Here is a 442,813-nt window from a genome sequence, read left to right as displayed (position 1 = left end):
TGATCCGGGCCCAGTTGATCGAATTGACGCCGGACAGCCGGACACGATCGCGGAAGGCCACGTCGTTGAACATTTCCTTGATGAGGTTCTGGCAGTCGTCGAAATTGCCGTCGATCGCCATGGCATGGACGTTTTCGGCGGCTGAACTCGTCATCTGTCGCTGCTGCACCGGCGATACCTTGCCGCGCGGGAAAAGGATGAAGATGTCGGTGCGTTCGCGGCCGGCAAAAGCGTCGATCGCCGCGCCGCCCGTGTCGCCGGAGGTGGCGCCGACAATGGTGGCGCGTTCTCCGCGTTCGGCCAGCACATGATCCATCAGCCGGGCGAGCAACTGCATCGCCACGTCCTTGAAGGCGAGCGTCGTGCCGTGGAAGAGTTCGAGCACGAAATCATTGGGGCCGGTCTGCACGAGCGGCACGACGGCCGGATGGCGGAACGTTGCATAGGCTTCCGCGATCATCTCCTTCAGCTTGTCGTCAGGAATTTCTCCGTCGACGAAATGCTTGAGGACTTCGAACGCCACCTCTTGATAGGACTTGCCGCGCAGGGCGCGGATCTCTCTTTTGGAAAGGCTCGGCCATTCGCGGGGCACGTAAAGTCCGCCATCGCGGGCAAGGCCGGCAAGCAAGGCCTCGCGGAAGCCGAGGGCAGGCGCTTCGCCACGGGTAGAAATGTAGTCCACGGGCGTCAATCCCCAATCGATTTTTGTTTGCGCCGCTGATATAGACCAGGAAAATGAGCGGTGAAAGAGCGGAAAGCGCACTGCGATCCGTCATGGAAACTGAACGGCAAAGGGTTGAGTATCGTGTTAGGCAAGTTTTCGCGCGGTTTTCTGGCTTTATCGGCAATCGCCCTGCTGGGCGGTTGCAATTCCACCGGGGATGCGCCCAATCCCTTTGGACGCGCGCGCGGTTCGGCGCCCGTCGAGATGATGCGGCCCCAGAGCCAGCCAACCGGCCCGGTGACGCCGGTCGTTCAAGCCTATTGCCCTCAGGTCGTGATGCGCGAGCAGGATGCGGTCTACCGCGCCTACGCCAAGGGCGGCCAGGACATTGCCGAAAAGCTGCTCTACCAGGCGTCGCTCGCAGAGGCGACGCGCCAATGCACCGCCAATGAAACCACCATCACCATCAATGTGGTTGCTCAGGGGCGGATTGTCGAAGGTCCGGCGGGCGCATCGGGCAAAACCACCTTGCCGGTTCTGGTGGAGGTTCTCGACGGCGACAAGGTGCTTTACTCGCAGAAGGTGGCCTTCCCGGTCGACATCCCGAGCGGCGGCACCCAGTTCATCTTCAGCAAGCCTGATGTGCAGATTCCCAACGCCGTGGGCGGTGCATCACGCTTTACCCGCGTGCGCCTCGGCTTCGACACGGTTACCGTCAAGAAGCCCGGCCGCCGCGGCTGAGATCTGCTGTGCCGGCTCGCTGCCTAAAGCGCGCCGGCCCATTCGCCAAGCGCCGCGATCACGGCAGGCAGGTCCACCATCCGCGAGATCACTGTTTCGGCGCCCGCATCGGTCAGCCGGTCGGCATGGCTCAGATAGGTGTGGGATGCACCCGTGAAGCCGACGACGCGCATGCCGGCGGCGCGCGCTCCGTGAACGCCGTGGACGGAATCCTCGATCACCAGGCACTTGTCCGGCGAGACCTTGAACTGCTGCGCCGCGTGCAGAAAAATGTCCGGCTTCGGCTTGACCCGGTCCGGTCCCAGATCCTTCGCCGAAAAGATATGTGGCGCGAAATAAGGCTTCAGCCCTACCTTTTCGAGCATCATGTCGAGGCGCTGGCTGCTGGAATTGGAGCAGATGCAGTGCGGTGTCGTGATCCGTGACAGCGCGAATTTCACGCCTTCGATGATCTTCACTTCACGCGCAAGACGGGCGTCGAGAAGCTGCTCCGACTTGTCGAGCAGGGAGGCGGACAGCGGAATATCGGCTTCTTTTTCGATCGCCAAGAGGATGTTCTTCCAGGTCATGCCAGCAAAGCGTTCGCCCATTTCCTCGACGCTGATCGGATAACCGGCATCGGTCAGAAGCTTGGATTCGACCCTCGCCGCGATGATCTCGGAATCGACGAGCACGCCGTCGCAGTCGAAAATGATGAGGTCGAAACCGCTCATGGAAAAATACCTTTTCGGGAGATGAGCCGGCCTTCTATAACAGGCGGCCCGAAAGCTCAACCGGCGCTCCTGCATGGCAGGCGCCAGAGCAGCGGGCAGCTCGGCTTTCTTCTAGAGCGGAAACCGGGACATGAATTTACGCTCCCCTTCCGGCGTAAACACCATCGCCCGGCTATCGGGACTGCGCCGAGCCCAGCCATTTTCCAGAAAGTGCTGCAGCAGAGCCTTGCCGAGCGTGCCGGCAAGATGGGTGCGCCTCTCGCTCCAGTCCAGGCAGGACTTGCAGAGCGGACGCTTGGAGGATTGCAGCGCGACGATATCGAGCCCGAAATCAGCAAAGCGCGTCTCGCCTTCGGCTGTGACCGCAAGCGCTTCCCCGTCGATCCGGATGCTGCCTGCTCGGATGAGGCTGTCGAGCATGCGCACGCCATAATCGCCCGCTAGGTGATCGTAACAGACGCGGGCCTTGCGCAAGGCCGGATCCTTCGGCCCCGGCCGATATCGGACATGGCCGCGGCTTGCGGCAAAGCCCATAATGCTTTCCAGAAGCGATCCGGCCGCCGCATCGGCAAGCGCGTAATAGCGGTGCCGGCCCTGCTTTCGCTGCAGGATCAACCCGCCGTCTTCCAACTTGGCGAGGTGCGAACTCGCGGTCTGCAGCGTCACGCCGGCCGTCTGCGAAAGCTCCGTCGCCGTCAGCGCCTGGCCGCCCAGCAGGGCCGTCAGCATGTTCGCGCGGGCCGGATCGCCGATCAGCATGCCGATCCGGGCTATGTCTGGTCCTTCTTTCATACTTCGATGGTAACCGAAGCATTGTCCGCCGGCAATATGGCAAATCTGTCATGGCAGAAAAGGAGAAAGCCATGATCACCTGTTTCATCCGCTACGAGATCGACCCGTTTTCTCAAGACAAGTTCGCCGAATACGCCCGTAACTGGGGCGAGGCGATACCGCGCAATGGCGTAGACCTGATCGGCTATTTCGGCCCGCACGAAGGATCCGCGACGACCGCTTACGGTGTCTACAATATCGAAAGTCTCTCCGCCTACGAGGGGTATCGCGCCCGGCTCGCTGCGGATCCGCTCGGCCGCCAGAACTACGAGTTTGCCAGGCGCGAGCGCTTCATCCTCAAGGAAGACCGCGTGTTTCTGAAAAATGTGTCGCTGCCGCATGGAGGCTTGGTAAAGCCATGATTGCCGTGATCTTCGAGGTCGTGCCTTTCATGGGCGAGCGGCACAGGTATCTCGATCTCGCTGGAGATCTGCGCGCCGAGCTGGACCAGATCGACGGGTTCATTTCCATCGAACGCTTCGAGAGCCTGACCATGCGCGGCAAGATCCTCTCGCTGTCCTTCTGGCGTGACGAGCAGGCCGTCAAGGCTTGGCGCAATCTGGAAGCCCATCGTGCCGCACAAAGGGCGGGGCGCAACGGCATCTTCGCCGATTACCGGCTGCGCATCGGCCATGTGCTGCGCGACTACGGCATGTTCGAGCGTGAACAAGCCCCGCCCGACAGCCGCGAGGTGCATGCGGTTTAAACCTTACGGGCGGTTGTTCCGCAATTGCTCGCGCATGGTCAAAATAGCCTCTTTCAGAGGCGGCAGATCGTGTTGGATGACGTCCCAAATAACGTCATCTGCTATGCGGTGATATTCATGTCTCAGAATATTGCCCATTCCTCGGACCGATTTCCAAGGGATTTGCGGTGCCTGCTGGAGAAGTTCTTCTGGAATATGCTTGCTCGCTTCCGAGATGATCTCGATTGCACGCTGTATCGCAAGCCGCAGCAGATCTTGACTATCGATAGCAGCACGGGTTTTTCCGGCAACGGCACTCTCGACCACCGAAATCATACCGAGCACATCATCGAAGATCAGGTCCACATCCCGTGCCATCAGAAGATCCGGATCGCCGAGTGTTCGATTTTATCCTTTATACGCGGATGCAGGCTGTTGCGTGTTGTGACATCAACTTCGGTGGACAATGTCTCGTCGAGAAACAGCTTGATGCCAGTCAAATCGACAAGAGAAAACTTTTTTGCCGGGTCGTAATCGATGAACAAGTCCAGATCGCTGGCCGGACCGGCCTCATCCCGCGCCACCGATCCAAAAAGATATAGGGAGGTAGCGCCGAGCGCCCGGATGGCGTCGGCCTGGCTCTTGAGCTTCTCGATGGCTTCGATCTTTCTCATAGTGCTATCCTAGCGCAGAAATGGCTATATTTCCATGCCCGCCGTTTTTCCCGAAATCGTCCGCTGCTTCAGCTTTTGGTAACTAAAATGGGTAACCATAACAGTCAGTAAATTCGTTTGAGTACAGCGTAGCGAGTATCCGATGGCAGCAGTTCTTCCGCTGGCCGACCTGAAGCGTCAGGTTGCGCCGGACACCTGGATCAACAGCATTATCAAGGGCGATTGCGTCGCGGCGCTGGAGGCCCTGCCGGATCATTCGGTGGATGCCATCTTCGCCGATCCGCCCTATAACCTGCAGCTGGGCGGTAACCTGCACCGTCCGGACCAGTCGCTGGTGGATGCGGTCGACGACGATTGGGACCAGTTTGCCTCCTTCGAAGCTTATGACGTTTTCACCCGCGCCTGGCTCCTGGCCTGCCGCCGCGTGCTGAAGCCGAACGGCACGATCTGGGTTATCGGCTCCTACCACAATATCTTCCGCGTCGGCGCCATGATGCAGGATCTGAACTTCTGGCTGCTCAACGACATCGTTTGGCGCAAGACCAATCCGATGCCGAACTTCAAGGGTCGCCGGTTCCAGAACGCCCATGAGACGATGATCTGGGCGAGCCGCGATGCCAAGGCAAAGTCCTATACCTTCAATTACGATGCCTTGAAGGCTTCCAACGACGACGTGCAGATGCGGTCCGACTGGCTGTTTCCGATCTGCTCAGGCGGCGAACGCCTGAAGGGCGAGGACGGCAAGAAAGTGCACCCGACGCAGAAGCCCGAACCGCTGCTGGCCCGTGTCATCATGGCATCGACCAAGCCGGGCGACGTCATCCTCGACCCGTTCTTCGGCACCGGCACGACCGGCGCGGTCGCCAAGCGGCTTGGTCGCAACTTCGTCGGCATCGAGCGCGAGCAGGATTACATCGACGCGGCATCCGCCCGCATCGCAGCCGTCGAGCCGCTCGGCAAGGCTGAACTGACGGTGATGACTGGCAAGAAGCAGGAGCCGCGGGTTGCTTTCAACACGCTCGTCGAGAGCGGACTCGTCAAGCCGGGTCAGGTGCTGAGCGATGCAAAGCGCCGGGTCAGCGCCATCATTCGTGCCGATGGAACGCTGGCCGCCAATGGCGAGGCCGGTTCCATCCACCGCCTTGGCGCGAAAGTGCAGGGGCTCGATGCCTGCAACGGCTGGACCTTCTGGCATTACGACGACGGGAAAACCCTTCGCCCGATCGATGAATTGAGATCCGTCATCCGAAGCGGCATGGCAAAGTTGGACTGATCCACCGGTCCCGCCACACACGCCAAACGATGATGACGCATTCCTTGTCCGGTTTTGTACCTCTAGTCCCGGACGAGGAGAGTTGGCGCCCGGGAAACCTGCCCGGGCGCCATTTTCTTTAATCGCTCCAGCGTCTCGCCTGATGCCCGTCAGAAGAAGCGGGTTCGCCGCAGCCGGACGCGGTCCGAAAGCAGCGACCGAAATGAACTGATAAAGATGCCGCCCTCGGCCGCAGTGATTGTTATCGCCCCGTCAGCCTCGAAAGCCTCATCTGTGTGATCGCTGAGCGCATCATCCTGGTAGCGGATGTTCACCACCAAGCCTCGCCCCTTGCGCCTCACCTGGACCGTCTTCGCCAGGCCGTCCTCGACCTCGAACGTGAATTCTTGTTCGAAATCCTCCGATGAAATCTCGAAATCTTCAGGCCGTGAGCCTTGGGCGGACATATGGATGCTTTATCCTTCAAGGTTAGAGCACGAGGTGATCTATCGCCGGACGTGCAGCGATCTCCTTGACTTTTCTGTAGCCGGCCTATGCAATGTCTATTGCAGGTTGTGCTCAGATGTTTGGCAGCTGGCTCGGCCTATTGAAGTGCCGCCATCGTTGCGATTGTAGTCCAAATAAATTCACCTGTAAATTGTATTCAGGATTTCGGATCTGGGTTCTGAAGATGAACGTAACCGGCCAGCAGGCGCGCAGAATTCTGTCCAAGCTGAAGAAGTTCTCACGTAGCTGGGAGACATTGGACGACGGCAGGCGCTCCGTCGCCATCAAGGTTGTCGTTCTTTGTGAGCTGCTGGAGGGACGGGGGCGTGCCGCAGAGCTTCTGGACGTTGCCGATAACACGGTCGACAATTACCGCCATGGGAGCCGCGAGCCCCGTCATATCTTCTTGCAGAACATGGCCCAGCGTGCAGGGCTCCCGGTAAGCCTGCTGAACGGTCGGTGGGTCTACGAAAATGGCGCGTTTCAGGTGGAGGATCTGACTGGGCAGACCGTTTTCGAACTTGATGCCACGTCCGCCAGCCCGGCGGAACCTCGCATCGATATGCCGCCCATTCCCTTTGCCCCCGGCTATGACCAGATAATGCAGCCTCAGGGTTTCGCAGAAGAGCAGGGCGGCTCCCGGATCGGCATCCCTTCCAGCTACTGGCATGGCTTGCAGGTCGATCCGAAGCATGTCATGGTGCTGATCGCCAGCGGCGATAGGATGGAACCGACAATTGCCGATGGCGCGCCCGTCTTCATAGATGTCAGCGACCGGGCGCTGAGCGACGGTCGCATCTACGTTTTCCAGTCAGGGGACGAGTTCCTGATCCGGCGTGTCCGGACTCTGGCCGATGGCGGTGTGGAACTGGTCTGCGACAATGCCGCAGCTTACGCGCCGCAACGGATCAGCAAGACCGGATTATCGCAGCTGCAGGTCGTCGGCAGGGTTCGCTCCAGCAATTCGCCTGTCTGATAGGGACGGTGACGCAATCGACCCTGTCGCCTAAAGATCAATGCCGTGGGCCATGAGGTCGCTTCGCAGCCTTTCCGCATCGATGAACTGCACGGCCTGCCAACCCGCGGCGCGGGCACCTTCAACATTGGCAAGCGAATCGTCGATGAAGATGGTCGCCTCCGGCACTAAGCCGAAGTCGCGAGCGTGCTTCTGGTAGATTTCCACCTCCGGCTTGATGAGGCCGATCTCGCCCGACACCGTGACGCCGCGCGGCTTGTTGAGGAACGGGAAAATCTTGCGCGCCTCGGTGAATGTATCGGCGGCAAAATTGGTGAGCATGGTCACGTCGCGGCCCTGGTCGATCAGCGCCTCCATGATCGAGACGGAACCGTCATAGGCGTGCGATACCATTTCGTGCCAGTGCCTGCGGAAGGCGCGGATCTGGTCGGCGCGCTCCGGATATTGCGCCACCAGCAGCGCTTCCGCCTCGCTCCACTGGCGGCCGCGGTCCTGTTCCAGGTTCCATTCATGGGTGCAGACATTGAGGAAGAACCAATCGCGTTCCGCCTGATCCGGAATGATGCGGCTATAAGGAATATGCGGGTCGTAGTGGATCAGCACCTTGCCGATGTCGAAGACGATATGGTCGATTTTCGCAGTCATGACGGTTCCTGAAGTCTCGGATGCTGGGTTTCGCTTCAGCGTGGAGCGAAGGCGAGCGGGATGGCTTGGCTGATCGCCTTTTTCATCACGGTCGGCAAGGCTTGGCGTTCAAGATTTTCGACCGGCTCCCACCAACCGACCGTCGACTGCTTGTCTGTCCTATTCGTTTTGGCCCGGAAAATCGACAGGCGCAGCTCAAAATGCGTGAAGACATGCACCACCAGGCCGCATGGCTCCCAGTCGGCGTCGAATGGAGCATGGGCCGCCGTAGCGCCGCCGTCCACGCGCGATGTCCAGGCGGTGGTGGGAACTTCCGTCATGCCGCCCAGAAGGCCGCTTTCCTCGCGACGCCGCAGGAGGATCTCGCCTTCCGGGGTCACGGCGATGAAGGCCGCGCCCAGCCGCACCGGCTTTTCCTTCTTTGCTGCTTTGACCGGAAAGCGCTCCGGATCGTGTTCGGCAAAGGCGAGACAATCGTCCCGCAGGGGACAGATTGCGCAGGCCGGACGCTTCGGCGTGCAGATCGTCGCGCCGAGATCCATCATCGCCTGGGCGAAATCGCCGGGCCGCGCGGCCGGCGTCAGAGCGGTGACCTTGGCCTTCATCAGCGACTTGGAGCCCGGCAGCGGCGCGTCGATGGCGTAAAGCCGCGAGATCACCCGCTCCACATTGCCGTCCATCACTGCCGCCTGCCGGTTGAAGGCGATCGCCGCGACGGCCGCCGAGGTATAGTCGCCGATCCCCGGAAGCGCCCGCAGCCCTTGTTCCGTGTCGGGAAAGGCGCCGCCATGCTCCGTCGCCACCGCCTCTGCGCATTTCTTCAGGTTGCGGGCGCGGGCGTAGTAGCCGAGACCCGCCCAGGCCGCCATGACATCCTCGACCGGGGCCGCGGCAAGATCGGTGACCTTCGGCCAGAGCCCCAGAAATTTCCAGAAATAGGGTTTGACCGCCTGCACGGTCGTCTGCTGGAGCATCACTTCCGACAGCCATATATGGTAGGGATCGGCACGTTTTCCGGCAGCTGCCGCCGCGGGGCTGACCCGCCAGGGCAGGTCCCGGTGGTGGCGGTCATACCAGGTGAGCAGGGCGTCCGGCAGGTTCCGGGCAGGCGTTTGGGTGGACGTCTGGAGCATGATTTGCCGTTGAGGGATGAGATGCCCTATACTTGGACGATGAATGCGCCGGCATCAAGAACGGCGTGTCGTAAGGACAGCGGCAGAATGGCTCTTCCCAAAAAAGCAGCGATCAGAAAAGGTGCGCTTCAGATTTCCGAAGTGGCGAACGGCATCATCGATCCGGTGCTTGCCCGGCGTGCCGGAATTTCCACAGCCCTCCTCGGATCCTGGGACGAGATCGCCGGCGAGGACTTCGCCGATTGCACGCGACCGGAAAAAATCGCCTGGCCGCGCAGCGACGGCTATAGCGAGGGCGGTCATCAGCCGGGTGTGCTGACGATTGCCTGCGAAGGTGCCCGAGCATTGTTCTTGAGCCATGCTCAGGGTGAACTGATTGCCCGCATCAACGGTTTCTTCGGGTTTCCGGCCGTGCGCCAGATCCGCATCGTGCAGAAACCGGTTGCACAGACCTTCAAGCATCCGCGCAAGCCGCAACCCTTGAAGGGGGAGGCGGCAAAGCGTCTCGAAACCATGATGGAGGGGATCGAAAGCGATGCCTTGAAGAAGGCCGTCGAAAGGCTCGGCACGGCGGTTCTGCAGAAGAAACGCAAAGCCTGACGCAAAGATTTGCGCCGCTCTTGATGTCGCCCCAATCTGTCACAATTCTTTGAAGAGATTTGCGGGTCGACGGCTTGTTCCTCCACGGAGGCCGCGATACGGAATGTCGAACTCTAATTCATCTCTCGCACACGGGTGTTTCATGCTGCTGAACGATATGACTTTGACCAGGCGCGCGCTTCTCGGCGGGGTTGCCGTCACCGCTGTCAGCCTGGCCTTGCCGCTCGGCATTTCGCAGGCATTCGCGCAGGAAGAACCTGAAGCGCAAGGTGATGTGGACATGGCCGAGGTGCTGAAGCCCGGCCCGTTGCCGGAAATGGTGCTTGGCGATGCGAATGCCAAGGTGGTGATCGTCGAATACATGTCGATGACCTGCCCGCATTGCGCCCATTTTCACAACACTACATTCGATACGATCAAGACCAAGTACATCGATACGGGCAAGGCGCGCTTCGTCATCCGCGAATTTCCCTTCGATCCCGTCGCAACGGCAGCCTTTATGCTCGCCCGCTGCAGCCCGCAGGACCCGAAGGCTCTGGCGACGCCGGCCCAGTATTTCCCGATGGTCTCCATGCTCTTCAAGCAGCAGCGCTCCTGGGCTTCACCGCAGGACGGCAATGTTCGCGCCGCGCTTCTCCAGACGGTCAAACTGGCCGGTTACTCACAGGAGAGTTTCGAAGCCTGCTTGACGAACCAGAAGCTTCTCGATGAAGTGAATGCCGTCGTGAAGAGGGGGACCGCGGACTTCGGCGTCAACTCCACCCCAACCTTCTTCATCGGCGGAAAGAAATATTCCGGGGACATGTCGGTTGAATCCATGTCGAAGCTCATCGACGGACTGCTCTAAACGGCATGGCCCTCTTCGCAAGGAGAGGGCGCCATGAAGTTCAACAAGCTGCGGCTTGTCGGCTTCAAGTCCTTCGTCGAGCCGACGGAATTCTTCATCGAGCGCGGGCTGACCGGCGTGGTTGGCCCGAATGGCTGCGGCAAGTCCAATCTTGTTGAAGCGCTGCGCTGGGTGATGGGGGAGAACTCCTACAAGAACATGCGTGCGTCCGGCATGGACGACGTGATCTTCTCCGGCTCCGGCAATCGCCCCGCCCGCAACACGGCCGAAGTCGGCCTCTACCTCGACAATTCCGATCACACCGCCCCGGCCGGCTTCAACGACGCGGATGAAATCCAGGTCACCCGGCGGATCGAGCGGGAATCCGGCTCCATTTACCGCATCAATGGCAAGGAAGCGCGCGCCAAGGATGTTCAGCTTCTGTTTGCCGACGCCTCGACCGGCGCCCGCTCGCCCTCCATGGTGGGGCAGGGGCGGATCGGCGAGCTGATCCAGGCAAAGCCGCAGGCAAGGCGGCAGCTTCTGGAAGAGGCGGCCGGCATTTCTGGCCTCCATTCCCGCCGTCACGAGGCTGAGCTGCGCCTGCGGGGCGCGGAAGGCAATCTTGAGCGGCTGGAAGATGTCGTTGCCCAGCTGGAAAGCCAGATAGAAAGCCTGAAGCGCCAGGCCCGCCAGGCCAACCGGTTCAAGATGCTGTCGGCCGATATCCGCGCCCGCGAGGCGATGCTTTTGCATATCCGTTTCGTGCAAGCGCGGGACGCGGAAGCCGAGGCGGCAACGGCGCTCAATCAGGCCACCAACATCGTCGCTGAAAAGGCGCAGGTACAGATGCAGGCCGCCAAGGACCAGGCGATCGCCAGCCTGAAACTGCCGGAACTGCGCGAGGAGGAGGCCAGGGCAGGCGCTGCACTGCAGCGGCTACAGATCGCCCAGGGGCAGCTGGAGGAAGAAGCAAACCGGCTGTTGAAGCGCCGCGACGAACTGACCCGCCGGCTTGCCCAGCTTTCCGAAGACATCCGCCGCGAGGAGCGGCTGGCCGCCGACAACACGGCCTTCCTGGACCGCCTTGCGCAGGAAGAGGCGGAGATCAGCGACATGCTGACCGATTCCGGCTCGGAGGGGGAAGAGCTTCGCGAAGCCTTCAAAGCCGCCGCGGCCGCGTTGTCGGAGAGCGAAAGATCTTTTGCATCCCTCACGGCCGAGAAGGCCGAAGCGGCTGCCGGTCGCAATCAGCTCGAACGCCAGATCCGCGACTTGGCCGAGCGCCGTCAACGTCTGGACCGGCAGCTGGCGGATGCGACAGCAGAACGGGACGCCGTCAACGAGCGGCTGGAGCGTCTGGATGATCCGGCGGAAAAGCGGGAAGCAGTCGAAGCGGCGGAAATGGCTGTGGAAGACGCAGCGGTCGCAGCCGAGGATGCCGAAGCGGGGCTTGCCTCAGCGAGGGCCGGCGAACTGGCCGCCCGTGGTCCGGTGGAGTCCGCCCGCTCGGCACTGAACGGCTTCGAAACGGAAGCGCGAACGATTTCCCGCATGCTCGCCGCCGGCGCCGCATCCGGCGCCTTTCCGCCTGTCGCCGATATGATCCGCGTCGATCGGGGATTCGAGGCAGCGCTGGGTGCCGCACTTGGCGACGACCTGGAAACGCCTGTGGATCCCGCGGCTCCGGCTTACTGGGCGCTCAACGGAGACGGCAGCGGCGACCCGCAACTCCCCGAGGGCGTCGAGCCGCTGATCGATCGGGTGACGGCGCCGCCGGAACTTCGCCGCCGCCTGGCGCAGATCGGCGTGGTCGGCGGGGCATCCGAAGCGGAAGCACTGATGCCGCGGCTGCTGCCGGGCCAGAGGCTGGTCACCAGGGAGGGCGCGGTCTATCGGTGGGACGGCCATATGACGGGCTCGGAGGCGCCGGGTGCGGCAGCCTTGCGTCTTTCGCAGAAGAACCGCCTGTCGGAGCTGGAAGGCGAGATCGACGAGGCCCGCATCATGCTCTCGGAAGCGCAGGCGGTGCTCTCCGAAGCGGCAGCCGAGATTGCCGCGCAGGAGAAGCAACTTGCCGATCTGCGCGATCGCGGCCGGTTTGCCGCCCGCCAGCTCGCGGAAGCACGCGACGCATTGGCCGCCGCCGAGCGTGCCGCTGGCGACCTCACCCGCCGGCGGGACGTGGTTGCAGAAGCGATGAGCCAGTTGCAGGGGCAGATCGAGGATCTCGGCCTGCAGGAGGAAAATGCCCGCGCGGAACTTGAGGAGGCGCCGGACATATCTGCCCTCGAGACCCGGCTGCAGCAACAGCAGGCCGTAGTGGCGACCGATAGGGGCCTGCTCGCAGAAGCCCGCGCCCGCTATGAAGGGCTCAGCCGCGAGACGGAAGCCCGCCGCCGGCGCCTGTCGGCCATTGCCCAGGAGCGTGCCTCCTGGACGGCCCGTGCCGCCAGCGCCGCGGATCACATAGCCAGCCTGCGCGAACGGGAGGAAGAGGCGCGCGGGGAGATCATGGATCTCGAGGTCGCGCCGGAGGAGTTCGACGACAAGCGCCGTGCCCTGTTGAGCGAGCTGCAGAAGGCAGAAGCCAGCCGTCGTGCCGCCAGCGACAGGCTGGTGGAAGCCGAAACGCGCCAGCGGGATGCGGACCGGCTGGCGGCGACTGCCCTGTCGGAACTCGCCGAAGCTCGCGAAAAGCGCGGGCGGGCTGAGGAGCGCCTCGTTTCGGCCGCTGAAAAGCGTCACGAGGGCGAAAATCGCATCCGCGAGGCGCTCGGCGTCGAACCGCATGAGGTGCTTCGGCTGGCCGGCCTCGTGCCTGGCGCGCCTTTGCCCGACATGCGCGAGATCGAACGGGAGGTCGACCGCCTGAAGATAGAACGTGAGCGGCTCGGCGCCGTCAATCTGCGGGCGGACGAGGAGCAGAAGGAGTTGTCAGACAAGCTGGCTACGCTGATCCGTGAGCGCGACGACGTCATCGATGCCATCCGCAAACTGCGCGGCGCGATCCAGAGCCTCAATCGCGAAGGCCGCGAGCGGCTTCTTGCCGCCTTCGGCATCGTCAATGGGCAGTTCCAGCGGCTCTTTACCCATCTCTTTGGTGGCGGCACGGCGGAGTTGCAGTTGATCGAGTCCGACGATCCGCTTGAGGCGGGGCTGGAAATCCTGGCGCGTCCTCCCGGCAAGAAGCCGCAGACCATGACCCTGCTTTCGGGCGGCGAGCAGGCACTGACGGCCATGGCGCTGATCTTTGCCGTATTCCTCACCAATCCGGCGCCGATTTGCGTGCTGGACGAGGTCGATGCACCGCTCGACGACCACAATGTCGAGCGCTATTGCAACCTGATGGACGAAATGGCCGCCTCCACCGAGACCCGCTTCGTCATCATAACCCACAATCCCATCACCATGGCACGCATGAACCGCCTGTTCGGGGTCACCATGGCAGAGCAGGGCGTGTCGCAGCTGGTCTCGGTCGATCTGCAGGCTGCCGAACTGCTGCGCGAGGCCAGCTGAGGCCTGGCTGATTTGCCGTAGCCGCTACGTCGAACGACGCATGTCACCAATAATGGTGCAAAGCCGGCCTATGCAACCGCGTGAAGATGTCGCATTATTGGACAGTGCAATGTGGTGCTGGAATACTTCATTCTCAGGGGCTTGAGCCCGTCACCGAACCCCCCGCACGGGTTTCCTGTCCTGTGCGGAAAAGCTTTGCCGGGCCGCTGTGATCCGGCCCGGCAAAGCTTCTTTCCTTCGCCGTTTTGCTGCGCTGCAACATAATCCTGCCTTCATAGATTTCCAAACTGACACAAACGCTGTAAATGCTGAGAGTACAGCTGCGTTGGGTGGAGAGCAGGCATGTCAAAATGGGTCTATCGCTTCGGCGGTGGCGAGGCGGAGGGTCGTGCCGCGGATGTGGAACGACTGGGGGGCAAGGGAGCGCATCTGGCTGAAATGGCGAGCCTCGGCCTGCCGGTACCTCCGGGTCTGACGATCATCTGCGACGCCTGCACGCATTACTTCCACAACCAGAAAACGCTGCCGGAGGATCTCAAGCCGGAAGTGCTGCAGGGCATAGCGGCAATGGAACAGCTGACGGGACGCGTCTTCGGCGGCCGGTCCCGCCCGCTGCTTCTGTCGGTTCGCTCCGGCGCTCGCGCTTCCATGCCGGGCATGATGGATACGGTGCTCAATCTCGGCCTCAATGACGAGACGGTCCAGGCGCTCGGCCATGATGCCGGCGATGCCCGCTTTGCCTGGGACAGCTATCGCCGCTTCATCCAGATGTACGCCGATGTGGTGATGGGCCTTGATCACGAAATCTTCGAGGAAATCCTTGAGGATGAAAAGGCAAGGCTCGGCCATGACTACGATACGGAACTCTCCGCCGTCGAATGGCAGCATGTGGTCGGCCTCTACAAGCAGATGATCAAGGAGGAACTGGGGGAGGGCTTTCCGCAGGATCCGCATGTGCAATTGTGGAAGGCGATCGCCGCCGTGTTTTCCAGCTGGATGAACCACCGCGCCATCACCTTCCGCATGCTCCACCGCATTCCCGAAGAATGGGGTACGGCCGTCAATGTGCAGGCCATGGTCTTCGGCAATCTCGGCTCCTCCTCGGCCACCGGCGTCGCCTTCACCCGCAATCCCTCCACCGGGGACAAGTCTCTTTACGGGGAATTTCTGGTCAACGCGCAGGGGGAGGATGTCGTGGCCGGCATCCGCACGCCGCAGTCGATCACGGAAGAAGGTCGGCTTGCATCCGGGTCCGACAAGCCGTCCATGGAAAAGCTGATGCCTGAAACCTTTAAGGAATTCAGGCAAATCTGCGAGCGGCTGGAAGCCCATTACCGGGACATGCAGGACGTCGAATTCACCGTCCAGCAGGGCAAGCTTTGGATGCTCCAGACCCGTTGCGGCAAGAGAACCACCCGCGCCGCCCTGAAGGTTGCGGTTGACATGGTGGAGGAAGGGCTGATCAGCCAGGAGGAGGCGGTCTGCCGCATAGAACCGGCATCGCTCGACCAGCTTCTGCATCCGACCATCGATCCGCGGGTCGAGCGGCATGTGCTCGGCGCCGGCCTGCCCGCGTCTCCGGGTGCGGCGACGGGGGAGATTGTCTTCACACCGGAACAGGCGGTCGATGCGGAAGAGGAGGGCCGCAAGGTCATCCTGGTGCGGATCGAGACCAGTCCCGAAGACATTCACGGCATGCATGCCGCGCAAGGAATCCTCACCACCCGCGGCGGCATGACCAGCCATGCGGCCGTAGTCGCCCGCGGCATGGGCATTCCTTGCGTGGTCGGTGCCGGTTCCATGCGTGTTGATCTGCGCAACGAGGTGCTGACCGGGGTCGGCGGCGTGACCCTTCGACGCGGCGATGTCATCACTATCGACGGCTCCTCGGGACAGGTGCTGAAGGGCGCCGTGTCGATGATCCAGCCGGCGCTTTCGGGTGATTTCGGCAAGCTGATGGTCTGGGCCGACGGGACCCGCCGCATGGCGGTGCGCACCAATGCCGACACGCCGCAGGATGCCCGCGCGGCGCGCTCCTTCGGCGCCGAAGGCATAGGCCTTTGCCGCACGGAGCATATGTTCTTCGAGGGCGAGCGGATCCACGCCATGCGGGAAATGATCCTCGCCGAGGATGAAACAGGTCGCCGCGCCGCGCTTGCCAAGCTGCTGCCGTTTCAGCGCTCGGACTTCACCGAAATCTTTTCGATCATGCACGGCCTACCGGTAACGATCCGGCTTCTCGATCCGCCTTTGCACGAATTCCTGCCGAAGACCGAGGCGGAAATTGCCGATGTCGCGCGCGCCATGGACATGCCGCCGGCCTTTCTCGCCCGCCGCATCGACGCGCTGCACGAGTTCAACCCCATGCTCGGTCATCGCGGATGCCGGCTGGCCATTTCCTATCCGGAAATCGCCGAAATTCAGGCCCGAGCGATCTTCGAGGCCGCGGTCGCTGCCGCTAAGGAAACGGGGGAACCGGTCGAGCTGGAAATCCTGGTGCCGCTGGTCGGGCTGCGGGCGGAACTCGATTACGTGAAAGGTGTCATCGACCGGGTCGCCGACCAGGTGACTCAAGAGACCGGCCGTAACATCGCCTATCAGGCCGGCACCATGATCGAACTGCCGCGGGCAGCACTTCGCGCTCATGTGATTGCCGAAACGGCGGAATTCTTTTCCTTCGGCACCAATGACCTGACCCAGACCACCTTCGGAATCTCCCGTGACGATGCCGCCTCCTTCATCCCGACCTATCAGAGGAAAGGCATTATCGAGCACGATCCCTTCGTTTCGCTCGATTTCGACGGTGTCGGCGAATTGATCCAGATCGCCGCCGAGCGCGGGCGGCGCACCCGCAAGGATCTCAAGCTGGGTATCTGCGGCGAACACGGCGGGGATCCGGCGTCGATCCGCTTTTGCGAGCATGCGGATCTCGATTATGTCTCATGCTCGCCGTTCCGGGTGCCGATCGCCCGGCTTGCGGCAGCCCAGGCAGCTATTGAACGCAGGAAGACATGACCGCGCCGACCGTCCTGACCGTTCCCGTCTTCAGCATGCTGTGCAACGAAGGCTTCCGGCTGCGCCGCGAGGTGTTCATCCTGGAGCAGAATGTACCGCCGGAGGAGGAGTTCGATGCCGACGATTTCACCGCCTTCCACGTAGTCGCCATCCAGGCGGGCGAAGTGGCCGGTGCGCTGCGGATCATCTACGCGGAAGAGTATGTTAAGATCGGCCGCGTCGTCGTTGGCATGGCTTGGCGCGGCAAGGGCATTGCCAGCGCCATGTTGTGCTATGCGATGGACGCGCATCGGGAGGCTCGCGGCAATCGCTTTCACCTTGCCGCCCAGAGCGACAAGATGGGTCTTTATGAGCGTTTCGGCTTTAAGGCCTATGGCGACGAGTTCCTCGACGTCGCCATTCCCCATTTCAACATGAAGAATTTCTGAGCCGCGCAGGGCGGCGTTCGCTTGTTCTTGGCGGCCGCGTCTCAAATGGACGATTTCCTTCCCCCTCAAGCTGCTTTAGAAAGAAGCAAAGCCTTCGCCTGGAGCCAGATCCGATTCGATGACCGTCCGTTTCGTCCGGCCAGTTTCCCAGTCCGCCTTTGCCGGTCGCCGGCTCGCCTTTGCAGCGCTCCTACTGGCGGCGATCGCCAGCCTGGCACATCGCTTCGGGCCCTTGACCGAGCCGGACTTCCTGGCGCTGCTTTTCCTGGCGGCGGCAATTGCCGCAGCCTCTTTGCCGCTTTCCCTGGTCGGCCTGATGCGGCTCTGGCAGGTGGGGGCGGAAGGTGGCTTGGCTGCGGCCAAGGGCATTGTTTATGCGGCCATACCGCTTACCACGGTTGCCGCCGGTGCCTTTCAGTATTTCACGCTGCCAGCGCTCTACGACATTTCCACCGATCTTGCCGATCCGCCCTCCTGGGTTGCGCAACCGGATGCAAGGCAGCAATGGCTGCCGCGTCCATCCAGCGTGACGCCCGCGGACCGCCGTGCCCAGTTCGCCGCCTATCCGGCGCTGACCGGGCGGCGCTACGAAGGGGCGCTCGATCGCGTTTATCTGGGCATACAGAAGGCGGTGGCCTCGGCGCGTATCACCATCACCAAGCGGGAAGGCATGGAGCTGGTCGAGCCGGACATTTCGAGCCGCGCGGCGCCTCGCGACGAGCAGGCAGCTGTGCCTGATGTAGCGCCGATACCGCTGCCGCGGCCGGAACTCTCCGTGACGCCGGCATTCGGCAATGCCGGCGACGTCCTCCTGCAGGGCGAGACCCGCACGCTGATCCTCGGCCTGCGCTTCGATATCGTCATCCGGTTGCGCGAAGATGCCGAGACCACCTCCGTTGATATCCGGGTGGCGTCGCGCTACGGGTCGCATGATCTCGGCCTGGGTGAGGAAATTGCTCAGGATTTTCTCGATCGCCTCGATGCCGAGCTTCTCGGGATTGCCGGCGGCTAGGCCGGAAAATAGATGCCGGACAGCGACGGAGGACCTTCGGTCAGAACCCGGCCCTTATCGACCAGATCTTCCAGATGGGCGAGCACCGACAGCGCCGCAGCCCCATGCAAACGCGGGTCGGTTCTCGCGTAGATCGCCTTCACCATGTCCGCAATCAGCCGGTCGCCGGCCTTGATGCGCTCCAGCACCGCCCGTTCGCGCATGCGCCGGTGGGTGCGCAGCCCGCGCAGGAAGGAGGCTGGTTCCGTCACCGGCCCGCCATGGCCGGGCAGAAAAAGCCGGTCGTCGCGGGCAAGCAGTCTTTCGATCGAGGCCATGAAATCCGCCATGGACCCGTCCGGCGGAGCAACGATGGTTGTCGCCCAGGCCATGACATGGTCGGCGGAAAACAGGATGCCGCTGTCCTCCAATCCAAAGGTGCAGTGATTAGCCGTATGGCCGGGGGTATGGACCGCCGAGATCGCCCAGCCGTCGCCTTCGATGACGGCGCCATCGGCAATGGCGACATCGGGGACGAAGCCGCTGTCGGCACTTTCGGCAAACGGATTGATCTCGCCCGCATGCAGGAGGCGGGCGGGGCGGTGTGGACCTTCGGCAACGGTGACCGCGCCCGTTTCAGCCTTCAGCCGGGCGGCCAGGGGAGAATGGTCGCGATGGGTATGGCTGACGAAGATATGCGTGACTTTGCGCCCGGCAAGAGCTGCCATCAGCGCCTGGAAATGTGGCTCGTCATCCGGGCCCGGATCGATCACCGCAACCGAAGAAGCACCGACGATATAGCTGTTGGTGCCGTGGAAGGTGAAGGGCGACGGATTGTTGACCGTCAGCCGCTGGACGCGCTCGGCCACCGGCACCGGCATTCCATAAGCGGGCGAAAATTCGAGATCGAAGGCGATGTCATCGGCCATTTCGGTTTCGCCTCGGCTTTCGATCGGCAGGCGATGCAGTGTACGGAGTGCCGTCTAACGAAAAGCCTGCCTTGGCGGACAGGCTTTTCGCGTGGTTGGAACGCTTGCTTTAAGCGGCGGTCAGCAGTTCCGTGCAATAGCTCGGGCCATTGGCGCCCGGACGGTCGGAAATGATCTCGATGTCGCGGATCACATAGTCCTGCGAGACGGTGATCTTTGCCGTGCAACTGACGCGCGCCGTGCTGCCGTTCTGGAGCTTGATGCGGTTATAGCCGCCGCGCCAGTTGTAGACTGTCGTGGAGCCGCTGTCGGTATCACTGAGCGGCGGGCTGTATTTCGCAAAAAATTCCCCGGCGGAGTGGCCGACCCAGCGCGATGCAATCGGGCTCTGGCTCACGCTCACCGTGGTGCAGGCCGAAAGGGCAAGGGCGAAAATGGCGGTCGATGCGATGACGCGGCGGTTCATTGTTCTGACAGGTCCTTGTGTCTTGGGTCATGCCTGAAGGCATATTTCCCTATGGCACTAGCAGATTTCGCAGGCTCTGCGAGGCTACAGCGCACCGGTTCGGCGCAATTTTTGTTCGCGCCGCTTTTTTGCCACGCTTGCGCGCCGCGACAGGGCTGCTACCGACAAAAGCCAGCGCGCAGGCTCGCATCCGCATGGCGTCAAAATTTTGATTTTGGGCGCTTGTGGAACGTCAACTGCTGTTCTATAGACCAGCCACTGGTCACGGAGTGTAGCGCAGTCTGGTAGCGCACCACGTTCGGGACGTGGGGGTCGGAGGTTCGAATCCTCTCACTCCGACCAGTTAATCTCCTAAAAATCCGCTGCTCGTTGCTGGTATGACCCACATCGGCTGCTGCATCATCCTCGCGCGTTGATCAAGTCGCTGATGATGCGGGCTGTCTGCCTTGCGCCGTCCAGCGAAAGAGCGGGAGCCCGGTCCAGTGTCATGGCCATGGCCCGTTGGGCGGCGGCCGCCAGCGTCTCGCCCGTAAGCTCGGTTTCCACGACGACTTCCGCAAGGCCCAGCTCCGCGAGCTTTTCGGCGCGCACCGTTTGTTCGGTTTCGCCGCCCGCCGCAAAAGGAACGAGAACGGAGCGGCATCGGGCGCGCAGCAGGTCGCAGACCGTGTTGTAGCCTGCCTGGGAAATCGACAGTTCAGCGCCGGTGAGAAGCGCGGGCAGGTCGGGCCGGAACCGGACGATCGTGACGTTCGGCGGCGTGTCGTGGTTGAGCCGATCGAATTCATCGATGGGCAGGTTGGGTCCGGTGATGACGCACCAGCTGCGCTGGTCGCCGAGCCTCTGCTGTGCTTCGAGCGCCGCGCCGATCAACTGCGCACCGACAGCGCCGCCGCCCGCCGAGACCACAACGTCGAAACGTTCCGTCGGAGGGCTGGGTTCGCCCGGCGCGACAAGCCCGGTATAGTGGATCTTGCCGGCAAATTCCGTAGCGCGCGGGAAAGTCTCCTCCAGGCGCACGAAGCCCGCATCGCCATGCACCAGAATGCCGTCGAAGTGGTCGTTGACGAGCCGGATCGTTTCCTCGTCGCGGCCCGCCTTGCGGTTTTCCTGCAGGATGTCGCGCACCGACGACAAAAGCAGCGGCCTTTTAGGAGCTGTCTTCACCGCCTGCAGCAGCGGCAGCAGCTCGAAGCGCATCTGCCGGCGGCCAAACGGAAAAGCCTCGATGATCACCACATCCGGCTCAGCCTGCTGGAAGGCTTCCAGCAGCAGCGCTGCCCGATGCACCTCGAAGGCCTTGTCGACTGGATGGCCTTGCTGATCGGCCAGCGCCGAAAAGCCGCTATTGGAGGCAAGCACTGCGGGCAGCTGCACCTGTCTGATACCCGGCGGCGGAAATCCCTGTACCATGCTGCCGCCGGTCACCAGCGTCACCTCGAAGCCGGCATGCTTTAGGGCTTCGGCAACCCGGCTGGCGCGCACGATATGGCCGATGCCGAGCAGGTGCTGCACATAGAAAAAGACACGGGAGCGCCGTCCCATTATGGTGGCGTCCGTCATTGGCGGAGATCTCCAGAACCGGGCACGACATCTGCGCCACCTGCCGAAAACAGCCGTTTCAGGTCGCCGATGCTGCTGTGATAATCGAAATCGCGGCGCACCCGTTCTTCGGCCGTTTTTCCGAGACGCTGGCGCAAGGCCGGCTCTCGGATCATCCGCTCCAGAGCAGCCGCCAGCGCGCCGACATCCTCGGACGCAACCAGCAGGCCGTTTTCCTCCGTCTTGAACAGCTCGGCTATGCCGGAAATTTCTGTGGAGATGATCGGCAGCGCCTGGCTGGAAGCTTCCACCAGAACATTCGGCAGACCGTCCCGGTCACCATCGGCGGTAATGCGGCAGGCCAGCGCGAACACATCGCTGTTCCTGTAGGCCAGCAGGATTTCGCGCTGGTCGAGCGCGCCCTTCCAGGTGATGCGCTCGGCAATTCCGAGGTTTTGCGCCTGCGCCTTCAGGCCGGCAAGCTCGTCGCCGCCGCCGATATGGGTGAAGCTCCAGGCAAGCCCGGCGGGAAGCTTGGCCAGTGCTTCGAGGAGAACGTCATAGCCCTTTTTCTTCACCGCCCGGCCGACGCTGAGGATGCGGACGGGGTCGGCGGGATTGCTGCCGTCTCGCGGCGGGCGCAGAGCGTCGAAATGCGGAAAGCGGTTAAGGTCGAGGCCATGATAGCTCAGATGAACATTGGGCCGTTCCGCCAGTTCGTTAAGGCGGTCGAAGCCGGCGCGGGTGCAGGTGACGGTCCAGCGGGCGGCAGCGAGCTTGTCCTTGAGATCCCAGGCTTTGGAGGTCCAGATATCCTTGGCATGCGCCGAGACCGACCAGGGAATGCGGCCGATCAGGCTGGCATACCGGCCGACGGAAGCGGGTGTGTGAATGAAATGCACATGCAGCCAGGCCGCCTGGCTCGGCCATTCCGCAGCCAGAACGGCTGCCTGGCCGAAACGACGGAAGCGGTTGCGGGAAAAGTCGCGCGTCAGGTCGCGGAAAAAAGCCTTGGCCGCTTGACGAAAGCCTGGCTTCGCCGCAACCTTAAAGAGCGCCTTGAGGACCCGCATCGGCTCTTCGTGCAGATATTCCGGCAGATAATGCACCGGGGCCTTGATCTCGTCATGGACCGGATGGCGCTTCTTGTCCGTCGGGCGGCGCATGGATACAAGCTCAAGCCGGAAGCCGGCTCTTTCGAGGCCCAGCAGTTCCTGCGCGATAAAGGTTTCCGAAAGCCGCGGATAGCCCTTCAGCAGCACGACGATGGTCTTTGGTGTCATGGCGGATGCTAGCCTTGCGCCACGGCAAGGTGAAGGCCCTTGTGTTTCAGCCAGTCCTCGACGATCTCGCAAATGTGCGGCAGGCCTTCCAGATGCAGGTCGGGCGCGCTGATCGACGGCGGGTCGCGCTTCAAAAGGTCCTTGATGGCGGCGGAGAATTTGGCGCTGTCGGAGGATTCTTCCGCGGCCAGCATGCTGACCAGCCCCAGTTCCTCCGCCCTTGTGGCGCGGATCAGCTGCTCCTCGCGCGGCTGGGTGCGGGGAACGATCAGGGCCGGTTTGTCGAAGGAGAGGATTTCGCAATAGGTATTGTAGCCGCCCATGGCGATCACAGCCTTGGCGCCGGCAATGCGGTCCTCCATGCGATTGTCGAATTCCAGCACTTCCAGATAAGGATGACCCTTGCAGGCTTCGGTATAGGCGTTTCGCTGCTCGGCCGGCATATAAGGTCCGAGCACGATGACGGCCTTGTGGGTCAGGGTCGGGTCGTCACTATAGGCGGCGATCACGTCGCGCACGAGATCGGCGCCATCGCCGCCGCCGCCGGTCGTCACCAGGATGTAATCCTCTTCGGACGGGTTTTCCGCCTGCGGATCGACAGATGCCTTGCGTTGCAGGAAGCCGACGAATTTCATCTTGGCGCGCACTGCAGGCGGCACATCCATGCCGCCTAAGGGATCGTAGAATTCCGGCGGGCCGTAAACCCAGACATCGTCATAAAGCTGGCCGATCTTGCGCAGCACGTCGTTGCGCTGCCATTCCGCCTGCAGAAGATGTGGCGCATCCATGACGTCGCGCAGGCCAAGTACGGTCGTCGTACCTCGAGTTTTCAGGTAGACGAGGGTTTCCTCGACCTCGCCGCGAAGGCCAAGCGGCTCCTTGTCGATGATGAAGATATCCGGCTCGAAGCTTTCCGCCGTATGGCGGATGATCGACTGGCGCATCTTCATGGTTTCATGAAGATCCATGTGCCGGTCCATCGATGTGTATTCGCCGTTGCGCAGCTTGATCACGCTCGGGATCTTCACGAAATCGACGCGCGTCCGGTAGTCGAAGGCGCCGGCAATGGTCGCCCCGGAAATGATCAGCACCTGAACGCCACGATAGTTTTCGACCAACGAATGGGCTATCGTCCGACAGCGGCGCAGATGACCGAGGCCGAACGTATCGTGGCTGTACATGAGGATGCGGGCGTTTCCAAGATGTCTCGACATGCCCTATCTTCTCCTAACACGTCGAAACGCCGGACCGCGCTTCCCGCCCGATTTACGCTTATCGATACGGGTCAGCTGCATCTCTAAGACCATCGCCAAGGAAATTGAAAGCAAGAATAACGAAAATAACCGGCAGAACCGGGAAGAGCAGCCAGGGATAAAGCGCCACGATGCTGACGCTGCGTGCTTCCGTCAGCAGCACGCCCCAGCTGGTGATGGGTGGCCGCAGCCCAAGGCCGAGAAAGCTCAGCGTCGTCTCGCCGAGGATCATGCCGGGAATGGTCAGCGTGGCACTGGCGATGAGGTGCGACATAAAGCCTGGGATCAGGTGACGCCCGATGATGCGGGCGCTGCCGGCCCCCATCAGCTGCGCTGCCAGAACATAATCCTCTTCGCGCAGCGACAGGAGTTTGGAGCGCACCGCTCGGGCAAGCCCCGTCCAGTCGAGCAGGCCGAGAATGAAGGTGATGCCGAGATAGATCAGCAGCGGGCTCCAGTCGGCCGGCATGATGGCCGCCAGCGCCAGCCAGAGCGGAATGCTCGGAATGGACTGCAGCACCTCGATGACGCGCTGGACCACCAGGTCGAACCAGCCGCCCCAATAGCCGGCGATACCGCCGATCACGATGCCGAGAATGAAGCTGGTGGCAACGCCGAGCAGGCCGATCGTCAGCGAGATCCGGGCGCCGTAGAGGATGCGGGACAGCACGTCGCGGCCCAGCCGGTCGGTGCCGAGAAGATAGAGCTGGCCGTTTTCAGCCGGGCAGACGAAGTGAAGATTGCCTTCCGCCATGCCCCAGAAGCGATAGGTTTCGCCGTGGCAGAAGAAGCGCAGTTTCTGTACGTCGGCACGGTCGTCCGTATAGACCCGCTGCAGGTTGACCATGTCGAGCGTCATTTTGCGGCCGTAAACGAACGGTCCGACGAATTCGCCTTCGTGGAAAAGATGCACGGCCTGCGGCGGCGCGTAGATGAAGTCCACATTGCGCGTGTGGACCTGGTAAGGCGCCAGAAACTCCACGACGACGATCATCAGATAGGCGATCAGCAGCAGGATGCCGGAGATCAGCGCCAGCCTGTGCTGCTTGAACCGCAGCCACATCAGCCGCAGCTGCGAAGCCTGGTTAATCAGCGATCCCTCGCTGCCTTTTTCGAGCGCGTAGGGGTCGAAATGTCCCTGATGGACGTAATGCGGAAGATCCGTTTGCGGGGGTAGCGTTGAGGTCACCTGGTTCTCCCGCCGCGCAGCCGGATTCTCGGGTCGAAGAGGGCCAGCGCAATGTCAGATATCAGCACGCCGATCACGGTCAGGAAGCTGAGGAACATGAGGAAGGAGCCAGCCAGGTACATGTCCTGGCTCTGCAGCGCGCGGATCAGCATCGGGCCGGTGGTTTCGAGCGACAGGACGACGGCCGTGATCTCGGCGCCGGAAATGACCGCGGGCAGAATTGAGCCGATGTCCGAAATGAAGAAGTTGAGCGACATCCTCAGCGGATATTTGACGAGAACGCGGAAGGGGTGCAAGCCCTTGGCGCGCGCCGTCATCACATATTGCTTGTTGAGTTCGTCAAGCAGATTGGCCCTCAGACGCCGCACCATGCCCGCCGTTCCGGCCGTGCCGATGATGATGACCGGGATCCAGATATGTTCCAGAATGGATTTCACCTTCGCCCAGCTCATCGGCTCGGAAAGATATTGCTGGTCCATCAGGTGACCGATCGAGGTGCCGAACCAGATATTGGCAAAATACATCAACACTAGCGCCAGCACGAAATTCGGCACGGCCAGGCCGATCAGTCCGAGCAGGGTGAGGCCATAGTCGCCCCAACTGTATTGATGGGTCGCCGAGTAGACGCCGATCGGAAAGGCGAGAAGCCAGGTGACGATGATGGTCACGGTCGAGACGAGGATGGTCAGCCAGACGCGGTCGCCCACCACATCGGTCACCGGCATGCGGTATTCGAAGGAATATCCAAAATCGCCCGTCACCATGCCGCTGACCCAGTTGAGGTAGCGCACCGGCTCGGACTTGTCGAAGCCGTAGCGGGCGCGCAGGTCCTCGATTTCCTGCATGTCGGCCTTTTCGCCGATCGCCTTCAGCTGCTCCACATAGCTTTCGAAATAGTCGCCGGGCGGCAGCTCGATGATCGTGAAGATCAGCAGCGAGATCATCACCAGCGTCGGGATCATCACCATGATGCGCCACAGGATATAGCGGAGCATATCAGGCCCTTTCCTCGTACCAGAAGGTATCCGGCAGATAGACCCCGAGATAGGAGGTCGGATCGAAGCCGTAGAGCGCCTCGGCCGGCATGTTTCTGAGATGGGTAGAGCGCACCACGGGCTGCAGGGTCGAATTGACGATGCCGATGGTGAAGACCTGATCGGTGAAGAGGCTCAGCATCTTGTGCCATGCCTCGGCACGCTGAGGCATATCCACGGCGGCCCGCCATTCGCCCATCAGTTCGAGAAGCTTCATTGCCTCCGGCAGGTCCGGCGGTCGCCCGTCATGGCCGCCGGACAGGGCATGCAGCCCCCAGAGCGGCCATTGCAACTGGTCGTCGCTGGTCGGCGCAAGCTCCTTGGGCGACATGTCCGGCGTCGGCACGCCATTGTCCAGGCCCTGGCCGACGGACATGATCGTGTCGCCGCTCTTCACTCTGCGGCGCAGCAGCTCGCGCTGGGCGACATGCAGGAAGATCTTAATGCCGACCTGCCGCCATTGATCGGTCAGCAGTTCCAGCACGTCCGTCTCGAAGGCATATTCGCCGGTGCTCTCGACGATGATCGTCGCCGGGCGGCCGTCCGGCAGCAGCCGCGTTCCGGTTTCCTCGTCCATGGGGAGGCCCGCCTCGTCCAGCAGCGCCTTTGCCCGCGCCAGGTCAAAGGCAGACCAGGAGTCCCGGTATTCCGGCTTGAACAGCGGGCTGTCCGGCAGGATCGAATTGGCGCTCTCCTTAGCGAGGCCGTAGAACACGGCCTTGTTGATCTCGCCCCGGTTGATGGCGAGCGACAGGGCACGGCGGACGCGGACATCCTGCAGCACCTTGCGCCAGACCTCATCCTTGCAGTTGAGGTTGGGGATGAGCGCGATGCGCGAGCCGCGCGTCTGCTTCCAAAGGTCGACCTTGATCGGGTAGCGCTGCTCGGCATTCTTCAGGAATGTATAATCTGCGAAGTCCAGATTGGTGACCTGAAGATCGCTTTCGCCAGTCCCAGTCTTAGCCGCGATCAGATCCGAAGAGCTGACGCCGAGCAGGATCCTATCCACATAGGGAAGCTGCTGGCCCGTTTCGTCGATCCGGTGGTAATAGGGGTTACGCTCGAAAAGGTATTGCTCCGACGGCGGTGTGGTGCGGTTGCGCCAGGCATCGAGCGTCGGCAGATCCGGATTCTCCGGCCGAACCGTGCGCGACACGGTCTGGTGCAGCGCGCCCCAGTTCTGCACGCGGTATTTGGCGATATACTGGTCGAGAAGCGCCTTTGTCTGATATTTGGCGTGGAACTGCTTGAGATAAGCCGACGGGAACATCAGCCGGGTCGGCGAAGGAGAGGCCTGGTCGGTCAGGAAATCCGGGTTCGGGTCGTCCCAGCTATAGCGCACGGTGCGCTCGTTGATCACCTCGAAACGGGGGTGCTTGCCGTTGACGAGAAGGGAAGCAGGCGGGCCGCCGCGGGCCAGGTCCTTGACGTGGAAAACGTCCTCCCAGACATACCGGAAATCTTCGGCGGTGAACGGGCTGCCGTCGGACCAGCGATGACCTTCCCGAAGATGGAAGGTGAAGACGCGCTCGTCCTCCACCTCGAAACCCTCCAGGATATCCGCTTCGAGCTTCAGGTCCCGGTCATAGCCGACAAGCCGGCTATAGCTGAAGATCGGCATGTAACGAATGTCGCGCTGGCCTCCGATCAGCATCCGCACCGTGCCGCCATAGCGGCCGGGCGCCAGTCCCTTTTCTTTGAGATTGATCACCCGCGGCACCTTCGGCAACCGTTGATCCACCGGTGGCAGCGGCTGCTTGGGCGACATTTTCCCAACGAAGTCGGACTGGCTGTAGGCGGCAAGCGCTGGGCGGGCAACCAGCGCCCCTCCGAGCAGGGCAAGCACATGCCGGCGCAGCATCATGGCACCAGCTCCCGCGCATCGACATTGCTGCGGGCGAGCACCATATGGCCATTTCCGAGGTCGATATGCGTCAGATCGCCCGCCGCCCTGTCCTCCAGGAACTGCTTGCCCCAGATCTTGCGTGCCGAGGCGCTCGAAACGCCGGCCGTGTTGAAGTCGAGCTTGTGGTCGAGATTGGGCAGCGGCACCGCGGCGAGAAGCTTCTTGGTATAGGGATGCACCGGCTGGCGCATGATCGTTTCGCAGGAGCCGATCTCGACGATGCGCCCGGCATACATGACCGCAACCCTGTCGGCCATGTAATTGACGACCGCCAGATTGTGGGAAATGAACAGATAGGTCAGGCCAAGCTCGCTCTTCAGGTCCTTCATCAGGTTGAGGATCTGCGCCTGGATGGAAACGTCGAGGGCCGATACCGGCTCGTCGAGGATAAGCAGGTCGGGACCGAGCGCGAGGGACCTTGCTATGCCGATACGCTGCCGCTGGCCCCCGGAGAAGCTGTGCGGGTAGCGTACCAGCGCGCTGTCGGGCAAACCGACCGCATGGATCAGCTTGCGGATGATGGCTTGGCGCTTCTTCCGGTCGCCGCGCTTGTGGATGTCGAGCGGCTCGCGGACGATATTGCGCACGGTCATGCGCGGGGAGAGAGAAGAAACCGGGTCCTGGAAGACCATCTGGATCTTCGTGTGCAGGTCCTGCAGGGCATCGCCGCGGGCGCCCAGCACGTCGATCGGACCGGCTTCGCCGTTATAGATCACCTCGCCTTGGTCCGCCTTCAGCCCGCGCATCAAAAGCTTGCTGAGCGTTGTCTTGCCGCATCCGCTTTCGCCCACCAGGCCCAGCGTTTCGCCCCGCATGATGTCGAAGCTGACATCGTTGACGGCGATCGTTTTTTGCGTCGCGCCGAAGCCGAAATTGCCGGACTGCTTGGTGGCGAAGGATTTGCTGACATGCTGGACGGACAGCACGACCTCGGGCAGCACCTTTTCCGATTTGCGCTTGTCCATCAGCCCGGCCGTGTCGACCTGGATCTCCCGCAGCGGCTTCAGCCGCTCGCTGCGGGGGCGGTCGAAATCCGGAACGGCGGCCATGAGGCCTTGCGTATAGGGATGCTGCGGATGGCGGAAAATGTCGGATGCCGTGCCGGCTTCCATCACTTCGCCGCGATACATGACGACCACTTCATCGGCCATGCTCGCCACGACGCCCAGATCATGGGTAATAAGAAGCATGGCCATGCCGAGCTGCGACTGGAGCTCCTGCAGAAGCTTGAGGATTTGCGCCTGGATCGTGACGTCAAGCGCCGTCGTCGGCTCGTCGGCGATCAGCAGCGCCGGACGGCAGATCAGCGCCATGGCGATCATCGCCCTTTGCCGCATGCCGCCGGACAGCTCGAACGGATACATGTCGAACACCCGTTGCGGCTCTTCGAAGCCGACGAGCTTCAGCATTTCCTCGCAGCTTTCGCGGCGTTCCGACACTGAGAGCGGCTTGTGGATGCGCAGAGTCTCCTCGATCTGATTGCCGACCGTGTGGATCGGCGAAAACGAGGTCATCGGCTCCTGGAAGATCATGCCGATCCGGCCGCCGCGTATGGCGCGGATCTTTCGCCCGTCGCGCGGCAGCTTGATGAGATCCAGGTTTTCGCCGGTTGCGTGGTCGTTGAACATGGCGCAGCCGGTGATGCGGGCGATCTTGGTTTCGATGCCCATCACGGCGCGGCCAAGCGCCGATTTACCGGATCCGGACTCGCCGACAAGTGCGGTGACCTTGCCCGGCCTGATCCGCATGCCGAAATCCTTGACGGCGTGGATGGCGCCACCCAGTACAGGAAAGGAAACGTTCAGACCTTCGATGTGGAGGAGTTCTGGACGCTCATTCATGCATAGTCATTCCGGCTCATTTTTTCGGGAAGTTGGAAGGAGAGAATGGATCAGGATCGCAGCCTAGCCCAGCCATTGGCACCTGTCCATGAAGAACAAATGCCGGAGCGGGGACAATCAGTGGGCCGATCTACATCAGTCTTCATTGCAGCAGGATGACAGTTGCTGTTTAACACTTGGCGCCGCAGATGGCTGCGGAGGTCTTGGGGGGCGGACGCGGTTGAGCCACGGGAAGGGCGAACAAGCATTGGCATCGGAAACATCGGTGAGGGCGATTTATCGCGACCGATTGCGCCAGGCGCGCGATCTGATCGCCGCGGGAAATCACGCGGAAGCACGTCGCGCGCTGGACGCCTTGAAGGCCGATGAAGTGGTCGCCGCCAACCGGCTGCTCGGCGAAACGACGGTGCTCGGACTGCCCCGCCAGCTGCATTCCGCTTACCTGAAGCTCGCCAAGGCGGAAAAGAACCTGGTCGAGCGGATCGGCCTGCAGCACAGCCTGGTGCCGGACCCGGCGCTGCTGGAGCGCTTCACGGCGTTTGGCATTGATGAGATCCGGGAGATGACGAGGCTGAGCCGCGAGGCGGTGCCGCGCGTCATCCACCAGATATGGCTCGGCAGCCTCGCCGTTCCGGGATCGACGAAGCGCTGGGCGGTGCATGCCGCCAGAACCGGTTTCGAATACCGGCTGTGGCGCGAAAGCGATCTGGAAGCGCTGGGCGTGTCGCGCCATCCCGCCTATCTGCGCATGCTGGAGGAGGGCGATTATCCTGGCGCCGTCGATGTGGCGCGCTATTTCGTACTGCATGCGCTGGGCGGCGTTTATATCGACTGCGACTGGTACCCGACCCGCGACGATCTCGGCTTGGCGGATCTTCTGCCTCTGGTCGGATTGATGGCTCTGCCGGAAGAGACGCCGCGCGAAACGGGCAAAGGCAGCCTGCTGCTCACCAATTCGCTGATTGCCGCGCCGCTGGCGCATCCCGTTTTTGCCCGATTGCTGCAGGTCCTGCCGGAGGTGATGGCCGCCTTGCCGGAAGCGCCGGCCTGGTGGTCGACGGGGCCGCTGATCATGACCGTCGTCTTCCGCAGCACGAATGTCTCGGTTCCCGATGCAGGCCTCGTCGCTGCCAATCTTCGCCGCGGCGCGCCTTTCTCTGAGGTTGAGGCGGCTTGCGCGGCGGCCGTCGCCCAAGGTCACGGCCTGCTGGTCGGCTGGAAATCCTGGTAGGCTAAAAGCCAGGCACTGTGCGGGCGCTGGTCCATCGGCACGCCGCATGTCCCGCTGTGGCCGCAAACAGGCGCTCCAGGAAGCCCCAGGCATTCTCGTCATGCACGAGATGATGGGTGAGGATGCCGACCACCTCCGGGCAGTCGGGGCTGGCAAGCAGCTCCGCCAGTTCGCGAAAGACCACGTCCGGCTCGCGCCCGCCGCGCACGCCATGCCAGTTCATGATGTCCACATGGGTGTTGAGCAGTGCCAGCGATGCCGGCGTCTCGCGGCCGAAAACCGAAAGCGCGCGAAAGCCGAGGGCAGGCAGGGCGCCGACCAGATCCGGCGAGATACGGTTCCACGGCGGCACCAGCATGGGGATGAAGGCCTCCGGGTAAAGCGCCGAAAGCTTGTCGAAACCGGCCAGCAATTCGTTGGCCACCCTATCGAGCGGCCGGTGCGCGCCGAGTTCCTGCTTCTTTTCCCCGGGCCCGGCATGGTTGATATGCGACCAGCCATGCACCGCGACCGTGATATCGTCATGCTTGTCGACGCGCTCGGCAAGCTCGCGCCCGGTATGTTGCGGAATGACCGCCAGCGTCAGCGGCACGGCAAAGCTGCGCGCCAGGTCCAGAAGCCGGTCGAGTGGACGTGTCGGCTCCACCGCATCGTCGTCGCGAAGCCAGAAGCGCACCTGGCGACCGGTCCGGCTCAAATCCTCCAATATCCTGGTCAGGTCCGCTTGGCTCACGATCGGTCTTTCCTGCATGACGTGATGATCTGGTCGAGACGTGCAGAGGCGGCACTGATATCCCGTTCCGCCGCGACGAAGGCACGTGCACCTCGCGCCAGCCGCTGCCGTTCCTGCGCATCCTTTAGGAGCAAGGCGATAGCCTGCGCATAAGCATATTGATCGCCGGGGGGTGTCAGAAGACCACTGCGGCCATTCGCGACAGCTTCCGGAACGCCGGCAACTGACTCGGCGACAACCGGCAGGCCGGCCGCCTGTGCTTCCAGATAGGCCAGTCCATAGGCTTCCCCATGCCCCGGCCAGACATAGATGCTGGCGGTGGACAGAAGTGCGGCGATCTCGTCCTGGTTTTTCTGCCCCAGCCATTCCACCCGCCCGGCAATCTCGGCGCCGAACAGGCGCTCCACCTCCGTTCTGGCCGGACCGTCGCCGATCACGCTCAGCGTCCAGGGTAGGTCGGCGATCTCGTGCAGGGCTGCGGCCAGGGCCGCATAACTGCTGAGTTTGTCACCGCTGCGCATCATCGCGACGGTAATCAGCCGGCCGGGCTGCGGCGCAGGCCTTCTCGTCAGATAGGGATCAGCCTGGATGAAGGGCGCCAGGCGGAACAGCCGGTCTTTCGGAATGTATGGTTCAAGCCCCTGCAGGTCCCGCTCGGTCAAGCAGATACTGGCGGCGGCCATCCGCGCGCCCTCGAGCACAAGATCCTGCGCCTGCGCCCATTGTCCAAGATTGCGGCGGGAGGAATAGGAGGTTTCGACGGTCACGTAAGGAATGGCGAAGCGACGGCAGAGAGCGATGCCGATCAGGTCGGGCGCCTTGTAATAGGGGTGGTAGCAGATCCACATATCCGGCTTGCCGGCCCCCTCCCAACCGGTCGAGATCCTTTCCGCCTCTTCCGTGGCTTTGCCATCGCGTTCGCCGACCGGGCTGTCGGCGGCCGGAAGAAAGGAACGGAACTCGGACACGACTGTGACGGAATGGCCGGCAAGTTCGAGTGCGGCGATCAACTGCCGCGCCATCAGCCGGTCCCCGGAGGGGACAGGATGGCTTGGCGATTTCAGCGGCGCATAGAAGGCAATATCCATGGCTGCCGATAAGCCGCATTGCGGGCACGTCTTGCAAGAGCCGTGCTCGCATTATTTGCGGCGGATGAAGCGGCTGCAATCGCCCGCAAGCCTACCCCAGCGGCCCTCGTCTCTTGACAGCAGATGCCATTCATCACACCTGAGGGCCGTTATAAGCATAGCAGGTGGAGTCACTTCCTTTGAGCCAGCAACAGGAAAAGGCGGCAGAGCTTCTGTCGGCCATAGAGGCAAAGCGCGCGCTGATCGGCGTGATCGGCCTTGGATATGTGGGCCTGCCTCTGGCCATGACCGCGTCGCGCGCCGGCTTCACCGTGCTCGGTTTCGATGTCGATCCCGACAAGATCACCGCCATCGATGCCGGCAGAAGCTATATCGACGCGGTTCCCGACGCGGTGCTATCCTCCGAACGGCAGGCGCAGCGATTTTTTGCGACAAGCCAATTCGAGCGGCTCGGCGAATGCGACGTGATCGCCATCTGCGTGCCGACGCCGCTCACCCGCCATCGCGAACCCGACCTTTCCTTCGTCAGCAATACCTGCCAGCAGATCGTCCGCACGCTTCGGCGCGGCCAGTTGATCGTTCTCGAATCGACTACCTATCCCGGAACGACCGAGGAGGTGATGAAGCCGATCCTCGAAACCAGCGGATTGGTCGGCGGGCAGGACTTCTTCCTCGGCTACTCGCCGGAGCGCGAGGATCCCGGAAATCGCGATTTCGAAACCTCGACCATTCCCAAAGTGGTGGCCGGCGACGGCGAGGCGGCTTCCGCCCTTGTGTCCGCCTTCTACGGGGCTGTCGTCAAGACGGTCGTCCCGGTTTCCAGCACCCGCACGGCCGAGGCCGTGAAGCTGACGGAAAACGTCTTTCGGGCGGTCAATATTGCCCTCGTCAACGAATTGAAGCTCGTCTACGAGCGCATGGGCATCGATATCTGGGAGGTCATCAACGCCGCCAAGACCAAGCCCTTCGGGTATATGCCTTTCTATCCGGGTCCCGGCCTCGGCGGTCACTGCATCCCGATCGATCCCTTCTATCTCACCTGGAAGTCGCGCGAATACGACCAGCCGACGCGCTTCATCGAGCTTGCCGGCGAAATCAACACGGCCATGCCCCGCTATGTCGTCGATCGGCTTGCGGAAGCGCTGGACCGCAGGCTCGGCAAGGCCTTGAGCCGCTCGCGCATCCTCATCCTGGGTCTTGCCTACAAGAAGAATGTGCCCGACATCCGCGAAAGCCCGTCCTTGCGCTTAATGGAACTCCTTCTGGAGCGCGGCGCCGATGTCGCGTATCACGATCCCTTCATCGCGGAAGTGCCGCGGACCCGTGAATATGGCCACCTCAAGGGCAGGCGGTCGGTGTCCTGCCAACCTGACGAGATTTCCGGCTTCGACGCTGCCATCCTCGCAACCGATCATGATGCCTTCGATTACCAGGCCATTGCACGGCATGTTCCGCTGGTGGTCGATACCCGCAACGCCTTTGCTGCGCGCGGCATCACGGCGGATGGCATCGTCAAGGCCTGAGACTGAACGAGCCGTCTTCGGGACGGCCGACCAATATAATGGACAAGGATAGCCTTACACATGAGCAGACTGGACAGCTTCATCAGCCGCATGACGGCGCAGCGCGACATCCTCAATCACATTGAAGGCACGCTTGGCTTGCCGGCAGAGGGCGATATTTTCGAGGTGGGCCTGGGGAACGGGCGGACCCACAGCCATTTGCGGCAACTCTTTCCCCATCGACGCATCCTGGCCTTCGATCGTCATATGGGCGCCCACAAGACCGAAGCGCCGGAGCCGCAGGATGTGGTGCTGGGCGAGATCAAGGAAACCGGCCTCGACTATGTTGGCCGCAATGCCGCACTTGTGCATGCCGATATCGGCCAAGGCTACCCGGAAAAGGATGCCATCACGCTGACCTGGCTGCCGCAGATGGTCGCCGGCATGCTCGCCAAGGGCTCCTATGCGGTGAGCGGCCTGCCGCTCGACCACCCGGAGCTTGAAGAGCTTCCGCGTCTGCCCTCGGTGGAAGAAGGGCGCTACTTCTATTACCGGAAACGTTGAACAGTAGTCTTTGGTCCTGCCGATAATCGGGCTGTAACGGCGGATGCCCGCGAAAATGAGGGGCATCCGCCGTCGCCAAAATGGGCATTACCGATGGGCTAGAGAACGTGGTGGTCGATGCGGTTCGTGCCGTCGTAACGCGAGCCGCGAAGGTTTTCCGCCAGCGTCCGGCTGATTTCCAAGCTCATGCGCGGATTGTCGGCAATCACCTTGAAGAAGGTGTCCTTGGTAATGCGCAGCGCCTCGACCTCGGTGGCCGCCCGGGCGGTGACCGCCTGCAGCGAATTGGAGATCAAACACATCTCACCAATGATTGAATTGCATCCGGCCTCGCCGATCTTTAGATCTTCTCCCGAAGACCGGGTCAGAAGATCCACTGTCCCATGCAGAATGACATAGGCAGCATCGCTGCTCTCACCCTGGGTGAACAGCACTTGACCGGGCTCGTACAGGACGCGATCCGACGTGAAGGCAAGCAGCTTCAGCTTGCAGGGATCGACCCGGCAAAAGTATGGGACCTTGCGTAGCAACTGCACTTCGTCGTTAAGCAGCATGGGTGCACCATCTGGTCGTTCTGTAGTGGCTGTCTATTATGCCACTAGAGATCTAAATATACCACTCTTCTCGTCCAGAGTCTCGTACGATCCGTCCTCGACCACTGAACCCCGGTCGAATACTATCACTCGATGAAACAAACGTGACAGGGATGTGTTCGACAGAACCCAGATCACGGATGGATTATTATCCTGCTGCTGCAGGAATTGAAGCACGTTCTTAACAATTTCCTCTTGGTCCCGTCGATCGAGCCCCGGAAGCGGCTTGTTGAAGACGTAATAGTTGGATCGCCGCACCAAAGCCCTCGCAAGGCTGAGCTTGTGGCGCTGAACCGGCGTCAGGCGGCGCCCGCTCGCGCCCACGTCATAGCTTAGTCCCAGCCCGATAAAGCTCTCGTAGAGACCCATTTCGCGCACCACCCGTGACGCCACCTTGCGGATCTTGGCCGGGGCATCGGGGCTTCGATGCGAGAGCTTGCCGAACAGGATGTTTTCGCGCAGCGTCGCGGCCCCCATATAGCGATGCGGATCGTAGCGCTCAATGCGGTCGCGCAATTCCACTGGGAGATTGGCATAGAAGAGATCGCGGGCAGCCACGATCTGGTCCATGATATCCTTGGTGAGAACACCGAAGCGGTAGCGGGGCTCGATATAGTAGAGGCTCAACTTGACGATGGCGCGGCGGTCGCTCTCGGTGATCTCGTAATTGCGGCGACGACGCGTTCTCTGCATGAAATGCTGGTAGAAGGCGATATCGTCTGCCGTGATATGTTCCAGCTGCTGGAAGAGCGGATGTTCCGGCGGCAGGCCGGCAAAGATTTCGACGACGTTTTCGGCGACCGTCAGCCCCATATTGTAGAGCAGGTCGAAGAGCTTGGCCGTCTTTAGTACCTCGAAGACATATTCGCCTTCGGCAAGGTCGGTATTCCAGGTTGGAGCCTGTCGCGTTGCGGCAAACAGCAGGTTTTCGCGGACCGTTGCTTCCTTGTTGTAGCTGCTGAAGTCGAAATGCGATACGATGTTAGCAATGCCTTCCTTGGCCAGTTCCTCGCGAAGCGCAAACCGCATTTCCACCACGCGCTCGGTCAGCGTCGGATTCTCCTTCGGATCGACAAAGGAATGCAGGGCCAGTTCCATCACGTCGGAGGTCAGCTGCACCGCATCCAGCGCGCCGATAATGGATTGCTTGAGATCCTCGCTCGATCCGCTCGAGATGGAAGTCGAGCGCCGGTCGATCCAGTCGGCGTCCGGATGGTGAGTGGAATTGCCCGCCTTCACGGCCTCGTCGATCGCCCAGCGGCGGCTCGGCGAATCGTCCTCCTCGTTCTTGTCGCCTTCGACCGGTGCGTGCTTGAGGCCGTAAAGCAGGTTGTCCTTGAGGGTTCCGTGGAAGAAATAGCTGTCGGAGGAAGCATAGGTGATCTGCCGTCCGGTCACCGCCTCGGGCAGTTCGAGAAGATCGACTTCCCCGAGCGTCACTTTTCCGGAAGACGGCCAGGCGACGCGGCCAAAGGCTTCCGCTATGGCTTCGGCGCCATTGCCGGCGTTGTCGACGATTGCGACTGTTTCTCCGGTTTCGATCTTCAGCGTGACGTTTTCGGCAACATGCGCGCCGCTTCCGTCGGTGATCGTCACATTCAGCGCGGCAAGCGGGCTCTGCACATGTTCGGGGACATTGGCGGAAAGGGCATGCAGCGAGGCTTCGATCAGTTGCGGCGGTTCGAACTGTTCGCGGACCTGCTCGTATTTGACCTGGACGTCCTGGCGCGCCTGGTCCCAGTCGATCAACTCCTTCAATGGGCCCGGCAGATCCTTGTAGGCATTGATCACCGCCACCAGCTGGCCGACATCCAGCGTGCCGCGCAGGGCGAAATAGCCGCCGATGGAATAGAAAAGGAAGGGCGTCAGCTGCGACAGGAAGTTGTTGACGAACTTCACCAGGAATTTCCAACGGTAAAGCTCGTAGCGGATCTTGTAGATCTGGCCGAGGCGATAAGCGACATCGGCCCGTTCCAGGTTGGTGGTATCATAGGTGTGGATCGTGTCGATGCCCTCGACGATCTCTCCGACCTTGCCCGCCAGGTGCCGCGCGGTGAGCTGCCGCTGGCGGCCAAGCTCGATCAGCCGGCGCCGCATCTTGGGAATAATGCCCACCTGGATGCCGACCATGAAGGCGGCGATCAGCCCCAGCCACAGGTTCTGGAGGATGATGAAGAAGAGCGCTGCCGCCGCCTGGCCGCCGAGCATGGCCGGCTGCACGAAGGCGTCCCCGGTAAAGCCGCCGAACGGCTCCACCTCGTCCTTGACCATGCTCGAGACTTCAGCTGCCCGTACCTGCCTCATGGTGCTGGGCGGAAAGCGCAGGAGGCGGTCGACGAGCTCGTAGCGGATACGGCGCAGCAGCCGCTCGCCAAGCTTGCCCTTGTAATTGTTGATGTAGAACTTGAAGAGGCCGTTGATGATGACGAGCACCAGGAAGACGCCGCTCAGGGCCATCAGCATGGCCATGCGGTTGAGCTCGAAGCCGGCGAAGCCGAAGGTCCAGTCTGTCCAGGGGATAGTATAGGAAAAGTCCAGAAAGGGCTGGGTTTCGCCCGGATTTTCGAATCCGCCGCCCTGGATCGGCCCGTTGATGATCTGCTTGGGCAGGTCGAAGGCCATGAAATAGGGGATCATCGAGATCATCACGATGATGAGGATGAACACCTGCTGCGGACGCGTGTGGTTCCAGATGTAGCGAAGTAGGTGTTTTTCCATCAGCATAGATCTTCGATCTCGGGGTGGCGGCCCAAATACGCCAATGGCCCAACGGTTCAAGGAATTATGATATAGGTGTTTGCCGCCGCCATGCAAACCGATTGAATGGCGGGCCGGATCACCACTTCGTTGTGTGCCTTTTCGGCGCGAAGCGGCAGCGTTTACCCCTAATTCGAAACCTGTGCCTTGCCGGATTTCGCATAGCTGCCACGCAAAGTTGATCGCCTATAGCGGGCCTGTGCCTGCCCCTGCGCAGCAATTTGATGATCGCCAAGGCCATCATCGAAGCCGGCGTGTGGAAGAGCCGTCCACCACTCACGAAAAAAGGGGCCTTGTGGCCCCTTTTTCATGATCCGATCTCGGATCAGATGTCGCTTGCCGCATCCGAAAACAGTTCGGCGGCCTGGGCTGCCGTCATGTGGCGGATCTCCGCTTCGTCACGGCGGTTGGCGAAGAGCTCGCTCGCCATGATCTGCTCAGCCAGATCGGCCGGCAGCGAGAGAATGACCCGTTGGCCTTCGTGGCGGACCTCGATGCTGCCGAGGTCGCTTCGCTTTGCGGTGACCATGCCACCGGCCACGGTGTTGAGCGTATCCGGATCGATCAGGATGAAGGCGCCCGTCGAGCGGTTCTGGTCGTAAGGGTCGAAGATCGCCTGTTCCTCGAAGGAAAGGCGCACCTTGCCGATGGCGTTCATCTGCAGTGTCGAGGCATGCGGCAGCCACGTCCCCGTCGCAAGCTCCAGCTGCGAAATCGGCTCGACGCTCACCCGCTGGCGCCGCGAGCCGCTTTTCAGCCAGTAGCGTTTGCCCGGCTCTATGCCGCTCGGCTGCAGGGAAACGAGCTGGGCCTCGAAATCCTTGCCGGTCATCGGCTGGGCGTCGATCGAAACGATCATGTCGCCGCGTGCCACATCCACCTGCCGGTCGAGAACCAGCGTAATGGCGTCTCCGGCGACCGCAGCGTTGCGTACCAGATCGAAGGTGACGATCTGCTTCACATTGGCGACCGTGCCCGACGGCAGGATGACGACGCTGTCGCCCGGCTTCACCGAGCCGCCCGAAACCGTGCCCTGATAGCCGCGGAAGCTTTCCCCGGGCCGCACGACGCGTTGCACCGGCAAACGAAAGCCGCCTGCCTGGGTGGAGCGGACGGTAGCAAGCTCAAGCGCTTCGACGAGGGTCGGGCCCTGATACCAGGGCATGGCGGCATCGGCGCGGTAGACGACATTCTCGCCCTTCAGCGCCGACATCGGGATAGCGGTGATCTGGCGCACGCCAAGAGACATGGCGAGCTCGCGGAAGTCCTGGGAGATCCCGTCGAAGATCGCCCTGTCATAATGGACTAGGTCGAATTTGTTGACGGCCAGCACGAACTGGCGAATGCCCATCAGGGCTGCGATGGTCGCATGCCGGCGCGTCTGCTCGAGCAGGCCGGTGCGGGCATCGGCAAGCAGGATGGCAAGATCCGCCGTCGAGGCGCCGGTCGCCATGTTGCGGGTATATTGCTCGTGCCCGGGCGTGTCGGCAACGATGAAGGCGCGTCGGTCGGTGGCGAAATAGCGATAGGCGACATCGATGGTGATGCCCTGTTCGCGTTCGGCCTGCAGGCCGTCCAACAGAAGCGCGAAATCCGGAAGGCCGAGATCATTCTGGCCGCCGCTGTCGCGGGCAAGCGTGACGGCCTGATCTTCCTTGACCGCCTTGGTGTCCCAGAGCAGGCGGCCGATCAGCGTGGACTTGCCGTCGTCAACCGAGCCGCAGGTAATCAGCCGCAACGGTTTCGTGTCGCGGCTGCCCTTCAAGGGCTCGGCGAAAGGCAGGATGGTCGCCGAAGCGGCCGGCGTCGGCGCGGATTGAGCGGAAACGGTCATCTCAGAAATATCCTTCGCGCTTCTTCTTTTCCATCGAGCCCGACTGGTCGCGGTCGATGGCGCGACCCTGGCGTTCGGAAACCGTGGCGATCTCCAGTTCGGCAATGACCTCATCAAGGTTCGATGCCGTCGAACGGATCGCACCGGTGAGCGGGAAGCAGCCGAGCGTGCGAAAGCGGATCATGCCGCGCTGGACCTCTTCGCCCGGCTTCAGTTCCAGGCGCGGATCCTCGGCAAGGATCATCATGCCGTCGCGTTCCACATAGGGGCGCTCGGCGGCGTAGTAGAGCGGCACGAGCGGAATGTCTTCCGCCTGGATGTAGCGCCAGATATCGACTTCCGTCCAGTTGGAGAGCGGGAATGCGCGTACGCTCTCGCCTTGCCTGATCATGCCGTTATAGATGTTCCACAGTTCAGGGCGTTGGTTGCGCGGGTCCCATCTGTGGTCCGGCGTGCGGAAGGAATAGATGCGTTCCTTGGCCCGCGAGGCTTCTTCGTCTCGGCGTGCGCCGCCGAAGGCCGCATCATAGCCCCCGGCATCCAGCGCCTGGCGCAGAGCCTCGGTCTTCATGATATCCGTGTAGAAGGCCGAGGCATGAGTGAAGGGGGTGATGTTCTCGGCCTTGCCACGCGGATTGGTATGAACCACGAGGTCGAGATCGTATTTCTGCGCAATCTCGTCGCGAAACTCGATCATCTCCTTGAACTTCCAGGTCGTGTCGACATGCAGAAGCGGGAAGGGAACCCGGCCGGGATGGAAGGCTTTGCGGGCGAGGTGCAGGAGAACCGAGGAGTCCTTCCCGACCGAATACAACATGACCGGTTTTTCAAATTCGGCCGCCACTTCGCGGAAGATGTGGATGGCTTCGTTTTCGAGAGCCTTCAAATGCGGATCGAGCGGCGGGCGGGAAACGGGCGGATTCTTCACTTCCGTTTCCTGTACTGACAAGGGCATTTCGGTCTCCGGGTAGTCTAGAAACAAACACAAAAGTTAGCGGGCAATCTGGCTCGCTTGCGGGATTTGTTGAGCGGCGTTGTCCGGCACATGCAGGCCGCATTCGCGCTTTTCATCGTTTTCCCACCACCAGCGTCCGGCGCGCTCAGGCTCGCCGGGCTTGATGGCGCGGGTGCAGGGTTCGCAGCCGATCGACGGATAGCCGCGGGCATGCAGCGCGTTGACCGGAATGTCCTCGGCTGCCACATGGGCGCAGATGGTTTCGATGTCCCAGTCGGCCAGCGGGTTGATCTTCAAGAGGTTGCGCTCGACGTCATATTCGGCAAACGGCGTCGCGGCCCGGTTGCCGGATTGCCCGCGGCGAAGCCCTGTGATCCACACATCCGCGCCGGCAAGCGCCTTGGCGAGCGGCACGAGCTTGCGGACATGGCAGCAGGCATGGCGGGCTTCGACGCTCTCGTAGAAGCCGTTGGCGCCATATTTCGCGGCATAGGCATCGACATCGTCCTGCTCGGGGCGGAAGCGCCGGATCGAGAGGCCATAGCGCTCCTCCGTTTCCGTGATCAGGTCCGAGGTCTGCGCAAACAGCCGGCCGGTATCGAGAGTCGATACCTCGATCGGCAGGCGATGCGTTCCGATAGCGGCGGTAATTACCTGGTCCTCTATGCCCAGGCTGGTGGTGAAGACGGCGTGACCGAGTTCAGCGGCCAGGGCCAGCCGGCCGGCAAGGTCGAGGTTATGAAGCTTGACGTCGAGGCTGGCGGCGAGGCCGGAACGGTCCGGCGCCAAGGGATCATGCACGGTCATGGGTCTTCTTTCTTTTCGTTCGGCGATTATCCCGGCTGAGCCTGTGAAAAGCCAGGAAAAGCCGTTTCTTCGCCTGCTCCGGGAGAGCAAATATCTCTCCAAACATGCATGCACACAGAAAACCTGCCGCCTTAACCAAAACCGAGTGTTTTTCTCCACTCGAACCGGCGCATTGGTTTGTATTATCTCGTGAATTAGGTTAGTCCGATAACATGCCTGCAGTCCAGTTTTTAAGGCTTGCGGACATGCACCCCTGAGCACCGGTTCCGGCGCCCTGCGGATGCCCAAAAGGAAGCCGATTGAGCGGCGCTGTGAGACCATTCCGGCCTCGCGGCGGCGTTACTTGTTTTGATGGTTGCGTGATGATTTCCCAGAAAGCCAAATATGCGCTGAGGGCGCTGGCTGCCTTGGCGCAGGCCGATCCCGCCGAGCCCATGCTGATCTCGGAGATCGCTCTTCAGCAGAGCATCCCGAAGAAGTTTCTGGAGCAGATCCTGCTCGACCTGAAGCGCTCTGGCATGGTTGTCAGCCGCCGCGGCAAACAGGGCGGCTATCTTCTCCTCAAGCCCGCCGATGCCATCACCTTCGGCGAAGTGCTGCGCCTCGTGGACGGACCCATCGCACCGCTGCCCTGCCTTTCCCAGACCGCCTACCGCAAATGCGAAGACTGCGACGGCGAGCATCTTTGCGAAATCCGGCATGTCTTTGCCCGGGTTGCCGAAGCCACGCGCGACGTATTGTTCAACACGACCATTGCTGATGCGGTCGAGGGTGCCGGCGAGCCCGTAAATGCGCCTGTCCGCGAATTGCTGACCGCCTGAGATCTGTTATCGGGCGCTGCGTCGCTGCGGCCCGATTGCCGCCCGCTGTCAGATCGCCGTCAGATAATCGCGACGCGCTCGCCAAACGGCGTGTTTTCGTCGAAGTTTTGGGTGCCGATCCGCTCGCTTTCCCCGGAAAACAATGGATGCTCCTCGATCGTCCCTGCGTCTTCTGCCGCCGTCCCCTCGAACCTGCTGTGCGGGTGCCGATCGTCCGGCGATACCGGCGGATCATCCGCATCCCTTTGCCGGTCCTCTCCTTCGTCATCCTCCCGTTCCGCCGCGTCCTTCAGCGCATCCAGATCGGCGGTGATGTGCGACTGGCGCGCCGCCACCCATGCATTCTCGGCCTCGGACGTGATTGAGACGCTGCTGCCGATCTTCGTGGCGGAAGACGGGGACGTGGCGAAAATGGGCGTGATGGGGTCGACCATGAATTCTGTCCTGCAGATTGCCATGGTCAAACCTAGTGCTCTTCCTGTCCCTCCGCAATGAGGGCCGGATCCCGCCACGGCTGAAAGGCGCACCTCTCCCCATGCTGCTATCTGCCGCAAAAACATGATCGGCGCCGGATTGCGTTTTCGCCAACGGTTGCTTTGCCGATGCTGACATTCTTCCACCTTCGTGCGGGCCAGTGCTTTCCTTGTCGCCCCGGGCGGCCAAAGCGGAACAGTTTTGCCATCTTTTCGCCATCGATTGACTAAGACGACTGAACGGATAGAGTTTCCAGCAGAACCACTGGAGGGAACCTCATGATCAAACTTGCCAAGGCATTGGCGGCAGCTGCGCTGACCGTGGCTGTAACTGCCGGCGCCATTGCGCCGGCGTTCGCCGATGCACAGCTTCTCAATGTTTCCTACGATCCGACCCGCGAGCTCTATAAGGATTTTAACGCTGCCTTCGCCAAACACTGGAAGACGCAGGGTGGGGAAGACGTGTCGGTCCGCCAGTCGCATGGGGGGTCGGGGGCGCAGGCCCGTTCAGTGATCGATGGTCTTGAGGCCGATGTGGTGACGCTGGCGCTCGAAAGCGACATCAACGCCATCGAGAAGACCGGCAAGATCAAGGCAGGCTGGCGCGATCGGCTTCCCAATCATTCATCGCCCTATACTTCAACCATCGTATTCCTCGTCCGCAAGGGCAATCCCAAAAATATCAAGAACTGGGGCGACCTGGTAAAGGGCGACGTGCAGATCGTCACGCCCAACCCGAAGACTTCGGGCGGTGCACGCTGGAACTATCTGGCGGCTTGGGCCTGGGCCAATGAGGAGTTCAAGGGCGACCAGGCAAAGATCAAGGCCTATGTTGGCGAACTCTACAAGCGGGCACCGGTGCTCGATACGGGTGCTCGCGGCTCCACAGTCACCTTCGCTCAGCGCCAGATAGGCGACGTGCTGCTTGCCTGGGAAAACGAGGCCTATCTGGCAGGGGCAGAATTCGGCAAGGATTCGTTTGATATTGTCGTGCCGCCGATTTCGATCCTGGCTGAACCGCCTGTCGCGGTGGTCGATGCTACGGTGGATGCCAAAGGCACCCGCAAAGTGGCCGAAGCCTATCTGCAATATCTTTATTCCGACGAAGGCCAGAACATCGCGGCCAAGCACTTTTATCGCCCTTCAAAGCCGGAAGTGGTAAAAGCGGATCTCTTGAAGGCCCTGCCGGACATCAAGCTCGTGACGATCGACGATCCGATTTTCGGCGGTTGGAAGAAGGCGCAGCCGGAACACTTCGGTGAAGGCGGCGTATTCGACCAGATCTACAAGCCCGGTAGCAAATGAACGCCGGTATAAATAACCGATCGTCGGAATATTAGATGACCAATATCACTGCGGCTTCGACGCGGTGGCGACTGAAACAGCCGAGCATCATCCCGGGTTTTGGGTTGACGCTCGGCTTTTCGCTTGCCTACTTGTCGCTGATCATTCTCATACCTGTAGCCGGCTTGCTGTGGCGGAGCGCAGCCCTGGGCTGGAGCGGGTTTTTGGCAATCCTTGCAGATGAGCGCACCCTGCGAGCACTTTATGTGTCGTTCGGTACCGCCTTTGTGGCGGCACTCGTCAACGTCGTCTTTGGCACCATGCTCGCCTGGGTTCTGACGCGCTACCGGTTTCCAGGTCGGCGGCTGATTGATGCGCTGGTCGATCTGCCATTCGCACTGCCAACGGCGGTGGCCGGCATTGCATTCGCATCGCTTTATGCTCCCAATGGCTGGATCGGCTCACTCTTCATGCCATTGCGCATTGGATATACGCCCTATGGCATCGTTATCGCGCTGATCTTCATCGGTCTGCCTTTCGTTGTGCGCACCGTGCAGCCTCTGATGGAGGAAATCGACCGGGAGGTGGAGGAAGCAGCAGCGACGCTAGGGGCAAACCGCTTCCAGACGATCCTGCAAGTATTGCTGCCGGCGCTGACGCCAGCCATCCTCACTGGCTTCGCCCTGGCCTTCGCCAGGGGCGTCGGTGAATACGGCTCCGTCATCTTTATCGCCGGTAATATTCCTTATGTGTCGGAAATTGCACCACTTCTCATCGTCATTCGCCTGGAGGAGTTCAATTATGCGGGCGCCACTGCGATTGCGACCATCATGCTGTTGATTTCCTTCGCTATGCTGCTGGTCATCAACCTCATCCAGGCCTGGAGCCGCAAGAGGTATGGCAATGTCTGACAATGCCTGTGCCAGAAAGACCGCTTTCCGCAATCCGGCTGACGAGAGCTTTACCACAAAGGCGCTACTGGTCGCCGTGTCGCTTGTCTTCCTGACCTTCTTCCTGTTCCTGCCGCTCGTCTCGGTCTTCGTCGAAGCCTTTCGCGAAGGCTGGGGGAGCTATCAGGAGGCTTTGGTGGAACCCGATGCCTGGGCGGCCATCCGGCTGACGCTGCTTGTGGCGGCGATCGCCGTGCCGCTCAATCTCGTCTTCGGCGTCGCCGCGGCCTGGGCGATCGCCAAATTCGAGTTCAAAGGCAAGGCATTCCTGATTACGTTGATCGACCTGCCGTTCTCGATCTCGCCGGTCATCTCCGGTCTCGTTTATGTGCTCCTGTTCGGAAGCCGGAGCCTGCTCGGGCCATTCCTCAAGAGTTACGGCATCGAGATATTGTTCGCGGTACCCGGGATCGTGCTTGCCACCATATTCGTCACTTTTCCCTTTGTCGCGCGTGAGCTTATTCCGCTGATGCAGGACCAGGGCACTGGAGACGAGGAGGCAGCCCTGTCGCTTGGTGCATCGGGCTGGCAGACTTTCTGGCATGTGACGCTGCCCAATATAAAGTGGGGCCTGCTCTATGGCGTACTGCTCTGCAACGCTCGCGCCATGGGCGAGTTCGGCGCCGTGTCCGTCGTGTCAGGCCGTATCCGCGGGCTGACCAACACCATGCCGCTGCATGTGGAGATACTCTATAATGAGTATAACATGGTTGCAGCCTTCGCAGTGGCCTCGCTTCTGGCGCTTCTGGCGCTCGTGACGCTCGCGTTGAAAACAATTCTCGAACTTCGGTTCGGTGCCGGCATTGCCGGCGGCAGGCATTAGAAGGTTCAGCCTTTATGGAAGTCACCATCACTAATATCCGCAAGGAATTCGATCGCTTCCCGGCGCTCAACGACGTGTCGTTGAAGATCGCCTCGGGCGAGTTGATCGCGCTGCTCGGTCCTTCCGGCTCCGGCAAGACGACGCTGTTGCGGCTGATCGCCGGGCTCGATTTCCCGACAGCCGGCCAGATCTTCTTCGGCGAAGAAGACGCCTCCCACCATTCGGTGCAGGAGCGCAATGTCGGCTTTGTTTTCCAGCACTATGCGCTCTTTCGGCACATGACCGTTGCCGAAAATATCGGCTTCGGGCTCAAGGTCCGGCCGAAAGCGACGCGTCCGGCAAAGGCAGAAATTGGGCGCCGCGTCTCGGAGCTTCTCGACATGGTCCAGCTCGGCGGGCTTGAAAAGCGTTATCCGAACCAGCTGTCCGGCGGCCAGCGCCAGCGCGTCGCATTGGCCCGTGCCATGGCCATCGAACCGCGCATCCTGCTGCTCGACGAGCCCTTCGGAGCCCTCGATGCCAAGGTACGCAAGGAATTACGCCGCTGGCTGCGCGAGTTCCATGACCGTACCGGCCATACGACCGTCTTCGTCACCCATGACCAGGAAGAGGCGCTGGAGCTTGCCGATCGGGTCGTCGTCATGAGCCAGGGCAAGATCGAGCAGGTGGGTTCGGCCGATGACGTCTATGACCGGCCGGGCTCGCCCTTTGTCTTCTCCTTTATCGGCGAATCTTCCCATCTGCCGGTCGAGGTCAAGCAGGGGACGGCGCTCTTCCAGGGGCAGCCAATTGGAATTCCCGAAGCACAGGACGGGGCGGCCGACCTGTTCTTCCGCCCGGAGGATGTGGCGCTCGTCGACGCATCGGACACGCTGTTCGGCAAGGTCATCGCCTGTCGCCGGCTGGCCGGCACCCGCATTGCCGAGATCGACATCGCCAACGAGGGCCATGCGCCCTATCATGTGGAGATCGAGGTGCCGCTGCATGCGCCGGTCGAGATCGGCAGCGACATCCGTTTTCGACCGACCCGCTGGACACTGTTCCGTCACTAGAGGCGGCAGACCGGCAATCTGACGCTTCCGCCCGCCAGCCACGGCGGCGTCTGGAGGCGTCTACCCGCCAATCCGATCTTTCATCCACACGATCTGCTACCTTGGCGTTTGATAATCGTCAGTTTAGAAGCCGGTTTAACCGCTTTACATCCTGCGCGCGTAAGTTTCGGTAAATGAAAAACAGCTAAAAGGATGTCAGTCTAAGTTTTGGTAACAGGTATTCCATGGCAGATTTTGCCCACGAAACCGACAGCAGCTTGTTGTCGGAAGATGCGACTGTGCGCCCGAGCAATGCTTTTGCCGCCATCTGGCAGGCCGTTGTCGATCGTCTCACCCCCGATCGCAGCACTCTCCTGTTCCTCGGCGTGGTGAGCCTGACCGCTTTGCTTTCGCTTTACGTCTTCCTTGAAGAACAGCTGGTCAGCATTGTTTGGCGCTTCGTCCTGGCCGACAGCAGCATCCATGCCTCGGCGGCGTTTGCCTTGTGCCTGGCCATGGGCACTGTGGCTGCCGGAAGACTTGCACGGATATCTAAGCCTGCCGCGCCGCAAGCGCCATCCAGCGACGATATGGCCCAGGCCATTGCCATCCTTTCGGCCCAGCCCAATGCGAGCGCCGGGCTGGTGCGCCTAGGCGACAAGAAGATCCTGTTTTCCGATTGCCGCACCGCCTTCATCATGTATGCACGCTCCGGCCGATCCTGGGCAGCGCTGTTCGATCCGGTCGGCTGCCCCAAGGCCTGGCCCGGCCTTGTCATGAAATTCATGAGTGCGGCCCGCCGGGACGGCTGCCGGGCCGTCTTCTATCAGGTCTCTCCGGACTTTCTCCCCTGCGCCGTTGAGGCTGGGCTGAAGCCCTACAAGCTCGGCGAACAGGCCGTCGTCGATCTGACCAGGTTCGACCTCAAGGGCGGTGCCTGGCTGAAGCTTCGCCGCTCGATCAATCGGGCGGAACGCGACGGACTGCAGTTTTCCATGCTGACAGCGGATGAAGTGCCGGGCGTGCTCGATGAACTTCTGACGGTGTCCAAGACCTGGCTCGAAGCGCAGAATGCTTCAGAGAAAGGCTTCTCCCTCGGTACCTTCCAGCCTCAGTATGTCGCAGCCGGTCCGGTCGCGGTAATTCGCCTGGAAGGCCGGATCGTTGCCTTTGCCAATATCCTGTCGACCAGCTCGAAGGGCGATGCCTTCATCGACCTCATGCGCCATGTGCCCAATACGCATCGCGGCATGATGGACCTGCTCTTCGTGCGCATCATGGAACATGCCAAGGCCCAGGGCTTCCAGACCCTCAATCTGGGAATGGCACCGCTTGCGGGCCTGTCGACGCACCGCAAGGCGCCCTTGTGGAACCATATCGGCAAGCACGTCTTCAACAATGGCGAGCGTTTCTACAATTTCCGCGGCGTTCTGGCGTTCAAATCGAAATTTGATCCCGAATGGCAGCCTCGCTATCTCGCCGTCAGCGGGCGAGGCATGCCGGTTGCTCCACTCTTCGACATCACCATGCTGATCGGCGGAGGACTGAAAGGCGTGCTGCGCCGATGAAGCTTCTGCCCCTCATCGTGGCCGGCTTGACGCTCCTGTCCGCCATCGTCCAGGTGGTGAAGGACCCGGAGCTGACCACGCAGAGCCTGCCGACCTCCCGGATTTCCTATCCCGAAGGCGAGGCAAGAGGGGTAATCGTCCTCTTATCGGGCGGGCAGGGCTGGTCCGGCAATGACGAGCGTAGTACCGAAAAGCTGACGGCGGAAGGCGCCATCGTTATCGGTGTCGACCTGCCGGCCTATTACGCCCGCCTGGAAGAACAGAAGGGCGATTGCCTTTACCTGGTTTCCGACATCGAGGATCTCAGCCGCCAGCTGCACCGCCAGGCCGACATCGTCGGTTACCATCCGCCGATCGTTGCTGGGATCGGCGAGGGGGCAACCCTGGCTCTGGCGATCGCGGCGCAGACACCCAATTCAACCATTTCCGCTACAGTGGCCGTCGATCCAGATGCGGTCATTCCCTTGTCCACCGTGCTTTGCACGCCTGCAAAGAAAGTGCCGGTAGCCGGCGGCATCATCTACGGCCTGACGGCTGGAGACCTTCCCAATCCCGTGCAGGTCTTGTTCAGCAACCGCGCGGATGCCTTAGGGCGGCGTCATGCAGAGCAACTGCGGCAGGGGCATCCGGCAGTCGAGCTCGCTGAGGCGCCGGGCGATCCAGATACTGTTTTGTTCCAGCATCTGTCGGCACAGCTGCGAAAGCTGGAGCGGTCAACCTCCTCGCTCAACCTGCCGATCGTGCCGATCGACGCCGTGGCCAGGCACAATGCCATGGCGGTCGTTTATTCCGGCGACGGCGGCTGGCGAGATATCGACCAGAAGCTCGCCGCTTACCTGAAGGAGGATGGCATCCCCGTGGTCGGCGTGGATGCCCTGCGTTACTTCTGGAACGAGAAGACGCCAGAGGAAACCGCCCAAGACCTGTCGCGCATGATTGCCACCTATCGGCAGCGCTGGAAGGTCGGGCATGTCATCCTGATCGGTTATTCCTTCGGTGCCAATATCCTGCCGGCGACCTATCGGCGCCTTCCGGAAACTGATCGCCAGGCAGTCTCGCTTATCTCGCTTCTGGCCTTGTCGCACCAGGCCGATTTCGAGATCGACGTTTCCGGCTGGCTCGGCTTTGCCGGAGCCGGAAAATACGGCGATCCGATCGAGGATCTGCGGGAAATCGAGCCGCGCAAGATCCAGTGCATCTATGGCCTGGCCGAAGAGGACAGCGCCTGTCCGCAGGTGGAGGAGATCCGTGGTGCCGAGGTCCAGTCGCGCCAGGGCGGCCATCATTTCGATGGCGATTACCGTGCCCTCAACCGGCTGATCGTCGAGCGGATGAAGGCGGTAATGGCGAGCCACTGACGGTCAATTCGATGTGAAGCCTCTGGTCGTTTCCACCGCCTCCCACATCTCCTGGTTCATGCGCCGGCAACCTGAGGAGAGCTGTCATGACCCCGACTTCAATCACCCGCACCTTGGCCGTCGCCGGGGTGGCGGGCATGCTTGCTGGCACTGCCGTCGCCCACCATGGATTTTCCTGGGCGGAGGCTGACCAGATCGATCTCAAGGGCACGATCGTGTCGATCTCCTTTGCTCCACCGCATCCGGCCATGGATGTCCGGGCACAGGACGGCGTCTGGCGCGTTGAGCTCAGCAATCCCAACCAGACGCAGCGTTCCGGCTTCGTGGAAGGCCAGGCGAAGGTCGGCGACGAGATTACCGCCACCGGCCATCGATCGCAGGACCCGAACGAGAAGCGCATGAAGGCCGTGCGCATTGTCGTTGGCGGCAAGACATTCGATATCTATCCGGATCGCATCAAAACCAACTGACGCAAGGGTCGGCCGCCCCGATGGAGTTTCTCGCACCGCTTGCCGAATCCATGCTGGCGCGGGCGCTGATCGTGTCGCCGACGCTCTATCTGTTTATCAACGCCGCGCATATCCTCGGGATCGCCATCCTGTTCGGCGCGATCCTGGCGCTTGATCTGCGAATTCTCGGCCTTGGCCAAGCCATACCGCTGGCGGCCGCGATGCCGTATCTCTCGAAGCTCGCCGGAAGCGGCTTGCTGATTGCCGTCCTCACCGGACTTTGCCTGTTCTCTGTCCGCCCTGTCGAATACGCGGGCAACCCGGCCTTTCTGGTCAAGCTTGGCCTTATAGCGCTAGGGCTCCTGAATGTGGCCGTTCAGCATTCCAGCGGTACCAGGCAGGCGATATCTGCCGACCAGGTACCCGCGGCCGCACGCCTCTCTGCCATACTTTCCATTGTGATCTGGATTAGCGCGGTGATCGGGGGCCGCTGGATCGGCTTCATCTAAGAATTGTTGCAGCCGACAGGATTTTCATCCATGATGCATCGCAATTGCAACGCATGAGGTGATGCCATGAAGACCGCGACCATTCCCTCCCTTCGCGTCGACCCGGAACTGCGCGCCGCTGCTGAGAGCGTGCTGAAGGAGGGCGAGACGCTTTCGGCGTTCATGGAAGATTCGCTCCGCCGCCAGGTGGAATACCGACGGACGCAAGCGGAGTTTATCGCGCGTGGATTGGCTGCACGGGAAGAAGGCGAGCGTACTGGCTTTTACTACAGTTCAGAAGACGTACTCGCCATGATGAGGCGAAAGCTTGAAGCGGTGAAAGCCGCGCAATCCGAATGACCGTTCGCACACTTCGCTATGCGCGGCAATTCTATGAGGACCTGGAGCGATACTACACTCATCTTGCTCAGTTGGACCCAAGTCTCGGGGAGCGCGCCTATGAAGCTATCCATAAGGCGATGCGAGTCCTTGAAGATTTCCCGTTCATCGGACGAAAGGCAATAGAAGGCGATGCCTTAGCGCGTGAGCTTCTGGTCCCATTCGGGTCATCGGGCTACGTCATTCTTTACGACATAAATGACGACGTGACGGTCACTATCCTTGCCATCCGCCACCAGCGGGAAGACGACTACCACTGATCCTAACGATCGCTCATCATCGCCCGCGGATTTACCCAGGGCTCCTGGTTGGAGCGGGGCAATGGCTGACGCCCAAGGATGTGATCGGCCGCCTTCTCGCCGGTCATGATCGAGGGACCGTTGAGATTGCCGTAAGTGACATGCGGAAAGATCGATGAATCCGCCACCCGCAAGGCCTCGATGCCGATCACCCGGCATTCCGGATCCACTACGGCCATGGGATCATCGGCACGGCCCATGCGGCAGGTGCCGCACGGATGGTAGGCGCTCTCGAGATGTTGGCGCAGGAAGGCGTCGATCTCCTCGTCCGACTGCACATTTTCGCCCGGCTGGATTTCCGGGCCGCGAAAATCGTCGAATGCCTTTTGTGCAAAGATTTCGCGGGTCAGCCGCACGCAGTGGCGAAATTTTTCCCAATCTTTCGGGTGGCTCATGTAATTGAAGCGAATCACCGGCTCGGCCTTCGGATCGGCGGAACGCAGGGTCACGCTGCCGCGCGATTTCGACAGGTTATATCCGACATGCACCTGGAAGCCATGGCTTTTCGCCGCCGCCTTGCCATCGTAGGAAATCGCCACCGGCAGGAAATGATACTGGATGTCCGGCTGCTTCAGCCCCGGCTGGGAGCGCAGGAAGGCGCAGGCTTCGAACTGGTTGGAAGCGCCAAGTCCGCCCTTGGACAGCAGCCATTGGGCGCCGGCCACACCCTGCCAGAACCAGGGCAGCCAGGAATAAAGCGAGACCGGCTTGGTGGAGACCTGCTGGAAATAGAATTCCATGTGGTCCTGCAGGTTGGCGCCAACGCCCGGCCGGTCGGCCAGCACCTCAATGCCCATCGACCTCAGGTGCTTGGCAGGCCCGACGCCGGACAGCATCAGCAGCTTCGGCGAGTTGAAGGCGGAGGCGGCGACGATGACCTCGCGGTTGGCCCTGATCGTCTCGACGATCCCCTTGCGCTCGATCTCGACCCCCACCGCGCGGCTGTTTTCGATGACGACCCTGTTTGCAAAACCGTAGACGATCTGAACATTCGGCCGCTTCAGCGCCGGACGAAGATAGGCATTGGCGGCCGACCAGCGGCGGCCTTTGTAAATGGTCTGCTCCATCAGCCCGAAGCCTTCCTGCTTCGATCCGTTGTAATCCTCCGTCGTCTCGAAACCCGCCTGCACGCCGGCCTGGATGAAGGCGTGGAACAGCGGGTTGTTCACCGGACCCCGCTGCACATGCAGCGGACCATCGGTCCCGCGCCAGCCCTGCTCGCCGCCGTGGGCATGCTCCATGCGCTTGAAATAGGGCAGCACGTCCGCATAGGCCCAGCCGTTGGCGCCGAGTTCCTCCCAGCGGTTGTAGTCTTCCGCATGGCCGCGGACATAAACGAGACCGTTGATCGACGATGATCCGCCGATGACCTTTCCGCGCGGTGCGGTGATGCGGCGGTTGTTGAGGTTTGGTTCCGGCTCAGAAAGATAACCCCAGTTATAGCGCTTCATGCTCATCGGCCAGGCCAGCGCCCCCGGCATCTGGATGAACGGCCCGAAATCGGACCCGCCAGCCTCGATGACGATCACCGAATGCTTGCCATCCTCCGACAGCCGATAGGCCATGGCCGAGCCTGCCGAACCGGAACCGATGATGACGAAATCTGCCTGCATGGCAATCACACCTTGTCGCTAGAACGTCTGGACCTGAGGATGAATATAGCTTAAAGCTATGAAGGCCGGTATGGCTGACGGATAAAGGCGGCGGCGTTGAAAGAGCTCACCTACACTCGGGAAGCCGGCAAGAGCCTTCGTCAGATGCAACCCAAGCGCAGGGCCGCGATCATCGCCAAGCTCGAAGCTTACGCCCGTGGCGAGCGGGTTGACATCAGGAAGATGACTGGAAAGCCGCACTTTCGCATCCGTGTCGGCCAGGACCGCGTGGTAATCGACGACCTTGGCAGGGTCGTCATGGTCATCGATGCTGGTCCGCGCGGCGGCATCTACAAGGAGTAAATCAGCATGGGTGATATCCAAAAGCTCGTCATTGACGGAAAGAGCTATGTTCTTCTCAGCGAAGAAGACTTCGAAGACCTGATCGATGGCCTCAAGGCCGACGCCATCATGGCACGAGTTGCCGCAGGCGAGGAGACCTTTCCGCATGAACTGATCAAGGAACTTTCCGAGTCGGATAATCCGATGAGGATCTACCGCAAATACCGTGGAATGACAGTTGCGCAGCTGGCCGAGGCTGTCGGTATATCGCAGCCGCATCTTTCCGACATCGAGAACAACAAGAAGGCCGGCTCGGTCGATGTGCTGATGCGCATCGCTAAGACACTCAGAGTCGATTTGGACGATCTCGTGGTCTGGAACCAGGAGGATGACTAGGCCACTTTTGGAGCCCATCAATACGGCGCCTCGACAGGTGCCATGCCGACATAGACCGTCTTCAGCTCCGAATAATGCTCCAGCGCGGCCAAGGAATTTTCGCGCCCGAACCCGGATTGTTTCGAGCCGCCGAATGGGATTTCCACCGGGCAGAGATTATAGGTGTTGATCCACAACGTACCGGCCTCCAGATGGTCGGCGACCCGGTGGCCGCGCGCAAGATCGGCGGTGAAGACGCCGGCCGACAGGCCAAACTCAGTGGCATTGGCGCGGGCAATCACTTCTGCCTCGTCGTCGAAATCCAGCACGCACATGACCGGTCCAAAAATCTCTTCGCGGGCGATGGTCATCTCGTCGGTGACGTCGGAAAACACGGTCGGCTGGATGTAATAGCCTTCGCCGGTCACGTGGTTCGGCAGGCCGCCGCCGGTCAGAAGCGTGGCGCCCTCGGCCTTGCCCTTGTCGATATAGAACAGAACCTTCTGGCGCTGGTCGAAGGAGACCATCGGTCCCATCTGCGTCGCTTCGTCGAGCGGATCGCCGATGACGATGTTTTCGGTGCGCGCCTTGAGCCGCTCCAGGAACTGGTCCTTGATACGGCGCTGCACGAAAACGCGTGTGCCGTTGGAGCAGACCTGACCCGTCGAATAGAAATTGCCGAGCATGGCGCCGCCGATGGCGCTATCGATATCTGCATCGTCGAAGACGATCAGGGGCGACTTGCCGCCCAGTTCCATCGTCACATGCTTCAAGGTACCGGCAGCGGCGGCGGCCACCTTGCGGCCGGTCGGCACCGAGCCGGTCAGCGACACCTTGGCAACATCGGGATGATTGACGAGCAGCGGCCCGGTTGACCGGTCGCCCTGGATGACGTTGTAGAGCCCCTTGGGCAAGCCGGCCTCGTGCAGGATCTCGGCGATCTTCAATGCCCCGAGCGGCGTGTTTTCCGACGGCTTGAACACCATCGCATTGCCAGCGGCAAGCGCCGGCGCACCTTTCCAGCAGGCGATCTGCTGCGGATAGTTCCAGGCGCCGATGCCGACGCAGACGCCGATCGGCACCCGTTTCGTGTAAGCAAAATCGCCGCCGAGCGGGATATATTGCCCGTTCATGCCGGCAGCGATCACACCGCCGAAGAATTCGAAACTGTCCGCACCCGAGGTTGGATCGGCGACGATGGTTTCCTGGATCGGCTTGCCCGTATCGAGCGTTTCGAGTTCCGAAAGCTCGCGATTGCGCGCACGGATGATCTCGGCGGCCCGCTTGAGGATGCGGCCGCGCGCCGTCGGGCTCATGGCGGCCCAGGCGGGCTGTGCGCGCTTGGCCGCTGCGATCGCCTTCTCGACGATCGCGGGCGTTGCCGCATGCACGCGGGCAATCACTTCACCGGTGGCCGGGTAGAGACTTTCGATAACGCTGCCTTCGGTATCCTCGACATATTCGCCATCGATAAAGTGGCTGGCGATCGGCTGGGCTTTCATCGTCATTCTCCGCCTTGTTCGCCCCTGGGATAGCGCTTGGATTCTTCGAGGACGTTGAGGTCCATGTGGTTGCGCATGTAGCGCTCGGACGCCTTCTGCAAGGGCTGGTGATCCCAGGGATAATAGGCGCCGTTGCGCAGCGCCTCATAGACCACCCAGCGCCGCGCCTGGCTTTCGCGCACGGCGGCGTCGAAGGCGCCCATGTCCCAACGTTCCTCGCGTTTGCGGCGGAACATCGTCACGACCTCTTCGAAATCGGGATCCATGGCGAGATTGCTGAGCTCGAGCGGATCGGTTTCAAGATCAAACAGCTGGTCCGGGTCGAGCATGCAGTGGACATATTTCCACCGGCCCTCGCGAATGCCGACAAGCGGCGAATAGGAGCCCTCGGCTGCATATTCCATCAGGACAGGGCTGGTGCGTTCGCCCCCGTCGATCACCGGCCGCAGGCTATCGCCGTCGGTCCAGGGCATGATCTCCTCCATGGAGATGCCGGCTAGATCGCAAAGCGTCGGCGTCACGTCGAGATTGGAAACGGGCGCCTCGTGCAGGGCAGGGCGGATGCCGGGCCCGGCGATCATCAGCGGCACCCGGGCCGAGCCCTCGAAGAAGTTCATCTTGAACCAGAGCCCGCGTTCGCCCAGCATGTCGCCATGGTCGGAGCAGAACAGGATGAGGGTCTCGTCCAGCATCCGCGTGCGCGTCAGCGTGTCGATCAGCTCGCCGACCTTCTCGTCGATATAGGATATGTTGGCGAAATAGGCCCGCCGCGAGCGGCGGATGTCTTCATCGGTGACGTTGAAGTTGACGTAGTCGCAGGAATGGATGATCCGCTTGGAATGCGGATCCTGGTCCTCGTCGGCAAGCCTTCCGACCTCGGGCAACAGATGCTCGCAATCCTCGTAGAGATCCCAGAACTTCTTGCGTGCGACATAAGGGTCGTGCGGATGGGTGAAGGACACCGTCAGCGCCCAGGGCCGGCGGGCCGCATCGTCGTTTTCCCGAGCGAGATGGTAGAGCTTCTGGTTGGCGAGGAAAGCGACCTCGTCGTCATATTCCATCTGGTTGGTGATCTCGGCAACGCCCGCACCAGTCACCGAGCCGAGATTGTGGTACCACCAGTCGATCCGCTCGCCCGGCTTGCGGTAATCGGGCGTCCAGCCGAAATCCGCCGGGTAGATATCGGTGGTCAGCCGTTCCTCGAAACCGTGCAACTGGTCCGGCCCGACGAAATGCATCTTACCCGACAGCGCCGTGTAATAGCCGGCGCGGCGCAGGTGATGCGCATAGGTCGGGATCGAGGATACATATTCGGCGGCGTTGTCGTAGACCCGCGTCCGGCTCGGCAGTTGCCCGGCCATGAACGAGGCGCGGGCCGGCGCGCAAAGAGGCGAGGATGTGTAGTTGTTCTGGAACCGCGCCGAGCGGGCGGCGAGCGCCGTCAGGTGCGGCGCATGCAGCCAGTCGGCCGGCCCGTCCGGAAACAGCTTGCCGTTCAGCTGGTCGACCATGATGATGAGGATGTTCGGGCGGGACATGGTCGGAATCGGCTCTCATGACGGATTGACGTCCATCTGAGTTATTTTTGATTGGCAGCGCAATCAAGAAGGGATTGCGAACCCCGCTATCCCAAAAGCGCGCTAGATCTTTCCGAAGCACCGACAGAGCGTGAGGGTGTGCCCGATGGTAACTTCTCAAACGGCGATCGCAAACGTAAGCAATTGTAATCAAACGCGGAAGACGTGTCATAGAAGTTTCATCGAACTGTCATTCTCGTGAAAGGGATTATTGAGGATTGGCGGACAATCTGCAGCGCATATTTGATGCCATTGCGCAGTGGAGTAGTGAATATGTCGTCTGCGGCCATTCTCGAACCGGGGGTCTTCCGCCGGTATGCCAATGATCAGCTTGTCACGCTGGCCAAGCTTGTTCTCGAAAATGCCCTGCAGCCGATTGTCGAAGTCGGCACCGGTTCCGTTTTCGGATATGAGTCGCTGATGAGGGGCCAGGAAAGGATCGGCTTTTCCTCCCCCGTCGAACTGCTCGACCAGGCGTATGAAACCGGCCAGCTTCTGGCGCTCGAACAGATGATGGCCGCACGGGCGCTGGCAAAATTCGCCACTCTGCCCGCCTTCTCCTCGACCACTCTTTTTCTTAATCTTGATGTCCGGCTGATCCCGCACGGGGAATATTTCCTCGAAAAGCTCGTGCAGCATCTGCGCAAGGCCAATATCGCTCCGTCCTCGGTGTGCTTCGAATTTTCCGAGCGCTTCGACAATACCACCGTTCCGGAGTTCGCCGATCTCGTGGTCGAGATGCGCAAGGCGGGCTTCAAGCTCGCCATCGATGATTTCGGCGTCGGCCACGGCGAAATGAAGCTGCTCTGCGATTATCCGGTCGATTATCTGAAGATCGACCGGCATTTCGTCACCGGCATCGACAAGAACCCGCGCAAGCGGCACCTGGTCAAGAACATCGTCAACATCGCCCACGTGCTGGGTATTCGCGTCATCGCCGAAGGCCTGGAAACGGAGGCCGAATTCCTGGTCTGCCGCGAATATGGGGTGGACCTCGTCCAGGGCTGGTTCATCGCCCGGCCCACGACCTTTCTGGCGGAACTGCAGCCGTCCTTTCCCTATCTTGCCGATATCGGTCGCTCACGCCGCTCCAGCCAGTCGCTCGACGAAATCCTCATCCGCAAGCAGATCGAGCATCTGCCGGCCGTCTATGAAAACGAGAGCATCGACAATGTCTTCGATCTCTTCCGCCGCAATCCGCGCCAGGCCTTCTTTCCAGTCCTCAACGCCAATGGCGAGCCGCGCGGTGTCATCAACGAATACCATCTCAAGGAATACATCTATCAGCCGTTCGGCCGCGATTTGCTGAAGAACAAGGAATACGAACGGTCGATCTCGCATTTCGTCGAGCGTGCGCCGATTGTCGGGCTGGACGCGGAAGCGGAAGAACTGATGAGCCTGTTCGCCAACATGGAAAACAGCGCCTGCGTCATCCTGACGGAGAACATGCGCTATGCCGGCGTCGTCTCGGCCGCTTCGCTCATCAAGGTCGTCAACGAAAAGCAGTTGAAGATCGCCCAGGACCAGAATCCGCTGACGAGCCTGCCGGGCAATCGCGCGATACGCGACTTCATGCAGGAAACGGGCCGCGACGACGACCAGAGCCGCTATTACTGCTATTGCGACTTCGACAATTTCAAGCCCTTCAACGATCATTACGGCTTCCATCTCGGCGACCACGCCATCTCGTTGTTTGCCGCCCTGATGAAGCGCTATTTCTTTTCGGAAGAGCATTTCCTCGGCCATGTCGGAGGCGACGATTTCTTTATCGGCGTGCGCGACTGGACGCGCGACGAGCTCACTGAAATCCTCGGGCGCCTGCTGTCCGATTTCCATGATGATGTGATCGAACTCTATTCGGAGGAAGACAGGGCTGCCGGCAAGATCCGCGGCCATGACCGGTCCGGCATCGAGCGGGACTTCCCGCTGCTGCGCTGCTCGATCGGCGTGGTGGAACTGCCCCAAGGACTGGTGCTCGACGATGTCGGACGAATCGGCACCGAAATCGCCGCCGTCAAGGCGGAGGCCAAGGACAGCGAGGCCGGCCTGGTATTTGCGACTTTCGGTGAGGCCGCGGCCCACGATCCAGCTTTCGGCGAAGCAAAATGACATCGCGACGCAAGGTCGCCTTTTTCTTGAGGCCGGACTGTCCTAAGTCTGTCGCCGGTCCCTGATCTCATCAGTGGCCTCCGATTGATGAGGAGAGACCTTATGCCGCTTCCGACTGAAATGCGCTTTGTCGACCTGCCTTCGTTCGGCGAGCCGGAAGTGATGACCATCGTCACCGGACCTGTGCCGGGTCCCCGCGCCGGCGAAATCCTGGTGAAGGTGGAGGCGGCCGGGATCAACCGCCCCGACGTGCAGCAGCGCAAGGGCGCCTATCCGCCGCCGAAGGATGCAAGCCCGATACTCGGGCTCGAAATTGCCGGCGAGGTCGTCGCGGTTGCAGAGGGCGTCGATGAGTTCAAGATCGGCGACAAGGTCTGCGCCCTGGCGAATGGCGGCGGCTATGCGCAATATTGCGCCGTACCCGCGGGGCAGGCTCTGCCATGGCCAAGGGGATATGACGCCGTCAAGGCGGCCGCCGTTCCGGAAACCTTTTTCACCGTCTGGGCCAATCTTTTCCAGATGGCTGTGTTGACGGAAGGCGAGAGCGTGCTGATCCACGGCGGCTCGAGCGGCATCGGCACGACGGCCATCCAGCTTGCCAAGGCATTCGGCGCTTCGGCAATCTTTGCGACGGCGGGTTCGAAGGAGAAATGCGAGGCCTGCGAAAAGCTCGGCGCCACGCGCGGCATCGATTACCGGACGGAGGATTTTGCCGCGGTCGTCAAGACCGAAACCGGCGGGAAGGGCGTAGATGTCGTGCTCGACATGATCGGCGCCAGCTATCTGGAGAAGAACCTGGAAAGCCTCGCCAAGGACGGCTGCCTGTCGATCATCGCCTTCCTCGGCGGCAATGTTGCGGAGAAGGTGAACCTGACGCCGGTCATGGTGAAGCGGCTGACGGTCACCGGCTCGACGATGCGTCCCCGCACGGCAGAAGAAAAACGCGCCATCCGCGACGACCTCGTCGCCCAGGTCTGGCCGCTTCTGGAGGAAGGCACGATTGCTCCTGTGATCCACGCCGTACTGCCCTTCGAGGACATCGTCGAAGCGCACCGGCTGATGGAAACCAGCAGCCATATCGGCAAGATCGTTGTGACACTCGGCTGATATTGTCTTTTATATCGGTTTTGATATAGATAGCCGCAATGATGAAGCCGCTGGTTTTTCTTGGTGATGCTTTAGATCGTTTGCGGGATTTTCCCGAGACGGCTCGCAAAGAAGCGGGTGTCCAGCTTCACAAGATCCAGCTCGGGCTCGAACCGAGCGACTGGAAGCCGATGACGACAGTTGGAACGGGTGTCCGGGAAGTTCGTATCCGCGATGAGATGGGCGCCTTTCGTATCATCTACGTAACCAGAATAGAGGATGCCATTTTCGTTCTGCATGTCTTTCACAAGAAGACTCAGCAGACGGCGAAGCGGGATATGGACATTGCCGCGTCGCGACTGCGGCAGATCTAAATGGAGCAAAATATGGAACGCCAGAGTTTTGTAAATGTCTGGGAGGCTTTGGAAGACACTCCAGCAGAGGCCGCGAATATGTCGATGCGGTCAGCTCTTCTAATTGCCATTGAGCAGAAGGTACGAAGCTGGAAAGTCACCCAGACAGAGGCCGCCGCTCGCCTTGGCCTCACGCAACCTCGACTGAGCGATTTGCTGCGGGGCAGGATTGCTAATTTCAGTCTGGATGCGCTTGTTGAACTGGCTGCAAAGGTAGGTCTTTCCGTCAGACTGGATATCGCCGACGCAGCCTGATTTCCCGAACTCATCGTCCCGTGACGTGATGGCTGTAGCAGACAGGTCGTTTCGATGCTGGCCTTGAGTATGCTCTTCGAGCCAAAGCTCACGAATGCTAAGGCTGCACGGCTCGCAACGCAATTCAATTAAATTCGCAATTATTCATATAACGTGCCTTGCGGAAGGCAAATCCGCCCCCTATCTTCCCATCATGTTCAACGTAACGAAAGGAAGGTGATCCAATGTCTAGTGGGATTTCGGTCTGCGTAGCGGACAATGGAAAGGTGTCGGTCTTGACGGGGCAGCCCTCGGCCTGAACCTCATCTTCCTTCGGACCGTTTCGAAAACGGCCCGGGTTCGCTCAACCGGACCAAACTCATGGAAGGGTCGCCTCGTGCGGCCCTTTTCCGTTTTTACTCACCGTCTATAAGTTTATGAGTTTTTCCCTAATAAGCTCCAGGATTATCCATGTGTCTGCTGCATGGGTGGCCTGCCGATTGCGCGCTTTGCGTGCATCCGTATGGGGACTATAAAGGGGTCAACGAAGCGGAAGAAAGCGCCAGGCACTGGCCGCCGGCTTCGAAAATCCCGGGAAAGGGGACCATCATGAACGTAGCACGCACTTTGAACAACTGGCGCAAATACCGTCAGACGGTTGCCGAACTGGGCCGCATGAGCCCGCGCGAACTGAACGACCTCGGCATTGCCCAGGGCGATATCCGCCGGGTCGCACGTCAGGCCGTCGGCTTCTGATCGCCATCTGACAGTCATGTATATCAAGCGCCCGCCGTTTGCGGGCGTTTTGCTGTCTGCACGAAGGTCCGTGGTCAGATGCCGAGGCGACCGAGCGCCGGAACCTTGAGCCCGGGCGCCGCCAGATCGAGGCCTGCCACCAAGCCCAGAAAATGCAATTCGAAACCGCTGCGGGCACCGACCGAGACGCCGATCAGGCCTCGCAGGGTCATATGCACGTCCTTCCAGTCGTCATCGATATGCAGGAATTCGCCATTCGGCAAATAATCACGGCCAACCGCATGCGGCGGCAGCACGGCGCCGAGTTCCGGAACGGTACGCAGCACATAGGCCACGAACGTATTGGAGTTCGGGCCGGGCCAGATCGTATAGCCGCCGGGTTCCGCATAAGGATAGGCGGCAATCGCACCCTCGATCTTGGGGATCAGCAGTTCCGCCTTGGCACCTGTGATGGAAGTCACCAGTTGCGGCGGGTTCGAATACCAGAAGGCATCCGGGTCGCGGTGGTTGCGGCGGATCGGATTGCCCCAGCCGACCTTGTCGTAGCGCGTATAGGCCTTGGCGCCTTTTTCCTTGAAGACGATCCAGGCATGGCTGGCCACGGCGCCCTTCAGGCCGCCGGTCATGGCTGAGAAGACATAGATCGCCGCATCCTGGCTCTCTTCCGGTTTAGGCAAAATACCGGCCGAGGACCAGCGGGCATCACTCCAGCGCAAAGGCCTATCCTTCATCGCCCAGAGACCTGCGGACGCAAAGGTTGGTAAAAGGAAGATGATGAAGATGAACAGAAACAGCCGCTTAACTGTTTTCATGCTAGTTCCCGATGAAAATCCCGCCGGCTCGGGTTAAGAGCAGCCCGACAGCCCAATGCCATAGGCCTTCCAAAAGCAGCAATTTCAGGACGCGTCATGCAAAACCCCGTTACCGTTGAAGTCACCCGAGGCAATCTGGTCGAGAGCCGCCATCGCGGCCTGGGCGTGGTGGTCGATGGCGACGGCAAGGTGGTCTTTTCGTTCGGCGACGTCGATGCGGGGGTTTTCCCGCGTTCTGCCTGCAAGGCGATGCAGGCCCTGCCGCTGATGGAAAGCGGCGCCGCCGACGCCTATGGCTTCGGCAACAAGGAGCTGGCCTTCTCCTGCGCCTCCCATTCAGGCGAAGATGCGCATGCGGCCATGGCCGCTTCCATGCTGGCCAAGGCAGGTCGCGACGTGTCGGCACTGGAATGCGGCGCGCACTGGGCCTCCGAACAGAGCGTGCTGATCCATCAGGCCCGCACCATCGACAAGCCGAGCGCGCTTCACAACAATTGCTCCGGCAAGCATTCCGGCTTTGTTTGTGCCTGCGTTCATTCAGGCACGGAACTGCGCGGCTATGTGAATTACGAGCATCCGCTGCAGGCTGAAATCCGCGGCATCATGGAAAACCTGACGGGCGCAGTGCTTGGTGAGGACAATTGCGGCACCGACGGCTGCTCGATTCCGACCTATGCGGTGCCGCTCAAGGGCTTGGCGCACGGATTTGCAAAAATGCTGACGGGCAACGGCCTTGCACCCGAGCGCGCCAAGGCCTCGCGCCGGCTGATGGAAGCCTGCATGGCAGAGCCTTTCTATGTAGCCGGCACCAACCGCGCCTGCACGAAACTGATGGAAGTGGCGCCGGGCAAGATCTTTGCGAAAACCGGAGCCGAGGGCGTCTTCGTCGCAGCTCTTCCGGACCGGGGCCTTGCCATGGCGGTCAAATGCGAGGACGGCACGACGCGCGCCGCCGAAGCGATGATCTTTGCGCTGATCGCCCGCTATCTCGAAAACGGTGGCGAGGTACAGACCAAGCTGATGTCCATGGCCAACAGGTCCATGAAGAACTGGAACGGCATCCATGTGGGCGATGTCCGCGTGACCGATGCGATGTTCAGTTGATCGTGCTAAGCCTTGCCGTACCACCGGAATAACCGAGCTTTGAAGGGCTGACCATGCTCACTTTGTTTTTCTCGCCGAATGCCTGCTCGCTCGCCAGCCACATTGCGCTGGCGGAATCCGGCCTTCCCTATGAACTGAGGCGGCTGAAATTTGCAGAAAACGAGCAGCGTTCGCCTGAGTATCTGAAGCTTAATCCGCATGGGCGGGTGCCGGCCCTGGTGACCGAGCGCGGCACGCTGACGGAGACCGTCGCGATCCTCGCCTTCATTGCCCAGTCGGCGCCGGAAGCAAGGCTTGCGCCGCTGGACGATCCCTTCCGGTTCGCCAAGATGCAGGGCTTCAACACGTTTATCGCGGCAACGGTGCATGTCGCCTATGCCCATAAGCGCCGGAGCTACCGTTGGGCCGACAACCAGTCCTCGTTCGAGGACATGGCGGCCAAGATGCCGAAGAATATGCATGACTGCTTCACGCTGATCGAAAACGACTTCCTGGCCGGACCCTTCGTGCTTGGCGAAGACTATTCGGTTGCCGATCCCTATCTCTTCACCATGTCGGATTGGCTGGAAGGTGCCGGTGTCGACATTGGCGATTTTCCGCGGGTGCAGGATCACTACCAGCGCATGAGGCAACGCCCGGCGGTTGTCCGAGCCCTGAGCGAGCAGGAAATGGCGGCCTAGAGCCGAAGGCTGATCTTCTTCCTGATGCTTCGCAGGGCCTTGACCCCGCGAAATATCAAGGCAGGAGGATGTGCGCTCCTTACGCCGGTTCTGCGTTGCGCTTTTCCCACATGGCTTGGAAGCCGGGGCGTGCCTGGCAGTTTTGGAGCCATGCCTCGAGGGCAGGGCGGTCGGCAAACAGCGCGGCGTGTCCCTGGGCGTAACGCAGAATTTCGGCGACATTGATATCCGCCACCGTGAACCGGCCGCCGACCATGTGGCTATGGGCGGAAAGGTGCTTTTCGAGCACGTCGAAAGGCCGCTTCAGCAGCCGCGCCGCGACATCGATGTCCGCCTTGCCTTCATCGGAATCGGCCTTGGTCTGCTGGATCTTCAGCGCCGGCGTTTCCACGCTGGTGGCGGCAAACAGCGACCACTGCAGCATCAGTCCTTCTTCGGCGATATCCTTGGGGCCGAGATCGCCGCCATATTTGCGGGCAAGGTAGAGCGTCATCGCCAGCGATTCGTGCAGCACGAAGCCGTCATCGTCCATGGACGGGATCGATCCCATCGGGTTGACCGCCAGGAATTCCCGCGACAGCGTGTTGACCGGGGCGCCGGCCGCCATCGGCTCGGGCAGGCGGTAAGCCTGGATGACCGGCACCAGATCGAAGGGAGTTCCCATCTCCTCCAGGAGCCAGAGCGGGCGCGTCGCGCGCGAGCGATAGACACCATAAATCTTCAGCATTCGTGTGTTTCTCCTGAATTCTGCCGCAAGCTATGGCCTCGGTCATCAAAACGGAAGATCAATCCACGTTGGACGCCCATGAAAGTTTTAGATAGAATTTCAACGTGTCGACCGCCGAGGAGCCAGGCATGCGCAGCACCCAGTCACTCAGCATCACGCTACCCTCCGAAATGGCCGAAATGGTCAAGTCCAAGGTCGCTTCGGGCGAATACGCTACCGAAAGCGAGGTGATCAGCGAAGGCCTGCGCACCCTGCTGGACTACGACGCGGCCATCGAGACGTGGTTGGTGGAGGAGGTGGTGCCGACGCTGGAGGAGATGGAGGCACATCCGGAGAGGCTGTTGACGCCCCAGGAGGTTGCTAGGCGGCTCGACGCCCGCGCGGCGGATCTTCTCAAGCAAAGCGGCAAATGAACTATCATGTTGTTTTCGCACCTGCCGCCAGCCAAGATTTGGAGAACCTCCTGATCTACCTCGCTGCCCGGATGGGTGCGGAAAGGGCGAGGCTTTATGTAGGCGAGATCCAGGCCTATTGCCTGAACTTCTCGACATTCCCAAAGCGGGGAATGAGGCGCAGCGATCTGCGTCCGGGCTTGCGCCTCGTCGGATACCGCCGGCGCGCGACGATCGCGTTCGAAGTCAGTGGAGATGCCGTGATCATTGCGCGAATCTTCCACCGCGGCCGTCATGTGGACCTGGATGACGAGGCGGGTGATCCGGACTAAACAACCCTGTTGTTCTCGATCGTCAGATGCGCCAGGCGGGCCGCCTCGTTGCCGCCGCGGGCAAGTTCGCCGGTGGCGGGTGCCTTCCACCGATAGCCGATCACGCCGCCGTCTTGCATGCCCTGGAACAGGTTGCCGCTGATCAGCGCTGCACCGGCCCCTTCGACAACAGTCACGGCGCAGCCGACCTTTGCCTGCCGTACGATATTGCCCGTGGCGATGACATTGCGAAGATAGTTGCCGAAGCCGAGTGCCATGCCCCAGAGCGGCACGCCTTCGATGACATTGCCGGTGATCGCCGTATCCGCCTCGGCGCTGATTCCGACGCCGAAGATCGCTTCTTCCAGATCGTAGGGTCCTTTGGCAGACAGGTTGCGAACAAGATTGTTGGAAATCACCGCCAGGCGGCCGCCTTCATTGAAGTTGACGACCGAAATCCCATTGGCGGCTCCGTCGACGATATTGCCGGAGATCGCCGCACCCTCGAAGGTAAACTCGGAATAGATCGCCGTTTCGCCGGAACCGAGGCAATGGTTATTGGCGATCTGCACATTCGAGGCGCTGTTGGCGCGTATGGCCGAGAAAGCCGATTGCGAGATCTGGTTGCCCGTCACCATGACATTGTCGGCGCGGAAAAGATTGACCGCATTGCCGTATTGGCCGGTGCCGCCGTTTACGGCGCCGATCCTGTAGAGGCGGTTACCGGAAACCAGCGTGCCATCGTTCCCCTTGCTGCGGCGGTGGATCAGGATGCCGCCATTGCCGCAGTCGAAGACAATATTGCCGGAAACCGCAAGCCCTACGCTGTCCAGCGCATATAGCCCGTAATCAGAGGCGGCGGAGATCCGGCTGCGTTCGATCCGCCCGCCGCATTGCTCCAGTTGCAGGGCAGACTTGGACGAGCCGATGATCTGGCAATTGTCGATCGCAAGGTCAGCGACGCGGTGCAGGTGGACGAGCGCCGGCGTCTCATCGCCAAGCCGCCGGTTTGCGCCGTCGATGACGAGGTTGGACAGCGCCACATGTCCCACGCCGTCGGCCCGCAGCAGGAAGCCGCTGCCGGCATAAACAAGCCGGGAAGCGCGGGCCACGCCCGTGATGCGGCTGCCATGCGGTAGGACGAGGTCGGAAACCTGATAATCCCCCGGCGGCAGGAAGAGCGGCACGTTCTGGCTCGCCGCCCTGGCGATAAGTTCGCCCAGCTTGCGACTCATCTTATCGCCGCCGCCGGGCCTTATCCCTTGCGCCCCAGCATCGATCGAGCCCCGCATGCCGAGTTGAAGATCGATGGCCGGGGCCGGACGGGCGGCGGCAGGAAGCAGGGCGGTGCTGGCTCCCGTTGCCATGAGGCGGAGTGCGCTTCGTCTCGAAATCATCCAACCATCCCTTCCGTCGTCAACAGCCTGTTGTTCATGCCAGTGTTTCCGCCTTGCCGTCAGGTCGCTTGCTGGTCGATCATAGCTTTCAAGGTCCGATCTTTGAATCAACATGACAATTTCATGATGTTCTTAAGCAAGGATAAGCAAATCTACTGCATGCTATGAGGACTTGAGCGCGGGTCTGCGAGCATTTTGAAGGGGAGGGGGTTCATGGTAAACCCCGTAATGCAGGTTATGCCGGCGATGCCTTCGCGGGAACCTCTTGAAGAGCTGTGCAGCCGCCTGCTTCGCATATCCACGGGCGAGAACATCGACGTCGATATGGCCCGGGTGACGTTCGAGCTTGAGACAAAGATCCTGCTCGATCAACTGCCGGACTTCATCTATGTCAAGGATCGCCGCGGCCGCTTCGTGTTCGCCAATGCCGCCGCCGGTCACAACAGCAAGTTCCGCGATGCAGCCGATCTCATCGGCAAGACCGATTTCGACATTCTCGACGGAGAAACCGCGGGCCGTCTGTTTCTGGTCGAGCAGGAGGTCATGTCAACTGGCGTCGCCGTCAACGGGCTTGAGGAGCGGATACGGCTTCCAGACGGCCGCATCCTGTGGCTGATGACCTCAAAAACGCCCCTGCGGGACAGCCTCGGGTTCATCGTCGGGCTGATCGGCATTTCACGCGATATCACGGAGCGAAAGCGGCAGGACGACCTTCGCCACGGCCATGCACGTCTCTTGGAAATGATTGCCCGCGGCCAGCCGGCCACGGCAGTTCTCGATGCTCTCGTGGCCCTGGTGGAAGCGGAGCTGTCCGATATCATGGCATCCGTTCTCCTGATGGACGAGGCGGGAGAGCGGCTGCACAGCGCATCCTCGCCTAAGCTTCCGCAAGCCTATGTGAAGCTGATAGACGGTTTCGAGATCGGCCCGAAGCGTGGTTCCTGCGGCACGGCTGCATGGCGGCGCTCGCCCGTGATCGTTAAAGACGTAACCGAGGATCCGCTCTGGGAGGATTTCCGCGAACTGGCCATCATGTTCGGTTTTCGCTCCTGCTGGTCCACACCGATTCTCGGTCCCGATGGCCGGGTTCTCGGCACATTCGCGCTTTACTCCGCTCATGTGCGCGAACCGACGACACTTGAAATGGAGCTGACGGCCATGGCGACGGATATCGCCGGCATTGCCATCGAGCGGGCGCACACCGAGGCGCGCATTCAGCACATGGCCCATCATGATCCGCTGACCGGGCTGCCCAACCGCGCGCTGTTCTGGACGCAGTTCAGCCGGACGCTGCACGAAGCGCATCGGGAAGCCCGCAAGGTGACGATCGCCTATATCGATCTCGATAATTTCAAGGGGATCAACGATACGCTCGGGCATGCGGCCGGAGACGAGGTGCTGCGCGCGCTTTCTGCTCGCATCACCAATTGTATCCGCGCCAGCGATCTGGCGGTGCGCCTCGGAGGGGATGAATTCGCCGTCGTTTTCAGCAATCCCGACCATCGGGAAATGGGCGTCATCCGCCGCCTGCAGGAATTAAGGGCCGCCATAGCCCGCCCGGTCGTGATCGACGAGACGAGCGTGGTTGCGACCTGCAGCATGGGCATCGCCTTTTTCCCGCAGGACGGCGACACGCCCGAAGCGCTTCTGGCACGGGCGGACTGCGCCATGTACGAGGCAAAGGCCATGGGCCGAGACAGGCTCCGGACCACCGCCGGCGACGCCTGACCTACGCCGCCTTCAGCGTGGATGCGACGACGCTTCCGTCACGTCGCCGTCCGCAGCCCTGGCTGCCTTCATGTAGACGGCTTCGAAGCCCGCGACGAACCGTTCGAACTGCCGGGAGAAAAGGTCCAGCTCCTGTTCGTCCCAATTTTCCAGCACATTCATAAGCAGAGAGCGCTTGACGGAGCGGATTTCGGCCAGCAGCCGGTCTCCTAGTTCCGTCCGCACCAGCAGCGAACGGCGGCCGTCCTCCTGCGACGCATCCCGGCGCAGCACGCCGCGCGCTACCAAGTCGGCAACCAGCCTGCTGCCGCGCGACGGGTCGATCCGCATGGCCTCGGCAATGGCGCCGACGGTGACCTCACCGTCGATGCGCCGCATGACATCCAATGCATCGAGATGGGAGATTTCCAGGCCCGGGACGGTATTGGCGATTGCCGTACGGGCGATCACGCGCCGGCCAATCAGCATACGCAGCCGCGCCAGCGTGTCGCTGATGCGCACAAAGTCTTCCGCGTGGACTGGCCCAGGTTCCGGGCCGGGGAGAGAGGTTGCTGCTGTCATGCTTCGATCATAGCAGACTGCTGGCGGGGTATTCAAGCGCACCCTTGATGTGTGCACAAAATTGACATTGACATTTATATGCTAGAGGCACATAAATCCCTAATTGCTTTTTGGATGTTGATCTCATGGATATTGCCCGCCCGGCGCCCCTGCCGCTTGTCACCAGTCCGCGGCTGCGCCTGGCGATCTTCTGCTTTCTGATGGCGGCCCTGTTCATGGCAACGCTGGACAATCAAATCGTGTCCACCGCGCTGCCGACCATTGTCGGCGAGTTCGGCGATATGGAAAGGTTCGGCTGGGTCAGCTCCGCTTTTCTGCTGGCCACCAGTGCGGTCATGCCGATCTATGGCAAGCTTGGCGATCTGTTCGGCCGCAAATACGTCATGCTGGCGGCGATCATTCTCTTCACGCTCGGCTCGGTCGCCTGCGGCTTTGCCTGGTCGATGGATTCGCTGATCGCCGCCCGCGTCTTCCAGGGCTTGGGCGGAGGCGGCATCATGGTGTCGATCTTCTCGATCAATGCAGACCTTTTCGAGCCGCGCGAGCGCGCCAAATATCAGAGCTATTCGAGCCTGATGATCATGGCATCCGGCAGTCTCGGCCCGGTCCTCGGCGGCACGATGAGCGACCTGTTCGGCTGGCGGTCGATCTTCCTGATCAATGTGCCGATCGGCGTGGTCGTCGTCACCGGCATATTCCTTCTCCTGCCCAACCGGCGTCCGACCCGCAAGCCGCGGATCGACTATGCCGGAGCGATCGTGCTCGCCACGACCATTGCCTGCGTCGTCGCATGGGCCGACAGCAAGCAGATCTTCGGCTCCATGGTTGCAGCCTCGTCTCTGGCGCTGCTGGTCTTCGGCCTCGCCTGTGCCGCCCTCTGGGTCTGGATCGAAGGTCGGGTGGCCGAGCCGATCGTGCCCCTGCGGCTGTTCCGCGACTCGACCTTTTGGCTCTTCCTGATCGTCACCATGTGCTCCGGTGCCGTCGGCATCGGCATGGTCAACTATTATTCGCTCCTGCTGCAGACCACGACCGGGCTGACGCCATCCATGTCCGGCCTCTTCTTTATCGGTCTGACCGGCGGCATGGTCGTCGGCTCGATCTCCAGCGGTCGGCTGATCTCCCTGACCGGGCGGTACAAGCCGTTTTCCGTCCTCGGCCTCAGCCTCAGCCTCGTTGCCTTGCTGCTGTTTTCGCAGATCGGCCAGGCCACGCCGCTCGCAGTCGTCGCCTTGCTGATGACGCTGCAGGGATTCGCGATCGGCTGCGGCCAGCAGGCGCCGATCATCGGCGTCCAGAATTCCGCGCCGCGCGAGGATGTCGGGGCTGCCACAGGCGCTGTGACTCTGATGCGGATGGGTGGCGCCTCCATCGCCATCTCCATCTATGGCGCCATCGTCGCCTCGGCACTCAAGGATGTCGCAGCGCCGATCGCCGGCATCAGCGATATCGGCGCGCTGACACCGAAAATGCTGGCTGAGCTTCCGCAGGCGTCTCGCGATGCGGTAGCCGGCGTCTACTACCACGCCTTCACGCCGCTTTTCCTGACGGCCGCCTTCATCGTCGCCATCGGCCTAGTTGCGGCCCTTTTCGTCAAGCCGAAGCGCCTGCCGACCGTGCGTTCCACCGAAGCGCCTGCAGAAAACAAGGCGGCGGCGGCCTGAGGCCTTTCCAGCGCCGGGTGCTGGCCTATCTTCTTGCGCATGAAACCCGAGGCGCTGCTTCATCCCACCCCGGCCGGGCTGTTCTGTCCCATCGGCCGTTTCCATGTCGATCCGGTGCGCCCCGTCGAGCGGGCATTGATCACCCATGGCCATTCGGATCATGCCCGCGCCGGCCACGGACACGTGCTGGCGACCCGGCAAACGCTGGATATCATGCGTATCCGCTATGGTGAGGACTTCTGCGGCTCCGAACAGGCGGCAGGTTTTGGCGAGCCACTTGATGTCGACGGGGTCAAGGTCAGCTTCCATCCGGCGGGACACGTGCTGGGCTCGGCGCAGATCGCCATCGAGAAGGACGAGCTGCGGATCGTCGTGTCGGGCGACTACAAGCGCGGCGTCGATCCAACCTGCGCGCCCTTCGTGCCGGTCGCGTGCGACGTCTTCATCACCGAGGCAACCTTTGGCCTGCCGGTCTTCCACCATCCGGATCCCAAGGAGGAAGTGGCCAAGCTGCTGACCTCACTCAAGCAGTTCCCCGAGCGCAGCCATCTGATCGGCGCCTATGCGCTTGGCAAGGCGCAACGCGTCATCCGCCTGATCCGCGATTGCGGATACAGCGACCCAATCTTCATCCATGGCGCGCTGGCCAGGCTCTGCGACTATTATACCAGCCAGGGCATCGAGCTTGGCGATATCCGTCCCGCCACGCTTGAAAAGAAGGATCCGAATGCCTTCAAGGGCGCGGTCGTCGTCGGCCCGCCCTCGGCCTTCCAGGACCGCTGGGCCCGTCGTTTCAACGAGCCGCTGATTGCCTTTGCCTCCGGCTGGATGATGGTGCGCCAGCGCGCCAAGCAGGGCGGCGTCGAACTGCCGCTGGTGATCTCCGACCATTGCGACTGGCCGGAGCTTCTGGCCACCATCAACGAGATCGGCCCTTCGGAAGTCTGGGTCACGCATGGGCGCGAAGAGGCGCTGGTGCGCTGGTGCGAGCTGAAAGGCATCCCGGCCCGGCCGCTGCATCTCGTCGGCTACGAGGACGAGGGGGATTGATGTTGGGGATCAGCCCATGAAAGCCTTTGCCACATTGCTCGACCGCCTCGTTCTCACTCCGTCGCGCAACGGCAAGCTGAAGCTGCTTGCAGACTATTTCCGCGATACGCCCGATCCCGACCGCGGTTATGGCCTGGCAGCGCTGGCCGGCGGGCTGGACCTTAAAAGCGTCAAGCCGGCCATGCTGCGCGATCTCGTCCTGGAGCGCATGGACCCGGTCCTCTTCCAGTATTCCTATGATTATGTGGGCGATCTGGCGGAAACCATAGCCCTGGTCTGGGACGGCGGCGAGAAGGACGACACGACCGATGCGGAACAGCCGCGGCTCGGCGAAGTCGTCACGCTGATGAATTCGCTAGGCCGCACCGAAGTGCGCTCCGCCGTCCGCGATCTTCTGAACCACCTCGATCCGTCGAGCCGCTTCGCCTTCCTGAAGCTTGTCACCGGCTCGCTGCGCATCGGCGTTTCCGCCCGGCTCGCCAAGCAGGCCCTGGCGGACATGAGCGCCCATCCAGGACCGGACGGCTCCGACAACAAGCGGGACGTGACCGAGATCGAGACGCTTTGGCACGGTCTTGCGCCACCCTATGAGGCTTTGTTTGCCTGGCTGGAGGGCAAGGCGGACAAGCCGGTGCTGGCGACGCCGGCCATCTTCCATTCCGTCATGCTCGCCAATCCCGTCGAGCCTGGCGATACCGACAAGCTCGACCCGACCGATTACGCTGCCGAATGGAAATGGGACGGCATCCGGGTGCAGATGTCGAGCTATGGGGGCACCAGGAAACTGTATTCCCGCTCCGGCGACGATATTTCCGGCGCCTTCCCGGATATTGTCGAGGCGATCAATTTCGAGGGCGTCATCGACGGCGAGCTGCTGGTGGGCGGCACCATGCGCTCCAACAGTCCGACCCGCACCTTTTCCGACCTGCAGCAGCGGCTGAACCGCAAGACAGTGAGCGCCAAGATGACGGAAGATTATCCGGCCTTTGTGCGCAGCTACGACCTTCTGTTCGATGGCGACGCCGACATTCGCGCCAGAACTTTCCTGGAGCGGCGCGAGCGGCTCGGCGAGGTGATCGAGCAGGCGCCGCATGATCGCTTCGATCTGTCGGCCCTGGTACCGTTTTCGAGTTGGGAGGAACTTGACCGGCTGCGCATTGCCCCGCCCGATCCGGTGATCGAAGGGGTGATGATCAAGCGCAAGGACAGCCCCTATCAGGCAGGCCGAATGAAAGGTCCGTGGTTCAAATGGAAGCGCGACCCCTACAATATCGACGCGGTGATGCTCTATGCCCAGCGCGGCCATGGCAAGCGGTCGAGCTATTATTCGGACTTCACCTTCGGCGTCTGGACAGAAACGCCGGATGGCGATCAGCTGGTGCCGGTCGGCAAGGCTTATTTCGGCTTCACCGATGCGGAACTCGAAGTGCTCGACAAGTTCGTGCGCGACAACACGGTCGAGCGGTTCGGTCCGGTTCGGGCGGTGCGGGCCCAGCCGGATTTCGGTTTCGTGTTGGAAGTGGCCTTCGAGGGGATCGCCCGTTCGACCCGCCACAAATCCGGCGTTGCCATGCGCTTCCCTCGCATTGCACGGCTGCGGCAGGACAAGCAGCCGCGCGATGCCGACCGGCTGTCCACATTGATGGCCATGGTAGAAGCGAAGGCGGCGTGAAAGAAGCGTTCGCGAATGCTTGAATGGACAGCGCGGCGGTGCGGTGCTGATATCGGCCCGGCTAGCAGAAAAGGCTCCAGGACTATGGTAGACCGTAATTTTCTTTCTTTGAACCCGAGCTTGGAGGCCGGCGGCATCCAGCGCCGCAAGCTGCTGGCGGCAGCGGCAGGCTTCTCCGTGGCTGCGCTGATGTCGAGGCCCGCTAGCGCAGCCTTTCCGGTGCCCGAAGTTTTGCCACTCGAAAAGGAGGACTATGGCGAGGCAAGGCGGCACTTCCAGACCCGGCTGCTTTACAAGGGACCGGCGCCGGAGCAGTCGCAGCCGCTCGGCACGCCGCCCGGAGCAAAACGTGTCACCTATCGCGGCGGTCCCGACGGATCGCTGGAGCTGATCGCCTGGCTGTCGCATTACGAGCCGAGCGCGACCCCGAAGCCGGCAGTGCTTTTCCTGCACGGCGGCAATGCCACCGGCGAAGGGCATTGGGAAATGATGAAGCCCTATTGGGAAGCCGGTTTCGTGGTCATGCATCCGTCCTTCCGGGGCGAGAACGGCCAGGAAGGAAATTTCTCCGGCTTCTACGACGAAACCTCGGACGCGCTGGCCGCGGCCGCCTATCTGGAAAACCTTCCGGGCATCGACAAGAACCGCTTCTTCCTGGCCGGCCACAGCAATGGCGGCACGCTGTCGCTGCTCGCCGCCATGACACGCAAGTTCCGCGCTGCCGCGCCGATTTCCGCCGGGGTCAATTCATGGCGCTTCTTCAGCCGCTATGATCGCGACATCCGCTTCGATGCGAGCGATCCCAAAGAATTCGTCATGCGCTCGTCGGCCTGTTTCGGCCCGAGCCTCAAATGCCCGACGCTTTTGCTGCGCGGTACGCAGGAGCGGCCCTTCGACAAGGACCACGAACTCTTGATGGAGCGGGCCCGCTCGGCGGGCGTGTCGATCGAGGCGAAGCTGCTGCCCGGAACCCATAACGGCGTCGTGCCCGGAGCGGTGCATGAAAGCATCCGCTTCTTCAACCAGGTCGCCGCCTGACGCGCTGCTATGCCTCGGCTTTGCGGAACACCAGCGACTGGTGCGCTGCGACGCCGGCGACGTTGCCATCGCCGACCGCCAGCGCTACCGAGCCGGCAGGCCTTGCCGCATCTCCGCAAGCAAAGACGCCGGATACGGTTGTTTCCTTGGTGAAACCGGTCTTGATGCAGGGATAAAGCGCGTCATCCTCCAGTTCGCAGCCCAGCTGTTCGGCAAGCGGGGTGGCAATGCTTGGCTGCGGCAGCACGAAGAGGCCGGCAAAGCTCAGGGTCCTGCCATCGGCGAAGGTGATGTCGGCATGGCTGGTAATTGCCTGGACCTGTCTCGGCTCGATGGTGACGCCGCGATCTTGCAGCTGCTGCAACTGCTCCTGGTCGGGAGTGAAGCAGCCGTTCAGCATCAGGGTCGTCTTGCCCCAGTCGGGCAGCATCAAAGCCTGGTGCATGGAATGATGCGAGCTGGCGATCACGGCGATATCGCCCTGGTCCAGCTCGTATCCATGGCAATAGGGGCAGTGGAAAATGCTGCGTCCCCATCTTTCGGTCAGCCCTGCAATCGACGGGAGGTCGTCGGTCACGCCAAGCGCCAGCACCAGCCGGCGGGCCGAAAGCTCGCCATGGGCGGCGGTCGTTACGGTGAAATCGTCCTCCGTGCCCCCAGCCTGCTGGGCGCGGTCCTCCAGCCATTCCACCGTCGGATAACGCAGCAGCTCCGCCTTGGCGTCACTAGCGATCGCGTCCGGTGCCCGGCCGTCCTGGCCAAGAAAGCCATGCGATGCGGCGGCGAAACGATTGCGGCGCTGCCCCTCGTCGATCACCAGGATGCGGCGGCGGGCGCGGGCCAGCTGCATGGCGGCGGAAAGGCCGGCATAACTGCCGCCGATGATGATGGCGTCATAGGGTATGGCGTCATGGGACATGGGCGGGCTCTTCCTCGTCAGCTCTTCAACATTGTCAGGATCCTGTAGCGGGGGTGGTAACCAAGGTTCCTGCCAATGGTTCCTGCCCGACGTGCAGGGAAGCCATCTGGCAAAACAAAAGGCGGGGCTTGTGGCCCCGCCTTTTCATGTTTGCTGCTAATGCTGGGATCAGAATTCTTCCCAGCTGTCGGCGGCGGCCGATGGCGCGGCGGCGGCACTTGAGCGGCCGGTAAAGGCCTGGGCGATCTTGCCGACCATGCTGCGGGCTGGCGAAGCGGCAGGCCTGGACTGCGGCGAGGCAGCCATGACCTGCGCCGTGCGGCGCAGCTGGTTGGACTGCGACAGGCTTGCACCGGCACCAAGATCGAACCGGCCGATCAGTTCTCGCAGGCGGGCGGCTTCATTGGCAAGCGTTGCACCGGCGGCATTGGCTTCCTCGACCATGGCGGCGTTCTGCTGCGTCACCTGGTCCATCTGGTTGACGGCGGTGTTGACTTCCGACAGGCCGACCGACTGCTCGCGCGCCGAGGTGGCGATCGAGTCCATGTGCTGGTTGATGGTGACGATATAGCCTTCGATCGTCTTCAGGGCATCGCCGGTCTCGCTGACCAGCTTGACGCCGCTTTCCACGTCGACGGAAGAATTGCGGATCAGGTCCTTGATCTCCTTGGCCGCCTTGGCGGACCGCTGGGCCAGTTCGCGCACTTCCTGGGCAACCACCGCAAAGCCCTTGCCGGCTTCGCCTGCACGCGCCGCTTCGACGCCGGCATTCAGCGCGAGAAGGTTGGTCTGGAAGGCGATCTCGTCGATCACCGAGATGATCGAGGAGATCTGGCTGGAGGACTGCTCGATCTTCCCCATGGCATCGACGGCATTGGCCACGACGGCACCGGAATGGCGGGCGCTTTCATTGGCCTGGATGGCCACCGTGCGGGCCTCTTCGGCACGCTTGGAGGAGTTCGACACATTGGCGGTGATCTCGTCGAGAGCCGCTGCGGTCTGTTCGAGCGAGGCGGCCTGCTGTTCGGTGCGCTTGGCCAGATCGTCGGCGCTCTGGCTGACTTCGCGCGAACCACTGTCGATCGAGCTGGTCGCCTGGGAAACGGCACCGAGCGTGCCGCGCAGCTGTTCCACGGCCGTGTTGAAGTCGGCGCGCAGGCTTTCGAAATCGGCGGCGAAGGGCTGGCTGAGCTGGAAGCTGAGATTGCCGGCGGACAGCTGCTTCAGGCCATCGGCGAGACCGCTTGTTGCCTGCGCCATGGCTTCGGCGCGAACACGATCCTGCTCGGCTGCACGACGCTGCTGTTCTTCCGACTGATGACGCTGGGCAGAGGTCTCCTGCTCAAGGCGGCGATTGTCGAGCGCATTGCTGCGGAAGACCCCCACAGCGGCAGCCATTTCGCCGATTTCATCCTGGCGGCCCGGATAGGGGATGGCGCTTTCGGCGTCGCCGCCGGCCAGGTTCTTCATCGACTGGGTGATATTCTCGATAGGCTTGGCAATGCCTGAAAGAGCAAACCAGATGGCGCCGACGATCGCCAGCATCAGGGCAACGACCGAAACGATTGCAACGGTAAATGTGCGGTCATAGGCCTGGCCGGCTTCGGCAAAGGCTTCCGCCGCCGTGACCCGCGACAGTTCCAGCATGCGGTCGAGAGCAGCTCTTGCAGCATCCGACGTTTTTGCCATGACATTGCGCAGAATGTCGTTTGCTTCGTCGAGCTTTCCTGCAGTCGAAAACTCGAGAACCTTTGTGCCGGCGGCCGTATATTCTGCAAGGCTCTTGTCGAAACCATCGATCAATCGGGCTTCTTCGTCGATCGGACCAAGAGCGCGATAGGCAGCCTCGTCCTTTTTCAAGCTGGCGATGGCAGTCTCGATGCTCTTGGCCGCATTCGCCTTGCCTTCCGCATCGGAACGGAGGATGTGGCTGCGATAAGCGACGCGCATTTCCGCCAGCTGGACCTGCATGTCCTTCACCGCATCCAGGGTGGGCATGTTGTCCTGGTAAATCTGCGAGACGTTTTCGTTGATGGCGCTCAGCCGGTTCAGGGCAAAGCCAGCGAACATGACGAATGCGAGGGCGAGGCCTACCATGATGGAGGCGAGGACAGTTTTGATTTTTGGACGAGACATAGGCAAACCGCGAGCTTGAGTAAGGGTCGACCCCGGCAAGCTCGGGATCAGCGCATCGAGGCTAGATCCTGCCGCGGATGGTTTACCAAATAGAAACGAGTGGAAACCTGATTTTTCATCTACGAGAATTCGAATATTAGGTAATAGCGATTGAAGGAGTTGCTCAGCCGATCATGCCATCTCTTCGGCTGGCGCAGACAGGCATGTTCACAATCGCGGTATCGTCGGCAAAGTGCGCGATGAGCGCCAGCTTCGCGCCAGCCGCGTCTGCCATGCAGGAGCCGATATCATCTGCCGGAAGCGGGTCCCCATGCTGCAGTCAAACAGATCCTTGCACCGAACTCTTGGTTTTTCCCTCGCGCTGTCCGCAGGCGTGACGCTCGCCGGCTGCACCGTGCCCTTCGTCACCGATACGACGCGCACTGACCCGGCTGTCTTCGTGCAGGAAACGCGTCCGGTCTTCTACGTGCCGCCGTATCAGGATCCGCCGTCGAACCAGCCGCCTCCGACGCCGGGAGCGATCCCGCAAAAGCGGCAGATCATCCCCACCACCTTCCACCAGACCTATGGCATGCCGGTTTCCAGTCCGGTGCACCGGATCATGTATGACGTGATCCGCGACGATGGCCATACGCTGCCGGCCATTCCTTATTCCCGCATCGATTCCCGCTTCCTCCGCCAGGAGGTTGATTATGCCACCCGCGAGCCGGTCGGCGCGATCGTTGTCGATACGCGCGCTAATTTTCTTTACCTGGTGCAGCCGGGCGGCAGGGCCATTCGTTACGGTGTGGGCCTTGGCAAGGCCGGCTTCTCCTGGCAGGGCAGGGGCGTGATCCAGCGCAAGGCCAAGTGGCCGCGGTGGACGCCGCCCGATGACATGGTCTCGCGCCAGCCGGAACTGCGGCAGTTTGCGGCGGCCGAAGGCGGCGCCATGCCGGGGCTCAACAATCCGCTCGGCGCGCGCGCTCTCTACATCTTCAAGGATGGCAAGGACACGCTCTACCGTGTCCACGGCACGCCGGATTGGCAGTCGGTCGGCCACGCCACCTCTTCGGGCTGCGTCCGGATGCTCAACCAGGACGTCATCGACCTCTTCGAGCGGGTACCCTCCGGCACCCCCATCGTCGTTCTCTAAGGCAAACGCGCGATCGCACTCCTCTCGAGGCGAGGTCCCAAGGCTCTTGTCGTCTCTCGTCGCGGTGGAGTGATCGGCCGTGTGGCCGTCGTGAATAGTTGATTTATTGTCACAGGCCTATGGTCACGGCCGGTCAGGCGAGTCGGAACCTTTTGACTTTCCTCCCGTTGAAGTGGACTTGTGCACGAGATGCGTTTTTTCTGGGGTGGTCCTGCCTGACATGATGAATACTAGTTTTTCCCGCCGAGGCTTTTTGTCTCTCCTGGGCGCGGGGACGGCGTCTCTCGCCGGCTGCGCTTCGACCGGCCCGGCCCCGAGCGGTTCTGTGATTACCTATCGCGACGGCGTAAGCTTCCGGTCACCCGATGCCATGGCTGATGGTCCGTCTGATCTCGAACAGATGTATGGCACTGTGGTCGACAACGGGTTTGTCGTCCCGGCCATCCCCTACCAGCAGATCAATCCGCGCTATTACCGCCAGCGGGTCGTCGATCCGACCGGCGAACGTCCCGGCACGATCGTCGTCGATACGCCGTCGCGCTTCCTTTATCTGGTAGAGCCAGGCGGATCGGCCATGCGCTACGGCGTCGGCATCGGCCGCGAAGGCTTTTCCTGGAGCGGCGAAGGCGTGATCCAATGGCGGCAGAAATGGCCGAAATGGACGCCGCCGGATGAAATGGTCGCGCGTCAGCCGGAGCTGGTCAAATATTCCGCCAAGAATGGCGGCATGCCGCCGGGCCTGACCAACCCGCTCGGTGCCCGCGCCCTTTATATCTTCCAGAACGGCCAAGACACGCTTTATCGCTTGCACGGCTCCCCGGAATGGAACTCAATTGGCAAGGCCGTGTCATCAGGCTGCGTGCGCCTGATGAACCAGGACATTATCGATCTTTACGAGCGCGTGCCGGAAAAGGCGCGCGTGCTGGTCTGGCAGTAACCGGCTCGACAAATGCCAAGCCTTTCCGGATCTTTCCGGAAGGGCTCATTGTCCGGCTTTCAGCAGCCTCTTCTTCAGCGCTATCAAGTCGTCGCGCAAGGCCTCGACCTCCTCGCGGCCGCAGCCGAGCGCTTGGCCGATCGCCGCCCTGACGCCTGCCGCGTTGCTCTTGAGATCCTGGCCCTTCTGCGTCAGGCTGATGCGCACCTGGCGCTCGTCGTCACGGTCTCGCTGTCGCGACACGAGGCCCGATTGTTCCAGCCGTTTCAGCAGCGGCGAAAGCGTGCCGGAATCGAGCCCCAGCCTGTCACCGATCGCCTTGACCGGCTGCCCGTCCTCTTCCCACAGGGCGATCATCACCAGATATTGCGGATAAGTTAGGCCGAGCGGTTCAAGAAGCGGCTTGTAGGTCCGCGTAAACGCGTGGGCTGCTCCGTAAAGAGCAAAGCACAGCTGCGCATCCAGACGGATGTCCGCAGCTTCATTGGCGGGGCGGGAGCTTTTTGCCATGGCAGGTCCTGACTTCAACATCTCATGCGCTATCTGCTTTTCAGCAAGCCTGCATCTTTTTTCCGTTTGGCATTGTCGCAGGCTTGACGCCGCTTTGCAATGCGCGTAATTAGATTGTGCGCAATTGAGTTGCGAGCGACATTTTAACTGGACGACGTTCAAAGGAGTTCGAAACATGGCTATTCTTTACACCACCAAGGGTTCCGCAACCGGCGGCCGCGCAGGCCACGGCGCTTCTGAAAACGGCGTCCTCGATGTGACGCTGACCGTGCCAAAGGAACTCGGCGGCGACGGCGCCACCGGTACCAACCCAGAGCAGCTCTTTGCAGTCGGTTATTCAGCCTGCTTCCTCGGCGCGCTGAAGGCCGTCGCCGGCAAGGAAAAGGTCAAGATCCCGGAAGATGCCAAGGTGACCGCGACCGTCGGTATCGGCCCGCGGGAAGACGGCACCGGCTTCGGCATCGAAGTGTCGCTATCGGTTGACATTCCGGGCATGGACAAGGCGCAGGCGGAAGATCTGGTCGCCAAGGCGCATATCGTTTGCCCCTACAGCCACGCCATGCGCACCTCGACCGAAGTGCCGGTCACGGTTGCCTAATTTACGATGACGCTGGCCCGCCTCGAGGGCGGACCTTTCGCACACCACAAGAAGGCTGGAGCCCGAAACGGCATCCGGCCTTTTTCATGTCTTCTGCAGGGCGAGATGGGTTCCGAGAGCGATCAGCAACGTGCCGCCGGCGCGCTGCATCAGCCTTTGCGTCCGCGAGGACCGTTTCAGACGACCGATCACCGCGCCCGCCATGGCAACGCAGACGATATCCGCCGAAGAGAAGATCAGGTTGACGATCGTGCCGAGCACGAGAAACTGCATCCAGACTGGAAAGCTCGCCGCCGGATCGATGAACTGCGGCAGGAAGGCCATGAAGAAAAGGGCGGTCTTCGGGTTGAGCACTTCGACCGTAATGCTTTCGAAAAAAGCGCGCCGGGCGGATTTCTGCGGCGCAGGCGCTGAGCTCTTGCCATCTTCGGTCCGGGCGCGGAACAGCGAAATGCCGAGCCAGATGAGATAGGCGGCACCGACCAGCTTCACGGCCGAATATAAAATCGGCACGGCGTGGAAGAGCAGCGAAAGGCCAGCTGCCGCACTGACAACATGCACATAGCAGCCAAGATGGATGCCGAGCGAGGCCATCAGGCCCGCCCGCCGCCCACCCGCCAGCGTCTGCGCCGCCGCATACAGCATGGCCGGCCCCGGGATATAGGCGAACAGCGCCGTGGTGATGAAGAAGGTGACCAGAAGCTCAAAGGACGGCATGCACGGCCTCGCAACAGGATGAAAAACGCAAAGAACGAGAATTTATCGCTGCCCGAACCGGTCAGGCGCCCGGCTCCTGCCAGTGGGGATAGGTGACATAGGCGGTGACGGCGCCTTCGGCATGGGAGCGGATGGTGACCTTCTCGCCCTTCGGCATGTAAACGATCTCGCCTGGACCGGCGGTCACCGAGCCTGCGTCGCTCGACACCGTCAGGCGCCCTTCCAGGATCACCATCGTATCATGAACCGCCATCGTCTCCTCAAGACTTTGATCCGCCCCATAGCGGCCGAACCCGACCGTGACCGGGCCGCCGTCGCGTTGATCCACCATGTTTGCGGTGTAGATTTCACCATTTTGGCCCGGCGAGCGCTCGAAGGACGCGTCGTTCAAGGCAAATTTGCGAACTTCCATGAACTGGTTCTCCCTTTGATCAACCGCGCTATGGCCGAAGGCACGAGCCCGATCTTGTTCCATTGCCTCAAGACTACAGGAGATTCTCGCCATTGGCACCGGCGCTCCTGCGGCATTCAACGCGCTTCAACCAATTGCCGTCAATTGCAGGCGCAGCCCCTCCGCGCCACCTTCGCCCAGCGCCTCTTGCAGTTCCGCATGCACGCGCGTCCAAATCGGCAGGGCGGCCGTCAGCGCCGCCATTCCCGCATCCGTCAGCTTCAGCAGCCGTCCGCGACGGTCGCTCGGATCGGTCGAGTTTTCAACAAGACCGCGCCGTTCCAGAACCTTGAGTGCAGCCGTCAGGGTCGTCCGGTCCATGGCAAGCAGGTGGGCGACGGACGTCATGGTCGCCGGCTTCGGGCGGTTCAGCGACATCAGCAGCGAGAATTGCCCGTTCGTCAGCCCGACAGGCTTCATCGCATTGTCGAAGCGCCGGGCAAGGGCGCGGGCGGCACGCTGGACATGAAGACAAAGGCAGGTGTCGCGAACATGCAGCGTGGTCGAGAAAGGAATCGAATCGGCGTTTGACAGCATCCAACGATTATGTTGATATCAACGCAATCTGTCAAGGAAAGCGCTACGACGAATACGAGCAGAAGCCTGAGCCGGCGGCATCCTGCTGCCATTGAACCGCACGAAATCGTTGACTGGGGAGGAGACGACAATGGGAATGCAATTGCCGAAGCCGCAGATGGAGCACAGCTTTCTCCAGCGGATGGTGGGGGCCTGGGAAGTTCACGCCCCTGAAATGAGCGATGGAGCGCCGTGGACGGAGGTTTGCCGCTCGCTGCAGGGCATCTGGTTCGTCGCCGAAGGCAGCGGCCAGATGCCGGGAGGCGGGGCCGCCACCACGATCCTTACCCTCGGATATGATCCTGCCAAGAATAAATATGTCGGCAGCTGGATCGGCTCGATGATGAACCACATCTGGGTTTATGAGGGAGAGGTATCGGAAGATGGCACAACCCTCAGTCTCTACACCGTGGGGCCGGATATGGCTGAGCCCGACAAAACTTGTGACTACCGCGAACAGATCATCTTTACCGACGACAATCACCGCATCTTCAATTCCAGCGCGCGGCAGCCGGACGGTTCCTGGAAGCAGTTCATGGAAGCCCACTACACACGCAAGGGCTGAACAGCGGAGTGCCGGACATCTTGGACCGCAATAGTCCTTAGGAGGAGACGACGATGCTGCAGACAGCAACCGGAAGCCAGACTGAAGTGGATAATGAAATCCACGGCAAGTTCATCTGGTGCGAACTGATGACGCCCGACACCAGGGCCGCAGGCGAATTTTATACTGCGGTCATCGGCTGGAATGTCAGGGAACTCAAAATGGACGGCATGCCATCCTATTTCCTGTTCGAAATGGGCGAGGGCGAGAATTGCCCCGGCATCGGCGGCATGATGAGCTTTCCGCCGGAACTCGAAGGCCAGGTGCCGCCGAACTGGACCGGTTACGTCGCCGTCGACGATGTCGACGAAAGCGCCAGGCAGTTTACATCGCTCGGCGGAAGCGTTCGGCGCCCGCCAGAGGATATTCCGGGCATCGGCCGCTTCGCCGTCGTGGCCGATCCGCATGGCGCGGTAATCTGCATCATGACGCCTTTGCCGCCGGAAAATCCGCCGCAGCAACTGCCGCCCGAGGCGCCCGGCAATGTCGGCTGGTACGAGCTTTATGCCGGTGACTGTGAGGAAGCATTTCGGTTCTATGCGCAGGTCTTCGGCTGGACCCTGGATCACGACATGGACATGGGGCCGATGGGCGTCTACCGGATTTTTGCTCATCGGGGGAGGGTAATCGGCGGCATGATGACCCGCCCGTCGACGGTTCCGCTTGCGTGCTGGGCCTATTATTTCAATGTGAATGCGATCGATGCCGCCATCGACCGGCTCGCGGCCGGCGGCGGCACCGTGGTGCATGGCCCGATGGAAGTGCCCGGCGGTTCCTGGATCGTCCAAGCCAAGGACCCGCAGGGCGCCTTCTTTTCGCTGGTGGGGCCCAAGAGGTAATCGCAGACCATCGGACGGCGGATCGCTAACACCGGCCCTGTCTTGAAGCGCCTCGGACCGGCTCTATCTCCAGCGCATGGTCACACCCCCTCCATCCGCCTCGCTGCCCTTCCGGATGCGCAAGAGCCTGCAGCGGCTTGAACAAGGGCGCGACCAATGGGCGCTGCGCTGGCAGGTGCTGCTGGCCGTCATCGACCTCGCCATCCTCGCCTTCTTCCTGCTGGGGCCCTATCTGCGAACCGGCCCCACCTATCTCGTCATCGACTATATCGTCGCCATCTGGATTTTCGGGGAAATGCTGGCGCGCGCCCTGTCGGCGCCGAGCCTGCGGGTCTGGATCAGCCGGGCTATGACCTGGATCGACATCGTTATCCTGGCGACGCTGTTGTTTCCGGACCTGCTCTACAACTTCGCCTTCCTGCGCATCATGCGGCTCTGGGCGATCGGCAATAGCCCGCTCTTGCGGGAGGGCCTGAGGCGGGCCGGATATGCGCATCTGCTGGACGTCATCAAGGCGGTGCTGAACTTCCTGGTCTTCCTGTTCGTCATCACCGGCTTTGTTTACACGAGCTTCTTCTATAACCGCGAGGGCGGCGAAGGCTTCGTAGACGCCCTGTATTTCACGGTCGCCACCGTCACCACCACCGGCTTCGGCGATATCACGCTCCCCGGTACGCTGGGAAAGCTGACTTCCGTGGTAACGATGATTGTCGGCATCTCGCTGTTCGTCCGGCTTGCCCAGTCGGTCGTGCGGCCGTTCAAGGTTACCTTTCCGTGTCCCACCTGCGGGCTGCAGCGACACGATCTCGACGCGGTGCATTGCAAGGCCTGCGGCGAAACCCTGAAGATCCCCAACGACGACAGCTGACGAAGACCTTGTGCTTGGCCACGGCGGGTGTGAAGTCCGCCGCAAGCCCTAGCCCGAAAGCTGCTGTCGATTGTCCCCGCCGGCTAATGCTGCTGGGAATTGAGGCGACCGAAGACCGCATCGAAATTGCCGCTCTCGCTGGCATAGCGCAAAGGCTTGCAGCGCTCGACGATGACTTCCCGGACATCTGGCTGGTCGGTGAGGATCTGCATCACTTCCGAGATGAAATCGGCAAGCGGCATGGCGTTCGGATCGCTCGCCTGGCGCTCGCCCATCAGCTCGGTCTGCACATAGGGGGGTGCAATTTCCACCACCTTCACCGAGGTTTCCTTCAGCTGCTCGCGGATCGCCATGGAATAGGAATGGATGCCGGCCTTGGTGGCCGAATAGGTGGGCGTGATCACCAGCGGCACGAAGGACAGTCCGGAAGAAACGGTGACGACCGTGGCGTCGGCCTGGCTCTTCAGATGCGGCAGCAGCGCCGCCGTCAGACGGATCGGTCCGACCAGGTTGGTGGCGATCGTATCTTCCGCCGTCTTCAGATAATCGGGCGCTTCGGCAATGGTTTCCGGGACCATGATGCCGGCATTGTTGATGACGACGTTGAGTTCGGGATGCTTGCCGGTGACCTCGGCGGCAAACGCCTTGACGGCTTCGGCATTTGTGACATCCAGCACCATGGCCTCGATGCCCGGATTGGCCGCCGTCATTTCGTCGAGCGCGGCGCGCCGCCGACCGGTGACGATGACCTTGTTGCCGAGTTGATGAAATGCCTGAGCAAGCGCCTTGCCGATGCCGGAGCCGCCGCCGGTGATGAGGATCGTATTGCCGTTCATTTTCATAGTCTTCGCCTTTGCTGTTTGCGTGAGGGCAAAATAGGCCTATCAATCTCTTTCGGTAAGAAGGCACCCGGAAGATTTATAGGCACCCAAAGGAGAGCGTCGATGAGCCAGCCTGTTCTTGCTGCAAGAACCGCAGCTTCGGGTAAACAGGTTCCCGCGGAAATTGACCCGGCGCTGGAGGAATTGGTGACCGGCATTATCGGACAGGTTGCCGATAAATGGACGATGCTGATCCTCGAGGTTCTCGAAGAGCACGGCACCTTGCGCTTCAAGGAGGTCGGCCGGCTGACGACCGGGATCAGCCAGAAAATGCTGACCCAGACGCTGCGGGCCATGGAGCGCGACGGCTTCGTGTCGCGCAAGGTTTACCCGGTCATCCCGCCCAAGGTGGAATACAGCCTGACCGAGCTTGGCCGAAGCCTCGGCGAAGCCTTCTGCAGCGTCTGGGTATGGGCCGAATCCCGCCACGCGGAAATCGAGGCCGCCCGCCAGCGGTTCAAGGAGAGGGAGGAGAAGTAGGCCCCCCGCTCACCAAGGCACCTGGCTCTGCTCGAAGTAAAAGCCTCCGGTAGGACCGGACGAATCCTGATTGGCCAGCCAGACGATCCCGGCTGCAGCCTGCTCCACGGTCCGGTAGCCGGAATGGTCGTTGAAGTCTGTTGCGGTATAACCCGGATCGGCAGAGTTGACCTTAACGCCGGCTTCGGCAAGCTCCTTGGCAAAGGATACGGTGACCGCATTAAGCGCAGACTTGGAGCTGTTATAGCCAAGTATGTTGACGCCGAAGAACTGGTTGGTGGGATCGGAAAGCCAACCAAGGGAACCCAGACCGCTGCTCACCATGACGACATTGGCGTGGCCCGCGGCTTTGAGCAGCGGCAAAAACGTCTGCGTCACGCGGATGGCTCCAAATACATTGGTCTCATAGACTTCGCGGATTTCGTCGACTGGCTGCTGACTTGGCACGGTCGGCTGTCCACCAAGGATCCCTGCATTGTTGATCAGCACATTGAGCTTTCCGTCTTCCGAGCGCACAAGCGATTCAGCCGCCTGAACGCTTTCGTCACTGGTCACGTCAATGGCGAGCACCCGTATATCATAACCTTCGTTTCGCAGCTGTGCCGCGGCAACCGAGCCTCGTTCGATGTCTCGGCTTCCGAGCCAGACACGGTAGCCGAGGGCGCCGAGTTGGCGGGCTGTTTCAAGGCCGATACTTTTATTGGCACCAGTAATGAGAACGGTCTTGCTGGTCATATGTTTGCCTCTCAATCGCGGAACAACCGCCTGCCTTGAACCTATGTTGTCTGTCGCTGATTGATAATAAGCCTAAGTCGAAATAGACTGATCGCTATGGCGAACAATGGCTCGAGCCCTATTTGAAGAGCGGCGAACTGCAGGCCGTATTGCCGCAATGGTGGCCCGAATTCGAAGGGCCGCGGCTTTACTTCTCGAAACGGTTCATGCCCGCGCCGTTGAGAGCATTCGTCGATCTTGTCGCCCGGGAGCGAGCGGCATCCGTCGCTCCACCATCCGGAAGAACGTAAAGACGGCCTTGCCCGACTGTCACTTGCTCCGGTCCGCCCGGCTGTATAAGCCGGCAACGGGCCACTGAACGGTTCCAGGAGATACTGCCATGGCAGCCGACAACGATGATTACGTTTACGACGAGGCGACCGGCGAATGGCGTCCGGCCTCCGAAATGGCGGCGGCCGCCGCAGCGGGTGCCGAGGTCCGCGACGCCTCCGGAACCGTGCTCAAGGATGGCGATTCCGTCACGCTGATCAAGGATCTCAAGGTCAAGGGCGCCGGGCAGACGCTGAAGCAGGGCACGGTGATCAAGTCGATCCGGCTCACCGACAATCCGGAAGAGATCGACTGCCGCCATGACGCCATCAAGGGCCTCGTCCTGCGCACCGAATTCGTCCGCAAGCGGTGAGGGTGGTGCAGGGCAGTGGCTGACGGGCCGGCAGGTCAGGCCGTGATATGCTGCATCTCGCGTTTGGCTGCTCTTGCCAGGAAGCCCGAGCGGGTCAGGCCCTGCGCTTCCGCGAAGGCGTCAATCTCCTTCAGGACGTCTTCCGGCAGGGTGATGTTGACCCGAACCGCCTTCTTGCTCTCCATGCGCAGCGACACGAGGATGGCGACGGCGTCGCGGCTGTCGGGATGGGCCATGACGGCTTCCAGCGCAGACGGTTCCGGTATCGCGTCTCCATCTTCGACCATCCCCTCGACATGCAGCGCCAAGGCTTCCTCAGCCATGCGGCGGGCGTCGTCGAGATCGGTGCCGGCGGTCACCATGCCGGGAAAATCGGGAAACGAGACGCCGTAATTGCTATCGGTGTCCTTGTGGATCAGTGCGATATAATTACGCATGCGCTTACCTCAGTTTCGATCCGGCCTGGCTTTCAATGCTTTTAAGCGTACCAATCGGGATATAGCGTTCGGCGTTAGCATCGAGCCGACCGACAGCCATTCCGCTTAGCGCTTCAGGCTCCCCAATATGCCGCGTACCAGTGCCCTGCCGATCTGGGTGGCAACGGTGCGGGTGACGCTTTTGATGGCCGCTTCGACAACCGTTTCCCGCTGGTAGCCGGAACGGCCGCGCGTCGGTTTGCGCTCATCGCCATCGTCATCCGCCTTGTCGCCGAAGCCGGGCAGGGTCCAGCCGGAGGTTTCGCCGGAACCCGCCGGCGGCGATGGCTCCAGTTCGTCCTGCGCCTTTTTTGCCGCAGCCTGGTCTGCCGCCTGTTTAGCGCGTGCGGCAAGAATTTCGAAGGCGGAATCGCGATCCAGATCCTCGTCATAAACGCCGAGCACCGGGCTGCGGTCCATTACCGCCTGCCGTTCCTGATCTGTCAGCGGGCCGATGCGGCCGGATGGCGGGCGGATCAGCGTGCGCTCGACCACGGACGGCACGCCCTTGGCCTCAAGTGTCGAAACCAGCGCCTCGCCGGTGGAAAGCTGGGTGATCGCGGTGGCGCAATCGAAGGCGGGGTTGGGGCGGAACGTATCGGCCGCCGTCTTCACCGCCTTCTGTTCGCGCGGCGTATAGGCGCGAAGCGCGTGCTGGATACGGTTGCCGAGCTGGGCAAGCACGGATTCCGGCACGTCGAGCGGGTTCTGGGTGACGAAATAAACGCCGACGCCCTTGGAGCGGATCAGTCGCACCACCTGCTCGACCCGTTCCAGCAGAACTTTCGGGGCATCGTTGAACAGCAGGTGCGCCTCGTCGAAGAAGAAGACCAGCTTAGGCTTGTCGGGATCGCCGACTTCCGGCAGTTCCTCGAACAGTTCCGACAGCAGCCAGAGCAGGAAGGTCGCATAGAGCCTCGGATTCATCATCAGCTTATCGGCGGCGAGAACCGAAATCTGGCCATAGCCATTGTTCGGGTTGATGCGCATGATGTCGGTGATCTTCAGCGCCGGCTCGCCGAAGAAATGCTCTGCCCCCTGCTGTTCCAGCACCAGCAGTGCCCGCTGGATGGACGCAACGGATGCCTTGGAGATCAGCCCGAACTGCGTGGAGAGCTCGCTGGCATTCTCGGCCATGTAGTTCAGAAGGGCGGTGAGGTCCTTGAGGTCAAGCAGCGGCAGGCCAGCCTTGTCGGCCAGCTTGAAGGCGATGTTGAGGACACCTTCCTGCGGCTCCGACGCATCCATCAGCCGGGCGAGCAGCAGCGGCCCCATTTCAGCTACGGTGGTGCGCACCCGGTGGCCTTTTTCGCCAAATATATCCCAGAAGATCACCGGGAACTGCTCGCTTTCGTAATCGGCGAAATGAATGTCCTCGGCCCGCTTCTGCAGGAAATCCTTCATCTCGCCCTTGGCCGCGATGCCCGAAAGGTCGCCCTTGATGTCGGCCGCGAAGACCGGCACGCCGGCCTTTGAAAAGCCTTCGGCCAACACTTGCAGCGTCACCGTCTTGCCGGTGCCGGTCGCTCCAGTGATCAGCCCGTGGCGATTGCCGAACTTCAGATCCAGGTATTCGGATTTCCCGAAAGATTCGTCGGGGTTGCGGCTGCCGCCGATGAAAAGTTTTCCCGCGTCTTCCATGCAACTATGCACTCCCTGTCGGCGTTTTGGCGATCAGGTATAGGCTGTGCCGCGGGAGCGGGCAACGGGTTCGCCGTCGCCGTCGCTGCCCATAGCACTGGAGGCTGGGTGCGACATGACGATGAGCGATGCAACAATTCCCATGGATGGAGAACGCGGGCGGGAGGCGGAAAGGCCGAGCGAAATCCCCGCCCGCGGATTGAAGGATGTCTTCTGGCGCATTTTCCAGGGCGTCAACGACGACCGGGTCATGCTGATTGCCGCCGGCGTCACCTATTATCTGCTGCTCGCTCTTTTCCCGGCCATCAGTGCGCTGGTTTCGCTCTACGGCTTCTTTTCGGATCCGGCCGCCATTGCCGACAAGGTCTCCTTCCTGTCGACGATCATGCCGGCCGATGCCTTGAATATTTTTCTCGACCAGTTGCGGGCCTTGGCTTCTGCCGGCGGCACGACCCTGTCGATCGGGCTAATTGCCGGTTTCCTGCTGGCCCTGTGGAGCGCCAATAACGGCATGAAGGCGCTGTTCGATGCCATGAACGTCGCCTATGGCGAAAACGAGAAACGCAGTCTGGTGCGCCTCAACCTCATTTCGCTCGGCTTCACGCTCGGCGCACTGGTGCTTGCCATCGTCATCATGATCGCCATGGGGGTTGTGCCGGCCGTGTTGAAATTCCTGTGGCTGGATCGCTGGGCGGAACGGATCATCAGCTTTGCCCGCTGGCCGGCCATGATGCTGTTCGTCGGCGCCGGTATCATGATCCTGTACCGTTTCGGTCCCAGCCGGGAGCCGGCAAAACTGCGCTGGATTACCTGGGGCGCGGTGTTTGCCACGGTCTTCTGGCTGGCGGCATCGCTTGGCGTGTCCTTCTACCTTTCCAATTTCGCCGATTACAATGCCACCTATGGCACGCTCGGCGCCCTGATCGGCTTCATGGTCTGGACCTGGGTGTCAGTCATCATCATCATCGTCGGGGCAGAAATCAATGCCGAACTGGAGCACCAGACGACACGCGACTCGACCACCGGCGAGCCGAAGGAACTGGGCGCCCGCGGTGCCTATATGGCCGATACGGTCGGCAAGGCGAGCGATTGAACTTGCCACTCGAAACTGCTTTTCGTCGCGGTGACGCCATCCGCGGCGCTGGCCTCGCACGACAAGAGCGTGTATTACCTTGACGTCAACGTCAAATTCCGAGGAGAATCTCCCCATGAACGAACTGGTTTCCCGCGTCGCCGACAAGGTCGGCATCGCTCCCGACGTCTCAGAAAAGGCGATCGGCATGATGCTGGGCTTTCTCCAGCGCGAAGCCGATGAAGCGGCCGTCGCCAAAATGATCACGGCGATCCCGGGCGCACCGGAACTGGTGGCCAAGTTCAATGGCGAAGGCGCCGGCGGTGGCGGTCTTCTGGGTGGGCTTATGTCGAGCTTCGGTGGCGGCGTCATGGCGCTTGGCCAACAGCTGATGAGCCAGGGGCTCGGCATGGGAGAGATTACCGGCCTTGCCAAGGAAACCATGGCCGTTGCCCGCGAACATGCCGGCGACGAAACCGTCGACACGGTCGTCGGCTCGGTTCCGGGTCTCAGCCAGTTCGTCTGATTGTTTCGCTGATAGTTTGGGATGGAGCCGCTGGTCGTGCAGGCCGGCGGCTTTCGTTTGGCGCCTAGTGCAGCACGTTTCTCAGGCGCGGAGCTGCAAAATCGAGAAAGCGGCGCATCTTCAGCGGCATCTGCCCGCGCGCCACGTGCACGAGGCTGACCGGCACCGGTTCCGGCTCGAAATCTTCAAGGATGATCTGCAACTCTCCTGCGGCAACGGCATCGGCGGCCTGGTAAAACAAAAGCCGGGTTGCGCCGACATGCCGAAGCGCTGCCCGCACGGCCGCCTCCGCTGTGGTCACCGACAGGCGCGGGACGGGCCGGAACAGGGCCGTCGCCTTCGTCCGCGGATCGACAAATCTCCATTCCGACACCGGTGCCGGACCCTCGAAAGTGATCAAAGGCAGCCGTTGAAGCACATCGAGCGTAAGCAGCCTGTCGGCGAGGCAGCCATGCGCGGCCAGGAATGTTGGGCTGGCGCAGACGACGGTGCGCATGGAGCCGACAGCCGTCGCCATCATCGTGCTGTCGGGCAGGCTGCCGATCCGCACGGCCATATCCACGTGCCCTTCCAGCATCTGGACATTGCGGTCGATGAGGAGAAGCCGGACATTGATCTCGGGGAACAGATCAAGGAAATCGGCGATGATCGGCAGGACGTGCAACTGGCCGAACTGCACCGGAGCGGTGATCACCAGTTCTCCCTTCGGCGTCTTGAACTCTCCGGCAACCTCACGCTCGGCCTCGTCCACCTCGTTGATGATCCGCCGTGCCGCTTCCAGATAGGCCGCGCCTGCTTCGGTCAAAGTGAGCTTGCGGGTACTACGCACCAGAAGCGTTGCGCCGAGCAGATTTTCCAAGTCCGTAATCTTGCGGCTGATCGTCGTCAGCGGCATGCCGAGCCTTCGGGCCGCAGCGGAAAAGCTGCCGCTTTCCACCACCTTGATCAGCAATGACATGGCTTCCAGTCGATCCATTAGCCTTGCCAGATTTCGGAGAGGTCATGTCCACTTCTAGCCTATTATTCCGGCTTGCGGAAGGATCCATATGGATGCCACGGCAACGAAAGGTCGAGGCACGATCATGTCTTACGGGTTTCTGGATATTGCGATCACACCGAGCGTACGGGCGGCGCAGGCCGAAATGGGAGCCGATGAAATCTGGACTGATTTCCGCGGCCACCGGGAGTTCGATAGCTTCACCGACAATGAGAGCGCCTTTATTGCTGAACGGGACAGTTTCTACATTGCCTCCGTTTCCGAAACCGGCTGGCCCTATGTCCAGCACAGGGGTGGGCCGCGCGGCTTCCTCAAGCAGGTGGATGACCGGACGCTGGCCTTTGCCGACTATCGCGGCAACCGGCAATATATCAGCACCGGAAACTGGGCGGCCAATGATCGCGCCTGCCTGTTTCTCATGGATTACCCGCGGCGCGCCCGGCTGAAGATCTATGCCCATGTGGAAAAGCTCGGCGTCGACGAAAATCCGGCGCTGACGGCGCTGGTGACGGACGGGGATTACAAGGCAAAGATCGAGCGCATCTTCCGCCTGCGGCTGGCCAGCTTCGACTGGAACTGCCAGCAGCACATCACCCCGCGCTTTACGGAGGAGGAAGTCGTCTCGGCCATCAATCCCATGCGTGAACGCCTCGGGCAACTGGAAAAGGAAAACGCCGAGCTGAGGGCACGCCTGGAAGGCCGCGCCTAGACCGCAAAGGCTCGGGCGCAGGTGTTGACATTCGCGCCTTTTAGGCACATTTCAATCGGCGAAGGAGCACCTGTTCAGGCAGCTCTATTTCAAAGGACAACAGAGATGAACCCCGACAGTCGAAGTTCGACGTCATACAGACCTGTTTCTCTGCGCCCCTGATCCTTGTGCGGTCTGCGGCTCCGGGAGATGGATGATCCCAAGGAGCCGTCATGCTGCGTATTCATGCCTATGATGTCGACCGTCTCGTTTCGGCTGCGCTGGAGCTTCCGCTCGACGGCGCGCCGGCCATTGTCTGGTACGATCTCGTCAACCCGACGGCCGAGGAGGAGCGGCTTGTCGGCGAACGGCTGGGCATTCTCGTTCCGACCATGGACGAGATGGAGGATATCGAGCTGTCGGCCCGCCTTTATCAGGAAGATGGCGCCGAGTTCATGACCATGACGGTGCTGACCCGGCCGCATGCGGGCACGCCACAAAAGGTGCCGGTCACCTTCATCATCAAGGGCCAGGTTCTGGTCACGGTACGCCATGCCGAACCGCGGCCCTTCGACGCCTTTCTGGCGCGTGCCCGCAAGGCAAATGGCGGCAGCATCCACGCTGCTTCCGGCGAGCTGATCTTCACCGGGCTGATCGAGGCGATCATCGACCGCATGGCGGATACGCTGGAGCGGCTCGGCAATGACATCGATCAGATTTCCCAGGAAGTGTTCAGCGCCAAGAGCGCCAAGGTGAACAAGAAGACGCGCGACCTGCAGGAACTGATCCGGTCCATCGGCCAGAAGGGCGAGTTCATCACCGTAACGCGGGAAAGCCTTGTCAGCGTCAGCCGCGTTGTCGCCTATTATGGAGCCCTCGATGGCGTGGACCGCAAGCTTTCCAAGGAATTGCGTCAGCGCCTGAAGCTCCTGCAGCGGGATGCGACGTCACTCGGCGATCACTCGGCCTTCCTGTCGGGCAAGATCAATTTCCTGCTCGACGCGACGCTCGGGCTGATCAACCTGGAGCAGAACCAGATCATCAAGATCTTTTCGGTCGCCTCGGTGGCTTTCCTGCCGCCGACCCTGGTCGCCTCGATCTACGGAATGAACTTTGCCTACCAGCCGGAACTGCAATGGCATTACGGCTATCATGTCGCGATCGGCATGATGATCTTTTCGATGGTCATGCCTTATCTGTATTTCCGGCGGCGCGGCTGGCTTTGACCGGACTGCCGGGGATAGCCAAACCTTCTACGGTCCGGGTCACCGCCGATCAGGACGTGCCTTGCTTGGCGCTCCGAGCTTTCGATAACAGGGCGACCAGCTTCTTCGGATCGCATGGCTTGGAAAGCAGCGGCACATCGGACAGCCTAGTCTTGAATTCAGGCAATTCCGCATATCCGCTACAAACGATGACCGGCAGGCCGCGGTCTTTCAGGGCTTCGATAACGGGAAAGGACATTTCGCCATTGAGGTTGAGATCGACCACGGCGCCATCGACGCTGATCTCTTCGATTGCGCCGAGCGCTTCCGAAACTTTGCCAAAGGGCCCGATCACCTCATAGCCGCTGCCGAGCAAGTGATCTTCCATATCCATCGCAAGAAGAACATCGTCTTCAAGCACGAGGATCTTACGCTTTACATCTTGATTATACTTATTCATGCCCACGTCCGAAGTATCCGCCCATCATGAACCGATGAAGTAAATATTCGTTCCGAGGCTGAGCAGATTTTTATCGCAGGTTTGCAGCGGCAAGACCATCATTGCCATATCGGGGCAATTTCGGGCATGGGTGCTTTTGGATAGCAGAAAACAAAAACGCGGCTTGGCACGATGGGGAGCGACTGGTGAAAAGGCTCGTATTGCAACATTATACCGGTACGCCAGGTGAGCTGGAGCGCCGGTCGATTGCCGATATCCAGGCCTTCGCGGATCGGGAAAAGGCCGATTACCGGTTTTTGGAAGGCAATGTGTTTTCGGAGCAACTATCGGCGCCGATGCAGAAGCTGGTCATGCTCGATGAGATGTTCGACGACTATGACACGGTCGTCATGCTCGACACGGACATGTTCGTGCGCAAGGGATCGCGCGAAAGCTTGTTTGAACAACCCGGCATTGGAGTGTCCGGACCCTTCCAGCGCCGATTGAAATGGGCCTTCATCCGCAAGATGAAAGGTCTTGTGCATTGGCGCTATCCCTATTGGAACGGCTCGCTGTGGAAGCTCGATCGCTCGCACCGGCAGATGTTTCGTGCCAAGCTGCCGCTCGTCGATCTTCTTAAATATTCAAATGGCCGCCTTGAAGACGAGGGCGTGATGCATCAGCTGGCCCGCCATAGCGGCTTTACCGGCGGCATTCTTCCCGGCGGCGACAAATGGGCTATGTCGAGCTGGCATGAGGACCTGGCGAATTCCGCCATGATCCATATCCGCCCGCGGATCACCCGCAACAGCAAGGCCAAGCGCCCGAAAATAGAAACCCTGCACGAACTGGTCCGGCAGGGTTTCATCGAAGGCTGAAACCGTCAGGCCACTGCGACCGGCGCCCGCGCGTTCCGCACTTATCGCTCCGACAGCTGCGGCTTGAAATCTGCCAGTTTAGCGGCTTGCCAGCCACTGACGAAGGACCTCGTTGATGCGTGACTGCCATCCAGGCCCCCCCGACCTGAAGGCTTGCACGATCTCGGGATCGAGCCGGATGGTTGTCGAAACCTTGTTGCGCAGGCTCTTGGGCCGCCCGCGCGTCACCCGGGCTGCAGACAGTCGCTCCAGCCAAGGGCTTTCTGTGAGATCGGGGGCCTCGTCTTCATTGGTCGGCAAGTCGGCCGCCAAACGCTTTTTGCTCTCGGTCATTGGCTTTCCTCATGCTGATAATTCTTTGATCGTCTCCTCGCGGCGTCCAAACAACCACGACCATCCGGCCAGCCAGAAGGCCGACAGTGAAGTATCGGGTCTCAGCGTAGTCGGTGTGGTCATCTTCGATGGTCAGATGCGGCCCATCGAACACCTCACCAGCATGGACGAAGTCGAGACCCTCGACTGGAGGGTCGAAAGCCGTTTCGCCGGATCAAAAACAATCGCCATTAATTGTTACTACAAAAACAAACGCCGCGCCATCGTCAGTATTTGCGTTATCTTGATCCTTTGCAAAAAAAATGCGCCAGTGAGAGCTGGCGCACTTCGATGTCCAATCGCGATGGAGCCTATTGGTCCCATTCCGGCGCCAGGTGGCCGGGGCTGACGATGCGGCCGTCTGGCCGGGCCAGCTTATGGATTGCAGCCATCTCTTCCTCGGAAAGCTCGAAGTCGAAGATCTCGAAATTCTCCGGCAAGCGGCTTTCGGTCGCCGTCTTCGACAGCGCGATGACGTCTTTCTGCTGCACGGCCCAGCGCAGTACGACCTGTGCGGCCGTCTTGCCATGCGTGGCACCGATATCCTTCAGCGCCTCGTCCTTCGGCACGGCGCCATCGGCCATCAGGTAATAGGCGGTCACCGACACGCCGGTCCTGGAGGCCTCGCCCAGCACTTTGGTCTGATCCAGATAGGGGTGATATTCGATCTGGTTGTTGACGATCGGCGCATCGGAAAGCTTAACCGCTTCGGCCATCAAGGCAGTCGAGAAGTTGGAAATGCCGATGTTCTTGACCTTGCCGGCCTGGCGAAGCTCGTTCAGCGCGCCGATCCGGTCGGCGAGCGGCATCTCGCTCTGTGGCCAGTGGAGCAGCAGAAGGTCGACGTGATCCGTCTTCAGCTTCTGCAGGCTCTCGTCCACCGAAGCGATGAAGGCCTGGTGGCCGACGCGGTCGACCCAGACCTTGGTGGTCAAAAAGATGTCGGAGCGGGCAATGCCCGAATTGGCGATGACGTCGCCGACTGCGGCCTCGTTCTTGTAGATCTGCGCCGTATCGACATGGCGGAAGCCGAGCTTCAGGGCCTGCGGCAAGATGCGGTGGACATCGGCATCCGGCATGCGGAAGGTGCCGAAGCCGAGCGCCGGGATGTTTGCGCCATTGGCGCTGACATTATGCATGAATTACTCCTAGATATGCGCCCGAACGGGCAAAAGAGGCCCATGCTAGATGGGCCTTTTACGGTTGCGGTCAACCTTCTGCGTAATGCGGCAGCTTTACCCGGCAAGCGGCGGGTTGAGGCGGGCAAAGCCCTCCTGCCGCCGGTAGGGGAAATGCGGGTAGGGCGCCGTTACTGCGCTGGCCGCATCCAGCCGGGCGATTTGGCCATCGGTCAGCGACCAGCCGACGGCGCCGAGATTCTGGCGCAACTGCTCCTCGTTGCGGGCGCCGATGATGACGGAAGAAACGGTCGGACGCGAGGTGAGCCAGTTGATCGCCACCTGCGGCACCGTCTTGCTGGTCTCTCCAGAAATCTCCTGCAGCGCATCGACCACCCGGTAAAGAAGCTCGTCCTCCACCGGCGGTCCGAAATCCGCCGTCTCGTGCAAGCGGCTGCCTTCCGGAAGAGGCTTGCCGCGGCTCACTTTGCCGGTCAGGCGGCCCCAACCGAGCGGGCTCCAGACCAGCGCGCCGAGCCCCTGGTCCTGTCCCAATGGCATCAGGTCCCATTCATAGTCGCGTCCGATCAGCGAATAATAGACCTGGTTGGCAACATAGCGCGTCCAACCGTGCTTTTCGGCGGCAGCCAGCGATTTCATGATCTGCCAGCCGGAAAAATTTGAAACGCCGATATAGCGCAACTTGCCCTCATTCACGAGCTGGTCCAGCGTCGAGACTACTTCTTCCACCGGCGTCGAGGCATCGAAGGCATGCAGCTGGAAGATGTCGATATGGTCGGTGCCGAGCCGCTTCAGCGCCTTTTCCACGGCGCCGATCAGCCGCGAGCGCGACGAGCCCCAGTCGTTGGCGCCGTCTCCGGTCGGCAGGCTGGCCTTGGTGGAAATGAGCACTGCGTCGCGCCGGCCCTTGATCGCCTGGCCGAGCACTTCTTCCGAGGCGCCGTTCGAGTAAACGTCGGCGGTATCGAACAGGTTGACGCCGGCTTCGAGGCAGATGTCCACCAGCCGCCGCGCTTCCTCGACATCGGTCGTACCCCAATGGCTGAACAGCGGGCCGGAGCCGCCGAATGTGCCGGCACCGAAGGAAAGAACGGGGACCTTGAGGCCCGACTGGCCAAGACTGCGGTATTCCATGATCATTGTCCTTCAACTGGCTTTAATGGGCGGAGACGGCAGGCTGGCGGCTTTCGCGTTCGCCCCGCATGGCAATTAGAGCGATGACCAAGGCGGCGGCCGGGAAGATGACCGAAACATAGGGCACCGCGCCGAGGCCCGGCCCGTGGTCGATCGTATAGCCGCCGGCCCAGGCGCCGAGCGCATTGCCGAGGTTGAAGGCGGCGATGTTGAAGGAGGAGGCAAGCTGTTCGCCGGCGCCCTGCGCCTTGCCGAGTACCCACATCTGCAAGGGAGCGACGGTCGCAAAGGCGGTTAGGCCCAGCAGGCCGACGAAGATGATGGTGCCGACCTGGCTCAGGAGGGCGGTCGGGAAAAGCACGAGCGTCACGCCGAGCGCCACCAGCGTGCCGAGCACGGTCATGCGCAGGTTGCGGTCCGCCAGTCGGCCGCCGAGGATGTTGCCGGCAATCAGGCCGCCGCCGAAGACCAGCAGGATGGGCGAAACCCATGTCTGCGGCATGTGGGCGATATCGGTCAGCAGCGGCGCGATATAGGTGAAGACGGCGAACACGCCGGCATAGCCGAGCACCGTCGTCAGCAGTCCGAGGACGACCGGCAGGCGCGAGATGGCCGCAAGATCGGCGCGCCAGTCGGAGGCTTCCGGGGCCTGGGCATCTTTCGGAAGCAGCAGCGCAATCACCGCAAGAGCCAGGATGCCGACCAGCGACACGGCCCAGAAGGTGGCACGCCAGCCGTAGTTCTGGCCGAGCCAGGTGCCGAAGGGAACGCCCAGAATATTGGCGACCGTCAGGCCGGTGAACATGACGGCGATTGCCGATGCGCGTTTGTCGGGGGCGACCATCTTCGTGGCGACCACCGAGCCGACGCCGAAGAATGTGCCATGCGCCAGGGCGGTGACGACGCGGGCGGCCATCAGGATCGTGTAGTCGGAGGCGAGCGCGCAGATGGCATTGCCGATGATGAAGATCAGCATCAGGCCGATCAGCACGGTCTTGCGGGGCAGGCGACCGGTCAGCACGGTCAGCACCGGAGCGCCGACGACGACGCCGAGCGCATAGCCGGAAATCAGCAGGCCGGCGGTGGCGATCGAGACGCCGATATCGGAAGCGACCTGCGGCAGCAGGCCCATGATGACGAATTCGGTGACGCCGATACCGAAGGCGCCGGCAGTCAATGCATAAAGAGCGAGAGGCATAGGAGGATTCCAATCCGAATAAAGTGGACTTGATGCAGTGCAATATCTGCCTGGATCGCTTGCCTGTGTAGCTGCACAAGCGGATAATGATTTGTGAAGTAAAGTCACAGGTAAGCGGATGGACAATCGCGCCGGAGAAATGGAAGTGTTTGTGCTGGCGGCGGAGCTGAAGAGTTTTTCAGCCGCAGGGCGAAAGATGAAGCTGTCGCCGTCGGCGGTCAGCAAGCTGGTGACGCGGCTGGAGGACCGGCTGGGCACGCGGCTGGTTGTCCGCTCCACCCGCACCCTGCAGCTGACGCCTGAGGGCGAAACCTATCTGGCTCGGGCCAGCCGCATCCTTGCCGAGATCGCCGACACGGAGCAGATCGTTGCCGGCGGCGGGCGGATGCTGCCGCGCGGGCCGCTCTCGGTCAACGCCTCCGTCGGCTTCGGCGAGCGCTATATCCTGCCGCTGGCGGGAGAATTCCTTGAAGCCTTCCCGGATGTCCAGCTGGACGTCACCTTGACGGACGATATGGTGGACGTGATCCGCGACCGGGTCGACATTGCCATCCGCCATGGACCGATGCGCGATTCCTCGCTGATGGCACGCCGGCTGGGACAAAGCCGCCAGGTGGTGATCGCTTCGCCGGATTATGTCGCGCGCCACGGCATGCCAAAGATGCCGACCGATCTTCTCAACCACAATTGCATCAACTTCAATTTCCGCCGCTCGCGCGAAGGCTGGGCTTTTCGCGATCCGCAAACAGGCCTGGTGGAACTGCTGCCGGTTTCCGGCAATCTAAAGGGCTCGAGCGGCTCGATCATCCGGCAATGGTGCATGGATGGCCTTGGCATCGGTCGCGTCGGACGCTTCCACGTGGAGCCGGATATTGAGGCGGGCCATCTCCTGCCGCTGCTGGAGGATTACAATCCCGAGGATATAGAGGAAATCCACGCGGTCTATGCGGGCCATGATCATCTGGCGGTGCGCATTCGCGCCTTTATCGAATTTCTAGCCGCACGGATTTGAAGCCAGAAAGATCTTGCCTGCGAGGCTTAGTAGAAACGCTTGCGCGCCCAGCAATTGTCTTGCGGCGCAGGTCAACACAAACACAACCTTAGATAACTATAACTGATAGATTTCCCGTGATGAGATAGGCTCATCCTCAAGGGAGATCATACCATGAATGAAATCGTCACCAATCCCGCCCCAGCCCATGCTTCACGCCCTCAGCTTCGCAGTCTGACCGGCAAACGCAGCCCGATTGTCTTTCTTCAGGCTGCGGTCGACCAGAAGGAGCAGTACCAGGAGATCATGGCGCTCGACGACATCGACTATGTCACACAGGCACTCGGTATCGGAGCCTTGCTCAATGGCGCCATCGACACGGCGACCGGCCGTTTCGATGCGGGCAGGGCGCGCCAGCTGATCGTCGATTTCAACCAGGCGCTGCCGCCGGCCGACAGCAAATACAAGCTGGCCATCATGAACAGCTACCAGTCGACCGTATCGCAAGAAAACTCGGTCGTCTCCGGCATGATCGACAAGATCCTCGATGTTCTCAAGACGGCAATCGGCGTGGCGCTCGGCCAGAAGTCGATCGACCAGATCACTGCCGCCGTGACCGATGCCTTCACCAATTTGAAATCGCAGGACGGCGATGCCTGGATCTTCTGGCAAAAGCGGGAGGCCCATAAGACCGTGTATTCTTACGCCATCCTCTTTGCCGTCCAGGACGAGTCGACCGGTCGCGTCATGCTCGCCTTTCCCATGTCACTGGAAATCGAAGTCAATGTGGAATTCGAGAAGGTCCTCTGGATCACCGTCAAGGACAGCCACAATTATTCGGTCAAGGTGGATGCGATGAAGATCGCCCAGCTGCTTTTCCCCAAGGCGCCAGGCAGTCAGACGCTGCAGTCGATCGCCTCCGCCCCTCGGCTTCGGGGCCTGGCAGACGTCGAGTACCAGACCCGAGCTAGCGACATCACGGATATCACGGTCACCAACTGGTCGCAGTCCACGCTCTTCGCCCGGGCCGCCAAGGGCAGCCTTGTGACCGCTGGCTCGTTGCAGCAGATCATGGCCTTTGAACCAGCCATCGATATTCCGCTCGAACCGGAAAACCATTATCTCGTTCACTACAAGCTAAATGGGGAGGCCAAGCAGATCGGGATGATCTTCAATGATTATCTCCCTGACAGCACACTCTGGTTCGTCAGCCGATAATCGGCATCAGCGGCGATCCGGGTGTTCCGCCACCTGGATCGCTTCGGCCAGGGCGGACATGGCGTTTATCACCGTGTCCGGCAGTTGGGCTGTTGCCTTCTGGAGCCGATCCCTTGGGCCGGTGTTTGCTGGCGGGCGATGGCCTTCCATCGTGCCACGGCCCAGAAGCAGCCAGTCCAAAGAAATATCCAGGACCTCGCAGACGCGGATGGTATTGGCGAGAGACAGTCCATTGCCCCGCTGCCAGCGGCTGACGACGCTTTCGCTAACTCCAATCTCCGAAGCGAATGCCATCTGCTTGCTGAACCCCCTGAGCCTCATCGCAAGCCTTAGGCGCTCTCCTACCTGCTTCATTCGGCCAGAAATTCCCGGTGTAAAGCGAAACGATGAATGTTGGGCCAGTACAGCGATTAAAGCCTTTTGGGCGGAATTGAAACCGGCCCCGCACGCGGACCTTCGCCGCAACGCCGGCATTGCGGAACGGTGAAGTCGCAATCACTTGGAAGGCTTCAATCCCGATCGGGTGCGCCAAGCGGAAAGAATGTCCGGTAGGGCCGGGCCTCATCGACGGCGCGGGCAAAGGAGGGACGCGCCAGCAGCCGCTGCCGGTAGGCCGCAACATTCGCGAAACGGTCCCCGATTGGGTGGCTCCAGTCCGCATAAAACAGCGAAGGCGCGGCGGCGCAATCCGCCAGGCTGAAGCCGTCGCCGGCCGCCCATTCGCGGCTTGCCATCCACCCGTCGAGCCAGCCATAGGCGGCATCCAGCATGTCGCGCGCCTCCTGCACGCCATAGGCATCCCGGCTGTCTTCCGGCCGGATGGCGTTGAAGACGAGCTTCTGCTGCGGCGTGGAAATATAGTTGTCGAAGAAGCGATCGAGCATGCGCACTTCCAGCGCCGCATCCATATCGACAGGGATCAGCGGCACCGGGCCGGGATATTTGAGGTGCAGATATTCGATGATGATCGAAGCCTCGAAGACCGGCTTGCCCTGGTCCATCAGCATCGGAAAGCGCTTGACGGGCCAGATCGACGTCAGTTCCCGATAGGCGTGCGGATCGTCCGGCCCCAGCATGCGGGTATCGAATTCAGTGTCGTTTTCGTAAAGCGCGATCAGCACCTTCTGGCAATAGGACGAGAATGGGTGCGAATAAAGGATCGGACGCATGCCTGGCCTCCCAACCGGTTGCGGAAACCATCGGTAACGGCTTGGTTGATCGCAGACAAGCAAGGCTAGCCAAGCGTTTTCCCGTCGCTCTCTCTGGCCCCCGCCCGGTCTTCGTGCAGCGCCCGGATTTCCCTGGCCACCATGTCCTGCAGCCGCCACAGATTACGGTCGCGTATGCCAAACTCGGCAAGATGCACCACGGTATTGTAAAGATATTCGGCGCAGGAGCCGCGATGGCCGCAGGCCCGCGCCAGGACCGGCGCCACCTCCTCGAGAGGCAGGACGGGGCGCAGGATCCGCGGGCTGTTTCCGCCGACCCAGAAGGTCAGGGCGCGGACGGTTTCGCCCTCCGTCGTGCGTACCGGCAGCCAGCGGAACGTGCTGAGGCTGTCCTGGTGGCTGACCTCGCGGCGCAGCGCCTTTTCGATCTGGTTGCGCTTGTCCTCATCGGCGACGCGGTAGATGACCCCGTCGCAGCGCCCGCCGCGCGACAGCATCATCATCAGACCCGGTTGATCGGGCGAGCCGCGGCCGCGCTCGATCCGCAGCGAAAACGAGCGGTGCCATCCATAGGCGGTGGCGCGCCGGGACGCGATGGAATCGAAGCCCGGCTTCCAGATCAGAGAGCCATAGGCGAAGATCCACAAGGGCTCATCGCCGATCTCCATCACCAGCCGCTCGGTGATCGCAGCATAATCGGCATCGCTGAGCGGCTGCCAGCCGGAGGGCAGGCCGGGATCGATCTCTTCGCGAAAGCAAAGGTCGACCAGTTCCTGGGTAAGCGACATGGCAGACATGGGCATGACTTGATCGGCAGGCGGGAAGGGTGAATGACAAGGGCAAAGTGGCGCCGCTGCGCCAACCTGTCAATCCGGCTGCGGGACGTTTGCTGCCCGTTTGCTGCCTTGCCGCATCCTCGCCCCACTATTCTGTTCAAAGGCGCCCGTTAAAGCTGAACGGAAACCATTCCCGGCGGGGGAATGGAATATGGGGAGCCCTTTGTGATGCGTTGGTTGTTCGTGATTCTGCTCGTATTCTTGCTCGGCTGCGTTCTGAGCCTCGTATGGCTGAACGATACAAGCCGCTGGCCGCTGGGCGACAGCCGCATGCAGCCCGGCACCGCACAACCCTCCGACCCGAATGTCATGCCGGCGCCTGCCCAGTGACGGCGGATACCGATTTGCGCCGGAACAGGCCGCAACGGACGGGTTGGATGACGGAACAAAGCCCTTTGTGACGAAGTTCCTCCCTCTCAACTGAAGAGGAAGTTTATCATGCGAGCTTTATTCGCGGCAGCCACGGCCTGTGCCCTGTCCATCTCCTCGGGCGTCTTTGCGGCGGAAGAGGATTTCCTGAAGTCCATAGAAGGGCAATGGACGGGCGGTGGAAAAGTGCTGACCAGCATCGGCGGCAAGAATGTCAACGTATCGTGCAAGATGCAGTCCGATGCCGAGGCCGCCAGCTTTTCCATGAACGGCACCTGCCGGGCCTTGGCCGTCGTGTCGCGCAGCTTCAATGCCGAGGTTAAGACGGCCGGAAACTCCTATTCCGGCAATTATGTCGGCGTGTCCGGCAAGCCTTCCAAGCTTGTCGGCAGCCGCGCCGGCAATACCATTGCCTTCAACGTGACCTGGGCTCAGCCGGAATATGGCGACCGCGATGCGAAGATGACCATCCAGAAAGTCGGCGAGGACGGCTTGCGCATTCGCACCATCGACCAGGATCCGAAGTCGGGCAAATCCGTCGTCACCACCCAGCTGGATTTGAAGCGGCAGTAGGTTTTTTGGGCCGAGGGGGCGGCCAGCCCCCGCCATCCACCGCCTATGGTCGGCGGTAGACGCTTTCCTATACTCGGCGCCGCATCGGCTTGACATCTTAGCGAGCACTCGTCCGCATCAGCCTACTAAGACAACCGGTCGGGCTGCAGCTGGTTACAGATGATGACCTGACTACGCACGAATCATCAAATTTGTGATGTCTCATCTCGGATTCTCGCTTGACCTAGCGCGGCGGCGGGTCCTTCACTCCTGCGCGTTTATGGCATTCAAGGAGAACATCATGCCCGTCGATACATCCCCCCGCAGCACCACCTGGACTTATGTGGATGGCGAATGGATGGAGGGCAATCCCAAGCTGATCGGGCCGACATCGCATGCCATGTGGCTGGGTTCGACCGTGTTCGACGGCGCCCGCTGGTTCGACGGCCTGTCGCCGGACCTCGACCTGCACTGCCAGCGCGTCAACCGCTCGGCCACCAACATGGGCATGGACCCGGTGATGAAGGCGCAGGAGATCGAGGGCCTGGCCCTCGAAGGCGTCAAGAAGTTCGACGGCAAGACGGCGATCTACATCAAGCCCATGTACTGGGTGGAACACGGCATGCCCTTCAGCGTTGTGACGCCCGATCCTGAATCGACCCGATTTGCTCTTTGCCTTTTCGAAGCGCCGATGCACACGGCCAAGCCCTCTTCGCTTACCGTTTCACCTTATCGCCGCCCCAATCCGGAAGTGGCGATGACCGGCGCCAAGACCGGCAGCCTTTACCCCAATAGCGGCCGCATGATCCTCGAAGCGCGCAACCGCGGCTTCGACAATGCGCTCGCCCGCGACATGAACGGCAATGTCGCCGAGACCGCATCCTCCAACATCTTCCTGGTTAAGGACGGCGTAGTGATGACACCGGTCCCGAACGGCACATTCCTCGCCGGCATCACCCGTTCACGCCTGATCGGCCTGCTCCGCCAGGCCGGCTTCGATGTCCGCGAAACGACGCTGACCGTCGAGGATTTCGCCGATGCCGACGAGATCTTCACCTCCGGCAATTATTCCAAGATCGTCCCCGTCACCAAGTTCGAGGATCGGTCGCTGCAGGAAGGCCAGGTGGCCCGCAAGGCGCTGGAAGTCTACATGGACTGGGCCCGGTCCGGCGGCCGAAACGACGCCTGAGGCACAACCATCTTGCGTCTCGTCCCCGCCGCATTAAGAATGCCGAAGCAAACCGGCAGGGGACGAGAGTGCAGGAAAAGATCGAGGCGTTCATCGCCCGCTGGCAGGGCCAGGAAGGCGGCCAGGAGCGGGCCAATTACGGCATGTTCCTCGTCGAACTCTGCGACCTGCTCGGACTGCCCCATCCCGATACGGCCGGCGCCAGCCATGAGCATAACGATTATGTCTTCGAGCGGGTGGTGAAGGAAGCCGCCCGCGACGGCACCGCATCCTCCAAGCGCATCGACCTCTACAAGCGCGACTGCTTCGTGCTCGAAGCCAAGCAGAGCCGCATTGTCGGCGACAAGAAAATGGCCGACGTGCCGCAGCTTCCGGGCATGGAAAGCGCGCCTCGCGGGCGCCGTGCCAGCGCCAACCGCGCCTGGGACGTGCTGATGATGAATGCCCGCGCGCAGGCCGAGAACTATGTACGCCTTCTGCCGGCCGCCCATGAGCCGCCGCCCTTTGTGCTGGTCTGCGATGTGGGCCATGCGATCGAGGTCTATTCCAATTTCCGCCGCGACGGGAAGGCTTACGACCAATTTCCCGACCGCCGCTCCTTCCGCATCTACCTGGAAGACCTGCGACAAAAGGAGGTGCGCGACCGCCTCGTCGCCATCTGGACCGATCCGTTGTCGCTCGATCCGTCGCGCCACGCCGCAAGGGTGACGCGCGAGATCGCCGCCCGTATTGCCAAGGTCAGCCAGGCGCTGGAAAAATCGGGCTATGCGACCGAAGAAGTGGCCATGTTCCTCATGCGCATGCTCTTCACCATGTTCGCCGAGGATGTCGAGCTTCTGCCGAAGGACAGTTTCAAGGCGCTGCTCAAGGATTGCGCCGAAAAGCCGGAAATCTTTCCCGGCATGATGGAGGATCTCTGGAAGGCCATGGACGAGGGCGGCTTTACCGCCACGATCCGCGAAAAGGTGAAAAAGTTCAACGGCGAGTTCTTCAAGAACCGCCGGACCTTGAAGCTCGCGAAGGAGGAGATCGGCGAACTTGCGGCTGCCGCCAATTACGATTGGCGCGACGTGGAGCCGGCAATCTTCGGCACTTTTCTGGAACAGGCGCTCGACCCGACCGACCGACGCCGGCTGGGCGCCCATTACACGCCGCGCGCCTATGTGGAGCGGCTGGTGATCGCCACCGTTATCGATCCATTGCGCGTTGAATGGGACAAAACGCGTTCCACCGCCGACCGGCAGAAATCGGAGGGCAAGGCCGAGGCTGCCATCTCCACAGTGCAAGCCTTCCACGACAAGCTCTGCGACATCCGGGTGCTGGATCCGGCCTGCGGCACCGGCAACTTCCTGTATGTTTCCCTTGAGCTGATGAAGCGGCTGGAAGGCGAGGTGCTGGAGGCGCTGGTCGATCTCGGCGGCCAGGAACGGCTGGGGCTCGAAAGCCATACGGTCGATCCGCACCAGTTCTTGGGCCTGGAGCTCAATCCGCGCGCTGCGGCGATTGCCGAACTGGTGCTGTGGATCGGCCATCTGCAATGGCATTTCCGCAACCGCGGCGTCGCCCCGTCGGAACCGATCCTCAAGGCGTTCAAGAACATCCAAAGCATGGATGCGGTGCTGAAATGGGATGGATACCCTCTGCCGAAGGTGGAGGAGGGGGTGGAAACCTATCCCAACCCGCGCCGGCCGGACTGGCCGCAGGCCGATTACATCGTCGGCAACCCGCCTTTCATCGGCGGCAAGGATTTGCGCGCCCGTCTTGGCGGGGCCAAAGCTGAAGCCCTGTGGAAGGCCCACAAGCACATGAACGAAAGCGCCGATTTCGTCATGTACTGGTGGGACCGCGCAGCGGAAAGCCTCCTGAAGCCCAAGAGCAGGCTGAAGCGCTTCGGCTTCGTCACCACCAATTCCATCAGCCAGGTGTTCCAGCGACGCGTCATGGAGCCGCATCTTTCCGCCAAGAAGCCGCTCTCGCTGGTCATGGCCATCCCCGACCACCCCTGGACCAAGGTGACGCGCGATAGCGCGGCCGTGCGCATCGCCATGACGGTGGCTGAGGCCGGCAAGCAGGATGGCCGCCTGCTGGAGGTGACGGCGGAAGAGGCGGTGGAGACCGACAGCCCGGTGATCCTGTTTGAGGAGACGCGCGGGAAGATCAACTCGGATCTGACGGTGGGGGTGGATTTAGCGTCTGTTACAGAACTCATTTCCAACGATGGCATCGCTTCGCGGGGAGTGGTCCTTCATGGCGCAGGCTTTATTGTTTCACCGCAAGTGGCTTGGAACTTGGGCCTTGGACGAGTTCTAGACTTGCAGAGATACATTAAGGCGTATCGCAACGGTCGTGATCTGATGGACCGGCCTCGCGGTGTGATGGTCATTGACTTGTTCGGTCTTGGGGCAGAAGAAGTCCGCCAGAAGTTTCCGGAGGTTTACCAGCACGTCAAGTTGGAGGTGAAGGAGAAGATCACCATCAACAAGAAAGGTGAACAGGAGCTCGTAGGCCGCGACTGGAACAATCGTGAGTACAGAAAGCTCAACTGGTGGCTCTTTGGCGAAAACGTTCCTGAGCTAAGGAAGTGCGTCGTCAACCTCCCCCGTTACATCGCCACGGTCGAAACTGCCAAGCACCGCGTCTTTCAGTTCCTCGACGCCTCGATCCTGCCGGACAACATGCTAGTTGCTATCGGCCTTAGCGGTAGCTATCCACTAGGCGTCCTCTCGTCGCGCTTCCACGTCACTTGGGCATTGCGTGCAGGCGGCTGGCTCGGCATGGGCAACGATCCCCGCTATTCCAAATCCCGCTGCTTCGACCCTTTCCCATTCCCCGCCGCCACCGACGAGCAAAAACACACCATCGGCGGCATCGCCGAAGAGCTCGATGCGCACCGCAAGCGGGTGCTGGAAGACCATCCACACCTGACCTTGACCGGCCTCTACAACGTGCTCGAGCGGCTCAAAGCCGGGGTGTGGCCGGACGATCTCGAGCCCAAGGAGCGCCGCATCTTCGATGACGGCCTCGTGCTGATCATCAAGGAATTGCACGAAAAGCTCGATCAGGCTGTAGCCGATGCCTATGGCTGGCCGGTCGATTTGCCCGAGGAAGAAGTGTTGGCAAACCTTGTCGCCTTGAACAAGGAGCGGGCAAAGGAAGAAAAGCGCGGCCTGGTGCGCTGGCTGCGGCCCGATTACCAGATCCCGCGCTTCGGTTCGGACAAGGAGAAGGCCGAGCAGCTGGAAGCGGATTTCGGCCTGGCCGAAACGGTGGCTGCCAAGAGTGCCAAGCCGAGTTTCCCGGCCGGCGATTCGGAACAAACGGCGCTGGTCATCGACGCGCTGATCGAGGCGGGAGGCTTTGCCGATGCGTCGGCCATTGCCGCGCGGTTTAAACAGGGCCAGAAGATGCGCCCGGCCGTCGCCGCCGTGCTTGCCTCGCTTTATCGCATGGGTCTCGTCTCGACCGCCGACGGCCGCAGTTTCGCCTGGCGGCGGGCGGCCTGAGCCGAAAGCGTCACACGAACCGCACGGCCGCCGTGCCGATGATGATCAGCGACACCATGATCATCAGCGGCTTGACCGGCAGGTGCTTGACGATGATCGCCCCGACCGGCGCGGCCAGGATGCCGCCGAGAATGAGCCCCAGCGCCGAGGACAGTTCCGACCAGCCGAGCGCGATGATGAAGGTGATGGAGATCACCGTGGTGACGGCGAATTCCGTCAGGTTGGTGGAGCCGATCACCTTGCGCGGATCATGGCCGCGGCCGAGCAGCGAACTCGTGACGATCGGCCCCCAGCCGCCGCCGCCCATGGCGTCCAGCAGGCCGCCGGCGCCGCCCACATAGGGCACGATCCAGTCATGCACGTCGCGCGGCCATTTCGGCCGAAAGGCCTTGTAGAGAATGAACAGACCCACGCCGATCAGATAAACGGACACGAAAGGCTCGATCGCCTTGCCGTCGATATTGGACAGGAGATAGGCACCCACGGCGCCGCCGATCATGCCCGCCGGCGCCAGCCGCGCGACGAGGCGCCAGTCGACATTGCGCTGGTAGAGATGCGACAGGCCGGACGCGGCGGTGGTGAAGCATTCCGTCACATGGGTCATGGCGCTCGCCGTGGACGGAGCAATGCCGACCATCAGCAGGCTCGTCGTGGTCAGCACGCCAAACGCCATGCCGAGCGCACCGTCGATGATCTGAGCCGCAAAGCCGATGGCGACGAAGGTCAGGAAGTCGGAGCTCAGGAAGTCTAACACGGTGCGGGCTCCTTCGGATTGGCGTCAGGCAGCGCTAAACCGCCGCGGCCCGACAAGGTTCCGGCACGTGAAGACCGAGCGCCTTACCGGCCGGCCTTGACCGTCAGCCTGTCTGCCGCGATTTCGCCGCCGATCTCCACTCGTTTGGTCTTTTTGTCGAAGACGCAGATGGCGCTGATCGTCGTCTTGGCCCCCTTGGTCTTCGCACCCTTGGCCCCGCCGGTGACGATCGCCAGCCCGTAGTGCTCGCTGCCGAAGGGATCGACCAGCACGTTACCCTTTTCGATCAGTCCGGCCGCGGCTGCCAGGCAGGCCCTGGAAACCTCGGTCTGGAAGTCGGACCAGGCATCGTCCGAGGATGCCTGTGCCACCGAGGCACCGGCAAGGCCGACGACAAGCGAGAGAACAAGGGCAGTCTTCATGCAGTAGCTCCCGAATCGATATCCTGACCGTTCCTTGTAGAGCCTTCGGCGCGCAAGGTCTTGGCGCCTGTGCCGGTGTTTTTGGCAAGATCACCGTTGCCTCTTGGGCCTGCCGCTCCTATGTTCCCGCACGAGCTTTCACCCGAAGTGTTTGCCAAGAGGAGTAGACCAATGGCTTTCGAACTTCCTGAACTTCCCTACGACTACGAAGCGCTGCAGCCCTTCATGTCGAAGGAAACGCTGGAATTCCACCACGACAAGCACCACAAGGCTTATGTCGACATGGGCAACAAGCTCGCAGCCGAAGCCGGCATGGGCGATCTGTCGGTCGAGGAAGTGGTTAAGAAGTCTTTCGGCACGCACCAGACCCTCTTCAACAATGCTGCCCAGCACTACAACCACATCCATTTCTGGAAGTGGATGAAGAAGGGCGGCGGCGGCACGTCGCTGCCGGGCAAGCTCGCCACCGCCATCGACAGCGATCTGGGCGGTTATGACAAGTTCAAGGCGGACCTGATCGCCGCCGGCACCACCCAGTTCGGCTCCGGCTGGGCCTGGGTTTCGGTCAAGGACGGCAAGCTCGTCATTTCGAAAACCCCGAACGGCGAGAACCCGCTGGTTCACGGCGCGGAGCCGATCCTCGGCGTCGATGTCTGGGAACATTCCTATTACATCGACTACCGCAATGCCCGCCCGAAATATCTGGAAGCCTTCGTCGACAGCCTGATCAACTGGGATTACGTGCTGGAACGCTACGAAGCCGCAACCAAGTAATTTCGGCAGCACCTCATTCGATTTGAAAACACCCGGTGCCGCGATGGCGCCGGGTGTTTTGCTCTGCACCAGGGTACTTCTTCACCGCCGATCCACCTGCTAGGATCTCGGCAATTGGGGTGAGGGGGAAATGGATGCGCTTATATATGGCCGGCTTGGCTTTTGCCGCCGCAATTTTCCTTGCCCGCGCTGCCCTGGCTGAGGATACCGACATGCCGCCTGTCGATTATCCCGCCATTCCGGCCAAAGTCGGCGACCGTGCGCAGCTTGTGCCGCCCGGTTGGACATTGGAAGTCGAGGCGAAAGGCGACCTCGACGGCGACAAACGGCCCGATCTGGCGCTGATCATCCAGTCCGAGAAGCCCGATATCGCCTATTCAGGTGAGCCGACGGTCGGGCCTCGCATGCTCGTCATCGGGTTTGCGTCGGGCAAGGGCTATGACCGGATCATCACGAACCACAGGCTCATTCCCCGCCAGGAGAGCACCAACGTGACCGGTTATCTCGCCGAAAGCGGGCCGCTGGAGATCAAGCGCGGCAGGCTTGTCGTGACGCTCAACCTGTTCATGACCGCCGGCGGCTGGAACACCTGGACCAATAGTTTCAGTTTCGTCATGCAAAAGGGGAAGCTGAGGCTGGTTCGCTTCGAGAGCAACAACTGGCATAGGCGCACCGGCGAAACAACGCTGACAGTCGCCGATTATCGGGCGCGGACCTTGAGGATAACCCGCGGGTCGATGCAGAACGAGCGTAAGAAGACGGAAAGCTCGAAATTGACCGGGCCGGCCCGCCTGACGCTCGACCAGATCGGCAACGGCTTGCAGTTCGATCCCGCGCCCAAGTCCTCCAACCATGACTAACCATTTGTAGGCATCTTCGTCATCGCCAGAAAGAGGAAATTGAACCGTCGCCGGGGAGGTTGGTGCTTGAGCCAGCGTGGAGGTCGTGCGTGCCCTTGAAGAGCACGCACGACCTCAACAATCAACGAAAACCGCCACTTGCAATGATGTGATCGCCGGTCAGCCAGCCGGCGTCATCGGAAGCGAGGAAAACTGCGACCTTGGCAATGTCCTCCGGCTGACCGATGCGGCCGAGCGGGGTCTGGGCGACTGCATTGTGCTGGAGGTCCGAGCCGACGATGCCGGCCGTGTGCGTACCCTCCGTTTCCACCATGCCGGGGAGAATGGCGTTGACCCGGATCTTGCGAGGACCAAGCTCCTTGGCAAGCACGCTGGTAATGGCGTCCACCGCGGCCTTGGTGCCGGTATAGACCGACGAGGCTGGGGGAGCCAGGCTGCTTACGACCGATGAGATATTGATGACGCTGCCGCCTTCGCCGAGATGTTTGACCGCGGCCTTGGTCACCAGCAGGACGCCCAGAACGTTGACGTCGAACATGCGATGATAGTGTTCCTCGGTAATGTCTTCGATCGCGCTGAATTCGTAGACGCCGGAATTGTTGACCAGCACGTCGAGACGGCCGAATTCCTGGACCGCAGCTTCAACCAAACGGTTCGCTTGCTCGGCTTTCGAAACATCGCCCTGGACCGCGATCGCTTTGCCGCCGGTCGCGGTGATCGCCTGCACAACGGCGTCCGCTCCTGCCTGGCTAGAAGCATAATTCACGACGATCTGCGCACCTTCTGCGGCAAGTGCTTTGGCAATCGCAGCGCCGATACCTTTGGAGGCGCCTGTGACGATAGCGACTTTTCCTGCGAGCTTAGACATGTTTGTTCCTTTCGATCCGGCAGCCGTCGGGAGTGACGGCCTTGTTCCGTAGTTCAGAAATTCAGAACTATTGATCGAGATTTCAAGAGCGCCTATATAAAATAGATGAGACCATTGTTTCACCCAGCGATCGAGGACCTGCGGCCGGAGGCTATCCTCTATGCTCTGTCTGATCCGGAGCGAGCGGCGATCTTCGCACAGATTGCCGGTGTGGGCTCAAGCGGGACATGTTCTGCGCTCGCCTGTCTGGGCGAGAGGATCATTCCGAAATCATCCCTGTCACAGCATTTCAAGGTGCTGCGGGAAGCAGGTCTTATCCGGTCCGAGCGGCATGGCGTGGTGATGAGCAATCATTCGCGTTGCTCCGAGATCGATAAGCGCTTTCCCGGGCTTATCCTGGCCATCCTGACTGCCTATGGACGGCTCCCAGTGGAGAGGAACGAGACTTTGGAAACCCAATGACGTGTCGCTGGGAGCCTGAGCAAAGCAGAGATGCGGAAGCTACATGTCGCCGGCAGGCTACCGGTCGGCGCTGGCTCAAATGGTGTCATATCGCTGTCATGTAATGCGCCTAAGGCCGCGCAATGCCCTCCCACAAGCCCCGGATCCGCTTCGGTATCATAGCCGATCCGCAATATGCCGATGCTCCGCCATGGCTCGACATGAACCGCTACTATGCCAATAGCCTGGACAAGCTGCGCCAGGCGATCGGGCTGTTGAATGGCGAGGATCTCGCTTTCGTCGTGACGCTCGGCGACCTGATCGACCGCGGCTGGGAAAACTTCGGGCCAGCTCTTTCGATTTATCAGGGCCTGCGGCATGAAGCGATCATGCTTCCGGGAAACCATGATTTTTCCGTCGCTCCGGATCGCCTGGAAGCCGTGCACCAGCGGCTCGGCATGCCGGCCGCCTGGCACGATTTTGCACGAAACGGCATTCGCTTCGTCGTCATCGACGGCAATGAGATCAGCCTTTTCTCAAGCCCGGAGGGCGATCCGCGCCACCGGCTGGCAGTGGAGCGGCTGGGGGCTCTGGCGGCCACCGGCGCGCCCAATGCACATCCCTGGAACGGCGGCATCGGCGAGGCGCAATTCGCTTGGCTGGAAGCGGTGCTGGAGCAGGCGAGGGCGGCGGGGGAGAAGGTCGTGGTTTTCGGCCATTATCCGCTCTTTCCGGCAAACGATCATAATCTTTGGGACTGCGAACGGCTGACGGCGCTTTTTGAACGCTCCGGCAATGTCATCGCCTATCTCAATGGCCACAACCATGCCGGCAATCTCGGACGTGACGGCGCGACCTGGTATGTCAACTTCAAGGGCATGGTCGACACCGAGAAGGACAATGCCTTCGCCGTCGTGGAACTCTATGGCAACCGCATCGGGATCATCGGCCATGGCCGCGAGGACAGCCGCAGCCTTCCGCTTCAGGAGGCCGCCGCGGTCGCCTCGCCTGTCCAGCCCTCGACCCAGAGCTTTCGCAATCCTTCACCCTGAGCGATGAAGAAATCCTCCAGCGGTTCGCAATGCTCGACCCGGTCCGCCCGGAAATTGCGGATCGCCCGGCGCATTTCACACCAGGCGACGATATTGGCGGTCTGCGAATAATAGATGAGGGCGATCGGCCGGATCACCCGCTCCGTCGCCCGGGCAAGCTCGTCGCGATAATCCAGCGCCAGCTTGCGCTCCTCGCGGATCGCCCGGCGCACCATGGAAAGGTCCACCGCATCCGGCACGGGGGCGACGCTGCCCCAGGCATGCAGAGCATTGTCGGAAAATATCGCCGACAGCGGCGGCGGTACCGAGGCTGCAATCTTGCGGGTCACCTGTTTTGCGGCCTGCTTCAATCCCGTGTCGCCGGTGCGCTCCAGGAGCGCCAGCGCCAGGACGATCGCCTCGGTTTCCTCGAGCGACAGCATCAGCGGCGGCAGGGTAAAGCCCGGCCGCAGGATATAGCCTATGCCGCGCCCGCCTTCGATCGGCACCCGCATGGCCTGCAGCGCGGCGATATCCCGGTAGATCGAGCGCACGGTCACTTCCATCTGCACGGCCATTTCGGCAGCGGTGACCGGCTTGCGGGCAAGCCGTAGGATCTGGATGATCTCGAAAAGGCGTGATGCCTTGCGCATGAAAACTCCTTGGCCGCCGCTCCTCCTGACACCACGCTGTCAGTTGGGCTCGCCTATAGAGCCGCAGATCACCTGCAAAAACAAGGCGTCCCGCTCGGCGAGCGCGCCGCTCTCGAAGGGGCCAACTGACATGACCTATACCGAAAATCTCGGCTCTTCTTCACGCTGCTGTTCGGCATCATCATCGTGCCGGGCATGGACATGGTGTTCGTGCTTGCCAATGCGCTGACCCGCGGGCGCAGCGCCGGCCTTGCCGCCACCGCCGGCATCATGGCCGGCGGGCTGGTGCATTCGCTTTACGGCGCGCTCGGCGTCGGCCTTCTCGCCAGCCTCGTGCCCGTGCTGTTCAGGCCCCTGCTGATCGCTGGGGCGCTGTACATGGGCTGGATCGGCATCGCGCTGATGCGAAGCTCGATCACGGTCGATCATGTCGGACCGGCGGAAGCAGGATCCAATGGGCAGGCCTTTCGCCGGGGAATGATCACCTGCCTGATCAATCCGAAAGCCTATCTCTTCATGCTGGCCATCTATCCGCAGTTCCTGCGTCCCGATTTCGGGCCGCTGGCGCCGCAGGCCGCTGTCATGGCGGCGATGACGGCGGCAACCCAGCTGGCCGTCTATGGCGGGCTGGCGCTTGCCGCCGGGCGCGCCCGTTCGGCTCTTGTCGGCAATAGGCGGGCCACCATCTGGGTGGGACGGACTGCCGGCGCGCTTCTGGTCCTCGTTTCGGCCTTCACCTTGTGGGAGGGGATTAGCGGTTGACGGGCAGACTTTCTAGCCATCGCCGCTGTCGCATTTCCGTCATCCAACAAGCCGGGTGAGGCTCCCCGGCATCTGACGAAAACGTGACTTTTTTCAAGCCTATAAGCTTGCCATCATCGCGGTGCGAAAGCGTCGCCGGTCAAGCTGGCTCAAAGGGGAGAATTTCATGATGAAGTTGAAAACGGTTGCCGCCGCCACGGCCATTCTCTGTCTTGGCTTTACGGCCGTCACTGCCCAGGAAACGCCGGTGGCAAAGCGCGAACAGATGATGAAGCAGATCGGCGGCGCCGTCGGCGCCATGGGTGCCATCGCCAAGGGCGAGAAGCCCTATGACAAGGCCGTGGTCGAGAAGTCGCTGACGACCATCAGCACCAATATCAAGGCTTTCCCGGACCAGTTCCCCGAGGGCTCGCAGGCCAATTCTTCCGCCGCTCCGGCGATCTGGGAAAACAATGCCGATTTCCGCGCCAAGGCCGCCAAGCTCGGCAGCGATGCCGATACGATCCTCGCTTCCATGCCGGCCGATCAGGCTGCCGTTGGCAAGGCCATGCAGACGCTCGGCGCAAGCTGCGGCGGCTGCCACCAGACCTATCGCCTGAAGAAGTAAGGCTGAGCGTGCAGGCGTGAGCGGCCGCACAAGGAGCGGCCGTTTTGCATGCGGTTCGTGAACAGGAGGAAGGCAATGGCCTCGAACTGGTCGAAACTCTTCGGCGCCAGCCTGGTCGTGATTGCCGCCGGGGCCGCCATTGCCTGGTTCGCGACCAAGCCCGCGCCGCATCCGGCCAGCCACCGGGCCGGTCTGGGTGCGCCGGATCTCGCCAAGGGCGAACAGCTCTTTTGGGCCGGCGGCTGTGCCAGCTGCCATGCGGCGACCGGTGCGAGCGGCGATGCCGCCAAGCTGCTGTCGGGCGGCCGCGCCCTGCAGAGCCCTTTCGGCACGTTCCATATCCCCAATATCTCATCTGATCCTAAGGTCGGTATCGGCAGCTGGACGCTGGCCCAGTTCGGCAATGCCATGACCCGCGGTGTCGGGCCGGACGGGGAGCACCTTTATCCGTCCTTCCCCTATGGCTCCTATACAAGGCTGTCGGCGGCCGACATCAACAACCTGTTCGGTTACCTGAGGACCCTGCCGGCCAGCGACAATGTGGCGCCGCCGCATGAACTGGGCTTCCCCTTCAATATCCGCATGGCGGTGGGTGGCTGGAAATTGCTGTATTTCAACGATCAGCCAAGGGTGCAGCTGACGAGCGCTGACGACAGGATCAGGCGCGGCCAGTTTCTGGTTGAAGGGCCCGGCCATTGCGGCGAATGTCACACCCCGCGCGACGCGCTTGGCGGCTTCGTCAAGGACCGCTGGCTGGCTGGCGGCCCCAATCCGGAAGGCAAGGGCTCCATCCCCAACATCACGCCGGGCGGTGAGAGCGGCGCGTGGAGCGAAAGCGATCTCGTCAACTATTTTCAGACCGGCTTCACGCCCGAATATGATTCGGCCGGCGGCCAGATGGCCGAGGTGCAGCAGAACCTTGCCCATCTGCCACAGGCCGATCTCGAAGCCATCGCCGCTTATCTGAAGGCCGTGCCTGCGGTGAAATGATTGCAGAAAATGCTAGCACATGTTAGCTTATGGAATGAACAGCAAGCACCGCAAGACGCTTGAAGCAGTCTTCCGAGATCCGGCCTTGAGGACGCTCGAATGGGCGGCAGTCGAGAGCTTGTTGATTGCAGTAGGATGCCAAATTGTCGAGGGAAGCGGCTCCCGCGTCCGCTTCGAAAAGGATGGAAAGGTCGAAACGTTTCATCGGCCACATCCTGCTAAGGAGGCCAAGCAGTATCAAGTGCGCGCCGCACGTGCCTACCTGATCAGACTGGGATTTATGCCATGACCAATGCGATGACCTACAACGGCTATTCTGCTCGTGTCGAATATGATGACGAAGATGGTATTTTCTTCGGACGCCTGGCTGGGATCAGCGACGGCGTGGGGTTCCATGCAGATAATGTGGAAGACTTGCGCATCGCCTTTCGTGAAGCCGTGGATGACTACATCGAGACCTGCAACAAGCTGGGTAAGCAGCCGGAAAAGCCTTATTCCGGAAAAGTGATGTTCCGGATCGATCCGGAGGTCCACGCGCGCGCCGCGAAGGCTGCCGAACTGGCCGGGAAAAGCCTCAATGAATGGGCGGGAGAAGTCCTGGCCAAGGCTGCCGGTTAGCCTTGGCCCGTCGACGGGCCTGTTCAGCCAAGCGCCTGCATATAGCGCATCCCAGTCACCGGGCGTGGCTTGAAATCCATCTGTTCATAGAAGCGATGCGCGGCAGAATTGCCGGTAGCGGCGCTGACCGAAAGATAGCCGCAGCCGGCATTGCGGGCGACCTCGCGGGCGCGCGACACGAGATGCTGGCCGATGCCGTGGCCGCGATGCCCGTCACGCACGAAGAGATGATGCAGGTCCATGCCGCGCTGGCCTTCCTGCGCCCGGTAGAGCGGCACCAGGATCGCGTAGCCAATCAGCCCGATGTCGGCCTCGGCCACCAGTGCCGTGATCCAGGGCATGGGACCGAACAGGTCGCGCTCCAGCGCCTCTGGGGTGATGGCGGCCGGATCGTTGTGATGGGCGGCAAGCGCTGCGATCATCTCCTTGAGGTCCGGCAGGTCATGCGGCTTGGCGCTGCGGATGGTGACCACCGGCGGCCGTGGCAGGGAGATTTTGCTGTCTTCTATTGTATCTGGGCTCATGTCCGGCATCCTTTTTCGGTCTTTTTTCGCCGTCAGGTGCCGTTTGAAACAACAAAGCCGCCTGACGGCGGCTTGTTGACAAGGTGATCTGTCGAGCCGCCCTTTACAGGTAGGCCCAAAAATACGAGCAGGTGGTGATGGTGCGCGTGTCGATCATGCTGCATTCCATGCGCCCGATCCCGGTCGCTGTCAAGCCGGGTCGGCCGTCTTCCTCAGCCAGGTGTCATCCCAGTCTTGGCCGGCATCTCCGTAAAGCAGAACCAGCTGCAGCTTATGCCTCATCTCCAATGCATTTGCTCATGTATCTTCATGGAATCTAAAATAGATCCTGCCACTATACTTGCCAGCGCGGGGGGATGCGCGAGGGGGAAACAGAATGATGATCTTGTTGGGATCTTTGTTGGTGGTTGGCTGCGGGCTGATCTTGTTTGTTGCACGGGCTTTGCCGAATATCATGGCGAACCTGCACGACCTGCAGCACTACCAGTATCTCGAATAGGCTGCCATCGGTTCAACGGCAAATCGTCCCGCTGAGGGACGAAGGCTCCGCCACCGCCTCAGTGTTCGCTTTCGCAAAGCCCGTGGTCGGACAGGGCCCGGATCACATAGCACTCTTCAACCGAATGGCCGCCGTCGCAATGGGAAAGGATGCGCGCAAGCTCCTGTTCCAGCTTCTTCAGCTTGTCGATCTTGATTCTCACTGCAGCCAGATGCTCGGCGGCAATCCGGTCAGCATGCGCACACGGCTCTGTCGGGTGCTGGCTGAGCGCGATCAGCTCGCGGATCGCCGGAAGGTCGAGACCGAGGTCACGCGCGTGCCGGATGAAGGCGAGGCGCTCGAGATCCTGCTTTTCGTAGCGACGCTGGTTGCCTTGCGAGCGCTCGGCCGCATCGATCAGCCCCATCTGCTCGTAATAGCGTATGGTCGGCACCTTGACGCCGGTCCGTCTTGACAGATCTCCGATGGACAGCATGTTCAGCATCCTCTTGTCGTGGCTCCTATGTAAGAGGCGTTCCGGACCGCGGCAAGTCGACCGGGCGCCTTGCCTGCCGAGCCTGGCTTCCGCACACGTTCGCTAAGACAGCGGCGGCGGACGAATTGGCCGAAGTTGTGCGAACCTATATCCGCTGATCTGGTTCGGCACTCGAAAGGAGAGGCAGAATGGCAAGCACGATCGAGAGCTTCAAGCACGACCATGTTTTCCTCGGCGAACACCACGAGCGCAACGAGCGCAAGGTCTGGCTGGTGGTCGCCTTGACGGCGACGATGATGGTGGCGGAGATTATCGCCGGATCGCTGTTCGGTTCGATGGCCCTGACGGCGGACGGCTGGCATATGTCCACCCATGCCGGCGCCATGCTGATCGCAGCCCTTGCCTATCTTTATGCGCGGCGCCAAGCCCGCAATCCCCGCTATACCTTCGGCACCGGCAAGCTCGGCGATCTGGCGGGATTTGCAAGCGCCGTTGTTCTGGCGCTGATCGCGCTTTTGATCGGCTGGGAAAGCCTGCTGCGGCTCGCAAGCCCCGTGCCAATCGATTTCGACCAAGCTATCGTCGTTGCCCTCCTCGGCCTTGCCGTCAATCTCGTTTCCGCCTGGCTGCTGCGCGACGATCATCATCACCACGATCACGGCCACCACGATCACGGCCACCACCACGCAGGCCATCACGAGAGCCATGACGGTCATCACGGCGGCCACGATCATGCCCATGGCCGAGGGCACGGCCGTGCCGGCAAGGACAACAATCTGCGTGCCGCCTATCTGCATGTGCTGGCCGACGCCCTGACGTCGGTTCTGGCGATCCTCGCCCTCATCCTGGGGCGTCTGTATGGCTGGAATGCGCTCGATCCGCTGATGGGCGTGGTCGGCGGCCTGGTTATTGCCCGCTGGTCATGGGGCCTGATCCGCGTGACCGCCGCCGTTCTCCTCGATGCCCAGCCGGATCACGAGGATCTGGCGGCGCAGATCCGCACGCAGGTGGAAACGGCGGAGGATCGGATTTCGGATCTGCATGTCTGGCAACTGGGCCCGGGCCATCATGCCGCGATCGTCGCCCTGGTCGCGCAAAAGCCGCACCCGCCGTCCTTTTACAAGGACAAGCTGCGCGGCATCGACAGTCTTTCGCATGTGACGGTGGAAGTCACGCCGTCTGGCGTGGCATGAAGTGTTAATTGAATTCCTGATAAACCTCTTGCACCCAGTCCTGTGAAAGGGGCGGCATCTGGTCAATGGCGGCTGAGGCTGCCGCATCACCGCTTTCCATGACCCAGAGAGCGTTGGAGAGCGAGCTGGAGAGAAAGGTGCTGCTTCCGGTCATCGCGTCGGGGAAGCGAGACGTCGAAGCCACTTCGCGAGGCGCCGCTTCTTCGGTGTTGCGCTCTATCTCGGGCGTCCGGTTCTGGTAGTAATAGCCGTTGAGGCCGCTATCGATCTTCATGGCGTTAAGCCCAGCTTCAGGATGGTTAATCGAGAGTTAATCCCTGAAGCTTGCGCGAAGCTTGCGTCGCCGCATTCTCTCCGAATTATGGGGGCTTGACATAGTTCCGCATTCGGCACTTAGCGCCTTGGTGGTTTCCGATGCGAGGGGAGGGCTGCCATGCCGATAAGGCTTGCCGCCTGACGTTCGGGCGCGGCAGGAGCGGCAAGGGCTGTCGGTTTTGCTACCGTTGGCGGACTGCCGCAGGCGAAAGACCCGCTACGGCAGTAAATTCACGAAAGCGGCCTGATCAGGCCTGCATCTTGCCGGCGACTTTAATGGCGAAAGCGTATTCGAAGGCAATTTCTTCCAGCCGCTGGAAACGCCCTGACTTGCCGCCATGGCCGGCGGCCATATTGGTTTTCAACAGGATCGGCGCCGTGCCGGTCGTATGTTCGCGCAGCTTCGCCACCCATTTCGTCGGCTCCCAATAGGTGACTCGCGGATCGGTGAGGCCGGAAATTGCCAGGATCGGCGGATAAGGCTTGGCCGCCACATTGTCATAGGGGCTATAGGCCGCGATCCACTGATATTCTTCCAGGCTGTCGATGGGATTGCCCCATTCCGGCCATTCGGGCGGCGTCAGCGGCAGCCTATCGTCGAGCATGGTGTTGAGGACGTCGACAAAGGGCACGGCGGCGATGATGCCGGCGAATTTTTCAGGCGCCATATTGGCAATGCCGCCCATCAGCATGCCGCCCGCCGATCCGCCCTCGGCGATGATGTTCTCGTAGGAAGTGAAGCCTTCCGCCACCAGATGGTCGGCCGCGGCGATGAAGTCTTTGAACGTGTTCGGCTTCATCTCCATCTTGCCGTTTTCGTACCAGGCAAAGCCCTTGTCCTTGCCGCCGCGGATATGAGCGATGGCATAAACGAAGCCGCGGTCGGCAAGCGACAGGTTGTTGGTGGAAAAGCCGGCCGGAATGGTGATGCCATAGGCGCCATATCCGTAGAGAAGACAGGGAGCGGAGCCGTCGTGAGGCGTGTCCTTGCGGTAAAGCAGCGACACCGGCACCAGTTCGCCGTCATGTGCCGTCGCCATGACCCGTCGGGTCACATAGTCTTCCGGATCGTGGCCTGAGGGCACTTCCTGGGTCTTGAGGAGCACGCGTTCGCGTGTCGCCATATTGTAGTCGAACAATTGACCGGGCGTGGTCATGGAGGAGTAGGAGAAGCGGATGGTATCGGTGTCGTATTCCGCCGCACCCTGCAGGCCGAGCGAATAGGCTTCTTCCGCAAAGGCAATGGCATGTTCCTCGCCGGTCCTGCGGTCGCGGATGACGATCTGCGGCAGGCCTTGGCTGCGCTGCAGCCAGACCAGGTGGCGGGCAAAGGCCATGTGGGAGATGATCAGCCGGCCCGGCTCGTGCGCCACCACCTCGCGCCAGTTCTCCTTGCCCGGCGCCGTCACCGGCGCCTCGACGATCTTGAAATCCTTGGCGTCGCCGTCATTGGTGAGAATGTAGAAGACGTCGCCGCCTTCGGTCAGCGAATATTCGATGCCTTCCACCCGCTCGGACACCAGCATCGGCTCCGCATGCAGGTCCTTGGTGGACAGCAGCCGGTATTCGGACGTCTCGTGATCATGAATGTCGAGATAGATGAAGTCATCGAGCAGCGAGCCGCCGACCCCCACAAAGAAGCCCGGATCCTCTTCCTCATAAACCAGCCGGTCGGTCGATTGCGGCGTACCGACTACGTGGTGGTAAACCTTGGAGGGCCGGTGGTTCTCGTCCTGCAAGGTGTAAAAGAAGCTCTTGCCGTCGGGCGCCCAGACGCCGCCGCCGCCGGTATTCTCGATCACGTCGGCGAGATCGTCGCCGGCCGCCAGATCGCGGATGCGCAGGGTGAAATATTCCGAACCCTTGTCGTCATAGCCCCAGATGCCCAGCGTATGATCGCTCGTGTGATCGATGCCGGACAGGCGGAAATAATCTTTGCCCATGGCCTCCTTGTCGCCGTCGAGCAGTGTCTCCTTGTCGCCGCCGTCGCGGGCCGTGCGGAAATAATGCGGCTGCTCGCCGCCGGTGACGAACAGCGATCCGTAGGCGTAGGGACCGTCCTTCATCGGCACCGAGCTGTCATCTTCCTTGATGCGACCGCGCATCTCGTTGAACAAGGTCTTCTGAAGTGCAGCCGTATCCCCCATGGCCGCTTCCATATAGGCATTTTCCGCTTCCAGATGCTTGCGGATCTGCGGGTCGAGGATAGAGGGATCCTTGAACATGGCCTGCCAGTTGTCGGCGCGGAACCAGGCATAGTCGTCGGTGCGGGTGATGCCGTGGCGGGTATCGGAAACGGGCTTCTTGGCCGCAACGGGCGGAGCGGGAAGATCGGCGAACAGGGATTTAAGGGAGGTGGCCAAGGAAGCACTCCGGATGCAGGGCGGGAGTGCCAGAGATAGGGGGCTGGGCAGCCGGAGGCAAGCCGGGAAGGGGTTACTTCTTGTTCTTGTTCGGACGCAGGTCGCGCTCGTTCTGCCACCAGACGAGGGCGGCAATAAGCGAAAGGCCACCCACAGGCATCAGAATCAGGATCAGTTGCTCGAATGTCATTTGCTCAGTCCTCTGAGGATCAGGATGCCTACCAAAGGTAGTCCTCCCCCCACCGAAAAGCAAATCATCATGGTTGCGGCGACCGAAATCAGATCGCCGGAAATAACGGCCGGCTCGTACATTGAGCGTATGATCGGCGTGAATACGCCCACCAGGATCACGCCGATCCCGATATTGTTCAAGAAGGTGGCGCGCAGCCTGATCTGCTCCTTCCCGGCATCGGAAAGCTCGGCTCCTTCTTCCCCGCTCTCCGGCACTCTCTGATCCCCGCTTGATCACATCACCCTATTTCGCGTCCCGGTAGGTGGTCAACCACGTGTCCATCTTCTAGTTTCCGCGCCGTCCGAACCAATTTGGATGGGAATGCCATGAAGATAAGCCTGCCACTTGCAGCAATCGCGCTGCTCTGTGCCTTGCCGGCCCACGCTCTGGACGATCGAACCATCAAGCAACTCAATGCTCTTGCTCCCGATGAACGTCGGGAACAGCGTTGCGACATGGAAGCGATGGACCGCATCCGCAAGGATGCCGATTTCAAGCCGGACAAGGTGATTGCCTACACGTTCGAAAGTCCGGTCGAACAAGGAAATGCCATTCGCGCACCGGGCGCCGTCTTTCGCAGCGGCGGTGACTGGTATCGCCTGAAATACAAATGCGAAACCGGCGAACAAGGCCTGGAGATCACCTCCTTCGACTACAAGATAGGGTCAAAGATCCCGCGCGAAGAATGGGAAAAGCTCTACCTTTATGAATGATACGGAAAGGGCCGCGCCGCAGTCGGAAGTTGCGGGGCGGCCTTCGCCGTTCGACTGTGGCTTGGTCAGCCCGGCAGGTGCGGCACCGTCTTTCGTTCGGGGAAAAGTTCGGCGAGCACGGTCATCATGATCAGCGACAGGGGGAGGGCAAGCATGGCGCCGACCGCCCCCCACAGCCACGTCCAGAACAGGATGGCAATAAAGACAACGAAGGGATTGATCTCCCACTGGCGTCCCATGATGGCCGGGAACAGCAGGTTCTCCATGATCAGGTGCACCGTGAAGAAGATCACCGCCGGAAGCAGAGCGAAGACCAGCCCGTCATGGGTGAGGATGCCGGCAATCGCCACCGAGAGGGTCATCACGGTGATGCCGAGAAAGGGGATGAAGCTCGACAGGAATGCGAACAGACCCCAAAGTACCGGCATGCTCAGTCCGCCGAAATAGGCGATCAGCGTCATCACCACGCCAAGCCCAAGATAGCAGAGGCTGGCGGTCGCAAAGTAATAGCCGAGCACCTGGTCGATCGAGTTCAGCACCCGGATGGTCATCAGCCGCTGGCGGCGCTTGGGAAAGGCCATGATAATGGTCCGGCGCAGCCTCAGGCGGCCGTAAAGGAACAGCAGCAGCGCCGCAAAAAAGATCAGCCCCTGGACGATGGCCGGCGTCAGGTTGGAGGTCAGCACACCCAATATATTGCCGGAATTCTCGATCAGCGATTGCATCGACATCGGGCCGGTCTCGAACGTGGCCGGCGAGATGTTGAGCCAATGCTGCTGTTCGAGGATCGGCATGAACCGGTTGATCGTCCGCTCCGCAAAATTCGGGCCTTCCTGCAGCAAGGTTGCCACCGGTTCGGCGAGCGAATTGATGATCAGGAAGAGCGCCGCAAAGACCAGCGTCGACAGCATCAGCGCAATGCCGAAGCGCGGAACGCCGGCGCGGCCCAGCCGGTCCGCCACCAGTCCGAGGATCAGTCCGACGACGATGGCGAGCGTCACCGGGATCAGGATCAACGACATGTAATGGACGATGGCGAAGAAGACGATGCCGAAAATGCCGATCACCGCCCAGGCACTGGCGACTTCCAGCGCCTCGCGACCGAGCACCAGCGGCTCGGATTCCATGTCATCCTCCAGATAGGAGGTGGTCGCCTCCCGGCGCGGGGGGATGTCCATAACGTTCTTCTTCGGCTTGCCGCCGCGGGCGATTGACATGGCCATGACTTGTGGATCCCCTTGCAGCCCATAGAACGCGGCTCGGGGACTTCGGTTCCGGCGCCTGCAGGGCGGGCGAAAGACGGCGTAAGACCTTAAGCCGCAAGCGTTATTCCTATACCCCACGGATCGGTCAGCGACCAGCCTTCGGCCGTCTTCCTGGCCTCGATTTCCTGGGCCTGAAGTGCCGCCAGCGCCGATTGAAGGGCGGCCGGATCGTTGAAACGAACGGTATAGTCGGAAAGCCCGCTCATATTGCCTTCCCGCTTGCGGGCTCCGCGGCTGTTCCAGATGTTGGCGGCGATATGATGATGGTAATTGCCGGTGGCAAAGAAGCTGGCGCCGGGATAGCGCGCCATGATCTTCAGGCCCAGCACGTCGCGGTAAAATGCGTCCGCCTCCGGCAGGTCGCCCACCTGCAGGTGGATATGGCCGATCGCCGTGCCTTGTGCCATGCCGGCCCATGTCCTGTCGGGCGCGCTGTCATGGAGCTGCCTAAGGTCCAGCCGTTCGGTCGCCATGGCGACTGTCCCGTCGCTTTTGTAGTTCCATTCCTGCGGGCTGCGGTCGCGATAGATCTCGATGCCGTTGCCTTCCGGATCGGAAAGATAAAGCGCCTCGCTGACGAGATGGTCGGAGGCGCCGTCGAGGCTGATGTTGTTTTTCGCTGCATGCACCAGCCATTGCGCGAGCTCTGCCCGGCCCGGCACCAGAAAGGCTGTGTGGAAGAGCCCGGCGGCATTGCGCGGCGCCTGGGCAACGGCATTGCCGGTCGTCAGCGTCAGGAGCGATTTGCCTTCTACGCCGAGAACCTCGCCGCTCGGCGTCCTCTCGATCACCGAAAGGCCGACGATCTTCTGGTAGAAGTCGGACACGAGCCGCAGGTCGCTGACGAGGAGATGAGCATGGCCGACATGCGCCGGACGGGACAGTGCGAAGGGTTGAGCATCGGCATGCATTTTGAGGATCCTCACGGAAACGGGCCAAGGGCCCTTATCATCCTCACTATGTCGTCTTGTCACTGTTCATGAAAGCCGCGAGGGCGGCGATAGATCGTCGTCATGGTGTTGACAATCTCTTCCTTAACAGCGCGCCGGGCGGCCGCAATAGCGGGCTTGCCGAGGGTGTCCCGGCCAAGATGACGTGCTGAAACGGAAATTGACCTGGCGCCTCTTGCCTTCATGCGGCGGTGCAACCATTCTTCAGCCAAAGCGAGGAGACATATGAGCGATTTATTCCATTTCGGGCGGCGGTATGATCTCCGCGAGATTGTCGTGGATGGCATCATCAACGGCATCGGCATGGTCTTTGCTCTGATCGGCGCGACGGCACTGATCTTCTATGCCACCACGTGGGCGAGCTACGGCGAAATCGCCGCCGCCTGGATCTATGGCCTCGGCCTCGTCCTCTGCCTGTCGATCTCCTTCACCTATAATATCTGGCCCTATTCGCGCACCAAATGGCTGCTGCGACGCTTCGATCACTCGGCGATTTTCGTGCTGATTGCCGCCACTTATACGCCCTTCCTGCAGCGCGGCGCCGAAGATATGCTGATCTTCGTCATGCTTCTGGCCATCTGGGCAACGGCGATAGTCGGGATCTTGCTGAAATGCGTGTTTCCCGGCCGCTACGATAAGCTCGCGATCCTGCTTTACCTGGGCATGGGCTGGAGCGGCGTCATGGTCATGGAGCCGGTGTCGTCATATCTTCCGCCGGTCACCGTCTGGCTCATCGTCATCGGCGGAATGATCTATTCGCTCGGCGTTATCTTCCACGTTTGGGAAAGGCTGCGCTATCAAAACGCCATCTGGCATGGCTTTGTGGTTGCCGCTGCCGCTGTGCATTACAGCGCCGTTCTCACCTGCTTCAGCCTGTCGGGCAGCGGCCTTTAGCGCTTCAGCTTTCGCTTCGCGGAGCATCTGAGCGCCTTCGGTGCAGCCGAAAAGCACCTTCCGGTCACAAGGATCGTCTGCTAAAGTGGACGGATGAACACGATAGTAGACAAAACGATGGCAGGTCGACCCGAAATCCGCGACGCGGCCGAAGCCGATCTCGTCGGCATCATGGACATCTATAACGACGCTGTTGCCAATACCACGGCCATCTGGAACGAGACATTGGTCGACCTTGCCAACCGCAAGGAATGGTTTGCCGCCCGCATGGCCCGCGGTTTCCCGGTCATCGTCGCCACGGTAGACGGCGGCCTTGCCGGCTATGCTTCCTATGGCGACTGGCGCGCCTTCGAAGGGTTTCGCCACACGGTGGAGCATTCGGTTTATGTGCATCGCGACTTCCGGGGCGGCGGCATCGGCCGCATCCTGATGCAGGAGTTGATCACCCGGGCCGCCTCCAATGGCGTGCATGTGATGATCGCGGCGATCGAAGCGGAAAATGCCGCTTCGATCCGCCTTCACGAAAAGCTTGGTTTCCGGATTGCCGGAAAATTCTCCGAAGTCGGCATCAAGTTCGGCCGCTGGCTCGACCTCACCTGCATGGAACTGAAACTGTCCCCTTGAGCGCGGACCTGGCTGGCCCTTACGTAAAACTGTCGCTGAACGCGCCTAAAATGCATTAGTCGAGGCCGCGCCTTGATGGGCGGGCCGCTGTCCACCGGGAGCCAGGGGAGGGGCATATGGTGAACTATGCAGGCATGCGTTATGCGCTGCGGGACGAAGAAGGTGCTGCGCAACGTTGCGCCAAGCGTCTTCTCGCCATCCGCAAGACACTCGAGCCGATCCGGGCGCGCAAGAGCGACCGGTCGCTGCTTCTCGCCACCTGGAATATCCGCGACTTCGATTCCAACAAATTCGGCTTCGGCCCGCGCCTGCCGGAAACCTTCTATTACATCGCCGAAATGATGTCCTGCTTCGACCTCGTGGCCGTGCAGGAGGTCAACCGCGATCTGTCCGCGCTGGAAAAGGTCATGAAGATCCTCGGGCGCGAATGGGATTATATCGCCACCGACACGACGGCCGGTCTGGGTGGCAATAGCGAGCGCATGGCCTTTGTCTACAACACCGAAAAGGTCTGGTTCCGCAAGATCGCCGGCGAGGTGGTGCTGCCGGATGGCCAGCTGGTCGTGTCGCGCAAGAAGGCCAAGGCCGCCAAGGATCAGCCGGATATCGAGCCGAAATCTGACGAGATGAAGCAGCAGTTTGCCCGCACGCCCTTTCTCGTGGCCTTTCAATCGGGCTGGTTCCGCTTCAGCCTCTGCACCGTGCATATCTATTTCGGCGAGGATTCCGGTGAAAAACTGGAACGGCGTATTTCCGAGATCAAGCGGCTGATGAAATTCTTTGCCGACCGTCAGGACGAGGAAAGCAAGCAGGAGCGCGACCGCGCCGGCCAGGTGGAGAACTACATCCTGCTCGGCGATTTTAACGTCGTTTCGCCGGAGCACAAGACCATGCAGGCCCTGACCAGCGAAGGTTTCAAGGTGCCGCCGGAAATCGACGGCACGCATCTGCCGAACCGGGATCATTTCTACGATCAGATTGCCGTGCGCGTAAAGGACAAGCGCTTCAAGGTGCTCGGCGGCGGCATCGTCGACATGTTCGCGGATGTCTTCCGCAGCAATGCCGAGGACATGCAGCTTTATGGAGAATATGTGCCCGCCGAGGATCCCGAAAAGAACAAGAAATACAAGGCGACGACGCCCGAGGCCCGTTACGAGAAATGGCGCACCTGGCAGATGTCCGACCATGCGCCGCTGTGGATGGAGATCCAGACCGATTTCACCGAAAGCTATCTGGAAGATATCGCCGAGGGAGACTCGCGGCGGTAAAAATCGATCCGGGTCATTGAATGGCAGTTCTTCTGCACCAAGCTAGAAGGAAGCTTTCCGCTGCAAAGGAGCCGCGCATGCCGAACCAGATCACCCGCATTGCCAACGAATATGTGACCGTGGAGCTTTCCTCGCTCGGCGCGGAGATGCAGACGCTGGTCACGGCGGACGGCCGATCCTGGCTATGGCACGGCGATCCGGCTTTCTGGGCCGGCCGCGCGCCGGTGCTCTTCCCGATGGTCGGCAAGGCGCCCGACAACCGCATCCGCATCGATGGCACGCCCTATGAGATGGCGCAGCACGGCTTTGCCCGGCGCAGCGAATTTGTCCTGGCGCAATCGACGCCCAGCACCTGCCGTTACGAATTGACGGCATCTGACGCAACACGGGCTGTTTATCCGTTCGAATTCCTGCTTTCGGTGGAATATGCGCTGGAAGGCGCCCGGCTGACGGTTGCGGCAGAGGTGGAAAATCGTGACGGCAAGCCCATGCCCTTCGGCTTCGGATTTCATCCGGCCTTCGTTTGGCCGCTGCCCGGCGCCGATGGCCAGCCGCACACGGTGACGCTGCATAACGGCGCCGAGCCGGCGCTCGCACGGCTGGAAGAGGGGCTTCTCGGACCGAAAGCGCTGCCTTCGCCCTTCAAGGCCGGCACGCTGACGCTCGATCATTCCCTGTTCGAGGCGGATGCGATGATCTTCCTGCAGGGCGCCGGCGACGGGCTTGCCTATGCGGCGCAGGACGGCCCGGCCTTGAACTTCTCCTTTGAAAACCTGCCCAATCTGGCGCTCTGGACCAAGCCCGGCACGGTGCCGGATGCGCCCTTCCTTTGCGTCGAGCCTTGGCACGGAACGGCGGCCGCGCTCGGCAGTTCCGGCGAGCTTTCGGAGCGACCCTTTAGCCTCATCCTGCAGCACTGGGAAAAGAGCCGCTTCGCCTTTGCGGTGGAATTGCCGGCTTGATGTGACCAGTCACCGGCGCAACATAATCGTTCAGCCTACGAGAAATTCTATTGACGGCTGCGCTTTTCCTGCCACACGGCAAGCAGTATGAAAAGAAAGTAGACCACCTGCATAACAAGCAGCGACAAGAGAGCCAGGCCAAGACAGGCGCCGATACCATAGGCGTAGTAATGTGCCACCACGCCGACCATGATCGCAATAACGATCATGCGCAGGAAAGCACAGGGTACCCGCAATTGACTGCAAAGCTTTTGCATGTCGTCTCGCCGCCGGATGAGATGCGTTAACGCAATGTAAACTAAGCCATCACGCCATCAATGTGGCCTGCGAGTCTAGAAAAAAGAGCGGGTAACCTTAAAATACAGCGTTAAGCGCCGGCGCGTCCTGTGGATGGCCGTGCGAAGAAATCTTCAGGAAATAGACGACTGCATCGATCTGCTTGTCGAACAGCCGTTCCGTTGCCAGTCCTTCACCGGAATGGCTGATCGCGACCCGCCACATCTCGCCGGACTTGCCGATCGTCGCATGCAGGACGCCCTGCCTGGTACCGCCCATGTCTTTCCCCGCCCACTGCTTCTCATATCGGACCGGTCCGCCCCAGCGTACGTGAAACCAGCCAATGCCGCCTTCTCTTTCATGTGGCGACGGTAGGGTGATACCGGGACAAGCTTGCCTGGAGATGGGCGGTGAAGAGGTGTTCAGCGATCAGTGAAGCTGATCAGCCTGGCGGAATGGAGAGTTCGCGGATCAGGCTGATATAGATGGCGATGACGCGCTCGATCTCCTCAATCAGATTCGCATTCGGCGCCACATCGGTCCAGAAGCCGGTGTCGCGAAGCCAATCCACATCCTCCTTGAGGCGCGCAATGGTTTCCTCGTGGCGTTTGATCCTGTCGTCCGGCGTCATGCTATTCTCCATTGTCTCGGCTGGAGATAGGTCCAAGCGGCGGGTGAACAAGAGTTGTTTCACGCCATCATTTGCGGGATACCGGAATCTCTCGTGAAGAGCGGGCTACGGCAAGGCCTCGTAATGACGGTTCTCCCGTCTCTTCAACGCGCTTTCAAACGGGAAAGACAGGCTCGGCTGGGGCAGCTGAGGCATGAAGCGGGCCATGTTCGGACGTCGAGGCCACAAAAACAGCTAGTAGGTGCACATGGTCAGGTCAGCTGCCACCCAGGACCGGATACAGCGACACCGTCAACGATTTAACGTTTTGTCATAGCGCAGCGTAGCGGCATCGACCTTGTCGCCGTTGGCTGCTGCCCATAAGCACAATGCTTCAAACGGCTGCCGCAGCGAATGGCCAAGGGGTGTGATTGCATATTCTACCCCGACCGGCTGAGTCGGGAGCACGGTTCTCGTGACAAGACCGTTTCGCTCAAGCCTCTTCAAGGCGTCGGCGAGAGCCTTGTGCGTGATCCCATCAAGACGCCGCTTGATCTCGTTGAAGCGTGCGGGTTTTGGACAAATCACCGTCAATATCAGGATCGTCCATTTATCGGCGATCTTGTCGAGCACCGGGCGAACCTGCGCCATGTCGCAAAGGGCGCGATGAGAGAGGGCTTCCAGGTCGGTATACTCGTTCATATCTAGTCTATTCCAGGTGCGTAATTGATATCAGATATCCACGGTATATCATGGTGAGACCATTCAGTGAAAGGATTTACGATGGCTCGAATGAATAACAAGGTGGCTCTGATCGTCGGCGGCGCGAAAGGTATCGGCCTGGCGATTGCGGAACGACTTTCCGCCGAAGGCGCACATGTCTTCGTCACCAGTCGTAGAGGTGAAGATGCTGAAATCGTGGCCGAGAAAATCGGCAATGGTGCCGTCGGTATTGCCGCTGACGCAGGCTCTCCGGAAGACATGGTCATGGCCGTCGACAAAGTTCGCACAGCTTACGGTCGTATCGACTCGCTTGTTTTGAACGCAGGTCTTTCCGAGCCGTCTCAGATCGCCGAGATGACGCCGGAGCACTTCGACCGCCACTTCGACGTCAACGTGCGAGGCATGGTGTTCGGTTTCCAGGCCGCTCTTCCCGCAATGGGAGAAGGCGGCTCGGTTGTTCTCGTGGGGTCCATAGCCGGAAATGCGGGCTACGCCGGTTACGGAACCTACTGTGCAACCAAAGCGGCCGTTCGATCCTATGCCAGAACCTGGACCGCGGAACTCGCACCCAAGGGTATTCGTGTCAATGTCGTTGCACCCGGCCCCACCGATACGGACATGATGGCTGCCGTCGCGGAAGACACGCGCGCAGCCATTGTTGCTCCCATTCCGATGGGTCGTATGGCGCGGCCTTCAGAAGTCGCTGCGGCCGCCTTGTTCTTGTTGAGCGACGACGCGAGCTACATCGCCGGCGCCGAACTATGCGTCGACGGCGGCTTGCGGCAGGTCTAGGGAGCCGCCAAAACGCTGTACCCGATCTCAACAGGTCGGGTACGGTCTGCACGCGGCTCATATTTGAATTGTACCGAGCGGACATTGCAGGGCGGAAAGCTTTATCACCCTCTTTGATCAAAAAGAGGGCAAGAAGGCAGACGGGGTAGGGACGGATGTGGCTAGGCTGTTCGCGCGAAAACGCCCGGCGTGACGCCTACATGCCGCGTGAAGGCGACGCTGAACGCGCTGGCCGAAGCATAACCGATCCGTGTTGCGATCTCGACCAGCGGCGCCTCCCTCCGGATCAACAGGTCCTTTGCAAGAGCCATGCGCCAACCCGTCACATATTCCATTGGAGGGACGCCTACCTCCCTTCGGAAACGGTCGAAAAATGCCGACCTCGACATTGCGGAGGTCTCTGCCAGTTCCTCGACGGACACGCCTCCGCTCGGGTCCTGATGAATGCGTCGCAGCGCTGGAGCCAGGCGGATGTCGGAAAGTCCACGCAACAGGCCGGGAGATGTCTCTGCCCCTCCTGCACTCCGCAGAGCGTCGATGAAGAGAACTTCCAGCAACCGGCTCAGTATCATGTCCCGGGCCGACAAACTGCCGACCATCTCGGTGTGGATCATTCTCACGAGATCCATGAGCCGGCGCTCACCTCTGGCATGAACGATGTCCGGCAGCAGCGAGCTCAGCAACTGCTTGTCGTTCGCCAAGACGGAACAGTGACCGACCATTGCCGTGACGTCGGCCGGTGCGTCTGGATTGCCGAGGCGGAAGACGCCCGGATTGGTCTCCAGCCGTCGCGGTAACGTGCCTGGCGGAGGCGGTTGAAAGCTGCTCATGGTGAATGCATGGATTTGCGGCACGAGAACGAAATCTCCAGCCTCGAGGATGATCGGCGATCTGCCGGCGATCGTAAGCAGGCAGCGTCCTTCCACAATCGCACAATAAAACGGACTGCCGAGCTCATGACGCTCGACCCACCACGCCCCTCCGGCTGTAACCAGCTTTGCGATCGAAGGCACGGGCTTGAGCAGCGAGACGATCTCGGCGAGTGGATCGGACATGTCCGGACTTTCGCTAAATATGTATGGACGTTCAAATATAGATAATCCTGGTCTGTCTGTCCATCTTGGCGGTGCACAAGGAGACCCACAATGACCACCAACAATCTTATCGATACCGCGCGCAATATCCCCACGCCGCACGGAGATCTCACAATTGCCTACTCGCCGATCCGCCTCGACATGGACGGGCGGCCACCTCTGGAATTGCGTCTGACGGCACCGGCAACAGGCGATCGCCTCCCTATTGTCATTCTGTCACATGGATTCGGACCGTCATTCTACCTTCCTTCGAAGGACGGCTACGCGCACATGGCAAACTTCTGGGCAGAGCGCGGCTTTGCTGTCATCCAGCCGACCCACGCAAGCTCCCGCGTCGGCGGACTTCCTGAAGACGCCGAAGGCGCGCCCTTCTTCTGGCGTGAGCGCGTCACTGAAATTCGGACAGTCATCGACCGGCTGTCAGAGATCGAGGAGCGCGCTCCCGCCGTCTCTGGCCGGCTGGACCATGACCGCATCGCGGCGGCCGGGCATTCTTTAGGTGGCCATACCGTAAGCCTGCTATTGGGTGCACGACTTCACGGAGAAACGTTTGGCGATCCGCGCGTCAAGGCTGGGATTCTTCTCACCGCTCCCGGAAGAGGTGGCAAGGATCTGACAGAAGAGAACGCCGCGCGCTTTCCATTCTTTGACCTCGACTTCTCACACCTGTCGACGCCGAGCTTGGTCGTTTGCGGGGCAGACGACAATCCGCGTTTCACGCCCCGTGGTCCGGAGTGGCACGCCGATGCCTACCATGACGCGGTTGGTGCGCATGCGCTTCTTACGCTTCACGGCGTAGGCCATGGCCTTGGCGGCATTGCCGGCCTTGACGCCAAGGAGACCGAGGTCGAAGCCCCGGATGCGCTCGAGGCGACCAAGCGCATGACCCTGGCTTGGTTGAGAACGGCCCTCGGCGATGACGCCAATGCCTGGTTCTTGGCATGTACGGCGTTGAAGGGCCCGGCGAGCAGCCTTGGAACCGTCGTGGAGAAGTAACCGATAGGTCCGACTGCGTAATCGGATACGCTTCGGCATGTATCGATAGGTCATCGGGGCGGAAGCTAGACCTTGCCTCCGCTTCGGAGCTCCCCGCGACGCCGTTCTGTAGAACAGCCTCACCAATGTCACGGCGTGGAATGTCAGGACGTCAGTCAGCAATGACTGCAATGGACCGAAAGCTGCCTAGTCAGAAAAGCCGCAGTACCGGGCGTTCAAGGAGCATCGAAAAGTTTAGTGTGCACTCGTTTGACAGATTCCCCAGTGCGGGATCATCTGCCATTAGTGCTTAGCGTGAGGCTGCTAAGTGGAGCGAGTTCGTGATGATCTTCACCATCATTTGGCTGGCTTCCTATTTCTTGCCCTTCCTCCTGATCATCCTGAGCTGGAGCGTTCGCTCCTTTTTCATGATTTCTGGAGCCATCGCTGCCTTGCTCGCATGTCTGCTTTACAAACACGTCACAGTACCCATCGAGGATCAGCAATTCGCTAATTCTCTCGGCGACGTCCTCCTGCTCTTCATCTTCGTTGGGACGATGGCGGGAATATTATCGAGAGCGATTGTGCTGGTGCAGGGTTGGAGGCAGTTCGGGTACCCGAGCATAGCGGCGTATCTACTGACCGTTGCAGCTCCTCCTATCGGTCTCACCATGATTGCGGTATCGGTCTGAGGCTCCACATGGCGGCTTTGGCCGACAGCCGTCATGGCCGTGAAGCGCCAATTGCGGTCATTGCCTCGGTGCACCGCTCCCTTATAATTTGGTGCATGACAGCGCGAAGGGTGAGCTGAATGTCGGATAACTCAGATTTCATGCAGGCTATCGCCGAAGGGGTCGCCCGATACCTGAATGCCGAGCCGATCGGCTGGGAAGAGTTTTCTGTAGTCGTCGAGATCGATGATCAGGGTTACGTTAGTGGAACCTACGGATACGCCTATACCACCACTGGCGATCCCAGCGCGTTTGCTCCCGATATCGACGATATAGAAGATGCTGTTCACGCATATTGGGAATCGCTAAGGCCCGCCAATGACAAGGGCTTTATCAAGATGCTCTTTCAAGCCAATCGTCATACAGGGAAAGTAAACGCGGATTTCGAGTACGACAACAGTGCAAGATGGGCCGTAACGCCAGCCAATATTGATGACATCATTAGCCTGCTGCGACCTAACCTAAAATCTATAAGCTCGATAAACGACCATGGCGCGGAACTGCTGGGAGAGTATGCAGTACCCAATGTCCGCAAAGGGCCGGAAGGCGACCTTGACCGCTAAAGGCCGATAGGCGACATAACAGTGATACAGCCGCAAGCTGACAACATGGGAAGAATATGGCGGCTGGCCGGATCAGGCGGCCACGCCGCTTCGACCTTGCCGCTTCGTTTTCAAGCTCCGTACTTACTCGCGCCAGTGGTCCGCGACCCACGGCGTGGGAAGAATATAATGGCGGAGATATTTAAGGGGCGATTTGCCGCGGCGGCTGGGGGCGTCGAAGACGCGGGAAATGTGCTTGAGCGGCGTCGCCGGACGGCTTTTCAGGCCGAACTGGCCTTCCACCGCATGCTGCGGATGGAAATTGCGGGGAAAAAGGATGATGCGCGCATCAGGGGGCAGTTTTGGTGCCAGGAAATAGTTCAGCGGGATCGGCCAGCAGCAATCCTGCTTGAAATGCAGCACCCAGCGGCGCGGCAGGAATGTGACGCCGCCCGGCGCATTGCGGGTGACGAAGCGCTGCTCGAAGCGATATTCGTCCGCCACGCCCTGCGGATCGGCCCGGAATTTCTCCTGCAGCGGCACCAGCTTGCCGACCGGAAAGCGGAAAACGGATGTCTGGCCGAGACGCTCGAAGGGTGTCGTCTGGTTGCGGGCGATCACTACGTCGTCGGGCCCGCCGACGGTGAAAAGGTCGTCGAGCGATCCGACGATCACCAGATCGAGGTCCAGGAAAAGCACCGGCCCCTTGAGCTGGCCGAGGGTTGGTCCCCATAGCCGCGCCTTCGGCCAGATCCCCTTCGTATTGACCGGCATCTGGACGTCGAGGGGCGGCAGATCCTCGCAGAGGATTTCCGGGTTCAGCCCAATCCGGCTGTCGGTAAAGCAGGTGAAGGTGAAGGGCGGCGTAATATTGCGCTTCACCATGGCATACAGGCGATTGATGAAGGGCGGCCCGTATTTGTCGCCCCAGCTGATGCAGATGACCTGCTTTACACCGCCGCTGGCTGCCAAAATCTCTGTCATGGAACTCGAATCGAGGAGTTGAAACGAGGAACGCTTCCGTGTCCCCGGCATGGCGCTACACATGGAATAGTGCAGCGGCCAATGCAAGAGCCTCTCGCAAGAGCGACGGCCGGAGTAGCCGAAGCAGCGCCGGCCAGGGGACCGGCGCCGTCTTCGGTTAATTCGATTCCCTCACTTCAAGGGCTCGAAGGTCATGGCATGGCCGTTGATGCAGTAGCGCAGGCCGGTCGGCGGAGGACCGTCCGGAAACACATGGCCGAGATGGCCGCCGCAATGGCTGCAGCGGACTTCGGTGCGCACCATGCCATGGCTGGTATCCTTGATCTCCGTGATGGCGTCGGCGCTCACCGCCTCGAAATAGCTCGGCCAGCCGCAGCCGGAATCGAACTTGGTGTCGGAGATGAACAGCGGCTCATGGCAGGCGGCGCAGCTGTAAAGACCTTTTTCCTTGCTGTCCCAGAAGGGGCCTGTGAAGGGCCGCTCGGTACCGGCCTGGCGCAAAATCCGGTATTGTTCTGGCGAAAGCTGCTCGCGCCATTCCGCATCGCTCTTCTGGACCTTGGGTGTAACGACGTCTGACATCGCATCTTCCTTTCGTTTCCCCTTAGATAGGTTGGCAAGGCGCAAGGGAAAAGGCACCTATCTGTGTGTTTTTGCCGCTTTTACTTGAGGCGGCGGGATCTTTCCCCTAGAAACTGGAGGGATAATGCCGGGCAGATGAAGGCATCGGGCGGGGGAGACGACATGGCTGCCATGGGGCCGGCGCTGACATTTTGCGCCCTCTTCTTGCCTTTCGTCGGCGCCCTGGCGGCACCTTTCGCCATCACCCGCTTCGGTGATCGCGGCGCCTGGCTGCTGGCGCTCTTTCCGGCTCTGGCCTTTATGCATTTCTGCGGCTTCCTGCCGGAAATTGCCGCCGGCGAAGTGGCGACCGGCGGCTATGCCTGGGCGCCGAGCTTCAACCTGTCCTTTTCCTGGTTCCTCGACGGCCTGTCGCTGACCTTCTCGCTGCTGATCACCGGCATCGGCACGCTGATCGTCATCTATTCCGGCGCCTATATGAACGGGCATCCGCAGCAGGGCCGCTTCCTGTCCTTTATCCTCCTTTTCATGGGCGCCATGCTCGGTCTCGTCGTGTCGGACAGTTTCCTGATGCTCTTTATCTACTGGGAGCTGACCTCCGTTTCGTCCTTCCTGCTGATCGGCTTCGATCACGAGCGGGAAGCGGCGCGGCGCGCTGCGCTGCAGGCACTGATCGTCACCGGCGGGGGAGGGCTCTGCCTGCTTGCCGGCCTGGTGTTTCTGTGGAACATCACCGGCGTCACGCAGCTGTCCCTGCTGGTTCATCTCGGCGATGCCCTGCGCCAGAGCCCCTTCTATCTGGCGGCGCTGCTTCTGGTGCTGGCCGGCGCCTTCACCAAATCGGCGCAGTTCCCCTTCCATTTCTGGCTGCCGAACGCCATGGAAGCGCCGGCGCCGGTCTCCGCCTATCTGCATTCGGCGACTATGGTGAAGGCGGGCGTTTATCTCCTGATGCGCCTCAACCCGGTCATGGGCGATACGCCCGCCTGGGAAATCCTGCTTCCCTTCTTCGGCGGCCTGACGCTTCTGACCGGCACCATGCTGGGACTTCGCCAAACGGACATGAAGCTGATCCTCGCCTATACGACGGTTGCCTCGCTTGGCCTGCTGGTTATGCTGACCGGCTTCGGTTCGCCCCATGCGATCCAGGCGGCGGTGCTCTATCTGCTTGCCCATTCGCTGTTCAAGGGCGCGCTCTTCATGGTCGCAGGCGCTGTCGACCACGAGACGGGCATGCGAGACGTGACCCGGCTTGCCGGCCTGCGCACCGCCATGCCGGTCACCTTTCTCGCCGCACTGCTGGCTGCGCTGTCCATGGGCGGCCTGCCGCTGTTCTTCGGCTTCCTAGCCAAGGAGGAGATCTATCTGGCGCTCTGGTCCGGCAATCCGCGGGCCGTATTCTTCACCCTGTTGGCAGTGATCGGCAATGCGCTGATGTTCGCGCTCGCATTTGCCGTTGCCTTGAAACCCTTCATCGGACGCAGGGCCGCAGCCACGGCGGGCGTCCATGAAGGGCCGCTCATGCTGCTGCTGGGGCCGGTCCTGCTGGCCGTGCTCGGCCTCGTCGCCGCCCTCGCACCCGGCCTGTCGCACCGCTATATTTCTTCGCCCATGGCGAGCGCCATCACCGACGAGAAGACCGTCATCGACATCACCACCATGCCGCATTGGGGCATGCCGCTTCTTCTGTCGGTGCTGACGGTCCTCCTCGGCCTCCTGGTCTACTGGCGCATCGATGCGGCGCGGGCCGGCATGCTGCGGGTGCTGGAAAGTCTCGGCCCCGGCCCGGATCGCGGCTTCGATATCCTGGTCGCGGGGCTTATCCGTTTTTCAGTCCTGGTGACGCGCCTGCTGCAGCCGGGACGCCTGGAAATCTATGTCACCGCCACCTTCATCATGCTGGCGGTGGCGCTGCTCGTGCCGCTCTTTGTCTTCGGGGAAATGCCGGCCCTGCCAGCCTGGCCGCGCGACATGCTGATCCAGGAAGCGGCTTTCCTCGCCATTGCGCTGATCGGCATCATCGCCGTTCTGCGCGCAAAGGACCGGTTGACGGCAATCGTTTCGCTCGGCATCCAGGGCTTTGCGGTCGCGGTCATCTTCCTGCTCTTCGGCGCCCCCGACCTTTCCTTCACGCAGTTCATGGTGGAAACCCTGTCGGTGGTCATCCTTACCCTGGTGATGACGAGGCTGCGGCTCGATCCCTCCGATCACCGGCCGCTCGGCCAGATGCTACCCGATGCGGTGATTGCCATCGCCTGCGGGCTGGGCTTCACGCTGCTGCTGCTCCGGTCGCTCGAAGTACCCTTCGACATGCGCCTGACGGAGTTCTTCAACGCCTATTCCAAGGTGATCGCCCACGGAGCCAATGTCGTCAACGTCATCATCGTCGACTTTCGCGGCACCGATACGCTCGGCGAAATCTCGGTGGTGATGATCACCGGGCTTGCCGTTCTGGCACTGATCCGGGTGCGGGCCGGGAGGCGCGCGCCATGAACACGCTGATCCTGCGCACCGTCGCCCCGGGCCTCACCGCCCTGATGCTGCTGTTTTCGATCTTCGTCCTGCTGCGCGGCCACAATGAGCCAGGCGGCGGCTTTATCGGCGGGCTGATTGCCGCATCGGCGCTCGCCATTTACGGGATAGCGTTCGGGGTAGGCGCCGTCAGGCGCGCCATGCGCTTCCATCCAATGACGATCGCCGGCGCCGGGCTGTTCATGTCGACGATTTCCGGGTTGGTTTCCATCCTGTTCGGCGTGCCGTTCATGACCGGGTTGTGGATCTACCCGTCCTTCCTCGGCGCAGAAGTGCCGCTGTCCACCGTCATGTCCTTCGATCTCGGCGTCTACCTGGTCGTGCTCGGCTCGATCGTCTCGATCGCGCTGGCGCTGGAACAGGATTCCGAGCCGGAGGAGCAGGCAGTTGCACCTTTACCTTCTCCTGCGGAACTGCGGCCCGAGGTCAAGAAGCGCCGGGACCCGCGGCGCAGGGCGAAGGAGAGCCGCTGATGGAAGTCCTGTTCGCCGTCCTGATCGGCTGTTTCTTTGGCGCCGCCATTTACCTGATGCTGTCCAAGCATACAGTTCGCATCCTTCTCGGCGTGGCTCTGCTCGGTAACGGGGTCAATCTTCTTCTGTTCACCACCGGCCGGCTGGTGCGCGAAGTGCCGCCGATCATTCCGGCGGGCCTCGACACCTTGGCGCCGGGAACGGCCAATCCGCTGCCGCAGGCGCTGATCTTGACCGCAATCGTCATCTCGTTTTCCTTCTTCGCCTTCCTGCTGGTCCTGACCTACCGCGCCTACCAGGAGCTCGGAACCGACGATAGCGATGACATGCGCTTGGCCGAGCCGCGCGACGAGCCGCTGCCGCCGATGGGATATTGACCGCATGGCAACCGCTCAATCCGTTCCGGTCGATCTTTCCGCCGCCCTCGTGCTTTCGCCGCCGCCGCTCGGCGACTGGCTGGTCGTGGCGCCCGTCGTGCTGATGATCGGGCTTGGCGCATTGTTAATGATGGTCCGCAAATCCGTGCGGCTGCACGGCGCGATTGCGGTTGCGGGTCTCGCCGCCCTCGTTGTTGTCGATGCCGCGCTTCTGTGGCGGGTCAGCACCCATGGTCCGGTCACCATGGTCATGGGACGCTGGCTGCCGCCCTTTGGCATTGCCTTCACCGCCGACATTCTCGGATCGGTTATGGCGCTCGTCTCGGCGATCGTCGGGCTGGCGGCCGGCTTTTTCGGGCTGCGTGACATAGACGCAGCGGGCAGGCGCTATGGCTTCTTCCCCTTCCTCATGTTGTTGATGGCGGGCGTCAGCGGAGCTTTCCTGACCGGCGACATCTTCAACCTCTACGTCTGGTTCGAAGTGCTGCTGATCTCATCCTTCGGCCTGCTGATCCTCGGCTCGGAGCCGGAGCAGATCGAGGGGGCGATGAAATATGCGCTGCTCAACCTGATCGGCACGACGCTTTTCCTGATCGCCGTCGGCTATCTTTATGCGATCTTCGGCACGCTCAACATGGCCGATCTCGTGGGCCGGGCGACGCTGATGTCCGAGCGTGCGCCGCTGACCACGCTGACGGCGCTGTTTATTCTGGCCTTCGCCATGAAGGCGGCGGCCTTTCCCGTTAATTTCTGGCTGCCGGCCTCCTATCACACGCCGCGCATCGTCGTGTCGGCGCTGTTCGGCGGCCTGCTGACCAAGGTCGGCATTTATTCGCTGCTCCGTGTCGCCATCATGCTTCTGCCCGTCGAGCGGGAGCAGTTGAGCATCGCCATTGCCGTATCAGCGGTGCTGACCATGATGGTGGGTGCGCTGGGTGCACTCGCCCAAAGCGACACGCGCCGCCTGGTCGGCTATGTGGTGATTGCCGGCATCGGCAATATGATGGCAGGCATTGCCATCGGCACGCCGGCGGCGGTCAGCGGCGCCGTGCTTTACGCCGTGCATTCCATGGTCACCATGACCGCGCTTTATCTGGTTGTCGGCGAGGCGGCCCGGCTTGGGGGCTCCTGGTCACTGGCCACACTGGGCGGACTTTACCGCCGGTCCCCATGGTTCGCCTCTGCTTCCTTTCTGCTGATGCTGGCTGCTGCCGGCCTGCCGCCAATGTCCGGCCTCTGGCCGAAGGTGGCGCTGTTGAAGGCGGCCATCGACATCGGCGCCTGGTGGCTCGCCGGCGCCATTCTCGGCTCGGCCTTCATCCTGACGCTGGCGCTGGCGCGTGTTCTCCTGCTTGCTTATTGGCGGCCCCGGCCGCAAACTCGCATCGACGCCCCGACGGCTGTGGTCGCCCCAGCTGCCGACTGGCGGATCATCCTGCCGCTGGGCGGGTTGACGGTGCTGACGCTCGGCTTCGGCTTGTTCCCCGAGCCGCTGCTGCAGCTGGCCCAGGCGGCGGCAGAGGGTCTGGCCAATCCGCAGGCCTATATCCACTCGGTCTTTCCAGGAGGTGCCGCGCCATGATCACCTTCCTCCTGTCGCTCATCTTCGCGGTCATTTGGGTTGCCGTCACCGGCAGTGCCTCCGTCCAGAACCTCATCCTCGGCTTCGCGCTTTCCACCTTTGCCCTGTGGATCGTGAGGGAGGAGGCGAGCGGCCAGGCCTATATGCGGCGCGTTTGGCGCATTTTCTCGCTTCTCATGCTGTTCTTCAAGGAACTTGCTCTCTCCGCCTGGAAAGTTGCAGTCCTGGTAGCAAGCCCGCGCATGCCGTTAAAGCCCGGCATATTCGCCTTTCCGCTGACCGTGGACCGGGATTTCGAAATCACCCTTCTTGCCAGCCTGATCACCCTGACGCCCGGTACCTTGTCCGTGGATGTATCGGCTGACCGGAAGCTGCTTTTCGTGCACGCGCTGGACTGCTCCAATGTCGACGCGACCAAGCGCGATATTGCCCAAGGCTTCGAGAAAAAGATCATCGAGGCCTTCCGATGACCCCAGCTGCCATGATCCTGTCTTCGGCCATCTGGATAGCCCTCGTCGTGCTGGGGCTGGCCTTCCTGCTGACCGTGCGGCGGGTGGTCATTGGTCCGACGCTTCCCGACAGGGTCGTTGCGCTCGACATGCTGGTCGGCATCGTCATCGGCTTTATCGCGCTGATCGCCATCCGCACCGGCTTCACGCTTTATATCGATATCGCCATATCGCTCGGCCTTGTCGGCTTCCTGGCCACTGTTGCCTTTGCCCGCTTCATCCTGGCGCGTGGCGGCCGCGCACCAGCTCCTCCGCAGCCTGCCGACTTTGTGCCTGCTGGCTTGGTGCCCACCGCACAGTCCCCCAAGCCGTCAGGCAAGCGCAAGGCCGAGCCTCCCGCGCCGCCGCGCCGAAAGAAGAGCCGATGATCGAACTGGTGCTCGCAATCTTGATTGCCACCCTCATCCTGGTTGGCGCCGCATTTGCCCTGGTGGCGGCGATCGGCCTCAATCGCCTTCCGGACGTTTATACCCGCATGCATGCCGCCTCTAAGGCGGGAACGGTCGGCTCCGGACTGATGCTGATTGCCGTCGGCCTCCACGCGGGGGACGTGGCGACGCTGGCACGCGCTCTGGCGGGCTTCTTCTTTTTCGTACTGACTGCCCCGATTTCGGCGCATCTCCTAGCCATGGCTGCGCTCAAGATGGGGTACCCGCTTGCATCGCACACCGTCCGTGACGAAATGCAGAATCACCGGGAAGCAATATAGTCCAGCTGAGGAAGGCTATAACCTTGTCACAATTGAGGAAATTCTGTCCTCTTTGCCAGTAAAGGTAGCGTTGTACCGATATAGGGCACGAAGAAGTCCGGCGTTACTAAATTTCGCACTTTGACTTTTCGAATCTGGATGCTACTTCAGGGGCAGTAGAGCACTGATATTGGTCCAAATCTAGCGTTTCCCGTACATAGCCGCATGAAATCTCGATCCGAGACGTGGCTGAATGCGCGAAAAGCTTTGTTTTTGAACAATATCCGGTGTTTGTTTCGCCTTTCTGCCGCAGGAAACTTAGGGGTAAGTTTCCGTCCATGGACGCTGCGGCGAATGCGAGAAAGCCACGAAGGCTCTACAGGGACGAGCGTCGCGGAGGTCGCGGAACTCGTCATCCAATGATGACAGGAGAACGAATATGACAGAAATCGCATTGGGCAAGAGCCCGGATCTGCTGGTGGAACTCACCGCGGACATCGTGGCGGCCTATGTGAGCAACCATGTTGTCCAAGTTGGAGATCTTTCCCATCTTATCGCCGATGTCCATTCGGCGCTGAGCAGCACGTCGTCGCCTGCTCCGGCTGCGATCAACATCGAAAAGCCCAAGCCTCCGGTGCCGATCAAGAAGTCCATCGAGGATGATTACCTGATCTGCCTCGAAGACGGCATGAAGTTCAAGTCGCTGAAGCGCCACCTCATGACCCACTACAACATGACGCCGGAAGAATATCGCGAGAAATGGGGCCTGCCGGCCGACTACCCGATGGTGGCTCCCGCTTATGCGGAAGCCCGTTCCAGGCTGGCCAAGGAAATGGGTCTCGGCCAGCGCCGCAAGCGCGGCAAGGCCTGATCCAGGAAACGGGTTTTCCTGCCACTCGGCCACGAATTGACGTCAAAACAGCGGATGTAAAAGAACCGGGCCCCTGCGCCCGGTTTTTTGTGTGAGGATAGAAAGAGGAAAAAAATCCCAGTTGTTTTCAGGGAGATGTAAGAAAGTGGAGAAGAAACAGGGTAAAAACACACTCCTGTGGCTTATGGCATCCCCATACATGCGTTAAGGTGTGTGAATTAATTCCTATTCATTGAGGAGTTGTCATGCCCTATATTGATTATCCGGAGCCTCCCCTGCCAGGTCCGAATTTCGAGCGTGCCGCTGCGGCGGCTCACATTACGAGGCTTCCCGCCAGCCTGCCGCTGAGAACGGTCTGCCGCATCGTTCGCCAAGTGATCGGCGAATTGGTCTGCCTGTTTGCGGATCGGGTGATGCTGCGCCGTGATCGCCGCCGGCTTGCCTGCCATGTCAGGCAGATTTCCATGTATGTCTGCCATGTGGCGCTGCAGATCCCCATGCAGGATATCGGCGAGGCCCTCGGCCGTGACCGTACCACGGTCGCTCATGCCTGCCATGTGGTCGAGGATCGCCGCGACGACCCGACCTTCGACGAATTCCTGTCCGCCGCAGAACGCATGGTGACCGCTGTTTTCGGCAATTCGGAGGTTCATGTCCATGACTAAGCACAAGCCTGCCAAAATCACCGAAAATCCGTCGCGCAAGCCTTTGCTCCGGCTGGTGCGTCTGCTGCTGCGCGGCGCATGTGACATGACGGAGGCGACCGACGGCATGCTGCTGCTCGGCGGAACCGAAGGCCCGGCCTTTGCTCAGGATGTCGTGCGACAAGCCCAGTCGCTGGGCCTTGCCCGGTGCTTCGACAACCGGCTTGCCGCAACCGATGCCGCCGCAGGCTTCCTGCGCCGCGCTCTGGTGGATGGGGAGGAGGCATTCGGCCACCAGCATCGGGACATGGTAGACGCCGTCGTGGAGGTGGAGAAGCGGCGCCAGCCGGTGCGTCACAATCTTTCCGAATCGCCGCTTGGCGCAATCGCCCGTATGAAGGACCGGCAGGGCAATGCCTTTCTGCCGCCGGAAGCGGTGGAAGCGGGCGAGAAACTTCTTTCGGATTTCACCCGCGGGCAGATGCAGCCGCGCATCACGGCGTCCTGGGAGCCGAGACTGTCCGGCCGCGGCAAGGGTAACGCGGGCGGCCAGGCGGAGATTGCCGACAGCGCCATGGCGGCGCGTGACCGTTTTTCCAAAGCAACGGATGCCATGGGGCCCGAACTTGCGGGCGTCGCCGTCGACGTCTGCTGCTTTTCCAAGGGGCTCGAAGCGGTGGAGCGCGAACGCCAGTGGCCGGCACGCTCGGCCAAGCTGATGCTGCGCACGGCGCTGCTGGCGCTGGCCCGCCATTATGCGCCGCCTGCCGCCGTCAATCCGAGGCGCAGGCATGTCTGGGGTGCCGAGGATTACCGTCCGCGGATGTGACGAACCGGAATGGCGTTGGGGTCGGCCGGCCCTTCACGCCGCCGTGCGCAGCCGAGCTTCCTCGCGGATGCGATTGACCATGGAGCGAAGCCCATTGGCACGCTGCGACGAAAGATGCTCCACCAGGCCGATGCGGTCGAAGATCTCGATCGCATCGGTCGCAGCAATCTCGGAGGCATGCTTACCGGAATAAACGGCCAGCACGATGGCTACCAGGCCACGCACGATATGGGCGTCCGAATCGCCGTCGAAGCTCATCACCGGATCGGTACTCTGGGTGCCCGCATGGCTCACCAGCCAGACCTGGCTGGCGCAGCCCTGCACTTTGTGTTCCGCCGTCTTTTCCGAATCCGGCAGGTCGGGCAACTGCTTGCCGAGCTCGATCACATAGCGGTAGCGGTCTTCCCATTCCTCGAGGAAGGCAAAATCATCCAGGATCTGTTGAAGGTTCGCCATGCGTGCTCCGCTGTCGTATGCGCCGGATATAGGGATTTGCGCCGGCAATAAAAGCAAAAAAATCGCCGTGAGGAACGCATTCCTCACGGCGTCAGCAAGTGCTGATGGACAGGCGGGCAGTCCGGCGCCGGGAACCGTGGCTTGTGGGCCCGGCGCAAGATTTCGTCAAAGGCAGGATCGGCAGGCGGCGCAAAGGCGCCCGGCGCTTGATCCTGGCCGGATCATCTGGATCCTCCGGTCCTTATCGGGCCGGGCGCTTCTGCGGCAAGGGAACAGTGCCGGTGAAGACCTGGTCGGATACGGCGGCAACCGTGGCAGGCTTTTCGGGCAGTGGAGCCGGATCGGGGTCGGCAATCTCGGCCACCGCCGTCTGGGGACTGCCGAACTGCTTGTCGAGAAGCTCGAAGGCCACCCGTGCCCCTTCGGTTGCCCGCACGCCGAGGGCCGACAGGGTTTCGCCGCCCTTTTCGCAGACATCCGGCTTTTCGGTGCAGATCGCGCTGACATATTGATAGGCCTGGGTGGCCGCCGTAAAGGCGTCGCTCACCTCAAGGGCGGAAACGCCCTGGATTTCATTGGCCGGCTTGCTGCTGAAGTAGGAGAGCACGACCAGCACGGCTGCAAACCACACACTTCCCTTGATCAGAAACCACATCGTCTTGTCCACCTGTTTTGCCCGCTTGGCGTTTGCTAGGGGCTGCCGGTCTGTTCCGGTCTTGAGCATGACTGTACCGATCGGAAGCGAACACGCCTTTGACGGGCTCGCTCGGATTTTCCGAAAATTTGTGTAAAATGCGATCTATTCCGCCTCGTCCCTGCCGGTCTCTGCGCCTTTGGATAAAACTTTAACGGCCCCGGTTAAGCATAAATGCGGCGCGGGGCCGTAAAGCTCCACGGTTTTCGCGGCCTGGGCTGCCACAGAAGTTAACGTCTCAGGAAAAATCAAAGCAAATCCGTCGCTTACATCCCGTTAACCACAACCGGAAAAGCGTCGCCGGAACTGTCCCAAAGGGGGAAAAGGGGGCCTCCGACGGGGTGCCGGATGCCATCTTTTATTGTTTCCTTAAGCCGCCAAAGCCTATGGTGGCCCTCGTGAAGAAGAGTATTGCGTCAGGGTTTTGCGTGAGCGTAGTGAGTGACATTGCCGGTAAGGCGGTGCTGTTGGTCGATGAAACGGCCGGCCGCTGGCTGACCCGGCTAGGCGAAACAGATGCCGGTCGGGCGGGCGCTGCTGCCCGTGCCGTCGAAGTCGTGATGCTGCGCCGCCTGGCCTTTGCTGCCGCCCTGTCGTTTCCGGCCGTGCCGCTGCTTCTGACCACCGTGCTGGCACCCTCGCTGGCTCTGCCGGTCGGCGTCGCGCTGGTGCTCGGCGTCTTCCTGATCCTTGCGGCACTCGCCTTCCTCATGCCGCGGCGTCCTGCCGCGCCGCTTGTTTCCGTCGCTTCCGAAGACATGGCCTTTGATGCCTGCGCCGGTCTGTCGATGATCATCGACCCGCATGGCCTGGTGGTGAAAGTCGGCGGCCGCGATCGGCTTGCCTTTCCCGCCACCCTGCGCGACAGCGCCGGCGAGGCGCTGGCCGAGTTGGTGCATGTCTCCGACCGCATCGCGCTTGTGCAGGCGGTCGATACGCTTCGCCAGGGCAGCTGCAGTTCTGCCGCCGATATCCGCATTGAGCGTCCCTTTTCTGCCGCCAATGGTCGGCAATTTCTGCATGTCCGCCTCGATATGACGGCCATACGCGACCCCGAAGGGGAACTGGTGCAAATCTTCGCCCAGGCCCGCGACTGGTCGGAAGAGGAAACGCTGCGCGCCGAAGCCGCCAGCCGCACGGCCGAAGCGCAATCGGCCCATGAAGCCAAGTCGCGTTTCCTGGCAGCCGTCAGCCATGAGCTGCGCACGCCGCTGAATGCCATACTCGGCTTTTCGGACGTGCTTGCCGGCGAATATTTCGGGCAGCTGGAAAACGACCGCCAGCGCGAATATGTCGGGCTGATCCGCCAGTCTGGCGCCCATCTCCTGTCCGTGGTCAACACCATGCTCGACATGTCGAAGATCGAGGCCGGCCGTTACGAGCTGCTGACCGAACCCTTTGCCATCGACGAGGCCTTGGAGGCCTGCCGCGCCATGCTCGATCATTCGGCGCGGGAAAAGGGCGTTACCCTCACCACCCGCACGCCGCGCGGGCTTGGCGAGGTTGTGGCCGACCGCCGGGCGATCCAGCAGGTACTCATCAACCTCGCCGGCAATGCCATCAAGTTCACGGGTTCCGGCGGCGTGGTCTCCATCGACGCGGCGCTGCAAGCCGACGACCTGGTGATCACCGTCAGCGATACCGGCATCGGCATCGCATCCGACAAACTGGCCTCGATCGGCCAGCCCTTCATGCAGGTCCAGAACGATTACACGCGCCACTACGAAGGCACGGGCCTCGGCCTTTCCCTGGTCAAGGGCCTCGTCGCCCTGCATGGCGGACGCTTCGCCATCGACAGCCGGCCGGGCGAGGGGACCGTCGTCACGATCGCTCTGCCGGCGGACGGTTCCGGCGTGCACGACGGACTGGACGATGCGCAGGAGGAAAGGGTAGAATTCCCGCCGCGGCTCAAATTTGCCCGGCAGACGGCCATGATGGACCAACAGGATTTTGCAGATGAGCGGGCGGAAGCAAAAATCGCCTGACGCAGGGCGGGAAATGAGACGGACTGATGCCGGCCGGAACCAGGCACGACGTCCCGGCAAGGGGCGGAGCGTCAAGGAGCCGGGCCTTGCCTCGCGCCTGCTCATGGCCGCCGGCAGCACTGCCGCGCGCCACCCGAAACCGCTGTTCGGCTTTGCCGGCTTTGCCGTGCTCTTCAGCTTCGTGGCCGCCAACGCGCTCTGGTACCAGCCGAACGGCCATCCATCGCCTTTCCTTGCCACCCGCGATCCTGACGATCCCAACCGCATTGCCGGTTACCGGCCGCTGAAGCGCACCGCGCCGGCCGATGTCACGACCTTCCGCATTGAGCGCGCGCCCGAGCCGCCGCCGCCCGCTTTGGCGCAGCCTTCACAATCGGCGGACGATGCGCCGGCACTGCCGCAAACCCATCATGCCGTGCCACAGCCTGCCGTGCCACAGCCGGAGCAGGCTGCAGCCGTCGCGCCTGCGCATGACGCGGCTGTTCCTGCACAGGTGGCCGCGCCTTTGCCAAAACCCGCCATGCCGCAAACCGCGCGCAGCCAGCCGCAGAAGTCCGTCCAGCCGCAATCAGGTCAAGTCCAGCGCAATCCGGCTGCTGCGGGGCAGAACGCATCCGCGCATCCGGCATCCGCGCAGCCCACCAAGGGGCCTGCGGGCAACCGGCCTGCGGAAAATGTCAGCATGCGCGCCGAAGACCCGATCGCAGCCGCCATACGGTCGGCCGAACGCAATCCGGCCATGACGCCGCCGGCCGATATTCCCGGTACCGGCTGGAAGAACACGACGGCTGCCGCCAACGCCGGTCCTGCCCGGTCTCAGGCATCCGTACCAGCTTCCAACATGGTTCTGCAGATCCAGAAGGGACTTGCCAACATCGCCTATACGGATGTGGAGGTGGACGGGGTTGCCGGCAGCCAGACCAAGGCCGCGATCCGTCGTTTCGAAAAGCACTACCGCCTGCCGGAAACCGGCGAGCCGAACGACATGGTGCTGAAAAAGCTGAAGGCGATCGGCGCTCTCTGAGGACTGCCGAAGCGATGGGAGTGGTCGTCGACCGACATCCCTCTAGCATAAGGCCTGCGCCGCGGGGGGCGGCACAGGCTTGGTTCAGATCAGAATACGGCGAGATATTTCAGCATCGAGATGATGCCGATGATGATCACGATGATCTGCACGATCTGCTTGACACGGCCATCGATCGGCAGGCGCGCGACGAGATAAAGAATAAGCACGATCACCAGGAAGGTGATGAGAATGCTGATCAAAACGGAAGTACCCATAGCCCCAACTCCTTTTCACAAATGCCAGACGGCATTCCCCCTAATTATGGGGGGCGGGAACAAAGGAAAGGGCACGGCATCCGTCCGGCAGCATTTTCTGTGCAAAATCGCCATAATTGCTGCGGTTAAGCTGATTTGAAGCGGCTAGGCGGCTGATGGCCCGGCGCGCGGCCGTCAGATTGAGTTTGCGCAGCCGAGCCGAAGCGGCATAGAAGCACCCATGCGTCTCAAATCGGAAATCTTCGTTGCTGCCCTGACCCGCCGTGTCTTCGGAATGGGTGGCTTTGCTGCGGTCGAGCATCGCGGCGCGGAAGAAGCGGGCGCCGTCTTCATTCGCCAGCGCCACCGGGACGGTCTGGAAACGCTTTATGCGCCGGCGCCGCAGAACTTCTTCGCCCAAGATGATGGGGATGAGGGCGGGCGAAAGTTCGAAACCCGGCTGGAAAAGGCCGAACCGGAGGCGGTGCGTGACATGCTGGTCCGCGAGCTGCGCTTCGACCCGGATCTCTGGCTGGTCGAATTCGAAATCGATGACGTCGCCGGTCTTCTGGACCTGGTAAAACCCGAAAAGTAGATTTTCAGCGAGAACGCTGGCCGGCAACGCTCCTGCGGACGGTGGCCGACGTGCGCAGCGGGCGGGAAATCTTCTCGCGCATGTCCTGATCCTGCCGGCTCGCCGGCATTGCCGCTTCAGTCGTGGCCGGTGGAGGGACCTGCCGCTGGGGCTGGCCGTAGGTATAACCGTCGGCCCGCCGCCAAGCCTCGACCCTTCCACCGCATTCCTCGGCGTCCAGAGAGGCCCAAAGGGTCTCGGCCCGGCTCTCGCCCGTTCCTGCCTCTCCCAGATGGCCGTAGAACCGCGTCAGGACAAACAGGGCGTCCGGTATTTCGAGGCCGAGACCCTTCAGCGTCGTCGCCAGTTGCTGGCCGGAAATATCGAGCATGATCCGCTCGGAAAGCCACCGGCTGGCAGACAGCGCATCGGCGAGGACGCTGGCGAAAAGACCGGCTTCCCGGCTGCGGGCAAAGCGCACTAGCAGTGCCGCCTGGATAGTCGATATGCTCCGCAAGCCAAGCCGGTCGTTTTCCGCCCGTTCCACATGACCGGCGAGAAGCTTGATGCGCCGGCGAAGCTGATCTTCGCGCGACTGCCGTTCGGTTTCGCCGGCGGACGGCGCCGCAACCTCAACCGCAGGCGGCTCGGCAGCTGCTTGTTGATCGGTGGGATCGGCGCGCCGGATACTCTGGTCGTACCGGAGCCCGACCAGCGCGTCGACGACGATGGGCGAAAGCGATTCGCGGCGGGCGATGGCATGCGCATGGTCGATGCCCTGGCTGCGGGCAATTGTGATCAGCGCCTCGTTGGACAGGCAGGGCGAGGAAATCAGGAAGGGTGCCGCAACGGCAATCGGCTGGCTGGCAATGAAGAAGGCAACCGCGGGCGGCACGTTCCGAGACTGCGATAGGGCTGCAACCGCCTGGCGTCGGGCTTCCTCGGAGGATGCATTAAAGAGCGGCGCGAAAAGCTCGGCGAACTGTCGAAGCTCCGACCGCGACGGATGCGGAAGACCTTCGAAACTCGTCACCGTGGCCATCAGCACCACATCCTTCTTGCGCATGGCCTGCGGCCTTTCAAGGTCTCGGAACTCGTTCATTACGGACAACTCACAATACGCAAAACAAGTTTGGGATGCCGGAAGGAGCCGGATTGGCGGAACGCCGACCGATGCCTTCATCATACCTCGACCTGGGAAACTCCCGGCAGCGAAACGACAGCTGGCAAGCGCTACGCTTCACACCGTCGACGTCGCTTTTGGTTTAACCGGATGCTAACCCTTGGAAGGTTAATGCTTGGTGAAAACGAAGCGTTTTGACACGCCGATGATTTCTTGCAGGTCACTGTGTTTCATTAAGAAACTACAACCTGCCGGAGCAGCGGCGTGGACTGCACAGTCTTCAACGTCCCTGCGTTTTGCGGACGGATACCAACAAGTATCAATGGCAAGTTGTATATTAGAATTAGTGAATTGTTAACTCTGCTCTGGCTGAATTGTCCAGGTAAACCGGTGCGTATCTGCCGGATGTTCAGTACCGGATGGTTCAGCGTTTGAGCCATCCGGCCCCGACCAGTCCGAATGTACCGTAGTGAATGCGAAATGTCGCTGCGCTTTGCGAAGAAAGCGCTGACGAGAAAAGCGCGAATGCCCCCGGTTTGAGCCCGAGGGACGCGCCAGCCCATTTGAAAAGGGCAGGGTGAGATCGATCCGTCTTCATCCGTCTCGAATTCGTTCAACGGAGACGAGCATGGCAGAGATAGTTGTTTTGAATAAATGGCGCGATCAGCGTTCCCGCAAGCCGCAGGTGCGGCTGGGTGAAAAAGCCGCGGAAACCGGCGAGATCGTTTTCTTCACCGGCGTGCGCTATGAACGCTATGGCGAGCCCATGGATCGTCAGCCGGAAAGCCAGGCGGTCTAAGCGTCGTCGTCGTGCTGAAGGTCAGAACCGGCTGCGGGATCGCCATTCGAATGGCGTGCAGGTCGACTGACCGAGAAACTGCGACACGCCTTCCACGAAGCTGCGCTGCGGCGCCAAGCCGCGAAGCACGACATAGCCCTGTGCCGCCGCGCTTTCCACGAGAATGGATTTGGCGATCGGTGCCGGCAGGTTCTTGCGCATCAGGGTCAGCTGCATCGGCGTCGCGATCACTACGTCCAGGGCGCCTCCCGCCGATGTGCGGTCATTGATGCTGAAAACCTCATTGGATGAGCTGTCATAGACGCCGATCGACCAGAAAGGCACACCGGCGCTGGCGCCTAAAAGCCTCACCGGGCTTTCGCTGAGGTCGAAGGCGCAGACCGCCACTTCCACGAAGGGGTCGTCCTTGACGAGGCCGGCTCGGTCCGGTGTCTCCCCGAGCCGGTAGAAGCGGTGGATTTCCCCTTCGGCCAGAACCCGCGTATAGGCGTCGCGCTCGCTGAACTGCGGCAGCAGAAGGACGATCACGAGATGCAGCAGTGCTGCCCCGATCAGCCCGATGACGACGGCCATGAGGATCTGCAGCGCGTAACGTCTAGACATTGCCGCATCCGGTCTTCGTGATGCTCGGCATCGAGAGATCGATCAGCCCCGAACTGCCGGCGGTCGGCGTGTCGAGAAGCGTCAGCGTCAGCCGGAAGGTACTCTCATCGGGGACGGCCAGCCAGTTCCCGGCAATCGCATTTCGTCCAAGCCCGATCCGGAAACCGCCATCGGCATCGTGAAGCACGGTGCGGGAGTTGACAGCCGTCGGCAGGTCCGACTGGATCGACGGTGCCGGGGCGCCTGGACCTGCGGCAAACAGCGTCCAGAAGCGGGCCGGCGGCGTATGGCCGGTGATCGTATAGGTGCAGTTGCCGAAAAGCCTTTCACCCGTATCGTCGACCGTTGCGGTAAAGGCCAACCCTTCCGCATTGGCATAAAGCAGCCTTCCGGCATTGGCGCGGTGCGATTTGGCGTAAGGGTCGGCAATCGCCGTCTGGGCGTCCGGAAAAGCCTCCCAGGCGCCGAGCTTGATGGCGCCGAAGCCGGTCGTGGCGTTGAGGGCTGCAAGCGTCGACCAGATCCCGCCGCCAAAGGCGATCACAAGGGCGATGGCGATGAGAAGGGGAACACGGAACACGGTAGGCTTTGGCCTTCGGCAATAGAGATAGCGACGATTACCATTGATTCCCGCGAGAAGGAACGGGCTCAGGACGGAAACTGGCAACCCATTGCTGGCTATAACGGATGGCGTTATAGTTAGACATGATCAGAGGTTTTGCCGATCGAGAGGCTGAGCGGATATGGTCCGGTCAGCGAAGCCGCAAGCTTCCGGCGGATATTCAGCCCGTGGCGCTGCGAAAGCTCAGAATGCTCAATCAGGCTCGCACGCCCGCCGATCTCAGAGTGCCGCCCGCGAACCGGCTTGAAGCGCTGAAGGGAGGGCGGAGCGGGCAGCTCTCGATCCGCATAAACGATCAGTGGCGTATTTGTTTTATCTCGACCGATGGAGGCCCCGCTCATGTCGAAATCGTCGACTATCACGACTGAGCCAGACTGGCTCCCCAACCCCCATCCAGGCGAGATCCTGATGGAGGAGTTTCTCCGTCCCCTGGGGCTGACCCAGAACGGCCTGGCACGCGCGCTGAGCGTGCCGCCGCGCCGTATCAACGAGATCGTGCTGGGCAAACGCGCCATCACCGCAGATACCGACTTGCGGCTGGCCCGCTATTTCAACCTGTCCGAGGGCTTCTTCCTGGGGCTGCAGGCGGATTACGATCTCCTCCAACGCCGTCGCGAGCTCGGCGAGGAACTCGATCGGATCCAGCCGCGCGCCGCCTGAGCCTTCGGACAGGGGGACGCCTTAGCGTCTCGCCTCGTTTCTGACCGGCACGACCACTGCATTGGGTTCGGCTGCGCTCACAGTTTGGCTGTCGGCCTCCGTAATGGTCGCCTGAGCGATCTTCGGGGCGGGCACCGGCAGCGCTCCGGCATTTTTAAGCTTTTCCGCCACCTGCTTGAGAAGCCGCGTCGACTCGGCAGACAGGGAACGCGGCCGCACCGGTGCGGCAATTAGGTTGTCGCCGCCTTCCTTCTTCTGGGCGACGACGTCGCCGGTCTTGGGGGCCGTTTTCGGACCCGTCTTGGGATCGCCCGGCAGCGGGTTCTCGATCCCTGGAATGGCCCGCAGCTCGATCCCCTGATGGGCGTAATCCATCAGCGGCTTGAAGGTCATGGCCGGCAGCGCCCCGCCGGTCATGTTGTCCATGGACGTGAAGTCGTCATTGCCGAACCAGACGGCGGTCGTGTAATTGCCGGTAAAGCCGATGAACCAGGCATCGCGGTAGCTCTGCGACGTGCCGGTCTTGCCGCCGGTAACGATGCCGTGGTCGAGCGCCGCCTTCTTGGCCGTACCGATCACCGGGATCTGCGTCAGGATGCGGTTCATCGACGACGTCGCCTGTTCCGAAAGCACCCGCTTGGCCGGCAGTTCGTCGCGGTTGAAATCGTAAAGCACCTCGCCGCCATAGCCGAGCACCTGTTCGACGCCGTGGCGGCGCGACTGCAGCCCGCCCGCCGGCATGACCGCATAGGCGGTCGCCTGGTCCATGACGGTCACTTCCGATGTGCCGAGCGGGATTGTCTTGTCGCTCCTGAGCGGCGTTTCGACCCCGAAAGCCTTGGCGGTCTTGACGATCACGTCGGTGCCCAGAACATCCTTGGCAAGCCGCACCGGCACGGTGTTGAGCGACTGGGCCATGGCGGACAGCAGCGTCACCTTGCCCTTGTAGGAGCGGGCATAATTCTGCGGCGACCAGCCGCGCCAAGTGATCGGCGCATCGGAAATCGTCGTTTCCGGCTTCATGCCATGCTCCATGGCGGCGGCATAGGTATAAAGCTTGAAGGACGAGCCCGGCTGGCGCAGCGCCTTCGTGGCACGGTTGAACTGGCTTTCGCCATAGTCCCGGCCGCCGACCATGGCACGCACGCCGCCGCCGTTCTCGATCATCACGATCGATCCCTGCTTGACCTTGTAGGTTTCGCCATATTCCCGCAAGCTGGTTTCCATGGCTGATTCCGCCGCCTGCTGCAGGCCCATGTCGATCGTGGTGCGCACTACGACGGAATGATCGCGGAACTTGCCGGCCAATGCCAGCCGCTGCACTTCGTCAAAGGCCCAGTCGAGGAAATAGTCGGGTGCCTTGACCTCGGCGCGGTCGACCACGGTTGCCGGATTGCGGCGCGCGGCGATCACCTGGCCTTCCGACATCAGATTGCTTTGCACCAGATTGGTCAACACTTCATTGGCACGCGCGCGGGCCGCCGGCAGGTTGACATGCGGGGCATATTTCGCCGGCGCCTTGAATAGGCCGGCCAGCATGGCGGATTCGGCGAGGTTCACTTCAGAAATATTCTTGCCGAAATAGAATTGCGCCGCCGCCGCCGCCCCGAACGTGCCCCCGCCCATATAGGCGCGGTCGAGATAAAGCGACAGGATTTCCTTTTTCGACAGGTTGGCTTCCAGCCAGACGGCGAGGAAGGCCTCCTTGATCTTGCGTTCGATCGACCGCTCGTTGGACAGGAACAGGTTCTTGGCGAGCTGCTGGGTCAGCGTCGAGCCGCCCTGGACGACGCCGCCGGCCTTGGCGTTTTCGCTCATGGCGCGCACCAGGCCGAGGAAATCGATGCCGAAATGGTCGAAGAAGCGCCGGTCTTCGGTCGCCAGCACGGCCTTGATGAGATGGTCCGGCAATTGATCGATCGGCACCGAATCCTCGTGGATGATGCCCCTGTGGCCGATCACATTGCCATAGCGATCCAGGAAGGTGACGGCGAAGTCGCCACGATTGCGCCAATCTTCTTTGGTTGCCTCAAAGGAAGGCAGGGCGAGCGCCAGAAGCAGGACGAAACCGGCCGTGCCCAATGTCATCGCTTCGCCGGCGATCTCGAAGCCCAGCCTTTTCCAGCCGCGGACGCGGAACCTGCGGAAGAAGATGGTGATGTCTTCCCAGATTTCGGCGAGCCGGAAACCCAGGTTCCAGATGGTCGAATCGATCCAGGAATCGACCCGCAGCAAGATGTGGCGCTTCCGGCGCTGCCGCCCCGGAGGCCGGTCGTCGGATGGATGGGGCTCGTCCTGCAACGCTGAATTCCCTTTGTCCACTGGTGGGGATATAGTTGACGCCGATCCGCGAAAGGATCAAGAGCCTGAATCCCACCGTTATTCAGCATTAGCTGACAAATGGTTGAAGTGCGATCCCTAAATCGCGAGAGATACAATGCGGCTTGGACGATGGGTTTCAAGGTGCCGCAGAAGTGATACGGAATAATGACCGACGAACCTTTCTGGAAGACCAAGCGGCTCGACGAGATGAGCCCGACGGAATGGGAAAGCCTGTGCGACGGCTGCGGCCTCTGCTGCCTGAACAAGCTCGAGGACTGGGACAGCGGCGAGGTGGTCTTTACGTCGGTGGCCTGCCGGCTGCTCGATGGTACGAGCTGTCGCTGCACGGATTATCCCAACCGTCAGGCGATCGTGCCCGACTGCATCCAGCTGACGCCTGCCGAGGTGAACGACATCGGCTGGCTGCCGCCGACCTGCGGCTACCGTCTCGTGCGCGATGGCGTGGACCTGTACTGGTGGCATCCGCTGGTCTCGGGCAGTCCGGAGACCGTGCACCAGGCGGGCATTTCGGCCCGGGGCCGCACCGTCAGCGAGACGGAAGTGGATGTCGAGGATTTCGAGGATTATCTGGTCGACTGGCCGCTGCGGGTCGGCGAGGTGCGGCGCTAGGCTTGGCTGCGGGCGGGCCTTGGTGCTATAGTTTAAGGCGTCGGAGATTTGGTAATGTTGGCTTTAAATTTGCCGCAGGAAATTGAACAGCGCCTGGACGATCTTGCTAAGTTGACGGGACGGAGCAAGAGCTTCTATGCCCGCGAGGCGATACTCGCCCATCTTGACGACCTTGAGGATTATTATCTGGCGGAGCAGCGTCTCGACAGCTTGCAACGCGGCGAGAGCGACACGATCCCACTTGCTGATGTCATGAAAAAATATGGCCTGGAAGATTGAGCTGCAGCGGGAGGCGGAGCGCGATCTCTCCAGGCTGAGCAGTGAGAATTCCAAGCGCGTATTGAAATTTCTCCATGAGCGACTTGGCAAGCTCGACGATCCGCGATCGCTCGGCGAGGCGCTGCATGGGCCGGTGTTCGGAAAGTTTTTGGAAATATCGCGTCGGAGACTGGCGTATTGTGGCTGACATCCAGGACGACGTGGTCCGGATCCTGATCGTCAGGATCGGAAACCGCCGAGAAGTCTATCGGTAAACTCGCTCGTGCCCTTGACCTTCCCATGGTGGGAAGCCCTACATGAGGCGGGAAAGCGAGATCCTGCCATGAACGAGACGCTGAAAATTTCGGGTGAGGACACGGTCCAACTGACCATTCCCGTTGAGGGCATGACCTGCGCCTCCTGCGTGCGCCGCGTTGAAATGGGGGCTGCAAAGCTCGCTGGAGTGAAAAGCAGCGCGGTCAATTTCGCCACAAAGAAGCTGACCGTGGAAAGCGGCACGGAATTCGATCCGGAAGCTCTGGAAAAGACTATCCGGAAGCTCGGCTACGAGATCCCGCAAGGTGCGATGCAGAATGCGCTGCGCGACGCCGGCATGACCTCTTCTGCCGCCCCTCCGGTTGATGATCATGCGCGGGCCGATGAGGTCACGGAGCCTGCCGCTAACGGTTGGCTACACAGCCAGCATGCCGTGGATGACGCCCACTCCCATAACCATCAGAGCCCGTATATGCACAGCCATGCCGACGAGGAACGGGTGCTGAAGCACGATCTCGCTATTGCCGCTATGCTGACCCTGCCGCTCCTGGTGCTGGAAATGACCGGCCACGTCTATGCGCCGTTCCACCACTGGCTGATGGCGCGCGTCGCGCCGCAGAACCTCTATTATCTCTATTTTCTGCTGGCGACGGCAGTGATCTTCTGGCCCGGCCGGCGCTTCCTCAAGGCTGGCCTGCCGGCCCTGCTGCGTGGCCACCCCGAAATGAACTCCCTGGTGGCGGTCGGCGTCCTCGCCTCCTACGGCTATTCGCTGGTGACGACCTTCTTGCCGCATCTCCTGCCGGAAACGGCTCGTTTCGTGTATTACGAGGCGGCCTCGGTCATCGTTGTGCTGGTCCTCTTCGGGCGGCTCATGGAAGCCCGCGCCACGGGACGCACCGGCGAGGCGATCCAGAAACTGGCCGGCCTGCAGGCAAAGACGGCGCGGGTGGAGCGCGATGGAAAGGTGATCGACCTGCCAATCGAGCAGGTCTTGGCCGGCGATATTATCGTCATTCGCCCGGGTGAACGGATCCCGGTCGATGGCAGGCTGCTCGACGGCCAGTCCCATGTCGACGAATCGATGATTTCCGGCGAGCCCCTGCCGGTCGAGAAGCGTTCCGAGGCCACTGTTATCGGCGGCACGATCAATGGCACCGGCTCCTTTCGTTTTCGCGCCGAAAAGGTCGGCCGCGATACCATGCTTGCCGGCATCATTCGCATGGTGGAGCAGGCGCAGGGGGCAAAGCTGCCGATCCAGACATTGGTTGATCGGGTCACGGCTTGGTTCGTGCCGGCGGTGCTCGTGCTTGCCGTCATAACCTTTGGCGTTTGGTATCTGGTTGGACCAGAGCCGCGGCTCAGCCATGCGCTGGTCAATGCGGTGGCGGTGCTGATTATTGCCTGCCCCTGCGCAATGGGGCTTGCGGTTCCCGTCTCGATTGTCGTCGGCGCCGGCCGCGCCGCCGAGCTTGGCGTCCTGCTTCGGCAGGGGGCGGCCCTGCAGAGCCTGTCCGATGTCGATTTGGTGGTGGTCGACAAGACCGGCACCGTGACCCAGGGCCGGGCCGAACTCACCGATTTCCATGTGGCGGACGGTTTTGTCGAAACGGATGTGCTGGCATGGGTCGCAAGCGTCGAGGCGCAGTCGGAGCACCCGATAGCCCGAGCTATCGTCAAGGCCGCAGAGGCGAGGGGGCTGGATGTGTCGAAGGCGGAAGCGTTTGACTCCGTCACCGGCTACGGGACCGAAGCCATGGTGGAGGGCCGCAAGCTTGCTGTGGGGTCTGAGCGCTTCATGCACAAGCTCGGCCTTTCGGTCGACGTCTTTGCCGGAGCCGCAAGCCGGCTGGCCGACGAAGGCAAGACGCCGTTATACGCAGCCGTCGACGGCAGGCTGGCGGCGGTGATCGCCGTGGCGGATCCCCTTAAACCTTCCAGCCGGCAGGCGATCGGCGTGCTGAGGGCGATGGGCATCCAGATCGCCATGGTAACGGGCGACAATCGCCGCACGGCAGAGGCGGTCGCCAGCCAGGTCGGTATCGCCGATGTGGTGGCCGAAGTGCTGCCGGAAGGAAAATTGCAGGCGATCCGGGACTTTCACAAGAGCGGCAGGAAGATCGCCTTTGTCGGCGATGGCATCAATGACGCACCGGCATTGGCTGAAGCGGATGTCGGCATTGCCATCGGCACGGGCATCGATGTAGCGATCGAAAGCGCCGATGTGGTTCTGGTCGGCGGAGAATTGACCGGCGTCGTTTCGGCCATTGCCGTCAGCCGTGCCACCATGCGCAATATCAGGCAGAACCTGTTCTGGGCCTTCGGCTACAACGTCGCCTTGATCCCGGTGGCGGCCGGCATGCTTTATCCGGGCTTCGGCCTTTCGCTATCGCCGATGATCGGCGCCGGCGCCATGGCCTTGTCGAGTGTCTTCGTGCTCGGCAATGCCCTGAGGCTGAAGCGGATGAAGGTAGGAGCAAGCTTGTCATGAATATCGGCCAGGCATCCGAGGCGTCCGGCGTTTCGGCCAAGATGATTCGTTATTACGAAGAAATCGGGCTGATCCGACCCGCCGCCCGCACCGGCAACAATTACCGCGTCTATGGCGAGGCGGAAGTGCATGTGCTGCGGTTCATCAAGCGGGCCCGCTCGCTCGGCTTTTCGCTGGAGGAAACCGAAACGCTGCTGAAGCTGTGGCAGGACAAGAGCCGCGAGAGCGCCGCCGTCAGGCGCGTGGCGACGGCCCATATCGGCGACTTGGAACGGCGGATCGCCGAAATGCAGGGCATGGTAAAGACTCTCAAGCATCTCGCCCATTGCTGCAGCGGCAATGAAAGGCCGGACTGCCCGATCCTCGATGATCTAGCGGGCGACAGCTCCGCCGCGGGCGCTTCTTGAACGATCATTGGCCGGTCGCGCTCTGACCGGTTACACAAAACGAAAGAAGGAGACTGACATGACAGCCATATTCGACGTGACCGACATGACCTGCGGCCATTGCGAAAAGACCATCCGCATGGCGCTCGAAGAAGCCTTGCCGGGCGCGGCCGTCACGGTCGATCTTGCCGCCCATCGGGTGACGGTCGAGGGTGACGCCGCCAAGGCGGAAGAGGCGATCCGCGAGGCGGGCTACAGCCCGGAGCGAACGGCCGCCTGACCGTCTTCAGCCCCACTCTGGCTTTGGCCGCTCCAGGCCCGACCAATATAGAATTCGATCAGGCGGCGCCCGTCGGCTTCCACTTCGGCTGCCAGATCCGGCCGGTCCTGATCAAGGCTGCGGATCGCCTTCAAGGTGTAAAGAAGCAGCCAGGCCTGGGCTTCCATGGAGGTTGAGGCAGGCGCCGGGCTGCGGGCCTTCAGGATGGCCGTCAGCCGCGCGATCATGTCTGTCTGTAGGGCCAAGCGAATGGCGGATCCGTTCTTCTGCACTCCGATCAGTGCCAGTGCGGCGGCTCTTTCATGCTTGAGGTCGCGCATCAGGCTGACGACGGCATCCGCCACCTGGGCGGCCGTCATGCCCTCGACCCCCGCCACGACCTGGTCGAGTGCGCCAATTAACAGGGTGCCGTAGCGATCGAGAATGGCAGCCGCGAGCGCTTCCTTGGTGGGAAAGAAGCGGTACAGGGAGCCGATTGCGGTTGCCGATCGTGCTGCGATTTCCGTCATGGTCACGGTGGCATAGTCGCGTTCGGCAAACAGCGTGATGCCGGTATTGAGGATGGCCTCAACCCGATCGAAGCCACGCCGGCGCTTCGGAAGCACGGCTTTGATCGAAGATACCATTGACATCTGCGAGGACATCCTCAAGTAAGTTTTGCGAGGCATCCCTCGCATATTGACATTGAAGCCGCAAGCGCCGCTCTGGCGCCCATTTCAAGCACGGGTATTTTTCCGATGATCTCACTGGATTGCAAGAAGACCGCATTGGTTCTGATAGACCTCCAGAACGGTATTCTGTCGATGGATACGGCCCCTTATTCCACCACGCAGGTGCTGCAGACAGGCAGCTCGCTCGCCGCCTGGTTTCGCGCCGCGGGTGCAGTTGTGGTGCTTGTCAATGTCGATTTCGGTGCGGATTTCGGCGATGCGCCCCGGGGGCAGGTGGATGCCGCTATGCCGCGAGGCGAGCGCCCCGACGATTGGGCGGATCTGGCGGAAGGCCTGGTCGAGCCGGGCGACCTGCTGGTAACCAAGCATCAATGGGGTGCCTTCCACGGCACCGACCTCGATGTGAAGCTGCGCCGGCGCGGCATCGACACGATCGTACTGGGCGGCATCGCCACCAATTTCGGAGTGGAATCAACGCTGCGCAGCGGCTGGGAGCATGGCTATAACATGATCGTTGTGGAAGACGCCTGCACCAGCGTCTCGGAGGACCTGCACCAGATGGCTATCAACAAGGTCTTTCCGCGGATTTCCCGCATTGTTCGGGCGGGAGAACTGAATTTTGGCTGAACAATCCCCGGAGCCTGGATCAGGCTTCCTGTCGTCGCAGCCGGTCTGGCTGCGGTGGATCGGCCTGGTCATTGGCTCGTTTATCCTGGCGGCGGCGCTGGAATGGCTGCATCTGCCGGCAGCCCTGCTGCTCGGACCGATGGCGGTGGCGGTTCTCATGGCTGTCGCCGGGGGCAGCGTCGCGACGCCCAGGTCGGGCTTCATCATCGCCCAGGGTGTCGTGGGGCTGATGATCTCCACGAGCCTGCCGCCCACGGTGTTCCAGGAGATTGCCGAACAATGGCCGATCTTCGTGGTCGGTGTATTGTCGACTGCTATCGCCGCCGCAGCTCTGGGATGGCTGATGGCGCGCGCCAACATCTTTCCCGGCACGACGGCGATCTGGGGCTCGTCACCAGGCGCCGCCTCGGTCATGGTGCTGATGTCGGAATCCTATGGCGGCGACATGCGCCTCGTTGCCTTCATGCAATATATCCGCGTCGTCTGCTGTGCGCTCGCCGCGACGCTGGTGGCGCGCATCATGGGTGTGACGCCGAGCGAGGCGGCATCGCAGATCGTCTGGTTTCCGGAGGTTTCCTGGCTGGCCGTGTCGGCGACCGTCGCCATTGCGGTTGCCGTATCGCTGCTCGGTGCGGCGCTGAAGATCCCCGGCGGCCCGATGCTTTTGCCGCTTGCCGTCGGGCTGGCGCTCAAGCTCTCCGGCATCATGCCGATCGTTCTGCCGCCATGGCTTCTGGCCATCAGCTATGCGGTGATCGGCTGGGGGATCGGCATGCGCTTCACGCCCGATGTCATCGCCCATGCAGCAAGCACCCTGCCGCGGGTGCTGATCTCGGTTCTCAGCCTGATCGGCATATGCGGTATCTTTGCCGTCGTGCTCGTCGTGTTCGCCGGGGTCGACCCGCTCTCGGCTTATCTCGCCACCAGCCCTGGCGGCGCCGATTCGGTGGCGATCATTGCGGCCTCCACCAAGGTCGATGTGCCTTTCGTGATGACGATGCAGATCGCCCGCTTCCTGTTCGTGGTGGCGACCGGCCCGGCCACAGCGCGGCTGCTGTCGCGGGCCGCCCGGCATGCGTGACCTATTCCGCCGGGTTCGGAACGCCAGGGCGGGACGGGGTGGCGCTGACGATTTGGTTGCGGCCGGAAGACTTGGCGCGGTAAAGCGCTTCGTCCGCTTGCGCAAACAGTGCCTGCGCGGTGATCGCGGAACCGGTCTGAGCCGCAACCGTAGCCAGCCCGATGCTGACTGTCATCCGGCCGGATGGCGGGTTTTTCTCATGAGCAAGGGCGAGCCCCTCCACCCGGGCGCGAATGTTTTCAGCGACCGCGGCCGCGCCCTGTTCATCCGTATCGGCCAGAAGCACGGCCAGTTCCTCGCCGCCGTAGCGGGCCGCGACATCGCCCGGCCGTCGCACGCAATCGCGGATCACCGCCGCGATCTGTCTGAGGCAATCGTCGCCGGCCGCATGGCCATAGGTATCGTTGAAGAGCTTGAACCGGTCGGCATCGATCATCAGCAGTGTGAGCGGCGTGGCATTGCGGCGGGCCCGCTGCACCATCTCCTCGAACCGCGTGTTGAAGAAGCGCCGATTGGCCAGACGCGTCAGTTCGTCCGTATTGGCCAATACGTCCAGCTCGTCCTGCATGTTCTTGTGGCGGCTGACATCCCGGGTGATCGCCACGACCCGAGTGGCTGAGGCGTCACGGCTGGCCGGCAGCTTGCTGAGTGCCGTTTCCAGCCATACGTGTTCGCCGTCCGGTTTGGTGTGCCTGATGAGCAGTTTCTCCTGGGTCGAGCCGTTCCTCAGTCGCTCTGCCGCATCCCGCACCAGCGTTTCGGTCAGCTTGTCCATGCCCGCATAAACGCTTCTTCCAACCAGCCTTTCCGGTTCCAGCCCAAGAATCTCCATTGCCGATGGCGAGACATATTCACGGATGCCGTTTTCATCGAAGCGCGAGATGACGTCACTGGACGATTCCGCCAGTAGCCGGAATTCCGCTTCGCGCGCCGCCAGCAGCGCTTCGCTTTCACGCCGTAGGCGGGCCTGGCGCTGCCAGAGAAGGGCGGCCACCAGGGCAAGGCCCAGAAGAATGCAGGCATAGAACCAGCGGGTTCTGGCTGTGTCCACCCAGGCGCGAAAAACCTCCTGCTCGGAGGCAGAGGCAAGCACGACAATGCCGGTCCGCGTGCTCTGGTAATAGCCGCCGGACCTCGCGGTCTGGTCGACCGGCGACGTGTAATGATAGGCGCCGACTGTTTGGCGCTTCAGGTAACGGCTGAACAATTCACCGGCAGCGAGACTGGTGCCGAGCATACTTTCCTGGATCGGGCCGCGAACCAGAACGATCCCGTCGCCCCGTGCCAGCAGGAAAGCGCCATCGCTTCCGACATCGAAACCGCGGAAGAAATTGATGAAGTGGTTGACCCGGATAGTCGAAACAACGGTACCGGCAAAGGAACCGTCCTGCAGCAGGACCTTTTGGGTAATGGGAATGACCCAAAGATTGGACAGCCGGCTCTTGATCGGCTTACCGACGACGGGCAGCCGAAACGGGTTTTCCTTATGGAAACGGAAATAATCACGGTCCGCGTAGTTCATGCCGGGCGGCGCATTGTTCGAGGAGGTCGCCACCATCTGCCCGGCCGCATCGATATAGGAGAGTGTGTCGAGGGTCGGAGAGGCCTTCATCTGGCGGGTGATCAGGGCCTTGATCTTGGTGGGCATTTCCGGATGCCCGACCTCGTCGTTGATCTCGGCAATCAAGCCCGCTAGGGGCAGGCGCGACATTTCGATAACGTCGTCCGTATGCTGGGCGATCGCCTCGGCGGTCTGCTTGAGGCTGCCCTCGACGCGCGCCACCTGCGCATTCCAGGCGGAGTACTCGGCCCAGCTTAGCAAGGCGATAAAAGCGCAGAAGCCGAATATGACGGCGATCGTCGTCGCGACAGATCGTAACGCTGGTATCCGCATGCGACCCCTTCCTCACAGCAATCGCCTTAGCATTACCGCGAAATCTTAGGGAAGGTTGAAGGTGGCGCCCTCAAAATTAGGGCGTTCCTCAAAGTGGTTTTGCGATCATGTCCCAAGGGACAAAGGCCGCGGTACGATTTGGGAAGGTAAGCCTTAAGCTCACCTTCCCAAGGATTTCACACCTTCCGTCTCTCCTCCGTGGAGAGTGGAGCATGCGGATCAGAATTTTACTGCCATGCCGACATTGACGATGTGCTGGTCGAAATCTGTATCGAAGCCAGCCAGGTTGCCGTCGCTGTAGTCGTTATAGCGGTATTCGACCCGGCCGAAGACATTGTCGGTAAAGGCATAATCGAGGCCGCCACCGATCGTCCAGCCATGCAGCGTGTCGTCGTCGCTGACCGGTCCGTCGAGGCTGACATTGGTGGCAGTCCAGCCGCCGGCCGCATAGATGAGCGCCCGGTCGAAGGCAAAGCCGACACGGCCGCGAACGGAGCCGGAAAAGCCGGTCTCGGCCTCGAAGCCGCCGCCAAGGCTGTTTTCGTTCCAATCGTAGTTCACGTCGCCTTCGACACCGGCAACGAACCCGTTGGCAAACTGCCAGTTATAACCGACAAAGCCGCCGAACCGGCCGCCGTCGAAATCGTCCGACAGGCTGAAGCCGCCGGCCGAAGCCTCGCCTTCGCCCCAGGAATAGCCGCCATGCACACCGACATAGGGGCCGCTCCAGGTGAAGACGGAAGCGGTTTCTACTGCAACCGGCGCTGTCGGAATTTCTTCGACTGCGTCAGCGGCAAAGGCACCGGAAGCAACCGTCATGGCAGCGGTTGCGGCGAAAACGAAAAGTGACTTCATGACACTTACTCCATAGATTGATGAGGCTTAGATAGGGTGCCGCCATAAAAAAGCTGTAGCTAAAATGCAACAAGCACAGAAAACGAAGGCATGATGCCTTGATCAACCCGCGCAGCTGATCTGGACCGGGTTGACCTCCATGAGCCGGGAGGCCGGCGCAACAAACGCGGCTTTGGCTTGTTGGGGTGGTAAGTCATCCCATATTCCGGAAAGGCCGCAAGCGAAGAACCGGCCAAGGAGTTGTTTCCGTGTTCCATTTCGACAATAGCTATGCCCGCCTGCCGGACCGTTTTTATGCTTCGGTTTATCCCGAACCCGTCGAAGGGCCGGTGCTGCTCAAATTCAACGAAGCGTTGGCCAGGGAACTGGGCGTCGAAGCCGATTATTCCGATCCCGCCAGGCTTGCCGCCATCTTCGCCGGCAATGTCGTACCCAGCGGTGCCATGCCGCTGGCCATGGCCTATGCCGGCCACCAGTTCGGCAATTTCGTGCCGCAACTCGGCGATGGGCGCGCCATCCTGCTCGGTGAAGTCGTCGACAACCAGGGGCGCCGCCGCGACATCCAGCTCAAGGGCGCCGGACCGACGCCCTTTTCCCGCCGTGGCGACGGCCGCGCAGCGCTTGGCCCGGTTCTGCGCGAATATATCGTGTCGGAAGCCATGCATGCGCTGAATATCCCGGCGACGCGCGCCCTGGCCGCAGTAGCGACCGGCGAGGCGGTGCAGCGCGAACAGGTGATGCCCGGCGCGGTTTTCGTGCGGGTGGCAGCAAGCCATGTGCGTGTCGGCACATTCCAGTATTTTGCGGCGCGCGGCGACAATGACGGCGTCAGGACATTGGCGGACTACGTTATCGAACGGCATTATCCGCAGCTGAAGGACGAGGCCAATCCCTATGCGGCGCTTCTGCAGGCGGTCGCATCGCGTCAGGCGGAACTGATTGCCGGCTGGATGGGGATCGGCTTCATCCACGGCGTGATGAACACCGATAATATGACCATTTCCGGCGAAACCATCGATTTCGGCCCCTGCGCCTTCCTGGACGAATACGATCCGATGAAGGTATTCTCGTCGATCGACCAGATGGGCCGCTATGCTTATCGCAACCAGCCAGGCATCGGCCAATGGAACATGGCGCGGCTGGCCGAATGCCTGCTGCCGTTGCTCGACGCGGACGAGGAAAAGGCGGTGGAAGTCGCCAATACCGTTCTCAAAACCTTCGGCGAGCGCTTCCAGGCAGCTTGGATCAGCGTGTTCCGGCAGAAGATCGGCCTGAGGACCGAGGCTGAAGGCGATGGCGACCTGGTGCAGGAGCTGCTGGGCGTCATGAAGGACGGCGGGGCAGATTTCACGCTTGCCTTCCTCAGGCTAGCCGATTGCGCCGAGGGCCGCACGGCGGCTTTCCTTGACCTTTTTGCCGATCCCGTTGCGGCTGCCGGATGGCTGGCAAAATGGCGCGAAAGGCTGGCCGTGGAAGAGGGCCCGGAAAAAGAGCGGGCAGCCGCCATGCGCCTGGTGAACCCGGCGGTCATCCCCCGCAACCACCGCATCGAGGAGGCGATTTCAGCGGCGCTGGTGGGCGATCTCAGCCTCTTTCAGCGGCTGCTGCAGGCGCTGGAAAAGCCTTTCGAGGAGCGGCCGGAATTTGCCGTCTACACGGATCCGCCGAAGATGGACCAAAGGGTGACGCAGACGTTCTGCGGCACGTAAGCTTCAGCCTTCCAGCGCCGCGATCGCTGCCTCCAGCGCCGGCATGATGTCGGACGACAGCGGCAGCAGCGGGCGAGGGGGCTTGGCATGGAGGAGCTTCAGATGTTCCGCCGCGGCATAGACGACGCGCAGGCTTCCATAGGTCTTGAACAGATCCCAGAGCGGCATAAAAGGCGCATCCAGCCGCGCCGCTTCCGCCGCATCGCCCTGCATTGCCGCCTTGGTGAGTGCCGCGGCGGGCTTTGCGAACAGGCCGGCAACCACGCTGTACCAGCAGTCGGCGCCGGCAAGCAGCGCGTCGCTGCAGCCCCAGTCGCCGCTATAGCCGATCGCAAAGCCATCCGGCAGGTTCGGCTTCAGGCGCGACAGCTCGGCGGCGAATTCCATGTTCTTCGGCAGCGGCATCTTCACAGCCTTGATATTGGCCACTGAGGCGAGGCGCTGAAGCAGCCCGTCGCTGAAGGCGAAATGGGTGGTCGACGGGTTGTTGTAGATGCAGAGCGGCAGGTCGGTCGCAGTGGCAACCGCCTCGAAATGGCGAAAAGCCTCCTCTTCCGTCAGCGGCGTGTAGGAAACCGGTGCAAGAAGCAGCGCATCGGCGCCGGCTGCCGCCGCATCTTGGGCCAGCGCCTCGGCCTCGTCGGTGCGCAGCGTGCCGACGCCGACAATCACTGGAACGCGGCCTTGCACGCATTCGACGGCCGCCGTCACCGCCCGGAGCCGCTCCTCACGCGACAGATACATATAGGTGCCGGTGCTGCCGAGGAGGCCGATGGATTGGACATCCGCCTCGACCAGCCGGGCGAGGAGGCGCTGCAGCCCTTCGACATCGACGCGCCCCGCCTCGTCGGCCGGCGTCAGCGGGAAGGCGGAAAGGCCGGCAAAGATCGGCTGTGGCATGAAGGGCTCCGGGAAAGATGAGGAACCGAGGCAGTATGAGCAATAGCGGGTCCCGAGCAAGCCATTCCTGATATGGGCCGTGATCCGGGTCGGCCGATGTGAAAAAGCGCTGCCCGGGAACGGACAGCGCTTGCTATAGCCGCAATAGCGGTCGGTGGAATCAGTGACGGGCTACTTGCGAAGACTGGCCCGCCGATGCCGCTGCCCCATGCTCGAAGGGACAGGTCATCGGCTCAGTGACCGGCGTCTGGTTGCGCTGCGACCGGAAGGCGGCCGAGCGCTGGTAGGCGAGCTTGCGCAGGCGCATGATCGAGCCAAGGGGCTGGTGGACGACAAGGCCGTTCCAGGGCGAGAAATGCATCCCGTCATCCGCCGTCTGCGAGCGCTCCTCGCTCCAGGCGGTTTGCGGGCCGGCGGTGATGCGGGCAACGGTGACGAAGGGGCTTTTGTTTTCGTCCCAGGCCTCGACGCTTTCCACCGGCATGCTTTCGAGGTCGGCGCAGAGCTGCACCTGCAGGTGCCAGACCGCCGTTTGATCCTCGAAGAAATCATCGGTTGCATGACGGATGGCGTCGTGATCGTTCGATGTATCGACCGTGATATTCTTCAATGCCGTGAGGTTGTCGGAGGCGGGGACAACGGCGATCTTGGCGATGTAATCGCCGTAGCGCAGGGGAAGCTGGCCGAAAAAGCTTTCGCCGAGAATATGGGTGGGGGGATTGCCGCCCATGGACTTCAGCGTCGCACTTTCGCGGCCGACTGCCTCGAGTGCCGCTTCAACACCGCGAAACGCCTTTGACAGCAATTCCTTGGCACCCTCCATGCGGTCGGTCGTGGCCGCCAGCATTTTCAGGTTCTTGAGGAAAGCCTTGCCGCTCGGCGAGTTGAACTCCTTGCCGTTGACCAGGATGAAATCCTGGCTGCGGGAATTTTCCGAACCGGGCAGGCGGGAGCCGGCGACATCCATGATCTTGATGGCCATTCCACGCGGGGTCGACACGCTGTCATGCAAAATGTCGCCGGGCGTGGTCGACAGGCGCAGCACCGCCCCGTAGGCGCCGGGCTCGGCAAACAGCCCTTGGGCATATTCCGGCGGCAGATCCTCCAGAACCTCCAAGCGTGCTTCCAGCAGGCCGTGGCTCTTGGCATGCACCGAACGAATGGCGTGGCCGGAATTGGCATAGGTCTGTTCGGAGATCGACAGCATGGTTTCGGCGAGCGCGCGGGCGGTTTCCGGCTCGTCCGGCTCGATCGTTTCGACATTGGGCGAATAGCGGAAGGGCTTGATATCGATGCGGTTGATCATTGCACTGTCTCGCTTTCGAGGAGGTTGTCGGCCAGGATCTTGTCGAGAGTGATGGGGAAGGAGCGGATGCGGCTTCCCGTGGCGTGGAAGATCGCGTTGGACACGGCGGCCGCGACGCCGACAATGCCGATTTCGCCAAGACCCTTGACGCCGATCGGGCTCGCCTTGTCATCGTCCTCCTCGATGAAGATCACCTCGATATCCTCGACATCCGCATGGGCGGGGACGTGATATTCGGCGATGTTCGGGTTCATGATGCGGCCGATGCGGTGATCGGCAAGGCCTTCCTCGTAGAGAGCCATGCCCAGCCCCATGACGACGCCGCCGAGGATCTGGCTGCGGGCCGTCTTCGGGTTGAGGATCTTGCCGGCCGCGACGGCGATCACCACGCGCGTAACACGCGGACGACAGAGTTCTTCGTCCACCTTCACCTCGACGAAGACACCGGAATGGGTATAGGCGGAAAACTTCTTCTGGATCGACGGATCCGGTTCGACCTTGCCGTTCTCCTCGATAAAGGTGACGCCGGCTGCGTCCATGATGTCGGAAATAGCCACCCCCACCTGATGATTGGCTTCCAGCACCAGGCGGCCGTCGGCCACCTCGACCTGTTCTTCGGTGGCCTTGGCGAGCGGCGAATTCTCCATCTTCTGGGCATGCCTGAGGAGCGTCGCAATCACCATTCTCGATGCGACCTGCACGGCCGAGCCGGAGGAGGCCGCCGTCCAGGAACCGCCTTGGACGGCCGTCTTGGGCAGGGTGGATTGGCCGATCTTCACGCTCACCGCGTGGAGCGGCAGGTCGAAGGCATCCGCGCCGATCTGGCCGAGGATGGTATAAGTGCCGGTGCCGATATCGGAGGCGGCGGCGGACACCACGACCTTGCCGTCGGAAGACAGGCGCACCCGGGCTTCGGCCGGTGACAGCTGGGCTTCCCAGACCCCGGTCGCCATGCCCCAGCCGACCAGATCATTGCCGTCGCGCATCGAACGCGGCTGCATCACCCGCTCCGACCAGCCGAAGCGGGCCGCGCCTTCGCGGTAGCAGGCATGCAGGGCCTTGGAGGTGATCTCCTTGTCCTGGTTCTGGTCGCGGTGGATGAAATTGCGGATGCGCAGCTCGACCGGATCCAAGCCGACCTCGTAGGCCAGTTCGTCCATGGCCGTTTCGAGCGCCGTGACGCCGGTCGCCGCACCCGGTGCGCGCATGTCGCCAGGCGTGGAGACGTCGAGCTTGGTGATCTCGTAGGTGATCTTGACGTTGTCGCATTTGTAGAGGAGGCCCGACCAGTTGGCGACATTCTCCTGGTAGTCCTCGTATTGCGACGTGGCATGCATAGCATGATGCATGACGGATTGCAGCCGGCCTTCCGCATCGGCGGCCAGCGACAGGTTCTGGATGCTGGTTGGACGCCAGGTAAGGTAGAACATTTCGCGCCGGCTCATCTCCACCTTGACCGAGCGTTTCATGTCGAGGCTGGCCATGACCGCGAAGAAGAGCTGGTATTTCGGACGCAGGCCCGAACCGAAGGCGCCGCCGACGAATTCGTTATGCGCCACCACCTTTTCAGGATCGAGCCCGAAGATCTTGCAGACCGTGTCATGGCTGTTCTGCGACCCTTGCGACTTGTCGTAGATGGTCAGCTCGCCATCCTGGCCGAAAATCACCGTCGTGCCGAACAGCTCCATGGGATTGTGATATTCGCCTTCCAGCGAATAGGTGGCGGAGATCTGATGCGGCGCCTGGGCGAAGGCGCCTTCCGGATTGCCGCGCGGCGGCGGCGGCGCCATCTGCTTGTCGCGCGGCACCGGCGGCACATAGCTATTGTCCTGCTCGCGCTTCAGATCCGTATGCGGCTCGCCGGCCTCGTAGCGGACGCGGATGATAGAGGTCGCATCGCGGGCGGCTTCGAAACTGTCGGCAACGACAAGTGCGATCGGCTGGCCGTCGTAAAGCACGCGGTCGTTTTCAAGCGGCCGGAAGGGGTGGCCGGGAACCGCGACCTCATCCTTCCATTGCTCGTCCTTTTTAGCGGCCGGCGGGCGGTTCTCATGGGTATAAACCTTGACGACGCCGGGGAAGCGCTCCGCCTCGCTCGTATCGATCTCGGCGATGCGGCCGGTGGCAATGGTGGAAAACAGCACATAGCCCTGCAGCATGCCAGGGCCGAAATGTTCGGCGGCATATTTGGCGCGGCCGGTGACCTTCAGCGGTCCGTCTATGCGCGACAGCGGCAGGCCGACGACCTTGGAGGAATTCAGCATGGTCGATCTCCTTCTACTGGATGGCCTTGACGCTCTGGTCCTGCGGGCGCCCGGAGGCCGCCTGCTTCAGGGCGCGGATGATCGATCGTTCGGCGAGCGGGATCTTGAAATCGTTCTCGCCCTGGCCCTTGGCGCCGGCGAGCAGCCGCCGTGCGACCTGCCGGAACGTTTCCTCATTGGCCGGCTGGCCGGCAAATTCCGCTTCCGCCAGCTTGTCGCGCCAGGGCTTGTGGGCGACGCCACCGAGCGCCACGCGCAGATCGACGATGGCGCCATCGGAGGAAACCTCCATGGCGGCTGCCACCGACACCAGCGCAAAGGCGTAAGACAGCCGGTCGCGCAGCTTCAGATAGGTGTAATGGCTGGCGAAATGATTGCCTTCGAGGCGGATGGCGGTGACCATTTCGCCGCGCGCCATGGTGTTGTCGCTCTCCGGCCGGTCGCCTGGCAGGCGATGGAATTCGGTGAAAGGGATGTCCCGCTTGCCGTCGGGACCCTCGACCTCGACCACGGCATCCAGCGCCGCAAGTGCCACGCACATGTCCGAAGGATGCACGGCGATGCACTTGTCGCTGGCGCCGAGAATGGCTTGAATGCGATTGACGCCCCCGATGGCGCCGCAGCCGGAGCCGGGCTCCCGCTTGTTGCAGGGCGTCGAGGGGTCGTAGAAATAATAGCAGCGGGTACGCTGCAGGATGTTTCCGCCGGTTGTTGCGGCATTGCGCAGCTGCGCCGATGCACCGGCAAGGACGGCGCTGGACAGCAGCGGATAGCGCTCCTGGACGCGCGGATCGTAAGCGACTGCGGAATTGCTGGCGAGCGCGCCAATGCGCAGGCCACCATTCGGCAGATCCTCGATCTCCTTCAAGGGCAGGCGGTTGATATCGACGATCGCGCCGGGGCGGGTGACATTGTACTTCATCAGGTCGACAAGGTTGGTGCCGCCGGCCAGCAGCTGGGCTTCCGGATTGGAGGCAAGCGCTGCGACGGCGTCCGACACGGTTTCGGCGCGGCTATAGGAAAATTGTCTCATTCTGCGGCCTCCTTGTTGGATTTCGCGGCTTCGGCGCCCATGACCTCCTCGATCGCATCGGCGATATTGGTATAGGCGCCGCATCGACAGAGATTGCCGCTCATCAGTTCGCGGATCTCGGCGCGGTTATGGGCGTGGCCTTCCCCAACGAGGCCGACGGCGGAACAGATCTGCCCGGGCGTGCAATATCCACACTGATAGGCATCGTGCTCCAGAAAGGCCTTCTGCATCGGATGCATGTTTTCCGGCGAGCCAAGACCTTCAATCGTGGTGATTTCCGACCCATCCAGCGATACGGCGAGTTTCAGGCAGGAATTAACCCGCTGGCCGTCGACGAGAACGGTGCAGGCGCCGCATTGACCGTGATCGCAGCCCTTCTTGGTGCCGGTGAGTTCGAGCGGCCCGCGCAGAAGATCGAGCAGCGACACCCAGGGGTGCAGCTCAAGATCATGCTTTTGGCCGTTGATGGACAGGGAAACGGAACAGGTGGGAAGGCTGGAGGTCTGGGAGCTGAGATCCATGCGGAAGCCCTTTCGCTGAGATGGATCGTTAACCGTTGGCCAACCGGCTTTGTTCCGCCGGCTGCAGCGCCGGCGGATATGGTCGAAGAAGAAAACGTCTGGAGATAGGAAAATAATCCTTGACGGCGTGACGGTGGTTTGATAGGTTTAAGTCACAGTCGGAGAAGTGCGGGGCGGATAGGCCCGCTGGATAGTGCAAGGCACAGGCTTCGAACCGGCAGCTCGACCAACGGGCTCAACGTCATCACATCATCATCAGCGGCGCCTCTTGATCCGGACGACGGATCGAGGGCCGCATTCGCACGGGTGCCATCATGGACGATTTTGCCACATTCGACCCAGGCCTTTTCGAGATCTGGACCGACGGCAGCCCTTATCGGGGGCATACGGCGGAAGAGGACCGGAGACTGGCCGAAGAAGCGCGCAGCCTGGTTCTGGAGATCAAGTCCGCCGAGAGCGCCGTGCTGCCCGCCGAAGCCTTGCGGCGCCTGCTCAATGAGATGACGGTGGAAATGCGCGACCAGTTTGCTGCGTTCAGGCGGATGCGCACGGCTGCCGAACTGGTGCTGGCGGATGGCGACGAAGCGGCGGGCAAGCTCGCCCGCGCCGATGTGAAAGCCGCAACGGATGCCATGTCGCTGATCGTCCGCACTCTGGAAAAGGTCGACAGCCTGCAGCGCCAGCTTGCCCGCGACCGGGAGCTCGAGGCCGAGCAGACGGCGGACGAGGGTGGATATGAAGAGGCCAAGGCGCGCCTCCTGCAATTGATCGAGGACCGGGCGAATGAAAAGGCCACTGCCATCTTCGATCGCTGGAAGCGCGACGGCGCTCCTAACGATCGTGCAGATGACGACCAGCCCGGTGCAGGTCCGGCGCGAGGTTCGGGGTGAGCGACGGGTTGGGATTTCCGATGCGAGGCGGTTCAAGAAGCAGACGACGAAGCTCAAAGGCTCCCACGAGCGGCAGATGAGCGCAATGGATCGCAAGCACGAGGCCGATCGCATGCCGGTCAAGGAAACCGCTGCCGGACGCATTTTGGCGCGGACGCACCGCGGTGAGCCGGAAGCGGCCAAGGATGTGGTGAAGGATGGTTCAGTTGACGAGATCGAGGTCGGTGACATCCGCTTCAAGGCGGGCTTTGTCGGCCGCTTCGAACGGGCATGGGATTTTAACGGCCGGCGCGAGCAGAAGCCCCCGGCCGGCGACTGGCGGACCTGGCTGATCATGGGCGGCCGCGGATCGGGCAAGACCCGGGCAGGGGCCGAATGGGTACAGGCGCTGGCATCGGACGGCGATCGGTCGGATCTGAGGATCGCACTGGTGGCGGAAAGCCTCGGCGATGCCCGCGAAGTGATGATCGACGGTGTCTCCGGCATTTGTCGGATTGCCCGCACCAGGCGGCCAGAGTTCGAGATTTCGCGGCGACGGCTGGTCTGGCCGAATGGCGCGGTGGCGCAGATCTTTTCCTCGGAAGATCCGGAAAGCCTGCGCGGGCCGCAGTTTCATTTCGCCTGGTGCGACGAATTGGCCAAATGGAAGCATGCGCAGGAGACCTTCGACATGCTGCAGTTCGGGCTGCGGCTCGGCGTCGACCCGCGCCAGCTGGTGACGACCACGCCGCGGCCGGTGCCGATCCTGAAGCGCCTGATCGCCGATCCGGGCACCCGGCTGGTGAAGATTGCCACGAAGGGCAATGCCGGCAATCTTTCGCCGGGATATATCGAGGCGCTGGAAGCCCGCTATGGCGGCACCCGGCTGGGACGCCAGGAACTGGCCGGCGAACTGATCGAGGACCGCGAAGACGCTTTGTGGAGGCGGGCCGATCTGGAAGCCTGCACGATCCGGTTTGCCGGCGCCCTTCGGCGCATTGTCGTGGCGGTTGATCCGCCAGCCGGTTCGGGCGAGGCATCCTGCTGCGGCATTGTCGTTGCCGGGGTGGAGCCCAATGGACGAGCGGTGGTTCTGGCCGATTGTACGATCGGGGGCGCAAGTCCGGCCGGCTGGGCGCAGGCGGTCGCCAGGGCCTATCAAAGGTTTCAGGCCGACCGGGTGGTGGCGGAGGTCAACCAGGGCGGCGACATGGTTTCAGCCATGCTGAAAAGCGTGGATGCCAATCTGCCGATCACCATGGTGCGGGCGACGCGCGGCAAATTCCTGCGCGCCGAGCCGGTGGCGGCGCTCTACGAACAGGGGCGGGTGGCGCATGCCGGGCGGTTTACGGAGCTGGAAGACCAGATGTGCGATTTCGGCCCGGACGGGCTCTCATCGGGGCGCTCGCCCGACCGGCTCGACGCGCTGGTCTGGGCGCTGACGGCGCTGATGCTGGAAGGTTCGGGCGAGCCACGCGTGCGAGGGATCTGACGCGGCTCGCCTCAGAAGTTCAGCCTTGCTTGCGCGGCTGCGGGGCACTGTCGCGGATCTGCTTCCATTCGGATTCGAGACGCTCAACGACATGCTGCGGGATCGACTTGGAAGGAACGGCCTGCACCGGCTGCTGCATCATCATGATCTCCTGTTTCACTGAAGAAAGCCGACAAAAACGTCGCGCAATGCCGTTGGTTCCACAGCCTTACGGAAAAGTAAACAGCCGCCTAACCGCCTAAAACGATTCAATTTTTCCTAAACCGATTGAAAACGTTCCAGCGCTGCGGTCGGCCTTGATGAAGGGATGTCTAAGATGATGATCGACCGGGTTGTCCTGTTCCGCATCCTGCGCCCTAAGCTGTTCAAGGGCAGGATGACGGCGCTGCAGGTGGAAGGTGTGGAGGCGATCCTGAAGGGCTGGGAGGAGCGGCTGCCAGAGGGACAAAGACAGGCGCTGGCCTATGTGCTGGCCACGGCCTTGCATGAAACGGCGGCGACCATGCAGCCGGTGCGCGAAACCCTGGCGAATACCGACGCGGCAGCGGTGGCAAGGCTGGATGCAGCCTTTGCCGCAGGACGGCTCCCCAGCGTCAGCACGCCTTATTGGCGTTTCGACGGGAGCGGCAAAACCTGGCTGGGACGCGGCCTGGTGCAACTGACCCACAAGCGCAATTACCAGGCGATGTCGAAGCTGACTGGGGTGGATCTGGTCGCCGATCCGGCGCGCGCCATGCTGATGGATGTTGCGGTGGCGATCCTGATCGAAGGCATGCGGGCCGGCAGCTTTACCGGCCGCAGGCTCGACGACTATTTCGCGACGGGCAAGACAAACTGGCTGGGCGCACGCCGGATCATCAACGGCACGGACCGGGCGGCGCTGGTGGCGGGCTATGCCAAGCTGTTCGACGAGGCGCTGGCGGCTTCGGCCGCTTCCGTCGTCATCGAGCCGCCGCTGCACGGGAAAAGCCTCGCAAGCCAAGCCTGAAGGCGCCGAAGGACCCGAAGGACCGAGACCACCGCCGTCACCGATCTGCCGAGACAGCGGTCATTCACAAGGATATCGTCATGAGATTTCCATTCCGGCGACCGTGGCTCGCCTCGGGCGGGCGCAAGGCCATGCCCGCCGAAACGGCGCTCGAAAGCAAGACGGGCACGGCCTTGGCGCAAGGCTTTGCGATCGTGGCCGCCGAAGGCGCTGCGCACTGGTCCGGCCGCTCCTATGCGGCGCTGTCGCGCACCGGCTTCATGAAGAACCCGATCGCACACCGTGCCATCCGCATGGTGGCCGAGGCCGCCGCATCCGTGCCCTGGCTAGCTTACAGCGGTACGGTCGAAATGGCCGATCATCCGGCGCTGGCGCTGCTGGCCCGGCCGAATGCGCGCCAGGGCGGGCCGGACTTTTTCGAAATGCTTTACGGCCATCTTCTGCTGTCGGGCAATGCTTATGTAGAGCCGCTGGTGTTGGGCGAGGAGCTGCGCGAACTGCATCTGCTGCGGCCCGACCGGGTGAGCATTGTCGAAGCGCGCGACGGCTGGATCGCCGGCTACGATTACCGCGCCGGCGGGGTGACGCGGCGTCTGGCGGCCGAAACAGAAGGGCCTGGCCTGCTGCATCTGAAGCTTTTTCACCCGCTCGACGACCATTGCGGTTTTTCGCCGCTCGGCGCGGCCGGCGCGGCACTCGACCTGCACAATGCCGCGGCGCAATGGAACAAGGCGCTGCTCGACAATTCCGCACGGCCATCCGGCGCGCTGGTCTACCAGCCGAAGGATGGCGGCAATTTATCCGCCGACCAGTACGAGCGGCTGAAGGAGGAGCTGGAGGCCGGCTATGCCGGCGCCGTCAATGCCGGCCGGCCGCTGCTGCTGGAAGGCGGCCTGGACTGGAAATCCATGGGGCTTTCGCCAAAGGACATGGATTTCATCGAGGCCAAGAACGCTGCGGCGCGCGACATCGCGCTCGGTCTCGGCGTGCCGCCCATGCTGATCGGCATACCGGGCGATAATACCTATGCCAATTACCAGGAGGCGAACCGGGCCTTTTACCGGCTGACCGTGCTGCCGCTGATGGCCCGCACGGCGGCCAGTTTTTCCAGCTGGCTTTCGGACGGCTATGGCGAGGCGCTGCGGCTGGAGCCGGATCTCGACAGGATTGCCGGCCTGGCATCGGAGCGCGAAGCGCTCTGGGCAAGGGTCGGCGCGGCGACTTTCCTCAGCGACGACGAGAAGCGCGAGGCGGTGGGGTATTGATCGAGACACGGATGCGGCGCATCCTGTAATACGCCGTATTACAAAGGAGGCGCCAATGGCCGATAAGAAGACCGACGACAAGCCCGGGCTTTCCGATCCGATCACCCTGCGCCTGCCGGTGGATATTCTCGCCGATATCGAAAAGATTGCCGAAACGGCCGACCGCAGCCGATCCTGGGTGATCGTCCGGGCGCTGAAATATTACCTGATCAATGAGGGAAGCGATCTGCTGGAGATTCGGCAGGGCCTGGAGGATGTAAAGGCTGGCCGCGTCCATGATGCCGAGGAAGTCTTTGCAGAGCTTGAACGTCTGTCGCGCGAAGATGCCGCTTAAATGAAGATCCGGCTTTCTGACCGAGCGTTGGATTTCTTGAAACGGGAGCAGGGTTATCTTGCAAAGTTCGACAAGCGGGTCGCCCTTGCTGTTGTTCAACAGATCCGAGCTGCGATCAAGCTCGTCGGCGAATACCCTCAGGTCGGGCCCGCTGTCGATGGTGCCCAAGCCGTAAGACGCTATGTCGCGGCTCCCTATCAGATCGACTATCAGTTAGACGATGCTGGCATAATCATCGTGGCCATTCGCCATGGGCGTCAGGCCCCGAGAGAGATGGAAGCTGATTACCCGCCATCCGACATGGAATGACCGGCGCTGACGGGGTTCTAGCAAGACGCTGCCCAGCATCAGCGCGTTGACTCAGTTTCTCAGGCTGCAGAAGAAACCTGCTAAAGCTGCCTCTTAATGCATTGAAATGTATAGAAAACGGTCTCGTCCCGCTCTAGCGGGATACGAATCCGTGACCAGCGCGATGAGGCTCATGTCGCGGCAAGGCGTGCCGCTCCATATGGGAAAGCCTCCGCACGTCCATTCCATCATCATAAACAAGAGACATTAACAATGGCTGACCTCGGCAACGATCCCGGCGCCATGCTCGGCGTGTGGGCGGCGAAGATGTTCGGCGCGACGGCGGGAGCGGGTATTTCGTTGATCTATCTGCTGCCGAGAAGCCGTCGCGAGGCGGCCAGCCGGTTCATGACCGGCATCAGCTGCGGACTGATCTTCGGTGCGCCGACCGGCCTGTGGCTCGAGGCGCGGCTCGGCATTGCCGGCCTTTTGTCCGGCCCCGAAATGATGCTGGCAGGCTCGGCTTGCGCCAGCCTCTGCGCCTGGTGGGCGCTGGGCGTGCTCGCACGGCTGGCACATCGTTATGGCGCCCGCCCGTCCAACGGCGGCTGAGCCGGCGCCTTTCCTTTGCAATTCAGGAGAAGACTTGATGCACGCTTACCGCGGGCCGCGCCCGGCCTTGACCCCGAACGGGCGCAAATTTGCCAATCTGGAACTTTCGGGCGTCACCGGCGACGGGGTGTTTTCAGGCTATGCCAGCGTGTTCGGCGAGGTGGACCTCGGCAAGGACAGAATCGAGCGCGGCGCCTTTTTGAACTCGCTCACCGGTCGCGGTGCCCCCGGCGTGCGGATGCTCTACCAGCACGACCCCAACGAGCCGATCGGCGCCTGGAAGACGATCCGCGAGGATGCGCGCGGGCTTTATGTCGAGGGCGTGCTGTCGCCCGGCGTGGCCCGCTCCCGCGAGGTCCTGGCGCTGATGAAATCCGGCGCCCTCGACGGGCTGTCGATCGGCTTCAGGACGGTCAAGGCGCGCACGGATGCCAAGACCGGCGTGCGGCGGATCCTCGAAGCCGACCTCTGGGAGATTTCGGTGGTAACCTTTCCAATGCTGCCATCCGCCCGGGTCTCCGATGTCAAGAATGCGAGGTTCTTCCGGGACCGAGAAACCGAGCTTGTCCGCCAGATGCGACGGGCGGCGAAGATGATGATCAGGTCAACCTTCAAAGGAAAAGCGATATGACGCAGCAAATGGCAGGCATGAGCAGCGCGGCGCCGGACGTGCAGCCGGCAAAGAACAAGGCCCCGGAGCTCAAGGCGGTCCCGGAAACGGTGACGGCGGCCTTCGACGAGTTCATGGAGGCCTTCGAGGCCTTCAAGGACGTCAATGACCAAAGGCTTGGCGAAATCGAGCAGAAGCTTTCCGCCGACGTGGTGACGCGCGACAAGATGGACCGCATCAACCGCGCCGTCGACGAGCAGAAGAAGGTGCTCGACCAGATAGTGCTGAAGAAGGCCCGGCCGCGGCTTGGATCCGATGCAGGCCGGAGCGGTGGCGGCGGCGAGCTTTCCCCGGAGGCCGTCGAGCACAAGACCGCTTTCGATGCCTATGTGCGGCGCGGTGACGAGGCAGGACTGCGCGAGCTGGAGGCGAAGGCATTTTCGGCGGGCTCCGGGACAGACGGCGGTTATCTGGTGCCGCCGGAAACCGATACCGAGATCGGCCGGCGCATTTCGGTGATTTCGCCGATGCGGGCGCTTTCCACCGTACGGACCGTATCTTCGGCCGTGCTGAAGAAGCCGTTTGCGACAACGGGTCTGGCGACCGGCTGGGTGGCCGAAACGGCAGCTCGGCCGCAGACCAGCTCGGCGCAGCTGGCGGAACTCGCCTTTCCGACCATGGAACTCTACGCCATGCCTGCGGCGACGCAGGCGCTGCTCGACGATGCGGCGGTCGACATCGAGGCCTGGATTGCCGGCGAAGTGGACCTGGTTTTTGCCGAACAGGAGGGCGATGCCTTTATCCGCGGCGACGGGGTGGCCAAGCCCAAGGGTTTCCTCTCCTATCCCGCAGTCGCCGACAGCGCCTGGAGCTGGGGCAATCTCGGCTATATTGCCACCGGTGCGGCCGGCGCCTGGAAGGCGAGCGGTCCGTCCGACACGCTGATCGAGGCGATCTATGCGCTGAAGGCCGGCCATCGCCAGAACGGCACCTTCATGATGAACCGCAAGACGCAGGCCGACATCCGCAAGTTCAAGGATGCCGACGGCAATTATCTGTGGCGTCCGCCGGCAACCGCCGGCCAATCCGCATCGCTGATGGGCTTTCCGATCGCCGAGGCGGAAGAAATGCCGGATGTGGCGGTCAATTCGCTGTCGCTGGCCTTCGGCGATTTCCGCACCGGCTATCTCGTCGTCGACCGGGCTGGCGTCCGCATCCTGCGCGATCCCTATACCGCCAAGCCCTATGTGCTTTTCTATACGACCAAGCGGGTCGGCGGCGGCGTTCAGAATTTCGAGGCGATCAAGCTGGTGAAGTTCGCGGCCAGCTAGGCCGCATCATCTCTTCCTAAAATAGAGCAAGAAGCCGTCATTCCCGCGACGAAGAGGAGTGACGGCTGCAGATTGCCGCTGCGAAAGGATCCCCATGACCTATGCCATGATCACTCCGCCTTTTGCGGAGCCGCTAACGCTTGCCGAAGCGAGGGCGCATCTGCGCCTCGACCAGAGCGCGGAAGACGAGCTTCTCGCGTCGCTCATCAAGACGGCCCGCGAGCATCTGGAACGGGAAACCGGGCTCTGCCTGATCCGGCAGACCTGGCGGCTTTATCTCGACCGCTGGCCACGGGACGGCATCATCCGGATCTCCAAGTCTCCGGTGCAAGCGATTCAGACTGTTACCACTTATGAAGCGGACGGCACCGCTGTTGAAGTTTCACTGGAAGATCATCTGCTCGATGGACAGGGCCGCCCGGCACGGCTGTGGTTGCAACATGCGCCACAGCCAGGTCAGGCGGTAAACGGCATCGAGATCGACTTCGAGGCCGGTTACGGCGAGGCGGGCGCCGACGTGCCGGATACGTTGAAGCGGGCCATGCTGCTTCATGTCGGCCATATGTTCGCCTTCCGCGGCGTCGTCTCGCCTGATCAGCAGCCGGCCGGCATTCCCGATGGGTATGAGCGGCTGATCGCGCCGTTCAGGATGCGGAGGCTTTGATGGTGACCTTCTTCGATCCCGGCCAGATGACTGCACGGCTCGACCTGGAAGCGCCGCAGCTCCTGCCGGACGGACAGGGCGGCGGCACGGTGACCTGGGAGGTGGTCGCATCGCTCTGGGCGCGGATCGAGCCGGTGTCCTTCGTGGTGGCGGAACAGGCGGCGGCCGAAACGGGCCGGATCACGCACCGGATCTGGCTTGCCCATCGCCCGGAGATCGCCGCCGGCCGGCGCCTGCGCAAGGGGGCGAGGATTTTTACGATCAAGCTGGTGCGCGATCCCGACGAAACGGCGCGCTATCTGGTGTGCCAATGCGAGGAGGAAGCCCGATGACGGCGGCAGCCAAAGCGCTTCTGAAGGCGCTCCACCAGCGGCTGTCGGGCGACCCGGCGCTGTCGGCGATCATCGGCCCGGATGGCGTGCGCGACCGGTTGCTGCCGCGCCCGCAATTGCCGGCCATCACCTTCGGCGATCTCGACACACGCGATTATTCCACCGACGGCGACGGGCGCGCGGAGCATCTGCTGACGCTGGAGATCTGGTCCGACGGCGAGGGCAGGCGTCAGGGGCAGGAGACTGCCGGGCTCGTGCATGACCTGCTGCACGATGTAAGCTTCGATCTAGGCAGCGTAGTGCTGGTCAGTTTGCTGGTGACCGGCATGCGCAGCCGGCGCGAGCCGAAGACGAAGTTCTATCTGGTCGAGATGCGGCTGAGGGCGGTGACCGAATAGGTTCAGGCCTCGCGCGCCTGCGCTTTTCTGACCAACGCAGCCAGCATCAGCACCAGGCCGAGCGAGAAGGCCGAAAGGGCGGCGCCGGTGACGAGGGCAGCGATGGGGCCAAGCCGATCGATGATCGCCGTAAAGATAACCGGGGCAGCAGCATTGGCCAGGTACTGCGGCAGCAGAAGGCGCGCCGATTGCAGCCCGTACTCCTTGGCCGGAAACAGCGACAGCGGCAGCAGGGCGCGGGCAACCGAGACGACGCCGGAGCCGAAACTGAAGAGAACCACGAAGATGATCAGCACGGCGGCAGAAGACGCAAGCGAGGCGGCAAACACAAAGCTCGCCAGCGTCATGACCGTTCCAATGATCGTGGTGACGAGCGCATTGCCTCGCCGCCCGAGCAGCATGTCGACGAAACGCGCCGAGACGCCGATGGCGCCGCGGGCAGAGCCGAGCTGCAGCGCCAGCGCCGGTGAGGCACCTGCCGCCTGCAGGAGACCCAGCAGCGACGGCGACAGGCCGAACCCGATAAAGGAACTGGTCGTGGTCGCTGCAGCGACGAGGAAGAACGCCTTGCGGCGTTCTGGCTGGGTGAACGGCACCGGCAAGATCTCAGCTGCATCCAGTTTTTCCGTGCTTTGGACCGGCTTCGGCAGGCCGAAGAGAATAAGCGGCAGGCAGACGAAGATCTGCAGCGCGGCGCAGACGACGAAGGTCATGCGCCAGCCGACAAGCTCGTTCAGGAGCGCGAGGATGGGCCAGAAGACCGTGGCGGAAAAGCCGGTAAACAGCATCATGATGGCGATGACGCGTTTGCCGTTCAGGCCTTCGCGCTCGACCACCGCCGTATAGGCGGGCGCCGACAGACCGAGTGCGCCTGCAATGCCGATGATGATCCAGGCGGCAGCATAGAGAAGCAGACCGTCGGCTGCGGCAAGAAGCAGAAGCCCGACAGCGAAGATGACCGAGGCCACGGCCATGACCTTTGCCGCCCCGTGACGGGCCAGCAGCCTGCCGGTGGCCGGTCCGGCCAGGGCGATTACGAGCATCATGATCGTCAGGCCGAAGAAGATCACTTCATTGGCAAGCCCGAGCTCCGGAGCAATGACGCGACCCATGACGCCCAGCATGTCGAAGCTTGATCCCCAGGAGATGATCTGGGTGATCGACAGCACGGCGATCGTCCGGGCCGAGCGCAGGGAACATGTGTCGGGCATGCAGCAAATAGCTTTTTGAAAATCGAGCGGCTTTTCCAACCTCTAGCATCCGCTGGCAGAGCGCGACAGCCGCATGCCGGCAACAGGAAAGGATTTCATCATGGTGGCGCAAAAGGGCAGGGACCTGCTGCTGAAGATCGACGGCGGCAATGGCTTGGTGACGGTTGCGGGGCTTCGCTCGAAGCGACTGGCCTTCAACGCCGAAACGGTCGACATCACCGATGCGGAAAGCGCTGGGCGGTGGCGCGAACTTCTGGGCGGCGCCGGCGTGCAGCGGGCATCTCTGACGGGCGACGGCATTTTTAAAGACCAGGCGAGCGATGTCGCGGTGCGGACGGCCTTCTTTGCCGGCAGCATCCTGGCCTGGCAGATCGTTCTGCCCGCCTTCGGCACCGTGACCGGCCCGTTCCAGATTACCGCGCTGGAATATTCCGGCGAGCATAATGGCGAGATCCGCTTCGAGCTGGCGCTGGAATCGGCCGGCAGCCTCGGCTTCGGGAGCTTGTGATGCGGGCGGCGAGCGGCGCAAGGGCCAACCGCCGGCGCGGCGAAATCGAGGCGGTGATCGATGGCGAGCGGCGGATCCTCTGCCTGACGCTCGGCGCGCTGGCCGAACTGGAAACCGCCTTTGCAGCCGGCGACCTCAACGGGCTCGCCGAGCGGTTTTCATCCGGACGGCTCAAGGCGGCCGACATGATCCGCATCATCGGCGCGGGGCTTCGCGGCGGCGGCAATCTTTTCTGCGACGACGATGTTGCGGCCATGTCAATTGACGACGGGGTCGCCGGTTATGCCCGCATCGTCGGCGAGCTGATGGAGGCGACCTTTGCGCCGCCAGGCGGCGAGGTGCCGCAAAACCCTTGAGCGCCGCAGCGGGCGCGATGCCCGGTATCATGCCCTTTCCCTGGGAGATGGTGATGCATACGGGCCTGTGCCTGCTGCGGCTGCCACCGCACGCGTTCTGGGCGCTGACGCCCTTCGAATTCTTCATCATGACGGGCGGTCTGAAACCTGCCGCGGACAGGCTGCCGCGGGCGGAACTCGACCGGCTGATGGACGCCTATCCCGACAAAGGAGACGAAGATGGATGCGGACGAGAATGACTTCGACGCGAGCCTGTCCGGCGCAACGGCGCTGTCTGGCGTCATGGCCGATCTCGAGGCCCGGTCGCAGCGATTCGGCTCTGCCCTGACTGGCGCCCTGCGCTCTGCGACGACCGGCAGCAAGGGTCTCGAAGACGTGCTGAAAGGGCTTGGCAACCGCCTGACGGACATTGCGCTTGCAGCGGGGTTGAAACCGCTGGAAAGCATGCTGGGAAAGGCGGTTGGCGGGATTCTCGCTCCGGTGACGGCCTTTGCCGATGGCGGCGTGGTGCGCAGCCCCAGCTATTTTTCCATGGCCGGCGGCACGGGTCTGATGGGAGAGGCCGGCGCAGAAGCGATCCTGCCGCTGCAACGCGGAGCGGACGGGTCGCTCGGCGTTGCGGCGGCCGGCGGCGCTTCCACCCCGCCGATTGTCTTCAACGTCACGGCCAGCGATGCGGCGAGCTTCCGCAAGAGCGAAGGGCAGATTTCCGCCATGCTGGCCCGCAGCGTCGCGCGCGGCCGAAGGGGGCTTTGAGGATGAGCGGATTTCACGATGTGCGCTTTCCGCTGCGGTTGGCGCTGGGTGCCACTGGTGGGCCGGTGCGGCGCACGGATGTCGTCAACCTTTCGAACGGACGCGAGAGCCGCAACCAGCGCTGGCGGGATTCGCGCCGCAGTTACGATGCCGGATCCGGGGTGAAGTCGGCCGCCGATCTTTATGCCGTGATGGAATTCTTCGAGGCGCGCCGCGGCCAGTTGCACGGTTTCCGCTTTCGCGATCCGATCGACTGGAAATCTTGCGGCCCGGTAGATCTGCCGACCGCTGCCGATCAGCGCATCGGCACCGGCGACGGCGGAACGGCAGCCTTTCAATTGGTGAAGACTTATGGCGACGGCCATGGCAGCTGGATCCGGCGGATCACCAAACCGGTCGCCGGCAGCGTGACCGTTTCAATCGATGGCGAGGCGCAGCCGGCCGACGCTTTCGTTGTCGATCCGGCGACCGGGATCCTTACCTTCGCGCCGGGGCAGGTTCCCGCGATCGGCGCCGATATCCGTGCCGGCTTCGAGTTCGACGTGCCGGTGCGCTTCGATATCGACAGGATCGAAGTGGACCTGGCGCATTTCAATGCCGGGCGCATTCCCAGCATTCCGCTGACGGAGATTCTCACATGAGACAGGTTCCCGCGGCGCTGGCCGCTCATCTGGCCGAAGAGGCCACGACGACCTGCCATTGCTGGCGGGTGACGCGACGGGACGGAACGGTTCTCGGTTTCACCGAACACGATCACGACCTGACGTTCTCGGGTACGCACTTCCTGGCCGCCAGCGGATTTTCGGCGAGCGAGGCCGAAGCGGCGGCAGGGCTTTCTGCCAGTGCAGACGAAGTTGCCGGCGGTTTTTCGAGCGTGGCGATCCATGAAGAGGATCTGGCCGCCGGTCGCTATGACGGCGCGCGCGTGGAGCTTTTCCTCGTCAACTGGGTACAGCCTGACCAGCACCTGCTGCTAAATGTGCGGGAGATCGGCGAGGTATCGCGGGCGGGCGGGCAGTTTCGTGCCGAGCTACGCAGCCTTGCGCATCGGCTGAGCCAGCCGCAGGGACGACTCTACAATCGCCGCTGTGACGCGAGTTTCGGCGACAGCCGTTGCGGCGTCGACCTATCCGCCTGGCGCGGCCACGGCGTCGTGGTTGCGGTTATCGACGAGAGCCGGCTTGTCGTGTCGGGCCTGGCAGGCTCCGGGAGCGGTTTCTTTCGACAAGGCAACCTGACTTTCGCAGACGGACTGACGGCCGACGTGGAGGCGCATGAAAACCGTCCGGACGGATTGGCGGAGCTGAGAATGTGGCTGCCGCTCGACCAGGCGGTCGCGGTGGGTGCGAGTTTTACCGTGACGGCCGGTTGCGACAAGAGCTTTGCGACCTGCAGGACGCAGTTCGCCAACCATCTGCAGTTTCGCGGCTTTCCGCATGTGCCGGGCGCCGACTTTGCTTATTCTTACGCGGATGGGGAGCGCGTCCATGACGGCGGTCCAATCTTCGAATGACGGCCTCGGGTGAACGGATCATCGCAATCGCCGAGAGCTGGATCGGCACGCCCTATCGTCATCAGGGCGCCACGAAGGGCGTCGGCTGTGACTGCATCGGCTTGGTCCGAGGCATTTGGCGCGAGCTTTACGGCGGGGAACCGGAGCCGGTGCCGGCTTATGCGGCCGATTGGGCCGAGCGAGGCGGCAATGACCGGCTGATGGAGGCTGCGCAAAGGCTGTTCGTGCCGCTGGGAGCACTGCAGGACGGGCAGCCGGGAGATCTGCTGCTGTTCCGCTGGCGGCCCGACTGCGCCGCCAAACATGCGGGCATCCTGGTGGGACCGGACCGTTTTATCCATGCCTACGAACAATCGGCCCTAACCCGTTCCGTGCTGGTGCCCGCATGGCGGCGCAAAATTGCCGGCGTGTTTCGGTTTCCCGCGTCAGCTTGAAGAAAATTGGGTTCTGAGCTATGTTCTGGAGTGGTGAGCGAGGCTGTCACCCCGCCCACCGTTTGCTAAGCTTTGAAGTAGACCCGGGCGGTCACTGACCAGCCCGTCCGGGTTATCCTCAAGATCAGCGTAATGCCAATTGGCCTGAGCCGGATAACATTACCTCCATTTTCGAGAGCAAGGCCCTTGCCGAGGCCGGTGGGGCTTATCCTCACCCGGTCGCGCCGGCTGGCGCGGCGCATTCTGCTTCTGCTCCCGAACATTCCGACGCTAACATAATCTGAGCGCGCATCCATTGGCATCCGCCATGCTTGCGTTGAGGGGTTCCCATGGCCACACTTCTTTTCCAGGCGGCGGGTGCGGCGCTTGGCGGTGTATTCGGACCTCTGGGCGCGATTGTCGGCCGCGCGGCCGGTGCCCTTGCTGGCAGCATGGTCGACCGCGCCCTGATCAACGGCGGCACGACGATCTCCGGCGCAAGGCTTGCCACTGCACGTATTCCGGGAGCCGACGAGGGGACGGCTGTGACGCGCGTTTATGGCACGGCCCGCATCGGTGGGACGCTGATCTGGGCGACCCGCTTTGAGGAAGAGGTGACCCGCGAGCGTTCCGGTTCCAAGGCGGCGGGTCCGAGGGTCGAGAGTTTTCGCTACTTCGCCAGTCTGGCGATCGGGCTCTGCGAAGGGCCGATCGGTCATATCAGGCGGGTCTGGGCGGATGGGCGCGAGCTCGATCTGACGGGCCTGGAAATACGCGTCTACCGCGGCGACGAGCAACAATTGCCCGATCCGCTGATCGAGGCGAAGCAGGGGGAAGGGCGGGCGCCGGCCTATCGCGGGCTCGCCTATGTGGTTTTCGAGCGGCTGCCGCTCGACTCCTTCGGCAATCGTATCCCGGTGCTGCAGTTCGAGGTGCTTCGGCCAGTCGGTACCCTGGAGCAGCAGATCCGCGCGGTAACCATTATTCCCGGCGCCACCGAACACGGCTATTCGACCGTTCCGGTCAGTGAAACAACCGGCAAGGGCAGCGCCCGGATCCTCAACCGCAACACGATGGTGGCTGCAACCGACTGGCAGGCATCGCTGGACGAGCTGCAGGCACTTTGCCCCAATCTGGGGCGGGTGGCGCTTGTGGTTTCCTGGTTCGGCACCGACCTGCGCGCCGGCCATTGCCGCATCGTGCCGGGGGTGGAGGTCGTGAGCCGGGAGGATGAATCGGCTGAATGGTCGGTGGCCGGCATCGACCGAAACGGCGCGCATCTGGTGAGCCGGCAAGGGGGTGGCCCGGCCTATGGCGGGACGCCGAGCGATGCCAGCGTCCGCCAGGCGATCATCGACCTCAAGGCGCGCGGCCTGAAAGTGTATCTTTATCCCTTCGTGATGATGGATATCGCTCCCGGGAACGACCTGCCGGATCCCTATGGCGGGGCGGAACAGGCGTCCTATCCCTGGCGCGGGCGCATCACCTGTCATCCGGCACCAGGACAGCCTGCGACGGCCGACAAAAGCGCCGCGGCGCGGGCGCAGGTGGAGGCGTTCAGCAATGGCGCGGAAGGCTATCGCCGCATGGTCATGCATTATGCGGCGCTCGTTCAGCAAGCCGGCGGCGTCGACGGCTTCATCCTCGGATCGGAGCTGCAGGGGCTTACCCAGCTTCGCGACGAGGAAGGCCACTTCCCCTTCGTGGAGCAGTTGATCGCGCTTGCCGGGGATGTCAGGGCTGTCGTCGGGCCGGGCACGAAGCTGACCTATGGCGCCGACTGGAGTGAATATTTCGGATATCATCCGCAGGACGGCTCGGGCAACGTCTTCTTTCATCTCGACCCACTCTGGGCCTCGCCGGACATCGATGCGGTCGGCATCGACAATTACATGCCGCTCGCCGACTGGCGCGACGACGATCTGGCGGCACCAAATCCCGACGGCTTCATAGGGCCCGACGACAGCCGCGCCATGGCGGGCCAGGTCGCTGCCGGCGAGGGTTTCAGCTGGTATTATGCCAGCGAAGCCGACCGCCTTTCGCGGACCCGCTCACCGATCAGCGACGGCCTCGCCGGCAAGCCCTGGGTGTTCCGCCACAAGGATCTGGCCGGCTGGTGGTCCAACCGGCATCATGACCGAACGAGCGGGGCGGAAGCCTCGGCTCCAACGGCGTGGATGCCAGGCATGAAGCCGATCTGGTTTACCGAACTCGGCTGCCCGGCCGTGGACAAGGGCGCCAATCAGCCAAATGTCTTTGTGGATCCGAAATCGGCGGAAAGCAGTCTTCCCCATTTTTCTTGCGGGGCTCGATCCGACAGCATGCAGCGCCGTTTCCTCGAAGCCCATCACAACCGGTGGCAGGGAGAGGATGCGCCTTCGGGAATGGTGGACCCGTCGCACATCTTCGTTTGGACCTGGGATGCCCGGCCGTCTCCAGCCTTTCCCGACGATCTTTCCATCTGGAGTGACGGCGACAATTGGCGCAGCGGCCATTGGCTGAACGGCCGGCTGGGCGGAGCGACGCTTGCCGATGTCATTGCGGCAATCTTGACGGATCATGGCTTTGACGATTTCGACGTGGGGGCGGTGAGCGGCGATCTTCTCGGCTATGTCCAGGCCGATCTCAACTCGGCGCGCTCGCTGCTGGAGCCGCTGCTGCAGGTCTTTCAAGTGGATGTCTCGGAGGAGGGCGGCCGATTGCGGTTCCGCTCGCGGTTGACCAGCAGCCTTGCGCCGAAGCAGGTCACGGTGGTGGCGGATCTCGAGGATGAACCGCTGTGGTCCGAAACCCGCGGCCACGACAGCGACTTTCCGGCAGAAGCAGTGCTGACCTCCTGCAACCCCGTTCTCGATTATGAGCAGGCCAGCGTTCGATCGCACCGGGTGAAGGCGGCAAGCCAGAGGGTTCTGAGCTTCGATCTGCCGGCGACGCTGAGCGAAGAGACCGCATTGGCGGGCGTCGAAAACTTGCTTCGCACAGAACGGATGGCCCGGCAAATGCTGACCTTTTCCCTAGGCGCCGGCGAGATCGAAATCGAGCCCGGCGACGCGGTCACTCTGGTTCTGCCGGAGGCCGCGCTGGTCGGGGGGACGTTCATCGTCGACCGCGTCGAGGAAGGCGCGGTGCGTCGCATCGAAGCACGTCGACATGCGTCGCTTTCGCCGAGGATGTATGACGGCACGCTGCAGCTCAGAAACGGCGGCGGGGGAACGGCGTCGGACGGTTTCTCGCCGATCCTGCATTTCCTCGATCTCCCGCAGTTTGGCTCCGGCAACGCGGCTGATTTGGCCCGCATTGCTGGCTTCTGCCGACCATGGCGGCGCATGCTGGTATCCTCCTCCAGCAGCAGCGAAGGTTACCGCGCCCGCACCGCAATCGACAGGCCTGCAAGGATAGGTGCGCTGACCGCGCCGCTGGTGCCGGGCGTGCTTGGCCGTTTCGACCGTGGTGGGATTGTCGAGCTCGACCTTTACTTCGGCGGTGTGTCTTCCGCCTCGCAGCAGGACGTGCTGAACGGCGCTAACCGGCTTGCCGTACGGGCCGAGAACGGCATCTGGGAGGTGATCGGCTTTGCATCGGCGGCTGAGATTGCCGTCGGTCGCTGGCGTTTGACGGACCTGTTGCGCGGTCTCTTTGGCACGGAGGATGCCATGGCTTCCGGTGCTGCGGCGGGCGCGGCGGTGGTGGTTCTCGACGAGGCGGTGGTTCCGCTCGGCCTCAACGGCGACGAGCGCGGCCTCAGCCTCAACTGGCTGGTGGAAAGCGCTGCAAGTGCCGGCGGACGGGCGGGACCTTTTGCCTTTGCAGGTGGGAAGCGGGCGCAAACGCCCCTCGCGCCGGTGCATGTTCGGGGTTCTCGCCTGGCCAATGGCGATGTTTCGCTAAGCTGGGTCAGGCGGGGACGGCTGCAGGCCGATGACTGGGATGCCGCTGACATTCCCCTCGACGAGCCGCAGGAGCGCTACAGGCTCAAATTTCTGGATGGTGAGGACGTCCGACGGTCGCTGGAGGTTGCCGGATCCGCCTTCACCTATGCCGCCGCCGACGAAATCAGCGACTTCGGCAGCCCGAGAGGGCAGATCAGGCTGCGCATCCGGCAAATAGGACATTCGGTCCCGCTCGGCATCGCCGCAACCCTTGCTGTCAACCTTTGACCCATGAAGGAGATATGAAAATGGACAGTTCCAAAACCTGGTACCAATCGAAGACCGTCTGGGGCGGGCTGATCGCCATCCTTGCATCTGTGCTGCAGGCAACCGGCGTGGAACTTGGAGCGGAAACGCAAAGCGAGCTTGTCGATATCGCCGTGACGCTTTCGGGCGCTGCGGGCGGGTTGCTGGCGATCTATGGCCGCCTGACCGCCACGACCAGCATCGAGGCTATCGGGGGAAAAACCACCGGCTGACGGAGCATTACCCAGCATTCATTTGCCATTCAGCCGCCTTTGCATACATAATCCATCACATGCTTTGGACATGATCCTTTTCGTCTTGTGAGTGGAAACTTGTAACCATGGCGCGATTGCCGATCATCGCGATACTGGCCGCCGGCCTCTCCGGTTTCGCGGGCCTGCAGACGCCTGTGGCGCCTACACGCGATCATCTCGTGCTGGTTGCGGGGGATTGCGGTTCGGCGGCTTCCCGCGTGGTGCGCGAGACCGGGGGGCAGCTGCTTTCCGCTCAGCCATCCTCCGATGGCCAAACCTGCATCGTCACCGTCCTGGTGCAGGGCAGCGGCAGCGAGCGGCCACGCAAGGTGACCGTCCGGGTGCCGATGTAAAAGGCGAGGCGACTCCTCCCGCCGCCAAAACGTGTCAAAGGACTTTCAATGCGCATCCTCGTGGTCGAAGACGACATCAACCTCAACCGGCAGCTTTCGGATGCGCTGAAGGAGGCCGGCTATGTGGTGGACCAGGCCTTCGACGGCGAGGAGGGGCACTATCTCGGCGATAACGAGCCCTATGATGCGGTGATCCTCGACATCGGCCTGCCGGTGGTGGACGGGATTACCGTGGTTGAAAAATGGCGCGCCAGTGGCAAGGGCATGCCGGTGCTGATGCTGACAGCCCGCGACCGGTGGAGCGACAAGGTGGCGGGCATCGACGCCGGCGCCGACGATTATGTCGCCAAGCCCTTTCATGTCGAGGAAGTGCTTGCGCGGGTGCGGGCCCTGATCCGGCGCGCGGCCGGACATTCCTCCTCCGAAATCGTCTGCGGCCCGGTTCGTCTCGATACCAAGGCCTCAAAAGCAAGCGTCGACGGCATGCCGCTGAAGCTCACCTCCCACGAATTCCGGCTTCTTTCCTATCTCATGCATCACATGGGGCAGGTGGTGTCCCGCACGGAACTGGTAGAGCACATGTACGACCAGGATTTCGACCGCGATTCCAATACGATCGAGGTTTTCGTCGGCCGGCTGCGCAAGAAGCTCGGCGTCGACCTGATCGAAACGGTGCGGGGCCTGGGCTACCGAATGCAAGCGCCCGCCGATATGCGCTAGGGACTCAAGATGATCGGTCCAAGATCGCTGACTGCCCGCGTGTTGATGCTGGCGACGCTCTGGTCGGCATTTGCCCTGGTGGTGATCGCGATCGTCATTTCGCAGCTCTACCGGCAATCGGCGGAGCGCGCCTTCACAGACCTGCTTCGGGCGCAGCTTTATAATGTCATCAACTCGATCACGATCGGCGACGACAACAAGCTTTCCGGCAGCCCGCAGCTCGGCGACCTGCGATTTTCGCAGCCCGAAACCGGGTGGTACTGGATCATCGAGCCGCTCGGTACATTCGCGGCGACGCCGCTTTCCTCATCCTCGCTCGGCACATCCAACATCAGCGTTCCTTCCATTCTGACAGTGCCCTTCAACAACCGCTATGAGCGGTTCTATCCGGCCACCGATGCGTTCAAGAACCATGTCCTGGTTGCCGAAACGGAAGTGGTGCTCGACGGCGAGGGACGGGCAGCACGTTTCCGGGTTTCCGGTAATCTTTCCGTCGTCGAGGACGATATCCAGGCATTCTCGCGCAATCTTTATATTGCGCTGGCGGTGTTCGGTTTCGGGAGCCTGGCGGTGAACGGGCTTGCCATTCTTTACGGACTGCAGCCGCTCGACGCCGCGCGCCGGTCGCTGGACAAGGTCAGGCGCGGCGATGCCGAAAGGCTGGAAGGTGAATTCCCGCGCGAGATCATGCCTCTTGCCAACGACATCAACGCGCTGATCGAAAGCAATCGGCGCATCGTCGAGCGAGCCCGCATGCAGGTGGGCAACCTGGCCCATTCATTGAAGACCCCGATCGCCGTGCTGCTCAACGAAGCGCGCATGCTGGACAAGGTGCAATCCGACCTGGTGCGTTCGCAGGCCGAGGCGATGCAGGCGCAGGTGCAATCCTATCTCAACCGGGCGCGCATTGCCGCCCAGCGGGAATCGCTGCTGGCCCGTACCGAGGTCGAGCCGGTCCTGGAGCGGCTGGTGCGGGTGATCCGCCGCCTCAATCCGGACAAGGAGTTTCACCTCACGGTTTTTCCTGCCATCGTGGCGCTCGCCATGGAGCAGCAGGACGTGGAAGAAACCATCGGCAATCTCCTGGAAAACGCCAGCCGGTTCTGCAAGACCGGTGTCTGGATCACGGCAACGCCGGCCTCGGCCCCCTCGGGAGACGAGACGGAGGCAGCCCGGCGCTACTGGATCGAAATGACCATCGAGGATGACGGTCCAGGTCTCGAGCCGGACCAGATCCGGGAAGCCTTGAAGCGTGGCCGCAGGCTCGACGAAAGCAAGCCCGGTGCCGGCCTCGGCCTGTCGATCGTGCGCGAAATCACCACCGAATACCAAGGCCAGCTGGAACTGGGGCGCGGCACGCATGGCGGGTTGAGGGCAAAGCTGCTGCTGCCCGGACTGGCCAAGGATGCGGCGTGACATGTGTGGCTGATGGGCAACGGACGCACACTTGCTGCGGCAGATGCTGGACTGGTGCATCGCCTGCTATATCTTCCATATCTAAATCGATATTAGCCGGACGAGCGGATACAAGGAGATGAAACGATTGCTGCATTTCTATCTTCTGAGCGTGGCGCCATAATGATGCCACTCCTCAAGGCGAGCTCTGCCGGTAGGACATTTTATACCTTCCGCCCGAAACCGGTTCGAGCCACCATGCGATTTGCCAGCTTCCGGAACACTACCTGCCTGCTGCTTGCCGCGCATGTGCTGGCGAGCTGCAATACGGCTTCTGGTGCCGCAGGAGGATCGCGCAGCCTCATCTCGCCTCGCCCGTCCGCCTCGGCCGCCTACATTACGGCGCTGCAGGGCGGCATTGTCGGGCGCAGCGGCGCCGAGCTTACGAGCAGCGACCGTTCGCGGGCGCTCGAAGCGGAATACCGGGCGCTCGAAGCGACGGCCGGAGGACAGGCGATTTCCTGGAAGGGCAATGATGCCGGCGGCGAGGTCATTGCCAATGCGCCTTTCCAGGTGGGGGCCCAGAACTGCCGGCAATATCGTCACACGGTAACCGTCAAGGGCAAGGACATGATCGCCCGCGGCGCGGCCTGCCGCAATCCCGACGGCACATGGACCCCGCTCACCTGAGACGCGGCAGCGGCGGCACTTGCGGCCAAACGCCTCAAATTCGCGTCAACACCGGCTCGACAGTTGGAAAGCGCGGCCCAGTGAAGTAATGGGACCTATGGTATTATGGATTATCCTTGCGCTCCTGACGGCGGCCGTTGCGGCCAGCCTCCTCGTGCCTTTGGCGCGACGGTCGCAAGCGGCCTCGGGAAAGCGTGCCGGTGAGGTCGAAGTCTACCGGGACCAGCTCAAGGAACTGCAGCGGGACCGGGCGCAGGGCCTGATCGGCGCGGAAGAGGCCGAATATGCGCGCGCCGAGATCGGCCGCCGGCTGATCGCGGCCGCGGCTGGCGACGGGGGCGATCCGACGTCCGTACAGGGGCCGGTGCGGCATCGGATCGCGACGGCAATCGTCACCCTGCTGCCGCCGGCGCTGGGGCTCTGTCTTTACTTGGGACTGGGCAATCCAGGTCTGCCGGACCAGCCGCTCGAAGCGCGTCTGGCCGATCCCGGCAGCAATCTGGCACTTCTGGTGGCCAAGGCGGAACGGCATCTGGCCGAAGACCCGAACGACGGTGGCGGATGGGACCTGCTGGCCCCGATCTATTTCCGCACCTCGCGCTTCGGCGATGCCGAAATGGCGTTCCGCAACGCGATCCGCATCCTCGGCCCCAATGCTGCGCGCCAGTCCGGTCTTGGCGAGACGCTGGTGACCTTGAACGACGGGATCGTGACGGAGGAGGCGCGCGCCTCGTTCGAACAGGCGGCAAAGCTCGATCCCGACAATCCGCGCCCCCGCTTCTACCTCGGACTGGGGCTGGAACAGGCGGGAAGAGCCGCGGAGGCCAAGGCGGTTTTTGAGGAAATCGCCGGGAAATCGCCGCCCGATGCGCCGTGGATGCCGCTCCTCAACGAGCATATTGCCAAGAATGGCGGCGAGACCAAACCGGCCGACGCGCCGTCCCGGGCACCCGGCAACCCGACCTCGCAGGACGTTGCCGCGGCGCAGGACATGTCGCAGGGCGACCGTCAGACGATGATCCGCGGCATGGTGGAAAGCCTTGCGGCGCGCCTGAAGGAAGATCCCGACAATCTGGAAGGCTGGCTGCGGCTGGTGCGCTCCTATTCGGTGCTGGGCGACAAGCCGAAAGCGCAGGAGGCGCTCGATCAAGGCCTTGCCCGCTTCCCCGCCGCCGGCCGCGAAGGGCAGCAGCTCGTTGCCCTGGCGACGGAGATGGGACTTGCCGTCAAAGGCGCCGATCGCGAGGGAGTGACCCAATGACCCGCAAACAGAAGCGCCTGGCGGTGATCGGCGGCGGCATGAGCTTCATCATTGCGGCGGTGCTGCTGGTCATGTTTGCCTTCAGCCAATCGGTCGCCTATTTCTTCATGCCGGCCGATATCGCCAAGGCCGATCTCAAGCCCGGGACGCGCATCAGGCTGGGCGGGCTGGTGGCGGAAGGTTCGGTCAAACGCGGCCAGGGTTCGACGGTCAGCTTCACCGTGACCGACGGGACTGGCAATGTTCCGGTGACCTATACGGGCATTCTCCCCGACCTATTCCGTGAAGGGCAGGGCGTCGTTACCGAAGGTGCCTTCGATGCCGCGACGCACGGCTTTGTGGCCGACAGCGTGCTGGCCAAGCATGACGAGAACTATATGCCCAAGGAAGTCGCCGACCGGCTGAAGAAGGATGGCGTCTGGAAGGAAGGCCAAGGGCCTCAGGGCAATCAGGACAAGGGAGTGGCGACGCGATGATCATCGAGATCGGCCATTATGCCCTGGTGCTGGCGCTGGCGACGGCGCTGATCGTGTCGGTCATGCCGATGATCGGTGCTCGGCGGGGCGACATGGCCCTGATGACGCTCGCGACGACCGGCTCGCTCACCTTGTTTCTGCTGGTCACCTTGTCCTTCGGCGCACTCACCTGGGCCTATGCGGTCTCGGATTTCTCGGTGATGAATGTCTGGGAAAACTCCCATTCGCTGATGCCGATGATCTACAAATATTCCGGCGTCTGGGGCAATCACGAAGGCTCTATGATGCTCTGGCTGCTGATCCTGACGTTTTTCAGCGCTCTGGTCGCCGTTTTCGGGCGAAACCTTCCTGAAACCCTGAAGGCGAATGTGCTTGCCGTGCAGGCCTGGATCGCCACGGCTTTTCTGTTTTTCATCCTCCTGACGTCCAACCCCTTCCTGCGCCTCAACCCGGCGCCGGCCGAAGGGCAGGATCTCAATCCTGTGCTGCAGGACCTGGGCCTCGCCATCCACCCGCCGCTGCTTTATCTCGGCTATGTCGGCTTTTCGGTGTCATTTTCCTTTGCCGTGGCGGCCCTGATCGATGGGCGCATCGATGCCGCCTGGGCGCGCTGGGTGCGGCCATGGACGCTCGCCGCCTGGACTTGCCTCACCGCCGGCATCGCCATGGGCTCCTACTGGGCCTATTACGAGCTCGGCTGGGGCGGATGGTGGTTCTGGGACCCCGTCGAGAACGCCTCCTTCATGCCCTGGCTTGCCGGCACAGCGCTCCTGCACTCGGCGCTGGTGATGGAAAAACGCGAGGCGCTGAAGATCTGGACCGTGCTGCTCGCCATCATGACCTTCTCGCTGTCGCTGCTCGGCACCTTCCTGGTGCGCTCCGGCGTCCTGACCTCCGTGCACGCTTTCGCAACCGATCCGACGCGCGGCATCTTCATTTTATGCATCCTTGCCCTGTTCATCGGCGGCGCCTTCGCCCTGTTTGCCTGGCGAGCGCCGATGCTGAAGGCGGGCGGCATCTTCGCGCCGATCTCACGCGAAGGCGCGCTGGTGCTCAACAACCTGATCCTGACGGTGGCGACCGCGACCGTGCTGACGGGCACGCTTTATCCGCTGGTGCTGGAAACGCTGACCGGCGAGAAGATCTCCGTCGGCGCGCCCTTCTTCAACATGACCTTCGGACTGCTGATGCTGCCGCTTCTCGTCGTCGTGCCGTTTGGCCCGATGCTCGCCTGGAAGCGTGGCGACCTTCTGGGCGCCTTTCAGCGTCTCTATGCATTTGCAGGACTTGCGCTGCTGGCCGGGCTCGCCTTCTATTACGCCCAGCATGGCGGCCCGGTCATGGCGATCTTCGGGCTGGCGCTCGGCTTCTGGGGCATGTTCGGTGCGCTCGCCGATCTTTGGCATCGCGGCGGTTTCGGCAAGGCGAAGTTTTCGGTCGCGGTGAGACGCCTGGCTGGCCTGCCGCGCTCCGCCTTCGGCGCAGCCATCGGTCATTTCGGACTGGGGGTCACGGTGCTTGGGATCGTCTCCGCCACCACGTTCGGCACCGAGACGGTGGTGGAAATGAAGCCTGGCGCCTCCGTCGATGCGGGCGGTTATTCGCTGACCTTCGATGGCATGCGCGATGCGGTGGGGCCGAACTATACCGAAAGCCGCGGCCATTTCACCGTGGCCCGAGGCGGCGTGACGGTTGCCGACGTCTGGTCGGCGAAGCGGCTCTATACGGCGCGCCGCATGCCGACGACCGAGGCTGGCATACTGAGCTTCGGCGCAAGCCAGCTCTACGTTTCGCTGGGTGACGCGATGGATGGCGGCGGCATTGTTGTTCGCATCTGGTGGAAGCCCTTCATCCTGTGCATATGGGGCGGTGCGCTCGTCATGATGTTCGGCGGCTTTGTTTCGCTGTCGGACCGGCGGCTGAGAGTCGGCGCACCGAGCCGTCGGGCGAAGGCTGCACGGCCAAGGCTGGAGGCTGCGGAATGACGGGAGGAGAAGCAAGGCCTGCCTTGGCAAATCCCGGCCTTCTGGCGACGTTGCTGCTTGTTCTTTTCGTGTTCCTTGGGCCCCTTCCGGCCTTCGCGGTCAACCCAAACGAGGTCCTGGCTGACCCGGCGCTCGAGCAGAGGGCGCGCGCAATTTCGGCGCAGCTGCGCTGCATGGTCTGCCAGAACCAGTCGATCGACGACAGCAATGCGGATCTTGCCCGCGACCTACGGATTCTCGTGCGCGAGCGGATCACCAATGGCGACACGGATCGGCAGGTCATCGACTATGTCGTATCCCGCTACGGTGAGTTCGTGCTTCTCAATCCTCGCCTCGGCGCCAAAACGATCGTCCTATGGGCGGCGCCTGGTTTGCTGCTGCTGATCGGTGCAGGCGCAATTATCGTCTTCATCCGCACCCGGCCGAGCCAGCGCACGGTGGCGGCCCTGAGCGCCGAGGAACAGGCGCGTATCGACGAGCTTCTGAGGAAATAGCCGGGCAACGGCTCCTTCGGCAAATATTACCAAGAATTCATCCGTCCGCCACCTGCAGTTAACGTGCAGCTCCCTATATCTCTCTCATCCACCGCCCGCCGGCCGATCCGGCCCATGAGTGACGAAGAGAAGAAGGTAGCTTGAACATGAGCACAATTGGACGTCCTTCCCTGAAGACGGTCTTGAAGACCTCCACCGTGGCTGGCCTTGCGGCCGTCATGCTTTTCGCCGGCATTCCCGGCCAGGTCATGTCCTCCTTTGCTGAACCGGTCAGGGTTACAGCGCCACAGGCTCCGAGCTTTGCCGATGTTGTTTCGGCCGTGTCGCCTGCCGTGGTTTCGGTCCGCGTGCAATCCGACGCCCAACCGGTTTCCGACGACAACAGCAATTTCTCGTTCAATTTTGGCGGTCGCGGCTTCGATGAACTGCCTGACGATCATCCGCTGAAGCGCTTCTTCAAGGAGTTCGGCGGCCAGATCCCCGGTGGTCCGAACGGCCAGAGCGGTCCCAACCGCAATCAGGATCGCGCCGACCGCGGTAAAGGTCAAACCGACGGCCGGCCGCATCATCTGCGTCCGACCGCCCAGGGCTCCGGCTTCTTTATCTCCGAAGACGGCTATCTGGTGACCAATAACCACGTCGTTTCCGACGGTCAGGCGTATACCGTTGTCCTGAACGACGGCACCGAGCTCGACGCCAAGCTTGTCGGCAAGGATACCCGCACCGATCTGGCGCTCCTCAAGGTGGATGCCACCAGCCGCAAGTTCACCTATGTCGGCTTTGCCGATGATTCCAAGGTTCGCGTCGGCGACTGGGTCGTTGCCGTGGGCAATCCTTTCGGCCTTGGCGGCACGGTGACCGCCGGCATCGTTTCGGCCCGTGGCCGCGATATCGGCTCCGGACCCTATGACGATTACATCCAGGTCGATGCTGCCGTGAACCGCGGCAATTCGGGTGGCCCGACCTTCGACCTCAACGGCCAGGTGGTCGGCATCAACACCGCCATCTTCTCACCGTCCGGCGGCAATGTCGGCATCGCCTTCGCCATCCCCGCTTCGACGGCCAAGGAAGTCATCGAGGACCTCAAGAAGGACGGCAAGGTCGAACGCGGCTGGCTCGGCGTACAGATCCAGCCCGTCAACAAGGACATTGCCGATTCGCTCGGCCTCAAGGAAGCCTCCGGTGCGCTGGTCGTCGCTCCGCAGGAAGGTTCGCCGGGCCAGAAGGCCGGCATCAAGGAAGGCGATGTGATCACGGCCGTCAATGGGCAGCCGATCAAGGATGCCCGAGACCTTGCCAAGCGTGTTGCCGGCTTTGGCCCCAACACCAAGGTGGACGTCGATCTGTGGCGTGACGGCAAGCAGCAGACGCTGCCCGTGACGCTTGGCAATCTGGCAAGCGATGAGGCCGCATCTGCGGAAACCCGCCAGCCCGATGCGCCGGCTCCGTCGACCGACAAGGCGCTTGCCAGCCTCGGTATCACCGTGGCTCCGGCCGAAGACGGCTCCGGCCTTGCCGTGACTGACGTCGATCCGGACTCCGAGGCCGCAGCCCGCGGGCTCAAGAACGGCGAAAAGATCGTTTCGGTCAACAACCGTAAGGTGGAAACTGCAGCCGACGTGGGCAAGGTGCTCGAACAGGCTCGTAAAGATGGACGCACCCGCGCCCTGTTCCAGGTCGAGGCGAACGGATCCAGCCGCTTCGTGGCTCTGCCGATCAACGAGGGCTGAACCCCTCGCGACGAAGGCTGAGCCTCCTCGCCATGATCCGAAGGGCGCCGCCGGCAACGGTCGGCGCCCTTCGCATTCAATGGAGTGACAGATGCAGATGATTTCTCCGCATTCACCCGGCACCGATGATTCCGCTGGTGCAAAAAAGCCCGCCGAGGCTATTGTCCCGCGCATGAAGATTCTGGTGATTGAAGACGACCTCGAGGCTGCGGCCTATATGACCAAGGCTTTCCGGGAGGCCGGCATTGTCGTCGACCATGCAAGCGATGGCGAGAGCGGCCTCTTCATGGGAAGCGAGAACACCTATGACGTGATGGTCATCGACCGCATGTTGCCGCGCCGCGACGGCCTGTCGGTGATCAGCGAACTGAGGAAGCGCGGCGTCAATGCGCCGGTTCTGATCCTGTCCGCGCTCGGTCAGGTCGACGACCGGGTGACCGGCCTGCGCGCCGGCGGCGACGATTATCTTCCCAAGCCCTACGCATTTTCCGAGCTGCTTGCCCGGGTCGAAGTGCTCGGCCGGCGCAAGGGAACGCCGGAGCAGGACATGGTCTACCGCGTCGGCGACCTGGAGCTCGACCGACTTTCCCACGAGGTGCGGCGGGCCGGCAAGGAGATCCTGCTGCAGCCTCGCGAATTTCGCCTGCTCGAATATCTGATGAAGAACGCCGGACAGGTGGTGACGCGTACCATGCTGCTCGAACATGTCTGGGACTACCACTTCGATCCACAGACCAATGTCATCGACGTGCATGTCTCCCGTTTGCGCTCGAAGATCGAAAAGGACTTCGACAAGCCGCTCCTGAAGACCATTCGCGGCGCAGGCTATATGATCAAGGACGAGGGGTAATTCCGCTTGCTGTCCCGCCTCTTCAGGCGCTCTCGACTGATGTTCCGGTCTACGGCCGTTCGGCTGTCGGCGCTCTACATGCTGCTTTTTGCGCTCTGCGCAGCCTTTCTCGTTTTCTACGTGACGGCCATGTCCGAACGACTGCTGTCGCAGCAGACGCGTCAGGCGGTTCAGGAAGAGGTCGTTGATATCCAGCGCGCTTATGAGCGCGGCGGCATCAATCTTCTGCTGCGGATGATGGAGCGGCGCGCCCGACAGCCCGGCGCCAATCTGTATGTGATCGCCAGCCCCAACGGCGAGATTCTTGCCGGCAACGTTGCTTCCGTGCAGCCGGGCGTGCTGAACGAGGAGGGATGGACGAATGTCCCCTTCCGCTATGAGCCGTTTGCCGAAGTCGGCGGACCACGTTTTCATCTGGCGACGGCCAATGTCCTGAAGCTGGATAACGGTTTACGAATCATGGTCGGACGCGATCTCGGTGATCCTGGCCGTTTCCGCGGCATCGTTCGCCGAGCCCTGATGGTGGCGCTGGCGATCATGGGGCTTGGTGCGCTGATCATCTGGTTCGGGATCGGCCGCAACGCGCTGAAACGCATCGATCGCATGTCGGCAGCCAGCCAGAAGATCATGGCCGGCGATCTCTCGCAGCGCCTGCCGGTCGGCCGTTCCGGCGACGAGTTCGACCGCCTGTCCGATTCGCTGAACGCAATGCTTGGCCGCATCGAGAAGCTCAATGAGGGGTTGCGTCAGGTCTCCGACAACATCGCGCATGACCTCAAGACGCCCCTGACGCGGTTGCGCAACAAGGCCGCCGATGCGATTGCCGAAACGCGCGATGATGCGCGGCGCAACGCGCTGGAAGGAATCATCGCCGAGTCGGACCAGTTGATTCGCACTTTTAACGCGCTTCTGATGATTTCACGCGTCGAGGCGGGGTCGATTGCCGCCGAGATGTCGGAGGTCGATCTTTCGGCCATTTCCTCCGACAGCGCCGAGCTTTACGAGCCGGTGGCGGAAGAAGCGGGCTTGGCACTGGTGACCGAGATCGAGCCCGGTCTGATCGTGCAGGGCAATCGCGAGCTGGTCGGCCAGGCGATCTTCAACCTGCTCGACAATGCCATCAAATATTCGGTTGAAAGCAATGGCGACCCGAAGATCGTCGTCAAGCTTTCGAGAAGCGGCGGCACGTTTCGGCTTTCCATCTGCGACAACGGGCCGGGCGTACCGGCGCACAAGCGCGTCGAAGTGGTTAAGCGGTTCGTCCGGCTCGACGAGAGCCGCTCCAAGCCTGGCACCGGCCTAGGGCTGTCCTTGGTCGAAGCCGTCATGGAACTGCATGGCGGCTCGCTGGAACTTTCCGCCACGGATGAGGCCAATGCCGAGGCACCCGGACTGACGGTCACCATGGTCTTTCCCGGCCGCAAGCCCTAATTGCTATCGGGAGAAGCAGGGAGGAATTTGGTGTGTCGGAGGCAGTCGGGCGGCTCGATGCGGTAAGGGCGGATGTGATACGCCCCTTGAACCAGGCGGAAGCGCGCATCGCCGCGGCCGCATTGAAGGAGATTGCCGGTTCCGAACCAGATGTCGCAGCTCTGCTGAAGACGGAAAGTCCGCTCAAGCAATTCCTCCTCGCCGCCTTCAGTCTTTCCCCCTTTCTGCGGGACGCGGCCACCGTGCGCCCCACGCTGCTTTCCTTCGCGATCAATGAGCCGCTAGAGCCTGCCTTGCAGGCGCTGGTCGTCGACGCACGCAATGCCTGGCGCCCGGTGGATGACAGGATACCGACCGAAGGCGAAGTGATGACGAAGCTGAGGACCGCAAAGCGAGCCCTCGGATTTCTTCTTGCCCTGGCCGACCTTGCGCGTCTGTTTTCCGCCCGCCAAACCACCCATTGGCTAAGCCTGTTCGCCGAAGCCTGCGCCGCCTCGGCCATCGATCATCTCCTGCTGGCTGCGTCTGAAAGCGGCAAGCTGAGATTGGTTGACCCTGCCGAGCCGAGCTGCGGCTCCGGCCTGATCGTGCTCGGCATGGGCAAGCTCGGCGGGCGGGAGCTCAACTATTCCTCCGATATTGATATCGTCGTGTTCTACGATCCCGAAACGGGCATCCTGAGCGATCCTGTCGATGCTTCCGAAACCTATGGCCGGATGATGCGGCGGCTCATCCGCATCCTGCAGGACCGCACGGCTGACGGCTATGTCTTCCGCACAGATCTGCGTCTACGCCCGGATCCCGGTTCGACGCCACTGGCTGTTTCGGTGGATGCCGCCCTGGTCTATTACGAGGGGCGGGGCCAGAATTGGGAGCGCGCCGCTTATATCAAGGCGCGGCCGGTGGCCGGCGATATGGCGGCGGGCGAAAACTTCATGCGCCTGATGACCCCCTTCGTGTTCCGTAAATATTTGGATTACGCGGCGATTGCAGACATCCACTCAATCAAGCGGCAGATCCACTCCCATAAAGGCCATGGTGCGATCGCAATCAAGGGCCACGATATCAAGCTCGGGCGTGGCGGCATTCGAGAAATCGAGTTCTTTGCGCAGACCCAGCAGTTGATTGCCGGCGGGCGCATGCTGCCCCTGCGGGCGCGCGAAACCGAAGCGGCGCTGGCCGCGCTGGCTCAGGCCAACTGGATCAGTGCCGACATCGCCGCGGAACTCACCGGCGCCTATTGGTTTTTGCGGGATGTGGAACACCGGATCCAGATGGTGCATGACGAGCAGACGCACAGCCTGCCGACGACCGATGCCGAGCTCAAGCGCATCGCGCTGATGATGGGCTTTGTCGACATCCAGGGTTTTTCGGCAAGGCTGGAAAGCGTGCTGAAGACGGTGGAAAAGCGGTATGCCCGTCTCTTCGAGCAGGAAACCAAGCTCTCTTCCGGAACCGGCAATCTCGTCTTCACCGGCCAGCAGGACGATCCAGACACCTTGAAGACGCTGGCGCAGCTGGGCTTTCAGCGCCCAGCCGACATGTCGCGCCTGATCAGGACCTGGCATTACGGCCGCTATCGCGCCACCCAATCTGCCGAGGCACGCGAAAGGCTGACGGAACTGACGCCGGAACTGTTGAAGGCCTTTGGGCAGAGCAAGCGGGCCGACGAAGCGCTGCTGCGGTTCGACAGTTTCCTCAAAGGCCTGCCGGCCGGCATCCAGCTGTTCTCTCTGATCGCCAACAACCCGCCCTTGCTCGCGCTGATCGTGACCATCATGTCGTCTGCCCCGAGGCTGGCTGACATCGTCGCTTCCAAGCCGCATGTATTCGACGGCATGCTGGATCCCGGCCTGATGGTGGAGCTGCCGACGCGGGACTATCTCTTCTTTCGGCTGACCAGCTTTCTCGGCTCTGCCAGATATTACGAGGAGCGGCTGGATCGCCTGCGCATTTTTGCCGCCGAGCAGCGTTTCCTGATCGGCGTCCGGCTTTTGACCGGCGCCATCTCCGGTGAGCAGGCGGGCAGGGCATTGACCCATCTTGCCGACTTGCTGATCGAGGCAGCCTTCAAAGCCGTAACGGAGGAAATCGAGGCGGCGCACGGACCATATCCGGGCGGGCGCGTCGTGGTCATGGGCATGGGAAAGCTCGGCAGCTTCGAACTGACGGCTGGGTCCGATGTAGACCTCATCCTGCTCTACGACTACGATGAAGACGTCGTTGAAAGCCTAGGCCCGAAGCCGCTCGACGTGCAGCGCTATTTCACACGGGTAACTCAGCGGCTGATCGCGGCGCTTTCGGCGCCGATGGCCGAAGGCACCGTCTTCGAGGTGGACATGCGGCTCCGGCCGTCGGGCAACAAGGGTCCGGTCGCGACGCGCATCAACGCCTTCCGCAAATATCAGCAGGAAGAAGCGTGGACCTGGGAGCATATGGCGCTGACGCGGGCGCGGCTGATCTGCGGCGAGCCGAGCCTGATGGCGGAAGCGCGCCACGTGATCGATGCCGTGCTGGCGACTGAGCCGGATAGGGGCAAGATCGCCGCCGACGTCGGTGAGATGCGGGCGCTGATCGACAAGGAAAAACCGCCTCGCGACATCTGGGATTTGAAGCTCATTCCGGGCGGCCTGATCGACATCGAATTCATCGCGCAATATCTGCGCCTGATCGCCCCGACCAAAGGACCGGTGCCGCAAACCTACGGCGCCACCACCAAAGAGGTGATCGATCTGCTTGGTGGTGTGATGATGGCGCCCAGCGACCGCGACACCGTTCTTCAAGCGCTGCGTTTGTTCAGCGAACTGTCGCAGATCATCCGGCTTTGTGTCGATGGTCCTTTCGACCCGGCGGACGCCCCAGCCGGTCTTATCGAGCGGCTTTGCCGGGCCGGAGACTGCCCCGATATCCGAACGCTTCAGGGGGAGGTGAAGCGGCTCTCGAAGGCCGTCCGGTCGGTGTTCGACAAGACGATCAAAGCCGGCCTAGCGGCCGGCTGACCTTTCAAGCGGCGCGTTTGTCCGCAGCCGTCGCGGGGATGTCGTGAATTGGCATGTCGGGGATATGCAGAGACACGACCGTTCCCTCGCCGACCTTCGAGCGTATCCGCATCGTGCCGCCATGCAGCGCGATCAGGGAGCGTGAAATGGCAAGGCCGAGACCCGAGCCGCCCTTGCTCTTGGCATATTGGCTTTGCACCTGTTCGAAGGGCTGGCCGATCTTCGAAAGCGATGCCTTTGGAATGCCGATGCCGGTATCGGCAATCGTGAGGACGAGCCCGTTCGGCAGCCGCTTGGCGCGCAGTTCGATATTCCCGCCCTGGTTGGTGAACTTGACGGCGTTGGAAAGGATGTTCAGCAGCACCTGTTTCAGCGCCCTGCGGTCGCCGGCGATTTCCAGCGCATCGGTCATCTTCTGGTGGATCGAGATCGACTTTTCTTCCGCGGCGACGGAGGTGAGGCGCAAGCTCTCATCGATCAGCGGCGTCAGGTCAACCGGCTCGCATTGGATGCGCATATGGCCGGCCTCGATCTTCGACATGTCGAGAATGTCGTTGATGACGTTGAGGAGATGCTTGCCGCTGTCGTGGATGTCCCTGGCATATTCGCTGTATTTGCCGGAACCGAGTGGGCCGAACATGCCGTTGACCAGGATTTCCGAGAAGCCAAGGATGGCGTTGAGCGGTGTGCGCAGTTCGTGCGACATATTGGCGAGAAATTCAGACTTGGCCTTGTTGGCGGCCTCGGCGCGATCCTTTTCCACCTGATAATTAGTGTTGGCGATGGAAAGCTCGGACTTTTGACGCTCCAGCTTCTTTTGCGAAGCCGACAGGTCGCCGATGGTTGCCATCAGCCGCCGTTCGCTTTCGCGCAGGCGCTCCTGGTGGCGCTTCAAAAGAGAAATGTCCGTTCCTACCGAGACCGTTCCGCCGTCGCGGGTTCGGCGCTCGTTGATCTGCAGCCAGCGCTCGTCCGCAAGCTGCACCTCGGTGGTGCGGGAATGCCCGCTGCCGTCCGGATCGGCAACGCGGCGCTCGATCACAGGCCGGGCGGAGGCGGCGGTGACAACGGCGCGTTCGGTGCCAGGAACCAGCACATTATCCGGAAGACCGTAGGCCTGCTGGAAATGCGCATTGCACATCACGAGGCGGTCGTTCTTGTCCCACAGCACGAAGGCTTCCGACGTGCATTCGATGGCATCAGCCAGCCGCTGGTCGGCTTCCGCATAGCGCTGCGCCAGACGGTGCTGCTCGGTCACGTCCATAGCGATGCCGATGACATGAGTGCGGCCGTTGGCGGTTCGCACCACCTGGGCGCGGGCTCGCATCCAGACATAGTGACCGGCCGCGTGGCGCATGCGGAAGACCTGATCGACCTGTTTGGCATTGCCGCGGCTGATGGCGCGCGCCAGCGCGTAGATATTGGCATCGGTGGGATGCATCATCCGAGCGGCATCGGAAAAGGAGATGATGTTGCCGGCCGGGGGCAGGCCGAGCATTTCGTACATGGATCCGGACCAGAAGAGGCGCCGGTTGTGAACGTCGAAATCCCAAAGGCCGCAGCGGCCGCGCGACAATGCCGTCTCGATCCGCAGATTGGACTCGACGAAGATGTCGTCGGCGTCACGGGCCCGCTTCACCTGCATGTAATAAGCGTAGAGGATCACCAGAAGAATGCCGGAAATGCCGGTAAAGATGGTGACGTTGAGCGACACTTCCCGGCGCAGAAAGCTGTTGGTCATGTCGAGCGAATGCGCCGCGACGATCAATCCGCCGTCATTGCCGATCGGCCGAATGGCGGCATAATGAGCCGTGTCTTCCAGATAGGTTTCGATCACGCCGCTGTCGCCATCGAAGCTGCGCAGGGCTGCCGTTTCCGGCAGAAGCGAGGCGAGGCGGCGCCCGACATAAGCGGATGCATCGCGCGAGCCGCCGAAAATATGCCCGCCGCTGTCGACGAGCAGCAGGACGGTACCGGCGCCGAGCCGGCTCTCAGGCAGAAAAACAGAAAGGCGGGTCTCCGCCGCGCTCCGGTCTGCCCGGACGAAGAGATCCTCCTGCTGCGACAAGGCGGCTGCCGCCGTCGCGGCCATGAGCGAGGTGGACTGGCGAGCGGCGTCTTCCATCCGGTCATGTTCACCGAGAATGCCGAGGACGCGGGACGCGGCGACCACCATCAGGAATGCGATGATCAGGAGAGGGATAGCACGTTTTAGGACCAGCTCGACCCGTGGCACCTGCCGGGAGATCGGCTTTACGGAAATTTGCGTTTCCGTCGGAGTAGCGTTTTTCAGGCTGGCAAAACTCGGAAATCTAAAGCGCAGCCGTCCTCCGGCAGCGGCTTGCCGCTGCACGTCCGATATCGTGTTCATCTGGTCCCTCGTGATGATTCGACGCGCCGCTCGCCCGAATCTGACCTAATGAATCATTAGTGATTCTCTGTGTCCAGAGGGTCGGTAAGGTTTTTTTAACCGATTGATTCCGAAGCTGATTCGAGGCTGACCAAAACGGCCTCAGAGGTCGCGGCGGGGCGCCTGCTAAATCAACGGTGCCCTGCTCGTCAAGCCTGTTGTGCCTGTTGTCACAGATATTGCGCCAGGAGCGCTGTGACGACCGGCCGGGATGAAAATGGCGCCGGCGGAAGAACCGGCGCCGTCAGTCGCATCTTGCGCCGATCAGCTCTTCAGCATCCGCTCGACAATGTCGCGCACATCGGCCGACAGGCCCGGCGCCCGCTCGATCGTCATCAGCGCCGCATGGGCGTGATCGGCGCGCTGTGGTTCCAGCGAACGCCAGGAGCGCATGGAGGTGAGGATGCGAGCCGCCAGCTGCGGGTTCTTGGGATCGATCGCCAGGATCTGCTCGGCGAGGAACCGGTAGGCTTCTCCGTCCGGGCGGTTGAAGCCGGTGGGGTTGGAGAAGGCAAAGGCACCGATCAGCGAGCGCACACGGTTGGGATTGTTGGCGACGAAACGGGGATGGTCCATCAGCGCCTTGATACGCGCAAGCGCTCCGGCGCCTGGAATCATGGCCTGGATCGAGAACCACTTGTCGATAACGAGGGCATTGTTGTCGAAGCGGGCCTGGAAAGTCGCCAGGGCATCGCTCGTCTCGGCCTTGTCCGGAAAGCGATGGGCAAGCAGCGTCAACGCCTGCGCCATATCCGTCATATTGTCGGCATCCGCAAAGGCTGCTGCAAGACGAGCCGGCGTTTCTTCCGCATAGGTCAGGTAGGAAAGCGCGATATTGCGCAGTGACCGTTTGCCGGCGCTTGCCGCGTCGGGAAGATAGGGGCCCGAAATTGCCATCTCGCCGATCAAGTGCAGAAAGGTTTCTTCTCCTGCCTTGGCAATCGCCGTCAGCACGGCTTGCCGGGCGGCGTGGATGGCGTCGGGGTCGTTGTTGCTGCCCAGTTCGCGGGCAATGTCGGCTTCACTCGGCAGGGTCAGGGCCTGGGCCCGGAAGGCCGGTTCCAGCGTCTCGTCGCCGGCCGCCTCGAGAAGCGCGGAGGTCAGCACCGGATCGCAGGTGACGGCTTTGCCTTCGCGCACATCGCGCGCCGCCTGGGTCAGGTTGCCGATGGCAAGATCGGTCAGCGCCTGCCAGCGGGCGAAAAGATCGGTGTCGTGGCGGGCGATATGCGCAAGATCGGCGGGTGCCTGGTCGAAGTGCAGGTTGATCGGCGCCGAGAAGGAACGGTTGAGCGACAGGACCGGTCGCGAGGAAATACCGGAAAAGGTGAAGATCTGGTTGCGCGTGGTGAGGTGCAGGACGTCGCCCGTCACTTCGCCGCCCTTGACCTCCGCCGGAGCCGCAATCGATCCAGTGTCCGAGATCAGCGCGAAGGAGAGTGGGATATGCATCGGCTCCTTGTTCGGCTGCGCGGGCGTCGCCGGGATCATCTGCTCCAGCGACAGGGTAAAGGTTGCATTGGTCTGGTCGTAGCTGCCGGAGGCGGTGACCAGCGGCGTGCCGGCCTGGTGGTACCACAGCGAGAACTGCGTGAGGTCGCGGCCGGTGGCATCCTCGAAGCACTTGACGAAATCCTCGACCGTCACGGCCTGGCCGTCATGGCGCTCGAAATACAGATCCATGCCGGATTTGAAATGATCGGCGCCCAGCAGGGTAGCGATCATGCGGGTGACTTCGGAGCCCTTTTCATAGACTGTGGTCGTATAGAAGTTGTTGATCTCGCGGTACTTCGTCGGACGGACGGGATGGGCGAGGGGGCCGGCATCGTCGGGGAACTGTTCCGATTTCAGATGCCGCACCTCGGCGATCCGCTTCACGGCGCGCGAGCGCATGTCAGCGGAAAATTCGTGGTCGCGATAAACCGTCAGGCCCTCTTTCAGGCAGAGCTGGAACCAGTCGCGGCAGGTGATGCGGTTGCCCGTCCAGTTGTGGAAATATTCGTGGGCGATGATCGCCTCGATATTAGCATAGTCCTGGTCAGTCGCGGTTTCCGGATCGGCCAGCACGTATTTGTCGTTGAAGACGTTGAGGCCCTTGTTCTCCATGGCGCCCATGTTGAAGTCGGACACAGCGACGATCTGGAAGATGTTGAGATCGTATTCGCGGCCGAAGCGCTCCTCGTCCCACTTCATCGAACGCTTCAGCGCATCCATAGCATAGGCCGCGCGCGCTTCCTTTCCATGCTCCACATAGATCTTCAACGTGACTTCGTTGCCGGACATCGTCTCGAATGTGTCTTCGACGACACCGAGATCGCCGGCGACGAGCGCGAACAGATAGCTCGGCTTCGGATGCGGGTCGAACCAGGCAGCAAAGGCGCGGCCTTCATCATAGCCGGCTCCGCCGAGGAAATTGCCGTTCGACAGCATGACCGGATTGGCGGCCTTGTCGCCGATAATGGTGATCGTGTAGGGCGCCAGCACATCCGGCCGGTCCGGGAAATAGCTGATGCGCCGGAAACCTTCGGCTTCGCACTGCGTGCAGTAAATGCCGTTGGTGCGGTAAAGGCCCATCAACTGGGTATTGGCTTCCGGGTTGATGAAGGTGGTGATGGTCAGCTCGAACGGCGTCTCGGCCGGCAGATCGCGGACGGTGAGGCTTTCCCCCGTCTCGTCATACTGGCTGGCCGGCACTTCGCGCTGGTCCAGCAGGAGGCCCGACAGCGTCAGTTCGTCGCCGTCCAAGACCAGTGGCACAGATGCATCGACGCCTTCGCGGCGGTGGAATATGAGGCGCGACTCGACCTTTGTATTGGTTGGATCGAGCTCGAATGTCAGGTCGACGCGTTCCAGAACGAAATCGGTGGGGCGGTAATCTGCCAGATGAACAATCTGGCCCGTATCTGTGCGCATGAGGGCTTCCTGAACCGGCTCTTCAATATATGGTATCGGGAGCACAAACATGCTCCATCCAGATCGACATCTGGCCGTTACCGCGGGGCAGATAATTGCATTCAAAGCTAAACGATTGTTGAACTCGGGCTAAAATAGACCTTTTCATTGCCGAGCACCAACTAAGTATTTTCCCTCACTGATATTGATGGGTGTATCAGCAGTTTTGATCCCGCCAGCACCGCAAATCCACTAGGCTCGGACCATCTGCTACCGCTTCGATATCTTCTTTTTCGTTGGCGCTGCCCGCGGAATGCCGCTTTCATGACGAGCTTGCAATGGCCGCCGATGCCCCCAATCCCCTCCGGGGGATCCTGTTCAAAGTCCTTTCCGTCCTCGTCTTCGTGATGATGCAGACCTGCATCAAGGCTGCCGGTCCGGATGTCCCGGCCGGCCAGATTACATTCTTCCGCTCCGCTTTCGCGCTCGTGCCGATCATGACCTATCTGGCATTCCAGCGGCAATTGAAGCATGGCTTCTACACCGAGAGCTTCCCCGGGCACCTGAAGCGCGGCTTTCTCGGCATCTTGTCAATGGTCTGCGGGTTCTATGGCCTGGTGCATCTGCCCATGCCGGACGCGATCGCCATCGGCTATTCCTCGCCGCTGTTGGCGGTGGTGTTTGCGGCAATTTTCCTGAAAGAATCGGTGCGTGTCTACCGCTGGACGGCGGTGGTCGTCGGCATGCTCGGCGTGGTGATCATTTCCTGGCCGAAGCTGAGCATGTTCGAGCAAGGCGGCATGGCATCTGAACAGGCGGTAGGAGCGGCTTCGCTGCTTCTTGCAGCGGTCCTAGCCGGCTTTGCCATGATCCAGACGCGCCAACTGGTTCGCACCGAGAAGACGGCGACGATCGTGCTGTATTTCTCGCTGACGGCGGCAGTCTTTTCGCTTGCCAGCCTGCCATTCGGATGGACGGCTCTTTCGGGCGAGGAAGCCTTATTCCTGATCGGCGCAGGCTTTTGCGGCGGGCTGGGGCAGATATGGCTGACGGAGGCCTATCGCAATGCCGATGTCTCTACCGTGGCTCCCTTTGAGTACACGTCGATCCTGCTTGGGATCGTCATCGCCTATATGCTGTTTGGCGACGTCCCGACGTCCAACATGCTACTGGGAACTGCGATTACCGTGTCGGCAGGGATCTTCATCATCTACCGCGAGCACCAGCTTGGGCTGGAGCGCAAGGCGGCGCGCAAGGCTTCGCCGCTCGGATGATACCGAATGCAATGAAATTTAAAGCGGGATGCTCGCGCAGGCCGGGTTGAGCGGCTGATTGTCCGATGTGCGGCCGGCGCGGTTATATTCGCGCGACGCATTCACGGCAGCACCGATCTGCTGCAGGCTGTCGCGCAGGGCGCGGATCGGGTGAAGAATGGTTGTCATAAAAGAGCCCTCGATCAACGTTCACGGAAATCGGCAAACACCGCCGTCGGACGGCTGACGCCGGCAGGACGCGCCATGGCGCGCGACGTGATCTGCTCGTTCGTGGCAGACCCGAAATGATGGTAACCCTGGGTCGAACGCGGCGAAAGGCCGGCGACCCGGAGGGTTTCGAAGCCCGAATGGATAGGGCGGAAGCGCATAGTCATGGCCTTGGTTCCTTGAGCCTGGTTCCTCCCAAGACACAGCGTTAATATTGCACCGCAACATAGATTGCGCAATGCAGCGGAATGCCGCGCTGCCATGCGCGGCGCGCATAGCGATCTTCATATTTTCGTAACCTTGCCGATTCTTTTCGGGAAATGCTCAGAAATTGGGCGCTAAGACGCCAGAAGTTTGTTCCTGAAGGCTAGCAGGTCCTGCCAGGCAAGAGCCTTGTTTCCCGGCGCGGCCAGGAGTTCCTGAGGATGTAGGGTAGCGATAGCTGGTATATTCAGGCCGCCGCAAGACGTGTCGCGCCATTGGCCCCGCACGGAGTGGATCGTCGCCGTGCCGCCAAAGAAGAAGCGGGCCGGGAAATTGCCGAGCAGCAGCATCAGTTTCGGCTCGGCCAGCGCGATCTGCCGCTCGAGAAACGGTCGGCAGATATCCAGTTCCGCGGGCGAGGGCATGCGATTGCCCGGCGGCCTCCAGGGAATGATGTTGGTGAGCAGGACTGCGTCGCGCGAAAGCCCGATGGCGCCGAGCATGCGGTCCAGCAACTGACCCTGGCGCCCGGAAAAGGGAATGCCGTCGCGGTCGTCGTCGGCGTTCGGCATGGGGCCGACCACGATTATCCCGGCAGCCGGGTCGCCACTGGCAAATACGGTCGAGCGGGCGCCGTTCTTCAGATTGCAGCCGTTGAAGGCTTCCAGCGCCGTCCTCAGTTCCAAAAGCGAGCGAGCGCTGTCTGCCGCAAAGCGGGCGGCGGCGACCGCCTCGCCATCGGGAACGAAGACGGGTGCAGAAGGTGCCGGCGCAGCGGTTCTGGCGGCGGGGGCGGATCGCCCGGTGGTCGGGGTGACAGCCGGGTTCGACAATGGGTTGGCGGCCTGCGAACCGGGTTGCGACGGCTGGCGTTCCACTGCTGGCCTTACCTCGGCCTGTGCCGCCCTTTGCGCAGTGAACTGCGCAAAGCGGTCAATAGGCTCTTCCTCGACAAGCCATTCCACGCCCGCATCCGCATAGAAATGCAAAAGCGCGGCAAGCTCCTGGGCATCAAGGTCGTTGGCGGCGTTCATCAGATCAATCTATCGAAGGGCGCCCGTCGAAGGAAGCGCAGAAGCCGCCAAAGTTACGCTGCCCAAACTGTTACGCCGCCCATTGTGCGACATCATCACTTTCACCAATCAGTGCCAGACCATGGGCGATCGACAGCAGTTCGCCGCCGCTTTCGATCTTGGATTGGTCAAACCGGCGGGTGAAGATCTGCCGCACGGCCGGCACGAAGGAGGTGCCGCCGGTGAGGAACACCTTGTCGATCTGCGACGCGGATGTGCTCGTCTTTTCCAGTACGTCGTCGAGAGCTCCTTCGATGCGACCGAGATCGTCGGCAATCCAGGTTTCGAAATCGGCGCGCTTCACCATTTTGCGGCCAGCCTTACCGAGCGGAGCGAAATCAAATTCCGCTTCTTCGGCGCCGGACAATGCCAATTTGGTGGCTGAAACAGCCTGATAAAGCGGATAGCCCTCGTCATGCTCGACGAGGTCGATGAACAATTCAAGCTTGTCGGGGTCGAGCGACGCGCGCACCAGCGATTTCAGGTCGGTGAATTCCCGCGTCGTCTTGAAGATCGATAGCTGGTTCCAGCGGGAAAAGTTCGCGAAATAGCCCGACGGGACTTCGAGAAGCTTGTCGAAGCTTTTGAAGTATGTGCCCTTGCCGATTTCTGGCGCGACGAGATGGTCGATCATCTTGGCATCGAAATGGTCGCCGGCCACGCCGACGCCGGAATGGCCGAGCGGCGTCGCCTTCAGCTTGCCCGCCACCCGCTCGAAGCGGATCAGCGAATAATCGGTCGTGCCGCCGCCGAAATCCGCCACCAGTACGGTGGCATCGTTTTTCAGCGTCTGGGCAAAATAATAGGCGGCCGCGACCGGTTCATAAACGTAATGGATTTCCGGAAAGCCGAGCCGTGTCAGCGCTTCGTTGTAGCGCTTCGTGGCAAGCTCTGGGTCCGGATTGGCGCCGGCAAAATGCACCGGACGACCGGCAACCAGCCGCGAAACCTCGCCCGGCCAATTGCCATCCGCATAGGTCTTGAGACGCTTCAGGAAGATTTCCATCAGGTCTTCGAAGGCGTGCCGACGGGCAAAGATCAGCGTACCCTGGAAGAGCGCGCTGGCGGCAAAGGTCTTGATCGATTGCAGGAAGCGCGCGTCGCCGGGATTGTCGATGAACTGGCGGATCGCCGCCTGTCCGGCCTCGACCTTCAGCGCCTGGGCGCCAAGCTGTGCATCCTTCATGAAGGACAGCGCCGTGCGCATGGAATCGGTGATGCCGGCACTGCTTTCAAACCGCATGGAATGCGTCGTATTGCTGCCGTCGGCCAAAGCCAGAACCGTATTGGTCGTGCCGAAATCAAGCCCGAGCGCCCGTGCCATGGCCGTTTTCCTTTTTAGATTGCGCCGAAGATGAAAACCGGAAGCGCCGCTTCCAAAGGCAACGGAACGCAAAACGCGCCCCCGCTTCAAAGAGGGCGCGTGATGGCACAGGGCTTTGCGAATGGCAAGGGGATCGGCCACGATCGGCGGCAGGACAGCAGATAGAGGACGGGTTGTCGTCACCCACCATCTAAGGATCACGCTTCCTGGTAAAGCTTCTCCGTCAGCGATGTCGATCTCGACTCCGAAGACGAGGTCTTGTCTCTGGACCCGAACAAGGAGACGACGTTCGGGCTCTGCTTTGAAACGATGCCATCCAGCATCTGGCTCACGACCAGGCTTTGGACGACTTCCGCCGCTCGGTCGCGCAACTGCTTCTGCTCGTCGGAATTGGTGTTGCCGATCCGCGCCTGGATCCTGGCGATCTGGTCAAGGAAATCCGCGACGTGATCGGCGGCCTTGGCATCCGAGCTGGGGGAAGCCTTTGTTGTAGGGATGGTTGCCCCGCTGCTGGAGGACGTCGGCACTGTAGCGGCCTCATCGGCAGCGGCCGGTGAAGTGGTAGACTTATCCACCTGTGTGGTATCGGCGGAATTACCTGAGCCTGCATTGCCAGTGGTCGCCGGTGCAGCTCCGGTTTCCGTTGTGGTCGGGGTTTGCGTCGAAGCGGCGCTGTCCGAAGACGATTCGTTGGTCGAAGGCGCCGTGGCAGCTGCTGACTCTGCCGGAGCCGAATTGTCACCCGTTGCAGTGCTGTCGGTTTCGTCGGTTCCGGTCGCTGCAGGAGGCGTGGTGACTGCGGTTTCACTTGCGCCCGGCTCTTCCACCGTTTCGTTGCTCACGTCCGTCTCGTCCACCACCGGCTCGGCCTCTGCCGTTTCGTTGGTCTCGGTCGCTGCGGGAGGTACTGCCGCCGAAGTCTCGTCGGTATCTGCCTCGTCTATGGCTTGCTCGTCCTCTGCCGTCTCGGCAGTGGATGTTGGCGGAGTGGCAGAGTAGATGCCGTCGTCAGAATTATCGACGCTGGCGCCGTCCTCGGTGCTGTCTGCCGGCGCAGTGGACACCGCGTTGTTGTTCGTTGGGGTAGCGGCCGGCGTGGAACTGCTGGATGTCGACCCGCTGGCCGAACTGCTGGACGTTGCGCTGTTCGAAGACTGCGTTTGCGCCGGTGAGGAGCTGTGTGAACTCCCAAATAGTGCCTCAAGCACGTTGTTCTCCATGAATAAACTAATACAGCATGGCCTGTAACAGTGGCGCCTTGATACGATGTCAAAACTAGCGCGCCAAATAAACTCAATATTTACACATTGCTGATCGACGCCCGTGTTTTGGTATGACTATGAATGCTAAATCATTGTAATGATATTAATTTTTCTCTTGTTGGGAGAAGGCGAGGCGGCTGCCCTCGGTGAAAATCTTTTCCTGCTGACGCGTCTCAGCGGCCATTTCTGCAAGCCAGGCTGAAAATATCTCCATGGCGGGCGTCACCGATCGCGACTTCAGGCGGGTCAGCCAGTAGCTGCCTTTTGAAATACAAACAGGGAAGGGCTGCTGCAGCGCGTCTGCCGCCAGTTGACGAGAAAACATCAGCGGCGGGGCCAGTGCCACGCCGCCACCCTGCAGCGCCGCCTCGACCATCAACACCGAACTGTCGAACACCAGTCCGCGGATCTGCGGCGGGGCCACTTCGGCCTCCGCAAACCAGCTCGGCCATTCATCTGCCCTGTAAGAGCGCAGCAGCGTCTGGTGCGCCACGTCTTCCGGCGTCTTCAGCTGCCGTGCGATCGCCGGGACGCAAAGCACCGAAAGCGGGGCCTCGAACAGCGCCTCCGCCTCTATGTCGTGCCAGGCGCCGTTGCCGAACTTGATCGCATAGTCGAGGCCTTCGGCGGCAATGTCGACGCGGTTGTTATTGGTCGACAGCCGCAGATCAACGAATGGATACCTTTGCCGGAAATCCGCCAGCCGCGGCACCAGCCAGCCGACGGCAAGCGTGCCGACCGTGCCGAGTTTCAACACCTGGCGCACATGCCCGCCTTCGAAGCGATCGAGCATTTCGGCCATCCGGTCAAAACTGTCCTGAAGCGCCGGAAGCAGCGCCAGCCCTTCCTCGGTAATCATCAATCCGCGTGGCAGGCGCCGGAAAAGCGTTGCTCCGAGCCTTTGCTCGAGAAGTTTGACCTGGTGGCTGACAGCGGCCTGGGTAACGCAAAGCTCGATGGCCGCGCGGGTAAAGCTCAGGTGGCGGGCCGCGGCCTCAAAGGCACGCAGGGCGTTCAGCGGCAGATGCGGTCGAACCAATGTGATGCCCTAGCTTAGCTAATGTCAGCCAGCAGATATCATTGTTTGATGCGGCTCGCAAGCCGGCCTAGAACAATGATCTCTAGACCGAACGGAGCGGGCCAGTGGCTTTCAAACATCTACGTCTTTTTGCTGTTTCTTTTGCGATTGCAGCAGGTTCTATGGGCGCTTCTGCGGTTCGGGCAGCCGAGGTTTTGCGCTGCACGGTCCTCATGGATGAGCAGAGCGGCGAGATGCTCTATCGCCAGGGCAGCTGCGCCGAGGCAGTCTATCCACAATCGACCTTCAAACTGCCTTTGGCCATGATGGGCTATGACGTCGGCATACTTAGGAACGAACACGAGCCCCTGTGGAAATACCAGCCGACGTTCAACCGTTCCGTTCGCGAGCAGAAGGACACCGATCCGGTGATCTGGGAGCGGGATTCGATCGTCTGGTATTCGCAGGAACTAACCCGCAAGCTCGGGACTAAAAAATTCGCCGATTACGTCCAACGCTTCGGCTATGGCAATCGTGATATTTCCGGCGGCCCCGGCGGCACGGACGGACTGACCGAAGCATGGCTGATGTCGTCCCTGAAGATTTCCCCGGACGAGCAGGTAAAATTCCTGCGCCGTTTCCTGAACGGTGAACTGCCGATTTCTGCGCACGCCGTGGATCTGACCCTCGCCATCGTGCCGCATTTCGAAGGGGCGGACGGCTGGGACATCCAGGGCAAGACCGGTTCTGGTTCGATGCGCGACAAGGCCGGCAAGGCAGATGGCAGCCGTCCGATCGGCTGGTTCGTCGGCTGGGCCAGGAAGGGCGACCGCCGCCTGGTCTTCGCCCGGCTGCTGGTCGACACGAAGCGTTATAACGAGACGCCGATCAGCTATGTGGTCCGCGACAGCCTGATTGCCGATCTCCCCAAGCTGGCCGAAGGCTTCTAGTCCTTCCGGTCTGCGCGACCTTTGCGCAAGACAGCCGCTTGCCTCCTTTCCTTAGAAGCCTCCGGAACCTCCCATAAGCCTTTCGTCAAGCAAACTGCGCATGGCCGTGCTCTTCGGCGGCCGCTCTGCCGAACACGAGGTCTCGGTGCTCTCGGCCACCAATGTCATGGCCGCCCTGGATCCTGCCAAATACGAGGCCGTGCCGATCTTCGTTACACGCCAAGGCCGGTGGTTGCTGAGCGGCTTTGGCGAAGGCGTGCTTGCACAACCCTCGGCCGGCACGCAGCTTTGTCTTGTCCCCGGCGGGGGAGGGCAGATGATCGCGATCTCGCCAAATGGCGACTTGAGCGATGCCGGTCGGATCGACATCCTTTTCCCGGTGCTGCACGGGCTGCATGGCGAGGACGGCTCCGTCCAGGGTCTGGCGGAGGTTGCCAGAGTGCCGCTTGCCGGCTGTGGTATCCTCGGATCAGCCGCCGCCTTGGACAAGCACATCGCCAAGCAAACACTAAGAGCTGCAGGACTGCCGGTTGCCCGCGGGGTCACCATCCAACGAGACGATGTTCCCACATTCGCCGAACTGGAAGCCGAGCTCGGACTGCCGTTCTTCCTCAAGCCGGCCCGCCAGGGCTCGTCGGTCGGGGTCAGCAAAGTGTCCGGAAGCCAGGAATTCGCGTCCGCACTTGCCGCCGCCTTCGAGCACGATGACAAGCTGCTGGCGGAGGAATTCATCGCCGGCCGCGAGATCGAATGCAGCGTGCTGGAAGACAGCCGGGGTGGTCTTTTCGTTTCCCGTCCCGGCGAGATCGCGCCGGCCGAGAGCCACGGGTTCTACAGTTACAATGCCAAATATATCGACGAGGACGGCGCCGCCATCAAAGTGCCGGCGGACCTGCCGGACGATGTGGAACGCAAGATCCAAGATAAGGCGGGCCTGGCCTTCCGTGCGCTCGGCTGCGACGGCATGGCGCGCGTCGACTTCTTCCTTTCGGCAGACATGAGCTTCGTGGTCAACGAGATCAATACCATACCGGGCTTCACCGATATCAGCATGTATGCCAAAGCAATGGCAGCCAGCGGCGTGAGCTACCCGGAGGTGATCGACCGGCTTGTGGAACACGGCTTGGCGCGGGCCCGCCGGTCACATTGAAGGCAATAAGGGAAATTCAGATGGAACGTGCCACAAGCGGGTTGATCAACGGGATCATCGGCGTCGTGATTTTCAGCGCCTCGCTGCCCGCGACGCGGATCGCCGTCCTGCAGTTCGACCCGCTGTTCCTCACCGTTGCTCGGGCTGCCATTGCCGGAATCCTGGCCTTGTGCCTGCTGCTTCTGTTCAGGCAGAAGCGACCGTCGCGCAGCGACATCATCTCCTTGATTGTCGTGGCGCTTGGCGTCGTCGTCGGCTTTCCCCTGCTGACCGCTCTTGCCTTGCAGCACGTCACCTCCGCCCATTCGATCGTATTCATCGGCCTTCTGCCCCTGGCGACGGCGATCTTCGGCGTGCTGCGTGGCGGCGAGCGGCCGCGGCCGGCCTTCTGGATCTTTTCGGCACTCGGCAGCGCGCTGGTTGCCGGCTTTGCCCTGGTGCAGGACTTGGCCGCCTCTCCGGTCGGCGATGCGCTGATGCTTGCAGCCGTCGTCGTCTGCGGGCTCGGCTATGCCGAGGGCGCCCGGCTGTCGCGCACGCTGGGCGGCTGGCAGGTCATATGCTGGGCCCTCGTCCTGTCGCTGCCGGTGATGGTGCTTCTCTGCTTTATAGCCATGCCGCCATCCTTTGCCGGCATTGGTGCACCTGCCTGGCTCGGTCTCGCCTATGTCTCGCTGTTCAGCATGCTGATAGGCTTTGTCTTCTGGTATCGCGGTCTGGCTCAGGGCGGCATTGCCGTGGTCGGCCAGCTGCAATTGCTGCAGCCCTTCTTCGGCCTGGCTCTTGCGGCGCTGCTCCTGCACGAGCCGGTCACCTGGATGATGCTGCTGGTCACCGTTGCCGTCATCCTTTGCGTTTTCGGCGCGCGGAAGTTTGCTCGGTAAGCAGCTTGGAGGAGGGCCGCCCATCGAGCTTGGCTTCAGGCTTAGCGGATGAACCGGCGGCCTGCCCAAAGCATTGCGAGCCCTGCTATCGCCACGACAGCGCCGCGCAGGATCCATGGTGACTGGTTGATCATGAAACTGGAGGCCGGATAAGGAAACAAGCCGGTGCCCTGGCCGATCCACAACAGGCCGACGAGGATTGCAAGCAAGCCAAGAGCGGAAACCGCCATCCGTGCAACGACCATGATCTTCTCCAGCCGGCCCATCCGACGGTGTTGACGATAAACAAGCCGCAGGGGCGAAGCGAAACGCAATTGCGTGATCCGCTCAGGCCTCGTCGTAAAGCGTCGCGAAAAAGGATTGGCTGGCGGCTTGATCGTCTGCGGCATAGAAGCCACCCGCCACCCGGAGCTCCGAAGAAAGGCTGTCGAGCATGTTGCGCGCGGCAATGTCCTCTGCTGCCCTGCGGGCGCTTAAGGTTGAGGTCTCGGCTTCCACCGCAGGCTCTGCCGAAGGCGCCGTCCCGGCTTCAGCCTGCACCGTCGCCAAGCTCCATCCGTCCGGCGAAACCGTGCGCCTCGTGGCGGATGCGCCAAAATACTCCGTGGCTCTGGCGGAAGAGGGAGCCGCGGTGGCTGCCGATATGCGTTCAATCATGCCGGCAGTCCATCAAGATCCGGGGGGTGGCTCTTCCTAGCGGAGGAATGTTGCGATCCGGCAAATGCCGGCATGGCAATTTGAAGCAAATCTTAACGATCTACCGGCCGGGTCATATGGAGCGCGAGGCACCGCCATCCACCCGCAGCATCGTGCCGGTGACATAGCTTGCCGGCTGCGAACACAGGAAGGCACCGGCGGCGGCAAATTCCTCCACCTTGCCGAGGCGGCCGGCTGGGATGGTCTTCAGCGACGCGGCCCGGATTTCTTCCACGCTCTTGTTCTGGCGCTTCGCATTTGCCCCGTCCAGTTCGTCGATCCGATCCGTATGGATGCGGCCCGGCAGAAGCATATTGGCGGTGATGCCAAAACCGGCCACTTCGGCCGCGAGCGTCTTGTTCCAGCCGACGAGTGCCGCACGCAGCGTGTTGGAAAGGGCGAGGTTGGGAATGGGTTCGAAGACGCCGGAAGACGCGACGGTGAGGATGCGGCCCCAGCCCTGCTCCTTCATCTGCGGCAGCAGGGCGTTGGTCAGCGTAATGACCCGCAAAACCATGGACTGGAAGAAGGTGTCCAGTTTTTCGGCCGTCATGTCGCCAACGGTGCCTGGCGTCGGTCCACCGGTATTGTTGACCAGGACGTCGATGCCGCCGAGCTTTTCCTTGACCGCTTCAACCATGGCGGTGACGAAATTCTCTTCGGCAAGATCTCCCCATACCCAATCGGCCTTGCCCTTACCTTCGGCATTGATGGCCTGGCAATTTTCCGAAAGCTGGTCTCCTGAACGGCCGACGAGAAGCACATTGGCGCCTTCGCTTGCCAGCGCCTTGGCAATGCCGAGGCCGAGCCCGCGTGACGAAGCGAGTACGAGGGCGCGTTTTCCGGTGAGGCCGAGATCCATGATTGTCATTCCTTTCGATTGCCGTGCTGAGCCGCTTTATAGCAGCGGTCGGACGCGGCGAAAGGACGAACTTGATTTCCTAGTAAGGCAAATGATAAATGACGTGCACGTAAACGTAAGCCATTATGGCAGTGTCGTTTGCGTGGATGGCAAGCTGGAAGGCGCTTTCCCGGCTCGACAAGGCCGGTGGCTTTTGCCAAGACAGTTTGCCTCGGATAATAAGCCGGAAGGGGCCGGCGATCGGAGTAGGACATGAGCGAACAAGAGCTTCCCGCCCACCAATTGCCAGAACGCGAAGCGATGGAATTCGACGTGGTAATCGTAGGCGCAGGACCGGCCGGCCTTTCGGCGGCGATCCGCCTCAAGCAGGTCAATCCGGACCTGACGGTGGTCGTGCTCGAAAAGGGTGCGGAAGTCGGGGCGCATATCCTGTCCGGCGCCGTGGTCGATCCGTCCGGCATGGACAAGCTTCTGCCGGGCTGGCGGGAAGAGGAAGGGCATCCCTTCAAGCAGCCAGTGACCGCCGACCATTTCATGTTCCTTGGACCCGCCGGTTCGGTCCGGCTGCCCAACGTCCTGATGCCGCCGCTGATGAACAATCACGGCAATTACATCGTCTCGCTCGGCAATGTCTGTCGATGGCTGGCCGAAAAGGCGGAAGCCCTCGGTGTCGAAATCTATCCCGGCTTTGCGGCGACCGAGGTGCTCTACAACGAAGCCGGCGCCGTCATCGGCGTCGCCACCGGCGACATGGGCGTCGAGCGCAATGGCCAACCGGGGCCAGCCTTCACCCGCGGCATGGAGCTGCACGGCAAATATGTGCTGATCGGCGAGGGCGTGCGCGGATCTCTCGCCAAGCAGCTGATCGCAAGATTCGACCTGCAGAAGGATCGCGAGCCGCAGAAATACGGCATCGGCCTCAAGGAACTCTGGCAGGTGAAGCCGGAGAACCATCGCCCGGGCCTGGTGCAGCACTCCTTCGGCTGGCCGCTCAGCCTGTCGACCGGTGGCGGCTCCTTCCTTTATCACCTGGAGGACAATCTCGTCGCCGTCGGCTTCGTGGTGCACCTCAATTACAAGAACCCCTATCTTTACCCCTTCGAGGAATTTCAGCGCTTCAAGACCCATGACGCCATTCGCGGCACGTTCGAAGGTGGCAAGCGCCTGTCCTATGGCGCCCGCGCGATCGCCGAAGGCGGCTACCAGTCGGTGCCGAAGCTGAGTTTCCCGGGCGGCGCGCTGATCGGCTGTTCCGCCGGCCTCGTCAATGTGCCGCGCATCAAGGGCAGCCACAATGCCGTCCATTCCGGCATGCTGGCGGCCGATAATATCGCTGCGGCGATCGCGGCCGGCCGTGCCAATGACGAAGTGATCGAGATCGAGGACCAGTGGCGTTCGAGTGCCATCGGCACGGACCTGAAACGGGTCCGCAACGTCAAGCCGCTCTGGTCGAAGCTCGGCACGGGCATCGGCGTGGCGCTCGGCGGCCTCGACATGTGGACCAACCAGCTGCTCGGCTTTTCCTTCTTCGGCACGCTGAAGCACGGCAAGACCGACGCCCAGTCCCTGGAGCCCGCAGCCAAGCACAGGAAGATCGATTATCCGAGGCCCGATGGCGTCCTCACCTTCGACCGCCTATCTTCCGTGTTCCTGTCCAATACCAACCACGAGGAGAACCAGCCGGTCCATCTGCAGGTGAGGGACATGGATCTGCAGAAGCGCTCGGAGTTGGAAGTCTATGGTGGCCCCTCGACGCGCTACTGTCCCGCCGGCGTCTACGAGTGGGTCGAGAAAGACGGCGAAGAGGTCTATGTGATCAACGCGCAGAACTGCGTGCACTGCAAGACCTGCGACATCAAGGATCCCAACCAGAACATCAACTGGGTGCCTCCGCAGGGTGGCGAAGGGCCTGTTTATCCGAATATGTGATCGGCCGTCTGCAGCTTTTAGCCGCGTCCAGCGCCCTCTCAACCGAGGCGGGCAGGGCGGGGCGCTGAGTTCGGCGCAAAGATTTGCCCGCCTATCGTCTTGACTTCGGTCGTGGCTGCCAAAGTTTACCTCTTCTGGTAGTACGCGAGATCGACGATCAGACGGGGGAAAGCAAGATGGGTGGATGGAATGTAGTGGCGGCGCTGGCCCTGGCCGGCATTATGTTCAGTCTCGGTTCGCATATTCCGCTGCCAGGGATTGATGCGGCTGTTTTCGCCGGCCAGCTTGGCAGGCACGGCAACGGTTCGACCGCCCGCATGTCCATCTTTGCGCTCGGACTGACGCCGATCTATACTGCATTCACTTTAGCGGAGATCGGCCGGTTGCTCGCCTACCGCCGCCAATCGCCGCAGCGGCAGCCGAATATTGCTGCGGCGATCTTCGTGCGACTGATCGCTTTCGCTGTGACGGCCCTTCAAGGATACGGCATTGCAGCTGGTTTGCGCAGCTCCAACTTGATTGATCCGTCCTTCGAAGAAAGCCTTGTTCTTCTTATCATCGCCGCTTTCATGGGCGCCACGGCGGTCATGTTCCTGCTGATAGACCGTCTGCCTGTCCCCGGTCTCCGCAACGGTTTTTGGGCCTTGTGGACAATACCTGGTCTTATTCAGCTTCCCGGTGCATTGACCAATATGCTCGAGATGACGCGGCAAGGTGTGATCTCGACGCAGCAATGGGTGCCGGCTCTTGGCTACTCCATTCTGTCGGTCGCCGCAGTCGTCGCTATGGCCCTGCTGTGGCGGACGACATGGCATCGCGACGGCGCAGCCGCTGGACAGGCTGTCACAGTCGAGCCGCGGGAGATTTTGATCTGGCCGCCGGTCTTGGCGCTCTCCATTTCAAGCTATCTTCTCACCGCGGTTATCATATTACTCCCGGACGGGCTTAACATGATGGATCAGCGGATCTTGCAGATAGCGGCTCTGGCAACCGCTGCACTGTTCATCCCAGCCGTCGTCTACGGTTACGCGCGGCAATACTCCGCCGCTGTTCCAGACGGGGCACCGCTAGCCTTCAGTGCAACGGTTATTGCAGCCATTCAGATTTTGGTCTTCACTTCAGCGGCGATGATCAACACTTTTACGGATTTGCCCGTCGTGATCAGCGGTTTGACTGCAATTGCGCTGACTCTGACAGCACTGGGCTTGCGGGAAGGAGCGACATTCAGGGCGGAGCAAGGTCTGCCCGCATCAAAGGGCGCCGCTTCGGTCTGAAAAGGCACAGGTACGGTGAAGCGAATTGCTCAGGAAAGGGTGGAACCAGCTTCGTCGCCCCGTCCGCTTATCATTTCATTAACCATAAAAATTTACTCCTTGATCATCTCTCGACGCATCAAGGACGTAGTGAATGTCGATTTCCCGCCGCGGTTTTCTTGCCGGCCTGCCGCTCATGCTGGCCGGCTGCGCTTCCAGTTATAATGAACAATCCAATTATGCCGCTGTGCCCAGTGAGGAATTCCCGCTGCGCCAGGTGCCGATCGACAGGATCAAGCCGGAACTGCGCCGCACCGAAGTGGCCTATGCGACCACCAGCCCGGCTGGCACGGTGATCGTCAACACGCCGGAGCGGCGCGCCTATTACATCCTCGGCGATGGCCGGGCGATCCGCTATGGCGTCGGCGTCGGCCGCGAGGGATTGGCGTTGTCGGGTGATGCTTATGTCGGACGCAAAGCGGAATGGCCGACCTGGACGCCGACGGCCAATATGATGCGCCGCGAACCGCGTTACCGGGAGCTGGCAGGCGGCATGCCCGGCGGCCCGATGAACCCGCTCGGCGCCCGCGCCATGTATCTCTACCGTGGCGGCAATGATACCCATTTCCGCATTCACGGTACCAATCAGCCGGAATCGATCGGTCACGCCATGTCGAGTGGCTGCATCCGCATGATGAACCACGACGTGATCGACCTTTACAACCGCGTCAATGTCGGTGCCAAGGTCATCGTCATCCAAGCCTGAGACGAGAATGCCCGCCGTTCAGCCACGGCGGGCTTTGCGTCACCGCGATTTCCAGGCGACGACCATCAATCCGCCGATCACGGTTATATGCTCCATCGCCACATGGAATTCCATCGTCCGGAACGGCTCTTCCATGGTCCAGAAATGATGCACGAGTGGAATGGTCAAGGCGGTGAAGACGCCGAGCGCGCCCGCACCGAGCCATGTCCATCGGTTGAGGATGACGAGCGCCGAGCCGCCGAGTTGGGTGATGATCGTCGCAATGTTGAAGGCGACGGCGGGTTCCAGTCCAAAATGCGTCATCTCGGCGACGCCGCCCTGAAAGTCGATGAGCTTCGACAGGCCGCTCCCCCAAAAGCCAAAGGTCAAAACGATCCGCGCAAGATAGCCGAACCAGGTCGTGCCGGTCAGTATCTCGATCGGATTGCCGAATGTCGTTGTTTGCGTAGTTGCCATGATAGTCCCCACAATGTTGCCCCAGCCCCATCATAGCGGCAATCGCCCCGCTGTTAAGGTGTAGCAGGCGAGATTACACCTATCAGGCGAAGTGCCTGTTTAACGCGCGCCTCAGACCAGATGTTAGAAGCCGGAAAGCACCAACTTCCCCTTTGTCCGGTTGCTTTCGATTACTGCATGCGCTTTTTTCAGATTGGCGGCATTGATAGACCCGATGACGTGCGCGAGCGTCGTGCGGATCTTCTTGGCATCGACGAGTTCGGCTACGTGGTTCAGCAGCTTGTGCTGCTCTATCATGTCGGCAGTCTGGAAGAGCGAGCGAGTAAACATCAGTTCCCAATGCACGGACAGCGCCTTGCTCTTGAACGGGCGGATGTCCATCGGCTCCTTCGGGTCGTCGATCAGCGAGAAGCGGCCCTGCGGCGCGATCAGCTCGATGATGTCGGCGACATGCTGTTCCGTCTGGGTGGTCGAGAAGACGAAGGCCGGTTGGCCGATCGCCATCTGGTTCAGCTGCGGTGCCATGGGCTTGGAATGGTCGAGCACATGATGGGCGCCGAGTTCCCGGATCCAGTCCTGCGTTTCTGGCCGTGAGCCGGTGCCGATCACGGTGACGTCGGAAAGCTGGCGCAGCAGCTGGATGGCGATCGAGCCGACGCCACCGGCACCGCCAATCACCACAACCGCATTCCAGGCGCCGGGCACCTTGTCCTGCACCTTCAAGCGCTGAAACAGGGCCTCGTAGGCGGTGATCGCCGTCAGCGGCAGGGCGGCGGCTTCCTCGAAATTCAGGCTCTTTGGCTTGAAGCCGACCAGCCGCTCGTCGACCAGGTGATATTCGGCATTGGTGCCCGGGCGGTTGATCGCCCCAGCATAGTAAACCTCGTCACCCGGCTTGAAGAGCTTGACGTCCGGGCCGACCGCCGTGACGATCCCGGCCGCGTCATAGCCGAGAATGCGGTGCTGGCCGGCTTCCACGGCTGCCGAAGCGCGGACCTTGGTATCGACGGGATTGACCGAAACGGCCTTGATTTCCACCAGCAGATCACGGCCCTTGGCTTCCGGCATGGGAAGCTCGATGTCGATCAGCGAGGTTTCGGCAGTGATGGGCTGGGGCATGTTGAAGCCGACGGCGCGCATTTCAGTCTCCTTTGCTTAGGTTGCGTGAGGTCTAGATGACGCCTATGTTTGGACTTCGCAAGAATGCACATTTTTGGCCTATAGGACCAAAAAGGATACCGTGAGGAAGACGATGTCGAAGCCGCGCGCCAAGCTCACCCTTCATTTTCCCGGCTGCCCCGTCGAATCGACGTTGAGCTTCCTGGACGGGAAATGGAAAGGCGTCATCCTCCATCATCTGCTGGAGGAGGGCACGCTGCGGTTCAACGAGCTCCGCCGCCGCATCCCCTCGGTGACGCAGCGGATGCTGACCAAGCAGCTGCGCGAACTGGAAGAAGCGGGGCTTCTGCAGCGAACGGTGTTTGCCATCGTGCCGCCGCGGGTCGATTACAACCTGACACCGCTCGGGCAGAGCCTTGAGCCGGTTGTGGCGGCACTGCGTGCCTGGGGACAGCAACACGTGGTCTGCGAAGGACGGAAATCCGTGGTTCTGCCGCAGGCCGAGACGTCTTCGAGGGCAGCAGCCTGAGCCGTGTCAGGCTGTGGCCTGGCGTTTTTCCAGGCTGACCGAAACAGCAAACACGCCAAGCCCGAGCAGTGACAGCAGAGCTCCGACATAGCCGGTGGCGGCAAAGCCCCAGCCCCAGGTGATCACCAGCCCGCCCAGCCAGGCGCCGAGCGCATTGGCAATATTGAAGGCGGAATGGTTGGAAGCAGCCGCCAGCGTCTGCGCATCGGCGGCCACGTCCATCAGTCGGGTCTGAAGCGCGGGGCCGGGCGCAAAGCCACAGCCGACCAGGAAGACGGTGATATAAAGCGCAATCGGGTATTGCGCGAAATTGGCAAAAGCCAGCATGACGACGATGTAGAAGACCATCGAGCCGCCGATCGTGCCCTTCAGCGACCAGTCTGCCAGTCGAGACCCGACGATATTGCCGACATTCATGCCGATGCCGAACAGGGCGAGCACGATCGAGACCATGCCGACCGGCAGCTGCGCCGTCTGGGTCGTGGTGGAGGCGATATAGCTGAACACGGAAAACATGCCGCCGAAGCCGATTGCGGCAATCGCGAGCGTCAGCCAGACCTGTGTGCGTCCAAAAGCGCTGAGTTCGCGCCGGATGCTCGCCCCTTCCTGCACCTTGTCGAGCGGCAGGAAATACCAGAGCAAGCCGACAGTCAGCGCGCCGATGCCGCCGACCAGGAAGAAGGCAGCCCGCCAGTTGAGCATCTGGCCCATGAAGGTCGCCAGTGGCGTGCCGGCAAGGGTCGCGATCGTCAGTCCAAGCATGACGCGCCCGACGGCCCTGGCGCGCTTGTTCGGCGGCACCATGGAGGCGGCAACCAGCGATGCCACGCCGAAATAAGCACCGTGCGGCAGGCCGGTGATGAAGCGCAGCGCCGTGAAGCTGGCAAAGCTCGGTGCCAGCGCGCTGAGGATATTGCCGAGCGCGAACAGACCCATCAGGCAGAGAAGCAGGGTGCGGCGCGGCAGCCTGGCGGAAAGCGCTGCGATGATTGGCGCACCGATGACTACCCCGAGCGCATAGGCGCTGATCACGTAACCGGCGCTTGGAATGCTCACCTCGAAGGTCGAGGCCACATCCGGCAGCAATCCCATGATGACGAATTCCCCGGTGCCGATCCCAAAGCCGCCGACCGCCAGCGCCACCTCGATCAATGCGATCGCAAGCGGTGACAGGGAGGTTGTTGGAGTGGAAGAGCCCGTCTCGGCTTCAATCGTATCTGTAGGCCGCGGGGAATCGAAAGGAACTGCGTTATCGGTCATCGCATAAAAATCTATGGAAATGTTCGATTGGAAAAAAGAAGCGGGTAGCGCGTCAATGGCGCCGACCCGCCCTGGAGGAAGTTGGTCGTCGAAACGGCCTGTCATCAACCTATCATGTTCTTGTGCGTTGCGGTAGGTCTGTGGGTATTTTCCGCTTGCTTTCACGGCAATGTGTCTGCGAATCGGCATTCTGTCGCAGCGCTTGTTGATAAGCGGGTGCGGCGCAACCATTTCACCGGATGATCCGTTGTAAGGCCTCATACCGCTTTAGGGCTTGATGCGATGAACCTGTTTGCCGTCTTCAACCGCGATGGCGGTACCTTCAAGACCACCGACATGAGCGAATATTGCGCCCGTGCGACGCAAACCTTCGAGGCGGCCGGTCACCAGATTGATTGCCATATCGTGTCCGGCGACAAGGTGGTTGAAACCATGGAAAAGGCGGCCACGACGGCCGGCGTTGAAGGGCTGATTGCCGGCGGAGGCGACGGCACCATTTCGGCGGCCGCCGGGATTGCCTGGAAGGGCGGCATTGCCCTCGGCGTTGTCCCGGCCGGTACCATGAACCTTTTCGCCCGCTCGCTGAAACTGCCGCTTGATATCTGGGAGGTGCTCGATGCGCTGGCCTATGCGAGGCCGGAAAATATCGATATTGCCAGTGCCAACGGCCGCAGCTTCGTGCACCAGTTTTCCGCTGGACTGCATGCGCGCATGGTGCGCTACCGCAACTCGATGAATTTCGCGTCCCGCCTGGGCAAGATGCGGGCAAGCACGCGGGCGGCCATCGGCGTCATGCTCAATCCGCCGGAATTCGAGGTGGAATTTTCCGCCGAGGGCCAGAGCGGCCTTCGCAAGGTGTCGGCCATCTCGGTCTCAAACAACGAGTTTGGCAGCGACCCGCTGATGTTTGCCGATAGCCTGACGCGCGGCCATCTCGGCTTCTATATCGCCGATCCGCTGACACCAGCGGGCGTCGCAAGACTCACCTTTGATATCCTGCGCGGCAGGTTGAAGGAGAATGCGGCGGTAACGGCGATGACGGCGACGGAGCTCGACCTGCATTTCCCGCGCCACCGCCACGACGTGCGCTGCGTCATAGACGGAGAGCTTCTGCCGATGAAGCGCGATGTGCATCTGCAGATCCATGCGGGCGAGTTGAAGGTGCTCGTCAACGAGCCGCAGCCGCGCGAACTAGATAATCAGGCCGGCAGCGGTATCTAGATCCGCGGCAGATAGGTTCGGTAGTCGAAATCCGAAACAGTCTGCAGATAGGCAACCGCTTCCTTGCGCTTGGTGTCGCCGTAGAGCTTCTGATAGCGGGCGCCGAAGACGTCGGCGATAAAAGGCGAGGCGGAGAAATCTTCGACCGCCGTCAGGAAATCATGCGTCAGGCGCCTGGTGCCGGCCGGCGGTTCCTGGCCCGGTTCGGTCGCTGGGCCGGGATCAAGGGTCGCGTCGAGCCCGAGCAGCATGCCGCCGAGGATGGCACTCAGCAGCAGATAGGGGTTGGCATCGGCCCCGGCGACCCGGTGTTCGATGCGTGCGGCGGCACCGTTCACATCGGGAATGCGGATTGCCGTGCCGCGATGTCCGAAGCCCCAGTCTATATCCACCGGCGCGAAGGAACCGGGCTGGAAGCGCCGGTAGGAATTGGCAAACGGCGCGAAGATTAGCTGCGCATCGCGCATGGTCTGCAGCATGCCGGCGATGACTGATTTCAGCCGCACCGGGTCTCCGCCCTTGGAATCCAGCACATTGTTTCCGTCGTAGTCGATCACGCTCACATGCACATGCAGGCCGGATCCCGCATGCTCGCTATAGGGCTTGGCCATGCAGGTGGATTTCAGCCCGTACTTGCGCGCTGCCTGTTCGGCAATGCGCTTCAGGTAGATGCAGTCGTCGGCCGCCGCCAAGGCATCGGGACGGTGCAGCAGGTTGATCTCGAACTGGCCGGGACCGAATTCGGCCGTTGTCGCATCGGCCGGCAGGTCTTGCGCTCTGGCCCATGTCCGCAGCGTCTGCAGATAATCGTCCAGCGCATCGACTGCGCTCATGTCGTAGAGCTGGAAGCCGTTCGGCTCGCCGCGATAGGTCAGTCGGGCCGGTGGTCGGGGTTGGCCCGTTTCGCGCCAGTCATCCTCGACAACGTAGAATTCCAGCTCGGTTGCGACAACCGGCGTCAACCCGCGCTCCTCGTAGCGCTTCAGAACCGAGGCAAGGATGGCGCGCGGGTCCATGAAGCTCGGCGAGCCGTCCATTTCGTGCATGGTGGCGAGCACCTGGCGCGACCCTTCCGGCGCCCAGGGCATAGGGACCAGGCTGCGCCGGTCGGGAAGGCAAAGCCCGTCCGGGTCGCCGATCGACAGCGATAGACCGGTGATGTCGTCATTGTCATCGCCCCAGATGTCCAGCGACTGGGTCGATGAGGGCAGACGCACCGTGCCGTCCCAGACCTTGTTTTCCGCCTCGATCGGGATCTGCTTGCCGCGCAGGTCGCCGTTCATGCCGACAAGCAGGATTTCGATGCGGGGCAGGGCGGTGTCGACGGCCATGAAGGATGTGTTCCTGGTTGCGGAATTCCGTTGGTAACCGATAAGAATTGGCCACACAACTTGAGGCCGGGAGACTTGCATGAACGACGCACCAGTGCTTTCCAATCTCGCCGTCATCGATGCCGCCCACCACATTCATCCCTTTTCGGACATGAAGGAGCTGAACGCCAAGGGGACGCGCATCATCGAGCGGGCCGAGGGCGTCTTCATCTACGATTCGACCGGCAAGAAATATCTCGACGCCTTTGCCGGCCTCTGGTGCGTCAATGTCGGCTATGGCCGCAAGTCGATCGCCGAAGCCGCCTACGCCCAAATGCAGGAACTGCCTTATTACAACAGCTTCTTCGGCACGACCACGCCGCCGGCGACCCTGCTTGCCCAGAAGATCGCCGCCCATACGGGTGGCAATCTCAACCGCGTTTTCTTCACCAATTCCGGCTCGGAGGCGACCGACACCTGGTTCCGCATAGCGCGGGTCTACTGGAAGGCGCTCGGCAAGATGGAAAAGACGCAAGTGATCGCCCGCAGGAACGGCTATCACGGCTCGACCGTCGCCGGCGCCTCGCTCGGCGGCATGAAGCTGATGCACGAACAGGGCAACCTGCCGATCCAAGGCGTCCACCATATCGGCCAGCCCTACTGGTATGCCGAGGGCGGTGATCTCTCGCCGGCCGAATTCGGCCTCAAGGTCGCCCGTGAGCTGGAAGCGAAGATCGACGAGCTCGGCGAAGACCGGGTCGCCGCCTTTGTGGCTGAGCCGATCCAAGGGGCAGGCGGCGTCATCATCCCCCCGGAAACCTACTGGCCGGAAATTTCCCGCATCTGCAAGGCGCGCAATATTCTGCTCGTGTCCGACGAGGTGATCTGCGGCTTTGGCCGTCTGGGCAACTGGTTCGGCTATCAGCATTACGGCGTCGAGCCGGATCTCGCGCCGATCGCCAAGGGCCTGTCCTCCGGTTACCTGCCGATCGGCGGCGTGCTGGTTTCCGACCGCGTCGCGGAGGTGATGCTCGACGAAGTCGGCGAATTTTTCCACGGCTTCACCTATTCCGGTCATCCGGTCTGCGCCGCCGCAGCACTGGAAAACATCCGGATCATCGAGGAAGAGGGGCTGGTCGAGCGGGTGCGCGACGACATCGGTCCGTATTTTGCCCAAGCCTGGAAAAGCCTGGAGGGTCACGAAGTGGTCGGCCAGGCGGAAAGCGTCGGGCTGATTGGCGGCCTGCAGCTGGCCGCCGACAAGTCGACGCGCCGCCGCTATGCCAAGCCGGATGATATCGGCACCCTGGTGCGCAATCACTGCGTCGAGAACGGCCTGATCATGCGTGCCACCGGCGATCGCATGCTCGCCTCGCCGGCCTTGACGATCAGCCATGCCGAAGTGGACGAGGTGATCGGCAAGCTGCGCCAGGCGCTCGATCACCTGCGAGACACCGTCAGGGAATGACCGCTCTTATTTTGGCAGGTCGAGAACGGCTAGACCGAACTGGTACTGGTCGCCCGGCTTGCCCCAGGCATAGCCGTAGCTCAGGATGGCCGGCTGCGCCCGTGATGGCGCAATGCCTTCGTCCTGTAGATATCCCCCGAACACCCCGTTGAAACTCTGCGGCGTCGTGCCTTCCGATCGCCGCCACACGAAGATCGCCCGGTCGAAGGAAGACAAGGGAAGAGCCCCGGTGCCCGTCGGCGGCGCTGTCAGCATGACCGGCATGGACGGCAGGTTGAAGCGCATATTGCCGGCCAGCTGCCCGTCGGATGCGACGATAACGGACTTTGTGCCCTCGGTTTTCGCGGCAATTTCCTGCGCGAGACGGTCGAAGGGAATGGCGGGGTAAGGGTAGTCACCCGTCAGCCGTGCCGAGGCTACCCGGCCGAAAAGCACGCCGGGCACGATGACCATGATGACCGCCACCACCATCCACAGCCGCTTGATGCCCGGCTGCAGGCTCAGTCTCGCCGCGTCGATCTTGAGGCTCAGATAAAGCGGCGTGATCAGAAGCACCGGCGTCAGCCACCGGTCCCGCACCTTTTCCACACCGCCGAACAGGATCATCAACACGATCAGTGCCAGCGAGATCACCAGGATCCGGCCCGTGAACCGCGTCCAGGGGCTTTCTGCCTTGAGGATGGCAACAACCCGTTCCCGGTAGCAGGCGCCGATGATCACGATCGTCAGGGCTGCAAAGCCGATCGCCGCCAATGCCAGCGAGCCCAGCCCGCGGACCATGCCGAGCGCTATATTGGCGTCGCTGCCGACCATCTTGCGCATGGTATGGCTGCTCGCCGCTTGAAAATTGTCGAGCAGCCACAGCGCATGCGGCGAGACGATGGCCAGTGCGATGACAGCGCTGACGATCAGCCGCCAGTCGAGAAGCTTTATCCGCAGATCGCGGTCGCTGACGATAGCCAGCAGTGCCGCCACCGGCACCAGCGCGAAATTATACTTGGTAATGGCACCGATGCCGAGTGCTGCGCCGAGCAGCGCAAAGGCAGCAAGCGAGGGTGCGGCAAGCGCTCGCAGCAGCGCATAAAGAAACAGCGAAGTCCCGAAGATGGCCGCAACCGTATGGCTGAGGTCGCGCTGCGCTTCGAAGGCGACCTGCGGAATGGTAAGGAGCCCGAGCGCTGCGATCACCGCCAGCCGTTTGTCGCTGATGACCTGCCGGGCAGCGAGCCAGGAGAACAGATAGGAGCAAAACAGCAGCACGTTCTTCAGCAGCGCCAGGGTCGCCAGCGACATGCCGAACAGTTGCACGGTCCCGTATTGCAGCCAGTTGTAGAAAGGCGGCTGCGAATTATAGCCGGCCAGCAGCCACTGCGAAAAATAGGTCTGCTCCGCCTCGTCGAGCTCCAGCCCGTGCGGCAGGCAAAGTCTCAGCACCACCTGCGCCAGGAAATAGATGGCGAGCACGGTGAACAGGCTCTGCCCGCGCGTCATCCAGCTTTGCTCATCCAGGGATGTCTTATGCTGCGGCAATGCGGGTCTCCGAAGGTTGGTGAAGCCGATGAGCGGGCATGTCAGCTTGCGCCGATCCAGGCATAGCCGAAGGACGCTTTGTCCCTGCCGCCGGAGAAGAGATAGGGGACAGTCAGCACCGCCGGCAGCAATCCCACGGATGGAAGGCCTAGGGCAGCGAGGAATGTTCGCACTGATTCCGGTAGCTCCGCCTTGTCGGGTTCCGCCTTCCATATCACCAGGCCTTGCGCCTTGGCGGTGGATGCCTCGAGCGGCGGAGCCTGGGTGAAGGATGGCAGCACGATGCGAGCCTCCGGTGCTGCGAGCCGCGCTGCGGCCGCCAGCGCCGGGTCTGCGGCAATGATATAGGCGGGTTCAGCGCCGAGGCCGCGTTCCGCCAGCACTTGGCGGATAAATGGCACGCTCGGCAGGTTCTCCTTGGGTTGGCGGCCGATCAGCGGTCCGACCAGATTGCCCAGCGCAAGGTAGAGCACGAAGCCGAAGGCCAGCAGCGACACCGGCCATGCCAGCCGAGCTGTGGGGCGCGCTGTTTCGGCACCGGCAGCATCGAGCTTGAGGCAGAGGTAAAGCGGCAGCAGCAGAAGGAAGGGCGACAGCCATTTCTGGCTGATCGTCGTCGCCCCGAAACCGATGCCGATCAGCCCGACCAGCACGAGGCTCATAAGCAGGGCGCGTCCGATGACGCGGGTCCAAAGCGTTTCGGTCTTCCAGGCCTGAATGAGGTCACGACGGAAGGCGATGAGGAAGAAAGCCAGGATCGGCAGCGCGCTTTCGAGCGCCGCAACGAGCAGCATGAAAAGCCCGGTCAGGCGGTCGAGCATGGGATTGCCGGTGGCGTCCGCGCGCATGGCGTCGATCGTGCCGGACGTGGCAGTCGAAACATTCTGCAGCACCCAGAGCATATGCGGCACGCATATGGCGGCGGCAAGGACGAGGGCCGGGATCAGCCGCCAGTCGAACAGCCGCTTCCGCAGCTCGGTTTCTGGCAGGATGGCGAGCAGGGCCGCCAGCGGCACGATGACGAAATTATATTTCGAGATCACCCCGATCCCGACGGCCATGCCAGTCAGCAGATAGCTCCAAAGGCTCGGTCGCGTCAGTGTCAGCAGATAGGCGTAGAAGAACAGCGACACTGCGAACATGGTCGCGACCGCATGGCTGAGATCGCGTTGCGCCAGCACGGATATCGCTGGCAGGGCCACAACGCCTAGCATGGCGGCAAACGGCAGGGCGGTATCCTTGAGAACAAGTCGGGCCGCCAGCCCGTAGAACAGGCAGCACAGCAAGAGCAGCAGGTTCTTGACGAGCGACAGCGCGAAGATCGACGGACCGAGGACATGGATCGCGCCATACTGCAGCCAGTTGTAGAAAGGCGGCTGGCGGCCATAACCCATCAGCAGGAACTGCGACTGGAAAAGCTGCTCGCCCTCGTCGGTCTGCAGCCCCTCGGAGCGAAGCACACGGGCAACGACCGCGACGACATAATAGGCCGCGATCAGCCAGAAAACGACGTCCGGGCGGCGGCTCAGCGCGTCAGTAATGCGCCGCATCGCCCTCATACACTTCCCTGACGATATAGCTGACAGCCGTGTCTTCGCGGTAATAGGTCCGGGCAATCATCTCGGCGAGGATGCCCGTCGTGATCATCTGCACGGCCGACAGGAACAGCATGACGCCAATCATGAACAGCGGCCGCGTCCCGATATCATTGCCCATGATGAACTTGTCGATGAACAGGTAGAACAGGATCACCGCGGACAGCGCGCCAATCCCAAGGCCGAGCGAACCGAAGAAGTGACCTGGCCGCGCCTTGAAGCGCATGAAGAACATCACCGACAGGAGGTCGAGGATGACGCGGAACGTGCGCGAAATGCCGTATTTCGAGACGCCGTGCTGGCGTGCATGATGGGTCACCGGCATTTCGCCGATCCGCGAGCTGGGCACCACGCCTGCCACCCAGGCCGGGATGAAGCGGTGCATTTCGCCCATCAGCTTGACCTGCTTGATGATAGAGCTGCGGTAGATCTTCAGCGAGCAGCCATAGTCGTGCAGGCGCACGCCGGTGATCCGGCCGATCAGCCGGTTGGCGATAAACGAAGGGACCTTGCGCAGCAGCAGCCCGTCCTGTCGGTTTTTGCGCCAGCCGACCAGCAGATCGAGTTCGCGTCGCTCCAGCTCCGCCACCATGGACGGGATGTCCTTGGGATCGTTCTGCAGGTCGCCGTCGAGCGTCGCGATCAACCGCCCCCGCGCATGGGTAATGCCGGCCTGCATGGCCGCCGTCTGGCCGAAATTGCGCTGCAGCGCGACGATCTTCAGGTCGAGGCCTGGCCGGTTCAAGGCTTCGCGGGCGTTGATGACGGTTGCATCGGTGCTGCCGTCATCGACCAAGATCAGTTCCCAGGCCGATGAATATCCTGCCATGGCGGCGCAAATCCGCTCGATCAGCGGCCGCACGCTTTCCTCTTCGTTGAAGAGCGGCACGACGAGGGACAGTTCGATCGGTTCGGCCGTCTCGATGAGGCCGGTCACCGACTCTGCTGTTGTACGCACCTTGTGTTTCTCCTAAACCACGGGCTCCATGAGGCCGCCATCATGGCCCCCGAAACCCGGAATTTGTCCAAAATCCCAGATGAGGCACCCTAGTATATGAAGAATTATCCCGGTGCCAGCCGCAGCGCATGGATAATTCGCCACGCTATGACGCTCGCAACCGTCGCCATCATCCTGCTCTACGCCGCCTTCATCCAGTGGGTCTGGGGCTGGAAAAGCGTGATCTCGCTGTGGAGTTCGGCGGGCTGGGGCTCGGCCATCATCGCCATGCTGCTGCTGCTTGTCACCTACGTGCTGCGCACCTGGCGGATCTACGACTACTTCCCCAAGGAGACGGCCGGACATTTCGGCATCCTGCTGCGGCTCGTGCAGGTCCATAACCTTCTCAATATCATGCTGCCCTTCCGCACTGGCGAGGTCAGCTTTCCGCTGCTGATGAAACGTGAATTCGGCTTGTCGGTAGCCCGCGGCACCGCGGCACTTTTCGTCATGCGGCTGTTCGACCTGCATGCACTCCTGGCGGCTGCCGGCACCGGCCTGGTGCTGCAGAACGGCAAAGCCTGGGCATGGGCGCTTTGGCTCGCCTTCCTGGTGCTGCCCGCACTTGCCTTCGCGCTTCGCCGCCATGTTCTGCGGATGGCGGCAAGCATATTACCGTCCAAAGCCCGCAAGCTGCTGGACGAAGTGGAAGCCGGGCTGCCGCTCAATGGCAGTGCTTTTGCCCGCGCCTGGGCCGTGACGCTCGTCAACTGGTTCACCAAGATCGCGGTGCTTGCCTGGGTGCTCGGCCTGCTCGGGGATCTATCGTTGGGCTCCAGCTTCGGCGGCGCCTTGGGCGGTGAACTATCCTCGGTCCTGCCGGTGCATGCGCCGGCCGGCGTCGGCACCTATCCGGCCGGCATCACCGCCGGCGCCGTCGCTTTCGGCGCCGACACGGCAAAGCCGATGCTCGAGGCGCTCGGCCAGGCGGCCGTCAACACGCACCTGCTGGTGATCGTGTCGTCGCTGATGGGAACCGCGCTGTCGCTGTTTTCAGCGAGGGGGAAGGCGCGGGGTTGATTCAGGCGAGCTTGAGGCCGAGATGATCGGCCATCGGCATGTAGTCCTTGTCCCGCTGTAGAAGGCTGTAGCCATTTACAATGCAATAGGTGCCGATGATGAGGTCAGGTGTCTTGCTAAGTGTTCTACCGCGCTCCCGCAGAATGCGGTAGTTACGCGCAGCTTCCACCGCCAAATTGGGAGACAGCATTGATACCGGCGCAAAATCCTGCAGCTTGCGGCGAACGTTCTCAGCATTCTTGTCATCACGAGTGCCACGCAGGATTTCGAGCAGAACGATGTCTCCGAGGATTATGTCATCGAGGTCTTCGATCTCGTCGAATTTTTGAGTTTCCGGTGTCACGACGTTATGCAGTCTGGATATCCAGACCGAACTATCGACAACGATCATTCGGCAGCATCTTTATGATGATCAGGCAGCAGTGGCTCGTTGGGATCTATATCCCGGCGCATTTCATCAAGATCGCCTTCCCAACCTAGGCCTCGCAATTCTTCCCAGGCTTTTTTACGTCTGTGATGCCGCACAAAATGCTGCAGGGCCTTTTCGACGACTGCCTTCTTCGTTTGCAGGCCGCCCAACTTCATGGCTTCAGCCAATAGGCCATTATCGATATCGATATTGGTGCGCATATTCGCCTCTGGGTGTATGATTAACCTCAATCATACACCCATGCATCGCGCTATACAATGTCACTGAAACGCTGTCTCGTAGAAGCTGCGGAGTTTCCGCGAATGCAGCGTTTCGGTGGGCATAGCCGCCAGCTTTTGCACTGCACGGATGCCGATCTGCAGATGCTGGCTGACCTGGGTCCGGTAGAAGGCAGTTGCCATTCCGGGCAGTTTCAGCTCGCCGTGTAACGGCCGGTCGGAAACGCATAGAAGCGTCCCATAAGGTACCCGGAAGCGGAAGCCGTTGGCGGCGATCGTCGCGGATTCCATGTCGAGCGCCACCGCGCGTGACTGCGAAAGCCGCTTCACCGGCCCGCGCTGATCGCGCAGTTCCCAGTTGCGGTTGTCGATCGTCGCCACCGTGCCGGTGCGCATGATCCGCTTCAGCTCGAAGCCTTCATAACCGGTGACTTCCTCGACAGCGCTTTCCAGCGCCTGCTGCACCTCGGCCAGCGCCGGGATGGGCACCCAGACGGGAAGGTCGTCGTCGAGCACGTGATCTTCCCGGACATAGGCATGGGCAAGCACATAGTCGCCAAGCCTCTGGCTGTTGCGAAGCCCGGCGCAATGGCCGACCATCAGCCAGGCATGCGGGCGCAGCACCGCCACGTGGTCGGTAATCGTTTTGGCATTGGACGGGCCGACGCCGATATTGATGAGCGTGATTCCCGCGTGGCCTTCCTTCTTCAAATGATAGGCCGGCATTTGCGGCATGCGCGTGATCAGCGGCGTTTCCGGCTTGTCGCTTCCGGCAGGCGTCATGACATTGCCGGGCTCCACGAAGGACGTATAGCCTTCGCCGCCATTGGCCATCATCGCCCGCGCCCAGGCGGCGAATTCGTCGATATAGAACTGGTAATTGGTAAACAAAACGAAGTTCTGGAAATGCTCCGCATTGGTCGCCGTGTAATGGCTCAGCCGGGCCAGCGAATAATCGATACGTTGCGCCGTAAAAGGCGCAAGCGGCGCAGGCTCGCCGGGCGACTGTTCATATTCGCCATTTGCGATCAAGTCGTCCGTATTGTTGAGGTCGGGAGTATCGAACAGGTCGCGCAGCGGCACGTCGGAAAGCGCCGCCGCAGAGCCTTCTAAATGGGCGCCTTCGCTGAACGCGAAATGCAGCGGGATCGGCGTCGTTGATTCGGATACCGTCACCGGCACGCCGTGGTTGCGCATCAGAAGATCGAGCTGCTCGATCAGGTAATGGCGGAAGAGCTTCGGCCGGGTGATCGTCGTCGTGTAGATGCCGGGGGATGTCACGTGTCCGTAGGACAGCCGCGAATCCGCATGCCCGAAGGAGGTCGTCTCGATGCTGACCTGTGGATAGCAGGCGCGGTAGCGCGCCGTAACCGGGGCGCCCTTGGCAAGCGAACCGAAGGCGCCGATCAGGAACTGCGTATTGCGTTCGTAAAGCGCGTCTAGCGCGTCGACGGCTTCAACCGCATCGTTGAAGACCTGCGGGGCGCTCGGACTGGGGCTGATGGAGGAAAGTGGGGATAAGGAAAAGATTCGTGTGTTCATGCGCCATTATAGAGAGAACTCTATGACAATCAAACGGCGTGCAATGGCGTCTTATCCTCGTCGGAAGATTTCAAAGCCATTTCGTGCACCTGCTGCCTTGTGTCTCGGCGCAGAAGGATGAAGGTGCAGCGTTGGCAGGCAAAGCCGACGGCGCTTCCTGTCTGGCAAGAGCTGCAAACAGAATAGCGAAATTGACGAAGACCAATGTGACGATGATGAACCGTGGGATAATGCCCGACATTGCCCTTGCTCCCTTTTCGACTGTTTCAGAATAGGGAGCATGCCTGAACTTCCGCTGAGACGTCAGTTCATCCGCCGTTCATCGAGGTTCAAGGAAGCGGCTGCCCACCGGTGATGGCGGGCAGCCGGATGGCCAAACTGGCTACAGGCGTGACCAGTTCTGGGTCTTGCAAAGCACTTTCATGACGCAACCCCTCATCTTCAGCGAATCGCCGGAAACCGATCCGGAGCCGCTATAGGTCTTGTCATTGGCCGGATCCGTAATCTCGCCGGTATATTCGGCGCCCTTGCCGGAAAGGGTGCCAATCTTTTTGCCTGCATGCTTGCCGGTCTTCAGCGTTACGCAATAGGCGCTGCCGCATTTGGCAATCTGGGCCGTTTCGCCGCTGGCAGTCTTCCAGTTGCCTTCGATCGCCTCGGCGGCCTGGGCTGTGACCGCAATTAGTGAAACGGCGGCTGCGAGCATCAGTCTCGGTATCTTTATCATCAGCTTTCCTCCCTTTGACGCGCTCCTTCGCATGACGAAGTCAGCGTGGCTTGTTCTTCCCGCTCCTCTTGACGGTCAGGCGTAAAGGCTAGCTTACGCGCACGTAAGGTAAACAGGGAAGGGCAGGCGGCAGAAGGTCTTTTGCGACCTTGGCACTTCGGTTTTTCTGCCGGCCGAAAATCAAAGGCTGCACTGATGGTTATCAATGGGTTGAAATGAGGATCTGAAATTTTCGTAAAAATTGAAGCAAAAGCCTTGGTCCTCAGGGCTCGTGATGTTTAACGAAAAGCCAAGTTTACCAGGTGTTTGTACTTTGTTTTCAGCGAATTAATCATGCTTTTTAGGCGTCTTTTGTCAGGTTTGCCTCATAGTGAAGCCATAAGACGAGCGGGAAACACCGCCGGCCGGAAGGATCGAAAAGCCGCTTCAAGACGGTGATCCGAAGGTAGCAAGACAGGGCAGACGACAAACAGTTTAAACAGGGATCAATACCGATGGCACGCTTTGAAATGACGACTTCTGACATGGCCACCATGGGTGGCGAGACTCGCGCCGAAACCTTCTGCGATATGGGGCTCATGTATGCGACCGGGCGCGGCTGCCCCGTCGATCTGGTCTCCGCTCACAAGTGGCTGAACATTGCAGCCATCAAAGGCTCTGACCGGGCTGCCGAACTGCGCGGCGATCTGGCCCAGACGATGACCAAGATGCAGCTTGCGGCAGCCCTGCGCGCCGCTCGCGAATGGATGACGATGCATTGAGTTCCGGTCGCCTCGGCGGTCCGGAGAAACAACAAGACAAGAAGACGCCCTAACAAGAAGACGATCAAGAGGGGACAAAGCGCCGGCGGGGAGTGGAGCCGACGCCAATAGACTAGGTCGCGACCGGCAGGAACAAGGCCGGCGCGGCCGATCTTGTTTCAGGTGATCGCCTTCAGCACCTGCGGCAGCGCTTGTTCGAGAAGCGCCATATCCTGCTCGGGACCGGTGCTGACACGAATGCAACGATTGAGCGGTGCGACGCCAGGCATGCGAATGAACACGCCTTGCTCCATCAGTCCATCGACAATGGCGCGGGCGTAAGCGCCGTCACGGCCGCAGTTGATCGCCACGAAATTCGTGGCCGATGGAAGCGGCTCCAGGCCATTTGCCCGCGCAATAGCAGCTATCCGGTCACGCGAGGCACTGATCCTGGCAATGACCTCGGAAAGATATGCCTGGTCCTGCAGCGCCGCCAGTGCTGCCGCAACACCTATCCTATTCATGCCGAAATGGTTGCGCACCTTGTCAAAGGCCCGGGCCGTTCCCGGCGTGGAAATGGCATAGCCGACCCGCGAGCCGGCAAGTCCGTAGGCTTTGGAGAATGTTCGGGTTCGGATGATGTTCGGGTGGTCGATCAGGGCCTGCAGGCCGGGAGTCGCTCCCGCCGGGCCTGTTTCGCAATAGGCTTCGTCGAGAACCAGCAGGCAGGTCTCGGGTAGTGCCTTGGCAAACGCCACAATGCTGTCGGCATCGCACCAGCTTCCCATCGGATTGTCGGGATTGGCAAAATAGACGAGCGGTGCGTTTTCCCGGCGCACGCAGTCGAGCAGGCCGTCGAGGTCTTCACGGTCGTTGATGTAAGGTGTCGTCACCAGCCGCCCGCCATGCCCGACCACGTGGAAATTGAAGGTGGGGTAGGCGCCAAGCGAGGTAACGACCGGCATGCCCGGATCGATCACCAGCCGCACGATCTGGCCGAGCAGGCTGTCTATGCCTTCGCCGATTGCAAGATTTTCGCCGGCACATCCGAGATGCGCTGCGAGCGCCTGCTTCAGTTCGAAATTTTCCGGATCCGCATATTTCCAGGTGTCTGCCGCTGCTGCGGTGATTGCTGTCATCACCGATGGCGCTGGCCCGAACCCATTCTCATTGGCGCCGATGCGCGCCTTGACGGCAAGGCCCCGGCTCCGCTCGATCGCTTCGGGACCGACAAATGGCACGGTGGAGGGAAGGGCGCTGGCAAGCGGTGTAAAGCGGGAGAATGCGGTCATCATCGGGGTCCGAGCTTCTGAACGCGGACACAATAAGAGCGATTCCCGAGCGCGCAAGGGCACATGTCGGCACTTGAGGCGCCTTGTTGCCGATCTTCAGTGCCCGCGTCAGGATCGAAGCCGGCGGCGAGACCGGAGCCGCGCCGGCCGTCTTTTCGTCAGTGGCTCGTTTCGAAGTTCAGGCGAATCACGTGATGCAGGAATTCTGCATCGATCAGCATGTTGAAGCCAACCGTCACCTTCTCTTCTTCTCGGCGGATCAGCGTGCAGCCGATCTCGTCACGAATGCCGAGAATCTCAAGAAAGAAATTGTTGGGCACCGGCAGATGCGGGCTGATCTCGAATTCGGCGCCGGCAAGCGAAATCTTGCGGATTAGGCAGCGGAACGAGGTCTTCGTGCTGAGATGGTGTCCAACGAAAATGATTTTGCCGGGTCGGTCGATCGAAAATTTCTCGAAGACCCGGTCTGGTAACGAAGCGGCATTCTGGGTGTTCGGGTTGGTGTTCAAGGGCATGTCACCCTCCTTCCTGTCTCCTCTTGATCCCACTTTATAGTCTTTCCGCTGACGCATTCTGAAACAGGTCGATAAAATGCCGCGCATCTGCGCGTTTTCGTCGCTGCGCGAGCAAAGTCCTGGTCGGCAATATCTATTGTCAGGCTCAGGCTGTTGACGGACCGGCAGGGCGGGATTACCCGTGGCAGGCACCCGGCAGGCGAGTTCGGAATGTGGAGCAGGGCGTGGCTGGCAGGTTGGTGATTGTCGGGGCAGGGCAGGCGGGATTTGCGCTTGCTGCCAAGCTCCGTGCTTTGAGGGACGTGCGGCCGATCACGATGATCGGGTCCGAAGAAGTCATCCCCTATCAGCGGCCGCCGCTTTCCAAGAAATACCTGCTCGGCGAGATGGACTTCGACCGGCTCACCTTCCGGCCGGAAAGCTGGTTTGCGGAAAACGACATCGAGATCAGGCTGTCGACCTATGTCGAAGAGATCGACCGGAAGACGAAGCGGCTTCGCATGCAGGACGGATCGACCCTGGACTATCAGACGCTGGCACTGACGACCGGTGCAGCGCCGCGCACGCTGCCGGCCAGCATCGGCGGCGATCTGGATGGCGTCTATACGGTGCGCAGCAAGCGCGACGCCGACAGGCTGGCCGGCGAAATGCGGCCTGGCCGCCGGCTGTTGATCATCGGCGGCGGTTACATCGGCCTGGAGGCCGCCGCCGTTGCCCGCCATCTCGGCCTCGAAGTGACGCTGATCGAAATGGCTGATCGAATCCTGCAGCGGGTCGCCTCCAAGGAAACCGCCGATGTCATGCGGGCCATTCACCATGAGCGGGGCGTCGTCATCCGCGAGAAGACCGGCCTGCACCGGCTGATCGGTGAAAACGGCAAGGTCTGCGTTGCCGAACTTTCGGATGGCAGCAGGATCGACGTCGATTTCGTCATCGTCGGCATCGGCGTGAGCGCCAATGATCAGCTTGCCCAGGATTGCGGCCTGGATGTCGGCAATGGAATCATTGTTGACGAATTTGCCCGCAGTTCGGATCCCTCGATCTTCGCCATGGGCGATTGCGCCATGCTGCCGTGGAAGGGCATGCGGATTCGCCTGGAATCGGTACAGAATGCCGTTGACCAGGCGGAGGCCGCAGCCCTGGTCATGGCCGGGAGCGATACGCCGTATGAGGCGAAGCCCTGGTTCTGGTCGGATCAATATGACGTTAAGCTTCAGATTGCTGGCTTCAATCTCGGCTACGACGAGACGCTGCTGCGTCCCGGCGCCCGTGAGGGCAGTGTCTCGATCTGGTACTTTCGGAACAGGCAGTTGATCGCCGTCGATGCGGTCAATGATGCCAAGGCCTATGTGACGGGAAAAAAATTGTTGGAAACCGGGCGAGAGCCCAATCGGGCTGTGCTTGCCGATCCAGCCGCTGACCTGAAGCAATTGCTGATCTAGAGGACACCGCCATGCCGGCTGCGAAAAATAAATTTAAGGCCGCATTGCAGGGGGGGCTGCCGCAGATCGGTCTCTGGCTGAACATGGCCGAGGCCCTGCCGGCCGAGATTGCCGGTCATGCGGGCTTCGACTGGCTCGTCATCGACGGTGAACATGGTCCCAACGACCTGCGCAGCATCATGTCCCAGCTCCAGGCGCTCTCGGCGTCGCCTTCCGAAATCGTGGTTCGTCCTCCGGTCGGCGAAACCTGGATCATCAAGCAGCTCCTCGATGTCGGCGCCCGCACACTTCTCGTGCCCATGGTTGATTCGGCCGAGCAGGCGCAGGAGCTCGTGCGTGCCGTCCGGTATCCGCCTGCCGGCAAGCGCGGATTGGGTGCAGCCGTCGCGCGCGCCTCGCAATTCAACGCGATTGGCGACTACACGGAAACGGCAGACGACGAGATCTGCCTTCTCGTCCAGGCCGAAACCAGGGCCGCAATCGCGGATCTGGAGCGAATCGCTGCGGTGGAGGGTGTCGATGGCGTCTTTATCGGCCCGGCTGATCTGTCCGCCGACATGGGCTACCGGGGTCGTACCGAAGCGCCGGAAGTGCAGCAGGTGATCGAGACCGCGATTGGGCGAATCATAGCGGCTGGCAAGCCGGCCGGCATTTTGACCTTCAATGAGGCGCTGAATCGGCGCTATATTGATCTCGGCGCCAGTTTTGTCGCCGTCGGCGCCGACGTTACCGAATATGCTGCCGCATTACGGGCCCTTGCCGGCCGCTATGGGCGCGGAATAGGCGCTCCCACCCTTCCTTCCGGCTACTGACCCGAGGCAGGCGCCGCTGGCTTGGCCGAGGTGGAAGCAATCCTTTCCCGCAGGAATTTTGATATTCCGCCAAAAGGCCTTGCCATCCATAACGTTTCGCAATAATCAGGCCGCACCGGAGAGGTGGCCGAGTGGTCGAAGGCGCTCCCCTGCTAAGGGAGTATACCCGAGAGGGTATCGTGGGTTCGAATCCCATCTTCTCCGCCATTCCCGATATTTCCCCTATTCAGCTATAACTACAAAAGTTCATCTGTAACTTCATGTAGTCTTCTGTGTCGGTCCGAATCGCGCCGATGTTTCCGTGCAGTATTGCTGCGCCAGCGCGAGGCATTAAGTCTCTGGCTTATTGAGCGTTTTCTTAACAAAACCTAAATAAAATAGGGCCTTCCAAGCAGACTTTGTGTCCTTTCGGTCACATCATTTGCGGAAGCTGGCACGGCGGGCCACGTTCTTCTCACTTCCAGATTGCAAGCGCTTGGCCGTTTTGTATTTTCACCCTCGGAAGCGAGGCGGTGGATCGTCCTTCTTCCAGCATGGACGGGGATGGGGCAGGGAAAGCTGTCCTTCAGCGAAAAGAACCCAGACCCTTTTTAAACTTTGACTGGAGGTCAACAATGAACATCAAGAGCCTACTTCTCGGCTCCGCTGCAGCTCTTGCTGCAGTATCTGGCGCCCAGGCAGCTGACGCTATCGTTGCTGCTGAGCCTGAGCCAATGGAATACGTTCGCGTTTGCGACGCATTTGGCAAGGGTTACTTCTATATTCCTGGCACCGAAACCTGCCTCAAGATTGGCGGTTACGTCCGTTTCCAGGTTGATTTCGACGACGTTGATGATGTCGTGGCTGGTGCTGGTGGTGCAGTCATCGACATCGACGACGACAACTGGAATGCTCGTACGCGCGCACTCATCAATGTATCTGCTAAGAGCGACACCGAATACGGCGCCCTCAGCTCCTATATCGCGCTCCGCTCCTGGGCAGAAGGCGACTACGTTGGCGACGGCGAAGGTGAGCTGAACGAACTTGAAATCGACGAAGCTTACATCACGCTTGGCGGCTTTAAGGTCGGTTACGCTTACAACTACTGGGATATCGGCCTTTCTGGCGAGACCGATGATCTGGGTTCTAACCGTATCAACCAGATTGGTTATGAATATACGAGTGAGACGATCAAGGCAGGCATCTTCGTCGATGAGTTGACCGGTCACTACACCGAAAATGACTTCGGCGCTGCTCTCGGAACCACCGACGGCTACGGCAATGACGGTGTTGGCATCGAAGCAATGGTTTCCGGCGCATTTGGCCCCATTTCGGCCTCCTTGCTCGGTGGTTACGACTTTGCAGCTGAAGACGGTTCAATCCGCGGCATCGTGTCCGGCAAGATCGGCACCGGTACGCTCAGCGTTGCTGGTATCTATTCGACCGGCGCCAATGCCTACTACGACCTGGCGGAGTGGACTGTTGCTGCCGAATACGCTGTCAAGCTCGGCGACAAGTTCACGATCACCCCGGCCTTCCAGTATTGGGATAGCCTCGACGCCGATCTCTCCGGCGACTTCGGCGGTGACCGCAATGCATGGCGCGCTGGCGTCACCCTCGACTACAAGATCGTCGAAGGTCTGACCTCCAAGGTCAGCCTCCAGTACACCGACATGGACGACGACGGCGACATCAGCGACGACGAGGAAGTGTTCAGCGGCTTCGTCCGTCTGCAGCGCACCTTCTAATCAGCGCTTTCGTTCAAGACAGAAGCCCGGCATGTTTGCCGGGCTTTTCTTGTTTCGGCACGGATGCGCCGGTTGAGATGGACGATGACAGTGCTTTTCCCGTTTACCCTTCGTTTACTTTCACCTGAAAAACGGCGCCTGAAGCCCCAAACTAGTGCAAGTCGGCAACAGGTACCCCCAAATGGCTGGGCGATTGTTTGAGTTTGAGCAGTTAAAGATTGTTGTCATCTGAGCTTCCGGTAAATTGCACTTGTGACGAGGTTAGAATCGTAATCCGCACAGAAGTTTGGGTTGGCGCTGTCGATTTGATGTCATCGCTTAGCCTGGTGCAAAACTTGACTTGGAGGTCAAACATGAACCTGAAGAGCCTTCTCCTTGGCTCCGCTGCGGCCCTCGCAGCAGTGTCCGGCGCTCACGCCGCCGACGCCATCGTAGCCGCTGAGCCGGAGCCGATGGAATATGTGCGCGTTTGCGACGCATTCGGTACCGGCTATTTCTACATCCCCGGCACTGAAACCTGCCTCAAGATCGGCGGTTACGTCCGTTTCGAAGTACAGTTCGACGACGTTGACGACGGTGACAACTGGAACGCACGTACGCGCGCTCTGCTGAACTTCGAAACCAAGAGCGATACGGAATACGGCGCCCTCGGCTCGTACATCGCAATCCGCTCTTGGGCAGAAGGCGACTATGTCGGTGACGGCGAAGGTGAGCGCAACGAGCTTGAGATTGACGAAGCGTACATCACGCTCGGCGGCTTCAAGGTTGGTTACATGTACAACTACTGGGACGTTGATCTCTCGGGTGAAACCGACGACATCGGTTCCAACCGCATCAACTCGATCGGTTACAACTACACTGGCGACACTATCAGCGCTGGCGTATTTATCGACGAGCTGACCGGTCGCTACTCTGAAGTTCAGGATCTTGGCGGCGTCAACGACCGTTATAGCGACAACGATGGCGTTGGTATCGAAGCTCAGATCTCTGGCGCTTTCGGCCCGGTATCTGCTGCATTGCTCGGCGGTTACGACTTCCACGTCAACGACGGCTCGATCCGTGCGATCCTGTCTGCTGACGTTGGTCCTGGCACGCTGAGCGGCGCCGGCATCTACTCCACCGGCGCAAACGCGTACTACGACCGTGCCGAGTGGACTGTTGCCGTTCAGTACGCTGCAAAGCTCGGCGACAAGTTCACGATCACCCCTGGCTTCCAGTACTTCGATACGATCGATTACGATACGGACGGTGACTTCGTTGGCGACCGTGATGCATGGCGCGCTGGCGTGACCCTCGACTACAAGATCACTGACGGTCTGACGTCGAAGGTAAGCCTGCAGTACGACGACCGGGATGACGAAGAAGAGACCTTCAGCGGCTTCGTCCGTCTGCAGCGCTCGTTCTAATCGACCGAACGTTGGTAATTGGAAAAGCCCGGACTTGGTCCGGGCTTTTTCGTTTGGAGCATAAATAGCGGGACTTGCTGTTAAACCAAATGCGCGGCCCTGGTGGGCCAGTGCATTTCCGTTTCCTTCACATCTCCGCTTACGGGCAGTCGGGGTTGATCTTTTCCGACGAAGAGGCAGTCTTGCCTGCAGTGCCGGCACCGGGCGTGCCAGCCGGGCAATCGGCGGAAGTCCCGGAAGCGGAAGTACCGGACGTGCCATCATTGGCGCCGGACGTCGTGCTTTGAGTCGTAGTCGGGTCGGTTGCCATAGAGGAACTGTTGTCCATCGGCTGAGAAGCTGCCGGCGGCATCTGCGTATTAGTGCTGGAATTATCTGAGCCACCCTGCCCGGAAGAGCCGGATGAGTTTTGGGCAAGTGCGGACGAGGCGAGTGCGAGCGAAAATGCTGCTGCGGTTATAAGCTTGTTCATGATCATCCTCCAGGGTTAACGACTTTTCTTGTCTCGGTGACACAAGCAGAACTCGTGGTGGCGGGTGATGTTCCGCAGGACCTACCCAAGGAAAAGGGTGGTACAGGCGTCTTTGGTAGAGAATTAGCTAATATATTGATTTCAAGGGAATATCGAGGCTATAAAGTGACGCGGCTTCTGAGCCTGCGACGCAAAAACGGCCAAACAAGTGCCCCACTTCACACAGCTGTGATCGCCCTATACTGCATAAATTAATCGAACCGGAAGTTTACAGGCGCCCGAAGCGAAGATCAGATTCAATATCGGCTTTCTGCCCGAGCCGTGTTTTATAGACCTGATAGTTTTCCATCACCCGCTGAACGTAGTTTCGCGTTTCCGGAAACGGTATCCGCTCGATCCAGTCGACCACCTCGTCGATGGACTTGCCGCGAGGATCGCCATAACGCTCGATCCAATCATTCACCCGCCGCGGTCCGGCATTATAGGCGATGAAGGTGAGGATATAGGAGCCGCCGAAGGTGTCGATCTGCTCCCCGAGATAATGGGCGCCGAGCGTCGCATTATAAGCGGCATCTGTGGTGAGCTTTTCGGTCTGGAAGCTGATGCCGTGCCGCTTTGCCACTCCCTGCGCCGTGGTCGGCAGGATTTGCAGCAGACCGCGGGCATTGGCGGGTGAAATTGCCGCCGGGTTAAAGGCGCTTTCCTGTCGTGCAATCGCATAAGCCAGGGCCTTGCCGGATCCGGCAATATTAGCGTCGGTCGGAATGACACCAACGGGGAATGCCAGGGCCGCTACGTTCACGCCGCGACCGAAGGCCGTCTTGCCGATTTGCAGCGCCAGCGCGTGGTCGCCCTGAACCTCGGCACGGCTCGCAAGCAGCGCGAGTTCGCCGGGACTGTTCATTTCCTCGGCCAGCGCCCGGTAGAGTGCGGAGGCTCGCCTGTCATGGCCGGCGGCATCCAGCCTCGCAATCGCCTGCACCACTTCGCGCGCCTCGAATTTTTGGCGATCGACAGCACTGGGAGAGGGATAGGTCACGTCCAGGGTGCGGATGTCCATGCGCGTTGCAGCCAGCTGACCGTAGAAGGTGCCAGGATATTGGGCGGCCTTCTTGTAGAAATCATGGGCATTGCCTGGTGCGCCGTCTTCGGCGGCACGGCCGAGCCAGTACCAGGCACGGGAAGCGGAAAGCGGTCGGCTGGAGGCGTCCAGGATCTTGCGGAAATGGGTTTCGGCGCTTGCCGGGTCTTTCAATGCGCGCAGGGCATACCAGCCGGCGTGGAATTCTGCGTCGGCCTTGTCGGGGCCGGACGTCGCCACATGATTGGCGACCGTGCGATAGGCGAGCTTGAAATCGCCCTGGTCCGCCAAACCGCGCGCCACGATGCGCCGCTCGTTCCACCATTCGCCGGTGCTGATCAGCTTGGCCGGGTCGCGAGTCACCCGTTCCAGCAGTTGCGCGGCCTCACGGTACTTCTCCTGCCGTCGCAGATGTTCGATCCTGGCAAAGGCCAAGCCGGGATCGCTCGCCAGCGATCCATCGACTGCCGAAAGAAGCGCCTCGGCATTCTTGGCATTCGCGGTGACGGCGCTCCACGCCATGTAAAGAGAATGAGCCTCGCCCATGTCGGCAAAACGCTTCGCCTGGGCCGTGCGGCCACGATACATCAGGCAGTCCATACGCGCCCGGTGGTCGGCCGGGCTGAATAGCGCCGAAAACTCGCGCAGGATCCTGTCTTCAATGTTCTTGTCCAGCGCTTCGGAAACCCAGATGCCGCGCAGGGTGCGGGAGGCATCGGCTATCTTGCCGCTGGCAACCAAAGCGCGCGCCAGGATGATCGTCCCTTCTGTGGTTTCCGGCTTTGTCGATCCGAACGCCGCCAGCACGTCTAAAGCCGGAGGATTTTCGCGGTACAGCGCCCGTTCCGACTGAGCCCGCAACCCGCTAAGGCCTGGCCACCCTTTAAGCCTTGTTTGAGCTGCAGCAATGTCGCCGGACGGCACACCAGCCAGACCGGAACTGGCGATCGCCCAGGTGAGGATATGGTTGTCGAGCGAACCTTCCGGCAGGCTGTCGCGTGCCGTCAGTGCCGCTGCTGCATTATTGTTGGAAAGCGCGTCAAGGCCGGCCTTCAAAGCGGTTGTCGGGGCAACGCGGTTCATCCGCGGAATGGCACCGGTAATATCGGGTACCGGCATGGCGGTTGGCATCGGCGTGGGGATGGGTGTCGGCGCATCCGGCCGCACGAAGGGCAGGGGCGCGATGCTGTCGGTCGGCGGAGCGGCAAAGCTGAGGCTACTCGCGGCACCCAGCCCCAAGGCAGCAAGGATCAGAACAGGCTTGTTCATCCGGCAACTCGCGACAAAGACACTGATCCCCTATTAGCTGCCGATCGGTTTAACGAAACCTTACCACGTTTATGAAAATGCATGCTTCCTTATATGGAATTCCGCATGGAATCCTGCGCGCTTGCGCTTGTCGCCGCTGTGCCGCCGCTTTATGGTGCCCGACCTTATAGTTGCGGATTGCGGCCGAAGCGTGGACTGCGGCCCAGGGAGTTATGAATGTTCAAGGGATCGATCCCCGCTCTTGTTACCCCTTTCACGAACGGCGGCGCGGTGGATGAAGAGGCCTTTGCCAGCCATGTGGAATGGCAGATCGACGAGGGCAGCAATGGCCTCGTTCCGGTCGGCACGACGGGGGAATCGCCGACGCTGTCGCATGACGAGCACAAGCGCGTCGTCGAGCTCTGCGTCGAAGTGGCCAGGAAGCGTGTTCCGGTGATTGCCGGCGCCGGCTCCAACAATACTCGCGAAGCGATCGAACTGGCACAGCATGCGCAGACGGCTGGTGCCGACGCCATCCTGGTGGTGACCCCCTATTACAACAAGCCGACGCAGAAAGGTCTGTTCGCCCATTTCTCATCAATCGCCGAGGCGGTGGAACTTCCCATCATCATCTACAATATCCCCGGTCGCTCGGTCATCGACATGTCGCCGGAGACCATGGGCGCGCTGGCCAGGGCGCATGACAATATCGCCGGCGTCAAGGACGCGACCGGCAAGATCGAGCGGGTTTCGGAGCAGCGCATCACCTGCGGCACGGATTTCGTCCAGCTTTCCGGCGAGGATGCGACCGCACTTGGCTTCAACGCCCATGGCGGCACCGGCTGCATTTCGGTCACCGCCAATGTGGCACCGCGCCTTTGCGCCGATTTCCAGGCAGCGACGCTTGCCGGCGATTATGCCAAGGCGCTGGAATATCAGGATCGCCTGATGCCGCTTCATAAGGCGATCTTCATGGAGCCCGGTCTTTGCGGTGCGAAATATGGCCTGAACCGGCTGCGCGGCATGAACCGCACCGTTCGCTCGCCGCTGATGTCGAGCCTCGAGCCTGCCACCGAAGCTGCGATCGATGCGGCCCTGGTTCATGCCGGCCTCTTGAACTGAGGGCGGCGAGCCTGCCTCCTTCACTTTCGGCCTGCGTCGCATTACATACACAGTTCCCGCTCATCGCATCCCGCCCTCGGGCGACGGGCGGGAATTTGTTTTTCATGATCATGGTTTCGGGACCACAGGTCTCGAAACGGCAGGGCGGAACGGATTGAAGTTATGGCACCCAGAGGCAGCCAGCGTACGATAAACAAGATTGTCGCGGAAAACCGCAAGGCCCGCTTCAACTACGAGATCATCGACACTTACGAGGCCGGCCTGGTGCTGACCGGCACGGAGGTCAAATCCCTTCGCGAAGGCAAGGCAAATATTGCCGAATCCTACGCTTCCGATGAAGGCGCCGAGATTTGGCTGATCAATTCGCATCTGCCTGAATATCTGCAGGCTAACCGCTTCAATCACGAGCCGCGCCGCCGTCGCAAGCTGCTGCTCTCGAAGCGCGAGATCAACAAGTTGCGGACCGGCATCAACCGCGAGGGCATGACGCTCGTGCCGCTGAAGATCTATTTCAACGAAAAGGGCCGCGCTAAGCTCGAACTGGCCCTCGCCAAGGGCAAGAAGCTGCACGACAAGCGCGAGACCGAGAAGGAACGCGACTGGAACCGCCAGAAGTCGCGGCTCCTGAAGGCGCACTAAAGCGAAAAATCCTGCTTTGGCGGCTGCCTTAGCCAATGGCTTCGGTTGTCTGCTGTCGCAGCTCTGCATCGGGCTCAAGAAACTCCGGCCATTCCTCCTCGTTAGACTAGGAAGCGCAGGAGGCCCTGATGAAGGCGGCAACCAAGAAGATCATCGCCGATGCGATCGGCGACCGTAAAATCCTGAAGCTGCGCTACAAGGATGTGGAGCGCGTCGTGCGGCCGCATATTCTCGGCTATGTGGGCCATGACGATGCGCTGGCGCTGAGCGGCTGGCAGGTGGAAGGCACAGGAACCGGGTGGCGACTGTTTCATCTTGAGGATATCCACGCCATGGCGCCGACAGAGCAGCGCTTTCACCGTACAGCGCCAGGCTATAATCGCAACGATCCGGCGTTTTCGCACATCCTCAATCGGATCTGACAAGCATCAGGAACAAAATTGCAGTCCACTCGTTGCGTTCCATCTTGCAGGCAGGGTGGGCGAAGACAGGGCGGGAAATGACGCGAAAGACGATACTGACCTATGGCATGCTGGTGATCGGCCTCGGTGCTGCCGGCTACCTGCTTTACCAGACTTTTCGCGAGCATAGCTTGTCCGAGATCGTCGAATCCGTCCGGGCTATCCCGACAGTCCACCTGGCGATCGCTCTTCTTTACGCCTTCGGCTCCTATCTGTGCCTCACCGGCTTTGACTGGGCAGGCGTCCGCTACGTCAAGAACGACCTTTCCTACCCGAAGATCGGGCTGGCTTCCTTCATTGCCCTGTCCATCGGCCAGAGTGTTGGCCTGTCCGGCTTGAGCAGCGGCGCACTCCGCTACCGTTACTATGCCCATTGGGGCATGAATACGGAGGATGTCGCGAAGATCGTGCTGCTGTCCGGCGTCACGGTCGGCATCGGCATGGCCATGCTGACCGGCATCATCATGGTGCTCAACCCCAAGGATGCCGCCTCCGTGCTGCGCCTGAGCGAAGGCGTCGTGGTCGGCATCGGCATCGGCTGTCTGGCCGCCACGGCGGGTTATCTGGCGCTGGCAGCCTTCGCCCGCACGCCGGTCAAGATCCGCAAATGGACTTTCCAGATGCCCACATTGAAGATCGCCATTGCCCAGGTGGTGATCGGAACGATCAATTTTGCTCTCGTTTCCGCCTGCCTGCGCGAGGTGATGGCGGCGAGTGCCGATGTGAGCTATCTCAAGGCCGCGACGGCTTTCGTTCTGGCCAATCTCGCCATCCTCATCACCCATGCACCGGGTGGTCTCGGTGTGCTGGAGGCGACAGTGCGCCATGTGATGGGAGATCAGGCTTCGATTGGCTCGCTCGTCGCCTTTCGGGTCATCTACTTCTTCATTCCCTTCTTTATCGGCCTGCCGCTGTCGCTGATCGTCGAGGCGGTGTTCCGCACCCGCAAGGCTCGCAAGGCCGGCCAATCGGGCCTGGAGATGCGAGAGACTGCCTCCGCCTGAGCTGCGTGGAGCCAGCCAAGGATAGCGGGGATACCGGGCAAAAGTCTCATATTGCAAAGCGGCACCGTAACATCCGCTCTCGGATAGGGTTATTCTGCTGCCCATCCTATGGAGCGGAACATGACCAAATTGACGAAAGCTGAAGCGTCCGAGCGTCTTCAAGCAGCGCTCGCAATCCTGGGCGAGGAGGATTGCGACGAGAAGCAATATGACCAGAGGATGAAGTGGGCAAGGATCATGCTGCAGCGGGCGATCCAAGAGCCGTCAGCCATGGCTAACGACGTCGCTAATGATCTGGCTTGAACATCTGAAATCGGCAGACCGTCGAAGGGCAACTGAAGACGAAGGGCTGGAGAATGTGCCTCCTATCGCTGCCTGACTAAGTCGCCCATGACATTTCCCGCCATTCGCCTCTCGTGTTCCAGCAGCCAGCGCTTGCGCCATAGTCCGCCGCCGTAGCCGGTAAGGCTGCCGTCCGCTCCCATGACCCGGTGGCAGGGAATGACGATGGCGATCTGATTGGCGCCGTTTGCGCCGGCAATGGCGCGCGTGGAGGAAGGAAGAGCGAGCTCCGCGGCGACCGAGCCATAGGTGCGCACCGTGCCGACCGGAATTGCGCGCAGCGCCTCCCAGACGCGCCGTTGGAACGGCGATCCATGACCGGCAAGCCGTGTCGAAAAGCCAAGATCCTCACCGGCAAAATAAGTCTTGAGCTCCATCTCGATCTGGTCGATCGGCGCATGCCGGCCCATGACGATGCCGCTGCCGGTGCAGGTCTGCAATTTGCGGATTTCGGCCGGCAATGCCCTGCGTTCGGCAAATTCAAGGAGGTGAAGGCAATGCTGGTCGGCGACGGCAAGCATCGGGCCGATCGGCGTTTCGAGCCAGTCGGCCTTCAGCAGGGTCTTGTCGCGCATGCCGGCGGGCGCCGTTCCGAACAGTCTTGCGATGGCGGATCGAAACCCGCTGTCGGATTCGAAGCCCGCATCCAGTTGCGCATCGATAACGCTGGCGCCCTGCTGCAGCGTTTCTGCCGCCTTGCCCATCCGCCTCAGCCTGGCGATTTCGAGGAAGCTCATGCCGAACTGCCGCTTGAAGGCGCGCCTCGCCGTGGATGGATCCAACCCGAGCGAGACGACGTCATCCTCGTTCCATCGTCGAAGCGGTTCGTCCTCCAGCGCCGCCAGGAGTTTGGTCACCACCGGATCGGTTTCGCCGAATTTCAGCATCGGCCGGCAGCGGTAGCAGGGGCGAAATCCGGCCTCCAGGCATCCCGCAATCGTCTCGTAGAAAATGGTGTTTTCGCGCTTCGGCTTGCGCGCCGGGCAGGTGAGGCGGCAGAAAATGCCGGTGGTCTTCACGGCCACCCAGGCAAAGCCTTCATAAGCGGCGTCGCGCGCCAGCAGCGCGTCGTACAGGATGTCGTCCGAGGGGCGTTCGAAAAGCATGTCACCTTCCTAGCCCGAAACGAAAACAGGCGCCGCCGAAAAACGGGCGCCTATTTTCTCCGTGGGAAACAAGACTAGGCTTCGGCGGTCTCCACCGGCTCCTGCGGTCGGGCCGGACGCTCTGAAGGGTCACGACCGACTTCCGCCTTCAGGGTGATGAGGTCGATGAAATGATCGGCCTGCCGGCGAAGGTCGTCGGCGATCATCGGCGGCTGCGTCGCCATGGTGGACACTACGGAAACCTTGCGTCCCTTGCGCTGCAGCGCTTCCACCAGCGTGGTGAAATCCCCGTCGCCGGAGAAAATCACCAGATGGTCGACGGTCTCGGACTGTTCCATCGCATCGATGGCCAGTTCGATATCCATATTGCCCTTGATCTTGCGGCGCCCGAGCGAGTCGGTGAACTCCTTGGCCGGCTTGGTGACCACCTTGTACCCGTTATAGTCGAGCCAGTCGATCAGCGGCCGAATGGAGGAATATTCCTGATCTTCGATGAGCGCGGTATAATAATAGGCCCTGAGAAGATAACCGCGCTTCTGGAAAGACTTCAGCAGTTTTCTGTAGTCTATATCGAAGCCAAGGCTTTTCGACGCGGCATAAAGATTGGCGCCGTCAATAAAGAGAGCAATCTTCTCTCTTGGGTCAAACATTCTTCCTCCATCCCTTTTTTAAAACCTGCAAAGCAGGAACCGCCGTGAAACGAAAAGTTGCACTGCAGGCCGCAGAATAATCCACTACATTACGAACTATTCATATATCCGTCATTTATGGCAGGATTCGCGATAATCCAAGCAACCCTTCGTTGAATTCGTCACTCCTCTGACGAAGTTCATGGGGCTGCTGGATGCCTGCCGGCAGGAAAAACTTGAATTTCCCCTGCATTGGCTGTATCGGGCGTAGCAATTCCGGAAATCACGACCGTAAAGGACAGGCAATGGCCCGTGTCACAGTAGAAGATTGCATCGACAAAGTCGACAACCGTTTTGAGCTGGTCCTGCTCGCGAGCCACCGCGCACGCCAGATTTCTCAGGGCGCTTCGATCACGATCGACCGCGACAATGACAAGAACCCGGTCGTTGCCCTGCGCGAAATTGCCGACGAGACCCTGTCGCCGGACGACCTGAAGGAAGACCTGATCCATTCGCTGCAGAAGCATGTAGAAGTCGACGAGCCCGAGCCCGATCCGGCTTCGCTGATCGCCGCCGGCGGTGTTTCGGTCGCCGCCGACCAGGAAGACGATGACCAGCCGGAAACCGTCACCTTCGATCAGATGTCGGAAGAGGAACTGCTGGCCGGTATCGAAGGTCTCGTGCCGCCGGAAAAGAGCGACGACTACTAAGCGATATATCGCTTCGGAAATATATCGTTCATTCTCTCGCCCTAATCTGATTGTCTGCATTATGATGGCGGCGCCAATCTGTCGGTTGGCGCGCCATTTTTTATTTTCCTCCAGCAGCATCGAGGGCGTGTTCAAGGATGATGAGGCAGTACGAGCTTGTGGAGCGGGTACAAAAGTACAAACCCGATGCCAATGAAGCTCTTCTCAACAAGGCCTATGTTTATGCCATGCAGAAGCATGGCCAGCAGAAGCGTGCGAGCGGCGATCCCTATATTTCGCATCCGCTCGAAGTGGCCGCCATCCTCACCGACATGCATCTCGACGAGTCGACCATCGCTGTCGCTCTTCTTCACGACACGATCGAGGATACCACCGCCACCCGCGCCGAGATCGACGAATTGTTCGGCGAGGATATCGGCCGGCTGGTCGAGGGCCTCACCAAGCTGAAGCGCCTCGACCTCGTGTCGAAAAAGGCCAAGCAGGCGGAAAACCTGCGCAAGCTGCTGCTCGCCATTTCCGACGACGTACGCGTCCTGCTCGTCAAGCTCGCCGACCGGCTGCACAATATGCGCACGCTGGAGCATATGAAGGCCGAGCAGAAGGCCCGCATTTCCGAAGAAACCATGGAAATCTATGCGCCGCTTGCCGGCCGCATGGGCATGCAGGACATGCGCGACGAACTGGAAGACCTGTCCTTCCGCTACATGAACCCGGAAGCCTACGAGACGGTCACTGGGCGGCTGGACGATCTGTCGGCCCGCAATGAGGGCCTGATCAAGAAGATCGAGGACGAATTACGCGAGCTGCTGGTCGCCAATGGCCTTGTCGACGCGGTCGTCAAAGGGCGGCAGAAGAAACCCTATTCGATCTTCCGCAAGATGCAGTCGAAATCGCTGTCCTTTGAGCAGCTGTCCGACCTTTACGGATTTCGTATCGTGGTGGGCGACATTCCATCCTGTTATCGGGCGCTCGGCATCGTCCATACCCGTTGGCGGGTCGTGCCCGGCCGCTTCAAGGATTACATCTCCAACCCGAAGCAGAACGACTACCGCTCCATCCACACCACCATTGTCGGGCCGTCACGGCAGCGTATCGAAACGCAGATCCGCACCCAGCTGATGCAGGAGATTGCCGAATACGGTATCGCCGCCCATGCGCTCTACAAGGACGGCCAGACCGGCGAAAAGGGTGGCGGCGAGCTTCTGCCGCGCGAATCCAACGCCTATTCCTGGCTGCGCCATACGATTGAATCGCTTGCCGAAGGCGACAATCCGGAAGAATTTCTGGAGCACACCAAGCTCGAACTCTTCCAGGACCAGGTTTTCTGTTTCACGCCGAAGGGCAAGCTGATCGCCTTGCCGCGCGGCGCAACGCCGATCGACTTTGCTTATGCCGTCCATACTAATATTGGCGATACCACGGTCGGCGCCAAGATCAACGGTCGCATCATGCCGTTGGTCACGCGCCTCAACAACGGCGACGAGGTAGAGATCATCCGCTCTGGCGTGCAGGTGCCGCCGGCCGCATGGGAAGAAATCGTCGTCACCGGCAAGGCACGCTCGGCCATTCGGCGCGCGACGAGGGTGGCGATCCGTAAGCAGTATACCGGGCTTGGCCACCGCATCCTGGAGCGCACTTTCGAGCGGGCCGGCAAGATATTTACGCGCGAAAACCTGAAGCCGGCGCTGCATCGGCTAGCTCACAAGGATGTCGAGGACGCGATTGCCGCCGTCGGACGCGGCGAGCTTTCCTCGCTCGACGTGCTGCGTGCCGTGTATCCGGATTATAAGGATGAGCGGATCACGGTAAAGCCGGCCGCCGACGAAGGCTGGTTCAACATGCGCTCGGCAACTGGCATGATGTTCAAGCTGCCCGACCAGCCTAAGGTCGTCCTTCCGGGGGTGGCAGGCGAACGTGACCTCGAACCTCTGCCGATCCGCGGGCTATCGGCCAATATGGAAGTCACCTTCGCGCCCAATGGCGCCGTTCCGGGCGACCGCATCGTCGGCATCATGGAGCGCGAAAAGGGGATCACCATCTATCCCATCCAGGCCTCTGCCCTGCAGCGATACGACGATCAGCCGGAACGTTGGATTGACGTTCGATGGGATCTCGACCAAGCCAACAAGTCGCGCTTTCCCGCGCATATCTTCGTCAATACGCTGAATGAGCCGGGCACCTTGGCGACTGTTGCCCAGACGATTGCGCGGCTCGACATCAATATCCGGCAGATGAGCATGGGAAGCAACCGGGCCGCCGACTTCTCCGAGATCGAGATGGAGCTTGAGGTTTGGGATCTGCGTCAGCTTAACCAGTTGCTGCTGCAGTTGAAGGAACTCGACTGCGTCTCGAATGTAAAACGGGTTTATGATTGATCAGACGCGCTGACGCATGTCGTCGTCTGAAGCTTGACTGAAGTACGAACGGCCGCACCCGGGATGCGGCCGTCTTTAGATTATGAGCGAAGCGCTTAAACCGCCCCGCGCGTCTCGACGTAAAGCGCATAAACAGAATGGCTGCTTGCCATGTAGAGGCGGTTCCTCTTCGGGCCGCCGAAGACCAGATTGGGGCAGCGCTCTGGCAGTTTGATGAAGCCTATTGCCTTGCCTTCCTTGTTGAAGATTTTGACGCCATTCAGGTCCTCGGGCCTGGCGCCGGCAGCACCGTTCGATCCCCAGCCGCACCACAAATTGCCGTCGACGTCCACCTTGAAGCCATCGAGGCCGCCATTATCATCCGCCGTCACAAGCGCCCTCTTGTTCGACAGCTTCACGCCATCGGCGGCCACGTCATAGGACCAGAGGATCCGATAGGGAGTCGCACGGCCTTCCACCACATAGAGCTTCTTCTCGTCTTCAGAAAAAGCGATGCCGTTTGGGCCCTTGAGCTCGTCGGTAACGAGATTGAGCTTTCCGTCCGGCAAGATGCAGTAAACGGAATGAGGAAGCTCGGACTGTGCCTTTTCGCCCTCCCATTCGCCGGCAATTCCGAAGGGCGGATCGGTAAACCAGATCGAGCCATCGGATTTGCAGATGATGTCGTTCGGCGAATTCAGCTTCTTGCCCATGTAATTGTCGGCCAGAATCGTAATGGAGCCGTCATATTCGGTGCGGGTGACGCGGCGGGTCAGGTGCTCGCAGGAAAGCAGCCGGCCCTGGCGGTCGCGGGCATGGCCGTTGGCATAGTTTGAATTGGCGTTGAAGACGCTCCAAGTCTCGTTGGACTCGTCATATTTCATGACACGGTTGTTGGGAATGTCGCTGACGAGCAGGTACCGGCCATCGCCGAACCACACCGGGCCTTCCAGCCAGCGAGCGCCGGTGGCAACCTGTTCCAGCGATGAACTCGCAACCCTGTATTTGGCAAAGCTCGGATCAAGAACCTGGATCGATGGATCAGGGTAGATCGGGCTTGGCGTGAAGCTGATAGCCTGAGCCGAAGCCAGGCCAGGAGCGGCCCCGGCGGCAAGTGCTGCCGCAGACAAGGCCATGAGGTTACGTCGGGAGACATCCACGCGTGAAAATCCTTTACTGGAAAATTATGATTTCATATCGGGCGCCCGCGCAGGCGGGAGAGCGGCAATCATGGCTCATCTCCTCTTACCGGCCGCGCATTTCGCACTGCAATACGAAGCGATGCCCGTTTGACTGCTTGGTTAAGCGTCCGTGACCGGCGGATTACCAGATCAATGTGCCGCGTTTATCGAGTTGACATTGCCGGACCGGCAAGAAGTAACGACCAAGCGTAAGATATTTTTATCGAAAAGCTTCTAGTTATTGTGCAAGGCAAAATGATCGAACCCGATCGCTTGCGCGCATGATGTGCACCGCACCCATTTGCGGTCCTGCCTTCCTCCGGTCTCGCGCACATGACGGCTTTGCCGTTTTCATGAGGTTAATCAATGTTGAAGAATCTGAAGATCAAAACAAAGTTTTTGGCGGCGATCGCCGTCCTTGGTATCATTGCCCTTGCTGGCCTGCTGTTTGTTACTCAGCGGTTCAGCGATGCCAACCAGTCCTATTCGAACTTCTTGCAGAACGAGAGCAGTGCAGCGACGTTCGGCCCGCGCGGCGCCGCCGGCCTGTGGACTTCCACGACCTGGCTCAGCCGCGCCCTGGCTCAGGACGCCAAGTCGGACGCATTCAAGGATCTTTCCAGCCGCTTTGCCAAAGAGATTTCTGGCGCGCGTGATCGTCTCGCCCAAATCCCTGCCATTGTTCCGAGCCGCAAAGCCGCCATCGATGAATTGATCGCCGGGCTTGACGGCATCAAGTTGATCGGCGAGCAACTGCTGCAGGCCCATGCCGCAGCCGATGAAGCCAAGGTCACGTCGCTGTCGGCAGCGCTCGACAAGTCGATTGTGGACCTCTCGCCGAAATTCGGTGCCAACAACGGCGCCATGGCCGAAATCATCAAGAACGGCGCGGAACGTCTGTCTGCCGAAGTCTCGTCAACCATCCAGTTCGCCATCATCGGCATGCTGATCGGCATTGCCATCGCGGTTATCATCGCGCTGACCATCGCCCAGAAGGGCATTACCGGTCCGATGGCTCAGCTGCGTGAACGCATGGCGGCCCTGGCTGCCGGCCAGACCGAAGCGCCGGTAGATGGTCTCGACCGCAAGGACGAAATCGGCCAGATGGCCGAAGCCGTCGCTGTCTTCCGTGACAACGCCCTGGAGCGTGTCCGACTGGAACAGGAGGCCGACGACAATCGCAGCCTGTCCGAGCGCGATCGTATCGAGCGCGAGGCCCAGAAGAGCCGCGATGCCGCCGAAATCAAAGTTGCCGTCGACAATCTCGCTGAAGGCCTGAGCCACTTGTCGGATGGCAATGTCTCCTACCGTATCGAGCAGCCCTTCACGGCATCGCTCGACGGCGTTCGTAACGACTTCAACGCATCTGCTGCCAAGCTTCAGACGGCCCTGGAACAGGTAGCTCAGAACGCCCGTAGCATTGAGGCGGGTTCCGCCGAGATTAAGTCGGCGGCTGACGATCTGGCCAAGCGCACCGAACAGCAGGCAGCTTCCGTCGAGGAAACTGCCGCAGCGCTGGAAGAAATCACCACCACGGTCAAGGATGCCACCAAGCGTGCCCAGGAAGCCGGTGCACTCGTGGCGCGTACCCGCGCCGGTGCCGAGAAGTCCGGTGAAGTCGTGCAGCGCGCGGTTACGGCGATGGAACAGATCGAAAAGTCCTCGGGCGAGATTGGCAATATCATCGGCGTCATCGACGATATCGCCTTCCAGACGAACCTGCTGGCACTGAATGCTGGTGTTGAAGCCGCACGTGCCGGTGAGGCAGGTAAGGGATTTGCTGTTGTTGCACAGGAAGTGCGCGAACTTGCACAGCGGTCCGCAAATGCTGCCAAGGAGATCAAGGCGCTGATCACCACATCCAACGAACAGGTCAATGCCGGCGTTCAGCTGGTTGGCGAAACCGGTCGTGCCCTCAAGACCATCGTGTCTGAGGTCCAGGAAATCAACCGCCATGTCGTCGCCATCGTTGACTCCGCTCAGGAACAGTCTTCTGGCCTCCAGCAGATCAACACTGCCGTCAACACCATGGATCAGGACACCCAGAAGAACGCCGCAATGGTTGAAGAATCAACTGCCGCCAGCCACGGCCTTGCCCGCGACGCCGCATCGTTGAACGAGCTTCTGTCCCAGTTCAAGCTGTCCGGTCAGCGCATAGCGCCGCCCGTTCGTGCAGCTCAGCGGCGTGACGCGCCGGCTCCGTCTCCGGCTCGGGCTCTGGGTCGCAAAGTAGCTAGCGCTTTCGGTGGCGGTTCCGCCGCTGCTGCAGCCGCCAGCAATGAATGGCAGGAATTTTGATCGAGGCTCATCCGCTATCATGCAAGCGCCGAAGCGGCGGAGCGGGTCTCTTAGCCACCCCGCTGCGCTGATCCACAAGGAGAAAGCCGTGCGCCGATAGGTGGTGGATCCGGTAAGATCTTGAGTGCCTTCTACTATAAGCCGCAGCTATCGGTCGATATCTGCGGCTTTGTTATGTCTGGTGGCGTGAACGGTTTATGCCGCTTTCACGGCTAAACTGCCCATTCCAGGTGCGTCGACACCTCATGCCATGCGCCAAGCGCAAGGCTGACCGGCGGTTGTGGCGTTGGTAAAGCATGATGCTTCGTCTTATATTGCTGCAGTGCAATACAGGAACGAAAGACCACCATCATGTTGAACTCGGTACGTAAATTCGCCAAGGCTTTCCGCGTCCCGTCCGTACAGGACCGTGAAATGGCTTATCTCGGTGAAGCCAAGGATCGCATCGATCTCGAATACCGCATGCGCCAGATCGACCGCGGCATGTTCCGCAACTCGTCCTTCTAATCTGCTGTCTGGATAACGGAGCGCGGACCTAGTTCGCGCCTGATGCTGCCGGTCTCGGCGCATCGCTTCTGGCGGCCAGGGCATAGTATCGTCTCCGCTTTTGGGACTGGCCCACTTTCGCCATCATCTTCGGCTTCCGCTATGGGGCGTTTAAACGAAGATATGTGCCGATCATTCCAGATAATGGTCGGCCAAGTAGATGTGCTTGATGCCTTTTTGCCGCCGTACGCCACTTAAGTTTTCCGACAGACTGCGCCATGCGCTGATGCCCAAGAAGGGTTACCGGCGAATTCTTGGCTATTACCGTTTGCGCATCATGCGCATTGGTGGCTCGCCGCATGCGGTGGCTGCCGGTCTGGCTGTCGGCGTCGTCAGCGCCTGGACGCCGTTCCTGGGTCTCCATATTCTCTTTGCCATACCGATCGCCTATGTCCTGGGCGGCAGCATGGTGGCGGCAGCGCTCGGCACGACCTTTGCCAACCCGGTCACCTGTCCGATCATCTGGCCGCTGAGCTGGGAAATCGGTGAATTCCTGTTCGGGCATGACGTCGTCGCCGGCAAATCCATCGATCTCGCCGCGCTTTTCTCGCACTTGGATATCTCGCAGCTTTGGCGGCCAATCCTCGAGCCGATGTTGATCGGCTCGCTGCCGCCCGGCATTGTCAGCGGCATCCTGGTCTATGCAGTGACCTATTGTGGCATCCGCAGTTTTCGCAACCGGCGCCTGCAGCGCTTGACGGCGCGTGCGGGAACCCTCAAGTCAGTGCGAACCGGAGTTGAGGCATAGGAAGAGCGTTATGATCATCGGCATGGGCAGCGACCTTATCGACATCCGGCGGGTTGAGAAATCCATCGAGCGGTTCGGTGAGCGCTTCACGCATCGCTGCTTTACGGAGATCGAGCGCGCTAAATCGGACCGGCGCAAGAACCGGGCGGAATCCTATGCCAAGCGGTTCGCCGCCAAGGAAGCTTGTTCCAAAGCGCTCGGCACCGGGCTTGCGAATGGTGTCTTCTGGAAGGATATGGGCGTCGTCAACCTACCCGGCGGCAAGCCTACCATGGTCCTCACGGGCGGTGCGGGCGAGCGGCTTGCCGAACTGATGCCGGCCGGCCACGACCCGGTCATCCACGTCACCATCACCGACGAATATCCCTATGCCCAGGCCTTCGTCATCATCGAGGGCTTGCCCTCGCCAGCATGACGATTTGGTAATCCGCGAGCCATTGCGGCGGCTTGGCGAAGGGTTTAGAGAAGCGGCATTCCGCCGGATCAAAGAAAGACGTCCAACGTGTCCGATAAAGCCGAGACGAAGCAGCAGAACGCCCTTTGGGAAAATATCAAGGTCATCATTCAGGCATTGCTGTTGGCGATGGTCATCCGCACGGTTCTGTTCCAGCCCTTCACCATCCCCTCGGGCTCGATGATGCCGACGCTGCTGGTCGGCGACTATATCTTCGTCAACAAGTTTGCTTACGGTTATTCGAAATACTCGCTGCCTTTCTCCCCGAACCTGTTTTCCGGGCGCATTCTGGAGCTGAGCGAGCCTGAGCGCGGCGACGTCATCGTTTTCCGTCTGCCGCAGCAGCCGGATATCGACTATATCAAGCGCCTGATCGGCCTCCCGGGCGACAAGATCCAGGTGACCAACGGCATCCTTCTCGTCAATGGCAAGCCGGTTCCCAAGCAGGCTGACGGCACATTCACCTCCGATTATCGACTGGATCCGGGTGCCAATGTGCCGGTCTTTCGCGAAACCCTCGACAATGGCGTCACCTACGACACGCTCGACCAGTCGCCGGTTTCGCGCGGCGACAATACGCCGGAGTTCATCGTTCCGGCCGGCCATTACTTCTTCATGGGCGACAACCGCGACAATTCGCTCGACAGCCGCTTCGATGTCGGCTTCGTACCGGCCGAAAACCTCGTCGGCCGCGCCAGCGTCATCTTCTTCTCGCTCGGCAACGACACCTCATTCCGGGAATTCTGGAAGTGGCCCGCCAACATGCGTTGGGACCGTCTGTTCAAGGGCGTGAAATGACGAAGGGGCGACCGCTTTCTTCGGAGGAAATGGCGGAGCTAGAAAAGGCGATCGGCCATTCTTTTGCGGAAAAGCAATGGCTGGACCGGGCGCTCACTCATGCGAGCGCCGGGCTTGCCAAGGGCGCCAATTACGAGCGGCTGGAATTCTTGGGCGATCGCGTGCTTGGTCTGTGCGTTGCAGAACTCCTGTTCAAGGTCTTCCGTGCAGCCCCGGAAGGCGAGCTTTCGGTGCGCCTGAACCAACTCGTCAGCGCCGAAACCTGTGCTGAAGTGGCAGACGAGATGCAATTGCATCGCTTCATCCGCACCGGCGCCGACGTCAAAAAAATCACCGGCAAGCGGATGATGAACGTGCGCGCGGATGTGGTGGAAAGCCTCATCGCGGCTATCTACCTGGACGGCGGGCTGGACGCGGCTCGCGGCTTCATTCTGCGCCAATGGGAAAGCCGCGCCATCCGTGCCGACGGTGCAAGGCGCGACGCCAAGACTGAACTCCAGGAATGGGCGCATTCCAAATTCGGGTTGACCCCGTCCTACCGCGTCGACGATCGCTCCGGACCGGATCATGAACCTCGCTTTACGGTGACGGTAGAGGTCAAGGGCGTTGCACCGGAAACGGGCGTCGAGCGTTCCAAGCGGGCCGCCGAACAGGTGGCCGCAACCCGGATGCTGGAACGTGAAGGCGTGTGGCAGGCGCAGTCCCTCTGAAGCCTAGCCGCGTGACGTCGCCAAACTCTCTATAATCTGATAGGCTGCAACGAAGACCCGATGCCGGCCTGGCGTCGAAACTGGAATATGCGGCTCGGCCGAATTGAATGGATCCCATGACTGATAACGAGAACATGCCTGATGGCGACAACTCCGCTGTAACGACGGAAGCCGGCGAAAACGACACTGCCGCCACCCGCTCGGGCTTCGTGGCGCTGATCGGTGCCACTAATGCCGGCAAGTCGACGCTGGTGAACCGGCTCGTCGGCGCCAAGGTTTCGATCGTCAGCCACAAGGTACAGACGACCCGCGCCATCGTGCGCGGCATTGCCATCCACAACAGTGCCCAGATCGTTTTCATGGACACGCCCGGTATATTCAAGCCGCGGCGCCGGCTCGACCGCGCCATGGTGACGACCGCCTGGGGCGGCGCCAAGGATGCCGACCTGATCGCGCTGCTGATCGACAGCGAGCGCGGCATCCGCGGCGATGCGGAAGCCATCCTGGAGGGCCTCAAGGAGGTTCACCAGCCGAAACTGCTGCTTTTGAACAAGATCGATCAGGTCAAGCGCGAGGACTTGCTAGCGCTCGCCGCTGCCGCCAATGAAAAAGTCGAATTCGAGCAGACCTTCATGATCTCGGCGACGACCGGCTCGGGCTGCGATGATCTGATGGATTATTTCTCCACCAAACTGCCGGAAGGTCCCTGGTACTATCCGGAGGACCAGATTTCCGACCTGCCGATGCGCCAGCTGGCTGCGGAAATTACCCGTGAAAAGCTCTTCCTGCGCCTGCACCAGGAGCTCCCCTATGCCAGCCACGTGGAAACGGAGAAGTGGGAAGAGCGCAAGGACGGATCGGTGAGGATCGAGCAAGTCATCTATGTGGAGCGCGACAGCCAGAAGAAGATTGCCCTCGGCAAGAACGGTGATGCCATCAAGGCGATCTCGACCGCGTCTCGCAAGGAGCTATCGGAAATCCTTGAACAGCCGGTCCATCTCTTCCTGTTCGTCAAGGTGCGGGAGAACTGGGGTGACGATCCTGAGCGCTTCCGCGAAATGGGCCTCGAATTCCCCCGGGGCTGAACCGATCTCGGGTGTCTCATGCCTATCCGGCTCAGTCATGCCTCAGTCTCTGCCGCGGCATGACGCGTAGGTTGTGTATCTCTCCGCAGAGCACTTGTCGTGGCACATGCTTGCCGGTAATTGATGATTCTCAGCAATCGCTAATGTAATCGAATCGACGATCTGCTGCAGGCGTAACGGAGACTGCAATGACGGGTGCGAATGCCGGACGCGACAGGTCCGGAATTTATGCGGCAGGTGCGCTTGGATTTTACAGCTGGAATGTGCCGGAAAACAGGGTGCACGGAGATGAGGTGATCGCCTTCGTCTTCGGGCTCATGCAAAGGGATCTTGCCGAGGGAGCGCCGATCGAAACGGTAATCAGGCATGTCCAGGAAGACGACAAGAAGCGGGTTGCGAAAGCCATTCATACGGCAATAGTCACCGGTGAGCCTTACCAAGCCGATTACCGGGTCAACCATCCCGCCGGGCGCACGCTGTTCGTGTCCGCCAACGGCTGCTGTCTGCGTGATGCTGCCGGCATGCCGTCGATCTATGCCGGAACGGTAACCCTCCAGCTCGAGGCCCAGACGGAGGCCAAAACGGAAGAAGCCATTACTGGTTCGACCGACCCGCTGGAAGTCCATACGCGGGCGGCGCTCGGCATTGCTACAAAACGCCGTCATGCTCTGGCAGCACGCTACCTGTCTTCGGCCCTCAATGTGATCGGCAAGTAAGGCAGCGTCTGCAGATTGCGGAACCGGCCTACTTCTGCCGGTCCATCAGCGCCTTGACCTCCTCGAAGCGGCGGCGGTTTTCCTGCTCTTGCTCGCCCGGGCCGTAGCAGGTTTCGGAGATGCAGAAGCGCCGCAGCGTCATGGGCTTTGTCGCCTTGTCGAACTCGCAGTCGATCTCGTTGTTGAAATCGGTCGGCTTGGCATCCTCGCGGGTGGAGTAGGTGAGGCGTGCGCCCGGCGGGTCGAGCTCGGGAAAGGACTGCACGATGCCGGTCTTGATCGTTGGCATCAGCAGGAAATTCTTGGCGACGGCAATGCAAGCCTGCTCGAGCTGCGGCGACTGTGCGGCGGCGGGCGAAGCGGTGAGCAAGGCTGCCGGAGTGGCAGCAATAAGCGCGGCGGCGAAAATGGCGTTCTTCATGAAGTCTCCCGAACGGCGTGATTTGCCGGGAAAATCCCGACAGGCCCCAATTTGTTCCAATATGCCTTCCATATAGTCGCATCTTCTTTGGCGGTCGTCGCGGCGAAAAAGCGATTCAGTTGGAAGTGCTTATCCGCTAGTGTTGAATCGGCTTAGAAGGAACCTCATCCACTTATGCAATGGCAGGACGAAGGGATCATCATCGGCGTCAAGCGTCACGGCGAGAACAGCGTCGTTGCCGAGTTGATGACGCGGGAACGCGGGCGCCATATGGGACTGGTGCGCTCCGGCCGTTCGCGCGCCATGCAGCCGGTTCTGCAGCCGGGGAACCGGGTGGAAGTGGTCTGGCGTGCGCGGCTTGACGAGCATCTCGGCGAGTTCAAGCTGGAGCCGGTGCGGCTTCGCGCCGCCAAGCTGATGGAAACCGCAACCGCCGTTTACGGCGTACAGGCCATGGGAGCCCTGCTCAGGCTTCTGCCGGAGCGCGATCCGCACCCGCATCTCTTCGAGGCGCTGGACATCATCCTCGATGCACTGGACGATCCCTCGGAGGCGGGCGAACTCTTCGTCCGCTTCGAACTCGCCGTGCTCAACGATCTCGGCTTCGGCCTCGACCTCAGCGAATGCGCGGCAACCGGGGCAAGGCAGGATCTCGTTTATGTTTCGCCTAAAAGCGGCCGGGCCGTCAGCCGCGCGGCGGGCGCCCCTTACGCGCAGCGCATGCTGGCGCTGCCGTCATTTCTCGGGGAGGGAGCCTCTGCTGCTGCCGACCGGGAAAGCATGCTGGCCGCCTTCCGGCTGACCGGTTTCTTCCTGCACCGGCATGTCTACGAGCCGCGCGGCCTCACCGTAAACGCGGCCCGGGAAGGCTTCATCCAGGCAGCTCTCAAGGCTCTCCTGAACGAGCCGGACAAGGCAACTGTGCCGGTTCCCGTCATTCCGCCGGCTGAATAGACCGAGTCGGCCGGTCGACCGGCTTTTCCTGGATCGGCCAGTGCACGACCGCGGCAAACAGGCCCATGCCTACGCCGAGCCACCAGACTGGATCGTAGGAACCGAAGCGGTCGTAAAGGAAGCCGCCGAGCCAGACGCCCAGGAAGGAGCCGATCTGGTGCGACAGGAAGACCATACCGCCGAGCAGGCCAAGGTGGCGCGTGCCGAACATGATCGCCACCAGGCCATTGGTCGGCGGCACGGTGGACAGCCACATCAGGCCCATGACGATGGCGAACACGATCACCGAGAGCGGTGTTTGCGGCAGAAGCAGGAAGGCGGTGACGGCGATCGAGCGGCCGATATAGATATAGGCGAGGAAATAGGGCTTGGAATAACGCTGTCCGATGACGCCGGCGGCCAGCGAGCCGATGATGTTGAAGAAGCCGATCAGCGCCATGGCGATCACCGCATAGCGCGCTTCAATGCCGATGCCGCCCAGATAGGCCGGGAAATGCGCGGTGATGAAGGCCACCTGGAAACCGCAGACGAAGAAGCCGGTGGTCAGGAGCAGATAGCTCTTGTGGGAAAAGGCCTCCTTCAGCGCTTCGGCGACGGTCTGCTTGAACTGCAGTGCCGACTGGGTTCCCGAGCTGGCATTGCCGCGCAACGGATAGGCGAGCAGCGGCACGACCAGCATGATTGCGCCCATATAAACAAGGCTGTCCGACCAGCCGAAATTCGAGATCAGCGCCTGGCTGAGCGGCGCAAACAGGAACATCCCCGCCGAACCTGCCGCCGTGCCGATACCGAAGGCCATGGAGCGCTGGGCGGGGGTGACGTTGCGGGCAAAGGCCGAAAGGATGACGCTGAACGAGCCTGCACCGATCGCCGTGCCGACCAGCACGCCGCCACCGATATGCAGCCAGATGGGAGCACCCGCATGCGCCATCATCAACAGGCCGGCGGCATAGAGCAGGCCTGACATGACCAGCACTCGCCCGGTGCCGAACTTGTCGGCCGCGGCACCGAAAAACGGCTGCGACACACCCCAGGCAAGATTCTGGATCGCCATGGCGAGCCCGAAGGTGGAGCGGTCCCAGCCGGTATCCTGGAGCATGGGCAGCTGGAAAAAGCCCATGGCCGAGCGCGGCCCGAAGGTCAGCATCGCGATCAGCGCACCGGCGATGATGATTAGCCAGGGCATGGATGTGTGGGTAGGCCGTGCTGCGGAATGCGGGGCGGACAGGCTCATCGAATTTCCTCTGCGAACAAGCATGCACCATAGCTGCCCATCAGGCATTGGTGAAACGACTTTTCCTGACGCCACGTATCACCGCTTTTGATGTTCGACCATCTCGATGGCCAAGTCGCTCAAAGCTCGCCGGGCGGGTCCACCTGGGCCAGCTTGCGGCTGGCGCGCGCCTCGCGCCAGATGGTGAAGATGCCGGCCCCGATGACGATGGCGCAGCCGATCACCATGTTGGCCGTCATCACCTCGTCGAACAGCATCACTCCGATAATGCAGACCAGCACCGACTGCACGTAGAACATCGGCTGCACGGCGACCGCGTCGAGCAACGAATAGGCGCGGATCAGCAGGTAATGGCCGGTCGTGCCGGTGATGCACAGCACCGCCATCCATAGCCAGTCGATCATGGTGATATGCGTCCAATAGAAGGGGCCGATGAAGGTAATCGCCACGGCTCCGGCCACACCGGTGTAAAAGAATGCGGTTTCGGCCGTGTCCGTGCGGCTGGCCAGCCGCGTTATCACCGAATAGAGCGCAAACATCGTCGTGCCGACGACCGGGATAATGATCCTGAAATCGAAGGTCGCATGTAGCGGATTGACGATCATCAGGATGCCGATGAAGCCGATACCGATCGCCGTCCAGCGTCGCCAGCCGACCTTCTCGCCCAGCAGCGGCACTGATAGGCACGCGACGATCAGCGGTGTTGCTGCAAAAATGGTATGGGTCGCAGCCAGTCCCACCCGCGAAAACGAGAAGATCGAAATGACGATCTGTGCAACCAGCAGCACGCCGCGAGCGATCTGCAACCAAAGACGCCGCGCCGAGGCGGCCGCCTTGACCCCGCCGGCCGAGCGGCCCGCAACGGCGATCACGAAGCCGGCAAAGGCCCAATAGCGGATCATGGTGATGAAGATCGGCGGATAGGCGGTGCCAAGATGTTTGGAAATCCCGTCTTGGATCGCAAAGATGGTCACCGCTGTGAGTGCAAAAAGAAGGCCGGTTGCCCGAGATGTCATGGGAAAAGTCTCTTGAGGTCATTCCGGCGGTTGCCGGATTGCGCGAGCTAGCTAAACGGATGGGATGCAGCTGATGACGGTGACATGCGATCTGCACCTTAACGCCGCTCCGGGGGAGGCGAAACCTCAATTCGCCGATTGCCAAGCCGATAGGCTCAAAAACACCGCCCTGGAAGCGTTTGCTGGCACTCGCGGGCGGCCACCCTGGGCAACAACGCCTTGGGCAGCTCGGCGCCCGAGAACCAGCTTCTCGTCAGGCCCGCCGTTTGATCGGCCAGGCCTGACGCTGCCCGGTAATGGTCGCTGCATCGCCAATCCTGATATGGCCGCTCTGGCGCGGCACGGCATTCCAGCCGAACAGCGGGCCCGGCACACGGCGTTCCGCCGACATGCGGATGCGCCCCATGGCCGGCATGGGGTTGGCGCCATCGCGTGAACCTGTCTGCTGGTCCTGGGTGGTCATGATGCAACGTGCGCAGGGCTTGACGAAGTCGAAGCGGATGCCGGCGATTTCGATGCCATCCCATGCGTCCTCGGCAAATGCTTGGTCATGATCGAGGACGATATTGGGCCGGAAGCGTTCCATGCCGATGCTCCCTTCGCCATGCGCCTGCATGTCGGCATTCAGCGCTGCCAGGGATCCGGTCGTGGTGATGAGGACCTGGTAGCCATCGGCAAAGGTGACGGGCGAGCCTTCGCCGGCCCATTCGGCACTGGCGGTGCGCCTCGATTTCTCGTCAAAGAAAACCAGTTGCACCTCCCGTTCGAGCCATTCCGAAAGCTTGCCGTTGACCTCCTTTTCGGCAACCGCAGCACTGACGATCGACCGCCAGACGACGACATCGGTGCGGCGATAGGCCGGAGGCTGCCCGATCCGCATCTCGCCCCTGCCGTCCATGGCAAAGCGAAAGCCCTCTGCGAGGGGACTGACCTCGAGCTGCGCCAGGGACTGCAGGTCTCTCTGGGTGATGAAATGTCCGCCAGGGTCGACCATCATCATCCGCCGGTCGCCGGGAATGCCTTCAAGGCCGATTTCCGTTTCGGTCAAGGCAATGCCGCGACCGCTCTTCAAGGGATAAAGGTGGAGTTCGCTGACATGCACGGGACGTCCCTTTCAGATTTCGTCGAGGAAAAGATCGAGCACCGTCTTCAGCCGCGCATGCCGCTCTTCGGCGAGAGCGCGGCCAGTCGCGGTCTGGAAGCCGTCGGCGAGCTTGAACAGCTTGGCTTCGAAGTGATCGATGGCAAAGGCCTTGTCGTCGAGCGGGCGATGCTGGGCAAGCGGATCCGTCGGGTCGTAAAGGCCCGAGCCCATGCGGCCGGCGATATAAAAGCAGCGGGCCGCGCCGACCATGCCGATCGCATCGAGCCGGTCGGCGTCCTGGAGGATTTTCGCTTCGAGGGTTTCGGGCGCGACATTGGCCGAAAAGCTGTGCGCCGTCACCGCATGCGCCACCGCCCGGATATCCTCATCCGCCCAGCGGAGATCAGCGAGAACCTTGGAAGCCTTTTCGGCAGCCAGGCGCGAGGCTTGGGAGCGCAGAGGCGAATTCTTCTCCACGGCCACGCAGTCATGCAACAGCACGGATGCCGCCAGCACCTGCCCATGGCCGCCTTCCAGATGGTGGATGCGCATGGCATTCTTGAACACTCGCAGGATATGGGCGATGTCGTGACTGCCGTCGTCGCCTTCGCTCGCATGCGGGATGAGCGTGCGGGCGAGATCTTCGAAAGGCGCGAAAGCAGGGGCGAGGCTGGCGGTCAAGGCGAGACTGGCGGTCAAGGTCTGGGTTCCGGGGAATCGGCTGCCAAGTTTTCATCATCCTTCTTCACCAGAATGCGCTGGTAGAAAAGCCCGATGCCGATCAGAACCGCACCAAGGCCGATGAATGACAGCGCCCGCAGAATGCCTTCGAGGTTGGACATGTCGATCAGGAAGACCTTAACCACCGCCACCAGGATGAGCCCGGCTGAAGCAAGCCGCAGGCTGCGGGCATTCATCCGCGAGCCAAGCGCCAGAAGCGCCACGCCGATCAGCAGCCAAACGACCGAATAGGCATAGGTTTCGGCCGGCATGAAGCCCTTCCAGTCGGCAATGTTTTCGCCCTGCCAGAAGCGACGCACGGAAAGGGTTGCCCATAGGAAGCCCAAGACCGCGCCGGCGACGGCCAGCATGGCGACATAGGGCTGCGGCCGTTTTCCGCGCGCGTAGAAGGCGACCAGCCCATAGGCGAGACCCGGCAGCAGGTAGCCGAGCAGCAGCAGGTTGAAGATCGGCCAGCTGCCGGTGTCTTCGCCGCTGAAGAACGGGTTGAGCGCAAAGAGATGCAGCGACAGCACGTTCACCGTCGCGATGATACCGGCGATCATCGACCCCCAGCGGAAGACTGGGCTCGGAGACTTGAGGTCGAGCGTCATCAGCACGCCGGAAAAGCCGATGGTCAGCAGCGTATAGATCGACTGCTCGCCGAGTGTCGGCACGCGTGAATCGAGCACGCCGCCGTTCATTGCATGGCGGATCAGGATCGCCACGGTCATCAGCACCGAAAGGCAGGCAAGCGCCTGCATGATATTGCGCACACGCAGGTCGGTCGAGGTTCTCAGCAAGTAGGCCGCAACCACCGCCAGCACCGTGGGAATGCCGTAGCCGGGCAGCAGCGCGTTGAAGAAAGGCGTCCGACCGAGGCTGTTGACGCCGATGATCGTCGGCTCCCAAGCAATCCGGCCAAAGACCACCAGCGTCGCCGCCGCCATCATCCAGGGCAGCGCCGGCCAGGCGCGCAGGCGCATGCCAAGCAGGTAAAGGAAGCCTAGCACGGACATCAGGATGGTGGTGACCATGCCATTGGTCAACGCATGCAGCGCCAGCGTGAAGCCGGCCAGTGAACCGGCCACCAAGAGATTGGCCGGCCAGTCCATGCCTGCCTGCTCCTGCGGCGGGTCGTTTTCGCTCCCTTTGCGGAACAGCCATTCGGCGCCGCCGAGAAGCGCCATGCCAAGCGCCAGGCCGTAGAGCCCGTGCGTCCAGTCTCCCGACAGCTTGCCGAAATTCAGGAAGCTGATGGTGGCCAGCGTCACCGGAACGGCCGACATCAGCACGCTCCAGAGCATGGAGAACTCTGGTTCGCTTCTGTGGAAGCGCCGCAGGCAGGCAAAGCCCAGCAGGGTGAAGATGGCGCCGAGCAACAGGCAGACGGCGATCTGCAAGGTAAAACTCATGACGGGTGCCAACTGGCCGGCAATCGGCGTCGGGGGCACGAAGTCGAGCCAGGTGAGGGCGGTGGACGTGACCAGCAGCACCGCTCCCGTCGCGGCGATTAGCGCCGCCCAAACTCCATAGGGGCGGACCGCGCCGAGCGCTGCGAGCGCTGCCATGACCGCGGCCGAGGCAAACAGCGGATCCATGTCGGCGGCGGCGGGAACAAGCAGCATGGTCAGCGCCGCGAGCATGGTCATCAGCGAGACCGACAGGATGATCTTCAGTGGCGGCCGTCCGAGAAGACCACGCCAGCCGGGCTTCGACGGTCCGCTCGGCGCATATCCGGCGCCGGGCCAGAAGAAAGCCGTTCCGGCAATCATCACCATCAACGTCAGGGTTGGCGGCATGGTCTCGAAGATCGCGGCGCCGAGCGTATAGACCATGGCCCAAAGAGCGGTGCCGATGTTGGCCAGCATCGGAACCAGGGTCCAGCGGCGGAAGCGCGATGCAAGGTTTGCCGCCAGCCATGTGATCGACAGGAAGACGAAGAGGCCGGGGGCGTAAGGCTGGTCGGTCGCCACCAGCGCCGGCGTCAGCAGCGAGCCCAGAAGCCCAAGCCCCGCCAGTGCCTGCCCATGCAGCAGGGACAGGCCGATCGTTGCCAGCGATACGGCCGCCAGCAGCAGGAAGGCCGTTGTTGGCCCGACATAACCATAAATGCCATAGCCGGCATAGATGACGCCGAGCAGGGTCACGGCGCCGGCCGCCGTCAGGGCTCCGGGGATCATCGCATTGCTGTAGCGCTCCGAGATCTGCGGCATGCCCCGGCGGCGCAGCAACTCGCCGCCCAGCAACAGGGCAAAGCCGAAAAGGCAGGCGAGCGTCAGCCGGGCGGCCGGGCCGAGCAGCCCGGCCTCGATCGAATAGCGGACCAGGAAGATGCCGCCGAGAGCCAGTGCCACGCCGCCGACCCAGACCGGCCAGCGGGCACCAAGATAACTTTCCAAACTGTCGCGGCTCTTCGACGAAGGTGCGGGCTGTGGCGAGGCGGGAACGGCCGCACCGGGCTGCAGGATGTCCTGGCCGGTGCCGATATCCTCTGCTGACGTCGTGGCGATGTAATTTTGCTCAGGTCCGAGCTCCTCCGTCGCCTCGCGCGCCGCCAGTTCCACCGGCGAGACCACCTCTTCGGCAAGCGATTCGTTCGGCGCTGTCTCGCTCACTGCAAGCGGCAACGAAGCCGGTTGACGCCGCGACAGTTCCGCCTTCACCGCCTCGACTTCCTGCTCCAGCAGAGCGACGCGTCCCGCCGTTTTGCGGTCGAGCCCGATCATCAGGATGACCAGGAGCAGCAGGAGGAGTTCGATCATCGGCACGCTCGCAGGCTAAGAGATAGGTAGGCGGTTATACAATCGGCCGGCAAAGAAAGGAAAGGGCGTGCGGGAAGACCAGTGTCATCGGCGGGAAAGTACATTTGCGGGTTATGCCTGCATCTAAAGGACGGCGCGGCAAGATATTCGCGGCGGATCCGGTCTCTTCGAAAGACCTGATCCGCCGCTTCCTTCCATCAGGTCAGTGGCGCTTCGTTTTTGCTACCGCAGACAATGCGGCAGGTCCGCCAGGTTCGAATGCGTCACGCCTGGATTGCCTGAGGATCTGGAACTTCGGGCTTCTTGTCGAAGGCAAGCTTGACCGCCTTCGTCAGGTCGCGGCTCGTCTGCCACCAGTCGCTGCTGATCGACCAGTAGCGCAAGCTGATCTTGACGCTGCCGGCGTCGAAATCGGCGACGTAAGTGGAGGGCGGCGGATCCTTGACGATACGATCGTCCGCCTCGGCAATGCGGATGAGCTTGGCCTGAGCCTCATCGAGATCGTCGTCGGAGCCGATGGTGATGGTGATCTCGTGCCGCCGCGTGCGCAGCCGGCTGTAATTGGTGATCGGCACGTTCCACAGGGTCGAATTGGGCGCGAGCCGGTAAACGCCGTCGGAGGTGCGCAGCTCGGTCGCGAAAAGCCCGACATCAACGATCGTCCCGCTGATGCTGCCCGTCTCGATGCTTTCTCCCACCCGGAACGGCCGCAAGACAAGAAGCATGATGCCGGCAGCGATATTCTGGAGCGTTCCTTGCAATGCGAGACCTATGGCGAGGCCCGCCGCGCCAAGTGCCGCAAGCACCGATGCCGTCTGCACGCCGAACTGGCCGAGCACCATGACGATCACCAGGATCAACAAGGCATAGCGGATGGCGTTTGAGAAGAATTGCGCGAGCGTCGCGTCGATCCCGTGAATGCGCAACAGGCCGTTATGGGCCCAGCGGCTGATCAGCCCGGCGACCACCCAGCCGATCACAAGGAGAACGATCGCGCCGACGACCGAAAATGAATATTGGACCGCGATTGCCGTCAGTTGAGCCAGCGCCGCACGGGTTGCGACAACAAAACTGGATGCCTGTTCCATGCCTGCCTTCTCGATTCGAATGAGCGGGGTAATTGGAGCGTCGTCAGGCGAGGTCAAGGCAAAAAAGCCGACCGAACAATGCTGAAAGATCGCTTCGAAGACCGCCTTGCGGCTAGGATGCCGCTCTCAGCGGCAGCACAAAGGATGCCCTGCCATCGGCTTCCGCGCCGCGTCCTATGCTCTTGACAGCGGCAATGAGCCGGCCGTCGCGGGAAAGCATTCGGTCGCCGATCTCGATCAGCCGAGTATTCGGCGTCGCATGCGGAGCAACCCCGCGCAGCCGCGCGGCAAGCGCGAAATCGTCTTCCTGCGGATCAAGCGAAAGTGCCGCAATCAGCGCGGCGGCCGGCGAGCGGGACACGCCCATCCAGCAATGAATAACGATCGGCGCCTGCCGGTCCCATTGCCGCACAAAGGCGATCAGGCGTTCCACATGCGCCTCGCTCGGCGCGATCAGATCGCCAGTGCCGGCAAAGGTAATGTCGTTCATTGCGAGCTTCAGGTGCCGGTCCGCGGCGATAAGCCCCGGCCGGTGAAAATCCTGGCGCTCGGCGATCAAGCTGACCATGTGCCGCGCGCCGTGGCGCACGGCTATCTCGGCAATATCGGCAAGCGGGCAGACGACAATGGCGGTCATGGCTTGCGGCTCGCGGCGCGGTCCGCCTCGATTGCGTGGAAGCGATCCAGAAAACGCTGCTGCGCTTCCAGCGCCGGCATGGGGTCGAGCGGCAGCATGTCGCGGGTGATCCCACGTGGCTGGCCGAAGAACTTCCGGGCCTCGGCCACCGAAAAACCGGCCAGCTCCGTCGCCTCGAAGAAGGCTGCCACCGTGTCGGCCTTCTTGATCAGCGCCTTCAGCTCCCGGTTCGGATGGGGCGGCAAGGAGAAACGCAGGTGGATGGCGGCTTCCAGCCGCTGCTCGACGGCCTTGTAGCCGCCGCCGACCACGGATTTGAACGGCGATATCATGTCGCCGATCACATATTCCGGTGCATCATGCAGCAGGGTCATCTGCAATGCTTCGGGCGTCGACTCATTGCAGCGGCGGAATACTTCTTCGACCACGAGGCAATGCTGTGCGACGGAAAAGGCATGGTCGCCGCGGGTCTGGCCGTTCCAGCGTGCGACGCGGGCAAGGCCATGGGCGATGTCGGCAATCTCGACGTCCAGAGGCGAGGGATCGAGCAGATCGAGCCGGCGGCCCGAAAGCATGCGCTGCCAAGCACGTGTACCGGTCGTGGACGCGGCGGCAGGGCTCACGTTTCAACCTCTTGCGCCTCGCGCGGGAAGCTCAGGCCAGTCCATGAGGGAAGTGCGACTTCCACCTGCCGATCGCCGGCCAGCAACGGCAGGCCACGCGCCTGGGCATCGCCGACCCGGTCGATGCGCAGGATCGCAAGCCCATTCTTTCCTTCAACTGATCCGAGCGTGCCGACCGGCTTTCCGCCGGCGGTCATTTCCGTGCCGGTATCCGGCAATCCGCCCTCGGCGGTGACGACTGCGACGCGCCGGCGGGCGGTGCCCCGATGCTGCATGCGCGACACCACTTCCTGGCCCACATAGCAGCCCTTGCGGAAGGAGAGGCCACCGTTCTTGTCGAGGAGAACGTCATGCGGAAAGGCGTCCTGAAGCGCAAAGTCGCGGCCTGAGAGAGCAAGCCCACAGGCAATGCGCAGCGCCTCGTAGTCACTTTCCGGGCCTTCTGCAGCCGGACCCGGCGATCGGGAAAGACTGATGCCGGCCGTTGCAAAAGCGGCATCGGTCACGCTGCCGCGGGCGGCATCATCGCCCCAGAAAACGGCCACTCCATCCTCGCCGGCAGCCATGTCGACGGCGGCCCGCAGCTTGTACATGGTCAGGCGGCGGATCAGGGCGTCGCGCTGGGAAAGGTCGGTCTCGAGGGTGAATCCGTCCCCGCCGTCACGCCAGACGAGGAAATCGAACAGGATCTTGCCCTGCGGCGTCAGCAGCGCACCCGGCCTTGCTTCCGTTGGCAGCAGCCCATCGACATCGGTGGTGATCAGGTTCTGCAGAAAGTCCTGGGCATCCTTACCGGAAATGCGGATCAGGCTTCGCGAAGGAAGATAGGCGGCGGGCATGGTGCTGCGTCCCACTGGTTCAGGATCTTGAGAATTAGGTTGTCTCGGCGCTTCGAACAAGACGTCTGGTGAGCGGCGGGACGGGATCCCGTCTCAATCGCCGCCGGCCAGGAATTTCCACTGGCCGTCCGGCGTGATGCCAACCCGGTAGAAATTGTAATTGCCGCTCTCTTCCATGCCGATCAGGTCGCCGGCGGTGACGATGCGCAGGAGGTCAACCCGCTCCGGCGGTGTCAGCGAGGCGAGCGTTTTGCCGGTGAAATAGGGCCAGACATAGACCTCGTCGGGCTTGCCTGCATCGAAACGGGCCGCTCCGGTAGACAGGATGTCGATCAGGATGGCGAGGATTTCCTGGCCGTCTGGGTCACCCGAAAAGCCTTTTACTGTGTCAATCGGATCGTCGCTGTCGGTGCCCATGATCTGGGTGCGGTTGGCACCGGTGCCGACCAAGGCTCGCAGCCGCTCCACATCGCCGGAGGCCGCAGCCTCCACCAATTGCTCGCGCATCCGCTTGATCGGTGCGGGCAGCGTCGACATGTCGCGAATGATCTCGGCCGGAGCGTCAGATCCATCCGGCAGCGCCGTGGCGGCGCTGGGATCCACCGGCTTTGCGGGAGCAGCCTGGACACCTGGAGTGCCCGACCTGTCGATCATCGGGCTGGGCGGCGGCAGCGTTCCTTCGAATGCCTGCAGGACGCCGGTATCGCGCTTTTGGGAAGGAGCTGATTCGTTCTGCTGGATGGCGGTCGCTGGTGAAGCGGAGGCCGATCCGACATACCCAGCGGGCAGCCACAGCAGGGCCGCAGCCGCCAGGCGCAATCCCGCAAGCGGCTTCGATGAACTCTGTTCCGCTGTTTGCCGCATGGAAAGGCCTCGATTGCTTATTGAACTGTACGCTCTGGAGAGAACTCGCCGGCCAGCATACGCTCCTTGAGCGATTCGAGCATGGCTTCCGCGCCGAGTTCGCCATGAACACGTATGGTTTCGCGCATGGCAAAGGCAATGGCGGCGTCGGCGATGATTTCGGGCTCGATTCCATCGGCCCGGCCGTCGGCCCAGGCGTCGTTCTGGTACTCTAAGGCAGCCTGCATCTTTTCATGCACAATCATGTCATCGATGTCGTTGCGGCCTGACTGCATACTATCTTCCTCGGTGCTCGTTTGATTACTAGCCCATTAAGAACTTTATCAGCCTTTTATCAAAACGACACGGCCTCATGGGAAAAGAGGTAAATAATCCTCTAATTTCCGAACCGGCTGGTAATTTCCGCTGCGAGTGTTGCCCCTTCGTTACGGTAACGCTCGGCTGCGGTCAGCGCCGCATTGGTGCAAGCGGTGTGAACTGCTGCAAAGGAGCGATAACCGCGGTTGAAGGCCGCGGTCAACCTTTCGCGACGCTTCGGCTCGTTGGCCGTGTCCGAATCAAGCAGTTTACCCATGCCGGCGCGCCAATCTTCCTGCGGCGCCCCGCATAGGGCACGCAGGTAGCTAATCGACCCCAGCACTTCGGCGAGCCGGATCAACTGACCGTCATAGGGAGCCGGCTTTTCTTCAGCGGGCGGCGGCGGGGCGGGTTGCGCTGCGGGTGCCGGCTGTTTCGGTGCCGTCTGCTTAGACGACTGCGCGGCGCCCGGTGATGCGGCCAGCAGCACAAGAAGACACAGAAATGCAGGATAAAACGAAAATCTCATGTGCAGGGTCTCGATGCGGGCCACCGGCCTCTCTTAGCGGCCATCGCGTTCCGCCGCCAGCCTTTCGGCGCATTCGAGCACGCTTGGCGGTGTGGGCAACTTACGGATCTCGTCGACCGTATACCAGCCTGCATCGGCCGCATCGTCGGCCGCGATCGCTTGCGTGACGACATCCGCTTCCACCCGGAAGACGGACAGAAAGAAATGCCGGCTGTCGTCCGTGTCGCCGTTGAGGTCATAGGTGGCGAAGAGAACAGGGTTGCGCACCGGTATGCCGGTTTCCTCGAAAAACTCCCGGACAGCAGTCTGGTCCGGCGTTTCTCCCGGTTCGGCCCGCCCGCCCGGAAAGGCAAAGAGATCCGCAGACGGAGGGTTGATCCGGCGAATCAGCAGGAACCGACCATTGCGCTCGAGAATGGCCGAGGACGCAGCTTGCGGGGCAGGGGGCATGGGCGTGTCTTTCCCTTGGCTGCAGCGGGAGCCTCAGGCGGCACCTAGTGTCGGAATGTTGCTGACGTCCACCTCGCGTTCCGCATGCCAGGCATCGTAAGCGGCCTGCATGCGCAACCAGATCGCTGCTCCGTCTCCAAACATCTTGCCAAGCCGGGCTGCAACATTTGGCGAAACCGGCTTGCGTTCACGCAGGATGTCATAGAGTTGCTGGCGCGAAATTCCCAGCAGGGCGGCAATCTCCACCTTCGACTTGCCCGTCGCCGGAATAATGTCCTCAAGCAGCCCGCCAGGATGAGTTGGACAACGCTCGATCGGCCTCTTCACTTGGTATTCCGACATGTCGTTCTCCTGTATCTTTCCGTTCAATGGTACTGCTCGAAATCAACTCGGACGGCATCCTTGCCATCAAATTCGAAAGTGATGCACCAGGGGCCATTGACATGGACGGTATATCGGGTGGGATCGAACCCGTGCAGCGCATGAAAATCGAAACCTGGCAGTCGCATATCTTCCGGCCTTTCGGCGGCATCGAGACGATCGAGACGAATGAGGATACGCTTGTGCATCTTCGAATCAATCCGTGACGTCCGGCCGCTCTCAAACAGATCGGCAAGCGCCTTGTTCCGGAACGATTTGATCATCAGAAATGTAAGCATTTTGCTTACATCTCGTCAAGGCTTTACACTTACTGGCCGCTCCGAAAAGTGTGTCCCGAAATGCGTGTGCCATGAAAACCTATGCCCTCTACGCCCTTGCTGCACTTGCCGAGATTGCCGGCTGCTTCGCCTTCTGGTCCTGGTGGCGGCTGGACAAGCCGCTCTGGTGGCTGGCACCGGGGCTGCTGTCGCTCGTGCTCTTCGCCTGGGCGCTTGCGCTGGTGCCGGGCGAGGCTGCCGGCCGGACCTATGCCGCCTATGGAAGCATCTATATCCTTGCCTCGATCCTATGGCTCTGGAGCGTCGAGGCGCGGGTGCCCGACCGCTGGGACATGATCGGGCTTGCCCTTTGCCTTGCCGGCGGGGCCGTTATCCTTTTCGGACCGAGAAGTGCCTGACCTCCACCTGCCCATCCGCTTGACCCATTTGCGGCCTGATGCAATGACAGCCGCATGTGTGGACGCTATGCCCTGACGGCGATGCCGGACGAAATCCTCAACTTCGTCAGCGTCGCGGATTTCGAAGAGGACTTTCCGGCCCGGTTCAACATCGCGCCGACCCAGCCGATTCTCGTGGTCATGGCGTCGGAACGGCGTCAGCCGGGAAGCAATCTGCCGCAGAGGCGGGCCTTCCTGGCCCGTTGGGGGCTGATCCCGGGCTGGGTCAAGGATCCCAAGGATTTTCCGCTGCTGATCAATGCGAGAGCCGAAACGGCCGTCGGCAAGGCATCGTTCAAGGCGGCCATGCGCCATCGTCGCATTCTAGTTCCGGCAACGGGTTTTTATGAATGGCGCCGGCCGCCCAGGGAAAGCGGCGTCCAGCCGCAGGCCTATTGGATCCGGCCGAAGCAAGGCGGCGTCATCGCCTTTGCGGGCCTGATGGAAACCTGGTCTTCCGCCGACGGTTCGGATGTCGATACGGCCGCGATCATGACCACGCCGGCAAATGCCGCCCTCCGGCAGGTGCATGACCGCATGCCCGTGGTCATCGCTCCGGAGGATTTCGAGCGTTGGCTGGAATGCAAGACGCAGGAGCCGCGCGACGTCGCGGATCTGATGCGGGCGGCGGACGAGGATTTTTTTGAGGCGGTGCCGGTGTCCGATCTCGTCAACAAGGTTTCCAATATGGGGCCGGATCTGCAAAAGCCGGTCGCTGTGGCGGTGCCGGAGGAAAAGCCGCCGAAGCGCGACACGGATTCCCAGATGTCGCTGTTCTGATCCTCATCGTCTTCACCGGACCCGTCTCATGAACCTCGTCTCCGCCGGTATTTCCGGCTTCGCATTGGGTGGCTCGCTGATCATCGCGATCGGCGCCCAGAATGCCTTCATCCTGCGCCAGGGCCTGATTCGCAGTCATGTCTTCATTTTGTGCCTGATCTGCGCCCTGGCGGATGCGGTTCTCATTGCAGCCGGCGTCGGGGGGCTCGGCACGATCGTCTCGCAATCGCCTGTGCTGATTTCGGTGGTGACGATCGGCGGTGCGATCTTCCTCGGCACCTATGCGGTGATGGCTTTTCGCCGTGCCTTGAACCCGGCTGCAATGGTCGCCGGCGCGCCCGAAGGAATGGCGCTGAAGCCGGCCGTGTTGACCTGTCTCGCCTTTACCTTCCTCAACCCGCATGTCTATCTGGACACGGTCGTGCTGCTCGGCAGCCTGTCGGCCGCCTTCGAAGGGGCGGAACGGACGGCTTACGGGGCAGGCGCCGCGACTGCGTCCTTCGTCTGGTTCTTCGGGCTGGGATATGGCGCCCGCTTCCTGGCGCCCTTGTTCGGCAGACCCGCCGCCTGGCGGGTGCTGGATGTCCTGATCGGCGTGGTCATGAGCCTGCTCGCACTAGGGCTGGTGGTCAGCTTCCTGCGCGGCCAGTGACAGACGGGAGCCAGATGTTCAGCGCGCCGGGGTAAGCTTCGGCTTGCGCAGCATCAAGGCTGCTGCAGCGACGGCCTTGAGGCCGAGCGGCCGGTAAGGCGTGTTCAATTCAGGCGTTGCCGGGGTCAGTCTGGCTGTTTTGTCGTTGCTCATGATGTCTCCTCTCAGATGCGATTCGTATGATGTGCCGTCTGCCATCCAGGCTCTCCCCGGAAAAGCGGGCAGAATCGTGACTGTCGCAGCGGCATCGTCACATGCTCTTCATAGAACCGTCATCTTGCGGGAAACTGTTGCGCGGAAGTTGCAATTCAGTTCATTTGTAGCGCTTTACACATGCGTACTGTCATCCTCGATTGTAATCGTGCCGAAGCGCCGATGCCAGGCGCGGGCGCTCAAGGGCAGCACGACGAGATAGCCAATGACCGTGACCGAGAGAATTTCCCAGGTATAGCTCATCAACAGCGCCACGTAGAGAACGACGACGAGGATGATGGGCAGCATCAGGTCGCGCCGGATGCGGCTCGACTTGCCGGACCAGACCGGCAGGCGCGACACCAGCAGGTAGCCGATCAGCACGGTATAGGCGACGCTCAGGTAAACGAAAACCGGCGACGGCTCCAGGCCGAGAAACCCGAGATAGACCGGCAGCAGCATCAGCATGGCCCCCATCGGCGCCGGCACGCCGACGAAGAATTCCGATTGCCACGGTGCTTTGACGTCGCGTTCGGCCATGACGTTGAAGCGGGCAAGCCGCAGCCCTGCGGCGATCGCATAGAGGAGCGCTGCAATCCAACCGATCGACTTGGCGTCGTGCAGCAGGAAGGCATAGGAGACCAGCGCCGGCGCCACGCCGAAATTGATGATGTCGGCAAGCGAATCCATCTGCACGCCGAAGCTGGACGTTGCCTTCAGCAAACGCGCGACGCGGCCGTCGATGCCGTCCAGGAAGGCAGCGAGCAGCACCATGGCGACAGCCAGTTCATACCTGCCTTCGAAGGCGAGCCGGATGCCCGTCAGGCCGGCACAGATGGCCAGAACCGTGATCAGGTTGGGGATCATCAGCCGCAGTGGGATTTCGCGAAGCCGCGGACCGCGGGCCTCGTCCGTGGAACGGATCGGTTCGGGGGCGGGGTCGCTCGTCTCCATGGTGCTCTCTTTCTGCCTCAGCTGCGGCGGCTGACTGTCGGGCCCTTGGCGGCGCCGAATTCTGCAAGCACGGTTTCACCGCCGATGGCAAGCTGGCCGACGGAAACGCGCGGCTCCCCCCCGTGCGGCACGAAGACGTCGAGACGCGAGCCGAAGCGGATGAGGCCGAAGCGTTCGCCCGCGTTCAGGGGCTCGGTAGGCTTCACCCAGCAGACGATGCGGCGGGCAACGAGACCGGCGATCTGCACCACACCCACCCTGCCGTGGCGGCTTTCGATGACGAGGCCATTGCGCTCGTTGTCGGAGCTTGCCTTGTCGAGTTCAGCATTGACGAACTGGCCAGCCCGATATTCGATCCGGGTCACCTGACCGCGCACCGGCGAGCGGTTGATGTGGCAGTCGAAGACGTTCATGAACACCGATATGCGCAGCATCGGCTCAAGCCCAAGTTCCAGTTCCGGCGGCGGGACGACCATGGCGACATGACTGATGCGCCCGTCGGCCGGGCTGAGGATCAGGTCGTCGTCCTGCGGTACGACCCGCTCGGGGTCGCGGAAGAAATAGGCACACCAGAGCGTCAGCACGAGGCCGATCCAGAACAGCGGTTCGGCAAAATAGCCGAGGATCAGCGAGACGATGAAGAAGATCGCAACAAAGACATAGCCTTCCTTGTGGATCGGCACGAGCGTGTTGCGGATGGTGTCGAAAAGATTGATCAACCGTGTTCTCCTGGATGTCAGTGGTGACTGACTACAAGGAAACCACTTTTGCGGCAATGCGGTTCCGTCCGCGCAGGTTGAAGCTTCTGGCCATGCTCGTCTGTGCTCGGATCGGAGTTTCCGGCTCGGTGCTGGAGCGCCAGCCTGCCCCGCAAGGGAACTGCGGCGGTCCCCAAAAGTTGGGCGGAAACAGAGAGTGGAGAGAGCCATGGCCACCAATGACCGCGATCCGATTCAAAAGCCCGGAACATCCCCCGAACACCGGGAAAAGCAGCTGAAAGGCGGACGCATCGGCATTTCGATCATCGCCGGCGTCGCGATCCTTGCGTTCCTGCTCTATGCCGGCATCGTCCTATGGGCCGCTGTCGGCGGTTGAACGGCCGCTTGTCGATATGAACTGGGACGGCATCGCCAATCATCCACCGACAGGCTCAACGGATGAACAGCGGCCAACGAGGCAGTTCAGACATCGTTCAGCAACGGCGGCCTAGGGTGCTTCTACCTTTTATGGAGGGTTGAAGAAATGAAGCACCTGATTGTAGCCGCTGCGATCACCATCAGCGGATTTATCGCCGGCAGCGCCCAGGCCATGCCGATGGCATCGTCGCCCGCACCGGACGGCGTGGTTGCCGGACAAGTGGTCACCGTGGATTACCCTTGCGGCCGCGGCCTGCACCTGAACCGCCGGGGCCGCTGCGTTCCCAACGACAGGTGGGACCATCGTCCGTCGCGCTGGCACCGTCCTCCGCCGCGCTGGGACCGCCCGCACCATTGGGACGGACCGCGCCAGCATTCGCACCGCCCGCCACCGCCCGGCTACTGGCGCTACTGACGGCACGGATTCGCTTGTGAATCATCGGCCGCGGAAGCTTCCTTCCGCGGCCGATCTGTTCCTGGTGATCAGATCTTGCTGCGACCACCAAACGAGGCTGCCTAGCGCCAGCCGAGTGCCGGCGCCACATGCTTCAAGATGCTGTCGATCACATGCACGTTGTAATCCACGCCGAGCTGGTTCGGCACGGTGAGCAGCAGCGTATCAGCTTCGGCAATGGCTTCATCGGCCTTCAACTGTTCGATCAGCTTATCCGGCTCCGCCGCATAGGAGCGGCCAAAGATCGCCTGCGTCTGCGGGTCGATATAGCCGACCTGATCCGAGCCTTCGCCGCTCTGTCCGAAATAGGCGCGGTCCATGTCGTTGGTCAGCGCAAAAATGCTGCGGCTGACGGAGACGCGCGGTTCCCGGCTATGGCCGGCTTGTTTCCAGGCTTCCCGATAAATGCGGATCTGCTCGGCCTGCTGCACGTGGAAAGGCTCGTTGCTCTCGTTTTCCTTGAGTGTCGAACTTTGCAGGTTCATGCCGAGCTTGGCGGCCCAGACGGCGGTCGCATTCGAGCTTGACCCCCACCAGATCCGCTCGCGCAGGCCGTCCGAATGCGGTTCGAGGCGCAAAAGTCCGGGCGGGTTCGGGAACATCGGCCGTGGATTTGGTTTGGCGAAGCCCTGGCCGCGGATCACGTCGTAGAAGAGTTCCGCATGACGCCGGCCCATATCCGCATCGCTTTCGCCTTCGGCGGGTGCATAGCCGAAATGCCGGAAGCCATCGATCACCTGCTCGGGCGAACCACGGCTGATGCCGAGCTGCAGGCGTCCGCCGGAGATGATGTCTGCAGCGCCGGCATCCTCCGCCATGTAAAGCGGGTTTTCATAGCGCATGTCGATAACGCCGGTGCCGATCTCGATGCGCTTGGTTCTGGCGCCGACGGCGGCCAAAAGCGGGAAAGGCGAGGCGAGCTGCCGGGCGAAATGATGAACCCGGAAATAGGCGCCGTCGAGGCCGAGCTCTTCGGCTGCGACAGCCAGATCGATGGATTGCAGGAGGACGTCAGATGCCGAGCGCGCCTGCGATTGCGGCGAGGGGTTCCAATGCCCGAAGGACAGGAAGCCGATTTTTTTCATGATGTCACCGTTGTTCCATGTTGCGTGTTGCCCCCTAGATGGCATGGCGACCGCCGCGCCGACAGATGCGAACCTGTGAACGAAGCGTCCTCGCTAGCATCTGCCTCGGCGGATTATCGCGGCAGTTGAAGAATCGCTTCGGAACGGCTCTACTGCAAACCGAGAGATGCAATGGGAGCGCCAGATGGCAGAGGTCGAAATCACAAAGGGTCCTTCAACCTGGCGCATCGTGCTTGCCGCCATACTGGATTTTTTCACCGCATTCTGGGTCTTTGGACTTCTGGTTGCCTCCATCTTCGGAGGCACGACCGAAGGCGGCTTCAATCTTCAGGGCGGACCGGCCTTGCTGTTGTTTGCCCTGATCGTCGCCTATTTCGTCGTCTGCAACAAATTCCTTGGCGGAACGATCTGGAAGCGTATTTTGCGCGCCCAACGCTGAAGCCGCCGGAGCGGCCGCCAGCTGCTGGCAATCACCGGACCACCTGCGGGTCGACCCAGCCCATCCAGGTGGTGAAGGCGAGCAGCGGCGAGCCGAAGAAGATCAGCACCAGCATGTAGGCGAGCGCGATGCCGCCCAGAATCATCATGCGCTTGTTGAAATATCTTTTCACGGCCGGATCCACTTTCTGTTCTTATTCCGCTGCCGGCTCGCCACGCAGAACAACGCCGAGATCGTCGCTTTCGCGCACCTTGCGAAGCTGCTCCTCGGCCTGGGTCGCCTCGCGCTGACGGTTCCACATGGAGGCGTAAAGGCCCTCTTTCTCCAGAAGCGCCACATGCGTGCCGCGCTCGGCGATCTGGCCGTCGCGCAGCACGATGATCTCGTCGGCGGAGATTACCGTCGAAAGGCGGTGGGCAATGACCAGGGTCGTGCGGTTCTTCGACACCACATCCAGCGCCGACTGGATGTCGTGTTCGGTGGTCGTGTCGAGCGCCGATGTCGCTTCGTCGAGGATGAGGATCGGCGGGCTTTTGAGGATGGTGCGGGCGATCGCGACGCGCTGCTTTTCGCCGCCGGAGAGTTTCAACCCGCGTTCGCCGACCTTGGTGTCGAAACCGTCCGGCAGGGTGCGGATGAAATGCTTGATCTGCGCCACTTCGGCAGCCGCATGGACCTCCGCTTCCGTCGCCGAAGGCCGGCCATAGCGGATGTTGTAGGCGACCGTGTCGTTGAACAGCACCGTATCCTGCGGCACCATGCCGATCACCCGGCGGAGCGATGCCTGGGTCACTTCGCGCAGGTCCTGGCCGTCGATGGTGATGGCGCCGCCCTGGATGTCGTAGAAGCGGTAAAGCAGCCTCGAAATGGTGGACTTGCCGGCGCCGGAGGGACCGACGATCGCCACCGTCTTGCCGGCCGGCACGTCAAACGAGATGCCCTTGAGTATGGGCCGCTCCGGATCATAGGCGAAATGCACGTCCTTGAAGGCGATGGCACCCCGGGCAATGACGAGTTCCCTGGCGCCCGGCTTGTCGACCACTTCCGGTTCCACTTCCAGAAGCTCGAACATCTGCTCGATATCGGTGAGGCCCTGACGAATTTCGCGGTAAACGAAGCCGATGAAATTGAGCGGCACGGAAAGCTGCAGCAGCAGGGCATTGACGAAGACGAAGTCGCCGATCGTTTGCTCGCCGCGCTGCACGGCCAGCGCCGACATCACCATCATGACAGTCGTGCCCAGCCCGAAAATGACGCCCTGGCCGAAGTTCAGCCAGCCGAGCGAGGTCCAGACATCCGTCGCCGCCTTTTCGTAGCGGGCCATGGAGGCATCGAAGCGCTTGGCTTCCATGTCCTCGTTGCCGAAATACTTGACCGTCTCGAAATTCAAGAGCGAATCGATCGCCTTGGTGTTGGCGTCCGTATCGCTGTCGTTCATCGAGCGGCGGATCGAGATGCGCCAGTCGCTCGCCTTGATGGTAAACCAGATATAGAGCCAGACGGTGACGGCGGTGACGAGCACATACCAGAAGCCGTAGCTGATCCAGAAGATGATCGCCGTCAGCAGGAATTCCAGCAGCGTCGGCACCGTATTGAGGATGGTGAAGCGGACGATCGTTTCTATGCCCTTGGTGCCGCGCTCGATGATGCGCGAAAGCCCGCCGGTCTTGCGCTCCAGATGAAAGCGGAGCGAGAGCTGGTGCATGTGCACGAAGGTCTTGTAGGCGAGCTGGCGCACAGCATATTGGCCGACAGATGCAAACAGCGCGTCACGCAGCTGGTTCAGCCCGACCTGCAGCAGGCGGGTGAAATTCAGCGCGATGACCAGCACGACGGCACCGAGCAGGAAGGCGGGAAGCAGGCCCGCCATGTCCAGCTTGCCGTTCAAGGCGTCGGTTGCCCATTTGAAGAAGTAGGGGACGGTCAGCAGCACGAATTTGGCGAGAAACAGAAAGAAGGTCGCCCAGACGACGCGCGCCTTGAGGTCGGCACGGCCCTGCGGCCACATATAGGGCCACAGGTTGACGAGCGTGCCCAGCGGATTGCTGGCATCCGCCGATATGGTCTTCTTCTTGGCGGCCATGAATGTCTCCGGGCGAGGCGCTTCGCGCGCCCTCGCCACATAGGGTCCGGCGGCAATTCTTGCAATGACGGGTAAGACGAAACTTGGCGCAGCAGAGCATTGATACAGAGGCCCGCTTCTTCTTAATCGCCCTGTCTGCGAAAGGGGGCGCCATGAGAAAAGGAATTACACATCTCCCTATCGGGGCCAGGTTCTACTTGCTCTGGGTTGCGGGCTTCTCCCTAAGCACTTTCCCCGGCTGGCCACTTCATAAACTAAAAACTAATATACCGAGTTCAACATAGCATCTTCGCTCCAGTGAAAGTCGCGGCGCATGACTGCAGGTACGGTAACGGCACGCTCGGTACTTCTTGTCGAGGACGATGCGCTGATACGCCTCGACGCTGAAGAAATATTGACCTCCGAAGGTTTCGAAGTCTTGGCTGTCGATAGCGGCAAACAGGCCGTCGCAGAACTTGATACGGACGGCGGGCGATTTGACGCCGTGGTCACCGACATCCGCCTGGGTGACGGGCCGAGCGGTTGGGATGTCGGACGCCATGCACGCGAGTTGGTGGCGACCATACCGGTCATCTACATGACGGCCGACAGCGCCAAGGCTTGGTCTTCGCAAGGCGTACCGAATAGCGTCCTCCTGCAGAAGCCCTTCGTTCCCGCCCAGCTGATCACCGCCCTCAGCACGCTGCTGAACCAGAATGCGACGAACAATCTCGGCTGATCGATACCGGCTGTTGCTCAAAGAAAAGGCCGCAATCTGTTGAACGCGGCGAAACCGTCCACTTAGCGCTCTGTCTCGGAGGTAGGCTGAGGGTGGCTTCTGACAGCGATCAAGTCGCTGCGCATGCTCATGCAGCGGTCGTCCGCGCCGCAGGTGCAAAAAGGCCGGAGCTGGACATGAAGGCTGCCATGGCTCCCAGCCGATCGGGATCGGTCAGCCCCTTCCTGTAGTAGCGGAAAACGATCCAGGCGAGTTGCTCACCTTGGATCGGGTCAGGGGCATCTATTTGTTCTTCGGCAAGGCGAAGCGCTTCCCGCATGGCATCCAAGTCATGCATCGTCATCGCATGCGGAAAGAACCTCCATTCATTGGTCATAGGTCTTCTCCTGTACTGGAACAGCTAAAGGTAGAGCCTACATCAAATTCACGAGATGTCTTGGCGCGTACCAAACCGTACCAAGTGAAAGGGAATTTTGCCCGAAGCCGGGGGCTTGCAGCCAAATCCTGCCACCGCGTCAACCGAAGCCGCAAGGCCGACGATCATCACGATCTTTCGTAATTCCATCAAAGACATCGATCGAGACGTGAGAAGCAGTATTTCTCGATCAAACTCCCCATCTGGTCAGGATGCAGCCTGCTTATCTTCGGCGAGGGTATGGGCGACGATCGCATTAGCATGGCCGTGGCCCATGCCGTGCTCGCTCTTCAGCATGGCGACAAGCTCCATGTGCTTTGCAGGATAATGCTTTCGCACCAGCTCCTGCCATTCAGCGACCGGGCGGCCGTATGTCTTCTCGATGGACGGAAAATAGGAGGCAGGTCCCTTGATCTTTTCGGTCTTCATGGCGCTATCGTCCCTTTTGGGCCGCCTCGATGGCAGCAATATCGATCTTCTTCATCGTCATCATGGCGTCAAAGACGCGTTTCGCCTGATCGCCGCCTGCCGCTAGGGCTTCCATGAGAACGCGAGGGGTGATCTGCCAGGAAATGCCCCATCTGTCCCTGCACCAGCCGCATTCGCTTTCCTGGCCCCCATTGCCGACGATGGCGTTCCAGTAGCGATCGGTTTCTTCCTGATCCTCGGTGGAAATCTGGAAGGAGAACGCTTCGCTATGCTGGAAGGTCGGACCGCCATTCAGGCCGATGCAGGGCAGGCCGGCCACCGTGAACTCGACCACCAGCACGTCTCCCTCCTGTCCATCGGGGAAGTCGCCGGGCGCGCGGATCACGGCTCCCACAGCGCTGTCGGGGAATGTTTCGGCGTAAAACTGCGCCGCATCTTGCGCGTCGCCGTTGTACCAAAGGCAGATTGTGTTCTTCGGCATGCTGATCTCCTCCCGGCTGGCTGGTCTGCGCTGGCTCGCTGCGCCAGCTGACGATAGCATGACGTTCAAGCCGAGGACGATCCGACACGGCGCTTGCGAAAATCTTTGCTGGCAGGTGGTAGCCGAGTGGCTGCCGTCAGGCAGGCAGGAGCAGTCAAACCTGGTCATCGGGAAGAGCAAGTAACATCCGGTTTCGGGAGGCTCAGCCTGTAAGGGTCGCAAGGTGTTCACCGGCCAAGGCGGCCATCACGGCTGACCCCAATCGGAAACACTGCCTGCGACGGCTTCGCCGCAAGCGCTGCCTTGTCGCCAGTGGATGCCTGCCTCAGCCCTTGCGGTGCTGCAGGCGCTGGCGGTGCAGTTCTTCGGCATCCGGGCGGAATTCCTCCGGTACGCCAAAGATCTGGCCGGGCTGGATGACGTCCGGATTGTTGATCTGGTCCTCGTTGGCAAGGTAGATCGTCGTATAGCGAACGCCTTGGCCGTAAACGCGGCGGGAAATCTGCCACAGCGTATCGCCGCGGCGGATGATCACCGCGCCGCGGTCGCTCTGGGTGAGCGGCGCCTGCTGGATCGTCCTGGCACCGTCGGCATTGACGGCGGGAGCAGGCTCTGCGGCGGCAACCTGCTCGGTGCCTTCGATCTGCTGGGCAACGACCGGCCCGACGGCACGGGCGACGAGGCGGCTCATCTCCTTGAGCGCAAGTCCGACGGAGGCGACGTCAGGGGCGAGTGCATCAAGGGCGGCGACGGCGGTGCCGGCATCCCTCGTCGTGGTCTCGGCCAGCATCCGGGCAGAAACCGAGGCGCCGGCCGGAAGCCGGTATTCGGAAAGCGATTTCAGGGCGATGCTGGTGGCGGACCGGGCGGCCACCATTTCTTCCAGCGAAGGCAGCTTGCCGCTGGCATAAAGCCTCTGGAGGATGTTGAAGGCGCGCACCGTGTCATTGCGCAGTGTGTCGAAGCTGCCGCCATCGACGGCGGCCATCGGCGTTGAAACGACGGGCGCGGCGACCGCAGCCACCTGTTCGCCGGCCGGCCGGTTGAAGGGCACCTCGACGCGCACCAGCGCCTGACTGGCGCCGTTCAGCGATTCGACGCTGATCCGGTGGTCGCCGATGGTGAGGTCGGCGGTTCCCTCGATCACGAAATGGCCGTCGCTACCGGTCTGAGTCTGGCCGATCGGCTTGCCATCGGCGAGGCCGCGTACTGCCGTGCCACGCTTCGAAACGCCGGCGATAAAGATCTTGCTGCCTTCCAGCTCCACGGCCGTGACCTGCAGCTCGGCGGCACCGGCAGCCGCAGGGGCTCCGGCAGCCCCAGCACCTGTTGCGGGCGTTGTGGTCGGCGCCGATGACGATGCCGCGGCGACATTGGGTGCCGCTGAGGCGATGTCCGCGGAGCCTGCAGGAGGTGAAACGGCTGGCCCGGCCTGTGCCGGTGCGGCCGACTGGTCGGCGCCGGCTGCGGCAGTCGTCGGGGTCGGCGTGGCGATCAGCCGACTCGCCTTGCCCGGCGTGGTGACCATGGCGAGCAGCTTGCCGCTCTTCTGGTTGACGGGAACCGAAACCGTGGCGGTTTCCTCCGATGTCGTGCTCTTGCCGTCCTTGGCCGTCGCCTTCAGCACCAGCTGGTGATCGCCGGGCGGCAGGGGGTTGTCGAGAACGGCGGCGAAATCGCCGCTCGGACCGACATCCACCTTGGCGACAACCGAATTGCCGTCGGTCACTTCCAGCGTCGAATGGGGTGAAGCGCGGCCGGCAATCACCGTCGAGCCGTCCGGCTCGACCCGCAACACGTCGAAGGATGGCGTCAGAGGTGCGCCCTGGGCAGTATTCTGCGCGGCCGCCTGGCTTGCACCGCTTTGCGTTGCGGCAGCTTGCGGCTGGCCCGGGCTTGCTGAAGATTGGCTGGCTGAAGATTGGCTGGTTGAAGAAGGGTTGGCTGGCGACGGGGTCTGCTGAGCGATAGCTGGCTGCGCTGCCGATGGCTGCGGCGCAGCCGGCTGGTCCTGCGATGGCGCCGGGCTGACGGCAGCCTGTTCGCGTGTTTCTGGCTGGTTTGATCCGGGCTGGGCAGTTTTGGGCGCCTCGGCTGATTGCGTCGCCTGCTTGCCCTCGTTGACGGCATCCTTGACCGCATCACCGGCGGCGTTGATCGCCTCGCCGAGTGGTTTGCTACCCTGGTTGATCCTCGGCATCACGAAGAACACCATCAGCAGGGATGCGATGGCGAGTACGATCAGAGCCAGCCAGCCGGCGCGGTTTTTCATCATCAATGCCTCTCACGGCGGTGCCTGCCGCCCTCATTCCGGATTAGCCTTTTCCTCCTGCATTCACAAGCTTTTCGCCGTATAAAGCCTTGCTCTTACGGGCATTTCCCGTCAATTTTGGCGGGATGGGCGTGAACGCGCCCTGCATCTGAATGCCTTCAGGAGAAAACTGTGCCGATTCGATCCATCTGCGTTTACTGCGGCTCTCAGCCGGGACGCGATCCGGCCTATATGGCGGCCGGCCGCGCGCTCGGAAAATCCATTGCCGCCCACGGGCTTCGGCTGGTCTATGGCGGCGGTACCAAGGGCATCATGGGCGCAGTCGCAGCCGGCGTCCTGTCGAACGGCGGTCAGGTCACCGGCATCATTCCGGAATTCCTCGTCGACATGGAAGCCACGCGCCATTCGCTCGGCCAGCTCGACGAGCTGATTGTGACCGAGGACATGCATGCACGCAAGCACAAGATGTTCGAGCGCTCTGACGCTTTCGTGACGCTGCCGGGCGGCATAGGCACGCTGGAGGAAATCGTCGAGATCATGACCTGGGGCCAGCTCGGCCGCCATGAAAAGCCGATGGTCTTTGCCAATATCGGCGGCTTCTGGGATCCGATGCTCAGCCTTGTCAGCCATATGCGCGAGCAGGGTTTTATCCACCGCGCCCATCTCGTCCAGCCGCTGGTGATCGCCGATGTGGACGACATCATTCCCACCATTCTCGAACATGGCGAAGGCCGTGGACCGTCCGGCGGCGAGGATGCGGTGATTTCCAGGCTCTGAAGAAGACTGGCGATATGTGGCCTGCGCCGAGCGTTCTAGTCGACGATGAAGAGCCGGGCGCCGGTCTCGGTCGATGAGCGGTGCGGCTCGGCATTGTCGGCCACCTGGTAGCTCATGCCAGGCTTCAGCACGAAGCGGCGCCCGTCGGCCAGTTCCGTGACCAGCTCGCCTTCGAGGCACAGCAGGATATGACCTTTGACGCACCAGTGGTCGGCAAGGTAGCCGGGCGCATAGTCGACCATGCGCACCCGGATCGGCCCGAAGTTCCGGGTCTGCCAGGTGGCGGAGCCGGTTTCACCGCTATGTTGCGTCTTCGGTACCTGCGCCCAGTCGGTGGTGCCGAAAGGGATGTCGGTGATCTGCATGAGATACTAGGTCCTTGGCGGTTTCGAGCCTCAACGGTTGCGGGCCTGGCGGATCATCGGCCAGGAATAAACGAGAAGTGCTACCCAGATCAGCCCGAAGGCGGCGAGGCGCGTGGTATTGAGCGGCTCGTGGAAGGCGAAGATGGCGATGAGGAAGATCATCGTCGGCGCCAGATATTGCATCAGCCCGATGGTCGATAGCCTCAGCAGCTTGGCGCCATTGGCATAAAGGATCAGCGGCACGGCCGTTACCACGCCGCTCAAGACGAGCAGCAGGCTGTCGGAAAGACCGGTCCGCATCAGGTGGCCCTGGCCGCTGGTTTCCAGGTAAACGACATAGGCGAGACAGGGCAGGGTGAGGATCAAGACCTCAAGGAAGAAGCCTTGGTTGGGACCGACGGGAAGCGTCTTGCGAAAGAAGGCGTAAAAGCCCCAGGTGACGGTCAGGACCAGCGCGACCCAAGGCACGCCGCCCGCATCTACGGTGATGATGCCGACCGCAACGACCACCAGGGCAATGGCGGCAAGCTGCAGGGGCGACGGTTTTTCCTTCAAGAGCACGGCGGCCAGAAAGATGCTGAACAGCGGATTGATGAAATAGCCGAGCGCCGTATCGAGCGCCCGCCCGACGCTGATCGCCCAGATATAGGTCGTCCAGTTGATGGTGATGAAGATCGCCGTCACTGCCGCCATCATCAGCGTCCGCGGCGAGCGGAGCGCCTCCTTGATCTCGCCTATGCCGCCGACCGCGACAAGCACGAGGCCGGCGACCGGAAGCGACCACAGGACGCGATGCGCCAGCACCTCGGTAGCCGGGATGTGACCGACCGCCTTCATGTAGAAGGGCAGGAAGCCCCAAAAGAAATAGGCCGCCAGCGCAAAGAGGAAGCCACGCGGCGTGTCTTCGCTCTTGGCGCCCGGCGACATGCGGTCGGTGGCCATCGATGTTTCCTCGGATTGTTCTGGTTTTTCCACAAGCTCTAGATCAAGCTTGAGGGGCCGACCAATTCATTTCCGTGAACAATCGATGCGCCGTGACGATCACTGCAGCCGACCGGTCCCCAAGTGGGCTGTGTGACAAGTCTTGCGCATCGCAGCTCTGTCGTCCCTGAATGGCGCTCGCTCCTGCGATGACTTAAACGGGGAACTTGTTTTCCGTACCGAGGTTGGGCATGGACTAGCTCTACATGCTGAAGGATATGCACATGGCTGAAGGTCGCAAGGCTGCTCCCAAACAACCGCCGGCCGGAGGTTGGGGCGCTCTCAACGCCGTGGAGCAGCATCTGGGCAAGCAGCAGATCCTGTTGAAGGGCAATCGCGCCCTGCTGTCCATGAACAAGCCGGGAGGTTTCGATTGCCCCAGCTGTGCCTGGCCCGATCCGGGCAAACCGCATATCGCCGAATATTGCGAGAACGGTGCCAAGGCAGTTGCCTGGGAAGCGACCAAGAAGCGCACCGGTCCGGATTTCCTGGCCGAGCACCGTGTCGAAGAGCTGAAGACATGGACGGATCACGAACTCGAGGATCACGGGCGGCTGACCCACCCGATGCGCTATGATGCGGCAACGGACACCTATCGCGCCGTCGACTGGCAGACCGCGCTGACTGAGATTGGCGAGACGGTCGCACAGCTCGATCCGAAGCGGGTGGAGCTTTATACGTCCGGGCGCACCTCCAACGAGGCGGCTTTCCTGTGGCAGCTCTATGGGCGGCTGCTGGGTACCAATAATTTCCCAGACTGCTCCGACATGTGCCATGCGACAACCACCGTTGCCCTGCCGGAAAGCATCGGTGTCGGCAAGGGAACGGTGACGCTCGAGGACTGGGAGCATTGCGATGCGCTCTTCATCATCGGCCAGAACCCGGGCACCAACAGCCCGCGGATGATGACCTATCTGCACCAAATGGCCAAGCGTGGCGTGCCGATCGTCACCTTCAATCCGCTGAAGGAAAGGGCTCTGCTACGCTTCACCGACCCGCAAAGCCCGGTCGAGATGCTGACCGGCCGCGGCCAGACGATCAGTTCCAGCTATTTCCAGGTGCGCACCGGTGGCGACATCATGGCCATGCAGGGCATTTGCAAGGCGGTGATCGCTGCCGACGACGAGGCACGGGCGCGGGGCGAGAAGCGCATCCTCGACGTGGACTTCCTGCGCGATCACACCGATGGCTTCGAAGCCTTCGCCGCCTTTGCGCGTGATCTGAGCTGGGAGGAGATCGAGCACTACACGGCGCTCAGCCGGGCGCAGATCGAACAGGCCGCCAATATATACATGAAAGCGGAGCGGGTGATCGCCTGCTGGGGAATGGGGATTACCCAGCACAAGCATGGCGGCGACGCCATGCAGCAGATCCTCAACATGCTGTTCCTGCGCGGCAATATCGGACGCCTCGGCGCCGGCGCCTGCCCGATCCGCGGCCATTCCAACGTTCAGGGCGACAGGACGGTTGGCATCAACAAGACGCCGACCGAGACCTTTCTGGCCCAGCTCGACAAGGCCTTCGATTTCACCAGCCCGCGCGAGCATGGACATGATACGGCCGAATGCTGCGAGGCGATCCTGCGGGGCGACGTGGATGCCTTCCTTGCCATGGGCGGTAATTTTTTCCGCGCCATTCCCGACATAGAACGGGTAGGGGAAAAGGTGCCGCAGATCGGCCTCACCGTTCAGGTCGCCACCAAGCTCAACCGCAGCCACCTGATCCACGGCAAGCGCGCCTATATCCTGCCGGCGCTCGGGCGCACCGAGCTCGACCTGCAGAACGGTGTGCCCCAGACCGTGACGGTCGAGGACAGCTTTTCCATGGTGCACGGCTCGACCGGACGGCTGGAGCCGGCCAGCGAACACTGCCGCTCCGAGCCTTGGATTATCGCCAACCTGGCCAAGGCGACGCTGGCCGGACGGGTGGCGATCGATTGGGATGCGCTGGTCGCTGACTATGGCCGCATCCGCGACAAGATCGAGGAAGTCTTTCCCGACCAGTTCGGCAAGTACAACCGCAGGATCGGCCTGCCCGGAGGGTTCCGGCTTCCGAACGGCGCCAGCGAACGGGTCTGGAACACGCCGACCGGAAAGGCGAATTTCCTGTTTGATCCTGATCTCAAGGATCAGAATGACGAGGCGCCGGAAGACGCGCATCTGCAATTGATGACGCTGCGCAGCCACGACCAGTTCAACACCACGGTTTATTCCAACAACGATCGCTATCGCGGCGTATCCGGCGAACGGATGGTGGTCTTCATGAACGAGAGCGATATGGCAGAACTCGGCCTCAGCGAAGGAACGGTGGTCGATTTCGCATCCGCTGCGGGGGACGGGATCAAGCGGCAGGCGGGCGGCTTCAAAGTGGTTGCCTATGACGTACCGAAAGGCTGCTGCGCGGCCTATTATCCGGAAACCAATGCACTTCTGGCGCTGTCCCATCGCGACAAGCGCAGCAATACGCCGGCCGCCAAATCCGTGCCCGTCGTGATTTCCAGGGCACGGCCCGGCGAGCCCGCTTCCAGCAAGCCGGAGGTGGCGGAGCAATATCCGACCACGCCCAACCTGACCGTGCCGGCCGCCTAGCGGCGGTGGCAGGCGAGGGAGGCGGCGTGATCGGACTGCCGGATCGTCGGGCTATTCCGCCGCGACCCGGCCGGCCAGTTCACGGTTCTTCATCAGCTTGTAGATGACCGAATCCATCAGCGCCTGGAACGAGGCGTCGATGATGTTTTCCGATACGCCGACCGTCCACCAGCGCACGCCGCTGCCGTCTGTCGATTCGATCAGCACGCGGGTGATCGCCTCGGTGCCGCCATTGAGGATGCGCACCTTGAAGTCGGCCAGGACGAGGTCGTCGATCTCGTGCTGGTATTTGCCGAAGTCCTTGCGCAGCGCCAGGTCGAGCGCGTTTACCGGGCCGTCGCCCTCGGCAACCGACATCAAGGTTTCGCCGTCGATGACGATCTTCACAACCGCTTCGGAAACGATCTTGATGCGGCCAAAATTGTCGAAGCGGCGCTCGACCATCACCCGAAAACCTTCGACCGAGAAGAATTCCGGGATGGTGCCGAGTGTGCGGCGGGCGAGCAGCTCGAAGCTTGCATCCGCGCCCTCATAGGCATAGCCGGTCGCTTCCCGCTCCTTGACGATCGAGATCAACTGGTCGAGCTTCGGATCGTCCTTGGCGACCTCGATGCCGCGCCGCTTCAGCGCGTTGATGAAATTCGACTTGCCGCCTTGGTCCGACACCATCACCTTGCGGAAATTGCCGACGCTTTCCGGCGTCACATGCTCATAGGTGCGCGGGTCCTTGAGCAGCGCCGAGGCATGGATGCCGGCCTTGGTGGCGAAGGCAGAAGCGCCGACATAAGGCGCTTGATGGTTTGGCGAACGGTTCAGCAACTCGTCAAACGCATGGGAGAGCCGGGTGAGACCGGTCAACCGCTCCGGGTCGATCGCCGTCTCGAACCGGCTCGAATAGGCGTCTTTGAGACAGAGCGTGGCGATCAGAGTGACGAGATTGGCATTGCCGCAGCGCTCGCCGATGCCATTCAGCGTGCCCTGGATCTGCCGACAGCCCGCCTCGACCGCCGCTAGCGAATTGGCGACTGCCTGGCCAGTATCGTCATGCGCATGGATGCCAAGCGCGGCGCCGGGAATGCCGGATGCGATGACCGCTTTGACGATGGCGCGGATCTCCTCCGGCTGCGTCCCGCCATTGGTGTCGCAGAGCACCACCCAGCGAGCCCCGGCCTCATATGCGGTTTTTGCGCAGGCGAGTGCATAGTCCGGATTGGCCTTATAGCCGTCAAAGAAGTGCTCGCAGTCGACCATCGCCTCCTTGCCGGCCTTGAGGGCAACTCCGACGCTGTCGCGGATGGCTTCCAGGTTTTCCTCATTGGTGCAGCCGAGCGCGACCCGGACATGATAATCCCAGGCCTTGGCGACGAAACACACGACATCGCTCTTGGCCTGCAGCAGGACCGCGAGCCCTGGATCGTTGGAAGCGGAAATACCGGCGCGCTTGGTCATGCCAAAGGCGACGAACTTTGCTCGCCGCGTCCGTTTCTCGGTAAAGAAGGCAGTGTCTGTCGGGTTGGCGCCGGGATAGCCGCCCTCGACATAGTCAAAGCCGAATTCGTCCAGCATTTGCGAGATCGCGATCTTGTCCTCGACCGAAAAATCGACGCCCGGCGTCTGCTGCCCGTCGCGCAGGGTGGTGTCAAAGAGAGTGACGCGTTGGCGTGTCATGGCTGCTCCTCCTGGAGCATTGTTACATCATACTCGGCGACCCCCCTCTGGCCTGCGGAGGGGTAGCCACGCGTTATATGGGGATCACACCTTCCCGGCGAACCGGTCCGTGGCCCGGATCAGCTGGTCGGTAATGCCGGGTTCGGAAACGGCGTGGCCGGCGCCTTCGATGATGTGGAAATCGGCATCCGTCCACACCTTGGACAATTGCCAGGCATATTTGAGCGGGCAGGGCATGTCGTAGCGCCCATGCACGATGACGCCGGGAATGCCCTTGAGCTTGACCGCATCGCGCAGCAGCTGGCCTTCATCAAGCCAGCCGGCATGTACGAAGAAATGGTTCTCGATACGCGCGAAGGCGATCGCATAATGATCCTCGCCAAAGCCCGCAGTGAGCTCTGGATCCGGAAGGAGGGTGATCGTCGAGCCTTCCCAGGTGCTCCAGGCCTTGGCGGCGGCAAGCTGCTCGGCCTTGTCAGAGCCGGTCAGGCGGCGGTAATAGGCCTGCATCATCTCGTGGCGTTCATCTTCGGGAATAGGCGCAACGAAGGCCTCCCATTTGTCGGGAAACATTTCCGAGACGCCGAACTGGTAATACCAGTCGAGCTCAGCCTTGGTCAGGGTGTAGATGCCGCGTACCAGAAGTTCGGAGACCCGTTGCGGATAGGTTTCCGCATAGGCGAGCGCCAGGGTGGACCCCCAGGAGCCGCCGAAGACCTGCCATTTCTCGACACCGGCGATTTTACGCAGCCGCTCGATATCCGCGACCAGATGCCAGGTCGTATTGGCGTCAAGGCTGGCATTCGGCGTTGAGCGGCCGCAGCCCCGCTGGTCGAACAGGATGACGTCGTAGAGTTCCGGATTAAACAGCCGGCGCTGCCCGGGATTGCATCCGCCGCCCGGCCCGCCGTGCAGGAAGACAGCGGGTTTTGCGCCCTTGGTTCCGACCCGCTCCCAGTAGATCGAATGGCCGTCGCCGACATCGAGATGGCCGCTCTCATAGGGCTCGATTTCCGGATAAAGCGTCCGCAGAACTTCAGTCATAGATGGAGACCCTTTGCCGGCCAGTGTTCGGTGTCGTGATCCGGGTGCTGGAAGGAGATGATCTGCTCCTGCTTGACCGCGTCCTCGCCGGTATCGCGCACCGGCTGGTCGAAGATCGTCGTCACCCATGGAATATGCGAGGCGTAGTTCACCTGGATCTGCGGTGCCAGATCGTCTCGCTCGTCGAAGGCGCCGATCGCCAGCTCCAGTCCGCCGGGATAGCGATAGGTGAGCGGCGTGCCGCAATTCTCGCAGAAGCCACGGTCGATATTGACGGACGACTGGAAATATTTCGGCTCGCCGCGGGTCCATTCGACGCCGCCCTCCGGCGCGCTGACCAGCGGCCCGAAAAAGCCGCCAAATGCCTTTTGGCACATGCGGCAATGGCAGATCGAGGCGCGTCCCAGTTCGCCATGGATGCGGAAACGAACGGCGCCACACTGGCAGCCGCCTGTTCTAACGGTTTCGCTCATTGCTTTTCCTTTGGTGGCCATTGCTCTGTATCGTGGTCGGGATGCTGATAGGAAACCAGGTCGGCGAGAAAGGGAGCTTCGTCCAGATCGTCCATCGTGTGGCGCGCGGGCAGGTCGCTCAGGCTGTCAACGAAGGCAAGCTTGCCTTCCAAGCCGTACTGGATGACCGGCGGCAGGCCTGACGGGTCATCGAAGGCGCCGGCCGAAATCGCGACCCCGTCCGACGCTTCATAGGTCAAAGGCGTGCCGCAGCTTTCGCAGAAACCACGCCGGACGTGGTTTGACGACTGGAAGTATTTGGGGTTTCCCCGCGTCCAGGCGAACGCGGCCCCCCGAGTCGAAACCAGCGGCGCATAATAAGCGCCCAAGGCCTTCTGGCACATGCGGCAATGGCAGATGGAGGATTGCCCCGGCTCGCCGTCGATCCGGAAGCGGACAGCGCCGCATTGGCAGCCGCCGCTATGGGTGAGGGTCATCTGTCAGCCTCCAGCCAGTTTTCGACTTTAAGTTCGGGAACGCGAGAGAATTCGCGGACGTTGGCTGTCACCAGGGTGAGGTCGAGGGACCGAGCGTGGGCGGCGATGAAAAGATCCACTGGACCAATGAGGACGCCTTTGCGGGTGAGGTCGCTGCGGATGGCCGCGTAGTACATCGTCGAAACATCTTCATAAGGCACGACCGTTAGCCGGTGGATCATTTCCTCAACGAGCGTCTCCAAGCGCGATGAAGCTTTCTTGGCCACGCCATAACGCAATTCGGACGCAACAAGCGCACTGATGCAGCAGGCGGAAGTGCCAACAGAGGCGATCCGAACCGCCACCTTTCCGTTGGGAAAACGGATCAGATCCGAAGCTATATTGGTGTCAAGCATGTAGCGCCAGTCGCTCACCGGCCGTTGCCCGGGAAAAGGTCGACCTCCTCCGAGGGCGGCTGATCTTCGTCGACATCAGGGAATTCCTCTTCCCAGGGCTCGATCGTCGCGAGCCATTCCAAGAGATCAGTCTTTCTGACCGGCTCAATCACCAGTCGGTCACCCTCCTTGCGCATGATTGCCTCCTCACCTGCCATTTCGAATTCTGCGGGGATAACCACGGCCTGTTCTTTGCCATTGCGGAAAAACTTCACGTGATGTTCTGCACCCATGTCTTCCTCCTTGGCTGAAAGCGCAGCCTATGCCTCCGACCGAGAGGCGGCAAGCTACCGCTTCACCTCCCAGGTCGTCACCCGTTCGCCGGTGGCGGGATCCTTGCCGTCCTTCAACTGGATGCCCTTGTCCGCCAGCTCGTTGCGGATCTTGTCGGCTTCGGCGAAGTTCTTGGCCTTCAGCATTTCCAGCCGCATGGCGACCAGCGCGTCGACGGCGGAGGCCAGCGCCTCATCCACTTCGACCCGCTTCGGAACGACGCCGAGCAGTGCGGCACTGGCGGCAAACATCGGCAGCAGCGTCCTGTCGGCATTGGCTTCCTGGGCCAGTGCATGCAGCGCCTGCACGGCCGCCACGGTGTTGAGGTCGTCGGCAAGTGCACTCATCATCGTTTCGCACGGGTCGGCATCACTCGCATCGACGGGTGGCCACTTGGCGATCAGACGCTCGGCCTCTTCAAGCCGCTTGACCGAAAAGTCGATTGGCTCGCGGTAATGGGTCATCAGCATGGCCAGCCGCAGCACGTCGCCGGGCCATTGGCGTCCGCCGAACGTCTGCGTGTGCAGCAGGTCGTAGATCGTGGTGAAATTGCCTTCGGACTTCGACATCTTGCGGCCCTCGACCTGCACGAAGCCGTTATGCATCCAGACATTCGCCATCACTTGCGTGCCATGGGCGCAGCGCGACTGGGCGATCTCGTTTTCGTGGTGGGGGAAAATCAGGTCCAGCCCGCCGCCGTGGATGTCGAACACCTCGCCCAGATACCGCTCGCTCATCGCCGAGCACTCGATATGCCAGCCCGGCCGGCCACGGCCCCAGGGGCTTTCCCAGCCGGGCTCGTTCTGCGAGGAAAGCTTCCACAAGACGAAATCGCCCGGGTTCTTCTTATGCGCATCGACGGCTACGCGGGCACCGGCCTGCTGCTCGTCGAGCGGCCGCTTCGACAACTGGCCGTATTCAAGCATGGATTTCGTGTCGAACAGGACCTCGCCTTGCGCCACATAAGCGTGGCCGTTGGCGATCAGCTTTTCGATGATCTCGACCATCTGCGGGATGTTGTCGGTAGCGCGCGGCTCGACCGTCGGCTCAAGGCAGCCGAGCGCCGCCACGTCCGCATGATACTGTGTTTCCGTCTTTTCCGTCACCTGCCGGATCGCCTCGTTGAGCGGCAGGCCGGGATGGTCTCGCAAGGCGCGCGCATTGATCTTGTCGTCCACATCGGTGATGTTGCGGGCATAGGTCACGTGATCTACGCCGTACACGTGCCGCAGCAGCCGGAACAGCACGTCGAAGACGATGGCCGGGCGGGCATTGCCGATATGGGCATAGTCATAAACTGTCGGGCCGCAGACGTAGAGGCGGACATTATCGGCATCGATTGGCTCGAACGCCGTCTTTTCGCGAGTGAGCGTATTATAGAGCTTGAGCGAAAAGCTCATCGAAAGTTCTCCCAAAGTCTTGCAGACGATCGGCACCGGTTCCGGACCGAGGCGTTTGTCTTCAAGGCTTTTCGAGAGACGAGAACGGCCGGACCAGCGCAAACGCTAGCGAATAATGATCCCGCAGATGGAAATCGCCGTTTTCATGGCCGAGTTTATGGCGCGGACGAGACTGTTGGTCAAGCCCATCAAGGAATGACGTGCCCTTGTAAGACAATGTCCGGAAAAGATTTATGCCGGCGTATTGAAGTCCACGAACCTGTTGTCGCGCACCACGAAGAGACGGCCGGTGTCGGTCATGTCGGGGGAGGCGAGGAAGAGCATGCGGTCGGCCACCTCAGATGGATGCGGCAGCGTGTCCGGGTCCTCGCCGGGCACGGCCTGAGCGCGCATCGCGGTCCGGGTGGCGCCTGGGTTGACAATGTTGACCTTGAGCGGGGTGTGATCGTTTTCGGCGGCCCAGATGCGCCCCATCGTTTCAACGGCTGCCTTCGACATGGCATAGGCACCCCAGAAGGCGCGCGGATTGCTGGCGACGCCGGAAGACAGCAGAAGCGCGCGGCCCGCATCGGAACGCAGAAGCAGCGGCTCGACCGAACGGATCAGCCGCCAGGTGGAAGTGACATTGGTCAGCATGACCTTGTCGAAGACCTTGGCCTCGATATGGGCGATCGGCGAGATGACGCCGAGAATGCCGGCATTGGCGACGAGAATGTCCAGCTTGCCCCAGCGCTCATAGATCGAGGCGCCGAGCCGGTCGATCGCTTCCATGTCGGTCAGGTCGAATGGCACCAGGGTCGCGGTGCCGCCTTCCGCCTTGATCGCGTCGTCCAGCTCCTCCAGTCCCCCAACGGTGCGAGCCGTGGCGATGACATGCGCACCGGCCCTGGCAAGGGCAAGCGCGGTGAAATAGCCGATGCCCCGCGAGGCGCCGGTTACCAGCGCAATCCTGCCTTTGAGATCGATCGTCATTGTTTCTTCCCGCTGCGCAAAGCATCATGTTCGCATCATCCGTGACCGGATTTGTCGGCGAGGATTGTCACAGAGGTTTGTGCCGCGCAAGTGCCTGCTTCGTCCCTCGGTGAGGATGGCTGGAACGCGCTCAAACGAGTTGCACAGCCCCGTAGCGAACGTAAACCTTTAGCGGCGTCGGTTGCTCCGCTTAGTGCCGTCGTAAAAGCCCGGCGGCTTCTTTGCGACCCAGGCAGCGAATTTGCGGATTTCCGGATGTTCCAGAAGCGCATCCATGGTCGGGAATGATTTCTCGATCTCCGCTTCGCTGAAGAGTGCGTGGATTTGCCTGTGGCAGATGCGGTGGAGAGACTGGGTTTGGCGCCCGCCCCGGCTCTTCGGGACGAGATGGTGCTCATCCCGCTGGTCTTGCGGAATGTCGCGGCCGCAGAGCGGGCAGATTTCCGGCTCCGGCTGCTCGTACCAGGAAACCACGTCGTACCTGGGCTTGCGTGTCATGCCTTAACCGAAGCGCGAGCCCAGGCTCAGCCGTTGCTGGCAAGCAGCGACACCTTGCGGCCCATGGTCTCGCCGTCCTTGTCGAGCAGGCGGGTCGGATAGTCACCGGTGAAATAGTGGTCGGTGAATTGCGGCCGCGCATCGTTGCGATCTTCGCCGCCAACCGCCCGGTAAAGGCCGTTGATCGACAGGAACTCCAACGAATCGGCGCCGATATACCGGCACATGGCTTCCAGGCTGTCATACTGGTTGGCGATCAGCTTTTCGGCGTCTGGCGTATCGATCCCATAGAAGTCCGGATAATAGATCATCGGGCTTGCAACGCGCAGATGCACTTCCTTGGCGCCGGCGTCGCGGATCATCTGGACGATCTTCAGCGAGGTCGTGCCGCGCACCACCGAATCGTCGACCAGTACGACACGCTTGCCTTCGATCATCGCCCGGTTGGCGGAATGCTTCAGCTTGACGCCGAAGGCGCGGATCTGCTGGGTCGGCTCGATGAAGGTACGCCCGACATAATGGTTGCGGATGATCCCGTATTCGAATGGTATGCCGCTTTCCTGCGCATAGCCGAGAGCTGCCGGCGTGCCGCCATCGGGAACCGGAACCACGACATCGGCCGCGACCGGAGCTTCCTTGGCGAGGTTGATGCCCATGTTCTTGCGGGCAACATAAACACTGCGTCCGCCGACAACGGAGTCAGGGCGGGCGAAATAAACATATTCGAACAGGCAGAGGCGCTCCGGCTGGCCGTTGCCGGCCTTGCGGCTATCGATTGAGATCGAGCCATCGGACTGCATTTCGCAGATGATGACCTCGCCATTCTCCACGTCGCGGATGAACTTGGCGCCGATAATGTCGAGCGCGCAGGTTTCCGAGGCAAAGATCGGCTTGCCGTCGAGCTCGCCCATGACAAGCGGACGAATGCCGGTGGGATCGCGCGCGGCGATCAGCTTGGTGCGGGTCATGGCCAGCATGGAATAGCCGCCCTCCATCTGCCGGATCGCATCGATGAAGCGATCGGCTGTGGAGGAATAGCGGGAACGGGCGATGAGATGCAGCACGACTTCGGTATCGGACGTCGACTGACAGATGGCGCCACCGGCGATCAACTGGCGGCGCAGGGTGAGGCCGTTGGTGAAATTGCCGTTATGGGCAATGGCAATGCCGCCGACTTCCAGTTCCGCAAACAGCGGCTGTACGTTGCGCAGCGCCACTTCACCCGTCGTCGAATAGCGGACATGGCCGATGGAAATATTGCCGGGGAGCCGGGCAAGAGTCGCCGGATCGGTATAATGGTCGCCGACCAGCCCCATGCGCCGTTCCGAATGAAAGCGCAGCCCGTCGAAGCAAACGATGCCGGCCGCTTCCTGGCCTCGGTGCTGCAGGGCGTGCAGACCGAGCGCTGTCAGCGTCGCCGCGTCGGGATGCCCGAGAATGCCAAACACGCCGCACTCTTCGTGGAGCGTGTCGCCGTCCAGTTCATCATCGCTGTTGGGGCCAAATGTCTGCGATACCGGCTCATTCATCTTGGGCCTCGTCCTTTCGGAAAAAATGGAAAACCCGGCCCGGGAATGCCTCCTAGGCCGAGCTTACGTCACTTCAAAACGGGTTATAGCACAGATGGTGACGGTGTGCGCTGCATCAAGCGCAACACAGCGTCAATTATTTGTCACAGGTGCGTCTTCTGCCGGCGGCTGTTCCTGGCCGGGCGCGCCTTCGGTTTGAGCCGGATCCTGTCCGAGGATGCGAGCGCGGATCTGCGGCTCGATATCGTCTGGCAGGACGGTCTCGAGGCGGGCGACCAGCGTATCCAAGAAGGGCTTGGACTTTGCCTGGGTGACCCAGACCGGCTGGCGGTCCGGGGCGACCAGCCAGTTGAAGAAGGCGACCGCGACGACGAGAAGCAGGACGCCGCGGGCGGCGCCGAACAGGAAGCCGAGCGTGCGGTCCAGCGCACCGATGCGGCTATCGATGATGAAATCGGCGATTCGCGTGGTGATGAAGGAGATGATGATCAGCGCGATCAGGAAGATCAGGCCGGCCGAAGCGGCAAGCGCGATGCGGTCGTCCGATATATAATTCTTCGCATAGGGCAGGACGAGCGGATAAAGATAATAGGCTGCGGCAATCGAGCCGGCCCAGCTTGCGATCGACAGCACCTCACGCGAAAAACCGCGGACCATGGCCAGCACCGCTGAAAACAACGTCACGGCGATGACGATGCCGTCGAAAATCGTAATGGGCATTTGTTACTCCAAGACTTGCCGTTTGCTGGCCGGTTCCGAGCCGGTTCGGCCGGTGCGCGATCCCAATGAGGCAGCGTCATACAACAGAGGTTCCCTTAACGGAAGATCAATCATCTTCAGAGGATTTCCCCAGTTTCCTGGCGGAGCCGGCGATCCGCGACACCAGATCGGGAAGGTCCTCGATTTCCGTCCACCGGCTATTGCCACCCTTGGGCACTTCGGCGGAACTGACCGGCAGCATGGCCCGGGCAAAGCCAAGCTTTTCGGCTTCCTTCAGGCGCTGGCCCGTCTGAGAGACTGGGCGCACCGCGCCGGAAAGGCTGATTTCACCGAAATAAACGCAGTCTGCCGGAAGCGCCACTCCGGCAAGCGAGGAGACCAGGGCGGAGGCGACGGCGAGATCGGCGGCTGGTTCGGATATCCTGTAGCCGCCGGCGACATTCAGATACACGTCGTGCTGGCCGAGCTTGACGCCGCAATGGGCTTCGAGAACGGCCAGAATCATCGACAGCCGCGAGGAATCCCAGCCGACGACGGCGCGGCGCGGCGTGCCGAGCGATGTCTGCGCCACCAGCGCCTGCACCTCGACCAGGACCGGCCTTGTGCCCTCCATGCCGGCAAAGACCGCAGCACCGGGCGACTTGGCATTGCGCTCTCCAAGAAACAGCTCGGATGGATTGGAGACTTCCCGCAAGCCTTTGTCGGACATTTCGAAGACACCGATCTCGTCGGTTGGCCCGAAGCGGTTCTTCACCGTGCGCAGGATTCGGTAGTGGTGGCCACGGTCGCCTTCGAAATAAAGAACCGCATCGACCATGTGCTCGACGACGCGCGGGCCGGCGATCTGGCCCTCCTTGGTGACATGCCCGACCAGCACCATGGCGGCGCCCGTCTGCTTGGCATAACGGATCATCGCCTGCACGCCGGTGCGCACCTGCGTGACGGTGCCGGGCGCCGAATCGGCCGTGTCGCTCCACAGCGTCTGGATCGAATCGATGATCACAAGGTCCGGCCGCTTGCCCTCGGAAATGGTCGCCAGGATGTCCTCGACATTGGTTTCCGCTGCCAGCAGGACTTCGGTATTGGCGGCGTCGAGGCGCTGGGCCCGCAGCCGGACTTGGGCGACGGCTTCTTCGCCCGAAACATAGATAATTCGGTGACCGCGCCGCGACAGAGCCGCCGCGGCCTGCATCAGCAGCGTCGATTTGCCGATGCCCGGGTCGCCGCCGATCAGCACGGCAGAACCGCGCACGAAGCCGCCGCCGGTGGCACGGTCGAGCTCGGAAATGCCGGTGAAGATACGCGGGGCTTCTTCGGTTTCGCCCGATAGCGTGGTCAGCGCCACGGCGCGACCCTTCTTCGGCACCTTGCCGGGGCCACCACCGATGCCACCCATCTGGTCGTCTTCAATAATGGTGTTCCATTCGCCGCAGCCGTCGCATTTGCCGGCCCAGCGGTTATGGACGGTGCCGCAGTTCTGGCACACGAATTGGGTCCTGGTTTTCGCCATGGAATGCTTGCCGCCTCTGGGATGTCAGCGTCCGCAAGAACAAAGGCGGAACATCGTTCTTGTAATCCAGAACATGCTGCGATGGCAAGGCACGGCAGATTACTCTTCCGGATAGATGTAGCGGCGCTCGTAGCGCAGGCCGAGGCTGGTCAGCATTTCATAGCCGATCGTGCCGGCGGCGCGCGCCACTTCGGCAAGCGGCATGTCCGGTCCGAACAGCTGGATATAATCTCCCGCGCGCACCGCCCGTTCCGGCACGTCGGTTACATCGAAGATTGTCAGGTCCATGGTGACGCGGCCGATGATCGGCACCCGGTGCCCGTCGATATAGCCGTAGGCGCCAGACGTGCCTCCCGCCCGGAGCGGCACGCCGGAACCGGAAAGGGCGCGCAGATACCCGTCTGCATAGCCGACGGAAACGACCGCGAGCCGGCTGCGGCGTGACAACTGATGGGTGGCGCCGTAGCTGACAGTCGAGCCGGCTGCAGCCTCGCGGATCTGCAGGATGCGCGCTTCAGCCTTGGCCACCGGCCGCAGCGGCTGCATGCCGTTGACAGATTCGCCGCCGTAAAGCGCAATGCCGGGACGGGTCAGGTCGAAATGGTATTCGGGCCCGAGAAAAATCCCCGCAGAGGCTGAGAGGCTGGTTTCGATCCCGTCGAAAGCGGCGCTGACTTCCTGAAAGGCATCGAGCTGCGCCTTGTTCAAAGGAGAGGATGGCGTGTCGCCGCTGTGCAGATGCGACAGCACCAGCACCGGCGAGAAACTCGCCGGACGAGAAACATCCTTGGCAAGTGCCAGCGCGTCGGCAAACGGTAGGCCGAGGCGGTTGAAGCCGGTATCGACGTGAAGGGCGCAAGGGTGATCGCCGCCTTCGGCAAGCAATGACATCCAGAAGGCAAGTTGCTCCTCCGAAGCGATGACCGGCACAAGATCGTGTTCGAAGAACAGGCTTTCTTGGCCGGGCCAGATGCCGGACAGTACAAAGATGCGGGCATCCGGCGCATAAGTGCGCAGCGTCACGCCTTCCTGAACCACAGCCACAAAGAAGTCGCGCGCGCCGGCCTCGTAAAGTGCGGTTCCGCAATCCTCCAGTCCCAGCCCATAGGCATCTGCCTTGACCACGGCGGCGGCCCGGGCTTTCCCGGATCGTCGCACCATGTCCCGCCAATTGTCCGCCAGGGCGCCGAGATCGACGGTCAGCCTGACCGGCGCAATATCGAACTCGTCGGGAGCGGGCAGGGTGTCGTCGAAATCCGTCATCTAATCTGTTTCCTCACGCAAAACCATGTGGCTGCCGGTTGCCTCAGGCTATCACTTTTGTTCAAGACGGACATGCTGCTCTCGGCTATTCTCATTCTATGCACAATGTTTCGCAGGAGAAGGTCGAACGGGCGCTGTCAACGGTGCCGCCGGCAGCGGGCACTGACGCTGGGGCTGCGGCAGATCTCCGGCGGCGAAGACATGCCGCTCATGCAAGGCCGCCTTGGACGTTAGCAAGCAGGCGATGCCCCCCTGCAACCGAAGCGTGGCATTCCCGTCACGTATGCTCCCGTTAATACCGGCTGCTCAGGCTTTCGTGCCTGCTGCGCCATTGAAATCCGCTTCCGCGGTTACAAGTGCTACTCATTTGATCTCGTTGTCCGGAGATGAATACGATGCGCAATTTCGCCAAATCTGTGATCGTCATGGCGCTGGCCTTGTTCATGCAGGCGCCGAGTGCAGCTGTTATCGGCAGTTCGCCAGCTTGGGCCCAATCGCTCTTCGACGAGGATGCGACGGATGCGTCGATCGTCAAGATGAACGCCTATGTTGAATTCCTCAACAGCGCCATGCGCGCTTCAGAGTCGCTGCAGCGCTATGAAAGCTGGGTCGACATGAAGAAGGGACCGACCGGCAAAGAAAAGATCATCTACGGGCTTTATTCGCTCTACGACACGCGCAGCCAGATCGAAGCGGTTGCGACGGCTGCCAAGACCGAGCCTCGCATGCCGGATCTCGATGCAGCCATGCTGGCTTACTTGGAAACCTATCAGCAGCTCGCGCCGGTTCTCGAAAGGGCCAACAAGTACTATGAGCGGCAGGATTACAAGGCGGACAAGATGGAGGGCGGCAAGGCCTTCCACAAGGAGATCGCCGCTCTCGCAACAGTCCATGATGAACGACGCAAGAAGGTCGATAACGCTCTGCGCCAGGAAAAGGTCAAGATCGATCTTGCCTCCTTACAGGGACTGGAAAAGGCCGAAGGCAGGAAGTCGCGCTGGCATGTCCGCAATGTGATGTTCCATGCCGAGGCGATCATGGATCTCATGCCCACCAATGACAGTCCGGTTGTCGATATGCCTGCATTCGGCAAGGCTTTGGACGCTTACGCCGTCGCAGTGCGCGATTTTGACGACTACGGGCTACAGCATCCGAGTTCCTTTTCTGCCTTCGAATCCAGTCCGGCATCGCTTTTGTCCAAGCTGCGCGACCTCGACGAGACGCTGCAGAAGGTCAAGGGCGACGCCCGAAAGGGCGGCGGCGACGATCTCGACTTGCTCGTTTCGGACTACAATAACATGGTGACGACGTCGCAGACTGCGACTACCTTCGCCAAGGACTGAGCTAGGCAGAACCGGTGACTGCCTTTTGCTCTGACGGCGCAGAGCAGATCTCAGTGCTCTTCGTATTGCGTGAAGCTGGGGTCGGCGAGATCGGCGAAGCGCGTATATTCCGACTGGAAGGCGAGCTTGACGGTGCCGGTCGGACCGTGGCGCTGCTTGGCGATGATCACGTCGGCCGTGCCCTTCACCTTGTCCATCAGCACTTCCCATTCCGGATATTTCGGATCGGAAATGTCGCGCGGCTCCATGTTCTTCACGTAGTATTCCTCGCGGAACACGAACAGCACCACGTCGGCGTCCTGCTCGATCGAACCTGATTCGCGAAGGTCGGAAAGCTGCGGCCGCTTGTCTTCGCGGCTTTCCACCTGGCGCGACAGCTGCGACAGCGCGATGATCGGCACGTTCAGCTCCTTACCGAGCGCCTTGAGGCCCGTGGTGATCTGGGTGATTTCCTGAACGCGGTTCTCGCCGGATTTTCCTGACCCGGTCATTAACTGGATATAGTCGACCACCAGGCAATCGAGGCCGCGCTGGCGTTTCAGGCGGCGTGCGCGCGCAGACAGCTGAGCGATCGAGATGCCGCCGGTCTGGTCGATGAACAGCGGCACTTTCTGCATCATCTGGGAGCAGGCTACGAGCTTTTCGAAATCTGCTTCGGTAATGTCACCGCGGCGGATTTTCGAGGACGAGACTTCCGTCTGCTCGGAAATAATACGGGTGGCGAGCTGTTCGGCCGACATTTCCAGCGAATAGAATCCGACGACGCCACCATTCTTGGCCTTCATTGAGCCATCGGGCTGCACTTCCGGCTCATAGGACGCGGCGATATTATAGGCGATATTGGTGGCAAGCGAGGTCTTGCCCATGCCGGGACGCCCTGCCAACACGATCAAGTCGGAGCGCTGCAATCCGCCCATCTTGCTGTCGAGCGACATGATGCCGGTCGAGATACCGGACAGATGCCCGTCACGCTCGAAGGCCTGGCCGGCCATGTCGATGGCCAGCGCCACCGCATCGTTGAAGGACTGGAAGCCGCCGTCATAGCGGCCGTTTTCGGCAAGCTCGAACAGCCGGCGCTCGGTGTCTTCGATCTGCGTTTGCGGCGGCATGTCGAGTGGAGCGTCATAGGCGATGTTGACGACGTCCTCGCCGATCTGGATCAGCGCCCGGCGCAGCGCCAGGTCGTAGATCGCCCGGCCATAGTCTTCGGCATTGATGATCGACACGGCCTCGGAAGCGAGGCGCGCCAGATATTGCGCCACCGTCAGGTCGCCGACCTTGTCGTCGGCGGGCAAGAAGGTCTTGATGGTGACCGGATTGGCAGTCTTGCCCATGCGGATGATGTCGCCGGCCACTTCAAAAATCTTGCGATGCAGCGGCTCGTAGAGATGAACGGGCTTCAGAAAGTCGGAAACGCGGTAATAGGCGTCGTTGTTGACCAGGACCGCGCCGAGAAGAGCCTGTTCGGCTTCGATATTGTTCGGAGCTTCGCGGTAATGCGGCTCGGCCGGCTGGATATTGGCGAGCTTGCGCACGGCATCGTTCATGGTCTTCTTATCCGTCCTGTCCGTTCAAGGGCATCGTTCTAGGGACTAGCCACGCCAAGCGAAATACCAGACCGGGTAGAAATAAGATTCCCACAGCTATCCACAGCGCTCGTCGGATCAGCAAAACAAAAAGCGCAATGAAGCGAGGAATCCGGTTGACCGGTTTAAGCGCGACTCAAAGCCCTGCGCATCATTCTACACCCGAAAAAGACGAAAAAACGCCCGGGCCGTGTGACCCGGGCGTTTTCAGGAACTGAATGCGAGAACCTATTATTCTTCGTCTTCGTCGCGATCGGCATCCGGATCGAAGAAATCTTCCGGACGCAGTGCATCTTCGTCGACGCCGTAGATCGCGTCAGCCGAGGTGAGGCTTTCGCCCTTGGCCTGGCGCTCGGCTTCTTCTGCAGAGCGGGCGACGTTCAGTTCGATCGAGACTTCGACTTCCGAATGCAGGTGCAGGGTGACCTGGTGCAAACCGATTTCCTTGATCGGCGTGTTGAGGTCAACCTGGTTGCGGCCCACATTGAAGCCTTCGGCAGCCAGAACCTCGACGATGTCGCGGGCGGCAACCGAACCGTAGAGCTGGCCGGTTTCGCCAGCCGAACGAACGACGATGAAGGACTTGCCGGAAAGCGCGTCGGCAACCGTCTGGGCTTCGCCCTTGCGCTCGAGGTTACGGGCTTCGAGCGTCGCACGCTCGGATTCGAAGCGCTTCTTGTTGGCTTCGTTGGCGCGCATCGCCTTGCCCTGCGGCAGCAGGAAGTTACGAGCAAAGCCGTCGCGAACCTTGACGGTTTCGCCCATCTGGCCAAGCTTGGCAACGCGTTCAAGCAGAATGACTTGCATGGTGGGTTTCCTTTCTTTCAGTCAATTCTTGTTGTCGGGTGTCTTGTTGTTAGGTGTATTGTCACCGGTGGTCGTGCTTTCACCGAAATTCTTGCCGGCTTTCACCGGGGTCAGTGCGATCGTCCGCCGCGTATCCATGAGCCCCAGCACGATGAGGGCGATTGCCGGCAGAAGAAGCATGCAGGAAAGGTAGGAAAGGACGAGGCCGGGCAGGCGCCAGTCCCTGTCCTTGCTGCGGAAGTGCAGAGAGGCGAAGCCGGACATCAGGAAGCCGGCGCCGAACGTGCCGCAGATGGTGGCTCCGATCATTGCCGGGATGCCGCCGGCAAAGCACAGCAGGACGCCCGCGAGGAAGATGAAGATGGCGTGCCGGTTCATGCGCAGCGCAGACGGCATGTCTTCGCGCGGCCGCAGAGCCCGGCCCGAGCGCGACACGATCCTGACCGCAATATAGAAGGCTGCAAACAGCAGCATGACCCAGATCCCGCCCTGGAACATCGGCAGCATCAGCACGATCATGCTCTTCGTCTGCGCAAGGCCGGAAGCATCCGGCGCAAAGGCGGGCTCCTGCGTCTGCAGTGCAGCCGTCATCGCATCGACCATCTGGTCGGTCATTTCCGGTCCATAGCCGATCACCACACCCAGCGCGATGACCGCGACCGTGACCAGCCCGCACAGATGCAGGAGGATGTCCGAAATCGGGTACCAGGCAACGAGATGATCCGGTCCGCCGAGTTCGGAGGCCGGGCGGGCGAGATTGGCCAGGTGCGAGAGCCAGCCGGCGGGAATGAGGGTGATAATCGCAGTGGCAACCGCAAACAGCGGCGACACCAGGACGGCGGCCAGCACTGCCGCCGTGATGACACCGGCAATGGCGGCGCGGTTGCCCCAGCCGAGGCCGGCAATCAGAATGGGAAGGGCCGAGGCCGCATAAAGGAGCGACGCAAAAGACAGCTGCGCATTGGCACCCAGGACAAGCAGGGTGGCGACAATGCCGGCGAGGATGCCGATCGGCAGTATGGTCTGGTTCTTGCGTATCACTTGTCTCGCTGTCCTGCTTGTGCAAGCAGTTAGAGGATAGCTCTCGAGCCATGGCTCAGAGACTTCATCCCCAACATGGGTTTTCCCGAGATCCGATCCGCGCCCATCGCGGAAGGGAGGCCAGACCCGCCGACCTGAGGCCGGCGGGTCGTAGACTGGACGATTAGGTCAGTACGTAAGGCAGCAGGCCGAGGAAGCGGGCGCGCTTGATCGCCTGAGCGAGTTCGCGCTGCTTCTTCTGCGAAACAGCCGTGATACGGGAAGGAACGATCTTGCCGCGCTCGGAAATGTAGCGCTGCAGAAGGCGTACGTCCTTGTAGTCGATCCGCGGTGCATTGGCGCCCGAGAAGGGGCAGGTCTTGCGGCGGCGATGGAAGGGACGACGTGCCTGCGAGGAGGATGTGTCAGCCATTGTCTTTTCTCCTTGAGGCTCGGATTACGCGCGGTCTTCGCGCGGACCACGGTCCGGACGCGGAGCGCGCTGGAACTCGCCGTCACGGCGCGGCGGACGGTCGCCGAATTCGCGGCGCGGCGGACGGTCGTCGCCATCACGGCGCGGACGGTCGTCGCGGTCGCGCTTCTGCATCATGGCAGACGGGCCTTCTTCGTGCTTCTCGACGGCGATCGTCATGTAGCGAAGAACGTCTTCGTTGATGCGCATCTGACGTTCCATCTCGTGCACGGCCGGGGCCGGAGCGTCGATGTCCATCAGGGCGTAATGAGCCTTGCGGTTCTTGTTGATGCGGTAGGTCAGGGACTTGAGGCCCCAGTTTTCTACGCGCCCGACTTTGCCGCCATTAGCTTCGATGACGCCCTTGTACTGTTCGACGAGGGCATCAACCTGCTGAGCGGACATATCCTGCCGGGCAAGGAATACGTGTTCGTAAAGAGCCATGTAAGCTTTGCCTTTTCTTGCGGTTGTCATACCCGGACCTCGGCGGCTAAGCCTCAACGACTGCTCCTGAACGGGCGAACCCAGGCAAGAAAAGTGTTGTATCGAGACGGTCGAGAGCGGAGACACGGGAGGCCGGACAACCTTGGCGGTCCATGCGGTTCCGTTGCCGGAACCAGCCCTCCGTTCAGCCACCAGCCAGAAGACCGGGTGTTGCGAACAGCCGGGCTTATACGGATTTCTGCCGATAACGCAAGGGGTGGCGCCGGATTAGCGCGATCAACGCCGCACCGGCCAATCCACCGATCAACGCAGTTCGTCTTTCACCGCATTTCTCAGCGTATCGGGAACGGCGGATTCAGGCACCTCGATCGTGCGGGCGCCCTGTTCGGTTTCCCAGGTGATACGGTAGCGGAACATGTCCGCCGCCCCGGCGGGATCGGATGGAGCGCCGGTCTGAAACAGGGATTCCACCGATCGCCGATCATTGTCCGACAGCTGCGTTGAAGACAGCGCTCCGGTACTGCGAAGCGCGGAATTCGCGCCGCCGAAACCACCCATGCCGCCCAGTCGTTCCAGATGAATATCGTCCATGCCACTATCCTATACCAGCAAACGTGGCGGCACCAGCGCAAGAATAAGCAGGCGCGATGTACAGGATCCTTGCATCTGGACTAAAGGCCGACCTCGCGCCACGCTTCGTCCACGGCATCATGAACCGAGACATCACCCGGATAAAGAGCCCCCGCGGAATCGCGGATCGCGTTGGCAAAGGCGCTCATGGTCATCGTCGGATCGGATCCGTGATTGGCAAACACGTCGTACCAGATCTGCCCGGTCTTTTCCCAGCTCTTGCCGCCAACCGCCTTCGCGGCCAGATAGAAGGCTAGGTTGGGAACGCCGCTGCTGTTATGCGGGTCCATCCTGTTCACATACTGGCGAAAGCTGGTGATCTGCGGCGCAAGGCAATGAGCGGCATCGGGAGCCGCCATATCTCTGAGGCAGGTATAGCCCTTTTCCTTTGCAAGGCTGCCCATGATGTCAGCGCCGATCAACCAGTCCGCATCCACCACCGTCTGGTTGCGGCGCCACTGCTTGAACATGGAGCCGAACACGTCCGACATGCTTTCGTTGAGGCCCCCGGACTCGTTCTGGTATTCGAGCTGCAGGGTATATTGCGTCACACCATGCGTTAGTTCATGGGCGATCACGTCATCGCCGCGGTAGAAGCCGGTAAAGATCTCGCCGTCGCCGTCTCCATAGGCCATCTGTGTGCCGTTCCAGAAGGCATTGTTGTAATTCAGGCCGTAATGGGCGGAGGATTGCAGCGCCATGCCGGCACCATCCAGCGAATTGCGGCCAAACACTTCCTTGAAGAATTCCGCGACCTTCGTCGTCGTTTCGAAAATGGTCTTGATCGTTACATCCGTTGAAGACGCCGGCTTGCTGACCGCTGCGCCAGGCAGGGAAGTTCCGTTGTTGCAATCATAAACAGTGATGGCAGGTGGCTTCGTGTTGATCAGTGGCAGTCCGAGCAGCGATACCGCTTGCATGGTAAAATGCTGCGTCTGATCGCGAAGAAGTCGCATCTGATGATCGAGCTGCGCCGTGGTGCGAAAGGCTTCGCGGGTATGATTCTCGACGTCTTCGTCTCGTGCGAGACGCAGCAGGACATCGCTTGGCACTATCATGCAATATCTGCACATGGCTTATCCCTCAGATTGCCCTCACCTAGACCACAGGTGGTTGTCCGGGATGAATACAATCTTAGGTTATCAAAGTCAATAACCAAAATCTTAGGTTGTGTCGTTGCTCGTGTTGAGCCTTTGTTGGGTTCGCTCGCTTTACATCGAAATCCGGAAATGTGTGGTTCGGCTCATGTCGGCAGATGGAACCGAGTTCCGTCTCAGCATGCCGAGGTTCTGTGCGACGGGAAGGAAGGGGCGGCCAGTGGAGAGGGAGCAAGGCAAGAGATCGCGATGCGGCATGCACGGCATCGACGCCGCGCGGATGCGACTGAAAACCAGTCGCTCCAGCGCAGCGTGCGGCTCTGGTTCTGCTAGAGGTGCAGCGTCAATGGCGGGATCTGCGGAGCTTTGTCGATGACGACGACGCCACGCAGGAATTTCAGCCCAGCGATCGATTTGGCCAGTTCTATTGCGGTGTATTCTGTCCGGCTTCCCGGGATATTGAGGGAGAAGTCGTTATAGGTGTAGTCCTCATAAATACTGTTTTGGACGTCGATCAGCATTTTGAAGAAATCAACGGAGGTCGTGGGGGCATCGCGGAAGGCGTCGGTATGACCCCAATACATGCATTCCAGATCTTCAACGAGATAAACGCCGTTGTCTTTCAGGCCGGCCATAAACAGTCCATTGAAGGACGCGATCTGATGCGAGGCGATATGGCTGCCGTCATCGATGATGATGTCGAAGGGACCATATTTCTCGACGATCGATTGCAGGAAGGCCGGATCGCTTTGATCGCCAATTTCAACGAAGATATTCTGTTCCGGTTGGCTGAACCCAGCGCAGTTCGGATCGATGTCGATGCCGACGACCTGCACACCTTCGCCGAAGAACTGTTGCCACAGGAGAAGGGAGGCTCCCTTGTAAACGCCAATCTCCAGAATGCGAGGGCTCGTCCCGCGAAAGCGTCCGAATTCGCGGTCGTAGATCGGGAAATAGCCAAGCCATTTGTGACCGCCGGGAATGCCTGCCCAGATCCTGCCGGATAGTGTGCGCTCCACATCGTTGAACGGCGGGCTCTTCGCCGCCTGCCATGGAGTCTTGGCACGCATATCCGGTGCCAACATATTGTATAGACTTCTGTTTGTCATGGAGCTCTCGACAGGTTTATTGGAAATTCGACGTATCGTTGGGCGGCACGATAGATGATTTCCACGTTCAGCTTGTGTGGACCTGTCCCTTAAGGAGCTGTATTATGAACGATGGTCTCACGAGCATGGTTCTGCTGACGAAGCTCTACATCTTGCTTGGGAACGGAGCCTCGACTGTCCTTTGGCTCTGCTGCAGAAGGTGGCCTCTGGTTACCCACGGCCACCGAACTTCGCAGCGGATCAGATCGGCATCGGAAACTGCCGGTGCACCTTGGCAATATCCGCCAGGACCTCCTCCGTCAGCGTCACATTGGCGGCGCCGATATTCGTCGTCAACTGCTCCATGGAGGTCGCGCCGATGATAACGGAAGCCATGAAGGGCCGGGTGAGGCAGAAGGCCAGCGCCATCTGCGCCAGGTCGAGCCCGTGCTTGGCGGCGATCTCCGCATAGGCCTTGACCGCCGGTTCCTGATGCGGCTGCAGACGGCCGCCGAGATCCTTGTTGATGGTCGCCCGCGAGCCTTCCGGCCGGCTGCCGTCCTGGTATTTGCCTGAAAGAATGCCGGCAGCGAGCGGCGAATAGGCCAGCAGCCCGACATCCTCGTGATGGGCGACTTCGGCAAGGTCGAGATCGAAGGTGCGGTACAGAAAATTGTATTCGTTCTGGATCGAGGCGACGCGAGGCAGGCTCTTCTCCTCGGCGATGCGCAGATATTGCAGCGTGCCCCAGGCGGTCTCGTTGGACAGGCCGATCGCCCGGATCTTGCCGGCCGAAACCAGTTCACCGGCCGTCTCCATAATTTCGGCAATTTCGGTCGCTGCCTTGTCGCGGTCCTGCGTCGTGGCGTCGAAGGTCCAGGAGCCACGGAAATGGTAGTGGCCACGGTTCGGCCAGTGGATCTGATAAAGGTCGATGTAATCCGTCTGCAGCCGTGCCAGGCTGGCATCGACCGCTTCGCGTATGGTTGCCGGGCTGATCTCGCGTCCCTGGCGGATATGCGGACGGCCGCTGCCGGCGATCTTGGTGGCGAGCACCATATCCTTGCGCCTGCCGCTCTTCTTCAGCCATGTGCCGATATATTCCTCGGTACGGCCATAGGTTTCGGCGCTGACCGGCGTCGTCGGATAGAGTTCAGCCGTGTCGAAGAAGTTGATGCCTTGCTCGACGGCATAGTCCATCTGCGCATGGGCTTCCACTTCCGTGTTCTGCGTGCCCCAGGTCATGGTGCCGAGGCAGATTTCGGACACGGAAAGTTCGGTTCGGCCAAGCTTGCGATATTTCATCAATTGAAGTCCCATCATGAAAATTCGGCCGGACTGTAAGCGCGATTTGCTGCGACGCAAGAGGCTATGGCCCGGTTTCTGGGCCGCTTCGGACGGTGCTTTGGCTTGACTCTGCCGGACGGAATGTGAATGGAGGGAGCAAAAACAGGTTGAGGAAACATCCCATGAGCATTGCATTCACGTTTCCCGGGCAGGGCAGCCAGTCCGTGGGCATGGGCAAGGATCTGGCGGAAGCCTTTCCGGAAGCCCGAGCCGTTTTCGACGAAGTCGATGAGGCGCTCGGCCAGAAGCTCTCCGATGTCATGTGGGACGGGCCGGAAGAAACGCTGACCCTGACCGCCAATGCGCAGCCGGCGCTGATGGCGGTTTCCGTCGCGGCGATCCGCGTCATGGAAGCGCGCGGCCTCAACCTCGCAGACAAGGTGGCCTTCGTTGCCGGTCACTCGCTCGGCGAATATTCCGCCCTTTGTGCAGCCGACACCTTTTCTCTGGCCGATACAGCACGGCTGCTGCGCATTCGCGGCGATGCCATGCAGTCAGCGGTGGCGGTCGGTCAGGGCGCCATGGCGGCGATCATCGGCCTGGAACACAGCGATGTGGACGCTGTCTGTGCAGCGGCCCGTGACGCCGGCATCTGCCAGATCGCCAATGACAATGGCGGCGGCCAGCTGGTGATTTCCGGCTCCAAGGCGGCAGTGGAAAAGGCCGCGGCACTGGCCACCGAAAAAGGCGCCAAGCGCGCGATCATGCTTCCGGTTTCTGCACCTTTCCACAGCGATCTGATGGCGCCGGCCGCAGACGCCATGCGTCACGCGCTGGACAAGGTGGAAAAGAAAAATCCAATCGTGCCGGTCATCGCCAATGTGCGCGCGGCGCCGGTCTACGATGCCGAAGAGATCGCCAAGCTGCTGGTCACCCAGGTGACCGGTCAGGTCCGCTGGCGCGAGACGGTGGAATGGTTCGGTGCCAACGGCGTCACGAGCCTATACGAGATCGGCGCTGGCAAGGTGCTGACGGGGCTTGCCCGGCGCATCGACAAGAATATCTCCGGCACTGCCGTCAACACGCCGGCCGATATCGAGGCGGCGCTTGCAGCCATCCTCGGTTGATCTGGCTGCAAAAGAACATCGAAGGAACAGGATCATGTTTGACTTGACCGGCCGTAAGGCATTGGTGACCGGGGCGACCGGCGGGCTGGGCGAAGAGATTGCCCGTCTGCTGCACGAGCAGGGCGCAACGCTCGGCCTGCATGGCACGCGTGTCGAAAAGCTCGAAGCGCTGGCGGCAGAGCTCGGCGAGCGCGTTCATATCTTCCCGGCCAATCTGTCCGATCGTGCCGAGGTCAAAGCGCTGGGTGAGAAGGCGGAAGCTGAACTGGGTGGCGTCGACATTCTCGTCAACAATGCCGGCATCACCAAGGACGGCCTTTTCGTGCGCATGAGCGATGAAGACTGGGACGCGGTTCTTGAGGTCAATTTGACCTCTGCCTTCCGCCTGACTCGCGAGCTGACGCATCCGATGATGCGCCGGCGTCATGGCCGGATCATCAACATCACCTCGGTTGTCGCTGTGACGGGCAATCCGGGGCAAGCCAATTACTGCGCCTCGAAGGCCGGCATGATCGGCTTCTCCAAATCGCTGGCGCAGGAAATTGCCAGCCGCAATGTGACGGTCAATTGCGTCGCGCCGGGCTTTATCGACAGCGCCATGACTGGCAAACTCAATGACAAGCAGAAGGATGCCATTCTCGGCGCCATTCCGATGAAGCGCATGGGCGCCGGATCGGATATTGCCGCTGCCGTTCTCTATCTGGCTTCGAACGAGGCGGGTTACGTCACTGGGCAAACAATTCATGTCAACGGCGGAATGGCCATGATCTGAGTCGGCGGCCAAGCCGAGAGACGTGCCGCTGCAATCGCCTGTTGGCGGCTGCGTTGCGGAACAAATTCTGGCTTTGCGGAACAGTCAAAGCATGTTAAGCGGCAGATGACTGTGTATAGTCACCCTCAAATGCAGGCCGTTATAATGCGTGAAAGCCTTATGACGGGAACTGGCAAGGGGCTAACGGGTTTGCCTGCATCGCGGCTTTTCGGCGGCGGTTGCAGGTTGTAACAGGGTCGGATGCCACAGGCGCATCCGGAGAGAAAAGGTCGAGGAAACCGACATGAGCGATATCGCAGAACGCGTGAAGAAAATTGTTGTTGACCATCTCGGCGTCGATGCCGACAAAGTTGTCGAAGGCGCGAGCTTCATCGACGATCTGGGCGCGGACTCGCTTGATACCGTCGAACTGGTCATGGCCTTCGAAGAAGAATTCGGCGTTGAAATCCCCGACGATGCAGCCGATTCCATTCTGACCGTCGGCGATGCCGTGAAGTTCATCGAGAAGGCCCAGGCCTAATCGATCGACAGACATTCGGGATAAGCCGCAAGGCAGGTCCCCGTCACGGCCCGCTTGTTCGGGCCGTTTCAGCAATTAGAACATGAGAAAATATAGGGTGGGGCGCTGGCGATGAGACGAGTCGTTATCACCGGTACCGGCATGGTATCTCCTTTGGGATGCGGAACGGAAATAAGCTGGTCGCGGCTGCTTGCCGGCGAAAACACAGCCCGCGTCGTGACCGAATTCGAAGTTTCCGACCTTCCGGCGAAAATTGCCTGTCGCATACCGGTCGGCGACGGCTCCGACGGCACGTTCAATGTCGATCAGTGGATGGAGCCGAAGGAACAGCGCAAGGTCGATCCCTTCATCATCTATGGCGTCGCGGCTGCCGACATGGCGCTCGAGGATGCCGGATGGCACCCGAAGACCGACGAGGACCAGATCGCCACCGGCGTACTGATCGGCTCCGGCATCGGCGGTCTCGACGGTATTGTCGAGGCTGGCTACACGCTGCGCGACAAGGGTCCGCGCCGCATCTCGCCCTTCTTTATTCCTGGCCGCCTGATCAACCTGGTCTCCGGCCACGTATCGATCCGCCACAAGCTGCGCGGACCCAATCATTCTGTCGTGACGGCCTGTTCCACCGGCTCGCATGCGATCGGTGACGCAGCCCGTCTGATCGCGCTCGGCGATGCCGAGGTCATGGTCGCCGGCGGTGCCGAATCGCCGATCTGCCGCATCGCTCTTGCCGGCTTTGCTGCCTGCAAGGCGCTGTCGACCCAGCACAATGACGAGCCGCACAAGGCGTCCCGCCCCTATGACCGCGACCGCGATGGCTTCGTCATGGGCGAGGGGGCTGGCATGGTCGTGCTGGAGGAACTGGAACACGCCAAGGCGCGCGGCGCCAAGATTTATGCGGAAGTCGTCGGCTATGGCCTATCCGGCGACGCCTTCCACATTACCGCGCCGTCGGAAGATGGCGACGGTGCCTTCCGCTGCATGTCTTCGGCGCTGAAGCGTGCCGGTCTGGCACCGGCCGATATCGACTATATCAACGCGCATGGCACGTCGACCATGGCGGACACGATCGAGCTCGGTGCCGTCGAGCGTCTCGTCGGCAATGCCGCCTCGAAGATATCCATGTCGTCGACCAAGTCGGCGATCGGCCATCTTCTCGGGGCGGCGGGCGCCGTGGAAGCGATATTCTCAGCGCTCGCGATCCGCGACAATATCGCCCCGCCGACGTTGAACCTCGACAATCCCGATGTGGAGACGGCTATCGATCTCGTGCCGCATACGGCTCGCAAGCGCGAGATCAATGTCGCACTCTCGAATTCCTTCGGTTTCGGTGGCACCAACGCTTCTCTCGTCTTGCGCCGCTACGACGCCTAACGGCTGGGCGCGGGCCTTCGGATAAGACCGACGGCCCGGCTCATTTCATCTTCCGGACTGTTTTTTGCCGTATTGCATGGTCAAACAGCAGGCGACGTTTTGAGTGACTAAGGGGGGTGCGGAGTGAGCAATTCCAACCACATAAGCGAGCTTCCACCCGGTAACGGCCGTGGCCCGATCATTCCGAAATCGCCCAACGAGGCCTTGAAGCCCGAGCGTGTTCCCGAGCCGCCGCGACGCTCGAAGAAAGCCCGCAGCCAGGTCATCATCTTTCTCAACTTCGTGATGACCATGGTTGTGGCGATCTGCGTCGTCGCAGTCGCCGCCTTCTACTACATGATCCGCAGCTTCCAGCAGCCGGGGCCGCTCGAAACCAATACCCATTTCATGGTGCGCCAGGGCAATGGCCTGGCGGAAATCGCCTCCAATCTGGAGCGCAACGGCATCATCGCCGACGGCCGCATCTTCCGCTATGTAACCGCAACCTATCTGCGCAAGGGCGAGACGCTGAAGGCAGGGGAGTATGAGATCAAGGCCGGCGCATCGATGAAGGACGTCATGGAGACGCTGGAATCGGGCAAATCCATCCTTTACTCGGTCGTGCTGCCGGAAGGCCTGACTGTACGCCAGATGATGCTGAAGCTAGCCGAGGATCCGGTGCTCGAAGGCGATCTGCCGGCCGAACTGCCGCCGGAAGGCAGCCTGCGCCCCGATACCTACAAATTCTCGCGCGGCACCAAGCGGGGCGAAATCCTGTCCCAGATGCGCGCCGCCCAGCAGAAGATGGTCGACCAGATCTGGGAACGACGTGATCCGGATCTGCCGGTGAAGAGCAAGGAGGATTTCGTCGTCCTTGCTTCGATCGTTGAAAGGGAAACTGGCAAGGAGGACGAGCGGGCGCATGTCGCCTCTGTCTTCATCAACCGTCTCCAGAAGGGGATGCGGCTGCAATCCGACCCGACCATCGTCTACGGCCTGTTCGGCGGCGACGGCAAGCCGTCCGACCGGCCTATCTACAAATCAGACCTTTCCAAGCAGACGCCCTATAACACCTACCAGATCAAGGGCCTGCCGCCGACGCCGATCGCCAATCCGGGCCGTGCCGCGCTGGAAGCGGTTGCCAATCCCTGGCGCACCAACGACCTCTATTTCGTGGCCGACGGCACCGGCGGGCACGTCTTTGCGCCAACCCTCGAAGAACACAATGCCAATGTCCGGCGCTGGCGCAAGGTCGAAGGCGAGCGGGCCAGCGGAGCCGGAGCGGCCGAAGTGGTCGACGGCCAGCCAGATGGCGAAGAGGCGGAAAAGCCGCCGAAAACCAACTGACGGCTTACATTCCTGGAGACGCCGATGACCTTGCAGTCGATGACCGGTTTTGCCCGCGCAGAAGGATCGAGCGGGCGAAACCGTTTCGTCTGGGAATTGCGCTCCGTCAATGGCAAGGGCCTCGATATCAGGCTGCGCCTGCCGTCCGGCCTGGAACGATTGGAGCCGGACGTCCGACGCCTGATCGGCGAACGGTTTTCACGCGGCAATCTGCAGGTCAGCCTCAATGTCACGGTCAGCGAGCCGGCGGTAGAGGCGGTGCTCAACCGGGATGCGCTGGCGGCGGTCCTGGCTTTGCGTGCTGAGCTTGGTGACCTTGTCGATCCATCGCCCCTCCGGCTCGATACGCTGCTCGGCATTCGCGGGCTCGTGGACATCCGCGAGGCGCAGGAGGATGCGCAAACAATCGCTGCCCGTGACGCGACCATCATGGCCGGCCTGCAGCAGGCGGTGGAGGAACTCGGCCAGATGCGGCGCAGCGAGGGGGCAGCGCTGTTCGATGTCCTGATGCAGCAGGTTGCCCGCATCGCCGACCTCACGGCCACGATCGAGATCGACCCGTTCCGGTCATCGGAGCAGATCACCCAGCGGCTTTCGGCCCAGCTTGCATTGCTGCTGCAGGACGCACCTTCGCTCGATCGCGACCGGCTTTATGCGGAAGTGGCGCTTCTGGCGACGAGGGCGGATCTGCGCGAAGAGATCGACCGGCTGAAGGCGCATGTCGTGGCAGCGGTGGATCTTCTGGCCAAAGGCGGACCGGTTGGACGCAAGCTCGACTTCCTTGCACAGGAATTTAACCGGGAATCGAATACCATCTGTTCCAAATCCAATTCCGCTGCTGTAACGGCGGCTGGAATCGAATTGAAAGTGGTGATCGACCAGTTCCGCGAACAGGTCCAGAATCTGGAGTAGTCTATGAGCCCGGTCCCGTCGTCCCAGGGCAATGCGTCCTCATCCGTCAAGATCGCCCGGCGCGGCCTGATGCTGGTGCTGTCATCGCCCTCCGGCGCCGGCAAATCGACGATTGCCCGTAACCTGCTCGATCTGGACCGCAGCCTCGAGATTTCCGTCAGCGTCACGACCCGGGCTAAGCGCCCGAGCGAGATCGCCGACAAGCACTATCACTTCATCACCGTGGCGCAGTTCGAGAAGATGCGCGACGCTGGCGATCTTCTGGAATGGGCAGAAGTGCACGGCAATTTCTACGGCACGCCGCGCGAGCCGGTCGAGGCTGCCATGGGCGAGGGCCGCGACATGCTGTTCGACATCGACTGGCAGGGCGCCCTCCAGCTGCAGGAAAAGATGAAGGCCGACGTTGTCTCGATCTTCGTGCTGCCGCCGACCATGACCGAGCTGCAGTCGCGCCTGCATCGCCGGGCTGAAGACAGCGAGGAGGTCATCCGCACGCGGCTCCTCAATTCCCGCTCCGAGATCGAGCATTGGCGGGAATACGACTATGTCATCGTCAACGACGATCTCGACGAGGCTTTCGGGCATGTCAGCTGCATCGTCAATGCAGAGCGCATCCGCCGCGACCGGCGCCATGGCCTGTTCGACTTCGTCGATCGCCTGCTGACGGAAGAGCCGAAGCTCTGAGGCAAGGCTGGCGAGGCAGGACGCTTCTTTCAGCCCCGCAAAATGCCGGCTTCCTGTGCCGCCCTGACAAAGGCGGCTTGAGCCTGCCGGTGGTCGACCTTTCCAGTCAACGACTGAAGACAGGCCTTGCGTGCCGCGGCAAACGAGGCTCCACTTTTGGCGGGCCAGCAGGTCGACAGGCATTCCATCGCCTCGCGGCTATTGCTCACGCAGCGAAAGTGATCGGAGTTCTCGATCATCAGTTCGACTCGGTTGTCCCATAGATCGGCGCCCATTCTCGGACCTCCATATGCTAGTTATTACCAGACCCTGATCCATGCCGGGTCTTCGATAGTGACAACGCCGGCGGCGGTGACTTGCTCCCGGCGTTTGCTTGATCGCCGATCAATCGTCGATTTCGGCCCGAAGCTGATCGATTTTGCCCTCGGCGGTTCCGACGCCCAAGACAGCCTTGCCATAGGCGAGCGTCTCGTCGTCGATAGGCGCGCCGGTAAATTTACCCAAGGCGTCGCGTAGCGCGTCATCTCCCAAAGCTGGATCGCTCGCCGAGGGCGCCATGCCTGTATCAGCTTCGTACTGCGCATAGGCTTTTGCATAGGCCGACACAGCCGCCATCTTCGGATCATTGCTGTTGAGATAGGCGCGGTAATTGCGGTTCAGCGAATTCAGACCCTTGGGTTCGGATGGAGACGGGAGGCTGGTTGCAGCCTTTCTCGGCCTTTCGTTTTCCGCGCTGGCGGAAGTTTGCTTTTCCACATTATTTCGCTTGGCTGCCGATCCTCGCTCACGACTCCTCTCCGCCTGGTTCGAGTTGCCGCTATTGGACTTGCCTTGTCCGCCGCTATTGCCGTTGCCGTTGCCGCCACCATTGCCTCCGCCATTGCCTTCCTTGGCCGAGGCGGTGACGGTAAAACCGGTGAAACTAGGCGGCGTCATCGTTGACGCCAGCAGAGCTGTAAGGGCCGTGACCTTCAGGATGGTTTCCATCGTCATCGCTATTCTCCATGTTCATTGCGCCGTATTGGCTTGGGGAATAGCTTTGTGAGGAGGCGCTAAATATCCAGAACTCTAGGACCAATGCGGCGCGGCATCGGTCCATGGTCCCGCTGCCGGGTGACAAGAAGGTCCCTGTATGCCGGATTAGGCGGAGAATTTCGAGCAGGCGGAGGGGCGCTATCTCGATATCCGGGAAAGCGACGAGCTCGATGAGGCGCTGCTTGCAGACTGGATTGTCCAGGCTGCGCGTTTGCCGGGCCAGACGCTGTAACCGACCTTACAGCAGACGGCATCGCCTCAGAGGCTGTTCGCCAGTGCCACGAATTCGTCCACTGAAAGCGTTTCGGCGCGTCGGGCAGGATCGATGCCCACTTTGTTGAGGAGAGCCTCGCCACCGAGCGACTTGACGCTCTGGCGGAGCATCTTGCGGCGCTGACCGAAGGCTGCCTGCGTTACCCGCTCCAGCTTCCCCACATCGCAGGGCAGGGGATTTTGCCGCGGCGTCAGATGCACCACGGTGGAGGTTACTTTGGGGGGCGGCGTGAAGGCCTGAGGCGGCACGTCGAACACCATATGCGCATCCGTGCGCCAGCCGGCGAGCACGCCCAGCCGTCCGTAATGATCGTCTTCCTCGTCGGCGACGATACGCAGTCCGACTTCCTTCTGGAACATTAGCGTCAGGCTTTCCCAGAAGGGCGGCCACTGGCCGTCGGCCGGCATCAGCCAGTTGATCAGCAATTGGGTACCCACGTTGTAGGGCAGATTGGCGATGATTTTCACCGGGCCGCCATCCGCCTTTTCGACGGCGAGGGCGGCGAAATCGGTCTTCAGCGCGTCCCCTTCGATCACCTCCAGTCGGTCGGGATAATAGCTGCCGATTTCCGCCAAGGCCGGCAGACAGCGGCTGTCGCGCTCCACCGCGATCACCTTCTTGGCACCAAGCGACAGGATGGCGCGGGTCAGGCCACCTGGCCCGGGGCCGACTTCGAAGACGGTCACGCCGTCGAGCGGGCCGGCGCTGCGGGCAATCTTCTGGGTGAGGTTGAGGTCGAGCAGGAAGTTCTGGCCGAGAGCCTTGCGGGCATCGAGCCCGAAGCGCTGGATGACGTCGCGCAGCGGCGGCAGCCCGTCAAGCGTGGCCATCAGGCAGCGGCCTTCAGGGCGAGGTCGGCTGCCAGGCGGAGCGCCTCGACCAGGCTCGTGTCGCGCGCAATGCCTTGCCCGGCAATCCCGAAGGCCGTGCCGTGGTCGGGCGATGTCCGGATAAAGGGCAGGCCAAGGGTGACATTGACGGACGTGTCGAAGCCAAGAGCCTTGGCCGGAATGAGCGCCTGATCATGATACATGCAGATCGCCACGTCATAGCGGCCGCGCGCCTCGTCATGGAACATGGTGTCGGCCGGCAGCGGACCGAACACGTTGATCCCTTCGGCGCGCAGCTTGATGACGGCCGGATGGATGATGTCCTGATCTTCGCGGCCGATGGCACCGTCCTCACCCGCATGCGGATTAAGGCCTGCCACGGCAAGCCGCGGCTGCGCGATCCCGTAACGCGTCTTCAGATCGTGATGGGCGATGCGGCAGGTATCGACGATCAAGTCTTCGCTCAGGACCGACGGTACCTGGTTGATGGGGATATGGATGGTGACCGGAATGGCGCGCAACTTCGGCCCGGCCAGCATCATCACCGGCAAGACCTTGGCGCCGGTGGCGCGTTCAGCCAGATCGGCGAGAAATTCCGTATGCCCGGGAAAGCCGAATCCGGCCTGGTAAAGAACCGACTTGGCAATCGGATTGGTGACGACGGCGGCCGCCTTGCCGTCGAAGCAGAGCGCTACGGCCGATTCAATGGCGGCAATCGTGCCCTTGGCGGTGGCCACATGCGGTTGGCCAGGCGACACCTCGGCGCCGCTCGCAATGGGAAACACCGGAAGCGCATCGGCAAATACAGAAAGGGCGGTGTCGCTATCCGCTTCACGAATGGCGATGTCCAGCCCAAGCAAAGCTGCCCGGGCGGCAAGCACGGCCGGATCGCCGAGAAACAGGAAGGGCGGAAGATTCAGTTCCCGCCGTGCCGACCATGCGGCCAGTGTGATATCTGGTCCAATACCGGCCGGATCGCCCTGGGTCAGCGCAAGAGGACGATCGAGATTCATATGCACTCCGGGCAATGGTCAGAGATAGTCGATCTGAGCCTTGCTGCGCAGCTCGTCCAGATACTTCTTGGCGTTCGGATCCTCGCCGCCTTTTTTCTCCTTGCCGAGATCCTCGGCGCGGAACACCGCTTCGGCAGCAACGTCGTCGGACACCTGACGCTGGTTGCAGATGGCCAGGAATTCGACGCCACGCTCGGTGACACGGGTACCCGTCGTGCCGCCGGAAGCTTTCTCGATCAGCGGCTTCCAGTCTTCAGGCAGTTCCGGCGCCAGCACGCGACCAAGGTCACGGACCGACACATCAAGCATGGTGGCGGCAAATTCCTTGGACTGGTCGCAGCCCGGGAATTTCGAGCGCGACGCTTCGGCCTCCGCCTTGCGCTTGTTCAGGATGGCGTTGCGCTTGGCGGCCGGCACCACGAAGACGATCTGCTTCAGAAAATATTCGGTGGTTACCGGCTTCTGCTTGTTCTCCATCATCCGGGTGACAAGCTCCTGGTTCGACATCTTGCCGCGGCTGCCGCCGAAGCGGGCGTTGACGAGGCGCGGCCAGCTCATCTGAACGGCGATGTAGGACTTAAAATGGTCTGCACCGACGCCGGCCTGTTCCAGGATCTTCGTCAGCTGTTCCGCCGTCAGCTTGTTGCCGCTGGCAAATCGGGCAAACGCCTTGTCGACGTCGTCGGTGCTGACCGACATCTTGACGCGGGCGATCTCCTGGCGCTTCAGGGACTCCTCGACGAGCTGCTCGCGCGCCGTCTTGGTGTCCGCCTTCTGGTGCTGCAGCTTGAGGAAGGCAACCCGGTGGGCCACGTCGGAACTGGTGATGGCGGTCTTGTTCACGACGGCGGCGACTTCGCTGGCGGCCTGCGCCGGCGCAAAGCCCGGTGCGATCGCGGCCGAGGCGGCAAGTACGGCGAGCGCCAGCGCCATTCTGCGCATTGCGGTCACTGCAAACATTAATCTCATCCCTTTCCGATCCGAATTCTCCGTCCGGACGGTTATACTAAGCTATTCTTGCCCGCTTGCACAATCGTTGCGGCAAAACCGTGACGAAAGCTCCAGCGCCGGCTAGTTACGGAAACTTTCATCATAGTCTGACGTCGAGCCGATATTGATATCGCCCAGCGTCCGGAAACTAAGGCGCGCGCTGACCGTCCAGTCATTGGCATCGGTGCTCGACGGCTTGTCCGTATAGGCGAGCGTGAAGATCGTGCATTCATCTGCATAACTGATGCCGACGCCGCGCCGCAGGATTTCGTTATCGGTGAAATCCCAGCTGGCGGATCCGGCCAGCGACCAGTTCTCGTTGATCCGAAGGTTCATCGAGTTCTTCAGCACTTCCGTCCGATCGTCATCGCCATATTCTGGCTGTGCATCCACCTGCGTATAGACCAGCTTTCCGCTGATGCGAGGTGTCGTATAGCCAAACGAGACGTCGGTGCGCTTGACGTCGAAGCTCTTCTCGTCAAATCGCGTGTTGAGCGCCAGGTTGAAGCCCTGCGGAAGGTCGATGGCGGCCATGGAGACATAATCGGAACGTTTTGTTTCCAGTCCCGACTCCGCGCCTGCCTGAACAAGGTCTTCGGTAGCGAACGAGTTCTGGCCGCCAAGCTGGTAGGACTGGCCGAAAATGCCGCGCAACCCGATGCCGTTGTCGAGCGAGCCGGTATACCGGAAGCCGACATTGGCACGAGTGCCGCCTTCGACGCGGTCGAAGCCGGAGAATTTGTCGCGCTCGAAAAGGCTGGTCGCGTCGAAGACGAAGCTCTGAGCATCTTCGTTCGGCAGGCCGCCGGCCATCTGTTCGTCCGGGCGCGCGTAAACCTGCGCGATCGGCTCGATGATGTGGCTGCCACCGGCCCCGCTGATGAGGATGGGATAGCGCGCTTCCAGGCCAGCCGTGAGCATGTAGCGGCCGTTCGTGCCGTCGGGCTCCAGATCGCCTTCGTAAGCTGCACCGAGATCGGACATGGAATGGTGCAGGCCGTCCGCGCGGGCAGCGAGGATCGGTGTCAGCAGCAGTCCACCGGAGGTGGTAAAGGTGCGCTTCCATTCGGCTTCGGTGGTGAAGCGGCTGTAGTCGCCTTCGAGGCCGGGGAAGCGAACGCTGGTTCCCTCAAAATAGGAGTCCTCTTCACGGCGCGAGAGATTGGTCAGATTGGCGGTGATGGACAATTGGCCGCCGGCGACCGGCTCGGGCGCGTAGTACTCATAGTCGAGGACCGGATAAACGACTGCCTGCTGCCGTTCCAGCGAGTTGTTGACGTCATTGTCCTGCACGTCGAAGTAATAGGCGTGCAGGTCAAAATAATTCCGCCGGCCAAGACCTGTCAGGTAGAGATCGTTGGTGAAGGTGTCCTTGTCGAGGTCCTTGATGTCATAGGTGCGCGCGAAATTGTTGTCGCTCTGCGCCATGACGTTCCAGCCGAAGGTCCAGCGCGGATTGATCTGGAAATCGGCCTTGGATGCGACCAGAAGACGCCCGTCTTCCGCGCGGTCGCTGGAACCGACGTCGAAATTGTCGGGCTGCCGCTGGTTGATGCCGGCAAAGCGGAACGTGTGCTCGCCGTTTTCGAACCTGTTGCGGACTTCCCCTTCGACCAGCAGTCCCTGGCTGCTGTAGAAGGTCGGCGTGATCGTCGCATCCATGCTCGGCGAAAAGACATGGTAATAGGGAACGCTGACGCCGAAGCCAAGATTGTCGCTGGCGCTGAACCTGGGAAACAGAAGGCCCGACTTGCGTTCGACCGTTTCGTCCGGCACTTCGATCGCGAAGGGCAACTGTCCGAGCGACAGGCCAAACAGTTCGAACTGAGCCCGCTCCAGGCGGATCGTATGGGTCTGGCCGTTACGCACCACGCGCTGCGCCTTCACCTGCCACAGTGGCGCCTTGCCGGGCGTCTCGGCGCAGGGAAGGCAGGCGGTGTAGACGGTGTTGTTGAGGACCATCACGTCGCCCGGCTGGCGCTCCGCACTTTCGGCAGCCAGTCGGGTATTGTCGGTAGTCTCAACGCGCAAGGAGTTCAGGAAGCCCTGGCCGAAATCGTCCGTGACGTCGAGTTCTTCGGCGTAAACGCGGTTGCCGCTCGGTTCGATGAATTCGATATTGCCGGTCGCCATGACGCGGCCGGTTTCCTGATCGTATTCGACCCGCTGCGCCACCATGCGGTAGCGGTTATAGTAGATCTGCACGCCACCGGTGGCGGTGACGCGCTTGCTGTCCTGATTGTAGACAAGCTCGTTCGCCCGCAGCAGCATCTTGGCGTCGCTATCGGCCGACGGCAGGAGATTCTGCGCATGCGAATAGGTCGCGGTAACGCCGATTACGCAGAAAACAGACACACCTGTCAGCAGGGCGGCGGCGAGCCGTCTAATATTCTTGCGGTCACTTACCGCCACTAGCCATCCTCCTGATGAAGCAGAATTGTAGCGCCCAACGCACTTGCGACGATGACTGGAATCCAGACCGCCACAAAAGGAGGAATCGCCCCGCTGCTCCCGAATGCCTTCACAAGCACTGTCACGACATAAAGCACGAAGCCGGAAACTATTCCACCCAGAATCATCGAGCGAGACTGGGCGAAGCGGCTGAATTTTAACGATACTGTTGCAGCAATGAGCGTCATCGCGACGAGCAGGACCGGCAGCGAAAGCAGCGAATGGAACTGAGTCTCGAGCGGCTTCGTAGAGATCCCGAAGGATTTGCCGATCTCGATCTTCCGGGAAAGATCAAAGAACGCAACGGTTTCCGGCTGCGATAGGCTTTCCTGGATATATTCCTGTCTCAGGTTGGTACGGACCTGCACGCTTTCGCGACGAGCCGGAATCTCGCCGGGGCGATTCTCCAGAACCTCGTTAAGCTGCCAGTAACCATCTTCCAACTTCGCCGTCTTAGCGTCCTGCCGCATCGTCACGGCGCCGTCCTTGTCGAAGTGGAAAAGGACGACGTCGATCAGCTCGGTTCCGCTGCTGCGATAGCTCTTGGCGCCGATGATGGTGTCCTCGTCGCCGCTGATCTGCCGGATCCATGGGACGAAGTTTGAAGGCTTGGCCCGGCCGCTTGCCTGCCGCCAGCTGCTTTCCAGCGAGATCGATTCGCGCTGTCCCCAGGCGGCCAGCGGATTGATGATCAGCAGGGTGGCAAGCCCGATCAGCAGGGCGCCGATCGCAAAGGGCATGACGAACTGCCAGACCGAAATGCCGGCGGCGCGCGTCACCACCAGTTCGTAACGTCGGTTGAGTGCGATCAGCACGGTCATGCCGATGAACAGGCTGAGCGTCGGGATCGTCTGCTGCAGGATGAGCGGCACCCGCATCGCCGTCATCGCCAGGGCGCCGGCAACCGTGTAGCCGGAAAAACCGGAAAGGCGGCGGCTGGTTTCGCTGAAATCGGCAAGGAAGATGATGGCGCTGACGCCAAGCAGGAACCACAGCGCGGTGACGATGTAGCGGCGGAAGAAATAGCGCCCGAGAGTCGAGAAGATCATGCCGCACCTCCACCGGACTTGGGCGAAGAAGCAAAGCGGCTGCGCAGCAGGTCTCCGGTTCTCGTCAGGCTGCGGCTGATGGCGCGCGGCATTTGCAGCTGCCTGTTGGTGGCCAGCATATAGCCGGCAATCGCACAGCTGACGAGCGGAACGGCATAAACGAGCGGGCTATAGGCACCGTTCCGCTCGGTCGCATTAGTGACCGAAAAGCCCACCCAGCGCAGCAGGAAGGCGCAGGCGAGGGCATAGACCATCGGGTGCAGGCGCGTCTGGCGGTGCGACCGCGTATTGCCGGCCACCACCAGGGAAATCAGTGCAAAGGCGATCGGGAACATCCAGTCGGATAGCCGGCGGTTCAGCTCACTGCGGAAAGCACCTGGTGACTTGGCGTAAACGGGATCGGTGGGGTCAGGATTGAGAAGGAATCCGAGGCTGCGGTCGCCCGAATAAAGCGGCAGCCCGCCTTCCGACTTAGTCATGGCCGACAGGTCGAAAGCATAGGAGGCGAATTTGACGATCGAAATCCGCCCATCCGGCGCCTTGCGGTGCACTTCGCCGTCACGCATGGTCAGCGACGTGCCGCCCGGATCCACCGATCCTTCGCGGGCATAATAGATCAGGTCGAAGTTCGGGTCCCGGTAGTCGACAATGAACAGGCCGCGCAGGACCCGTCCGGAATGCCGCTCCGAGATCTGCACGTAAAGGCCGTCCTCGATGCTGCGGAAAGTCTTTTCTTCGATAACCGAAGACAGAAGGTCCGCATAGGCGGCGGCCACCATCTGGCGCGCGCCAAGCCGCGATTCCGGCTCAACGAAATTGGTGATCACGAAGGATCCGAGGCCGAGGGCGACGGCCAGAAGGATGACCGGTCGATAGATGATGCTACGGCCCGAGCCTGCAGCGTCGATGACAGGCAGTTCCGAATCGTTGTTCATCGCCGTCAGGGTCTGGGTAATGCCGATGACCAGCGCGAAGGGGAGGACGACGGGAATGATGGTCGGCAGGATGTAAGTGGCGAGCAGCATGAACGAGCCCATCGACTGGCCCGTATCGGTAACCAGGTTGATGCGCCCGAGCACCTGTATCGTCCAGATGATGGTGAGGACCGGAAGGAGCGTCACCAGGAACATCTGAAAAATGCGGCGCAGTATGTAGATTTCGAGAAGCTTCATTCCCGCCCGATGTCTTGCCCGTCCTGCCATCCCGCGATGACCGTCGCGCCTATCTAAGCGATTGGTGCGGCCATTGCGACAGTCCATATGTCACAAAAATGTTGGCGGCACCCGTTTTCTTTGCCGTTGTGACATTTCGAAATATTACGCGCCACGGCCGCGCCGCCGGCGCCGGCCACGAACAGCCTGAAAGCGAGGTTGCGCTTGTTGCGACGAAGCCTTCGGACGCGCAGGCATCGGCGATACGCCTCGATTGCACATCTCGCCCTTGCGTTCAGGCTCGAAACGGGGATGATCGACGCTCGTTGTTTGCCGAAAATGCCTGGAGCCGTTATGTCCGTGAAACTTGATATTGCCTTCGCCGCCTCTGCCCGCATTGACGGAGGACTGGTGATCCAGCTGAAGCTGGCCGGCGACGCAATCGCGGCCGGCGCAGCGGAAGCCGACCCCGCCAATGTCGCGGTTCGGGCAGCGGAAATCTCGAAATTCTCGGGTAAAGCGATGAAGACCTTGGACATCATCGCGCCGCAGGGCTCTCCGGCGGATCGTCTGGTCGTATTGGGGCTGGGAAAGGCCGAAGCGATAACCGCTTACGATTGGATCCGTGCCGGCGGCGCGGCGGCTGCAACCGTCAAGGCGATGAACAGGGTCACGATCTTTGTTGACGCGCCCGGCCTCCATGTCGGCAGTCGAGAGGCTGCCGACTTTGCGCTCGGCATGCTGTTGCGCGCCTATAGCTTCGATACCTACAAGACGAAGAAGGCTGACGACGAGGACAAGGTTTCCAAAAAGGTCCAGGTGACGATCGTCACTGCCGATGCGGCAGCAGCCGAGATTGCGTTCTCCAATTCGGAGGCGGTGGCCGGCGGCGTCAACCTTGCCCGCGACCTCGTCAACCTGCCGCCGAACGTGCTGGGGCCCGTAGAATTTGCCGACAAGGCGAAGGAGCTGGAAAAGCTCGGCGTAGATGTGGAGATTCTCACGGAAAAGGACATGAAGAAGCTCGGCATGGGCGCGCTGCTGGGCGTCGCCCAGGGCTCGGTGCGCCCGCCGCGACTGGCCGTGATGCAGTGGAAGGGAGCCAAGGGCAAGGAAGCGCCGATCGCCTTTGTCGGCAAGGGCGTGGTCTTCGATTCGGGCGGCATTTCCATCAAGCCCGGCGCCGGCATGGAGGATATGAAGGGCGATATGGGCGGCGCCGCTGCGGTGACCGGGCTCATGCATGTGCTCGCCGCCCGCAAGGCGAAGGTCAATGTGGTCGGCATCATCGGTCTCGTCGAGAACATGCCGGACGGCAATGCCCAGCGTCCGGGCGACATCGTCACCTCCATGTCCGGCCAGACGATCGAGATCATCAACACCGATGCGGAAGGGCGCCTCGTTCTGGGTGACGCGCTCTGGTACTGTAACGATCGGTTCAAGCCGAAATTCATGGTCAATCTGGCGACATTGACCGGAGCCATCATGGTGGCACTCGGCAATGTCCATGCCGGACTGTTCTCCAATGACGATGTGCTGGCTGGCCATCTGAGCGCGGCCGGACAGGCAACGGGCGAGAAGCTTTGGCGCATGCCCCTCGGCAAGGAATACGACAAGATGATCGACTCCAAGTTCGCCGACATGAAGAATACCGGCGGACGGCACGGCGGATCGATCACGGCTGCGCAGTTCCTCAAGCGCTTCGTCGGCGATACGCCTTGGGCGCATCTCGACATTGCCGCCACGGCCCTAAATTCTCCGGCCAACGAGATCAATCAGTCCTGGGGCTCGGGTTTTGGCGTGCGGCTTCTCGACGAGCTCGTTCGTGCGCATTATGAAGGCTGATGACGGAAATCCTGTTCTATCACCTGACCGAATCCAAGCTCGAAGAGGCTCTGCCGGCGCTTTTGGAGAAAAGCGTCGAGCGGGGCTGGAAGGTCGTCGTGCAGACCAATGCGGAGGCGCGGCGGGACATGCTCGACGCCCATCTCTGGATCTTTCGCGACGACAGTTTCCTGCCGCACGGCACCGATGAGGCGCCCATGTCCGACGCGCAGCCTGTGCTTTTGACGGCGACAAACGAGAACCGCAACCAGGCAAGCGTGCGCTTCGTCGTCGACGGTGCGGATCCGCCGCCGCTTGGCGATTATACGCGCGTCGTGTTCATGTTCGACGGTCATGATCAGATACAGCTCGAAACTGCCCGCGCTCAGTGGAAAAACCTCAAGGGCGAGGGACATGCGCTGACCTATTGGCAGCAATCGGAAGAAGGGCGTTGGGTGAAGAAGGCCTGACGCTTAAGCTAAATCGGTCCGCGCGAAGTCTTCGCCGACATACAGGAGTGGAGCGTCCGCGGCTTTTGCACCGGCATAGGAGAAGCAATCGCCGAAATTCAGCCTGGCCGGATGACGGCCCTTGCCGTAGCGGGCAAAGGCCTCGATAGCTGCCGAAGCGGTTTGATCGTCAATCGATACAACGGCAATATCCATGGCGCCCAGCAGGGACCGGACGAGCCTTTCGGCTTCCGTTACGGAAAAATTTTCCTTTCCGGCAAGCACGACTGCCGCCTCGTAGATCACCATGGGATTGGTCGAGTGTGGTCCGTTGGCATCCTGGAGCTTTGCAAGGAGTTCCGATGCCTTCGGGCCATCGAGCAGAAATTCCATGATCGCCGACGTGTCGAAGAACATCAGATTTCCCACATCTCGTCGAGAAACGCCTTGTCGTCGAAATCCGGATTTGGTCGCCCAAGTCGCTTGACCTCATCCTGGATAGCCTTCAGCCTTTCTGCCAAAGTCGGCTCGGATTTCTCTTCATGAGACGCCGGCGGCTCCTGCACCACCACACGCTCCAGCGCCTGCCGGATGGCGTCGGTCTTGGTCGGGGCCTTGAGGATCTTGCGGGCCTGTTCGGCCAGCTGGTTGACGCGCTCGTCGCGAACGTAAAGGGGCATGGCGGCACCTCGTGAATATACAGGTGAAGGTAGTGTATATTCACGAGGCAGACAAGCGATCGGCGCGTTCAGTCGCGGATGATCGACTGGCGCAGGAAGCTATAGCCCATGGCGGTGCGGGCTGCCTGTTCGGACGAGTTGCCGCTACCGCCGTGGCCGCCAGAACCGAACTCCTGAAAAAGCGGCCGGTGACCCACGTCCTCCAGCCGCTTGGCAAAGCGCCGGGCATGCGATGGATGCACCCGGTCGTCGTTGGACGAGCTTTCGATATAGACCGGCGGATAGTCGACTTCCGCCGCCGGCTTGACCTGGTGCAGCGGTGAATAGGCGAGGAGGAAATCCAGATCGGCCGGCTCGTCCGGGTTGCCGTATTCGTCCATCCAGGCCTTTCCGGCAGGGAAGAGATGGAAGCGCGCCATGTCGATGACGGGCACCCGGGTCCAGACGGCGCCGAAATCCTCAGGGTAGCGCGTCAGCATGACGGCCGTCAGCAGCCCGCCATTGCTGCCGCCGGTGCAGGCGATGCGCGACGGATTGGTGTAGCCGCGCGCCACCAGGTCACGGGCGACGGCGACGAAATCCTCGAATGCTTTATACCGGCCGTTGCGCTTGGCGACCCGGTGCCAGTCCGGTCCGAACTCGCCGCCGCCGCGGATATAGGCCTGCACGAAGGCGCCGCCATGGCTGAGCCAAAGCCCGTTAACCCCGGAATAATAGGGCGACAATGGCGATTCGAAACCGCCATAGCCATATTCCAGCACCGGTAGCTCGCCGGGCACCCAGCTCTTCGGCAGGACAATATGATAGGGAACCTTGGTGCCGTCCGCGGAGGTGGCTTCGAGAAGCTCCGAGCGCATGCCCTCGGCATCGAAATAGGAGGGCGCCGTATCGAGGCGTTGCAGCTGCGGTGGGTGGCTCCGATCGTCCAGCGCCAGAAGGTAGCGCGTCTGCGGCTGCAGGAAACCCTGGCCGACGAGCTGCAGCGTCTGTTCGCCGAGCGTGAGATCGGCATCGAGCAGCCGGAACGAGACCGACTGGAGCTCGGGCGGCAAAGGCAGCTCTTCCGGGAGCACTGCAGGCTTGGCGAGATCCAAAAGGAACAGCCGCGGTTTCAGGCGGTCGCTGACGATGAATACGCACCAGTCGCGCAGCAAGCTGAACTGCTGGATGGACTGCCCCTCCTGCGGTGAAAACAGGATGCGCTCCGGCTTCTGGAGCGGAATGGCCGCCGAAGGATCGCAGCCCTGCAGGATGAGCGTGCCGCTCGGAAAGCGCTCGTCGGTCTTGGCCCGCCAAAGGGCGTGATCGTGGTTGATCGAAAGGTCGATGTCGACCGGCAGGTCCAGCCGGGTGAGGGCACCGTCCGCCTGGGTCACGAAGGCGCTCATCTTGCCGATCTCGTGGCCGGCAAAGAATAGGGTGATCTGCTTCTCGCTAGGCGAGCCCCTCCAGAACAGCGGATCGATGAGCATGGCGGCGCCGTAGACGTCGTTTTCGCCCGCCTCGTAGAGGATGGCGGCGTCTTCCGGCTTCTGGCCGCGCTTCAGGCGACGGCCGACCCGCGGCCAGCCGGACCGGGTTGCGGAATACGTATCGATCGAGCCGAAATAACAGATCTCGTCACGGTTCAGCCAGTTGGCATGGGCGCGCACGGCAGGCGTATCGAAGCCGCCCTCGACGAACGCCTTGGCTTCTGCATCGAACTCGACAAGGCGCAGGAGGTCGGAACCGCCGTCGGACAGCTGCAGCAGAACGCGGGTCGGTTCGAACGGAGAGGTGAGGGCGCCCCGAAAGATCCAGCGCTTGCCTTCGCTCTCGCAGAAGGCGTCGAGATTGAATACCGGTTCCCAGGGGGCATCGGACCGAGGCTCCTGATCAGCCGGCAGGCGCCGCCAGATCCCGAGCGGATTGTCGCGGCTCTGGTGGAAGTCGAAAAGCCATCTGCCCCGACGGCTGGGGACGATCAGCCTGTCTTCTCGCTCGATCATTGCCTTGATGGCATCACGATCAGCCTCGAATTCCGGCGTCGACAGCGTCTGCTGCGCTGCCAGATTGCGCTCTGCAACAAACTCCAGCGTCTGGGGGTCGTTGTCGGTCTCGAGAAAAAGGTCCATGTCTGCCTCCGTTCAAGGAGGTCGATACCTAGTCATCAATCGGCTTGTCGGCAATGCCGATGGAGACCGAATGTCAGGACGCCATGGCCTCTTCATATTCCGACGACAGCATCAGCCAATCTTCCTCGGCGGCGGATAGCTTTGCCGCCGCTTCGCCGCGTTCCTTGACCTTCTGGGCGGCTTTGGCCGGCGCCTTTTCGTAGAGCTGCGGATCCGCAAGCTCTTTATCAAGCGCCTGAATCAGCTTCTCCAGTTTCGCGGTCAAGGCCTCGATTTCGTTGATCTTCTTCTTCAAGGGCGCCAGTGTCGCGCGCTTTTCAGCATTCGCCTTGCGCTGGTCCGCCTTGGAGGAAGGATCATCGGTCAGTTCAATTTTTTCTTCTTTTTTTTTACCGGAGCTGACGATCAGGTTGCGGTATTCCTCGAGGTCGCCCTCGAAGGTTTTGACCGTGCCCTCGTTGACGAGCCAGAGGCGGTCGACGGTCGCCTCGATCAGGTGGCGATCGTGGGAAATCAGGATGACGGCGCCGTCATAATCGTTGAGCGCTTCGATCAGCGCCCGGCGGCTGTCGATGTCCAGATGGTTGGTCGGTTCGTCGAGGATCAGCAGGTTCGGCGCGTGGAAGGAGGCGAGCCCCATCAGCAGGCGTGCCTTTTCGCCGCCGGAAAGATCCTTGGCGGCGGTGGCCATCTTTTCGGTCGCCAGTCCCATCTGGGCGACGCGGGCGCGCACCTTGGCTTCGGGTGCTGCCGGCATCAGCCGGCGCACATGCTCGACGGGAGAATCGCCGGGAACCAGGTCGTCCAGCTGGTGCTGGGCGAAAAAGCCGATCTTCAGGCTCGGCGCCAGCTTGATGTTGCCGCTTTCGGCCGCAAGCCGTCCGGAGATGAATTTGGCGAAGGTCGACTTGCCGTTGCCGTTCGACCCGAGCAGCGCGATGCGGTCGTCATTGTCGATGCGCAACGTGATGTTCTTGAGGATCGGCTTGCCCGGCTCGTATCCGACCGAACCGTTTTCCACCGCGATGATTGGCGAGGCGGGCTGCTTTTCCGGTTCCGGAAAGGTAATCGGCTGAACGTGGTCCTCGATGACCGAGGCGACAGTGCCCATGCGCTCCAGCGCCTTGACGCGGCTCTGTGCCTGCTTAGCCTTGGAAGCCTTGGCCTTGAAGCGGTCGATGAAGGTCTGCAGGTGTTTGCGGGCCGCGTCGTTCTTCGCCTTGGCCTTAGTCTGCAGCTCGTCGTTCTCGGCCTTCTGCCGCTCGAACTGGTCGTAGCCGCCGCGGTAGAAGGTCAGCTTCTTCTGATCGAGATGGACGATCGAATTGACCGCATTGTTCAAAAGGTCACGGTCGTGGCTGATGATGATGACGGTGTGCGGATAGCGGCGGATATAGTCCTCCAGCCACAGCGTGCCTTCGAGATCGAGATAATTGGTCGGCTCATCGAGCAGCAGCAGGTCCGGTTCCGCAAACAGTACGGAGGCGAGCGCGACGCGCATGCGCCAGCCGCCCGAAAATGACGAGGCGGGCCGAGACTGTGCTTCCTGCGAAAAACCGAGGCCGGCAAGAATGCTGGCGGCGCGCGCTTCCGCCGAATGGGCGTCGATGTCGACGAGGCGCATCTGGATGTCGGCAATGCGATGGGGATCGGTGGCAGTCTCCGATTCCGCCATCAGCGCGGCGCGCTCCTTGTCAGCGGCGAGCACGATCGAGATCAGCGAATCCTCGGTGCCCGGTGCCTCCTGCGCCACCTGGCCGAGCCTGGCGCTCTTCGGATAGGAGACAGAACCCGTTTCCGATCCCATCTCGCCGGTGATGAGCTTGAACAGGGTGGATTTGCCGGCGCCATTGCGGCCCACGAGGCCCGCCTTCGTGCCCGCCGGAAGCGTCACGCTGGCATTGTCGAGGAGGAGGCGCCCGGCAATTCGAGCGGAAAGATCCGTAATTGTAATCATGGCGGCGGTTTTGGCGCAAAGCCGACCGGATGACAAGGGTTGTTGCCGGCGGCGGGCGCATGAGTGCGAGGTCTCGCCGCCACCACCGCCGCCTGTACCGCGCGAAACAGAACAGAATTGCCCGCGGGGGTAGTATGGCTCTGACAATACGCCTTTGCCTTTGTCTGACTACAACCCATGTGGAGGATCTGAAAGATGATGAATATGCGCGCAATAGCGGTCTTGGCGGTCTCGATACCGGCACTGATGAACTCTTCCGTCGCCGAAACTGCCGACTACACGTGCTGGAATCCGTCAGGTACGCAGATGACGGCGGCCCCGACGGAATATTGGACGGCGGAACGGCTTGCCAATGCGGTTCCCGATGGCGAATCTCTTGCGCCTGAGAAAAGGAACCTCAGCCCGCAGCTGAAGGGCTTGCTGGGAGCCGTAGCCGAGCGTGCTCCAGTAGACCAGGCGCCCTACAAATACGGTGGGAAGCTGTTCTTTACCCGCGGCGGCATTGACTACTCGGCAAGTGCGCAGTTCGTGGCGGATGACAACATCGTGCTCGCTGCCGGCCACAGCATGTGGAAAAACGGCTCAGCCAGCAATATTCGTTTTTATCCTGGTTATGCCGGGGCGGCGGTTCCGTTTCACACCATAGACAAGGCCGCGGTGCTGACCGCATGGCTGCCCGTTGCCGAAGATCCCCCGAGCCTGGGCCGGTCGCAATACGATTATTCGATGCTGCGGACCACGACCCCCTCCACCGTCGGCAACTACCAGCTCGGCATAAACACCGCCAATCTCGACGACGACGTGACGATCACTGGCTATCCAGGCCGGCTGGAGGGCGGCGAGTATATGTACCGTGAAACGGCGCGCATCGTCGTCAAGGCAGGCAATGCTTTCGATGCTCAGCCGCACCCCATGTATGGCGGCGGTGCGAGCGGCGGTGCCTGGTTCCTGCCCACCGATACAACGAAAGTCGTCAGCGTTGTTTCCGGAGGTGCGCCTGATCACGTTTACGGCGCAAGTTTTACGGATGTCACGACGGCCATGGTCGCCTATGTCAAGGGTGGCTGCCAATAGCGACGGAAAAGCGGGGCGGCAGGTGCTCGTCGCTCCGCTTCCGGCTCCTGTGGCGAAGGCCGCGCCTCAGCAGATGGCATCGGAACGGCGTGAGATGATCTCCAGAGACCGCTTGTTCATGATGACGATCTTGTGCTGGCTTATGCCGATCAGCTGCTCACTCTTCCAAGCCTGCAGCTGCGCATTGATCCGCGGCCTGCTGGCGTTGATGAGCTGTCCCATCCGGCTCTGGGAAATCGCCTTTTCGATCAGGATGCCGCCATGGACGGATCTCCCATGGGCGGCGCCAAGGCTGAGAAGCAGGCGCGCCAGCCGGGTTTCCAGCGGATAAAGAGCCATGCCTTCCGCAAAGGCCGTTGTTTGGTGAAGCTTGCGAGCGACTGCACGGATCAGGAAGGACGAGATCTGCGGAACCTTTGCTAGTTCCCTGAAGGTCTTCCGGTCGATCTCGAGCAATCTTGTCTTGCCGCAGACCACGGCATTGAACGAGTGCCGGCAGTCGAGCGTCATTTCGACTTCGCCGAGCACATCCCCTGATTGCATTTCTGAGAAGATGACTTCAGCGCCTTCTTGCGATGCGAAGTGCAGCTGCACGCCGCCGGAAATGATGATTTGGAGATGAAGACACTCGTCCCCCGAAAAGAACAAGGCGTGACCGTCCCGATAGGCGCTGACATGGGATTTCTCGATCAATAACTTGAAGATAGCGGGGTCGATCTGCTTGAAGATTTCAACGCTCCTGATTTCTTCGATGATTTTTTGACTGCTGATCGGTCTCATTCAACTGGCCATCCGCGGTTCCAACCATGCCCAAGTGCAGGGTCCATTTTTTATCACCGACGCAAACATAAGTTGTCACTCACGGAACATATTCCAGAAAATAAGTATCCTAGGTTGTGGTTGCGGCGGGTGAATACCACGCCGAACGGGCATCGCCCGGCACGGACCAGGTCCGCATAGTGCGGTCGGCCGGTTACAATCGAGGAGTGGGAACATGACACTACTGATGGGACAAGCTCTCATAAGCGCACAGCTGGCGGCGCCGATGGGCCAGCCTTATTCACTGACGGTGCTGAACGAGAACGCCAAGTTTCAGCAGTTCGCACTGTTCCAGACCATACCCGATATCGTTGGTCCGTCGATCGACCCGGTATCACTGGCCTGGATGATCGGCGGAGCGGCCTCCGGCAGCCCCGACAATCCGAGCACCTCACAATTCAAGTGGACGATCGATTATGCGGTAACCGCGGGCTACATCCAGAACCTCGGAACGACGCTGAATCCCCGCTCGTTTCAGACGGCGAGCAAGGTCGATGTCCTGATCAATGACCACAATGCGGTCAACGTCACCTATCAGGGGCCGTTTCCGAACGGAGCGCCCGGTTTCCCAACCAATCCCACGAGCGGCACACCTGGTTTGATTCTTGCTCAGGCCGACAACACCATTCCCAGCACCGTCCAGCAGGCCAGCCTGCAGATGAGCGTCAATGTCGGTATCGCAATGGCGGGCAGGGCGGCCGTCGCCGTTCAGCTGGAGCCGAACCTTCTTTACCAGTTCACGCCGAAGCCGAAATATTACATCATCGCTGGTTCCTTCATCCAGGGACAGGTGATCGATACGGCCATTTCGTCCTCTGCCTTCGAAGTCGCGTTCGCCGGCGTGACCGATATCCAGGTCCGCTTCACACAGCAGAACCAGTTCGTGGAAGCCTGAGGGTCCGAGGGGAGGGAGCGGAGGAATGCCGGCGTCCGGACGCCGGCATTCCTTTTGAGCGTGTTCAAGGTTGAACTTCGTGGAAATCATGCATGATCACGGCTTCGCTCTATTTTGTTGATGCGGGCGATCGATTTTATTGACTGGATTCCCGGGCGCCTTGCGCCAACTGTCCTGATTCAGACGCAATTGAAGAAGGACGCCATCATGACCCGTATCCTCTATTCGCTGTGTGGCGCCGACGAAAGCCGGCCGTTTTCACCGCATTGCTGGAAAGTGGTGCAGGCCCTGGCCCACAAGCAGCTGGATTTCACCGAGCGTCCTATGCCCTTTACCGAGATCCCCACGATTGAGGGCGGCTTTTCCAAAACCGTGCCGATCCTGCGGGACGGCAACGAGCTCATCCGCGACAGCTTTGAGATTGCGCTGTATCTGGAGCAGACCTATCCGGATCGGCCGACCTTGTTCGGCGGCGAGGGCGGCAAGGCGCTCGCCCGCTTTGTCGAAGGCTTTTCCCAGATGGTGGTGCATTCCGCCATCGCCCGGATTGCCGTCAAGGACATCCATGACATGCTCGGCGAAAAGGATCAGGTCGATTTTCGCCGGAGCCGCGAAGCCCTTTTCGGCAGAACGCTGGAAGAGATAGACGCTGCCCGCCAAGCCGAAATCGACGGCTTTGCCGAAAAGCTGAAGCCCATCCGCCATACGCTACAATATCAGGACTTCATCGGCGGAGAGACGCCCTTGTTTGCCGATTACATTCTGTTCGGCGCGCTGCAATGGATGCGGATCACCGCAGGTGCCAAGGTGTTTTCCGAGGATGATCCGGTCGCACTATGGTTCGAACGCTGCCTCGACCTGCACAATGGCATAGGACGTCATGTGACAGCGGCGTGAATTTGGCCAAACCCCCTTGTTTCCACTGAATGGGGCGGGTAAACACCGCCCACTTTCCCTGCGAAATAAAGGATAAAGACATGGCGATTGAACGCACGTTTTCGATGATCAAGCCCGATGCCACCAAGCGCAACCTCACCGGTGCGATCACCAAGATGCTCGAGGACGCCGGCCTGCGCGTCATCGCGTCGAAGCGCGTCTGGATGAGCAAGCGCGAAGCCGAAGGCTTCTACGCCGTTCACAAGGAGCGCCCCTTCTTCGGCGAACTGGTTGAAGGCATGACCTCCGGCCCGACCGTTGTTCAGGTCCTGGAAGGCGAAGGCGCCATCCTCAAGAACCGCGAAATCATGGGTGCCACGAACCCGGCTAATGCCGACGAAGGCACGATCCGCAAGACCCACGCCCTGTCGATCGGCGAGAATTCGGTACACGGCTCGGACGCTCCGGAAACCGCTGCCCAGGAAATCGCCTACTGGTTCTCGGAAACTGAAATCGTCGGCTGATTACTCCGATATCAAGCAAAGAGGCCGGGATGAAAGTCCCGGCTTTTTTCATGCGCGCAGGGCTTTAGCGAGAAACTTCCGCGAGGCTTGTCGACACATCACCGCCACTTGTCGCGGGCGGTATCATCGGCATCCTTTGCGGCCACCCAGTCCCGGGCGGTGCCGTCCTGCGCATGCTCCTTCTTCCAGAAGGGCGCAGATGTCTTGAGGAAGTCCATCACAAAATTGGCGCCGTCGAAGGCGGCCTGGCGATGCGGGGAGGCAGCGATGACGAGGACGATGTTTTCCCCGGGCAGGATCTTTCCGTAGCGGTGGATGGCGGTCAGACCCATTAGCGAAAACCGCTCCAGGGCAAGCCTGCCGATGCGCTGCATTTCTGCTTCCGCCATGCCCGGATAATGCTCGAGTTCCAAGGCGGAAAGCGCACCCTGTTCGTCACGGCAGAGACCGGTAAAGGTCACCACGGCGCCGATGTCACGACGCCCGGCGGTCAAGGCCGAGATCTCCTCCTGCAGGTCGAAGTCGCGGGATTGGACACGGATGGTCGGGACGACGCTCACCGCTTCACCCACCCGTCATGGGCGGGAATATGCCGATTTCCCTTGCCCCAGCGATCTTTTCCGAATGCTCCACATGCTCCTGGTTAACCGCGACCCGGATCACCTCGGGATATTGCAGGGCGTTCTCATATTCCTCACCCAGGGTCTTCAGGTGATGGAGCAGGTCTCGGGCCGTGACGACGCTGTCCGGCAGCTCGATCTCTTCTTCCCCTTTGCCGATCCGCTCGCGCACCCAGGCGAAATAAACGAGTTTGACACTCATTCCTCGTCCACCAGATGTTTGACGCCGGCGCGGAAATAGTCGTAGCCGGAGTAGAATGTCAGGATGGCGGCGATCCAAAGAAGGCCGATGCCGATCTGCGTCGTGTGCGGCAGCACTTGATCGCCCGCCGGACCGGCCAGCAAAAAGGCGATCGCCACCATCTGAATGGTCGTCTTCCACTTGGCGATCCGCGTCACCGGGACCGAAACCTTCAGCGCCGCCAGATATTCGCGCAGGCCGGAAACGAGAATTTCGCGGCAAAGAATGGTGATCGCTGCCCAGAGCGACCAGCCGGCAATCGTCTGGTCGGCTGCTAGCAACAGTAGCACGGCTGCGACGAGGAGCTTGTCGGCGATCGGATCGAGCATGCGGCCGATATTGGACGTCTGGTTCCAGATCCGCGCCAGGTAGCCGTCGAGGTAATCGGTGATCGAGGCAACGGCGAAGATCCAGAAGCCCGCCCATCGGGCGAAATCGGAGCTTTCCAGCTTCCCTTCCACGAAGAAGCACAGGACGATGACCGGCACGGCCAGAATGCGGGCATAGGTGAGCAGATTGGGGATATTGTATGCGCGCGATGCCATGGCAGACCTGTACTTGCGTTTGCCTCTAGTTGAGGCCTGGAAGGGCGAGCGTCAACATGCACGCGCGGCTTTTTTGCGAGCTTGGCTCGGCAAATGCCTAGCCGGCCCGATTCTCATGGAAATGGTTATAGATCTGCTTGGCAACGGCCTCGGAAATGCCTTCCACCGCCATGAGATCATTGAGGCCGGCGCGTGACACGGCCTTGGCCGTGCCGAAATGCTGCAGCAGCTTGCGCTTGCGGCCGGGACCGATGCCGGAAATCTCGTCGAGCGGGTTGCGGATCATCTCCTTCTTGCGGCGCGCCCGGTGGGAACCGATCGCGAACCGATGGGCCTCGTCGCGCATGCGCTGGACGAAATAAAGAACCGGGTCGCGCGGCGGCAGCGAAAAGTCGCTGCGCCCGTCAGCAAAGAAGCGTTCACGACCCGCGTCGCGGTCGACGCCCTTGGCGACGCCTATGGCGGTCACCACGTTTCGGATACCGAGTTCATCGAGTATGCCGCGCACAGCCGTCATCTGCCCTTGGCCCCCGTCGATCAGGATCACATCCGGCCAGGAAGGAAAGGCAGCGTCCGCAGCATCCTCGGAATTAAGGGCAGCGCCGGCACTGCGATCCGGAATGCCCTCTTCCTTCAGGAGGCGGGAAAAGCGGCGGGTCATCACCTCGCGCATCATGCCAAAATCGTCGCCGGGGGTGATCTCGGTCGATTTGATGTTGAACTTGCGGTACTGGTTCTTCAGGAAGCCTTCCGGCCCGGCCACGACCATGCCGCCGACGGCGTTGGTGCCCATGATGTGGGAATTGTCGTAGATTTCGATGCGGCGCGGCACGTAGGGAAGCGAAAAGGTCTCGGCCATGCCCTGCAGCAGGCGCGCCTGAGAGGCTGTTTCGGCCAGCTTACGGCCATGCGCTTCGCGGGCATTGGCCAGCACATGCTCAACCAGATCCTTCTTCTCGCCCCGCTGCGGCACGGAAATCGTCACCTTGTGGCCGGCCTTTTCGCAAAAAGCCGTGGCCATCAGGTCCTGCTCCTCGACCTGTTCCGAAAGGAGGATCTGCCGCGGCACGGGCTTGTCGTCGTAAAACTGCGCCAGAAACGCGTTCAGAACCTCGGCGCCCGTCAGCTGCGGGTCGGCCTTCGGGAAATAGGCGCGGTTGCCCCAGTTCTGCCCGGTGCGGAAAAAGAAGACCTGGATGCAGGACAGCCCGCCCTGATGCTGGATAGCGAACACATCCGCCTCGTCGACGCCTGCCGGGTTGATGCCCTGGTGGCTCTGCACATGGGACAAGGCGGAAAGCCGGTCGCGGTAGATCGCAGCCCGCTCGAAATCGAGATCCTCGGAAGCCTCCGCCATCTGGCTGGCAATGGTGGCCTTGACCGCCTGACTCTTGCCGGACAGGAAATCTTGCGCCTCGCTCACCAGCTCCGCATAGCCTTCGTCGCTGATTTCGCGAGTGCAGGGGCCGGAACAGCGCTTGATCTGGTAGAGCAGGCAGGGGCGGGTGCGGGCTTCGAAGACACTGTCGGTACAGGTGCGCAACAGAAAGGCGCGCTGCAGCGAGTTGATGGTGCGGCCGACGGCGCTGGCGGAAGCAAAGGGGCCGAAATAGGATCCCTTGCGGGCGCGCGCGCCGCGATGCTTGAAGATGGCCGGTGCGCGGTGATCGCCGGTGATCATGATGTAGGGAAAAGACTTGTCGTCACGCAAAAGCACATTGTAGCGCGGCCGCAGGCGCTTGATGAGGTTGGCCTCGAGCAGCAGCGCTTCGGTTTCCGTCCGCGTCGTGACGAATTCCATATGCGTGGTTTCGCGCACCATCTTGGCGAGACGGTTTGAGTGAAGCCGACCCTGGGCATAGTTGCTGACGCGCTTCTTGAGGCTGCGAGCCTTGCCGACATAAAGCACGTCGTCGGCGTCGTTGAACATGCGATAAACGCCCGGCGCATTCGGCAGGTGCTTGACGAACTCCGCGATGAGTTCGGCACCCTTCAGGCCGCTCTCGTTCCGGAGCGCTTCGTTCCACTCGATGGACGAAGCAGTACCGGGACTAGGCTCGGGTAAAAGAGCCTCGTCGTCATCATCTTCCATCTCGTCGTAAAGAACGCCGCCGTCGGGCAGCTTCGTTCCATTCATTCCAATCACTCTCCACCAGATACCGAGCGCCCGCGGGTCCGGTCTTTGCGCGCCATCGGTTCGGGTCCCGGACAGGGCCGGGATGTCAGCCGAGGCGAATCGCGCCAGGATATATTTCAAGAGAGATAATGATTGCGACCCTAGTTTGGAAGCGTCGGCCACTGATGCCCGATAGGCGGCGGCGACGCTGCGGAGCTGTGGGGCGGCAAGTTCGGCTGGTCAGAGAAACGAAAATTGGGCAGAAGTTTACCGCCTTGGCACCCGGATTGTGGGGTCGTTGCTGGCGACTCGAAGTTAGATCCTTGTGCAAAGGTGGCCAGCCGCGGCGTTCATCTAAGCCAATAAGATCAACTCGAAGCGCCTGCGGCCAGTCTCCAGCTTTTAGCAGTCGGATTGACCTAGTTTTGCTTCGATGGTAAGAAGTATTTAAGCAATGTAAAAAGGTTAATGCTTCCGTTAGTAGTTTAGTAAGGTTAATGATATACATGTTGCGGCGGAGCAACATCCAGATTTAGCCGTCACGTGGCCACAATCAATTCACATTTCGGCTCTTTCAAATCCTCAATTGGCAGCCAAATTCACTTTCAGCGGGCAGGGAACAAAGCCGTCGCCAATATGTTTTTGCGACGAGTTCCCGGCACAGCAGTAAAAGGAGAAATTTGTATGCGTATCCTCATCGCTACCCTTCTGGCCTCGGCTGCCAGCTTTATCGCGATCTCCGCGGCCAATGCCGCTGATGCCGTTGATCAGATTCCTCAGGCTCCGGTCGCGGTCGAAGAAGCAGCTCCGGCTGCAACATGGCAGGGCTTCTACCTCGGTGGTTACGGCGCTTATGACTGGGGTCGTTTCGGCGGCGCCGGCGACCGCGACGGCGCGCTTGGCGGAGGTGCCTTCACCGGTTACAACTGGCAGTCTGGTCAGATCGTTTACGGTATCGAAGCCGATGTCGGCTATAACGGCAACGAAAACACCACGATCGAAGGCTACCGCGGCGAAGCCGGCGCAAACGGCTCGGTCCGTGGTCGCATCGGTTACGACATGAACCCCTTCATGATCTACGGTACGGCCGGTGTCGCTCTTCAGGACAACGAGCTCAAGGACGGCACTTCGTCCGACAGCAACACCTCGGTCGGTTACACGGTTGGCGTTGGTGCGGAAGCTTTCGTCACCAGCAACATCACGGCACGTGTCGAATACCGTTACACCGACTTCGGCACCGATCGTTACGACCTCGACTCCGGTTCGGTTTCCAAGGGCTTCGACGATCACAGCGTCAAGGTTGGTATCGGCGTGAAGTTTTAAGCCTCGCACGGTTTCGAAAAACAAGCCCGGATTTCGATCCGGGCTTTTTTTGTTCGCAAGGTCAGGCTGCAGCTTTCATTGAAGCATAGTCGGCAAAATGCTTGGCAAAGGCATCCGGCCAGGACGCAAGTTCGGGACGGCCTTCCGCCCATTGTCCGTTGAAACGCAGGTCGAGATAGCCGATCATCGCCGCCAACGCGAAATGCCCGCCATGCAGCTTTTTGCCGGTCTTGGGAAGCTTGGCCTCCAGATGATCCAGCCCGCGGACAACCTTGTCCCACTGCCTGTCGATCCAGGGCTGATGGATCTTTTCCTCCGGCCGGAACCGGCGCTCATAGACGATGGCCAGCAGGCTGTCCATGATGCCGTCGCAGAGCGCTTCAAGCACTTCCGCCTGGGTTCGCTTGTCGTCCTTTGCAGGATAGAGCCTGCCGCCCGATTTCCGGTCCAGGAAGTGCATGATGGCAATGCTGTCATAGATCGGCGAATCACCATCGCGGATCAGCACCGGGATCTTGGCCAGCGGATTGTTGTTCAGCAGTTCCGGCGGTGCATTGGTGGTGTCCGTCTTCACTTCGGCGATCTCGATGCCGAGATGACGTGCGGCCATGCGCACCTTGGCCGAATAAGGGGAGGCGGGGGAATAAAGCAACTTCATCAAATCATCCTCATGCGTAATCTTCAGCGAGCCGGAGGCAGGGTCACCGATCCGGCAGAGCAACTATCCTTGTTGACTTCGGCGCATTCGCGAAACTGCAGGTCCTTGGTGAGGCAGATCCTGACTTCGGCAAACTGGCGGCCCCGGCAGCTTGTCGACATGCCGGCGCGGCTGAGGCCGGCATTGGCGGCCACGAACTTATCCTCGATCTCGTCAGGCGACAGCGTCAAAGCGCTCTTGCTCTGATCGAGGTCCGCAGGAATCCGCACCTTCTGCTGGGCTTTTCTCACCAGCGCAAAATAATCCTGTTGGCTGAGCCCGGTGCAGGTGCCGTGCTTGCGCCATTCATTGCCGATCAGGCCCATCGAGGGCATGATGTCGAAAAGCGTGCGGCCGAGCTCCGCCGGAACCCGCTTCGGCTCCTTAGTTTCGCAAAAGTCGGGATAGCCCTTTTCCTTCTGCGGCCAAAGACCATGGACGATGAACCGGAAATCCTTGTCAGCCCCGCATTGCTGCGTGTTTTTTCCGCCGTTTCCGGAGCTGCAGAATGTCGGCGACCAGGAAAGGGAGAGGAGGTAGAAGTCGAAATCACCGGGCCGCTCCAGTCGGCGCTCCTGCGCAGATGCCGCGGCGGCAAGGAATGAGAAAAACAAGGCTGCAATAAGCTGTTTCATGGTGCTCACCTCCGATGCGCGCACCATGGTCGGGAAGCCCAGTCGGGTCAAGACGCCACGCGGATTACTCTTCGGCAGGGGCCTGTTCGCCGGTCAGCCAGACGGCGCGGCTCGAAGCAAAGCGATCCTGCGCCAGAACGGCCTTCAACGCCGGCAGCAGCGTATGCAATTCGTCTTTCAGCGTGAACGGCGGGTTGACGACGATCAGGCCGGAACCGCTGAGCCCGGTTTCCCGGTCGCTTTTGACGGAGAGTTCGGCGCACAGCATTTTCGGGATCTGCAGGGCCTGCAACTGTTCATGGAAAGCCTTGATCGGCGCGCCCTTCTTGATCGGGTACCAGAGGCAGTAGGTTCCGCCCGGAAACCGGCGATAGGCAGTCGCGAGGCCTTGGGCGAGACGGCGATATTCGTCCTCCTCCTCGAACGGCGGATCGACTAGGATGACGCCGCGCTTTTCCTTTGGCGGCAGATGCGCGCCGAGCGCCAGCCAGCCGTCAAGCTCGGTGGCGCGAACCTGAAAGTCGCCTTCAAAGAGATTGTGCAGCCGGTTGAAGTCCTCCGGATGCAGTTCCATCGCCGACAGCCTGTCCTGCGGACGAAGCAGCATGCGCACGAGTTTCGGCGACCCGGGATAGAGCCTGATCTGGCCTTCTGGGTTCAAATCCCGAACAGCCGTCAGATAGGGTTCGAGCAGGTCTGCTACCTTCGGCGGCAGCTCCGCCTCCAACAGCCGCCCGATGCCTTCGCGCCATTCCCCGGTTTTCTGTGCTTCTTCCGACGACAGGTCGTAGAGCCCGGTGCCCGCATGGGTATCCAGCACCCGGAAAGCCTTGTCCTTGTTCTGCGCGTAGCGGACCAGCCGCGCCAGAACGGCATGCTTCAGAACATCGGCGAAATTGCCTGCATGATAGATGTGCCGGTAGTTCATGGTCGCTGCTGTCTCGCGTGAAATAAATTGATGCGCTGCAAATCGCACTTTTTGTCGCCTATTGCATGCCATATAGAAAAGCCATGAACGTTGCGACCCCCATCACCGCCAAGACCGCCGCCACGACAGCTCTTGGACACAATCCCGTTGGACATACCGTCTGTCCTCATGATTGCCCGTCCGCCTGCGCGCTGGACGTCGACCTGACCGCCGACGGCCGCATTGGCCGGGTTCGCGGCGCCCCCGACAATAGCTATACGGCCGGCGTCATCTGCGCCAAGGTCGCGCGTTATTCGGAGCGCCTTTATCATCCGGGCCGGCTGATGGTGCCGAAACGCCGCATGGGCGCCAAGGGCGAGGGAACATGGCAGGAAATCTCATGGGATGTGGCGCTGGATGAAGTCGCCGAAGCCTTCGTCAAGGCCGAGGCGGCGCATGGCTCGGAAGCCGTCTGGCCCTATTTTTACGCCGGCACGATGGGCCAGGTGCAGCGCGATTCCATCGAGCGGCTGCGGCATGCCAAAAAATATTCCGGCTTCTTCGGCACGATCTGCACCAATATGGCCTGGACCGGCTATGTGATGGGCACCGGCGCGCTGCGTGGTCCAGATCCGCGAGAGATGGCGAAATCCGATTGCGTGGTGATCTGGGGGACCAATGCCGTCTCCACCCAAGTCAACGTCATGACCCACGCGATCAAGGCGCGCAAGGAGCGGGGTGCGAAGATCGTCGTCATCGACATCTACGACAATCCGACGATGAAGCAGGCCGACATGGCGCTGACCGTGCGGCCGGGAACTGATGCGGCACTCGCCTGCGCCGTCATGCATATCGCCTTTCGCGATGGCTATGCGGACCGCAGCTATATGGACCTGTATGCAGACGATCCGGCAGGGCTGGAAGCGCATCTGAAGACGCGAACGCCGAAATGGGCGTCAGCCATCACCGGCCTTTCTGTCAACGAGATCGAGACGTTTGCGCGTCTGGTCGGCACGACCAAGAGAAGTTTCTTCCGGCTCGGTTATGGCTTTGCCCGTCAGCGCAACGGCACGGCGGCTATGCATGCGGCCTTGTCAATCGCCACCGTGCTGGGCTCCTGGCAATATGAGGGGGGCGGCGCCTTCCACAACAATGGTGAAATCTTCCGGCTCAACAAGTCCGAGCTGATGGGAACGGCCTATGCCGATCCGCAGATCCGCCAGCTTGACCAGTCGCAGATCGGCCGGGTGCTGACCGGCGATCCGGAAGCGCTGAGACAGGGCGGGCCGGTGACCGCCCTGCTGATCCAGAACACCAACCCGATGAACGTCGCGCCGGAACAGCGACTGGTACGCCAAGGGTTCATGCGCGATGATCTTTTCGTCGCGGTCCATGAGCAGTTCATGACGGATACGGCAGAGGTTGCGGACATCGTTCTGCCGGCCACTATGTTTGTCGAGCACGACGATCTTTATCGCTCGGGCGGCCAGAACCACATCCTGCTCGGTCCCAAACTTGTGGATCCGCCGCCAACGGTCCGCACCAATCTCTTCGTTATCGAGGAACTGGCCAAGCGTCTCGGCGTCGATCATTTCCCGGGCTTTCGCCTGGATGAGCGCCAGCATATCGACCGCATCCTGAAGGCCAGCGGCTGGGGCTCCTATGACGACCTTGCCCGCGACAAATGGATCGATGCGCAGCCGGACTTCGAAACGGCCCACTACATCAAGGGCTTCGGCTATCCGGATGGAAAATTCCGCTTCAGCCCGGACTGGGCCAATGGTCCATCGCCGGACAAGCCGCCGGCCAATGTCGGTCCGCAGGGACCGGTGGCGCAATTACCGAAGTTTCCGGACCAGGTGGACGTGATCGAGTCCGCCGATGCGGAACATCCCTTCCGGCTCGCGACCTCGCCGGCCCGCAGTTTTTTGAATTCCTCCTTTACCGAAACCAATAGCTCCTATGAGCGTGAAGGGCGGCCGGAGGTGATGATCGAGCCGGGCGATGCAGCCCGCCTTGGAATTGCCGATGGCGATGTGGTGCGGCTTGGTAACCGCCGCGGCGAGATCCGCCTGCATGCCAAGCTGGCTGCGGGCGCCCGCCCAGGCGTGCTGATTGCGGAAGGCTTATGGCCGAACAGCAAGCACCTGGATGGCGAAGGGATCAATGTGCTGACGGGTGCGGATGCGGTGGCGCCCTATGGCGGAGCGGCCTTCCACGACAATAAGGTTTGGCTTTGCAGGGACATGGCATGACGCATGACAACGAGCGGGTGAAGATCGTCAGCGAAAAGACGCTGTCGCAGGGTTGGACCCGGCTTTCCACTTACGAGCTTGATTACATCGATCGTGACGGCAAGCATCAGCGGATGCAGCGCGAGATTTACCATCGCGGCGAAGCGGCAGCGATCCTGCTCTATGATGCAAAGCGCGACGTGGTCGTACTTGTGAAGCAGTTCCGGCTTCCAGCCTACCTGACTGATCAGCCGGCTTGGATGGCCGAAGTGCCTGCAGGTTTGCTGGACGAGGATCATCCCGAAGAGGCGATCCGCCGCGAGGCTATGGAGGAGACCGGATACCGGCTGCGCGACGTCCGCTTCCTGTTCAAGGCTTTCATGTCGCCTGGTGCAATCACCGAGATCATCCACTTCTTCTATGCCCCAATCGACATGTCCGACCGGATCGAGAAAGGCGGCGGGCTGGAAGAGGAGCATGAAGACATCGAGGTTCTGGAGATCCGGCTGAACGACGCTCTCGCCATGATCGAGACGGGCGAAATCTGCGACGGCAAGACGATCATGCTGCTGCAGTGGGCGGCGCTCAACCGCGCATCGATTGCCGCCTGACAGGGCGGCCATCAGCGGCTATGCAGTAAACGGCCAATCGCTTCATATGATTGTCACGATCAAAGCCTATGCGCAGCTTTTATTCAATCTTGCACAGTTCAGGAGAAAGCCATGTGGCTCACCAATTTCACCCTCGTTTTGCCGAACGAGGTGGTGGGCAAAGGCTCGGTGCGGCTCGAAGACGGCTTGATTGCTGAAATCCGCGATGAGCTGGTTGCCGGCGCCGCCATGGATGGTGAAGGCCGGCTGCTGATGCCGGGCTTCGTCGATCTGCATGGCGACATGGTGGAACGCGAGATCGCGCCACGGCCGAATGCGCAGATGCCGATCGATTTCGGCATCCACGAGCTGGACAAGAAGCTCGCGGCCGCCGGCGTCACCACCGCCTATGCCGCCGTCTCCTTCGCCACCGAAAGCGTTTACGGCACGGTGCGATCGCTCGAAACGACCTCGGCGCTGATCGAGGGCATCAACCGTCTGCGTGACAACCTGCTGATCGACCATCGTGTCCATGCCCGCTACGAGATCACCAATATCGGTGCCGCGCCGACGCTTGAAAGATTGCTGGAGGCGGGCGAGGTCGACATGGTCTCCCTGACCGACCACACGCCTGGCCAAGGCCAGTACAACAATGTGGAAGCCTATATCGCCAGCATTTCCGAGCGGCGCGCAATTTCGGTGGAGATGGCTGCCGAGATGGTCCAAAAGCGTATCGCCATGCGTGACAACCCGCAGATCGAGGCAAAGCTGAAAGACGTCGTGGCGCTGGCCCTCAGGCACAGGCTGTCGCTGGCATCCCACGATGATGATAGCGCCGAAAAGGTGGCCGACATGGCGGCTCTCGGCGTGACCATCAGCGAATTCCCGGTAACGGCGCCGGCCGCTGCCGAAGCGCGCCGCCGAGGCCTCTGGACGCTGATGGGGGCACCGAATGCCCTGCGCGGCCAATCCATGTCCGGCAATCTCAGTGCGCTGGATGCAGCCGAGGCCGGCCTTCTGTCTATCATCGCCGCGGATTATCATCCTGCCGCCTTCGTACCGGGAATCTTCAAGCTGGCGGATGTCGCAGCCGGAGGCTTGCCGCAGGCGGTCGCCATTGCCACCTCCCACGCGGCCCGGGCAGCGGGTCTTGGCGACCGCGGCGAGATCGCTGTTGGCCAGCGCGCCGATCTGGTGGTGGTGGAGAAGGGCAGCGTGCACCGCATCCGCGCGACGTTCCGCGCCGGCCGCTTTGTTTACAGCGACGGAAGCCTGCATGGACTGCAGGCAGCGGCCGCCTGAAACCGCATAGGGATCAGCGAAGTTCTTCCACACCTTCACGCGCGGCAGCCTCCGCCGGCCGCTTGTCCAGCGTCGCAAGCGGCAGCTTCGCCTCTATCGCGAGTGCCAGATAAGCTGCGTCGTAGGCCGTCGGCCGATGCCGTTCCGCAAGGTCGAGGATGAGGGATGAATCGAATACCGAAACAGTATCAAGTGCCAGCTGAGTGAGGCGTGTCATCGATTGGTCGACCTCGGCGCGCGAGATACGTTGCCGTCGACAGGCCGCGATCAGCACGTTCCGCATCTCATGCCAGAACAGGTCCGGCACGACTGCACGCTCGCCGCTAAGTCGCCGCAACACTGCATCAGCCACCGGGCTCTCTTCATCCGGGAGAAACCAGACGAGCGCGACGGAGGCATCCACGATTAGGGCCATCAGCGTCGCCCGATGGCCTTCCATTCAGCGATTTCCGCCTGCGTCACCCGATGTCGCCCTGAGCGCTCAAGGAGGATTGTTTCAATCAGGTCTTTTCTTGCCACTGGTGCCGTTACTGCAGAAAGTCGCGTCACCGAGATGCCGTCGCGCATAAGCACGACATCTTCGCCGGCTTCCACTTTGGCCATCAAGTCGGCAAGGTCAGCATCGCCGATATTGACTTTGATTGTCATGGCTGTGCTCCTTAGGACCAGCCGCTATCATGCCGCGACCTGCGCGACGCGTCAATGAGCCGTCACGCGCAGATCAGCGACAGAGCTACGTCCGCCGGAGATTCCGTGGCTCTCACGGCCTTGCCGTTCTCCATGCGCACCTTGCCTTCCGCCAGAAGTTTGAGCGCCAGCGGATAAAGTCTGTGCTCCACGGTCAGCACCCGGGCTGCCAGTGTGTCCGCCGTGTCCTCGGGCAACAGAGGGACCACGCCTTGCGCGACGATCGGGCCTTCATCCATGCCCTCGGTAACGAAATGCACGCTGCAGCCGGCGATTTTCATGCCCGCATCTATGGCGCGCTGATGGGTATGGAGGCCGGCAAACAGCGGTAGCAGGGAAGGGTGGATGTTGAGCATCCGGCCTTCGTAGCGGCTGATGAAGTCGCCGGAAATCAGCCGCATATAGCCTGCAAGGCAGATGATGTCCGGCTGGATCTCGTCGAGTGCGGCAAGGATTGCCGCTTCGTGTTCGGCCTTTCCGGCAAAATCCTTGCGCTCCAAGACGAGCGTCTTCAGGCCGCGCGCTACAGCCTTGGCAATGCCGCCAGCCGTCGCCTTGTCGGAAACAACCGCAACCACTTCCGCCGGGAAATCCTCAGCCGCGCAGGCATCGGCAAGCGAAAGCATGTTGGAGCCGCCGCCGGAAATGAAGACGGCGACGCGCTTGCGTTGCGCTCCGGCCGAGGCTCCGCTCATAGACCGAGATTGCTCTGATAGATGACGCCAGGGCCGCCTTCGGCACGCTCCACCATGCGGCCGAGCGGCACGACGATCTCACCTTCGGTGGTGAGAATCTCGCTGACCGTTTGGGCATTCTCGGCTGAAACCACGATGATCATGCCAATGCCGCAGTTGAAGGTCCGCAGCATTTCTTTGGGCTCGACGCCGCCGACTTTGGCCAGCCAGGAGAAGACGGGTGGCACAGGAATGGAATCGAGATTGATTTCGGCTGCGAGGTTCTTCGGCAGCACACGCGGAATGTTTTCCGGAAAACCGCCGCCGGTGATATGGGCCAGCGCCTTCAGCGCGGCCGTTTGCCGGATCGCCTTCAAGAGCGGCTTCACATAGATGCGGGTCGGCGTCAGCAGGGCTTTGCCCAGCGTGGCGCCTTCGCGGAAGGGGGCCGGCGCATCCCAGGCAAGCCCCGATAGGTCAACGATCTTGCGCACCAGCGAAAAGCCGTTCGAGTGGACGCCCGACGAGGTAAGGCCGAGGATGACGTCGCCGGAAGCAATATCACCGACCGGCAGCAACTGACCGCGCTCCGCCGCGCCGACGGCAAAGCCGGCAAGGTCATAGTCGCCGTCGGAATACATGCCGGGCATTTCGGCCGTTTCGCCGCCGATCAGTGCGCAGCCTGCCTCACGGCATCCGGCGGCAATGCCGGAAACGATCGCCGCCCCCTGGTCGGGGTCCAGCTTGCCGGTGGCGAAATAATCGAGGAAGAGCAGCGGTTCAGCGCCCTGCACGACAAGATCGTTGACGCACATGGCGACGAGGTCGATCCCGACCGTATCGTGGAAATTTGCATCGATGGCGATCTTCAGCTTGGTGCCTACGCCGTCATTGGCGGCAACCAGAATGGGGTCGGTAAAGCCTGCAGCCTTGAGATCGAACAGCCCGCCAAAGCCGCCGATCTCGCCATCGGCGCCGGGGCGGCGGGTGGAGCGCACGGCCGGCTTGATCTTTTCCACCATCAGATTGCCTGCATCGATATCGACACCGGCATCGCTATAGGTGAGACCGTTTTTGCCCGCCTCGCTCATCGCATATCTCCAAAGGGATCCAATAGCGGCCCGCAATTGCACGGCGCGCCTTGATATGCAAGCGTTGCGGCGGCTTTTGAAGGCTTTTCACAGGCCTTACAGCTGCTCAAAATGCAGCCTTGACCTGACCTGCGCCGCCGCTCATATGCGCTGATGCTGCAGCAGAGAAAACACAGGAGCAGAAATGCCATACCATATCAGTGGTGCGAGCTTGCGACGCCATATCCTGTTTTGGGTCGGCGTGCTCCTCGTCTTCGTCCTGTTTCTCTGGTTCTTCCGCACCATTCTCCTACCCTTCGTGGCCGGCATGGCGCTTGCTTATTTTCTCGATCCGGTGGCCGACTGGCTGGAGCGCCGCGGCCTCAGCCGGATCATGGCGACGGTGGTCATCCTCGTTTGCTTCGTGCTCGTCTTCGCCCTGTCGCTGATGCTGGTGATCCCGATCATCGTCAACCAGTTCACCCAGTTCGCAGCCGCACTTCCCGGCTATATCTCGCAGCTCCAGCAGATCATATCGAGCCCGCAGAATTCGTTCCTGCCGGGATGGGTCAGCGCCCAGATCGAGACCGTCAAGCAGAACTTTTCCGACGTGCTGAGCCAGGGCGCCGGCTTCATCGGCACCCTGTTTGCGCAGATCTGGAATTCCGGCAAGGCAATCCTCGACGTCGTGTCGCTGTTGATCGTCACGCCTGTCGTCGCCTTCTACCTCCTGCTTGATTGGGACCGGATGGTCGCCAAGGTCGATAGCTGGGTGCCGCGCGATCAGGTCGTCGTCGTGCGGGAAATCGCCCGGGAGATGGATGGCTCCGTTGCCGGCTTTATCCGCGGCCAGGGCTCGCTCTGCCTCATCCTCGGCATCTATTACGCCGTCGGCCTTTCGCTGGTCGGGCTGAATTTCGGCCTGCTGATCGGCTTTGTCAGCGGCATGATCAGCTTCATTCCTTATATCGGCTCCACGGTTGGGCTGGTGCTTTCGGTCGGCATTGCGCTGGTGCAGTTCTGGCCGGACTATGGCTGGATCATTGCAGTCGCTTGCGTCTTCTTTTCCGGCCAGTTCATCGAAGGCAATATTCTTCAGCCGAAGCTGGTGGGCGAAAGTGTCGGGCTTCATCCGGTCTGGCTGATGTTTGCCTTGTTTGCTTTCGGCGCCATGTTCGGCTTCGTTGGGCTTCTTGTCGCAGTTCCAGCGGCGGCGGTCGTCGGGGTGCTGGTCCGCTTTGCGATCTCCAGATATCTCGACAGCGACATCTATTACGGCCGCTCCGTCGATCTCCCGTGGGAGGATCAGGCTGTGCCCGGGCTGGAGCACAGCCAAGCGCGACCGGCGATTACTTCGCGGACGGAGCAATGACCGGACCCAACGAGCGCGAGCGGCGAAAGAACGAACAACTGCCGCTGCAATTTACCCACGATGCCGCCAAGGGCCGCGATGACCTGCTGGTCTCGGCGCGGCTCGCCGCTGCCGTCGCAATCGTTGATGATTGGCCGTCCTGGCCATCGCCGATCGTGGTGCTGGCGGGTCCGGTCGGCTCTGGCAAATCGCATCTCGCGCATATCTGGCGGGAGCGGGCAGGGGCCACCGATATCCACCCGCTCGCGGGCGGGCAGGCGTCGGCGCTTGCGGCGGCGGGGCCGGTCCTGTTCGAGGATGCGGAGCGTCGAGGGTTTGACGAGACCGAGCTGTTTCACGTCATCAACAGCGTCCGCCAGCACGGCCATAGCCTGCTGATGACATCGCGGCTTTGGCCGATGTCCTGGCCGGTCGGCCTTCCGGATCTCAAGTCCCGGCTGAAGGCGGCAACGGTTGTGGAAATCGGCGAGCCGGACGAGGAACTGCTGGCGCAGGTCATCGTCAAGCTCTTTTCAGACCGCCAACTTTATATTGATGACAAACTTGTCTTCTACATCGTCAACCGCATGGAGCGGTCGCTCGGTGCCGCGCAGACCATTGTCGACCGGCTGGACCGGCTGGCGCTGGCACGCGGCACGCGGATCACCCGAGCTTTGGCCGCCGAGGTTCTGAACGACGTCGGAACCGCTGGAACCGCTGGAACCGAGGATTGACGACAGCCGTTTCGTGGTCGAGCTTGTGGTTCCGCTTCCATAGGTTACAAGGATCTGATGAGGAGCTCAGAGGTGGATGAAATGGACACGATGACGACGGAAGCCCCGCAGACGCTGCCGGTTCCGGTCGAGGCTGCCGAGGATTTGCTGACGAGTCCGGACCGGTTCATCAACCGGGAATTCTCCTGGCTGCAGTTCAACCGCCGGGTTCTCGAAGAAACCTTGAATGTCGCGCACCCATTGCTGGAGCGCGTCCGCTTCCTGTCCATTTCGGCCACCAATCTCGATGAATTCTTCATGGTGCGTGTGGCCGGCCTTGAGGGTCAGGTCCGTCAGGGCATTGTCGTGCGCAGCCCTGATGGCAAGACGCCGGCCGAGCAGCTCGATTTCATTCTCCAGGAGATCGACAACCTGCAGATGGAACAGCAGGCGTCGCTGGCCGTGCTGCAGCAATATATGGCGCAGGAGGATATCCTCATCGTTCGTCCAGCGGCTTTGTCGGCCGAGGACAAGCACTGGCTGGCCGGTGCCTTTGAAGATGAGCTTTTTCCGGTCCTGACGCCGCTGTCGATTGATCCTGCACACCCGTTCCCCTTCATCCCCAACCTCGGCTTCTCCATGGGGCTGCAGCTTCACAGCAAGCATGGCAAGGAGCCGATGACCGGCCTGTTGCGCCTGCCGACGACGCTCGACCGCTTCATCCGCCTTCCGGATGAAGGCAATACGATCCGTTATGTGACGCTGGAAGACGTGGTCGGCATGTTCACCGACCGGCTCTTCCCCGGATATGAGGTGAGGGGTGCCGGTACCTTCCGGATCATCCGCGACAGCGATATCGAAGTCGAGGAAGAGGCCGAAGACCTGGTGCGCTTCTTTGAGACGGCGTTGAAGCGGCGTCGACGCGGTAAAGTCATCCGAATCGAGACGGATTCGGAAATGCCTGCCTCGCTTCGCCAGTTCGTGGTGCAGGAACTAGGCGTTCCGGATAACCGCGTCGCAGTTCTGCCCGGACTGCTCGCCCTCAACACGCTGTCCGAGATTGCCAAGGCGCCGCGGGACGATTTGCGATTCGAAAGTTACAATGCCCGCTTTCCGGAGCGCGTTCGCGAACATGCCGGCGATTGCCTTGCCGCTATCCGCGAAAAAGACATGGTGGTCCACCATCCGTATGAGAGTTTCGACGTGGTGGTGCAATTCCTGATCCAGGCGGCCCGCGACCCGGATGTGCTGGCGATCAAGCAGACGCTTTACAGAACCTCGAACGACAGCCCGATCGTCCGGGCGTTGATCGATGCGGCCGAAATGGGCAAGTCGGTGACGGCCCTCGTGGAGCTCAAGGCACGGTTCGACGAGGAAGCCAATATCCGCTGGGCACGCGATCTGGAACGGGCCGGCGTGCAGGTGGTCTTCGGCTTCATCGAATTGAAGACGCATGCCAAGATGTCCATGGTCGTGCGTCGCGAGGACGGCAAGCTGCGGACCTATTGCCACCTTGGCACCGGCAACTACCATCCAGTCACCGCGAAGATTTATACCGACCTGTCCTTCTTCACCTGCAATCCGAAGATCGCCCATGATATGGCGAACATCTTCAACTTCATCACCGGCTATGGCGAACCAACCGAGAGCATGAAGCTGGCAGTTTCCCCCTATACGTTGCGGCCGCGCATCCTGCGCCACATCGAGGAAGAAACCTGCCACGCCCAGAACGGCAAGCCTGCGGCGATCTGGATGAAGATGAATTCGCTGGTAGACCCGGAGATCATCGATGCGCTTTATCGGGCCAGCCGGGCCGGCGTCGAGATCGATCTGGTTGTGCGCGGCATCTGCTGCCTGCGGCCGCAGGTGGCTGGGCTTTCCGACAATATCCGGGTCAAGTCGATCGTCGGCCGCTTCCTCGAGCACAGCCGCATATTCTGCTTTGGCAACGGCTACGGCCTCCCGTCGGATAAATCGCTTCTTTACATCGGTTCGGCCGACATGATGCCCCGCAACCTCGACCGGCGGGTGGAAACCCTTGTGCCGCTGATGAACCCGACGGTGCATGAGCAGGTGGTATCCCAGATTATGCTGGGCAACTTGATTGACAACCAGCAGAGCTACGAGATATTGGCCGACGGCACATCCAGGCGCATGGAGGTGCGCAAAGGCGAGGAACCGTTCAACGCGCAACATTATTTCATGACCAATCCGAGCCTGTCCGGCCGCGGAGAAGCCTTGAAATCGAGCGCTCCGAAGCTGATTGCGGGCGTGATGTCCGGACGCAAGAAATAGCCAGTCAAGAAATAGGCAATATGGTACGATCTGAAGCCCAGGGGCGCCTTCCGGGAATAGCTCCTGTCTCCGTCATCGATATTGGCTCGAACTCCGTCCGGGTGGTCATCTACGAAGGCCTGTCGCGCGCGTCGACCGTGCTTTTTAACGAGAAGGTCTTGTGCGGGCTCGGAAAGGGCCTTGGCTCCAATGGGCGGATGGACGACGAAGCGGTGGAACGGGCGCTTGCCGCCTTGAAGCGGTTCCGGGCGCTGTCGATCCAGGCGCGCGCCGGCGAGGTCTATGTGCTCGCCACCGCTGCCGCGCGTGAAGCCTCCAACGGTCCGGAATTCATCCGCGCTGTCGAGCAAATCCTCGGCCAAAAGCCTCAGGTCCTATCCGGCGAGGAGGAAGCCCGCTATTCGGCTCTCGGCGTCATCAGCGGTTTCCACGATGTCGACGGCATTGCCGGCGACCTGGGTGGTGGCTCGCTTGAACTCATCGACATTCGCGGCAAGGAATTCGGGCGCGGCATCACGCTGCCGCTCGGCGGTTTGCGGCTATCGGAATCCTCCGGAAACTCGGTGTCGAAGGCGCGCACCTTCGCCCGCAAGCACGTGAACACCGCACGCTTTCTGGAACAGGGGGCTGGCCGCACGTTTTATGCCGTCGGCGGCACCTGGCGCAACATCGCCAAGCTTCACATGGAGATCACCAAATATCCGCTGCACATGATGCAGGGCTACGAAATGCCGCTCGACGAGATGCAGAAATTCCTCGACGACGTGATCGCCGCAAAGGATTCCAAGGACCCTGCGTGGCAGGCGGTCTCCAAGAGCCGTCGCCTGCTGCTGCCCTTTGGCGCGGTCGCGATGCAGGAGGTCCTGAGCGTGATGAAGCCGGCCAAGGTGACCTTCTCCGCCCAAGGCGTTCGCGAAGGCTATCTTTACTCGCTGCTCCCGCAGGAGGAGCGCGACAGCGACCCGCTTCTCGTCGCGGCAGACCAGCTCGCCATTCTGCGGGCCCGCTCGCCCGAACATGCGCGCGAACTAGCCGACTGGACGGGTCGCATGGTGGCGGTGTTTGGTATTTCAGAGACAGAAGAGGAAAGCCGCTACCGGCAAGCAGCTTGCCTGCTTGCTGATATCAGCTGGCGCGCGCATCCGGATTACCGTGCAATGCAGGCCCTCAATGTCATTGCCCACTCGTCCTTCGTGGGGATCACCCATGCGGGCCGGGCCTATCTGGCGCTTGCCAACTATTACCGCTTCGAGGGTTTGAGCGACGACGGCGCGACGGGGCAGCTTGCAACGATCGCCACACCGCGTCTGCTCGATCTCGCCAAACTTCTGGGCGGCCTTCTGCGCGTCGTGTATCTGTTTTCTGCCTCTATGCCTGGCATCGTCAACAATCTGAGCTTCCGCCCGTCTGCCGATCCCGATCTCGATCTGGAATTCGTGGTGCCGCCTGCTTATCGGGATTTCGAGGGCGAACGGCTGGAGGGGCGGTTGCAGCAGCTGGCGAAACTAACCGGCAAGCGTCTGGCCTTCAGGTTCGAATAGACGGTCGGCCGTTGTCGCTGCTCCCGGGATGAGATGGCGGCCATTGTTCATAAAAGCGGAACGCTGCGGTCACCTTTGTTTGGTTGCAGAGAAGCGGCGCCGTGACCATCTTGGGGATAAGCCGGACGTGATACCGGCTGTCAAATCCCAAGGAATATGATCATGAAAAAGGTTATTGCCGCTGCCGTTCTGGCAGCGCTTGCCGGTGCGCCTGCAGCGTTTGCCATCGAACCCATTCCCGGTAGCATCACCTATGGCGGTCAGCCGCGAACGAAACTGCAGAAGGCGCCAGTTGGCAGCCCCGTCTTCCACCAGTTCTACAGCGGTGGCTACGATTACCGGGAAATCTACAGGATCCAGCCGGACCGCAGCCTCAAGCTTCTCGATCGCCACATCATCCAGGTGCCGAACGACAGGTAGCCCAAAAAAAGCCCCGGCCAAATACCGGGGCTTTTGCTTATTGAGAACGGTCTTCTTCTACTTTGCCGACAGGAATTCGCCGGCTTCGATCAGGCTGAACTCGTTGTTGTCCGCCTTGTCCACGGCGCGTCCGGCCGAGAAAGGCAGGTTGTTGTCATTGCCGATGATCAGGTGCGTAGCATCGACCTGATCGACATTCTCAATCGTCACGAAGGGCATGTCATAGACGCCGTCCTTGGAGCCCGCCTTCTTCTTGTTGTCCGGATCCTGGATGTTGAGAAGATCGATATAACCGATCTTGCGCACCGCCTTGCCGACATTTGCATCGTTGAACTCGATCTTGTAGACCCGCTTCAGTTCGGCAGGGGCGTCGAAGCAATCCGCCTTCGGCTGTTTGGGATCGGCGCAAGCCCTGTCCTTGGTGCCGGCACCATTGTCGCGTTCGATGACGAGCGCCGTCGTCGCGTCGATCATGTTGAAGTCGCCGATCGCCACGCCCTTTTCCGCGAACGGATAGAGCCAGGAGCGGCCGGTCCACTTCTTGGCAGCCACGTCAAATTCTATGACACGGATAGCGGTGCGGCCGTCGGCCTGCTCCATCTTGCCATCGTCGCCGTAAAGCGCGCCTTCCAGCAGGCCGTAGAGCTTGGAGCCGTCCTTGGACATGGCCATGCCTTCAAAGCCGCCCGAGCGCTTCAGGTTGAAGACCGGCATTTTGGCAGCCGGATTGGCGGGCAGCTGGATCAGTGGATTGTCCGGAGAGGTGACCGGCTTGCCGTCCACGGTGGTGGCCACCACGTCAGTCAGCTGACCGAGCGCGTTCACCTTGATGAGGTAAGGACCGAATTCATCGCCGAGCCAGAAGCCCTCATCGACGGGTTGGATAGATTCGATATCGAAATCGGCACCGGTCAGGTAACGGGTTTCCGTGCCTTCCATGGCGATCGGGAAGGGCGCAATCTTGTTCGGGTCGGACAGGAAGATGTTCTTGACGACATCCACCTTGTTGCCTGCCCAATCGATCTTCACCTGGTGAAGGAAAAGCATGGCGTCGGAAGAATTGGCCTTGGAGCCGAAGCCATTGTCCGACAAGGTCCAGAATGTACCGTCCGCCATCAGCTTGATGCCGGAAAAGCCCTGCACCGGCTGGCCGTCGAGCGGCAGCTTGACGTCGGTCACGCGAGCGCCGTCCTTGCCGTCGACAGTGCCGAGTTTTTCACTGCGCTTGCGGTCGGGCGTGCTGAATTTGCCGGAGGTCTTCAGGAAAGCCGGGGCATCGACCGGCGCGGGAACGACCGTATTGGCAGGCAGGATCGCCTGGCCCGCAAGCTTGGCCGGAAACATCTGGTCGTCGGCGGAAGCGGAGCCGGCAAACAGCGCCACGAGCGCCACGGAAGCAAACAATAATCTCGTCATCAAGTCACCTGTGGGTTGGCATGCCTTGGTCGTCGGCACGTATGGGACGCCAACCGCTTAGGCGGATCAGATGACGGCTGGTTGATGGAAGCTTGAAGCTTGGATGAAGCTTTGATGATGAAAATTTGACACGCTAATGAAGCCGTTAGACGGCTTTCGTCAGTGCCATCCAGCGGCCAGGGGGCATGCCGAAGGTCTTCTTGAAGTGGCGGGTGAAGTGCGCCTGATCGGCAAAGCCTGCATCCGCGGCGACGTCGGCAAGGCTGCTGCCGGCTGCCATCAACGCCTTGCTGCGGTCAAGCCGGCGCATGAGGAGATAGCGATGCGGGCTGGTTCCGAGAAGCCTCCGGAACTGCCTTGCCGTCGTATACCGGTCGAGCCCGCTCACCGCTTCCAGCTCTTGCGAGGAAACCAGCCGCGAGCAGTTGTCCTGCAGATAGTCACGACAGCGCAGCACAGCTTCGCGGGCAAGGCTGCTACTGCTGGCGGGGTCACGAACGTCCGCATGCCGCCAAATGCTGCTGGATAGCCGAGCGATGAGGTCGTCCATCAGCAGGTCTTGAGGTTCGGCCTCGAGATCGTCGAGCGCTTCGGCCAGGCATTGTCGGAATTCGTCGTCGGCCAGCACCGGATCGCGCACGAAGGGCAGGCTGGCACTGCCGGTTGCCTCGATCAGCCGTTCCGGCGGCAGGTAGAGCATGCGGTAGCGAAGCCCATCGTCCGTGCCTGCCGATCCGTCGTGCAATTCGTCCGGATGCAGCACGATCACCTTGCCGGGCAGGCTGGCGCGGGTAGAGCCTCGATAATGAAAGGTTTGGACCCCCGCCAGCGTCACGCCGATTGCATAGGTGTCGTGCCGGTGCGGCTCGAAGCCCTGACCGTGAAAGCGGGCTTCGATCCGCTCGATACTCGAGGTGGCCGGCGCCTGAACAATTCCGTCAGTTGCGGCGGCCTCGCAAGAACGTTCAAGACCAGCAGGGGTGGCTGCCTTTATGCCACGTGTTCCCGCATAACCCTGGATGGAGTTTTTCTTCATGTTCGACACCAAGATCGCGATCGTTCTTCGCGATGACCTTGCTCCTTGGCAGGAGCTGAACGTCACCGCCTTCCTGACAAGCGGCATTATCGCCGGCAATCCGGCCATTGTCGGCCAACCATATCGGGATGCAGCCGGCAATGTCTATCATCCGATGACGATCCAGCCCATCGTGGTTCTGTCTGCCGATCAGGAAACGCTGCGCACCATCCACCGGCGCTCGCTTGAGCGTCAGGTGACGAGTTCAGCCTATATCGAAGAAATGTTTTCGACCGGCCATGACGCCGCTAATCGCGACGTGTTCGCGCAGTTTTCGCCGGATGATGCGAAGCTGGTGGGCATTGCCCTGCGGGCGGACAAGAAGATCGCCGACAAGATTACTAAGGGCGCCAGAATGCACGCCTGACCGGTGCTACGCCTCCAGCGCCAGCACGGCAAAACTCGCCAGCCAATGCTCGCCCATATAATCTCCAGCCACATGGGGTAATGCGCTTTCCAGGTGATCCGCTGCGGCTTTCTCCATAACGGCTCGCCGCGGATCCGTTTCCGGCAGCGCCTTGGCAAGCGATCGCCAGCACCAGGCCCGAGAAAAACTGAGCCCGTCGAGATGGGCGATCTTGCCGTCCGATCGATCCGAAACCGAAGCGGGCACGAAGAGCGTTTCCGGCTTCTGCGCCATGATCTCGGGCAGGAAGCGATCGAACCATGGGGGGAAGCTTTCCGCTGGCATCAGCCTGCGCATGCATTCCGCTTCGATCAGCGTCGACGACAGGAAATCGTCTCCGGATGGTTCGCCCCAGGCGGGGCAGGCTTCGTCCTTGCCATACCAGCAAAGGCATGTGTCTGTCAGCAATGCCATCAGGCGCTCATCGTCCGTAGCCTCGGCATAGTCAGCCGCGAGCCGGGTCGCGAAGGCGGTGTTGTAATGGGTGCCGACGCGAACCGGATAGGTGGCAATGGGAAGAAACTCCATGAAGCGGTCAACGAAGATATCCGTAAGCGGCTGAAGGTTGGCGAACCAGCGTCCGCCTTCCAGGTCTTTGAGCTCCGACGCCAGCTTCAACAGCCAGCCCCAGCCATAGGGGCGCTCGAAGCCACGCTCCAGCGGATGAGCCAGCATGGCGCATTCGCCGGCAACCTTGTCCGCCACCAGCATCTCGTCGAGTAATTTTCGGATCGAAGGAGCGGCTTCCATGGCGGGGAAGTTCCGCAGAAGACGCGCCAGCATCCAATAACCGTGCACGCAGGAATGCCAATCGAAGCTGCCGTGAAAGATCGGGTGAAGCTGGCTCGGCGTCCTGGCATGTTCGGGTCCCGCCAGGACATGGCCCGGCTTGTAGGGATATTCCCGCCTCACATGGCCGAGCGCGATCATTGCGAAATGCTGGGCGGTCTCAGGCGTCAGGGCATTGTGCATGAAGGAACTCGCGTTGAAAACGGGACGGGCAGGACGTATCATTCTCGGCGAGACTAGCAGATCGGAGATGCGATGATGAATGCCATCACGATACGAAATCTGTCCGATGAAGCCAGCCGTGCACTCGAGGCGCGTGCGGCCGAACATGGGACCACCGCAGAGGTAGAGGCGCAGCATATTTTGCAGGATGCTTTGACTGTCGCGGAAGCTGGCAAGGCGGGTGGGCAGAAGACGAAGCCGACGGTCGGCTTGGGAACGGCTTTGCGTCAGCTCAGGGATCAGTATCCGGAACTAGAGGATATCGATTTCTCTCGCGACCAGACGCTGGCAAGAGGCCCTTCTTTCGAATGATACTCGTCGACACGAATGTCATTTCTGAATTGATGAAGGATGATCGTCACCGAGCTGTAGAAGATTGGCTGGATCTTCAGGTTAAGGAGAGGCTGTACGCGCCGGCCATCAGTTTGGGCGAAATTGTCTACGGCATCGAGAAGCTGCCTGAAGGCAACCGCAAGTCCCGGCTCCGATTGCTTATGAAAGACATTTTCGCCTATCAGTTCACCGACCGTGTCCTTCCTTTCGACGAACAAGCAGCCTATGCCTACGGCCGCATTGTTGCCGCGGCTCGCGCCAGAGGAAAGTCTATCCTAATTGCCGACGGCCAGATCGCAGCGATCGCTGAAGTCAACGGGCTGACCGTCGCCACCCGCGATACCGCGCCATTCGAAGCGGCCGGAGTCCCGGTTATCGATCCGTGGAAACTGTGAAGCGCTAAAGCTCGACCGCTTCCACCTTCTTGTTGACGAAGCGCAGCGCCACGCCGCCGCCGATCAGCTTCAGGGCCGTGTCGCCGAACAGGTCGCGACGCCAGCCGGACAAGGCTGCCACTTCTGCGCTTTCGCCTTCTGCGGCAATCCTTTCGAGATCGTCGGTATTGGCGATGACCTTTGCGGCTACACCTTCCTTGTCCGAAATCAGCTTCAGCAGCACTTTCAGGAGTTCGACGGCGGCAGCCGTTCCTTCCGGTACATGCACGTGCTTGGGCGCTTGCGGCATGTCCGCCTTGGGAAGCGCCAGGGCTGCATTGACCGCTTCGATGATCGCCGCACCGGAGGCGGAACGCTCCCATCCTTTCGGCACGGTTCTCAGGCGTCCCATGGCTTCCGTATCCTTGGGCTGCTGCTGAGCAATTTCATAGATCGCATCGTCCTTCAGCACGCGTGAACGGGGCACGTTGCGGCTGCGCGCTTCGCGTTCGCGCCACGCGGCGACCGTCTTCAAAACGGCAAGCTCCTGTGGCTTCCTCAGCCGCGATCTCAACCGCAGCCAGGCATCGTCAGGATGCATGTCATAGGTTTGGGGCGATTCCAGCACCGCCATTTCTTCCGTCAGCCACAGGGCTCGGCCTTCCTCTTCCAGCTTCTGCTTGAGGAACAGGTAGACGTCCCGCAAATGGGTCACGTCGGCGAGCGCATAGTCCAGCTGCTTGTCGGACAGCGGCCGGTGGCTCCAGTCGGTAAAACGCGAGGATTTGTCGATCTGGACATTCTTGATGCGGCTGACGAGCTGGTCGTAGGATACCGAATCCCCGAAACCGCAGACCATGGCGGCAACCTGCGTGTCGAAGATCGGATGCGGCACCAGATTGCCGAGATGGTAGACGATCTCGATATCCTGGCGCGCGGCATGAAAGACCTTGATCACTGCCGGGTTCGCCATCAACTCGAAGAAAGGCGTCAGGTCCAGGCCCTTGGCCAAGGGATCAACCAAGACTTCGACGGTCGGGCTCGCCATCTGGATCAGGCAGAGCTGAGGCCAGAAGGTGGTTTCCCGAAGGAATTCCGTATCGATAGTGATGAAGTCTGATTGAGCGAGCTTGATGCAGGCTTCTTCGAGTGCGGCGGTCGTTTGGATCATTGTGTCATTCACGTGGAGGTAATCAACCTTCCTTCTCCTTCCCGCCGCATAAGTCAATATGCCGCAAGCGGGCTTTCACTTGGCATCGTCCTTATCCGCCGGTGCGGCAAGCCGGTTGAAATAGGCGGAAGTGCGCAGCAGCGGGCGAAAACGCCATTTGCGTTGCGCCGGCGGAACCGAGGCACGCGCCTTCATCCGGTGGATCGTGAAGAGCAGGAAGCCGGCAAAGATGAACGAGGTATAAAGGAAGAAGGCGCGGGGGCCGTAATATTCGAGCAGCGTGGAGGCAAGCAGCGGACCGGCGGTGGCTCCTACCGACCAGAAGAACAGCAGGCCTGCCGAGACAAGCGCATGTTCTCCCGGCTTTGCATAATCATTGCCGTGCGCCGAGCATAGCGAATAGAGCGGCATGGAAAAGGCGCCGAACAGGAAAACGCCGACGATATTGGCGGTCTCGCTGGTGCCGGCGCCGAAGGTGAGATAGGCGCCGGTGACGATCGAGCCGACCGTCGTCCACAGGATGACGCGGCGGCGGTCGAGCTTGTCGGAATAGATGCCCAGCGGATATTGCAGCACGACCCCGCCGATAATGCCGGCGCTCATGAAGGTGGCGATCGAGGTAATGCTCATGCCGAGTTCCTTGGCATAGATCGGCCCGATATTGCGGAAAGCGGCCATGCTGAGACCGACCGCCACGACGCCGACCACCGCCAGCGGCGAAATCCGCCACACGGCCCTCAGATCGAAGGCGATGGCTTCCGGCGGCGCAGGACTCGACTTGTCGGCAACCGAGATCGGCACCAGCGACAGCGTCAGGGCAATCGCGATGATGTTGAAGATGATCGGTCCCTCGATGCCGACGGTCGGAATGATGTATTGCGCGACGGTCACCGAGCCCAGGTCGACGAAGCGATAAATGGAGAGCGCGCGCGCGGTTGGCATTGGTGACCTTGGCATTGATCCAGCTTTCCACCGTGGCAAATAGACTTGCGATGGCAATGCCGATCACAAAGCGCATGGCGAACCAGAAGGTCGGATCGACGATCATCGACATGCCGATCGATGCCGATGCGCTGACGGCAGCCATTGTCGAGAACGTCCGGATATGTCCGATGCGCCGCAGGAGGCGTGTCACATAAATGCAGCCGATGGCAAAACCGACGCTGTAGCCCGCGCCGATCATGCCGATGACGGAGGGCGAAAATCCTTCCGATGAGCCGCGCAATGCAATGTAGGTGCCCTGGAGGCCGTTGCCGCCGATCAGGATGCCGGCCGTAACGAGAAGGGGAATCAGTAGGCGGATATGGCTCATCGTAACTTCGCGGATGCACGAGGATGCTGTGCCGCCGGAGAAGGCGGCATGTGTTTAAGAAGCTCTACGCGCAAAAACCATCGAAAGGGAGCCGTCGATGCGACAAACCGCGACAAGTCTTGACAAAGCAGGCCCGTCATGCGCTTTTCGCGCCGATTTTGCTTGAGCCGGCCGGCACCTGTTTGCGTGCGGCGGGCCGCAACAGGCACCCCAGTTCAGGATACCAAAATGCATCTTTACCGCAGCCACACCTGTGCCGCCCTTCGCAAGTCCGATGTCGGCTCGACCGTCCGCCTGTCCGGCTGGGTGCACCGCGTACGAGATCACGGCGGCGTGCTTTTCATCGACCTGCGCGACCATTACGGTATGACGCAAGTGGTTGCCGATCCGGACAGCCCCGCCTTCAAGGTTGCCGAAACGGTGCGCGGCGAGTGGGTGATCCGCATCGACGGGCGCGTCAAGGCCCGTTCGGAAGAGACGGTCAACAAAGCCATGGCGACCGGTGAGATCGAGCTCTACGCGCTGGAGATCGAGGTCCTGTCCGAGGCGAAGGAACTTCCGCTGCCGGTCTTCGGCGAGCCGGAATATCCCGAAGACATTCGCCTGCGCTACCGCTTCCTCGATCTGCGCCGCGACACGCTGCACAAGAACATCGTCAAGCGCACCCAGGTCATCTCGGCCATGCGCCGCGAAATGGGCAGTGCCGGCTTTACGGAATATTCGACGCCGATCCTGACGGCTTCCTCGCCGGAAGGCGCCCGCGACTTCCTGGTGCCGAGCCGTATCCATCCCGGCAAGTTCTTTGCGCTGCCGCAGGCGCCGCAGCAGTACAAGCAGCTTCTCATGGTCGCCGGTTTTGACCGCTATTTCCAGATCGCCCCCTGCTTCCGCGACGAAGATCCGCGTGCCGACCGCCTGCCGGGCGAATTCTATCAGCTCGACCTCGAAATGAGCTTCGTCACCCAGGAAGACGTCTGGGATACGATGGGGCCGATGATGACCTCGATCTTCGAGGAATTCGCCGAGGGCAAGCCGGTCACCAAGGAATGGCCGCGCATTCCCTATGACGAAGCGATCCGCAAATACGGCTCCGACAAGCCAGACCTGCGCAACCCGATCGTCATGCAGCCCGTGACCGAGCATTTCGCCGGTTCCGGCTTCAAGGTCTTCGCGGGCATGATCGCCTCCAATCCGAAGGTCGAAGTCTGGGCGATCCCGGCCAAGACCGGTGGGTCACGTGCCTTCTGCGACCGGATGAATGCTTGGGCTCAAAGTCTCGGTCAGCCGGGCCTGGGCTATATCTTCTGGAAGGAAGAAGACGGCAAGGTCGGCGGTTCCGGCCCGCTTGCCAAGAACATCGGTGAAGAACGCACTGAAGCCCTGCGCGTGCAGCTTGGCCTTGAAGCGGGCGACGCCGCCTTCTTCGTCGCCGGCGAGCCGGTCAAGTTCTACAAGTTCGCAGGCGAAGCACGCACCAAGGCAGGCGAAGACCTGGATCTTGTCGATCGCGATCGGTTCGAACTGTGCTGGATCATCGACTTCCCGTTCTACGAATGGAGCGAAGAAGACAAGAAGATCGATTTCGCCCACAACCCCTTCTCCATGCCGCAGGGCGGCCTGGAGGCGCTGCAGAGCCAGGATCCGCTGTCGCTCAAGGCTTACCAGTATGATGCCGTCTGCAACGGCTTCGAGATCGCTTCCGGCTCGATCCGGAACCAGTCACCGGAAGCCATGGTCAAGGCGTTTGAGTTGGTGGGCCTCAGCCAGGCGGATGTCGAGGAACGCTTCGGCGGCATGTACCGCGCCTTCCAATATGGCGCGCCTCCGCATGGCGGCTGCGCCTTCGGCGTCGACCGGATCGTCATGCTGCTGACCGGTGCCAAGAACCTGCGCGAGATCACGCTCTTCCCGATGAACCAGCAGGCGCAGGATCTCCTCATGGGCGCACCTTCCGAGGCGACCCCGACGCAGCTGCGCGAGCTTGCCATCCGTCCGATCCCGCCGGTCAAGAAGGACTGACAGTAGCGCCTACGGGTTCCGGTCTGCCTTCTTTGCGAGAAGCGGCCCGGAACCATCTTCTTCCGCTTGTGTTGTTAGGGCAGCAAAGCATAGGGAGAAATTTTATGCGTAAGACACTACTGGCCGCTTCGGCCGCTTTCATCGCCCTTTCGGGCGCGGCCTTGGCGCAGAGCACGGTGATCGTGCAGGAGCCGGCTCCCGTGGTCAGCGGTACAACTGTCGTCATGCCGGGCCAGGTTCGCACCTATGTCATGCAGCAGCAGGTTCCGTCCGTCGCCTACCAGGGCGATGTTGTCGTCGGCGCCACCCTGCCGGAAACAGTTGAGGTCCGCACGGTCGACGGTTACAACGACTATGCCTACACGGTCGTCAACGAGCGCCGGGTGATCGTCAACCCGCAGACTCGTGCCGTGATCCAGGTTCTGGATTGATTTGATCGGCAGCAGTTTAAAAGCCCGGGCTTGAGTTCAAGCCCGGGCTTTTTCGTGGCCGCTATTGCGGCGTCGCCAAGGTGCGGCTAGACCAAGCCATCACAAGGACTCGGGTGCGACTCCCGGGTGGCTCTTCCGGCCGCCGATCCGCCGGACAACGCAAAGCATCAGCCCATTCCACACCTGGATAAGATCCCGGCGATGCGATTCCTTTTGCGAAAATCCCAATGAACGCTTTTTCCATTTACCGCCGTGAATGGTTTTCCAACATTCGCGGTGACCTCTTGTCCGGCATTGTCGTTGCCCTTGCGCTTATTCCCGAAGCCGTCGGCTTTTCCATCATTGCCGGTGTCGATCCCAAGGTCGGGCTGTTTGCGTCGGTGGCGATTGCCTGCGTGACCGCATTCACCGGCGGGCGTCCGGCCATGATTTCCGCCGCCACCGCCGCCACAGCCGTGCTGATGGGGCCACTGGTGCGCGATCACGGCATCCAGTACCTGTTTGCGGCCACCATCCTGATGGGCTTCATCCAGATCATCGCTGGGGCCCTGAAGCTCGGCCGGGTCATGCGCTTTGTCTCGAAGTCGGTGATGACCGGCTTCGTCAACTCGCTCGCCATCCTCATCTTCGTGGCGCAGATCCCGCAGCTGACAAACGTGCCTTCGGTAACCTATGCGCTGATCGCCCTGGCGCTGGCGGTGATCTATCTGTTTCCCTACCTGACAAGGATCGTCCCTTCGCCCCTGGTGGCCATCGTTGTGGTCACAGGCGTCGCCCTGGTGTTTCAACTCGACATCAAGACGGTTGCGGATCTGGGCGAAATGCCGACGGCGCTGCCGATCTTCAGCCTGCCGGACATACCGCTGACCTTCGAGACATTGCGGATCATCTTTCCTTATTCCCTGGCGCTTGCTGCGGTCGGGCTGCTGGAATCGCTTCTGACGGCGAAGATCGTCGACGAGATGACCGACACGACGAGCAGCAAAAGCCGGGAATGCTTTGGCCAGGGAACCGGCAATATCGTTTCGGCGCTGTTTGGCGGCATGGGCGGCTGCGCCATGATCGGGCAGTCGGTGATCAATGTCACGTCCGGCGGGCGCGGCCGCTTGTCCACCTTTACCGCGGGCGCTTTTCTGCTCGTCCTGCTTCTGGTGCTGGACGATATTTTGAGGATCGTTCCGGTTGCGGCCTTGGTGGCGATCATGATCATGGTGTCGATCGGTACGTTTTCGTGGAAATCGATCGTGGATATCAAGCGCAATCCGGGCACCTCGTCGATCGTCATGCTGGCAACCGTTGCCACGGTTCTCGCTACCCAGGATCTTTCAAAAGGTGTGATTGTCGGCGTGCTACTTTCCGGTGTTTTCTTTGCTGGAAAAGTGGCAAGGCTGTTCAACGTGACCTCGAGCCTCGACGACGAGGGCAGGGCGAGGACCTATCAGGTCGAAGGCCAGATCTTCTTTGCTTCGGCGGAAAGCTTCATCGGCTCGTTTGATTTTGCGGAACAGCTGGAGCGCGTAACGATCGACGTCAGCCGGGCTCATCTTTGGGATATTTCGGCGGTTGGCGCGCTCGATCAGGTGGTTATGAAATTCCGCCGCCACGGGATGGAGGTCTTTGTACTTGGTGCCAACGCGGCGAGCGCCAGCATGATCGACCGCTTCGCCCTGCACGACAAGAGCGAAGCAGACCCGCCCGGCATTCAGAAGCATTAGAATGTAAAAATGCCCCGGCAGTTGCTGCCGGGGCATTTTTAACGGGTGGCAGTCAGTCGTTCGCCTTGACCTTGACGCCGAGAACGGTCGGCAAGGTGTTCGGCGCGCCCATGGCGGCACCCATGATCATCGGGAAAGGCACGCCCTTTTCCGGCTGGGCCGTAAAGGTCAGGTTTTCCGGCTTGTCCAGATAGGTGTTGACGGCGGCGCTGAGCATGTTCTGCAGTTCGGGGATGTTGTATTGCGATAGGACCATCGGCGTCATGGCCTTCAGCATCTGCGCCATCTGCTCGCCGGACGTGCCCTGCTGCTTGCCGGCATAATCGAGGGCCCGCTTGGTGATGCCGGCATCGTCGAAGCGGATCTGCGCGCTGTTGAAGGTCAGGCGCTGCAACAGGCCGAGCATGGCGAGGTTGGCCGCCTGCTGTGCTTCTTCCTTGTTGGCATTGGCTTCCATCGCCTTGGCGGTTTCATTGGCCGAGCGAACGAAGTCAAGCGTATAGCCGGACAGGCTGAATGCCATGTCCAGCTTGCCGACATTGGCGAAGTCGAGAGCATATTCCTCGACCGCGATCGTGCCCGATCCGAGCTCCCAGTTGCCGACCATGCTGATCTTGCCGTCGACATTGGTGAGGTTGAGCTGCTGCAGACTGTCCTTGGCTGCCGGATCCTCGATCATCGAGAGATCCGCCTTGATGCCGTTGACCTTGACGTCGAAGCCGACGGACGCATTGTCGTCGGCGACTTCGGAGGTCATGTTCACGTCGTCGATGGAAAACGCCTGCTTGCCTTCGACCGTGGCGACCACCTTGCCCACATGGGCTTCGTCGTAGAGCATCACGGCATCGAGCGTGTCGCCATTCGGATTGGCGGGGATGACGAGGCCGCTGATCGAAATGTCCGAGGCGGAGAAATTGGCCTTCTCGTCCTTCATCTGGACATTGTCGAAGGTCACCGTTTCCACAGTATAGCCGCCATTGTTTTCGGCCACATCGTCAAGCTTGATATTGCCGAGCGGAATGGTGAACTCGCCGGCATCGGCCGACAGCTTGGCATTCTTCAGCATCACGTCCGAACCGTCGACCGAGACGGCTTCTGCGCTCAGCTTGGCGCCGCCCTGCGAACTCATGGCGTTGTTGATCTTGGCAACGACGTCATTGCCGTCCAGGGCAAAAGCCGGACCGGTGACCAATGAAAGTGCTGCGCCGGCGAGCAGCAGCCGGGCCTTGGTGGAATAGTGCATCGTCTTCCTCCTGGCGGGCAAGCTCGCGCCCGCGTGTCGATCTCTTCGGCTGCATTTATAGGCAGGGACGCGCAAACGTCCATGGCCTTGTTCCACGTTTCCCTTGGCATAATTGCGGCAAGGGTATTGCTTGTGGATCAAGCTCGCAGCCGCAGGAGAACAAGTTCATCCACAGGCTGGAAGGCGGTCTTTCTTGCCGGGAATCAGGCTTTCCGGTAGTCAAGACCCATGGGACAAAATCTGACACCACCCTCCGGCGACGGAGGCGACCACATTCTTCCGGTGGACCTGAAGGCAGCGCTCGAGGAACGCTATCTCGCCTATGCGCTTTCGACCATCATGCATCGGGCGCTTCCGGACGTGCGCGACGGGTTGAAGCCGGTGCATCGGCGCATCATCCACGCCATGAGCGAGATGGGCATCCGCCCCAACTCGGCCTTTAAGAAATGCGCCCGCATCGTCGGTGACGTGATCGGTAAGTTCCACCCGCATGGCGACCAGTCGGTCTACGATGCGCTGGTGCGTCTGGCTCAGGACTTCTCGCAACGCTATCCGCTGGTCGACGGCCAAGGCAATTTCGGCAATATCGACGGCGATAACGCCGCCGCCTACCGTTATACGGAAGCTCGGATGACCGACGTGGCGGCCCTGCTGCTCGAGGGGATCGACCAAGACGCCGTCGACTTCCGCCCCACCTATAACGAAGAGGACGACGAGCCGGTCGTCATGCCGGGGGCCTTTCCCAATCTTCTGGCAAATGGCACATCCGGCATCGCGGTCGGCATGGCGACCTCCATTCCGCCGCACAATGCCCATGAGCTCTGCGACGCGGCGCTGCATCTCATCAAGCATCCCGATGCGACGATCGAGAAGCTGGTCGATTTCATTCCAGGACCGGACCTGCCGACCGGCGGTATCATCATCGACAACCGCGAAAGCATTATCGAAGCCTACAAGACAGGCCGCGGCGGCTTTCGCGTGCGGGCGAAATGGGAAACGGAAGATCTGGGGCGCGGCGGCTATCAGATCATCGTCACCGAAATCCCCTTCCAGGTGCAGAAGTCGCGCCTGATCGAGAAGATCGCCGAATTGCTGATCGCCCGTAAGCTGCCTTTGCTCGAAGACGTGCGCGACGAATCGGCCGAAGACGTGCGGATGGTTCTGGTTCCCAAGAACCGAACGGTCGATGCGACGCTGTTGATGGAATCGCTGTTCCGGCTGACGGAACTCGAAAACCGCTTTCCCCTCAACATGAACGTGCTGTCCATGGGGCGCGTGCCGAAGGTGATGAGCCTCAAGGACGTGCTGACCGAATGGCTGGCGCATCGCAAGGATGTCCTGGTTCGCCGCTCGCGCTTCCGGCTGGCGGCGATCGATCGCCGCCTGGAAATCCTTGGCGGCCTGTTGGTCGCCTATCTCAATATCGACGAGGTCATCCGCATCATTCGTGAGGAGGACGAGCCCAAGCCCGTGATGATGGAGCGCTGGTCGCTCACCGACATCCAGGTGGAAGCCATCCTCAACATGCGGCTGCGTGCTTTGCGCAAGCTCGAAGAATTCGAGATCCGCACCGAGCATGAAAATCTCAGCAAGGAAAAGGCCGAAATCGAGGCGCTGCTCGCGTCCGACGAGATGCAATGGAAAACGGTGGCCTGGGAAATCCAGGAGGTGAAAAAGAAGTTCGCCAAGGCGACGCCGCTCGGCCGCCGTCGCACCCAGTTTGCCGAAGCGCCTGACGCGGATGTCGAGGCGATCCAGCAGGCGATGATCGAAAAGGAGCCGGTGACGATCGTCGTGTCGCAGAAGGGCTGGATCCGCGCCCTGAAGGGACATATCTCCGACACCTCGACGCTGACCTTCAAGGAAGGCGACGGGCCGAAGATCGCTTTTCTGGCGCAAACTACCGACAAGCTTCTGCTTGTGACAACCGGCGGCAAAGTGTTCACGCTCGGCGCCGACAAGCTGCCGGGAGGCCGCGGACATGGCGAACCGATCCGCATCATGGTGGACATGGAGAACGACCAGGATATTCTGACCGCCTTCGTCCATGATCCGCAGCGCAAGCTGATCCTCGCCTCGACGGCCGGCTATGGCTTCGTGGTTGCAGAACCGGAAATGGTCGCCAATACCCGCAAGGGCAAGCAGATCATGAATGTCGCGATGCCAGACGAGACAAAGCTCGTGGTGCCAGCGACCGGCGATCATGTGGCGATCGTCGGTGAGAACCGCAAGATGCTGGTCTTCCCGCTGGCGCAGCTTCCCGAGATGAGCCGCGGCAAGGGCGTGCGCCTGCAGCGCTACAAGGATGGCGGCATTTCCGACATCAAATGCTTTGCGATGGACACCGGGCTTTCCTGGGAAGACAGCGCCGGCCGCTCGTTCACCAGGAACAAGGATGAGCTGCTGGAATGGCTGGGCGACCGAGCAACCGCCGGCCGCGCCGTTCCAAAGGGCTTTCCACGCAGCGGCAAATTCGCGGGTTGATCAGGTTTTAGCGAGCGCGCTTAGCGCGACATGATATTTCCTCATTGCCACCTTCGCAGCGAGGAGCTGACGATGGAAATCCTCGTCGGATATCTTGTTTGGATCAAAGAGCTCAATTCCCGTATCATCGGTATGAAGCTCCAGAACCTGGCCTTCTTTCCACCCCAGGCGGGTCCAGAACGTCCTGCGGGAAAATGATACAATGATCTTCGCCGATCTTTTGAATCGCAACTTTCGTGAACATGGCTTCCACCTTTAGAAGCCATGAATGCTACCATAGGTAAAGTTGCGATTGAAGCTAAAGCTTTTGAGAAGTGAGCCGCTCGCCTCGCCGCATCTGCCATAGCGAATAGCCGACCAGCGCCGCCACGAGGATCGTGCCCCCGAGAAGGGTGCGGAGCGATGGGACTTCGGTGAAGATCATCCACACCCAGAGCGGTGCTAGCACGGTCTCCAGCAGGTAGAACATGCCGACTTCCGGGCCCGTCAGGTATTTCGGCCCGGTCGCGAGGCACCAGAAGGCGAGGGGGATCATAACCGCGCCGTCGAACACGACCCAGAACGGTTGCTCGACGGAAAAGCCGCTCGACCATACGATCCACAATCCGATCACGGCAGGCAGTATGGTGGCCACAAGCGGTACAAAGCCCATGTCGATGCGGGTGGCATGGCCGACAGTAATGGCGCAGGCAAGCAGAAGGGCAGTGCCGACCGCCAGCACATCACCCAGAACATGGCCTCCGGCCAAGCCGCCCGACACGATGATGCCGACGCCTGCGACCATGACCACCATGGCGATGAAGGTCGATGCCGAAGGTCGTTGCTTCAGCACCAGCCAATCCAGCAAACCGGCAAACATTGGCGTGAAAGCAACGATGAACACGACATTAGCGGTTGCCGTATGAAAGACCGCAGCCAGAAAGGTCATTGTCGACAAGCCGTAACATAAGCCGGCGAACAGGCCCGCCCTGCCGGGCACGAGCGTTGGCCTCTCTGAGGTGAAGCGACGGATGAGCAGCCAGAGGACCAGCGTAGTGACAAAGGTCGTCGTGCTACGCAGGAAGATGGTGGACCAAAGCTCCCCTTGACCGAGCCGCACCAAGGGCACGTCGAAGGACAGCGCAAGCCCGCCGATCGTGGTGAGCGCCAGGCCTTTCCTGTGATTGTCCATCGAAGAGCCGTTCAGGCGTCTGTCGAAGGATCGAAGACCTCCCAACCGCGTGCGGTCAGGTGTTCCTGCGGCTGGAAGCGGGTCTTGTAGCCCATTTTAGCCGATCCCTTGACCCAGTAGCCGAGATAAACATGCGGCAGGCCGAGTGCCTTCGTGCGGTTGATGTGGTCGAGGATCATATAGGTGCCGAGCGACCGCTTCTCCAGTTCCGGGTTGAAGAAGGAATATACCATGGACAGCCCGTCGCTCATCATGTCGGTCAGTGCGACGCCGAGCAGTTCTCCCTTCGGCACAACACCGAGACCGGCGCCCGGTTCGCGCCGGCGATACTCGATGATGCGCGTGTTCACATGCGTGTCCTCGACCATGATCGCATAATCGAGCGCCGACATATCGGACATGCCGCCGCGCTGGTGACGGTCGTCCAGGTAACGGCGGAATAGGGAGAACTGTTCTGTGGAGGGCTGTGCCGGGCCGGTGGCGGAAACAATCTCGGCATTGGCCGCGAGTATGCGCTTCATGGAGCGCCCCGGTTCGAATTCATTGGCGAGGATGCGAACCGAAACGCAGGCCCGGCAGGCCTCGCAAGCCGGACGATAGGCTATGTTCTGCGATCGGCGGAAGCCACCTTGGGTGAGCAGGTCGTTCATCTCCGCGGCACGCGGACCCACAAGATGGGTAAAGACCTTCCGCTCCATCTGGCCGGCAAGATAGGGACAAGCTGCCGGGGCCGTCAGGTAGAACTGCGGGGAAGGCGATACCTGAGTATTCATTGTGCCGCGACCGGTCCCGTCGTCTTTGTCGTTGATGTCATAGCATGGCGCATAAACGCAAAACGTCAACCATGTGCTGCAACCCGCCGCACGCGTTGGCGGGCAAGATGCTCGTGATGCCGATGCTTAGGACGTGCGCACCACCACCGTTCCAAGCAGAAGATCATGAACGAGACGCGAGCGTTCGATGAATAGCCCGGCGAGCAGGATCAGCGGCGTCAGAACCGAATTGATCAGCCAGAAAAGCACGGTGTGGACCATGGCGGTCATGAAATCCATCGGCTTGCCGTCCATCCGGGCGACAGCAATGCCCGCCATGCGCATCCCGGGAGACGCCTGGTTGGGGCCGCCGAGCGTCAAGCCGAAATATAAAAGCGCGACGATCACGAAAAGCGCCGGATACAGCATGAAGCCCAGGCCAAGCGTGATGATCCCAAGGAAGAACACCACGACGGCGGCCGGGATGCACAGCAAGAGCACGATCAGGTAATCGAGGATGAAGGCCAGCACCCGGCGGGACAGAACGCCGCTATAAGCGCGCCAGTCGTCCGGTGCGGCAATGGTAGGGTTCTGGTCGAGGCTCATTTGCGTGGGATCTCCGGTTTCGCTTTCAAGATATGGGGAGAACCGGAGCGTCCCACAAGTATCAGCTTTTCGCCAGCTTCTTTGCGGCTTCAATGGCGAAATAGGTCAGGATACCGTCGCAGCCGGCGCGTTTGAAGCAGAGCAGCGTTTCCATCATGATCCGCTCGCCGTCGATCCAGCCGTTCATCGCGGCGGCCTTGATCTGCGTGTATTCGCCGGAAACCTGGTAGGCATAGGTGGGAAGCCCGAAGGCCTCCTTGATGCGCCAACAGATGTCGAGATAGGCGAGCCCCGGTTTGACCATCAGCATGTCGGCGCCTTCCTCGACGTCGAGCGCCGCGTCCCGCAATGCCTCGGTGCCGTTGGCGGGGGAAATGTAATAGCTGTTCTTGTCGCCCTTCAGCAGCCCGCTGGTGTTGATGGCGTCGCGGTAGGGGCCGTAGAATCCGGAGGAAAACTTCGTCGCATAGGACATGATGCCGACATCCTGGTGGCCGCTCGCGTCAAGCCCTCGGCGGATGGCGCCGATGCGCCCGTCCATCATTTCCGACGGCGCAATGATGTCTGCACCGGCATCGGCCTGCATCACCGCCGCTCGCACCACCTGGTCAACCGTCTCGTCGTTGACGATGACCCCTTCGCGCAGGATGCCGTCATGGCCATGGCTGGTAAATGGATCGAGCGCCACGTCCGTGATGATGCCGATATTCGGCACCGCCTTCTTGATTGCCGCCGTCGCCTTGTTGATGAGATTGTCGGCGACCAGGCTTTGGGAGCCCGTCTCGTCGCGCAGGTTCATCTCGATATCCGGGAAGGTGGCGATCGCTGGGATGCCGAGATCGGCCGCCTGCTTTACCGCTTCCACGGCCTTGTCGACGCTCATGCGGCTGACGCCCGGCATGGCGGCGATCGGATCGACGATACCGGTGCCCGGCACGATGAAGATCGGCCAGATCAGGTCGTCAACGGTCAGCCGATTTTCCTGCACCATCCGTCGTGTCCAGTCCGCCTTGCGATTGCGCCGCATGCGGCGGTGGCCGGTGATCTCGTCGACCAGGTGCGTCTTGTCCATGGAAACAGCCTCTACTCTTGTCCGAATGCGCTGCTCCATATCACGGGATGGGGGACCTTGCGAATGCGCGGCATCGCCACAGTTGATCCTAGATCCAGAGATCGTTGAGGGCGGTGCGCTCGCCGCCTTGGGTGCCGGTATTCAGCGTACCGCGCGGTTCGATCAACATCATCTTCACCTCGTTCTGTGCGAACGGCTTGTGCTCGACGCCCTTGGGAACGACGAACATTTCGCCCGGCCCGATCTCGACGAAGCCGTCGCGGAAATCGATCCGCAAAATGCCGTCGAGCACGATAAAGGTCTCGTCTGTTTCCGGATGATCATGCCAGAGGAAGTCACCGTCGATGCGCACGAGCTTGAACTGGTAATCGTTCATTTCCGCCACGACGCGCGGCTGCCAGTGGTCGGGGATCAGATCCAGCTTGGCGGCAAGGTTGATCGGCCGGTAGGAAGAGATGTGGTTGTCCATGCGTGCTCCTTGAATGAGGGGCAAGCTTAGCAGCGACGCGCACCCACCTCTTGAACGATCGTGCATGGGATTTGCCGTCGTTTGGTGCCCTTCGGTACTCGGTACTCGGTACTCGGTACTGGCGGCTGACGACTGGCGCCGCTAGTGTGCCGTTCCATGGAACCTGATTCACCCTATGTGCCAAAGCGCACCCTGACCGAAATCCTGTTTGCCATCTTCCTGCGGGTGATCGCGCTCGCCTGCTTGTGGTTCGGCCTGCAATACTGGGCCATGCTCGTCGGCTATTCCCTGCACGGCATGGCACGCTTCGATCTTCTCAACCTGCCATGGAAGGTGGCCGCTGCGTCGCTTGCGGTTCTCTTTCCGGTCGCCTCGCTCGGCCTCTGGCTCACCGTTTCCTGGGGGGCGGTGTTGTGGACGATCGCCGCCGTCATCCAGGTCCTCATGTATATGGTCTGGCCGGATACCTTCGGCCACAACACGCTCGTGCCACTTCTGCACGGGCTAGTTGCCGCCCTTTACATCGTCTTCCGGCTCTCCTTGTGGCTCGAAGAGCGACGTAAGGCGGAGCAGGTAAGGGTTGATTTACCCTGACTTTAAAGCTTTGAAGCCCCTGTTTTTCCAAAGTTTCCAGGCTAAGTCATTGGTGCCTATAGGTTAAAATTTTCGGTCCAAGTGGGCGACACACGGCCGCCCCAATTCGAAAATCTGCGGCAAGACATTGTTAACTCAATGTTTTAAGTCGAATTTTATGGGCTTTGGATAGTGTCTACCTCAAGGCGGGGATAACAAACACACCGCCAAACGAAACAGTGAGGCAGTCATGTTGAACACCAAAGTAAAGCCGCAGGCAGTCGCAGATACGCAGGAACAGACCATCCGCTCGCTCTACATGGAGTCGCTGCATCTGGTGGAACGCCTCCACCGCCGCCTCCTGGACGTCATCAAGGATGAGTTCGACCGTCAGGGTCGTGACGATGTCAACGCAGTCCAGGCGCTCCTGCTGTTCAACATCGGCAATTCCGAGCTGACCGCCGGCGAACTTCGCTCCCGCGGCTACTATCTCGGCTCCAACGTTTCCTACAATGTCAAGAAGCTCGTCGATCTCGGCTTCATCAACCATCAGCGCTCCCGCATCGACCGCCGCTCGGTCCGCATCAGCCTGACCCCGGAAGGCCAGGAAGTCGCCGAAACCGTGGCCAAGCTCTATGAGCGCCATATCGGCTCGATCGAAAAGGTCGGCGGCATCGGCGAAGGCGAGTTCTCGCAGATGAACAAGCTGCTGCAGCGCCTCGACCGCTTCTGGAACGACTCGATCGCTTATCGCATGTAAGCCCCAAGCTGCGGCATGCTTCATCCACGATCCGTGCCGCGGATCTGAAGACCTCCAAAAAGCGATCGAAGCCGGATGCGTTCCCTGCGCCTCCGGCTTTCGCATGTTTTCGGCGCACCGGGATCACGCGCTCACACGGCTTTGTGACGCCCCGCCACCTGACACGAATTGGCCATATTGCTATGGGACCGGCATTGGTGATGTAGCTGGTGCGAAATGCGCTGCCCGGCAGGGGCCAACCGCCGCTTTGGCTACCCAGCAATGCAAATATGCGCTTTTTTTAACCGTGTTCCTATAGCCGTAGATTTGAGCCGTGGGATCAGATGGGTAGGATTGATGTCGAATAAGATCGGGTCAGAAGTTCTTTCACGCCGTGCGCTTCTGCGTTCGGCGGTTTCAGCGGGCGCCGCAGTTCTGGCGGCACCGGCATTGGCGCAGGCGCCAATCGACGATCTGATCAACGCCCCGCGCCGCGGCACCTGGGATGACCAGTTCGACGCCAAGGTTACGCGTTCAGCCGTCGGCGTGGTGTCCAACAATCCGGTGCTCGGCCCGGCGGGTCCGGCCAATATTCAGCAAGCCATTATGGACTACCAGCGGATCGTTTCCGGCGGCGGCTGGCCGGAAGTCAATGCATCCACCCGCCTGCAGCTCGGCGTGGTCGACCCGTCCGTTCAAGCGCTCCGCAAGCGCCTGATGATCTCCGGCGACCTTGAGGCTTCGGCCGGCATGTCGAGTTCATTCGACTCCTATGTCGATTCAGGGGTCAAGCGGTTCCAGGCGCGGCATGGCCTGCCGTCCGATGGCAAGATGGGCGAATACACGCTTAAGGCTATGAATATTCCCGCCGACGTGCGGCTGCGCCAGCTCGAGACCAACCAGGTCAGGCTGCAGTCGATGTCTGGCGACCTCGGCTCCCGTTATGTCATGGTCAACATTCCGGCAGCCTATGTCGAAGCCGTTGAAAACGACCGTGTCGCATTGCGCACCAATGCCGTGGTTGGCCGGATCGACCGCCCGACCCATGCGATCAACTCGAAGATCTACGAAGTCATCCTCAATCCCTACTGGACCGCGCCGCGTTCGATCGTCGAAAAGGACATCGTGCCGCTGATGCGCAAGGACCCCACTTATCTGACGCGCAACAACATCCGTCTGATCGACGGCCGCGGCCAGGAAGTGGCGCCCGAGACCGTGGACTGGTTCGCACCCAAGGCACCGAACCTGATGTTCCGTCAGGATCCGGGCAAGATCAACGCCATGGCATCGACCAAGATCAACTTCCACAATCCGAACAACGAATACATGCACGACACGCCCCAGCAGGGCCTGTTCAACAAGCTGATGCGGTTCGAATCGTCCGGCTGCATGCGCATCCAGAACGTTCGCGACCTGACGTCGTGGCTGCTGCGCGATACCGCCGGTTGGTCGCGCCAGGAAATCGAGCGGGTCATCGCCGCCCGTCAGAACACGCCGATCAAGCTGGCCCAGGAAGTTCCGGTCTATATCGTTTATATCACCGCCTGGTCGGCCAAGGACCGCGTCGTACAGTTCCGCGACGATATCTACGAGCGCGACGGCAACCAGGAACTGGCGCTGCAGACCACGACCGGTGTCGAGCGCCCGGCTGGCGCGCCCGATGAGGACCTGCTGCCGCAATAAGCTGCCGCGTACATTTGGAAAGCAAAAGCCGCGCCTCCAAAGGGTGCGGCTTTTTCGCGAGCATCCGTGGCTGGACGCGCAAATGTCGTTCCCCGTATTGCCCTACCGCGGCCGGACAGCTAAGACGCCAGACATCGCCTGAACATCCCTTGAGGAGCTTCGTACATGTCGACTACCGACGCCTTCTTCTCCCGTCCGCTGGCCGAATCCGATCCGGAAATCTTTGGCGCGATCGAGAAGGAACTCGGTCGCCAGCGTCATGAGATCGAGCTGATCGCCTCCGAAAACATCGTGTCGCGCGCCGTGCTCGAAGCGCAGGGCTCGATCATGACGAACAAATATGCCGAAGGCTATCCGGGCAAGCGCTATTACGGCGGTTGCCAATTCGTCGATATTGCCGAGGAATTGGCCATCAAGCGCGCCAAGAAACTGTTCGGCGTCAACTTCGTCAACGTGCAGCCGAATTCCGGCAGCCAGATGAACCAGGCCGTCTTCCTGGCGCTGCTGCAGCCGGGCGACACCTTCATGGGTCTCGACCTCAATTCCGGCGGGCATCTCACCCACGGCTCCCCCGTCAACATGTCCGGCAAGTGGTTCAACGTTGTTTCCTACGGTGTGCGCGAAGAGGACCATCTTCTCGACATGGACGCGGTGGCCGAGAAGGCGCGCACGCATAAGCCGAAGCTGATCATCGCCGGCGGCACCGCCTATTCGCGCATCTGGGATTGGAAGCGTTTTCGCGAGATCGCCGACGAGGTCGGCGCCTATCTGATGGTCGACATGGCCCATATCGCCGGCCTGGTGGCCGGCAACCAGCATCCGTCGCCATTCCCGCATTGCCATGTCGCCACCACCACGACCCATAAGTCGCTACGCGGCCCGCGCGGCGGCATGATCCTCACCAATGACGAGGATCTGGCAAAGAAGTTCAATTCGGCCGTATTCCCTGGCCTGCAGGGTGGTCCGCTGATGCATGTCATCGCCGCCAAGGCCGTGGCGCTGGGTGAGGCTCTGCAGCCCGACTTCCAGGACTACGCGGCGCAGATCGTCAAGAATGCCAAGGCGCTGTCGGAAACCCTGGTGGCTGGCGGCCTCGACATCGTCTCGGGCGGTACCGACAACCACCTCATGCTCGTCGATCTTCGTAAGAAGAACGCGACGGGCAAGCGCGCCGAGGCCGCACTCGGCCGCGCCTATGTGACCTGCAACAAGAACGGCATCCCCTTCGATCCGGAAAAGCCTTTCGTCACCTCCGGCGTTCGTCTCGGCACCCCGGCCGGCACGACCCGCGGCTTCAAGGAGGCCGAGTTCCGTGACATCGGCAACCTGATCGTCGAAGTTCTCGACGGCTTGAAGGTTGCCAATTCCGACGAGGGCAATGCGGCTGTGGAAGCGGGCGTGCGCAGCAAGGTCGTTGCTCTGACCGATCGCTTCCCCATGTATCCCTACATGTAAGATCGAGGAAAGCGGATGCGCTGCCCCTATTGCGGTTCGGAAGATACGCAGGTCAAGGACTCGCGGCCGGCGGAGGATTACACCTCCATCCGCCGGCGGCGCATCTGCCCGGATTGCGGTGGCCGTTTCACCACGTTCGAGCGGGTGCAGCTGCGCGAGCTGATGGTCTTGAAGAAGACCGGCCGCAAGGTGCCGTTCGACCGCAACAAGCTCGTCCGTTCGTTTCAGATCGCGCTGCGCAAGCGGCCGGTCGACAATGATCGCATCGAACGCGCGGTCTCGGGTATCGTCCGTCGGCTTGAAAGCTCCGGCGAGACGGAGATCTCGTCCGAAGGGATCGGTCTGCAGGTGCTCGAGGCTTTGAAGAGCCTCGATGACGTCGCCTTCGTACGCTACGCCTCGGTCTACCGGGACTTCTCCCACGCGGAGGATTTCGAAAAGGTGATCCAGGAGATCAACGCCAAGATCGCACGCGATCCCGGCGCGGAGAGCTGAGCATGTCGGCTGCCGAAGATCGGCGGTTCATGGGCGCGGCGCTGCGCCTGTCGCGCTGGCATTCCGGTGCCACCGGCGCAAATCCGTCGGTCGGCTGCCTTGTCGTGAAGGATGGCAAGATCCTCGGGGCTGCCGTCACGGCGATCTGTGGTAGGCCGCATGCCGAAACCCAGGCGCTTGACTTCGCGGGCGAAGAGGCGCCCGGCGCCACTGCCTATGTGACGCTGGAACCCTGTTCCCACTACGGCAAGACACCTCCTTGCGCCAATGCGCTGGTGGACGCAGGCATTGCCCGGGTCGTCGTCTGCCTGACCGATCCCGATGCGCGGGTATCCGGACGCGGACTTTCCATCTTACGCGATGCAGGGATCGCCGTCGACACAGGGGTTTTGGCGGAAGAGGGGCGGCGGATGCTTGCCGGCTACCTGATGCGCAAAACCAAACAGCGCCCTCATGTCACGCTCAAGCTCGCCTTGTCGGCGGACGGCATGCTGGGGCGGCGCGGCGAGGAGGTTTTGATCACCGGTCCGCTGGCGCGGGCGCAGGTGCATGTGCTTCGCGCCGAAAGTGACGCAATCCTTGTCGGCATCGGTACGGTCATGGCCGATGACCCGGAGCTCAACGTCCGGCTTCCCGGCATGAAGCAGCTGTCCCCCATTCGGATCATTCTCGATCGCCGCCTGGAGCTGCCGCTTACTTCCAACCTCGTGCGCTCGGTGCATGACGTGCCGGTAATCGTCGTAACGTCGCGCGCAACGTCCCTGGACCCGTTGTCCGCGACAACCGAAGACCCACGGGAGGCCCGGCGTCGGGCTTTGTCGGATTCCGGTGTGGAAATTCTTGACGTGTCGGATCTGGCCGAGCTTCTTCGGGTTCTGGCCGATCGCGGCATTTCCTCGCTCTTCGTCGAAGGCGGCGCCAATGTTGCAGCGGCCTTCTTCCATGCCGGCCTTGCCGATCGGGTCATCCTTTCCCAAGGACCGGCGACGATCGGGGAGGGTGGGCTTGAATCGCCGCTCAGCCCCACCGACATGCCACAGGACTATCGCATGATCCGCGCAGAGGCTTTCGGTCCGGATCACTGTTTTGAATTTGAAAGGTCGTCCTGATGTTCACCGGAATTGTCACCGATGTCGGCAGCGTTTCCGCAATCGCTCCTCTCGATGAGGGCGTCCGGCTGCGGATTGCCACCAACTATGATCCGCGCACGATCGATATCGGCGCCTCGATCGCCCATGCCGGCGTCTGCCTGACTGTCACCCATCTTCCGGACGGAGACAGCAACGAGCGGTGGTTCGAAGTCGAGGCCTGGGAAGAGGCGCTGCGGCTGACGACGATTTCATCCTGGGGCGAGGGGACAAAGGTCAACCTGGAGCGCGCCCTCAAGATCGGCGACGAACTTGGCGGCCATATCGTGTCGGGCCATGTGGACGGCAAGGCGGAAATCCTTGCGGTCGAGTCGGAAGGCGAAGCGGTGCGGATCACCCTGAGAGCGCCCGCCGATCTTGCCCGTTTCGTGGCGCCGAAAGGCTCGGTTGCCCTGGATGGCACATCACTGACGGTGAACGCAGTCAAGGGTGACGAATTCGACATCCTGCTGATCCGTCACACGCTCGGCGTAACTACATGGGGGGAGCGACAGGCCGGCGACTTCGTTAATTTCGAAGTTGATACGATGGCCCGCTATGCGGCGCGGCTTGCGGAATTCCCGAAGGACTGATCCCCGCCTGCATCGCCAAACCGACGGTGGATCTCTGCAAACTGCGGGGCAATGCGGGTAAAGACCTGGACAAGGCCGGGGTCGAAATGCTGGCCGCTGTCCTTGAGGATTATGTCGACTGCCTGCTCGTGCGGCATCGCCGGCTTGTAGATGCGCTCGGAAACGAGGGCGTCATACACGTCAGCAATCGCCATGATGCGGCCGCCGATCGGGATTTCTTCGCCCTTCAGCCCTTGGGGATAGCCGCTTCCGTTCCACTTCTCGTGATGGGTATAGGCGATTTCCTTCGCCAGGCTGAGGAAGGGCGTGGTCGAGCCCATATAGCGTTCCGCCGTGGCGATGGCGGCCTGGCCGAGTGCGGCATGGCTCTTCATCACTTCGAATTCTTCCGGCTCCAGCTTGCCTGGCTTCAGGAGAATGCTGTCGGGTATGCCGACCTTGCCGATGTCGTGCAGGGGAGCCGACTTATAAAGCAGATCCACTAGTTCATCCGAGAGTTCCCTGGAATAAGGCTCCTGTTCTTTCATCGCCTCGGCCAGCGCGCGCACATAATGCTGGGTGCGGCGGATATGGTTGCCGGTCTCGTGATCGCGCGTTTCGGCAAGCGAAGCCATGGCGAGGATCATCGCGTCGCGCGCCCGGGCCGCTTCTTCCTTGGCCGCCGCCAGCGAATTGATCAGCGCCACATTGGTCATGGCGACGGCCGCCGTGTTGGCCACGCGCTGGAGGCGCTCGATGCTCTCTTCGGTGGGTCTGGATGCTTTTGCCCAGTATCCTCCGATCGCGCCGACCGGATCGTCCTGGCGCACGGGAACCATGACGAGGCTTTTGACGAAGGTGTTGCTGTAAGCGTCGATCGGCACACGGCTGTCGCGATAGATGTCCTCGATGACGACAGTTTCGCCATGGCGCATGGCCCAGCCGGAAATGCAGGCATTGATAGGAAAGCGCTGACCTTTCCAAAGCGGCCCGATCGCGTCCTCATCGGCATAATAGCAGCTGTCCTGATCCCGAAGAACGAAGGTGATCCCATCTGATCCGATCAGGCCACGCGCGGAGTGACGGACGGCTGCAATGATCTCGTCCATGTTGCGCGCCATCGACATCCGCAGGATGAGATCTTCCATGCTATCAGTTGTCGAGGTTGTCATTACCACAGCGTCTCTCTGCTTTTCCCGGATGAAGGGTATATATAGTTGTTCTAATAAAACGCAAAGGAGAAGCTGAAAATTTGATACTCGCTCGCACATTTGCTTTAGGCTCAATGGAGGTCGCTCGCCGGAGGGTGCCTCAACGCGTTCTCTACCAATTTTCAATGCCGTTATTCGCTCGCTGCATCGCAGCACTCCTGCAAAACCGCTTGCCATTCCGGGCGCGTCGTGTTTTGACCGCGGCCTGTTTACGGAGGCCTTGGCGAAACCGGTCCGATGTCAACGTCGATCCCAACGAAGGTGAAACCCATGCCGCGCGAACCCTCACCCCATATCCTGATCGTCGAGGCCCGCTTCTACGACGACATGGCGGACGCTCTTCTGGAAGGCGCGACCGCTGCCCTTCAGGAAGCCGGCGCCACCTATGATGTGGTGACTGTTCCCGGCGCGCTGGAAGTTCCGCCCGCCATCGCCATGGCTTTGGATGCGGCCGAAGGCGGCGGCACGTCCTATGATGGCTTCGTAGCGCTCGGCATGGTCATCCGCGGCGAAACCTATCATTTCGACATTGTGGCCAACGAGTCCTCGCGGGCTCTGATGGATTTGGCCGTATCGGAATCGCTTGCCATCGGCAACGGCATTCTGACGGTCGAGAATGACGAGCAGGCTTGGGCCCGGGCTCGCCGTTCGGACAAGGACAAAGGCGGCTTTGCTGCCCGTGCAGCACTGACCATGATCAAGCTGCGCGAAAAGCTGAACGGTGGTTGATCCCATGGCCAAGGATTTCGAACAGCCGGTAAAGCCGGCAAACCAGCGTGGTGCAGCGCGTCTCGCTGCCGTGCAGGCACTTTACCAGATGGACATCGGCGGCACCGGAGTTCTTGAAGTCGTCGCCGAATACGAGGCGCATCGTCTTGGCCAGGAAGTCGACGGGGACACCTACCTGAAGGCTGACGCCTCCTGGTTCCGGTCGATCGTCGCAGGTGTCGTGCGTGATCAAACAAAGATCGATCCGATCATCCGCTCCTCGCTGCAGGAAGACTGGCCGCTGTCGCGCCTTGATTCCACCCTGCGCGCTATCCTGCGTGCCGGAACTTTTGAGGTTCTGGAGCGCAAGGACGTGCCCATCGCGGTCATCGTGACTGAATATGTCGAGATCGCCCATGCTTTCTTCGGCGAAGAAGAGCCGCGCATCGTCAATGCGGTTCTCGATCGCATCGCCAAGCAGATCCGCGGCGAAGCCAAGAAATAGCAGGAGAGGGGGCAATGGAGGGGACTGCGAGCGGTACCGCGGCTGATATGCGCACCGTCCGCCGCAGTGTTTATCTCTTAGCCGGGGCACAGGCTGTTCTCGGTGCGGCGGCCCCGCTTTCGATCTCCATCGGCTCGCTGGCAGGCTACCAGCTTCTGGCCGACGACAAGTCTCTTGCCACCGCACCGATCACCGGTTTCAACATCGGCACCGCCTGCGGCGCCGTCATCATCGCTGTCCTGTCTCGGTTCCTCGGCCGCAAGGCGGCCTTTATGGCGGGGGCTGTTATCGGAGCAACGGGCGGAGCGCTTGCGGCGATTGCCTTGTTTCGCGGCGATTTCTGGATCTTTGCCTTCGCGCTTCTGTTGATCGGAACCGGTGCCGGCTTCACCCAGAAGATACGTTTTGCTGCGGCCGATGCTTCGCCATCCTCCTACAAGCCCCGGGCGATTTCGTGGATACTTGGCGCCGGCGTCGTGTCTGCCGTAATCGGACCGCAGCTTGCGATTTGGGCCAAGGATCTGTTTGCGCCGGTGACCTTCGCCGGCGCCTTCCTCGCAATCCTGCCGCTCTCGGTTCTGGCGATCGCCATCCTGGCCTTCCTGCCGCCGGTGGCGCCTCGCGGCACGGCAGGCTTCTCCGAACCAGCCCGACCCTTGAAGGAGATCGTCCGCACCCATCGCTTCCTGACCGGCATGGTCTGCGGCATCGGCACCTATGCGCTGATGACCTTCGTGATGACTGGCGCGCCGCTCACCATGGTCGTCGGCTGCGGCTTTTCCACCGAAATGGCAGCGCTCGGCATCCAATGGCATGTGCTTGCCATGTTCGGGCCGAGCTTTTTCACCGGCATGCTGATCTCCCGCTTCGGCGCAGAAAAAGTCGTCGGCGCCGGTCTCCTGACGTTGATGGCCTGTGCCGTCGTCGCTCATATGGGTGTCGAGCTTTGGAATTTCTGGGTGGCGCTCGTGCTTCTCGGCGTCGGCTGGAATTTCGGCTTTATCGGCTCCACGGCGATCGTCGCATCGAGCTACCGCCCTCAGGAAGCAGACAAGGTCCAGGGCTTTCACGATATCGTCCTGTTCGGCACCGTCGCTCTGTCTTCCTTTTCCTCCGGCAAGGTCTTCATCACCTGGGGCTGGTCCTTCATCAACCTCGTCATCTGGCCCGTGACGCTGGTCTGCCTCATTCTTCTGCTCGCCCTGATCTTCCGGCAGCGCCCCGCGCAATCCGCCTGAACTCTTGTTTTTTCTGGGCTTGACGCGGGTTGTTCTCCACCGCAATCTCGCGCCGCTGGGCGACACTGCTTTCTTGGGAGGGGAGGCGGTCGCCACAGGTTGCACAGCCGGAACGGCTTGGCGCTGGACCGGCGATCAGGGAGAGGAAGAATCGCATGACTGTAATATTAGGTGTGATCGTCTGCGGATTGCTGTCGATCATCTATGCCGGGTGGGCGACGCGTTCCGTGCTTGCCGCCGACCAGGGCAATCAGCGTATGCAGGAGATCGCAGGATATATTCGCGAAGGTGCGCAGGCCTATCTGACGCGCCAGTATATGACCATTGCCATTGTCGGTGTTGTGGTGGCCGTCGCCGTCTGGCTGCTGCTCTCGGGCACCGCTGCCCTCGGCTTCATTATCGGTGCCGTTCTGTCGGGTGCCGCCGGCTTTATCGGCATGCATGTGTCGGTGCGGGCCAATGTTCGCACAGCCCAGGCCGCGTCGCACAGCCTTGCAGCAGGCCTAGACATTGCCTTCAAGTCCGGTGCGATCACCGGCATGCTGGTGGCCGGATTGGCGCTTCTGGGCGTATCCATCTATTACATGATCCTGACATCCGGCCTCGGCCATGCCAGCGGCTCACGTGAGGTCATCGATGCGCTTGTGGCGCTTGGCTTCGGTGCGTCCCTCATCTCCATCTTCGCCCGCCTCGGCGGCGGCATCTTCACCAAGGGCGCCGATGTCGGAGGCGATCTCGTCGGCAAGGTCGAAGCCGGCATTCCCGAAGACGACCCGCGCAATCCGGCAACCATTGCCGACAATGTCGGCGATAATGTCGGCGATTGCGCCGGCATGGCGGCCGACCTCTTCGAAACCTATGCGGTGTCTGTGGTCGCCACCATGGTTCTTGCGGCCATCTTCTTTGCTGGTGCACCGGTGCTGGAAAGCGCCATGATCTATCCGCTTGCCATCTGCGGCGCCTGCATCATCACCTCGATCATCGGCACATTCTTCGTCAAACTCGGCGCCAATGGATCGATCATGGGCGCCCTCTACAAGGGCCTGATCGTCACCGGTCTATTGTCGATCGTCGGCCTTGGCCTGGCGACGTCTATGACTATCGGCTGGGGCACGATCGGCACGGTACAGGGTCTGGAAATCACCGGCACCAAGCTGTTCGTCTGCGGCATTCTCGGTCTCGTGGTCACCGCCCTCATCGTGGTGATCACCGAATACTATACGGGCACCAACAAGCGTCCGGTCAATTCCATTGCCCAAGCCTCGGTTACCGGCCACGGCACCAACGTGATCCAGGGGCTGGCGGTATCGCTGGAATCGACGGCCCTGCCGGCCATCGTCATCGTCGGCGGCATTATCGCCACCTACCAGCTCGGCGGCTTGTTCGGCACCGGCATTGCCGTGACGGCCATGCTCGGGCTTGCCGGCATGATCGTTGCGCTCGATGCTTTCGGCCCGGTGACGGACAATGCCGGCGGCATTGCCGAGATGTCGCATCTTCCGCCGGAAGTGCGCAAATCCACCGATGCGCTGGACGCCGTCGGCAATACCACCAAGGCGGTGACCAAGGGCTATGCCATCGGTTCCGCCGGCCTCGGTGCGCTTGTGCTGTTTGCCGCCTATTCAAACGACCTCAAATACTTCGCGGCCAACAGCGCGCAGTATCCTTACTTCGAAGGCATTGGTGAGATCAATTTCGACCTCTCCAACCCTTATGTCGTGGCGGGCCTCATCTTCGGCGGCCTCATTCCCTATCTGTTCGGCGGCATCGCCATGACGGCAGTCGGACGCGCTGCAGGCTCGATCGTGGAGGAAGTCCGTCGGCAGTTCCGGGAAAAGCCGGGCATCATGCAGGGCACCGAGCGTCCGGATTATGGGCGTGCGGTCGACATCCTGACCCGGGCGGCGATCCGGGAAATGATCATCCCGTCGCTCTTGCCGGTTCTGGCCCCGCTCATCGTCTATTTCGGCGTGCTGCTCGTGTCCGGTGGCGACAAGGCATCGGCCTTTGCGGCGCTCGGCGCTTCACTACTCGGCGTGATCGTCAACGGCCTGTTCGTAGCGATTTCCATGACGTCCGGCGGTGGTGCCTGGGACAATGCCAAGAAGAGTTTCGAAGACGGCTTTGTCGACAAGGACGGCATGCGCCACATGAAGGGGTCGGAAGCCCACAAAGCTTCCGTGACCGGCGATACGGTCGGCGATCCCTACAAGGACACGGCGGGACCGGCGGTCAACCCGGCGATCAAGATCACCAATATCGTTGCCCTGCTGCTGCTGGCCATCCTGGCGGGCTGAGCATCGCGCAAAGGCAAAAGAAAACCCGCGGGAAGCTGCTTCCCGCGGGTTTTTTTGTGACCAGTCAGGCTGCTTACTGGCCCATGCTCTGGAACATGCTCTTGACAGCATTGGCGCCGCTGCTTGCAGCACCGGTGCCGCCGGCCAGCAATTGCTGCAGGAAGCTCAGGTCGCGTCCGCCGGTCGGCGTCGTGCGCGAGATCGTGTCGAAGACCTTGCCGTCCTGCATGGTGTAGTTGGCCCGGCGCGCCACGACACCGTCCTTGTCGAAATAGACGGCGAGCACGCTCTGGTCCACCAGGCGCGGCTTCATGAACGCGGCTGCCCGCTGGCGCTTTTGCGAAATGTAGTAGAAGACCTCGGAATCGAAGGTCGCCGTGGTCGACGGGGTGCCCATGGTCAGCAGAACCTGTTCGCGGCTCGATCCGACCGGAATGAGATTGAGAGACTGCTGGTCGACGACGTAGCCGTTATAGACCGTATCGCCGATTTGCATGGAGGTGCAGCCCGAGACGGCTGTAGATGCGACAAGCAATGCCATCGCGGTTTTGTTCAACGCTCTCATCTCGTACCCGAAAATCCGCTTGTTCAACGGCATCCCCCACATATCAACGCGCCGGCTGACGCCGGGAACTCTGCTGCTCATACCATTGTGGCTATTCCGGGGAAGGGACGGGTGATAACCGAGCCAGCGCCAGAGCCATCATCCCCGTGCGCGCGTCGGCGGAACGGCATTGCAATTCGTGTCTGCTTCGGTAAACCAGCTTTCGGTTCCATGCAACATGGCCAAGCGCCGGCAGGTCCTATTCATGGAAGCTAAAGACGGGAAATTTGATGATCTTCAGCTTGTTCAGCAAGAAGAACCGCAACCAGACCATCGTCAACAGGCAGTACACGGCCTTGACATCGGCTGCCCGGGTTCCTTTCTTCTATAGTGATCTGCATGTGCCGGATACGGTCATGGGCCGATTCGAGATGCTGTCGATCGTCATGATCCTGTTTTTCCGCCGAACTGCAGGCTCTGGCGTCAGCGGCCAGGAATTGGCGCAGGAAATCGTCGACGCCTTCTTCCAGGACATCGATCATTCGATCCGGGAACTGGGAATAGGTGACCAGGGCGTGCCCAAGCGCATGAAGAAGCTGGCCGGCATGTTTTACGGTCGACTGGAAAGCTATGCGGCAGCCTTGGAAGCCAGGGATCGTCTTGGGCTCGCAGGCGCGCTCAGGCGAAACATCCATCCGCAGAAGCAAGATGCTCCCGAAATGACGGCGCTTGCTGACTGGATGATTGCGGCCGAGGCCGGTTTGGCGGCCGTTTCGGAAGATGAGATATCCCGCGGACGGGTCCTGCTTCCTTTGCCGGGCCAATAACCTGCGGGTGAGTGAGGTTTGATGAAACACAGTGATGCTTCGGGCGAAAAGCCTGCTTTTTCCTATCCGGTCAAAGTGGGACATGTCTCCACCAACCCGGTCACGGTGCGGCTGGAGGCCAATGATCGCGAACTTCAGGATCTTGCGCAGGTCTGGAAGGTTCTTTCGGTGGAATCGCTGAAGGCGGATCTGCAGATTGCCCGCTGGAAGAAGGACGGCGTCCGCTTCAAGGGCCGCGTGCAGGCGGAGATCACCCAAGCCTGCGTCGTGACTCTGGAGCCGGTCCGCTCGAAGATCGACGAGCAGTTCGAACAGATCTTCGTGCCCGAAGGCTCCAAGCTCGCGCAGGTCGTCACCGGCGAAAGCGCCGAATTGTTTATTGATCCGGATGGGCCCGATCTGCCGGACACGTTTGCCGGCGACACGATCGATGCTGGCCTCGCGGTCAGCGAATTTGCAGCGCTCGCCATCGATCCTTATCCCCGCAAGCCGGGCGTCGAATTTGCCGACCATATTGAAGGCGACGCCGCCGACAAGGGCGGCCGTCCGAATCCCTTTGCAGTCCTCAAAGACTGGAAAAAGGACTGAGAGCGGTTGTAAGCCGAAACAAAAACTATATTTTGGCCACGATTTCGCCGGCTGGGCCCCGCATGAGCAGGGCCTTGTGACGCGAAAGCTGGAACATGGCACGCTTTGAGCTCTGTGATCGGCGGAAGATAAGGATCAGGAACGGGTGATCAGAATTTCTCTTGACGCCATGGGTGGCGATTTTGGTCCCGAGGTCGTCATTCCTGGTGCCGCCAAAGCCTTGGAACGCCATCCGGACGCCAGCTTTCTTATTTTCGGCCTGAAGGCGCAGTGCGAGCCGCTGCTTGCGAAATATCCCAAACTGGGCGACCGGTCTGTCTTCCACGACTGCGAACTCGCCGTCGGCATGGACGAGAAGCCGAGTGCTGCGCTGCGCCGCGGTCGCTACGTGTCCACCATGTGGCGCGCTATTGATGCCGTGAAGGTGGGCGAAGCCGATGTCGTGGTTTCCGCCGGCAATACCGGGGCCCTGATGGCAATGGCGAAATTCTGTCTGCGCACCATGGCCAATGTCGAGCGGCCCGCAATTGCCGGCATCTGGCCCACTCTGAAGGGCGAAAGCATCGTCCTCGACATCGGCGCGACCATCGGCGCCGATGCCCAGCAGTTGCTCGATTTCGCCATCATGGGCGGCGCCATGGCCCGTTCGCTCTTCGAACTGGACCGGCCAACGGTCGGCCTGCTGAATGTCGGTGTCGAGGAGGTGAAGGGCCAGGAAGAGGTCAAGGAGGCCGGTCGCCTGATCCGCGAAGCCAACCTGCCGACGATCTCCTATCACGGCTTCGTCGAAGGAGACGATATCGGCCGCGGCACCGTCGATGTGGTGGTGACCGAAGGCTTTACCGGCAATATTGCCTTGAAGACAGCGGAAGGAACGGCCCGGCAGATTTCGACCCTTCTGCGTGAAGCCATGTCGCGCACCCTGCTTGCCAAGATCGGCTATCTGCTGGCCAAGCCGGCTTTTGACCGGCTGCGCGAGAAGATGGACCCCAACAAGGTGAATGGCGGCGTCTTCCTCGGCTTGAACGGCATCGTCATCAAGAGCCATGGCGGCACGACGGCCGAGGGCTTTGCCGCGGCAATCGACGTCGGCTACGACATGGCCCGCAACGATCTCAATGCCAAGATCGCGCAAGACTTGAAAATCTATCATGCCAAGCGCCAGCCGTCGGCTGGTCCTGAAGCGGCATGAGCACAGGATAGAAATTGACAATGATCCGTTCAGTTGTTCGCGGTTACGGTGCCGCTTTGCCCAAGCGGGTCGTGACGAACCGCGAGTTGGAAGAAACCGTCGAGACATCCGACGAGTGGATCGTCCAGCGCACCGGCATCCGCCAGCGATACATTGCCGGTGAAGGTGAGACCACCGCGTCCCTGGGTGAGCAGGCGGCCCGCGCCGCGCTCGACAATGCCGGCCTGACGCCGGACGACATCGACCTCGTTCTGGTGGCGACCTCGACACCCAACAATACCTTTCCGGCCACGGCCGTCGAAATCCAGAACAGGCTCGGCATGACGCATGGCTATGCCTTCGACATGCAGGCCGTTTGTACCGGCTTCGTTTATGCCATGGCGACGGCCGATCTCCACATCCGCGGCGGAATGGCGAAACGCGCCTTGGTGATCGGAGCCGAGACCTTTTCGCGCATCCTCGACTGGAACGATCGCACCACCTGCGTCCTGTTTGGCGACGGCGCCGGCGCATTGGTGATCGAAGCTGCCGAAGGGGAGGGCACGATTGCCGACCGCGGTGTCCTCACTTCCCATCTGCGCTCGGACGGCTCGCACAAGGACAAGCTTTATGTCGATGGCGGACCGTCGACCACCGGCACCGTCGGCCATCTGCGGATGGAAGGGCGCGAGGTCTTCAAGCACGCCGTGGCGATGATCACAGACGTCATCGAGGGCGCCTTTGCGGCAACCGGCACCACGGCCGAGGATCTCGATTGGCTGGTGCCGCACCAGGCCAATCGCCGCATCATCGACGGCTCGGCCAAGAAGCTCGGCATCCCGTCCGAGAAAGTCGTGGTGACGGTGGATATGCACGGCAATACATCCGCTGCATCGATCCCGCTGGCGCTCTCTGTCGCCTGTGCCGACGGTCGCATCAAGAAAGGCGATCTCGTCATGCTGGAAGCCATGGGCGGCGGCTTCACCTGGGGCGCGCTAATGGTCCGCTGGTAACAGGACACCTCTTACCCAAAACGGAAATAACCTACCTGAGACAGGCGCTTGACCCTTGCGCTCAAGCAAAATACTCTCTCTCGGCTTTGATAAGATCAATTTGAAAATCGGGCGGGGATCATGGCCGGAAAGACAGTGACGCGGGCGGATCTGGCGGAATCGGTATTTCGCAAGGTCGGGCTTTCCCGGACCGAGTCGGCCGAGCTTGTCGAAACGGTGATCGACGAAATCTGCAATGCCATTGTCCGTGGCGAAGTGGTGAAGCTTTCCTCTTTCGCGACATTTCAGGTGCGGGCCAAGAACGAGCGTATCGGCCGCAATCCCAAGACGGGCGAGGAAGTGCCGATCTCGCCGCGCCGGGTGATGACCTTCAAGGCGTCCAACGTGCTGAAGCAGCGCATTCTCAAGTCGCATACGACCCGCAAGGCCAAGCAGAAGGTCGCCAGCCCGGTCAGCTGATCTTCGCGGCACTTGCCTCCAATCCTGTGAACATACTTGAATCTCGCGATGCAAACCGTTGAGATATGTGCGATTCGCTCACATGATCGTGCTGGCCATCAAGGCTGAAGCTGCGTGTGCGCTAATGGTGGTTCGCTGCCTGGAGACCTGAACTTGGACAAGAGCCCGGACGCCTTTCGTACGATCAGCGAGGTCGCAGACGATCTTGACCTGCCGCAGCACGTCCTGCGGTTTTGGGAAACCCGCTTTCTGCAGATCAAGCCGATGAAGCGTGGCGGCGGGCGGCGCTATTACCGCCCCGAGGATGTGGACTTGCTTAAGGGCATCCGCCACCTGCTTTACGACCACGGCTACACGATCAAGGGCGTCCAGAAGCTCCTGAAGACGAACGGCAACAAGTTCGTGGCGGCGATCGCATCAGGTGATATGGCGACCATGGAAGCCATTATGGCGGCCAATGGCGAAAAGCAGGTTGAGCCGAAGGTGGCGACCGCCGAGGAAGATCAGATCGTCGGCCGTCCCAAAGTCAAGCCGAGCGGCCGCTTCTTCGGCTTCGGCGGTGTCGGCGAGGACGAGGTGCCGGAAGTATCGATCGGCAAGTCAAGCGTCGGAAAGGAGGATCGCGCCCTGCTGCAGGAGGCGCTGTTCGACCTGCTCGAATGCAAGCGGCTTCTCGATCAGGTTCGCTAAGGCGGATCATGCCGTTCACCGAAATTTGACCGTTCAGCAATGGTTCAGATCGACGGGTAGAACATTTACTCCTCTGGAAACACCGAAGGAGACAAAAATGAAGAAACTGGCAATCATCGCCGTGTCGCTGATGACGGCGTTCACCGGCGCCTTGCCTGCCCAAGCCTTTCCTGTCGCAAATGCAGTGAAGGTCGAGGCTGCCCAACCGGCCGCGGAACTGCAGCAGGTGCAGTATTGGCGCCATGACCGCCGCTGGAACGGAGACCGTGGTCGCTGGGGCCGTGACCGCCACGATGGCTACCGTGGCCGTTACTATGGCAACCGTTACGACCGCGGCCGCTACTACCGCCACCACCGCGGTTCCAATGCCGGTGCGATCATCGGCGGTCTGGCCGCAGGTGCGATTATCGGTGGCGCTTTGGCGCAACCCCGATATGTGACGCCTCAGCGACGCTATGTCGGTGGCAATTCACATGTCCAGTATTGCGCAAGCCGCTACCGGTCCTACCGGGCCTATGACAATACCTTCCAGCCCAATTACGGCCCACGCCGCCAGTGCGTATCGCCCTATTGAGCCATAAGCCTGCCGCATCCCGGTCCCGGGATGCGGCCCCACTCGCAATTTCGATCTGCAGGTTGACGCCCGATTTTTTCCTTGCGCCGCCGCGGCCATGTGATTATGGAAAGCATGCTTCTCACGAAGCTGGTCGGGGCGTAGCGCAGCCCGGTAGCGCACTTGACTGGGGGTCAAGGGGTCGTCGGTTCAAATCCGGCCGCCCCGACCAAAAAATCCTTGATACGCAAGGGTTTTCCGTTCTCTCCCCCAACGACCCTCTGGTCGAGAAGAGAACGAAGGGGACACAAATCCCCCAAATGTCTCCTGACATCCCACGACTATTCCCACGACTGGATTTTAGCAGTTTTACATAAGGTTTCCGACCGTTTGACATTCTACGCTCCGATGGTGCCCCATGACAAAACCTCGGGGCCCAGCTTGAGCTCCGGTCCGAGGAGAGTGACTAGCTTTTTCCCCGCCCATACGGTCTCGTCGCCTTTATTTTGAAGAATAATGCCGGAGGTAGATCCGTGAAAAATCAATCGAAGCACACAGAGGCTCTCATGGAGCTAATAGCTGGCCTTATCGCCACCAACCCTCACCAGCGGGGCGGCTTCACGTGGGCGATGATAGCGCAGCCAGAAGTTTGCAAGAAGCTTAACATCTCTCTAGCAACGTTGCGGCGGATTATCAGCCAGCCCCCGTTCAGGCGGCAGCAGGCACGCATCGATGGCACCAACTATTCTTTGCTTCGTGTTGCGGTCCCGGGCGAGGTCGTTGCCACGAAAACACCTGAGCATGTAGGCAACATCATGAAGAAGATTTGGCGGGAGTGGCTAAGCTATCGACTAGCTATGATCATCGCGCAGCGTGATGAGCTGACCGCCAATGATGACAAGCTGAACGGGATCGAAAAGGAAGTTAAGCAGCTTAAGCGTCTCCTTCATCATAAGGAACTAAACCATGCCTGGGGCTGCTTCCGCAATCTAGCAGAGCTCTGGCCGGAGGGGCATCAAGTGGAGATCTTCAAGCTTGTGCTCAGAGACTGGCAGAGCTTCATGGCTGGAGTTAAGGTAGAGATCTGGACGCGGGGAAATGGCGTCGAGAAGTTCTTCACCTTCCCGAGCATCTCAGTTTTGCGCGAGTTCTACAAACCAGCCCTTGAGTTGTACGTGATGGAGCAACAGTCTAAGGCCAATAACCTCTCCCCGGAACTTCGCCAATTGAGCGAATGCATCTATGTCCACTGACAATAATAATACGGGATATTCACCGTTTTTCTCATTCAATCCAGGGGACATATATATTCGCTCACATGAGAATAACGGGTGAGGATCTCGGCTCGGCCTCATCCTCACGCAGTTGCAATCAAATTTCGAATATTTCGGGAAGACTAAGGGCTGCGCCCCTAGCCTCCCATCTCCTGTAGGTTCCGCGAGAGGGCATGTCCCGCGACTTTTACAGGGACACAGCTGCCTTGATGCTTTGTCCAAGCAAACCAGTAGGTATCGCGACTGTCGTCACTGGGATTTTGGACAACCTCGTTGCCAAATGTCTTTTTTGGCGGGAAGACCGCTATCACCCTTTACATGACCCGGTCATAGGTCATCGTCTCTATTGGGTACCTAGTCCTGGGCCTCCTAAAGCACACGCAAGGAGGCGGCTAGTTCATGGACCCGAAAGCAATTCAGAAGCAGTGTAACGCGCAGTTGGCGCAAGAAATGATGGACAGGCGCCCAGGGACATCAGAGGTCGCGCCGCTGCCGATCTCACCATGGCTCGCAATGTCGCTCTTGCAGAAGAGTATCCGGCGGAACGAGGTGCGCTTCGCCCTACAAGCCGCTGCAACCCTTCTTTATGTAGATCCCGAGCGCCTCTGGCGCCGTCTAATCTGCGCAGCTTATGAGGACATCGGTTTGGGTGATTTGGACGCCGTTGCGCTTGTGAACGGCGCTATGGCAGGCAAGCTGTTTCGCCGCTCCCTCGGTGGGGACTGGGCCGTTGCATCTTTCCTGGTGAAACGGCTGGCATCAACCCGCAAATGCCGAGCGGCAGACGATCTGCTGATGGCTCTGCAAGTCCACCCGGCCTACGCGGCGGAGCGTCTATCACTACCATACGAGGATACACCGGATCTGATGCAATACGCCAGCGGCGGCGCTGACCTGATCCCCCGTGCCATAGCTGTCTGCTATGCACTCGGCACCGACCGCTGGCGGCCAGAAGGGCTAACGGGGCGTCGGGGGGAACCAACGTATGTCTTCCAGCACATGCTCGATGCAGGCTATCCACACTGCGTCTTGGAGCTCGCCCGGACCGGGTTTAACCGGGTGCGAGAACCGCTCTCCGCTCTTATGTCTTTCGTGTCTCCGACGTTTCCTGGAGGCTCCGAGGCCTATGGACAGGATGATGATATCGCTGCAACGCACATGGTGGGGGTGGTGCCTATCTGGGCATTGGACCAGTATACTCGGGAGGGCAGGGAAGCATTGCGTCGGTTTCTGTATCGGGACGTAGCCATAACCCGGTTCATCGAAAAGAATGTACCACCACGGCAGAGGCTTAGATTTCTCGGTGGTCTACTTTTCCGGAGTGAAGGTGGCCTTCTCAGGCAACGGTTGCAATGGCACGCTGGGCAATCCCTGCGCAACATTATGGAAGTTGAGGCGAATGGATGCGGGGTCGACAACGCGACTGAAGCCCTTTCAATGCTTCGGCAGGATATGAAGCTTTTGGACCAGGAGCGCCAGAATGCACTTTGATCTCAAAGTTCCCCCGGTCATGGCCAGTGAAATCAATTTCACTGGCCATGAGATCAGTACGCCCACTGTTCAAATGCAATGCAGTGACCTGCCTGAGGACGTCCATCAGCTTGTCTCTTCTTCTCTCTCCGAGGCGACCCGCCGCGCCTATGCATCTGATTTGGCGCATTTCGAGGCTTGGGGCGGAACCATCCCAGCCACAGATCGGATGATTGCTGAGTACTTGGCAGTTCAGTCGAAAGTCGCAAAAGCTGCAACGATCTCTCGCAGGCTTGCCGCTCTGTCGAAAGCCCATGCTGCTCTCGGCGTTTCGAACCCGGTGCGGTCGGAATTAGTGCGCGCCACAATGCGAGGCATCCGCCGCACTCTTGGTATTAAACAGCGGGAGGCCAAGCCGCTGTTGAAGGAAGACTTGTTCGATATCCTCGACGGCACCGGGAGCCGTTTGAGAGATGTAAGAGACAGGGCGTTGTTGCTGATTGGCTTCTCGGGCGGCTTTCGTCGCTCCGAGCTAGTCGGTCTTAACGTGGAGGACATCGAGCATGTTAGGCAAGGCATCGTCATCACATTGCGTAGAAGCAAAACTGACCAAGAAAGTAGAGGTCGTAAAATCGGGGTCCCGTTTGGCCGGGGGCGGTGGTGCCCCGTCAGGGCGCTGGAGGAATGGCTTCATGTAGCCAGCATTTCGAGTGGCCCGATCTTTTGCTCGTTAAACAGGCACGGTCATGTGCTGGAGCGGATGTCTGGCGAGGCAGTGTCGCTAATTGTCAAGGAACGTATCGGCAAGACTGGCCAGGATGCTAGCCTCTTCTCGGGCCACTCTCTCCGGGCGGGCTTCGCGACCAGTGCGGCAATCGCGGGTGTCAGTAGTTATTCTATTCGACAGCAGACTGGTCATGCGAGCGATGCAATGCTGGAGCGCTATATCCGGAAGGCTGACATTTTCAGAGATAATGCGGTAGCGGCAATACTTTGATTATCGCTTGTCGCGGTTCAACGCTGCTTCAAGGACTTCCCTGGCCCAAAGCAAATCAGCCTCAGAAAATCCCGCCAAACGAGCTGTTAAATCTGAATAAGCCCTGGACTTCGCTTCGGGCCGCAAGTTCGGGGTAAAGAGCTCGGCGGGATCAATTCGCAGCGCCGTTGCAAGCTTTTCAATCACGCGAAAGCTGGCGCCGGACGCTCCTATCTCGATCTTCGAGACCATGTCTTTACTGATGCCTGCCTGCTCGGCCAGCTGAAATTGGCTCAAGCCGTTCTTCCTGCGATGTGCTGCCACCAGATTACCGAAGCGCCGGTTCAAATCGTTCATGGGACCTCCGTGAACGATGGGGTAGCGGACCTATCGCAAAACGCGACGTAGCGTGTTTACATACTTCCTTTGACTAGTAATTGGATTACTATCAGCTAGTAATCAGCTTCGCTTTAGCCGGAAAATGGAATGACCGATCCAATGGGAAACAACGGCTATGATGGACAGTTGCACGAACTTCGGGTTCAGAGAAAAGCAACTGGGGGTTCCACTCCAAGCGAACGAGCTACGCGCCCAGAGGGTTTACCACGGAAAAATTCGTCCAGGGCGGGGTGGATATATGTCGCTGTTTCCCTCCTCGTTGTCGTTCCAGTCGTAACGGTTGCGGTCGTTACAGTGGCCTGGCTTAACTTTCGGTCCGGCACAACTGCTCCGACCTATTCTGCCAGCGGTGGAGCTTGGTCCGAGCTGCCGACTACTGCCACGCGTTACATTGAGCCGGCGCTCGGGGGGCGCGACATCAAGTTACGCGAGGACTTCAATGAAAGAAGCGGCTGGCCTTTGGAAGGCGCGGTGCTCACTAGCGCAGGATACCCGTTAATAATCGCGCGCAAAGAAGCGCCGGCGTGCGCCAATCCATATCAGGTCAAAGAGGCGCTTGATGCGCTCCGCTCAGCCGATCGTCGCTGGCTGAACGCAATGCCAGGCTGCGAGCTTATAGCTACGGGCACTGTGGCAGAATGGATAACAACTCCATACAAGGGGCTGGAGATCATCACTATGCGCCTGGCCCTTCCGGACGGCTCACGCAAAACCCTATATGCTCCGTCGAACAACCCCGAAGTAGGAATTGAGGCCTGGTTTGGTCATCGTTATTACCAGTAGGCAATGATCCAAGAGACGCCATCTAACTCGCCATAATCCTTACTTATCGGCACTCAATATTGCTCAGCTCATGTTAACGGGATGTGAGGGCATTTTCCTGACAGTACAGCAGCGAGGATCTCTTACCCTTCGGTGCACGGCGTTCATGACTGGTCAGGTTGATACACAAAAACTGGAGGAGCTGATTTCTACTGGCTCTGCCTCTGGCGGTTCAGAGCTTGCGAACTACCAGCTTTTTGTAATCGGGCTGTGTGAGGCGCTGGGGCTCCCTCGCCCTCAGATGGCGCAAGAGCAGAACAATCTGAATGATTATGTTTTTGAACGTCGCGTTGACTTCAAGCATGCCGATGGGACCAGGACAGCGGGTAGGATAGATTGCTACAAGCGAAACTGCTTCATTCTTGAAGCCAAGCAATCCGGCAAACGCACGGCCGTAAAAGTAACTCCTGAGCAGATGCTCCTGATCCCTGAAGATGCTGCTCAACGCAAGCTGGGTCAAGCTAAACGAGGGACACGAAGCTGGGATCATGTGATGCTTGCTGCTAGGAAGCAGGCGGAAGACTATGCGCGGGCGCTTCCGGTTGAGCACGGCTACCCGCCCTTCCTGCTCGTAGTCGATGTCGGTCATGTGATAGAGGTCTATGCGGATTTCTCGGGGCAGGGGAAGAACTATGCGCATTTCCCTGACAGACAGAGCTACCGAATAGGTTCGGATGATTTGCGCGACCCTAAAGTTCAGGCTCGACTTAAAGCGATCTGGGACAATCCATCGTTGCTAGACCCGACCCGGATTTCGGCAGAAGTGACGAAGGATATCGCTGAGCGGCTTGCCAAAATCGCTAAGCGCCTGGAGGGAAGATACGACGCAAAGGACGTGGCAGAGTTCTTGATGAGGTGTCTGTTCACGATGTTTGCCGAGGATGTAGAGCTTATTCCTGAGAAAGGGTTCCACAAGCTCCTCGGCAAAATGAAGGATACACCTGAGAATTTTGTTCCTGCGCTGGAAAGTCTCTGGGAAGCCATGGATCTTGGCCACTACGCGCCGAACCTAAATGCGGTAATGAGAAGGTTCAATGGCGGATTGTTTAAAAAACGGGCCGCGCTCCCGCTCGATCGTGAGGACATTGTCGAGTTGTGGGTTGCGGCCGGGAAAAACTGGTCACAGGTAGAGCCTGCGATATTCGGCACCCTCCTTGAAAGGGCGCTTAATCCGCGCGAGAGGTCAAAACTTGGTGCCCACTATACCCCTCGGACGTATGTCGAACGTCTCGTTATACCAACCATCATTGAGCCGTTGCGCGCGGATTGGGAACTAGTACAGGGACAGGTAAAGGAGCTGCGAGACAAAGGGGATAATGTTGGGGCTCTTGCGGCAGCCAAAGCGTATCATCACAAGCTTTGTACCACTCGAGTGCTTGATCCTGCGTGTGGAACTGGCAACTTCCTCTACGTCAGCCTCGAGTTGATGAAGCGCCTCGAAGGTGAGGTTCTAGAGGCATTAGATGATCTTGGTGAGGATCAGCGTCGTTTTGCGATGGAAGGAGAGACTGTTAGTCCGCGGCAGTTCTATGGCCTAGAACTAAACCCACGAGCCGTGCCCATTGCAGACCTCGTCCTGTGGATTGGTTATCTGAAATGGCAGCTTCGAACGTCAGGCCTTACCTCGATAACAGATCCCGTCCTTCATGCATACGGAACAATAGTACAGCAGGATGCTGTAATTGCCTATCAGGCCCGCGAAGTCGATCGAGATGGATCAGGTGAACCCATAAGGATCTGGGACGGAACCAGCCACGTGTCCTCGCCGGTTACAGGGCAGCTTGTTCCTGATCAAACAGCGAGAATGGAAACTTACAGATATCGCAATCCTACATCGGCGGCCTGGCCAGAGGTTGAGTTCATAGTCGGCAACCCTCCTTTCATCGGCAACAAACTTCTACGCCGCCGTCTAGGCAATGGCTATGTAGATGCTCTTTATGCGGCATATGCTGATATGCCGAACTCTTATGACTTTGTGACGTATTGGTGGGCCAAAGCTGCAAATCTGCTGCAAGAGGGAGCAATCAGACGATTTGGCTTCGTGACGACGAAGACGATAGCGCAGGTTTCCAATAGGAAGGTTTTAAAAGATCTAACGGCCTCAGGAAAATTTGGCATCCTCTTCGCAGTGCCCAATCATCCCTGGTTCAATGACGCCGACACGGCGGCGGTTCGAGTGGCATTCACAGTGGCTGGCGCTGCTGGACCACCAAGCGTGCTGAGCTTGGTAAAATCAGAAAAGCGGAACAAGCGCGGGGAGGCTCCTAGTGTGGACTTGGAAACGCGCACTGGGACAATCAATTCAGATCTGACCACCGGTATCGATGCAACGGATGCTAAGGAACTGCTAGCTAACTCTCAGCTGTCGTTCCAGGGATGCAAGCTTGGTCACGACAATTTCCAAATTGCGGAGGCTCACAGCCTGCTACGTACTTATCGTGGAGAGCTTCCAGTACTGAGAAAGTATATTGGCGGCGACCAGATCAAGGATGGTGCGGAACCGAACTACGTGATCGACTTTTTCGGACTGTCGGAGAGTGCAGCTCGCGAGACAGCACCCGCAGCCTATCAACATTTGCTTGATCATGTGAAGCCACATAAGGACGAGGTAAGACGCGCTTCTCATCGAAATCGATGGTGGTTGTTTGGGGAGCCGAGGCCCGAACTACGGGATGCGCTTCAAGGGCAGACGAGGTATTTGGCGACTGTCGAGGTCTCAAAGCACCGATACTTTGTGCCGGTTACATGGCCTGACGTGCTTGTGGACGGCTCGGTAATTGCAATTGCCCTAGGCGAGCCTGCGAACTCTGCTGTTCTGCATTCACGCCTCCATTGTGTTTGGGCTTTGCGTTTAGGAGGACGAATGGGAGCCGGCAACGATCCTCGGTATCAGAACTCTTTGGTTTTCGATCGCTTCCCTTTTCCCCTGTCCGTTGACCCCAAGCTTATGCCTTCTCATCCTCTTTTCGCGCAGCGAGAGCGGCTTCGTGAGCTTGGTGAGGGCTTACATGCGTTCCGTCGGCAGCGGCTTGCAGAGCATCCCTTTTTGACCATGACGAGCATGTATAACGTCTTGGAACGCATACGTGAGCTTGATAACGGATGCGATGTGCCTCCGCTGACAGACGTCGAACGAGATTTACATCAGGCAGGTCTTATTTCGGTGCTGAAGGATATTCACGACAACATTGATCGCGCTGTACTCAGCGCCTATGGTTGCGAGGACCTGATACCAGAGCTTGTCGGCAAGCCAGGTGCGACTGTGCCGTCGCCGCATAAGGAAGAGACGCAGGAACAAGCAGAACAGGAGTTGTTGACCCGCCTCGTCGCCCTCAATCGGGAACGCGCAGCGGAGGAAAAACGAGGCGTCGTTCGCTGGCTCAGACCCGATTATCAAATACCGAAGCTCGGGGGCAAAGCATCGTCGGACGACGAGCATGTCGGGATGCTGGATGTTCAACTGCCTAGCAATGGAGAGCGCCTTAGATGGCCCTCCGACGGACTTGAGCAGATAAGGCTGGTGCGCGATCTTCTAGCTAAGGCTCCCGCTCCGACGCCTCCGGACGCCATCGCTAGTGTATTCGATGGTAGGAATACAGAAAAACGTAAAGGCCGTGTCGCGGAGGTTCTCGAAACACTGGTCGCGACGGGCATGGCGCGGACCGGCGATGTTGAAGGCCAGCGGCGCTATTTTTTGCCGCGATGAAAAGTACGGTTTGGTTTCAGGAACTCTCAATGGTAATCCTCTCCTAGGCAGCCGATTTATGCCGATCTGCTTGAGGCATGATTAGAATGAACGAGTACAAGTTTCGGATAGCGAATAGCTTCACACCTGAAACGCTGCCAATGGACCGGCTCGCGGAATATATGGCTGCGTATGCGCGCTTGCTTGGTGAAACTAACAGTGTTCATTTCCAAGGTATCGAGACAGGTTCTGCGATTTTGGTCGCTGCGGTGGATGAGCCTGCGCAGCCGAAAGTGCGAGACAGGGTTAAGAGCCTTCGACGTGGGGAAGCTGCCGGCGATGCCTTAAAAGCATTCGACGCTCTTGATGAGATGCTGCGTAGGGATAACGCAACCGGTGAGCTGAGTACGAACGATGGCGGTATTATTCTGCCGTTTCCCGGCCGCACCCGACCGGACCCGCTGCTCTTTGGCCCGATACGGCAGGAAGGTAGCTTTGAAGGGCAAGTGATCCGCGTCGGTGGTAAGGATGAAACTATCCCGGTTCACCTACGCGATGGTGCCGTCATTCACAGCGGCCTCAACGCAAAACCTGATCTCGCACGTAAAATCGCCCAGCATTTGCTCGGCTCAACTTTGCGTGTTTACGGCAGCGGGACGTGGTATCGTGAGCCCAATGGTAGCTGGGTTTTAAAGAGCTTCAAGATTACTGACTTCGAAGTTTTGGACGACGACCCGCTGGAAGACGTGGTATCTTCGTTGCGCAAGATCAAAGGAAGCACCTGGGGTGAGGTTCCCGATCCTGTTCGCGCACTCCTTGAGGATCGTCACGGTGGCGGGGACGCAAATTGATCGTTGCCTTCGACGCCAATATCCTAGTTTATCTCTTTGATGAAAATGCCAACGCGCCGACCAGCAAGGCAACTGGCCAGCAGGTAGAACGTTGCCGGGAGCGCGTCGAGTATCTGATTGCAATGCTCCAACGTGAAAAGGCGAAGATCATCATACCCACTCCCTCACTGGCAGAAAGCCTTGTCAGGGCTCAGGATGGAGCGCCAGAGCGGTTGTCAGTTATCAAGAGAAGCCGACATTTCCGGATCTCGGCCTTCGACGAACGTGCCGCTGTGGAGTATGCCGCGATGCAAATTGAGCGGCAGCGGACCGGGAAGAAATTCGAGGCAATATCAAGAGCAAAGGCAAAGTTCGACGATCAAATAATGGCAATAGCCGCTGTCGAAGGGGCTGCAATCATCTATTCGGACGACGGAGACATCAAAAAAGCCGCAGCCTTAAAATTCGACGTGCTAGGCATTGAAGACTTGCCGTTGCCCCCTGAGAGTAGCCAGACGTCTTTCAATTTTCGCGGAGATCTAGCTGAGGAATGGGATCAAGAGGAAAACGATTAGTTTTCGATCCCGCCTGGAACCTGAAGCTTCTGCAAGGCGCTGTTAACGCACGATTGGTGGGCTGATGGGGACATTTGTTGGCCGTTGCATGTCGTCCAGAAGTGATTTCTTCTCTGAACACAGCCTTAGCTGGACCTTTGTGGCTGAACAACGCCTTATACCGAAAAGTAGAAGATCTGATCCGAACTCATGACGAAGAAGCCACAATCTTCTTGAAAAGGTCGACCGCTGTTTTCAGCCAAGCCATGCCGGGAACCTTCTCATAAATAGCTGCGAGGTTCGTTGCATATCCTAGGATCAGCGTTCCAAAAGAGATCGATACTGCGCTTGAAGCAACTTTGGCAACTTTTGCGAGGCTCTGTGACGTGAACTCATCTGTGAACTTGCTAACATGGGCGAATATACGAATGAACAAGTTCTCCAGCGTGCGCACAAGAGCGAAAGAAACCCGTTTGGTGGCCGTTGCGGGATCAGATACCGCCTCACTGATTGCTCTTAGCGTTCGTGGAACTTCGGGATCAACCTTAGCGGGGATGGCTTCGAACTGGGCGGCAATCTCATTTGCAGCCTGCTGTGAATACTGAATGTCCTCTGCACTCAATTCTACTTCTGAAGCGTTCTCGGCATAGCGTAGCCATTCAGGAAATTGAGCGACATACATTGCTATGTTCGCGCACTGCGCCCTTAGCTTGCCCACTAAAAGGCCTGGAAGCTCAGGTTCGAACTCCTTCCGTTGTTCCTCACAGGCGATATTCAGTATGCCTAACCGGATGATATCCTGTGCGCTCTCTAGCTGCTCTTGGACGGCCACCACATCATCGAGGAACCGCCGGTCACAGTTCGAACGCTGCAACTCCTCAATGATCTTTCTACCGCTCTGGATCAACATTGACCGAGCCTGAAAAACGTTTTGGCTGTCCTCAATGCTTGCTTCTGCGCGATGATGGGTGAGGACTAGCCTTTCGTTCTTGATATCGAAGTGGACCGGCGAGACCTTCTGGTTTGGTACGACGTCACTAAGAAGCGGGAGGTTCCCTTGGATGAACTCGAATTTCTGTTCATCCTGCTCGATTAATTCATTCGGGATGCTTTCCAGAACAACTTTCATTTGTTCTGCTAACGTAAGCCAGCTGTGTTGCTCGTGACCTACTACGGTGCGCCCTTCGACATCTAAAATGTCCCTCTCGATCAGCCTACCGCCGATGTCTGGTTCTATCAACGCAATGAAGCTATCGATCTCTATATCTAGAAGGTCAATTTCTAATTCAGTGAAGTAGGAAGACCGAGTGCTTCTGTTACGTATAATCGTTCGGATTTTGTCGAGGGCAGCAGACAGACGCATTTTTTGCTGCAGGGGTATCTCGAAGGAACGCCGATCTAAGTCTGCACGAAATGTCCGCACGAGAGCGTGAAGTTCCGCGCGTACTTGGGAGGCTGTGAACGGCATGGGGACCCCGGTGCGTCTGAAAACGAAACAGTTTCGTTTTCTACTTCTTGGCGACGATCTTTAGCAGCGCTGCAACCTGATCCTCAAGATCTGTGACACGCTTTTCAAGAGGCTGGCTCCGCTGGTAAGCCAAACGAAATTCGGGCGTGTCGTGCCCGTGCTCCACGTCCCATCCCGTCTCCTGCACGACCGCTCCAGCGGCAATCGAAAACTCCAAACGCGAGACGATTTCGGCGTTCATGGAGCGATGGCTTTTTGCTGCAAGCTCTTGAATTTGCTTTTTAAGCTCAACGGGGAGACGGATGCGGAGGGGCGGGTCTTCTCTGGTCATGACGCACTATGGTCCACGGTGGGCTTGACCGCAAGCAGGTTTCTTCCTAACTCTGTTGTGGTCCACGGTGGGCAAAACGTGAGGCGTAGGAGCTTAAAATGGATAACACGTCTGCATTCAACATCCGAGTACCCGAACCCTTGAAGCAGCAGCTCGTCGCACGGGCAAAGGAGAACGGACGAAGCCTAAATATGGAGATCGTTCAGATCCTCAAGACCGCTGAGCCGGTGGCGATTGAGCCGGAAGCTGATGCACCCGGGCCGAAGAAGCGTGGCCGACCGAAGAAGGAGAAGACGATGACGAAGGCGGAGATGCAGGCGCGATGGCGCGCGAAGAAGAAGCTTGCGCAGCAGACAAAGCAGCAAGTCGCCGCGTAACCATAGAGGAACACTGACATGGCGCTTAAATTGAAAATGCCCGCCAAGCTCATCCCGGCAACGCACATCTCATACTATGACCTAGATGCTGAGATTGCGGATATCACCCTTGCGGCCACCGACCGCATCCACCAGCGCCTACTCAGCGCTAAGATGGACATCGTGGAAATCGGCAAAGACCTGATGACGGTAAAGGAGCGGCTGGCCCACGGCATGTTTGAATGCTGGGTGGATCGCGAGTTCCAGTTCGGGAAGAAGACGGCTGAGAATTATATGAAAGCCGCGCGTCTCGCCTCTGAAACCTCCCCCGAAGTTATCGAGCTTTTGCCGCAGAAGGTTGTCTATGAGCTTGCTGCGAAGAGCACTCCGGTTGCACTCAAGAACGCGATCCTGACACAGGTGGAGGCGACGGGCACACCGCCAGAGACTGCCGATGTCCTAAAGCTCATTGCGGATGCCAAAAAGGCAAAGACCAAAAAGGCGAAGGCTATCAATGTCGTGACGTCCACTCCTGACACGCCCGCGATGGCAGCAGCGAAGATGCTCAAGAAGGCGTTGGGCAGCCATTACGGCAGTTTCCGCGCACTCATGCTTGAGGAAGGCCCACCTGCATTCTGGATGGCACTGGATGAACTGGAGGCCGAACATGGCACTCATTGATCAGCCGCAGGAGGAGCAGTTTGACGGGAAGGAGGCGGCGAAGCGTCTCGGTATCAGCGTTAAGACGCTCATGCGGCACGTGAAGGATGGAGCAATCCGCTACATCAACATCGGTACCAAAGAGCGCAAACGGCTACGCTTCACCCCGTACATCCTCAAGCAGTTCCAGCACAAGCAGCAGAAGCGCGAGAAACCACAATGCCAGTCTACAAGCCCGCAAGCTCCCCTTATTACTATTCCGAATTCCAGCTCCAAGGTCATCGCGTTCACAAGTCTACAAAAGCCAAAACCAAAAAAGAAGCCGAGCTGATCGAACGGCAGTGGAAGGCCCAGATCGAGGAGGACGTGAAACGGGCCCGGATCACCGGGAATGCTCCCATCACCCTCGACGTGGCAGCTGGTCACTTCTGGAGCGACAAGGGACAGTACCACGTCAACAGCGATACCACGTGGACCGATATTCAGAGGCTGATAAGTCATCTTGGTAAAGACAAACGGCTTGATCAACTGACGGACGCTGACGTGGCAGCACTTGTGACTAGACGCCGAAGCGAGACACGCAAGGGCATGAAGGTGACGAAGGACGGGGACCCTGTGCCGACCCTATCGAATGCCACCGTCAACCGATCCTGCACGATCCTCCTCAAAGCAATTTTCAACCACGCTATGACGCTGGGGAACTACTTGCCGAAACCACCGCAGTGGAAGAAGCACATGCTCAAGGAGCCGAAGGAGAGGGTGAGGGAACTCGACACACATGAGGCAGTCGCCTTGGATCGGTCCGTCCGGGACGATTATGCGCTGTGGTTTGAGTTCGCCCGCATGACGGGTCTGAGGCGGCAGGAAACTTTAATCCGGTGGAGCGATGTCAACTGCTTCGCCAAGCGGATTACCACCAAGGGGAAGCAGGGCAAGGATGTGCATATACCCATCACCCCGGTCGTGGCCGCGATCTTAAAGCGATGCGAGGGGCACCACCCTATCTATGTCTTCACGTACATATGCAGGCGTAATCTGCTCGGGTCCTCGCAGGTGAAGGGGCTAAGGTACCCGATCACACCGGAGGGCGCTAAGACGCAGTGGCGACGGCTACGGCAAAGGGCAGGGGTCAAGAACTTCCGCTTCCATGACATCCGCCACGATGTCGGGACCAAGCTTCTGAGGCAGACGGGAAACCTCAAGATTGTGCAGAGGGCCTTGAACCACTCCGATATCAAGACCACCACGAAGTATGCCCACGTGCATGACCATGAAGTGGCGGAAGCTCTTACCAAGCTGCAAAATGCCACGACTATGCCCACGACTGAACAGAAGGCGTCCGCTTAGATGTTGCAATCAATTTCATTTTCGGCGCACGGCCCACGCTCTGGGGGTCAAGGGGTCGTCGGTTCAAATCCGGCCGCCCCGACCAAAAAATCCCTGAATTGCAGGGAGTTCATCGTTCTCTCCCCCAACGACCCTCTGGTCGAGAAGAGAATGCAGCTTTGCCTGCCGTGATAGACAATCCGTTCAGCTGAAGTCATTCACTACCTATATGGCACACGCATCGCATGAAGCGCGTTGAGCTCTTATGGCACAGCGCCATCGGGAAGCGTTGAAATCTCGTAGAGGGCTCTAGTAAGCAGCAGCAGGATTGCCCAGGGCGGCCAGCGCTTCCTGCGCGGCGCGCACTCCGCTTTGAAAGGCTCCGTGGGCCGTTGAAAAATCGGTTCTGTGGGTTGCTTCACCAGCGAAGAAGATCCGGTCTTCCAGCGGCTGCCCCAGGATCAGACGTGCTTCCGCCTGTCCCGGCAGGGCATGGCTGTATCCGCCGCCGATCGATGCCGTGCGCGTCCAGTCAGAGGCGATCAGGGGACGAAGCTGGCTGCGGACCGAATGCCCGAAGAGGCCGGTCAGTTCATCGATCGCCCGTGCGAAAGCCGCATCCGATCCTTCGGCAGCGGCATTTCTGGCGCCCGCCCCACCCAAAAAGCACTCGATGACCGAGCGGCCGAAGGGACGGATGTAATAGCTTCCCGTTGCCGGATCATGCGGATCGCCGACGACATGCGTTTCAGGCTCGAACGGGCTCGGGCCGATGATTTCCAGAAACAGCTTCTCGTTATTGCCGAGCGGCAGGTCGCTTGCTGCCTGCCGCCACGGGTCGAGCGCGGAAGGCCACCTGATTGTTTCCCCCGCCAGCACATTGGTTGATACGGAAATGATGACGGCACGCGGGCGAAGCACGCCATGCTGGGTTTCTAGAACGACGCGTTGTTGGTCGAGCGACAGCGCCTGCAGCGGCATGTTCAGATGAAGTTGCACATCCGTCGGCAGGCTGGCGGCAATCAGCGTTCCATAGCCGGCCGGCAGGCGCCAATTGTCCTCGGTCGAGGCCTCGTGATAAGCGGCATAGTCCCTGGCGGAAATGCGTTCCAGTTCGTCGCCGCTGATATACCCGCTCAGCGCCTGCAGATAGGCTGTCCAGGGACTGTCGGGCTCCGTGGCTTCGGATGCCCGGTCGCTGGCGGGCGGTATTATGGCAAGCCGTTTGCTCCACCGGTCGAAGGCGGACCAGGCTTCCGACTGGTCTGCCTTGGCAAAACCGAGATTGCGGAACTGCCTGCCCCAGGCAGAAGGGCCACGGTTGATCTCGTAGCCGGCCTGTTCGGCCAGCCGGGTCCAGGGATTGCGTCCGCCGGAATGAAGCCAGCCGCAGCCGAGATCCATCGGCCCAACGGGGCTCTGATGGGTCCAACTCCGTCCGCCCGGCCTTTGCAGGGCCTCCAGCATCACGACCGAAAGATTATTGGCTGAAAGCTGCCGAGCAGCGGCTATGCCGGCGGCGCCGGCGCCGATAATGGCGATGTCGGGTTCTGAATCATTCATGGCATGAAGATACCGTCAGGCTCTGCCCATCATCTAGCAGCGTTAGCAGATGGTGCAAGGGCAAGTGCGCATTGCGGCCACGAGGCGTTTGCCGCCGAGGCCCGAAGGTCCTCCCAAATAAGAAAAGGCCCCACTGTGGAGCAGGGCCTTTCGCTGTCAGAATAAACGAAATTACAATTCCGGGCAACCACGGCGGTTGGCGAAGCTGATGCGGTCTGGCCCACGCCGGGTCATGCCTTCCACGGTAACGCTCCGGTCGGTGACTCGCACCACTTCCGGACGACGGAAGCCTGCGTCGCGAGCGGCTTCGCGTGCTTCGCCCGGGCTGCAGCCACGACCGCGGTCACGATCCCGATCGCGGTCACGAATTACCGGACGCACGCCATCTGGCCCGAGCCTAAGTTCGACGTCCTGGGCAGAAGCAACCGAAGCTGAGGCACCGAATGCGCCAACAGTCATGGCCAGTGCAAGCCCAACTTTCGAGATATTCTTCAACATCAAATCCTCCTTGGGCGCCTGCCGATTGACGGCGACGCAATTGATAGACGCCGGATCAACTCCATAAAGGCTTCGATGGTTCCTGCCGAAGAAGTCTCGCAGCGTAAAATTTTATTTATACAAGCTCAGATATTTAGGCGGTCAGACTAAGGTCCAGAGACTTTAGCCCAACGCCCGGCAATACTATCGGAAGCGCGGCGCCCGGCTGGCATTCATCAGTAATTCCTGCTCCGACGCGAAGGAACCGAGCAGCTTGACCAGTCTTGCTTCTTCCTCCTCGTCAAGCCGATAACGCTTGGCGAATTCGTTGACACTCCAGACCTTACGCAGGCCCTTGTTTTCCAGTTCATCCAAGTTGAGATGCGATGACATTGGTTCCCCTTTCCGAGACGGCTGCCGCATGGACGCCTGTGCGTCGTCGGCTTAATTCTGTTCTACTTTGACGCCGTCTTGGCCGATGCTGAGTTCAACGCCTTTCGGCTTCGACTCTTCACGATAAACGTAGAAGCCGAGGCCTATGACAGCCACGAGCAAAGCACCTATGATAAGATAGAGATTGTTGGTTCGTGCCACGCATATACCCCCTTGCACACGATTTGCGCAAACAAACGTGGTGGGGCTCAAAGGGTTCCGGCGTGACCCAAATATTTCAGCCGTCGTTGGCGGAGTTGAGGTTTTGCGGTCGAAGCCCCTCATCATGGGAGACTTGTCGCAACCGAACGCCTATCCCTGCGGCCGGATCGCCGTCACCGGCAGCGACGAAGATGATCCCCTTGGACTCCAGGATCACCCGCAACCGTTCAGTAACCCCTGGCTCGCCGTGCACGGTGGCGGTTTCTGCCCGATCGATGGCGTCAACAGAAAGGCCGGAAGCCGCGGCAAGTTCATCTCTGGTAATACCGGCCAGCGCACGCGCTGCATGAAGTTGGGATGCTGTAATCATGGGGATGATCTGGCGCGCTGCTGAACGAAGTCAAGCTTGGCTGGCATACCGCGGCACGCCTTGCCGCAAGGAGCGCTGGTGGCGGTGCTCGAGCGCCAGGCAGCCCCACAGCATTCCCAGAAGCAGGTAGAAATGCCGCCAATGGTCAGTGTCGATGACGTTGCCGATAATGGCATGACCGAGGATCATCACCCAGGCGATCATCAGGTAGGGCTGCCATGGCCTTTCCCGTAGCAGGTAGCGGAAGCCGAACCACAGGCTGGACCAGATCATGATCTGATAGGTGATCGCGCCGAGCCAGCCATAGGTCGTCAGCGTCTTCAGCCAGATATTGTGCTCGTCCTCGCCGAAGATCTTGCCGAAGGCCATGGGTCCAAGGCCAAGCGGCCGCTCCATAGCCATCAGGAAACCGATCTTGTGGCGTTCGAAACGGCCGAGGCGAGCCCCGTCATAGTCCTGCACCAGCTTGGCGCGGTTCATGAACAGGTCGGAAACCTGCGGAAACTGCAGGGCGATGGCGAGGATCAGAACCAGGAAGGCCGCCGCGCCGATGGAGATCGCCAGGATCTTGAAGCGGAAGGCCGTCGTGCGCTCCTTGAGAAGCATCACAACCACCAGCCCCATGCCGCCGAATATCAGAAGACCCCAGGCAGCGCGGGAAAAGGATAGAAAGATGCCGAGGGCGAGGATCAGGATGCCGGCGATCAGAAGAGGGGCCTTGAGGAGCGGGGCCGTCAGCATGCGGTAAAGCAGATAAAGCAGCGGCGCGACGAGATAGGGACCGAAGACGTTCGGATCCTGGAAGGCGCCCATGGCGCGGTTATAGCGGGTAAAGACATGCGAACCGGGGAAGGCGTTGAAATATCCCAGAATGCCGAGCAGCGCCGTGATGATCGCTGCCGCAATCCAGGCCTTGAAGATCAGCTTCAGCCGGCGGTGGTCGTTTTCAACGATCGCCGCATAGAAAACCGCAGTGAGCGCAAGAAAGGTCGAGACGGCGAAATACATCGGCGCTTCGCTCATGTCCTTCATGACGAACATGGACAGCAGGCCGCTCATGTTGAACAGGAGCAGCATGACCATCAGCAGCGCTGTTGTGCGCGACAGGGTAAGACCGAAGGTGAACCAGAGGGCGATCTGGATCACCATCATCAGTTCGTAAGGGGCGGGCTCGGAAATCACGAAGCCGGACAAAAAGACCCCGAACGCGATCATGCCGGTGGCGGCGAGGCGGAACAGAGCCAGCGTCGTGTCGAATTGCCGAACCTGATCGTGGCCGATGACGCTCAATAGGCATTGTCCGTATTGAGGAGCCGGATCGGCGTCAGGAACAGGATCTTGAGATCGAAAAGCAGCGACCAGTTCTCGATATAGTCGAGATCATAGGCGGTGCGGGCGCGGATCTTCTGATCCGAATCCAGTTCGCCGCGCAAGCCGTTGATCTGCGCCCAGCCGGTGACGCCGGGCTTGACGCGGTGGCGTGCGAAATAGCTGTCGACCACATCCACATATTTCCGCTCGCCCGTTTGGGCGCTGATGGCATGCGGGCGGGGACCGACCAGCGAAAGCTCGCCGCGCAGGACGTTGAAGAGCTGCGGCAATTCGTCGATCGAGGATTTGCGCAGGAAGCGGCCGACCGGCGTCACGCGCGGATCGCCCTTGGTCACCGCCTTGACGGCGGTCTGGTCGCTCATCTCCGTATACATGGAGCGGAATTTCAGGACCTGGACCACTTCGTTGTTGAAGCCATGCCGCTTCTGGCGAAACAGAGCCGGCCCCTTGGAGGTGGCTTTGACGGCGATCGCTGTCGCCAGCATGACCGGCCAGAGCAACACGATGAAAATCACGGAAAACACGAGGTCGAAAATCCGCTTGGCAACGGAGTCCCAGTCGCGGATCGGCTTGTCGAAGATATCGAACATCGGAACCGCGCCGACATGCGAATAGGAGCGCGGACGAAAGCGCAGGCGGTTGGCATGGGCTGCAAGACGTATGTCGACCGGCAGCACCCAAAGCTTGCGCAGAAGCTGCAGGATGCGCTGTTCGGCCGTCGCCGGAAGCGCGATGATCAGCATGTCGATACGGGCAAGCCGGGCAAACTCCACCAGCTCGGCGAATGTGCCGAGCTTTGGATAACCGGCCACCACAGTTGGCGAGCGGTCGGAATTACGGTCGTCGAAAATGCCGCAAATGCGGATATCGTTGTCCGGTTGCTGCTCGAGTTGGCGGACCAAGTATTTGGCCGGTTCGCCGCCGCCGACGATGACGGCACGCCGTTCCATGACGCCGTTGCGGGCCCAGTGCCGGATGCCGAAGGCGGTCAGATGACGCTCAACGAAAAGGAAAGCCGCGCCGGCCGCATACCAGGTGGCAAGGCCGCCGAGCGGGTAAAGCTCGGCTTCCGCCATGTAAACACCCCCGACGGTCAGTGCCAGACCGATCGTCCAGGCGGTCATCACCCGCTTGACCGTCCGCCGCGCCGCCCGCAAGGCGGGAATCTGATAGGTGTCGACGAGTTGCAGGAGAAGAACCGTCATGGCCGCACCGGCGGCGGTCATGACAAAGCGGGGCAGAAGCTCGCCCTGCTCGTTGGACGAGAAGAAGAAGCCCACCAGCAGCCCGATCGCCAGCAGGGATATGAGTTCGAACAGGCGGAACTGGCCGATCAGCAGGGTCGGCGAATAGCTGATGTCGCGGAACTGTTCGGCGATCTGTCGCGCAAAAGGGTTAAGTTCTGTACCGGCTTCGCTGGCTGGCTGGCCGGCACGGATCTCCGAGACCTTGCGGCGCAGGTCGTCTACATCGAACTCTTCGGGCTTTCTGAGCTCATTCATAGCTGGACCCTCGGCTTCCGCCCCGACGGGAAAGGAAGCAATATGATCCAGTAGCAAGAAGATGCTAAAGAAGCCTTTAGCGCTGATCGTTTTTCGCAGCCGCCGCCGTCAGATCCTGGTACAGGTTTAGCATGGAACTGCCCATGACGGAGGCAGAAAAGGTCGATTTCAGCACTTCGGCCCGAGGCATGACCTGATCTTGCCATTCCGGCGTCGTGATCGCCTCGACCATGATGCGGGCGAGGTCTTCTTGGCTTCCGGGAACGGCAAGGGCAAGGCTCGCATCTCCCAGAACCTCCGGTATGCCGCCCACACGCGATGCGATGACGGCCTTTCCGGCGGCGAGCGCTTCCAGAACGATGTAGGGCATGGCTTCCGCTCGCGACGGCACGACGACGGTCCTTGCCATGGCAAATGCCTGGCGGGCCGGCATGGCCGGCATCATCCGCAAACGGTCGCCGAGCCCTCGTTGGACAATCTCGGCCTGGTAGCGGTCACGGTCCGGGCCGTCGCCGACCATCAGCGCCGACAACCGCCGTCCAGCGGCCTGTTCGGCTCGAGCGAAGGCCTCGATGAAGATATCGGGACCCTTGAGGTCCCGCATCATGCCTATGTAGAGGAAATCCACCGCGTCCGGGGCAGGGGGAACGCTCTCGAATTCGGTGTCCTTGATGCCGTTGTAGATGACGCGTGAAACCGTCAGGGGTACGCCCACCTTGGCTTCGAACGTGCGCCTCTCATAGTCGCAGACAAAAACAACGGCATCCCCGAAGCGCTCCTGAAGGCGCTCCAGCCGAAAGACCGCTTGCCCGGAAATGCTTGCTCTGTCGAAATGCAGGCTGCCTCCATGCGGCGAATAAAGGCGGGAAACGCGATACCTGTTAACCCGCAGCACTGAGCCGATCAGCCTGGCAACGGCGCCGCCCTTGGCGCCATGTCCGTGCAGAATATCCGGCTGCAAACTTTTGATATGCTTGTAGCTCCTGTAGAGAGCCGTGAGATCAGCCGGGCTGATCGAGCGGCTCATCGGAAACCTCGTGAGACCCAGCGAAAGCTGCGGCCTGATCTGGTCGAAAAGCCTGTTCTCGTGTTCTCCCCCGGTCGAGCTGTCGCACAATATGCCCACATCATGCCCCGCCGCCCTGTGTTCCTCCACGAGGTCGCGCACGTGGCGGAAGATTCCGCCGACGGGAGACCGGAAGCAATGCAGGATGCGCAGGGGGGAGCTATGCGGCATGCGGCGTCAGAAGAGCCGTTCGCGGACGTAGATCGTGTCGCCTGCCAGAACCGGTGCCGAGATCGTCGTGCGCCCGGTGATGACGCGGTCGTTGATCTTGCGGGTCACGTCGACGTCGCGCTGGTTGCCCCGGGAGGTAAAGCCGCCGGCAATGGCGATGGCGTTCTGTGCGGTCATGCCCGGCACGTAGGAATACTGGCCGGGACGTCCGACTTCGCCCATCACGAAGACGGGCCGGTAGCGGTCCACCTCGATCGTGACATCCGGGTCGCGCAGATAGCCCTGCTTGAGGCGCGAGGCGATGGCTGCTTCGAGCGCCGGCATGGTCTGGCCGCGGGCTGCTACCTGGCCGATCAGTGGGAAGGCGATGTATCCGGCCTGGTCCACGGTATAGCTGTTGGTCAATCCGGGCTGTTCAAAGACGCTGATGCGAAGCCGGTCGCCGGCGTCGAGGCGATAAGGCTGCGTCGCGGCTGCCTGAAAACCCTTCGGGGCAGGCGCATAAGAGGTGCAACCGCCAAGCGCCATTACGGCGCTTACCAAGGCGAGCGTCAGCGCATGTTGAGTTCGGGCGAAGGCCATTTCGCGTCAGGCTCCGGCTGTTCATTCCAATGCAGCCGTTATCCATCTGTTAGGGTTAATGTCCGGTAAAGGAGGGCAGCCAAAGACGCGAATTCACACCTGCGGCGTCATTAACCGCCGAGTTACCATAAGCCTTTACCATCGGCAGCGATCGATCAGTGGAGCGCGTCATGTCGAGCGTAAATAGCGGCCATCAAGATGTGGATATTGACCTGAGGCAGGTGGCTGGTGCCGTGTGGCAGCGGAGGACCAGGATCCTCCTGGTTGGCGTTGCGGCTGCCGCGCTCGCCTTTGTCGGCGCCAGCGTGATCAAGCCCAGCTACAAGGGCGAGGCGAGGCTGCTCATCGAATCCCGGTCGCCCAACTTGTCGGGCGCGGAAGGTGCTCCCTCATCCAATGATCCCGTGCTGGACACGCTGAACGTCACCAGCCAAGCGCAGTTGCTGCAGTCTTCCGACCTGATCAAGCGGGTGGCGCGCGAACTGAACCTTGCCAAGATCAAGGAATTCGATCCCGCGGCGCAATCCTTCCTTCCCGATCCGCTCGTCATGATCGGCCTCAAGCAGGATCCGCTCAAACTCGATCCGGAAGACAGGGTGATTCAGGAATTCCGCGACAAGCTGCAGGTCTATGCGGTCGAGAATTCTCGCGTCATCGCCATCGAATTCTCCTCGCATGATCCGAAGCTGGCAGCCGACATCCCCAACAAGATGGCGCAGATCTACCTTCAGATCCAGAGCGGCGCCAAGCTCGATACCCATTCCGAAACCGCCAAATGGCTGGAGCCGGAAATCGCCAACCTCACCCAGAAGGTCCGCGAGGCAGAACGGAAGGTAGCGGAATATCGCTCTTCCAACGGCCTCTTCCAGTCGACCGAGAACAACAGTTTCTCGACCCAGCAGTTGAACGACATATCCACCGAACTTGCCCGCGTGCGGGCGGAGCGGGCAAATGCCGAAGCGCGGGCCGAGAACGTGCGCTCTGCGCTGAAGGCCGGCCGCCAGTCCGACACCCTGGCCGACGTCGTCGGTTCGCAGGTGATCCAGCGCATGAAGGAGGCGGAAGCCAATCTGCAGGCGCAGATCAACGATCAGTCGACCGCATTGCTCGAAGGTCATCCGCGCCTCAAGGGCCTGCGTGCGCAGCTGAACGGCATCCGCCAGCAAATCGACAGCGAAACCAAGAAGATCCTTGCCAGCCTCGACAATGAGGCAGAAGTCTCGCGGCTGCGCGAGCGCCAGCTGATGGGTCAGCTCGGCGGCCTGAAGGCCGATTCAGCCAGAACAGGCGAAGAAGAGGTGGGCCTGCGGGCGCTGGAACGCGAGGCGGCAGCGCAGCGGCAGCTGCTCGAAACCTATCTGGCCCGTTACCGCGAGGCAAGTTCGCGGCTGGACAGCAATTCCAGCCCCGCCGATGCGCGCATCGTGTCGGGCGCCGTGGAACCGTCCGAACCCTATTTCCCGAAGATCATTCCGATCGTCATTGTCGTGACTTTGGCATCGATGATCATCAACTGCCTGATGATCATTATCGGAGAATTGTTCAGCGGCCGGGCCTTGCGGCCGATCGGCTTGCGCAGAAGCGAGGAGGACGGCGAAGTCGTGCTGGCGCCGGTTGCGGCCGCGCCTTTGGCCGTGCACCAGATGCAGGCGGAAGCGGTTCGCTTCAACCGGGTGGAAACCCCTCACGAGCCGCAAGCCGATGCGGTGTTGGAAACGCAGGCCAACCGGGCCGATGTGGTGCAGGCGGTCGGTGAAGACGCCGACGGTGCCTTCACGCTTGCTTCCGTCGCACATTATCTGCACCGCCGGGCTGTGCCTGTTGCGATCGCCGTGTCTCCGGCCGGTGACGATGGCTCCACTGCAACCGTGATGCTGGCGCGTGCCGTGGCCGAACAGGGCCGCACGGTAGTGCTGGTGGACATGACGGGAACGGCCTGCCCGACCCGGCTCATGGCCCACGACGGCAAGCTGCCGGGGATTACTGACCTGCTTTGCGGCGAGGCGGCGTTTGGCGAAGCCATCCATCGCGACCGGCTGTCGGATGTCCACATCGTTCCCCATGGTGCAGCCGAGCCGGAACGTGCCATGCGCGGTGCCGACCGTCTTGCCATGATCATCGATGCCCTGATCGACGCCTATGATCTCGTTCTGGTGGAATGCGGCCCGGCCGAGATCGGCACACTCAATCGCCTGACGCGCAACGAAGCCGCCGAAATCATCCTGTCGGTTCCACGCATCGGCGATGACGATCTGGCAAGGCTGGTGGTGGATTTCGAGGAGGCTGGCTATCGCAACCTTCTGATCATGACCGACACCGGCGATCAGGGAACACCGCAATCGGGCCGCCGACGGGCTGCCTGATCGCTCAGGCCTCGGACGACGCTGCGGCAGTTTCCGCCGCGCTCTCGCACTTGGCAGCGCGCCTGCGCTGCATCCATGCATAGAGCGTCCGGTTGCGTTTGACGGCAGCTTTGGCTTTGGTCAGGGCAAGCAGCAGCGGCCGCGCCAGCGCCCCCTTCCATGTCGCGGGTATGAGAATGTCGTGCTGAATGGTTTCCACCGTGCACCAGCTTCTCTTGTATGGCTGGTCGCCGACGCCGAAGTCGAAGATCGATGCGCCCCGGTGGCAGGCGTTTTCAATCATCAGCCAGAACAGCAGTTCCCCGGGACTGGCGCCCGGGCAAAGGCTCTCGTCGATGGAGCTGAACTGGCAGAGCACATGGTCGCCCTTCCGTGACACTCCGGCGATTGCAGCGATCTTGCCTTGATGGTCGCCGCGCAGGCGGATCGCGTGCAGCACCAAAGGGGCATCATCGTCGTTCGGCGGCGCGTCGAGCAGGTGATGGAAAAATGTCTGAGTCGAGGCCGCATGAAACACATTCGGCAGGCCGAAGGCCATCAGCCGCTCGCCCTTTTGCCGGAAGAACAGGTCGAGGAGCTCGTGCCGCCCGTCCGCATCGGCGATCACGTGGTCGAACCCGCCGATCGCCTCCAGCCTGCGGCTCTGGGTGCGGAACTTCTTGCGCCGGCTCTTGGCATTGAGCTGCGAAAGCGTCGCTTCGAAATTGGAAAACAACGGAAGCTGAAAGGTGTGGTTCAGGTTTTCGATGCTGGCAAGGCCGGAAAGCGGATGCGCCACACCGCGCCAGACCAGCGGCACATTGTCGAGGACAACAAGATCGGCGACCGCTTTTAGTGCTTGGTTCAGGCCGTAAACGAAATTCTGCAGCTCTTCCGTGTCCGGAAGCGCAAGGGCAGGGTCGAAGAGGCCGGTATTGATGTTGTTGAAGCGTCCGCCCGGCAGGCGGGCAATTTTCAGGCCGCGGTCTGTGACGATCTCGAGCGGCAGAATGAAAAGTATTCTATCGCCGACTGTCCCGCGCAGCATGACGTAGGGATTTTCATGAGAGCGGATCCAGGCGAGGCACCAATCGAAGCCCTGGTGCAGCGAGTTGCGGTTGAACTGCTCGAGCCGTCTCCATTCGTGCTCAATCCCATGGGGATCGGTGACGAGGTCAAGCTCCAGCAAAGCGAAGCGCAACTGCTCTGCCTCCGGCGCAGGCTCCGCCCGGCTCGGCATGTCGTCCTGAAATATTTTTCGCTGGCGCATGGCGAGCCTCGGAAACATCTGGCCCGCAGGTTAGGGAAATGCCTTCAACAATCGGTTTATTGGCGCCCGGCGTGCAAAGAAAGCGTGGCTGCTGGTTAACCGGAAATGAATCGCGCCTCAGCTTTTGCGGCGGGCGCCGGCCATCCACTTGATGATCAGCATGGCCGGCAGGATCCAGAGGAGGCCGGTCAACAGGAAATAGGCAAGATGCACCCACCAGGCCGATGCAGGCAGCAGGAGCGACGCGAAAGTCGTGGCGACCAGCGCGTATACGACGACCAGGATGATGATCAGGATGGTGCCGACAAAGCTTCTGAAACTCGGAACCAAGATCGTTTCCTCCGTCACGGGCCACATGATATGTGGCCTTCCTCCGCGACCGCATGCCGCAAAGCCCCTGGGCTTGTTTTGCATGGGTCGATGGGGCAAAGCAACGTGAAAAGCTTAGGCTGTGCCGGTCCAACGGCACTGTTATAGTCCCAGCACTCCGCCTGTGAGGGCGTGAGCGACAGGAGCGTGACCCATGTCGGCGACCGACGCAGTAATAATTGACGTGTTGAAACAATCGAGACGGCGCGACCGCGATCGCAAGACGGTGCGCATCTGGCTCGGCTTCGTGGTCTTCACGCTCTTCTGTCTCGTGCTGGTGGGTGGCGCGACGCGGCTGACGGGCTCCGGCTTGTCGATCACCGAATGGAAGCCGATCCACGGCATTATTCCGCCGCTTTCGGCGGCCGAATGGGAAGAGGAATTCAGCCTTTACCAGCGCATCCCGCAATATCAGCAGATCAATAGCGGCATGACGGTCGATGAATTCAAGTCGATCTTCTGGTGGGAATGGGCACACCGGTTCCTGGCGCGCTCGATCGGCATCGTGTTTGCACTTCCGCTTCTGTTCTTCTGGCTGACCGGTCGCATCGAAAAGAAGTTGCGCTGGCCGCTCGTCGGCGTGCTGGCGCTCGGCGGCTTTCAGGGCTTCGTCGGCTGGTGGATGGTTTCTTCCGGCCTCACCAAGCTTGTCAGTGTGTCGCAATACCGGCTGGCGACCCACCTGACGATCGCCTGCCTGATCTTTGCCGCCTGCATCTGGATCATGCGCGGCCTGTCGCCGCACAGCAAGGATGCGCCGCCCACGGCAAAATCGAGCTGGGCCGCCGGCGCCATTGCCTTCCTGGTGCTGTTCCAGATCTATCTCGGCGCGCTGGTGGCCGGCCTCGATGCAGGCCTTTCCTACAATACCTGGCCGCTGATGGACGGTGTGCTCGTGCCGGGCGATCTCTTCGTGCAGCAGCCCTGGTGGATCAACCTCTTCGAGAACCCGAAGACGGTGCAGTTCGTCCACCGTTGCGGCGCCTACCTTCTCTGGGCCGCAACACTGCTCCACATGCTCGTATCGCTGCGCCTGGGATCTGGCTCCACCCATGCCCGCCGCTCCGTCCTGCTCTTCTGTCTCGTCACGCTGCAGGCCGCGATCGGCATTTCGACCCTGGTCATGCAGGTGCCGCTGCATCTGGCGCTGACTCATCAGGCAATGGCGCTGGTCGTGCTCGGCTTTGCGATGGCCCACTGGCGCGGCTTCGTCGGCGAATACACACCGGAAACGGCGATCGAAGTCAGGAGCTGAACGTCCCCTCGTCCGTGAGCTTTCTGGCGAGTTTCAGGAAAGCGAAACGCTCGAAGCCATCGCTGCCTTCCGACAAGGGTCTGCCATCTTCCAGCGACCAACTGAGCGACAGGCCGGCATGGGCGATGGCATAACCAAAAATCTTTTCCGGGGAGGTTCCGATCGCCGGAGCGAGAAGTTTCGCCAGCGAAGTAATCCGCACAGGATCGATGATGTCAGGAAAGGCGCCGTCCGGATTGCCGAAGATATTGGCGGCCTCGTAGGCTGGGTCGCCGATCAGCCCCTGTGGATCGATCGCCAGCCAGCCGCGCGCCTTCCCGCAGATGATGTTCTCGTGATGCAGGTCGCCATGCAATGGCCGCACCGCATTCTGCGTGTTCAGGAGCTCGTCGGCGGTCTTGGCGGCCCAGCGAAGCGATTGCTGCAGCTCCGACACAGGCTGTCGCTCGGCCTGCTGGAACAGGGCGCGAAAATGCCGCCTCAGGGGCAGGAGCCCGCAAGGCGGTGAAGCGGTTGAAGCTGATTGCAGGAGACTGATGACACCGGCGATGACACCATTGGCTGCGGCTTCGCCATGCTCCAGCCGCCATGTCCGCAGATCGGTCGTGCCTGCATCCTCCAGCAGGCAGGTGTCGCCCTCCTGATCGATCAGATGCACTGCGCCGGCGCCCGCACGCCAGGCAAGGAAATCCATGCCGGGCCGTTCGTGCTGGCCTTGCGGCTTCAGCAGCTTGACGATGGCAGGCGGGGCGTCCTGCCGCTGAACCCGGTAGACATGGCTGGTGCGGGTATCGGCCAGCAAGACGGAGCCTGTAATGCCCCAGCGCTCTACCAGGTCCCGGGGCAGGGCCGGAGCATCATGATCCATCAGGCCGCCAGGCCCGTCAGGCGGAAAGCATGAGGTCCATGTTCTGGACCGCCGCTCCCGATGCGCCCTTGCCGAGATTGTCGAGCACCGCGACGAGATTGACATGGCCAGTGGCGGGATTGCCAAAAACGAAGAGCTTCATCCTGTCCTGGCCGACCAGCTCTTCCGCATCCACGCGCGGCAAAGCTTTGCTTTCCTCGAGCGGCACGACGATAACGATGTCCTGCCCGGCATAATGATCCACCAGTGCCTGGTGAATGCCCTCGACGGTCGCACCGTGCTTCAACGCGTCAAGGAAAAGCGGGACCTGGACGATCATGCCCTGTGCGAAGCGGCCAACGGACGGCGAAAACAGCGGTGCCCGGCCGAGCTGGCCGTGGATCTGCATTTCCGGCACATGCTTGTGCTTCAGCGTCAGGCCGTACAGGAAGTTGTTGGCGCTGATGGCATCGTCCCTCGACTGATCTTCCATCTGGCCGATCAACTGCTTGCCGCCGCCGGTGTAACCGGAAACAGCGTTCACCGAAACGGGGTAGTTCGGAGGCAGGATCCCGGCGGCCGTCAACGGCCGGAGGAGGGCGATGGCGCCGGTCGGATAGCAGCCCGGATTGGCGACATGCCGTGCCGAGCGGATCTTGTCCGCCTGCATCTTGTCCAATTCGGCAAAGCCATAGGCCCAGGACGGATCCACCCGGTAGGCGGTCGATGTGTCGATCACCCGCACCTGGTTATTGCCGGCGAGCATGGTGACCGCTTCCCGCGATGCGTCGTCCGGCAGACACAGGATGGCGATGTCGGCGCTGTTCAGCAGGTCCTCGCGAATCGCGGCATTGCGCCGCTCGGCTTCGGGAATGGACAGAAGGTCGACGTCGCGGCGGCCGGCCATGCGGGTGCGGATCTGCAGCCCCGTTGTGCCATGTTCGCCGTCGATGAAGATCTTCGCTGTCATTGCCTTATCCTGTCTTTTCAGTCGCTTGATCGGGTTGCCGGATTCAGTCTACCAGTTCGTTGATTCAGATGTTTAACGGCCCTGTCTGACGCTCTGCGCGCAGCCCCAGCATATACATTGCGACCGTGGCTCCGGCAATGGCGGTGATATCGGCATGGTCATAGGCTGGTGCGACCTCGACCACATCGGCGCCGCGCATGTCGAGGGAGCCGAGCTGGCGCAGCACCGACAGGATCTTTGCGCTTGAGGGTCCTCCGGCGACCGGCGTTCCGGTGCCCGGCGCATAGGCCGGGTCGAGGCAATCGATATCGAAGGTGAGGTAGGCGGGCTTGCCGGCGGTCCGTTCGAGAATGGCTCCGGCGATCTCGGCTGCAGACATTTCCTCGACATGGTGACCATACAGCAGCTTGATGCCGAAATCCTCCGGTGCGTGCGTGCGGATCCCGACCTGGATCGAATGGTCCGGATCGATGATGCCGTCGCGCACGGCGCGGGCCACGAAGGAGCCATGGTCGATCCGGGTATTGTCGTCGAACCACGTGTCTTGATGCGCGTCAAACTGCACGAGCGCCAGTGGCCCATGCTGGTCTGCATGCGCCTTCAGCAGCGGCCAGGTGATGAAGTGATCGCCGCCGAGCGTCAGCAGGAAAGCGCCCTCGGCGATGATGTGGCTGGCCTCCTGCTCTATGGTCTCGGGCGTTTTTTGGTGGTTGCCGTAGTCAAGCAGGCAGTCGCCATAATCGATCACCGCCATGTCGGAAAACAGATCCCGCGAAAAAGGATATTGCGGGTCGTTGTCGAAGATGGCCGAAGCCCGCCGGATCGCCTGCGGCCCGAAGCGCGCGCCCGGCCGGTTCGATGTCGCCGCATCGAAGGGTATGCCCCAGACCACCGCATCCACGCCTTCGAGCGATTTGGTGAACCGGCGCCGCATGAAGGACAAGGCGCCCGCAAAGGTCGGATCCGTGGCCGCCGATGTCAGGCTGTTCGACGTAAAGGCGTGATCGATCGTCTTTATCGGCATGGGGCTCTCCGGTGGCGGTGGGGCGCAAGCGAACAAATGATCTAAACGAAAAAAGGCGGAGCCGAAGCCCCGCCTTTTCGAAATCCAAGTCCAAAAAGCGATTAACGCTTGGAGAACTGGAAGGAGCGGCGGGCCTTAGCCTTACCGTACTTCTTACGCTCGACGACGCGGCTGTCGCGGGTCAGGAAGCCACCCTTCTTGAGCACGCCGCGCAGGCCCGGCTCGAAATAGGTCAGCGCCTTGGACAGGCCGTGGCGCACAGCGCCGGCCTGGCCGGAGAGACCGCCGCCGGTCACCGTGGCGACGATATCGAACTGACCGGTACGGGCAGCCGAAACGATTGGCTGCTGCAGGATCATCTGCAGAACCGGGCGTGCGAAATACGTGGAGAAATCACGGCCGTTGATCGTGATCTTGCCGGTGCCGGCCTTGACCCAAACGCGGGCCACGGCATTCTTGCGCTTGCCGGTGGCGTAGGAACGGCCAAGATTGTCGACCTTGCGGACATGAACCGGAGCAGCGGCTTCGGAAGCCGGAGCCAGGTCCTTCAGGGAGGAAAGATCGGCCATTATCAGGCGCTCCTTACGTTCTTCTTGTTCAGCGAAGCCACGTCGAGAGCGACCGGCTGCTGTGCTTCATGGGGATGGTTGGAGCCTGCGTAAACGCGCAGGTTCTTCATCTGGCGACGGCCGAGCGGGCCACGGGGAATCATGCGCTCAACGGCCTTCTCGACGACGCGCTCCGGAAAGCGGCCTTCGATGATCTGGCGCGCGGTGCGCTCCTTGATGCCACCCGGATAGCCGGTGTGCCAGTAATAGGTCTTGTCGGAATACTTCTTGCCGGTCAGGGCAACCTTTTCCGCGTTGATGATGATGACATTGTCGCCGTCATCGACGTGGGGGGTGAAGGTGGCCTTGTGCTTGCCGCGGAGACGGTTGGCAACGATGGTGGCGAGGCGACCGACAACGAGCCCTTCGGCATCGATGATCACCCACTTCTTCTCCACCTCGGCGGGCTTCTGAACGAAGGTTGACATGGTTGTGTTCTTTCATCTGAACCCGAAAACAACCGTGTCCGGCTGTCAGGGCGTTTCTTGTTGCTTGAATTGCCGGTCTGGCCGACAAAAAGAATGCGGGCCCGTGAAGGTCCGCAATCTGAAGCGGCTTATAGCTTTGCTGACTTTGCCGGTCAAGACAGCTATTCTCGAGGACGCGAAAAAATCTTTATAGATATCAATTAGTTAGCATTGTGGTTTCCGGATACCACATCAAAATCGACTTTTTGAACGTCGCTGTTGACGCCGCTGGCCCCGAAGAAGGAGGGCATGCTATCATCTGTCCGTCCTGTCTGTTTTTCGTCGGCAGGCGCCTTGATAAAGCCAGCCGCCGCCGTAGATCAGCCACAAGCCGAATTCTCGCAGTACAAGGGAACTGGCTGGAAGACCGGAGGCTGGAAAGCGGCTTGTGCGGGCAGCGCACAACCGTGAGATGTGGTGCGGTATTCGCCTATTTGTCCCGGTTCTGTTGAAATTGGGATGATTCCAACTTGATCCGATAGTCTTTAAGCCAAAATTTTTTCGTGAATGCCGGTCCGGTCGGACAATTTGCAATTTCCACCAAGATAACAAAACAGCGTGAGCTACAGGTTCTCAATATTAGGTATTCGTAATTAAATTATAAGATGCACCTAATATTGATGAGTACAAAGGAAGAATATTAAGTGAACATGTGTTCTTGTACGGCTGGTTCGATTGGCGAAGCGGCTGTATGGGGATCTGCGTCTGAAGGTTGACCGAGATGAACCACGATTCCTACGAACGCGGCTATATTGCCGACATCCTCAAGACCACCAAGACCATCGCGCTATTGGGTGCGTCACCCAATCCGGATCGCCCGAGCAATGGGGTCATGGGCTTTCTGCTTTCCAAGGGATACCGCGTTTATCCGGTCAATCCGGGCCAGGCCGGCAAGCAGATTCTTGGCCAGACGGTCTATGCCCGGCTGGCGGATGTGCCTCAGCCGGTTGATATGGTGGACGTGTTTCGCGCGGCTGAATATCTCGACGGCGTCGTCGAGGAGGCGCTGGCACTGGATATCCCTCCGAAAGTGATCTGGGGTCAGTTGAGCGTACGTGACGACAAGGCCGCTGCCAAAGCGGAAGCGGCTGGGATCAAGGTAGTCATGGATCGCTGCCCAGCCATTGAATATCCCCGCATCGCTTGATCACAGATCCGGTTCTGCGGGGTGACGCCATGTCCGCAAATATCGCCATTGGATCGTGCCGGTTTCCACCGAAGCTGTGTTCCGTGGAATGAATTGCCTTGATCACCACGCCGCGCCGGGGTCTTTTGGGGCAATAATCGACGTCATTTCAGGGGAGGGCTAGCATGCCGACAATCAATCCGGGATTTTCAACGCTGGCCGTGCATGCCGGCGCCCAGCCCGATCCGGCAACGGGCGCGAGGGCAACTCCAATCTACCAGACCACTTCATTCGTCTTCAACGACGCCGACCATGCTGCTGCGCTGTTCGGCTTGCAGGAATTCGGCAATATCTACACGCGCATCATGAACCCGACCCAGGCCGTGCTCGAAGAAAGGGTTGCGGCACTGGAAGGAGGCACGGCAGCGCTGGCTGTCGCCTCCGGTCACGCCGCCCAGATGCTGGCCTTCCACACCATCATGCAGCCGGGCGATAATTTCGTTGCGGCGCGAAGGCTTTACGGCGGATCGATCAACCAGTTCGGCCATGCGTTCAAGAATTTCGATTGGCATGTTCGTTGGGCCGATACCGCCGAACCGGCCAGTTTCGAAGCCCAGATCGATGAGCGCACCCGCGCGATCTTCATCGAGAGCCTTGCCAATCCCGGCGGCACATTCGTGGACATGGCGGCGATCGCGGATGTGGCGCGCCGCCACGCAATCCCGCTGATCGTCGACAACACCATGGCAAGCCCTTATCTGCTGCGACCGCTGGAACACGGCGCCGACATCGTCATCCACTCGCTGACCAAGTTTCTCGGCGGCCACGGCAATTCCATGGGCGGCATACTCGTGGACGGCGGTACCTTCGACTGGTCCAAGTCCGGCAACTACCCGACCCTGTCGCTGCCCCGTCCCGAATATGGCGGGCTGGTGCTGCACGAGACCTTCGGCAACATCGCCTTCGCCATCGCGGCGCGGGTTCTGGGCCTGCGCGATCTCGGACCTGCCATCTCTCCCTTCAACGCTTTCATGATCCTGACCGGCATTGAAACTCTGCCGCTCCGCATGCAGCGCCATTGCGACAACGCGCTGGCGGTTGCCCAATGGCTGAAGAACCATCCGCAGGTCGACTGGGTGCGTTATGCCGGGCTTGAGGACGATCCGAACCACGCCCTGCAGCAACGCTATTCGCCCAAAGGTGCGGGGGCCGTCTTCACCTTCGGCATCAAGGGTGGCTACGAGGCCGGCAAGAGCTTCGTGGAAGGACTGCAGCTCTTCTCGCATCTCGCCAATATCGGTGATACGCGCTCGCTGGTCATTCATCCTGCCTCGACCACGCACCGACAATTGACCGAGGAACAGCAGAGTGCCGCCGGCGCCGGTCCCGATGTGGTGCGCCTGTCGATCGGCATCGAAGATCCCGCCGATATCATTGCCGATCTCGATCAGGCACTCGCGAGGGGTTGAGCTGAGATGGCATCCTGGTTTGTCTTCGACACGAACGCCGTCCAGCCGGAAGAGGGGGCGCCTGCACCGGACAGGGTCATTGCCGGGCAGCCGACATTCCGCACCTGGAATTTCGAGGAAGCGGATGGCGGCGTCTATGCCGGCATCTGGGAAGCGACGCCGGGCAAGTGGCGGATCGCCTATGAGGAATGGGAGTATTTCCACATCCTGTCCGGCCATTCCATCGTCACGGAAGAGGGCGGCGGGGCGGTCCACCTGCGAGCCGGCGACAGCATGATCCTCAGGCCCGGCTTCAAGGGCAGCTGGGAAGTGCTTGAAACGACTCGCAAGGACTACGTGATCCGCGTCTAGCGTCGTGTCAGGCAATAGCTGTGGACACCGCCCGGACGGCGATGTCATCTTTCATCGTCGACCTGTATGCGGTCCGCCTTTGCAACGGACGAAAGTATCATGATGAAAATTTTGAGGCTGGCGATCATCGTCGTAGTCGTCGTCGTGGTGGTCGGCGGGTTTCGCTGGTATCGCTATGTCAGCAATACGGAAAGCCCCTACCAGGAAATCGGCATCGAGCTGAACAGCCGCATGCCGGCGCCGATCCGCAAATGGGGTTGCGACCGGCTGCACGCGACATTCGGCAACGTGCTGCCGCCATACGGATGCCAGGCTGGCGACGACGGTCGCTCCTGGCTCTGAAGCTAGCTCTTTGTGAATGCTTCGGCAAACTCCGCCGAGGATATCAAGGCAAGCGCCTTTCGCAGTTCCGCCGACTTTTCCTTGCCGAAGGCCTGGTCGAAGCGGGACTGCGCATCTCGCCAGAGCGTCAGAAGCTCCTGCTGCTTGGCCGTGCCCGCTTCCGTCAGCCTGACCCGCTTGACCCGCCGGTCTCGCTCGTCGGGCACCAGTTCCACCATGCCGTCGCGGATCAGCGGCTTCAATGTGTGGCCGAGTGCGGAAAGATCCATCACCATCGCCTCCGCTAGGTTCTTCAGTGTCGGCTCTCCGGAGCGGGCGATCTGCGACATCAGCGAGAACTGCGTGCTCTTCAAATCCGAATCGCCCATGACGTG

Annotated in this window: 466 protein-coding genes, 3 tRNA genes, 3 pseudogenes and 1 other annotated feature (2 of these 473 running past the window's edge); of the genes and pseudogenes, 250 read left to right on the top strand and 222 right to left on the bottom strand. The window is 61.1% G+C overall.

Annotated features, from left to right (window positions below; translation table 11 throughout):
- Positions 1-682, bottom strand: the 5' end (the start) of a protein-coding gene (gene thrC / locus E2F50_RS11150) for a threonine synthase (RefSeq protein WP_133316182.1). It extends 713 nt beyond the left edge of the window; only the first 682 of its 1,395 coding nucleotides appear in the window; its start codon is at positions 680-682; its stop codon lies off the left edge, out of view.
- Between the two features lie 123 nt (positions 683-805).
- Between thrC and E2F50_RS11145 the strand changes: the two genes are divergently transcribed.
- Positions 806-1,405 carry a PilZ domain-containing protein gene (locus E2F50_RS11145; RefSeq protein ID WP_133316418.1) on the top strand — a complete coding sequence of 200 codons (600 nt, stop codon included), beginning with the start codon at positions 806-808 and terminating at the stop codon, positions 1,403-1,405.
- A 23-nt stretch (positions 1,406-1,428) separates the two neighbouring features.
- Here E2F50_RS11145 and E2F50_RS11140 read toward each other — a convergent pair whose 3' ends face one another.
- Both E2F50_RS11140 and E2F50_RS11135 read right to left on the bottom strand, forming a co-directional pair.
- Positions 1,429-2,118, bottom strand: a complete 690-nt coding sequence (locus E2F50_RS11140) for an HAD family hydrolase (RefSeq protein ID WP_133316181.1) — start codon at positions 2,116-2,118, stop codon at positions 1,429-1,431.
- A 111-nt stretch (positions 2,119-2,229) separates the two neighbouring features.
- The gene (locus E2F50_RS11135) at positions 2,230-2,910 is read right to left on the bottom strand and encodes an ArsR/SmtB family transcription factor (RefSeq protein ID WP_133316180.1); all 681 of its coding nucleotides are present in this window, start codon (positions 2,908-2,910) and stop codon (positions 2,230-2,232) included.
- A gap of 71 nt (positions 2,911-2,981) precedes the next feature.
- Here E2F50_RS11135 and E2F50_RS11130 point away from each other — a divergent pair, with 71 nt between their 5' ends.
- Positions 2,982-3,311: an NIPSNAP family protein gene (locus E2F50_RS11130; protein ID WP_133316179.1), complete on the top strand. Its 330-nt coding sequence runs from the start codon at positions 2,982-2,984 to the stop codon at positions 3,309-3,311.
- On the top strand, positions 3,308-3,655 hold the full coding sequence (locus tag E2F50_RS11125) for an antibiotic biosynthesis monooxygenase family protein (protein ID WP_133316178.1): 348 nt from the start codon (positions 3,308-3,310) through the stop codon (positions 3,653-3,655). The genes E2F50_RS11130 and E2F50_RS11125 overlap by 4 nt, the downstream gene beginning before the upstream one ends.
- Before the next feature lie 3 nt (positions 3,656-3,658).
- Here the strand turns inward: E2F50_RS11125 and E2F50_RS11120 are convergent, their stop codons facing one another.
- Together E2F50_RS11120 and E2F50_RS11115 are read right to left on the bottom strand one after the other, a co-directional pair.
- On the bottom strand, positions 3,659-4,012 hold the full coding sequence (locus E2F50_RS11120) for a HepT-like ribonuclease domain-containing protein (protein WP_133316177.1): 354 nt from the start codon (positions 4,010-4,012) through the stop codon (positions 3,659-3,661).
- Entirely contained in the window at positions 4,012-4,308 is a 297-nt protein-coding gene (locus E2F50_RS11115) for a nucleotidyltransferase family protein (RefSeq protein WP_133316176.1), read from the bottom strand. The genes E2F50_RS11120 and E2F50_RS11115 overlap by 1 nt, the downstream gene beginning before the upstream one ends.
- Positions 4,309-4,450: 142 nt before the next feature.
- Here E2F50_RS11115 and E2F50_RS11110 point away from each other — a divergent pair, with 142 nt between their 5' ends.
- Positions 4,451-5,581: a site-specific DNA-methyltransferase gene (locus E2F50_RS11110; protein WP_133316175.1), complete on the top strand. Its 1,131-nt coding sequence runs from the start codon at positions 4,451-4,453 to the stop codon at positions 5,579-5,581.
- Positions 5,582-5,730: 149 nt separating this feature from the next.
- Here the strand turns inward: E2F50_RS11110 and E2F50_RS11105 are convergent, their stop codons facing one another.
- Positions 5,731-6,027, bottom strand: coding sequence for a hypothetical protein (locus tag E2F50_RS11105; protein ID WP_133316174.1), 297 nt, complete (start codon positions 6,025-6,027; stop codon positions 5,731-5,733).
- Positions 6,028-6,251: 224 nt separating this feature from the next.
- On the opposite strand from E2F50_RS11105, the gene E2F50_RS11100 reads away from it, so the two are divergent.
- Positions 6,252-7,043, top strand: coding sequence for a S24 family peptidase (locus tag E2F50_RS11100; protein ID WP_161974093.1), 792 nt, complete (start codon positions 6,252-6,254; stop codon positions 7,041-7,043).
- A gap of 30 nt (positions 7,044-7,073) precedes the next feature.
- Here the strand turns inward: E2F50_RS11100 and E2F50_RS11095 are convergent, their stop codons facing one another.
- Together E2F50_RS11095 and mutY are read right to left on the bottom strand one after the other, a co-directional pair.
- Positions 7,074-7,688: an HAD family hydrolase gene (locus E2F50_RS11095; RefSeq protein WP_133316172.1), complete on the bottom strand. Its 615-nt coding sequence runs from the start codon at positions 7,686-7,688 to the stop codon at positions 7,074-7,076.
- A 35-nt stretch (positions 7,689-7,723) separates the two neighbouring features.
- Positions 7,724-8,821, bottom strand: coding sequence for an A/G-specific adenine glycosylase (gene mutY, locus E2F50_RS11090; protein WP_133316171.1), 1,098 nt, complete (start codon positions 8,819-8,821; stop codon positions 7,724-7,726).
- An 87-nt stretch (positions 8,822-8,908) separates the two neighbouring features.
- On the opposite strand from mutY, the gene E2F50_RS11085 reads away from it, so the two are divergent.
- The 6 genes from E2F50_RS11085 (at position 8,909) to E2F50_RS11060 (ending at position 18,221) form a co-directional block, all read left to right on the top strand.
- Positions 8,909-9,421 (top strand): DUF721 domain-containing protein, encoded by a 513-nt coding sequence (locus E2F50_RS11085; RefSeq protein WP_133316170.1) that lies wholly within the window; start codon positions 8,909-8,911, stop codon positions 9,419-9,421.
- A gap of 142 nt (positions 9,422-9,563) precedes the next feature.
- Positions 9,564-10,268 (top strand): DsbA family protein, encoded by a 705-nt coding sequence (locus E2F50_RS11080; protein ID WP_133316169.1) that lies wholly within the window; start codon positions 9,564-9,566, stop codon positions 10,266-10,268.
- A gap of 33 nt (positions 10,269-10,301) precedes the next feature.
- Positions 10,302-13,766, top strand: coding sequence for an AAA family ATPase (locus E2F50_RS11075; RefSeq protein WP_133316168.1), 3,465 nt, complete (start codon positions 10,302-10,304; stop codon positions 13,764-13,766).
- 342 nt (positions 13,767-14,108) lie between these two features.
- Positions 14,109-16,781 carry a pyruvate, phosphate dikinase gene (ppdK, locus tag E2F50_RS11070; protein WP_133316167.1) on the top strand — a complete coding sequence of 891 codons (2,673 nt, stop codon included), beginning with the start codon at positions 14,109-14,111 and terminating at the stop codon, positions 16,779-16,781.
- Positions 16,778-17,209: a GNAT family N-acetyltransferase gene (locus E2F50_RS11065; RefSeq protein WP_133316166.1), complete on the top strand. Its 432-nt coding sequence runs from the start codon at positions 16,778-16,780 to the stop codon at positions 17,207-17,209. The genes ppdK and E2F50_RS11065 overlap by 4 nt, the downstream gene beginning before the upstream one ends.
- Before the next feature lie 118 nt (positions 17,210-17,327).
- The gene (locus E2F50_RS11060) at positions 17,328-18,221 is read left to right on the top strand and encodes a DUF1499 domain-containing protein (protein WP_133316165.1); all 894 of its coding nucleotides are present in this window, start codon (positions 17,328-17,330) and stop codon (positions 18,219-18,221) included.
- On the opposite strand, the gene E2F50_RS11055 is transcribed toward E2F50_RS11060, so the two are convergent.
- Entirely contained in the window at positions 18,218-19,129 is a 912-nt protein-coding gene (locus tag E2F50_RS11055) for an MBL fold metallo-hydrolase (RefSeq protein ID WP_133316164.1), read from the bottom strand. The genes E2F50_RS11060 and E2F50_RS11055 overlap by 4 nt on opposite strands.
- 109 nt (positions 19,130-19,238) lie before the next feature.
- Positions 19,239-19,595: a hypothetical protein gene (locus E2F50_RS11050; protein WP_133316163.1), complete on the bottom strand. Its 357-nt coding sequence runs from the start codon at positions 19,593-19,595 to the stop codon at positions 19,239-19,241.
- 265 nt (positions 19,596-19,860) lie between these two features.
- Here E2F50_RS11050 and E2F50_RS11045 point away from each other — a divergent pair.
- Positions 19,861-19,937, top strand: a tRNA-Pro gene (locus tag E2F50_RS11045).
- Between the two features lie 57 nt (positions 19,938-19,994).
- On the opposite strand, the gene E2F50_RS11040 is transcribed toward E2F50_RS11045, so the two are convergent.
- Genes E2F50_RS11040 through E2F50_RS11010 form a run of 7 tightly spaced genes read right to left on the bottom strand, consistent with a single transcriptional unit; the run spans position 19,995 to position 29,643 of the window.
- Positions 19,995-21,158 (bottom strand): glycosyltransferase family protein, encoded by a 1,164-nt coding sequence (locus E2F50_RS11040; protein ID WP_245515361.1) that lies wholly within the window; start codon positions 21,156-21,158, stop codon positions 19,995-19,997.
- The gene (locus tag E2F50_RS11035; RefSeq protein ID WP_133316162.1) at positions 21,155-22,420 is read right to left on the bottom strand and encodes a glycosyltransferase family 4 protein; all 1,266 of its coding nucleotides are present in this window, start codon (positions 22,418-22,420) and stop codon (positions 21,155-21,157) included. The genes E2F50_RS11040 and E2F50_RS11035 overlap by 4 nt, the downstream gene beginning before the upstream one ends.
- Positions 22,421-22,428: 8 nt before the next feature.
- Positions 22,429-23,634, bottom strand: coding sequence for a glycosyltransferase family protein (locus E2F50_RS11030; protein WP_133316161.1), 1,206 nt, complete (start codon positions 23,632-23,634; stop codon positions 22,429-22,431).
- 58 nt (positions 23,635-23,692) lie between these two features.
- Entirely contained in the window at positions 23,693-24,862 is a 1,170-nt protein-coding gene (locus tag E2F50_RS11025; RefSeq protein ID WP_133316160.1) for an ABC transporter permease, read from the bottom strand.
- Positions 24,859-25,857 carry an ABC transporter permease gene (locus E2F50_RS11020; RefSeq protein ID WP_133316159.1) on the bottom strand — a complete coding sequence of 333 codons (999 nt, stop codon included), beginning with the start codon at positions 25,855-25,857 and terminating at the stop codon, positions 24,859-24,861. The genes E2F50_RS11025 and E2F50_RS11020 overlap by 4 nt, the downstream gene beginning before the upstream one ends.
- 1 nt (position 25,858) lies before the next feature.
- Positions 25,859-27,760, bottom strand: a complete 1,902-nt coding sequence (locus tag E2F50_RS11015; protein ID WP_133316158.1) for an ABC transporter substrate-binding protein — start codon at positions 27,758-27,760, stop codon at positions 25,859-25,861.
- Entirely contained in the window at positions 27,757-29,643 is a 1,887-nt protein-coding gene (locus E2F50_RS11010) for a dipeptide ABC transporter ATP-binding protein (protein WP_133316157.1), read from the bottom strand. The genes E2F50_RS11015 and E2F50_RS11010 overlap by 4 nt, the downstream gene beginning before the upstream one ends.
- Positions 29,644-29,908: 265 nt before the next feature.
- On the opposite strand from E2F50_RS11010, the gene E2F50_RS11005 reads away from it, so the two are divergent.
- Entirely contained in the window at positions 29,909-30,874 is a 966-nt protein-coding gene (locus tag E2F50_RS11005) for a glycosyltransferase family 32 protein (RefSeq protein ID WP_245515360.1), read from the top strand.
- Position 30,875: 1 nt separating this feature from the next.
- Here the strand turns inward: E2F50_RS11005 and E2F50_RS11000 are convergent, their stop codons facing one another.
- Positions 30,876-31,607: a polysaccharide deacetylase family protein gene (locus E2F50_RS11000; RefSeq protein WP_133316155.1), complete on the bottom strand. Its 732-nt coding sequence runs from the start codon at positions 31,605-31,607 to the stop codon at positions 30,876-30,878.
- Positions 31,604-32,695: a glycosyltransferase family 4 protein gene (locus E2F50_RS10995; protein WP_133316154.1), complete on the bottom strand. Its 1,092-nt coding sequence runs from the start codon at positions 32,693-32,695 to the stop codon at positions 31,604-31,606. Before E2F50_RS10995 ends, E2F50_RS11000 begins: the two co-directional genes overlap by 4 nt.
- Before the next feature lie 179 nt (positions 32,696-32,874).
- On the opposite strand from E2F50_RS10995, the gene E2F50_RS10990 reads away from it, so the two are divergent.
- Both E2F50_RS10990 and E2F50_RS10985 read left to right on the top strand, forming a co-directional pair.
- Positions 32,875-34,218, top strand: coding sequence for a nucleotide sugar dehydrogenase (locus E2F50_RS10990; protein WP_245515359.1), 1,344 nt, complete (start codon positions 32,875-32,877; stop codon positions 34,216-34,218).
- A 60-nt stretch (positions 34,219-34,278) separates the two neighbouring features.
- The gene (locus E2F50_RS10985; protein WP_133316153.1) at positions 34,279-34,761 is read left to right on the top strand and encodes a class I SAM-dependent methyltransferase; all 483 of its coding nucleotides are present in this window, start codon (positions 34,279-34,281) and stop codon (positions 34,759-34,761) included.
- 98 nt (positions 34,762-34,859) lie between these two features.
- Here the strand turns inward: E2F50_RS10985 and E2F50_RS10980 are convergent, their stop codons facing one another.
- From E2F50_RS10980 to E2F50_RS10960, 5 genes are all read right to left on the bottom strand, one after another.
- The gene (locus E2F50_RS10980) at positions 34,860-35,315 is read right to left on the bottom strand and encodes a cyclic nucleotide-binding domain-containing protein (RefSeq protein WP_133316152.1); all 456 of its coding nucleotides are present in this window, start codon (positions 35,313-35,315) and stop codon (positions 34,860-34,862) included.
- Positions 35,316-35,351: 36 nt separating this feature from the next.
- Complete coding sequence (locus tag E2F50_RS10975; RefSeq protein WP_133316151.1) at positions 35,352-38,072, bottom strand: ABC transporter transmembrane domain-containing protein; 2,721 nt, start codon at positions 38,070-38,072, stop codon at positions 35,352-35,354.
- Between the two features lie 364 nt (positions 38,073-38,436).
- Positions 38,437-39,945 carry a sulfate adenylyltransferase subunit CysN gene (gene cysN, locus E2F50_RS10970; RefSeq protein WP_133316150.1) on the bottom strand — a complete coding sequence of 503 codons (1,509 nt, stop codon included), beginning with the start codon at positions 39,943-39,945 and terminating at the stop codon, positions 38,437-38,439.
- Position 39,946: 1 nt separating this feature from the next.
- Positions 39,947-40,900, bottom strand: a complete 954-nt coding sequence (cysD, locus tag E2F50_RS10965; protein WP_133316149.1) for a sulfate adenylyltransferase subunit CysD — start codon at positions 40,898-40,900, stop codon at positions 39,947-39,949.
- 36 nt (positions 40,901-40,936) lie between these two features.
- Complete coding sequence (locus E2F50_RS10960; protein ID WP_133316148.1) at positions 40,937-41,707, bottom strand: phosphoadenylyl-sulfate reductase; 771 nt, start codon at positions 41,705-41,707, stop codon at positions 40,937-40,939.
- Between the two features lie 362 nt (positions 41,708-42,069).
- Between E2F50_RS10960 and E2F50_RS10955 the strand changes: the two genes are divergently transcribed.
- Positions 42,070-42,528 (top strand): RrF2 family transcriptional regulator, encoded by a 459-nt coding sequence (locus tag E2F50_RS10955; protein ID WP_133316147.1) that lies wholly within the window; start codon positions 42,070-42,072, stop codon positions 42,526-42,528.
- Between the two features lie 59 nt (positions 42,529-42,587).
- Here E2F50_RS10955 and E2F50_RS10950 read toward each other — a convergent pair whose 3' ends face one another.
- On the bottom strand, positions 42,588-42,962 hold the full coding sequence (locus tag E2F50_RS10950; RefSeq protein ID WP_133316146.1) for a hypothetical protein: 375 nt from the start codon (positions 42,960-42,962) through the stop codon (positions 42,588-42,590).
- Positions 42,963-43,280: 318 nt separating this feature from the next.
- Between E2F50_RS10950 and E2F50_RS10945 the strand changes: the two genes are divergently transcribed.
- From E2F50_RS10945 to E2F50_RS10900, 10 genes are all read left to right on the top strand, one after another.
- A complete protein-coding gene (locus tag E2F50_RS10945) occupies positions 43,281-44,306 on the top strand; it encodes a sulfate ABC transporter substrate-binding protein (RefSeq protein WP_133316145.1) in 1,026 nt (341 codons plus the stop codon).
- Positions 44,307-44,341: 35 nt separating this feature from the next.
- Positions 44,342-45,196: a sulfate ABC transporter permease subunit CysT gene (gene cysT, locus E2F50_RS10940; RefSeq protein WP_133316144.1), complete on the top strand. Its 855-nt coding sequence runs from the start codon at positions 44,342-44,344 to the stop codon at positions 45,194-45,196.
- Positions 45,189-46,058, top strand: coding sequence for a sulfate ABC transporter permease subunit CysW (cysW, locus tag E2F50_RS10935; RefSeq protein WP_425375375.1), 870 nt, complete (start codon positions 45,189-45,191; stop codon positions 46,056-46,058). The genes cysT and cysW overlap by 8 nt, the downstream gene beginning before the upstream one ends.
- 14 nt (positions 46,059-46,072) lie before the next feature.
- A complete protein-coding gene (locus E2F50_RS10930; RefSeq protein WP_133316142.1) occupies positions 46,073-47,110 on the top strand; it encodes a sulfate/molybdate ABC transporter ATP-binding protein in 1,038 nt (345 codons plus the stop codon).
- 224 nt (positions 47,111-47,334) lie between these two features.
- Complete coding sequence (locus E2F50_RS10925) at positions 47,335-48,657, top strand: phosphatidylglycerol lysyltransferase domain-containing protein (protein ID WP_133316141.1); 1,323 nt, start codon at positions 47,335-47,337, stop codon at positions 48,655-48,657.
- Complete coding sequence (locus tag E2F50_RS10920) at positions 48,654-50,015, top strand: AcvB/VirJ family lysyl-phosphatidylglycerol hydrolase (RefSeq protein ID WP_133316140.1); 1,362 nt, start codon at positions 48,654-48,656, stop codon at positions 50,013-50,015. Before E2F50_RS10925 ends, E2F50_RS10920 begins: the two co-directional genes overlap by 4 nt.
- Positions 50,016-50,101: 86 nt before the next feature.
- Entirely contained in the window at positions 50,102-50,485 is a 384-nt protein-coding gene (locus tag E2F50_RS10915) for a DUF6152 family protein (RefSeq protein WP_133316139.1), read from the top strand.
- Between the two features lie 50 nt (positions 50,486-50,535).
- The gene (locus E2F50_RS10910) at positions 50,536-50,973 is read left to right on the top strand and encodes a DUF6644 family protein (protein ID WP_245515358.1); all 438 of its coding nucleotides are present in this window, start codon (positions 50,536-50,538) and stop codon (positions 50,971-50,973) included.
- 66 nt (positions 50,974-51,039) lie between these two features.
- Entirely contained in the window at positions 51,040-51,312 is a 273-nt protein-coding gene (locus tag E2F50_RS10905) for a YlcI/YnfO family protein (RefSeq protein ID WP_133316137.1), read from the top strand.
- Entirely contained in the window at positions 51,309-51,611 is a 303-nt protein-coding gene (locus E2F50_RS10900; RefSeq protein ID WP_133316136.1) for a type II toxin-antitoxin system RelE/ParE family toxin, read from the top strand. Before E2F50_RS10905 ends, E2F50_RS10900 begins: the two co-directional genes overlap by 4 nt.
- A gap of 2 nt (positions 51,612-51,613) precedes the next feature.
- Here E2F50_RS10900 and betA read toward each other — a convergent pair whose 3' ends face one another.
- On the bottom strand, positions 51,614-53,263 hold the full coding sequence (gene betA, locus E2F50_RS10895; RefSeq protein WP_133316135.1) for a choline dehydrogenase: 1,650 nt from the start codon (positions 53,261-53,263) through the stop codon (positions 51,614-51,616).
- 96 nt (positions 53,264-53,359) lie between these two features.
- Between betA and E2F50_RS10890 the strand changes: the two genes are divergently transcribed.
- Positions 53,360-53,605, top strand: a complete 246-nt coding sequence (locus E2F50_RS10890) for a type II toxin-antitoxin system RelE family toxin (RefSeq protein WP_133316134.1) — start codon at positions 53,360-53,362, stop codon at positions 53,603-53,605.
- Positions 53,606-53,611: 6 nt separating this feature from the next.
- The gene (locus tag E2F50_RS10885) at positions 53,612-53,980 is read left to right on the top strand and encodes a helix-turn-helix domain-containing protein (RefSeq protein WP_133316133.1); all 369 of its coding nucleotides are present in this window, start codon (positions 53,612-53,614) and stop codon (positions 53,978-53,980) included.
- A gap of 17 nt (positions 53,981-53,997) precedes the next feature.
- Here the strand turns inward: E2F50_RS10885 and betB are convergent, their stop codons facing one another.
- Together betB and betC are read right to left on the bottom strand one after the other, a co-directional pair.
- Positions 53,998-55,461 carry a betaine-aldehyde dehydrogenase gene (gene betB / locus E2F50_RS10880; protein ID WP_133316132.1) on the bottom strand — a complete coding sequence of 488 codons (1,464 nt, stop codon included), beginning with the start codon at positions 55,459-55,461 and terminating at the stop codon, positions 53,998-54,000.
- 2 nt (positions 55,462-55,463) lie between these two features.
- Positions 55,464-56,999: a choline-sulfatase gene (betC, locus tag E2F50_RS10875; RefSeq protein ID WP_133316131.1), complete on the bottom strand. Its 1,536-nt coding sequence runs from the start codon at positions 56,997-56,999 to the stop codon at positions 55,464-55,466.
- A gap of 312 nt (positions 57,000-57,311) precedes the next feature.
- On the opposite strand from betC, the gene E2F50_RS10870 reads away from it, so the two are divergent.
- The 5 genes from E2F50_RS10870 (at position 57,312) to E2F50_RS10850 (ending at position 61,636) form a co-directional block, all read left to right on the top strand.
- The gene (locus E2F50_RS10870) at positions 57,312-59,147 is read left to right on the top strand and encodes a GGDEF domain-containing protein (RefSeq protein WP_133316130.1); all 1,836 of its coding nucleotides are present in this window, start codon (positions 57,312-57,314) and stop codon (positions 59,145-59,147) included.
- A gap of 102 nt (positions 59,148-59,249) precedes the next feature.
- The gene (locus E2F50_RS10865) at positions 59,250-60,254 is read left to right on the top strand and encodes an NAD(P)H-quinone oxidoreductase (RefSeq protein ID WP_133316129.1); all 1,005 of its coding nucleotides are present in this window, start codon (positions 59,250-59,252) and stop codon (positions 60,252-60,254) included.
- A gap of 41 nt (positions 60,255-60,295) precedes the next feature.
- Positions 60,296-60,607, top strand: coding sequence for a type II toxin-antitoxin system RelE/ParE family toxin (locus E2F50_RS10860; RefSeq protein WP_133316415.1), 312 nt, complete (start codon positions 60,296-60,298; stop codon positions 60,605-60,607).
- 12 nt (positions 60,608-60,619) lie between these two features.
- Positions 60,620-60,901, top strand: a complete 282-nt coding sequence (locus E2F50_RS10855; protein WP_133316128.1) for a helix-turn-helix domain-containing protein — start codon at positions 60,620-60,622, stop codon at positions 60,899-60,901.
- 588 nt (positions 60,902-61,489) lie between these two features.
- The gene (locus E2F50_RS10850) at positions 61,490-61,636 is read left to right on the top strand and encodes a DUF1127 domain-containing protein (protein ID WP_133316127.1); all 147 of its coding nucleotides are present in this window, start codon (positions 61,490-61,492) and stop codon (positions 61,634-61,636) included.
- Between the two features lie 74 nt (positions 61,637-61,710).
- Here E2F50_RS10850 and E2F50_RS10845 read toward each other — a convergent pair whose 3' ends face one another.
- A complete protein-coding gene (locus E2F50_RS10845; RefSeq protein ID WP_133316126.1) occupies positions 61,711-62,448 on the bottom strand; it encodes a DUF3750 domain-containing protein in 738 nt (245 codons plus the stop codon).
- 96 nt (positions 62,449-62,544) lie between these two features.
- Between E2F50_RS10845 and E2F50_RS10840 the strand changes: the two genes are divergently transcribed.
- Complete coding sequence (locus tag E2F50_RS10840) at positions 62,545-63,552, top strand: asparaginase (RefSeq protein WP_133316125.1); 1,008 nt, start codon at positions 62,545-62,547, stop codon at positions 63,550-63,552.
- Between the two features lie 53 nt (positions 63,553-63,605).
- Positions 63,606-64,232 (top strand): glutathione S-transferase family protein, encoded by a 627-nt coding sequence (locus E2F50_RS10835; RefSeq protein ID WP_133316124.1) that lies wholly within the window; start codon positions 63,606-63,608, stop codon positions 64,230-64,232.
- Between the two features lie 79 nt (positions 64,233-64,311).
- Here E2F50_RS10835 and E2F50_RS10830 read toward each other — a convergent pair whose 3' ends face one another.
- Positions 64,312-64,959 (bottom strand): glutathione S-transferase family protein, encoded by a 648-nt coding sequence (locus E2F50_RS10830; protein ID WP_133316123.1) that lies wholly within the window; start codon positions 64,957-64,959, stop codon positions 64,312-64,314.
- A gap of 128 nt (positions 64,960-65,087) precedes the next feature.
- Here E2F50_RS10830 and E2F50_RS10825 point away from each other — a divergent pair, with 128 nt between their 5' ends.
- Together E2F50_RS10825 and E2F50_RS10820 are read left to right on the top strand one after the other, a co-directional pair.
- Positions 65,088-65,372 carry a ribbon-helix-helix domain-containing protein gene (locus tag E2F50_RS10825; protein ID WP_133316122.1) on the top strand — a complete coding sequence of 95 codons (285 nt, stop codon included), beginning with the start codon at positions 65,088-65,090 and terminating at the stop codon, positions 65,370-65,372.
- Complete coding sequence (locus tag E2F50_RS10820) at positions 65,369-65,683, top strand: type II toxin-antitoxin system RelE/ParE family toxin (protein ID WP_133316121.1); 315 nt, start codon at positions 65,369-65,371, stop codon at positions 65,681-65,683. The genes E2F50_RS10825 and E2F50_RS10820 overlap by 4 nt, the downstream gene beginning before the upstream one ends.
- On the opposite strand, the gene E2F50_RS10815 is transcribed toward E2F50_RS10820, so the two are convergent.
- Positions 65,680-67,059 (bottom strand): TIGR03808 family TAT-translocated repetitive protein, encoded by a 1,380-nt coding sequence (locus E2F50_RS10815; protein ID WP_133316120.1) that lies wholly within the window; start codon positions 67,057-67,059, stop codon positions 65,680-65,682. The genes E2F50_RS10820 and E2F50_RS10815 overlap by 4 nt on opposite strands.
- A 213-nt stretch (positions 67,060-67,272) precedes the next feature.
- Between E2F50_RS10815 and E2F50_RS10810 the strand changes: the two genes are divergently transcribed.
- Complete coding sequence (locus E2F50_RS10810; RefSeq protein WP_133316119.1) at positions 67,273-68,787, top strand: sensor domain-containing protein; 1,515 nt, start codon at positions 67,273-67,275, stop codon at positions 68,785-68,787.
- A 12-nt stretch (positions 68,788-68,799) separates the two neighbouring features.
- Here E2F50_RS10810 and E2F50_RS10805 read toward each other — a convergent pair whose 3' ends face one another.
- Complete coding sequence (locus E2F50_RS10805; RefSeq protein ID WP_133316118.1) at positions 68,800-69,348, bottom strand: MarR family winged helix-turn-helix transcriptional regulator; 549 nt, start codon at positions 69,346-69,348, stop codon at positions 68,800-68,802.
- A gap of 125 nt (positions 69,349-69,473) precedes the next feature.
- Between E2F50_RS10805 and E2F50_RS10800 the strand changes: the two genes are divergently transcribed.
- From E2F50_RS10800 to E2F50_RS10785, 4 genes are all read left to right on the top strand, one after another.
- On the top strand, positions 69,474-71,012 hold the full coding sequence (locus E2F50_RS10800) for an MDR family MFS transporter (protein WP_133316117.1): 1,539 nt from the start codon (positions 69,474-69,476) through the stop codon (positions 71,010-71,012).
- Between the two features lie 39 nt (positions 71,013-71,051).
- The gene (locus E2F50_RS10795) at positions 71,052-72,062 is read left to right on the top strand and encodes a ligase-associated DNA damage response exonuclease (protein WP_161974117.1); all 1,011 of its coding nucleotides are present in this window, start codon (positions 71,052-71,054) and stop codon (positions 72,060-72,062) included.
- A 16-nt stretch (positions 72,063-72,078) separates the two neighbouring features.
- Complete coding sequence (locus E2F50_RS10790; RefSeq protein WP_133316116.1) at positions 72,079-73,734, top strand: cisplatin damage response ATP-dependent DNA ligase; 1,656 nt, start codon at positions 72,079-72,081, stop codon at positions 73,732-73,734.
- Positions 73,735-73,818: 84 nt separating this feature from the next.
- Positions 73,819-74,772 carry an alpha/beta hydrolase family protein gene (locus E2F50_RS10785; protein WP_133316115.1) on the top strand — a complete coding sequence of 318 codons (954 nt, stop codon included), beginning with the start codon at positions 73,819-73,821 and terminating at the stop codon, positions 74,770-74,772.
- Between the two features lie 7 nt (positions 74,773-74,779).
- Here E2F50_RS10785 and E2F50_RS10780 read toward each other — a convergent pair whose 3' ends face one another.
- Both E2F50_RS10780 and E2F50_RS10775 read right to left on the bottom strand, forming a co-directional pair.
- Entirely contained in the window at positions 74,780-75,676 is an 897-nt protein-coding gene (locus tag E2F50_RS10780; protein ID WP_133316413.1) for an NAD(P)/FAD-dependent oxidoreductase, read from the bottom strand.
- Positions 75,677-75,859: 183 nt separating this feature from the next.
- Positions 75,860-77,827, bottom strand: coding sequence for a methyl-accepting chemotaxis protein (locus tag E2F50_RS10775; protein ID WP_133316114.1), 1,968 nt, complete (start codon positions 77,825-77,827; stop codon positions 75,860-75,862).
- A gap of 310 nt (positions 77,828-78,137) precedes the next feature.
- Here E2F50_RS10775 and E2F50_RS10770 point away from each other — a divergent pair, with 310 nt between their 5' ends.
- A complete protein-coding gene (locus E2F50_RS10770; RefSeq protein WP_133316113.1) occupies positions 78,138-78,962 on the top strand; it encodes a L,D-transpeptidase in 825 nt (274 codons plus the stop codon).
- Between the two features lie 220 nt (positions 78,963-79,182).
- Complete coding sequence (locus tag E2F50_RS10765) at positions 79,183-79,899, top strand: L,D-transpeptidase (RefSeq protein WP_202615437.1); 717 nt, start codon at positions 79,183-79,185, stop codon at positions 79,897-79,899.
- A 45-nt stretch (positions 79,900-79,944) separates the two neighbouring features.
- On the opposite strand, the gene E2F50_RS10760 is transcribed toward E2F50_RS10765, so the two are convergent.
- Positions 79,945-80,409: a MarR family winged helix-turn-helix transcriptional regulator gene (locus E2F50_RS10760; RefSeq protein ID WP_133316112.1), complete on the bottom strand. Its 465-nt coding sequence runs from the start codon at positions 80,407-80,409 to the stop codon at positions 79,945-79,947.
- Between the two features lie 175 nt (positions 80,410-80,584).
- Here E2F50_RS10760 and E2F50_RS10755 point away from each other — a divergent pair, with 175 nt between their 5' ends.
- Entirely contained in the window at positions 80,585-81,007 is a 423-nt protein-coding gene (locus E2F50_RS10755) for an organic hydroperoxide resistance protein (RefSeq protein WP_133316111.1), read from the top strand.
- An 84-nt stretch (positions 81,008-81,091) separates the two neighbouring features.
- On the opposite strand, the gene E2F50_RS10750 is transcribed toward E2F50_RS10755, so the two are convergent.
- From E2F50_RS10750 to E2F50_RS10740, 3 genes are all read right to left on the bottom strand, one after another.
- Complete coding sequence (locus E2F50_RS10750; RefSeq protein WP_133316110.1) at positions 81,092-81,724, bottom strand: LysE family translocator; 633 nt, start codon at positions 81,722-81,724, stop codon at positions 81,092-81,094.
- Positions 81,725-81,785: 61 nt separating this feature from the next.
- Positions 81,786-82,136 (bottom strand): DUF861 domain-containing protein, encoded by a 351-nt coding sequence (locus tag E2F50_RS10745; RefSeq protein ID WP_133316109.1) that lies wholly within the window; start codon positions 82,134-82,136, stop codon positions 81,786-81,788.
- Positions 82,137-82,262: 126 nt separating this feature from the next.
- The gene (locus tag E2F50_RS10740; protein WP_161974115.1) at positions 82,263-82,709 is read right to left on the bottom strand and encodes a MarR family winged helix-turn-helix transcriptional regulator; all 447 of its coding nucleotides are present in this window, start codon (positions 82,707-82,709) and stop codon (positions 82,263-82,265) included.
- Positions 82,710-82,848: 139 nt separating this feature from the next.
- Between E2F50_RS10740 and E2F50_RS10735 the strand changes: the two genes are divergently transcribed.
- The 3 genes from E2F50_RS10735 to E2F50_RS10725 all read left to right on the top strand — a co-directional run bounded on the left by E2F50_RS10735 (position 82,849) and on the right by E2F50_RS10725 (position 85,062).
- Positions 82,849-83,316, top strand: coding sequence for a DUF1579 domain-containing protein (locus tag E2F50_RS10735; RefSeq protein WP_133316411.1), 468 nt, complete (start codon positions 82,849-82,851; stop codon positions 83,314-83,316).
- Between the two features lie 53 nt (positions 83,317-83,369).
- Positions 83,370-84,194, top strand: a complete 825-nt coding sequence (locus E2F50_RS10730) for a VOC family protein (RefSeq protein WP_133316107.1) — start codon at positions 83,370-83,372, stop codon at positions 84,192-84,194.
- Positions 84,195-84,270: 76 nt separating this feature from the next.
- Complete coding sequence (locus E2F50_RS10725; RefSeq protein WP_133316106.1) at positions 84,271-85,062, top strand: potassium channel family protein; 792 nt, start codon at positions 84,271-84,273, stop codon at positions 85,060-85,062.
- An 83-nt stretch (positions 85,063-85,145) separates the two neighbouring features.
- On the opposite strand, the gene E2F50_RS10720 is transcribed toward E2F50_RS10725, so the two are convergent.
- Positions 85,146-85,904 carry an SDR family oxidoreductase gene (locus E2F50_RS10720; RefSeq protein WP_133316105.1) on the bottom strand — a complete coding sequence of 253 codons (759 nt, stop codon included), beginning with the start codon at positions 85,902-85,904 and terminating at the stop codon, positions 85,146-85,148.
- Between the two features lie 102 nt (positions 85,905-86,006).
- Between E2F50_RS10720 and E2F50_RS10715 the strand changes: the two genes are divergently transcribed.
- On the top strand, positions 86,007-86,423 hold the full coding sequence (locus E2F50_RS10715) for a winged helix-turn-helix transcriptional regulator (RefSeq protein WP_133316104.1): 417 nt from the start codon (positions 86,007-86,009) through the stop codon (positions 86,421-86,423).
- Positions 86,424-86,432: 9 nt separating this feature from the next.
- Here the strand turns inward: E2F50_RS10715 and E2F50_RS10710 are convergent, their stop codons facing one another.
- On the bottom strand, positions 86,433-87,158 hold the full coding sequence (locus E2F50_RS10710; RefSeq protein WP_133316103.1) for an SDR family oxidoreductase: 726 nt from the start codon (positions 87,156-87,158) through the stop codon (positions 86,433-86,435).
- Positions 87,159-87,537: 379 nt separating this feature from the next.
- Between E2F50_RS10710 and E2F50_RS10700 the strand changes: the two genes are divergently transcribed.
- Positions 87,538-87,840, top strand: a complete 303-nt coding sequence (locus E2F50_RS10700; protein WP_133316102.1) for an alkylphosphonate utilization protein — start codon at positions 87,538-87,540, stop codon at positions 87,838-87,840.
- Between the two features lie 35 nt (positions 87,841-87,875).
- Here E2F50_RS10700 and E2F50_RS10695 read toward each other — a convergent pair whose 3' ends face one another.
- Entirely contained in the window at positions 87,876-88,277 is a 402-nt protein-coding gene (locus E2F50_RS10695; protein ID WP_133316101.1) for a type II toxin-antitoxin system HicB family antitoxin, read from the bottom strand.
- Positions 88,278-88,382: 105 nt separating this feature from the next.
- Positions 88,383-89,957, bottom strand: coding sequence for a helicase HerA-like C-terminal domain-containing protein (locus E2F50_RS10690; protein WP_133316100.1), 1,575 nt, complete (start codon positions 89,955-89,957; stop codon positions 88,383-88,385).
- Positions 89,958-90,072: 115 nt separating this feature from the next.
- Between E2F50_RS10690 and E2F50_RS10685 the strand changes: the two genes are divergently transcribed.
- Together E2F50_RS10685 and E2F50_RS10680 are read left to right on the top strand one after the other, a co-directional pair.
- Complete coding sequence (locus E2F50_RS10685; RefSeq protein WP_133316099.1) at positions 90,073-91,050, top strand: YihY/virulence factor BrkB family protein; 978 nt, start codon at positions 90,073-90,075, stop codon at positions 91,048-91,050.
- 115 nt (positions 91,051-91,165) lie between these two features.
- On the top strand, positions 91,166-91,555 hold the full coding sequence (locus E2F50_RS10680; RefSeq protein WP_133316098.1) for a hypothetical protein: 390 nt from the start codon (positions 91,166-91,168) through the stop codon (positions 91,553-91,555).
- 64 nt (positions 91,556-91,619) lie between these two features.
- Here E2F50_RS10680 and E2F50_RS10675 read toward each other — a convergent pair whose 3' ends face one another.
- Entirely contained in the window at positions 91,620-92,531 is a 912-nt protein-coding gene (locus E2F50_RS10675) for a LysR substrate-binding domain-containing protein (RefSeq protein WP_133316097.1), read from the bottom strand.
- Positions 92,532-92,637: 106 nt separating this feature from the next.
- Between E2F50_RS10675 and E2F50_RS10670 the strand changes: the two genes are divergently transcribed.
- The gene (locus tag E2F50_RS10670) at positions 92,638-93,261 is read left to right on the top strand and encodes a pyridoxamine 5'-phosphate oxidase family protein (protein WP_133316410.1); all 624 of its coding nucleotides are present in this window, start codon (positions 92,638-92,640) and stop codon (positions 93,259-93,261) included.
- A gap of 212 nt (positions 93,262-93,473) precedes the next feature.
- A complete protein-coding gene (locus tag E2F50_RS10665) occupies positions 93,474-94,466 on the top strand; it encodes a magnesium transporter CorA family protein (protein WP_133316096.1) in 993 nt (330 codons plus the stop codon).
- A 49-nt stretch (positions 94,467-94,515) separates the two neighbouring features.
- Here the strand turns inward: E2F50_RS10665 and E2F50_RS10660 are convergent, their stop codons facing one another.
- A complete protein-coding gene (locus tag E2F50_RS10660; protein WP_133316095.1) occupies positions 94,516-94,905 on the bottom strand; it encodes a response regulator in 390 nt (129 codons plus the stop codon).
- Positions 94,906-95,090: 185 nt separating this feature from the next.
- Between E2F50_RS10660 and E2F50_RS10655 the strand changes: the two genes are divergently transcribed.
- Complete coding sequence (locus E2F50_RS10655) at positions 95,091-95,762, top strand: hypothetical protein (protein ID WP_133316094.1); 672 nt, start codon at positions 95,091-95,093, stop codon at positions 95,760-95,762.
- A 78-nt stretch (positions 95,763-95,840) separates the two neighbouring features.
- On the opposite strand, the gene E2F50_RS23665 is transcribed toward E2F50_RS10655, so the two are convergent.
- Positions 95,841-95,990, bottom strand: coding sequence for a BrnA antitoxin family protein (locus tag E2F50_RS23665; protein ID WP_425375384.1), 150 nt, complete (start codon positions 95,988-95,990; stop codon positions 95,841-95,843).
- Between E2F50_RS23665 and E2F50_RS23660 the strand changes: the two genes are divergently transcribed.
- Complete coding sequence (locus E2F50_RS23660; RefSeq protein WP_425375386.1) at positions 95,941-96,483, top strand: hypothetical protein; 543 nt, start codon at positions 95,941-95,943, stop codon at positions 96,481-96,483. The genes E2F50_RS23665 and E2F50_RS23660 overlap by 50 nt on opposite strands.
- On the opposite strand, the gene E2F50_RS10640 is transcribed toward E2F50_RS23660, so the two are convergent.
- The 3 genes from E2F50_RS10640 to E2F50_RS10630 all read right to left on the bottom strand — a co-directional run bounded on the left by E2F50_RS10640 (position 96,446) and on the right by E2F50_RS10630 (position 99,605).
- Positions 96,446-97,273, bottom strand: coding sequence for an aldo/keto reductase (locus tag E2F50_RS10640; RefSeq protein ID WP_133316092.1), 828 nt, complete (start codon positions 97,271-97,273; stop codon positions 96,446-96,448). The genes E2F50_RS23660 and E2F50_RS10640 overlap by 38 nt on opposite strands.
- 96 nt (positions 97,274-97,369) lie before the next feature.
- On the bottom strand, positions 97,370-98,407 hold the full coding sequence (locus E2F50_RS10635) for an aldo/keto reductase (protein WP_133316091.1): 1,038 nt from the start codon (positions 98,405-98,407) through the stop codon (positions 97,370-97,372).
- A gap of 22 nt (positions 98,408-98,429) precedes the next feature.
- Entirely contained in the window at positions 98,430-99,605 is a 1,176-nt protein-coding gene (locus E2F50_RS10630; protein ID WP_133316090.1) for an MFS transporter, read from the bottom strand.
- A gap of 118 nt (positions 99,606-99,723) precedes the next feature.
- Here E2F50_RS10630 and E2F50_RS10625 point away from each other — a divergent pair, with 118 nt between their 5' ends.
- Positions 99,724-100,617, top strand: a complete 894-nt coding sequence (locus tag E2F50_RS10625; protein WP_133316089.1) for a LysR family transcriptional regulator — start codon at positions 99,724-99,726, stop codon at positions 100,615-100,617.
- Between the two features lie 153 nt (positions 100,618-100,770).
- Positions 100,771-101,814, top strand: a complete 1,044-nt coding sequence (locus E2F50_RS10620; protein ID WP_133316088.1) for a hypothetical protein — start codon at positions 100,771-100,773, stop codon at positions 101,812-101,814.
- A 6-nt stretch (positions 101,815-101,820) separates the two neighbouring features.
- Here the strand turns inward: E2F50_RS10620 and E2F50_RS22940 are convergent, their stop codons facing one another.
- The 3 genes from E2F50_RS22940 to E2F50_RS10605 form a co-directional block, all read right to left on the bottom strand.
- A complete protein-coding gene (locus E2F50_RS22940) occupies positions 101,821-102,135 on the bottom strand; it encodes a helix-turn-helix domain-containing protein (RefSeq protein ID WP_281029200.1) in 315 nt (104 codons plus the stop codon).
- A gap of 188 nt (positions 102,136-102,323) precedes the next feature.
- Positions 102,324-102,983, bottom strand: coding sequence for a glutathione S-transferase family protein (locus tag E2F50_RS10610; protein WP_133316086.1), 660 nt, complete (start codon positions 102,981-102,983; stop codon positions 102,324-102,326).
- A gap of 65 nt (positions 102,984-103,048) precedes the next feature.
- Entirely contained in the window at positions 103,049-103,780 is a 732-nt protein-coding gene (locus E2F50_RS10605; protein ID WP_202615448.1) for a gamma-glutamylcyclotransferase, read from the bottom strand.
- A gap of 207 nt (positions 103,781-103,987) precedes the next feature.
- Between E2F50_RS10605 and E2F50_RS22935 the strand changes: the two genes are divergently transcribed.
- The 4 genes from E2F50_RS22935 to E2F50_RS10590 all read left to right on the top strand — a co-directional run bounded on the left by E2F50_RS22935 (position 103,988) and on the right by E2F50_RS10590 (position 109,432).
- On the top strand, positions 103,988-104,149 hold the full coding sequence (locus E2F50_RS22935; RefSeq protein WP_161974089.1) for a hypothetical protein: 162 nt from the start codon (positions 103,988-103,990) through the stop codon (positions 104,147-104,149).
- A 108-nt stretch (positions 104,150-104,257) separates the two neighbouring features.
- Positions 104,258-104,761, top strand: coding sequence for a hypothetical protein (locus tag E2F50_RS10600; RefSeq protein WP_133316084.1), 504 nt, complete (start codon positions 104,258-104,260; stop codon positions 104,759-104,761).
- A gap of 280 nt (positions 104,762-105,041) precedes the next feature.
- Positions 105,042-105,929, top strand: coding sequence for a branched-chain amino acid aminotransferase (locus tag E2F50_RS10595; protein ID WP_133316083.1), 888 nt, complete (start codon positions 105,042-105,044; stop codon positions 105,927-105,929).
- A gap of 68 nt (positions 105,930-105,997) precedes the next feature.
- Complete coding sequence (locus E2F50_RS10590; RefSeq protein ID WP_133316082.1) at positions 105,998-109,432, top strand: class I SAM-dependent DNA methyltransferase; 3,435 nt, start codon at positions 105,998-106,000, stop codon at positions 109,430-109,432.
- A gap of 10 nt (positions 109,433-109,442) precedes the next feature.
- Here the strand turns inward: E2F50_RS10590 and E2F50_RS10585 are convergent, their stop codons facing one another.
- The gene (locus E2F50_RS10585) at positions 109,443-110,174 is read right to left on the bottom strand and encodes a sulfite exporter TauE/SafE family protein (RefSeq protein WP_133316409.1); all 732 of its coding nucleotides are present in this window, start codon (positions 110,172-110,174) and stop codon (positions 109,443-109,445) included.
- A gap of 95 nt (positions 110,175-110,269) precedes the next feature.
- The gene (locus tag E2F50_RS10580) at positions 110,270-110,608 is read right to left on the bottom strand and encodes a hypothetical protein (protein ID WP_133316081.1); all 339 of its coding nucleotides are present in this window, start codon (positions 110,606-110,608) and stop codon (positions 110,270-110,272) included.
- A 171-nt stretch (positions 110,609-110,779) separates the two neighbouring features.
- Between E2F50_RS10580 and E2F50_RS10575 the strand changes: the two genes are divergently transcribed.
- Together E2F50_RS10575 and E2F50_RS10570 are read left to right on the top strand one after the other, a co-directional pair.
- Positions 110,780-111,382 carry a superoxide dismutase gene (locus E2F50_RS10575; protein WP_133316080.1) on the top strand — a complete coding sequence of 201 codons (603 nt, stop codon included), beginning with the start codon at positions 110,780-110,782 and terminating at the stop codon, positions 111,380-111,382.
- Positions 111,383-111,516: 134 nt separating this feature from the next.
- Complete coding sequence (locus E2F50_RS10570) at positions 111,517-112,242, top strand: hypothetical protein (RefSeq protein WP_133316079.1); 726 nt, start codon at positions 111,517-111,519, stop codon at positions 112,240-112,242.
- Between the two features lie 121 nt (positions 112,243-112,363).
- Here E2F50_RS10570 and E2F50_RS10565 read toward each other — a convergent pair whose 3' ends face one another.
- Complete coding sequence (locus E2F50_RS10565) at positions 112,364-113,110, bottom strand: glucose 1-dehydrogenase (protein ID WP_133316078.1); 747 nt, start codon at positions 113,108-113,110, stop codon at positions 112,364-112,366.
- 105 nt (positions 113,111-113,215) lie between these two features.
- On the opposite strand from E2F50_RS10565, the gene E2F50_RS10560 reads away from it, so the two are divergent.
- Positions 113,216-113,572, top strand: a complete 357-nt coding sequence (locus E2F50_RS10560) for an ArsR/SmtB family transcription factor (RefSeq protein ID WP_133316077.1) — start codon at positions 113,216-113,218, stop codon at positions 113,570-113,572.
- A gap of 122 nt (positions 113,573-113,694) precedes the next feature.
- Positions 113,695-114,603 carry a metallophosphoesterase gene (locus E2F50_RS10555; RefSeq protein ID WP_133316076.1) on the top strand — a complete coding sequence of 303 codons (909 nt, stop codon included), beginning with the start codon at positions 113,695-113,697 and terminating at the stop codon, positions 114,601-114,603.
- Here the strand turns inward: E2F50_RS10555 and E2F50_RS10550 are convergent.
- A complete protein-coding gene (locus E2F50_RS10550; protein WP_133316075.1) occupies positions 114,534-115,235 on the bottom strand; it encodes a helix-turn-helix transcriptional regulator in 702 nt (233 codons plus the stop codon). The genes E2F50_RS10555 and E2F50_RS10550 overlap by 70 nt on opposite strands.
- A gap of 130 nt (positions 115,236-115,365) precedes the next feature.
- Between E2F50_RS10550 and E2F50_RS10545 the strand changes: the two are divergent.
- The 3 genes and pseudogenes from E2F50_RS10545 (at position 115,366) to E2F50_RS10535 (ending at position 117,594) form a co-directional block, all read left to right on the top strand.
- Positions 115,366-115,997: pseudogene (locus tag E2F50_RS10545) on the top strand (LysE family translocator).
- 169 nt (positions 115,998-116,166) lie between these two features.
- Positions 116,167-116,604: a c-type cytochrome gene (locus E2F50_RS10540; RefSeq protein WP_133316408.1), complete on the top strand. Its 438-nt coding sequence runs from the start codon at positions 116,167-116,169 to the stop codon at positions 116,602-116,604.
- Positions 116,605-116,679: 75 nt separating this feature from the next.
- Positions 116,680-117,594 carry a c-type cytochrome gene (locus E2F50_RS10535; protein WP_133316073.1) on the top strand — a complete coding sequence of 305 codons (915 nt, stop codon included), beginning with the start codon at positions 116,680-116,682 and terminating at the stop codon, positions 117,592-117,594.
- Positions 117,595-117,616: 22 nt separating this feature from the next.
- Here the strand turns inward: E2F50_RS10535 and E2F50_RS23390 are convergent, their stop codons facing one another.
- The gene (locus E2F50_RS23390; RefSeq protein WP_245515396.1) at positions 117,617-117,799 is read right to left on the bottom strand and encodes a hypothetical protein; all 183 of its coding nucleotides are present in this window, start codon (positions 117,797-117,799) and stop codon (positions 117,617-117,619) included.
- Here E2F50_RS23390 and E2F50_RS23385 point away from each other — a divergent pair.
- Both E2F50_RS23385 and E2F50_RS10525 read left to right on the top strand, forming a co-directional pair.
- Positions 117,737-117,883, top strand: a complete 147-nt coding sequence (locus E2F50_RS23385; protein ID WP_245515388.1) for a type II toxin-antitoxin system HicA family toxin — start codon at positions 117,737-117,739, stop codon at positions 117,881-117,883. The genes E2F50_RS23390 and E2F50_RS23385 overlap by 63 nt on opposite strands.
- Positions 117,880-118,212 (top strand): type II toxin-antitoxin system HicB family antitoxin, encoded by a 333-nt coding sequence (locus E2F50_RS10525; RefSeq protein WP_133316072.1) that lies wholly within the window; start codon positions 117,880-117,882, stop codon positions 118,210-118,212. The genes E2F50_RS23385 and E2F50_RS10525 overlap by 4 nt, the downstream gene beginning before the upstream one ends.
- A gap of 23 nt (positions 118,213-118,235) precedes the next feature.
- On the opposite strand, the gene E2F50_RS10520 is transcribed toward E2F50_RS10525, so the two are convergent.
- On the bottom strand, positions 118,236-118,736 hold the full coding sequence (locus E2F50_RS10520; RefSeq protein WP_133316071.1) for a GNAT family N-acetyltransferase: 501 nt from the start codon (positions 118,734-118,736) through the stop codon (positions 118,236-118,238).
- A 376-nt stretch (positions 118,737-119,112) separates the two neighbouring features.
- On the opposite strand from E2F50_RS10520, the gene E2F50_RS23535 reads away from it, so the two are divergent.
- Positions 119,113-119,235 (top strand): hypothetical protein, encoded by a 123-nt coding sequence (locus tag E2F50_RS23535; protein WP_281029198.1) that lies wholly within the window; start codon positions 119,113-119,115, stop codon positions 119,233-119,235.
- A gap of 58 nt (positions 119,236-119,293) precedes the next feature.
- Here E2F50_RS23535 and E2F50_RS10515 read toward each other — a convergent pair whose 3' ends face one another.
- Positions 119,294-119,710, bottom strand: a complete 417-nt coding sequence (locus E2F50_RS10515) for a MerR family transcriptional regulator (protein WP_133316070.1) — start codon at positions 119,708-119,710, stop codon at positions 119,294-119,296.
- A 188-nt stretch (positions 119,711-119,898) separates the two neighbouring features.
- Between E2F50_RS10515 and dmeF the strand changes: the two genes are divergently transcribed.
- Entirely contained in the window at positions 119,899-120,903 is a 1,005-nt protein-coding gene (dmeF, locus tag E2F50_RS10510) for a CDF family Co(II)/Ni(II) efflux transporter DmeF (protein ID WP_133316069.1), read from the top strand.
- 4 nt (positions 120,904-120,907) lie between these two features.
- Here dmeF and E2F50_RS10505 read toward each other — a convergent pair whose 3' ends face one another.
- The 3 genes from E2F50_RS10505 to E2F50_RS10495 all read right to left on the bottom strand — a co-directional run bounded on the left by E2F50_RS10505 (position 120,908) and on the right by E2F50_RS10495 (position 124,028).
- Positions 120,908-121,177 (bottom strand): hypothetical protein, encoded by a 270-nt coding sequence (locus tag E2F50_RS10505; RefSeq protein ID WP_133316068.1) that lies wholly within the window; start codon positions 121,175-121,177, stop codon positions 120,908-120,910.
- A 289-nt stretch (positions 121,178-121,466) separates the two neighbouring features.
- On the bottom strand, positions 121,467-123,581 hold the full coding sequence (locus E2F50_RS10500; protein WP_161974087.1) for a S9 family peptidase: 2,115 nt from the start codon (positions 123,579-123,581) through the stop codon (positions 121,467-121,469).
- Positions 123,582-123,767: 186 nt separating this feature from the next.
- Positions 123,768-124,028 carry a hypothetical protein gene (locus E2F50_RS10495; protein ID WP_133316067.1) on the bottom strand — a complete coding sequence of 87 codons (261 nt, stop codon included), beginning with the start codon at positions 124,026-124,028 and terminating at the stop codon, positions 123,768-123,770.
- A 111-nt stretch (positions 124,029-124,139) separates the two neighbouring features.
- On the opposite strand from E2F50_RS10495, the gene E2F50_RS10490 reads away from it, so the two are divergent.
- Positions 124,140-124,526, top strand: coding sequence for a DUF930 domain-containing protein (locus E2F50_RS10490; RefSeq protein ID WP_133316066.1), 387 nt, complete (start codon positions 124,140-124,142; stop codon positions 124,524-124,526).
- A gap of 65 nt (positions 124,527-124,591) precedes the next feature.
- Here E2F50_RS10490 and E2F50_RS10485 read toward each other — a convergent pair whose 3' ends face one another.
- Both E2F50_RS10485 and E2F50_RS10480 read right to left on the bottom strand, forming a co-directional pair.
- Positions 124,592-125,743: an AI-2E family transporter gene (locus tag E2F50_RS10485; RefSeq protein WP_202615446.1), complete on the bottom strand. Its 1,152-nt coding sequence runs from the start codon at positions 125,741-125,743 to the stop codon at positions 124,592-124,594.
- 95 nt (positions 125,744-125,838) lie between these two features.
- The gene (locus E2F50_RS10480) at positions 125,839-126,702 is read right to left on the bottom strand and encodes a VOC family protein (RefSeq protein ID WP_133316064.1); all 864 of its coding nucleotides are present in this window, start codon (positions 126,700-126,702) and stop codon (positions 125,839-125,841) included.
- Positions 126,703-126,966: 264 nt separating this feature from the next.
- Between E2F50_RS10480 and trhA the strand changes: the two genes are divergently transcribed.
- From trhA to E2F50_RS10460, 4 genes are all read left to right on the top strand, one after another.
- Complete coding sequence (trhA, locus tag E2F50_RS10475; RefSeq protein ID WP_133316063.1) at positions 126,967-127,635, top strand: PAQR family membrane homeostasis protein TrhA; 669 nt, start codon at positions 126,967-126,969, stop codon at positions 127,633-127,635.
- Positions 127,636-127,752: 117 nt separating this feature from the next.
- Complete coding sequence (locus E2F50_RS10470) at positions 127,753-128,259, top strand: GNAT family N-acetyltransferase (RefSeq protein WP_133316062.1); 507 nt, start codon at positions 127,753-127,755, stop codon at positions 128,257-128,259.
- 116 nt (positions 128,260-128,375) lie between these two features.
- Complete coding sequence (locus E2F50_RS10465; RefSeq protein WP_133316061.1) at positions 128,376-129,527, top strand: endonuclease/exonuclease/phosphatase family protein; 1,152 nt, start codon at positions 128,376-128,378, stop codon at positions 129,525-129,527.
- A 77-nt stretch (positions 129,528-129,604) separates the two neighbouring features.
- Positions 129,605-130,489, top strand: a complete 885-nt coding sequence (locus E2F50_RS10460) for an aldose 1-epimerase family protein (RefSeq protein WP_133316060.1) — start codon at positions 129,605-129,607, stop codon at positions 130,487-130,489.
- A gap of 47 nt (positions 130,490-130,536) precedes the next feature.
- Here the strand turns inward: E2F50_RS10460 and E2F50_RS10455 are convergent, their stop codons facing one another.
- The 4 genes from E2F50_RS10455 to E2F50_RS10440 form a co-directional block, all read right to left on the bottom strand.
- Positions 130,537-130,746, bottom strand: a complete 210-nt coding sequence (locus E2F50_RS10455) for a hypothetical protein (protein WP_133316059.1) — start codon at positions 130,744-130,746, stop codon at positions 130,537-130,539.
- A 97-nt stretch (positions 130,747-130,843) separates the two neighbouring features.
- Positions 130,844-131,044, bottom strand: coding sequence for a hypothetical protein (locus tag E2F50_RS10450; protein WP_133316058.1), 201 nt, complete (start codon positions 131,042-131,044; stop codon positions 130,844-130,846).
- A gap of 163 nt (positions 131,045-131,207) precedes the next feature.
- On the bottom strand, positions 131,208-131,396 hold the full coding sequence (locus tag E2F50_RS10445) for a hypothetical protein (protein WP_133316057.1): 189 nt from the start codon (positions 131,394-131,396) through the stop codon (positions 131,208-131,210).
- A gap of 291 nt (positions 131,397-131,687) precedes the next feature.
- On the bottom strand, positions 131,688-132,077 hold the full coding sequence (locus E2F50_RS10440) for a winged helix-turn-helix transcriptional regulator (protein WP_133316056.1): 390 nt from the start codon (positions 132,075-132,077) through the stop codon (positions 131,688-131,690).
- 81 nt (positions 132,078-132,158) lie between these two features.
- Between E2F50_RS10440 and E2F50_RS10435 the strand changes: the two genes are divergently transcribed.
- On the top strand, positions 132,159-132,890 hold the full coding sequence (locus E2F50_RS10435) for an SDR family NAD(P)-dependent oxidoreductase (protein WP_133316055.1): 732 nt from the start codon (positions 132,159-132,161) through the stop codon (positions 132,888-132,890).
- A 161-nt stretch (positions 132,891-133,051) separates the two neighbouring features.
- Here E2F50_RS10435 and E2F50_RS10430 read toward each other — a convergent pair whose 3' ends face one another.
- Positions 133,052-133,945: an AraC family transcriptional regulator gene (locus E2F50_RS10430; protein WP_133316054.1), complete on the bottom strand. Its 894-nt coding sequence runs from the start codon at positions 133,943-133,945 to the stop codon at positions 133,052-133,054.
- 90 nt (positions 133,946-134,035) lie between these two features.
- On the opposite strand from E2F50_RS10430, the gene E2F50_RS10425 reads away from it, so the two are divergent.
- The 3 genes from E2F50_RS10425 to E2F50_RS10415 all read left to right on the top strand — a co-directional run bounded on the left by E2F50_RS10425 (position 134,036) and on the right by E2F50_RS10415 (position 136,253).
- Positions 134,036-134,980, top strand: a complete 945-nt coding sequence (locus E2F50_RS10425; RefSeq protein ID WP_133316053.1) for an alpha/beta hydrolase family protein — start codon at positions 134,036-134,038, stop codon at positions 134,978-134,980.
- Positions 134,981-135,300: 320 nt separating this feature from the next.
- Positions 135,301-135,651 (top strand): hypothetical protein, encoded by a 351-nt coding sequence (locus tag E2F50_RS10420; protein ID WP_133316052.1) that lies wholly within the window; start codon positions 135,301-135,303, stop codon positions 135,649-135,651.
- Between the two features lie 119 nt (positions 135,652-135,770).
- The gene (locus E2F50_RS10415; RefSeq protein ID WP_133316051.1) at positions 135,771-136,253 is read left to right on the top strand and encodes a hypothetical protein; all 483 of its coding nucleotides are present in this window, start codon (positions 135,771-135,773) and stop codon (positions 136,251-136,253) included.
- Positions 136,254-136,376: 123 nt separating this feature from the next.
- Here E2F50_RS10415 and E2F50_RS10410 read toward each other — a convergent pair whose 3' ends face one another.
- Positions 136,377-137,216 (bottom strand): glycosyl transferase, encoded by an 840-nt coding sequence (locus tag E2F50_RS10410; RefSeq protein ID WP_133316050.1) that lies wholly within the window; start codon positions 137,214-137,216, stop codon positions 136,377-136,379.
- A 171-nt stretch (positions 137,217-137,387) separates the two neighbouring features.
- Positions 137,388-137,798, bottom strand: coding sequence for a peptide-methionine (R)-S-oxide reductase MsrB (msrB, locus tag E2F50_RS10405; RefSeq protein WP_133316049.1), 411 nt, complete (start codon positions 137,796-137,798; stop codon positions 137,388-137,390).
- Positions 137,799-137,960: 162 nt separating this feature from the next.
- On the opposite strand from msrB, the gene E2F50_RS10400 reads away from it, so the two are divergent.
- The 10 genes and pseudogenes from E2F50_RS10400 (at position 137,961) to E2F50_RS10355 (ending at position 146,303) form a co-directional block, all read left to right on the top strand.
- Entirely contained in the window at positions 137,961-140,291 is a 2,331-nt protein-coding gene (locus tag E2F50_RS10400; RefSeq protein WP_133316048.1) for a putative monovalent cation/H+ antiporter subunit A, read from the top strand.
- Positions 140,288-140,692 (top strand): annotated as a pseudogene (locus E2F50_RS10395) (Na+/H+ antiporter subunit B); the annotation flags it as partial. The gene E2F50_RS10400 and the pseudogene E2F50_RS10395, both read left to right, overlap by 4 nt.
- A 110-nt stretch (positions 140,693-140,802) precedes the next feature.
- A complete protein-coding gene (locus E2F50_RS10390) occupies positions 140,803-141,180 on the top strand; it encodes a Na+/H+ antiporter subunit C (RefSeq protein WP_133316046.1) in 378 nt (125 codons plus the stop codon).
- Between the two features lie 4 nt (positions 141,181-141,184).
- Positions 141,185-142,762 carry a Na+/H+ antiporter subunit D gene (locus tag E2F50_RS10385; protein WP_133316045.1) on the top strand — a complete coding sequence of 526 codons (1,578 nt, stop codon included), beginning with the start codon at positions 141,185-141,187 and terminating at the stop codon, positions 142,760-142,762.
- Positions 142,759-143,232, top strand: coding sequence for a Na+/H+ antiporter subunit E (locus E2F50_RS10380; protein ID WP_133316044.1), 474 nt, complete (start codon positions 142,759-142,761; stop codon positions 143,230-143,232). The genes E2F50_RS10385 and E2F50_RS10380 overlap by 4 nt, the downstream gene beginning before the upstream one ends.
- Complete coding sequence (locus E2F50_RS10375; protein WP_133316043.1) at positions 143,229-143,639, top strand: cation:proton antiporter; 411 nt, start codon at positions 143,229-143,231, stop codon at positions 143,637-143,639. Before E2F50_RS10380 ends, E2F50_RS10375 begins: the two co-directional genes overlap by 4 nt.
- On the top strand, positions 143,636-143,980 hold the full coding sequence (gene mnhG / locus E2F50_RS10370) for a monovalent cation/H(+) antiporter subunit G (RefSeq protein WP_133316042.1): 345 nt from the start codon (positions 143,636-143,638) through the stop codon (positions 143,978-143,980). The genes E2F50_RS10375 and mnhG overlap by 4 nt, the downstream gene beginning before the upstream one ends.
- 418 nt (positions 143,981-144,398) lie before the next feature.
- Positions 144,399-144,830, top strand: coding sequence for a Ros/MucR family transcriptional regulator (locus E2F50_RS10365; protein ID WP_133316041.1), 432 nt, complete (start codon positions 144,399-144,401; stop codon positions 144,828-144,830).
- 245 nt (positions 144,831-145,075) lie between these two features.
- Positions 145,076-145,495, top strand: coding sequence for a helix-turn-helix domain-containing protein (locus E2F50_RS23380; RefSeq protein WP_133316040.1), 420 nt, complete (start codon positions 145,076-145,078; stop codon positions 145,493-145,495).
- The gene (locus E2F50_RS10355) at positions 145,488-146,303 is read left to right on the top strand and encodes a DUF6456 domain-containing protein (protein WP_133316039.1); all 816 of its coding nucleotides are present in this window, start codon (positions 145,488-145,490) and stop codon (positions 146,301-146,303) included. Before E2F50_RS23380 ends, E2F50_RS10355 begins: the two co-directional genes overlap by 8 nt.
- Positions 146,304-146,336: 33 nt before the next feature.
- Here the strand turns inward: E2F50_RS10355 and E2F50_RS10350 are convergent, their stop codons facing one another.
- Together E2F50_RS10350 and E2F50_RS10345 are read right to left on the bottom strand one after the other, a co-directional pair.
- A complete protein-coding gene (locus tag E2F50_RS10350; RefSeq protein WP_133316038.1) occupies positions 146,337-146,759 on the bottom strand; it encodes a SufE family protein in 423 nt (140 codons plus the stop codon).
- A 241-nt stretch (positions 146,760-147,000) separates the two neighbouring features.
- A complete protein-coding gene (locus tag E2F50_RS10345) occupies positions 147,001-147,414 on the bottom strand; it encodes a DUF5330 domain-containing protein (RefSeq protein ID WP_133316405.1) in 414 nt (137 codons plus the stop codon).
- A 425-nt stretch (positions 147,415-147,839) separates the two neighbouring features.
- Between E2F50_RS10345 and E2F50_RS10340 the strand changes: the two genes are divergently transcribed.
- Together E2F50_RS10340 and E2F50_RS10335 are read left to right on the top strand one after the other, a co-directional pair.
- Entirely contained in the window at positions 147,840-149,438 is a 1,599-nt protein-coding gene (locus tag E2F50_RS10340) for a sensor histidine kinase (protein WP_133316037.1), read from the top strand.
- A gap of 13 nt (positions 149,439-149,451) precedes the next feature.
- Positions 149,452-150,462: a peptidoglycan-binding domain-containing protein gene (locus E2F50_RS10335; protein ID WP_161974083.1), complete on the top strand. Its 1,011-nt coding sequence runs from the start codon at positions 149,452-149,454 to the stop codon at positions 150,460-150,462.
- Positions 150,463-150,551: 89 nt separating this feature from the next.
- On the opposite strand, the gene E2F50_RS23200 is transcribed toward E2F50_RS10335, so the two are convergent.
- Positions 150,552-150,719 carry a Thivi_2564 family membrane protein gene (locus E2F50_RS23200; protein WP_133316035.1) on the bottom strand — a complete coding sequence of 56 codons (168 nt, stop codon included), beginning with the start codon at positions 150,717-150,719 and terminating at the stop codon, positions 150,552-150,554.
- Between the two features lie 220 nt (positions 150,720-150,939).
- Between E2F50_RS23200 and E2F50_RS10325 the strand changes: the two genes are divergently transcribed.
- Positions 150,940-151,293 carry a DUF1491 family protein gene (locus E2F50_RS10325; RefSeq protein ID WP_133316034.1) on the top strand — a complete coding sequence of 118 codons (354 nt, stop codon included), beginning with the start codon at positions 150,940-150,942 and terminating at the stop codon, positions 151,291-151,293.
- Positions 151,294-151,297: 4 nt separating this feature from the next.
- Here the strand turns inward: E2F50_RS10325 and E2F50_RS10320 are convergent, their stop codons facing one another.
- Positions 151,298-152,374, bottom strand: coding sequence for a DUF2336 domain-containing protein (locus tag E2F50_RS10320; protein WP_245515356.1), 1,077 nt, complete (start codon positions 152,372-152,374; stop codon positions 151,298-151,300).
- Between the two features lie 649 nt (positions 152,375-153,023).
- On the opposite strand from E2F50_RS10320, the gene E2F50_RS10315 reads away from it, so the two are divergent.
- Positions 153,024-153,194, top strand: coding sequence for a hypothetical protein (locus E2F50_RS10315; RefSeq protein WP_161974081.1), 171 nt, complete (start codon positions 153,024-153,026; stop codon positions 153,192-153,194).
- A 21-nt stretch (positions 153,195-153,215) separates the two neighbouring features.
- Here the strand turns inward: E2F50_RS10315 and E2F50_RS10310 are convergent, their stop codons facing one another.
- Positions 153,216-153,797, bottom strand: a complete 582-nt coding sequence (locus tag E2F50_RS10310; protein ID WP_133316033.1) for a DUF1254 domain-containing protein — start codon at positions 153,795-153,797, stop codon at positions 153,216-153,218.
- Entirely contained in the window at positions 153,790-154,377 is a 588-nt protein-coding gene (locus E2F50_RS10305; RefSeq protein ID WP_133316032.1) for a DUF1214 domain-containing protein, read from the bottom strand. Before E2F50_RS10305 ends, E2F50_RS10310 begins: the two co-directional genes overlap by 8 nt.
- Positions 154,378-154,502: 125 nt before the next feature.
- Between E2F50_RS10305 and E2F50_RS10300 the strand changes: the two genes are divergently transcribed.
- Together E2F50_RS10300 and E2F50_RS10295 are read left to right on the top strand one after the other, a co-directional pair.
- Positions 154,503-154,787 carry a type II toxin-antitoxin system RelE/ParE family toxin gene (locus tag E2F50_RS10300; protein WP_133316031.1) on the top strand — a complete coding sequence of 95 codons (285 nt, stop codon included), beginning with the start codon at positions 154,503-154,505 and terminating at the stop codon, positions 154,785-154,787.
- Positions 154,759-155,079, top strand: coding sequence for a HigA family addiction module antitoxin (locus E2F50_RS10295; protein ID WP_133316030.1), 321 nt, complete (start codon positions 154,759-154,761; stop codon positions 155,077-155,079). The genes E2F50_RS10300 and E2F50_RS10295 overlap by 29 nt, the downstream gene beginning before the upstream one ends.
- Before the next feature lie 21 nt (positions 155,080-155,100).
- On the opposite strand, the gene E2F50_RS10290 is transcribed toward E2F50_RS10295, so the two are convergent.
- Positions 155,101-157,380 carry a transglycosylase domain-containing protein gene (locus E2F50_RS10290; RefSeq protein ID WP_133316029.1) on the bottom strand — a complete coding sequence of 760 codons (2,280 nt, stop codon included), beginning with the start codon at positions 157,378-157,380 and terminating at the stop codon, positions 155,101-155,103.
- Between the two features lie 186 nt (positions 157,381-157,566).
- On the opposite strand from E2F50_RS10290, the gene E2F50_RS10285 reads away from it, so the two are divergent.
- The 7 genes from E2F50_RS10285 (at position 157,567) to E2F50_RS10260 (ending at position 161,722) form a co-directional block, all read left to right on the top strand.
- A complete protein-coding gene (locus tag E2F50_RS10285) occupies positions 157,567-158,031 on the top strand; it encodes a YcgN family cysteine cluster protein (RefSeq protein WP_133316028.1) in 465 nt (154 codons plus the stop codon).
- A 54-nt stretch (positions 158,032-158,085) separates the two neighbouring features.
- Entirely contained in the window at positions 158,086-158,310 is a 225-nt protein-coding gene (gene relB / locus E2F50_RS10280) for a type II toxin-antitoxin system RelB family antitoxin (protein ID WP_133316027.1), read from the top strand.
- Entirely contained in the window at positions 158,294-158,497 is a 204-nt protein-coding gene (locus tag E2F50_RS10275) for a type II toxin-antitoxin system RelE family toxin (RefSeq protein ID WP_245515395.1), read from the top strand. The genes relB and E2F50_RS10275 overlap by 17 nt, the downstream gene beginning before the upstream one ends.
- Positions 158,436-158,564, top strand: coding sequence for a type II toxin-antitoxin system RelE family toxin (locus E2F50_RS23375; protein ID WP_245515386.1), 129 nt, complete (start codon positions 158,436-158,438; stop codon positions 158,562-158,564). Before E2F50_RS10275 ends, E2F50_RS23375 begins: the two co-directional genes overlap by 62 nt.
- 68 nt (positions 158,565-158,632) lie before the next feature.
- Positions 158,633-161,056: a heavy metal translocating P-type ATPase gene (locus E2F50_RS10270; RefSeq protein WP_133316026.1), complete on the top strand. Its 2,424-nt coding sequence runs from the start codon at positions 158,633-158,635 to the stop codon at positions 161,054-161,056.
- Positions 161,053-161,463: a Cu(I)-responsive transcriptional regulator gene (gene cueR / locus E2F50_RS10265; protein WP_133316025.1), complete on the top strand. Its 411-nt coding sequence runs from the start codon at positions 161,053-161,055 to the stop codon at positions 161,461-161,463. Before E2F50_RS10270 ends, cueR begins: the two co-directional genes overlap by 4 nt.
- Before the next feature lie 58 nt (positions 161,464-161,521).
- Positions 161,522-161,722 (top strand): heavy-metal-associated domain-containing protein, encoded by a 201-nt coding sequence (locus E2F50_RS10260; protein WP_133316024.1) that lies wholly within the window; start codon positions 161,522-161,524, stop codon positions 161,720-161,722.
- Here the strand turns inward: E2F50_RS10260 and E2F50_RS10255 are convergent.
- Positions 161,695-162,354: a TetR/AcrR family transcriptional regulator gene (locus tag E2F50_RS10255; protein ID WP_161974079.1), complete on the bottom strand. Its 660-nt coding sequence runs from the start codon at positions 162,352-162,354 to the stop codon at positions 161,695-161,697. The genes E2F50_RS10260 and E2F50_RS10255 overlap by 28 nt on opposite strands.
- 105 nt (positions 162,355-162,459) lie before the next feature.
- Between E2F50_RS10255 and E2F50_RS10250 the strand changes: the two genes are divergently transcribed.
- The gene (locus tag E2F50_RS10250) at positions 162,460-163,020 is read left to right on the top strand and encodes a hydrolase (protein WP_133316022.1); all 561 of its coding nucleotides are present in this window, start codon (positions 162,460-162,462) and stop codon (positions 163,018-163,020) included.
- Complete coding sequence (locus tag E2F50_RS10245; RefSeq protein WP_245515354.1) at positions 163,013-164,101, top strand: AbrB family transcriptional regulator; 1,089 nt, start codon at positions 163,013-163,015, stop codon at positions 164,099-164,101. Before E2F50_RS10250 ends, E2F50_RS10245 begins: the two co-directional genes overlap by 8 nt.
- Before the next feature lies 1 nt (position 164,102).
- Here the strand turns inward: E2F50_RS10245 and E2F50_RS10240 are convergent, their stop codons facing one another.
- Positions 164,103-165,995, bottom strand: a complete 1,893-nt coding sequence (locus E2F50_RS10240; protein WP_133316021.1) for a diguanylate cyclase domain-containing protein — start codon at positions 165,993-165,995, stop codon at positions 164,103-164,105.
- A 219-nt stretch (positions 165,996-166,214) separates the two neighbouring features.
- Complete coding sequence (locus E2F50_RS10235) at positions 166,215-166,850, bottom strand: outer membrane protein (RefSeq protein ID WP_133316020.1); 636 nt, start codon at positions 166,848-166,850, stop codon at positions 166,215-166,217.
- 200 nt (positions 166,851-167,050) lie between these two features.
- Here E2F50_RS10235 and E2F50_RS10230 point away from each other — a divergent pair, with 200 nt between their 5' ends.
- A complete protein-coding gene (locus E2F50_RS10230; protein ID WP_342635726.1) occupies positions 167,051-168,559 on the top strand; it encodes a protein adenylyltransferase SelO in 1,509 nt (502 codons plus the stop codon).
- A gap of 3 nt (positions 168,560-168,562) precedes the next feature.
- On the opposite strand, the gene E2F50_RS10225 is transcribed toward E2F50_RS10230, so the two are convergent.
- The 5 genes from E2F50_RS10225 to E2F50_RS10205 form a co-directional block, all read right to left on the bottom strand.
- Entirely contained in the window at positions 168,563-169,459 is an 897-nt protein-coding gene (locus E2F50_RS10225; RefSeq protein WP_133316018.1) for a dihydrodipicolinate synthase family protein, read from the bottom strand.
- A 160-nt stretch (positions 169,460-169,619) separates the two neighbouring features.
- Positions 169,620-170,765, bottom strand: coding sequence for a catalase family protein (locus E2F50_RS10220; RefSeq protein WP_202615436.1), 1,146 nt, complete (start codon positions 170,763-170,765; stop codon positions 169,620-169,622).
- Positions 170,762-173,029, bottom strand: coding sequence for a xanthine dehydrogenase family protein molybdopterin-binding subunit (locus E2F50_RS10215; RefSeq protein WP_133316017.1), 2,268 nt, complete (start codon positions 173,027-173,029; stop codon positions 170,762-170,764). The genes E2F50_RS10220 and E2F50_RS10215 overlap by 4 nt, the downstream gene beginning before the upstream one ends.
- Before the next feature lie 13 nt (positions 173,030-173,042).
- On the bottom strand, positions 173,043-174,062 hold the full coding sequence (locus E2F50_RS10210; RefSeq protein WP_133316016.1) for an FAD binding domain-containing protein: 1,020 nt from the start codon (positions 174,060-174,062) through the stop codon (positions 173,043-173,045).
- A complete protein-coding gene (locus E2F50_RS10205) occupies positions 174,059-174,583 on the bottom strand; it encodes a (2Fe-2S)-binding protein (protein ID WP_133316015.1) in 525 nt (174 codons plus the stop codon). The genes E2F50_RS10210 and E2F50_RS10205 overlap by 4 nt, the downstream gene beginning before the upstream one ends.
- A 314-nt stretch (positions 174,584-174,897) precedes the next feature.
- On the opposite strand from E2F50_RS10205, the gene E2F50_RS10200 reads away from it, so the two are divergent.
- Positions 174,898-175,473, top strand: a complete 576-nt coding sequence (locus E2F50_RS10200) for a hypothetical protein (RefSeq protein ID WP_202615435.1) — start codon at positions 174,898-174,900, stop codon at positions 175,471-175,473.
- Positions 175,430-176,944 (top strand): DNA-packaging protein, encoded by a 1,515-nt coding sequence (locus E2F50_RS10195; RefSeq protein ID WP_245515353.1) that lies wholly within the window; start codon positions 175,430-175,432, stop codon positions 176,942-176,944. Before E2F50_RS10200 ends, E2F50_RS10195 begins: the two co-directional genes overlap by 44 nt.
- Positions 176,945-176,963: 19 nt before the next feature.
- On the opposite strand, the gene E2F50_RS23530 is transcribed toward E2F50_RS10195, so the two are convergent.
- Positions 176,964-177,086 carry a hypothetical protein gene (locus E2F50_RS23530; protein WP_281029197.1) on the bottom strand — a complete coding sequence of 41 codons (123 nt, stop codon included), beginning with the start codon at positions 177,084-177,086 and terminating at the stop codon, positions 176,964-176,966.
- A 174-nt stretch (positions 177,087-177,260) separates the two neighbouring features.
- Between E2F50_RS23530 and E2F50_RS10190 the strand changes: the two genes are divergently transcribed.
- The 10 genes from E2F50_RS10190 (at position 177,261) to E2F50_RS10145 (ending at position 183,766) form a co-directional block, all read left to right on the top strand.
- Positions 177,261-177,932, top strand: coding sequence for a hypothetical protein (locus tag E2F50_RS10190; RefSeq protein WP_133316401.1), 672 nt, complete (start codon positions 177,261-177,263; stop codon positions 177,930-177,932).
- An 80-nt stretch (positions 177,933-178,012) separates the two neighbouring features.
- Positions 178,013-179,197 carry a phage portal protein gene (locus E2F50_RS10185; RefSeq protein ID WP_133316014.1) on the top strand — a complete coding sequence of 395 codons (1,185 nt, stop codon included), beginning with the start codon at positions 178,013-178,015 and terminating at the stop codon, positions 179,195-179,197.
- A gap of 55 nt (positions 179,198-179,252) precedes the next feature.
- Complete coding sequence (locus tag E2F50_RS10180) at positions 179,253-179,531, top strand: CopG family ribbon-helix-helix protein (protein ID WP_133316013.1); 279 nt, start codon at positions 179,253-179,255, stop codon at positions 179,529-179,531.
- A complete protein-coding gene (locus tag E2F50_RS10175; RefSeq protein WP_133316012.1) occupies positions 179,532-179,840 on the top strand; it encodes a type II toxin-antitoxin system RelE/ParE family toxin in 309 nt (102 codons plus the stop codon).
- Positions 179,841-180,092: 252 nt separating this feature from the next.
- The gene (locus E2F50_RS10170; protein WP_133316011.1) at positions 180,093-180,431 is read left to right on the top strand and encodes a DUF6107 family protein; all 339 of its coding nucleotides are present in this window, start codon (positions 180,093-180,095) and stop codon (positions 180,429-180,431) included.
- Positions 180,432-180,468: 37 nt separating this feature from the next.
- Complete coding sequence (locus E2F50_RS10165) at positions 180,469-181,062, top strand: HK97 family phage prohead protease (RefSeq protein WP_133316010.1); 594 nt, start codon at positions 180,469-180,471, stop codon at positions 181,060-181,062.
- An 8-nt stretch (positions 181,063-181,070) separates the two neighbouring features.
- Complete coding sequence (locus E2F50_RS10160) at positions 181,071-182,372, top strand: phage major capsid protein (protein ID WP_161974111.1); 1,302 nt, start codon at positions 181,071-181,073, stop codon at positions 182,370-182,372.
- 94 nt (positions 182,373-182,466) lie between these two features.
- Positions 182,467-183,036 carry a head-tail connector protein gene (locus tag E2F50_RS10155; RefSeq protein ID WP_133316008.1) on the top strand — a complete coding sequence of 190 codons (570 nt, stop codon included), beginning with the start codon at positions 182,467-182,469 and terminating at the stop codon, positions 183,034-183,036.
- Positions 183,036-183,368: a phage head closure protein gene (locus E2F50_RS10150; RefSeq protein ID WP_202615434.1), complete on the top strand. Its 333-nt coding sequence runs from the start codon at positions 183,036-183,038 to the stop codon at positions 183,366-183,368. Before E2F50_RS10155 ends, E2F50_RS10150 begins: the two co-directional genes overlap by 1 nt.
- Positions 183,365-183,766, top strand: a complete 402-nt coding sequence (locus E2F50_RS10145) for a DUF3168 domain-containing protein (protein WP_133316006.1) — start codon at positions 183,365-183,367, stop codon at positions 183,764-183,766. Before E2F50_RS10150 ends, E2F50_RS10145 begins: the two co-directional genes overlap by 4 nt.
- A gap of 2 nt (positions 183,767-183,768) precedes the next feature.
- Here E2F50_RS10145 and E2F50_RS10140 read toward each other — a convergent pair whose 3' ends face one another.
- On the bottom strand, positions 183,769-184,977 hold the full coding sequence (locus E2F50_RS10140) for an MFS transporter (RefSeq protein WP_133316005.1): 1,209 nt from the start codon (positions 184,975-184,977) through the stop codon (positions 183,769-183,771).
- 100 nt (positions 184,978-185,077) lie between these two features.
- Between E2F50_RS10140 and E2F50_RS10135 the strand changes: the two genes are divergently transcribed.
- The 21 genes from E2F50_RS10135 (at position 185,078) to E2F50_RS10035 (ending at position 207,336) form a co-directional block, all read left to right on the top strand.
- Positions 185,078-185,485 (top strand): phage major tail protein, TP901-1 family, encoded by a 408-nt coding sequence (locus E2F50_RS10135; RefSeq protein ID WP_133316004.1) that lies wholly within the window; start codon positions 185,078-185,080, stop codon positions 185,483-185,485.
- Positions 185,485-185,841 carry a gene transfer agent family protein gene (locus E2F50_RS10130; RefSeq protein ID WP_133316003.1) on the top strand — a complete coding sequence of 119 codons (357 nt, stop codon included), beginning with the start codon at positions 185,485-185,487 and terminating at the stop codon, positions 185,839-185,841. The genes E2F50_RS10135 and E2F50_RS10130 overlap by 1 nt, the downstream gene beginning before the upstream one ends.
- 53 nt (positions 185,842-185,894) lie before the next feature.
- Positions 185,895-186,080, top strand: a complete 186-nt coding sequence (locus tag E2F50_RS10125) for a rcc01693 family protein (protein WP_425375374.1) — start codon at positions 185,895-185,897, stop codon at positions 186,078-186,080.
- Positions 186,061-186,597, top strand: coding sequence for a phage tail tape measure protein (locus tag E2F50_RS10120; RefSeq protein ID WP_133316001.1), 537 nt, complete (start codon positions 186,061-186,063; stop codon positions 186,595-186,597). Before E2F50_RS10125 ends, E2F50_RS10120 begins: the two co-directional genes overlap by 20 nt.
- A 2-nt stretch (positions 186,598-186,599) precedes the next feature.
- On the top strand, positions 186,600-187,238 hold the full coding sequence (locus tag E2F50_RS10115; protein WP_133316000.1) for a DUF2460 domain-containing protein: 639 nt from the start codon (positions 186,600-186,602) through the stop codon (positions 187,236-187,238).
- A complete protein-coding gene (locus E2F50_RS10110; RefSeq protein WP_133315999.1) occupies positions 187,235-188,110 on the top strand; it encodes a DUF2163 domain-containing protein in 876 nt (291 codons plus the stop codon). Before E2F50_RS10115 ends, E2F50_RS10110 begins: the two co-directional genes overlap by 4 nt.
- Positions 188,107-188,544 carry an NlpC/P60 family protein gene (locus E2F50_RS10105; protein WP_133315998.1) on the top strand — a complete coding sequence of 146 codons (438 nt, stop codon included), beginning with the start codon at positions 188,107-188,109 and terminating at the stop codon, positions 188,542-188,544. The genes E2F50_RS10110 and E2F50_RS10105 overlap by 4 nt, the downstream gene beginning before the upstream one ends.
- Before the next feature lie 329 nt (positions 188,545-188,873).
- Positions 188,874-192,680 (top strand): baseplate multidomain protein megatron, encoded by a 3,807-nt coding sequence (locus E2F50_RS10100; protein WP_133315997.1) that lies wholly within the window; start codon positions 188,874-188,876, stop codon positions 192,678-192,680.
- Between the two features lie 20 nt (positions 192,681-192,700).
- On the top strand, positions 192,701-192,931 hold the full coding sequence (locus E2F50_RS10095; protein WP_133315996.1) for a hypothetical protein: 231 nt from the start codon (positions 192,701-192,703) through the stop codon (positions 192,929-192,931).
- Positions 192,932-193,038: 107 nt separating this feature from the next.
- Positions 193,039-193,305, top strand: a complete 267-nt coding sequence (locus E2F50_RS10090) for a hypothetical protein (protein ID WP_133315995.1) — start codon at positions 193,039-193,041, stop codon at positions 193,303-193,305.
- Between the two features lie 48 nt (positions 193,306-193,353).
- A complete protein-coding gene (locus E2F50_RS10085) occupies positions 193,354-194,025 on the top strand; it encodes a response regulator transcription factor (RefSeq protein WP_133315994.1) in 672 nt (223 codons plus the stop codon).
- Positions 194,026-194,034: 9 nt separating this feature from the next.
- Positions 194,035-195,441 carry an ATP-binding protein gene (locus tag E2F50_RS10080; RefSeq protein ID WP_425375373.1) on the top strand — a complete coding sequence of 469 codons (1,407 nt, stop codon included), beginning with the start codon at positions 194,035-194,037 and terminating at the stop codon, positions 195,439-195,441.
- Positions 195,442-195,678: 237 nt separating this feature from the next.
- Positions 195,679-196,110, top strand: coding sequence for a hypothetical protein (locus E2F50_RS10075; protein WP_133315993.1), 432 nt, complete (start codon positions 195,679-195,681; stop codon positions 196,108-196,110).
- Positions 196,111-196,207: 97 nt separating this feature from the next.
- Positions 196,208-197,371 carry a c-type cytochrome biogenesis protein CcmI gene (gene ccmI, locus E2F50_RS10070; RefSeq protein WP_133315992.1) on the top strand — a complete coding sequence of 388 codons (1,164 nt, stop codon included), beginning with the start codon at positions 196,208-196,210 and terminating at the stop codon, positions 197,369-197,371.
- Positions 197,368-197,847: a cytochrome c maturation protein CcmE gene (gene ccmE / locus E2F50_RS10065; RefSeq protein WP_133315991.1), complete on the top strand. Its 480-nt coding sequence runs from the start codon at positions 197,368-197,370 to the stop codon at positions 197,845-197,847. The genes ccmI and ccmE overlap by 4 nt, the downstream gene beginning before the upstream one ends.
- The gene (locus E2F50_RS10060) at positions 197,844-199,832 is read left to right on the top strand and encodes a heme lyase CcmF/NrfE family subunit (protein ID WP_133315990.1); all 1,989 of its coding nucleotides are present in this window, start codon (positions 197,844-197,846) and stop codon (positions 199,830-199,832) included. Before ccmE ends, E2F50_RS10060 begins: the two co-directional genes overlap by 4 nt.
- A complete protein-coding gene (locus E2F50_RS10055; RefSeq protein WP_133315989.1) occupies positions 199,829-200,326 on the top strand; it encodes a cytochrome c-type biogenesis protein in 498 nt (165 codons plus the stop codon). Before E2F50_RS10060 ends, E2F50_RS10055 begins: the two co-directional genes overlap by 4 nt.
- 146 nt (positions 200,327-200,472) lie before the next feature.
- A complete protein-coding gene (locus tag E2F50_RS10050) occupies positions 200,473-202,056 on the top strand; it encodes a Do family serine endopeptidase (protein WP_133315988.1) in 1,584 nt (527 codons plus the stop codon).
- A gap of 91 nt (positions 202,057-202,147) precedes the next feature.
- Positions 202,148-202,906 carry a response regulator transcription factor gene (locus E2F50_RS10045; protein ID WP_133315987.1) on the top strand — a complete coding sequence of 253 codons (759 nt, stop codon included), beginning with the start codon at positions 202,148-202,150 and terminating at the stop codon, positions 202,904-202,906.
- Positions 202,907-202,945: 39 nt separating this feature from the next.
- Positions 202,946-204,337 carry a sensor histidine kinase gene (locus E2F50_RS10040; RefSeq protein WP_133315986.1) on the top strand — a complete coding sequence of 464 codons (1,392 nt, stop codon included), beginning with the start codon at positions 202,946-202,948 and terminating at the stop codon, positions 204,335-204,337.
- A 32-nt stretch (positions 204,338-204,369) separates the two neighbouring features.
- On the top strand, positions 204,370-207,336 hold the full coding sequence (locus tag E2F50_RS10035; protein WP_133315985.1) for a bifunctional [glutamine synthetase] adenylyltransferase/[glutamine synthetase]-adenylyl-L-tyrosine phosphorylase: 2,967 nt from the start codon (positions 204,370-204,372) through the stop codon (positions 207,334-207,336).
- 4 nt (positions 207,337-207,340) lie between these two features.
- Here the strand turns inward: E2F50_RS10035 and E2F50_RS10030 are convergent, their stop codons facing one another.
- Together E2F50_RS10030 and pepN are read right to left on the bottom strand one after the other, a co-directional pair.
- On the bottom strand, positions 207,341-209,698 hold the full coding sequence (locus tag E2F50_RS10030; protein WP_133316399.1) for a PAS domain-containing sensor histidine kinase: 2,358 nt from the start codon (positions 209,696-209,698) through the stop codon (positions 207,341-207,343).
- 312 nt (positions 209,699-210,010) lie between these two features.
- Entirely contained in the window at positions 210,011-212,659 is a 2,649-nt protein-coding gene (gene pepN, locus E2F50_RS10025) for an aminopeptidase N (protein WP_133315984.1), read from the bottom strand.
- Between the two features lie 317 nt (positions 212,660-212,976).
- Here pepN and E2F50_RS10020 point away from each other — a divergent pair, with 317 nt between their 5' ends.
- Positions 212,977-213,912: a DMT family transporter gene (locus E2F50_RS10020; protein WP_133315983.1), complete on the top strand. Its 936-nt coding sequence runs from the start codon at positions 212,977-212,979 to the stop codon at positions 213,910-213,912.
- An 18-nt stretch (positions 213,913-213,930) separates the two neighbouring features.
- Here E2F50_RS10020 and E2F50_RS22930 read toward each other — a convergent pair whose 3' ends face one another.
- The 6 genes from E2F50_RS22930 to E2F50_RS09995 form a co-directional block, all read right to left on the bottom strand.
- Complete coding sequence (locus tag E2F50_RS22930) at positions 213,931-214,080, bottom strand: hypothetical protein (protein ID WP_161974077.1); 150 nt, start codon at positions 214,078-214,080, stop codon at positions 213,931-213,933.
- 14 nt (positions 214,081-214,094) lie between these two features.
- The gene (locus E2F50_RS10015; RefSeq protein ID WP_133315982.1) at positions 214,095-214,286 is read right to left on the bottom strand and encodes a hypothetical protein; all 192 of its coding nucleotides are present in this window, start codon (positions 214,284-214,286) and stop codon (positions 214,095-214,097) included.
- A gap of 171 nt (positions 214,287-214,457) precedes the next feature.
- Positions 214,458-215,357 carry a uracil-DNA glycosylase gene (locus tag E2F50_RS10010; protein ID WP_133315981.1) on the bottom strand — a complete coding sequence of 300 codons (900 nt, stop codon included), beginning with the start codon at positions 215,355-215,357 and terminating at the stop codon, positions 214,458-214,460.
- A gap of 70 nt (positions 215,358-215,427) precedes the next feature.
- Positions 215,428-216,720: an Hsp70 family protein gene (locus tag E2F50_RS10005; RefSeq protein WP_133315980.1), complete on the bottom strand. Its 1,293-nt coding sequence runs from the start codon at positions 216,718-216,720 to the stop codon at positions 215,428-215,430.
- Positions 216,721-216,917: 197 nt separating this feature from the next.
- A complete protein-coding gene (locus E2F50_RS10000) occupies positions 216,918-217,784 on the bottom strand; it encodes a hypothetical protein (RefSeq protein ID WP_133315979.1) in 867 nt (288 codons plus the stop codon).
- 301 nt (positions 217,785-218,085) lie between these two features.
- Positions 218,086-219,021 (bottom strand): LysR family transcriptional regulator, encoded by a 936-nt coding sequence (locus tag E2F50_RS09995; protein ID WP_133315978.1) that lies wholly within the window; start codon positions 219,019-219,021, stop codon positions 218,086-218,088.
- Between the two features lie 161 nt (positions 219,022-219,182).
- Here E2F50_RS09995 and blaOXA point away from each other — a divergent pair, with 161 nt between their 5' ends.
- From blaOXA to E2F50_RS09980, 3 genes are all read left to right on the top strand, one after another.
- Entirely contained in the window at positions 219,183-219,950 is a 768-nt protein-coding gene (gene blaOXA / locus E2F50_RS09990) for a class D beta-lactamase (RefSeq protein ID WP_133316398.1), read from the top strand.
- Between the two features lie 73 nt (positions 219,951-220,023).
- Complete coding sequence (locus E2F50_RS09985) at positions 220,024-221,100, top strand: D-alanine--D-alanine ligase family protein (RefSeq protein ID WP_133315977.1); 1,077 nt, start codon at positions 220,024-220,026, stop codon at positions 221,098-221,100.
- Positions 221,101-221,120: 20 nt separating this feature from the next.
- Positions 221,121-221,984, top strand: coding sequence for a DMT family transporter (locus E2F50_RS09980; RefSeq protein ID WP_133315976.1), 864 nt, complete (start codon positions 221,121-221,123; stop codon positions 221,982-221,984).
- A gap of 41 nt (positions 221,985-222,025) precedes the next feature.
- Here E2F50_RS09980 and E2F50_RS09975 read toward each other — a convergent pair whose 3' ends face one another.
- The 3 genes from E2F50_RS09975 to E2F50_RS09965 all read right to left on the bottom strand — a co-directional run bounded on the left by E2F50_RS09975 (position 222,026) and on the right by E2F50_RS09965 (position 223,542).
- Entirely contained in the window at positions 222,026-222,229 is a 204-nt protein-coding gene (locus E2F50_RS09975) for a hypothetical protein (protein WP_133315975.1), read from the bottom strand.
- An 82-nt stretch (positions 222,230-222,311) separates the two neighbouring features.
- Positions 222,312-222,641, bottom strand: a complete 330-nt coding sequence (locus tag E2F50_RS09970) for a hypothetical protein (protein ID WP_133315974.1) — start codon at positions 222,639-222,641, stop codon at positions 222,312-222,314.
- Positions 222,642-222,753: 112 nt separating this feature from the next.
- Positions 222,754-223,542, bottom strand: a complete 789-nt coding sequence (locus E2F50_RS09965; RefSeq protein ID WP_133315973.1) for an SDR family oxidoreductase — start codon at positions 223,540-223,542, stop codon at positions 222,754-222,756.
- Between the two features lie 252 nt (positions 223,543-223,794).
- On the opposite strand from E2F50_RS09965, the gene E2F50_RS09960 reads away from it, so the two are divergent.
- The 3 genes from E2F50_RS09960 to E2F50_RS09950 all read left to right on the top strand — a co-directional run bounded on the left by E2F50_RS09960 (position 223,795) and on the right by E2F50_RS09950 (position 227,490).
- Entirely contained in the window at positions 223,795-225,471 is a 1,677-nt protein-coding gene (locus E2F50_RS09960) for an electron transfer flavoprotein-ubiquinone oxidoreductase (RefSeq protein ID WP_133315972.1), read from the top strand.
- Positions 225,472-225,554: 83 nt separating this feature from the next.
- On the top strand, positions 225,555-226,745 hold the full coding sequence (locus E2F50_RS09955; protein WP_133315971.1) for a preprotein translocase subunit SecY: 1,191 nt from the start codon (positions 225,555-225,557) through the stop codon (positions 226,743-226,745).
- A 133-nt stretch (positions 226,746-226,878) separates the two neighbouring features.
- Entirely contained in the window at positions 226,879-227,490 is a 612-nt protein-coding gene (locus E2F50_RS09950; protein WP_133315970.1) for a L,D-transpeptidase, read from the top strand.
- A gap of 39 nt (positions 227,491-227,529) precedes the next feature.
- On the opposite strand, the gene E2F50_RS09945 is transcribed toward E2F50_RS09950, so the two are convergent.
- Complete coding sequence (locus E2F50_RS09945) at positions 227,530-227,946, bottom strand: DoxX family protein (protein WP_133315969.1); 417 nt, start codon at positions 227,944-227,946, stop codon at positions 227,530-227,532.
- 123 nt (positions 227,947-228,069) lie between these two features.
- On the bottom strand, positions 228,070-229,086 hold the full coding sequence (locus E2F50_RS09940; RefSeq protein WP_133315968.1) for a zinc-binding alcohol dehydrogenase family protein: 1,017 nt from the start codon (positions 229,084-229,086) through the stop codon (positions 228,070-228,072).
- Between the two features lie 112 nt (positions 229,087-229,198).
- Here E2F50_RS09940 and E2F50_RS09935 point away from each other — a divergent pair, with 112 nt between their 5' ends.
- Positions 229,199-229,594, top strand: a complete 396-nt coding sequence (locus tag E2F50_RS09935; protein ID WP_133315967.1) for a winged helix-turn-helix transcriptional regulator — start codon at positions 229,199-229,201, stop codon at positions 229,592-229,594.
- 6 nt (positions 229,595-229,600) lie between these two features.
- On the opposite strand, the gene E2F50_RS09930 is transcribed toward E2F50_RS09935, so the two are convergent.
- Positions 229,601-230,854 (bottom strand): MFS transporter, encoded by a 1,254-nt coding sequence (locus tag E2F50_RS09930; protein ID WP_133315966.1) that lies wholly within the window; start codon positions 230,852-230,854, stop codon positions 229,601-229,603.
- A gap of 282 nt (positions 230,855-231,136) precedes the next feature.
- Between E2F50_RS09930 and E2F50_RS09925 the strand changes: the two genes are divergently transcribed.
- Positions 231,137-232,075, top strand: a complete 939-nt coding sequence (locus E2F50_RS09925) for a diacylglycerol/lipid kinase family protein (protein ID WP_133315965.1) — start codon at positions 231,137-231,139, stop codon at positions 232,073-232,075.
- Here the strand turns inward: E2F50_RS09925 and E2F50_RS09920 are convergent.
- Positions 232,072-233,406 (bottom strand): glutamine synthetase family protein, encoded by a 1,335-nt coding sequence (locus tag E2F50_RS09920; protein ID WP_133315964.1) that lies wholly within the window; start codon positions 233,404-233,406, stop codon positions 232,072-232,074. The two genes, E2F50_RS09925 and E2F50_RS09920, sit on opposite strands and share 4 nt — an antisense overlap.
- 79 nt (positions 233,407-233,485) lie before the next feature.
- Between E2F50_RS09920 and E2F50_RS09915 the strand changes: the two genes are divergently transcribed.
- Complete coding sequence (locus E2F50_RS09915) at positions 233,486-234,853, top strand: aspartate aminotransferase family protein (protein WP_133315963.1); 1,368 nt, start codon at positions 233,486-233,488, stop codon at positions 234,851-234,853.
- A gap of 6 nt (positions 234,854-234,859) precedes the next feature.
- Here E2F50_RS09915 and E2F50_RS09910 read toward each other — a convergent pair whose 3' ends face one another.
- From E2F50_RS09910 to E2F50_RS09900, 3 genes are read right to left on the bottom strand one after another with little or no spacing between them, the layout of a single operon-like run.
- Positions 234,860-236,383, bottom strand: a complete 1,524-nt coding sequence (locus tag E2F50_RS09910) for an ArnT family glycosyltransferase (RefSeq protein ID WP_161974075.1) — start codon at positions 236,381-236,383, stop codon at positions 234,860-234,862.
- Between the two features lie 41 nt (positions 236,384-236,424).
- Positions 236,425-237,933 carry an ArnT family glycosyltransferase gene (locus tag E2F50_RS09905; protein WP_161974073.1) on the bottom strand — a complete coding sequence of 503 codons (1,509 nt, stop codon included), beginning with the start codon at positions 237,931-237,933 and terminating at the stop codon, positions 236,425-236,427.
- Complete coding sequence (locus E2F50_RS09900) at positions 237,917-238,936, bottom strand: glycosyltransferase family 2 protein (RefSeq protein WP_133315960.1); 1,020 nt, start codon at positions 238,934-238,936, stop codon at positions 237,917-237,919. The genes E2F50_RS09905 and E2F50_RS09900 overlap by 17 nt, the downstream gene beginning before the upstream one ends.
- A gap of 96 nt (positions 238,937-239,032) precedes the next feature.
- Between E2F50_RS09900 and E2F50_RS09895 the strand changes: the two genes are divergently transcribed.
- Complete coding sequence (locus tag E2F50_RS09895) at positions 239,033-239,995, top strand: lysylphosphatidylglycerol synthase transmembrane domain-containing protein (RefSeq protein WP_133315959.1); 963 nt, start codon at positions 239,033-239,035, stop codon at positions 239,993-239,995.
- A 1-nt stretch (position 239,996) separates the two neighbouring features.
- Here the strand turns inward: E2F50_RS09895 and vapC are convergent, their stop codons facing one another.
- The 4 genes from vapC to E2F50_RS09875 all read right to left on the bottom strand — a co-directional run bounded on the left by vapC (position 239,997) and on the right by E2F50_RS09875 (position 242,912).
- Positions 239,997-240,386, bottom strand: coding sequence for a type II toxin-antitoxin system VapC family toxin (gene vapC, locus E2F50_RS09890; RefSeq protein WP_133315958.1), 390 nt, complete (start codon positions 240,384-240,386; stop codon positions 239,997-239,999).
- Entirely contained in the window at positions 240,383-240,625 is a 243-nt protein-coding gene (locus tag E2F50_RS09885; protein WP_133315957.1) for a type II toxin-antitoxin system VapB family antitoxin, read from the bottom strand. Before E2F50_RS09885 ends, vapC begins: the two co-directional genes overlap by 4 nt.
- A 60-nt stretch (positions 240,626-240,685) precedes the next feature.
- Positions 240,686-242,185, bottom strand: coding sequence for an AMP nucleosidase (gene amn / locus E2F50_RS09880; RefSeq protein ID WP_133315956.1), 1,500 nt, complete (start codon positions 242,183-242,185; stop codon positions 240,686-240,688).
- A 382-nt stretch (positions 242,186-242,567) separates the two neighbouring features.
- Positions 242,568-242,912, bottom strand: a complete 345-nt coding sequence (locus E2F50_RS09875) for a DUF2147 domain-containing protein (RefSeq protein WP_133315955.1) — start codon at positions 242,910-242,912, stop codon at positions 242,568-242,570.
- A gap of 494 nt (positions 242,913-243,406) precedes the next feature.
- Here E2F50_RS09875 and E2F50_RS09870 point away from each other — a divergent pair, with 494 nt between their 5' ends.
- Positions 243,407-243,673 carry an SEL1-like repeat protein gene (locus E2F50_RS09870; protein ID WP_133315954.1) on the top strand — a complete coding sequence of 89 codons (267 nt, stop codon included), beginning with the start codon at positions 243,407-243,409 and terminating at the stop codon, positions 243,671-243,673.
- 158 nt (positions 243,674-243,831) lie between these two features.
- Here the strand turns inward: E2F50_RS09870 and E2F50_RS09865 are convergent, their stop codons facing one another.
- Positions 243,832-244,944: a pyridoxal phosphate-dependent aminotransferase gene (locus tag E2F50_RS09865; RefSeq protein WP_133316397.1), complete on the bottom strand. Its 1,113-nt coding sequence runs from the start codon at positions 244,942-244,944 to the stop codon at positions 243,832-243,834.
- A 158-nt stretch (positions 244,945-245,102) separates the two neighbouring features.
- Positions 245,103-245,459, bottom strand: coding sequence for a hypothetical protein (locus E2F50_RS09860; RefSeq protein ID WP_133315953.1), 357 nt, complete (start codon positions 245,457-245,459; stop codon positions 245,103-245,105).
- 224 nt (positions 245,460-245,683) lie between these two features.
- Here E2F50_RS09860 and E2F50_RS09855 point away from each other — a divergent pair, with 224 nt between their 5' ends.
- The 5 genes from E2F50_RS09855 to E2F50_RS09835 all read left to right on the top strand — a co-directional run bounded on the left by E2F50_RS09855 (position 245,684) and on the right by E2F50_RS09835 (position 250,846).
- Positions 245,684-246,901, top strand: a complete 1,218-nt coding sequence (locus tag E2F50_RS09855; protein ID WP_133315952.1) for an NAD(P)/FAD-dependent oxidoreductase — start codon at positions 245,684-245,686, stop codon at positions 246,899-246,901.
- Positions 246,902-246,912: 11 nt separating this feature from the next.
- Positions 246,913-247,713 carry an aldolase/citrate lyase family protein gene (locus tag E2F50_RS09850; protein ID WP_133315951.1) on the top strand — a complete coding sequence of 267 codons (801 nt, stop codon included), beginning with the start codon at positions 246,913-246,915 and terminating at the stop codon, positions 247,711-247,713.
- Between the two features lie 117 nt (positions 247,714-247,830).
- Positions 247,831-247,920: transfer RNA gene (locus tag E2F50_RS09845), tRNA-Ser, on the top strand.
- 407 nt (positions 247,921-248,327) lie between these two features.
- A complete protein-coding gene (locus tag E2F50_RS09840) occupies positions 248,328-249,440 on the top strand; it encodes a porin (protein WP_133315950.1) in 1,113 nt (370 codons plus the stop codon).
- Positions 249,441-249,793: 353 nt separating this feature from the next.
- The gene (locus E2F50_RS09835) at positions 249,794-250,846 is read left to right on the top strand and encodes a porin (protein WP_133315949.1); all 1,053 of its coding nucleotides are present in this window, start codon (positions 249,794-249,796) and stop codon (positions 250,844-250,846) included.
- Between the two features lie 139 nt (positions 250,847-250,985).
- Here E2F50_RS09835 and E2F50_RS09830 read toward each other — a convergent pair whose 3' ends face one another.
- The gene (locus E2F50_RS09830; protein ID WP_133315948.1) at positions 250,986-251,318 is read right to left on the bottom strand and encodes a hypothetical protein; all 333 of its coding nucleotides are present in this window, start codon (positions 251,316-251,318) and stop codon (positions 250,986-250,988) included.
- Between the two features lie 268 nt (positions 251,319-251,586).
- Positions 251,587-253,668: a lytic transglycosylase domain-containing protein gene (locus E2F50_RS09825; protein ID WP_133315947.1), complete on the bottom strand. Its 2,082-nt coding sequence runs from the start codon at positions 253,666-253,668 to the stop codon at positions 251,587-251,589.
- A gap of 216 nt (positions 253,669-253,884) precedes the next feature.
- Between E2F50_RS09825 and dapA the strand changes: the two genes are divergently transcribed.
- The 5 genes from dapA to E2F50_RS09800 all read left to right on the top strand — a co-directional run bounded on the left by dapA (position 253,885) and on the right by E2F50_RS09800 (position 257,176).
- Positions 253,885-254,769 (top strand): 4-hydroxy-tetrahydrodipicolinate synthase, encoded by an 885-nt coding sequence (gene dapA, locus E2F50_RS09820; protein WP_133315946.1) that lies wholly within the window; start codon positions 253,885-253,887, stop codon positions 254,767-254,769.
- A 162-nt stretch (positions 254,770-254,931) separates the two neighbouring features.
- Complete coding sequence (smpB, locus tag E2F50_RS09815) at positions 254,932-255,408, top strand: SsrA-binding protein SmpB (protein ID WP_133315945.1); 477 nt, start codon at positions 254,932-254,934, stop codon at positions 255,406-255,408.
- A 128-nt stretch (positions 255,409-255,536) separates the two neighbouring features.
- Positions 255,537-255,830, top strand: a complete 294-nt coding sequence (locus E2F50_RS09810) for a WYL domain-containing protein (protein ID WP_133315944.1) — start codon at positions 255,537-255,539, stop codon at positions 255,828-255,830.
- A gap of 77 nt (positions 255,831-255,907) precedes the next feature.
- A complete protein-coding gene (locus E2F50_RS09805; protein ID WP_133315943.1) occupies positions 255,908-256,873 on the top strand; it encodes a lysylphosphatidylglycerol synthase transmembrane domain-containing protein in 966 nt (321 codons plus the stop codon).
- A 120-nt stretch (positions 256,874-256,993) separates the two neighbouring features.
- Positions 256,994-257,176 (top strand): hypothetical protein, encoded by a 183-nt coding sequence (locus E2F50_RS09800; protein WP_133315942.1) that lies wholly within the window; start codon positions 256,994-256,996, stop codon positions 257,174-257,176.
- Between the two features lie 62 nt (positions 257,177-257,238).
- Here E2F50_RS09800 and E2F50_RS09795 read toward each other — a convergent pair whose 3' ends face one another.
- Positions 257,239-258,321, bottom strand: coding sequence for a bifunctional transcriptional activator/DNA repair enzyme AdaA (locus tag E2F50_RS09795; protein ID WP_133315941.1), 1,083 nt, complete (start codon positions 258,319-258,321; stop codon positions 257,239-257,241).
- Positions 258,322-258,395: 74 nt separating this feature from the next.
- Positions 258,396-258,971, bottom strand: coding sequence for a LabA-like NYN domain-containing protein (locus E2F50_RS09790; RefSeq protein WP_133315940.1), 576 nt, complete (start codon positions 258,969-258,971; stop codon positions 258,396-258,398).
- Between the two features lie 284 nt (positions 258,972-259,255).
- Between E2F50_RS09790 and rpoZ the strand changes: the two genes are divergently transcribed.
- A complete protein-coding gene (gene rpoZ / locus E2F50_RS09785; protein ID WP_133315939.1) occupies positions 259,256-259,660 on the top strand; it encodes a DNA-directed RNA polymerase subunit omega in 405 nt (134 codons plus the stop codon).
- Positions 259,661-259,797: 137 nt separating this feature from the next.
- Entirely contained in the window at positions 259,798-262,035 is a 2,238-nt protein-coding gene (locus E2F50_RS09780) for a RelA/SpoT family protein (RefSeq protein ID WP_133315938.1), read from the top strand.
- 95 nt (positions 262,036-262,130) lie between these two features.
- Here the strand turns inward: E2F50_RS09780 and E2F50_RS09775 are convergent, their stop codons facing one another.
- Complete coding sequence (locus E2F50_RS09775; protein ID WP_133315937.1) at positions 262,131-263,174, bottom strand: SMP-30/gluconolactonase/LRE family protein; 1,044 nt, start codon at positions 263,172-263,174, stop codon at positions 262,131-262,133.
- A 387-nt stretch (positions 263,175-263,561) separates the two neighbouring features.
- Here E2F50_RS09775 and E2F50_RS09770 point away from each other — a divergent pair, with 387 nt between their 5' ends.
- From E2F50_RS09770 to E2F50_RS09735, 8 genes are all read left to right on the top strand, one after another.
- A complete protein-coding gene (locus E2F50_RS09770) occupies positions 263,562-265,493 on the top strand; it encodes a methyl-accepting chemotaxis protein (protein ID WP_133315936.1) in 1,932 nt (643 codons plus the stop codon).
- Positions 265,494-265,844: 351 nt separating this feature from the next.
- Complete coding sequence (locus E2F50_RS09765) at positions 265,845-266,000, top strand: DUF3563 family protein (protein ID WP_133315935.1); 156 nt, start codon at positions 265,845-265,847, stop codon at positions 265,998-266,000.
- Between the two features lie 208 nt (positions 266,001-266,208).
- Complete coding sequence (locus E2F50_RS09760; RefSeq protein WP_133315934.1) at positions 266,209-266,787, top strand: DUF2062 domain-containing protein; 579 nt, start codon at positions 266,209-266,211, stop codon at positions 266,785-266,787.
- A 10-nt stretch (positions 266,788-266,797) separates the two neighbouring features.
- On the top strand, positions 266,798-267,202 hold the full coding sequence (gene acpS / locus E2F50_RS09755) for a holo-ACP synthase (RefSeq protein WP_133315933.1): 405 nt from the start codon (positions 266,798-266,800) through the stop codon (positions 267,200-267,202).
- Positions 267,203-267,289: 87 nt separating this feature from the next.
- On the top strand, positions 267,290-268,039 hold the full coding sequence (lepB, locus tag E2F50_RS09750; RefSeq protein WP_133315932.1) for a signal peptidase I: 750 nt from the start codon (positions 267,290-267,292) through the stop codon (positions 268,037-268,039).
- Positions 268,036-268,749, top strand: coding sequence for a ribonuclease III (gene rnc / locus E2F50_RS09745; protein ID WP_133315931.1), 714 nt, complete (start codon positions 268,036-268,038; stop codon positions 268,747-268,749). Before lepB ends, rnc begins: the two co-directional genes overlap by 4 nt.
- 134 nt (positions 268,750-268,883) lie before the next feature.
- A complete protein-coding gene (gene era / locus E2F50_RS09740; RefSeq protein WP_133316396.1) occupies positions 268,884-269,834 on the top strand; it encodes a GTPase Era in 951 nt (316 codons plus the stop codon).
- Between the two features lie 188 nt (positions 269,835-270,022).
- Positions 270,023-270,550 carry a PAS domain-containing protein gene (locus tag E2F50_RS09735; RefSeq protein WP_133315930.1) on the top strand — a complete coding sequence of 176 codons (528 nt, stop codon included), beginning with the start codon at positions 270,023-270,025 and terminating at the stop codon, positions 270,548-270,550.
- A gap of 28 nt (positions 270,551-270,578) precedes the next feature.
- Here the strand turns inward: E2F50_RS09735 and E2F50_RS09730 are convergent, their stop codons facing one another.
- On the bottom strand, positions 270,579-270,971 hold the full coding sequence (locus E2F50_RS09730) for a hypothetical protein (RefSeq protein WP_133315929.1): 393 nt from the start codon (positions 270,969-270,971) through the stop codon (positions 270,579-270,581).
- A gap of 174 nt (positions 270,972-271,145) precedes the next feature.
- On the opposite strand from E2F50_RS09730, the gene recO reads away from it, so the two are divergent.
- Complete coding sequence (gene recO, locus E2F50_RS09725; RefSeq protein WP_133315928.1) at positions 271,146-271,925, top strand: DNA repair protein RecO; 780 nt, start codon at positions 271,146-271,148, stop codon at positions 271,923-271,925.
- On the opposite strand, the gene E2F50_RS09720 is transcribed toward recO, so the two are convergent.
- The 15 genes from E2F50_RS09720 to E2F50_RS09650 form a co-directional block, all read right to left on the bottom strand.
- Positions 271,906-273,159 (bottom strand): MFS transporter, encoded by a 1,254-nt coding sequence (locus E2F50_RS09720; protein ID WP_133315927.1) that lies wholly within the window; start codon positions 273,157-273,159, stop codon positions 271,906-271,908. The genes recO and E2F50_RS09720 overlap by 20 nt on opposite strands.
- Positions 273,160-273,278: 119 nt before the next feature.
- Positions 273,279-274,175 carry a DMT family transporter gene (locus E2F50_RS09715; RefSeq protein ID WP_133315926.1) on the bottom strand — a complete coding sequence of 299 codons (897 nt, stop codon included), beginning with the start codon at positions 274,173-274,175 and terminating at the stop codon, positions 273,279-273,281.
- Between the two features lie 253 nt (positions 274,176-274,428).
- Positions 274,429-275,277, bottom strand: a complete 849-nt coding sequence (locus tag E2F50_RS09710) for an MOSC domain-containing protein (protein ID WP_133315925.1) — start codon at positions 275,275-275,277, stop codon at positions 274,429-274,431.
- 12 nt (positions 275,278-275,289) lie between these two features.
- Entirely contained in the window at positions 275,290-275,958 is a 669-nt protein-coding gene (locus E2F50_RS09705) for an HD domain-containing protein (RefSeq protein WP_245515351.1), read from the bottom strand.
- Positions 275,955-278,744 carry a DUF2339 domain-containing protein gene (locus E2F50_RS09700; protein ID WP_133315924.1) on the bottom strand — a complete coding sequence of 930 codons (2,790 nt, stop codon included), beginning with the start codon at positions 278,742-278,744 and terminating at the stop codon, positions 275,955-275,957. Before E2F50_RS09700 ends, E2F50_RS09705 begins: the two co-directional genes overlap by 4 nt.
- 263 nt (positions 278,745-279,007) lie before the next feature.
- The gene (locus E2F50_RS09695; RefSeq protein WP_133315923.1) at positions 279,008-279,832 is read right to left on the bottom strand and encodes a mechanosensitive ion channel family protein; all 825 of its coding nucleotides are present in this window, start codon (positions 279,830-279,832) and stop codon (positions 279,008-279,010) included.
- A 112-nt stretch (positions 279,833-279,944) separates the two neighbouring features.
- Positions 279,945-280,469, bottom strand: coding sequence for a tyrosine phosphatase family protein (locus E2F50_RS09690; RefSeq protein ID WP_133315922.1), 525 nt, complete (start codon positions 280,467-280,469; stop codon positions 279,945-279,947).
- Entirely contained in the window at positions 280,466-281,044 is a 579-nt protein-coding gene (locus E2F50_RS09685; protein ID WP_133316394.1) for a YfbR-like 5'-deoxynucleotidase, read from the bottom strand. Before E2F50_RS09685 ends, E2F50_RS09690 begins: the two co-directional genes overlap by 4 nt.
- A gap of 44 nt (positions 281,045-281,088) precedes the next feature.
- Positions 281,089-281,931 (bottom strand): CAF17-like 4Fe-4S cluster assembly/insertion protein YgfZ, encoded by an 843-nt coding sequence (gene ygfZ, locus E2F50_RS09680; protein WP_133316393.1) that lies wholly within the window; start codon positions 281,929-281,931, stop codon positions 281,089-281,091.
- 93 nt (positions 281,932-282,024) lie between these two features.
- A complete protein-coding gene (locus E2F50_RS09675; RefSeq protein WP_133315921.1) occupies positions 282,025-282,795 on the bottom strand; it encodes a hypothetical protein in 771 nt (256 codons plus the stop codon).
- A gap of 17 nt (positions 282,796-282,812) precedes the next feature.
- Positions 282,813-283,070 carry a hypothetical protein gene (locus E2F50_RS09670; RefSeq protein WP_133315920.1) on the bottom strand — a complete coding sequence of 86 codons (258 nt, stop codon included), beginning with the start codon at positions 283,068-283,070 and terminating at the stop codon, positions 282,813-282,815.
- Positions 283,071-283,171: 101 nt separating this feature from the next.
- Positions 283,172-283,621 carry a TIGR02301 family protein gene (locus E2F50_RS09665; protein WP_133315919.1) on the bottom strand — a complete coding sequence of 150 codons (450 nt, stop codon included), beginning with the start codon at positions 283,619-283,621 and terminating at the stop codon, positions 283,172-283,174.
- A 33-nt stretch (positions 283,622-283,654) separates the two neighbouring features.
- Positions 283,655-284,071 (bottom strand): NUDIX hydrolase, encoded by a 417-nt coding sequence (locus E2F50_RS09660; protein WP_133315918.1) that lies wholly within the window; start codon positions 284,069-284,071, stop codon positions 283,655-283,657.
- A gap of 33 nt (positions 284,072-284,104) precedes the next feature.
- Positions 284,105-284,413, bottom strand: coding sequence for a HigA family addiction module antitoxin (locus E2F50_RS09655; protein WP_133315917.1), 309 nt, complete (start codon positions 284,411-284,413; stop codon positions 284,105-284,107).
- A gap of 23 nt (positions 284,414-284,436) precedes the next feature.
- Complete coding sequence (locus E2F50_RS09650) at positions 284,437-284,715, bottom strand: type II toxin-antitoxin system RelE/ParE family toxin (protein WP_133316392.1); 279 nt, start codon at positions 284,713-284,715, stop codon at positions 284,437-284,439.
- A gap of 86 nt (positions 284,716-284,801) precedes the next feature.
- Here E2F50_RS09650 and E2F50_RS09645 point away from each other — a divergent pair, with 86 nt between their 5' ends.
- From E2F50_RS09645 to E2F50_RS09635, 3 genes are read left to right on the top strand one after another with little or no spacing between them, the layout of a single operon-like run.
- Positions 284,802-285,128, top strand: a complete 327-nt coding sequence (locus tag E2F50_RS09645) for a YnfA family protein (RefSeq protein ID WP_133315916.1) — start codon at positions 284,802-284,804, stop codon at positions 285,126-285,128.
- Positions 285,129-285,182: 54 nt separating this feature from the next.
- Positions 285,183-285,947, top strand: coding sequence for an SOS response-associated peptidase (locus E2F50_RS09640; RefSeq protein ID WP_133315915.1), 765 nt, complete (start codon positions 285,183-285,185; stop codon positions 285,945-285,947).
- A gap of 28 nt (positions 285,948-285,975) precedes the next feature.
- Positions 285,976-286,599 (top strand): LysE/ArgO family amino acid transporter, encoded by a 624-nt coding sequence (locus E2F50_RS09635; protein WP_133315914.1) that lies wholly within the window; start codon positions 285,976-285,978, stop codon positions 286,597-286,599.
- An 18-nt stretch (positions 286,600-286,617) separates the two neighbouring features.
- Here E2F50_RS09635 and E2F50_RS23525 read toward each other — a convergent pair whose 3' ends face one another.
- The 3 genes from E2F50_RS23525 to E2F50_RS09625 form a co-directional block, all read right to left on the bottom strand.
- Positions 286,618-286,752: a hypothetical protein gene (locus E2F50_RS23525; RefSeq protein ID WP_281029196.1), complete on the bottom strand. Its 135-nt coding sequence runs from the start codon at positions 286,750-286,752 to the stop codon at positions 286,618-286,620.
- Positions 286,753-286,926: 174 nt separating this feature from the next.
- On the bottom strand, positions 286,927-287,745 hold the full coding sequence (gene pssA, locus E2F50_RS09630; protein WP_133315913.1) for a CDP-diacylglycerol--serine O-phosphatidyltransferase: 819 nt from the start codon (positions 287,743-287,745) through the stop codon (positions 286,927-286,929).
- 17 nt (positions 287,746-287,762) lie between these two features.
- Positions 287,763-288,464, bottom strand: coding sequence for a phosphatidylserine decarboxylase (locus E2F50_RS09625; RefSeq protein WP_281029195.1), 702 nt, complete (start codon positions 288,462-288,464; stop codon positions 287,763-287,765).
- 208 nt (positions 288,465-288,672) lie between these two features.
- Here E2F50_RS09625 and E2F50_RS22925 point away from each other — a divergent pair, with 208 nt between their 5' ends.
- Both E2F50_RS22925 and E2F50_RS09620 read left to right on the top strand, forming a co-directional pair.
- Positions 288,673-288,840: a hypothetical protein gene (locus E2F50_RS22925; RefSeq protein WP_161974071.1), complete on the top strand. Its 168-nt coding sequence runs from the start codon at positions 288,673-288,675 to the stop codon at positions 288,838-288,840.
- 147 nt (positions 288,841-288,987) lie between these two features.
- Positions 288,988-289,296 carry a GCG_CRPN prefix-to-repeats domain-containing protein gene (locus E2F50_RS09620; protein WP_133315912.1) on the top strand — a complete coding sequence of 103 codons (309 nt, stop codon included), beginning with the start codon at positions 288,988-288,990 and terminating at the stop codon, positions 289,294-289,296.
- Positions 289,297-289,397: 101 nt separating this feature from the next.
- Here the strand turns inward: E2F50_RS09620 and E2F50_RS09615 are convergent, their stop codons facing one another.
- A complete protein-coding gene (locus E2F50_RS09615; RefSeq protein ID WP_133315911.1) occupies positions 289,398-290,420 on the bottom strand; it encodes an LLM class flavin-dependent oxidoreductase in 1,023 nt (340 codons plus the stop codon).
- Positions 290,421-290,604: 184 nt separating this feature from the next.
- On the opposite strand from E2F50_RS09615, the gene E2F50_RS09610 reads away from it, so the two are divergent.
- Positions 290,605-290,859 carry a hypothetical protein gene (locus E2F50_RS09610; RefSeq protein WP_133315910.1) on the top strand — a complete coding sequence of 85 codons (255 nt, stop codon included), beginning with the start codon at positions 290,605-290,607 and terminating at the stop codon, positions 290,857-290,859.
- 31 nt (positions 290,860-290,890) lie between these two features.
- Here the strand turns inward: E2F50_RS09610 and E2F50_RS22920 are convergent, their stop codons facing one another.
- Together E2F50_RS22920 and E2F50_RS09605 are read right to left on the bottom strand one after the other, a co-directional pair.
- Positions 290,891-291,031 carry a hypothetical protein gene (locus E2F50_RS22920; RefSeq protein WP_161974069.1) on the bottom strand — a complete coding sequence of 47 codons (141 nt, stop codon included), beginning with the start codon at positions 291,029-291,031 and terminating at the stop codon, positions 290,891-290,893.
- Between the two features lie 21 nt (positions 291,032-291,052).
- Complete coding sequence (locus E2F50_RS09605) at positions 291,053-292,942, bottom strand: ABCB family ABC transporter ATP-binding protein/permease (protein WP_133315909.1); 1,890 nt, start codon at positions 292,940-292,942, stop codon at positions 291,053-291,055.
- A gap of 313 nt (positions 292,943-293,255) precedes the next feature.
- Between E2F50_RS09605 and E2F50_RS09600 the strand changes: the two genes are divergently transcribed.
- Positions 293,256-293,660, top strand: coding sequence for a response regulator (locus E2F50_RS09600; RefSeq protein ID WP_133315908.1), 405 nt, complete (start codon positions 293,256-293,258; stop codon positions 293,658-293,660).
- Positions 293,661-293,787: 127 nt separating this feature from the next.
- Here the strand turns inward: E2F50_RS09600 and E2F50_RS09595 are convergent, their stop codons facing one another.
- From E2F50_RS09595 to E2F50_RS09580, 4 genes are all read right to left on the bottom strand, one after another.
- Positions 293,788-294,036 carry a hypothetical protein gene (locus E2F50_RS09595; protein ID WP_133315907.1) on the bottom strand — a complete coding sequence of 83 codons (249 nt, stop codon included), beginning with the start codon at positions 294,034-294,036 and terminating at the stop codon, positions 293,788-293,790.
- Positions 294,037-294,282: 246 nt separating this feature from the next.
- Positions 294,283-294,504, bottom strand: coding sequence for a DUF4287 domain-containing protein (locus E2F50_RS09590; protein WP_133315906.1), 222 nt, complete (start codon positions 294,502-294,504; stop codon positions 294,283-294,285).
- Positions 294,505-294,508: 4 nt separating this feature from the next.
- Complete coding sequence (locus E2F50_RS09585; protein ID WP_133315905.1) at positions 294,509-294,985, bottom strand: VOC family protein; 477 nt, start codon at positions 294,983-294,985, stop codon at positions 294,509-294,511.
- Between the two features lie 325 nt (positions 294,986-295,310).
- On the bottom strand, positions 295,311-297,260 hold the full coding sequence (locus E2F50_RS09580; protein WP_133315904.1) for a LysM peptidoglycan-binding domain-containing protein: 1,950 nt from the start codon (positions 297,258-297,260) through the stop codon (positions 295,311-295,313).
- Positions 297,261-297,428: 168 nt separating this feature from the next.
- On the opposite strand from E2F50_RS09580, the gene E2F50_RS09575 reads away from it, so the two are divergent.
- Complete coding sequence (locus E2F50_RS09575; RefSeq protein ID WP_133315903.1) at positions 297,429-298,034, top strand: LOG family protein; 606 nt, start codon at positions 297,429-297,431, stop codon at positions 298,032-298,034.
- A gap of 35 nt (positions 298,035-298,069) precedes the next feature.
- Here E2F50_RS09575 and E2F50_RS09570 read toward each other — a convergent pair whose 3' ends face one another.
- Together E2F50_RS09570 and rarD are read right to left on the bottom strand one after the other, a co-directional pair.
- Positions 298,070-298,399, bottom strand: a complete 330-nt coding sequence (locus tag E2F50_RS09570; protein ID WP_133315902.1) for a DHCW motif cupin fold protein — start codon at positions 298,397-298,399, stop codon at positions 298,070-298,072.
- Between the two features lie 30 nt (positions 298,400-298,429).
- A complete protein-coding gene (rarD, locus tag E2F50_RS09565) occupies positions 298,430-299,341 on the bottom strand; it encodes an EamA family transporter RarD (protein ID WP_133315901.1) in 912 nt (303 codons plus the stop codon).
- A 263-nt stretch (positions 299,342-299,604) separates the two neighbouring features.
- On the opposite strand from rarD, the gene E2F50_RS09560 reads away from it, so the two are divergent.
- On the top strand, positions 299,605-301,968 hold the full coding sequence (locus E2F50_RS09560; protein ID WP_133315900.1) for an FdhF/YdeP family oxidoreductase: 2,364 nt from the start codon (positions 299,605-299,607) through the stop codon (positions 301,966-301,968).
- A gap of 51 nt (positions 301,969-302,019) precedes the next feature.
- On the opposite strand, the gene cimA is transcribed toward E2F50_RS09560, so the two are convergent.
- From cimA to alr, 13 genes are all read right to left on the bottom strand, one after another.
- Positions 302,020-303,636, bottom strand: a complete 1,617-nt coding sequence (gene cimA, locus E2F50_RS09555) for a citramalate synthase (RefSeq protein ID WP_133315899.1) — start codon at positions 303,634-303,636, stop codon at positions 302,020-302,022.
- An 84-nt stretch (positions 303,637-303,720) separates the two neighbouring features.
- Positions 303,721-304,680: a prolyl aminopeptidase gene (gene pip, locus E2F50_RS09550; RefSeq protein WP_133315898.1), complete on the bottom strand. Its 960-nt coding sequence runs from the start codon at positions 304,678-304,680 to the stop codon at positions 303,721-303,723.
- Entirely contained in the window at positions 304,677-305,153 is a 477-nt protein-coding gene (locus tag E2F50_RS09545) for a GFA family protein (protein WP_202615433.1), read from the bottom strand. Before E2F50_RS09545 ends, pip begins: the two co-directional genes overlap by 4 nt.
- Positions 305,150-305,629 carry a GFA family protein gene (locus E2F50_RS09540; RefSeq protein ID WP_133315896.1) on the bottom strand — a complete coding sequence of 160 codons (480 nt, stop codon included), beginning with the start codon at positions 305,627-305,629 and terminating at the stop codon, positions 305,150-305,152. Before E2F50_RS09540 ends, E2F50_RS09545 begins: the two co-directional genes overlap by 4 nt.
- On the bottom strand, positions 305,626-306,042 hold the full coding sequence (locus tag E2F50_RS09535; protein WP_342635713.1) for a type II toxin-antitoxin system VapC family toxin: 417 nt from the start codon (positions 306,040-306,042) through the stop codon (positions 305,626-305,628). The genes E2F50_RS09540 and E2F50_RS09535 overlap by 4 nt, the downstream gene beginning before the upstream one ends.
- Positions 306,039-306,296, bottom strand: coding sequence for an antitoxin (locus E2F50_RS09530; protein ID WP_133315895.1), 258 nt, complete (start codon positions 306,294-306,296; stop codon positions 306,039-306,041). The genes E2F50_RS09535 and E2F50_RS09530 overlap by 4 nt, the downstream gene beginning before the upstream one ends.
- 54 nt (positions 306,297-306,350) lie before the next feature.
- Positions 306,351-307,736: a cysteine--tRNA ligase gene (gene cysS, locus E2F50_RS09525; RefSeq protein WP_133315894.1), complete on the bottom strand. Its 1,386-nt coding sequence runs from the start codon at positions 307,734-307,736 to the stop codon at positions 306,351-306,353.
- A 231-nt stretch (positions 307,737-307,967) separates the two neighbouring features.
- Complete coding sequence (locus tag E2F50_RS09520; RefSeq protein WP_133315893.1) at positions 307,968-308,708, bottom strand: SDR family NAD(P)-dependent oxidoreductase; 741 nt, start codon at positions 308,706-308,708, stop codon at positions 307,968-307,970.
- A 168-nt stretch (positions 308,709-308,876) separates the two neighbouring features.
- Positions 308,877-309,206, bottom strand: a complete 330-nt coding sequence (locus E2F50_RS09515; protein WP_133315892.1) for an HNH endonuclease — start codon at positions 309,204-309,206, stop codon at positions 308,877-308,879.
- A gap of 26 nt (positions 309,207-309,232) precedes the next feature.
- On the bottom strand, positions 309,233-310,735 hold the full coding sequence (gene purF / locus E2F50_RS09510) for an amidophosphoribosyltransferase (protein WP_133315891.1): 1,503 nt from the start codon (positions 310,733-310,735) through the stop codon (positions 309,233-309,235).
- A gap of 132 nt (positions 310,736-310,867) precedes the next feature.
- Positions 310,868-311,455: a CvpA family protein gene (locus tag E2F50_RS09505; protein WP_133315890.1), complete on the bottom strand. Its 588-nt coding sequence runs from the start codon at positions 311,453-311,455 to the stop codon at positions 310,868-310,870.
- Positions 311,456-311,561: 106 nt separating this feature from the next.
- A complete protein-coding gene (radA, locus tag E2F50_RS09500) occupies positions 311,562-312,965 on the bottom strand; it encodes a DNA repair protein RadA (RefSeq protein ID WP_133315889.1) in 1,404 nt (467 codons plus the stop codon).
- A gap of 99 nt (positions 312,966-313,064) precedes the next feature.
- Entirely contained in the window at positions 313,065-314,228 is a 1,164-nt protein-coding gene (gene alr / locus E2F50_RS09495; RefSeq protein WP_133315888.1) for an alanine racemase, read from the bottom strand.
- A gap of 395 nt (positions 314,229-314,623) precedes the next feature.
- Here alr and E2F50_RS09490 point away from each other — a divergent pair, with 395 nt between their 5' ends.
- Positions 314,624-315,571: a YiiG family protein gene (locus E2F50_RS09490; RefSeq protein ID WP_245515350.1), complete on the top strand. Its 948-nt coding sequence runs from the start codon at positions 314,624-314,626 to the stop codon at positions 315,569-315,571.
- 50 nt (positions 315,572-315,621) lie between these two features.
- On the opposite strand, the gene E2F50_RS09485 is transcribed toward E2F50_RS09490, so the two are convergent.
- From E2F50_RS09485 to E2F50_RS09440, 9 genes are all read right to left on the bottom strand, one after another.
- On the bottom strand, positions 315,622-317,118 hold the full coding sequence (locus E2F50_RS09485; RefSeq protein ID WP_133315887.1) for a replicative DNA helicase: 1,497 nt from the start codon (positions 317,116-317,118) through the stop codon (positions 315,622-315,624).
- A 270-nt stretch (positions 317,119-317,388) separates the two neighbouring features.
- Complete coding sequence (rplI, locus tag E2F50_RS09480; protein WP_133315886.1) at positions 317,389-317,964, bottom strand: 50S ribosomal protein L9; 576 nt, start codon at positions 317,962-317,964, stop codon at positions 317,389-317,391.
- 21 nt (positions 317,965-317,985) lie between these two features.
- Positions 317,986-319,005 (bottom strand): DUF2232 domain-containing protein, encoded by a 1,020-nt coding sequence (locus tag E2F50_RS09475; protein WP_133315885.1) that lies wholly within the window; start codon positions 319,003-319,005, stop codon positions 317,986-317,988.
- A gap of 163 nt (positions 319,006-319,168) precedes the next feature.
- Positions 319,169-319,417 carry a 30S ribosomal protein S18 gene (gene rpsR, locus E2F50_RS09470; RefSeq protein WP_133315884.1) on the bottom strand — a complete coding sequence of 83 codons (249 nt, stop codon included), beginning with the start codon at positions 319,415-319,417 and terminating at the stop codon, positions 319,169-319,171.
- 24 nt (positions 319,418-319,441) lie between these two features.
- On the bottom strand, positions 319,442-319,900 hold the full coding sequence (gene rpsF, locus E2F50_RS09465; RefSeq protein ID WP_133315883.1) for a 30S ribosomal protein S6: 459 nt from the start codon (positions 319,898-319,900) through the stop codon (positions 319,442-319,444).
- 303 nt (positions 319,901-320,203) lie between these two features.
- A complete protein-coding gene (locus E2F50_RS09455) occupies positions 320,204-320,491 on the bottom strand; it encodes a protealysin inhibitor emfourin (RefSeq protein WP_133315882.1) in 288 nt (95 codons plus the stop codon).
- Positions 320,492-320,571: 80 nt separating this feature from the next.
- Entirely contained in the window at positions 320,572-321,588 is a 1,017-nt protein-coding gene (locus E2F50_RS09450; protein WP_245515349.1) for a M4 family metallopeptidase, read from the bottom strand.
- A gap of 368 nt (positions 321,589-321,956) precedes the next feature.
- Positions 321,957-322,697 (bottom strand): class I SAM-dependent methyltransferase, encoded by a 741-nt coding sequence (locus E2F50_RS09445; protein ID WP_133315880.1) that lies wholly within the window; start codon positions 322,695-322,697, stop codon positions 321,957-321,959.
- 279 nt (positions 322,698-322,976) lie between these two features.
- The gene (locus E2F50_RS09440) at positions 322,977-324,020 is read right to left on the bottom strand and encodes an aldo/keto reductase (RefSeq protein WP_133315879.1); all 1,044 of its coding nucleotides are present in this window, start codon (positions 324,018-324,020) and stop codon (positions 322,977-322,979) included.
- Between the two features lie 164 nt (positions 324,021-324,184).
- On the opposite strand from E2F50_RS09440, the gene fabD reads away from it, so the two are divergent.
- From fabD to gmk, 7 genes are all read left to right on the top strand, one after another.
- Positions 324,185-325,129, top strand: a complete 945-nt coding sequence (gene fabD / locus E2F50_RS09435; protein ID WP_133315878.1) for an ACP S-malonyltransferase — start codon at positions 324,185-324,187, stop codon at positions 325,127-325,129.
- Between the two features lie 34 nt (positions 325,130-325,163).
- Positions 325,164-325,901: a 3-oxoacyl-[acyl-carrier-protein] reductase gene (fabG, locus tag E2F50_RS09430; protein WP_133315877.1), complete on the top strand. Its 738-nt coding sequence runs from the start codon at positions 325,164-325,166 to the stop codon at positions 325,899-325,901.
- A gap of 283 nt (positions 325,902-326,184) precedes the next feature.
- The gene (locus E2F50_RS09425) at positions 326,185-326,421 is read left to right on the top strand and encodes an acyl carrier protein (protein ID WP_027675866.1); all 237 of its coding nucleotides are present in this window, start codon (positions 326,185-326,187) and stop codon (positions 326,419-326,421) included.
- A 111-nt stretch (positions 326,422-326,532) separates the two neighbouring features.
- On the top strand, positions 326,533-327,795 hold the full coding sequence (fabF, locus tag E2F50_RS09420) for a beta-ketoacyl-ACP synthase II (protein WP_133315876.1): 1,263 nt from the start codon (positions 326,533-326,535) through the stop codon (positions 327,793-327,795).
- A 123-nt stretch (positions 327,796-327,918) separates the two neighbouring features.
- Complete coding sequence (mltG, locus tag E2F50_RS09415) at positions 327,919-329,121, top strand: endolytic transglycosylase MltG (RefSeq protein ID WP_133315875.1); 1,203 nt, start codon at positions 327,919-327,921, stop codon at positions 329,119-329,121.
- Between the two features lie 24 nt (positions 329,122-329,145).
- A complete protein-coding gene (locus E2F50_RS09410; RefSeq protein WP_133315874.1) occupies positions 329,146-330,033 on the top strand; it encodes a YicC/YloC family endoribonuclease in 888 nt (295 codons plus the stop codon).
- A gap of 3 nt (positions 330,034-330,036) precedes the next feature.
- Entirely contained in the window at positions 330,037-330,717 is a 681-nt protein-coding gene (gmk, locus tag E2F50_RS09405) for a guanylate kinase (protein WP_133315873.1), read from the top strand.
- 29 nt (positions 330,718-330,746) lie between these two features.
- Here gmk and E2F50_RS09400 read toward each other — a convergent pair whose 3' ends face one another.
- The 8 genes from E2F50_RS09400 to E2F50_RS09365 form a co-directional block, all read right to left on the bottom strand.
- Positions 330,747-330,992 carry a DUF982 domain-containing protein gene (locus E2F50_RS09400; RefSeq protein WP_133315872.1) on the bottom strand — a complete coding sequence of 82 codons (246 nt, stop codon included), beginning with the start codon at positions 330,990-330,992 and terminating at the stop codon, positions 330,747-330,749.
- A 109-nt stretch (positions 330,993-331,101) separates the two neighbouring features.
- A complete protein-coding gene (locus E2F50_RS09395) occupies positions 331,102-331,710 on the bottom strand; it encodes a hypothetical protein (protein ID WP_133315871.1) in 609 nt (202 codons plus the stop codon).
- Between the two features lie 300 nt (positions 331,711-332,010).
- Entirely contained in the window at positions 332,011-332,856 is an 846-nt protein-coding gene (rsmA, locus tag E2F50_RS09390; protein ID WP_133315870.1) for a 16S rRNA (adenine(1518)-N(6)/adenine(1519)-N(6))-dimethyltransferase RsmA, read from the bottom strand.
- Positions 332,856-333,875, bottom strand: coding sequence for a 4-hydroxythreonine-4-phosphate dehydrogenase PdxA (pdxA, locus tag E2F50_RS09385; protein WP_425375372.1), 1,020 nt, complete (start codon positions 333,873-333,875; stop codon positions 332,856-332,858). Before pdxA ends, rsmA begins: the two co-directional genes overlap by 1 nt.
- A gap of 12 nt (positions 333,876-333,887) precedes the next feature.
- Positions 333,888-334,829, bottom strand: a complete 942-nt coding sequence (locus E2F50_RS09380) for a SurA N-terminal domain-containing protein (RefSeq protein ID WP_133315868.1) — start codon at positions 334,827-334,829, stop codon at positions 333,888-333,890.
- A 111-nt stretch (positions 334,830-334,940) separates the two neighbouring features.
- On the bottom strand, positions 334,941-337,271 hold the full coding sequence (locus tag E2F50_RS09375; RefSeq protein ID WP_133315867.1) for an LPS-assembly protein LptD: 2,331 nt from the start codon (positions 337,269-337,271) through the stop codon (positions 334,941-334,943).
- Positions 337,271-338,359, bottom strand: coding sequence for an LPS export ABC transporter permease LptG (gene lptG, locus E2F50_RS09370; protein ID WP_133315866.1), 1,089 nt, complete (start codon positions 338,357-338,359; stop codon positions 337,271-337,273). Before lptG ends, E2F50_RS09375 begins: the two co-directional genes overlap by 1 nt.
- Positions 338,356-339,531 (bottom strand): LptF/LptG family permease, encoded by a 1,176-nt coding sequence (locus E2F50_RS09365; protein ID WP_133315865.1) that lies wholly within the window; start codon positions 339,529-339,531, stop codon positions 338,356-338,358. Before E2F50_RS09365 ends, lptG begins: the two co-directional genes overlap by 4 nt.
- A 333-nt stretch (positions 339,532-339,864) precedes the next feature.
- On the opposite strand from E2F50_RS09365, the gene E2F50_RS09360 reads away from it, so the two are divergent.
- Both E2F50_RS09360 and E2F50_RS09355 read left to right on the top strand, forming a co-directional pair.
- Positions 339,865-341,355 carry a leucyl aminopeptidase gene (locus E2F50_RS09360; protein ID WP_133315864.1) on the top strand — a complete coding sequence of 497 codons (1,491 nt, stop codon included), beginning with the start codon at positions 339,865-339,867 and terminating at the stop codon, positions 341,353-341,355.
- Positions 341,355-341,804 carry a DNA polymerase III subunit chi gene (locus E2F50_RS09355; protein ID WP_133315863.1) on the top strand — a complete coding sequence of 150 codons (450 nt, stop codon included), beginning with the start codon at positions 341,355-341,357 and terminating at the stop codon, positions 341,802-341,804. Before E2F50_RS09360 ends, E2F50_RS09355 begins: the two co-directional genes overlap by 1 nt.
- A 3-nt stretch (positions 341,805-341,807) precedes the next feature.
- Here the strand turns inward: E2F50_RS09355 and E2F50_RS09350 are convergent, their stop codons facing one another.
- From E2F50_RS09350 to E2F50_RS09335, 4 genes are all read right to left on the bottom strand, one after another.
- Positions 341,808-342,200, bottom strand: coding sequence for a type II toxin-antitoxin system VapC family toxin (locus E2F50_RS09350; protein ID WP_133315862.1), 393 nt, complete (start codon positions 342,198-342,200; stop codon positions 341,808-341,810).
- Positions 342,200-342,463, bottom strand: coding sequence for a type II toxin-antitoxin system VapB family antitoxin (locus E2F50_RS09345; protein WP_133315861.1), 264 nt, complete (start codon positions 342,461-342,463; stop codon positions 342,200-342,202). The genes E2F50_RS09350 and E2F50_RS09345 overlap by 1 nt, the downstream gene beginning before the upstream one ends.
- Positions 342,464-342,531: 68 nt before the next feature.
- Complete coding sequence (locus E2F50_RS09340) at positions 342,532-344,577, bottom strand: prolyl oligopeptidase family serine peptidase (protein WP_133315860.1); 2,046 nt, start codon at positions 344,575-344,577, stop codon at positions 342,532-342,534.
- Positions 344,578-344,650: 73 nt separating this feature from the next.
- Entirely contained in the window at positions 344,651-346,534 is a 1,884-nt protein-coding gene (locus E2F50_RS09335) for an ABC-F family ATP-binding cassette domain-containing protein (RefSeq protein WP_133315859.1), read from the bottom strand.
- Positions 346,535-346,729: 195 nt separating this feature from the next.
- Here E2F50_RS09335 and E2F50_RS09330 point away from each other — a divergent pair, with 195 nt between their 5' ends.
- Positions 346,730-347,608, top strand: a complete 879-nt coding sequence (locus E2F50_RS09330; RefSeq protein WP_133315858.1) for a hypothetical protein — start codon at positions 346,730-346,732, stop codon at positions 347,606-347,608.
- Between the two features lie 66 nt (positions 347,609-347,674).
- Here E2F50_RS09330 and E2F50_RS09325 read toward each other — a convergent pair whose 3' ends face one another.
- A complete protein-coding gene (locus E2F50_RS09325; protein WP_133315857.1) occupies positions 347,675-348,388 on the bottom strand; it encodes a Crp/Fnr family transcriptional regulator in 714 nt (237 codons plus the stop codon).
- Positions 348,389-348,602: 214 nt separating this feature from the next.
- Here E2F50_RS09325 and E2F50_RS09320 point away from each other — a divergent pair, with 214 nt between their 5' ends.
- The 3 genes from E2F50_RS09320 (at position 348,603) to ndk (ending at position 350,722) form a co-directional block, all read left to right on the top strand.
- A complete protein-coding gene (locus tag E2F50_RS09320; protein ID WP_133315856.1) occupies positions 348,603-349,322 on the top strand; it encodes a hypothetical protein in 720 nt (239 codons plus the stop codon).
- A gap of 207 nt (positions 349,323-349,529) precedes the next feature.
- Positions 349,530-350,219, top strand: coding sequence for a glutathione S-transferase family protein (locus E2F50_RS09315; RefSeq protein ID WP_133315855.1), 690 nt, complete (start codon positions 349,530-349,532; stop codon positions 350,217-350,219).
- 80 nt (positions 350,220-350,299) lie between these two features.
- Complete coding sequence (gene ndk, locus E2F50_RS09310) at positions 350,300-350,722, top strand: nucleoside-diphosphate kinase (RefSeq protein ID WP_133315854.1); 423 nt, start codon at positions 350,300-350,302, stop codon at positions 350,720-350,722.
- Between the two features lie 98 nt (positions 350,723-350,820).
- Here the strand turns inward: ndk and E2F50_RS09305 are convergent, their stop codons facing one another.
- From E2F50_RS09305 to uvrC, 4 genes are all read right to left on the bottom strand, one after another.
- Positions 350,821-351,282 (bottom strand): molybdenum cofactor biosynthesis protein MoaE, encoded by a 462-nt coding sequence (locus tag E2F50_RS09305; RefSeq protein WP_133315853.1) that lies wholly within the window; start codon positions 351,280-351,282, stop codon positions 350,821-350,823.
- 4 nt (positions 351,283-351,286) lie between these two features.
- Complete coding sequence (gene moaD / locus E2F50_RS09300) at positions 351,287-351,544, bottom strand: molybdopterin converting factor subunit 1 (RefSeq protein ID WP_133315852.1); 258 nt, start codon at positions 351,542-351,544, stop codon at positions 351,287-351,289.
- A complete protein-coding gene (gene pgsA / locus E2F50_RS09295; protein ID WP_133315851.1) occupies positions 351,541-352,128 on the bottom strand; it encodes a CDP-diacylglycerol--glycerol-3-phosphate 3-phosphatidyltransferase in 588 nt (195 codons plus the stop codon). Before pgsA ends, moaD begins: the two co-directional genes overlap by 4 nt.
- 97 nt (positions 352,129-352,225) lie before the next feature.
- Positions 352,226-354,265, bottom strand: a complete 2,040-nt coding sequence (gene uvrC, locus E2F50_RS09290; RefSeq protein ID WP_161974067.1) for an excinuclease ABC subunit UvrC — start codon at positions 354,263-354,265, stop codon at positions 352,226-352,228.
- Between the two features lie 663 nt (positions 354,266-354,928).
- On the opposite strand from uvrC, the gene E2F50_RS09285 reads away from it, so the two are divergent.
- Complete coding sequence (locus tag E2F50_RS09285; RefSeq protein ID WP_133315850.1) at positions 354,929-355,567, top strand: outer membrane protein; 639 nt, start codon at positions 354,929-354,931, stop codon at positions 355,565-355,567.
- A gap of 61 nt (positions 355,568-355,628) precedes the next feature.
- Here the strand turns inward: E2F50_RS09285 and E2F50_RS09280 are convergent, their stop codons facing one another.
- The 3 genes from E2F50_RS09280 to E2F50_RS09270 all read right to left on the bottom strand — a co-directional run bounded on the left by E2F50_RS09280 (position 355,629) and on the right by E2F50_RS09270 (position 357,827).
- Complete coding sequence (locus tag E2F50_RS09280) at positions 355,629-356,225, bottom strand: glutathione S-transferase (RefSeq protein WP_133315849.1); 597 nt, start codon at positions 356,223-356,225, stop codon at positions 355,629-355,631.
- Between the two features lie 23 nt (positions 356,226-356,248).
- Complete coding sequence (locus E2F50_RS09275; RefSeq protein ID WP_133315848.1) at positions 356,249-356,899, bottom strand: ribonuclease T2 family protein; 651 nt, start codon at positions 356,897-356,899, stop codon at positions 356,249-356,251.
- Between the two features lie 64 nt (positions 356,900-356,963).
- Entirely contained in the window at positions 356,964-357,827 is an 864-nt protein-coding gene (locus tag E2F50_RS09270; RefSeq protein ID WP_133315847.1) for a 23S rRNA (adenine(2030)-N(6))-methyltransferase RlmJ, read from the bottom strand.
- 83 nt (positions 357,828-357,910) lie between these two features.
- On the opposite strand from E2F50_RS09270, the gene E2F50_RS09265 reads away from it, so the two are divergent.
- The 3 genes from E2F50_RS09265 (at position 357,911) to E2F50_RS09255 (ending at position 361,932) form a co-directional block, all read left to right on the top strand.
- Positions 357,911-360,061, top strand: coding sequence for a molybdopterin-containing oxidoreductase family protein (locus E2F50_RS09265; protein ID WP_133315846.1), 2,151 nt, complete (start codon positions 357,911-357,913; stop codon positions 360,059-360,061).
- The gene (locus E2F50_RS09260; protein WP_133315845.1) at positions 360,058-360,651 is read left to right on the top strand and encodes an NUDIX domain-containing protein; all 594 of its coding nucleotides are present in this window, start codon (positions 360,058-360,060) and stop codon (positions 360,649-360,651) included. Before E2F50_RS09265 ends, E2F50_RS09260 begins: the two co-directional genes overlap by 4 nt.
- Positions 360,652-360,762: 111 nt before the next feature.
- Positions 360,763-361,932, top strand: coding sequence for an alpha-D-ribose 1-methylphosphonate 5-triphosphate diphosphatase (locus E2F50_RS09255; protein ID WP_133315844.1), 1,170 nt, complete (start codon positions 360,763-360,765; stop codon positions 361,930-361,932).
- 13 nt (positions 361,933-361,945) lie between these two features.
- Here E2F50_RS09255 and E2F50_RS09250 read toward each other — a convergent pair whose 3' ends face one another.
- From E2F50_RS09250 to purM, 4 genes are all read right to left on the bottom strand, one after another.
- A complete protein-coding gene (locus E2F50_RS09250) occupies positions 361,946-362,347 on the bottom strand; it encodes a type II toxin-antitoxin system VapC family toxin (protein ID WP_133315843.1) in 402 nt (133 codons plus the stop codon).
- Positions 362,347-362,580: a type II toxin-antitoxin system prevent-host-death family antitoxin gene (locus E2F50_RS09245; protein ID WP_133315842.1), complete on the bottom strand. Its 234-nt coding sequence runs from the start codon at positions 362,578-362,580 to the stop codon at positions 362,347-362,349. Before E2F50_RS09245 ends, E2F50_RS09250 begins: the two co-directional genes overlap by 1 nt.
- A 62-nt stretch (positions 362,581-362,642) precedes the next feature.
- On the bottom strand, positions 362,643-363,314 hold the full coding sequence (purN, locus tag E2F50_RS09240; RefSeq protein WP_133315841.1) for a phosphoribosylglycinamide formyltransferase: 672 nt from the start codon (positions 363,312-363,314) through the stop codon (positions 362,643-362,645).
- Positions 363,311-364,384, bottom strand: a complete 1,074-nt coding sequence (purM, locus tag E2F50_RS09235; protein WP_133315840.1) for a phosphoribosylformylglycinamidine cyclo-ligase — start codon at positions 364,382-364,384, stop codon at positions 363,311-363,313. The genes purN and purM overlap by 4 nt, the downstream gene beginning before the upstream one ends.
- A gap of 184 nt (positions 364,385-364,568) precedes the next feature.
- On the opposite strand from purM, the gene E2F50_RS09230 reads away from it, so the two are divergent.
- From E2F50_RS09230 to E2F50_RS09210, 5 genes are all read left to right on the top strand, one after another.
- Positions 364,569-365,735 (top strand): AI-2E family transporter, encoded by a 1,167-nt coding sequence (locus E2F50_RS09230; protein WP_133315839.1) that lies wholly within the window; start codon positions 364,569-364,571, stop codon positions 365,733-365,735.
- Complete coding sequence (hdaA, locus tag E2F50_RS09225) at positions 365,732-366,448, top strand: DnaA regulatory inactivator HdaA (protein ID WP_133315838.1); 717 nt, start codon at positions 365,732-365,734, stop codon at positions 366,446-366,448. The genes E2F50_RS09230 and hdaA overlap by 4 nt, the downstream gene beginning before the upstream one ends.
- Before the next feature lie 90 nt (positions 366,449-366,538).
- Positions 366,539-368,722, top strand: coding sequence for an RNA degradosome polyphosphate kinase (locus E2F50_RS09220; protein WP_133316387.1), 2,184 nt, complete (start codon positions 366,539-366,541; stop codon positions 368,720-368,722).
- Positions 368,723-368,742: 20 nt separating this feature from the next.
- Entirely contained in the window at positions 368,743-370,263 is a 1,521-nt protein-coding gene (ppx, locus tag E2F50_RS09215; RefSeq protein ID WP_133315837.1) for an exopolyphosphatase, read from the top strand.
- Between the two features lie 156 nt (positions 370,264-370,419).
- Positions 370,420-370,683 carry a hypothetical protein gene (locus E2F50_RS09210; protein WP_133315836.1) on the top strand — a complete coding sequence of 88 codons (264 nt, stop codon included), beginning with the start codon at positions 370,420-370,422 and terminating at the stop codon, positions 370,681-370,683.
- Positions 370,684-370,740: 57 nt separating this feature from the next.
- Here the strand turns inward: E2F50_RS09210 and E2F50_RS09205 are convergent, their stop codons facing one another.
- Positions 370,741-372,099: an esterase-like activity of phytase family protein gene (locus E2F50_RS09205; protein ID WP_133315835.1), complete on the bottom strand. Its 1,359-nt coding sequence runs from the start codon at positions 372,097-372,099 to the stop codon at positions 370,741-370,743.
- A 145-nt stretch (positions 372,100-372,244) separates the two neighbouring features.
- The gene (locus E2F50_RS09200; RefSeq protein WP_133315834.1) at positions 372,245-373,135 is read right to left on the bottom strand and encodes an AraC family transcriptional regulator; all 891 of its coding nucleotides are present in this window, start codon (positions 373,133-373,135) and stop codon (positions 372,245-372,247) included.
- Here E2F50_RS09200 and E2F50_RS09195 point away from each other — a divergent pair.
- Positions 373,134-373,541 (top strand): DUF2000 family protein, encoded by a 408-nt coding sequence (locus E2F50_RS09195; RefSeq protein ID WP_133315833.1) that lies wholly within the window; start codon positions 373,134-373,136, stop codon positions 373,539-373,541. The genes E2F50_RS09200 and E2F50_RS09195 overlap by 2 nt on opposite strands.
- Before the next feature lie 6 nt (positions 373,542-373,547).
- On the opposite strand, the gene E2F50_RS09190 is transcribed toward E2F50_RS09195, so the two are convergent.
- On the bottom strand, positions 373,548-374,552 hold the full coding sequence (locus E2F50_RS09190; RefSeq protein ID WP_133315832.1) for a DUF2891 domain-containing protein: 1,005 nt from the start codon (positions 374,550-374,552) through the stop codon (positions 373,548-373,550).
- Between the two features lie 72 nt (positions 374,553-374,624).
- Here E2F50_RS09190 and E2F50_RS09185 point away from each other — a divergent pair, with 72 nt between their 5' ends.
- Positions 374,625-374,903 carry a FitA-like ribbon-helix-helix domain-containing protein gene (locus tag E2F50_RS09185; protein WP_133315831.1) on the top strand — a complete coding sequence of 93 codons (279 nt, stop codon included), beginning with the start codon at positions 374,625-374,627 and terminating at the stop codon, positions 374,901-374,903.
- Positions 374,900-375,319, top strand: a complete 420-nt coding sequence (locus E2F50_RS09180; RefSeq protein WP_133315830.1) for a type II toxin-antitoxin system VapC family toxin — start codon at positions 374,900-374,902, stop codon at positions 375,317-375,319. Before E2F50_RS09185 ends, E2F50_RS09180 begins: the two co-directional genes overlap by 4 nt.
- 4 nt (positions 375,320-375,323) lie before the next feature.
- Here the strand turns inward: E2F50_RS09180 and rnd are convergent, their stop codons facing one another.
- Both rnd and E2F50_RS09170 read right to left on the bottom strand, forming a co-directional pair.
- A complete protein-coding gene (gene rnd / locus E2F50_RS09175) occupies positions 375,324-376,469 on the bottom strand; it encodes a ribonuclease D (protein ID WP_133315829.1) in 1,146 nt (381 codons plus the stop codon).
- A 75-nt stretch (positions 376,470-376,544) separates the two neighbouring features.
- Positions 376,545-377,781, bottom strand: a pseudogene (locus E2F50_RS09170) (MFS transporter).
- Positions 377,782-378,009: 228 nt separating this feature from the next.
- On the opposite strand from E2F50_RS09170, the gene aspS reads away from it, so the two are divergent.
- From aspS to E2F50_RS09155, 3 genes are all read left to right on the top strand, one after another.
- Positions 378,010-379,800, top strand: coding sequence for an aspartate--tRNA ligase (aspS, locus tag E2F50_RS09165; protein WP_133315828.1), 1,791 nt, complete (start codon positions 378,010-378,012; stop codon positions 379,798-379,800).
- A 104-nt stretch (positions 379,801-379,904) separates the two neighbouring features.
- Positions 379,905-380,231, top strand: coding sequence for a DUF1236 domain-containing protein (locus tag E2F50_RS09160; RefSeq protein ID WP_133315827.1), 327 nt, complete (start codon positions 379,905-379,907; stop codon positions 380,229-380,231).
- Positions 380,232-380,333: 102 nt separating this feature from the next.
- Positions 380,334-380,391 (top strand) — a sequence feature (sul1 is cis-regulatory element that is thought to sense ions involved in sulfur or methionine metabolism; They are found in Alphaproteobacteria).
- A gap of 67 nt (positions 380,392-380,458) precedes the next feature.
- Positions 380,459-381,946 (top strand): SulP family inorganic anion transporter, encoded by a 1,488-nt coding sequence (locus E2F50_RS09155; protein WP_133315826.1) that lies wholly within the window; start codon positions 380,459-380,461, stop codon positions 381,944-381,946.
- A 52-nt stretch (positions 381,947-381,998) separates the two neighbouring features.
- Here E2F50_RS09155 and E2F50_RS09150 read toward each other — a convergent pair whose 3' ends face one another.
- Positions 381,999-383,189 (bottom strand): hypothetical protein, encoded by a 1,191-nt coding sequence (locus E2F50_RS09150; protein ID WP_133315825.1) that lies wholly within the window; start codon positions 383,187-383,189, stop codon positions 381,999-382,001.
- A gap of 228 nt (positions 383,190-383,417) precedes the next feature.
- Here E2F50_RS09150 and parC point away from each other — a divergent pair, with 228 nt between their 5' ends.
- The gene (parC, locus tag E2F50_RS09145; protein ID WP_133315824.1) at positions 383,418-385,673 is read left to right on the top strand and encodes a DNA topoisomerase IV subunit A; all 2,256 of its coding nucleotides are present in this window, start codon (positions 383,418-383,420) and stop codon (positions 385,671-385,673) included.
- 72 nt (positions 385,674-385,745) lie between these two features.
- On the top strand, positions 385,746-385,871 hold the full coding sequence (locus E2F50_RS23520; RefSeq protein ID WP_281029191.1) for a hypothetical protein: 126 nt from the start codon (positions 385,746-385,748) through the stop codon (positions 385,869-385,871).
- 100 nt (positions 385,872-385,971) lie between these two features.
- Here E2F50_RS23520 and E2F50_RS09135 read toward each other — a convergent pair whose 3' ends face one another.
- The 5 genes from E2F50_RS09135 to E2F50_RS09115 form a co-directional block, all read right to left on the bottom strand.
- Complete coding sequence (locus E2F50_RS09135; RefSeq protein WP_245515347.1) at positions 385,972-386,844, bottom strand: DMT family transporter; 873 nt, start codon at positions 386,842-386,844, stop codon at positions 385,972-385,974.
- A gap of 11 nt (positions 386,845-386,855) precedes the next feature.
- Positions 386,856-387,617 (bottom strand): arginyltransferase, encoded by a 762-nt coding sequence (locus tag E2F50_RS09130; RefSeq protein WP_133315823.1) that lies wholly within the window; start codon positions 387,615-387,617, stop codon positions 386,856-386,858.
- Positions 387,618-387,743: 126 nt separating this feature from the next.
- Positions 387,744-388,202, bottom strand: a complete 459-nt coding sequence (locus E2F50_RS09125) for an RDD family protein (protein WP_133315822.1) — start codon at positions 388,200-388,202, stop codon at positions 387,744-387,746.
- A 61-nt stretch (positions 388,203-388,263) separates the two neighbouring features.
- A complete protein-coding gene (gene hemB, locus E2F50_RS09120; RefSeq protein ID WP_133315821.1) occupies positions 388,264-389,274 on the bottom strand; it encodes a porphobilinogen synthase in 1,011 nt (336 codons plus the stop codon).
- Positions 389,275-389,362: 88 nt separating this feature from the next.
- A complete protein-coding gene (locus tag E2F50_RS09115) occupies positions 389,363-389,743 on the bottom strand; it encodes a cupin domain-containing protein (RefSeq protein ID WP_133315820.1) in 381 nt (126 codons plus the stop codon).
- Positions 389,744-389,899: 156 nt separating this feature from the next.
- Between E2F50_RS09115 and E2F50_RS09110 the strand changes: the two genes are divergently transcribed.
- The 7 genes from E2F50_RS09110 to E2F50_RS09080 all read left to right on the top strand — a co-directional run bounded on the left by E2F50_RS09110 (position 389,900) and on the right by E2F50_RS09080 (position 396,408).
- A complete protein-coding gene (locus E2F50_RS09110; protein ID WP_133315819.1) occupies positions 389,900-390,337 on the top strand; it encodes a DUF6163 family protein in 438 nt (145 codons plus the stop codon).
- A 229-nt stretch (positions 390,338-390,566) separates the two neighbouring features.
- Positions 390,567-391,076: a transcriptional regulator LdtR gene (gene ldtR, locus E2F50_RS09105; protein ID WP_133315818.1), complete on the top strand. Its 510-nt coding sequence runs from the start codon at positions 390,567-390,569 to the stop codon at positions 391,074-391,076.
- A gap of 336 nt (positions 391,077-391,412) precedes the next feature.
- On the top strand, positions 391,413-392,738 hold the full coding sequence (locus tag E2F50_RS09100; protein WP_133315817.1) for a L,D-transpeptidase family protein: 1,326 nt from the start codon (positions 391,413-391,415) through the stop codon (positions 392,736-392,738).
- A gap of 165 nt (positions 392,739-392,903) precedes the next feature.
- The gene (glyA, locus tag E2F50_RS09095; protein ID WP_133315816.1) at positions 392,904-394,193 is read left to right on the top strand and encodes a serine hydroxymethyltransferase; all 1,290 of its coding nucleotides are present in this window, start codon (positions 392,904-392,906) and stop codon (positions 394,191-394,193) included.
- A gap of 15 nt (positions 394,194-394,208) precedes the next feature.
- Positions 394,209-394,688 carry a transcriptional regulator NrdR gene (gene nrdR / locus E2F50_RS09090; RefSeq protein WP_133315815.1) on the top strand — a complete coding sequence of 160 codons (480 nt, stop codon included), beginning with the start codon at positions 394,209-394,211 and terminating at the stop codon, positions 394,686-394,688.
- A gap of 2 nt (positions 394,689-394,690) precedes the next feature.
- A complete protein-coding gene (ribD, locus tag E2F50_RS09085) occupies positions 394,691-395,797 on the top strand; it encodes a bifunctional diaminohydroxyphosphoribosylaminopyrimidine deaminase/5-amino-6-(5-phosphoribosylamino)uracil reductase RibD (RefSeq protein ID WP_133315814.1) in 1,107 nt (368 codons plus the stop codon).
- Entirely contained in the window at positions 395,797-396,408 is a 612-nt protein-coding gene (locus E2F50_RS09080; RefSeq protein ID WP_133315813.1) for a riboflavin synthase, read from the top strand. Before ribD ends, E2F50_RS09080 begins: the two co-directional genes overlap by 1 nt.
- Here E2F50_RS09080 and E2F50_RS09075 read toward each other — a convergent pair.
- Entirely contained in the window at positions 396,372-397,535 is a 1,164-nt protein-coding gene (locus tag E2F50_RS09075; RefSeq protein WP_210234587.1) for a GAF and HD-GYP domain-containing protein, read from the bottom strand. The genes E2F50_RS09080 and E2F50_RS09075 overlap by 37 nt on opposite strands.
- Before the next feature lie 333 nt (positions 397,536-397,868).
- On the opposite strand from E2F50_RS09075, the gene ribH reads away from it, so the two are divergent.
- The 4 genes from ribH (at position 397,869) to E2F50_RS09055 (ending at position 402,346) form a co-directional block, all read left to right on the top strand.
- Positions 397,869-398,327: a 6,7-dimethyl-8-ribityllumazine synthase gene (gene ribH, locus E2F50_RS09070; protein ID WP_133315811.1), complete on the top strand. Its 459-nt coding sequence runs from the start codon at positions 397,869-397,871 to the stop codon at positions 398,325-398,327.
- 4 nt (positions 398,328-398,331) lie between these two features.
- Positions 398,332-398,811, top strand: a complete 480-nt coding sequence (gene nusB / locus E2F50_RS09065) for a transcription antitermination factor NusB (protein ID WP_133315810.1) — start codon at positions 398,332-398,334, stop codon at positions 398,809-398,811.
- A gap of 14 nt (positions 398,812-398,825) precedes the next feature.
- On the top strand, positions 398,826-400,049 hold the full coding sequence (locus E2F50_RS09060) for an MFS transporter (RefSeq protein WP_133315809.1): 1,224 nt from the start codon (positions 398,826-398,828) through the stop codon (positions 400,047-400,049).
- Positions 400,050-400,204: 155 nt separating this feature from the next.
- Positions 400,205-402,346, top strand: coding sequence for a sodium-translocating pyrophosphatase (locus E2F50_RS09055; RefSeq protein ID WP_133315808.1), 2,142 nt, complete (start codon positions 400,205-400,207; stop codon positions 402,344-402,346).
- Between the two features lie 73 nt (positions 402,347-402,419).
- Here the strand turns inward: E2F50_RS09055 and E2F50_RS09050 are convergent, their stop codons facing one another.
- On the bottom strand, positions 402,420-402,944 hold the full coding sequence (locus tag E2F50_RS09050) for an outer membrane protein assembly factor BamE (protein WP_133316385.1): 525 nt from the start codon (positions 402,942-402,944) through the stop codon (positions 402,420-402,422).
- A 236-nt stretch (positions 402,945-403,180) separates the two neighbouring features.
- Here E2F50_RS09050 and E2F50_RS09045 point away from each other — a divergent pair, with 236 nt between their 5' ends.
- From E2F50_RS09045 to E2F50_RS08995, 11 genes are all read left to right on the top strand, one after another.
- Entirely contained in the window at positions 403,181-403,717 is a 537-nt protein-coding gene (locus E2F50_RS09045) for a ubiquinol-cytochrome C chaperone family protein (protein WP_133315807.1), read from the top strand.
- 21 nt (positions 403,718-403,738) lie between these two features.
- Entirely contained in the window at positions 403,739-404,305 is a 567-nt protein-coding gene (locus tag E2F50_RS09040) for a YceD family protein (RefSeq protein ID WP_133315806.1), read from the top strand.
- Positions 404,306-404,450: 145 nt separating this feature from the next.
- Positions 404,451-405,497 carry a phosphate acyltransferase PlsX gene (plsX, locus tag E2F50_RS09035; protein ID WP_133315805.1) on the top strand — a complete coding sequence of 349 codons (1,047 nt, stop codon included), beginning with the start codon at positions 404,451-404,453 and terminating at the stop codon, positions 405,495-405,497.
- Between the two features lie 20 nt (positions 405,498-405,517).
- Complete coding sequence (locus E2F50_RS09030; RefSeq protein ID WP_133315804.1) at positions 405,518-406,489, top strand: beta-ketoacyl-ACP synthase III; 972 nt, start codon at positions 405,518-405,520, stop codon at positions 406,487-406,489.
- Positions 406,490-406,609: 120 nt separating this feature from the next.
- Positions 406,610-406,948 carry an integration host factor subunit alpha gene (locus E2F50_RS09025; protein ID WP_133315803.1) on the top strand — a complete coding sequence of 113 codons (339 nt, stop codon included), beginning with the start codon at positions 406,610-406,612 and terminating at the stop codon, positions 406,946-406,948.
- Positions 406,949-407,101: 153 nt separating this feature from the next.
- Positions 407,102-407,638: a MerR family transcriptional regulator gene (locus E2F50_RS09020; protein WP_133315802.1), complete on the top strand. Its 537-nt coding sequence runs from the start codon at positions 407,102-407,104 to the stop codon at positions 407,636-407,638.
- A gap of 97 nt (positions 407,639-407,735) precedes the next feature.
- Positions 407,736-408,212, top strand: coding sequence for a BA14K family protein (locus tag E2F50_RS09015; RefSeq protein ID WP_133315801.1), 477 nt, complete (start codon positions 407,736-407,738; stop codon positions 408,210-408,212).
- A gap of 134 nt (positions 408,213-408,346) precedes the next feature.
- A tRNA-Pro gene (locus E2F50_RS09010) sits at positions 408,347-408,423 on the top strand.
- Positions 408,424-408,724: 301 nt separating this feature from the next.
- Positions 408,725-409,444 carry a hypothetical protein gene (locus E2F50_RS09005; RefSeq protein WP_133315800.1) on the top strand — a complete coding sequence of 240 codons (720 nt, stop codon included), beginning with the start codon at positions 408,725-408,727 and terminating at the stop codon, positions 409,442-409,444.
- Positions 409,445-409,864: 420 nt separating this feature from the next.
- Positions 409,865-410,956 (top strand): hypothetical protein, encoded by a 1,092-nt coding sequence (locus E2F50_RS09000; RefSeq protein WP_133315799.1) that lies wholly within the window; start codon positions 409,865-409,867, stop codon positions 410,954-410,956.
- Entirely contained in the window at positions 410,946-411,932 is a 987-nt protein-coding gene (locus tag E2F50_RS08995; RefSeq protein WP_202615432.1) for a site-specific integrase, read from the top strand. Before E2F50_RS09000 ends, E2F50_RS08995 begins: the two co-directional genes overlap by 11 nt.
- On the opposite strand, the gene E2F50_RS08990 is transcribed toward E2F50_RS08995, so the two are convergent.
- The gene (locus tag E2F50_RS08990) at positions 411,933-412,268 is read right to left on the bottom strand and encodes a helix-turn-helix domain-containing protein (protein ID WP_133315798.1); all 336 of its coding nucleotides are present in this window, start codon (positions 412,266-412,268) and stop codon (positions 411,933-411,935) included.
- A 129-nt stretch (positions 412,269-412,397) separates the two neighbouring features.
- Between E2F50_RS08990 and E2F50_RS08985 the strand changes: the two genes are divergently transcribed.
- The 4 genes from E2F50_RS08985 (at position 412,398) to E2F50_RS08970 (ending at position 418,222) form a co-directional block, all read left to right on the top strand.
- Entirely contained in the window at positions 412,398-413,093 is a 696-nt protein-coding gene (locus tag E2F50_RS08985; RefSeq protein WP_133315797.1) for a hypothetical protein, read from the top strand.
- A gap of 145 nt (positions 413,094-413,238) precedes the next feature.
- Complete coding sequence (locus tag E2F50_RS08980) at positions 413,239-416,838, top strand: class I SAM-dependent DNA methyltransferase (RefSeq protein WP_245515346.1); 3,600 nt, start codon at positions 413,239-413,241, stop codon at positions 416,836-416,838.
- Between the two features lie 86 nt (positions 416,839-416,924).
- On the top strand, positions 416,925-417,668 hold the full coding sequence (locus tag E2F50_RS08975) for a hypothetical protein (RefSeq protein ID WP_133315796.1): 744 nt from the start codon (positions 416,925-416,927) through the stop codon (positions 417,666-417,668).
- A complete protein-coding gene (locus E2F50_RS08970) occupies positions 417,665-418,222 on the top strand; it encodes a PIN domain-containing protein (RefSeq protein WP_133315795.1) in 558 nt (185 codons plus the stop codon). The genes E2F50_RS08975 and E2F50_RS08970 overlap by 4 nt, the downstream gene beginning before the upstream one ends.
- A gap of 187 nt (positions 418,223-418,409) precedes the next feature.
- On the opposite strand, the gene E2F50_RS08965 is transcribed toward E2F50_RS08970, so the two are convergent.
- Both E2F50_RS08965 and E2F50_RS08960 read right to left on the bottom strand, forming a co-directional pair.
- Positions 418,410-419,669, bottom strand: a complete 1,260-nt coding sequence (locus tag E2F50_RS08965; protein ID WP_133315794.1) for a hypothetical protein — start codon at positions 419,667-419,669, stop codon at positions 418,410-418,412.
- Positions 419,670-419,709: 40 nt separating this feature from the next.
- The gene (locus E2F50_RS08960; RefSeq protein ID WP_133315793.1) at positions 419,710-420,000 is read right to left on the bottom strand and encodes an Arc family DNA-binding protein; all 291 of its coding nucleotides are present in this window, start codon (positions 419,998-420,000) and stop codon (positions 419,710-419,712) included.
- 98 nt (positions 420,001-420,098) lie between these two features.
- Between E2F50_RS08960 and E2F50_RS08955 the strand changes: the two genes are divergently transcribed.
- Genes E2F50_RS08955 through E2F50_RS08945 form a run of 4 tightly spaced genes read left to right on the top strand, consistent with a single transcriptional unit; the run spans position 420,099 to position 422,363 of the window.
- Positions 420,099-420,377, top strand: coding sequence for an Arc family DNA-binding protein (locus E2F50_RS08955; protein ID WP_133315792.1), 279 nt, complete (start codon positions 420,099-420,101; stop codon positions 420,375-420,377).
- Positions 420,378-420,395: 18 nt separating this feature from the next.
- The gene (locus E2F50_RS08950) at positions 420,396-421,037 is read left to right on the top strand and encodes a DUF3102 domain-containing protein (protein WP_133315791.1); all 642 of its coding nucleotides are present in this window, start codon (positions 420,396-420,398) and stop codon (positions 421,035-421,037) included.
- Positions 421,024-421,347: a helix-turn-helix domain-containing protein gene (locus tag E2F50_RS22915; protein ID WP_161974061.1), complete on the top strand. Its 324-nt coding sequence runs from the start codon at positions 421,024-421,026 to the stop codon at positions 421,345-421,347. The genes E2F50_RS08950 and E2F50_RS22915 overlap by 14 nt, the downstream gene beginning before the upstream one ends.
- Positions 421,236-422,363: a tyrosine-type recombinase/integrase gene (locus tag E2F50_RS08945; RefSeq protein WP_133315790.1), complete on the top strand. Its 1,128-nt coding sequence runs from the start codon at positions 421,236-421,238 to the stop codon at positions 422,361-422,363. The genes E2F50_RS22915 and E2F50_RS08945 overlap by 112 nt, the downstream gene beginning before the upstream one ends.
- 288 nt (positions 422,364-422,651) lie before the next feature.
- On the opposite strand, the gene E2F50_RS08940 is transcribed toward E2F50_RS08945, so the two are convergent.
- The 8 genes from E2F50_RS08940 to E2F50_RS08905 form a co-directional block, all read right to left on the bottom strand.
- Positions 422,652-423,905 carry a flavin monoamine oxidase family protein gene (locus E2F50_RS08940; RefSeq protein ID WP_133315789.1) on the bottom strand — a complete coding sequence of 418 codons (1,254 nt, stop codon included), beginning with the start codon at positions 423,903-423,905 and terminating at the stop codon, positions 422,652-422,654.
- A gap of 171 nt (positions 423,906-424,076) precedes the next feature.
- Positions 424,077-424,403: a hypothetical protein gene (locus E2F50_RS08935; RefSeq protein WP_133315788.1), complete on the bottom strand. Its 327-nt coding sequence runs from the start codon at positions 424,401-424,403 to the stop codon at positions 424,077-424,079.
- 183 nt (positions 424,404-424,586) lie between these two features.
- A complete protein-coding gene (locus E2F50_RS08930) occupies positions 424,587-424,775 on the bottom strand; it encodes a hypothetical protein (RefSeq protein WP_133315787.1) in 189 nt (62 codons plus the stop codon).
- Positions 424,776-425,052: 277 nt separating this feature from the next.
- Positions 425,053-425,346, bottom strand: a complete 294-nt coding sequence (locus tag E2F50_RS08925; RefSeq protein WP_133315786.1) for a helix-turn-helix domain-containing protein — start codon at positions 425,344-425,346, stop codon at positions 425,053-425,055.
- A gap of 30 nt (positions 425,347-425,376) precedes the next feature.
- Entirely contained in the window at positions 425,377-426,636 is a 1,260-nt protein-coding gene (locus E2F50_RS08920) for an O-antigen ligase family protein (RefSeq protein ID WP_133315785.1), read from the bottom strand.
- Positions 426,633-428,180 (bottom strand): undecaprenyl-phosphate glucose phosphotransferase, encoded by a 1,548-nt coding sequence (locus E2F50_RS08915; protein WP_133315784.1) that lies wholly within the window; start codon positions 428,178-428,180, stop codon positions 426,633-426,635. Before E2F50_RS08915 ends, E2F50_RS08920 begins: the two co-directional genes overlap by 4 nt.
- Positions 428,181-428,256: 76 nt before the next feature.
- On the bottom strand, positions 428,257-429,417 hold the full coding sequence (locus E2F50_RS08910; RefSeq protein WP_133315783.1) for a glycosyltransferase family 4 protein: 1,161 nt from the start codon (positions 429,415-429,417) through the stop codon (positions 428,257-428,259).
- A gap of 6 nt (positions 429,418-429,423) precedes the next feature.
- Positions 429,424-429,999 carry a polysaccharide biosynthesis/export family protein gene (locus tag E2F50_RS08905; RefSeq protein WP_133315782.1) on the bottom strand — a complete coding sequence of 192 codons (576 nt, stop codon included), beginning with the start codon at positions 429,997-429,999 and terminating at the stop codon, positions 429,424-429,426.
- A 170-nt stretch (positions 430,000-430,169) separates the two neighbouring features.
- Here E2F50_RS08905 and E2F50_RS08900 point away from each other — a divergent pair, with 170 nt between their 5' ends.
- A complete protein-coding gene (locus E2F50_RS08900) occupies positions 430,170-432,362 on the top strand; it encodes a GumC family protein (RefSeq protein ID WP_133315781.1) in 2,193 nt (730 codons plus the stop codon).
- Between the two features lie 4 nt (positions 432,363-432,366).
- Here E2F50_RS08900 and E2F50_RS08895 read toward each other — a convergent pair whose 3' ends face one another.
- Both E2F50_RS08895 and E2F50_RS08890 read right to left on the bottom strand, forming a co-directional pair.
- Entirely contained in the window at positions 432,367-433,611 is a 1,245-nt protein-coding gene (locus tag E2F50_RS08895) for a GNAT family N-acetyltransferase (protein ID WP_133315780.1), read from the bottom strand.
- A 117-nt stretch (positions 433,612-433,728) separates the two neighbouring features.
- Positions 433,729-433,941: a DUF2842 domain-containing protein gene (locus E2F50_RS08890; protein ID WP_133315779.1), complete on the bottom strand. Its 213-nt coding sequence runs from the start codon at positions 433,939-433,941 to the stop codon at positions 433,729-433,731.
- A gap of 193 nt (positions 433,942-434,134) precedes the next feature.
- Between E2F50_RS08890 and E2F50_RS08885 the strand changes: the two genes are divergently transcribed.
- Positions 434,135-435,235, top strand: coding sequence for a COX15/CtaA family protein (locus E2F50_RS08885; protein ID WP_133315778.1), 1,101 nt, complete (start codon positions 434,135-434,137; stop codon positions 435,233-435,235).
- Here E2F50_RS08885 and E2F50_RS08880 read toward each other — a convergent pair.
- The 5 genes from E2F50_RS08880 to rplM form a co-directional block, all read right to left on the bottom strand.
- Positions 435,225-436,103 carry an aminoglycoside phosphotransferase family protein gene (locus tag E2F50_RS08880; RefSeq protein ID WP_161974059.1) on the bottom strand — a complete coding sequence of 293 codons (879 nt, stop codon included), beginning with the start codon at positions 436,101-436,103 and terminating at the stop codon, positions 435,225-435,227. The genes E2F50_RS08885 and E2F50_RS08880 overlap by 11 nt on opposite strands.
- A 16-nt stretch (positions 436,104-436,119) precedes the next feature.
- Positions 436,120-437,052 carry an N-acetyl-gamma-glutamyl-phosphate reductase gene (gene argC / locus E2F50_RS08875; RefSeq protein WP_133315776.1) on the bottom strand — a complete coding sequence of 311 codons (933 nt, stop codon included), beginning with the start codon at positions 437,050-437,052 and terminating at the stop codon, positions 436,120-436,122.
- A gap of 64 nt (positions 437,053-437,116) precedes the next feature.
- Complete coding sequence (gene speB / locus E2F50_RS08870) at positions 437,117-438,076, bottom strand: agmatinase (protein WP_133315775.1); 960 nt, start codon at positions 438,074-438,076, stop codon at positions 437,117-437,119.
- A gap of 101 nt (positions 438,077-438,177) precedes the next feature.
- Positions 438,178-438,645, bottom strand: a complete 468-nt coding sequence (rpsI, locus tag E2F50_RS08865; protein ID WP_133315774.1) for a 30S ribosomal protein S9 — start codon at positions 438,643-438,645, stop codon at positions 438,178-438,180.
- Positions 438,646-438,647: 2 nt separating this feature from the next.
- Positions 438,648-439,112: a 50S ribosomal protein L13 gene (rplM, locus tag E2F50_RS08860; RefSeq protein ID WP_133315773.1), complete on the bottom strand. Its 465-nt coding sequence runs from the start codon at positions 439,110-439,112 to the stop codon at positions 438,648-438,650.
- Positions 439,113-439,872: 760 nt separating this feature from the next.
- Between rplM and E2F50_RS08855 the strand changes: the two genes are divergently transcribed.
- The 4 genes from E2F50_RS08855 to E2F50_RS08840 all read left to right on the top strand — a co-directional run bounded on the left by E2F50_RS08855 (position 439,873) and on the right by E2F50_RS08840 (position 442,439).
- Positions 439,873-440,298 (top strand): CoA-binding protein, encoded by a 426-nt coding sequence (locus E2F50_RS08855; RefSeq protein ID WP_133315772.1) that lies wholly within the window; start codon positions 439,873-439,875, stop codon positions 440,296-440,298.
- A gap of 164 nt (positions 440,299-440,462) precedes the next feature.
- Positions 440,463-441,746, top strand: a complete 1,284-nt coding sequence (locus E2F50_RS08850; RefSeq protein ID WP_133315771.1) for an O-acetylhomoserine aminocarboxypropyltransferase — start codon at positions 440,463-440,465, stop codon at positions 441,744-441,746.
- Positions 441,747-441,752: 6 nt separating this feature from the next.
- Positions 441,753-442,097: a cupin domain-containing protein gene (locus E2F50_RS08845; RefSeq protein WP_133315770.1), complete on the top strand. Its 345-nt coding sequence runs from the start codon at positions 441,753-441,755 to the stop codon at positions 442,095-442,097.
- A gap of 99 nt (positions 442,098-442,196) precedes the next feature.
- The gene (locus E2F50_RS08840) at positions 442,197-442,439 is read left to right on the top strand and encodes a hypothetical protein (protein ID WP_133315769.1); all 243 of its coding nucleotides are present in this window, start codon (positions 442,197-442,199) and stop codon (positions 442,437-442,439) included.
- A gap of 2 nt (positions 442,440-442,441) precedes the next feature.
- Here E2F50_RS08840 and E2F50_RS08835 read toward each other — a convergent pair whose 3' ends face one another.
- Positions 442,442-442,813, bottom strand: partial view of a MarR family winged helix-turn-helix transcriptional regulator gene (locus E2F50_RS08835; RefSeq protein WP_133315768.1) — the 3' portion only. It continues 90 nt past the right edge of the window; the window shows 372 of its 462 coding nt (coding positions 91-462); its start codon lies off the right edge, out of view — the gene reads right to left on this strand; its stop codon occupies positions 442,442-442,444.

It is taken from the genome of Rhizobium deserti, from assembly GCF_004358025.1.
GTDB lineage: Bacteria > Pseudomonadota > Alphaproteobacteria > Rhizobiales > Rhizobiaceae > Neorhizobium > Neorhizobium deserti.
The sequence above is the reverse complement of the archived record's forward strand: the minus strand, read 5'-3'. Positions and strand labels throughout refer to the sequence as shown.

Coding starts and splice junctions, on each gene's coding strand:
- E2F50_RS11140 (WP_133316181.1), bottom strand. CDS start 2,118: ATGAGCGGTTTCGACCTCATCATTTTCGACTGCGACGGCGTGCTCGTC.
- E2F50_RS11135 (WP_133316180.1), bottom strand. CDS start 2,910: ATGAAAGAAGGACCAGACATAGCCCGGATCGGCATGCTGATCGGCGAT.
- E2F50_RS11130 (WP_133316179.1), top strand. CDS start 2,982: ATGATCACCTGTTTCATCCGCTACGAGATCGACCCGTTTTCTCAAGAC.
- E2F50_RS11125 (WP_133316178.1), top strand. CDS start 3,308: ATGATTGCCGTGATCTTCGAGGTCGTGCCTTTCATGGGCGAGCGGCAC.
- E2F50_RS11120 (WP_133316177.1), bottom strand. CDS start 4,012: ATGGCACGGGATGTGGACCTGATCTTCGATGATGTGCTCGGTATGATT.
- E2F50_RS11115 (WP_133316176.1), bottom strand. CDS start 4,308: ATGAGAAAGATCGAAGCCATCGAGAAGCTCAAGAGCCAGGCCGACGCC.
- E2F50_RS11110 (WP_133316175.1), top strand. CDS start 4,451: ATGGCAGCAGTTCTTCCGCTGGCCGACCTGAAGCGTCAGGTTGCGCCG.
- E2F50_RS11105 (WP_133316174.1), bottom strand. CDS start 6,027: ATGTCCGCCCAAGGCTCACGGCCTGAAGATTTCGAGATTTCATCGGAG.
- E2F50_RS11100 (WP_161974093.1), top strand. CDS start 6,252: ATGAACGTAACCGGCCAGCAGGCGCGCAGAATTCTGTCCAAGCTGAAG.
- E2F50_RS11095 (WP_133316172.1), bottom strand. CDS start 7,688: ATGACTGCGAAAATCGACCATATCGTCTTCGACATCGGCAAGGTGCTG.
- mutY (WP_133316171.1), bottom strand. CDS start 8,821: ATGCTCCAGACGTCCACCCAAACGCCTGCCCGGAACCTGCCGGACGCC.
- E2F50_RS11085 (WP_133316170.1), top strand. CDS start 8,909: ATGGCTCTTCCCAAAAAAGCAGCGATCAGAAAAGGTGCGCTTCAGATT.
- E2F50_RS11080 (WP_133316169.1), top strand. CDS start 9,564: ATGCTGCTGAACGATATGACTTTGACCAGGCGCGCGCTTCTCGGCGGG.
- E2F50_RS11075 (WP_133316168.1), top strand. CDS start 10,302: ATGAAGTTCAACAAGCTGCGGCTTGTCGGCTTCAAGTCCTTCGTCGAG.
- ppdK (WP_133316167.1), top strand. CDS start 14,109: ATGTCAAAATGGGTCTATCGCTTCGGCGGTGGCGAGGCGGAGGGTCGT.
- E2F50_RS11065 (WP_133316166.1), top strand. CDS start 16,778: ATGACCGCGCCGACCGTCCTGACCGTTCCCGTCTTCAGCATGCTGTGC.
- E2F50_RS11060 (WP_133316165.1), top strand. CDS start 17,328: ATGACCGTCCGTTTCGTCCGGCCAGTTTCCCAGTCCGCCTTTGCCGGT.
- E2F50_RS11055 (WP_133316164.1), bottom strand. CDS start 19,129: ATGGCCGATGACATCGCCTTCGATCTCGAATTTTCGCCCGCTTATGGA.
- E2F50_RS11050 (WP_133316163.1), bottom strand. CDS start 19,595: ATGAACCGCCGCGTCATCGCATCGACCGCCATTTTCGCCCTTGCCCTT.
- E2F50_RS11040 (WP_245515361.1), bottom strand. CDS start 21,158: ATGACGGACGCCACCATAATGGGACGGCGCTCCCGTGTCTTTTTCTAT.
- E2F50_RS11035 (WP_133316162.1), bottom strand. CDS start 22,420: ATGACACCAAAGACCATCGTCGTGCTGCTGAAGGGCTATCCGCGGCTT.
- E2F50_RS11030 (WP_133316161.1), bottom strand. CDS start 23,634: ATGTCGAGACATCTTGGAAACGCCCGCATCCTCATGTACAGCCACGAT.
- E2F50_RS11020 (WP_133316159.1), bottom strand. CDS start 25,857: ATGCTCCGCTATATCCTGTGGCGCATCATGGTGATGATCCCGACGCTG.
- E2F50_RS11015 (WP_133316158.1), bottom strand. CDS start 27,760: ATGATGCTGCGCCGGCATGTGCTTGCCCTGCTCGGAGGGGCGCTGGTT.
- E2F50_RS11010 (WP_133316157.1), bottom strand. CDS start 29,643: ATGAATGAGCGTCCAGAACTCCTCCACATCGAAGGTCTGAACGTTTCC.
- E2F50_RS10995 (WP_133316154.1), bottom strand. CDS start 32,695: ATGGATATTGCCTTCTATGCGCCGCTGAAATCGCCAAGCCATCCTGTC.
- E2F50_RS10985 (WP_133316153.1), top strand. CDS start 34,279: ATGAGCAGACTGGACAGCTTCATCAGCCGCATGACGGCGCAGCGCGAC.
- E2F50_RS10980 (WP_133316152.1), bottom strand. CDS start 35,315: ATGCTGCTTAACGACGAAGTGCAGTTGCTACGCAAGGTCCCATACTTT.
- E2F50_RS10975 (WP_133316151.1), bottom strand. CDS start 38,072: ATGGAAAAACACCTACTTCGCTACATCTGGAACCACACGCGTCCGCAG.
- cysN (WP_133316150.1), bottom strand. CDS start 39,945: ATGACCGTTTCCGCTCAATCCGCGCCGACGCCGGCCGCTTCGGCGACC.
- cysD (WP_133316149.1), bottom strand. CDS start 40,900: ATGCCCTTGTCAGTACAGGAAACGGAAGTGAAGAATCCGCCCGTTTCC.
- E2F50_RS10960 (WP_133316148.1), bottom strand. CDS start 41,707: ATGACCGTGCATGATCCCTTGGCGCCGGACCGTTCCGGCCTCGCCGCC.
- E2F50_RS10955 (WP_133316147.1), top strand. CDS start 42,070: ATGATTTCCCAGAAAGCCAAATATGCGCTGAGGGCGCTGGCTGCCTTG.
- E2F50_RS10950 (WP_133316146.1), bottom strand. CDS start 42,962: ATGGTCGACCCCATCACGCCCATTTTCGCCACGTCCCCGTCTTCCGCC.
- E2F50_RS10945 (WP_133316145.1), top strand. CDS start 43,281: ATGATCAAACTTGCCAAGGCATTGGCGGCAGCTGCGCTGACCGTGGCT.
- cysT (WP_133316144.1), top strand. CDS start 44,342: ATGACCAATATCACTGCGGCTTCGACGCGGTGGCGACTGAAACAGCCG.
- cysW (WP_425375375.1), top strand. CDS start 45,189: ATGTCTGACAATGCCTGTGCCAGAAAGACCGCTTTCCGCAATCCGGCT.
- E2F50_RS10930 (WP_133316142.1), top strand. CDS start 46,073: ATGGAAGTCACCATCACTAATATCCGCAAGGAATTCGATCGCTTCCCG.
- E2F50_RS10925 (WP_133316141.1), top strand. CDS start 47,335: ATGGCAGATTTTGCCCACGAAACCGACAGCAGCTTGTTGTCGGAAGAT.
- E2F50_RS10920 (WP_133316140.1), top strand. CDS start 48,654: ATGAAGCTTCTGCCCCTCATCGTGGCCGGCTTGACGCTCCTGTCCGCC.
- E2F50_RS10915 (WP_133316139.1), top strand. CDS start 50,102: ATGACCCCGACTTCAATCACCCGCACCTTGGCCGTCGCCGGGGTGGCG.
- E2F50_RS10910 (WP_245515358.1), top strand. CDS start 50,536: ATGCTGGCGCGGGCGCTGATCGTGTCGCCGACGCTCTATCTGTTTATC.
- E2F50_RS10905 (WP_133316137.1), top strand. CDS start 51,040: ATGAAGACCGCGACCATTCCCTCCCTTCGCGTCGACCCGGAACTGCGC.
- E2F50_RS10900 (WP_133316136.1), top strand. CDS start 51,309: ATGACCGTTCGCACACTTCGCTATGCGCGGCAATTCTATGAGGACCTG.
- betA (WP_133316135.1), bottom strand. CDS start 53,263: ATGCAGGCAGATTTCGTCATCATCGGTTCCGGTTCGGCAGGCTCGGCC.
- E2F50_RS10885 (WP_133316133.1), top strand. CDS start 53,612: ATGGGTGATATCCAAAAGCTCGTCATTGACGGAAAGAGCTATGTTCTT.
- betB (WP_133316132.1), bottom strand. CDS start 55,461: ATGAAAGCCCAGCCGATCGCCAGCCACTTTATCGATGGCGAATATGTC.
- betC (WP_133316131.1), bottom strand. CDS start 56,999: ATGTCCCGCCCGAACATCCTCATCATCATGGTCGACCAGCTGAACGGC.
- E2F50_RS10870 (WP_133316130.1), top strand. CDS start 57,312: ATGTCGTCTGCGGCCATTCTCGAACCGGGGGTCTTCCGCCGGTATGCC.
- E2F50_RS10865 (WP_133316129.1), top strand. CDS start 59,250: ATGCCGCTTCCGACTGAAATGCGCTTTGTCGACCTGCCTTCGTTCGGC.
- E2F50_RS10860 (WP_133316415.1), top strand. CDS start 60,296: ATGAAGCCGCTGGTTTTTCTTGGTGATGCTTTAGATCGTTTGCGGGAT.
- E2F50_RS10855 (WP_133316128.1), top strand. CDS start 60,620: ATGGAACGCCAGAGTTTTGTAAATGTCTGGGAGGCTTTGGAAGACACT.
- E2F50_RS10850 (WP_133316127.1), top strand. CDS start 61,490: ATGAACGTAGCACGCACTTTGAACAACTGGCGCAAATACCGTCAGACG.
- E2F50_RS10845 (WP_133316126.1), bottom strand. CDS start 62,448: ATGAAAACAGTTAAGCGGCTGTTTCTGTTCATCTTCATCATCTTCCTT.
- E2F50_RS10840 (WP_133316125.1), top strand. CDS start 62,545: ATGCAAAACCCCGTTACCGTTGAAGTCACCCGAGGCAATCTGGTCGAG.
- E2F50_RS10835 (WP_133316124.1), top strand. CDS start 63,606: ATGCTCACTTTGTTTTTCTCGCCGAATGCCTGCTCGCTCGCCAGCCAC.
- E2F50_RS10830 (WP_133316123.1), bottom strand. CDS start 64,959: ATGCTGAAGATTTATGGTGTCTATCGCTCGCGCGCGACGCGCCCGCTC.
- E2F50_RS10825 (WP_133316122.1), top strand. CDS start 65,088: ATGCGCAGCACCCAGTCACTCAGCATCACGCTACCCTCCGAAATGGCC.
- E2F50_RS10820 (WP_133316121.1), top strand. CDS start 65,369: ATGAACTATCATGTTGTTTTCGCACCTGCCGCCAGCCAAGATTTGGAG.
- E2F50_RS10815 (WP_133316120.1), bottom strand. CDS start 67,059: ATGATTTCGAGACGAAGCGCACTCCGCCTCATGGCAACGGGAGCCAGC.
- E2F50_RS10810 (WP_133316119.1), top strand. CDS start 67,273: ATGGTAAACCCCGTAATGCAGGTTATGCCGGCGATGCCTTCGCGGGAA.
- E2F50_RS10805 (WP_133316118.1), bottom strand. CDS start 69,348: ATGACAGCAGCAACCTCTCTCCCCGGCCCGGAACCTGGGCCAGTCCAC.
- E2F50_RS10800 (WP_133316117.1), top strand. CDS start 69,474: ATGGATATTGCCCGCCCGGCGCCCCTGCCGCTTGTCACCAGTCCGCGG.
- E2F50_RS10795 (WP_161974117.1), top strand. CDS start 71,052: ATGAAACCCGAGGCGCTGCTTCATCCCACCCCGGCCGGGCTGTTCTGT.
- E2F50_RS10790 (WP_133316116.1), top strand. CDS start 72,079: ATGAAAGCCTTTGCCACATTGCTCGACCGCCTCGTTCTCACTCCGTCG.
- E2F50_RS10785 (WP_133316115.1), top strand. CDS start 73,819: ATGGTAGACCGTAATTTTCTTTCTTTGAACCCGAGCTTGGAGGCCGGC.
- E2F50_RS10775 (WP_133316114.1), bottom strand. CDS start 77,827: ATGTCTCGTCCAAAAATCAAAACTGTCCTCGCCTCCATCATGGTAGGC.
- E2F50_RS10770 (WP_133316113.1), top strand. CDS start 78,138: ATGCTGCAGTCAAACAGATCCTTGCACCGAACTCTTGGTTTTTCCCTC.
- E2F50_RS10765 (WP_202615437.1), top strand. CDS start 79,183: ATGATGAATACTAGTTTTTCCCGCCGAGGCTTTTTGTCTCTCCTGGGC.
- E2F50_RS10760 (WP_133316112.1), bottom strand. CDS start 80,409: ATGGCAAAAAGCTCCCGCCCCGCCAATGAAGCTGCGGACATCCGTCTG.
- E2F50_RS10755 (WP_133316111.1), top strand. CDS start 80,585: ATGGCTATTCTTTACACCACCAAGGGTTCCGCAACCGGCGGCCGCGCA.
- E2F50_RS10750 (WP_133316110.1), bottom strand. CDS start 81,724: ATGCCGTCCTTTGAGCTTCTGGTCACCTTCTTCATCACCACGGCGCTG.
- E2F50_RS10745 (WP_133316109.1), bottom strand. CDS start 82,136: ATGGAAGTTCGCAAATTTGCCTTGAACGACGCGTCCTTCGAGCGCTCG.
- E2F50_RS10735 (WP_133316411.1), top strand. CDS start 82,849: ATGCAATTGCCGAAGCCGCAGATGGAGCACAGCTTTCTCCAGCGGATG.
- E2F50_RS10730 (WP_133316107.1), top strand. CDS start 83,370: ATGCTGCAGACAGCAACCGGAAGCCAGACTGAAGTGGATAATGAAATC.
- E2F50_RS10725 (WP_133316106.1), top strand. CDS start 84,271: ATGGTCACACCCCCTCCATCCGCCTCGCTGCCCTTCCGGATGCGCAAG.
- E2F50_RS10720 (WP_133316105.1), bottom strand. CDS start 85,904: ATGAAAATGAACGGCAATACGATCCTCATCACCGGCGGCGGCTCCGGC.
- E2F50_RS10715 (WP_133316104.1), top strand. CDS start 86,007: ATGAGCCAGCCTGTTCTTGCTGCAAGAACCGCAGCTTCGGGTAAACAG.
- E2F50_RS10710 (WP_133316103.1), bottom strand. CDS start 87,158: ATGACCAGCAAGACCGTTCTCATTACTGGTGCCAATAAAAGTATCGGC.
- E2F50_RS10700 (WP_133316102.1), top strand. CDS start 87,538: ATGGCAGCCGACAACGATGATTACGTTTACGACGAGGCGACCGGCGAA.
- E2F50_RS10695 (WP_133316101.1), bottom strand. CDS start 88,277: ATGCGTAATTATATCGCACTGATCCACAAGGACACCGATAGCAATTAC.
- E2F50_RS10690 (WP_133316100.1), bottom strand. CDS start 89,957: ATGGAAGACGCGGGAAAACTTTTCATCGGCGGCAGCCGCAACCCCGAC.
- E2F50_RS10685 (WP_133316099.1), top strand. CDS start 90,073: ATGACGATGAGCGATGCAACAATTCCCATGGATGGAGAACGCGGGCGG.
- E2F50_RS10680 (WP_133316098.1), top strand. CDS start 91,166: ATGAACGAACTGGTTTCCCGCGTCGCCGACAAGGTCGGCATCGCTCCC.
- E2F50_RS10675 (WP_133316097.1), bottom strand. CDS start 92,531: ATGGATCGACTGGAAGCCATGTCATTGCTGATCAAGGTGGTGGAAAGC.
- E2F50_RS10670 (WP_133316410.1), top strand. CDS start 92,638: ATGTCTTACGGGTTTCTGGATATTGCGATCACACCGAGCGTACGGGCG.
- E2F50_RS10665 (WP_133316096.1), top strand. CDS start 93,474: ATGCTGCGTATTCATGCCTATGATGTCGACCGTCTCGTTTCGGCTGCG.
- E2F50_RS10660 (WP_133316095.1), bottom strand. CDS start 94,905: ATGAATAAGTATAATCAAGATGTAAAGCGTAAGATCCTCGTGCTTGAA.
- E2F50_RS23660 (WP_425375386.1), top strand. CDS start 95,941: ATGGTTGTCGAAACCTTGTTGCGCAGGCTCTTGGGCCGCCCGCGCGTC.
- E2F50_RS10640 (WP_133316092.1), bottom strand. CDS start 97,273: ATGCATAATGTCAGCGCCAATGGCGCAAACATCCCGGCGCTCGGCTTC.
- E2F50_RS10635 (WP_133316091.1), bottom strand. CDS start 98,407: ATGGAATACCGCAGTCTTGGCCAGTCGGGCCTCAAGGTCCCCGTTCTT.
- E2F50_RS10630 (WP_133316090.1), bottom strand. CDS start 99,605: ATGCCTCTCGCTCTTTATGCATTGACTGCCGGCGCCTTCGGTATCGGC.
- E2F50_RS10625 (WP_133316089.1), top strand. CDS start 99,724: ATGGACAATCGCGCCGGAGAAATGGAAGTGTTTGTGCTGGCGGCGGAG.
- E2F50_RS10620 (WP_133316088.1), top strand. CDS start 100,771: ATGAATGAAATCGTCACCAATCCCGCCCCAGCCCATGCTTCACGCCCT.
- E2F50_RS22940 (WP_281029200.1), bottom strand. CDS start 102,135: ATGAGGCTCAGGGGGTTCAGCAAGCAGATGGCATTCGCTTCGGAGATT.
- E2F50_RS10610 (WP_133316086.1), bottom strand. CDS start 102,983: ATGCGTCCGATCCTTTATTCGCACCCATTCTCGTCCTATTGCCAGAAG.
- E2F50_RS10605 (WP_202615448.1), bottom strand. CDS start 103,780: ATGTCTGCCATGTCGCTTACCCAGGAACTGGTCGACCTTTGCTTTCGC.
- E2F50_RS22935 (WP_161974089.1), top strand. CDS start 103,988: ATGCGTTGGTTGTTCGTGATTCTGCTCGTATTCTTGCTCGGCTGCGTT.
- E2F50_RS10600 (WP_133316084.1), top strand. CDS start 104,258: ATGCGAGCTTTATTCGCGGCAGCCACGGCCTGTGCCCTGTCCATCTCC.
- E2F50_RS10595 (WP_133316083.1), top strand. CDS start 105,042: ATGCCCGTCGATACATCCCCCCGCAGCACCACCTGGACTTATGTGGAT.
- E2F50_RS10580 (WP_133316081.1), bottom strand. CDS start 110,608: ATGAAGACTGCCCTTGTTCTCTCGCTTGTCGTCGGCCTTGCCGGTGCC.
- E2F50_RS10575 (WP_133316080.1), top strand. CDS start 110,780: ATGGCTTTCGAACTTCCTGAACTTCCCTACGACTACGAAGCGCTGCAG.
- E2F50_RS10570 (WP_133316079.1), top strand. CDS start 111,517: ATGCGCTTATATATGGCCGGCTTGGCTTTTGCCGCCGCAATTTTCCTT.
- E2F50_RS10565 (WP_133316078.1), bottom strand. CDS start 113,110: ATGTCTAAGCTCGCAGGAAAAGTCGCTATCGTCACAGGCGCCTCCAAA.
- E2F50_RS10560 (WP_133316077.1), top strand. CDS start 113,216: ATGAGACCATTGTTTCACCCAGCGATCGAGGACCTGCGGCCGGAGGCT.
- E2F50_RS10555 (WP_133316076.1), top strand. CDS start 113,695: ATGCCCTCCCACAAGCCCCGGATCCGCTTCGGTATCATAGCCGATCCG.
- E2F50_RS10550 (WP_133316075.1), bottom strand. CDS start 115,235: ATGCGCAAGGCATCACGCCTTTTCGAGATCATCCAGATCCTACGGCTT.
- E2F50_RS10540 (WP_133316408.1), top strand. CDS start 116,167: ATGAAGTTGAAAACGGTTGCCGCCGCCACGGCCATTCTCTGTCTTGGC.
- E2F50_RS10535 (WP_133316073.1), top strand. CDS start 116,680: ATGGCCTCGAACTGGTCGAAACTCTTCGGCGCCAGCCTGGTCGTGATT.
- E2F50_RS23390 (WP_245515396.1), bottom strand. CDS start 117,799: ATGAAACGTTTCGACCTTTCCATCCTTTTCGAAGCGGACGCGGGAGCC.
- E2F50_RS10525 (WP_133316072.1), top strand. CDS start 117,880: ATGACCAATGCGATGACCTACAACGGCTATTCTGCTCGTGTCGAATAT.
- E2F50_RS10520 (WP_133316071.1), bottom strand. CDS start 118,736: ATGAGCCCAGATACAATAGAAGACAGCAAAATCTCCCTGCCACGGCCG.
- E2F50_RS23535 (WP_281029198.1), top strand. CDS start 119,113: ATGATGATCTTGTTGGGATCTTTGTTGGTGGTTGGCTGCGGGCTGATC.
- E2F50_RS10515 (WP_133316070.1), bottom strand. CDS start 119,710: ATGCTGTCCATCGGAGATCTGTCAAGACGGACCGGCGTCAAGGTGCCG.
- dmeF (WP_133316069.1), top strand. CDS start 119,899: ATGGCAAGCACGATCGAGAGCTTCAAGCACGACCATGTTTTCCTCGGC.
- E2F50_RS10505 (WP_133316068.1), bottom strand. CDS start 121,177: ATGAAGATCGATAGCGGCCTCAACGGCTATTACTACCAGAACCGGACG.
- E2F50_RS10490 (WP_133316066.1), top strand. CDS start 124,140: ATGAAGATAAGCCTGCCACTTGCAGCAATCGCGCTGCTCTGTGCCTTG.
- E2F50_RS10485 (WP_202615446.1), bottom strand. CDS start 125,743: ATGTCAATCGCCCGCGGCGGCAAGCCGAAGAAGAACGTTATGGACATC.
- E2F50_RS10480 (WP_133316064.1), bottom strand. CDS start 126,702: ATGCATGCCGATGCTCAACCCTTCGCACTGTCCCGTCCGGCGCATGTC.
- trhA (WP_133316063.1), top strand. CDS start 126,967: ATGAGCGATTTATTCCATTTCGGGCGGCGGTATGATCTCCGCGAGATT.
- E2F50_RS10470 (WP_133316062.1), top strand. CDS start 127,753: ATGGCAGGTCGACCCGAAATCCGCGACGCGGCCGAAGCCGATCTCGTC.
- E2F50_RS10465 (WP_133316061.1), top strand. CDS start 128,376: ATGGTGAACTATGCAGGCATGCGTTATGCGCTGCGGGACGAAGAAGGT.
- E2F50_RS10460 (WP_133316060.1), top strand. CDS start 129,605: ATGCCGAACCAGATCACCCGCATTGCCAACGAATATGTGACCGTGGAG.
- E2F50_RS10455 (WP_133316059.1), bottom strand. CDS start 130,746: ATGCAAAAGCTTTGCAGTCAATTGCGGGTACCCTGTGCTTTCCTGCGC.
- E2F50_RS10450 (WP_133316058.1), bottom strand. CDS start 131,044: ATGGGCGGTACCAGGCAGGGCGTCCTGCATGCGACGATCGGCAAGTCC.
- E2F50_RS10445 (WP_133316057.1), bottom strand. CDS start 131,396: ATGACGCCGGACGACAGGATCAAACGCCACGAGGAAACCATTGCGCGC.
- E2F50_RS10440 (WP_133316056.1), bottom strand. CDS start 132,077: ATGAACGAGTATACCGACCTGGAAGCCCTCTCTCATCGCGCCCTTTGC.
- E2F50_RS10435 (WP_133316055.1), top strand. CDS start 132,159: ATGGCTCGAATGAATAACAAGGTGGCTCTGATCGTCGGCGGCGCGAAA.
- E2F50_RS10430 (WP_133316054.1), bottom strand. CDS start 133,945: ATGTCCGATCCACTCGCCGAGATCGTCTCGCTGCTCAAGCCCGTGCCT.
- E2F50_RS10425 (WP_133316053.1), top strand. CDS start 134,036: ATGACCACCAACAATCTTATCGATACCGCGCGCAATATCCCCACGCCG.
- E2F50_RS10415 (WP_133316051.1), top strand. CDS start 135,771: ATGTCGGATAACTCAGATTTCATGCAGGCTATCGCCGAAGGGGTCGCC.
- E2F50_RS10410 (WP_133316050.1), bottom strand. CDS start 137,216: ATGACAGAGATTTTGGCAGCCAGCGGCGGTGTAAAGCAGGTCATCTGC.
- msrB (WP_133316049.1), bottom strand. CDS start 137,798: ATGTCAGACGTCGTTACACCCAAGGTCCAGAAGAGCGATGCGGAATGG.
- E2F50_RS10400 (WP_133316048.1), top strand. CDS start 137,961: ATGGCTGCCATGGGGCCGGCGCTGACATTTTGCGCCCTCTTCTTGCCT.
- E2F50_RS10390 (WP_133316046.1), top strand. CDS start 140,803: ATGGAAGTCCTGTTCGCCGTCCTGATCGGCTGTTTCTTTGGCGCCGCC.
- E2F50_RS10385 (WP_133316045.1), top strand. CDS start 141,185: ATGGCAACCGCTCAATCCGTTCCGGTCGATCTTTCCGCCGCCCTCGTG.
- E2F50_RS10380 (WP_133316044.1), top strand. CDS start 142,759: ATGATCACCTTCCTCCTGTCGCTCATCTTCGCGGTCATTTGGGTTGCC.
- E2F50_RS10375 (WP_133316043.1), top strand. CDS start 143,229: ATGACCCCAGCTGCCATGATCCTGTCTTCGGCCATCTGGATAGCCCTC.
- mnhG (WP_133316042.1), top strand. CDS start 143,636: ATGATCGAACTGGTGCTCGCAATCTTGATTGCCACCCTCATCCTGGTT.
- E2F50_RS10365 (WP_133316041.1), top strand. CDS start 144,399: ATGACAGAAATCGCATTGGGCAAGAGCCCGGATCTGCTGGTGGAACTC.
- E2F50_RS23380 (WP_133316040.1), top strand. CDS start 145,076: ATGCCCTATATTGATTATCCGGAGCCTCCCCTGCCAGGTCCGAATTTC.
- E2F50_RS10355 (WP_133316039.1), top strand. CDS start 145,488: ATGACTAAGCACAAGCCTGCCAAAATCACCGAAAATCCGTCGCGCAAG.
- E2F50_RS10350 (WP_133316038.1), bottom strand. CDS start 146,759: ATGGCGAACCTTCAACAGATCCTGGATGATTTTGCCTTCCTCGAGGAA.
- E2F50_RS10345 (WP_133316405.1), bottom strand. CDS start 147,414: ATGTGGTTTCTGATCAAGGGAAGTGTGTGGTTTGCAGCCGTGCTGGTC.
- E2F50_RS10340 (WP_133316037.1), top strand. CDS start 147,840: ATGGTGGCCCTCGTGAAGAAGAGTATTGCGTCAGGGTTTTGCGTGAGC.
- E2F50_RS10335 (WP_161974083.1), top strand. CDS start 149,452: ATGAGACGGACTGATGCCGGCCGGAACCAGGCACGACGTCCCGGCAAG.
- E2F50_RS23200 (WP_133316035.1), bottom strand. CDS start 150,719: ATGGGTACTTCCGTTTTGATCAGCATTCTCATCACCTTCCTGGTGATC.
- E2F50_RS10325 (WP_133316034.1), top strand. CDS start 150,940: ATGCGTCTCAAATCGGAAATCTTCGTTGCTGCCCTGACCCGCCGTGTC.
- E2F50_RS10320 (WP_245515356.1), bottom strand. CDS start 152,374: ATGAACGAGTTCCGAGACCTTGAAAGGCCGCAGGCCATGCGCAAGAAG.
- E2F50_RS10315 (WP_161974081.1), top strand. CDS start 153,024: ATGGCAGAGATAGTTGTTTTGAATAAATGGCGCGATCAGCGTTCCCGC.
- E2F50_RS10310 (WP_133316033.1), bottom strand. CDS start 153,797: ATGTCTAGACGTTACGCGCTGCAGATCCTCATGGCCGTCGTCATCGGG.
- E2F50_RS10300 (WP_133316031.1), top strand. CDS start 154,503: ATGATCAGAGGTTTTGCCGATCGAGAGGCTGAGCGGATATGGTCCGGT.
- E2F50_RS10295 (WP_133316030.1), top strand. CDS start 154,759: ATGTCGAAATCGTCGACTATCACGACTGAGCCAGACTGGCTCCCCAAC.
- E2F50_RS10285 (WP_133316028.1), top strand. CDS start 157,567: ATGACCGACGAACCTTTCTGGAAGACCAAGCGGCTCGACGAGATGAGC.
- relB (WP_133316027.1), top strand. CDS start 158,086: ATGTTGGCTTTAAATTTGCCGCAGGAAATTGAACAGCGCCTGGACGAT.
- E2F50_RS10275 (WP_245515395.1), top strand. CDS start 158,294: ATGGCCTGGAAGATTGAGCTGCAGCGGGAGGCGGAGCGCGATCTCTCC.
- E2F50_RS23375 (WP_245515386.1), top strand. CDS start 158,436: ATGGGCCGGTGTTCGGAAAGTTTTTGGAAATATCGCGTCGGAGACTGG.
- E2F50_RS10270 (WP_133316026.1), top strand. CDS start 158,633: ATGAACGAGACGCTGAAAATTTCGGGTGAGGACACGGTCCAACTGACC.
- cueR (WP_133316025.1), top strand. CDS start 161,053: ATGAATATCGGCCAGGCATCCGAGGCGTCCGGCGTTTCGGCCAAGATG.
- E2F50_RS10260 (WP_133316024.1), top strand. CDS start 161,522: ATGACAGCCATATTCGACGTGACCGACATGACCTGCGGCCATTGCGAA.
- E2F50_RS10255 (WP_161974079.1), bottom strand. CDS start 162,354: ATGTCAATGGTATCTTCGATCAAAGCCGTGCTTCCGAAGCGCCGGCGT.
- E2F50_RS10250 (WP_133316022.1), top strand. CDS start 162,460: ATGATCTCACTGGATTGCAAGAAGACCGCATTGGTTCTGATAGACCTC.
- E2F50_RS10240 (WP_133316021.1), bottom strand. CDS start 165,995: ATGCGGATACCAGCGTTACGATCTGTCGCGACGACGATCGCCGTCATA.
- E2F50_RS10235 (WP_133316020.1), bottom strand. CDS start 166,850: ATGAAGTCACTTTTCGTTTTCGCCGCAACCGCTGCCATGACGGTTGCT.
- E2F50_RS10225 (WP_133316018.1), bottom strand. CDS start 169,459: ATGCCACAGCCGATCTTTGCCGGCCTTTCCGCCTTCCCGCTGACGCCG.
- E2F50_RS10220 (WP_202615436.1), bottom strand. CDS start 170,765: ATGATCAACCGCATCGATATCAAGCCCTTCCGCTATTCGCCCAATGTC.
- E2F50_RS10215 (WP_133316017.1), bottom strand. CDS start 173,029: ATGCTGAATTCCTCCAAGGTCGTCGGCCTGCCGCTGTCGCGCATAGAC.
- E2F50_RS10210 (WP_133316016.1), bottom strand. CDS start 174,062: ATGAGACAATTTTCCTATAGCCGCGCCGAAACCGTGTCGGACGCCGTC.
- E2F50_RS10205 (WP_133316015.1), bottom strand. CDS start 174,583: ATGGATCTCAGCTCCCAGACCTCCAGCCTTCCCACCTGTTCCGTTTCC.
- E2F50_RS10200 (WP_202615435.1), top strand. CDS start 174,898: ATGGACGATTTTGCCACATTCGACCCAGGCCTTTTCGAGATCTGGACC.
- E2F50_RS10195 (WP_245515353.1), top strand. CDS start 175,430: ATGACGACCAGCCCGGTGCAGGTCCGGCGCGAGGTTCGGGGTGAGCGA.
- E2F50_RS23530 (WP_281029197.1), bottom strand. CDS start 177,086: ATGATGCAGCAGCCGGTGCAGGCCGTTCCTTCCAAGTCGATCCCGCAG.
- E2F50_RS10190 (WP_133316401.1), top strand. CDS start 177,261: ATGATGATCGACCGGGTTGTCCTGTTCCGCATCCTGCGCCCTAAGCTG.
- E2F50_RS10185 (WP_133316014.1), top strand. CDS start 178,013: ATGAGATTTCCATTCCGGCGACCGTGGCTCGCCTCGGGCGGGCGCAAG.
- E2F50_RS10180 (WP_133316013.1), top strand. CDS start 179,253: ATGGCCGATAAGAAGACCGACGACAAGCCCGGGCTTTCCGATCCGATC.
- E2F50_RS10175 (WP_133316012.1), top strand. CDS start 179,532: ATGAAGATCCGGCTTTCTGACCGAGCGTTGGATTTCTTGAAACGGGAG.
- E2F50_RS10170 (WP_133316011.1), top strand. CDS start 180,093: ATGGCTGACCTCGGCAACGATCCCGGCGCCATGCTCGGCGTGTGGGCG.
- E2F50_RS10165 (WP_133316010.1), top strand. CDS start 180,469: ATGCACGCTTACCGCGGGCCGCGCCCGGCCTTGACCCCGAACGGGCGC.
- E2F50_RS10160 (WP_161974111.1), top strand. CDS start 181,071: ATGGCAGGCATGAGCAGCGCGGCGCCGGACGTGCAGCCGGCAAAGAAC.
- E2F50_RS10155 (WP_133316008.1), top strand. CDS start 182,467: ATGACCTATGCCATGATCACTCCGCCTTTTGCGGAGCCGCTAACGCTT.
- E2F50_RS10150 (WP_202615434.1), top strand. CDS start 183,036: ATGGTGACCTTCTTCGATCCCGGCCAGATGACTGCACGGCTCGACCTG.
- E2F50_RS10145 (WP_133316006.1), top strand. CDS start 183,365: ATGACGGCGGCAGCCAAAGCGCTTCTGAAGGCGCTCCACCAGCGGCTG.
- E2F50_RS10140 (WP_133316005.1), bottom strand. CDS start 184,977: ATGCCCGACACATGTTCCCTGCGCTCGGCCCGGACGATCGCCGTGCTG.
- E2F50_RS10135 (WP_133316004.1), top strand. CDS start 185,078: ATGGTGGCGCAAAAGGGCAGGGACCTGCTGCTGAAGATCGACGGCGGC.
- E2F50_RS10130 (WP_133316003.1), top strand. CDS start 185,485: ATGCGGGCGGCGAGCGGCGCAAGGGCCAACCGCCGGCGCGGCGAAATC.
- E2F50_RS10125 (WP_425375374.1), top strand. CDS start 185,895: ATGCATACGGGCCTGTGCCTGCTGCGGCTGCCACCGCACGCGTTCTGG.
- E2F50_RS10120 (WP_133316001.1), top strand. CDS start 186,061: ATGGATGCGGACGAGAATGACTTCGACGCGAGCCTGTCCGGCGCAACG.
- E2F50_RS10115 (WP_133316000.1), top strand. CDS start 186,600: ATGAGCGGATTTCACGATGTGCGCTTTCCGCTGCGGTTGGCGCTGGGT.
- E2F50_RS10110 (WP_133315999.1), top strand. CDS start 187,235: ATGAGACAGGTTCCCGCGGCGCTGGCCGCTCATCTGGCCGAAGAGGCC.
- E2F50_RS10105 (WP_133315998.1), top strand. CDS start 188,107: ATGACGGCCTCGGGTGAACGGATCATCGCAATCGCCGAGAGCTGGATC.
- E2F50_RS10100 (WP_133315997.1), top strand. CDS start 188,874: ATGGCCACACTTCTTTTCCAGGCGGCGGGTGCGGCGCTTGGCGGTGTA.
- E2F50_RS10095 (WP_133315996.1), top strand. CDS start 192,701: ATGGACAGTTCCAAAACCTGGTACCAATCGAAGACCGTCTGGGGCGGG.
- E2F50_RS10090 (WP_133315995.1), top strand. CDS start 193,039: ATGGCGCGATTGCCGATCATCGCGATACTGGCCGCCGGCCTCTCCGGT.
- E2F50_RS10085 (WP_133315994.1), top strand. CDS start 193,354: ATGCGCATCCTCGTGGTCGAAGACGACATCAACCTCAACCGGCAGCTT.
- E2F50_RS10080 (WP_425375373.1), top strand. CDS start 194,035: ATGATCGGTCCAAGATCGCTGACTGCCCGCGTGTTGATGCTGGCGACG.
- E2F50_RS10075 (WP_133315993.1), top strand. CDS start 195,679: ATGCGATTTGCCAGCTTCCGGAACACTACCTGCCTGCTGCTTGCCGCG.
- ccmI (WP_133315992.1), top strand. CDS start 196,208: ATGGTATTATGGATTATCCTTGCGCTCCTGACGGCGGCCGTTGCGGCC.
- ccmE (WP_133315991.1), top strand. CDS start 197,368: ATGACCCGCAAACAGAAGCGCCTGGCGGTGATCGGCGGCGGCATGAGC.
- E2F50_RS10060 (WP_133315990.1), top strand. CDS start 197,844: ATGATCATCGAGATCGGCCATTATGCCCTGGTGCTGGCGCTGGCGACG.
- E2F50_RS10055 (WP_133315989.1), top strand. CDS start 199,829: ATGACGGGAGGAGAAGCAAGGCCTGCCTTGGCAAATCCCGGCCTTCTG.
- E2F50_RS10050 (WP_133315988.1), top strand. CDS start 200,473: ATGAGCACAATTGGACGTCCTTCCCTGAAGACGGTCTTGAAGACCTCC.
- E2F50_RS10045 (WP_133315987.1), top strand. CDS start 202,148: ATGCAGATGATTTCTCCGCATTCACCCGGCACCGATGATTCCGCTGGT.
- E2F50_RS10040 (WP_133315986.1), top strand. CDS start 202,946: ATGTTCCGGTCTACGGCCGTTCGGCTGTCGGCGCTCTACATGCTGCTT.
- pepN (WP_133315984.1), bottom strand. CDS start 212,659: ATGCGCACAGATACGGGCCAGATTGTTCATCTGGCAGATTACCGCCCC.
- E2F50_RS10020 (WP_133315983.1), top strand. CDS start 212,977: ATGGCCGCCGATGCCCCCAATCCCCTCCGGGGGATCCTGTTCAAAGTC.
- E2F50_RS22930 (WP_161974077.1), bottom strand. CDS start 214,080: ATGACAACCATTCTTCACCCGATCCGCGCCCTGCGCGACAGCCTGCAG.
- E2F50_RS10015 (WP_133315982.1), bottom strand. CDS start 214,286: ATGACTATGCGCTTCCGCCCTATCCATTCGGGCTTCGAAACCCTCCGG.
- E2F50_RS10010 (WP_133315981.1), bottom strand. CDS start 215,357: ATGAACGCCGCCAACGACCTTGATGCCCAGGAGCTTGCCGCGCTTTTG.
- E2F50_RS10005 (WP_133315980.1), bottom strand. CDS start 216,720: ATGGCACGGGCGCTCGGGCTTGATTTCGGCACGACCAATACGGTTCTG.
- blaOXA (WP_133316398.1), top strand. CDS start 219,183: ATGGGCGCTTCTGCGGTTCGGGCAGCCGAGGTTTTGCGCTGCACGGTC.
- E2F50_RS09980 (WP_133315976.1), top strand. CDS start 221,121: ATGGAACGTGCCACAAGCGGGTTGATCAACGGGATCATCGGCGTCGTG.
- E2F50_RS09975 (WP_133315975.1), bottom strand. CDS start 222,229: ATGGTCGTTGCACGGATGGCGGTTTCCGCTCTTGGCTTGCTTGCAATC.
- E2F50_RS09970 (WP_133315974.1), bottom strand. CDS start 222,641: ATGATTGAACGCATATCGGCAGCCACCGCGGCTCCCTCTTCCGCCAGA.
- E2F50_RS09965 (WP_133315973.1), bottom strand. CDS start 223,542: ATGGATCTCGGCCTCACCGGAAAACGCGCCCTCGTACTCGCTTCGTCA.
- E2F50_RS09960 (WP_133315972.1), top strand. CDS start 223,795: ATGAGCGAACAAGAGCTTCCCGCCCACCAATTGCCAGAACGCGAAGCG.
- E2F50_RS09950 (WP_133315970.1), top strand. CDS start 226,879: ATGTCGATTTCCCGCCGCGGTTTTCTTGCCGGCCTGCCGCTCATGCTG.
- E2F50_RS09945 (WP_133315969.1), bottom strand. CDS start 227,946: ATGGCAACTACGCAAACAACGACATTCGGCAATCCGATCGAGATACTG.
- E2F50_RS09940 (WP_133315968.1), bottom strand. CDS start 229,086: ATGCGCGCCGTCGGCTTCAACATGCCCCAGCCCATCACTGCCGAAACC.
- E2F50_RS09935 (WP_133315967.1), top strand. CDS start 229,199: ATGTCGAAGCCGCGCGCCAAGCTCACCCTTCATTTTCCCGGCTGCCCC.
- E2F50_RS09930 (WP_133315966.1), bottom strand. CDS start 230,854: ATGACCGATAACGCAGTTCCTTTCGATTCCCCGCGGCCTACAGATACG.
- E2F50_RS09925 (WP_133315965.1), top strand. CDS start 231,137: ATGAACCTGTTTGCCGTCTTCAACCGCGATGGCGGTACCTTCAAGACC.
- E2F50_RS09920 (WP_133315964.1), bottom strand. CDS start 233,406: ATGGCCGTCGACACCGCCCTGCCCCGCATCGAAATCCTGCTTGTCGGC.
- E2F50_RS09915 (WP_133315963.1), top strand. CDS start 233,486: ATGAACGACGCACCAGTGCTTTCCAATCTCGCCGTCATCGATGCCGCC.
- E2F50_RS09905 (WP_161974073.1), bottom strand. CDS start 237,933: ATGCGGCGCATTACTGACGCGCTGAGCCGCCGCCCGGACGTCGTTTTC.
- E2F50_RS09895 (WP_133315959.1), top strand. CDS start 239,033: ATGAAGAATTATCCCGGTGCCAGCCGCAGCGCATGGATAATTCGCCAC.
- vapC (WP_133315958.1), bottom strand. CDS start 240,386: ATGATCGTTGTCGATAGTTCGGTCTGGATATCCAGACTGCATAACGTC.
- E2F50_RS09885 (WP_133315957.1), bottom strand. CDS start 240,625: ATGCGCACCAATATCGATATCGATAATGGCCTATTGGCTGAAGCCATG.
- amn (WP_133315956.1), bottom strand. CDS start 242,185: ATGAACACACGAATCTTTTCCTTATCCCCACTTTCCTCCATCAGCCCC.
- E2F50_RS09875 (WP_133315955.1), bottom strand. CDS start 242,912: ATGATAAAGATACCGAGACTGATGCTCGCAGCCGCCGTTTCACTAATT.
- E2F50_RS09870 (WP_133315954.1), top strand. CDS start 243,407: ATGGCACGCTTTGAAATGACGACTTCTGACATGGCCACCATGGGTGGC.
- E2F50_RS09865 (WP_133316397.1), bottom strand. CDS start 244,944: ATGACCGCATTCTCCCGCTTTACACCGCTTGCCAGCGCCCTTCCCTCC.
- E2F50_RS09860 (WP_133315953.1), bottom strand. CDS start 245,459: ATGCCCTTGAACACCAACCCGAACACCCAGAATGCCGCTTCGTTACCA.
- E2F50_RS09850 (WP_133315951.1), top strand. CDS start 246,913: ATGCCGGCTGCGAAAAATAAATTTAAGGCCGCATTGCAGGGGGGGCTG.
- E2F50_RS09840 (WP_133315950.1), top strand. CDS start 248,328: ATGAACATCAAGAGCCTACTTCTCGGCTCCGCTGCAGCTCTTGCTGCA.
- E2F50_RS09835 (WP_133315949.1), top strand. CDS start 249,794: ATGAACCTGAAGAGCCTTCTCCTTGGCTCCGCTGCGGCCCTCGCAGCA.
- E2F50_RS09830 (WP_133315948.1), bottom strand. CDS start 251,318: ATGAACAAGCTTATAACCGCAGCAGCATTTTCGCTCGCACTCGCCTCG.
- E2F50_RS09825 (WP_133315947.1), bottom strand. CDS start 253,668: ATGAACAAGCCTGTTCTGATCCTTGCTGCCTTGGGGCTGGGTGCCGCG.
- dapA (WP_133315946.1), top strand. CDS start 253,885: ATGTTCAAGGGATCGATCCCCGCTCTTGTTACCCCTTTCACGAACGGC.
- smpB (WP_133315945.1), top strand. CDS start 254,932: ATGGCACCCAGAGGCAGCCAGCGTACGATAAACAAGATTGTCGCGGAA.
- E2F50_RS09810 (WP_133315944.1), top strand. CDS start 255,537: ATGAAGGCGGCAACCAAGAAGATCATCGCCGATGCGATCGGCGACCGT.
- E2F50_RS09805 (WP_133315943.1), top strand. CDS start 255,908: ATGACGCGAAAGACGATACTGACCTATGGCATGCTGGTGATCGGCCTC.
- E2F50_RS09800 (WP_133315942.1), top strand. CDS start 256,994: ATGACCAAATTGACGAAAGCTGAAGCGTCCGAGCGTCTTCAAGCAGCG.
- E2F50_RS09795 (WP_133315941.1), bottom strand. CDS start 258,321: ATGCTTTTCGAACGCCCCTCGGACGACATCCTGTACGACGCGCTGCTG.
- E2F50_RS09790 (WP_133315940.1), bottom strand. CDS start 258,971: ATGTTTGACCCAAGAGAGAAGATTGCTCTCTTTATTGACGGCGCCAAT.
- rpoZ (WP_133315939.1), top strand. CDS start 259,256: ATGGCCCGTGTCACAGTAGAAGATTGCATCGACAAAGTCGACAACCGT.
- E2F50_RS09780 (WP_133315938.1), top strand. CDS start 259,798: ATGATGAGGCAGTACGAGCTTGTGGAGCGGGTACAAAAGTACAAACCC.
- E2F50_RS09770 (WP_133315936.1), top strand. CDS start 263,562: ATGTTGAAGAATCTGAAGATCAAAACAAAGTTTTTGGCGGCGATCGCC.
- E2F50_RS09765 (WP_133315935.1), top strand. CDS start 265,845: ATGTTGAACTCGGTACGTAAATTCGCCAAGGCTTTCCGCGTCCCGTCC.
- E2F50_RS09760 (WP_133315934.1), top strand. CDS start 266,209: ATGCCTTTTTGCCGCCGTACGCCACTTAAGTTTTCCGACAGACTGCGC.
- acpS (WP_133315933.1), top strand. CDS start 266,798: ATGATCATCGGCATGGGCAGCGACCTTATCGACATCCGGCGGGTTGAG.
- rnc (WP_133315931.1), top strand. CDS start 268,036: ATGACGAAGGGGCGACCGCTTTCTTCGGAGGAAATGGCGGAGCTAGAA.
- era (WP_133316396.1), top strand. CDS start 268,884: ATGCCTGATGGCGACAACTCCGCTGTAACGACGGAAGCCGGCGAAAAC.
- E2F50_RS09735 (WP_133315930.1), top strand. CDS start 270,023: ATGACGGGTGCGAATGCCGGACGCGACAGGTCCGGAATTTATGCGGCA.
- E2F50_RS09730 (WP_133315929.1), bottom strand. CDS start 270,971: ATGAAGAACGCCATTTTCGCCGCCGCGCTTATTGCTGCCACTCCGGCA.
- recO (WP_133315928.1), top strand. CDS start 271,146: ATGCAATGGCAGGACGAAGGGATCATCATCGGCGTCAAGCGTCACGGC.
- E2F50_RS09720 (WP_133315927.1), bottom strand. CDS start 273,159: ATGAGCCTGTCCGCCCCGCATTCCGCAGCACGGCCTACCCACACATCC.
- E2F50_RS09715 (WP_133315926.1), bottom strand. CDS start 274,175: ATGACATCTCGGGCAACCGGCCTTCTTTTTGCACTCACAGCGGTGACC.
- E2F50_RS09700 (WP_133315924.1), bottom strand. CDS start 278,744: ATGATCGAACTCCTCCTGCTGCTCCTGGTCATCCTGATGATCGGGCTC.
- E2F50_RS09695 (WP_133315923.1), bottom strand. CDS start 279,832: ATGGAACAGGCATCCAGTTTTGTTGTCGCAACCCGTGCGGCGCTGGCT.
- E2F50_RS09690 (WP_133315922.1), bottom strand. CDS start 280,469: ATGACCGCCATTGTCGTCTGCCCGCTTGCCGATATTGCCGAGATAGCC.
- E2F50_RS09685 (WP_133316394.1), bottom strand. CDS start 281,044: ATGCTTTCGGGCCGCCGGCTCGATCTGCTCGATCCCTCGCCTCTGGAC.
- ygfZ (WP_133316393.1), bottom strand. CDS start 281,931: ATGCCCGCCGCCTATCTTCCTTCGCGAAGCCTGATCCGCATTTCCGGT.
- E2F50_RS09675 (WP_133315921.1), bottom strand. CDS start 282,795: ATGCGGCAAACAGCGGAACAGAGTTCATCGAAGCCGCTTGCGGGATTG.
- E2F50_RS09670 (WP_133315920.1), bottom strand. CDS start 283,070: ATGCAGTCAGGCCGCAACGACATCGATGACATGATTGTGCATGAAAAG.
- E2F50_RS09665 (WP_133315919.1), bottom strand. CDS start 283,621: ATGAGATTTTCGTTTTATCCTGCATTTCTGTGTCTTCTTGTGCTGCTG.
- E2F50_RS09660 (WP_133315918.1), bottom strand. CDS start 284,071: ATGCCCCCTGCCCCGCAAGCTGCGTCCTCGGCCATTCTCGAGCGCAAT.
- E2F50_RS09655 (WP_133315917.1), bottom strand. CDS start 284,413: ATGTCGGAATACCAAGTGAAGAGGCCGATCGAGCGTTGTCCAACTCAT.
- E2F50_RS09650 (WP_133316392.1), bottom strand. CDS start 284,715: ATGATCAAATCGTTCCGGAACAAGGCGCTTGCCGATCTGTTTGAGAGC.
- E2F50_RS09645 (WP_133315916.1), top strand. CDS start 284,802: ATGAAAACCTATGCCCTCTACGCCCTTGCTGCACTTGCCGAGATTGCC.
- E2F50_RS09640 (WP_133315915.1), top strand. CDS start 285,183: ATGTGTGGACGCTATGCCCTGACGGCGATGCCGGACGAAATCCTCAAC.
- E2F50_RS09635 (WP_133315914.1), top strand. CDS start 285,976: ATGAACCTCGTCTCCGCCGGTATTTCCGGCTTCGCATTGGGTGGCTCG.
- E2F50_RS23525 (WP_281029196.1), bottom strand. CDS start 286,752: ATGAGCAACGACAAAACAGCCAGACTGACCCCGGCAACGCCTGAATTG.
- pssA (WP_133315913.1), bottom strand. CDS start 287,745: ATGGAGACGAGCGACCCCGCCCCCGAACCGATCCGTTCCACGGACGAG.
- E2F50_RS22925 (WP_161974071.1), top strand. CDS start 288,673: ATGGCCACCAATGACCGCGATCCGATTCAAAAGCCCGGAACATCCCCC.
- E2F50_RS09620 (WP_133315912.1), top strand. CDS start 288,988: ATGAAGCACCTGATTGTAGCCGCTGCGATCACCATCAGCGGATTTATC.
- E2F50_RS09615 (WP_133315911.1), bottom strand. CDS start 290,420: ATGAAAAAAATCGGCTTCCTGTCCTTCGGGCATTGGAACCCCTCGCCG.
- E2F50_RS09610 (WP_133315910.1), top strand. CDS start 290,605: ATGGCAGAGGTCGAAATCACAAAGGGTCCTTCAACCTGGCGCATCGTG.
- E2F50_RS09605 (WP_133315909.1), bottom strand. CDS start 292,942: ATGGCCGCCAAGAAGAAGACCATATCGGCGGATGCCAGCAATCCGCTG.
- E2F50_RS09600 (WP_133315908.1), top strand. CDS start 293,256: ATGACTGCAGGTACGGTAACGGCACGCTCGGTACTTCTTGTCGAGGAC.
- E2F50_RS09595 (WP_133315907.1), bottom strand. CDS start 294,036: ATGACCAATGAATGGAGGTTCTTTCCGCATGCGATGACGATGCATGAC.
- E2F50_RS09590 (WP_133315906.1), bottom strand. CDS start 294,504: ATGAAGACCGAAAAGATCAAGGGACCTGCCTCCTATTTTCCGTCCATC.
- E2F50_RS09585 (WP_133315905.1), bottom strand. CDS start 294,985: ATGCCGAAGAACACAATCTGCCTTTGGTACAACGGCGACGCGCAAGAT.
- E2F50_RS09580 (WP_133315904.1), bottom strand. CDS start 297,260: ATGATGAAAAACCGCGCCGGCTGGCTGGCTCTGATCGTACTCGCCATC.
- E2F50_RS09570 (WP_133315902.1), bottom strand. CDS start 298,399: ATGCAGATCACCGACATCCCTTTCGGCACCACCGACTGGGCGCAGGTA.
- rarD (WP_133315901.1), bottom strand. CDS start 299,341: ATGGCCACCGACCGCATGTCGCCGGGCGCCAAGAGCGAAGACACGCCG.
- E2F50_RS09560 (WP_133315900.1), top strand. CDS start 299,605: ATGGCTGAAGGTCGCAAGGCTGCTCCCAAACAACCGCCGGCCGGAGGT.
- cimA (WP_133315899.1), bottom strand. CDS start 303,636: ATGACACGCCAACGCGTCACTCTCTTTGACACCACCCTGCGCGACGGG.
- pip (WP_133315898.1), bottom strand. CDS start 304,680: ATGACTGAAGTTCTGCGGACGCTTTATCCGGAAATCGAGCCCTATGAG.
- E2F50_RS09545 (WP_202615433.1), bottom strand. CDS start 305,153: ATGAGCGAAACCGTTAGAACAGGCGGCTGCCAGTGTGGCGCCGTTCGT.
- E2F50_RS09540 (WP_133315896.1), bottom strand. CDS start 305,629: ATGACCCTCACCCATAGCGGCGGCTGCCAATGCGGCGCTGTCCGCTTC.
- E2F50_RS09530 (WP_133315895.1), bottom strand. CDS start 306,296: ATGGGTGCAGAACATCACGTGAAGTTTTTCCGCAATGGCAAAGAACAG.
- cysS (WP_133315894.1), bottom strand. CDS start 307,736: ATGAGCTTTTCGCTCAAGCTCTATAATACGCTCACTCGCGAAAAGACG.
- E2F50_RS09520 (WP_133315893.1), bottom strand. CDS start 308,708: ATGACGATCGATCTCAAAGGCAGGATTGCGCTGGTAACCGGCGCCTCG.
- E2F50_RS09515 (WP_133315892.1), bottom strand. CDS start 309,206: ATGACACGCAAGCCCAGGTACGACGTGGTTTCCTGGTACGAGCAGCCG.
- purF (WP_133315891.1), bottom strand. CDS start 310,735: ATGAATGAGCCGGTATCGCAGACATTTGGCCCCAACAGCGATGATGAA.
- E2F50_RS09505 (WP_133315890.1), bottom strand. CDS start 311,455: ATGCCCATTACGATTTTCGACGGCATCGTCATCGCCGTGACGTTGTTT.
- radA (WP_133315889.1), bottom strand. CDS start 312,965: ATGGCGAAAACCAGGACCCAATTCGTGTGCCAGAACTGCGGCACCGTC.
- alr (WP_133315888.1), bottom strand. CDS start 314,228: ATGACGGATTTCGACGACACCCTGCCCGCTCCCGACGAGTTCGATATT.
- E2F50_RS09490 (WP_245515350.1), top strand. CDS start 314,624: ATGCGCAATTTCGCCAAATCTGTGATCGTCATGGCGCTGGCCTTGTTC.
- E2F50_RS09485 (WP_133315887.1), bottom strand. CDS start 317,118: ATGAACGATGCCGTGCGCAAGCTCGCCAATATCCAGCCGGCCGAGCCG.
- rplI (WP_133315886.1), bottom strand. CDS start 317,964: ATGCAAGTCATTCTGCTTGAACGCGTTGCCAAGCTTGGCCAGATGGGC.
- rpsR (WP_133315884.1), bottom strand. CDS start 319,417: ATGGCTGACACATCCTCCTCGCAGGCACGTCGTCCCTTCCATCGCCGC.
- rpsF (WP_133315883.1), bottom strand. CDS start 319,900: ATGGCTCTTTACGAACACGTATTCCTTGCCCGGCAGGATATGTCCGCT.
- E2F50_RS09455 (WP_133315882.1), bottom strand. CDS start 320,491: ATGGACGATATTCATCTGGAACGACTGGGCGGCATGGGTGGTTTCGGC.
- E2F50_RS09450 (WP_245515349.1), bottom strand. CDS start 321,588: ATGATAGTGCCAAGCGATGTCCTGCTGCGTCTCGCACGAGACGAAGAC.
- E2F50_RS09445 (WP_133315880.1), bottom strand. CDS start 322,697: ATGCGTGCCAAGACTCCATGGCAGGCGGCGAAGAGCCCGCCGTTCAAC.
- E2F50_RS09440 (WP_133315879.1), bottom strand. CDS start 324,020: ATGAAATATCGCAAGCTTGGCCGAACCGAACTTTCCGTGTCCGAAATC.
- fabD (WP_133315878.1), top strand. CDS start 324,185: ATGAGCATTGCATTCACGTTTCCCGGGCAGGGCAGCCAGTCCGTGGGC.
- fabG (WP_133315877.1), top strand. CDS start 325,164: ATGTTTGACTTGACCGGCCGTAAGGCATTGGTGACCGGGGCGACCGGC.
- E2F50_RS09425 (WP_027675866.1), top strand. CDS start 326,185: ATGAGCGATATCGCAGAACGCGTGAAGAAAATTGTTGTTGACCATCTC.
- fabF (WP_133315876.1), top strand. CDS start 326,533: ATGAGACGAGTCGTTATCACCGGTACCGGCATGGTATCTCCTTTGGGA.
- E2F50_RS09410 (WP_133315874.1), top strand. CDS start 329,146: ATGACCTTGCAGTCGATGACCGGTTTTGCCCGCGCAGAAGGATCGAGC.
- gmk (WP_133315873.1), top strand. CDS start 330,037: ATGAGCCCGGTCCCGTCGTCCCAGGGCAATGCGTCCTCATCCGTCAAG.
- E2F50_RS09400 (WP_133315872.1), bottom strand. CDS start 330,992: ATGGGCGCCGATCTATGGGACAACCGAGTCGAACTGATGATCGAGAAC.
- E2F50_RS09395 (WP_133315871.1), bottom strand. CDS start 331,710: ATGACGATGGAAACCATCCTGAAGGTCACGGCCCTTACAGCTCTGCTG.
- rsmA (WP_133315870.1), bottom strand. CDS start 332,856: ATGGCCACGCTTGACGGGCTGCCGCCGCTGCGCGACGTCATCCAGCGC.
- E2F50_RS09380 (WP_133315868.1), bottom strand. CDS start 334,829: ATGTTTGCAGTGACCGCAATGCGCAGAATGGCGCTGGCGCTCGCCGTA.
- lptG (WP_133315866.1), bottom strand. CDS start 338,359: ATGATCTTCTCGACTCTCGGGCGCTATTTCTTCCGCCGCTACATCGTC.
- E2F50_RS09365 (WP_133315865.1), bottom strand. CDS start 339,531: ATGAAGCTTCTCGAAATCTACATACTGCGCCGCATTTTTCAGATGTTC.
- E2F50_RS09360 (WP_133315864.1), top strand. CDS start 339,865: ATGTCCGTGAAACTTGATATTGCCTTCGCCGCCTCTGCCCGCATTGAC.
- E2F50_RS09355 (WP_133315863.1), top strand. CDS start 341,355: ATGACGGAAATCCTGTTCTATCACCTGACCGAATCCAAGCTCGAAGAG.
- E2F50_RS09350 (WP_133315862.1), bottom strand. CDS start 342,200: ATGTTCTTCGACACGTCGGCGATCATGGAATTTCTGCTCGATGGCCCG.
- E2F50_RS09345 (WP_133315861.1), bottom strand. CDS start 342,463: ATGCCCCTTTACGTTCGCGACGAGCGCGTCAACCAGCTGGCCGAACAG.
- E2F50_RS09340 (WP_133315860.1), bottom strand. CDS start 344,577: ATGGACCTTTTTCTCGAGACCGACAACGACCCCCAGACGCTGGAGTTT.
- E2F50_RS09335 (WP_133315859.1), bottom strand. CDS start 346,534: ATGATTACAATTACGGATCTTTCCGCTCGAATTGCCGGGCGCCTCCTC.
- E2F50_RS09330 (WP_133315858.1), top strand. CDS start 346,730: ATGATGAATATGCGCGCAATAGCGGTCTTGGCGGTCTCGATACCGGCA.
- E2F50_RS09325 (WP_133315857.1), bottom strand. CDS start 348,388: ATGAGACCGATCAGCAGTCAAAAAATCATCGAAGAAATCAGGAGCGTT.
- E2F50_RS09320 (WP_133315856.1), top strand. CDS start 348,603: ATGACACTACTGATGGGACAAGCTCTCATAAGCGCACAGCTGGCGGCG.
- E2F50_RS09315 (WP_133315855.1), top strand. CDS start 349,530: ATGACCCGTATCCTCTATTCGCTGTGTGGCGCCGACGAAAGCCGGCCG.
- ndk (WP_133315854.1), top strand. CDS start 350,300: ATGGCGATTGAACGCACGTTTTCGATGATCAAGCCCGATGCCACCAAG.
- moaD (WP_133315852.1), bottom strand. CDS start 351,544: ATGAGTGTCAAACTCGTTTATTTCGCCTGGGTGCGCGAGCGGATCGGC.
- pgsA (WP_133315851.1), bottom strand. CDS start 352,128: ATGGCATCGCGCGCATACAATATCCCCAATCTGCTCACCTATGCCCGC.
- uvrC (WP_161974067.1), bottom strand. CDS start 354,265: ATGAATGGAACGAAGCTGCCCGACGGCGGCGTTCTTTACGACGAGATG.
- E2F50_RS09285 (WP_133315850.1), top strand. CDS start 354,929: ATGCGTATCCTCATCGCTACCCTTCTGGCCTCGGCTGCCAGCTTTATC.
- E2F50_RS09280 (WP_133315849.1), bottom strand. CDS start 356,225: ATGAAGTTGCTTTATTCCCCCGCCTCCCCTTATTCGGCCAAGGTGCGC.
- E2F50_RS09275 (WP_133315848.1), bottom strand. CDS start 356,899: ATGAAACAGCTTATTGCAGCCTTGTTTTTCTCATTCCTTGCCGCCGCG.
- E2F50_RS09270 (WP_133315847.1), bottom strand. CDS start 357,827: ATGAACTACCGGCACATCTATCATGCAGGCAATTTCGCCGATGTTCTG.
- E2F50_RS09265 (WP_133315846.1), top strand. CDS start 357,911: ATGAACGTTGCGACCCCCATCACCGCCAAGACCGCCGCCACGACAGCT.
- E2F50_RS09260 (WP_133315845.1), top strand. CDS start 360,058: ATGACGCATGACAACGAGCGGGTGAAGATCGTCAGCGAAAAGACGCTG.
- E2F50_RS09255 (WP_133315844.1), top strand. CDS start 360,763: ATGTGGCTCACCAATTTCACCCTCGTTTTGCCGAACGAGGTGGTGGGC.
- E2F50_RS09250 (WP_133315843.1), bottom strand. CDS start 362,347: ATGGCCCTAATCGTGGATGCCTCCGTCGCGCTCGTCTGGTTTCTCCCG.
- E2F50_RS09245 (WP_133315842.1), bottom strand. CDS start 362,580: ATGACAATCAAAGTCAATATCGGCGATGCTGACCTTGCCGACTTGATG.
- purN (WP_133315841.1), bottom strand. CDS start 363,314: ATGAGCGGAGCCTCGGCCGGAGCGCAACGCAAGCGCGTCGCCGTCTTC.
- purM (WP_133315840.1), bottom strand. CDS start 364,384: ATGAGCGAGGCGGGCAAAAACGGTCTCACCTATAGCGATGCCGGTGTC.
- E2F50_RS09230 (WP_133315839.1), top strand. CDS start 364,569: ATGCCATACCATATCAGTGGTGCGAGCTTGCGACGCCATATCCTGTTT.
- hdaA (WP_133315838.1), top strand. CDS start 365,732: ATGACCGGACCCAACGAGCGCGAGCGGCGAAAGAACGAACAACTGCCG.
- E2F50_RS09220 (WP_133316387.1), top strand. CDS start 366,539: ATGACGACGGAAGCCCCGCAGACGCTGCCGGTTCCGGTCGAGGCTGCC.
- ppx (WP_133315837.1), top strand. CDS start 368,743: ATGGTACGATCTGAAGCCCAGGGGCGCCTTCCGGGAATAGCTCCTGTC.
- E2F50_RS09210 (WP_133315836.1), top strand. CDS start 370,420: ATGATCATGAAAAAGGTTATTGCCGCTGCCGTTCTGGCAGCGCTTGCC.
- E2F50_RS09205 (WP_133315835.1), bottom strand. CDS start 372,099: ATGACGAGATTATTGTTTGCTTCCGTGGCGCTCGTGGCGCTGTTTGCC.
- E2F50_RS09195 (WP_133315833.1), top strand. CDS start 373,134: ATGTTCGACACCAAGATCGCGATCGTTCTTCGCGATGACCTTGCTCCT.
- E2F50_RS09200 (WP_133315834.1), bottom strand. CDS start 373,135: ATGAAGAAAAACTCCATCCAGGGTTATGCGGGAACACGTGGCATAAAG.
- E2F50_RS09190 (WP_133315832.1), bottom strand. CDS start 374,552: ATGCACAATGCCCTGACGCCTGAGACCGCCCAGCATTTCGCAATGATC.
- E2F50_RS09185 (WP_133315831.1), top strand. CDS start 374,625: ATGATGAATGCCATCACGATACGAAATCTGTCCGATGAAGCCAGCCGT.
- E2F50_RS09180 (WP_133315830.1), top strand. CDS start 374,900: ATGATACTCGTCGACACGAATGTCATTTCTGAATTGATGAAGGATGAT.
- rnd (WP_133315829.1), bottom strand. CDS start 376,469: ATGATCCAAACGACCGCCGCACTCGAAGAAGCCTGCATCAAGCTCGCT.
- aspS (WP_133315828.1), top strand. CDS start 378,010: ATGCATCTTTACCGCAGCCACACCTGTGCCGCCCTTCGCAAGTCCGAT.
- E2F50_RS09160 (WP_133315827.1), top strand. CDS start 379,905: ATGCGTAAGACACTACTGGCCGCTTCGGCCGCTTTCATCGCCCTTTCG.
- E2F50_RS09155 (WP_133315826.1), top strand. CDS start 380,459: ATGAACGCTTTTTCCATTTACCGCCGTGAATGGTTTTCCAACATTCGC.
- E2F50_RS09150 (WP_133315825.1), bottom strand. CDS start 383,189: ATGCACTATTCCACCAAGGCCCGGCTGCTGCTCGCCGGCGCAGCACTT.
- parC (WP_133315824.1), top strand. CDS start 383,418: ATGGGACAAAATCTGACACCACCCTCCGGCGACGGAGGCGACCACATT.
- E2F50_RS23520 (WP_281029191.1), top strand. CDS start 385,746: ATGGAAATCCTCGTCGGATATCTTGTTTGGATCAAAGAGCTCAATTCC.
- E2F50_RS09135 (WP_245515347.1), bottom strand. CDS start 386,844: ATGGACAATCACAGGAAAGGCCTGGCGCTCACCACGATCGGCGGGCTT.
- E2F50_RS09130 (WP_133315823.1), bottom strand. CDS start 387,617: ATGAATACTCAGGTATCGCCTTCCCCGCAGTTCTACCTGACGGCCCCG.
- E2F50_RS09125 (WP_133315822.1), bottom strand. CDS start 388,202: ATGAGCCTCGACCAGAACCCTACCATTGCCGCACCGGACGACTGGCGC.
- hemB (WP_133315821.1), bottom strand. CDS start 389,274: ATGGACAAGACGCACCTGGTCGACGAGATCACCGGCCACCGCCGCATG.
- E2F50_RS09115 (WP_133315820.1), bottom strand. CDS start 389,743: ATGGACAACCACATCTCTTCCTACCGGCCGATCAACCTTGCCGCCAAG.
- E2F50_RS09110 (WP_133315819.1), top strand. CDS start 389,900: ATGGAACCTGATTCACCCTATGTGCCAAAGCGCACCCTGACCGAAATC.
- ldtR (WP_133315818.1), top strand. CDS start 390,567: ATGTTGAACACCAAAGTAAAGCCGCAGGCAGTCGCAGATACGCAGGAA.
- E2F50_RS09100 (WP_133315817.1), top strand. CDS start 391,413: ATGTCGAATAAGATCGGGTCAGAAGTTCTTTCACGCCGTGCGCTTCTG.
- glyA (WP_133315816.1), top strand. CDS start 392,904: ATGTCGACTACCGACGCCTTCTTCTCCCGTCCGCTGGCCGAATCCGAT.
- nrdR (WP_133315815.1), top strand. CDS start 394,209: ATGCGCTGCCCCTATTGCGGTTCGGAAGATACGCAGGTCAAGGACTCG.
- ribD (WP_133315814.1), top strand. CDS start 394,691: ATGTCGGCTGCCGAAGATCGGCGGTTCATGGGCGCGGCGCTGCGCCTG.
- E2F50_RS09080 (WP_133315813.1), top strand. CDS start 395,797: ATGTTCACCGGAATTGTCACCGATGTCGGCAGCGTTTCCGCAATCGCT.
- E2F50_RS09075 (WP_210234587.1), bottom strand. CDS start 397,535: ATGGAAGATCTCATCCTGCGGATGTCGATGGCGCGCAACATGGACGAG.
- ribH (WP_133315811.1), top strand. CDS start 397,869: ATGCCGCGCGAACCCTCACCCCATATCCTGATCGTCGAGGCCCGCTTC.
- nusB (WP_133315810.1), top strand. CDS start 398,332: ATGGCCAAGGATTTCGAACAGCCGGTAAAGCCGGCAAACCAGCGTGGT.
- E2F50_RS09060 (WP_133315809.1), top strand. CDS start 398,826: ATGGAGGGGACTGCGAGCGGTACCGCGGCTGATATGCGCACCGTCCGC.
- E2F50_RS09055 (WP_133315808.1), top strand. CDS start 400,205: ATGACTGTAATATTAGGTGTGATCGTCTGCGGATTGCTGTCGATCATC.
- E2F50_RS09050 (WP_133316385.1), bottom strand. CDS start 402,944: ATGCCGTTGAACAAGCGGATTTTCGGGTACGAGATGAGAGCGTTGAAC.
- E2F50_RS09045 (WP_133315807.1), top strand. CDS start 403,181: ATGATCTTCAGCTTGTTCAGCAAGAAGAACCGCAACCAGACCATCGTC.
- E2F50_RS09040 (WP_133315806.1), top strand. CDS start 403,739: ATGAAACACAGTGATGCTTCGGGCGAAAAGCCTGCTTTTTCCTATCCG.
- E2F50_RS09030 (WP_133315804.1), top strand. CDS start 405,518: ATGATCCGTTCAGTTGTTCGCGGTTACGGTGCCGCTTTGCCCAAGCGG.
- E2F50_RS09025 (WP_133315803.1), top strand. CDS start 406,610: ATGGCCGGAAAGACAGTGACGCGGGCGGATCTGGCGGAATCGGTATTT.
- E2F50_RS09015 (WP_133315801.1), top strand. CDS start 407,736: ATGAAGAAACTGGCAATCATCGCCGTGTCGCTGATGACGGCGTTCACC.
- E2F50_RS09000 (WP_133315799.1), top strand. CDS start 409,865: ATGGACCCGAAAGCAATTCAGAAGCAGTGTAACGCGCAGTTGGCGCAA.
- E2F50_RS08995 (WP_202615432.1), top strand. CDS start 410,946: ATGCACTTTGATCTCAAAGTTCCCCCGGTCATGGCCAGTGAAATCAAT.
- E2F50_RS08990 (WP_133315798.1), bottom strand. CDS start 412,268: ATGAACGATTTGAACCGGCGCTTCGGTAATCTGGTGGCAGCACATCGC.
- E2F50_RS08985 (WP_133315797.1), top strand. CDS start 412,398: ATGACCGATCCAATGGGAAACAACGGCTATGATGGACAGTTGCACGAA.
- E2F50_RS08980 (WP_245515346.1), top strand. CDS start 413,239: ATGACTGGTCAGGTTGATACACAAAAACTGGAGGAGCTGATTTCTACT.
- E2F50_RS08975 (WP_133315796.1), top strand. CDS start 416,925: ATGAACGAGTACAAGTTTCGGATAGCGAATAGCTTCACACCTGAAACG.
- E2F50_RS08965 (WP_133315794.1), bottom strand. CDS start 419,669: ATGCCGTTCACAGCCTCCCAAGTACGCGCGGAACTTCACGCTCTCGTG.
- E2F50_RS08960 (WP_133315793.1), bottom strand. CDS start 420,000: ATGACCAGAGAAGACCCGCCCCTCCGCATCCGTCTCCCCGTTGAGCTT.
- E2F50_RS08955 (WP_133315792.1), top strand. CDS start 420,099: ATGGATAACACGTCTGCATTCAACATCCGAGTACCCGAACCCTTGAAG.
- E2F50_RS08950 (WP_133315791.1), top strand. CDS start 420,396: ATGGCGCTTAAATTGAAAATGCCCGCCAAGCTCATCCCGGCAACGCAC.
- E2F50_RS22915 (WP_161974061.1), top strand. CDS start 421,024: ATGGCACTCATTGATCAGCCGCAGGAGGAGCAGTTTGACGGGAAGGAG.
- E2F50_RS08945 (WP_133315790.1), top strand. CDS start 421,236: ATGCCAGTCTACAAGCCCGCAAGCTCCCCTTATTACTATTCCGAATTC.
- E2F50_RS08940 (WP_133315789.1), bottom strand. CDS start 423,905: ATGAATGATTCAGAACCCGACATCGCCATTATCGGCGCCGGCGCCGCC.
- E2F50_RS08935 (WP_133315788.1), bottom strand. CDS start 424,403: ATGTTGAAGAATATCTCGAAAGTTGGGCTTGCACTGGCCATGACTGTT.
- E2F50_RS08930 (WP_133315787.1), bottom strand. CDS start 424,775: ATGTCATCGCATCTCAACTTGGATGAACTGGAAAACAAGGGCCTGCGT.
- E2F50_RS08925 (WP_133315786.1), bottom strand. CDS start 425,346: ATGATTACAGCATCCCAACTTCATGCAGCGCGTGCGCTGGCCGGTATT.
- E2F50_RS08915 (WP_133315784.1), bottom strand. CDS start 428,180: ATGAATGAGCTCAGAAAGCCCGAAGAGTTCGATGTAGACGACCTGCGC.
- E2F50_RS08910 (WP_133315783.1), bottom strand. CDS start 429,417: ATGCCGCATAGCTCCCCCCTGCGCATCCTGCATTGCTTCCGGTCTCCC.
- E2F50_RS08905 (WP_133315782.1), bottom strand. CDS start 429,999: ATGGCCTTCGCCCGAACTCAACATGCGCTGACGCTCGCCTTGGTAAGC.
- E2F50_RS08900 (WP_133315781.1), top strand. CDS start 430,170: ATGTCGAGCGTAAATAGCGGCCATCAAGATGTGGATATTGACCTGAGG.
- E2F50_RS08895 (WP_133315780.1), bottom strand. CDS start 433,611: ATGCGCCAGCGAAAAATATTTCAGGACGACATGCCGAGCCGGGCGGAG.
- E2F50_RS08885 (WP_133315778.1), top strand. CDS start 434,135: ATGTCGGCGACCGACGCAGTAATAATTGACGTGTTGAAACAATCGAGA.
- E2F50_RS08880 (WP_161974059.1), bottom strand. CDS start 436,103: ATGGATCATGATGCTCCGGCCCTGCCCCGGGACCTGGTAGAGCGCTGG.
- argC (WP_133315776.1), bottom strand. CDS start 437,052: ATGACAGCGAAGATCTTCATCGACGGCGAACATGGCACAACGGGGCTG.
- speB (WP_133315775.1), bottom strand. CDS start 438,076: ATGCCGATAAAGACGATCGATCACGCCTTTACGTCGAACAGCCTGACA.
- rpsI (WP_133315774.1), bottom strand. CDS start 438,645: ATGGCCGATCTTTCCTCCCTGAAGGACCTGGCTCCGGCTTCCGAAGCC.
- rplM (WP_133315773.1), bottom strand. CDS start 439,112: ATGTCAACCTTCGTTCAGAAGCCCGCCGAGGTGGAGAAGAAGTGGGTG.
- E2F50_RS08855 (WP_133315772.1), top strand. CDS start 439,873: ATGAACCACGATTCCTACGAACGCGGCTATATTGCCGACATCCTCAAG.
- E2F50_RS08850 (WP_133315771.1), top strand. CDS start 440,463: ATGCCGACAATCAATCCGGGATTTTCAACGCTGGCCGTGCATGCCGGC.
- E2F50_RS08845 (WP_133315770.1), top strand. CDS start 441,753: ATGGCATCCTGGTTTGTCTTCGACACGAACGCCGTCCAGCCGGAAGAG.
- E2F50_RS08840 (WP_133315769.1), top strand. CDS start 442,197: ATGATGAAAATTTTGAGGCTGGCGATCATCGTCGTAGTCGTCGTCGTG.